The sequence below is a fragment of the Actinomadura sp. WMMA1423 genome (assembly GCF_006547145.1).
Taxonomy (GTDB): Bacteria; Actinomycetota; Actinomycetes; order Streptosporangiales; family Streptosporangiaceae; genus Spirillospora.
In genome coordinates this window covers 4,224,730-4,676,399 of the sequence record NZ_CP041244.1, presented here as the reverse complement: position 1 = coordinate 4,676,399, position 451,670 = coordinate 4,224,730, and the positions used below count along the sequence as shown (strand labels likewise).

Genomic DNA, 451,670 nt, shown 5'->3' with positions numbered 1-451,670 from the left:
CGGCCCGGCGAGCGCGCCGGCGACCAGCGCGCGAGACGTCCGGCGGGCGGTGCGGGCCGGAGGGGCGGTTGCGGTGGCCATGGGTTCCTCCTCATCGATGGGTCTCACCGCTACCTCGGGGCCGGGCCGGGGATCTCGACACCATCGCCGAGTGACCTACGTCACTTCCATCTCATGTCCGAAAGCGTCCAGCCGCTCCGAGGTACCGGCGAAGACCCGCACAGAGGAGAACGTGATGTCCGAGCCCACGACGAACGAGCCCACGACGAACGAGCCCACGACGAACGAGCCCACGACCAACGAGCCCACGACGAACGCGGCGAAGGAGATCGCCGCGAACGCGGCGAAGGAGATCGCCGCGAACGCGGCCGAGCGGCCGAGTGCCGGAGTGCAGGCCCTCGACCGTCTGGTCGGCACCTGGAAGGTCACCGGCGGCGCCGAAGGGACCGTGCGCTACGAGTGGATGCCCGGAGGATACTTCCTGCTTCAGCACGTCGATCTCACCCAGTTCGGCGAGCCCGCCACCGGCATCGAAGTGATCGGCAATCTCCGCCCGTTCGGGGAGCCGACCGGGGAGGACGTGGTGTCGCGGTACTACGACTCGCTCGGCAACACCTTCGACTACGTCTACGAGCTGACCGGCGACAAACTGACCATCTGGGGCGGTGTGAAGGGCGGTCCGGCCTACTTCGAAGGCACTTTCAGCCCGGACGGCGCCACCCTCACCGGCGGATGGGTCTACCCGGGCGGCGGCGGATACCGGTCCACCATGACCCGCGTCTGACACCCCTACGCCCGACGACCAGGAGCGCCGGGCCCCTCGACGGCCCGGCGCTCCAGCTTTCCCGCGGGCCGAGAACACCTTCGATTGGCAGAATGCACGGCATGCCAAAAAAGTCCGCGTCATTGGTCGCCGTCGCGGCCATGGCCACCGGGGCCGCGTTCGGGGCCGGGACCTCCCTCATCAACGACCTTTCGTCGGAGTACGGGACATTCGGTCCCCGTCTCGCGGACACGTCCGTCGCCCCGGCGCTGAAGGTGCTGAGCATCCTTCTCGACGCCGGGTGGGCATGGGCCGCGCTGGCCGTCCTGATGGGCTGGTACGCGTCCGCCGGACGCGGCGCCAAGCGCGCGGCGCTGAGAGGGGCGGCCCGTGGTGCGCTGGCGCTTCTGGCCGCATCGGTGGCGTACTTCTGCGCGGACGCCCCGTTGCGAGGCGAGTCACTGTCGAGTCATCTCATCGAAATGGTCCTGTGGTCGATCGCGAGCGTCGTCCTCGGGCCGCTGCTCGGCGCCATCGGGTCGCAGATCGGTCGGAAAGGGCTGATCGGGATGCTCGCCGGGCTGGTGGTCCCGGCCGGCGCGGTGGTGCAGACGCTGTGGCTGGACGTCCCGGCGCTGGTGCGGACCGGCTCCGACACGGCCGCGGAGATCATCATCTGGATCACCGCAGCGGCCACCGCCGCATTCGTCGTCGCCCGCGCGTTCAGGACATGGGGTTCGAGAGACCTGAACCCCCAAACCGGGGCTCAACACCCGTAAGCCCCAGCGGCGACCCGCCTGAGCCCACATACGCGTTGACCAGCCGGAGCGTCCCTATCTCGGCACGTCCGCACGGCTGGATGTGAACGGGCCCCGCGCAAAGCGCGGGGCCCGGGAGATCACCCTGAGTGGTCCACGCGCCTGCCAGGCGGCGATCACTTTGGGCAGCTGCCTTGCTAGCAGCCCGACTCCTCCGGGTTCAGCGGGTTCGCCGGGTTCAGCGGGTTCAGCGGGTTGAGCGGGTTCAGCGGATTCGCCGGACGCGGCGGGGCCGGGGGCTTCGGCACCGACAGCACCAGCGAGGCGCCGGTGACGCCGCGGTTGTCAGCCACCCGGGCGGCGGTGTCCTCGCACGAGCGGTCGTCGTCGTCGCAGCCGGTGAGTAGGACACCGGCCAGCAGCGCTGCCAGCGCCATGAGGGCGGCACGCGTCGTCATGTTCTCTCCTTTTCGAGCCAGGCCCCCACCGAGGGAGGGCGTCAGATCACACCGTCCGCGAAAAGGAAGATTCGGCCGCACCCCTCGATTGCTTCGGCTGCCGTACAGGTGTCGCGCCATTCCTGGGTACCGTCGTCCGCGCAGTAGCCCCGCCATTGCTCTGCAGGGGTCTGCCCAGGGGTTGGTTATGTCGAGGGCACGCTCCGGGCATGGCGTACGGGCTAGGTGGCGTGCTGGAGGCGTTGCCGCTGTTCGTGGGGGGCGACATTCCGCCTACGCACAACGACGAACCGCGAGACCTCAAGGTAGGCATTCACAGGCGCCATCCGTCACCACGCCCGTGTCGTGAGAGCTCCGCTGGAGCTGAGAGGTCAAGCGGCTGTGGTCAGGGGAGGCGCCAGAAGGGGCCGGTCAGGCCGCAGTCCTCCAGGAGCGCCTGGTTGTGCTCGCGGCTGTGCGGCTGGAAACCGGGGTCGAGGCGGTCGCCGTACCAGGGCCCGGCCAGCCGCCAGACGGTCGTGGCGTCCGTGGTGTAGCCGCTGCCGGGCGCGTTGGCGTCCGTCCACTGCTCGGCGTGGCCGCGGTCGCAGAACATGCGGATCATCGTGCAGGTGGCGACCACGTCGTCCCACCACTGGTCGGCGGGCCGCGGAAAGCGGACGGCGAGTTCGGCGGGCGGCGGGGCCTTCGGGCCGGACTCGAAGGAGATGCGGGATCCGCACTGCGGGCACGCGGTGTCGATCCGGACGACCAGGCGCAGGGCGGCGCTGATGCCGAAGGAGTCCCACGCGCACCCGCCCCACCACCGGCGGTCGTCGTGCCCGTCCACCGGGGTCACCACGAACGCCATCGGCGCCGCCGTGAACGGATGCGCCATCCGCACCGAGTCCCCCTCCGGCGCCAGCACCAGCGCATGCGCGTCCGCCAGATCACCCAGCATCCCCTGGACGGCCTCCGCCGTGCTCCGCGTCCTGCGCGCGAGCTCACCCACCGAGGGCGCTCGCCCCTCCGCCGCGAACGTCTCGTAAACGAGATCGCGCACGGCCCACGCATCCGCAGTCACCACAGGCCACACCAGCCTTCCCACCTCGATCCCGACCCTACAGACGCCCCCGAGGCACAGCACTCCAATTCAGCGAGGGCGAGGCCGTCCGCGTCGTCGGGAGGGTTAGAGATCCAGGTCTCCGCGCTTCACGCGGATGACAAGCTGGGCGAAGCTCGTGGGGGCCCTCCGGCCGGGCGAGGATCCGTCACCGATCGCCGACGAAAGGGCAGAGTCATGGGCGACAGTCCCCCGAAGGAGCTGATCTCCCTCGCTGATGACGAGGGGAACAGCGTCACGGTCAACGTGCTGGGACGTGCAGCCGGGTGGGCCGCCGGACTCGACGCCGAGATCGTCGTCAGGACGCCCTTCGTCTCCGGCCGGATCGACCTGGCACTGTCCGTTCCGAGGCTGGAGAGCTGGGGCGACGCTCTGAACCGGCTCGACGCCGGCGAAGACGTCGCCTGGATGAAGATGAGCCGCGGGCCGTCTATCTTCATCCGGCTCACTGGAGAGCGTGACTGTCCGGAGGTGGTCGTGGAGGACGAGGGCGGATCCATGGTCACCGTGCGGGTCCCGCTCGTCCCCCCGGACGACTGGATCGCGGCCCACCGCCGACGCCTGCACCAGGTGATGAGCTACTGGGCGCCGATGCTGTCAGCGTAGGGAACGAGCTACCGCCTCATGCTTGTGGTGCCCCGGGACGGGACGGGCCTCGCCTTCGAACCGACCGGGGTTCACGGTAGGTCGAGGGCGAGGCCGTCCGCGCTGGCGGGAGGGTTAAACGTCCAGGTCTCCGCGCTTTGCACTGGCGATGACCTGGGTGAAGCTCCTGGGGGAGAGGGTGAGGTGTCCGGCGTCGGGTGCCTTGCTGTCTCTGATGCCGCGCCCCTCAGGGAGAGCGGCCACCTCCACGCATTCGTTTCCGGACGCGTTGCTCCGGCTGGCCTTCCGCCATTTGATCACTTCATGGCCTCCAGAATCCGTGCGACATGACCTCGTGAGGCGGACGCGGACAAGGCTTCCGAGCCTATGAGGTCGTAGCGCCTTACGAAGTCGTCAAGCATCGTGGGGTCGTGCGTCAGTCTGCCACCTGTGTTGGCCTCCATGTAGGCCGCAGACCAGTTTGCTCCGTTGAGGAGGGTGAAGGAGCCGTCCAGGCCGATATGTGCTCCCACACTGCGGGGCACACTGCGGAGGATGACGTTTCGCTTGCGGCTAAGGGCCACTAGATGGGCGAGTTGTTGGCGCATGACCTCTGGCCCGCCGACCGGTTGTTCTAGCGCCGCCTCGTTGAGCAGTACGCGCAGTTCAGGAGGCTTTTCTCGCTCGAGGATCGCTTGCCTGGCCATGCGGGCGGTGACGGCCGCCTCCACGTCCTCGATGATCTGTCCATCCTCGAGCAAGGCGCGAGCGTAATCCTCTGTCTGGAGTAGGCCGGGAATGATCGCGAGTGCCCAGTAACTCACGCGAGTAGCTTTCGCCTCCAGCGGGGTGTACTGGGACCACCAGCCCGGGTCGTGCGTTCGCTCGGCTAAGCGTCGAAGTCGGGCGAAATGCCCGCGAGCGCGCCAAACCAGATCTAAAGTTTCGGCGTGCTTCATGGGCATGTTTTCGCGGCCCGATTCCCAGTTCGAAACATGGGACTTGGTCACGCCGAGAAGCTCACCCAAAGCCTCCTGTGTCATGTTCCGCTCCACGCGCCATATGCGCAGGTCAGAGGCCAGCCAGTGCCAGTGGTTGTTGTCCGGGTCCAGCTCGTTTGCTGAGGTCATTCAAGATCCTCCGAATACAGATTGGTTGGTTGAATGGTACTGACCGTATCGGCGGGCGGCAGTCTTTCGTCAGAGCCCAGTCGGTGAAAGGTGGCCCGGTGTGGATGTCATTCAGGGCAAGTGGGACAAGCGTCCGTCAAAGGCGCCAAAGGAATTCGCTCTTCGGTGGCGTGCTTATCCCGAGAGCGTGTATCTGACGCGGTCGCTCGTCACGGAGGCGTGTGAGGCGTGGGGACTGGCGCAGCACGACTACGCGGGGCGGACGATCATGTCCGAGCTGGCCACGAACGCCGTGGTTCACGCTGTCGAGGGGCACGAGATCCAGGCTTGGGTCGCGCTCGTGGACGGTGCCATCGAGTTCCGGGTCTGGGATCCGTCCCACGCGCCGCCGGTCGTGCCGGAGGTCGATCCCGAGGCCGAGGGCGGCCGGGGCCTGATGATGGTGCGGCTCCTGGCGACCGGCGGCTGCGGATACCGGCAGATCGGCGGCGGTCGCGGCAAGGTCGTCTGGGCGCGGCTCGCCCTCTAGAACCCCCGCCCGTCCGGCGAGCGGCCGCACCCGACCCCCTGGGGTGCGACCGCGCCACCCCCGGCCTCGCCGGACGGGCGGGTCCACTGCCGGTAAGGGCGAACCACCTGGAGCAGGACGGGCCCGATGTGCCTGGAGCTGGCGACGCCCGATCTGCCGGGTGCCGAGGGTGGGCGGCCCTCATCTTGGCGTGGTCGCAGTGCCAGAAGGCCCGCCATTGGCGAGTGTCGGAACCGGGAGTTCTCGATCCGGCGCTGGAGATCGTGCGCTCGGTTCCCGCAGCGGGGTTGCAAACGGACTGCGGTCCGCTACTGTGGAGTTAAACCGGACCGCAGTCCTATTCATCGAAGGGTACTGGCATGACCGCACTCATCGCCCGTGACGAGCTGAAGGCAGCTATCGAAGCGGGCACCGTGACCGTCCTCGACACCCTGGGCGGCGAGTACTACGCCAAACAGCACCTGCCCGGTGCCCGCGAACTGGTCTTGGCCGACGTCAACGCCCAGGTGCCGACCCTGCTGCCCGACCACGACGCCGAGATCGTCACCTACTGCTCCAACCCGGCGTGCGCCAACAGCGGGCAGGTGGCCGATCGGCTCACCGCTCTCGGCTACACCAACGTCCGCAAGTACCGCGAGGGCATCGAGGACTGGGTGGAGGCCGGCCTCCCGACCGAGTCCGCCTGACATGGCATGGGAGGGCAGAGCGCACGCCCCTGCCCTCCCGCCGATCCACGCCCCCGGACACCGGCCTACGCGCCGCTCGAGCACGTGATCGCGACCGCTGCGGCGCACACCGTCCGCCCTGCGTAATCGAGCGGACGTCGCCGGACCAGAGGTGGTCACCGGGGCCGTGGGGATGCTCCATCCCGCAGTTCGCCGCGCCGCCTTCACGGTCCGAACCGGCGGGGTCGTGGAGGGATGGTTCACCGCCCCGGACCGGGTTCATGCCGCTCCGGTCGGCGGCTGCCGCAGGGGGCCGTCCGCGAGACCGAGAAGTGATGGACGGCTGCGGGCGAGTCGGACGCCTCCCGTTGCGGCCTCACGGTCGCCTTCGGAAGGGCAGACGCTCAGGCGGTAGGGCTGTTCGGCTCGGCGGACGGCTGGGGGTTCGCCGGGGGAGGGATGATGCCGCGCAGCAGGTCACCGGTGAGGGCGGCGCGCTGCTCGGTGTCGAGCCGGTCGATGTTGTTGAGCAGGCGTTCGGCGGCCAGGTAGCGGGAGAACTCCAGCGGTTGGTCGAAGTAGGAGCGCAGGTGCGAGGCGGCGTTCTCTTGGGAGCGGACGAAGGTGCGCCCGATGTAGGCGGCGAACGCCGCGGCGGTGGCGCCGAGCGCGCCGCTGACCGCGCTGGCGGTGGTGGTCTCGGCGTTGAGGGCCAGGACGGCGAAGACGACGAGTAACACGAAGCCGATGCCCATGGCGATCTGGGCGTTGCGGAAGGACTGGCGGGCTTGGCCTGTGGCGATCTGGTGGTAGTAGTCCAGCCGCTTGTGGGTGACGCTCCACAGGGTCGGCAGCGCCAGGTCCTCCTGCGCCGTCAGCTCGCTTTCGGCCTCCTGCAGCTCACGCTGCGCCTCCAGTAGCCGTTGTTCGCGTTCTTGCTCGGTACGTGCCCGGCTCCGAAAGGCCACAGCAGCGGCGATACCTGCCATTAGCAGGGCCAGAGAAGAGTAGACCTCGGAGCTGAGCAGATCCCCCCACCACAGGGCACCCGCCCCGGCGGCCACCGCGAGCAGCAGCCCGAGGATCACGTCGACCTGGCCCGCGAGCCACGCTGTGACCGAGCGAAGAGGTTGCGCCACCGCTGGATGCTAACCGGGGTGGTCGGGCCTGGTCGACGCTCCAGAGCCGATCAGCATCGGTGGGTGCCGAGTGGAAGGCGTGGAGGGCCCGTCCCCGGTCGGAGCCGGTGATCTCGTCCGGGGCCGAGCGGTCCCCGGCGGTGCGCGAAGCGCCGCGCAACCGCCGGGTACCGCCCATCAGCCGCGGTTCAGCGAACTCCCGTCAACATCTAGTTGCGGTAGCGGAAGACTATGCGGCCGCGGGTGACGTCGTACGGCGTGAGCTCCACCAGGACCCGGTCCTCCAGGTAGATCTTGATGAAGTTCTTGCGCATCTTGCCGCTGATGTGCGCGAGCACTCGGTGCCCGCCCTTGATCTCCACGGTGAACATGGCGCTGCGAAGGCACTCGACGACCCTGCCCTCGACTTCGATGCCGTGTTTGTTCCTCATCGCACCAGCTCCAGGTTGCTGCCCATCCGCCGGGCGCCGATGCCCTCGAACAGCGCCACGGCCGCTCGGTTGGTCTCCTGGGCCTCGGCCCAGGCGGCGTCGAACCCAGAGCGGTGCAGCGCGCCCAGCGAGTGGGCCAGCAGCGACCGCGCGATGCCGCGGCGCTGCTCGCCCGCCCGGACCGCCACCAGCCCGATGCGCGGTCGGCGCACCGTCACCACCCGGATCAGACCCAGGTAGCGGTCCGGTGCCGCGGCCACGGCGTACTTCGACGGGTCGACGATGGTGTCGCCCTCGGGGCGGGGCAGCACCTCCGCGGGCATCGACTGCCACCAGCCGACGGTCGACTCGACCTCGTCGCGGATCGCGCGGTCCACCGCTCGCAGCAGGTCCTCGTCCGCCTTGCCCGCGGGAACGATCGTCACGCCCGGCGGCGGCAGGACCTCCTCGAGCCCCGTGACCCGCGGGTCGGTCGGTACGGCGTACTCCCACTCGCGGCGCCGGACCCTGAAACCGGTCCGCCGCCATCTGGCCGTCAGTTCGGCGTCTGCTTCATCGACCACCGTGTAGAGCGGCGCCGGCAGTTCCGCCAACATCGCCTCGGTGAGCCGGTCGAAGGTGGAGTCGTGCCAGGCGTCGACGCTGACGAACAGGCGTCCGTCGGGCCGGTGCTCGGCATACCCGCGGCCGATCACCAGGTCGTCGTCGAGTGCGTGCCAATGCCTGTCCGCGACGCGCGTGACCAGCGCCGAGTTCTCGCTCAGGCCGGTTGTGAAGGGCTTTGCGTCCATCGGAGTCTCCTTCCAGGAGAGCCTCGATCTCAGGCGCTCCTGGCGACACCGGACGTCAGTCGCCGGACCGTGACAGGCTGAGGGAGCACCCATGGGTGACTGTGTTCACGGGTCCTCACCTCCTTGCGAGTTCTTCACGGTCGACGGCGAAGGTAGCAACCGGACGCCTCCTCGCTCAAACCCTTTTTCACCTGCTTCGGACTGCTATTCGCGGGCGGCGACCAAAGCCGTGGGGGACGGTCTCGTCGCGGCGAGTGCGGTCAGGGCCGCGGCCACGGGAGTGATGGTCAGGGCGGCCACCGTCAGCAGGCCGAAGAGGTTCCACGGCACCGCGAGGATGCGCACGCCTTGCATTTCCGGAAAGAAACCGGCCAGTGCCCCCGCTGCGACCAGAGCCCCCAGGGCCAGGCCGATGAACGTGACGGCGGCCGACTCGATGGCGGCCATCCGGACGACCTGGGCGCGGGTCAGGCCGGTGGCGCGGGCGACGGCGAACTCAGTGCGGCGTTCGGCGGCGGCGATCACGACGGCGTTGACGACCGCGATGGCCGCATAGAGTCCCGACATTCCCATGAGGACGGACATGATCCCCGTGGTGCCGCGCTGTTGGTCCGCCACTCTGGCCTCGGCCCACTGGTGAAGGGTGCGCACCTCCCCGGCCCCGGCTGCGCGGATCCGGTCGGCGACCGCCTGCGGTGACGTGCCGGGGGCGACCTGGACGAAGGTCTCCGTGGGGGCGTCCGCGAGCACCTCGGCGGGGATGAGGTCGCGCGGCACCAGGAAGTTGTCGCTTCCGTTCTCCAGGACTTCCGGCAGGCGCGCGACGGTCCGAAGCTTGACCTTTCGGGAGCCGATCCGTGCGGTGACGCTGCCGCTGCGGACGCCTTCGGCGGCCAGCCCGGGGCCGATCGCGATGGTGCGGCCGTGTAGCGCGTCCAGGGAACCGGAGCGGAGGGTGAGGCGGTGGGTGCGCCGGTAGGCGGGGCCGTCCACGGCGGTGATTCCCGAGTGGCGGGTCTGACGGTACGAGCGGCCTTCCACACGATGTCGGGACGTCACCGACATCTCGACCTGGCTCTGCGGGGACGCGAGGGCGACGCCCGGAATCTGCGGAATCCGGGCGGCGGCCGCACCGTTCGAAGTGACCACCAGGTCGGCGGCGGTGATCCGTTCGAGGTCCGCGCCGGTGGCCCGGGCCAGCGAGTTCAGCGCGCCGGTCAGGCCGACCAGCAGTCCGACCAGGACGATGACGGGCGCGGCCGTCGAGGCGCTGCGCCGCACGGCGTCCCGCAGGTTCGCCTGCGCCAGCTCGCCGAGCGCGCCGGTGCGCAGCAGCGTCCCGAGCACCCGGCCGACCAGCGGGACGGCGAGCGGGCTCAGCGCGCTGAGGGCGATCGACCCGAAGACCGACACGGCCATCGCGATCAGCAGGGCGCCGAGCAGGTCGGCGCCGTGCCCGGCCATGACCAGCGCGACCGTCAGCGAGAGGGAGGACAGACCCGCCAGCCAGCGGCCGACCGTCATCACCCGGGCCGCGCGCGGGGCGTCGCGCAAGGCGTCCAGCGGACGGACCCGGGCCGCCCGATAGGACGCCGACAAGACCCCGAAGACCGCGACACCGATCCCGACGCTCGGTGACAGCAGCAGGACCCCGGGAGACCAGCCTGGGGAGAAGCCGCGAGGAAGCAGCCCGATCCCGACCAGCAACCGTGCCTGGACCCAGGTGCCCGGCACGCCCAGCAGGATCCCGACGACGCTGCCGGCCAGGCCCAGCAGGAACGCCTCGCCCAGCAGCAGCCTCACCAGTTGGGGACGGCTTCCGCCGAGCATGCGCAGCAAGGCCAGGTCCTTGCGCCGCTGCTCCACGGCGAAGGCGAACGTCGAGCCCACGATGAACACCGCCAGGAACATCGCCAGCGGTGTGGCCATGCCGAGCAGCGTGGCGGCGCCGACGTACCCCTCCCGGATCTGCTCGGCCGTCCGGCCGGAGGCGCCCGCCGGGATCTTCGGCTCGCCCGTCGCGACCAGCACGAGCACCGACGACTGCACCAGCGCCACGCCGAGGGAGACGGTCAGCAGTGCCCCGGCGAACAGCGGCCAGCGGTCCCGGACGGTACTGGCGGAGATGCGCAGCACGGCGGTCAGCCCTCCAACCTGGTGAGCCGCTCGGCCACCCGGGCGGCGGACGGGCGCACGAGGCGGTCGGCCACCCGGCCGTCGGACAGGAACACGACCGCGTCGGCGCTCGCCGCCGCGACCGGGTCGTGGGTGACCATCACGACGGTCTGCCCGGCGGTGTCGACCATGCGGCGCAGCAGCCGCAGGACCGTGCGGGCCGAACCGGTGTCCAGGGCCCCGGTGGGCTCGTCGGCGAACAGCACCGAAGGCCGCGTCACCATCGCGCGGGCGATCGCCACCCGCTGCTGCTGCCCGCCCGACAGCTCGCGCGGACGGTGCCGCGCGCGGTCGTCCAGGCCCACGTCGGCGAGGGCGGCCCGCACGTCCCGGCGCGACGGCCGGGCGCCGGCGAGCTTCAGCGGCAGCGCGACGTTCTGCTCGGCCGTGAGCGAGCCGATCAGGTTGAAGTTCTGGAAGACGAACCCCACGGCGCGGCGCCGCAGCCCGGTCAGCGTCGCGTCGGAGGCGTAGGTGACGTCCTGCCCGGCGAGCAGGACGCGCCCGGAGGACACCCGGTCCAGCCCTGCCGCGCAGTGCAGCAGAGTCGACTTCCCCGAACCCGACGGGCCCATCACGGCGGTCCAGGAACCGGCCGGGAAGGTCACGCTGACATCGGCCAGGGCCTGAACCCGGGCCTCGCCCGTCCCGTAATGCCTGCTCACCTGGTGCAGCTGCACCGGCGCGGCCGGGACGGCGGCATGTGCGGGTGCGGGGCCCGCCATCGCTGGGCCATTCGCCGCCGGGCCTCTGGGTGCGGGGCCCGTCAACGCAGGACCCGCAGGTCGATGCCGCGTGCCAGGGCCTGGTAGCCCGCGTCGTTCGGGTGCAACCCGTCCTGGTAGACGTACGAGAGCCGGGAGCGGTCCGGGTCGGCGGGGTCGGCCATGATGCGGTCGGCGTCCAGGACTGCGTCGTAGGCGCCGCTGGTCCGGATCCAGTGGTTGATGGCGTCGCGGTCCTTCTCGACCTGGGGTGTCCAGACCGGGAACAGGGCGCCCTTCATCGGCAGGATGGTCGTCCCGACGACCTTGAGGCCGCGGGCGCGTGCGGCGCGGACCAGTTGCCGCTGGGCGTCGATGACCTGCGCGGCGGTCGCCGGTCCGCCCGGCCGCAGGCAGGGGTCGCCGGGGGTGACGCGGATGTCGTTGGCGCCCAGGTGGACGATCACCGCCCGCACGCCGGGACGGTTCAGGACGTCGCGGGCGAACCGGGCGGTGGCCTTCTCCCCGGCGCACGCCGAGTCGTAGCGCAGCCGGTTCCCGCCGATGCCCGCGTTGACGACGCTGAGGGGGGCGCGGGCCGCGGCCAGGCGCTCGGCCAGGGCGTCCGGCAGCCGCGCGTCGGCGCCGGGGGAGGCTCCGACGCCGTCGATGAGCGAGTCCCCGAAGGCCACCACCGTGCCCGCGCCGTTCCCGCCGGCTGTGCCGTTCCCGCCGGTTGTGCCGTTCCCGCCGGTGACCTCCACGCCTGTCAGGTAGTACAGCGCGTCGGTGGAACGGGTGTAGGCGCCGGCCCCCACGTCGGACAGGTGGTCGCCGGTGGCGCGGTAGGCGGGCTGCGTGGTGAACCGATGGAAGGTCGCGGGCCCCGTCGCGCCGGTGAAGCGCAGCGTGACCGCCAGCTTCTCCAGGGGCGCGGTGGCCAGCGGCACCGGGTCGCTGACGATCTCACCGCCCGGCGCCACCGCGACGGACCGCTTCCCGCCGAAGGTCAGCGCCGCCGTCGAACCAGGCCACGCCTGGGCGCCACCGGCCGAGCGCGCGACGGCCCCGGCGGCGACCCGCAGCGGCCGGGTCCCGTACACGTTGGACAGACGGATCCGGACCTTCGCGCCACCCGTGCTGAGCCGGACGACCTGGCGCAGCGAGTGGTCGCCGAACCCTTCCACCGACCAGTTCGGCCCCTCGTCCTCGCCGCCGGCGATCGGCCGCTGCATCGCCGCGCCCCAGCTCTGCGACCAGGTCCCGTTCTTGAGGGACGCCGTCTGCGCGACGGCCGGGGCGGGACGGGGCCAGGCGTATCCGAGCCCGCCGATCAGCGCTGCGGCGGCGATGCCGGCCAGGGGCGCGGCCACCCGTGCGGAGAGCTTTCTCTTCATGCGTCGATCCCACCGCCGCGCCGCCTCCGGCCGCATCACGGTGGTCCACCAACTTGGAGGTATGGCTGGCACTACCTCGTCGTTCGCGCGGTCATCGCAGGCCGCGTGGTCGGTTACCGTACGCCTGTGCCGAACGACCCGCCCCTCGCCCCGTCGGCCACTCCGCCTGCCATGCCCCCTGCCAGGCCCCCTGCCAGGCCCCCTGCCACTCTGCTCGCCGCGATGGGGCGCCGCGGGTTCCTTCTAACCGCCTGGCCTTGGCGCGCCGCCGCCTACCTGCTGTCGACCGCGCCGGTCGTCGCCGCGGCCGCCCTTCCGCTGGTGCTGCTCGGCCTGCCGCTGCTCCTGGCCGTCACTTCGGACGCATCCCTAGGCGAGCGGGCGCTCCCGGCCGTCGTCGGACTCCTGCTGCTCGCAGGCCTCGGACCGGCGGCGACCGGCCCGCTGACCGGGGTGGAACGGCGCCGGCTCCGCCTGGTGGACGTCCGCCCGGCGGGCCCAGGGCATCGGCGTCCGCCCGAGCGAGGCGTCCTGCCATGGCTCCGCACCCGCTACACCGAGCCCGTCACCTGGCGCGCACTCGGCTACTTCCTGGTGCTGTCCGCCGCCGTCCCCGTCCTGTACGCGGCGCTTGTGTCCATGCTGGCCTTCCAGTTCGGCGCCGTGACCGCCCCGCTGATCCTGCTCGGCGGCGACGGCCCGATGGTGCTCGGCCCGGTGACGATCGCCACGCCGGGGGCCGCGCTGCCCTACGCGGTCGCGGGGCTGGCGCTGGTGCCCGCCGTCCCGTACCTGCTGGGCCTGACCGCCGCCGCGCAGGGCGCGCTCGCCCGGACGCTGCTGCGCAACGGCTCCGGCGGGCGGCTCCAGGCCGAGCTCGTCGAGGTCGCACGCTCCCGCGCCCGGCTGGTGGACGCGTTCGAGGCCGAGCGCCGCCGGATCGAGCGCGACCTGCACGACGGCGCGCAGCAACGGCTGCTCTCCCTCACCCTGAAGCTCGGGATCGCCCGCGTGGACCTGCCGCCCGGATCCCCGGCGGCGGAAAGTCTCGCGGACGCCCACGACGAGGCCAAACAGCTCATGACCGAGCTGCGGGAGCTCGTCCACGGGATCCATCCCCGCGTCCTCACCGACCGGGGGCTGGCGGCGGCGCTGGGGGAGCTGGCCGACCGGTCCCCGCTCGCGGTCACCGTCGAGACCGACCTGCCCGGACGGCCGCCCCGCCAGGTCGAGAGCACGGCCTACTTCGCCGCCGCCGAGGCGCTCACCAACGCCGCCAAGCACAGCGGCGCCGACCGGGCCGCGGTGGTCGCGCGCCTCACCGGCGGCGTCCTCACCGTGGAGGTCACCGACGACGGCGCGGGCGGCGCCGACCCGGCGCGCGGCACCGGCCTGACCGGCCTCGCCGACCGGGTCGCCGTGATCGACGGCAGACTGCTCGTGTCGAGCCCCGCCGGGGGCCCGACCCTCGTCCGTGTGGAGCTTCCTTGCGAACCGAACCGACCGCCGTCCGGGTAGTCCTCGCCGAGGACGGCGTCCTGCTCCGGGAGGGCCTGGCCGGGCTGCTGGCCAGGTTCGGTTTCGAGGTGGCCGCCGCCGTCGACGACGCCGAGGCCCTGCTCGCGGCCGTCGCCGAGCACCGCCCCGACCTGGTCGTCACCGACATCCGGATGCCGCCGGACTTCTCCGACGAGGGCCTGCGCGCCGCCGTACGGCTGCGCCGCGCCGACCCGGGCCTCGCGGTGGTGGCGCTCAGCCAGTACGTCGAGTTGAGCTACGCCGCCGACCTGCTGGACTCCGGCGACGGCCGCCGGGTCGGCTACCTGCTCAAGGACCGGGTCGTGGACGTCGCCGACTTCGTCGCCGCGCTGCGCCAGGTCGCGGACGGCGGGACGGTGGTGGACCCGAAGGTCATCCGGCAGCTCATCGGCCGCCGCCGCGACCCGCTCGCGGCGCTGTCGCCGCGCGAGCACGAGGTGCTCGCCCTGATCGCCGAAGGTCACTCCAACGCCGCCATAGCGCGGCGGCTGGTCGTCACCGACGCGACCGTGGGCAAGCACGTCCGCAGCATCCTGGCCAAGCTCGATCTTCCGCAGACCGACGACACGCACCGCAGGGTCCTCGCCGTCCTGGCCTACCTCCGGGGCCGTCCCGCCACCGAACGCCCGGACGACTCCGCGGGCCCGGGATGATTCCGCGGGCCCGGCGGAGGCGCGACCCGGGGCCGTGCGCCTGGTGACGGCCCCTGGTCGCGGACGGCTGAGGTCGTGATCGTCACCGGTCAGGCGGCGTGAGCGGGGGCCTCCGCCAGCGGGGCCGGCGCTTCGGCGTCCGCGGTGGCGGGCCGGTGCTCGGGGCGCGGGGTGTTCATCAGGACGCCCACGACCAGCGCGCCGACGATCATGATCCCCGCGGACAAGGCGCCGGCCGCCCCGAAGCCCTCCACCAGTGCCTGCTTGGCGACGTCCGGGCTCAGGCCGTCGCGGGCGTGCGAGGACAGGTAGTCCGCGGTGGTGCTGGTGGCGACGGTGTTGAGCAGCGCGATGCCGATCGAGCCGCCGATCTGCTGCGCGGTGTTGACGCTCGCCGAGGCGATGCCGGAGTCGCCCTGGTCGACGCCGTGGGTGGCGTAGTTGAGGGCCACGGGCATGATCAAACCCGCTCCCAGGCCGAGCAGGAGCTGCGCCACCAGGACGCCGGAGGCGTAGGAGCCGCCAGGCTCCAGCGTGAGCATCCACAGCATGCCGCTCGCGCCGATGAGCATGCCGGGGACGATCAGCGCGCGCGGCGGGACCCGGGGGAGGAGCCGGGTGGCGAGCCCGCCGGCCGACACCAGCACCGCCGTGGTCATCGGGAGGAAGCCGACGCCCGTCCTGATCGGCGAGTATCCCTTGACGACCTGCATGAAGTAGGTCAGGAAGAGGAACGCGCCGAACATGCCGATGACGGCGACGCCGACCGCCAGGTAGGCGCCGCCGCGGGTGCGGTCGGCGACCACGCGCAGCGGCAGCAGCGGCTGCGCGACGCGGCTCTCGACGAGGACGAACGCGGCGAGCAGCACGGCGCCGGCGGCCAGCAGGCCGATGACCTTCGCCGAGTCCCAGCCGTCGGACTCGGCCCGGCTCGTGGCGTACACGATCGCGACGAGGCCGCCGGTGACCGCCAGCACCCCGGGGACGTCGAGGCGGGCCCGTCCCTCGCGCCGCGACTCGGTGAGGATGGCGAAGCCGCCGACCGCCGCGACCGCCGCGACCGGGATGTTGATGTACAGGCACCAGCGCCAGTCCAGGTAGTCGGTCAGCGCCCCGCCGGCCAGCAGCCCGATCGCGCCGCCCGCGGCGGCGATGGCGCCCCAGATGCCGAACGCCTTCGCCCGGTCCTTCGGCTCGGTGAACGTCACGGTGAGCAGCGACAGCGCGGACGGTCCGAGCAGCGCGCCGAACCCGCCCTGGAGGGCGCGGGCGACCAGCAGCATCTCGAAGCCGCCCGCCGCGCCGCCGAGGGCCGAGGCCCCCGCGAAGCCGATCAAGGAGATCAGGAAGACGCGCTTGCGGCCGGTGTAGTCGGCGATCCGGCCGCCGAGCAGCAGCAGGCTGCCGAACGCCAGCGTGTAGGCGGTGATGATCCACTGCCGGTCGCCGTCGGAGATCTGCAGGTCGCGCTGGATGGAGGGCAGCGCGATGTTCACCACGGTGCCGTCCAGAATGATCATTAGCTGGGCCAGTCCGATGAACAGCAGCGCGGCCCAGCGGCGCGATGCGGTCGGTGGGGCGGGCGCCTTCGTGGTCGCCATGACTTTCGTCCTCACTCGTGGTGGGGAGTACCGCGCGGATCGTCCGCGGGACTTCCTGACGAACACGAGACACCGGCCGCCTCGCCCCTCTGACACCCCGCCCATGTGATCTGCACCACCGCCCGAGCCGCCGTCCACAACGGCAGCACCTGGACCGTCACGACCGCGGGTCGCGGTGCGTTGGGGCGGACGCTTCAGCACGGCTGGGCGTGGGTGGGGCAGAGCGTCTTGATCCACGCCTGGCCCGTCTCGGTGCCGGGCTCGCCGCAGACCTCGCAGGTGCGGAGGGACTCCTCCCGGGCGGCCGTGAGGATCGCACTGACCCGAGTGCCGAGTTCACGGCTGAGGCCGAGCGCGCCGGTGACGGGATCGACGAACCCGCCCAGGTTGACGTCCAGCATCCCGTACTTCTCCTTGACCTGGACCACCTGGTAGTTGGGCAGCACGGCGACGAGTTCGGCGTGAGTCCGCAGCAGGATGTCGCGCCACCCGGGCCCGACATAGTTGAGGTACTCGGGGATCTGCCTGTCGGCCACATTCGTCATGGAACCGATCCTGCCCGGAGGGCGCCGAGGCGTCGCCGAATTCGGCTGATCGGGCTCGAGCACCGCGTGGTTCGGGGCCTCCGACCGGGCGGTACCGGCGATGGCCGGTACCGCCGCGGTCGGGCCGTCGATGGTTCGCGGCGCTAGCTCAGATGCCGGGTGAAGAACCGGGCCGCGGCCTCTCCCTCGAACTGCGGGACGCCGGTGTGCCCGCCCATGTTGGCGTGCAGTGTCTTCTCCTTCGAGCCGAAGGCGTCGAACAGGTCGAGGGCCGCCTGCCGGTCGTTGCCTTCGTCGTCCCATTGCAGCATCACGTGCAGCGGAATGGTGACCTGCCGGGCGTCCTCGAACGTGACGCGGGGCACGTAACTCCCGGCGAACAGGACGGCGGCCGATATGCGCGGCTCGACCACCGCCAGCCGGACGCCGATGGCGATCACTCCCCCGGAGAACCCGACCGGGCCGCCGATCTCGGGCAGCGAAAGGAGGGCGTCCAGGGTGGCCTGCCATTCCGGGACCCCTTTCTCCACCAGCGGGAGGACGAGCCGGTCGACGATGTCGTCGCTGACCGGCTCGCCGGCCTCCAGCGCCCGCCGCAGGTCGGCGCGGGCCTGCTCGGCGGTTTCCAAGCGGGGTCGGTCACCGCCTCCGGGGAGCTCGATGGCGGCCGAGGCGTAGCCGTGCTCGGTCGCGGAGTGCCGGGCCCGGGCCGCCAGCCGGGGGTGCATCTTGCGCAGCCCGCCGGGGTGGCCGAGGAGGATCAGCGGCGCCGGTTCGGACGCGGACGCGGGCGTCCACAGAATGCCGGGGACGTCGCCGAGGGTGAATGCGCGTTCGAGGACGCCGTCGTCGAGGCGCTGTTCAGAAGTGAATCGCACGGTCGTGCCTTTCGGGAGTGCTCTTGAACGGCGCTCCCGGACGACCTAACGCCCGACCGTGACCCCAGAGGGGAGCACCCATGTCGATACGTTCACGGGTACCACCTCCTCGGTCTCTGGCACGGCCTCCGGAAAGGTAGCAGTGGCCACCGCGGCCCGCCAACGGGTTTTCGGCCGAAGCGCTGGGCGGGTCCGGGGGGCGGCTTCTATTCGTGGTTCGGGGGCGGGGTGGCGGTGGTGTCCGAGGGCGTTGCGGGTCTGGTGTAGAGGACCTCGCGGGCCTGTTCCGCGGCGCGGGTGAGCGCCTCGCTGACGAAGTCGAGGAAGCGGGCGGCGCTCTCCAGGCGGGCGCCGGCCGGGGTGTCGGGGCCGAGGACGCCGACGCCCTGCCGAGCGGTCTCGACGAACTGGGCGTTGTCCCGGGCGCTGCGGATCATCGACTGGAACCAGAGGTCGTCGTCGACGACGTAGCGCTCGCGGCGCCCGTCGCTCTCCCGGCGGACGAGGTCGAGGCCCCCCAGGAACGCGATCGCTTTGGAGATCGACGCCGGGCTGACCTGGAGGCGCCGCGCGAGTTCGGCGGCGGTGAGGCTGCCGCTGTCGGTGGTGTAGAGGCAGGCCAGCACGCGGGCCATCATCTTGGGCAGGCCCGAGGTCATGAAGACGGTGGTGAGCGTCTCCTGGAAGTCGCGCACGGCCTCGGCGTCGCGCCCGTAGGGCTGCCGGGACGCCTGCGGCGGTTGGGGCGCGACCTGCCTGCGTCGCTGGGTGCGGCGTTGCGTGGCGTGGTGGGCGAGGTCGGCGCGGTAGGCGGTCGGGCCGCCGTTGCGCATCACCTCGCGCGTGACCGTGGAGGTCGGACGGTCGAGCCGGCGGGCGATCTCGGCGTAGGGCAGGCCGTCGGCCAGGCCCGCCGCGATCTGCCGTCGCTCCTGCTGGGTGAGCCTGCCTCCCGGCATCACGACCTCCTTCCGGCCCCGCGGGGGGCTCGATGGCGCTCCTCGGTGCTCCCGACGGTGTCACCATAGCGTTCAGTCCCAATTCATTGCAACGAAAGAACCTTCGCTCGTTGCGTTCTGCACGAGTCCGTTGCAATGATTAAGCTGCAATCACCTGCATAATTGTGTTCGCAGTGCAAAGAGTTCGTTGTGAACTTCTGGAAAGCAACGTAGCGTTTCCAGAGTCAGAAACAACGAACCGCAGCCCGAGGAGAGCACGATGCAGACCTTCGACACCCCCGCCCCGATCTCCGCCGTCCTGGACGTCCCCGCGGGGCGCGTCCAGTTCATCGCCGCCGAACGGGCCGACACCGCGGTCGAGGTCCTGCCCGCGGACGCCGCCAAGGGCCGCGACGTGAAGGCGGCGGAGCAGACCAAGGTCGAGTACGGCGACGGCGTCCTGCGGATCGGGGCCCCGGCGAAGAACCAGTACCTCGGACCCGGCGGCTCCGTCGAGGTGACGGTCAAGCTGCCCGCCGGCTCCCGCGTCGAAGCGAGGGCGGCCTGCGCCGAGTTGCGGACCGTCGGCCGGCTCGGCGACGTCGCGTTCGAGGGCGCCTACGGCTCGATCAAGCTGGACGAGGCCGCGAGCGTCCGCCTCACCGCGAGCGACGGCGACGTCGAGGTCGGCCGGCTGGGCGGACCCGCGGAGATCAGCACCGCGAGGGGCGACATCCGGATCGCCGAGGCCCTGCGCGGCAAGGTCGTCCTCCGCACGCAGTCCGGCGACATCTCGGTCGGCGCCGCCGCAGGCGTCTCGGCCTCCCTGGACGCCGGCACCGGCCACGGCCGCATCACCAACGCGCTCAAGAACGACGGCGGCGCCGGACTCGACGTCCACGCCACCACCTCCCACGGCGACATCGCCGCCCGCAGCCTCTGACCTGCGGCCCCGACCCCTGCCCCTGAGGAGCAAGCATCATGACCACCCTGGCCATCGAGGCGGACGGGCTGCGCAAGTCCTACCGCGGCAAGGACGGCGAGAAGGTCGTCCTGGACGGCATAGACCTGGCCGTCCCCGAAGGAACGGTCTTCTCCCTGCTCGGCCCGAACGGCGCCGGAAAGACCACCACCGTCCAGATCCTGTCCACGCTGATCCGCGCCGACGCCGGCCGGGCGCGGGTCGCGGGCCACGACCTGGAACGGGAGGCCGACGACGTGCGCGGCGCGATCGGGGTGACCGGGCAGTACTCGGCGGTCGACAAGCTCCTCACCGGCGAGGAGAACCTGCTGCTCATGGCCGACCTGAACCACCTGCCGAAGCGCGCGGGCAGGCAGAAGGCCGGGGAGCTGCTGGAGAAGTTCGACCTGGTCGACGCCGCGGGCAGACCGGCGTCCACCTATTCCGGCGGCATGCGGCGCCGGCTCGACCTGGCGATGACCCTGGTCGGCGGCCCGCGCCTGATCTTCCTGGACGAGCCCACCACCGGCCTCGACCCGCGCAGCCGCCGCGCCATGTGGGGCATCGTCCGCGACCTCGTGCGGAACGGCGTCACCATCTTCCTCACCACGCAGTACCTGGAGGAGGCCGACGAACTCGCCGACCGCATCGGCCTCCTCGACGGCGGGCGGATGATCGCCGAGGGCACCGCCGAGGAGCTCAAACGGCGCATCCCCGGCGGCCACGTCCTGCTGAGGTTCGCCGACCCGAGCCGCCTCGACGCGGCCCGGCTCGCCCTCGGCGTCGGAACCCCCGACCCCGAGGCGCTCACCCTCCAGGTGCCGAGCGACGGCGGCGTCCGGGTGATCCGGGACGTGCTCGCCGTCCTGGACGAGCACTCCGTCGAGGTCGACGAGATGTCGGTGCACACCCCCGACCTCGACGACGTCTTCCTCACCCTCACCGGGAAGCAGACCGACCAGGCCAAGGAGGCCCTCCGATGAGCACCCTCGCCCTCGCCGCGCGCGACTCCTCCACCATGGTCCGGCGCCAGCTCAAGCGCCTGCTCCGCTACCCGGCCATGACCGTGCAGCTGGTCGTCACGCCCGTCATCATCCTGTTCCTGTTCGTCTACGTCTTCGGCGGCACCCTCGGCGACGGACTCGGGGGCGGCCGCAGCGCCTACGTCGACTACGTCGTGCCCGGCATCCTGCTCATGACGGCGGCCACGTCCGCGACCGGGACCGCCGTCATGGTCGCCACCGACATGACCGAGGGCATCATCGACCGCTTCCGGACCATGCGGATCTCGCGGGCCTCCGTCCTCACCGGCCATGTCGTCGGCAGCGTCATCCAGCAGCTCATCGGCCTGGCCGTCGTGATCGGCGTCGCGCTGGCCATCGGATTCCGGCCCGATGCCGCACCCGTCGAATGGCTGGCCGCCGTCGGCCTGCTCATCCTGTTCATCGTGGCCATCACCTGGCTCGCGGTCGCCCTGGGGCTGAAGTCCCCGACCCCCGAGGCCGCCAGCAACGCCCCGATGCCCCTGGTGTTCCTGCCCTTCCTCGGCAGCGGCTTCGTCCCGACCGACTCGATGCCGACCGTCCTGCGCTGGTTCGCCGAGTACCAGCCCTTCACGCCGATCATGGAAACCGTCCGCGGCCTCCTCCTCGGCACCCCGATCGGCCACAGCGGCGCTCTCGCCGTCGCCTGGTGCGCCGGAATCGCCGCCGTCTCCTACCTGTGGGCCAAGCACACCTTCAACAAGGCCTGACAGAGATGATGTAGGTGAGCACCTCCCGACGGGGTCTGACCCAAGCCCTGACTGACTTCGTGTCTTCCACGGGATCTGTCGTCCCCGGTCGGGAGGTGCTCGTGTGCACTCACCGTGCGTGGCGTGTGACCTAATAGGAGCCTGGCTAGTGCTCTGACCGCATAGGTTCGCCGGGTTGGCGGCGACGGTGCTCGGCCCGGCTGGATTCGGTGTGGGAACAATCTGAGCGGTGGCGGAGTCGATCAAACTAGGCTCCCAGCATGTCTGGTCCGACGTTGGTGATCGAGTTGGCAGAGCCGCTCTCCCCGGCTGCGCTGCGGGAGTTCCGCCTGTTGATGGTGGGGCTCTCCTCCCACTTCACCGAAAAGCGGCCCGGTTTCTTCGACGTCAACGTGCCCGCAGAGCGACTGGGCGTCGAGGACAGGCGAGAGAGGGACTGGCGAAAGCCGTTCCCGCTTCCACTCCTAGGCAACACCTCCGCGCACGAGGAGTTGACGGCCCTGGTGGGATTCAATCCGCAGCGCGAGGACTGGCGTCGGCCCTTCCTGGTCTACTTGATGGGGCCGGATGTCGGCGATGAGAGCGTCTTCGAGGCTGAGCACGCGGACGAGCCCGAGGCGGAGGCCATTCTCGGCTTCAGACCGACCCATGCCGTCAATGTCAGCGCCTGCTGCAATCGCGAGATCGACCACGTGACCACGGCCCTGCTGACCGCCGCTGTCATGGACGTCATCGGAGGCGTGGCCAAAGCCGAACTGCTGGACGGACAGGCGTCGGTCGTCGCTGGCCTTCCGGGGGTGCTGGGGATCGCGGACGACGACTGGATGGCGCTGGGAACGGCAAAGTTCCTGCGGGCTTGGGCCGGGCACCCCGCCTTCCGGCTGGTCAAGTAGCCCAGACAGGTCCGCGGCGGAGGTGATGCTGTGACCTGGAACGTTCGCCAGATTGCCGGATCATGCGGCGAGAGCCGGTCGGCCGCCCCAGCGGATGCCTTTCTCGCTGCGGATGCGGGCTCGTTCCTTGCGTTCGGTGGCCAGGACGTCGTGGTGGCGGGCGACGATCTCCTCGATCCGCTGGTGGCCGCCATCAACCCCGGCCTGGTCGCCGCCAACGGTGTCGGCACCGACGTCGCCGGCCAGCTCCTGGTCACCGCCGGGCACAACCACGACCGGCTCGCCTCCGAAGCAGCGTTCGCCATGCTCTGCGGCGCCGCCCCGATCCCCGCCTCCTCCGGCAAGACCCACCGGCACCGCCTCAACCGGAGCGGCGACCGGCAAGCCAACAAGGCGCTCTACCGGGTCGTCATCTGCCGCCTGCGCTGGGACCCGCACACCCGCGCCTACATGGAACGACGCACCAAGGACGGCCTCTCCAAAAAGGAGATCATCCGCTGCCTCAAACGCTACGTCGCCCGCGAGCTCTACAAACTCATCACCACACCAAACGATCACGAACTGGCCGCTTGACATCCATAGGAGCATCCCGTGAACCAGCCGAGCAGGGCCGCCGGACCAACACGTCCGACGGCCCTGAACGCTTTCTCTCCGCGCGGAGCACTTCCGGTCCCTGGCACTGCCGTTCGCGGACGACCCGGATTACTCCGCAGGGTGGGCGACCGCGCAGGGGTGAAGCCAGGCTGGGTGACGGTGCGTCAGGATGACGGTTTCGGGGCTCCGGCGGACTTCATGCAGGCCATGAGCGCCTTCTGTGTCCGGCCGTCCTGCGGGTCGGGGCGCCAGCCGGTCGTGTCCTCCGGCACCTTCACGCCCTGCTTGCGCATGCACGCCACGAACGCGTTCACGACCTTCGGCGGCGCGGACGTCGGCGCTCCGGCCGGGGCCTTCGCCGAGCCGCCCTTGGCCGTGTCGCCCGCGCCGGGGGAGTCGTCGGGCGCCGAGGTCGTGGCCTCGGCCTGCGCCGGGGCGGACGGCTTCGGCTTCCCGCCGTCGCCCCCGCACGCGGTGAGGGCCAGCGCCGGGACGAGCAGCAGCAGCGCCGCCGGATGAAGTCGGTTCACAGAGGTCCCTCCACCGGAATGGGCCTCGACGATATCGGGCCGCACAGGGGAATCGGGAGAACGGAAAGGGAGTGCGGAGGCGCCCCGCTTTGTCACCGCGATGACAAAGACGGCGATGAATCGTTGCGTTGCGTGAATGGTGCGCGACCCTTCGGAGGGGCACACTCGGCCTCTTCGTTCCCCCGACGAAGGTGGTGTGCGCTATGCCCGGTGGCGGCGCGTTGTCCGGTGGCGGCTACGACTTCGATGTGATCGTGGTGGGCTCGGGGTTCGGCGGCAGCGTGTCGGCCCTGCGGCTGGCCGAGAAGGGCTACCGGGTCGCGGTGATCGAGGCCGGGCGCCGCTTCGACGAGGACACGCTGCCGAAGACGTCCTGGAGGCTCCGCAAGTACGTGTGGGCGCCGCGCCTGGGGATGCGCGGCATCCAGCGCGTTCACCTGGTGGGCGGCAAGGCCGGCGTCCTCGTCCTGGCAGGGGCGGGCGTCGGCGGCGGCTCCCTCGTCTACGCCAACACCCTCTACGTCCCGCCGGAGCCGTTCTTCAAGGACCGCCAGTGGGGCCACATCACCGACTGGCAGGACGAGCTCTCGCCGTTCTACGACCAGGCCCGCCGCATGCTCGGCGTCACCGTGAACCCGCTCGTCACGCCCGCCGACGAGGCGATGAAGCGCGTCGCCGACCGGATGGGCGTCGGCGACACCTTCCACCCGACGCCGGTCGGGGTGTTCTTCGGCGAGAGGCCGGGCGAGGACACGGCCGACCCCTACTTCGGGGGCGCCGGCCCGCGCCGGACCACCTGCACCGGCTGCGGCTCCTGCATGATCGGCTGCAAGGTCGGCGCGAAGAACACGCTGACCAAGAACTACCTGTACCTCGCGGAGAAGGCGGGCGTGCGGGTGATACCCGACACGACCGTCTCCGCCCTGACGCCCCGGGAGGCCGGCGGCTACGAGGTCGGCACCGAACGCACCGGCCCGCTCCGCAAGCGCCGCCGGACGCTGACCGCCGAACACGTCGTCCTCGCCGCCGGGACGTACGGGACGCAGCGCCTCCTGCACCGGATGCGCTCCGCCGGCCGCCTCCCGCACCTGTCGCCCCGCCTCGGTGAGCTCACCCGCACCAACTCCGAGGCGCTCCTCGGCGTCGAGCGCATGACCGTCTGGCACCGCAAGAAGGACGTCGACCACAGCACGGGCCTCGCCATCACCTCGTCGTTCCACCCGGACGACAAGACCCACATCGAGCCCACCCGCTACGGCGCGGGCAACAACGCCATGGGCGTCATCCGGACTCTGCTGGTCGACGGCGGCGGCCCGCCCCGCTGGCTGAAGTTCCTCGGCCAGTCGGCCCGGCACCCGACCGTCATCCTGCGCGGGCTGTCCCTCAGGGACTGGGCCAAGCGGACCGTGATCGCCCTCGTCATGCAGACCGCCGACAACTCCATCACCATCGGCGAGAAGCGCGGCCGGCTCGGGCGCCGCAGGCTGGTCGCGCGCCAGGGCGACGGCGAGCCCAACCCCACCTGGATCCCCGTCGCCCACAAGGCCGTCCGGATGCTCGCGGAGGAGCTCGACGCCACCCCGGGCGGGACCTGGTTCGACCTGTTCAACATCCCGACGACCGCGCACTTCATCGGCGGCTGCGTCATCGGGGAGACGCCCGTGACCGGTGTCATCGACCCCTACCACCGTGTCCACGGACACCCGGGCCTGCACGTCGTGGACGGCTCTGCGGTCACCGCGAACCTCGGCGTGAACCCGTCCCTCACCATCACGGCCCAGGCCGAGCGTGCCATGGCGTTCTGGCCGAACCGCGGCCAGAAGGACCCTCGTCCTGAGCCTGGACGCCCTTACGAACGCATCGACCGCGTCCTGCCCGAGAGCCCCGCCGTCCCACCCACCGCCCCCGCCGCGCTGAGGTGAGGCCGCGCTGAGGTGACGCCCGCCGCAAGTCGGGCGCTTGCGAATAGTCAGATGATCGATATATAACGATGGCATGCCCAAATCGATGCAGGAGCCGACGTTCCTGATCCTGACCGCGCTCGCGGACGGTCCGCAGCACGGGTACGGGATCATGTCCGACGTCGAGCAGATCTCCGACGGGCGGACCCGGCTGCGCGCCGGCACGCTCTACGCGGCACTGGACCGGCTGCAGGCCGAGGAGCTCATCGCCCCCGACCGCGAGGAGGTCGTCGGCGGCCGGTTGCGCCGCTACTACCGGCTCACCGACGAGGGCGCCGCCGCACTGGCCGCCGAGGTCGAGGCGCTCCAGCAGCGGACGCGGATCGCCGCCCGCCGCCTGGCCGACCTCCCGAACCTGGGCGGCGGCGCGACGCCGGCCTTCGGGGGGCTCCAGTGAGCGCACTCGAGCATCGTTACCGCCGCCTCCTCGCCTGCTACCCGGCCGGGCACCGCGCCGAGCACGGGGAAGAGATGCTGGACGTACTGCTGTCCGCGGCCCGGCCGGGACAGACACGGCCATCCCTCGGTGATGCCGCCGACCTGCTCCGCGGCGCCCTCAACATTCGGCTGCGCCGCGCCGCCGGCGACGCCACCGGGTCACCGTGGCCGGGAGCGCTCGCCGTGGCCGGATTCATCTCAATGGTCATGCTCCTGGCCGACGGGCTGCGGTTCGTCCTCAACATCCCTGATACGGCGTGGGCGGTCGCTCACCGCTTGGACACGGCCACCCTGTGGGGCCTGCTCCCCGTCTACTTCGGGACCATGCCGTTCTGGCTGGCCTGGACCGGTATCGCTTTCCTGGCCTGGCGTGGAGCCCGCCGCCATGCCGCCTCTGCCGCCTGCACGCTGACCGCAGCGCAGGTGGTCCTCGGGATCTGGGCCGAGAACTTCGTGGAAGCCCCCTACGCCTTCGTGGCGGCCTCCTTGGCGGGCATCCCGCTGCCGCTCGCGCTGGTGGCCACCGCATCGCTGGTCGCGTCGCCCGGGCCCCGCCACGGCGCCCGCCTGCTCGGCCGATCACGCGTCGCCGGGGTAGCGGTCATGGCGGGACTCCTCGCCGCGCTCTCCTCGGAGCCGCTGTTCAAGCTGTTGCTCCAAGGCGATGTGGGGAAGCTTCAGCTGACCGATCCTGACCGCTTCTACAACTTCGCGCTGATGTGGGGCCGCCTCCAGTTCGGCACCGCTCTGGTCATCGCCGTCCTGCTCTGCGCAGCCCTGTCGAGGTCCAGCCAGGGGCGCCGTGCCTTCGCGCTGCTGGCGATGCCCGGCGTGCCGCTCCTCACCCAGTTGGCCGTGTTCCACGTGGGATCGTTCGGCGAGCTCCCGATTCTCGCGCATCTCCTGGTGGCGTGCCTGGCCGGTTTCGCGGTGACGATGCTGTGCGTCCGCCTCGTGGAACTCCCGCTCAAGAACCGGGCCTCCCGCCCCGACAAAGCCTGATCCCTCGGGCCCCGCGACCTCCCCAGGCCGCGGGGCCCGCCACCTCCTGGTCACCGCAGTCCGGGGGCGGCGTCGCCCAGATCAGGGGGCGATGAGGGTGCCGATCTGGCGCGTCGTGGTGAAGTCGCCGGTGGTGTAGCGGTTCTTGGAGACGGCGACCACCGTCCGGGACTCGACATCGGCGTTGACGCCGTTGCCTCCGCTGCCGCCCATCCCGATCACCTGCCGTCCCTCGGCTGGCCACGGTGCGCCGGTGAGGTAACCGAGGGCCCGGCCCGCCGGAGCGCCGAAGACCTCGTCCATGTCGTCGCGGGCGACCGCCGACAGCTCGCGGAACCGTTCCGGCGACACCAGCCGCACGCCGTCCACACCGTTCCCTCCGCCCACCTCGTCCATCAGCGCCGCCATCATGCGCGCGACGCCCCGCGCGGACATCGTGCCGCCCGCCGGGATGTCGGCCGTGAGCACGTCGGCGCGGTTCCCGAACTCGGCGCTCGGCATGGCCTTCAGCGGTCCCGCCGTGTACCCGTTGACGACCTTGAACATCGGCATCGCCGCGATCACCTCCGGCGGCAGTTCGGTCATTCCGGACGGATCGTCCAGCCGTGCCACCCGGGGCAGCTCCGCCTCCGGGACGCCGAAGAACAGCTCGCGCTCGACCCCGAGCGGCGCTGCCACCTCGTCCCGCAGCACCTCGGAGATCCGCCGGCCCGTCGCCCGCCGTACCACCTCACCGAGGATGTAGCCGAACGACTGGCTGTGGTACCCGGCCTTCTCGCCCGGCTCCCACCAGGGCCGCGCGTCAGCCACGGCCGCACACATCTTGTCCCAGTCGCAGAGGTCTTCGGGAGTCGTGTCCTGGGGCAGACCCGGAACGCCGGTCGAATGCGTCAGCGCGTGTCGGACGGTCGTCTTCTCCTTGCCGTGCGCACCGAACTCGGGCCAGAACTCCACGATCGGCGTGTCGTAGTCCAGCACGCCCTTCTCGGCGAGGACGTGGACGACCGTCGCCGTGACGGCCTTCCCGGCCGAGCTCCCGTACACCGGCGTATCGGACGTCATCGGACGTCCCGTCGCGGCGTCGGCCACTCCCGCGACCGCGTCCACCACCAGCTCGCCGCGCCGGTACACGGCAACCTGAATCCCTGTCTCAGCGCCCGACTCCACCAGCCGGTCGATGGTCTCCTGCACTCGCTCCTGCATACGGCACCTCCTGGCCTAAGCAGACCGGCGCCGAGGCTGGAACTCATCGCGACCCGCGCCCCGGCGAAGGCCGACCTGCCATCGAGCGGGAGGACGGGCGCTACGGGCGGGCAGGTGCGGGACGGGGGGCGGGCTGGAACACCTCGATGAGGTTGCCCGCCGGGTCGGTGAGGAGGATCTGGCTCCCGCCTGGGCCGCTGACGACGTCACTCAGGAACGTGACGCCCTCCGAGCGCAGCCTGGTGATCTCGGCGTCCAGGTCGTCGACGACCAGGTGGATGCGGTTGCGGCCCGCGCCGGCGGCGTCGGCCGGGGTGGCGCGGGCGCCGGAGCTCGCGGGGCCGGAGAGCAGCAGCCGCAGCGGTCCGCGCACCACGTCGGCGAACGCGGGCGCGGCGCTGAAGTTGAGGGTGAACCCGAGGTGGGTGGTGTAGAAGTCGACGGCCGCTGGGACGTCGTCGACGAGGTAGCGGACGCTGGCGTACTGGTCGGGCGCCGTCATGGGTGAGCCTCCGATGCTAGAGAGAGGACGGGCAGCAGGTAGCGGACGCGCGTGTCGATGTCGGCGGCCGCTCGGATGAACGCGTCCGCCTCCGCCTCGATCTCGCGTCCCGCACCGGCCGGGCCGCTCGGACCGGCCGTTGCGGCTGTGGCGGGGTCGGGGGTGCTCCAGTGGATCCGGCGCGTGCGGTCGCCGAACTCGGGACAGGCTTCCCGGGCCCTGTCGCACAGGGTGATCACGTGGTCGAACCGGTGGTCGCGCACGGTGTCCAGGTGGCGGGGCCGCTGGTCGGCGATGTCGATCCCGTACCGCTCGCGCAGAACCTCCACCGCGCGGGGATGCAGGGCGGTCTTGGGACGGGTGCCGGCACTGGTCGCGGTCACCCGCCCGGCGCTGCGGTGGCGCAGCAGCGCTTCGGCGATCGGTGATCGGGCGCTGTTGCCCGTGCAGACGAACAGAACCCCGTGCCCCGGGGATTGGCGACCATACGTGCTCAAAGCCGGGTCCAGGGCAGGGCTCAGGGCCGGGTCCAGGGCAGGGCTCGGGGCCGGGTGGAGGGCGGGGCCGGCGGCGGCGAGGGAGTGCGCGCAGCGGTCCAGGTCGAGGCGGTAGTAGGTGTCGCGGCCGTCGAAGGTGCTGCGGGTGGCGGTGACCAGTCCGCCCTGGCGCAGCAGCCGTAGATGGTAGGAGACCAGGTTCTGCGACGCGTCGACCCGCGCCATGAGTTCGCGGACGCGCAAGTCGCCGCCGGCGAGTGCGGTCAGCAGCCCCCAGCGCAGCGGGTGGGCGGCCAGGCGTACGAACTGGGGCACGTCCGGCACCGTCCCGGCGCGGTCCGCCGCGCCGTGCCCGTGGCCCGCCGCACCGTGGCCCTCCGCACCGTGGCCCGCCGCACTGTGGCCCGGCTCGCCCGGCCCGTCGGTTGCTTGACTCGGTGACACCACACTCGGGACGATACATCAAACCAGTTTGATGCAATAGCAGGGGAGGCGCGGCGATGCCGTCTGAACCACGTCCCGGGGGAGCCGTCGGCCCGTCCGGGACGGCGCCGTCACCCGGTGGCGGAGGCCTGGCGCGCCGCCTCGGAACCGGGGACGCGGTCGTGATCGGGCTCGGCTCGATGATCGGGGCGGGCGTGTTCGCCGCGTTCGGCCCGGCCGCCCGCGCCGCCGGCACGGGGCTGCTGGTCGGGCTGGTGATCGCCGCGGTGATCGCGTACTGCAACGCGGTCGCCTCCGCGCAGCTGGCCGCGGCCTACCCGACCTCCGGCGGCACCTACATCTACGGCCGCGAGCGGCTGGGCCACTGGTGGGGGTTCACCGCCGGCTGGGGTTTCGTGGTCGGCAAGACGGCCTCGTGCGCCGCGATGGCGCTCACCTTCGCGTCCTACGCGGTCCCCGGGCCGTGGTGGGCGCAGCGCGCGGTCGCCGTCGCGGCCGTGGTCTGCCTGGCCGCGCTCAACTACCGCGGGGTGACCAGGACGGCCCTGCTCACCCGCGTCCTCGTCGCCACGAGCCTGACCGCGCTGGCGGTCGTGGTCGCGGGCATCGCCGCGGGCGGTCACGCCGGAACGGCGCGGCTGGGCGGCTGGTCGTCGCTCGGCAGCGGCGGAGTCTACGGGGTCCTGCAGGCCGCGGGGCTGCTCTTCTTCGCCTTCGCCGGCTACGCCCGCATCGCCACCATGGGGGAGGAGGTCCGCGACCCGCGCCGCACCATCCCCCGCGCGATCCCGCTCGCGCTGTTCATCGCCGTGGCGGTCTACCTGGTCGTCGGGGTCGCGGCACTGCTGGCCGCCGGGCCCGACCGGCTCGCCGCCTCGACCGCGCCGCTGGTCACCGCCGTCGACGCCGCGGGCACCGGCGGCCTGGCGCCCGTGGTGCGGGTGGGCGCGGCACTGGCGGCGCTCGGGGCGCTGCTGGCGCTGATCGCCGGTATCGGACGCACCGCCCTGGCCATGGCCCGCCACCGCGACCTGCCGGGCCGGCTCGCCGCCGTCCATCCCCGGTACCAGGTCCCGCACCACGCGGAGATCGCCGTGGCCGTCGTGGTGAGCGCGCTGGCCGCCACCGTCGACCTGCGCGGAGTGATCGGCTTCTCGTCCTTCGGCGTCCTTGTCTACTACACCGTCGCCAACGCCTCCGCGTTCACCCAGCCGGCGGCGGACCGGCGCTGGCCGCGCCCGCTCAACCTGCTCGGCGTGGTCGGGTGCCTCGTCCTGGTGGCCACCCTGCCCTGGCCGTCGGTGGCGGCGGGCGTGCTCATGTTCGCCGTCGGCCTGCTGGGACGGTGGCTGATCCTGCGCCGCCGCACCGAGCCCCGACGGCCGGCAGGATAGGCGCGGGCGGGGCTACTCCTCCGAGCCCGTCTCCTCCGGCTCGTCCTGCGGCTCTTCCACGGCCCGGCGGGTCGCCTGGTGGACGCGCACGGCCAGGATCGCGCGGGCGAAGCGTCCGGCCAGCTCCCCGTCCATCAGCTCGGGGACCTGGTCGACGCCGACGAGGCCGCCGGGCTGGACGGTCACCGCGCCCACGTCGCCCACGCGCACGCCGCGGCCGTCGTCGAGGTCCTCCACGGACGGGAGGTCAAGCGCCGCGCGCAGCGTGTCCTGCAACGCCCGCACGGTCGCGGCGTCGCGGTCGATGCGGATCTCGGCGGCGTCCGCGCGCTGCTCGGCCCGGTCGGCGCGCGTCCGCTCGCCGTCGATCCGGGCGTCGGCGGTGTCGGCGAGTTTCTCGGCGCGCTCGGCGCGCGCGGCCAGCTCGTCGGCCCTGGCCGTCGCGGCGTCGCGCTCGACGCTCAGCCCCGCGACCTCGCCCTGCACGACGCTCAGCTCCGCCCGCAGCCGCCGCTCGGACTCGGACGCGGCCTCCAGCTTGGCGCGCAGCTCCACCAGTTCCGCGCGCGCGTCGATCAGCTCGCTCCTGGCCGTGGCCAGCGCCGCCTGGTCGGTGCTCAGCCGCGCCGCCAGGTCGTCGCGTTCGCGCTCGGCCTCGGTGCGCGCCTGGTGCTCGGTGCTCCACGCCGCCTCGGCGCGCTTGCGCAGCCCCTCGGCGCTCGCGGCCTCGTTGGCGGACGTGGCGCGGGCCTGCTGGTGGGCGCCGGCCTCCTTCCACGCGTTGGCCTCGCTCTCCTGCGCGGCCGTGACGCTGGCCTTCGCGGCGGCGAGCCCCTTGCGCAGTTCCTCCTGCGCCGCGACGGCCTCCTGCCGGGCGGCCTCGGCGCGGGCTTCGGCCTCGCTCGCCAGGACGTCCGCCTGGGCGGCCTCCCGCCGCGCGTCCCGCGCCTCGGTGAACGCCTTCTCCGCGCTGACCAGCACCTCGCTGACCTCGCCGTCCAGCCGGACACCCAGCACGCCCGCGGTCTCGACGAGCTGCGCGACCAGCCCGGCCAGCCGCTCCACGTCCTGGCCGAAGGCCCGCACCGGCGCGGGATCGACGTTCGCGGCGCGCTCCACGGGCTCGTCGGCGGCCACCGGCGCGCCGCCCGGCAGCTTGATCGGCGCCGTCATCACGACGTCGTCCGGGACCTCTTGATCTTCGCGCACGCGAGCATCCTAGTGAACCGCCCTCTTTCGCACCTCCCCCGCGAACAGCTACGTATCGGTAGGAAGTGCACAATCCCGACGGTGGGGGGACTCGCGCCCCACGAGCACGCCCGGTTTCCGGTGTCGCGGTCGGCCGCTATCCGCCCGGACGCGTGCCGCCGCCGTCGGGGGCGGGCAGGCGGGCCCACACGGTCTTACCGGGGCCGCTGGTGTCGGGGCGGTGGCCCCAAGCGCTGGACAGAGCCTCGACGAGGTGAAGCCCACGGCCGCTTTCGGCGATGTAGTCGAGTTCGCGCTTGGCCGGGAGCCCGGGAGCGTCGTCCCAGACGGCGATGAGGACCTGGTCCCGTTCCTGGTGCCATTCGATCAGCACCAGCAGGTCACCGGCTTCGGCTTGGCATGAGTTGGTCACCAGTTCGGTGAGGACGGTGCTGGTATCACCGACCAGCCGCGGCACTCCCCACCGCTCCAGCGTCATGGCCGACCACGCGCGGACCTGGGCCACGGCCTGACCGGTCAGGCCGTGGATGACGGTCAGGTCCACACTGACCGTCTCGCGGTGGATCAGCGGTTCTAGCATGGTCATTTTCACGTTCCCCCGATGATGGCCGGGTGCCGCCACAGGCCCTGAGAATCCTCCACAGCCGGGCCGCATCGCACAGGGCCGATGCCGATGCACACTGGCCTTCGCAGTGATTTCCTCTAGTTGCAAGCATCACCTGCGGGACGGCGACGCGTCATCACTGCCAACAGCCATCCCCGGATGGGGGCCAGCAGGTAGAGCGACCACGCACCCGAGAAGCACACCGAATCCGGAGGCCCTCCCTCACGCCAGGATCATCGGGTCGCACGCCCACGACCTCTGTGATCAGGACGACCTAGGCGGGCCGGGGGGACGTGCGGCCGGCGGCGACGATGGCGTCCAGCAGGCCCGGGAAGGCCTCGTTGATCTCGTCACGCCGGAGGGCGTTCATGCGCGATGTGCCGACGTAGTACTGCCGGATGAGCCCGGCCTCGCGCAGGATCCGGAAGTGGTGCGTGGCCGTGGAGTTGCTCACGGTCAGATCGAACGCGCCGCACCGGATGTCGGTGGACGCCTCGCAGAGCCTCGTGACGATGCTCCGCCTCACCGGATCGACCAGGGCTTCAAGGACCTGCTGCAACGGGATCGTCCGGACGTCGGGGTGCGGCGGGACGCGGTCGGCCTCCATGGCGTCCATAGTACGACGTGCATCGAATTTTGGCAGGCATCGAATTTTGACCCGCATCAAAGTTTGACAGCTATCGTACTTACGGGCTTCAGTAGAGCGACCTGCTACGAGGAAGGACCCACACGCGATGGCCATGACGGTGATGTTCCACGAGCTCGGCGGCCCCGAGGTGATGAGGCTTGAGGACGTCGAAGCCGGCGAGCCGGGTCCGGGCGAGCTGCGGCTCCGTGTGGAGGCGATCGGCCTCAACAGGGCCGAAGTGCTGTTCCGGACCGGCCGCTACATTGAACCGGTGAAGGCGTTCCCGGCCAGGCTTGGCACGGAGGCTGCGGGCGTGGTGGAGGCGGTTGGTCAGGGCGTCACCGGGTTCCGGCCAGGGCAGCAGGTCAGCACGGTGCCCGGCTTCTCCCAGAACGAGTACGGGGTCTACGCAGAGCAGGCGATCGTGCCGGTCGCGGCGGTGCTGCACCGTCCTGAGGGCCTCGGCGCGGTCGAGGGCGCGGCGGTGTGGATGCCGTACCTGACGGCATATGGCGCGCTGGTCGAGGTCGGCGGCATGCGGCCCGGCGACACGGTCGTGCTGAACGCGGCGTCCAGCAGCGTCGGGCTCGCCGCCATTCACGTGGCCGACCGCGTCGGGGCGATCCCGATCGCCCTGACCCGCACCGCCGCCAAGACAGAGGCGCTGCTCAAGGAGGGCGCGACCGAGGTGATCGTCACCGAGTCGGACGACGTGGCCGGACGGGTGCTCGAGGCGACCGGCGGCCGAGGCGCCGAGTTCGTCTTCGACGCGGTCGCGGGCCCCGGCGTGACGGACCTGGCCCGTCTGGTCGCACCCGACGGGACGCTCCTGGTCTACGGCGCGCTGAGCGGGGAGCCGACGCCCTATCCGGGCATCGACCTCGGCATGCCGGCGCTGAACATGCGCACCTACACGATGCTGGAGACGGCCAAGGACCCCGAACGCCTCCGCCGCGCCGCGGCCTTCGTGACCTCCGGCCTGCGCTCGGGCGCGTTCCGCCCGGTCATCGACCGCACCTTCTCCCTGCCCGAGATAGCCGACGCCCACCGCCACCTGGAGTCCAACACCCAGATCGGCAAGATCGTCGTCACCGTCCCCCGCTGACACCTCGGCGGCCCCGACCGAACGCGCCGTCTTCACCGCCGGACACGGGTCGGAGGCTCCTGGAGATTCACGGACGGGAAGTGGACGGGTGTTCGTCGGCGTCGGTTTCGTCCGGGGGGCCGCCACGGGTGGCGATGAGGGACCAGGCGATGGAGACGAAGATGGTGACGGCGATGACCGAGAGGGTGAGCGGGATGGGCAGCTTGCCGACCGGGGTCTCGGACAGGATGAGCTTGACGCCGGCGAAGGCGAGGAGAACCGCCAGGCCGTAGTGGAGGTAGGCGAAGCGGCGCAGCAGTCCGGACAGGCAGAAGTAGAGGCTTCGCAGGCCGAGGACGGCGAAGGCGTTGGCCGTCCACACCAGGAAGGTGTTGGTGGTGATGGCCAGCACCGCCGCGACGGAGTCGACGGCGAAGATCAGGTCGGTGGCCTCGATCGCGACCAGGGCCACCAGGAGCAGGGTCGCCACGCGCCGGCCGTCGAGCCGGACGACGAACCGGTCGCCGTGGAACCGCGGGTCGGTGGGGATGACCTTCATGACGGCGCGCACGACCGGGTTCTTGTCGGGATGGACCTCGGAGTCCTTGGAGACGGCCATCTTGTAGCCCGTCCAGATGAGGAAGGCGCCGAAGAGGTAGGCGGTCCAGAAGAACAGCCGCAGCAGTTCGGCCCCGACGAAGATGAACACCAGCCTGGCCCCGAGTGCGCCGATCACACCCCAGAACAGGACCTTGTGCTGGTAGGCGTCGGGGACCGCGAAGAACGAGAAGACCAGCGCGAAGACGAACACGTTGTCGATCGACAGCGCCTTCTCGATCAGGTATCCGGCGTAGTAGGTGGAGGCGACCTCGCTGCCCTGCCACAGCATCAGGACGCCGCCGAAGCCGAGCCCGAGGGCGATCCATCCGGCGCTCCACAGCGCGGCCTCGCGGAAGCCGATGACGTGGCTGTCGCGGTGGGCGAGGAGATCGACGGCGAGCATGACGACGATGCCGCCCATGACCGCGGCCCAGACCCACAGCGGGACGGTGAACGACAGACCGTTCATGAGGCGGCCGGGCTCCTCGCGGACGTGGACGGATCGTTCCCCTCCAGCTTCACCGCCTGAAGGGCATGTCCGCGTGATTGTTCGAAGGTCATTTCGCCAACTTCCTTCGTACGTGCCCATCCGGTGCCGCCGTCCGCGCGCGGACCTCCTCCACTCCTGCGGACGGCCCGTGACGGGCGGCATGGTCGGGTCCCCGCGGTCCCCGCGGTCCCCGCGGTCCGCCGGGCGGAGGACGCCCCCCGGCCCGCCGGACCGGCTCAGGGCCGCATGGGTACAGCGGTGATCACGAGGTTGTCGCGGTAGCGGCGCGCCCGGACGTCGAAGGGGCCGCCGCAGGTGATGACGGTGAGGCGGGGACCGCCGTCGCGGGCGAACAGTTCCTTCAGTGGCATCGACCCCTTGCCGATGGTCTCGCGGGAGACCGCGCGGTACCGGAGGCCGCGGCCGTCGGCGAGGCGGACGGTGAGCCGGTCCCCGGGGGAGACGTGCCGCAGCGCCTCCAAGGCGCCGATTCCGCGCTCGCGGGAGTCGACGTGCCCGGCCAGGACCGCCGACCCGGCGTGCGAGCCAGGGCGGGCGCCGTAGCGGTACCAGCCGACGCGTGAGACGTCGCCGGGCAGCGCCATGGCCCCTGCCGGGTCGACCCCGACAGGCACCACCACCGCGTGCAGCCCGGCGGACGGCGCTGCGAGTTCCACGGGCGGGGCGGGTAGCGCGGTCCCCGGCCCGAGGGCTCCGCCTGCGGTTCGCCGGCCCGTCGCGGTGGATGAGCCGAACGAGGGCCGGTGCCCGTTGTCCGCGGGACCGTCCCCGGTCGCCGCCCGCCAGAGCCCGGCCCCGCCGGCGCCGGTCATGATGAGACCGGCGACGGCGAGGACGAGCAGCAGGCGCGAGGAGCCGGGCATCGGCACGCCTCGGCGGTCAGCGGCGGTCGCCGTGCGGAGCGCCGCGCCGGCGCAGGACGAGCAGCCGCGTGCCCCCGCCGATCGTCACCATCGACAGGAGGGCCAGCCCGGTGGCGCCGACCAGCCACCCGGGCGCACCGCCGTCGTGGGAGGCTGCCTGGCCGCCGGTCCCGCCGGGGACCCCGCTCGGAGCGGTCTGCAGGCCGTTGATGGTCTGCACGGCCAGCTTGAGGTTGCCTTCCTTCGCGCTGCCCCAGGCGTAGACGATGGTGTTGGCGCCTTCGGCCACGGTCAGGTCGGTCGGCCCGATCACGACGTTGTCGGTCCCGGCGAGGGTGACGTCCGCCTTGACCGTCCCCGCGGCTGTTTCCGTGACGGCTTCGTCGGGGTTGGACAGGTCCTGCATGATGGCGGTCCCGTTGGCCCGCACGTCGACGGCGGGCGCGGCGGCGATGTGCCGGACGGTCAGCCGGCCCTTGCCCGCCGGAACCTTGGAGGTGTCGTTGACGTAGGCGTTGAGCGCCGGGCTCCCGCCCTGGTTGAGGTTGGCCGTCAGCGTGACGTTCGTCCCCGCGGTGACCTCCACGGTCTTCTGGATGGCCGGGGTGCCGCCAGGGCCCTCGCCCGCCTTGAAGACCTTGATGTCGTAGCTGCCCCCGGGCAGTTGCAGCGGGTCACTGAGCGAGCCGGGAGTGAAGTCGGACAGGATCTCCTTGCCGTTCGCGAAGACGTCCACGGTCAGGCCGGGCACGCCGTGCAGTACGCGGACGGTCGCCGTCGCCTGCGCGGCGGCAGGCGATGTCCGGGCGTCCTGCGCCGTCGTCGCGGACGCGGCGGGGCCCGCGGCCAAGGCGAGTGCGAGCGTGGCCAGGGTGGCCATCACCAGTCTGCGCATGCGGTGGGCTCCGTTCGGGTTGAGGCCCGATGATCTATGTCAGAAAACGGGCGAATCGCTCTCTCTGCTTCTGGGCACCGTTTCCCGCCGCACGTATGGGCAAGCTCGTAAAAAGCAAAGAAGCCTTCAGGGAAGGAAAAGGGAAATCAACGAAATGGGCTTCACTGGACCGGCGACAGGCCGCACTCGCTGATCGGCCATCCCGCCCGACCGCCTGTACCGTAGGGTCTCGCTCTCGTCCGCCGGTGGAGCGGACGCCGGGGGCGTGAAATCGATAGAACGGACACTCGATCGCGGATCAAGGCGTAGCCCGATCGCCGTCCGCCGTGCCGCGGCCTTCCTGGCCTCCGGCCTGCTGCTTTCAGGCGCGGTCCGCCCCTTGATCGACCGCCCCTTCCCCCTGTCTGCGGTGGTCGACGCCCACCGCCACCTGGAGTCCAACACCCAGATCGGCAAGATCGTCGTCACCGTCCCCCGCTGACGTCTCGCAGAGCCCTGACCGCGCATCCTGCCGCCGCGTGCTGGGACCTCTCCCCACATGGACGTCTTGTGGCCGTCCTCGCTCGAACCAGCGGCGGCCAGTTGACGGTTCGCGAGGTTCGGTCCGGCCTTTCCTCGCGTCTGGCGGCGCGCGTAAGCCCCGGCCGGCCCTATGCGCCCGACGGTCATGTTCTGGTTGCGGTCCGTGCCGCGGCCTGGACGGTTCCATGCGAAGCGCGTCAGTAGAACGCCACTACAAAGGAAAAGGGGATACCCCCGTGCATGCGCTGACCGAACGTGCCCACAGGGGCAACATCACCGTCATCGCCGCCGCCGGCGTCGTCAGCGGCCTCATCAACCTCATCCACCTCGGCTTCGAGGTCTCCACCGTGATCAATATCGGCCACGCGGTCGTCTGGGCCATCTTCGGTCTCACTTTTGCCTACCGGCGTCCCTACTTCGGGAGCCTCGGTGCCGTCTGCATGATGGCCTTCAGTCTGGTCGGCCTCGTCGCCAGCCTTCACGGTTACACCGAGAACACCTGCGTCTACCTCATGGTCGGCTTGTTCTTCGGTCTCGTCCGTGGCTTCAGTCAGGTCGCCGGCGAGCGCGCCTGCGACTGATTCACCTGCAGGGCCCGGCATCCCCGGGCCCCTGCCTCCTTTCGCCGCCGCCTCACGGGGATATTTCCGCACCGTTCGCGACGTCAGAGAGGACGGAACCTCAGACGGCCGGGCCCTTGACGCGCGGCGGGTCCAGGCTGGCTTTCAGGAGCCTGGGCCTTGGCCGCCGGGCCACGTCCGTCGGAATCGCGCCTCGACGGCGGTGGCCCTACCTCCTGCCCTGCTGAGCGACCGAGACGGCCTCAGCGCGACCTGGGCGGCGACCGGCAGATGGTTGCTGCCGGTGGCGGGCATGGCGCGGACGTGGGTGACGGTCGCCGAACGCGCCATGACCTGGTCTGAAATCGCCGAGGAGGACCGCCGTTCCCAGTACCTCGGCGGCACCTCGCCATTGATGACGACCTGCCGCCATCGAGCGGGAAGCTGACCGCCATCCACATCCCGGGCCCGGTCGACGCGGCCGACCGGTGAACGTCCGGTCACCGCGCTAAGCAGCCCAGTTGAGGCCGGTGGGTGGGTCGGCGGTTCGTGGCTCGGGTTTTCGTGGGTGGGCCGTCTGTGGCTGGGCTGTTGGTGGCTGGGCTGTTGGTGGGGCGGCTGTCGCTGGGGCGGGTGGTGGGAGGAGGCGGTAGGTGTAGCGGCCGGTGTTGTCTCGAGTGGTGCGGATCTGTCGAGGTTTGGTGTGTTTGAAGCGGTTGTGCCAACCGCAGCACAAGGCGAGTTTGTCGATGTCGGTGGGGCTGTCGCCGAGGGCCCATCCGTCGACGTGGTCGACTTCGCACAGCGTCCCAGGGACTTCGCAGTCCTGGACCGCACAAGTGGGGTACAGCGTTTCCAGGACTTGGCGTTGGGCGGCGGTGGCGAACCGGACCCGGTGGCCCAGGTACAGCGGCGCATGACCGTTCCCCAACAGCAGCGGCGAGACGCCGGCCGACAGAGCGATGCGGCGGGCCTGCGGCGCAGGGATGGGGGTTCCATCGGTGAGTCGGGCAGGCGCATGGCCGCCGGTCAGGGTGTCGAGGTCGCAGATGACGGTGACCTTGGTCGCCTTGTGCCCGCCCGACAGGACGCTGGACAGGGCTGCGGCAGTGCGCTCGGGCAGGTCGCGGTGGTCGTCGGGTCCGGCGGGTTTGGCCAGGGGCGCGAGGCTGCCCTCCCAGATGGCGGCGTCCTCGGGGTTGAGCCAGCCTTTGATGTAGCGGCCACCGTCCAGAGAACGGGTGCTTGTGACCCAGGACCGCTCGTATCCGCGTTGCACATCCTCGGGGGCTGTCTCCTGTTCGTCGCGTTCTGTGATCACATCACGGATTCGTCGTCCGAACGCCGCGAGCTTCCCGGCAGAGAAGCCCTGACCGACCATGCCCAGCAGCAGCATCTCGGCCTTGGCGCAGTCCTCATCGTCCAGCCGGGCGACGGCGTCGGCCACCGTGGTCGCGTACCCGTAGGACAGGTGGCCGCTTGCGAGCAGTGCGGTCACGGTGGGGAGGCGGTGGAGTTGCCGGGCCAGGGTGAGGCGTTCTTTGGCGCGTGAGTCGCGCATGCCCAGCCGCGACCGCAGCCATGCCTGAGTGGAGGGCAGCCCCCAGCGACGTGTCTCACCCGCCGCGTCCACGCGGGCGATGAGCCCGGCCAGCGCGCTTTCGTGGGCGTCGGAGGCGGCCGCTAGCGTCTCGGCGAGCCGCATGCACGCCGCAGGGGATTCCGGGGCGGGACGTTGGGCGAGTTCGGCCGCGATCGCGGCGGCGGCGTCCACCAACTCCTGGGTGGACGCCTCACCGAGATCCCTCTCTGTGACCGAACGCATGCGCAGAGTATATCGAACTGACGACCGCATGCGCTCGTCTTTGGAGGTTTGATTACTGTCACCCTTGGGGTCGAATCAGAAGCCGATATGGAGGCGTCCCTCACCATGCGCAGGGGTGCGCGACGCGTAGGCCCGATCCCTCACCTATCGCACGATCTGCCGCTTTGCTGGCTGGCAGGTTTCGTCATCATCGATCGTCCGTCCCCCCGGGCGGTCCGAACGCCCGCCGACCCGAGATTCTGGTGGGGCGGCTTCATGCTCATTCTCCCTAATGTTCCCGGAAGCTCCGAGCCTGATCGCTGCGGAGCTCCATGGGGCGTCCCATCTGGCGGCCGTGTGGACGCGAAAGCTTCAGGAAGGCGGCTGTGCGAGGCGCGCGATGCCATCGGGTTCGCCGTTCGTGAACGGCGAAATACGTGCGGGCCTCGGCATCGTCCTGGATGACCAGAGGCTCGCCCGCTACCGAAACGTCGTCGACCATTCCGCCTTCCGCGGCGCGGCGGTCGGTCGCTCGGACGGGCTCGTTGACCTAGGTGATGCCCTATACCGTGAGCGGATGCCTGGCGATGACGGTGTGGTGGGGGACGATCCGCTTGCCGACGGGATGGCCCTGTCGTTGCGGCTGCGACGCGACTTCACCGTGACGGATGCCGACCGTCTCCTGACGACCGCGCGCCGCCTCTACCGCCAGCTCAATCCGGACACGAGCGCCGCCGAAGCCTCCAGCATGGTGACCGGCGCCGCAGACGCGCTGTTCGTGATCCTCGAACACGCCGGCCTGCTCGGTGACCTGGCCGACGGCCGGCTTCTCGACCACGCCGCCGACGGGCTGGCGGTCGGCGGGTGGCGCGCGCAGATCGTGATCAACGAACCGGCCCCCTTGTCTCCCGACCCCAGAAGCGACTGCCTCCGTGGCGACGAGGTCTTCGCGCTCCCGTCCCAGGATGGTCTGAACTCGGCCGCCGATTGCGATCCGTGACACGTCATGTGGCCAATCGGACGCCTCGCGGGGGACGACTGATCGCCCGGACGACCGGTTGCTCCTGGTGCCGTCGTTGACGGTGAACGGGCCGATCCGGTATCCGCTGGTGTTCCTCAAGAGCTGACCTTGAAATCGCCCTGCTCGGCGACGGTCGGGTCAGCGGGGCAGCGAGTCCTGCCTGGCGCGGGCGAGTAGATCGGCGAAGGCGTGCGACGTGAGGGCGAGGTGGCCGCTCTCGGGGGCCTTGCTGTCTCTGATGCCTATGGCGTGAGAAAGACGCGCAACTTCCACGCACTGCTCGGAAGTGCCCTGAGTGCTCCGACTGCTCTTGCGCCATACGGGGGGTTTCGACATCAGATGTTCTCCACCGTGTCCTTGAGTAGTGCTCGGGACATCTCCACGGGTAGCGCCGCAGCACCGATGCGGTCGAACCTGTTGCGCAGGCCCACGACCTCTTCGGCGTCCAACTCTAGTCGGCCGCCGTTTGGTGCCTCAAGGAAAGCGATCTCCCCTTCCTTGACCTTGAGGACCTTGAACGGGCCGTCCAAGCCTTCGTTCGCTCCCGCGGCGTTCGGGACGATCCGCAAGATCACGTTTGGGAGCTCCGAAAGTCGGATCAGGTGGGCAACCTGCTCTCGCAATACATCGCGCCCGCCGACCTGCGGTCCGAGAGCCGTCTCCGCGATCAGCACCCAGATTTCGGGTGGGTCTGGCTTGTGCAGGATCGCCTGCCGTGCCATGCGGGCTTCGACGCTCTTCTCCAGGTTCTTGGGGCGTCCGGCGAGGAGGAGTGCGCGCGCATACTCGGGGGTCTGGAGCAGAGCCGGGATCAGTTGGCCGTCGTAGGAGCGCATCTCGGACGCGCGCTCCTCGAATGCCAGGTAGTTCTTGTTCCAGTTGGGGTCGTGTCCCAAGCGGGCAAACCATAGCAAGGTTGCGAAGAGCCCTCCGGTGTTCCACTTCGCATCCAGGATCGCCGCTTCGCTTTCCTTGAGTTGCGACTCGCCGCTTTCGAGTCTGGAAATCGAAGAGCGGGAACGGTTCAGCCAGCGCGCGACGGTGTCGCCTGTCTGGCCATGCTGCATGCGCTGGAAGCGGAGGAAGAAGGCGATGGTGGCCCAGAGGTTGAGCCTCGGGTCGGGGGGTTCGTTGATGTTCACTCGTCCACCTTCTGGATCGTTCAACTTCCAGGTCTTCCAGGGAACAGCGACAAACTAACCCCGCGCGGTCATTGTTGTCCTCGGAATTCGGCGAAAGGAGGGGGTGGTGAAATGGCGATAGAAGCCGTGGATGTGGGCGAGGTGGACATTTCTTGTCTGGCTGATCGGACGGTGCCGGGGATGGTGCGGACCGTGGTCGGGATGCGGCTCGCGGAATGGGGTCTGGAGAAGGTGGCCGACAGCGTTCTGCTGGTCGTCGCGGAGCTCGTCACCAACGCCGTGCGGGTTGCGGGTGAGCGGGAGATTCGGGTCAGGTGCGTGCGGGAGGCTCGGGCTGTCCTGGTGGCGGTGTGGGACTCGTCTTCGGAGAGGCCCGTGACGCGGCCGGTGAAGGGGCCCGAGGACTTCGGAGCGGACGCTCGGGCGCTGGATGACGGGTACGACGACGGGACCGGTGGGTGGGGGTTGCCGCTCGTCCAGGCGCTGGCGGCGGCGTGCGGGGTGGCCGAGGGCGAGACCGGCAAGTGGGTGTGGGCGAGGGTCGCGTGCTGAGGCGGTCGCGGAGGCGGCGGAAGGCCGTCCGGTATCTGGATCTGCTCGCGTTGGCGGTCGGGGTGCGGGGGTGGCGGTGCGTGAAGTTGTACGGGCGTGAGTTCCCTGCGCCGCTGCTCTGGGTCTACGCCAGTGGGGTCGCCGAAGACGTGGGTGTGGTCGTGCGAGCGCGGGCCGTCGGTGGGGAGTGGGTCTACCAGGACGTCCAGCGGGGGTGGGTTCTCTTTCCGTGCGGGGACGCGCAGGCCGCCGGGGAGCGGGTCGATGCGGTTCTGAAGGGGCGCCTGTTTCCGGCCCCGTGGTGAGGTGGATGCCGTGGGGAGGGGGCTATGGGGTGAGGCGGTGGCGTAGGCGGCGGATGTTGCGTTGGACCAGGGTTTCCTGGAGGGCGATCTCCGCCAGGGCGATCGCTGCTTCCGCGCCGGCTTGGGCGGTCTCCTCGGGCGTGGGGGCAGACGTCGTTTCCGTGGACGGCTCGTAGCGCAGGTCGTTCAGGTCGCCGACTACCTGTGCGGGGGTCTCCTGGAGGGCGGCCAGGTCCTTTTCAGTCCATTCGGCCAAGCGGGGACGCCATTCGGGTGGGAGGACGGCCCTGGCGCCGCGTTCGGGGCGGGACTGGAAGCGGGCCGTGACCACCTGGCGGACCCAGTCGGCGTTCTGGCCGCTCCAGGCGGTCCGCCGGATGGCCGCGTTCATGGACGACAGCACCAGCGTCTCCGGTGCCGTCAGGCCGGTGTGGGCCTGGTCGCCGGGGAGGACGGCGGACTCGGCGAAGGCGGGCAGGCCGATCGCCTCCGCGAAGCGTTGCCAGAGCAGGTGCGGAGGCGTGCCGGGGGTGGTGACGATGCGGACGCGGGCGGCTCCCGCGTCCGACCAGCGTCTGGCCAGGTCTCCGAGGCCGAACGCCCGCCAGAGGTGCGCGGACGGGTCGGTCTCGATGTAGTCCCGCCCCTTCTCCCGTTGGGCGGCCAGGCTGGCCAGGTAGGTCTCGAAGCTCACCGTCCGGCCGTTGCGGATGTGCTGCTGCCAGAGTGAAGGCAGCGTCCGGCCCAGGCCGCGGGCGGTGACCACGACCTCGACGTCGTCTACGGCGAGCGCGTCCAGGAGGTGGTGGATCGCGGGGGTGCGGATGACCGAGAGCGCCTCGGCCGACAGCAGCACGGTGCCGGGCGTCGACCGCACGTCGTCAAGCAGGGTCAGCCAGGAGGACGTCTCGTCGGCCGCGCGGTCGTGGGACACCCAGGGGAACTCCGCGCCCAGCAGCCCGTAGCTCGCCCATTCGTGGTTGGCGACCGTCCGCTTACCCCTGGCCCAGTCGGGGAGGACGGGGTAGCGGACGCCCGCGCCCGCGAGCGCTTCGGCGTTGGCCTGGAGCACCTGCTGCAGGAACGTCGTGCCCGACTTCTGCACGCCGACATGAAGGATGATCTTCGCTGCCACCCGGACACTCCCCCCGCGACCTCTTGGTCACGAAGGGTAGTGGTCGCGGGAGCTCGGGCGTGGGACGTGGTCAAGCCCGGGACGTGGTCAGTCAGGCCTGGGACGTGGTCAGTCAGGCCTGGGACGTGGTGATGGGCTTGCCGAGGGAGCCGCCGCTGGCCCACTGGGAGAAGGGGAGCTGCCAGTAGCCCCAGCCGTTCGTCCACTGGAGGCTGCGCTTCGTGCCGGTGATGGTGACGAGGTCGCCCCGGTACGACCAGTGGAAGAACCACTGCGCGTCGTTGGCGGGGGAGCGGACGCAGCCGTGGCTGCAGTTGCGGTTCCCCAGGCAGGACGGGTCGTCCATGTTCTGGTGGATGTACTCGCCGCTGTTGGAGATACGGGTCGCCCACGGCACCTTCTCGTCGTACCAGCCGGGGTCGCCCTTCTTCTTGCCCGGCGGGCGCATGCGCTCCAGGCGGACGTGGTCCATGGTGAGGTGGACGCCGCTGGTGGTGAGCAGGTGGTCGACGCCGTCGCGCTGGACGTCGCCGCCGCTGCCGAGGCTGATGCCCCAGTTGCGGACGGTGCGGCCGTTCTTCTTCACGACGAGGCGGTGCGTCTTGGCGCTGATGTTGATGACGTGGGAGTCGCCGACCTTGAAGGTGCGGGTGGTGTCGCGGTCGCCGAAGACGTTGTCACCGATCTTCAGGCCCGCGTAGTGGACCTTGACGGTGACGGTCTGGTGCGGCTTCCACGGGCGCTTCGGGCGGAAGACGACGGAGGGCAGGCCGTTGAAGGACTCGCCCGCGCTCAGCCAGCGCCAGGCGCCCTCGGTCGGAGTCGTGGAGGAGATCTCCAGGGCGCGCTCGATGGAGGGCTTGGCCTTCTCCGGGACGGCCTTGTTGAACTGGACGAAGACCGGCATGCCGGTACCGACCGTCTCGTTCTCGCTCGGCACCACGTTGTTGACGCGGGTGGCGGCGGTCGAGCGGGACGTGCGGAACGTGCTGGTCGCGGTGGTGGACTTGCCCTTGTCGGACGTCGCCGTCGCCGAGACCTGGTAGCCGGCGCCGGGCTGCAGCGTCCACTTCGAGCGCCACTTGGTCTTGTCGGCGGACAGGTTGCCGGGGACGTCGACCCCCTTCAGCTTCACCGAGACGTCGCCGAGCTTGCCGCCCGCCGCGGCCACCGTGATGCCCTGGTCGGGACGGGCCTTGCCGCTGCCGTTCGCCGGAGTGATCGTGACCTGGGGGGCGCCGTCGTCGCCCTTCGTGGTCGTCCCGCCGCCGCCCGACCCGCCGCCGCCGTTGCTGCCGCCGCATGCGGTCGCCAGGCCCAGGACGAGCGCCAACACCAACGCCTTACCTCGTCGCACCGTTCTCCCTCAACAGCCCGCCGGATCCCGCGTGACGCGGATCGGCAACAAGATCCCGGAACGGCCTTTTATTCCCGGCCCGCCCAGAGGCGGGACGGCCGGTTTCGGCGTCCGACTCACCTATAGACGTCCATGGTCTCGCAGAGGTTCGCATGCGGTGGCCACTTCGCATGATCTTTCTGGGTCCATCACCTGTCCGCCGCCCGTGCGTCGCCGGTTCGTCGCCGGTTCGTCGCTGGTCAGCGGCTGGTTCGGGGCTGGTCCGGGGCTGGTCCAGGGGGCGGGTCGGCCGATTCCCGGACGTTGCCGTTGATCTTCTTCCTCAAGCCCGTCGATCTTCTCTTCAAGACTGCGGCGGCCCCGGTTAAAAGCGGCGATTTGCGCTTTGACCAGGTGCGATGCTGATCACCGGCCGCCTGCGACGGCCCCGCAAGGTGTCTTGTCCATGAAGGGGACGCGCGATGAGAGCCCAGGGGCTGAGTTTCTCCGTCGACTCCGGCGCAGCCCCTCCGGAACCCGTCGCGGCGGACACCCGTCCGGTCACCGCACGCGGCGCGCGGCTGCTGGCCGGGCTGTGCCCGGTGTGCCTCGCCGTCCTGGACGGCTGGGCGATGGCCGTCGCCGTCTCCCTGACCGGAGGCGGCGCCCTGCCGGGTCTGGCCGCCGCGGCGATCGTCGTGTTCAACGGCGCGGGCGGGCTGTACCGGGCGCGCCGCGCCCCGTCCCTGCTCAACGACGCGCCCCCGCTCCTGCTCCGCACGCTCCTCGTGTGCGGGCTCGTGGCGCTCCTGCGGTCGGACGACCCGGCCTGGCTGTGGACGGCGGTCCTTTGCGGGACGGTCCAGCTCGGCGCGCGGGGGTTCGTGAACGCGGTGGTCCGGTCCTACCGGTGCCGCCGCGCCAGGGCCCGCCCCGCCCTGGTCGTCGGGACGGGCGGGACCGCCGCCCACGTGCTCGACGTCCTGCGCGAACGCGGCGATCTCGGGCTCGCGGTGGCGGGGCAGGTCTCCGCGGCGGAGGGACCGGTCGACCGGCTGGGCGCGACTCCCGTCCTGGGGGAGACCTCCGACATCCCGTCGCTTGTGGAGGAGCACAGGATCGAGACGCTGGTCGTCGTCGCGGAGGACGTGCGCCCCGACCGGCTGGACGCGGTGCTGCGCATGTCGTTCGGGCTGCCGTGCGAGACGCTGCTCGTTCAACCGCCGTCGGACGTGGTCCCGGTGGTGCCGGGCCGGCGCGAGTACCTCGCCGGGCTGCCGTGCGTGCGGGTCGCGTGGGGGTTGCGCGCCCCGGCGGCCCGCTGCGCCAAGCGCATGCTCGACGTCGTCGTCGCGTCCCTGGCCCTGGTGCTCGCGCTGCCCCTGTTCGCGGCGTGCGCGCTCGCCGTCCGGATCGAGGGCGGCCCCGGGGTGCTGTTCCGGCAGCGGCGGATCGGGCTCGGCGGGGAGGAGTTCGTCCTGCTGAAGTTCCGGACGCTGAAACCCGCGGACCAGCGGGAGGCCGACACCCGCTGGACCGTCAAGGACGACGAGCGGGTGGGGCCGGTCGGCCGGTTCCTGCGCGGCACGTCGCTGGACGAACTGCCACAGCTGTGGAACGTCCTGCGCGGCGAGATGAGCCTCGTCGGGCCGCGCCCGGAGAGGCCGCACTTCGTGGAGCAGTTCTCCCGCACCTGCCCCGGCTACATACTGCGGCACCGCGTCCGGGCCGGGATGACGGGCTGGGCCCAGATCCACGGGTTTCGGGGCGACACGTCCATCGAGCTGAGGGCGAGGCTCGACAACCACTACATCGACCACTGGTCTTTCAGCGGCGACCTGCGGATCCTGCTCCTGACGGCGCGAGCGCTCCTCTTCCGGGACCCCGCATGAGGATCCCCTTCGCGGGCGCCGGTGCATGGCCCTTCGCAGTCAGTGGGCCGGGCGCCGGGTCGTTCGTGGCGCAGCCCGCGAAATCCGCGCAGGCTGCCGGTACTCCACACGCCGCCGAGGGTGCCGGCGGCGGGCAGGTCTCCGACGCCGGGCAGGCCGCCGATGTTCGGCAGGCCCCCGGTGTCGCGCATGCAACTGGCGGCGGGCATGCCCCCGACACCGCGCACGTCGCCGGGGGTGGGGATGCCGCCGGCCGTCCGCGTCATCGGGGAGGGCGGCGTGGTGCTGGTCGTGAGCGTGGTGTCGGCCGTGGGCGTGGTGTCGGCCGTGGGCGTGGTGGTGCCGTGTCCTTCCTCGCGAGGATGCGGCCGAGGCGTCTCAGCTTGCTGATCGCGGTCACCGTGGCCTGTGTCGGGATACCGCCCCGCGCGCAGCCGTTCGGGTCCGGCGCGCAGGTCACGCTCGGGGACGTCGCCGGCGCGGTGCTCGTGCTCGTCGCGGCGGGGATGCTGGTCACGGGCCGGGCGCGGCTCCCCGGCCGGGCGCTGCTCGCGGTCGGGCCCCTGGTCGCGACGCTAGGGATCAGCACGGTGCACTCGACCGACATCGTCACCAGCCTCACCGGGTTCGTCCGCGACCTCCAGGTCTTCGTGCTGGTCCCGCTCGCCGTGGTCGTGCTGGTCCGCGACCGGCGCGACCTCGGTGCCGTCTGCTGGTCGGTGCTCGGTCTCGGCCTCGCGGAGGCGGCGTACGGGATCTGGCAGGCGGTCACGGGGAACGGCGCGTCGATGGGCGGCGAGAACATCCGGGCCGTCGGCACGTTCGGCGCGGTCGAGGTGATGGCGATGTCGATCGTCGTCGGGTTCGCGTTCCTGGTGCTCACCGCGTTCGCGCTGACGGCCCCGCGGCACGGTTTCGCCGCCGTGCCGTGCGCGCTCGCCGGGATCGCGGTGCTGGGCGCCGCGCTGGCCTTCGCGCTCAGCCGCGGGACGTGGATCGCGCTCGGCGCCGCCGCCGTCCTGATCCTGGTGCTCTTCGACCGGTGGACGGCCGTCAAGGTGCTGACGTGCTGCGGTGCCCTGATGCTCGTCCTGCTCGGCATTGGGGGCGGCGGATCGCAGGCCGTCGTCGAGCGCGCCAAGTCGGCGGTCGTCTCGGTCAGCGACCCGGACCAGTCAGTGGGCGACCGGTACAACCTGTGGGCGGCCGCCCTCCAGATCTGGGAGGACCATCCGGTCGCCGGCGTCGGGGTGAAGAACTTCCCGGCCTACCGCGACACCTACGCGACGATCGAGCTGTCGTCCGGCAGCGAGACCGCCGACCCCGTCAACGGCTACGTCCGGCAGCCGCTGCTGTCGCCGCACAACGAGTACCTGCTCTTCCTGTCCGAGCAGGGCGTGGTGGGCCTCGCCGGGTTCGCCGCGCTGCTCGCCGTGATCGTCGCCGGACTGCGGGCGCGCCGCGACGCCCGCGACCCGTTCTGGCTGGCGAGCGTCGGGCTCATGGCCTTCCTGCTGGTCAACTTCCTCTACGCGGACCTGGGCGGGCCGACGTGCGTGCTCGTCGGCATCATCCTGGGCCTCACCGCGACCTGCGCGTTCGGGTCGGTCAGCTCTTCGCGGGGAGCGGTCGACCCTTCCTCCGGGGTGGACGGCGTGTCCGGGGAAGCGGTCGCGCCTTTCTCTGGGGCGGTCGGTCCTTCCCGCGGCGCGGCAGGGGTCCGTTCCCGCAGGGGGGTTCCGTGACCGGGCGCGGCGAAGGGCAGTCTGCGCGGAAGCAGGCTGTGGATCCTGCCGACCGGTCTTTGGGGCAGCCCGTCGCGCCTGTGGGGCGGTCCGCGGATTCGGAGGGACGTGCCGGGGGTTCTAGGGAGCGCCCCAAGGAGCCCGTGGGGCGGGCCAAGGGGTCTGTGGGGCGGGCCGCGCTGGTGTCGGGGGTGCTCATCGCGGCCGGGACCGGGCTCGGGTTCCTGCGCGACCTCGTCATGGCGGACCTGTTCGGCGCCAGCGGCAGCACGGACGCGTTCCTCGTGGCCTGGACGATCCCCGAGACCGTCTCGCCGCTGCTGATCGAGGACGCCATGGCGCTGCTCATGGTCCCCGTCGTCACGCGGCTCCTCGCTCGCGGGGACGGCCTGCGTCCCCTCGTCGGCACGACGTTGCCCCGCATGGTGCTCGGCCTGTCGGTGGTCACCGGTGTGCTCGCCGTCGCGGCGCCCGCCGTGGTGGACGTCCTCGCGCCGGGGTTGGCCGAGCAGGGCCCGGCCGTCCGGTGCGTGCGGCTGACCGCGATCACGGTCGTGACGTTCGGCGTCGCGGGCTTCATGAGCGCGACGCTGCGCGCCCACCACAGGTTCGGGCCGCCCGCCGCCATCTACCTCGCCTACAACACCGGCATCCTCGCGCTGATCGCGGGCGTGTCCGGGGTCGTGGGCATCACCAGCGCGGCGATCGGCGTCGCCTGCGGCAGCGTCCTGATGGTCGCGGTACAGGTCCCGGCGTTCGTCCGCTGCCTGCGGGACGCGCCCGGGGAACAGGACGCCGCGCCGGCGAGGAGCGTGGACGTGCGGCTCGGCATCGCGGCCGTCGCCCCCATCGTCGTCTACACGGTCACGCGGCAGTCGCAGGTGTTCGTGGAGCGGTTCATCGGCGCCGGACTGCCCGCCGGATCGATCTCGCACCTGAACTACGCGCAGAAGGTCGCGCAGGTGCCGATGGTGCTGTCGCTGCTGATCGTGACGGTGACGTTCCCGAGGCTCGCCCGGGCGTCGGCGGACGGGGACACCGCGCAGGTCGCCCGCCGCATCCGGCAGGACCTCGCCGTCGCGAGCGCGATGGTGCTGGCCGCGACCGCGTTCCTCGTCGCGTTCGCGCCGTCCGTCATCGGGGTGCTGTTCGAGCACGGCGAGTTCACGTCCGCCGACACCGCGAGCACAGCGGGCATCTTGCGCGTCTACGCGCTCGGACTCTGGGGACAGACGGCGGTCGGCCTCGCCGCGCGCGCGTTCTTCGCCGGGGCGCGGCCGACGTGGAGCCCGGCGGCCGTGCTCGGCGCGGGCCTGGCCGTCACGGCGGTGATCGGCGGTGCGTTCGCCGCGTCCGCGGGGACGCTCGCGCTGGCCGCGGCGAACGCGACCGGGATCACCCTCTCCGCCGTCCTGCTCCTGGCCGGGCTGCGGCGGGGCGTGGCCCCGGTCCCGCTGGGGCGGATCGCGGCCGACGTGGCCGGGCTCGCGCTCGCCGCCGCGGGGGCCTGCGCGACGGGGCTGCTCGTCGCCGGGGCCCTGGACGCGCCGCCGATCGTCCACCTGGCGGCGGGCGGGCTTGTGGTCGCGGTCGCATTCACCGTCCTCGCCGTCCTCACCGTGCTGACGGGGCCCGGCGCTTCGCGGGTGCGGGTGGGTGCAGGGCCGCGGATCGCTTCGGGGCCGCTCGGCGCGCTCGGTGCGCGTCTTCGGCGCGGCCGCATTGAATCGGGGGATATCAGTGAGCAAGCCGACAGAACAGCCTTCTCTCAGAGGGCCGGGAAGCCTGACCGAACCGGGAAGCCGAGCCGAACCAGCAGGTCTGAGCGAAACCGTGAGCCTGAGCGACACGGCGAACCTGACGGGCACGACGAGCCTGACCGATACGACGAGCCTGACCGATACGACGAGCCTAAGCGACGCTACGAGCCTGGGCGGTACTACGAGCCTGGGCGGCGCGACGAGTCTGGGCGGCGCGACGAGTCTGGGCGGGACGGCGAGTTCGACCGAAGCGTTGACCTCGACCGAGGCGTTGAGGCCGGCGGAGCCGGATCGCCTGCCGAGGCCGGGGCGGACGGTCGAGGGGGGCCGGCACGCGCCACCGGTGCTGATGTACCACTCGGTCGACCACTTCGATGAGGATCCGCACCTGGTGACGGTCTCGCCGGCGCGGTTCGGGCGGCAGATGGCGTGGCTGCGGGCGCACGGCCTGCGCGGAGTCGGGATGCGCGAGCTGATGGACGCGCACGCCGCCGGCCGGACGCGCGGCCTGGTCGGGCTGACCTTCGACGACGGGTACGCCGACTTCGCGACCCGGGCCGTCCCGGCGCTGGTGCGGTACGGGTTCGGCGCGACGGTGTTCGTCGTGTCCGGGCGGATCGGCTCCTACAACGTGTGGGACGACGGCCCGCGCAAGCCCCTCATGACGGCCGAGCAGATCCGCGCCGTGGCGGACGCCGGCATGGAGATCGCGTCCCACGGACGGCACCACGTCTCGCTCCCCGAGACGGACGCCACCGAGCTGCGCGAGGAGCTGGAGGAGAGCCGCGCCGTCCTGGAGGACGTCATCCGGGGCCCGGTCACCGGCTTCGCCTACCCGTACGGGCACGCCACCGTCCGCGAGATCGATGCTGTGCGCGCCGCCGGGTACGACTACGCCTGCGACATCCGGCCCGAAGACCCGGGACGGCACGCGCTGCCGCGCACCTACGTCGGCGACCGGGACGGCCCGCTGAGGCTGCGCGTCAAGCTCGTCGTCCACGAGCTGCTCCGGAGGAGCCGCGTGTGACCAGGGTCCTGCACGTCATCACCGGCCTGGAGCACGGCGGCGCCGAACGCCAGCTCGCGCTGCTGGTACGCCACCTTCCGGTGTCCTGCGAGGTGGCGACCCTGACCCGGGCCGGGGCCGTCGGCGCGGAGCTCCGCCGCTCGGGCGTGCCCGTCCACGAGATCGGGATGCGCGGCAACCGGGACGTCGGGGCGCTGCCGCGGCTGTTCCGGCTGATCCGCCGGGGACGGTACGACGTCGTCCACACCCATCTCTACCGGGCGTGCGTCTACGGCAGGATCGCCGCGTACCTGGCAGGGACGCCCCGCGTCGTCGCCACAGAGCACTCGCTCGGCGATGGCCTCATCGAAGGACGAGCGACCACGCGCGGTGTCCGGGCCCTGTACCGGACGACCGAGCGGCTGGGGTCCGCGACGGTCGCCGTGTCGCCTGCCGTGGCGGCCCGGTTGCGCGCCTGGGGTGTGCGGCCCGGCCGGATCGTCGTGATCCCGAACGGTGTGGAAGCCGCCGCGTTCGCGTTCGACCCCGCCCGGCGCGCCGCGACCCGCCGCCGTTTCGGGATCGGCCCGGACGAGCCCGTCGTCGGCGGCGTCGGGCGCCTCGTCCCGGGCAAGCGCTTCGACCTGCTGATCGACGCGGTCGCGCGGATGGACGGTGTGCGGTTGCTGCTGGTCGGCGCGGGGCCGGAGCGGGAGGCGCTCGCCCGGTCGGCGCGCGACCTCGGCGTCTCCGACCGCGTGGTCTTCGCGGGGGCGACGTCGGACGTCGCGGGAGCCCTCGCCGCCATGGACGTGCTCGCCGCGCCGTCCGTCCAGGAGACGTTCGGGCTCGGCGTCCTGGAGGGGCTGGCCGCCGGGCTTCCCGTCCTCCACACCGCCTGCCCGGCGCTCGACGGGCTCCCGTCGGCCGGCGCCCCGGACGCCCGCCGCCTCCCCTCCGACGCCGGGATCTGGAGCGCCGAACTCGGCCGCGCGCTGCGCGCACCCCGCGACCGGACGCGGGTCCCGCCGGTCGTCGCCCGCTACGCCATCGCCGAGCAGGCCGCCGAGCTCGCCCGGCTCTACCGCCTCGAATCGTCCGCAGCCGAGGCCGTACCGACATCAGAAAGGGTTCATGATGCAGCGACGTGAAGCCAGGAGGAGGCCGCCGAGGCGGGCCGGGCGAACCGGCCGGGCCGCTCCGTCCGGCCGTCGCCCGCGCGGGTGGATCGCCGCGACGGCGCGGCGCTTCGGTCTTTCCGTCGCGTTCGTGCTCGCCGGGTTCCTCGGCGGGCTCGGGTACGCCGTGCTCGCGCCCCCCGCCTACACCGCGACGGCGTTCGTCATGGTCGTGGACGACGTGCAGGGGCGGCCGGGCCCGGCCGCCGTCGGTTTCGCGCAGGCCTTCGGGCGGCTCGCGCCGCTCCCGGAGACCCTCGCCTACTCCACGCTCCCGCTCCCGCCGGAGCCGGCGGGGTCCACCCGCGAGCACATCCAGGCGTCCACCTCGCCGGACACGCCGCTGATCAAGCTCGCCGGCATCGGCGGCACGGCCCGCGAGGCCGCCGCGTTCGCCAACGCCGCGGCCGACGCGCTCGTCCGGTACGGGACGTCCCACCGCTCCGACACCGGCGTCCGCGTCACGCTGATGACGCTCGCCGAGCCGCCCGCCAGGCCGTCGTCACCGAACCTGCCGCTCGGCGTCACGGTCGGGACCGCGTCGGGGATCCTGCTCGCCGGGCTCACCGCCGCCGTCATGAGCGGACGGCGCGGGCGCACCGGCCGCAGAGGGAAGGGCCGCGTCTCCGGCGCCGCCGCCACCGACCCCGTGCCCACCGACCCCGTGCCCACCGGCCCCGTGCCCACCGGCCGCGTGGAGGCGGGCACGTGACCGCGGCGCTTTCGCTCGACGCCTTGTCCTGGAGGCCGTCCACCGAGTGGTCGGCCGAGGTGCGGCGCGACGGGCAGGCCCGCGTCCTCGGTGCTTCATGACTGGGCGGCGGGACGGTGCCCCGCTGCGGATACTGCACGTCAGCCGGCCGAACGCGGGCGGGGTCGCCGTCTATGTCGGGCAGACGGCCGCCGACCAGCGCCGGCGCGGCTGGGAGGTCGCGGTCGCGTGTCCTCCGGGCGGCGACCTGCCTGAACGGTGCATGGCGGCGGGGGTGCCCTGGCTCAACTGGAGCGCCGGCCGCGCCCCGGGACCCCGCACCCTCATGGAGGCGTTCGGCCTGCGCCGCCTGGTGAAGGGCTTCGCACCGGACGTCGTCCACCTGCACGCCTCGAAGGCGGGCCTCGCCGGGCGGCTGCTGCGCCGCCCCCTCGGCACCCCCACGATCTTCCAACCGCACGGCTGGTCCTGGCTCGCCGCCACTGGGCGCCAGGCCGCGTTCAGCCGCCTGTGGGAGCGGGTCGGAGCCCGTAGGAGCGACGCCCTGGTCTGCGTCGGGATCGGTGAACTGCGAGAGGGGCTGCGCGCCGGGGTGCGGGGTCCGTACCGGCTCGTCCGCAACGGCGTCGACCGGAGCCGGTTCACGCCCGCCGACGCCGACGCCCGCCTCGCCGCCCGCGTCCGGCTCGGCCTCCCTCCGGGCGTGCCGCTCGCGGTCTGCGTCGGACGTGTGACCCGGCAGAAGGGGCAGGACGTCCTCATCGCGGCGTGGCCGGGAGTCACCGCGCGCTGTCCGGATGCTCGGCTCGCCATCGTCGGGGACGGCGAGGACCTCGACCGGCTGCGCCGCGAGCGGGTGGCCGGGGTCCAGTTCGTCCCAGCCGTGGAGGACCCGCGCGACTGGCTCGCGGCGTCCGACCTCGTCGTCCTGCCGTCCCGGTGGGAGGGCCTGCCGCTGACCGCGCTGGAGGCGCTCGCCACCGGGCGCCCCCTCGTCGGGACGGACATCCCGGGCATCACGGAGATCATCCGTCCGGGACTGGGCGCGCTGGTGCCCGTGGACGACCCCGCCGCGCTCGCCGAGGAGATGGCCGCCCGGCTGCTGGCCCCCGAGATCGCCGAGCGGGAGGGGCGCGCGGCGTCCGCCGCGTCCGCCGCCTACGACATCGGCCGGACGGCGGCGCTTCTCGCGGCCGTCACCCGCGACGTGGCCGGGCTCGCGGAGTGCCCCGGGGAGGCTCCGGCGGACGCGCGGACGGCGGTGGACGCGCGGACGGCGGCGGACGAGCGGGCGGCGGCGGACGCGCGGGCGGTGGCGGGCGGGCCCTTCCACGGCGGCCTTCGCGGCGGCACCGGTTCGGCGGGTGGCCTGGGATGCGGGTTGCCGGAGGACTTGCTCGGCAGCTTGCCGGATGACTTGGTCGGCGGCTTGCCCAAGGGCTTGCTGGACGGCTTGGTCCGCGGCTTGCCCGGCGACTTGATGGACGGCCCAGCTGCTGAGGGCACGGCGGGTGAGGGCGGGGCGGCCGGGGGCGCCAGCGGCGGTGCGGGCGGTGCCGGGCTCCCCGGTGCGGGGGCCGCCGGTGCGGGGACCGCTGGGACGGGGGCGGCCGGGGGCGGGGTGAACGGTCCGTTGCCTGACGGCGGCGGGGCGGTCACGCCGCCGAACAGCTCCAAGTAGGCGGCGGAGGAGCGCGGGTTGCCGCCGCACGTCCAGACCCCGTGCGGGCAGTAGTCCGTGATCGTCTGATAGGCGACGTCGTGCGACATCATCCAATCGTGCATTCCCCGAATAAAGGCGGGGTTGTCAGAGTTGCGAAAAAGACCCCATTCAGGGAATGACAGGGGCTTGCCGTGCGCGGTCGCGAAATCCGCCTGCATGCGCAGCCCGTACGGCTCGTCCACGAAATCTTGGAACGACTTTCCTGCGGGTTGGTCGTAACTGTCCGATCCGAGGATGTCGACGACGTCGTCACCGGGATAGCAGTCCGTCCACGGGATCGCGTCCCGCCCCCGCGCCGGGGCGAAGTCGAAACGGAAGCGGGCCCCGCGCACCGCGCGCATGGTGCCGACGATCCTCCTCCAATACGCCTTCCACGCGGACGGGTCGGGAGAGCACCGCCCGGCGTAGGATTCCCCGTTCATCTCCCAGCCGAGGACGATGACCGAGTCGCCGGCGTTCCGGGAGACGAGCCGCTCGGCGAGCGTCCGGTAGTGGCGGTCGAACGCGCCGCGCGCGCCGCCGCGCAGCAGTCCGGCCAGCGCCGGGACCGGGATCCAGCCCTCGTTCGGCGCCATCATCGGGACGTTCACGACCAGCATGCGGCGCTGGTCGGCGGCCTTCCAGTGCGTCCACGGATCCAGGATGCGCTCCGGGCCCTCGATGTCCCGCCACTCGTGGCCGGGCAGGTAGGTGCGTCCGATCGTCACCGTCGAGCCGAGCCAGCGCTCGAAGCGGGCCACCCGGTCCACTCCTTCCGGGCCCGAACCCAGAAACGCCCCCAACGGCACATGGGCCGCCCATCGGTGAGCCGCCCGCGGCTCCTGCCGGGTCACCGCCGCAGGCGCCGTGAGGCCGAACAAAGCCACGGATGCGGCGAGAATGGGAGGGAGTGGACACCAGGACGGCGACCTTTTCCACCGGGGTCCGAAAGCCCGTCCCGTTGAATGGATATCCGCAGCTCGCATGCGTATCGTACTACCTCGGAAGCCCGCCGTGAAAAAGCAGGTCGGGCGGAAACGCACGAAAATTTACCGTGGGGAAGGGATGCCGTGCGCCGCGACAAAAGGGAATGGGCCTGAATGTTCGTGCGAGCAGGCTCTGACACCGCGCCCCGTACGGCCCGGCCGCGCGCCGTGGGCCTCGACCCGGGCCTTCCCGTCCTGCTGCTGCGCACCGACCGCAACCTCTTCCACCACGGGACGCTCGCGGTGATCCGCAGTCTCGGCCGTGCCGGCGTCCCCGTGCACGCCGTCCTGGAGGGGCACGCCAACCCCTCGTCCCGCTCCCGCTACCTGTTCAGGGCGCACCCGTGGGGGCCGCCCGCCGACCGGCCGGACGACCTGCTGGCCCACCTGCGGGCCATCGGCGAGCGGATCGGCCGGGCCGCGCTCCTCGTCCCCATGGACGATGCGGGGGCGATCTTCGTCGCCGAGCACGCGGACGGGCTGGGGAACCACTTCGTCTTCCCCCGCCAGGACCCCGCCGCCCCCCGTGCCGCCGCCGACAAGGCGCTGCTGCTGGAGGCGTGCCACCGGTACGGCGTCCCGTGCCCGCGGAGCCTGACCCCCGAGTCGGCCGCCGACGTCGACGAGGCCGCCGCCGCGCTCGGGCTGCCGCTGATCGCCAAGTGGGCGCGGCCGTGGCGGCTGCGCCCCGGGATGTGCAGCACCGCGCTCGTCCACACGCTCGGAGAACTCCACCGACTGTTCGCCGCCACCCGCGACCATCCCCCGGACCGCGTCGCAGGCGGCGCTCTCCTACGTAGCACGGGCGACCCCACCCTTGGCGGCCCCATCCCCGGCGGCCCTACCCGCGGCGACGGCCCCGCTGGCGGTGCCTGCGGCGCCTGTGGCGGCGCGGGTGGTGGGCCGGGGCCGCTGATCTTGCAGCGGCGCATCCCGCCCGCCGGTGGGGACTGGTTCTTCCACGGTTACTTCGACGAGAGCGGCGAGCTCCTGTACGGCGGCGTCGGCCGCAAGCACCTCGCACGCCCCCCGCAGGCCGGGCACACGGTCGCGGGGGAGTGGGTCGCGGCCCCGGAACTCGAGCGGCTCGCCGTCCGGATCGTCCGGCTGCTCGGCTGCCGCGGCCTCGTCGACCTCGACTTCCGGCTCGACGCGGTCAGCGGCGAGTACCACCTGCTGGACTTCAACCCCCGGATCGGGGCGCAGTTCCGGCTGTTCACCGACCGGAACGGCCTCGACCTCGCCCGCGTCCTGCACCTGCACCAGTCGGGCCGCCCCGTCCCGGAGGCTCGTCCTGCCCCCGGCCGCAGGCTGCTCGTGGAGAACCACTACCTCGCGCGGTCGGCCCGCCGCCCGCGCGCGGGTACCCCGCCGCGCCCCGACACCCCGCCTCCCGGCACCTCGCCACGCCCTGATACCTCACCGCCTCCCGGTGCCCCGCCGCGTCCCGGCAGCCCTCCGCGCTCTGGAACCCCGCCGCGTCCCGGCAGCCCTCCGCGCTCTGGAACCCCGCCGCGTCCCGGCAGCCCTCCGTGCTCTGGAACCCCGCCGCGCCCGCGGCTGCGCCCGCCGCGGCCGCTGCGGGAGACCCTCCGGTCGCTGCGGGAGACCCTCCGGTCGCTGCGCGAGACCCTTCGGCCGCTAAGGGAGACCCTTCGGCCGCTGCGGGAGGCCGACGAGTTCGCCTGGTACGCCGGCGACGACCTGCCGCCCTTCCTCGCCATGGGGAAGCGCAGCGCGCTCCGCGCGGTCGAACGGCTCCGCGCCAGGTAGCACACGAACACACGGGGGAATGGAACATGAGCGACTCGGCCAGCGACGTCGTCATCGCCGGCGCCGGGCCCTACGGCCTGTCGACCGCCGCCTACCTGCAGAACCTCGGGCTCGACGTCCGGGTCATCGGGGAGCCGATGCGGTTCTGGGACGCGAACATGCCGCTCGGCATGTACCTCAAGTCCGAACCGTCCGCCTCCAGCCTCGGGGCTCCGCAGGCGGGCCTGCGGTTCACCGACCGGCACCCGGGCTGGCGGGTCGGGCACCCGATCCCGCTGGAGACGTTCGTGGAGTACGGGCGCTGGTTCGCCGCCGAGGCGGTGTCCGGCATCGAGGACGCGCAGGTGGCGCACATCGAACAGGCCGGGAGCGCCGGGCGGCGCGAGGACGTCAGGTACGGCGGGGCGGGCGGCTACCGAGTCACGCTCTCCTCGGGCGAGAGGATCACGGCGCGCGCGGTGGTCGTCGCGGTCGGCGTCGGGCCGTTCGCGCACATTCCCGAGCAGCTGGCGGGGATGCCTTCCTGGCTCGTCTCGCACAGCAGCGCCCACAGCGATCTCGGCCTGTTCGCGGGCAAGGAGGTCGCGGTCGTCGGCGCCGGCCAGTCCGCGCTCGAGACGGCGGTGCTGCTGGCGGACGCGGGGGCGCGCCCGCACCTGATCGCGCGGCGGCGCGTCCTGGACTGGAACACCGTCCCGGAGGAGTACCGGTCGTTCCGCACCAGGCTGCTGGAGGGCCCGAGGTCCGGGCTCGGCACCGGCTACCGGACGTGGGTGTGGGCGGAGCGGCCCGGGCTCGTCCGGTACCTGCCGGAGCGGACCCGGCGGCGGATCGTCCGCGAGACGCTCCCGCCTGCGGGGGCGTGGTGGCTGCGCGACCGGCTGGACGAGCGGATCCGCGTCTCGACCGGCCGCCTCCTCGCCAAGGCCGTCGAGGAGGACGACGGCATCGTGCTGACCACGACCGACCACGACGGGCGCCGTCTCGTCACGGAGGTGGAGCACGTCATCGCGGCCACCGGGTACGTCCCCGACATCGAGCGGCTCGCCCTGCTCGCACCGGAGCTGCGCGGCCGCATCGCCACCCGGCTCGGCGCGCCGGTGCTCAGCCGCGACTTCGAGGCCTCCACGCCCGGCCTCTACTTCGCCGGCCTCGCCGCCGCCCCCACCTTCGGTCCGGTCATGAGGTTCGTGCACGGCGCCGACTTCGCGGCCCGGCGGATCGCACACCGCATCGTCCGGCGGACGCCGCGCGTGCACGTGCCGGCGGTCCGGCCCGCGGGCCTTCTGGAGCCGGGCGCCTCCCAGCGGTAGAGGGATCCTCGTCCTCCGGCCGGCGGGCACGGCTCGGGACGCCCGCCGGCTTTCGGCCCTCCGGAGCGGCCTGGGGCTCTATGCCCACGGCGGGCGCGCTCGGCGGCGCGCGCGCTCGGCCTTGGCGACGGCCACGGACCACTCCAGGCGCGAGTACAGCGTCCACGCTCCCGACCGGCCGCGCCGGGGGGAGCCGCTCTGACCGGTGGGAATGCCGGAGAGCATGACGAGGTCGGCGTCGGCGCGGGTGACGAACCGGCGGGTCTCGCGGCGCGGACGGTGCGAACGCGCGGGCAGCAGCCGCGCCATCGCGGACGAAGGATCGATCATCGCGGGCTCCTCGATGGGCAAGACGCAGGAGTGACCGTCCGTGCACAGAATGTAGCGCACCGATACCGCCCCCGTCTGGGCGAGCGGGCGGTGCTCGTCGGCTCGCCGTGGGCTGGACCGCGGAGGGGAGCGTCCGGGCCTCGACAAAAAGAAAGAGCCTGGCAAAACGAGCGAGAAGTGGCGGGAAACCGGCCGCGATAAAAGCAGAACCAATGCCGGAGTAAATGATGGGGAGACACGGCGGGAGACGAGGCAATGGCTCCTTGATCGTCCTCAGCTCGGTGCTACGTTCATGCCGTCCAGAACGACCGGGACCAGAAAGCGGCCTGAACGCGGCCGCGGGGGCGAAAGGAAACGGCTGTGCATTCCGTACCGATCCAGCGCGGGGCGAATCGCCCGCAGGGTCGGCCGCGGCACACCCTCCTCCCGCTTCTGCTGCGCCTCGCAGCCGTGGCGGGTTTCGTCTTCGCCGGTTGGGTCGCGCTGTCCGCGCTGACGCATTCCGCCTTCGCGGCCGAGCGGCCCGCGCCGAGGGGAGCCCGGCACGCCGACGCTCTGACGATCGGCGCCGTCTCCGGCGCCGTCCAGGGTGCCGTTTCGGATTCCGTTCCAGGGGCCGTGTCGCGCTCCGTGCATGGGGTCGTGTCGCGCTCCATGCCCGGTGCGGTGCCGGACCCTGAGCGTGAGGCCGTCCCGGGTCCTGTGTCCGGTGGCCGGGCGGGTTCTGGGCCTGAGGCCGTCTCGGGTCTCCCGTCCCGCGGCCCGGCGGGTTCTGTGCCTGAGGTCGTGTCGGGTTCCCTGCTCCGCGGCCGGGCGGGCTCTGCGGCTCAGGCTGTGTCGGGTTCTGTGCCTGGGGCGGTGGCCAGTGGTGTGCGTGAGGTCGGGGACGACCCCGTCCGGTACCTCCGGTCGCGGCAGCAGGACGTGCTCGGCGGCCAGGACCGGGGCGTCCACCCCGTGGGGGACGTCGCTGACGAGGTCGGGCTCTCGCAGGTGCAGGTGGCGGGTCTTCTTCAGGACCGTCCCGTCATCGGGGACCTCGTCCGTCCGATGACGGGACAGCGGCCCCTTCTGAGCGGTGACCCCACGCCCGATGCCCAGCAAGCACCCGCGGCGCAGCAGGGGGCCGACGCGGAGCACGATTCCGTCCAGGCACCGGACAAGGAGGCGTCCGCCGGGAAGGCACGCGTCCGCTACGCCGCCGGCCCGTTCCCGGCGACCGGGGGTGGACCGGCGCACGAGCGCGCCGACCTCTGCCCGAGCTGCCGCGGCGACGACCGCACGCCGTCTCCCGGTCCCGCGCTGCCGTCCGGGCAGGACGGTCCCCGCGGCGGCGGGTCGGCCGGAGGGCACCCGTTCGCCCCCGTCGCCGACCTGCTGAACCGCCAGTACCCGGCGGCGCCCACCGTCGCGGACGCGGGGACCTTCCGCCGCACGGCGCTGAGCGACGTGGCCGCACCCGGCGGCCCGTCCATCGTCCCCGACTAGCGACCCCCGGTCCGGCCGGCGGATGCTCGCCGGAAAGGGCCGGCTCCCGGCGGCGGCGTGCGCGACGCACGCCCACCCGCCCTCACCTCGATCTCCACCGGAGCGCAACGGCCGCGGATGGCCGCTGCCCAGGGCTGCGCCCACCCGCACGGTGCCGCGCAGCGATCACCACCGATCACCACCGATCAACGATTCGCAACGAACCGACAGGAGCAACACATCATGCGCATCTGGTCCAGGAACACCGGCCGCGCCGCCCTGGTGGCCGCGAGCGCCATCGCCGTCGGGGCCGCCTTCGGCACCGCGGTGCCGGCCAACGCCGTCGGGGCCCTGTACGGGGGCTCGCACGGCGGGGGCCGCGACGTGGACATGAAGAGCATCGGCAACTTCGGGACGGCGAACGGCGCCCAGGCCTTCGCACCGATCAGCATGCCGATCGACGTCTGCGGCAACGCCCTCGCGATCAGCGGGCTCGCCCTGGCGAAGTGCAAGGGCGGCGCGTCCATCAAGGAGGGCGGCGGCCACCGGCCGGGCTACCGGACGGCCGACGGCTGGGGCGGCGGCGAGTGGGGCGGCTCGCACGGGCACGGGGGCCGCAGCGTGGACATGACGAGCGCCGGCAACGTCGGGCTGCTGAACGGCAGCCAGGTGTACGCGCCGATCAGCATGCCGATCAACGTGTGCGGCAACTCCCTCGGGGTCTTCGGTGCCGCGCAGGCCAAGTGCAAGGGCGGCGCGTCGGTCAAGGGGAGCGGCGAGCCCAAGAAGGTCAAGATGACGACCACGGGCAACTTCGGTGCCGGGAACGGCACCCAGGCCTACGCGCCGGTGAAGGCCCCGATCAACGTGTGCGGCAACGCCGCCTCGCTGTTCGGCATCGCGGAGGCGGAGTGCAAGGGCGGAGCGACCGTCGAGGAAGGGCACGGGCCCAAGGAGCACCCGCGCCACCACCCGCACAAGAAGCCGAAGAAGAAGCACTGCAAGTGCAAGCACCGTCCGGCCGCCAAGCACAAGAAGCTGCCCTCGACGATGCGCGCCGAAGGCTCCCGCATCGCGAACGTCGCTCCGAACCAGCGGATCGCGACCGCCGCTCCGAAGCAGCGCATCGCGAGCATCGCTTCGAACCGGCGGATCGCTGACGTCGCTCCGAAGCAGCGGATCGCGGGCATCGCCTCGAACCAGCGCGGCGCGCAGATCGCCTCGAACCAGCGCCGTGCGGACATCGCCTCGCCCCGGCGGGGTGCGGGCATCGCCTCGCCTCAGCGGGGTGCGGGTGTCGCTCCGAACTACCGGAGTGCGGCCGCCATGCCCGCCGTGCAGGGGCTGCTGGACAGCCTCAAGGGCATCGTGAAGGTGCCCGGTGTGGACGCCAAGCCCGGCCAGATCGGCCCGAAGTCGCTCGTGGGCAAGGACGCGCCGGTGAAGCTCGGTTCTCAGCTCCTGCGCTGAGCACGCGTCGGCTCGGATGACGATCCACGGCCGACGAACGGCGGGGAAGGGGCGGCAGACGTGTCGCCCCTTCCCCTGCCGGCACATGAGCCCCGTGCCAGCTCATGCGGGCACTGCTCCGATCGATGGAGAGGGAACCATGCTCGACCGAAGGGCCCTGTGCGCGGTCGTTCTCGCCGCGTGCTGCGCCGTGTCCGTCCTCGGTGTCGCCGGGGCGCGGGCCGTCCCGGCGGTCGTCGCCGGTTCGGCGGCTGTCGCCGGTTCGGCGGCTGTCGCCGGTTCGGCGGCTGTCGCCGGTCCTGGGGTGGTCGCTGCGGGTCGGCCGCGGATCGGCGCGGTGATCGCGCAGATCCGGATCAGGCGGATGCGCCTGAAGATCGGCGTCAGGCAGGGCGTCGGCCAGGCGGTGCTGCGGCGCGGCGTCGGCCACTACCCGGGGACGGCGCTTCCCGGCCAGGAGGGCAACGCCGTCCTGCTCGGCCACCGCACGACCTGGCTGCACCCGTTCAACCGGCTCGACAGGATGCGCCGCGGCGACCGGATCATCCTGCGCGTCGGCCGCAGGACCTATGTGTACCGGGTGCGGACCAAGCGCGTCATCGACCCCCGGGACCGGCGGGCCCTGGAGGCGGTGCCGTTCAAGCGGGCCAGCGTCCCCAACGGCAGGTACGTCACGCTCATCACCTGCACGCCCAAGGGGTCGGACCGGCACCGCCTGGTCGTCGTCGGCAAGATCGACTCCAAGGGCTGACCCCGGCGCCGCGCCCGCCCGCGGCCGGACGCTGGGACGGCGCGCGCGGCTCGCCGCCGCTCAGCGTCCGCCGTAGAGCGCGATCAGCCCGTCGTGGTCGCCCTTGCCGAGCGTGGCGGGCCCGTCGTCGCAGGACGCGAGGAACGGCGTCATCGTGAGCCCCGTGTGCTCGGCGCCCCCGACGTGGGCGAGGCCGAAGACGTGCCCCGCCTCATGGGTCGCGACCGCCTCGGCGGAGTAGCTCCCGGCCGGGCAGGTCCCGCCCGTCCACCACCGCTTGCCGCGCGCTTGTATCGCCATGTCCGTCTCGACCGTCGTGGGGCCCCTGAACCACGCGCACGTCGCCGCGAGGATCGGGGCCTCCGCCTCCGGCATGGCCAGCCAGCCGAACGTGTTGACCCGGTCCCGGGTCCCGCAGGCGGCGGCGCCCGTCACGTTCGGCGGCCGGTTGCTCTCCCCTGCGTAGCGCGCGGTCACTCCAGGCGCCGGTGTGAAGCGGCCCGAGCCCGTGCAGTCGGTCCGGGCGCCGGTCATGTTGGCGACGCCGGAGGTGACGGGGCCCCTCGGCAGCCCGGCCGCACCCGCGTAGTAGCCCCACTGGACGGCGGTGCCCTTCGGCCACTTGCTGGGTTCGGGACGGTACGCGCCGTCCCGGCAGGCGTTCGCCGGCGCCCGGAACTGGCGCGGCCTGCCCTCCGGCGTCCGGCCGCCCTGCGTGCCGATGGTGATCTCACCCGCCCGGTCGTCCACCTCGATGCGCAGTTCGGCGGCGCCGTCGGTGCGCAGGGCGTGCGCCACCAGGGAGGTCCCGTCGGACGGGACGACCGCGGTGAGCCCGTCCGCGCCGCGCACCGTCCGGCCGCGCAGATCGCACTCGGCGATCTTGATCTTCTGCGGCATCGCGCGGGCGGTGAGCGTCTCGCCCGGCCTGCACCAGGTGGGCGGGCGCCGGACCGGGGCGGCCCCGGCCCCCGTGAAAGCCGTGCACGCCAGGACGGCGGCCGCCGCGGTCACCATCGCGGCGGGCGCCGCCCACGGCCTCCGGGCCGCCCGTGAAATGTCGCGCATCTCAGTTTCTCCGCGTGTTCGGGAACGTCCCTCGCAGTCTTCGCGCGGAGCGGGACGGGGAAAACCGCACCCGGATAAAATGATCACCATATTGACAAAGGCGCCATTCGCAAATGAGATGCTTCGGGGATATATGTCGGAAATGGTGGGTGAGTGACGCTGGGGAGCATCGCAAGAATTCGGTAGATTGTTCCCCATGGTTCTGTAAACACGTTTATAACGACACTATCCGGAAAAGCAGCAGGTAATGCGGCAACTTAGGATCAAACAGAACACCGCTACCGAGTGGCGGGCACCACCTCCCCCCGTCCCCCCGCCGTCCGGGAGCGTTCACGGAAGCGGAGGTGCTCAACGTGCAGACGCAGACACAGGTGCGGGAGCTCATGGGCATGAGCGTGACCGACACCCATGGGACGAAGGTCGGCACGGTCAAGCAGGTCTACCTGAACGACGATTCCGGCTCCCCGGAGTGGGTGACCGTGCACACCGGCTGGTTCGGGATGCGCGAGAGTTTCGTGCCGCTGGCCGGGGCCCGCAAGGCCCAGGACGCGCTGATGGTCCCCTACGAGAAGGAGACGATCAAGGGCGCGCCGAACGTCGATGCCGACGAGCACCTGTCGCATGCGCAGATCGTGGATCTGTACAGGCACTATGGCGTGCGCCCCCCGGCCGGCCGCCGCGAGGGCGGGGAGGCGGAGACGGACACGTCCGAGAGCGCGCGCACGACCGGCACCACCGAGACGAGCGCGGCCGCCGGCGCCGCGGGCACCGCCCCGGCGAAGGACACCGCCAGAGAGCGCCCTGCCGGGAGCGCGCGTCCCGCCGGAAGCGACCGGCCTGCCGAAAGCGCCCGTCCCGCTGGGAGCGCTCGACCTGCCGGAAGCGCCGGACCCACTGGAAGCACCGGACCCACTGGGCCAGCTGCGAGTTCGGGACCGACGGGCGCCGCGGGCATGGCCGTGCATCCCGAGCGCGGCAGGCGCGGCGGGGCCGGCGGGCAGACCATGCCGCCCCAGTCGGCGCGCGAGGGCGCTGAGGCGCCGATGACCGAGATCACCCGGTCCGAGGAGCAGATGCGCATCGGCACCGAGCGGCACGAGGCCGGACGCGTCCGGGTGCGCAAGTGGATCGAGACCGAGATGGTCGAGCAGACGATCCCGGTGTCGCACGAGGAGATCCGCATCGACCGCGAGCCGATCGCGGGCGGCAGCCCGGACCCGAAGCTGACCATCTCCGAGGCGGACCAGGAGATCATCCTCTACGAGGAGCGCCCGGTCATCGCCAAGGAGACCGTGCCGGTCGAGCGCGTGCGGCTCCGCACCGAGCAGGTGCAGGACGAGCAGACCGTGCGCGGCGAGCTCCGCAAGGAGCGCATCGAGGTCACGCGCGACGACGGTGCCCGCGGGCCCCACGTGGAGGAGCGCGGGGAGGGCGGCCCGTCCGCGTGACCCGAGCCTGAGCCACCCCGGATGGCGGCGCGCCCCGCCGGCCGATTCTCACCCGCCGGCCGGCGGGGCGCCCGTCCCGGTGTTCCGGCCCAGCACGAACCCGGTGTCCCGCGCGGCACGGTTCCGCCCAGCACGAACCCGGTGTCCCGCGCGGCAGGCGCTCTGCGGGAGGAGGGCCCTTGGGGGCCCGGCCCGCGCGGGAGGGTGTGGCCGGGTTCGGCCAACGGGGGTGGGAGCTGCGACGCGGCCGTGACGGGCCGCTCGACTTTCGTGTCCAGCCGCCCTGTGCGGCGAGGCGCCGTCCTCGCGCGCCGAGGGCGGGCGCCCGCGCGGCAAGGAGTCGTTCCTGCGCGTGGAGGCTCGGTGGCCGGGTGAGCAGGGGCGGGGGCCTGTCCGCCCGTTCGGCTCGGTCCGGTCCGTGAAGCGACTGTGAACGAAGCCCTCGTCAAGCCCTCTTCCATGTTTTCCACAAGGCGGTGGTCGGGCCTGTGAAGATCCATTGACAGCTTCCGGGGCGCCGGGGGAGGTTCCAGGGTGGACGTCGCCGGCGCAGGGGTCATGGCCGTCCGGGCGAGCCATGACCCCGGCGTCCGGCCGCGCGCGGTCCGCCGGGCCGCGCGGCGTCCTTCGGAGCGACCCAGGAGGGACGAGTTGCCGCACTCCCACAGACGTGTCATCGCCACCCGGATCGGGCGATCACTGGTCGCGCTCGCGACCGTCGCCGCCCTGCCGTCGGCCCTGGCGGCGCAGCCCGCGCTGGCCGAGCCGCCCCAGCGGGCCCCGTACCTGAACTCCCGGCTGCCCGTCGCCGAGCGGGTGAAGGACCTGCTCGGCCGCATGACGCCGCAGGAGAAGGTCGGCCAGATGACGCAGGCCGAGCGCGGCGCCATCGACGGCGACCGCGACCAGATCACCGCGCTGGCCCTCGGGTCGGTGCTGTCCGGCGGCGGCTCGGTGCCGGCCGACAACACCCCCGCGGGCTGGGCGGACATGGTCGACGCCTACCAGTCCAAGGCGCTCGCCACCCGCCTGAAGATCCCGCTGCTGTACGGGGTCGACTCGGTGCACGGCCACAACAACCTCGTCGGCGCCACCGTCTTCCCGCACAACATGGCGATGGGCGCGACCCGCGACCCCGGCCTCGTCCGCCGGGAAGAGGAGATCACGGCCATCGAGACGAGGGCGACCGGACCCCAGTGGGCGTTCGCTCCCTGCGTCTGCGTCACCCGTGACCTGCGCTGGGGACGCGCATACGAGAGCTTCGGCGAGGACCCGCGGCTCGTCATCCAGATGGAGACCGGCCTGGAGGGCTTCCAGGGGCGTCGCAAGAGCGACCTGGCCACGAACCGGCATGTCCTGGCGTCCGCCAAGCACTACGCAGGGGACGGCGACACGCTGTTCGGCTCGTCCACCAGCGGGACGTACACGATCGACCAGGGTGTCACCGTCACCGACCGCAAGCACTTCGCCGAAGTCGACCTCGCCCCCTACGTCGTGGCGGTCAAGAAGTACGGCGTCGGCAGCATCATGCCGTCGTTCTCCAGCGTGGACTGGAAGGAGGACGGCGTCGGCAACCCGGTCAAGATGAGCGCGAGCAAGGAGCTGCTGACCGACGTCCTCAAGAAGAAGGTCGGGTTCGACGGCTTCCTCATCAGCGACTGGGAGGCCATCCACCAGATCCCGGGCGACTACGCCACGCAGGTCCGCACGTCCGTGAACGCCGGCATGGACATGTTCATGGAGCCCTACAGCGCGCCCCAGTTCGTCCAGACGCTGCTGGCGGAGGTGCAGGCGGGACGCGTGCCGATGACGCGGATCGACGACGCGGTCGGCCGCATCCTGAAGGCCAAGTTCGAGCTCGGCCTGTTCGAGCACCCCTACACCGACCGGAGCAACGCCAAGACGATCGGGTCGCCGCAGCACCGCGCGGTCGCCCGCGAGGCCGTCGCCAAGTCGCAGGTCCTGCTGAAGAACTCCGGCGACGCGCTGCCGCTGAAGAAGAACCAGCGGATCTACGTGGCCGGGACCAACGCCGACGACATCGGCAACCAGGCCGGCGGCTGGACGCTCACGTGGCAGGGGCAGTCCGGCGACATCATCCCGGGCACGACGATCCTGGACGGCATCAAGCAGAACTCGTCCCACGTCACCTACAGCGAGGACGCCTCCGCGCCGACGGCCGGCAGCGACGTCGGCGTCGTGGTGGTCGGCGAGACCCCGTACGCGGAGGGCGTCGGCGACGTCGGCAACGGGCACACGCTGAACCTGTCCGACGCCGACAAGGCCGCGATCGACAAGGTCTGCTCCGCGATCAGGACGTGCGTCGTCCTGGACGTCGCGGGACGTCCGCAGATCGTCACCGACCGGCTGCAGAAGATGGACGCGTTCGTCATGTCCTGGCTGCCCGGCAGCGAGGGCGCGGGCGTCGCGGACGTCCTGTTCGGCAAGCGTCCGTTCACCGGCAGGCTGTCGGTGACCTGGCCCACCAGCGAGGGCCAGGAGCCGATCAACGTCGGTGACCGGAACTACCGGCCGCTGTTCCCCTACGGCTACGGCCTGAAGACCCGCGCCCACCACTGACGGGCGTCCCCGCCGAGGGCCGGCCGCCCGCCCCACCCCAGGGCGGCCGACCCTCCCCGGCCGCGGCTCCCGCCGGTGCTCTGCCAAGGTCCGCCGAGTGCGTCGGCTCGGCGGGCCGGCCCGGCATGCCGGCAGGTGCACGCCTCCAGGTGACACGGGTAGCGTCGTCGTCGACCCGGCTCGTCCGAAACCGCGCCGGGTGCCGCGCCCATGGCACGGTCACGCAGGTCGGGGAGCTTGTGGGTCCTGGTCCCGTTTATCCGGGTCCGCACGGGTGAAGCTGCCTCCAGCGCCCGGGAGGCAGGGCGCGCGGCGAGCTCGCGCGAAGGGAGAGCGGGTGGAACGGGAGCCGCGGGTGGCGTTCGTCCTCGGGGGCGGAGGCGTGCTCGGCGCGCACGAGGTCGGCATGCTCAGGGCGCTGCGGGAGACCGGCGTGCGCCCCGACCTCGTCGTCGGGACCTCCATCGGGGCGCTCAACGGCGTGCTGGTCGCGGCCGGGCCCGACGCCGCGGTCGAGCGGCTCACCAGCCTCTGGTCGGACGAGTCCGTCCGCGACGTGTTCGGCTCACCCGTCCTCGCCCGGCTGTGGCGGCTCGCCCGCTCCGGCACGCACCTGCACTCGAACGAGCCGCTGCGCCGCATGCTGGACGAGCTGCTTCCCGTCCCGTCGTTCGAGGAGCTGGAGGTCCAGTTCCAGTGCGTCGCCGCCGGGATCGAGACCGCGATGGCGCACTGGTTCACCGAGGGCCCGCTGCTCCCGGCGGTGCTCGCGTCGTCCGCCGCCCCGGGCCTGCTGCCGCCCGTCCGGATCGGGGACCGGCACTACTACGACGGCGGGCTCGTCCACAGCATCCCGGTCAGCCGGGCCGTCATGCTCGGCGCCACCGAGATCTACGTCCTGCACGTCGGCCGGATCGAACGCGACCTCGCGCCCCCGCGCCGGCCCTGGGAGGTCGGCCTCGTCGCGTTCGAGATCGCGCGCCGGCACCGGTTCTTCGAGGAGATGGCGACCCTCCCGGCGGGCCTGTCCGTCCACGTCCTGCCCGCGGGGGCGAGGTCGCAGAAGGCCGGAGTCGACCTCACCCAGGTCCGTTACCGGAACGCGTCCGGAATCAGGGGTCACATCGAACGCGCCTATCAGGCATCGTTGGAGTACCTGAAAGAACGAGCGTGAGATGCTGCCACCCCGTTTCGTGCGCCGCCTGGTGTGCACGCCCCTGCTGTTCGTCCTGACCCTCCTGGTCGTCGTGCTCTTCCCGATCGGCTACGTGGTGGCGTACCTGGGCGGGCGCGAGCGCAAGCGCGCCCTGCGCCTGCTGTGGTTCACCCTCACCTGGGGGGCCCGCGAGACGGTCGCCGTCCTCGAATGCGGATGGCTGTGGATCCGCGGCCGCGCCCACGACGACCGGCACTACGACATCATCGGCCGCTACGTCGGCGCCCTCTACGCCTCGGCACAGCGCAGGCTCGGCCTGAGCATCGAGGTGGACGGGACGTGGGACGGCTCCGGCGGCGACCGCCCCCTCATCGTGCTCAGCCGGCACGCCGGACCGGGCGACGCGCTCCTGATCGTCCACCACCTGCTGAGCGAGTACCGGCGGCGGCCCCGCGTGGTCATGAAGGCGCTGCTCCAGTTCGACCCCTGCATCGACATCGTCGCCAACCGGGTGCCCAACGTGTTCGTCGCTCCGGGGGGCGGCGCCGCCGAGGACGTGGGCCGGCTCGCCGAGGGCCTCGCCGACCGCGAGGCGCTGCTGATCTTCCCGGAGGGCGGCAACTTCTCGCCGGAGCGCCGCCGCCGCGCGATCCGCCGGCTGACCCGGATGAAGCGCGCGGACGAGGCGACCCGCGCCGCCGCGATGCGCAACGTCATGCCGCCGCGCCCCGGCGGCGTGCTGGCCGCGCTCGAGTCGGCCCCCACCGCCGACGTGGTGTTCGTCGCGCACTGCGGGCTCGACCACATGGCCACCGCCGGGGACATCTGGCGGCGCGTCCCCCTGACCGCCCCCGTCCAGGCCCGCTGGTGGCGCGTCCCCGCCGAGGAGATCCCCGGCGGCCGCGACGCCCGCGTCCGCTGGCTCTACGAGAACTGGGAGCGCGCCGACGCGTGGATCAGCGCGCAGCGCATCCCCGAGCCGAAGTGACCGCGTGGCGGGAGCGGCGGCGGCGGGAGCGGCGGCAGGGGCCCGGTGGACGAAAAGGCCGAGGTGACAATACGGCCGGAGTGACATCATGGACGCATGGGCGATGAGGGGTCCGTGCGGGTCGATCTGTGGATCTGGTCCGTGCGGCTGCTGAAGACCCGCTCGATGGCGACGACGGCGTGCCGGGCGGGCCATGTCCGCGTGAACGACGAGCGCGCCAAGCCGTCCACCGTGGTCAGGCCCGGCGACACCGTCCGGCTCCGCCACGACGGGCGGGAGCGGATCGTCGTCGTGCAGAAGATCGTCCGCAAGCGGGTCGGGGCGCCCGTCGCCCAGGAGTGCCTGGTCGACAAGAGCCCGCCCCCGCCGCCGCGCGAGGCGCTCATCCCGGTCGGACGCCGCGATCGCGGCGCCGGCCGTCCCACCAAGCGCGACCGCCGCGAGCTCGAACGCATCCTCGACCGCTACCGCGTCCTGAACGAACCGCCGAAGGACGACGAATGACGGATGAGCGGGCGGCTCGGGGGCAGGACCGGCTATGAGGAGCAGGCGGTGAAGGGGCGGCGTCAGCTTCGGCCGCCGCCGTAGCGGCGTTCGGACTCCAGGGCCGACGCCACGTCCCGCGGATAGGTGCGCCGAGCCCCGAGCAGCAGCAGGCCGTTGGCCAGCAGCGGCAGCAGCGCCAGCAGGAACACCCGGTCCAGGCCGACCGCCGACTCCCGGCCGTCCCCGAGCACCCCGGACAGCCAGCCGAACAGCACCGGCGCCGCCGCCTCCCCCGACATGCGCACGATCGTCCGGATGGCCTCCGCGCGCCCCCACAGGCGGAAGTGGACGACGTCCAGCCGCACCGCGTCCAGCGGAGGGTTCGCGGCGGCGAGCGCGGCGGCGGCGAGCGCGAACAGCGGCAGCGCGATCAGTGCCCGCTCGGTGAGCAGGCCGGGAAGGAACAGCAGCGCCGCCGCGGCGAACGCCGCGCACGGCACGTCGACCCGCGCGTTCAGCGCGCCGCCGCGCAGGAGCCGGTCGGACAGCCGCCCGCCGACCAGCACCCCGGCGAGCGCGGCCAGCCCCACGACCGGCAGGAACGCCGACAGCCCGCCCCGCCCGACCGCGTACCGCTCCAGCATGAAGACCATCCCGAACGTGCGCAGTCCGGAGAAGAAGAAGTAGCCGGCCGCGGACGCCAGGATGATGATCACGTTCGTCCGGATGGCGAGCACGTGCCGCGCCGCCTGGAGCAGAGTCAGCCGCTCGGGGTCGGAGGTGAGGACGTTCCTCGGGTCCGGTTCCACGCCCGCCTCGCGCACCTGCCGCTGCGCGAGCTCCTCCTCCCGCCTGCCGGAGGGCGCCTGCGCGCCGCGCTCCGGCTCGGCCAGCATCCACCACAGCAGCGCGGCGAGGACGAAGCCCAGCGCCGCGACGAACCAGAACGACACCCGCCAGCTCAGGAACGCGGCGATGTTGCCGCCCGCGAGGAGCCCGAACCCGACGCCGAGCAGTTCGCCCGCGAGGACGCGCCCGTACGTCGCGGCCCGCTCCTCCGGCGGGAACAGGTCGCCGATCAGTGACGCCACCGTGGGCCCCGCCGTCGCCGTCACCGCGCCCAGCGCCACCCGCGACGCCAGCAGCGACTCGAAGGAGTCGGCCAGCCCTCCGACGACCATCGCGAGGCTCCACAGCACCACGCTGCCCGCCAGCAGCGGCACCCGCCGCACCCGGTCGGTGAGCTGCCCCACCGGCACCGTCGCGACCGCGCCCACCGCCGCCGGCGCCGCCGTCAGGATCCCGACCTCGGTGTTGGAGACGCCCAGGGCCTGCCGCAGCTCCTGGACGATCGCCCCGATCACCCCGGCGTCCGCCGCGTTCAGCGCGAGGACGCAGGCCATCAGGACGACGACGTGGGCCCGGCCGCGGCCTCCCAGCCGGTCCGCCAGCGCGGTCCTCACCCGCCGCCACCGCCGCGGGGCCGGCGCCGGTGGCGCCCTCGGCCAATGCCCGTGCGCGGCCCGGGCTCGTCCGGCCGGGCCGCGGCCTCGACGGCCCCGGGGGCCCGCCGCCGATGCCCCCGCGGGGGCGTCAGTCTCCTCTCGCGCCGGGGGCCGGGGCGATGAGCGCGTAGATCATCAGGATGCACAGCGCGATGGTCAGGACCGACCAGATCGGGAACGCGGCGAGGAACGCCAGGTGCCCGAGGGCGGCGAGGAAGGCGAACACGATGCCGACCACCCGCGCCCACATCTGCCCTGCCAGGACCCCGAAACCGATGATGATCTGGAGGGCGCCGAGAACGAGCCAGTACCAGCCCCACGCGGTGAAGTCGAACACCAGGAGCTGGCCGGAGTTGGCGACGTAGTAGTTGTCCTTGAACAGGGCCACCACACCGTCGATGACGTTGAACGCCCCCACCACGATGGAGAGGATGCCCGCGAAGGCGAGCCATCCGGAGATCTGGTAGTCCTGCCTCGAGGTCGTCCGACCCCCATGGGTCATTCTCGTCGTCATGGGACCTCCTGATCGAGCTACAAGTTCATGCTGAGAGATCCCCTTTGTCGGTTAATGGGGAACCGAGGCGCCAAAGCATTTGAATGCCGCTTGAGGCAAATCTGGGACGGGTGTGCCCCGGGATGACCAAGCCCCTATGCGGGCTGCGAGAGCTCGGTGATGATGCGCTCGATCTCCTTGAGCGCGTAGGCCGCGACGGCCCGCTGGCCCGCCTCGGCGTCCTCCCGGGTCTCCTCCAGGTCGCCCAGCACGATGATGTTCTCGTCGTTCAGCGTCGTCGCCGGCGCGGTGTAGTTGAAGCTCCCGGCGATCACCAGCCGCTCGTCCACGACCATCAGCTTGTGGTGCACCTTCCGCACCCCGGTGCCGGGCCTGTTCTCGAACAGCTCCACCCCGGCGGCCTTCAGCGGCTCGGTCGCGGCCCATGCCTGGGCGCCCTGCCCGTGGTCCAGGACCCCGCGGATGCGCAGCGAACGGGCGAGCCGGATCATGGTGTCGTCGATGCCGGACGAGCGGGCGAAGGTGAACATCGCGAAGTCCACGCTCGCCGACGCCTTGAGCATCTGCTTCATGATCTCCATCTCGGGCCCGTGCCGGGGCGCGAACAGCGGCTTCACCCGGACCCGGCCCAGCTGGAACTCCGCCGGTCGGGCCTCGACCCGCTCGTGCAGGGCCCCGAACGTCCCGGACCGCATCCGCAGGAACTCCTCCAGGTAGAGGGACGCGGCCCGCTGCCCCCGCAGCACGACCACGTGGTTGAGGTTGTTCCCCGCCTTGCCCCCCTTGCCCGTCCCCGGCGGGTTGGTGCCGGTGTCGGTGAGCGTGAAGTTCGCCGACCCGGTCAGCACCGCCGCCGTCGACTCCCCGTCGTCGCGCACGATGAACTTCTGATGGAAGATCGCCGGGTTCAGGTCGGTGACGAGGTCGACCCCCGCGCGCAGCAGCGCCGCGTAGATGAGCCGGTTCTCCTCGTTGGGGCCCGCCGCCGTCCACGGGTCCGCGAGCGGCCGCTCCTCCCGCAGGTAGTCGCCCTCCAGGATGATCTGCACCCGCACCCCGGCCGCCCGCGCGGCCAGGATCGCGTCCGCGATGCTGCGGGAGTCCAGCTCCTGCACCGCTATCCGCAGCGTGCGCCGCGCCCCGCCGATGAACTCCCGGACCACGGCGTCGAGATCGTCCGGTCCGCCCAGCGTCGTCGGACCCGCGAACAACTCGATCCCGCCCACACGAACCGGCATGACCGCCCCCAAACCCGCGACCGCCTCCCCCACAGCATTCCCCGCCTGCTCCGCCTTCGACCGGCATCGACGTGATCGGTATCGGCCACCCGCCGACCGCATGCACAAGAGGTGTTGTGCAATGAACATTGCACAAGAGTTCTTGCACATGTGAGGATTGGGTGCGTGGACAACTCCGACGATGTGCCCAGGGTGACCGATTCACGGGTGCTGGCAGCGATGTCGCATCCGCTCCGCCGCCGACTCATGGACGTGCTCAAGGTCTACGGCCCGTCCACCGCCAGCGCCCTCGCCGAGCGGACCGGCCAGGCCGTCGCCAACATCAGCCACCATGTGAAGGTGCTCGCCGCGGCGGGCCTGGTCGTCGAGGCGCCGGAACTCGCCAGGGACCGCCGCGAACGCTGGTGGCGGCCGGCCGTGCCGGAACTCCGCTGGCTCACGGGGGACTTCGACGACGACCCGTCCCGCCAGGCGGTGGCGGGCGCCGCGGTCTCGCTCGGCCTCGACCGCCAGATCGGGCTGGTCCGCGCGTGGCACGCCGTCCGGGAGCAGCGGGGGGCGTGGAACGGGGCGGCCTTCTCCGTCGACAAGTGGCTGCACCTGACCCCCGCCGAGCTGGGTGAACTGGAGCGGGAGCTCCTCGCGCTGCTCGAACGGTGGGAGCGGCGGGACGTCCCCGACGACGGGCAGGTCCGCGAGCCCGTCTTCCTCTTCGCCCACGGAGTCCCGGCGGAACCGTGACCGTCATCGCCCCGGCGCGCGGCGGTCCCCGCGCCCGGCGCCGCGACTTCCGGCTGCTCTGGACGGGGCAGGCCACCGGCAGGCTCGGGAGCAGCGTCACCGGCGTGGCGCTGCCGCTGGTCGCGGTCGCCTCCCTCGACGCGAGCACCCTGCGGGTGGCGCTGCTCTCCGCCGCCACCTGGCTGCCCTGGCTGCTCATGGGACTTCCCGCGGGCGCCTGGGTGGACCGCCTTCCCCGCCGGCCGATGATGGTCGCCTGCGACCTGACCGCCCTGCTGCTGTTCCTCAGCGTCCCGGCCGCCGCCTGGCTCGACCGGCTGACCATGGCCCACCTGTCGGCCGTGGCGCTGGGCGCGGGCTGTGCCGGCGTGTTCTTCCAGACGGCCTACCAGGTCTACCTCCCGTCCCTGCTGGACAGCGACGAACTGGCCGAAGGGAACGCCAAGGTGCAGGCGACCGAGGCCGCGGCCCAGGTCGGGGGTCCTGGCGTGGCAGGCCTGGTCACCCAGCTCGCGGGCGCGGTGAACGCCCTCCTTCTCGACGCGGTCAGCTACCTCGTCTCGGCCCTGTGCCTCCTGACGATCCGGACCCGCGAGGCCCGCCCCGACCGCGTCCGGAGCGGGACGCTGCGCCAGGAGATCGCCGAGGGCCTCCGGTTCGTGGCCCGTGACCCCTATCTCCGGGTACTGACCCTGTTCTCGGCCGCCAGCAACATCTGCCTGTTCGGATACCAGTCGATCCTGGTCGTGTTCCTGGTCCGCGAGGTCGGGGTCGCCCCTGGCATGGTGGGGGTCCTCGCCGCCGCGACGAGCCTGGGCGCCGTCCTCGGCGCGGCCGCGGTCCCCGTGCCGTCCCGCCGCTTCGGATCGGCCCGCACCATGCTCGCCGCCGAGATCGGCGCGGCCCCGTTCGGCCTGCTGATCCCCCTCACCACGAAGGGGGCGGGACTGCTGACGGCCGTCGCGGGCGGGTTCGTCATCGCCGCGGGTGTCGCGGCGGGCAACGTCCTCAAGGGCAGCTTCCGCCAGGCCTACGCCCCCCGTGCCCTGCTCGGACGGATCACCGTGACCATGCAACTGGTCAGCTACGGCACCATCCCCCTCGGCGCGCTCCTTGGCGGGGCCGTGGGCACCGCCCTGGGCGTCCGCCAGGCCATGTGGATCACCACGGGCGGCCTGGCCTTCACGGGGCTGATCCTCCTGGCGGGTCCCCTGCGCCGCCGCCGAGACCTCCCGTCCCAGCCGGGGTGAGCGCGGGGGTCAGTCCCGCGATCCGGGTCTGCGCGCCAGGACGAGCCGCCCCCGCGGGCTGCCGTCCTCCCGCACGCCCAGGGCCGTCAGGGGAGCGGTCGTGACGTCGAATCCGGCCGCCGCGAGGTCGCGGCGGAGCGCGTGCAGCGGACACGTCCGGTAGTACATGACGAACGGGGGACGCCAGACGGCGTTCCGGACCCGCATGACCGCGTCGAACCCGAGCAGCGCCCAGTACAGGCGGGACGCGACGGGCGGCGGCGCCCCGACCGGGAAGGCGAACAGGCGGCCGGGCCGCAGCGCGCGGTAGACCCCGGCGAACAGCGCGGGCCGGTCGCCGGGGAGCAGGTGCCCGAGCGCGCCGAACGTGACCGCGAGGTCGAAGGCCTCACCGAAGGGCAGGTCCCGTACGTCGGCGCGTACCCAGGCGGCGTCCGGATGCGCTTGCCGCGCCTGCGCGAGCATCCCCGAGCTGAAGTCGACCCCGGTGGTGCGCCCCTCGCACAGGGGGCCGAGCACCCGCATGCCCGCGCCGGTCCCGCAGCACACGTCCAGCCCCTGCCCGAACGGGCCGAACGGCCGCAGCGCGTCGGCGGTGGCGTCCAGAACCCTGTCGGGCGTGCGGAAGGGCGTGTGGTCGAACTTGGGGGCGAGCAGGTCGTACCCGCGCTCCACCGACGACAGCGCCTGCACCGCCAGCTCCCGCAGGGACGGCCCTCGCTCCGAAAACACCCTCCAACCCTACGGCTCCGCTCACCCGGACCGCCGAGGAGCCGACGGTCCGGCCCGTCACCCCTTCGCGCCGCGTTCGCGCAGGGTCGCGACACCGTCCCCGTCGAGCTCGTCACAGTAGTCCGCGCGTCCCGTCATGGCCATGATCAATGCCAGTGTGGAGCCGGACACCAGGGGCCCGGCGCCGGTCGCGAAGGGCCCGTCGGTCGCGGCGAGCCGCAGCCCCTCGATCCGGCCCTTGGCCAGGACGACCTGGTCGGAGCCCCGGTAGTACTCCGCGAGCGGGGTGAGCGTCGCGATCGGGTACTCCCGGCGGATGCCGAGCGGGCGCCGGATGTCCTCGCCGTGGACCACCGTCTCGCCGAGCATCGCCATGATCGGCAGCGGCGGCTTGACGGTGCTGGTGACGGCGCGTCCGAACCTGTCCAGGGTCTCGGCCGGGGACGAGCCCAACTGCTCGTTCAGCCGCATCACCACCTGCTTGTCGAAGTCGAAGCGGCAGCGGATCACGCCCGCCAGCCATCGCGCCGGCCCGAGGTTCGCCGCCGCGGTGAGGTGCGCGAGGACCTCGCGCACCGACAACCCGGCGCACAGCGACGGTGTCGCCCACCGGGGCTCGGGCAGGTCGGCGAGGTCGGCGGCCAGCGCCGCCCGTTCGGCGTGGACGAGCGCCCACAGGCCCGCCCTGGTCTGCCCGCCGCCTTCCGGCTTCACCTCGGTCATGTGGCCCCTCCTGGGTGGTGGTCTACCTGTCCTGTCCGACTGGAGACCTCCGCCACCGTCCGAAATCATCGCCACGGATCATCGCCCTGGCGAAAATCCGGCCCGTCCGACCGGGATGTCACTCGTGGGCGGGGAGGTGGCGGGTGTCGCGGAGGACCAGGCCGAGGGCGGCCAGCGGGGCGAGGAGGGCGAGGCCGGTCACGGTCGCCGCCGGGTCGTGCCCGGCGCTCGGCGGGAGGCCGAGAAGAGCGGCGGCGTCGGACGCCGCTCCCGCGGCCAGGAAGGCCGTGCCCGCGCGAAGACGGCCGGCCCTCGGCGGAACGACCTGTGATCCGGCGGCGGCGATCGTCCGGCAGGACTGGACGGCGCCCAGGGCCAGAGCCGTCCACCAGCAGGAGACGACGAGCGCCCGCACCACGGGCGGCTCGCTGGCGGCGCCCGCGTGGACGGCGAGGACGACGCCCGCCCCGAGCGCCGCCGGTACCGCGAGGCGGGCCACGGCGATCCGGCACGTGGCCCCGAGCGTGCGGAGGACGGGGAGCGGGGCGAGGAGCGCCAGGCCCGCGAGGATCAGCAGCGTCCCGGCCGACATCAGCGGGCCGTGCCCCGCCGCCCGCGCGGACCGGCCACCCAGTTCGACCGTGGCGAGCGAGGCGAACCAGCAGGTGAGGGCGACCGCCACGGCCATCGTCGTCATCCGCAGCCTGCGCCGGTGCGGCGAGGCGCCCGGCCAGACGACCGGGTGCAGCCACAGGCCGGCGATACCGGCCAGGGTGTCGGGCAGGCCGCGCCAGCCGGCGTCCCGGATCTCGGCCTCCAGATCGGGGCCCCACCGCACGCGGACGGGACGGGGATACAGGCTGAACAGCACGGGCGCGAGGCTCATGTCGTCCGCACCCCGAGGTTGCGCAGCCCGACGGCGGCGACGTGCGCCATCGTCCGCAACTCCTGCTCCAAGGCGGTGCGCCCCTCGGGGGTCAGGCGGAGCGTGCGCTGGCGGCCCTCCTCGGGCAGCGGCTCGATGAGGTTCTTGGCCTCCAGCCGGGTCAGCGCTCCGTAGAGGCTGCCCGGGCCGAGCCGCCGGCCGGTGAGCCGCTCGATCGCCGTGTTGATGGCGTAGCCGTGCAGCGGACCGTTCGCGAGGACGGTGAGCACCAGCATCTGCGCGTCGTTGCCGTGCATGGCATCCGATCGTAGTACGCGTCGCGATGCTTCGCATCAAGTACTACGCGATGAGTACTACGTGATGCGTACTATGGCTTCCATGGAACCACCGATCCAAGCCCGTGGACTCTCCAAGCGGTACGGGCGCACGCGGGCCGTCACCGATCTCGGATTCGCCGTGGAGGCCGGCCAGATCTGCGGCCTGCTCGGGCCGAACGGCGCGGGCAAGACCTCCACGATGCGGATGCTGGTCGGGCTGTCCTCGCCGGACGCCGGCGCCGCGACGATCCTCGGACGGCCGGTCGGGCTCGGCAGCGCGGTGCTCCGCCGAGTCGGCGTGCTCATCGACGGTCCCGCGTTCGTGCCCCACCTGTCCGGCGCCGCCAACCTCAGGCTCCTGTGGTCGGCGACCCGGCGCGCCTGGCCGCCACCCGCGCTGGACGCCGCGCTCGACCTCGCGGGGCTCGGCCCGGCGATCGGCCGCAAGGTCAAGGGCTACTCGACGGGGATGAAGCAGCGGCTGATGCTGGCCCAGGCGCTCATGCGGGCGCCCGACGTGCTGATCCTCGACGAACCGGCCAACGGGCTGGACCCCGCCGAGGTGCGGGCCCTGCGCGAGCACCTGCGGGAGATGGCCGGACGAGGGGCGGCGGTGCTCGTCTCCAGCCATCAGCTGGCCGAGGTGCAGCAGCTGGCGACCCACGTGGTCGTCATGAACCGCGGCCGCCTGGTCGCCGCCGGACCACTCGCCGACCTGCTGGACGACACCGGCACCCACCTCATCGAGGTGGACGACGGCGAGCGGGCCGCCGCCGTCCTGGGGCGGATACCCGGCGTCGCCACCGTCGCGGCGCGAGGCGGCGAGGTCACCGTCACGGCGCCGCGGGCCGCCTCACGCGACCTCGTCCGCGCGCTGGTCACGGCCGGAATCGGCGTCACCGCGGTGCACCAGGCGAATCGGTCGCTGGAAGACGTGTTCCTCACCATGACCCAAGGAGACGACGAGCATGCTGCGCGTTGAACTGACCAGCCAACTGCTCCGCGTCCGCACTCTCATGGCGCTCGCCTGCCTTGCCGCCGTTCCCGTCGCGGCCGCGCTCGCGACCGCTCCCCATGCGGGGCACCGCAACGGCGCCCAGGACGGCCTGTTCGGCGCGGCCACGTACTCCGCCCTCAACCACACGATCGCGAGCCTGCAGTTCATCGCGCCCCTGCTGCTCCCCATCGTGGTGGCGCTGCTGGCCACGGCGATCGGATCCGCCGACCGGGACTGGGGCACACTGCGCTACCTCTACGTCGCCCCGGTCACGCGCTCGCGGCTGCTGGCCGGCAAGCTCGCCGCGGTCGCGATCACCACCCTGGCCGCCACCGCGTGCGTGCCGGCGGCCGGCCTGCTGAGCGGCCTCGCCCTCTTCGGCCCGCATCCCTTCCACATCATCGGCGCGCCCCCGCTGACCGCCGGCGACGCCATCACCCGCGTCCTGGCCGCCTGCGGCTACACCGTCCTCTGCATGCTGAGCATCGCCGCGATCGCCTTCACCCTGGGCCTGCTCCTGCCCCGCGGCGCCGAAGCGCTCGCGACCGCCATCGCCTTCGTGGTGGCGGCGACGATCCTCGACGGCCAGTCCGCGCTCCACGCCGTGACGGTCGTCCTCCCCGTGCACTACTGGCAGGCCTGGACGCACCTGTTCGACCCGTCCGGCGGTGCGCACCTCGCCCCCGGGATCGCGTGCCAGCTCGCCACGATCGCCCTGGCCACCGCTCTCGCCGCCCTCGTCCTCGCGAGACGGGACCCGGCGGCGTAGCGCGCGACCGCGCCCCGCTTCATCCGGCCGCCGAACCGAGGTCCGTCAGCAGAAGCGCCACATCGAGCCCTGTGTTCAGGTAGTCCACGAACAAGGAGTTGTTCAGCGCCCACTTCGACCGCCGGTACCGGATCAGAAAGACGGCGTCATCGGTGCCGTAGCCCAGAAGTGTGAGGGCTTGGGCGACGACGAGACCGGAACGGTTGTAGCCGGAATGGCAGCGGACCAGTACCCGGCGCCCTTGCCGGACCGACTCCGCGGCCAGTTCCGCAGCGAGGCAGACCCTCTCGATCTGCTCGGTGGTCAACGGGCCGTCCGGAATCTCCAGGCGGCGGTGCTCGACATTCCCGTCCGGCCCGTGGCCCTCGCGCACGTAGAGGCTGATGACGAGATCGAACTCGCGGCCCGCGACGGCCGGCGTCAGGACGCCGGCCGGATCGCGGTAGTGGTGCCCGCCCATCCAGAGCAGCGGGACGATCTCATCCCAGGGCGTCCCGGCGTCAGGCGCTCCCCGGCCCGTGGTCCGCATGGCCTCACTCCCGCCACCGCCCGGCGACGGCGGGCCGGGCAAGATCAATCGGTCACGCGCTCAACATACAACGCGGTTCGCTGAGGGACCCGCGCGTGAGCGCCGCGGCCGATCCGGTGCGGCGCGCGATCTATCTGACCGAGGACCGCACCGACGGCTGCCTCTACCGGTTCGTCCCCACCACCTGGGGTGACCTCTCCGCGGGCAGGCTGCAGGCGCTGGTGGCGGGGTCGGGCGCCTCCAGGTCGTTCACCTGGGCGGACGTCCCGGACCCGGACGGCTCGCCGACCGCCACCCGCGACCAGGTCTCCGGCGCCAAGCGGTTCAACGGCGGCGAGGGCTGCCACTACGCGAACGACACGGTGTGGTTCACGACGAAGGGCGACAACCGGGTCTGGCAGCTGAACCTCGCGAGCGGCACCTACGAGCTGGCCTACGACGACAACCTGGTGGGCCCGGGCACCGCGCCGCTCACCGGCGTCGACAACGTCACCGGCTCCTCGGTCGGCGATCTCTACGTCGCGGAGGACGGCGGAAACATGGAGATCTGCATGATCACCCCGGACGACGGGATCTCGGTGTTCCTGCGCGTCGACGGCCAGTCCGCCTCGGAGATCACCGGCCCGGCGTTCACCCCGGCCGGCGACCGCCTCTACTTCTCCTCGCAGCGCGGTACCAGCGGCTCGTCCACGGGCGGGATCACCTGCTGCGTGACCGGCCCGTTCCGCCGCTGACCACACGGGCCAGGGCCACCCGGCTCCTGGTCGACGGTGAAGCGTGACCGGCATGGGTCTGCCGCTCTCGCGGGTCCGGCCTCGCGGGTCAGGCGCCGTAGTGCTCCCCGACCGCGTCGAGGACGTCGCCGAGCTGCCCGCGCGCCCGGGCGGAACCCAGGTGGTCGAGGTAGTCGCGGGATTCGACGATCTTCCCGTCGCGGACCCGCATGACGAAGACCGCCGGGTAGCCGAACGGCTCGCCGGTCTCCACCACGGTCCCCTCGTACCGGAACTCGGCCACGATGACCTCGGGATCCGCGGTCTCGTGGACGGTGATGCCGATCGGCCGGCGACGGAGGGTGTACCCGGTGCAGGTGCCGGGAGGCGCGCTGAAGCCGAAGTGCGCGCGTAGTTCCTCGCGAGACCGCAGCGGGGGCGCCGCGAGCGGATGGAAGGGGTGCTCCACGTGCGTCCGCTCGGCGTAGAGGTCGATGATCTCTTCTCCTCGTTCCTCGCAGACGCCGTGCACGAGCTTGAGAAAGACCTCGCGCGGGGTGAGGGGTTCGGGCATGAGGGCTCTCCCATCAGAGATCTCGGGCAAGGGCGGCCGCCCGGCGAGCCGGGGCGACGGCGGGTGCGGTCATGGAGGCAATGTAGTTCGTTAGAGAATTATTCGTCAACGAATTATTTTAGGTGGACGGGTGCGGGCTGCTGTGGATGGGGGACGTTCGTCCCTTGCCCGCCGGGGCCGGTCATGTGCTCGGGTGGAAGAGAGAGACGTGGAAGAAGGACGTGGTCGCGGGGCCGCGGGCCCCGCGTGGCCAGGCTGGAAGATCGGGGGGAGATTCATGGAAACCGGAATTCTGATCAGGTGGGGCGCTCCGCGGCCGGGACGCGAGAAGGACGCCCTCGACCTCTTCCAGAAGTCCGTCGAGCACTACCGCGGCCTCGTCGCGGACGGGCGGCTCACCTACTTCGAGCCCTTCATGCTCGGCAGCGGCGACGCCGAGATCGAGGCCGGGTTCTTCATCATCAAGGGAGAGGTGACCCAGGTGTTCGAGCTGCTCGACGACCAGGCGCACCGCGACCTGATGGCGCAGGGCAGCGTGCTGGTCGAGCACTACCGCCTCGACATGCTCGCCGTCGGCGACAGCATCCGGCGGTGGCTCGGCGACTACGAGCGCGGGCTCATGGCCGTGGGCGCGTAGAGCGCCGTCGAAACACCCCGGGCCTTCGGGCCACGGGGTGTTCCGGGCCCGTGCAGGGGTCGCGGCGCTCGTGTCAGGTGGTGGCGAAACCGGTCAGGACGCGGCCGAGGATCTCGGTGTCCACGCGGTGCCATGAGCCGGGCAACTGCATCCCCCAGCCGTTGGGGAGCGCGGCGGCGGTCGCCCGGGCCGCCGCGCGCAGCCAGTCGCTGGTGCCGTCGCTGTTGACGACCAGCGCCGGGGTGCGCAGGCCGGCCAGCCGCTCGACCGGGACGGAGTGGTCGCCGCAGATGGCCGTGTCGTAGACGAGGGTGTGCGCGTTCGCCTCGTTCGTCGCCCACAGCGGGGTCCGGCGCCACTCCGCGATCGTCTCGGGGCTGAAGTCCATCAGTCGGGTGAGGAAGCTCTCCGCGGCCTCCCCGCGCTTTCCGTCCTTCAGCAGGGCCCGCAGGTCGTCCATGTAGCCGGCCGGGGGCTTCGGGTACCCCTCGGCCCGGTAGAAAGGCTCGTGCAGCGCCAGCTTGGTGATCGGGACGCCGGCCATCGCCGCTTCGAGCGCCAGGTTCGCGCCGCAGGACCCGGCGAACACGACCGCCTCGCCCCCGGCCTCGGTGATGACCGCGTCGAGGTCCTCGATCTCCCGCTCGACGGCGTAGGCGGGGGAGTCGCCGCTCTGCCCCCGCCCGCGCCGGTCGTAGACGTAGGCGGTGCAGTGCGGCGCGAGTTCGGGCACGAGCGCGTCGAAGATGGTGTGATCGCGGAAGGCGCCGTTGAGGAGGACGATCGGCGGGCCGTCGCCCGCGCTCTCATAAGCGATCGTCGTGCCGTCCCGGGAAACGACTTTACGCATCGCGCTCTCCTCGCCGAATGGGATGTGTGTCCGCGCCGCCCAATCTTCTGCATGCCGGTCGGTGTCCGGTCGAGAATCGCTCGCATCCTTCCTGAGCCTTGTTCGCGGAAGGCCGTCGAACTGGAAACGCGCAGCACCGGGAGGCATGATCTCCGGGAAAGGGTCGCCATTGCATTTTGGGGAGAGAAGATGAAGTCAGGCTCCCGGTCGCTGGGCGTCGACCTGCTCGGCCCGCTGTCCCTCCGCCTCGACGGGGCGCCGGTGACGGCCAGTGCGCCCAAGCAGCGCCAGGTCGTGGCGCTGCTGGCGCTCAACGCGGGTCAGGTCGTCACGGTTCCGGAACTCGTCGAGGAACTGTGGGGCGACCAGCCGCCGCGCAGTTACGCCACCACCTTGCAGACATATGTCCTGCAGTTGCGCAACGCAATGAGCGCCGCATGTCCCGGTGATCCGGGCGTGCGGCGAATTCTCGGCACCCGGCACAACGGATATCTGCTGGAGAAGGGCGAGTGCCGGACGGACGTCGATGCGTTCGAGGAGCACGTGCGGGCCGGACGCGCGGCGGCCGAGACCAGTGATCACCACCTCGCCTCGGAGGAATTCGGGCGCGCGCTGGAATTGTGGCGGGGCCCCGCACTGGTGGACGTCCGCCGGGGGCGGATCCTTGAGATCGAGACGGCGTCGCTGGAGGAGTCGCGGCTCGGGGCGCTGGAGCGGCGCATCGAGGCGGATCTGATCCTGGGGCGGCACACCGATCTGCTGGGCGAGCTGACCCTCGTGTCGGCCAAGAACCCCATGAACGAGAACCTCTGCGCGTTCCTGATGGCGGCCCTCTACCGTGCGGGGCATGTCGCGCGCTCCCTGCAGGCGTTCCACCGTCTTCGCACCGTGCTGAACAGTGAGCTGGGGGTCGAGCCCGGCCCGAGAGTGCAGCGGCTGCAGACGGCCATCCTGTCGGGGGATCCCGCGCTGGAGGCCGAGGCGCTTCCCTGGTTTCGCGAGGAGGACAGCCGCAACTGGTCGGCCGCGTAAGGCTGAGAACGGTGAAAGCCCCTGGCTCACCGCCAGGGGCTTCGCGCGCCCGCGTCAGGCCGGGGGATTCCCGTGCTTGCGCGGCACGAGGTCCGGGCGCTTCTCGCTGAGCAGCTCCAGCGCCCGGACGACCACGAGCCGGGTGTCCGCGGGGTCGATCACGTCGTCGACCAGCCCTCTCTCCGGCGCGTAGAAGGGGTGCATGAGCTCGTCGGCGTACTGCGCGCTGAGCCGCGACCTGAGCCGGTCGGGCTCGGCGGCGGCGGCCAGCTCCCTGCGGTGGATCACGCTGACCGCGGCGTCGGCGCCCATCACGGCGATCTCGTTGGTCGGCCAGGCGAAGGACAGGTCCGCGCCGATCGACCGCGAGTCCATCACGATGTAGGCGCCGCCGTAGGCCTTGCGCAGGATCACCTGCACCCGGGGGACGGTGGCGTCGCAGTACGCGTACAGCAGCTTGGCCCCGTGCCGGATGATCCCGTGGTGCTCCTGCTCCACACCGGGCAGGAAGCCCGGCACGTCGACCAGCGTGACGAGCGGGATGCCGAAGGCGTCGCACATCTGGACGAACCTCGCCCCCTTCTGGGACGTGTCGATGTCCAGGACGCCCGCCCGGACGACCGGCTGGCTGGCGAGGATGCCGACGGTGCGGCCCCCGAGGCGGGCCAGCGCGCACACCATGCCGCCGGCCCACTCCTCGTGGACCTCCAGGAACTCGCCCTGGTCGGCGATCTCCTCGATCACCGCGCGGACGTCGTAGGAGATCTTGGGGTCGGCGGGCACGATGTCGGCCAGCCGCGGGCAGCGGCGGTCCGGCGGATCGCCGGTCTCCCGGAGCGGCGGCACGTCGTGGCTGTTGGACGGCAGCAGGGAGATCAGGTACCGGACGTCGTCCAGGCAGGCCGCCTCGTCGTCGTACACGAAGGCCGCGACGCCCGAGGTCGTCGCGTGCACGTCGGCGCCGCCCAGCTCCTCGTGCGTGACCGACTCGCCCGTCACGGTGCGGATGACGTCGGGCCCGGTGACGAACATGTACGAGGTGTCGCGGACCATGAACGTGAAGTCGGTCAGCGCCGGCGAGTAGGCGGCCCCGCCGGCGCAGGGTCCCAGCACGACGCTGATCTGCGGGATCACCCCGGAGGCGCGGACGTTGCGGCGGAAGATCCCGCCGTAGCCGGCGAGCGCGGTGACGCCCTCCTGGATCCGCGCGCCGCCGCTGTCGTTCAGCGCGACCAGCGGTGCTCCGGCGGCCAGGGCGAGGTCCATGACCTTGTGGATCTTCGCGGCGTGCACCTCGCCGAGCGAGCCGCCGAGGACGCGGAAGTCCTGCGCGTAGGCGAAGACCCGGCGGCCGTGCACGGTGCCCGAGCCGGTCACGACCCCGTCGGTGGGAGGCCCGGCGGGATCCGCGCCGGCGGTCCGCCGCCGGAACAGGTCGAGTTCCATGAAGGAGCCGCTGTCGAGCAGGTGCTCCAGCCGCTGCCTGGCGGTCAGCTTCCCCTTGGCGTGCTGCCGTTCGGTGGCCAGCTCGTCTCCCTGGACGGCCCGCTTGCGGAGCTCCCGCAGCCTGGAGACGCGTTCCCTGGTCGTCGCGGCGTGCCTGGCGGAGCCCGGCGCCGGGCCGGAGGGCTGCTCGCTCATGGCCGCGCCGCCTTTCCCGGAGCCGGGCCGGTGTCCAGACGGTGGCCGCCGGCACGGTCCAGCCGGACCGGGGCTCCGAGCACGTAGGCGGCGGCCACCGCGCACAGCAGTCCGGACACCGAATCACCATCGGTGACCAGCGGAACGACCGGGACGCCGGGGCAGATCCGGGCGGCGTGGCCGGTCAGCAACTGGCCGGGGCCCACTTCGAGGAGCAGGTCCACCTCCTCGCCCATGCGCCGGACCGCGCCGCTGAACAGCACCGGCGAGCAGAGCTGGCCGACCAGGAGGTCGCGCAGGTCGGTGTCCGGCGCCAGGACATCGCCCGTCACGGTCGACACGACGCGCCGCCCCAGCGGACGGAACCGCATGCCCTCAAGGTGGGCGCGCAACCGATCGGTCGCCGGAGCCATCTTGGGGGAGTGGAACGCGTCCGAGACCGGGATGTTCGCCGCCCTGAGCCCGGCCGCCGCGGCGGCCCGCCGGACGCGGGCGACGGCCTCCGCCGGGCCCGACACCACGGTCTGCACCGGGTTGTTGTCACCGGCTATGACGACCGGCTCGTCCCGCAGCAGCGGCTCCACCCCGTCCCGGGCCGCGCCGACGACGGCCATCGCGCCGCGGCCGTCGCAGGCGTCCGCCAGGATCCGGCCGTGCGCCGCCGCGAGAGCGACCAGGTCGGGCTCGCCCAACGCGCCCGCCCAGTGCAGAGCCGTCAGCTCGCCGAGGCTGTGGCCGGCCGCGACCGACGCCTCGATGCCGAGCTCTGACAGCACTCGAACGCCCGCGACGGACGAGGCGACGATCCGCGGCTGGACGGTCTCGAGGCCGCCGGGGCCGTCGGCCGCGGGAACCGGGACCGCTCGGTAGAGGTCCCGGGCGGCCTGGAAGCGGGCAGTGAGCGCCCTGCCCGCCCTCCCGTTGTCGGAGCCCTGGCCCGGGAAGATGAAGCCGATCGCCGGCCTGCGGTCCGCCCGTCCCGCGAACACCCCGTTGACCGCGTCGGCGGCCGCGGCTTCGCCGTCGCGCAGCGTCCCGGCCAGGGTGGCGAGGCGCTCGCGGGCCTGGCCCGCCGACGCGGCGACGACGGCCGCCCGCACCGGACGGTCCGCGAGGTCGCGCCGCAGGGCCGCCGCCAGCTCGCCGAGCCCGCCGGACGCCGGCTCCCGGAGGGACCCGATCAGGTGCGCCACCCGGTCGCGCAGGTCGGCCGGGGTCCGCGCGTCGAGGGGCAGGAGCAGGTGGTCCTGATCCGGCTCGGCCGGAGCCGACCGAGGCTCGGGCCGTGCCTCCCGGACGATGGTGCTCGCATTCACGTCTTCTGTTTCGGACACGCCTCCCAGCGTGCGCCGATCACCGGACGCGCTTCATCTCGGAGCTTGCCGTAGCGGCCGCGCACCGAGTGCAGAGAAATGCGACGGAATGGTGGACCGAGTGCTTCCGCCGCAAAATTCCGTCCGGTGGTCGTCCCGTTCGACCGGCGACTTCGCGCGGTCGAACGCCGCCGCCCGGCGAAGGTACGGCGCGGACCAGGAAGTATGCGGCAACGCAATCCGCGAGAAGTATCGGCGGCGCGAAGGTGATGACGTTTGAGTGCCATTTCCGATGCTCCTGGAGGAGGGAGGTGTCGAACATGAAGGTGGTTCGTAAGTGGAACGCCCTGCGCGCCGCGCGTGCGGGTGCCGTCCGTCCGGCCGGCAGGCACTTCAAGTGGTCTGCCTGAAGGTTCTGACGCATGAGCCCGCGGGGGCTCGAACGCCCCCGCGGGCTCATGCCCCCGAGCGGAGGTGGGATTCAATGCACCGTTGGAGTGTCGAGCGTTTCCGTGTCGATCAGGGAATTCTGGAGAAACTCGTAGACCGGTTCCTGGCCGTCGAGTTGTGGGAGAAGCCGCGCGGCCCGCTGACCGACGGCGAGCGCGCCGAACTGCGCCGGACGATCGCCGGGCTCCGGCACCCGCGGGCCGTCGAGGAGATCTGCGCGATCGCCGCCACGCACCCGGAGGCGGGCATCAGGCGAGCGGTCCTGGAGGGGGTCGAGCCGTTCCTGGCCGCCCATCCCGCGGCCCGGGAGCTGACGGTGTGGCTGCTCGCCGACGACGAGGACTTCGTCTGCTTCGCCGCCGCGCGGGTCGCCGGACGGAACCGGATCGGCGAGGCCTACGAGGACCTGGAGCACATCACCGGCCCGGCGGACGCCGCGCTGTTCCGCAGCAGCAAGCCGGTGGGCATCGGCGCGGCCGTCGTCGGGAAGGCGATGGCCGACATCCTGGGCGCGGCCGACCGGGCGGCCAGGCTGGAGCTCGAACGCGGCCACGCCGTCACCGGACGTCTGCCGAGGGAGACCCGGCTCGACGAGTTCTGGGACTACGACCCGCCCAACCTGCCGAAGCCGGTCCCCGACGGCATGGTGCTCGTCCCGGCCTCCGAATTCGTCGTCGGCATAGGCATGGAGGACGTCGTCCATCCGCTCTACGACGTGGACGACGCGGTGCCCAGGCGGACCCGCTATCTGCCCGACTTCCTGATGGACGAGTACCCGGTGACGAACCGCCAGTACGACGAGTGGGCAGCGGGCCCGGAGGCGGCCGAGCACCTGCTCTGCCACCCCGACGAGGCCCCGGGCAAGGACCACCGGCGCGGGCTCGCCGGAGACGCCCGGTTCGCCCCTGATCACCCCGCCGTCGGCGTCGACTGGTACGACGCCTACGCCTACCTGGCCCACCACGGCAAACGCCTGCCGACCGAGCTGGAATGGGAGAAGGCCGCCCGCGGTGAGAACGGCCTGCGCTACCCGTGGGGGAACGCGTTCGACCCTGATGCGCTGCGGTGGTTCGGATCGGCCTTCGGCCGGCCGGAGAGCCTGGAGGAATGGCGCGAGACGCTCTGCACGTTCGACGACACGACCCCCGAGGTCACCACGGTCCCCGTGGGGTCCTTCCCGAAGAACGTCAGCCCCTACGGCGTCGCCGACATGGTCGGGAACTGCTGGGAGTGGACCGACACCAACCACTTCACCCGTGATCGCATGCGGCCGATGATCTCGGGCCGGCCGCGGCCCGAATGGGCGACGGCGGAGGAGTCGGCCGTGGTCATCCGCGGCGGTGCGTGGACCTCGATGGCGGAGGAGTTGACGGCGTTCTTCCGCGGCAAGGACCTGTTCACCGACCGGCACAACGAGATCGGATTCCGGGGGGTGATCCGGTGAGCGGCCCGCAGCGCGTCCCGTGGTTCCGGTTCACCGGTTCGGTGACGCGGCAGCAGCGCGCGTTCTACGAGCGCCACGGATTCGTGGTCTACCGAGGTGTGTTCGACGCCGAGGACGTCCGGCTCATCAAGGCCGATGCCGAACACCTCGAAGCGGAGACGCTCGCCGGGAGGGTCCCGGCCGAGCACCGCGACAAGGTCCTGAACCCCTCCTACGACGAGCACGGCAAGGCGAGCCTGCACCGGCTGCCCTACTTCACCCTGCACTGCCCGAAGACCCGGCGGCTGGTGGAGGAACGCGGGATGGACGCGCTCGGGCCCGGCCTGCTCGGCAGGCCGACCTGGCGTTTCGAGGATTCCATCGACGGATCCGTGTGGCAGATGAAACGGCGCAAGCGCTCTTCCTACAACGCGCTGGACTGGCATCTCGACTTTCCGCACGACCACCCGGTCGCGCCATTGGTGAACGTCGGGATCTACCTCGACGCGGCCACCATGCAAAACGGCTGCCTGGTCGTCGTTCCCGGGTCCCACCGATTTCCGGCGCGCCGGCTGGACCCCGTCGGGCTTCCGCTCATGGTGGAGGCGGGCGACGTCATCTGCCATACCAACAACATTTTCCATCACTCGGGTCCGGTCATGGACGACACCAGCCGGGCGACGCTATACCTGTATTACGCGGCGGGTCGGCGACCGGCGCCGGGAACGACGTACACGCACCGGGCCGGTGAGGATTTCGCGGATCTGTTCATCGAGACGAAGGCGGGCACGCGATGACAAGCCCGATCACCGATTCCGCGAACAATGCGGAGGTCCCCGTCGAGGTCCTGCGCATGGCGTACTGGACCGAGGGGCCGGCCGCGGAACGCGACGCCCTGCTCGATGCCTACGTCGGCTGCCTGGCACGGCTCGCCGGCTCCGAACTGCGCGCCGAGTCCGAACTGCTGGGCGAATGCCTGGCGGTGGGCCTGCTGCACGCCGTGCCCGAGGTGCGCCGGCGGGCGCAGGCGGCCGCCGGGCGGCTCGGCCCCGAAGCGGCGGCCGAGGCGACCGGCTGGACGCTCGGCGACCCCGACGAGACCGTGCGCGCGACCGCCCTCCCGTCCGCGGCGGGGGCGCCGGGGCTGAACGCCCTGCTGGCCTCCTTCGGCAGGTCCCCGGAGCTCGTCGCCTCGGGCGCCGAGGGCTGCGTGACGGTGACCGACGCGCACGCCCTGGCCGCGGCGCGGAAGCTGCTGGCCGACACCGAACTTGCCGACGCGGTGCTGGCCGACCTGCCCGTCCCTCTGTCGGCCGACCGGATGCCCAGCAGGCTGAACCTGGACGGGATGCGGCACGTCCCCGCCGGACGGCTGGTGCGGGGACCGGGCCCGGGCGAGCGACCGGCCGGGGGCGACACGTCCTGGGGTGACACGTCCTGGCCCGCGGTGGCCGAGACCGATGTGGAGGGGTTCTATCTGGACGTCCATCCGGTCACCAACCACGAGTACGACGCCTTCGTCGCCGATGTCGCGGAACACGGTCACCAGTGGTGCCACCCCGACGAGCCGAAGGACGCCGACCACACGCGCTCCACGGCGGACGACCCGCGCTGCGCGGATGACCATCCCGTCGCCGGGGTGAGCTGGTACGACGCGACGGCCTACGCCGCCTGGTGCGGCAAGCGGCTGCCCACCGAGGACGAGTGGGAACGGGCCGCGCGCGGCGACGACCACCGTCCCTTCCCGTGGGGCGGGCGGTTCCACGCCGACCGGGTCCGCGGCCTGCACGCGGTGCTCCAGGACGGCGACGACACCGACCTGGGGCGTGAGGAGTGGCTGCGGCGGCTCGGGGAGCTCCACGTCGACGCGCTGCCCGCTCTGACGGGGCCGGTGGGCCACCGTCCGGGGGACGAGTCGCCGTTCGGCATACGGGACATGTGCGGCAATGTCTGGGAGTGGACGTCCACCCGGTTCCTCGACGGCCTCCCGGTCGAGCCGCGCTTCGGGACCATGGACCCCGGCGACCTGTGGGGCGAGTGGTCGGCGGAGGTCTCCATCCGCGGCGGTTCCTGGAGCTCGCCCCCGGCGCTCCTCACCGCCGTCGGCCGGGCCGGGAGGCCGCTGGTCGCCAGAAGCCCGGAGATCGGCTTTCGCTGCGCGGTGAGCGAGGCGGAGGTCTTCGCTTGACGGCCGGCGGGCGGCGACCGCGCGGGCCGGTTCCCGCCGGCTATGCGAGCTGCCTCGCCGACCGCGACTTCCGCCGGATGCAGCCCGGCTTCCTGATCTCCTTCCTCGGTGACGGGATGAGCCTGCTGGGCGTCGCCTGGCTCGCCCTCCGGCTCGCCCCGCCGGACCACCGGGCGGTGGTGGTCGGGCTGGCCGTCGCCGCCTACAGCCTGCCCGCCGCGGCCGGGTCGTTCCTGCTGGGGCGCTGGCTCGGCTCGCGGAACAGCAGGAGCCTGATCCTGATGGACTCGCTCCTGCGCGGGGGCGTGTTCACGCTCATCCCCGTGCTGCACTGGACGGGTTCGCTGAACGCCGCGGCCTTCGTCGCGCTGCTCGCGCTGTCGTCCGTCCTGCACGCGTGGGGGGTCGCAGGGCGGCAGACCTTCGTCGCCGAATGCCTGCCGCAGTCGGCCCGGCTGGCCGGGCACTCGCTGGTGGCCGCGCAGGAGCAGGCCTCCTTCATCGCCGGACCGCCGCTCGCCGGGCTGGTGGCCGCCGCGTTCGGGCCGGCGGCGGTGCTGGCCTTCGACGCGGCCACCTACCTGTACCTCGCCGTCATGGCGTCCCGGCTCCGGGGGGAGCGGGCGGTCGGCCGCCGTCCCCCCGTCCCGCTGCGGCGGAGCGTGCGGACCCTCGCCCGCCATCCCGGGCTCCTCGGCCTGCTGGTGCTGAGCTTCATGTTCAACCTGCTCTACGGGCCGATCGAGGTGGCGGTCCCGGTGTTCGTGGCCGACCGGCTCGGCGACGACCCCGCCGTGCTGGGATGGATCTGGGGCGCGTTCGGCGCCGGCGCGGTCGTGGGCGCCCTGATCACCGGGACCCTGCGGCGGCTGCCGCTGTGGCCGGTGGCCCTCGGCATCGTGGCCGGCTGGGGCCTCGCGGTGCTGCCGCTCGCGCAGTTCGGCACGCTCGCCGCGGGGATCGCGGGCTTCGCCCTCGGCGGCCTGATCTACGCCCCGTACGGCCCGGTCTCGATCACCCTGCTCCAGCAGAAGGCACCGCAGGACCAGCTCGCCAGCCTCAGCGCGTTCCGCAGCGCGGTGCTGGTGATGTCGAGCCCGCTCGGCGCCGCGCTGGGCGGACTGCTGATCGGCGGCCTCGGCGCGACCGGCACGATCCGGCTCTCCGGCCTGACGACCATCGGGCTCGCGGCCGTGGGCACGGTGCTCGTCCTGGGCGTACGGGTGAGCCGCCGGGCCGGCGCCCGCTCAGGCTCGGCCGCGCCCGCCGAACAGAACCTCGACCCCACCTGACCCACCCCGACACGAGGGACGGCAGGCTTGGGCGGCCGCGGGCTTGGGCGACCGCAGGCTTGGGCGACTGCAGGCTTGGGCGACTGCAGGCTTGGGCGACCACGGGCTTGGGCGACCACGGGCTTGGGCGGCCGCAGGCTTGAGCGGTCTCCGGCCCGTGTGGTCCTCGGCCTGGAGTGGTCTCCCGTCGAGAGGTCTTCGGCCTGGGTTGAGTGGTCGGCGTTGGGGGCTGGTTTTCGGGTCAGGTTGGGCCGGTGCCCGTCTGGGCCATCCGCTTGCGCATCGACTCCGAGTCGTTGGCGTGGGGGAATTCATCCTTGGGCGCGGCGACGTCCAGGAAGGCGCACAGCGGGTCCCAGCCCTGCTTCACGTCGTAGACGAGGAGGTTCTCCGGGGCGACGTTGTCGATGACCTCCTGGTTGTGGGCGCGGTAGACCTCGATGGCGTGCTCCTTGTCGGAGAACCGCCCGCCGAAGAGGCCGTCCCAGACCATGGTGCTGGTCACCCGGTAGAGCCGGGCCTGCGTCGAGCCGGGCGGGGGCGGGTTCGCGGCGCTTCTGAGAGCGAACTGGTACAGGGTGTCGTGGGTGCTGCGGTACCAGCGCTCCTCGTCGCGGACGGTGAGAATGATCTTGGCGTTGGGGAACGCCTCCATGAGCTGCCTGTAGTAGACGGCGGAGGGGCCGTCCACGGCGGACGTGTAGCCGTCGAACACCGCCTCCCAGTCGGGTGCCCGCCCGTCGCAGACGATCGCCTCCCACTGCCTGAGCCGCTCCTCGTCGCCGACGATGTCGAACATGTGGTAGCCGGGGCCGAAGCCGAGCCGGTCCAACGCCACCTTCAGCGACGTCGTGCCGGTCCTGCCCAGACCGGTGTTGATGATCTTCAACAAGGCGGATGCTCCCTTCCTGGGGCTGGAACTGCGACTCTCCTCAGGCCGCGACTGGACGTCACGCGGGGCTCGGTGCGGCCCGTCCGGCCGCCTCGGCGAGTGCCCGATGGAGCCGTTCGTCATCGGTCTGGCCGGCCTCCCACTGCACGCCGACCGCGAACGGGTGGTCGATCGCCTCCACCACTTCGATCACCCCGTCCCCCGCCCATGCGGTGGCGACGAGGCCCGCGCCGAGCCGGTCGATCGCCTGGTGGTGGCGGCAGGCGGCCTCGGGGTCGTCCTCGCGGAGGATTCCGGCGATGTGGCTGCCGGGCTCCAGCCGCAGGGAATGCAGGCCGAGGGTGTACGCCTCCGTCTCCGGGCAGTGGGCGTCGTCGCCCGTGACGTCGGGCAGATGCTGGTGCAACGTGCCTCCGAAGTGCACGTTGAGGAGCTGCATGCCGCGGCAGATGCCGAGGATGGGGAGGCCGGTGTCGAGCGCCTCCCTCACCAGCGCCATTTCGGCGGCGTCCATGGTCGGTCCGCCTTGGCGGGTTCTCGGGTGGGCGGTCTCCCCGTACAGCGCCGGATCCAGGTCCGGGCCGCCCGGGACCAGCAGGCCGTCGAGCCGGCCGACGAAGCGCTCGGCGCCGGGCAGCAGCGGGAGCAGCACCGGGGTGCAGCCCGCGGCGGCGAGGAAGTCCACGTGAGACTGGAGCGCGAGGCTGACGGTCATGCCGGTGCCCTGCAGCGTGACCGGCGCCGTCCGTGCGCAGATTCCGATCACCGGATGCCCGGCGGGCCGCCGGGGAACCGGGCCGTTCGACTTCACCATGATCCTCCGATCAGGCCGGCGGTCGCGCCGGCGCGGCGGCCGCCATCGAGCGGGGCGTGCCCGGCGTGGCCCTGACCGCGCGATGGCGTCCCGCGGCCGGGCGCGGGGTGATGACGGGGCAGCCGGCGTCCCCCGCCAGGGCCGGCCGGGGTTCGAGATCGGGCAGCGCGAGCAGCACCGGCGGGTCGGCCGGACGGCCGCGGCGCAGCCGCACCGCGGCGCTCGTGACGCTGTCCGAGGTCACCGGCACCGGGTCGTGCCCGCCCGTCAGCCGGGTCCGGCGGGCCCAAGGTTCGACGCCTTCCGCGACTCCCACCGCGTGCACGAACCAGGTGCCCGCGGGCACGTCCAGCAGGCGGTAGCAGCACGGGCGCCCGCTGGGCACGTCGACGATGGCGGCGGCGACGGACGGGTGCTGGACGATGGGGGTCCCGAAGGCGCCCACGTAGACGCGTGCGTTCCCGCAGCCCTCGGGGAGGCCGACCGTCCCGGCGATCGCGCCCGCCCCGGTGGGCGGGCGTGGCTCCGGGTCGGGCAGGCCGATCTCCCCAGTCCGCGACAGGCGGCGGAACCGGCCGGGGGAGACGCCGACACTGGTCGTGAAATAGTTGGTGAAAGAGCCCAGGCTGTTGTATCCGACCGCGAACGAGATGTCGGTTATCCGCATCGAGGTGTCGAGCAGCAGGCACTTGGCCTGATGGATGCGGATAGCGGCGAGGAAACGGCCGGGAGTGATCCCGGTCGCGTCCCTGAAGAGTCGGGCGAAATAGAAGCGGCTCAGACCCGCGCTTCTGGCGATGTCCGCGAGGGACAGCGGCTCGCTGTAGCGCTCCCAGATGCACTCGATCGCTCTTTCCACCGCGTTGTCCATAAGCACCTCACAGCGGTCCCGATACCAGTGCTCAGGTTCGCCCGCGGACGTCGCGCTTCACTTGAGCGGTACTAGGACCGCCCGGATCTGCTAGGGCCGAATGGATGCGGTGAATGCGCCTCTGGGGGCGGGGTCTCCGAGGTCTGCCGCGCGGGTGTTGAGGGCGGCGAGGAGCGTCCGGGCCTGGACGTTGACGTAGCGGCTGTGCCCGGCCAGCCAGTTCAGTTGTCCGGGAGTGACCCAGTGGTAGCCCGGCGGCGGCTCGGCGGGGATCGCCGACTCGTCGGCCTCGACGATCAGATAGCGGCTTTCGGCATTGAGGAACCGGCCGCCTTCCTCGGCGTGCACCGCCTCGTAACGGATGCGGGCCGGGTCCGCGTCCAGCATCAGGTCGAGGAAAGGCGGGCGTTCCACCGCCGGCGGACGGGCATAGTTCTCCGGAACGCACTGGACGGTCGGGCCCAACTCGGCCGTATCCAGAAAGCCGCCTTCGACGCGGGCGTGCACGAGGACGTGCGGCACGCCGTCGAACGCGCGGTACGCGAAGCCGACGATTCCGGGGCCGACGGGTTCGATGAGCGGCTGGGTCCAGCCGGAGACCTCGCGTTCGGCGTTCTCGACGGCGACCGCCACGACGCGGAAGAACCTCTGGTCCGCGCGATGGACGGAGCGGGCGTCGCGCAGCCATCCGGCCACCTGCCGCAAGGGGATGCGGCGGGCGCGGACGTCGTGCCGGGCGCGTTCCCAGGTGAACCAGGACAGCAGGTCGATGTCGGACGCCAGCGCCCTTCGCTCCGGGTGGGGCATCGGCGCGCCGGCCAGTACCGTGCGCGCGTCCATGTTCACCACGTTGTCCCGGCGGAGCAGAGCGCCGAGCTGCCCGAGGGTGAACCAGCGGAACCCGTCGCCGGCCGGGACGTCCCCGTCCACTTCGACGATCATGTTGCGGTTGCGCTTGCGGTAGAACCACGAGCCGTGCTCGGACTGGAGGACGTCGCTGAGCACCCGGCCCCTGCGCGGGTGGAGGAAGTACTCCAGGTACTTCACGCCGGCCCCGCCGTGCGCCTTGGTGTAGTTGCTGCGCGTGGCCTGGACGGTCGGGGACAGCTGCACCAGGTGGGGATTGCCCGGCTCCATCTTCGCCTGCATCAGGAAGTGCAGCGTCCCGTCGAACTCCTTGGCCAGGATGCCGAGGATGCCGATCTCGGGTTGCACGATGATCGGCTGCTGCCACCCGGTGTCCCCCAGCGTCACGTCCAGGCCCTCGACGGAGAAGAACCGCCCGCTGCGGTGCCTCAGGTCGCCGGTGCCGTCCGCGAACGACCAGCCGTCCAGCTCCGCGAACGGGATCCGCCGCACCCGGGCCCGGCAGTCCCGCCTGCGCGCGGCCAGCCAGCCCGGCACGTCGCACGTCGCGATGCCGGCGCCCTCGGCCGCCGCGGCGGAAAGGGCCAGCCGCCCGGAGGCATCGGCGCCGGAGCGCGGCCGGAGCGGCGCGCCGGTGGTCACGCCCGCTCACTCTGCCTTGCGATCGGCTTCCACCACTGCGGGTTGTCCTGGTACCAGGCGACGGTCTCCGCCAGGCCCTCGCCGAACGGGACGCGCGGCTCCCGCCCGAGTTCGCGCTCGAACTTGCCCTGGTCCAGGGCGTAGCGCCGATCATGGCCCTTGCGGTCGGCGACGTGGCGGATCATGTCCGGCTCCGCGCCGCACAGCTGCGCCAGCCGCCGGGCCACCGCGAGGTTCGGGGCGTGCGTGCCGGCGCCGATGTTGTAGACCTCGCCCGCCCGGCCCCCGGTGAGCACCCGGTGGACGGCGCGGGAGTGGTCGGCCACGTGCAGCCATTCGCGGACCTGCCGCCCGTCCCCGTACACCGGGACGGGACGCCCCTCCAGAAGGTTCGTGACGGCGCGCGGGATGAACTTCTCGGGGTGCTGGTAGGGGCCGTAGTTGTTGCAGCACCGGGTGATGGAGACGTTCAGCCGGTGGGTGCGGTGGTAGGACAGGGCCACCAGGTCGGACGCCGCCTTGGACGCGGCGTAGGGGGAACTGGGCAGGAGCGGGGACAGCTCCGTCGACGCCCCCTGGGCGACGGGTCCGTACACCTCGTCCGTCGAGACGTGCACCACGCGCTCGACGCCGGCGGCCAGGCAGGCGTCGAGCAGTGCCTGGGTGCCTTCGACGTTGGTCCGGACGAACTCGGCTGCCGTCGCGATCGAACGGTCCACATGGGTCTCGGCCGCGAAGTGGACCACCGCGTCCTGGCCGTCCACCAGCTCGCCCAGCAGGCCCCGGTCCAGGACGTTCCCGGCGACGAAGGTGAGCCGCGGATGGGCGCCGGGGAGGTTCTCCCGGTTCCCGGCGTAGGTCAGCTGGTCCAGGACGGTGACGTGGACGTCCTCGAAATCCCGGTATCCGCCGTCGAGCATGGTCCTCACGTAATGGGAGCCGATGAATCCGGCTCCACCGGTGACGAGAATTCTCATGAGCGCACACCGCGCCCGAGTGGTCGGAACATCTGCCTGTCGCCATTCTGGTGAAGGTGGACGAGATTGTGGAATCAGCCTAATCTCCTGGTGTTGCCGGCGGCATCCTGCACATTGCCCCTTTCGGGGTGGTGCGGTTCATGCGGCGGCCCGGGGTCGTCATCCCAACGATCCCGGGCCGCCGCTGCGCAGTGGGCGCCGTGTGATGCACGCTGCGTGATATCTATTGTGCTCTTTCCTGTGCGCCGTTGAGTTGCTCGGCGAACAGGATCCATTCTTTGCTGACGCCATAGGCTATCTGTGCGACGACGCTGTGCCAGTGGGCGGGGATGGTGTTGACGAACTTCCGCCATCCGTGGGGGTCGGTGGCGTGCGTCGCCATCCAGCGCAGGAACTCCTTGCCGCCCTCGGTGTAGCGGATGGCCGGGTCGTTGACCACTTTGGCCGCTATGGCCGCCCACGTGGGCGCCGGGTCGGTGTGGTTCTTGCGGTGCAGGGGCGTGGGCTTGGCGACCGAGGCCGTGACGGTGTCCGCGGCGCCGGTGCTTGAAGGAACGGTGTTCGCGGGGGCGGTGCTTGAGGGGCCGGTGCTTGAAGGGCCGGGGCTTGGAGGGATTGAGGGGCCGGTGCTCGCTGGGACGGCGATGGGGGCCCGGTGGGGCGGCGCCATGTCGGCGGTTCCGTAGGCCGGGCGTTCGGCGGGCGGCCTCGCGGTCCGGCGCTCGCCGGGCTGCGGGTCGGCGCCGCGGCGGAGGCGGGCGCTGACGTCGTGGACGGTGCCGAGCGAGACGTCCGTCTCCCTGGCGACCTGCCTGAGCGGGGCGTCGGGATGGGCGCTGATGTACTCGGCGGCGCGGCGCCTGCCCTCGCCGGCGGCGATCGGGCGGCGCCTTCCGTCCCGGCCGAGGCGCTTGCCGGTCAGGTGCGAGGCGTCCCCCGACCGGCCCCGCAGCGAGGCGATGGTCTTGGCGCTGAGCCCGGTGATGGCGGCGATGGCGCGGTCGGACCAGTCGGGATGGGCGGCCAGGACGTGCTGCGCTCCGGCGAGCCGGTCGGCCCTGGCCAGGGGCAGCCCGTGCGCGCTGTTGGTCTTCATCGCCAGGATGAGCGCCTCGGAGTCGGTGCAGTCCAGGAAGCGCGCCTTGATGGTGGCGTCGCCGCGGATCCTGGCGGCCTCCAGCCGGTGCAGCCCGTCGATGACGCGGCAGCCGTCCTGCTGGATGAGGATGGGCGGGAGCTCCGCGGAGCCGGCGGCATCGTTGAGCAACTGGACGTGGGTGGAGCTCGTCCCGCCCCGGCGCAGGGGAACGCCGGACGACAGCGCGTTCACCGGTACGTCCCGCGCCGGCAGTTTCTCGAGGCACTTCAGGTCCAGCTCGTTCCCGATCCCCGATCCGGTGTCGGCCGGGCCGGCAGTGGTGAAGCCGCCTGCGAACAAGACAGCCTGTCCGGTGTCCTGAGCCATTCCCATGCGGTGAGCTCCTTCCTGCGGCCGTACCCCGAGAGCCGGCGGGGTGTCCATAGCCGCGATCGAGGGCGGGTGGACGTGCTCTGCTAAGGCGGTCGTAGACCGTGCCGTTTCGGCAGGTCTTTTCGGCGGTCGACTTGCGGGGGCGAGGCGGGGTGGCCTAGGCGGGCCGCGCGGTGACGGTCGCGCGGGAGGTGCCGAACCACTGGCCGAGTGCGTGGGTGAGGGGTCGGCCGCTGCCGGGGGAGGTCCAGGCGACGTAGCCGTCGGGACGGACGAGGGCGGCGTCGAAGGCGGAGCCGGTGTCGGGAGCGGGGCCGGTGTCGGGAGTGGGAATGGCGTCGGGAGCGGGGACCGTGTCGGGGGCTGGGGGCGGGGTGAGGACGATGTCGATGCGGTCGGTCCAGTCCTGGGCGAGCTGTGCGGTTTCCTCGTTGCCGGTGATGAGCAGGCCGCGTGCGGAGTGCAGGAGGTCGGCGACGCGGGTGCGGGTGCCGTCGGGCAGGGTCAGCTCGTGGTGGGGTGGCATGCGCCGTCCCAGCAGGGGATGGTCGCCCGGGCCCATGTCGTAGCGAATGCCCAGCCCGCTGAGCATTCCGGCGAGGTGCCCGGCCGCGTCCCTGTAGCCCACAAGCTCGCGCATCACGCCGCGGACCGGGTCCATCTCCGTGCCGGTGAGCCGCAGCTCGATCGCGGCGCGGGCGTTGCGGGCCAGCTGCCGTCCGATCGGGTGGCGTTCGGCGTGGTAGGTGTCGAGCAGGCCGTCCGGCGCCCACCCGTCGATTGTCGCCGCCAGCTTCCATCCGAGGTTGACCGCGTCCTGCACCCCCACGCTCAGCCCCTGAGCCATGGCGGGGGGCTGCACGTGCGCGGCGTCGCCCGCCAGGAAGACCCGTCCGCGCCGGTACTCGGCCGCCACCCGGGACACGTCGCTGAAGCAGTTGAGCCAGCGGCACCGCCCGTGGTGGATGGACTCGCCGGTGAGCCGCTGCCACGCGTCGGCGAGGTCGGTGTAGGTCAGGGAGTCCCGGTCCCGGGGGCCCATGCCGCGCTCGTGGACGACGACCCTGGTCACGCCGTTCTCCAGGTCCATCGCCATGATCATGCTGCCGTCCGGCAGGTCCTCGCCGATGCGCCGGCGGCGGGTGTCGATCCCGGTGACGTCCGCCGTGAAGAACCCGCGCGTGGGCGCCGGGCCGGGGAAGTCGATGCCCGCCAGCTTCCGGACGGTGCTCCGGCCCCCGTCGCACCCGACCAGGTACCGGGCGGTGTCCTCGCCGGGGCCCCGCGGCCCGTCGAAGGTCACCGCGACGCCGTCCGGCGTCTCGCGGAACCCGGTCACCTCGTGGCCGCGCCGCACGGGCACGCCGAGTCCGGTCACCCAGCCTTCCAGCATCCGCTCGGTGCGGAACTGGGAGATGCCTCTGGCTCCGGCGTGGTCCTCCTCGAACATGCCGAGGTCGATGGGCACACCCCCGAAATGGCTGTCGGCGGGTTCGGTGCCGCCGAGCCTGCCGAGCAGCCCCCGCTGGTCGAAGCACTCGGCCGTGCGCCTGGTGAAACTGGCGCCGCGCGACTCCCGCGGCGGGGCGGGCAGCCTCTCGTAGACGACGACGTCGGCACCGCCGAGGCGTAACTCGCCGGCCAGCATCGAACCGACCGGGCCCGCGCCGACGACTATCACGTCCGCTGCCATGCTTGCGCTCCTGTTCAGTCGGTGCCGCCGGTCACCGGCGCTGGTGGTGAAGAGGGTGCGGTGCGGGCCGTGCGGTGGCGGTCACGGTGGCGCGGGAGGCGCCGAACCAGCGGCCGAGCGCGCGGGTGATGGGCTGGTCGCCGCCGGGGGAGGTCCAGGCGACGTAGCCGTCGGGACGGACCAGGACCGTGTCGAGGCCCGGGCCGGGTGGCGGGGTGGTGATGATGTCGATGCGGTCGGTCCAGCCTTGGGCGAGGCGGGCGGTTTCCTCGTCGCCGGTGATGAGCAGGCCGCGTGCGGAGTGCAGGAGGTCGGCGACGCGGGTGCGGATGCCGTCAGGCCCGGTCAGCTCGTGATGGGGTGGCATGCGCCGTCCCAGGAGGGGGTGGTCGCCCGGGCCCATGTCGTAGCGGATGCCCAGCCCGCTCACGATCCCGGCGAGGTGCCCGGCCGCGTCCTTGCGGGCGGCCAGCTCGCGCATCACCTCGCGGATCGGGTCCATGTCGTCGTCGCCGAGGTACAGCATCGACGCCGCCCGCGCGTCGCGGATCAGCTGCCGTCCCACGGGGTGGCGTTCGGCGTGGTAGGTGTCGAGCAGGCCGTCCGGTGCCCACCCGTCGACCGTCGCCGCCAGCTTCCAGCCGAGGTTCGCCGCGTCCTGCAGGCCGGCGCTGAGCCCCCACGCGGCCAGCGGCGGTATCTCGTGCGCGGCGTCGCCCGCCAGGAGGATCCGCCCGCGCCGGTACTCGGCGGCCAGCCCGTCCGCGTTGCCGCAGGCCCACGTCCACAGCGCCCGCGCCTGGTGGACGGACTCGCCGGTGAGCCGCTGCCACGCGTCGGCGACCTGCGTGAACGTCAGCGCGCCGGGGTCCGGGCGAGGGGGCAGGCCCTTGTCGTGGACGACGATGCGGTAGCGGCCGTCCCCCACCGGAGTGCACACCACCATGCTGCCGCCGGGGAGGCGTTCTCCGATGGGCCGGGGGCGCGGCGCCACCCCGGTGATCTCCGCGGTGTACATGCCGCGCGAGGCCTCCCTGCCGGAGGTCTGGATGCCGGCCGATTCGCGGACGATGCTCCCCGCGCCGTCGCACCCGACCAGGTACCGGGCGGCGTCCTCGCCGGGGCCCCGCGGCCCGTCGAAGGTCACCGCGACGCCGTCCGGCGTCTCGCGGAAGCCGGTCACCTCGTATCCGCCGCGTATCGGGACGCCGAGCCCGGTCGCCCAGCCGTCCAGCATCTCCTCGGTCCTGGCCTGGGAGAGGCCCAGCACGCCGCTGTGGTCCTCGTCGAGCATGCCGAGGTCGAAGCGCACGCCGCCGAAGTGCCCCATCGGGCCCCACCGGAAGTCGCCCAGCCGGGCGAGCAGCCCGCGCTGGTCCAGCGACTCGGCGGCGCGCCTGTTGAAGCCGAGGGCGCGGGACTCGCCGGTCGGCGCCGGCAGCCGGTCGTAGACCGTGACCGCCGCCCCGCCGAGGCGGAGTTCCCCCGCCAGCATGAGCCCGACGGGCCCGGCCCCGACCACGATGACGTCGGTTCTCATGTGGAGCGTCTCCTCGGCCATCAGCCGTCCGCCTCCCAGTGGTAGAACCGGGCGGCCATGGCGTCGGCCGGGGAGCGCCAGGTCAGCGGATCGTAGGGCTCGATGTAGGGCTTCAGGTCGTCGCTGATCTTGATGAAGCGGGTGTCGGCGCGTGCCTGGAGTATGTGCTCGCCGCCGTGGTCGCCGTCGAAGTCCTGCAGGTGGAAGTAGAGGCCCTGGTAGGTGAACAGCTCGCGGCGCCGGGTGCCCATCCGGTGCGGCATGTCGGTCCGGTCGAAAGCCTGGAAGAGCCGGCCGACCTCCGCCGACGAATCCGGCCGCATCCGGGCGACGATCAGGGTGCTGTGCATGCTCTCTCCGCCTTCCCTCAGTAGTTGCCGAGGCCGCCGCAGACGTTCATGGCCTGCGCCGTCACGGGTTCGGCCGCGTCGGTGACGAGGTAGCCGACGAGGCCCGCCACCTCCTCGGCGGTGGAGTAGCGGCCGAGCGGGATCTTCGCCTGGAAGCGTTCGAGGATCTCGTCCTCGGAGGTGTCGAAATGCGCGGCATAGCCCTGCCTGACACGGCGGGCCATCGGCGTCTCGACGTAGCCGGGGCAGACGGCGTTGACGGTGACGCCGGTCTTGGCGAGCTCCAGCCCCAGCGCCTTGGTGAAGCCGACGACGCCGTGCTTGGAGGCGGAGTAGGGGGCGCCCAGCACCACGCCCTGCTTGCCGCCGGTCGACGCGATGTTGATGATCCGTCCCCAGCCGCGCTCCAGCGGCCCTCCCGACCTGAGCACCTCCCGGGTGACCAGGAAGACGCTGTTCAGGTTGGTGTCGATGACGTCGTACCAGAGCTCGTCGTCGATCTCCGCCGTCACGCCGCCGCCGCTGCGCCCGGCGTTGTTGACCAGGACGTCGATGTGGCCGAACCGCCGCACGGCGGCCTCCACCAGTGCCCTGACGTCCGGCGGGCGCCTGACGTCGGCGGCGACGCCGTCGGCGTGGTGGCCGTCCGACCGGAGCTTCTCGACGGTCTCCCGCACGGCCTCGGCGTCGCGCGAGCAGATGAAGACCTTGAAGCCGCGGCCGGCGAGGTTCTCGGCGACGGCCAGCCCGATTCCACTCGTCCCGCCGGTGACCAGAGCGACCCGCTCTCCGTTGTCCGCCATTCCGTCCGCTCCTTAGGGAATACGGCTTCTTCCTGAATGAGGTACCGGGGCAGTTTGACGCCAATTCCAATAGTCTCGGTCGAGAACGAGTGGAGCCCGCCTCGGTGCAAACCCGGTTCAAGCGCGCCGATTCTCCGGTTGAACGGCCGGACGGCCCGGTCGGCGCAAAATGGAAGTTGTCCCGCGGAACGGCCCGCCCTTAGCGTCGGCACGCAGAACCTACGGAATTCTGGAGGCGCCACATGTCCGCATTGCCGGCGGTGCGGGACCAGTCCGCCGCTTATTCGCTGCTCGATCTGATCCAGGGCGCGGTGATTTCCCAGGCGATCTCCGTCGCGGCGAAACTCGGCGTCGCCGACGTCCTCGAAGCCGGGCCGCTGCCCGCCGCGGAAATAGCCGGGAGAGTGGGATCGGACCCCGAGGCGACGCACCGGTTGCTGCGCACGCTGGCCGGCTATGAACTGTTCGAGCTGCGGCCCGACGGCCGTTTCGCGCTCACCCCCGTGGGCGACGCGCTCCGCGAGGACGCGCCGGACTCGATGCGCGGCCTGGCCGTTCTGATGGGGCACCCGCTGCTCTGGGAGGAGTGGGTGAACATGGTCGACTCCGTGCGCACCGGTGAGGCGGCGCTGCCGAAGTCGCGCGGCATGGGCGCGTACGAGTTCCTCTCCGCCAATCCCGAGTACGCGGGCGTGTTCTTCCAGGGCATGGGCAGCATGTCGCAGGCGGAGTGCGATCCCGTGGTGGCGGCGTACGACTTCTCCGGCTTCCGCACGATCGTGGACGTCGTCGGCGGGCGGGGCGCGCTCCTGGCGGGCATCCTGGCGCGGGCGACCGGCGCGCGAGGCGTCCTTTACGACTCCGAGGCCGCGACCGCGGACGCGCCGGCGCTGTTCGAGGCGGCCGGTGCCGGCGACCGGTTCACGATCGAGAACGGCGGCCATTTCGACAGGCTCCCGGCGGGCGGGGACGCCTACGTGCTCAAGCACATCCTGCACGACTTCACCGAGCCCGACTGCCTCGCGCTGCTGAAGAACGTCCGGGACGCGATCGCTCCCGGCGGGCGACTGCTCGTGATCGAGTACGTGCTCGAAGAGAACAACGAGCGGCACCTCGGAAACATCATCGACCTCTGGCTCATGGTGCTCCTCGGGGCCAAGGAGCGCACCCTGCCGCAGTACACCGAACTGTTCGCGAAGGCGGGCTTCACGGTGACCAGGGCGGTCCCCACCACGTCGCCGGTCTCGATCATCGAGGCCGTCGCCGGCTGAGATCCGGCGCACGAATCCGCTCTCCCGACGTTCACGCGAAGCTGAGGACAGGAAATGGACACGGAAGTCATCGTCATCGGCGCCGGTCCGACGGGACTGATGCTCGCGGGCGAACTCGCGCTCGGCGGTGCGGACGTCACCGTCTTCGAGCGGCTGACCGAGCGGAGCTGGGAGTCGCGCGGGATCGGTTTCACCGCCCGGGCGGCCGAGGTGCTGCACCAGCGCGGGCTCCTGGACCGGCTGGAGAACGCCGAGATCACCAGGCAGGGCCATTTCGGCGGCATCCCGCTCGACTTCGGGGTGCTCGAAGGCTCGCACTTCGGGGTGCGCGGCGTCCCCCAGTACAAGATCGAGGAAATGCTCGAAGCCCGGGCCCTGGAGCTGGGCGTCGCGGTCCGCCGCGGGTACGAGCTCGTCGACCTCGCCGACACGGGCGGCGGGGTCACCGCGACCGTCCAGGGGCCGGACGGGCGCGGCGAGCACTCGGCGCGCCACCTGGTGGGCTGCGACGGCGGCCGGAGCACCGTCCGCAAGCTCGCCGGCTTCGACTTCCCGGGCTCGGCGGCGACGCGCGAGATGTACCTGGCGGACGTCACCGGCTGCCGCATCGAGCCGCGGCCGATCGGCGAGCTGCTGCCGAACGGCATGGTCATGGCCGCGCCGCTGGAGAAGGGCTACGTCCGCATCATCGTCTGCGAGAACGGGACGCCGCCGCCGGACCGGAACCGCCGGACGACCTTCGCCGAGGTCGCCGACGCGTGGGAGCGGCTGACCGGCGACTCGATCCGCGAGGGGGAGGCGCGGTGGGTCAGCGGCTTCACCGACGCCGCCCGCCAGGTCACCGAGTACCGGCGCGGCCGCGTCCTGCTGGCGGGGGACGCCGCGCACATCCACCTGCCCGCGGGAGGCCAGGGGATGAGCATCGGCCTGCAGGACGCGGTCAACCTCGGCTGGAAACTGGCCGCGACAGTGCGGGGCCGCGCCCCCGCCGACCTGCTCGACACCTACCACGGCGAGCGGCATCCGGTGGGCGCGCGGGTGCTGCGCAACACCCTGGCCCAGGGGACGCTCAACCTCAGCGGAAGCTCGGTCGAGCCGCTGCGGACGGTCATGGCGGAGCTGATGGCGGTACCGGCGGCGGCGCGGCACCTGTCCGGCATGGTGAGCGGGCTGGACGTCCGCTACGACGTGGGCGAGCGGGGCCACCCGCTGCTGGGGGCCCGGATGCCCGACCGTGAGGTGGAGCTCGCGGACGGCGGCCGCGAGCGGATCGCGCGGCTGCTGCATGCGGGGCGGGGCGTGCTGGTCGCCGGTGCCGGCTCGCAGGAGGCGAGCAGGTGCGCCGCCGGGTGGGCCGACCGCGTCGACCTGGTCCGGGTGACGGGCTTCCCGCCAGGCCCGGAGGACGGCGGAGCCGCGACGGAGTCGGTGCTGATCCGTCCCGACGGACATGTCGCCTGGGTCGCGCCGGACGGAGGGTCGCTCACGGCGGCGCTGCGCCGCTGGTTCGGCGAGCCCCGGCAGGGCGGCGGCCTCCCGGACGCGCCACCGCTGGCCCGGGTGCGCTGACCTGCGGCGGGCTGCCCTCGTCCAGGCACTCGGAAGGGCGCCACGCCGCGAGTCATCCGGATGAATCGACAGGAATCGACAGGAATCGACGGGAATCGACGGGGATCGTGCCGCAGAGGAGATGAGGGTCGTGGGCATGAGCACGGTGCGTGAAACCGAGCACGAGATCAAGGTCGAGGCTCCCGCCGAGCGGGTGTACGCGCTGATCGCGGACGTCGGCAGGTGGCCCGAGGTCTTCCCCCCGACCGTGCACGCCGAGTGCGTCGAACGGGAAGGGAACGACGAGCTGATCCGGCTCTGGGCGACCGCCAACGGCGCCGCCAAGACCTGGACGTCCAGGCGCCGGCACGACCCGGAGAGGATGAGCGTCTCGTTCCGCCAGGAGCGGTCCCACCATCCGGTCGGCGGCATGGGCGGCACCTGGGTGGTGGAAAGGGTGTCGGAGTCCGCGTGCCGGGTGCGCCTGCTGCACGACTTCTTCGCGGCGGGCGACGACCCAGCCGACCTCGACTGGATCAGCCGGGCGGTCGACCGCAACAGCGGGGCGGAGCTGGACGCGCTGAAGGCGAGCGCGGAACTGTCCGGCCCCGACCAGGCCGTCACCTTCGAGGACACCGTGACGGTCGACGGCTCCGCCAAGGACGTCTACGACTTCATCAACGAGGCCCGGCTGTGGCCGCAGCGGCTCCCGCACGTCTCCAGGGTGGCGCTTGAGGAGGAGACGCCCGGTCTCCAGATCCTCGAGATGGACACCAGCGGCGGGGACGGTTCCGTCCACACCACGCGGTCGGTGCGCGTGTGCCGGCCGTACTCCAGCATCGTCTACAAGCAGGGCGTGCTCCCGGCGCTCCTGTCGCTCCACCTCGGGGAGTGGGTCATCGAGGAGCGCGAGGGGGCGGGCGTGTCGGTGACGTCACGGCACACGGTGCGGGTCGACCCCGCGCGCATCGCCGACGTGCTCGGGCCCGGCGCCGACGCGCCGGCCGCGTACGAGGCCGCTCGCAAGGCCCTGAGCGGCAACAGCCTGATCACCCTGCGCGCCGCGAAGGCCCACGCCGAGGGCGCGGGCGGCGGGCGCGAGGCGTCGTGACCTCCGCTCCGGCGGCCGACCGGGTCGTCATCGTCGGGGCCGGTCCCGTCGGGCTCCTGCTGGCCTGCGAGCTGGCCCGGGCCCGGGTGCCCGTCGTCGTCGTGGAGCGCCTGGCCCGTCCGATGACCGAGTCCCGGGCGAGCCAGCTCACCGCGCTGACCGCCGAACTCCTGCACGAGCGCGGGTTCGACGGGCTCCTCGGAGAGGCCGCGCACGAGCCGCGGGGGCATTTCGCCGGGCTCGGGTTCGACCTGTCCGGTCTGGACAGCGAGTACGCGGGCAACTGGAAGGTGCCCCAGTACCGGACCGAGGCCGCGCTGGGCGAGCGGGCCGAGGCGCTCGGCGCGACCCTGCTGAGGGCGCACGAGCTGACCGAGGTCGTCGAGCTGCCGGACCGCGTCGTCTGCGGCGTGGAGGCCCCCGGGGGCCACCGGCGGATCGAGGCGCGGTACCTGGTCGGCTGCGACGGAGCCCGCAGCACCGTGCGCCGGCTGTGCGGGTTCGCGGTGTCGGCCGCGGAGGCGTCCAAGGAGCTGTTGAGGGCCGACGTGACCGGGATCCGGATCCGTGACCGCAGGTTCGAGCGGCTCCCGGACGGGTTCGCCGTGGCGGCGACCCGCGGCGGCGTCACGAGGGTGATGGTGCACGCGTTCGGCCGAGGGGCGACCGAGCGCACCGGGCCGCCGGAGTTCGAGGAGATCGTGCGGGTCTGGGCGCGGGTGACCGGCGAGGACATCTCCGAGGGGACCGCCGTCTGGCGGGACGCCTTCGACAACTCCAGGGGACAGGCCGACGCCTACCGGCGGGGCCGCGTGCTGCTGGCCGGGGACGCCGCCCACTGGCACATGCCGATCGGCGGCCAGGCGTTGAACACCGGACTCCAGGACGCGGTCGACCTCGGCTGGAAGCTCGCCGGGACGATGAACGGCTGGGCGGCACCCGGACTCCTGGACGGCTACCACGCCGACCGGCATCCCGTCGCGGCGCGGGTGCTCGACCACGTCGCCGCGCAGGAGTCCCTGATGCTCGGCGGCGCCGGGATCGAGCCGCTGCGCGCGGTGCTCTCCGAGCTGGTCGGCCTGGACGAGGTCGGTGCCCACCTCGCGCGGACCGCCGCGAACCTCGACGTCTGGTACGGCCCGGACGGACCGTGGCCGACCGGGCGGCGCGTCCCGAACCTCCGGACGCGGGCGGGGGACCTGCCCCGGGCGCCCGGTCCCGCCACCGAGCCGTTCATCGTGCGGTTGAGGCCGACCGTGCGGTTGAGGCCGACCGTGCGGTTGAGGCCGACCGTGCGGTCCGAGGCGCCGGCCTGGGGTGACGACCGGTTCCCCATCCCGACGATTCACGCGGCCGACGATGAGGGCCTCTTTCCGGGGATCAGCACGCTCCTCATGCGTCCCGACGGCTACGTCGCCTGGGCCGGAGACGACGAGGACGACCTGAACGAGGCGATCGGACGACTCGTGCGCGTGGAAGGCGCCCGTGTGGAAGGCGCCCGCAGGGAGGACATGCGCAGCGAACACAGGCGTGCGGAAGGCGGGAGAGGCAATGCGAGGCTTTGACGCGGACGTCATCATCGTGGGGGCCGGGCCCACGGGGCTCATGCTCGCCGGCGAGCTGGGCCTGGCCGGAGTCCGGGCCGTGGTCCTGGAAAGGCTGGCCGAGCCGACGAAGCAGTCCCGGGCCCTCGGCTTCTCCGCCCGGACCATCGAGGAGTTCGACCAGCGAGGGCTGCTGCCCCGGTTCGGCGACGTGCAGACCATTCCGGTCGGCCACTTCGGTGGACTCCCCCTCGACTACCGGGTGCTGGAGGGCGGCTCCTACGGCGCGCGGGGGATACCCCAGTCGCGCACCGAGCAGGTGCTGGCCGGCTGGGCCGCCGGGCAGGGCGCCGTGGTGTGCCGGGAGCACGAGGTGATCGGACTGGCGTCCGATGACGACGGCGTCGAGCTGGACGTCGCCACCCCCGAGGGCGGCAGGACCATGCGCGCCCGTTACGTCGCGGGGTGCGATGGCGCCCGCAGCAGCGTGCGCAAGCTGCTCGGCGTCGGCTTCCCCGGCACCGATCCGGCCGTCGAGCTGTGGTTCGCCGACGTGGCCGGGCTCGGCCTGCGGCCCCGCTTCGCCGGGGAGCGGGTGCCGGGCGGGATGGTCATGGTGCTGCCGCTCGGCCCGGAGATCCAGCGCGTGATCATGTACGAGAGGGGCGGGCGGCGGCGCGGCGACGGTCCGCCGGGCTTCGGCGACATCGCGGCCGCGTGGAAGCGGCTCACGGGCGAGGACATCTCCGGCGGCAGGCCGCTCTGGACGAGCTGGACCACCGACTCCAGCCGCCTGGCGGAGCGGTACCGGCAGGGGCGGGCCTTCCTGCTCGGCGACGCCGCGCACATCCACCTGCCGATCGGCGCCCAGGGCATGAGCGCCGGCATCGGCGACGCCGTGAACCTGGGGTGGAAGCTCGCCGCCGCGGTCCAGGGCCGCGCCCCGGCGGATCTCCTGGACACCTACGACTCCGAGCGGCGCCCGGTGGCGGCCCGCGTCCTGGCCAACACCCTCGCCCAGCGCATCCTGTACCTCGGCGGGGACGAGATGGACCCGATGCGCGAGGTCATGACCGAACTGCTGGAGCACGAGGAGGTCCGCCGGCTGCTCGCCGGCATGGTCACCGGCCTGGACATCCGGTACGACGTCGGGGGCGGCGGCCACCCGCTGCTCGGCAGGCGGCTGCCGGACTTCGAGCTCACCGGCGGCGCCGGGCCGGACGACCGCGCCTTCGCGCTGCTGCACTCCGGGCGCGGCGTCCTGCTGATCCTCGGCGGCGATGGCGGGCTGAGCGCCGCCGCCGCGCCGTGGGCGGGCCGGGTCGGCGTCGTCACCGCGCCGTCCCGTCCGCGGGGTCCGCTCGCGGGCGTCGAGGCCGCCCTGGTGCGGCCGGACGGCCACATCGCCTGGACCGGGTCCGGGCCCGCGGGCCTGCCGGAGGCCCTGACCCGCTGGTTCGGAGGACCGGAAGACGCTCAGCGGTACGTGACACCGGCTGCGACCGGCGCCCGGTCGTAGCAGAGGCCAACCAGAGGTTTGCGAGGAGCCATGCCATTCATCAACCCCGAAGACGGCCACCTGACGGTCGTCAACCTGTTCAAGACCGAGACGCATCAGCAGGTCGACCGGCTGGTCGGCGAGATGCGGGCGATCGTCGACACGGCGGCGTTCCCGGGCTGGGTCTCCAGCACGGTGCACCGGGGCCGGGAGCGGCCGGGAACGGCGAACTTCATCCAGTGGCGCGGAAGCCAGGACCTGGAGTCGCGCTACGCCGGCGCGGAGTTCAAGCACCGCACGGTCCCGGTCTTCCGGGAGATGACGACCTACGTCCGGCTGATGCAGACCGAGGTGGAGTCCAGCCGGCGGCATCCGTCTCAGGGCGGGGCCACCGAGATCTCCCCCGACCGTGACGACTACACGGTCATCGAGGTCCTGGACGTGGAGCCCGCCGACCAGGACGAGCTGGTCGCCGTGCTCGCGGCGGCCCACGACTGGATGCTGGAGGTGCCGGGCTACCGCTCGCAGAGCGTCCTGCGCGGCATCCGGTCGCGCGGCCTGGCCGGGGACGGCGGCGCGCTGTCGGCGATCGGCACCGACCACGACTTCGTGCTGGTCTACTCGCAGTGGGACGGCGAGCGGTCCTACGACGCCTTCTGCACGATGGCCGAGGACGAGAAGCCGCCCGTCCGCTGCAGGACCGAGGCCAAGAGGAACGCGCTGACGACCGCCGCCGACTGGAACGGCTACCGGGTCGTCCACTCCCGATCCGCGTCGCAGGCCGCCGTCGCCTGACGGTGGCGACGCGCACGAGCACCTCCCGGCGAGTTCCAGGCCGGGAGGTGCTCGCACTTGGTGCTCTTCAGCGGTGGGCGATCTCGTCCCAGTGCCATCGGGAGTCGAACGCGGTGACCTCGATGGCCGCGCCGCCGGCCGCCAGCGCGACGGCCGCGCTCGTGGCCTTCGCGACGAAGCCCGAGGTGCGGTGCGCCGCCAGCAGGTCCTGCTCGCCGAACGGCGTCCCGGCGCAGCGCATCAGCCGGAGGTCGACGAAGCCGCCGAAGGTCCGTCCCAGCACCCGCACCGCCTGCGGGCTCCGGATGCTGAAGCGCACCTTGGCCGCGACGTGGCCGTTGTGGTGCTGGTCGGAGTGGTAGGCGACGTCCGGGATCGTGGGCGGGACGAAGTAGTCCCGGTCCGCCACCTCGGGGACCTTCGCGGGCAGGTTGCCCGCCAGGAAGTGCCACGAGTTGTACTGCATCCGCGCGGACATCGACCACGCGGTGTCGGCCAGATGGGCGGGGGAGTCCCCGTAGTGCCGCAGGGCCCGCCGGGAGGGGACGACGCAGCAGAAGAAGTGCGGCAGGTCCCACCCGGTGATCGCCGGCCAGTCCTCCTCGCGCAGCGCCGTGACGAGCGAGGTCAGCGAGCGCATCCCGCGGCTCATGGCGAAGTCGGCCTCGAACACCGTGTTCGCCGCGCGCACCGTCTCGTAGACGAGGGATTCCAGGCCCGTGCCGTACTCGCCGTGGGGCTCGGCCAGCCACGGGGGCGAATCGTCAATGCATGCGCCCAGGTCCGCGAGCGTTTCGCCGGAGACGGGGAGCCTGGCGCGCAGGCGCCCGCACAGCTCCGCCTCCAGCCGCCGCGCGCCGTCCGCCGGGGGCCCGGCGACCCGTTCGACCTTGTGCATCAGCGGACCGTGGATCTCCCGGTAGAGCCCGGCCCTCGCGGCGATCTCCCGGCGGCGCGCGGCGAGGGCCCGCGCGAGGTCGTCGAGCGCCGCCATCCGGGACGAGCGCGCGGGCCGCACTCCGCCCCCGCCGGCGACCCCGTCGTACGCAAGGCGGGTCCGTTCGAGGAGGTGGGCCACGTGGCCGGGGGTGAGCTGCGTCCCGTTGGCCTCCTCGATCCGGGCGAATCCGCTGGACCGGACGAGCAGCGTGAGGCAGGCGACCATCAGCACGTCGCTGTCGGACCACAGCTCCAGGGGAACGGCCGACAGGCTGCTCAGGGCGCAGTCCGGGTGCCCCGGCCACAGCGTCTTCCCCGTCAGCGTGTTGCGGTCGCGGAAGTTGGTGTACCGCCGTTCCCCGGAGTACAGCACGAAGGGCGCCGTCCGGCGGGCCGCCTCCGTCAGGGTTTCGAGCATGTCCCGGCGGCCTCCGGGGCCCGCCGCGGCGAGCCACCGGCGGCAGTCGGCGACCGACTCGCGCGACCGTGCGGCGGCGCACGCGAACTCGGCCTGGTAGCCGGCCAGGTCCCGCGCGGACCACGGGACGCGCAGCACCCCGTCCACGAGGTCCTCCGCGCCGGCCAGCGGGCCCTTCGCCGGGACGCGCAGGACGACCCGGCCGCTGGTGTTGAGCCCGATCTCGCCGAGGAACGCCGTGGCGGCGCCGTCCTGACCGAGGACGGGCTCGTGCGGCCCGCCTCCCGGCCCCGTCTCAGACTCGGTGCTCGGCTCGGCCTCCGGGCGCCATGACCTGCCGAACAGGACCTTCATGGCGCATTCGTCCTCCGGCGGCAGGGCCCGCAGCTGGATGTCGGCGGGAACGTGGCCGTCCAGGGTGAGCAGGATGTCCACGGCCGCGGGCAGGTCGGGCGCGGTGGTCGCCCGCTGCCAGGTTCGCTTGAGCAGGCCGGGGAACCCGGCGTCCTCGGCCTGGAGGTAGTCCGGTGCCGGTGCCGCCCCCGCCCGCCGGCCGAGCCGGCTGGGGCGGCGGCTCTGCCGCGCCTTCGCGAGCGCGGCCCGGCGGGACAGGCTGGTGTCCCCTGCGGCGGGCGGGGTCATCTCGTTCCTCCGGCGGTCAGGTCGACGTGGTCCCACATCGGCGCCTCGGTCGGGTCCCATTCCTCGTCCACGTAGATGCAGTCGACGGGGCAGACCATCACGCACACGGGGCACCCGGAGCACAGCTCGGGGACGATCACGACGTCGAGCCCGAGATCGAAGATCGCCCCGAATTCGGGCGGGCAGTTGCGCAGGCACAGATCGCACGTGATGCATTCGGACGTCTCGATGCGGCGCGGCGGCTTCTTCCAGTTCCCCTCGCGGGACCGCCGCGCGATCCGCTCGGCGCGCCCGGCGCCGGACGCGGCCACGGAAAGGGTGTCTTTCGCCCAGGGCATGTCGCGCTCTCACCTCATCACTCTCTATGAGCAGGCTCGATGTGGTCGTTCAGAAGATCCCGAAGTACTCGCGGTGCTCCCATTCGGTGACCTCGGCGGTGTCGGGATGCTCCGCCGCGCACCATTCGTCGAACCGGGCCGCTTCGCTTTCCTTCAATCTCGTCAGCAGGGCTTTGAGCGGCGCCCCGAGCAGCTCCTCGGCGCTGGTGCTCGCGCGGAACGCGTCCAATGCCTCGTGCAGCGACCCGGGCAGCTCCGGATGGGAGGCCCTGCTCGCCGGTGCTCCGGAGAGCAGCCCCTCCAGCCCCGCGTGGAGCTGGGCGGCGATGGCGAGATAGGGGTTCGCGCACGGCTCCCCGATCCGGTTCTCGACATGCGTGGAGCTGCCGCCGCTGAGCACCCGGACCATTGCGCTGCGGTCCTCGAAGCGCCAGTCGACCGAGGTCGGGGACAGGCTGAACCGCGGGGCCATCCGCCGGTAGCCGTTCACGGTCGGGACCGACAGCGGGCACAGCTCCCGCGCGCGGGACAGCAGGCCTTCGACATAGGCCTCCCCCTCGCGGGAGATCGCGTCCTGCGCGCCGCCGTCCGCCGCGAACACGTTGGCGTTCGTCTTCGCGCTCATGACGGACTGGTGCAGGTGCCAGCCGCTGGAGTCGAAGCCGTCCAGGCGCGGCAGCGTCATGAAGGACGCGTGGAAGCCGCGGCGCCGGCAGGCCTGCTTGACCTGGGTGCGGAACAGCAGCAGCGCGTCCGCCGCGTCGGGGGCCAGCATCGGGTCGAAGGTCGTCTCGAGCTGCCCGGGGCCCGACTCGTGCTCGAACGTGCGCAGCGGCAGCCCGAGGGCCGTGAGCATCGAGGCCAGCGGGTCGGCGACCTCGGCCACCGTGTCGTAGTGGCCGTCGAGGTTGAACTGGTAGCCGGAGTTCACGGCCTCCACCTCCGGGGCGGGGCCCTGCGCGCCGAAACCGTTTCCCGCGTTGCCGGGCGGGCCGCCCGCCAGGCGCGTGAGGTACCACTCGACCTCCAGGCCGATCACGGGCACCAGGTCGTGCCTGGCGTACTGCGCGCAGACACGGCGCAGGACCGCGCGGGACGCGAGCGGGTGCGGCGAGCCGTCGCGCAGGAACTCGTCCCCGAGCACCCACGCGGTCCGCGGACCGGTCCGGGGGAGCACCTGGAAGGTGCGCGGGTCCGGGACGAGCACGAAGTCGCCCGCGCCGAGCAGTTCACCGACGCCCACGCCGGGGTCGGAGAGGAAGTCGACGGCGACGGCGTGGCCGGTGTCGAACAGGAACGGCCCGGCGCTGAAGTCCATGCCGTTGCGCAGCACCGTCCGGAAGACGTTCGCGGGCACCGTCTTCGAGCGGGCCAGCCCGTGCGGGTCGCAGAACACCACCCGCACGAGGTCGACGTCGTCGAGCTCCACCTCGACCCTCTCGGCCGCGGCGGCCTGCCGGTCGTCCCAGAGTCCGAACTCGGCCACGAAGGAGGGGCGCCCCACGCCGCTCGCGTCGCCGGGGAGCTCGGGCAGGGACCAGGGCCTCGACATCATGATCGTCCTCCTTGGGTTTCCTGGCCGGCGCGGGTTTCCTGGCCGGCGCGGGTTTCCCGTCCGGCGCGGGTCTCCGGGCCGACGGGGGTCTCCGGGCCGATCCGCGCCTCGATCCGGTGGGCGGCGGCGAGCACCAGGTCGTCCTCGCCGACCCGGCCCACCAGTTGCAGCCCGACCGGGAGCCCGCCGGAGGCGACGCCGGCGGGCAGGGACAGGGCGGGCTGGCCGGTGAGGTTGAACGGGTAGGTCGCGGGCGACCACGCCAGCCAGAGCAGGTCGCCGGGGTCGGCCGCCCAGGCGGGGGCGATCGCGCCCGCGGCGAACGGCTCGCACGGCACGGTCGCCATCGCCAGCAGGTCGTACCGCTCCATCACCGAGGCCAGCCGCGCCCGCAGGGCCAGCCGGGTCTCCTCGGCGCGCATGACCGCCGCGCCGCTCAGGGAACGCCCGTACCGGACGACCGCGAGCCGGCCCTCGTCGCACCACACGTCGTCCTCCGGTGCGGTGCCGCTCGCCTCGGCGGCGGCGATCACGTCCACCAGGGCGGCGTACGGGTCCGGGAAGGGGACGTCGACGCGGTCGACACGGTGTCCCAGCCCGGTCAGCACCGGCAGGGCGTCCTCGGTGACGCGGCGGACCTCGCCGGACGTGCGCGGGAACTCGATCCAGGCGATGCGCAGCGGCCGGGCGGGCCTCGTCGTGGGCGGAGGCGGGCCGATCAGCGAGTCCGGGTCGCGGGGGTCGGGGCCGGTCAGCACCGCCATGAGCTCGGCGACGTCGGCCACGCTCCGCGCGAGCGGCCCCACCTGCGCCAACCGGTCGGCGCAGGGCGGCACGTAGGGGATCCGGCCTAAGGACGGCTTGAACCCGACCACGCCGCAGAAGGACGCGGGGATGCGGATCGACCCCGCACCGTCGGTGCCGATCGCCATGTCGCACAGGCCCGCAGCCACCGCGGCCGCGGACCCGCCGCTCGACCCCCCGGCGGACCTGTCCCGCGCCCGCGGGTTGCGGGTGGGCGCGCCCAGCCTGGTGACGGTGCTCGCGCTCCACCCGTGCTCCGAGGTCGCCGTCTTACCGACCACGATCGCGCCGGCGGCCCTGAGGCGGGCCACGGCGGGCGCGTCCACCGCGGCGCGGCGGTTCGGCAGCAGCGACCCCCTCCGGGTGGGCAGGTCCCGCGTCTGGACGAGGTCCTTCACCGCCACCGTGCTGCCGAGCAGCGGCCGGTCGCGGAAGGCGGCCGCGCCCTGGGCGGCGATGAGGCGGTCGGCGGCCTCCGCCTCCCGCAGCGCGCGCTCGCCGGCGACCGCGACGAAGGCGCCGAGTCCGGCGCCGGTCTCCCGGATGGCGGCGAGGACGCTCTCGACGTGCTCGACCACCGTCGAACGGCCCAGGAGAAACGACCGTCGCGTTTCACGAATACTGTGGCTGATCGGCTGCCTGTTCGCCGATTCGGTGACGACTGACACGGCACCACTACAAGCCACTGACCAAAATCAGCGCAAGCCGCGTACGGCCGGCGAAGAGGCCGCTGGAGCAACAGCGGAGAAATGATCGGGTCAGCCTGGAAGAAAAGGCCGGCTCGCTGGTCGAGGAGGGACGGCCGAGCGGAGGCAACCGCGGATAAAAGCGCAGGAAGGGGCCGCGGGGAGGTCCTACACAATTCGCTGCGCCGCTGCGTATCCTGCCGCTCATGATATCTCGTTACTCGTTGCCGGAAATGGCGGAGCTCTGGTCGGATCAGGCCCGCTATTCCACCTGGGCGGAAGTGGAGGTCCTGGCGTCCGCGGCGCAGGCCCGGCTCGGCCGCGTCCCGGAGGAGGCCCTGGCCGACATCCGGCGCGCCCGGGTTCCGGCGGCGGCTCGGGTGGCGGAGCTCGAACGCGAGCGCGACCACGAGATCCTGGCCTTCCTCGCCGCCTTCTGCGAGGACGTCCCCGACGACTCCGCCCGCTGGGTGCACCTCGGGATGACGAGCTACGACCTCGTGGACACGGCCCTCGGGCACACCCTCGCCCGCGCCTGCGACGTCCTGCTCGCAGCCGTGGAGCGGCTCCGCGGAGTCCTCGTTGACAAGGCGTTCGAGCACTGGGAGACGGTCTGCATCGGCCGTACCCACGGGATGCACGCGGAGCCGACGACGTTCGGCCACAAGCTCGCCGGGTTCGCGTTCGCGATCGACCGCTGCGTCCGGAGGCTGCGGGCCGCGCGCGAGGAGGTCGCGGTCGGCACGATCTCCGGGTCCGTCGGGACCTACGCGCTGATCGACCCCTTCGTCGAGGAGTACGTGTGCGCGGAGCTCGGCCTCGGCGTGGAGCCCGCGCCCAGCCAGGTCGTGGCCCGCGACCGGCACGCCCAGCTCCTGCAGGCGATCGCGACGCTCGGTGCCTGCGCCGAGCAGATCGCCACGGAGGTGCGGCTGCTGTCGCGCAGCGAGGTCCGCGAGGTGGAGGAGGGGCGGACGGCCCGCTACCAGGGGTCCAGCGCCATGCCGCACAAGCGCAACCCGACGACCAGCGAGCGCCTCGCCGGGCTGGCCAGGCTCCTGCGCGGGTACGCGGGCACGGTGCTGGAGAACGTGGCGCTCTGGCACGAGCGGGACCTGGCCCATTCGTCCGTCGAGCGGGTCGCCCTGCCGGACGCGCTGATCGTCGCGCACTACCAGGCGGTCTCGACGGCGGACCTGGTGGCGGCGATGGAGGTGTCCGCGGACCGGATGCGCGCGGCCATCGACCAGACCCGCGGCCTCGCCCACAGCTCGGCGGTGCTGGCCGATCTGCTGGAGAGCGGCACCGAGCGGGAACGGGCCTACCGGGCCGTCCAGGCCGCCGCGAACGGCGTCCTCGCCGGTGGCGGGGACTTCAGCACCTTGCTCAGGGCCGAGGGGATCGACATCGACCCGCTACGGCCGGAACGTTTCCTGGTCCACCATGATGTGGTCTTCAAGAGATTGGAAGCCCTCCGTGAAATGGGACGTTGAACGCGAGAACGGCGCCGGGCTCGACATGGACGAGGTCCTCGACGTCTACCGCTCCTCGGGGCTCGGCGAACGCCGCCCGGTGGCCGACACCGATCGCATGGCGGCGATGGTGCGCAACGCCAACCTGGTCGTCACCTGCCGGATCGACGGCGCCCTCGTGGGAATCGCGCGGAGCGTCTCGGACTTCTCCTACGTCACTTACCTCTCCGACATCGCGGTCAGCGCCCCGTACCAGCGGTCCGGCATCGGCCGTGCCCTCATGGACGCGACTCGGAAAGAGGCGCCGCAGGCCAAGATAGTGCTGCTCTCCGCGCCGGCGGCGACGGATTACTATCCGCACATCGGCTTCACCAAGCACGACTCCGCCTGGGTACTGAACCCGTAACCCGCCTGACGCGCCTAACCTGCCTGACGCGACGACATGGGCGCGACGCTGGGACACAGATGAACGGCCGCCCGGTGGGCGGCCGTTCGTCTGTGTGCCTTCTTCGGTTGAACGCCGGGCCGGTCGCGGGGTTATGCGCTTTCAGGCACGGAGAGCCGCGCGTTGACGGCCTCGATCAGGGTGCGCGGGGTGGACGTCTCGAACAGCGCGGCCTCGTCCAGTTCGATGCCGAACTCCCGCTCGATCCGGCTCCCGGTCTCCAGCAGCGCCAGCGACTCGTAGCCGAGCTCGACGAAGTCGCTGTCGAGGGCCGTGGCGTCGAGGTCGACGCCCTCGCTCTCTCCCGCGGCCTCGTACAGGATGCGTCTGAGGTCGGTGATGGTGAACTCGCCGGATGCCATTGCGGCTCCTTCCCTGTGTGCCGTTCCAGTCGGTGTGCGCCGTCTCAGTCGATCGATCGCAGGACGACGGCGGAGTTGAAGCCGCCGTGCCCGCGCGCCAGCACGACGGCCGCGTGCACGGGCGTACGCCGCGGCGCGGTGACCAGGTCGATGCCGTACTCGGGAGCGGGGGTGACGTTGGCCGTCGGCGGGATCAGCCCCGAGCGCATGGACAGCAGCGCGGTGGCGACGTCCAGCGGAGCGGCGCCCGAGCCGAGCCGGCCCGTCATGGTCTTGGGCGCGGTGACCGGGACGGCACGGGGGCCGAAGACCTCGCTGATCGCCGCCGCCTCGGCGCGGTCGAGTTCCGGGATCGCGGCCGCGTCGGCGAAGACGACGTCGATCTCTCCCGGCGCGAGGCCCGCGTCGTCCAGCGCGATCTCGATGGCCTTCCGCAGCCCCGGCTCCCGTCCGCTGCCCGGCCGCGGGTCGAACGTCGACCCGTATCCGCGGATCGCGCCGTAGACCTGGGGGGCGCCGCGGCGGCGCGCGGCGCCCGCGTCCTCGACGACCAGGAGCGCGCCGCCCTCGCCGGGCACATGCCCGGCCGCGCCGGCGTCGAACGGCAGGTAGGCCCGTCCCGGGTCCTCGCCGGTGCTCAGCCGCCCGCCGGCGAGCTGGGCCACCCACCCCCACGGGCAGATCGGCGCGTCGACCCCGCCGGACATGATCAGTTCGGTGCCGCCGCGGACCAGGCGGCGCGCGTGGGCGAGCGCGTCGAGGCCGCCCGCCTGGTCGCCGACCAGCACGCCGCTCGGACCGCGCATGCCGTGCCGGATCGAGATCTGGCCGGTGTTGACCGCGTAGAACCAGGCGAACGACTGGTAGGCGCTGACGTACTGGCCGCCCTTGCTCCACAGGTTCCGGAGCTCCCGCTCGCCGAACTCGAAGCCGCCGCAGGTGCCGGCGGTCACCACGCCCATCTCGAACTCGGACATCTCTCCCGGCCGCACTCCGGCGTCGGCGAGGGCGTGGTCCGCGCCGAGGAGAGCGAACTGGGTCATGCGGTCGGTCTGCGGTATGAGCCTGCTCGGAAGGTGCTCCCCGGCGTCGAACCCGGACACCTCCCCGGCGAGCTTCGCCGGATACCGCCGCGGGTCGAAGCGCGTGACGCGGCCGATGCCGCTCCTGCCGGCGCAGGCGGCGTCCCAGTACTCGGCCGTGCCGAACCCGTTGGGCGACAGGACGCCGATCCCGGTCACCACGGCCTGGCCGGTCATTCCGCGGTCCTCCGGCCGGGGCGGGCCAGGACCATCGCGCTCTGGAAACCGCCGAAACCGCTGCCCACCGTCAGCACCGTGTCGGTGCGCCAGTCGCGCGCGGTCAGCGGTACGTAGTCCAGGTCGCATTCGGGGTCGGGCTCGTGCAGGTTCGCTGTGGGGGGCACCACGTCGTGCTCCATGGCCAGGACCGAGGCGGCGATCTCTATCGAGCCGATCGCGCCGAGCGAATGGCCGACCATCGACTTGATCGAGCTCACCGGTGTGCGGCGGGCGTGCTCGCCGAGGGCGCGCTTGAAGGCGGCGGTCTCGTGCCGGTCGTTCTGCTTGGTGCCCGAGCCGTGCGCGTTGACGTAGTCGATCTCATCCGGGCGCGTCCTGGCCCTGTCCAGCGCGGCGCGGATGGCCTCGGCCATCTCCCTGCCGTCCGGGCGCAGCCCGGTCATGTGGAAGGCGTTGCACCGGGAGGCGTATCCGGCGATCTCGGCGTACGGGCGGGCGCCGCGGCTCCGCGCGCTCTCCCACGTCTCCAGGACGAACATCGCGGCGCCCTCGCCGAGGACGAAGCCGTTGCGGGAGCGGTCGAAGGGCCGGGAGGCGTGCCCGGGGTCGTCGGAACGCGGCGTGGTCGCCTTGATGGCGTCGAAGCACGCGACGGTGATCGGTGAGATCGGCGCGTCGGTGGCACCGGCGATCATCACGTCGGCCGAGCCGTCGCGGATCAGCTCGGCCGCGTAGCCGACCGCGTCCAGCCCCGAGGTGCAGCCCGTGGAGATCACGGTGACCGGGCCCTCGGCGCCGGCCGCCCAGGCGACCTCGGCCGCGAAGGAGCTCGGCACGAAGTAGTCGTAGAGGTGCGGGACGGCGTACTCGTGGTCGACCAGATCGAGGCGGCCGCCATCGCTGACCACCCGGTACTCCCGGTCCAGGCCCATGGTGGCGCCCACGGCGCTGCCGACGCTCACCCCGACGCGGTGGGGCGCGACGCCGCTCAGGTCGAGACCGCCGTCGGCCATGGCGTCCCTCGCCGTGACGACCGCGAACTGCGCCGCGCGGTCCATGCGGCGAACCTCCTGCGGCCCGAGGCCGTGCTCCCAGGGGTCGAAGTCGGCCTCGGCCGCGACCCGGGAGCGGAACGGCGACGGGTCGAAGAAGGTGATCTTCCTGGTCGCCGTCCGGCCCTCGCTGAGCAGGCTCCAGAAGCTCTTCACCCCGATCCCGCCGGGCGCCAGCACTCCGATTCCGGTGATGACCACTCGCCGGCCGGGCGCCCCGTCGGCGCTGGACCGAGAGGCCGGCCCGGCCACTGTCAGGTTGCTGTGCACTCGACCCCTGCCTCGATGATCCGGCGGCCGCCACGGGAAACGGCGAGCGGCGTCATGCCGCCTACCGCAGACGCTTCACCAAAGCCGCCCATTCGGCGCGCTCCGCTTCCGACATCTCCGTTCCGGAGAGCCGGTCTGGACATTCCCACGGCCCGTCCCACGGATATCCACCCCAGGTCATCCCCGTCCAGATGAGCCCTTCGCCGATGTACTCCAGAAGGGATCTGACGGCGGACCTGAAACGCGGGCGTCTCATGCTGGCGTCCCTCTCTTCCAGGCCCGGGGAGACCCGCGGAAACGAGCCATCGCCACCGTGCGCCACGCCTCTCAAGGAGGAGTCGCGAAGGCATCGAAACCCGCTGGAGCCCGTTCTCGGCCCGTCCCCGGCGAGAGGTGGCGGGGCCCCGGCGGTCCACCGGCGCCGCGAGCCGGACCGGCGCTTTCTCGAGCCTTCCTCAAGGGCGGTCGTGCAGGGTTTGGCGATTGCGGGTTCCGGGCCCGCGATCCACCGACCGGAGAGGAGGCGGGGTTGGGCATCCCGCAGCCGGCCAGGCCGGCGACCACTCAGCCCGCCGCGCAGAAGCGGCGCATCCTGCGCCTGTTCCGCCCGTACCGCGGGAGCCTGCTGCTCGTCGCCGTCCTGGTGGTGGGCTCCTCGCTGGTCTCGCTCGTCAACCCGTTCCTGGTCCGCGAGATCATGGACGAGGCCCTGCCGCGCGGCAGGACGGGCCTGCTGACGCTGCTCGCCCTCAGCATGATCGTCATCTCGGTGGTCAACAGCTCGTTCAACGTCGGGCAGACCTACCTGTCCACCAGGGTCGGCCAGCTCGTCATGCACGACCTGCGCACCGCCGTGTACGCGCACCTGCAGCGGATGTCGCTGGCCTTCTTCACCCGGACCCGCAGCGGCGAGGTGCAGTCGCGCATCGCCAACGACATCGGGGGCATGCAGTCCACCGTCACGACCACCGCCACGGCGCTGGTGTCGGACCTGGCCACCGTCCTCGCCACGATCACCGCCATGCTGCTGCTCGAATGGCGGCTGGCGGCCGCGTCGCTGCTCACGCTGCCGGGGTTCGTCTGGGTGAGCCGCCACGTCGGGACCGACCGCCGCGCCATCAGCCGCGAGCGGCAGCGGGAGTTCGCCGAGCTCTCCTCGACCGTGCAGGAGTCGCTGTCGGTCAGCGGGATCATGCTCGGCCGCACCATGGGGCGGTCCCGGTCGCTGACCGACACCTTCTCCGCCCAGTCCCGCAGGGTCGCCGACCTGGAGGTGCGCGCGAACACGGCAGGCCTCTGGCACCAGTCCACGATCTGGATCGTGATGGCCTCGATGCCCGCGGTGATCTACTGGGTGGCGGGGATGACCGCGGGCGGCGGGCACATGGCCGTCTCCCTCGGAACCCTCGTCGCCTCCACCACCCTCCAGGCGAGCCTTTTCCGCCCGGCCCAGCGGCTGCTGAGCGTCAACCTGGAGATCCAGAGTTCGCTGGAGCTGTTCGCCCGCATCTTCGAGTACCTCGACCTGCCCGTGGACGTCGCCGAGCCGGAGCGTCCGGTCGAGCCCGCGCGGCTGCGCGGCGAGGTGCGGATGCGAGGCGTCGGCTTCACCTACGCCGGCGCGGAGCGGCCGACGCTGCGCGGCATCGACGTGACCGTCCCCGCCGCGCACAGCCTGGCCGTCGTCGGCGAGACCGGCTCGGGCAAGACGACCCTCGGCTACCTCGTCCCGCGCCTGTACGACGTGACGCGCGGCTCGGTCACGATCGACGGGATCGACGTGCGCGAGATGTCCTTCGCCGCCCTCGCCTCCGCGGTCGGGGTCGTCTCCCAGGAGACCTACCTCTTCCACGCCTCGGTCGCCGACAACCTCCGGTTCGCCAAGCCGGACGCGACCGACGAGGAACTGGCCGCGGCGGCGAGGATCGCGCAGATCCACGACCATCTGATGTCCCTGCCCGACGGCTACGGCACCGTGGTGGGCGAGCGCGGCTACCGGTTCTCCGGCGGGGAGAAGCAGCGCCTGGCGATCGCCCGCGCGATCCTGGGCGACCCGCCGATCCTGGTCCTGGACGAGGCCACCAGCGCCCTGGACCCCCAGACCGAGCGGGCCGTCCAGAAGGCCGTCGGCTCGGCGAGCGCGGGCCGCACCACCATCACGGTCGCCCACCGCCTGTCGACCATCCGCGACGCCGACGAGATCATCGTGCTGGACGAGGGTGAGATCGTCGAGCGCGGCACGCACGAGGAACTGCTCGGCCTCGGCGGCCTCTACGCCTCGCTCGCCAAGCGGGACCCCGCACAGGCCGCGTGAATTCCGGACGCGGCCGGCGCTGCGGGTTCCGCCATTTCTGTTTCCGTGCTGCACGGCCATCGTGTTCAGCAATTTCGGAGCTTGAGTAAAAGGCGGCCGCGGAGGGAGGATTCGAGGTGATCCCGCTTTCGAAGGAGAATTCTCGATGTCCCCACGGATGCCCAATCCCTCGATGGTCGTCCCCGGCGTGATGAAGCCCCAGCGTGAACTGGTCCAGGCCGTCAACGAGGCCGGGGTTCCGCTGCGGACGCTCGTGCTGGTCCACCTCCGCGTGGGGCAGCTCAACGGCCGGACGGTGCAGATCCCCACGAAGAAGCGCGAGTTCGAGGAGGCGGGGGAGGAGGACCACCGCCTCCCCCTGGTGGCGACCTGGCGGGAGCAGACCTGCTTCACGGGTGCCGAGCGCGCCGCGCTGGCGCTGGCCGAGGCCGTCACCCTCATCAACGACCGCGAGGACCCGGTGCCCGACGAGGTCTGGGACGAGGCCGCCGCGCAGTACGGCGAGCAGGAGCTCGGCGCCCTGGTCATCCACATCGGCCTGGTCAACTTCTGGAACCGCGTCAACATCGCGACACGGCAGGAGCCCGTGGACTGGCGCGTCAACCCCAAGAACTGGGTCCCGATGACCTCCCGGGCGGCCGCGTCCGGCTGATCTTCCCCGGGGTTCCGGCGGCAAAGGGACGCCCTGCCCGGTGGCTCATCTCTCGAGGAGGAGCCACCGGGCAGGGCTTTCGACGGGGCAGGGCTTTCGGAGGGCAGGGCTTTCGGAGGGCAGGGGCCTGGAAGGGCAGGGGGCTGGAAGGGGAGGGGCCTCAAGCGGCCCTGTGGACGATCTCCACGGGCTCGGAGTTCAGGAGGACGGGGACGGCGGCCTCGCCGCCGGCGAGGTCCATGTCCATGTCGTGGAGGCAGTCGAAGATGTCCTTGATGACGTTCTCGGCGCGCGTCCGCTCGGTGCCCTCCCAGAACAGGTCGGGGAAGAAGCTCAGGTACACCCTGCCGCCTCCCCGGCTGGAGATCTTCACCTCCATGACGTCCTTGAGGGCCATCCGGGCCTTGTAGATCAGCTCGTTCATGTGGCATCGCCCTTCGGGGTCCGGGTTCCGGGATTCTCGCGCTCGCGTCAAGAACTCATGGTGAGGCGCGTCGGTCGCCAAGGCATCTCCGACATTGCCGCAATTGGCGTCGAGTTCGCGGTGTTCAACTGCGCGAAGTGCACAGACGAACGGTGCCATAATTGACAGAAAAAGGGTGGATGCAGGTAGAAATAGCGTCCAGGAAATGATGGATCCCGCCCGAGGGAAAGCACGGGAGCGCCATGAAGATCTTGTTCATCGTCACGGGCAGCCAGGCCACGTACTACGCCGCCGCCCCGCTCGCCACCGCCGCGCGGAACGCGGGGCACGAGGTCATGCTGGCCGCCCACGAGCCGTGGGTGGAGACCGCGGAGGCCATCGGGCTCCCCACCTTCTGCTTCACGGTCCATCCGATCCGGCACTTCATGCAGCTCGCCAACCCCGGCGAGGGCCTGCGCTTCCCCGAGGAGATGGGGGACGACGCGATGGTCGGGCAGGGCCGGGGCTTCGCCCGCATGGGCCTGGCCGGGCTGGAGTCGCTGCTGGAGCTGGCGAAGGACTGGACCCCGGACGTGGTCGTCGGCAACTCGCAGAGCTACTCGGCGATGCTGTTCGCCGCCCGCATCGGGGTCCCGTACGTGCGTCACATCGAGTACCTGGGGATCCCGTTCACCGGCATCGAGCCGGGCGCCGAGGAGGAGCTCGCACCCGAGCTGGAACGCCTCGGGCTGGACGGGCTGCCCGAGCCCGACATGGTCCTCGACGCCACCCCGCCCTCGCTGCGGCCGTCCTACGATCCCCCCGCCCAGCCGGTGCGCTGGGTACCGAGCAACCCGCAGCGCCTGCTCGAACGCTGGATGTACACCCGCCCCGAGGGGCGCCGGCGCGTGCTGATCACCTCGGGCTTCCGCAGCATCATGTTCCGCGATCCGGGCTGGTCGATGCCGCTGCTGGTGAGCGAGCTGGCCGGGATGAACTGCGAGGTGCTGATCGCGGCGTCGCCCGGCGCCGCGGAGCGGTTCGGCGCGCAGCTCGGTGACGCGCGCATCGGCTGGATCCCGCTCGACGTGGCCGCCGCCACCTGCGATCTGGCGATCCACCACGGCGGCGCGACCACCGCCACGACCTTCATGGCCAACGGTGTGCCGCAGTTGATCATCCCCGAGAACCCCCCGGAGTTCTGGCCGAACTACCACCGGGCGGCCATCGCCAGGGCCATCAGCGGCTTCGGCGCCGCCAGGGAGCTGTGGCCCCAGGCGCAGGACCCCGGCAGGGCCCCGGGCGAAGTGATCGCCGAGGCCTGCCGGGAGCTGTTCTCCGACCCCTCCTACGCCGAGCGGACGCAGTTCCTCGCCAAGGAGATCGCCGCGCAGCCGGCGCCCCCCGAGATCGTCTCCCGGCTGGAGGCGCTGGCCGGCCGGTAGTCCGAGCACCGGGCACCGGTCCGGGACCCATCGCCCTGAAAGCGCGGCGGCCTTCGCTGCCGCGGCTTTCAGGGCGATGTGCGTTACCGGCCTCCGCGGTGACGCCCGGCCCGACCGGCCGGGCCGCGACCACCGTCCTGAGCCGCCGCCGTCCCGGCCATACAGAGTCGTCCCGGCCATACAGAAACGACGTGGAGAGCGCCGGGACACGCGCTCTCCACGTCGTCAGGCGGACGGCCGCCGGTCAGGGGGCCGAAAGGGATTCCAGTTCGAGCACCACCTCGGCCGGAGTGGGAAGCGAGGCGATCTCCTCGGCCAGGAGCCGGGTCCGCTCGGCGTACCGGGGGTTCGACAGGATCTCCCGGCATCCCGCGGCGACCGCTTCGCCCGGAGAGCGGCCCGCCTCCGGGCCGTCCACCATCAGGGCGGCGCCGAAGCCGGACACGCCCTCCGCGACGGCCCGGCCGAAGCCGTTGTCGGGAATGATCAGCTGGGGCACTCCGGCGTTGACCAGGGTCGCGGTGGTGGTGGCGCCGCCGTGGTGGACCGCCAGGTCGCAGGTGGGCGCGACGACGTCCAGCGGGATCCAGCCGATGCGCGCGCCGCCGAACCGCGAACCGAGCCGTTCGGCGGCCTCGGGGAGCGCGGGGATGACCACCTCGGCCCCCTCCCCGGCCAGCCCGTCCACCAGCGCCTCCAGGGAGCCGCCGGCGGTGTCGAGCACGAGGTGGCGGGTCCCCGCCGTGATCAGCACCCGGGGCCGCCCCTCGGGACGGGTGTACATCCAGGGCTGGAGACGGCACTGGCGCACCCGGGGGTACCACCGCATCGACCGTGCCGGCGGGGAGCCCGGCAGCCGCAGGGACGGCGGGCAGACGTCGATGAACAGGGCGGGCTCCGGCAGTTCGGCGACCCCCAGGCGCTCCATCTCCGGCCGGATCTCCGCCTCGATCTGAGCGCCGCGTCCCCCCTTCGGGGTGATGTGCCAGACATGCCGGACGTAGGGGACTTTGAGGCGGGCGGCGATGACCTTCGGGACGGGGGACAGGCCTCCGACCACCAGGTCGGGGGTCCAGGACTCCGCCAGTTCCAGGAGGGCGCCGAGCCGGGCTGCGGCCGTCTTGGAGTCCTGGCCGTAGTGCATGCGCTCGGAGGTGATGCAGACGGCGGGAAGTCCGACGGCCTCCGCTGCCTCCATGAGCGGCTCGTCGGCGGCCAGCAGGATCTCGTGCCCGGCGTTGCGCGCGGCCGAGGCGAGGGGGGCGACGCCGAAGACGACCGCCTGGCTGCCTCCGACGGTGAACAGGATCTTCATGGTGGTTCGGCTGCTTCCGGTGAGACGGTGGTGACGGTGGTCGGGGTCTTCCGGGGACGCTTCCGGATCACCACGCCTCGGCCGTTTCCATGATGTACCGGCCGTAGGGCGATGTGGCGAGACGGCTGCCCAGGTCGTAACAGGTCTCTCTGTCGATGTAGCCCATGCGCCAGGCGATCTCCTCGAGGCAGGCGATCCGCACGCCCTGGCGGTGTTCCAGGACCTGCACGTAGTTCCCCGCGTCGATCAGGGCGTCGTGGGTTCCGGCGTCCAGCCAGACGAATCCGCGGCCCAGCGGGATCAGCGTGGCCTCGCCCCGCTCCAGGTAGATCCGGTTGAGGTCGGTGATCTCCAGTTCTCCGCGCGCGGACGGCCGCAGCCCCCGCGCGAAGTCGACCACCTTGTGGTCGTAGAGGTACAGCCCGGTGATCGCCATGTTGCTCCGCGGCCGGGCGGGCTTCTCCTCGATCGCGACGAGCTCGTTCCGCTCGTCCAGGACGCCGACCCCGTAGCGTTCCGGATCGCGCACCGGATACCCGAAGAGGAAGCACCCCCGGACGTCCTCCGAGAGGCGCTGGAGCATGGGTCCGAACTCGTATCCGTGGAAGATGTTGTCGCCCAGCACCAGCGCGACGGAGTCGCCGCCGATGTGGTCGGCGGAGACCAGGAACGCGTCGGCGAGCCCGCGGGGCTCGTCCTGCTCGGCGTAGGTCAGGGAGATGCCGAGCCAGGAGCCGTCGCCCAGCAGCCGGTGGAAGGCCTGCGCCTCGTCCGGGGCCGTGATGATCTGGATGTCGGTGATCCCGGCCAGCATCAGCACCGAGAGCGGATAGTAGATCAGCGGCTTGTCGTAGACCGGGAGCAGCTGCTTCGAGGCGCCGAGCGTGATCGGGTGAAGCCTGGTTCCATTTCCGCCGGCCAGGATGACGCCTTTCACCGTGCCGCCTCCTCGCTGCTTCCGCGCAATCGGTAAATGTCGGAACTTCATATTGCGAAGGGCTGTTGCGGGCGGGCACCTTCGACGTTGCGCCGACGGCGAGGCGGTGGGCATTGACGGTATAAGTTCGGTCACCTTAGGCTTGCATCCGCCTGGTCCAGGCGTATCGCGCGCTGTCCGGAATTCTTTTCTTATTCAGGTGGTCCGGTGGAGAGGAAAGCCATGATGTCCGGCGACGAATCCGGGCGGGGATCCAGCATCGGCGTCATCGGGTGTGCCGACATCGCCGCGCGGCGGGCCCTGCCGGCCGTCCAGAGGTCCCCGTTCCGCCTGGCGGCGCTCGCGAGCCGCTCGCTCGAGAAGGCCGAGGGGTTCGCGGCCGGGTACGGCTGCAAGGCCGTCGCCGGTTACGACCGGCTCCTGGAGATGGCGGACGTCGACGCGGTCTACATCCCGCTGCCCAACAGCGAGCACGCCGAATGGGCGCGCCGGGCGCTGGACGCGGGCAAGCACGTCCTGGCCGAGAAGCCGGCGGTGACCGACGCGGAGACCGCCCGGGCCCTCGTGGCACTCGCGGAGGAGCGCGGCCTGCTCATCATGGAGAACTTCGCGTTCCTCCGGCACCCCCAGGGCGAGCGGGCGAGGGCTCTCGTGGACGGCGGCGAGATCGGGGAGCTCCGCGGGTACGACGGCTCGTTCGGCATCCCGCCGACCGATCCGAACGGCATCAAGTACCAGGCCGACCTGAACGGCGGGGCGCTGTGGGAGGTCGGCTGCTATCCGGTGCGCGCGGCGCAGGAGTACCTGGCCGCGCCGCTGGAGGTCCTGGGGGCAGGACTGAGATTCGATCCCGGCCTGGGCGTGGACGTCGGCGGGGTGGCGCTGCTGCGCGACGGCGACGGCGTCACCGCCACCTGCTCATTCGGGATGGCCCACGGCTACCGGTCGACCTACAGCCTCTGGGGGAGCGAGGGGCGGCTGGTGCTGGAATGGGCGTTCACCCCTTCGCGGGAGGCCCGCCCGGTACTGCGGCTCCAGCAGAGGGACCGCGAGACCAGGATCGTCGCTCCCGCGTCGGACCAGTTCGTCGGCGTGTTCACCGCGTTCCACGAGGCGATCCGCGATCCGGCGGCACGCCCGGCGCACCACCGCGAGCTGGTGCGGCAGGCAGACCTGATGGCCCGAATCCGGTCGCACGCCCTCGGGTGACCGTGCCCCGGCGGTCGATGCCGGCGCCTGCCGCCTCCCACGGGGAGCGACGGCTCGGCACGGCGTCCGTGGCCACCGGGCCCCTCCCGCCGTTCGTCATCTCAGGCCGTCCAGCAGGGGCGGGGCCCGGTGGCACTGCTCGTAGGCGGGCAGGAGGCCGGCGGCCGCCGCCTGGGCGAGCGTGGGCGCGGCCGCGTCCTTCGCCGAACGGATCGGCGGCTCCCGCAGGTTCCAGGGCAGCGCCAGATCGGGGTCGAGCGCGTCGATGTCGATCATCGTTCCCGGCTCGTACTCCTGCGAGCACAGGTAGCTCATGCAGGTGTCGTCGGTGAGGGCCAGGAACGCGTGGCCGATCCCGTCGGGCAGGTACACCGCCGTCCCGGACTCGGCGCTCTGGTAGGTGACGTCGTGGTGGCCGAACGTCGGCGAGCCCACGCGGATGTCGATGGCGATGTCCAGCGCGCGGCCGCGCACGCACGTGACGAACTTCGCCTGGCCGGGCGGGACCCTGGTGCCGTGGACGCCCCGGAGGGTGTTCCGGTGCGAGACGGAGAAGTTGACCTGCCGCACCGTCAGTTCCCAGCCGCTCTCGGCCAGCAGCGAACTGACCCTCACCGACTCGAAGAAATGCCCCCGGGAGTCGCTCAGGGGCTCGGGATCTATCCGGTACGCTCCGGGAACGGCCATTTCCGAGATCAGCACTGTGCGCTCCTTGAGTGGTCAGTTCCGCGGCCGTCCGGGTCGTCCGGCGCCAATGCTCCCGACCCCGGTATCCGAACCGGCGGTCGGTCGTCCGGCCCGCGGGCCCGCCTGCTCGCGCCTTCGGGTCGCCCGCGTCGCGAAAAATGCTGCTCACGGACCGCCAATTTTGCAAGAAAGGCCGTTCGAGTGAGGAGCACGCGCGGACAACGGGCCGTACGTTGTTCTGCCGAATTTCCGGAGAGGGAGAAGGATGACGACCGTCGGCATCATGGTGCACTGCCGCAATCTCGCCACCGAGGCTTGGGAGGAGCTGGTGTTCGGCCGGCCGGAGCACGACCGGCTCGGCGACCACGCGACCTTGGCGCGCGTCGTCCTGGGGCTGGCGCCGAGCGAGGAACCGGCCTGCGTCGTCTTCGGGCGGGGGACGTCCTGGCGCGACGGGCTCAACGAGGGCGACTACTCCAAGAGGTTCCTCCTGGACAACCTCGACCGGCTGCGCGAGTTCCCGTCGCTCGCGCCCCTGCTGGCGCGGGCCGAGGGCGGCGGCCGCCGCACCGCGTTTCGCCGGGCGATGGAGTCGGTGATCGTCACCGCCGAGGTGCGCAACTCCGTCGAGGAGATCGAGGCGGCCGCCGCGATCTTCACCGGGCACGGGGTGGAGAAGGTGATCCAGATCGCCGCCGCCAGCCACGCCCCCAGGTGCGTCAAGGAGCAGGCGGTGGCGCGTGCCCGCGGCCGGATCGACGCGGGGCAGACGTGGTTCACGGTCGCGACCGACATGCCCTACCACGGCACCAAGGCCGAGGACGTCGTCGTGCTGGAGCCGCTGCACCGCCGCGACCAGCCCATGACCCACGTGCGTCCGGGGCTTGCGGAGGTGATCGCGCCCTACTTCGGGCTGCCGGACGAGGACAAGAAGGAGTTCATCGCCCTCGTCGAGGAGTTCATGAGCCGGGCCGCCGGCAGGCGGGACGCGACCGCGCTCGAACGGGGCTGAAGGCCTCCACTCGCCTCGTCCGCCGAGACGCTGTGCCGCTGTGCCGCTGTGCCGCTGTACCCGTTCGGCCGGGGAGCGGGCCGCCCCGTCCGTTCGACTGCGCGTCCTCCACGGTTGAACGCGCGGGTTCCCGCGGTGTCGGGCTGCACGGTTTCGGTCGCACGGCAATGTCGGAGATGCCCGCCGTATCGGTGTGCCTCAGGGTGAACGCATGAGCCGGGCGCGGCGCATCCGGAGCGCGGCGCCCATCACGGCAGGAGGGGACGTGACGGACGGGAAGATCGCGCTCATCACGGGCGCCAACAAGGGCATCGGGTTCGCCGCCGCGCGGCGGCTCGGCGAGCGGGGGGTCGTCGTCCTGGTCGGCGCGCGCGACGAGACGCGCGGCAAGGAGGCCGCGAGCGCGCTGGCGGACGACGGCATCACGGCGGTGCCGCTGCGGATCGACGTGACCGACCCTGACGGTGTCGCCGGGGCCGCCCGCGAGATCGAACGCCGGTACGGCCGCCTGGACATCCTGGTGAACAACGCCGGCACCGCGGGCGGCTTCACCGGGGCGCCCGGCCAGGCGAGCGCCGCCGACCTGCGGGAGGTCTACGAGACCAACGTGTTCGGCGTGGTCACCGTGACCCGGGCGATGCTGCCGCTGCTGCGCCTTTCGGCGGCCGGGCGCATCGTGAATCTGTCCAGCCACCTGGCGTCGCTGACCCTGAATTCCGACCCGGCGTCTCCACTGGCGAACGTCAACATGATCGCCTACCAGTCTTCCAAGACCGCGCTGAACGCCCTCACGGTCGCCTATGCGAAAGAACTGCGCGGGACCTCCATAAAGGTGAACGCGGCCCTCCCCGGAATGGTGGCCACGGACCTCAACCACCGGCGCGGCGACCGGACCCCCGCCGAAGGCGCGGCGATCGTCGTCAGGCTCGCGCTGCTCGACGATTCCGGACCGTCGGGGCAGTGCCTCTCGGACGACGGCCCCGTCCCCTGGTAGCGGCCCGGCCGGGCTGAGCCGGGGCATGCCGGGAACGGGGCCTGGCTCCGGAGGCGGGCCCGCTGCCGATCCGGCGAATCGGGCCCGTGGCCGGTGTCACCTGCGCCGGCCTCGGCTGATCGCGCCGGCCACGTCCCGCCGGTCGCCTTTCGGGACACCTGGGCCGCGGCGCGCCCGGGCGGCTCAGGAGCGCTGCTGGATGCGGACCAGGTTGCCCGCGGGGTCGCGGAACGCGCAGTCGCGGACGCCGTACGGCTGCTCGGTCGGCTCCTGGACGACGTCGGCGCCGCTGGCCTGCACCTTCTCGAAGGTGGCGTCCAGATCGCCGGTGGCCAGCAGGATCCAGCCGTAGGTGCCCTTGGCCATCATCTCGGTGATGAGGCGCTTTTCGTCTTCGGTGAATTCGGGACCGACGGCCGGCGGCGCCAGCAGGATGGAAGTGTCGGGCTGGCCCTTCGGCCCGACCGTGATCCAGCGCATGTCGCCCTTGCCGACGTCGTTGCGGACCTCGAAGTCGAGATTGTCGCGGTAGAAGGCCAGAGAGGCCTCCGGGTCGTCGTGCGGAAGGAAACTCGCGTGAATGGTGATGTCCATGCCGGTCACACTAGTTGCGGCTCCGCGAACCGCGCTTCTCGATTCCTGATCGGTCGGGTCACCTCCTTCACGACGCACGGCGGCATTCCCCGCGTCACGTTCGCCACCTGCTGCCGGTAGACGCTCGGCGGCACGCCCACCAGCTCGGTGAAGCGCGTGCTGAAGGTGCCGAGGGACGAGCAGCCGACCGCGAAGCAGACCTCGGTCACGCTGAGGTCGCCGCGACGCAGCAGCGCCATGGCACGCTCGATGCGCCGCGTCATCAGGTAGGAGTAAGGCGACTCGCCGTACGCGCGCCGGAACTGGCGGCTGAGGTGCCCGGCCGACATGTGCACGCCCCGGGCGAGCGCCTCGACGTCGAGCGGCTGCGCGTACTCCCGGTCGATCCGGTCCCGCACGCGCCGGAGCCGTACCAGGTCGCTGAGGCGCTGCGCCTCGATGTGCGCGCTCGCCCACCCAGGGTGACACATGAGAGGATTCCTTTCGTCTGTCATGCGGGGTCGTGAGTAACCGGGTCAGGGAGCGGCCGGCCTCGATGCGGCGCGGCCGCCGCCCAGGTCAGGGTGACGGGGTCTCCCACACGAACCCGTCCGGGTCGGTGAACGGCCCGGCGTCGCCGCCGATCACGATCCGGTGTGATCCGGTGCCCTCCTCGGGGACGCCGGCGTCCTTGGCGAGGGAGCGGCGCTTGTAGAGCGCCAGCTTGATGGGGCTCGAGCCGGTGTCGAACTCGACGTACTTGCTGCCGAAGCTCTTGCCCACGGTGAGGCCCTGGTCGACGTAGAACTGCTTGCTCGCGGAGACGTCCTCGCAGCCCAGCAGCAGCACCATGTCGTCGAACTCCCGGGTGGCCGGGACCTTGTCCTTCTTCTTGGACGTCGCGACCTTCCAGATCGCCCCGTCCGGGGCCTGGACGACGCCGCCGTAGCCCCAGAGCGACTTCGAGGCCGGCTTCACCGCCGTCCCACCGGCGTCCAGGGCGGCCTGGATGAGCAGGTCGGCGTTGCCCGGCTGGGACACCGTGAGCGACAGCGTGTACCCGCGGAACCCTGTCGACGGAGGCTCCGAGGCCTTCAGGCGCACCTGCGAGTCCAGTCCGAGGGCCTCGGTGTAGAAGGCCTTGACGGCCGTGGGGTCTGCCACCTCGAGGGTGACGCAGTTGATGGAAGTCATGGCGGTCACGCTAGATGCGGGCCCCGCGCCCGCGCTTCTCGATTCCTGACCGGTCTGAGGACGCCCGCCCCACCGCCCTCACACGTCCGACAGCGCACCCCTCGCCGGCAGGGGCCGCCCGCTCAGCGGGGCCGCGGGACGGCCGACGCGGCGACATCCGCTTGTCGCTCATTGCGGTGACGTGATCTGGACATCACCCACGAGCGGTAGTTAATTTGAAAATCAGCCCGGCCCGCCACTGATCAGAAGCGGTCGGCGAAAAGGCCGGGAATCCCATTGTCGTGGACGGCCTTCGGGCTGCCCGAAAGCGATGCCGGAGGTCGTGGTCATGGCACCGAATTCCGTACGAGGCGCCGCGGTATCGGCCGCGCTGTCGCCCGCGATATCGGAAGAGGACGTCCGGGCGCCGGGCGGCGCGGAGAACATGGAGATCACGAGGCGGATGCGCGCCCTGTCGGACCTGGTGACGCCCTACGCCGTCCGGGTCGCCGCCACACTGCGGCTGGCGGATCTGATCGAGGCCGGTGCCCGCCGCCCCGGCGAGCTCGCCGAGCGGTGCGGGGCCGACGCGTCCGCCCTGGAGCGGCTGCTGCGGCACCTCGTCGCCAAGGGCGTCTTCGCGCAGCCGGAACCGGGGGTGTTCGCGCTCACCGAGCTGTCCCGCCTGCTGCTGACCGGGCAGCGCGACGGGGGCATGACCCCCTGGCTGGACAGCGAGGGCGGGCTGGGGCGTTCGGACGTGGCGCTGGGCCGGCTGCTCCAGGTCGTGCGCACCGGACGGCCCGCGTACGAGGACCTGTTCGGGCGGGCGTTCTGGGAGGACCTGGAGGCCGACCCCGAGCGCGGCAAGGCGTTCGACAAGCTGATGGCGGTGCAGGTCTCGTTCGTGGCGGACGAGGTCACGACCGCCTACGACTGGTCGAACGCCGGTCACGTCGTGGACGTCGGCGGCGGGACGGGCACGCTCCTGACCGCCCTGCTCACCGAGCATCCCGCCCTCCGCGGCACCCTCGTCGACCTGCCTTCGGCCGTCGAGACCGCCCGGCGCGAGCTCGCGGACGCCGGCCTGTCCGGCCGGTGCTCCTTCGCGCCGGGCAGCTTCTTCGCCCCGCTGCCGTCCGGCGGCGACGTGTACGTCCTGTCGAGGATCCTGCACGACTGGAACGACGACGCCGCCGCGGCGATCCTGCGCCGCTGCGCCGAGGGCGCGGGGCCCGCGGGCCGGGTGCTGGTCATCGAGCAGCTCGTCGACGACCGTCCGACCGCCGCGATGACCACCGCCATGGACCTGCGGATGCTCGCCACGTTCGGCGGGCAGGAGCGCTCGCTCGGGGAGTACCGCGCGCTCGCGGCGGCCGCCGGGCTCTCGCCGCGCGAGCACATCGTCACCAGGTCGGGACGCTCGATCCTCGAATTCGCGGTCGGTTCCTAGGCCGGCGTCCGGCGTTCAGGTCGCATTTCCGGATATCGCCGCTCGCTCTAATGGATTCCACCCATCCTTGACCGGGACTGAAGAGCCCTTCGGCAGGCTGCGAAAGTGTCGTGTCCAAAGGCTGGCCGGCAGATCCTGGAAGGACGAACATGGGGACGGTCGAGGTTCCGGTTCTGATCGTGGGCGGCGGAGGATGCGGCCTGTCCGCCTCGAATTTCCTGTCCGACCACGGTGTCGGCCATCTGCTGGTGGAACGGCACCCGGACACGTCGGAGATACCGAAGGCGCACTACCTCAACCAGCGCACGATGGAGATCTTCCGCCAGCACGGGCTCGACGGGGAGGTGGTCGGGCAGGGCGCGCCGGTGGAGATGTTCGGCAAGGTGCGCTGGCTGACCTCGCTCGGCGGCGAGGGGGCGGTGGACGGCCGGGTGGTCTACGAGATGGACGGGTTCGGCGGCGGTTCGCTGCGCGACAGGTACGCCGCGGCCGGACCGATCCTTCCCTACAGGCTGCCGCAGCACCGGCTGGAGCCGGTGCTGCGCCGGCACGCCGAGAAGCGCAACCCCGGGCGCGTCCTCTTCGGCCACGAGCTGGTCGCCTTCTCCGACGAGGGCGACCGCGTCGTCGCCGAGATCCGCGAAGCCGGAACCGGGCGGATCACCACGGTCGCCGCGCGGTACCTGATCGCGGCCGACGGCGGCCGGACGGTCGGCGCCGCCCTCGGCGTCGAGATGCGGTACCTGCCCGGGGGCCTGGCCGGGTCCCAGCAGGTCACGACCGCCTTCTTCACCGCCGACATGTCGGCGGTGTGGCACGAGGGCGCGCACATCACCCACTTCCTCAACCCGTACGACCCGCACCTGTCGTGCAACCTCATCGAGATGGGGCCGAGATGGGGGAAGGAATGCGAGGAGTGGGTCCTGCACTTCCCGCCCAACGCACCCGTCCAGTCGGACGAGGAGTCGGTCGTCGCCAAGATCCGTGACGTCCTGGGCCTGCCCGACCTGGACCTCACCCTGCGCCACGTGACGCGATGGACGGTGGAGGCGGTGCTCGCCGACCGCTACCGGGACGGGCGGGTGCTGCTCGCCGGCGACGCCGCCCACCGCCACATCCCCACCGTCGGGCTCGGCCTGAACGGCGGGATCCAGGACGTGCACAACCTCGCGTGGAAGCTGGCCGCGGTGCTCGACGGCGCCGCGCCCGACGGCCTCCTCGACACCTACGAGGCGGAGCGGCGGCCGGTCGGCAGGAGCAACGTCGAATGGGCGGGATCCGTCGCGTCCCACCACCAGTCGATCCTGAACGCCGTCGGCCTCGGGCCGCGCGTCCCGGCGGAGCGCCGGGGGCCGATGTTCGCCGCCCACTTCGACCCCTCGCCGCTCGGCGCCGCCAGGCGGGCGCGGGCGGCGGAGATCTTCCGAACCCACCGCGGCGCGAGCGAGGCGCACGACATGGAGCTCGGCTTCGCCTACGAGGAGGGCGCGGTCGTGCCGGACGGAGCCCCGCCGCCGCGCCGCGAGCCCCTTCGCGACGTGTACCGCCCCACGACGCGCCCCGGGCACCGGCTGCCGCACGTCTGGATCGGAGACGACGGCCGGCGCCTTTCCACCCACGACCTGGCCGGCGCCGCGACCGGCTTCGTGCTGCTCGCCGGGCCGGACGGGGCGGCGTGGTGCGAGGCGGCCGCGCGGGTCGCCGAGCGGTACTCGGTCACGATCCGAGCGGTGCGGATCGGGGACGGCGCGGAGTTCGCCGACACCGGCGGCGGGTGGGCGGCCGTCCGGGAGACGACCGGCGAGGGCGCCGTCCTGGTGCGTCCCGACAACCATGTGGCCTGGCGGAGCATCGGCGGCAGCGAGGACCCCGCGGGCGTTCTGGGGCATGCGGTCTCCCGCGTCCTGGGCGTCGACGCCCGCCCCATGGCCTGAACGGCTTGACCGGACGGCCCGGCGAGGGCGGCCAAGGCGGGTGCCGAGCGACGGCAGGAGTCCGGCACCCGCCGATCCGCGCATTCACTGATCGCGCCGACGCCGATCACGGTGCCCTTCGAACGGACGCGGACGCCGACGGCGACATTACGCGCCCGGCGGCGCGTTGATGGCCGTCCATATTCGGTGGTCTATTTCGCTGCCAGGGCTTTCTTGCATTCCGTCCCGATGACGCGCCGACCGGCCCGGTGAGACCGTTCACGTATTGTCAATCCGCGGAACACGAGCAGGTCGAGAAAGGTTCGGCGTCCAGTGCGGACTTCACTTCACCGCCGGTGGCCGAGTGTTCCGGCCGCGATCTGCTCCCGATCGCGCGGCAGCGCCCATCCCGCGAACCCGGACTCCAGCGCGGGATCCCTCGACAGGATCGCCGCCTGCAACCGCTGCAACCGGGAACAGGGCTCGACGCCCAGTTCATTGTTGAGCACCGAGCGCAGCCGGTGAAACGCCTGCAGTGACCGGCCGACGTGCCCCGCCCGGTACAGCGCGGTCATCAGGAACGCGCACAGGTTCTCGTTCATCGGATTCCGGGCCGTCGCCATCGTGAGCTCGCCCAGCAGATCGGCATGCCGCCCCAGCGCCAGATCGGCCTCGATCCGCCGCTCCAGCGCCCCCAGCCGGCACTCCTCGAGCGACGCCACCTCGATCTCCAGCACCGGACCCTTGCGGACGTCCACCAGGGCGGGACCGTGCCACAGCTGCAGCGCCTGGCTGAGCTCCTGCGCCGCCAACCGGTGATCCCCCGCCTCGGCGGCCGCGCGACCTGCGCGAACTCCCCGGTCGAAGGCCTCCACGTCCGTCTGGCAGGCGTCTCCCTCGAACAGGTAGCCGTAGTGGCAGGTGCTGAGCACCGTCCGGGCGCCGTGCTGGTCGGAGTCGGCCGCGGCCAGTGCCTTGCGCAGTTGCAGGACGTAGGTCTGCAGGGTGGTGGCGTAGCTGCGCGGCGGGCTGTCCCCCCACAGTTCCTCGACGAGCGTCGGGACCGTGACCACCCGGCCCGCGTTCAGCGCGAGGAGGGCCAGCACCTGGCGCTGCTTCGGCGCGCTGATCGTCACCGGCCTCCGGTTCAGGTGCAGCGACAGGGTGCCGAGCAGCCCGATGCTGAGCGGTCTGGGAGCCCCGTTCATGCCGTCTCCTCTCATAACCCCTGGTGAGACAGGTGGATCTGGTCCGCTGTGTGAGTATGCCTCCAGGGCGGCGGCAATTTCCAGATCAAGACGATCGTGACATTTCACTTTCGATACCTGATAATGGTCACCTGCCCGGCTTGGCGGCCCTGCCTCGGCGCAAAGGCCGACCGGCTCACCTTCGCTTCTGCGGCTCAAATCCGAAGCCGCCGGGCGGGAAATCCATCGCACTTAGTTCGCGGCCGTAGAAAGCGATCTTGGTAGTGGGCGCCCGAGAATGCGGGACGGGTACGGCGTGATCTGCGCCTTTTTCCGCGCCGTTACGGGACGTGCTCGCGGCACCACGATCGCGGACATCTCGGCGGGCCCCGGGACGGGCGGCGCGGTTCCCGGTCCGCCGGCGCCGCCCCGCCGAATGAGGCGACCTCGCCGTCCCCGCCCGGCGCGGTCGCGGCGCCGGGTCCACCGGCGCTTGACCGGGATTCGTGGAATCCCGGTCAGACTGCCACGACACCGTATCCACGAAGGGCAGGCGAAATGGTGGTCAACGGGCAGGAGCAGGGACGGGAAAGGCCCCACGTGGTCATCGTCGGAGGTGGCATCGCGGGGCTCGCGGCGGCGTTCTTCCTGCGGGACGAGCCGGTCCGCGTGACGGTGCTCGAAGGGGCGTCCAGGCTCGGCGGGAAGCTGGCCGTGTCCGAGGTCGAGGGGGTCGCCGTCGACGCGGGCGCGGACATGGTCTGGCGCCCCAAGACCGCCGGGCTGATCGCGGCGGCCGGGCTCGGCGACCAGATCACGCTGGCGGGCACCACCTCGGCGGCGATCTGGACCAGGGGGAAGATGCGGCCGCTGCCCGAAGGCCAGTTCATGGGCGTGCCCTCCGACATGGACCAGCTCGCCGCGTCCGGCCTGCTGTCCCCCGAGGGGGCGGCCCGGGCGCGGGAGGACCTCGAGATGCCTTCGACCGTCCGCGACGGGGACGTCGCCGTCGGGGCCCACGTCGCGCGGCGGCTCGGGCAGGAGGTCGCGGACCGCATCACCGACCCGTTCCTCTACGAGATGTGCGCCGGCCGCGCCGAGGATCTGTCCTACGAGGCCACGCTGACCCTGCTGGCCACCACGTCCGACAAGTACCAGTCCCTCGCCGAGGCGGCCGGCTCGCTGATCGCGACGCCGCACCCCAAGAAGACGGGCATCGCCACCATCACGGGCGGGCTGGGCAGGCTGCCCGACGCCCTCGCGAAGGCGGTGGTCGCCGCCTCGCCCGGAGCGTCGGTGCGGACCAGGGCCGCGGTCAGGGAACTCGCGCGGACCGAGGACGGCTGGCGGCTGGGCGTCGAGTCCGCCGCCGGGACCGAGCACATCGCCGCGGACGCCGTCATCCTCGCCGTCCCGGCCGGCCCGGCGAGCAGGCTGCTGGCCGGGGCGACCGGGGCCACCCAGGCCACCGCCGAACTCGCCGGGATCCCGTACGCCGGGGTGGTCGACATCACCCTCGCCTACCCCCGCCGGGCGTTCCCGGGCGGGCTCGCCGAGCGGGGGATCTGCGGCTACCGGGTACCCGCGGTGGACGGGCGGGTCGTCAAGTCGGTCACGTTCTCGACCGTCAAGTGGCCCCAGGCGGCGGCGGAGGTGGAGATCGTGCGCTGCCGGGCCGGACGCATGGGCGAGGAGGACCTCCTCCAGCGCGACGACGCCGACCTCGCCGGGCTGGCGGCGTCCGAACTCGCCGAGGCCACCGGGGTGGTCGGCGACCCGGTCTCCACGCGGGTGACCCGGTGGGACGACTCGATGCCGCAGTACCTGGTCGGCCACGGGGACCGGGTCGCGCGGATCCGTACCGCGGTCGCGGCCCAGCCGGGGCTCGCGCTCTGCGGCGCCGCGTACGACGGGGTCGGCGTCGGCCACTGCATGGCCACCGCGCGCAAGGCCACCCACCAGGTGCTGACCTCGCTGGGCACCGCCGGCTCGGCCGCCGTGAAGGGCTGAACCCGGAGGCCGCCCCGACGTCGACGGCGCCCGGCGGTGCGCGCCCGCCCCGGGTCAGGGGCGGGTCGCCCGCACGAAGGTGATCCGGCCGAACCTCATGTCGGCCTCCCCGACCGCCCGGGCATCGTCGAACCCGGCCTCGGTGAGCAGCGTGACGATCCCCTCGCCGTGGCCGCCGGCCACGTCCACGACGTGCGCCGGGCGGGACCGCCTGAGGCGCAGGTGCGGGCGTCCGTGGCCGCGCCCGCGTCCGTGGCCGCCGCCGCCATGGGCGTGCGCCGAGTGGCCGGCGTCCTCGGCATCGGACGAGGGACCGCTGAAGTCGGCGATGGTGACCTGCCCTCCCGGCCGGAGGGCGCGCATCGCCTCCCGCGCGAACCCGCTGCGGCCCTCCTCGTCGATGTGGTGCAGGGCCAGCGACGAGACCACGTGGTCGAGCGAGCCGTCGTCGGCGGGGATCCGGTCGGCGAAGCCCTGGACGAGGGTGAGGTCGAGGCCGCGGCGGCGCGCCTTGCGCGCGGCCTTGCGCAGGGCGTCCGGGTCGGGGTCGAGACCGGTCAGTTTCGCGGCCGGCTGAGCCGCGAGGACGGCGAACGTCAGGTTGCCGGTGCCGCAGCCGACGTCGGCCACCGTCTGGCCGGGCTCGACGCCGGCGAGCCCGGCCGCGCGCTCGTGCAGCGCGCGGACTCCGACCGCCCTGGAGAAGAGGTCGTAGAACGGGAGGAGCCAGGTCTTGCCCGCGCCCGGCAGGAACGAGCGGTCCCGCTCCTCCGGGGTCCGGTGGTCGAGGATGCGTACGTCCATGGAGCGCCCCTTCGCGCGTTCGTGGCGGGCCCGACCGTCGACGGGCCCGTGACGGACGTGGCGCCGTCACCTCCGAGTCTTGGACATTCCGCGGTCGCGCAGCAGGACATACGTTGGGGACCGTGGGACATTCTTCGGTCGAGACCTCACCGGGCCCTCCGTCGAGGCTGCGCACGATACGAGTCGACGGGACGCCCGTCTACCGCTACCAGCAGCGCCCCGGGCTGCCCCCGGTCTCGGTGACCCGTTTCGACTCGGCGGGCGCCCACGCCGACCTGCCGCCGGACCACCGGCACGCCCACGACTTCCTCGTCCTGGTCTACGTCGAGGAGGGCGCGGGCTCGGTGACCATCGACGGAGCCGAACGCCTGCTGCGCGCGGGCGAGGTCCATGCCGTGTCGCCCGGCCAGGTCATCGGCGTCACGGCCTTCACCGAGCTCGCCCGCACCCGCGCGTGGGCGGTCGCGTTCACTCCGGACGCCGTCCCCGCCCTGGCCTCGGTCTCCCCGCTGGCCTGGACGCACCACCCCCTCCTCGCCCTGTTCGCCGCGGGGCACGAGCGGGTCGCCGAACCCGACCGGGCGGCCTGGTCGTCGCTGCTGGCGGACCTGGCGGACGAGCTCGCCGACCCGAGCCGCCTCGGGGCCCGCGAGGCCATCGCCGCCACGCTGACCCGGCTCCTGGTCGCGGCCGCGCGGCTGGCCCCTTCCGCCCCGGGCGCCCCCGACCCGCTGGTCGAGCAGGTCTTCGCCGAGATCGAGGCGACGTTCCGCGAACCGGTCTCCGCCGCGGACGTCGCCCGCACCCTCGGCTACACCCCCGGCCACCTCACGACGCTCGTCCGCAGGCGCACCGGCCGGCCCCTCCTCGAATGGATCACCGAACGGCGCATGATCGAGGTCCGGCGCATGCTGCGCGAGACGGACCTGCCGCTCGACGCCGTGGCGGCCCGGACCGGCCTGCGCGACGCCGCCTACCTCGTCCGCCGCTTCCGCAACCGCTACGGCGTCACCCCGGAGCGATGGCGCCGCGCCGAACGAGCCCGGCCCTGACGACGACCCGCGCCGAGCCGCCCTGCACGCCGGATGCCTCGGTGCCGACGCGCCGGGCGCGAGACCGAGCACAGCCGACCTAACCGAACGTCGGGCGGACGGTGGTCGTGCCGCTCCTCGTGCGGGGGTGGGTCACAATGCCGGTGTGACGGGGCTGCTCGATGATGCCGCACTGGCGAGATCGCCGGTCGTGGCGAACTGCGCGATGAACCGCGAACGGTCGCTCAGCGGCTCCAACGGTTACGGCAGGGAGCTCGGCATCGACGTCATGGCCGAGATGAGCGCCCGTGCCAGGGCGTCGACGCCCGTCCGGTGGCTGGACCTGTGCTGCGGGAGCGGACGGGCACCGGCCGAGGCGGCCCGACTCGCGACCGAGCGCGGCCTGACCGATCGGGTGGAGATCATCGGGCTCGACCTGGTGGATCATTTCGTCCCCGGCCCCCACCCGGCGATGGTGCGGCTGATCAGCGGTTCGGTGGCCCGGTGGGTCCCCGACGGCCGCTTCGACCTGATCACGTGCGTGCACGGACTGCACTACGTGGGCGACAAACTCGGCGTCCTGAGCCGCGTCGCGTCGTGGCTCACCGGCGACGGGCTGTTCATCGCCAACTTCGACGCCCGCTCGGTCCGCCGGGCCGACGGCACCCCCGCCGGTCGTACGCTCACCGCCCGCTTGCGCGCGCAGGGCTTCGCCTACGACTCCGCCCGCCGTCGCGTCTCCCGCCGCGGACACGGACAGGTGCGGCTCCCGTACCGGTATCTGGGAGCCGACGATCAAGCCGGTCCCAACTACACCGGCCAGCCCGCCGTCGACTCGTTCTACGACCCGCTCCCGTGAACCCTGCTCAGTGACGTGCCCACCACCGGCTCATCTGTAGGGCGGGTCAGGTGCTCCGCGCGAGTCAGGACAGCTCGGACCGCACTCGTGCTGCCGAGGGGCCTGTCCGCCGGGTCCTTGGCGAGGAGGCTCATCAGCGACGGGCCCAGCGGTGTCCCCGCAGGCCGGGGGGTGAGAGGCGGCTCGGTCAAGACGGCAGCCATCGCCGCCGCCGGGGTCGGCCTGCAGAAGGCCGGCCGTCCTTCGACGGCGTAGAAGAGCGTGACGCCGAGTCCCCACAGATCGGTGGCGGACGAACTCTCGAGTCCTCGGCTCGCGTCGCCTTCGCGGCGACGCCGCAGGCGAGCGCGGTCGCCGGGGCGGGTTCGGAGATCCGGTTGACGCCTGCCATGGCTAACCGCTAACTATTAGCTAACCGTTAGGGGTGAGCCATGCAGGACGCGGTGCTGGCCATGCTCGCGAAGGAGCCGTCGCACGGGTACCGCCTGCGCGAGCGGCTCCGGCGGGCGCTCGGGCCGCTCGGCGGGTCGATGAACGCGGGCCAGATCTACGTGACGCTCGCCCGGCTGGAGAAGGCGGGCATGGTGGCCTGCGAACGGGAGGACGGCCTGCCGGACCGCCCGGACCGCAAGGTGTACGCGCTGACCCCTGCCGGGCAGCAGCGGGTGGCCGCCTGGCTGGCCGAGACGGACTGGCCCAAGCCGAACCTCGCGGAGTTCCATCTGAAGCTCGCCGCCGCCGCGGCGGCGCGGCTCGCCGATCCGGTGGAACTGGTGGACGGCCAGCGCCGGGAACTGCTGCGGCGCCTGGGGGACGTGCAGCGCGCGGTGCTGTCCGAGCCGGAGGGCTCGACCTCCGGCCTGCTCCTGGAAGGGGTCGCGTTGCGGCTGCAGGCGGACCTGCGCTGGCTGGCGGCCTGCGAGCGCGTCTGGTCGAGGGTCGACGACGAATCCGAGGATGCATGAACGAGTGCGGCGCGGTGCTGCGGGCCCGCGGCCTGTGCAAGGAGCACGGCCAGGGGCAGGCCCTGGTGCGGGCGGTCGACGAAGTCGACCTGGACGTCCCGGCAGGGCAGACGCTTGCGGTGACGGGCCCCAGCGGCTGCGGAAAGTCCACACTGCTCCACCTGCTGGGCGGCCTGGAACGCCCGACCCGCGGCGAGGCGTGGCTGGCCGGCAGGCGCATCGACAGCGTGAGCGAGCGGGCGCTGGCGCGGTTGCGGCGCCGGTCGGTGGGCTTCGTCTTCCAGGCCTTCCACCTGGTGGAGGAGCTCTCCGCGGCGGAGAACGTGGAACTGCCCGCGCTCCTGGCCGGGCGTTCACCGCGCGCGGCCAGGCGCCGCGCGGCCGCGCTGCTGGAGCAGATGGGGCTCGCCGGGCGTGCCCGGCACCTGCCCTGGCAGCTGTCGGGCGGCCAGCGCCAGCGGGTCGCCATCGCCCGCGCGCTGGTGAACGAGCCGCTGGTCCTGCTGGCCGACGAGCCGACCGGGAACCTGGACACCACGGCGACGCGCGAGGTGCTGAGGCTCTTCGAGGACCTGCGGTCCGCGGGGCAGACCCTGGTGATCGTCACGCATGACGAGCGGGTCGCGGCCACCGCGGACCGGATCGTCTCGATGCGGGACGGGACGTTCGTCGACGACACCCGGCTCGCGGGCGGTACGGGGTTCGGGGGCGGCACGGGGTTCGCGGGCGGTACGGGGTTCGTGGGCGGTACCGGGCGGCTCGACGGCCTGATCGAGTTGGGGGACTGAACGCCGTGGGGCGCATCCTGCTCGTCTTCCGGCTGGTCGCGGCCGACGTCCGCCGGCATCCCGCCCAGGCCGCGATCCTCCTCGTCTCGATCGTCGCCGCCACCGCCGCGCTGAGCCTGGGCAGGTCACTGCACGGAGCGACCGAAACGCTCTACCGGCAGACGCGGGCGGCCACGGCCGGACCGGACCTTGTCGCGTACTCGCCCGGCGCCGACCGGACCGACATCAGGGCCCTGAAGTCGTTGGAACGCGCGCCAGGGGTGGTCGCGCACAGCGGACCGCACCGCGAGTACTACACGAAGCTCACCGCGCACGGCTCCACGGGTGCCGCGGTGGTGCAGGTCGCCGGCACGGCCCCGGGACCGGTCGACCGTCCGCTGCTGACCTCGGGCCGCTGGGTCCGTCCCGGCGGCGCCGTGTTCGAACGCGGCTTCGCCGCCGCGCTCGGCGTCCGCGTCGGCGACCGGGTCACCGTCGCGGGCCGCACGCTCCCGGTCGTCGGGGTCGCCGTGACCGCGGCCCGGTCGGTCTACCCGTGGGCACCGGGGATCGGGCCGGGCGGCGGTCCGAGCGACGGCGGCGGTCTGGTCTGGCTCGCCGAGCCCGACACCCGTGCGCTGAAGTCGCCCGACGTCCCGGTGACCTCCTTCATCGGCCTGAGGCTGCGAGATCCCGACGCGGGCCTGACCTGGAACAGCCACGATCCCGCGATGGCCCCGTTCCTCGCCGAGACGGGGGTGACCATCAGGCCCTGGCAGGCCATAGCCGGCCAGGATTCGGTCATCCTCAAGGGCAGCCAGCCGATCCTGGTCATCGGCGGCTGGCTGCTCGGCTTCCTGGCCATCGGCGGCGTGGCGACGCTGGCGGCGGGACGCGCCGCCGCGCAGACCCGCCGCGTGGGACTGCTCAAGGCCGCCGGTGCCGCGCCCGGTCTCATCGCCGCCGTCCTGTTCGCCGAATACCTGACCATGGCCCTTCTCGCGGACGTGCTGGGGCTGGTCGCCGCACGGCTGATCGAGCCGTCCCTCATCAATCCGAGCGCCGGCCTGATCACCACCGCCGCCGGACCGACCGCCGGCACCGTCGCCCTCACGACCGTCGTCGCCCTGGCCGTCGCGGGTCTCACCACCCTCGGCCCGACCGTGCGGGCCATGCGCACCGAGACCGTCGCCGCGCTCGCCGACGGCGCCCACCGGCCCCGGCACCGGGCCCGCCTGACCAGGCTTTCCGCGCTGCTGCCGACCCCGCTCCTGCTCGGGCTGCGCCTGGTCGCCCGCCGGCCCGGCCGCGCCGTCCTGCACGCCTGCAACACGGCGACCACGCTGGCGATGGTGACCGGCCTACTGGTGATCTTCGACCAGCCCGCGAAGGGCTATCCGGGGTCCGCCATGGCGAACCATCTGCGGGACGCCCAGGAGCACCACGTGATCCTGGGCGTCACCGCCACGCTCATCGCCCTCGCCGCCATCAACACCGTCACCACCACCTGGACGACGGCTCAGGAGGCGCGGCGGACCATGGCCATCGCCCGCACCCTCGGCGCCACACCCGGACAGATCACCGCCGGACTCTCCACCGCGCAACTGCTGCCGACACTGCCCGGTGCCCTCGCCGGCCTCGCCATGGGCCTCGTCCTGTGCCTGCCGTTCAGCGCCCCGAACACGAGCTGGCCCTCCGCGTGGGTGCTGTTCGCCGCCGCACTCGCCGCCCTCCCCGTGACGGCCGCCCTCACCGCGGTGCCCGCCCGGATCGCGGCCCGCCGGTCAGTGGCGCAGACCCTCAGCGGCGAAGCGCCGTGAGCTCCGGCAGGGTCGCGGTGAACTCCGGCTCGGCGGCCCCGACCCGGGCCGCCGAGCGGCTCCGGGCGGGCAGGTCGGCGGCCTCGACGCCGACGCCGAACATCCGGGTGTCGCCTCGGCCCTGGAGCCACAGCCCGTCGGTGTACGGCGCGTACAGACGCACGCCCGCCGGGATGTTCGCCGGACGCACGACGGTCTCCTCGGGCGACGGGCGCCAGTTGGTGATGTCGTCGAGGACCGCCACGACCTCCGCCTGCGGATTGAGCGCGGCCAGCTCGGCGGCTCCGGCGGGTCCACCGGCGTAGACCGAGACGTAGACCTTGCCGCCCGTCACACCGCGCGTCCCCCGGTCCAGCACCTCGTTTCAGGCGTGCCGCGAAAAGCGATGAGGCACAGCGTATTCACCCGGTCATCACCGAGATGCGCCGGGTGACCGCGGAGTTCTAGGAGACGGCGCCGCGACCTGCGTGCGCCGTGACAAGGCGGTGCCGCATCTCGCCGATGGTCTCGACCTGGGTGACGAGCTCGTCGCCCGGCGCCAGCCACCGCTGCGGGGTCCGTCCGAGACCCACGCCGGCGGGGGTTCCGGTGAAGACGAGGTCTCCGGGCAGCAGCGTCAGCAGCGCCGACAGGGCGGCTACCAGGCGGGGCACGGAGAAGATCATGTCGCCTGTGCGGGCCCGCTGCAGGTGCTCCGCTCCGATTCGGCACCCCAGCGCCACGTCGTCGGGGTCGTCGAACTCGTCCACCGTCACCAGGCAGGGGCCGGTCGGCCCGAACCCGGGCAGTGACTTGCCCAGGCTGAACTGGGGAGCGGGCCCCGCGAGCTGCGTCCTGCGCTCGGACAGGTCCTGGCCGGCCGTCAGCCCGGCGACGTGGTCCCAGGCGTCCGCCTCGGCGACGTGCCGGGCGGTCCTGCCGATCACCGCGACGAGTTCGACCTCCCAGTCGGTGTGGCCGCCCTCCGGCAGGGCGATGTCCCCGTACGGCCCCGTGATGCAGGTGGGGAACTTGGTGAAGACGACGGGCCGCTCGGGCGCCGGCAGGCCGGATTCCGCGGCATGGGCGTGGTAGTTCAGCCCGATCGCGAACACCTGCCGCGGCGCCGGCACGGGCGCGCGCAGATCCGCGGGGGAGTAGGGCTCGGGGGCCGGGAGCCGGGGAAGCCCCGCGACCCAGGCGGTGAACTCGTCCCAGCGTTCGTAGACGGCGGAGGGGTCCGGGCCGAACCCGCCTGAGCTGGCGTGTTCGACGTCGACGGCGCCGTCCCCCGTGAGGAGGGCCAGCCGGCCTTTCAGGTTCGCGACGCGCACGAGCGCTCCTCACGGGGGGATTCGACGATCTCGATGGTCAGGCCCTGCGGGTCGCGGAAGTACGCGACGCGGCGGCCCAGGTTGGGCCCGGACGTGATCGGCACCGGGGCGGCGCTCCGGGGACGGGCGCCCAGGGACGACAGCCGGGCGAACTCGGCGTCGAGGTCGTCGGCGGTCAGGCAGAGATGGGCGGTGCCGGGGTTCTTGGTCTCGACGTCGACCGGGGTCCCGGCGGGCTCGAGGTACTGGATCAGCTCCAGCCGCACGTCGCTGCCCGGGATACGGAAGATCGCGATGTCCAGCCGCGCACCCGGGTAGCCGACCTGGTCGGCGGTGTAGGGCGCGTCGTAGATCCGCCGGACCTCCGGGGGAGCGTCGAACAACCGCTGGTAGAAGCCCGCCGCCGCGCCGACGTCGGCGACGGTGAAACCCATGTGCGATACACCGGTGAGCATGGCGGCCTCCTACACTTCGGCAGGGTCGACGACGCGGCCCTCGCGCGCCGACCGGTACATGGCGGCCACGAATTCGACCGCCCCGAGCCCGATCTCGCCGGGCGAGCCGTTGCCGGCGCGGCCGAGGACCACGTCGACCAGGTTGCGGGCGGGCGCGTGTTCGGGATTGCGCTGCTGGACGGGCAGTTCCAGCAGGTTCTTGGTCATGCCGGCGACGTGGATCGAGGCCGTGCCCCGGTTGACGTCGAGCAGGACGTGGCCGTCCCGGCCGAAGATCTCGAACCGGGCGATCTCGTCGTGGCCGGGCAGGACGGCGCCGGTCGAGCTGAGCACGCCGACCGCGCCCCCGTCGAACCGGATCGCCACCCCGTCGGCGAGGTCGACCGGCAGTTCGAAGTTCGAGGAGAAGGCGCTGACCCCGCTCGGGCGCAGGCCGGTGAGCCACAGCATCAGGGCGGCGGCATGGGTGATCTGGGTCTGGCCCTGCCCGCCTCCCGACAGGGCCGGGTCGCTGTAGGTGCTCGCGGCGGGGGCGTTCACGGGATATCCCCACAGGTCGCGGTACGGCTCCGGGTCCCCCCGGTACAGCTCGCGGACGGCGGAGGCGTACAGGCAGGACACGTGCTCGATGGGCCCGATCACGCCGGCGGCCAGCTCCTGGCGGATGGTGAGGGCGTGCCGGTTGTAGTGCCACGGGTAGTCGACGAGCAGTTCGGCGCCGCGCTCGCGGGCCAGGTCGAGCAGTTCGCGGCCGTGCCGGGGTTCGATGACCATCGGCTTCTCCAGGAGGGTGGGCAGGCCGTGGCCGAGGGTGAGCCGGGCGAGCGGGTAGTGCATCGCGTGGGGGACCGCGATGACGGCCGCGTCGACCTTCACCTCGTCCAGCATCTCCTCGGCGGTGGCGAACGCGGCCCCCACCTCGTAGGCGTCGGCCGCCGCGGCCAGCCGGCGCGGGTCGGGATCGGCCAGCGCGGCGATCTCCGCGTCGAGATGCCCGGTGATCGCGGGGAGGTGGGCGAACGTCGTCCACCAGCCGCAGCCGATCACCGCTACCCGCACCCTGCTCACGTCCGTGCCTCCTCGGTGCCGAGCCGGAAGATCCGCTCGGCGTTGCCGCTGAACATCGCGCGCCGCTCGGCCTCGGCGAAGTCCGAGATGATCTCGGCGTAGGCGTCCACCACGTCGCCGTAGGAGCTGTAGAGCCGGTCGACCGGCCAGTTCGTGCCGAAGAACGCCCGTTCGGCGCCGAACGCCTCGACGCACTCCAGGACCCACGGGCGCAGGCTGGCCGTCGTCCAGCGGTGGTCGGCCTGGCCGAGCCCGGAGATCTTCACGACGACGTTCGGGGCCTCGGCGATGTCGCGCATGGCGTCCCGCCACCGGCGGAAGTACTCGCGATCACGGTGCCGCGGGTAGCCCGCGTGGTCGATGCACAGGGTGGTGCCGGGAAAGCGCTCGGCCAGCCGCCGCGCTTGGGGGAACTGCTCCAGGAGCGGATCGTCGCAGCAGACCAGCCCGTGGCGCTCCAGCAGGGAGTAGCCGCGCGTCCACGACTCGTCGGTGAGGTAGCCGTCGTACCGGAGGTCGCGTATCCCGCGCAGGTTGGGGGACTCGGCGTGCCTGGCCAGCGTCTCGGCGGTGTCGGGACGGGTGAGGTCGGCGTAGGCGACGATGCCCTGCGGGGCACCCAGCCGGTCGGCGAACGCCTGCAGCCAGCGCGTCTCCTCCACGGGGTCGTCCGTCCCGATCGCGGCCTGGACGTGCACGACCTTGCGGACGTTGTGGAAACGCGTCTCGGCCACGAAGTCGTCGGCCCAGTAGCGGCGCGCCCGTATCGCTCCGTCGGGGCCGACGACCGGGTCCTGCGGCGCGTCCGGCTCCAGCCACTCGTAGCGGAGCCGGGGATGGCCGAGGTCGTGGAAGTGCACGTGGGTGTCGACGAACGGCAGGTCGGCCATGTCACCCGGCTCCGGGGACGGCGCCGAGGCGGGCTCCGCCGTCCACGTCGAGCGTGACGCCGGTGAGGAACCCCGCCTGGTCGGAGAGGAAGAAGAGGGCGGCGTCGGCGACGTCGTCCTCGGTGGCGTTGCGGCCGAGCGGGTTCGTGGCGGCGGTGGCCGCCATGACCTGCTCGGCAGACAGGCCGGTGCGGCCGGTCTTCCATTCCAGGACCCGCCGCCCCATCTCGGTCGTGGGGCAGCCGACCGGGCAGACGCAGTTGGCGGTCACACCGGCGGGCGCCAGTTCCGCGGCCACCGACTCGGTCAGCCCGACGAGCCCGAACTTGGACGCCACGTAGGGGATCTGGCCGGGGAACCCGCGGCGGCCGCAGTCGGACCCGATCGTCACGATCCGCCCCCTGCCGGACTCGCGCAGCGCGGGGGCGGCGGCCTTGACGGTCATGAACGCGCCCTTCAGGTTGACGTCGAGGGTGCGGTCCCAGTCGTCCTCGCCGGTCTCCTCCAGCGTGCCGACGTGGAAGACGCCGGCCGACACGACGAGGGTGTCCAGCCCGCCGAACTCGCCGGTCACGCGTGCCACGGCCGCGCGCATGGCCGCCTCCGACCGGACGTCGGCGGTGATCCCGAGGGCTCGGGCTCCGAGGTCGGCCGCCGCTTGCTCGGTCCGTCCTCCGTCGACGTCAAGGACGGCCACCGCGGCGCCGGCCTCGTGCAGCCGCCGGGCGATCCGCCGGCCGAATCCGGACGCGCCTCCGGTGACCAGTGCCCTGCGGTCCTGAGCGATCCGCATGTCCCTCCTCCGCTGCCGGCCGGGACGCCCGCGCCCCCGATGAGGGTGAACGCTATAGCATCTAGCAAACGCTGGTCAATGAATGCTAGATGCTATAGCGTTTACTCCATGACGCTCGATCCCCTTTCCGACGACAGCCTGGCCGACCGGGTGGCCGACCGGATCCGTGCCGCGATCCACGAGGGCCGCTACCCGCCGGGAGCCCGCCTGGTCGAGCGGAGGCTGGCCGCCGAGCTGGGCGTCAGCCACATCCCGATCCGCGAGGCGCTGGCCAGGCTGACCGACGAGGGCCTGGTCGAGCGCTTGCCCCGGCGCGGTGCCCGGGTCGCGACGCTCACACTCAGGGAACTGGAAGAGCTCTCGTCGCTGCGCATCGTGCTGGAGCGCTTCGTGGTCGCGCGCGTCCAGGAGAGGCTGACGGCGGAGGAGGAGAAGGAGCTCCGGCGCATGGTCGCCTCGATGCGGCAGGCGGCGGTCCGCGGCGACTTCCGCCGGGTGCTCGACCTCGACCGGCGCTTCCACGAGAGGCTGTGGGAGCTGGCCGACCACCGGATGCTGGGGGAGGTCGTCACCGGGTTGCGCGGCCGGATCGGCGCCTTCCTGCGCGCCGCGACGGCGGCGCTGGAGCCCGAGGAGCTCGAACGGCACGCCGCCTCCCACGACGAGTTGCTGGACGCGATCCTCAGCGGCGACGCCGAGGTCGGCGGCGCGGAGATGAGCCGCCACATCGAACTGGCGACCGAGCGGCTGCGCGGCACGCTGGCGGAGGCCGATCCGGATGACTGAGCCGCTGGTCGTCATCACCGACTGCGATCTGCCGGGCGACGAGCCGGAGCGGATCCTCGAGGCGGCCGGCCTGCGGGTGCGCCGCGCCTCCTGCCGCACGGCCGGGGAGGTCGCCGAGGCGGCCCGCGACGCGACGGCGCTGCTGGTGCAGTGGGCGCCGGTCACCGCGCCCGTGCTGGACGGGCTGGACCGGCTGCGGTTCGTCAGCCGCCTCGGCATCGGCCACGACATGATCGACGTCGCCGCCGCCACGGCGCGCGGAGTCGCCGTGGCGAACACCCCCGACTACTGCGTCGAGGAGGTCGCGGCCCACACGATCGCCATGGTCATGGCGCTCGCGCGGCGGCTGCCCGTCCTCGACCGGGCGGTGCGGGACGGGCGCTGGTCGGCGACCGGGGACGGGGCCGGCGCGCTGCGCCCCTCGCGGGCCACCGTCGCCGTCATCGGCTTCGGCCGGATCGGCTCGCTCACCGCCGCGCACGCCGCCGCCCTCGGGTTCCGCGTCGTGGTGCACGACCCGAACGTGCCGGAGGCGGCCGTCCGGTCGGCCGGTCGCGAGCCCTCGGCGCTGGGAGCGGCGCTGGCCGCCGCCGACATCGTCACCCTGCACGTGCCGCTGACCGACCGGACCCGCGGCCTGCTGAACGGCGAGACCATCGCCCGGATGCGGCCCGGCGCCCTGATCGTGAACACCTGCCGGGGCGGGCTGATCGACGAGGCGGCGCTCGCCGGCGCCCTGGCCTCGGGCCATGTCGCCGCGGCGGCGCTCGACGTCTTCGAGGCGGAGCCGCTGCCCGCCGACAGCCCGCTGCGCGGCGCGCCGGGCGTGCTGCTGACGCCGCACGCGGCCTGGTACTCGCCGGACTCCCTCGCGGAACTGCCGCGCCGCGCGGCCCGCCAGATCGCCGACTTCCTGCGGGGCGGTGCGGTCCCGTCGATCGTCAACCCCGGCTACGCGGACGCGCACACGGGAGGCGGCGCGTGATTGGGCGGCGCATGGCCCTGGTCACCGGGGCGAGTGGAGGCATCGGCGCGGCGACGGCGCGAGAGCTGGCCCGGCGCGGCGTGGACGTCTGGCTCACCTGTTCGGGGGACGAGGAGGGCACCCGGCGGACCGCCGACGAGTGCGCCGCGCACGGGGTGCGGACGGAGCTGTCCCGGCTGGACCTGCGCTCCCCCGAGGACGTCCGGCGGTTGACGGCGCGGGTCGGCGACCGGTGGGGGGCGCTGCACGTCCTGATCAACAACGCGGGCGTCTGCCCGTACACCGCCTGGCCGGACATCGGGCCGGACGAGTGGGACGCGGTCATGGAGATCAACGCCCGCGGCGCGTTCCTGCTCACCAAGGAGGCGATCCCGCTGCTGCGCGCGGCCGGCGGCGACCGCGCGATCGTCAACGTCGCCTCGCTGGCGGGCCAGGTCGGCGGCATCTCCACGAGCGTCCACTACGCGGCGAGCAAGGCCGCCGTGCTGGCGATGACCCGTTCGTTCGCCCGGCTTCTGGCGGCGGAGGGCATCCGGGTGAACGCCGTCTCGCCGGGGCCGGTGAGCACGCCGATGACCGGCGCGCTCGACCCCGCCGTGCGCGACCGGCTCGCCGGGTCCGTGCCGCTGGGGCGGCTCGGTCGGCCCGACGACGTCGCGCACACGATCTGCCTGCTCGCTTCGCCGGAGGCCGCCTTCACGACCGGGGCCACCTTCGACGTCAACGGCGGGCTGAGGACGGGCTGAGGAGGAGCCGGGCGGAGGGCGGCGGGTGGTCAGTCCGGGAGGGCGAGCCGGACCAGGGCCTCGGCCAGCAGGTCGGCCTGGCGCCGGCAGGCGTCCCGGTCGTGGGAGGCCGCGTACTCCAGGATCATGCCGTCGAAGCGGTGGGTGATGAACCTGGTGATCTCCTCGACCGTGATGGCGGGCGCGGCCCCGTCGGCCTTGACCGCGAGTTCGAGGTTGCGCTTGAGCAGGTCGGTGCCGAAGGCGTCGTACATCGAGTACACGCTCTCGCCCTCGGCCGCCTGCCTGATCCGCCACATGCCCAGTTCGAGCAGGGCCAGCTGGAGGCCGAGATTCGTCTGCACCCACCGCCAGTAGGCGCTGACGCTGTCGCGGATCGTCGCCTCCAGGCCGAGGTCGGGGTCGACTCCGTCGAACGCCTCCCGGAGCATGACCGCGCCCCGCTCGGCGACGACGTCGATCAGCTCGGCCTTGTTGCGGAAGCAGTAGTGCAGCGCCCCGAGCGGGGCCCCCGCCTGCTCGGCGATCCGCCTGGTGGTGGCGCCCGCCAGCCCGTGTGACGCGATCACCACGACGGCGGCGTCGATGATGCTGCGGCGGCGTTCCTCGGCGGGCAGGTAGGCCATCTGGAGCTCCCGGGGGCTGGGTCCACCGCGTCGGCGGGAGGCGCGGCGGATGAACAGGTCACTTGACCAAGTGTAGCGCGGAGTGTCGCCGAATCCGCCCGCGCCTCCCTATTGACACAGGTGGCGGGGGTGCGGATACTCGGTGAACAATCTTGGTCAGCTGTCCAGGTCACACATCCAAGTCACCTGAACAGTTCATCGTCCGGCATGTGACTCCAGCGTGCCGACCGCGGCCCCCGCGCCGGACGCGCCCTCACCCCCCAGATCGGAGCCTGCCGATGCCCCTTCACCGCGACGAACCGACGGCGACGCCCCCGCGCGCCGGGCGGCTGCGATGCGAGCACCTGGACGACCCGCTCGGCGTCGACGCCGCCGCCCCGGCGTTCGGCTGGGAGCCCGGCGGCCCCCAGCGGGCCTACCAGGTGCTGGTGGCCACGGACCCGGACCGGCTGGCCGAGGGCGTCGGGGACGCGTGGGACTCCGGACGCGTCCGGACCGACGAGGTGAACGGCGTCTCCTACCGGGGCGCCCCGCTCGCGTCCCGGCGGCGCTACTGGTGGAGCGTCCGGCTGTGGGGCGAGGGTGAGGAGCCCGGTCCGTACGCTCCGGCGGCGACCTTCGAGACGGGCCTGCTCGACCCGGCCGACTGGGAGGCCCAGTGGATCGGCGGCGGTGAGGGCGTCTCCTCCCCGCTGCTGCGCACCGGCTTCGACGTGCCGGGCGAGGTCCGGCGGGCCCGCGCCTACGTCGCCGCGCTCGGCCACTACGAGCTCCGGCTGAACGGCGAGCGCGTCGGCGACCGGGTGCTCGACCCGGCCAACACCTCCTACGACCACGACCCCGACCTGTACGACGGCGACGGCAAGCCCGCGCGCATCCCCAATCCGCGGGTGCTCTACTCCGTCTACGACATCACCGGCCTGATCGAGCCCGGGGCGAACGCGACCGGCTTGATCCTCGGGCACGGCTGGTACAGCGCCGAGGCGGACGTCGGTCCCGGCCCGATGCCGCGCACGCCCTACGGCGACCGGCCGCGGGCCCTGCTCCAGATCGAGGTCGAGACGGTGGACGGCCACCGGTCGGTCGTGGCCACCGGCGCGGGCTGGCGGACCGCGCCCGGCCCCATCGCCTACAACGACTACGCCCACGGCGAGTACCACGACGCCCGGCGAGAGACCCCGGGGTGGGACGCGGCCGGTTTCGACGGGGGAGCCTGGGAGCCCGCCACCGTCCTCGACCCGCCCGGGGCGAGCCTCACCGCCCAGCTCCTGCAGCCCGTCCGCGTGATCGAGACGCTCGCGCCGGTGCGCATGCTGGAGGGCCGGGACGGCGCCGCGATCGCCGACTTCGGCCAGCACTTCTCCGGCTGGACCCGGATCAGGGTGTCCGGCCGGGCCGGCTCCGAGGTCGTCCTGCGGCACGTCGGGGAGCTCGGCGGCGACGGCGAGCCGGACGACGACGCCAACATGAACGCCTGGCTCCCCGCACGCCAGACCGACACCTATGTCCTGAGGGGCGAGGGCGAGGAGGTCTGGGAGCCCCGCTTCACCCTGCACGGCTTCCGCCATGTCGAGATCACGACGCCGGGGCCCGAGACCGAGGTGCTCGGGGTCGAGGGGCGGGTCGTCCACTCCGACCTGCCCGGCACCGGAGAGTTCTCCTGCTCCGATCCGCTGCTGACGCGGATCCACCGCAACGTCCTGTGGACGCTGCGCACCAGCTTCCAGGGCTTTCCGCAGGACGCCGCCGAGCGCTACGAGCGGGTCGGCTGGGTCGGCGACCCGGGCTGGGCGGTGGAGGACTACCTGTACGACTTCGACGCGGCCCGGTTCTGGCTCAAGTGGCTCGACGACCTGGCCGACACCCAGCTGCCGGACGGGCGCTTCCCGCTGATCTGCCCGATCCACTGGCGCGGCAAGATCGCCATGGAGGCGCCCGAGGGCTACGACGTGCCCGACGACTTCGAGCACGTCATGTACTGGCCGTACGGGGCCCAGCCCGACTTCGCCATGACGTCGTACCCGAGCATCGCCTGGAACCTGTACCGCTTCTACGGCGACCGCTCCATCCTCGAACGGCACTACGGGGGGATGCGCCGCGGGGTGGAGTTCCTCCGGTCGAGGTCGGAGGGCCTGATCGTCGCCGAGGGCCTCGGCGACCACATGGAGCCCCAGCCCGACGGCACGTGCAGCGTCTTCCCCAAGCGCACGCCGGTCGAGCTGACCTCCACCGCCTGGTTCTTCGCCGCCACCTCGATGACCGCCGACGCGGCCGAGGCCATCGGGGAGACCGCCGACGCCGCCCGCTACCGGGACCTGGCGGGGGACATCCGCCGCGCCTTCAACGACCGGTTCTTCGACGAGGCCTCGGCGAGCTACGCCACCGGCTCGCAGACCTCGCGCGCCATGCCGCTCTGGTTCGGGCTCGTCCCCGCCGAGCACCGCGACCGCGCGCTGGCCGGGCTGGTCGAGGAGATCGGGCGCGACGGCGGCCACCTGTCCACCGGGACGATGGGCACCGCCGCGCTGCAGCACGTGCTGACCGGCGACGCGGCGGAGACGATGTACGGGATCGCGACCCGGACCACCTTCCCCAGCTGGGGCGACCAGGTGGAACGGGGCGCGACCACCGTCTGGGAGACCTGGGGCGGCGATCCCACGTTCAGCCGCAACATGAAGCTGCTGGCGATGATCGAGAAGTTCCTCTACAACGACGTCGCCGGGCTGGCCCCGGCGGCTCCGGGCTGGCGGCGCATCCTCGTCCGGCCCAGCCTCACCCACCGCCTCACCCACGCGCGCGCCGGCGTGCGCACTGTCCGGGGCGAGGCGGCGATCGACTGGCGGGCCGACGAGAGCGGGCTCCACGTGACGCTCACGATCCCCCCATCCGCCGAGGCGGAGGTCCGGCTGCCCTGCGGCGGCCTCGACGACCCCCGGCTCACCAAGGACGGCGTCCCCGCGGCCGGGCTCCGGCGCGACGGCGAGCAGCTCGTCCTGACCGTGGGCGGCGGCACCCACCGCCTTCACCTCGCCTCGAACAGCTCGAACAGCTCGGAAAGCTCGAAAGGAACGCGGCCATGACGAGACCGAACCCTGCGCTGACCTCCCTGGCCCTGTCGGCCTCGCTGCTCCTGGCCGCCGGCTGCGGCGGTGCCGGGAGCGGCGGCGACCGCGAACTGCTCGCCGCCGCCTGGGACATCGGCCAGGGCAAGGATCCCCTCGACACGGCCGCCGCCGAGTTCGAGAAGGCCAACCCCGGCGTCAAGGTCACGGTGCGCAAGACCCCGTTCGCCCAGTACTCGGAGACCCTGCGCAGGCAGCTCAGCGGCAACCAGGTGCCGGACGTCGCCCGGATGCTCCTCGGATACGGCGACGCCGGCAACGTCCTCGTCCTCGCGGACAAGGGGCTGGTCGCCGATCTCAGCGGGTCGCCGTGGACGGACCTCGTCACCCCCTCGGGCGCGGCGGTGTCCAAGAAGGGGGACAAGACCTACGCGCTCCCCGTCGACTCGACCTCCATCGGGGTGTTCCACGACCCGGAGACCTTCGAGAAGCGGAAGCTGCGGGTCCCCGAGACGTTCGCGGACGTGCTGGAGATGTGCCGCGAGACCGCGGGGAGCGGCACGGTGGCCGTCGCCTTCGGGGCCCAGCAGGGATCCGCCATGGCGCGCTGGCTGGTCTTCGCGCTCGCGGCGTCGACCGTCTTCGCCGACAACCCGCGGGCGGGTGAGCAGCGCCTGAAGGGCGAGACGACGTTCGCCGGCACACCGGGCTGGCGGAAGGCGATCGAACGCTTCAAGACCATGAAGGACGAGGGGTGCTTCGGCAAGGACGCCACCGGTGTCTCGCTGGAGGCCGCCGCCCGCTCCCTCGGCCAGGGCAAGTCGCTCATGGCGATCGCGCCGACCGCGACGATGCCGCTGTTCATGGCGGGCGACCCGAAGGCGCGCCTGGCGATGTTCGCCTTCCCGGGCGGCGACGACCCGGCCGCGGTGCGCGTGCCGTCGGCTCCGGCGAGCGGCCTCGCCGTCCCCAGGAAGGCCGCGCACCGGGAGCTCGCCCGCAGGTTCCTCGACTTCTACGCCGAGAACCGGGTCAGGTACAGCAAGATCGACGACAGCGCCCCGGGGATACCCGCGAGCAAGGACGACCCGGGCGTGCCGGCCTACGCCACCGCGCTCACCCCCTTCCTCACCTCGGGCAGGACGGCTCCGATCATGGACCAGACCTGGCTGAACCCCGAGGTGGACACCCGCCTGGACAGCGGCACGGCCAACCTGCTCCTCGGCAAGGAGACCCCCGAGGGGGTCCTGAAGGGAATGGACGAGGCGTGGACGCCCACGGCGCCCTGAGGGCCGGGCTCCGGACGGGACTCGCCCGGCGGAGCGCCGGTGGGCGCAGGGGGAGGGCCGTCCACCGGGTGCCCCTGCTGTTCGTCGCGCCCTCCGTCGTGCTCTGCTTCGGGCTGCTGCTGGGGCCGTCCCTGCTCGGCGCGGGCTACGCGTTCACCGACTGGGACGGCCTGACGTCCCCCGGCTGGGTGGGGCTCGGGAACTTCCGCGAGTTCCTGACCGAGCCGGAGGGCCGGGCCGTCCTGCTCCACACCGTGGTGCTGAACGTCCTCTACGTGGTCGGGGTGAACGCCGTCGGACTGGGCCTGGCACTCGGGCTCGACCGATCGCTCAGGACGCGGGACGTGCTGCGGACCCTCTTCTTCGTCCCGGCGGTCGTGAGCCCTCTCGTGGTCGCCTACGTGTGGAAGTACATCCTGGACGCCGGTGGCCCGCTCAACGAGGCGCTCCTCGCGGGCGGGCTCGGCGCCGCGGCGCATCCGTGGCTGGGGAGCCCGGCGACCGCGCTGCCGGTGGTAGTCGTGGTGATGGTGTGGCAGTTCTCCGGCCTGCACATGCTGATCTACATGGCCGGCCTCCAGAGCGTCCAGCCCGAGGTGCTGGAGGCGGCGGCGGTGGACGGCGCCGGGGCCTGGCGGTGCTTCCGCCACGTCAAGCTGCCGCTGCTGCTCCCCTCGGTCATGGTGGGCACGGTGCTGTCGACGATCCTCGCGTTCATGGCGTTCGACCAGGTGATGGCGCTCACCGGCGGCGGGCCGTCCGGGGCCAGCGAGACGCTCGGCACCTACGTCTACAAGCAGGCGTTCGTCACCGGCCGGTACGGCTACAGCGCGGCGGTGGCCCTGCTGCTGGTCGCCCTGGTGTTCGCGGTCTGCTTCGCCCAGGTGCGCCTGCTGCGCTCAGGGAGCCGGTGATGCACGGCTACACGCGATGGACGGCGTTCCGGGAGGCCGGCCTGTGGATCGCGGCGATCCCGGTGCTGATGCCGGTCTACTTCGTGGCGGTGACGGCGTTCAAGACGAGCGGCGAGGCGGCCGGTTCGCCGTTCGCGCCGCCGTCGAGCCCGACGACCGCCAACCTCTCCCAGGCCTGGGAGCAGGCGGGCGGAGGCACGGTCTCGTTCGGCCAGGCGCTGTTCAACAGCGTGCTGACGACGCTCGTGGTGGTCCTGCTGCTCATCGTCACCGCCGCGCCGGCCGGCTACGCGCTGGCCCGCCGGACGTCCCGGCTGTCGGGGGCGCTGTCGGGGCTGTTCATGCTCGCGATGATCATGCCGATCCAGCTCGGCGTCATCCCGCTGTACGTGTTCCTGGTGGACGCGGGACTGGCCGGTACACGCGTCGGGCTCATCCTGGTCTACCTGGGGTTGCAGACACCGCTGGCGGTCTTCCTCTACGCGGGGTTCGTCCGCGGTCTGCCGACCGCCTACGAGGAGGCCGCCCGGGTGGACGGCGCCTCGTCCCTGCGGATCCTGGCGCAGATCGTCTTTCCGCTGGTCCGGCCGGTCACCGGGGTGGTGGCGGTGCTGACCGGGCTGTTCGTCTGGAACGACTTCTTCGTCGCGCTGGTGGTCGTGGGCGGCACCGACAGGGTGACCCTCCCCGTGGCCGTCTACTCCCTCGTCGGCCGGTTCTCCGCCGACTGGCCGCTGATCTTCGCCAGCACGCTGATCGCGCTGGCCCCGGTGCTGGCCGGTTTCGCGTTCGTGCGGCGCACGGTCATGAAGGGCTTCGTCAGCACCCTGCGCGGGTGAGAAGGGAACGAGACATGCCCGAAGAGGTGCGGGACCGCATCACCTTCGACGGTGAACTGCGCAAGACCGCGATCGTCGGCTACAGCGACCCGATGACGGCCGCCCCGGGCGAGACCGTGGCCTTCAAGGTCAGCTGCGCCGCCCCGAGCTTCCGCTTCGACCTGGTTCGGCTGATGCACGGCGACGAGAACCCGGCCGGCCCCGGTTTCCTGGAGACGGAGGTGGAGTGCCCGGCCGCCGGCGAGTACCCGGGCCGGGAGCAGGCGCTGGACTTCGGGTCCTACGTCGAGGTCGCGGACCATCCCGCGCTGCGGTTGAGCGACGCCGTCACGCTCCACGCCTGGGTCCTGCCGACGCAGCCCGGTAAAGGCGTGCAGGGCCTGCTGACCAAATGGGACGGTGCCAGTGGATACGGGTTGTTCCTCGGCGCGGACGGCGACGCCCAGTTCTGGGCGGGCGACGGCGAGACGATCGAACGCGTCGGCACCGGGCGTCCGCTCAGGGCGGGCAGGTGGTACCTGGTCTGGGCCTCCTACGACTCCCGGACGGGCCGGGTCCGGGTGGGCCAGAGCGCCTTGGAGCGGTGGCCGGAGGACGGTTCCACGGCCGCGGTCGAACGCCCGCTGGCGGCGGTGGCGCCGAACGAGGCGCGCCTGATCATCGCGGGTCACGACGCCGGCTCCAGGGTGGCGGCGGTCTTCAACGGCAAGGTCGACGGCCCCCGGCTCTACGGCGTCCCCCTCGGCGCCGAGGCGATCGAGGCGTCGGCGCGTGCCGGCACCGCCGGAGCGCGCGCGGACGGGCTCGTCGCCGCGTGGGACTTCTCGCCGCGGCCCGGTACGCGGGACGTGACCGACCTGTCCCCGAACCAGTTCCACGGCTGGACGGTGAACACGCCCGCCCGGGCGATGACCGGATGGAACTGGACGGGGCGCGAGACCGTCTTCCACCGCGCCCCCGAGGAGTACGGTGCGATCCACTTCCACGACGACGACCTCACCGACGCGGGCTGGGAGACCGACGTCGAACTCGTGGTGCCGCCGGATCTGCCGAGCGGCGTCTACGCCGCGCGGCTCCGGACGTCCACCGCGGAGGACCACGTCCCGTTCTTCGTCCGCCCGAGGCAGGGCACGGCGGATTCCGGCATCGCCTACCTGGTCCCCACCACGACCTATCTCGCCTACGCCAACCTCGCGGCCACGGAGTTCTGGCAGGACCGGGGGAAGCCGCTGAGGCCGGGCGAGCTCGAGATGAGGCTGCTCAGCCTGTACGACGTCCACGACGACGGCAGCGGGACGTGCTACTCGTCGCGGCTGCGGCCGAACCTCACGATGCGGCCGAAGGTGCGGCTCAAGTTCCCCGACGTCCCGGGGAGATGGCAGAACGTCCCGAGCTATCCGCACCTGCTCCCGGCCGACCTGCACCTGACGCACTGGCTCGGCCATCAGGGGCACCAGGCCGACATCCTCACCGACGAGATCCTGCACCACGAGGGCGCGAAACTCCTGTCGCCCTACAAGGTCGTCATCATCGGCACGCATCCCGAGTACTGGTCGGAACGGATGCTCGACGCCCTGGAGGCGTACCTGCGCGCCGGGGGACGGGTCATGTACCTGGGCGGCAACGGGTTCTACTGGGTGACGTCCTACTCCCCGGAGGAGCCGCACGTCATCGAGGTCCGCCGTACCGCGGGCGCCCGCGCGTGGGAGGCGGGGCCCGGCGAGGGGCACCACAGCACGACCGGTGAGCCGGGCGGGATCTGGCGGCACCGCGGCCGGCCGCCGCAGAGGCTGGTCGGGGTCGGTTTCACCGCCGCCGGGTACGACCGCGCGGCCCCCTACCGGCGAAGCGGTGCCGGTCGCGAACCCGACGCGGCGTTCGTCTTCGAGGGGATCGACGACGGCCGGGACCTGATCGGGGACCATCCGTCCCTGGTGCAGCAGCATGGCGCCGCCGGATACGAACTCGACCGCGCGGACACCGCCCTGGGCACCCCGGTGGGAACGGTCGTGCTGGCCTCGTCGTCGCCGTCGGACTACTCCTCGTCCTACAAGTCGGACTCCGCCGACGTTCCCATCGGGGCCACGGAGTGGCCGGTCAAGGCGGACCTGGTGCTGGCGCGCTACCCGAACGGGGGCGCCGTCTTCTCCACGGGCTCCATCGCCTGGTGCGGCGCCCTCGCCCACAACGGCTACGACAACGACATCTCGCGCATCACCGACAACGTGCTGCGAGCGTTCGCCTCCGGCGGGCCTCTGAGCCGATCCGAGAACGACGCCATCGGCGGAGGTGGACGACCTGAGTAGGGACGAGACGGCCGACGTGGCCGTGATAGGGGCCGGGCTCGCGGGCCTGGTGGCGGCCCGGGACCTGCGACGTGCCGGCCTGCGCCCCCTGGTCGTCGAGGCACGCGACCGGGTGGGCGGCCGGACGTGGACCCGTCCCGTCCCGGGCGGCGCCGTGGAGGCGGGCGGGCAGTTCATCGGGCCCACCCAGGACCGCCTGGCCGCACTCGCCGGCGATCTCGGCGTCGCCACTTTCGCCACCTACAACGTGGGGAGGGCGCGGATCGACCTGGCGGGCGGCCGGGAGGCGTACAAGCGCGCCAAGCGCCTCCTCACCGAGCTGGAGGGGATGGCTTCGGAACTGCCGCCGGAGGCGCCCTGGGCGGCGGCGCGCGCCGCGGAATGGGACGCGCAGACCTTCCATGACTGGCTCCAGGGCAGCGGGGAGCAGGCCGCGTTCGGGGTCATGCGCATGCTGACCACGGCGGTCTTCGCGGCCGAGCCCGCGGAGCTGTCGCTGCTGCACGTCCTGGCCTACATCAGGTCGGCGGGTTCGGTGGACCTGCTGACGGAGGTGGCCGGCGGCGCACAGGAACGCAGGTTCGTGGGCGGCGCGCAAGCGCTCTCGGTTCGGCTGGCCGATGCCGTCGGCGGCGACGATCTTCGCCTGGGCGCTCCGGTGCACCGGGTCCGGCAGGCGCCGGACGGCGTGGAGGTGTCCGCCCGGGACCTCACGGTGCGGGCCCGCCGCGCGATCGTGGCCGTCCCGCCCGTGCTCGGCGGCCGGATCGAGTACGACCCGCCGCCGGACGGCCGCGCCGGACTGCACCTGCGGATGGCGCCTGGATCGACGATCAAGATCAGCTGCCTCTATGGGACCCCGTTCTGGCGGGACGAGGGGCTGAACGGCGGCCTGATGCGCGACCGGGGCCCCGTCACGGTCACGTTCGACAACTCGCCGCCCGACGGTTCGCACGGCGTGCTCGTGGCCTTCTCGCAGGGGGACGACGCGAGGGCCCTGGCCCGGCTGCCCGCCGGGGCGCGGCGCGAGGCGGTGCTGGAGGTGCTGGGCCGGTACTTCGGCGAACGCGCCGCCCGGCCCTCGGAGTACCTGGAGACCGACTGGGCGGGCGAGCCGTGGACCCGGGGGTGCTTCGGCGGCAACTTCGGGCCGGGCGGATGGACGCGGTACGGCCCGCTGCTGCGCGAGCCGTTCGACCGCGTCCACTGGGCGGGGGCCGAGACCTCCGCGGTCTGGATGAACTACATGGAGGGCGCGGTGCGGTCCGGGGAGCGGGCCGCGGCCGAGGTCATCGCCGCCCTCGGCGTTCCTTGACAGCCCGCGGGCGGACCCCGATGCTGAATTTGTACACATGACCAGGTCACTTGAACACTCGCGAGGAACGTCAGTTCGGTCACGGGAGGGCCTCATGCCTGACGCATTCATCGACGCAACCGGCCAAGCAGAACTCATCCGCAGGAACGAGATCACCCCGGGCGAGCTGGTCGAGGAGACGCTCGACCGCATCGGCAAGATCGACCCGCAGCTCAACTCGGTGGTCGTCACCCTTGCCGACAAGGCCCGCGCGGAGGCCGCGGACGCCCCCGACGGCCCCTTCCGCGGCGTCCCGTACCTCCTCAAGGAGGTCATGCCGTCCAAGGGCGACATCTACGCCGCGGGCATCAAGGGCGTCATCGCGGCGGGACTGCGCGCGGACCACGACTCCTACTTCGTCCGGGCGATGCGGGCGGCCGGGTTCGTGCTGGCCGGGCGCTCCAACACCTCCGAGATGGCGCTGGTCGCCACGACCGAGTCCGCGGGCTGGGGCACGTGCCGCAATCCGTGGGACACCTCCCGCTCCACCGGCGGATCCAGCGGCGGCGCGGCGGCGGCCGTCGCGGCGGGCCTGGTCCCGGTCGCCCATGGCAGCGACGGCGGCGGGTCGGTCCGCGAACCGGCGGCCAAGTGCGGGATCGTCGGGCTCAAGCCCACCCGGGGCCGGGTCTCGCAGGGCCCCCAGGTGATCGACTCCGACAACGTGTCCGGCATGGCGCACGAGGGCTGGATGACCCGCAGCATCCGGGACTGCGCCGCGCTGCTGGACGTCGCGGGCGGCCACCGGCCCGGCGACGCCTTCGGCGCGTGGACGCCGCCCGGCCCGTTCGCCGCGGAGGTCGGCGCCGCCCCCGGACGGCTCCGCATCGGAGTGCTCACCGAGGACCCGACCGGGCAGACCGCGGTCGACCCCGAATGCGTCGCCGCGGCCCGCGCCGTGGCCGACGTCCTCGCCGGGCTCGGCCACGACGTGCGGGACGGCTTCCCCGAGGCGCTCCGCCAGGGCAGCTGGCCGATGGAGTTCATGCCCTGCGTCGGCGTGGTGGTGCTGCGCGAGATCGAGCGCTTCGGCCGCCTGATCGGCCGTCCGCTGACCGAGGACGACATGGAACCGCAGACCTGGGCCTACACCGAGGTCGGCCGCACCGTCACGGGCGTCCAGTACGCCGCCGGGGTCGACGCGCTGCGCGAGCGGGGCCGAGACATCGAGCGGTGGTGGGCCGAGGACGGGTGGGACCTGCTGCTCACCCCGACGCTCACCAACCAGACCCCGCCGCTCGGCCTGTTCAACCCCACGAAGGAGGACCCGTTCTCCAGCCTCGGCATGGAGGCGAGCACCTTCTCCGCCCCGTTCAACGTGACGGGGCAGCCCGCGATCTCGCTGCCGCTGCACTGGGCGAGCGACGGGATGCCGATCGGGGTGCAACTCGGCGCCGCGCACGGCCGCGAGGACGTGCTGATCCGCGTCGCCTCCCAGCTGGAGGCCGCGCTGCCATGGGCCGGCCGCGTCCCGCCAGTGCACGCCTGACGGCCCCCTCGTGAAAGGACCGACCATCATGGGACGACTCGACGACAAGGTGCTGCTGGTGATCGGCGGCGGCTCGGACGGACCGCCGCGCGACGGCGAGCGGTTGCCGATCGGCAACGGCCGGGCGACCGCGCTGGCCTGCGCCGGAGACGGCGCCGCCGTCATGGTCGCCGACCTGCGCGCCGAGGCCGCCGAGGCGACGGCCGAGGAGATCAGGAGCGCCGGCGGCAGGGCCGCGGCCGTCGCCTGCGACGTGGCCGACCCGGAGCAGTGCGCGGGGGCGGTCGAGGCGGCGGTCGAGGCGTTCGGCGGGCTGAACCTGCTCGTCAACAACGTGGGCATCGCCGACACCGGCACCGTGGCCGACACCGCCGCGGACGCCTTCGACCAGATCATGCGGGTCAACGTGCGCGGCCACCTGTTCACGATCCAGCACGCGCTGCCCGAGATGGCCAGGGCGGGCGGCGGCGCCGTGGTGAACATGTCCTCGCTGAACGCCTACCGCACCGGCGGCGCCGGGATCTCCTACGACACCAGCAAGGCGGCGCTGCTCGGCCTGTCCCGGCACGCCGCCGCCACCGCGGCGTCCATGAACGTACGGGTCAACACCGTGCTTCCCGGCGTCATCGACTCGACGATGCTGCGCCGGGCGCTGGCGGGGATCCCCGCCGAGCACGTGCCGGACCTGGCCGGCCGGATCCCGCTCGGGAGGGTCGGCAGCCCCTGGGAGGTCGCCCGCTGCGTGGCCTTCCTGCTCTCCGACGAGGCGTCCTACGTGACGGGCGCCGAGCTGGTCGTCGACGGCGGCCTCAACATCCCCATGCTTTGACGGGAGCCACGGACGTGCACATCGTCGAGCTGATCGACACCTACCTCGCCGGACACGGCGACCGGGTCCGGGCCACCGACCACACCGGCGCCTGGACCGGGCACCGGCTCGCCGAGCGGGCCCGCCGGCTCGCCGGCGGCCTCCAGGCGCTCGGCGTGCGGCGGGGCGACCGTGTCGCGGTCATGATGGCCAACGGCGTCGACGTCCTCGTCGCCTACGAGGCGATCTGGCGGGCCGGGGCCGCGATCACACCGCTGATGCCGGCCCTGGTGCCGGACGAGGCCGCGCACATCCTGGGCAGTGCCGAGCCCGCGGCCGTCCTGGTCTCCGCGGACGCCGCGGACACGGTGCGGGCCGCGCGCGCCATGGCGGGCGGGACCTTCCCCCTGGCCGGTGAAGGCGGCGACCTCCCCTGGAGGGAGTTGGAGGCGGCGGGGGAGGCCCTCCCGGCCGGACCCGACGGGAACGATCTCGCGGCCGTGCTGTTCACGGGCGGCACCACGGGCCGGTCCAAGGGCGTCATGCTGACCCATCGCAACCTGACCGCCGCCGCCGCGATGGCCGCGGCGGCCGACGACGCCCGGCCCGAGGACGTCAGCCTGGTCACCCTTCCCCTGTCGCACGGGTTCGGCCTGATCGCCTTCCTCGTCACCTACCTGCGGCCGCTGCACCTGCTGGTCCGGCGGCGCTTCGACCCCGACGACTTCGCCGCCACGGTGGAGGCGGAGGGCGTGACGGCGGCCGACGTCGTCCCGGCCATGCTTCAGGCCCTGCTCGACCGCGGCCACGTCCATTCGGGCGCGCTGCGCTCCCTGCGCAACCTCTACGTCGGCGGGGCGCCCTGCCCGCCCGACCTCATCGAGGCCGTGGAGGGCGCCCTGCCGGTGCGCGTGATCGAGGGGTACGGGCTGACCGAGTCGGGCACGCTGATCGCGGGTGACTCGCCGTCCCGGCCGCACCGCCGGGGCAGCGTCGGCGTCCCCTTCGAGGGCGTCGAGGTCCGCGTCGTCGACCCGGACGGACGGGACGCGCCGCCCGGCGGGATCGGAGAGATCATCGTGCGCGGCCCCGCCGTGATGGCGGGCTACTGGAGGGACGAGGCCGCCACCGCCGAGGCGGTCCGCGACGGCTGGCTCCACACCGGCGACCTCGGCAGCCGCGACGCCGACGGCCACCTGCGCATCGCCGGGCGCCGCAAGGAGCTGATCATCCGGGGCGGCTTCAACATCCATCCCGCCGACCTCGAGAACGCCATCCGGACCTGTTCCGGTGTGACCGACGTCGGCGTCGTCGGCCTGCCCGACCGGGCCCTCGGCGAGCGGGTGGTGGCGGCCGTGGTCGGCACGTGCGCCGTCGAGGACGTCGAGCGGCACTGCCGGGCCAGGGTGGCCGGTCCGAAGCGGCCCGACGAGGTAGTGATCATGCAGCGGCTCCCGCTCACCCCGGTCGGCAAGCCCGACCGCGGCGCGCTGGCCGCCGCGCTGGCGGCCCGCGGCGTCGCGTCATGAGACCGTCCCCGCCCGGCGCACCGCTCGCCGCGACGCAACTGCGCCGGGAGGTGCGGGCCTTCCTGGAGGGCGAGGAGTTCACCCCGCGCTGCGACAGCTGGCTCACCGGCTTCGACCCGGCGTTCAGCCGGAGACTGGGCGAGCGGGGCTGGCTCGGCATGACCGTGCCCCGACGCTTCGGCGGGCACGGCCGCGGCACGCTGGAGCGGTTCGCCGTGATCGAGGAACTGCTGGCCGCCGGAGCCCCCGTCGCCGCCCACTGGATCGCCGACCGGCAGATGGCGCCGGCCCTCGTCGCGCACGGCTCGTCCGAGCAGCGCCGGCGGTTCCTGCCCGCGATCGCCTCGGGCGAGTGCTTCTTCGCCATCGGGATGAGCGAGCCCGACAGCGGCTCCGACCTGGCCTCGGTGCGCACCCGGGCCCGCCGCGTCCACGACGGGTGGTCCCTGACCGGCACCAAGGTATGGAGCAGCGGAGCCCATCGCGCCCACGTCATCCTGGTGCTCGCGCGCACCGCGCCCGCGGGTCCGGACCGCCACGCGGGGCTGAGCCAGTTCCTGGTGACGCTGCCCGACCCGGCGGTGACGGTCCGGCCGATCCTCGGGCTGGCGGGGGAGCACCACTTCAACGAGGTGACCTTCGACGAGGCGTTCGTTCCGGACGGCATGCTCCTCGGCGAGCCCGGCGCGGGCTGGCGGCAGGTCACCGCGGAACTGGCGCACGAGCGCGGCGGCCCGGAACGGATGCTCAGCACGTTCCCGCTGATCCGGGCGGCGGCCGCGCAGGCCGGCGACGATGCCGCGCGCCGCGCCCTCGCCGGGCTGCTCGCCCGGGCGTGGACGCTGCGGCGGGCGTCCATGGCGGTCGCCGGCGCACTCGAACGCGGCGACGACGCCGGGGCGCGTGCGGCGCTGGTCAAGGATCTCGGCACCCGCTTCGAACGAGAGGTCATCGACGTCGTGCGAGCCCACATCCCGGTCGAGCCCGATCCGGACTCGCTCGCCCCGCTGGCGCGCGCCCTGGCCGAGGCCGTCGTGCAGGCCCCCGGCTTCACCCTGCGCGGGGGCACCACGGAGATCCTGCGCGGCATCGTCGCCCGCGAGCTGGGGGTCCGCTGATGGGGCTGCTCGACGACACCGTGAACCGGATCCTCGTCGAGCGGGCCGGCGACGCCTGGCCCGCCCTGCACGAGGCGGGCCTGACGGCCATCGGCATACCCGAGCGCTTCGGGGGCACCGGCGGCGGCCTCGCCGACGCGGCCGCCGTCCTCCGCGCGGCCGGGTATCACGCGGCGGCCGTTCCGCTGGCCGAGACCTGGCTGGCGGGACGCCTGCTGAGCGCCGCCGGGCTGCCGGTCCCGCCGGGCCCCCTCACGGCCGCAGGCGTGCGGGGCACCGGTCTCGGCGGAGTCCGGGCCGAACGGGACGGCGTCGGCTGGCGCCTGAGCGGACGGCTGCCCCGCGTCCCCTGGGCCGCGCACGCCGACCGCATCGCGCTGACCGTCGAGGGGCCGGAGGGGACGCTGGCCGCCCTGGTCGAGCGCTCCGCGGTATCCGTCGAAGCGGGCCGCAACCTCGCCGGAGAGCCGCGCGACGACATCACGCTGGACGGGGTGGCCGTCGATGCCGTTCCGTCAGTGTTCACCCCGTCCGACCTGATGCTGCACGGAGCATTCGCGAGAACCGTCGCCATGGCGGGGGCGGCGCGGCGGGTCCTGGACCTCTCCCTGCGCCACGCCGCCGAACGCGAGCAGTTCGGCCGGCCGATCGCGCGGTTCCAGGCCGTCCAGCAGCTGCTCGCCGGGCTCGCGGGCGAGGCGATGCTGCTGGAAGCCGGCGCCGAAGCGGCCGCGGTGGCCTTCGGCGCGGGCGGTCCGGCGGCCGAGACCGCCGTGGCCTGCGCCAAGGCCGACGCGGGCCGCGCGGCGGGCGCGGTGGCGACGGCGGCCCACCAGATCCACGGCGCACTCGGGGTGACCCACGAGCACGTGCTCCGGCGCCTCACGCTGCGGCTGTGGTCGTGGCGTGACGAGTACGGCTCGGAGGCCCGCTGGCGGGGCCGCGTCGCCGCCGCGGCGCGCGACGACGCATGGCTCGTGGTCTGCGGGGAGGCATGACCATGGCCGGAGCCCTCGACGGGCTGCGGGTGATCGACCTGTCCCGGGTCGTCGCCGGGCCGCTGTGCACCCGGATGCTCGCCGACCACGGCGCCACCGTCGTGAAGGTGGAACCGCCGGCGGGCGACGAGCTCCGCACCTACGGGCCTCCCTTCGGGGAGGGCACGAGCGGCTACTTCGACGGGATCAACCGCGGCAAGCGCCACATCTGCCTGGACCTGTCCCGCGCGGCGGGGCGTGACGTGCTGCGGCGGCTGCTGGACGACGCCGACGTGGTGGTGGAGAACTTCAAGGCCGGGACGATGGAGCGCTGGGGCCTCGGCTACGAGAGCTCCCTCGTCCGGGACCACCCCGGCCTGGTCTACTGCCGGATCACCGGATTCGGGACCGACGGGCCCCTCGGCGGCGCGCCCGGCTACGACGCGCTGCTCCAGGCGTTCTCAGGGCTGATGACCCTGTCGGGAGGCCCGGACGACCCGCCCGTCCGGATCGGCGTGCCCGTCGTGGACCTCACCGCCGCGACGCTTGCCTTCTCCGGCATCCTGCTGGCCCTCCACGAACGCACGGCCTCCGGGCGCGGGCAGATGGTGGACATCGCCCTGCTCGACGCGGCGCTCAGCCTCCTGCACCCGCACGCGCAGAACTGGCTGGCCCACGGTGCCGCACCGAAACGGCTCGGCGACGCGCACGCCCAGGCGGCGCCGTACCAGACGTTCCAGACCAGGACCGGGCCCGTCCTCCTGGCGGCCAACAACGACCGCCAGTTCGCCGCGCTCGCCGCGCGCCTCGGCCGGCCCGACCTGGCCGACGACCCGCGCTTCGCGTCCAACGGCGACCGGGTGGCGCACCGGGCCGAGCTGGCCGAGATCCTCTCCGGGCTGGTCGCCGGCGCCGACCGCGCGAGCCTGGCGGACGACCTGATCCGGGCGGGCGTGCCCGCCGCCCCCGTCAACACCCTCCCCGAAGCCCTGGCCGAAGCCCAGGTGCTGCACCGCGGACTCGTCACCGGCGCCGGCCGCCACCGGGAACTCGGCGTCTCCATCGCGCTGTCGCGCACCCCGGGCCGCGCGCACACCCCGCCAGGGCCCCGGGGGACCGACACCGCGGCCGTGCTCGGCGAGCTGGGCTACAGCGCGGCGCGGACCGCCGAGCTGCTCCGCGACGGGACGGCCTACCAGCGAACCGCCTGTGAGGAAGGAAGAACAGCGCAATGACCAGACTGTGCGAGGGGCGCGTGGCCATCGTCACCGGCGCCGGCCGGGGAATCGGCCGGGAGTACGCCCTGGAGCTCGCCCGCCAGGGAGCGGCCGTGGTCGTCAACGATCTCGGGGGCGCCCGGGACGGCTCCGGCGCCGACCCGGGCCCCGCCGCGGCCGTCGCCGAGGAGATCCGGGCCGCCGGCGGGCGCGCGGTCGCCGGCACCGACGACGTCGCCGACCACGAGGCGGCAGGCCGGCTGGTGCGGACGGCGGTGCGCGAGTTCGGCCGCCTCGACATCGTGATCAACAACGCCGGCATCCTGCGCGACCGGATGCTGGTGAACATGACGACGTCCGACTGGGACGACGTCGTCCGCGTGCACCTGGGCGGCACCTTCGCCGTCTCGCAGCACGCCGCCGCCCACTGGCGGGCCCGCGCCAAGGCGGACGGACCCGTGGACGCGCGGCTGATCAACACCAGTTCGTCCAGCGGTCTGTTCGGAAACCCGGGCCAGTGCAACTACGCCGCCGCGAAGGCCGGGATCGCCGGGTTCACCGTCACCGCCGCCCTCGAACTGGAACGCTACGGCGTCACCGTCAACTGCGTGTACCCGGCCGCCGCGTCCCGCCTGACCGCCGACCTGTCCGCCTACGCGGGCCGGGAGACGGACTCGCTGCGCGACCCGTCCCTGATCGCCCCCCTGGTGGTGTGGCTGGCGAGCCCGCGGTCCCGGGGCATCACCGGTCGCATGTTCGGCATCAGGGGCAACGCCGTCACCGTCGCCGAGGGCTGGCGGCCGGGCCCGACGATCGACCGCCCCGAACGCTGGGACCCGAGCGAACTCGGCGATGTCCTCCCCGCACTGATCGAGCGGGCCCGGCCGAACGCCGCACCCGCCCTCGACGCCGCCGCGGCGGGCTGACCGGTGGCCGGCGACACCCGTCCGGTGCCCGTCCCCACCCCGGCCACGCGGCCTTTCTGGGACGGAGCCAAAGCCGGTGAACTGCGCCTCCAACGCTGCGGAGACTGCGCCGAGCACGTGTTCTACCCGCGCGGCGGCTGCCCGTCCTGCGGCTCGCCCCGACTCGAATGGACCACGGCGAGCGGACGCGCCCGGCTCAGTTCGTACGTCATCAACCACGTCCCCGCCCCGGGGTTCGCGGACGAGGTTCCCTACGTCATCGCGATCGTGGAGTTGGACGAGGGCCCGCGAATGGTGACCAACCTCGTCAACGTCCCTCCAGATCCTCGGGCCCTTCCGCTGGACCTGCGGCTGGAGGTCGTCTTCGAGCCGCGCGGCGACCAGGCGCTGCCCCTGTTCCAACCGGTGCGGGAGGCAGGCTCATGAGGCCGCCAGGTGTCGCGATCGTGGGCGCCGCCGAGACCGACATCGGCGTCCTCCCTCACATGTCCGAACCGGATCTGCACGCCCGCGCGGCCGCCCTCGCGCTGGCCGACGCCGGACTGACCCCGGCCGATGTGGACGGCGTCGCCACCGCCTGGCACTCGCCGATCGACATCGCGCACCACATCGGCGTCACCGCGTCCTGGCACGACGGCACCACCGTGGGCGGCTGCTCGTTCCTGGCGCACGTCCGCCACGCGGCGGCGGCCATAGACGCGGGGCTGTGCTCCACCGTGCTGGTGCTGCACGGCGAATCGGGGCGGTCGCGCATCGGCCGGCCGTCCCGGCGCCCGCCGCCCGACTCCATGTCACGCCAGTTCGAGGCCCCTTACGGGGTGCACGGCGCGGTCACCGCCTTTACCCTGCCCGCGCTGCGCTTCCTCCACGAGACGGGCACGACCCGCGAGCAGATGGCCGCGGTCCCCGCCATGCAGAGCCGCTGGGCGGACGGCGACCCGAGGGCCTGGCGGGCCGAGGAGTTCACCGCCGAGGACGTGCTGGACTCCAAGGTCATCGCCTGGCCGTTCCACAAGCTGGAGTGCTGCCCCGTGACCGACGGCGGGGCGGCCCTGGTGCTGACCTCCGCCGAACGCGCCGCCGACCTGCCGCGCCCGCCCGTCCATCTGCTGGGAGCGGGGGAGGCGGGGGAGAGCCCGCTGGTCGCCCACATGGAGGACCTCACCTCCTCCGGAGCCTTCCGCAGGTCGAGCCGCCGTGCCTTCGCCCAGGCCGGCATCACCGCCGCCGACGTCGACCATCTGATGGTCTACGACCCGTTCGCGCACCTGCCGCTCTACGGGCTGGAGGACCTCGGATTCGTCGGCCGCGGCGAGGCGGGCGCCTTCGTGGCGCACGGCAACACCGCCCCCGGCGGGTCCCTGCCGATGAACACCAACGGCGGCGGCCTCTGCTACACGCACACCGGAATGTACGGCATGTTCGCGATCCAGGAGTCCGTCCGGCAACTGCGCGGGGAGGCGTACCGGCAGGTGGACGGCGTGGAGCTCAGTGTCGTCCAGGGAGTGGGCGGCATCTTCACGTCCGCCGCGGCGCTCGTCCTGTCCAACAGCCCCAGGGAGGGCGCATGACCGAGGACTTCTCCGCGCGGGCCGCCGCCTGGCTCGCCGAGCACGCCCCCCGCGAGCCGGTCACCGATGTGGCGGAGGCGCGGCTCTTCCAGCGGGAACTGCACGACGCCGGATTCGCCGGCATCACCTGGCCCGCCGAATACGGCGGCCAGGGCCTCACCCGAGCCGACCAGCGCGCGTTCGACGCTCTGGCCCGGGACTACCCGCTGCCCGTCAAGCCGTTCCTCATCGGGCTCGGCATGATCGGCCCCACACTGCTCGACCTCGGCACCCCTGAGCAGAAACGGCGCTACCTGCGGCCCATGGCGCGCGGCGAGGAGATCTGGTGCCAGCTCTTCTCCGAACCCGACGCGGGTTCGGACGTCGCCGGGCTGACCACGCGGGCCCGGCGCGACGGCGACGGCTGGATCCTGGACGGCCAGAAGGTGTGGACGTCCCGGGCCGAGTACGCCGAATGGGGCGCGGCGCTGGCCCGCACCGACCCCGACGTGCCCAAGCATCGCGGCATCACCATGTTCGTCGTGGACATGACCGCCCCCGGCGTGCAGGTCAGGCCGCTGCGGGACATGACGGGCGCCGTCCGCTTCAACGAGGTGTTCTTCGACGGCGTCCGGCCGGCCGCGGACGCCGTGGTCGGCACGGTCGGTGAAGGGTGGGACGCGGCGGTGCGGATGCTCGGGCACGAGCGGATCACCATCACCGACCTGCGCCTCCCGCACGGCCATCCGGCCTCCCACGCCGCGCTCGCGGCACTGGCCCGCGCGCGGGGCGTCTCCGGGGACCCGCACGTCCGCCGCCGCCTGGCCGAGGTCTACCGGGCCGAGCGGCTCGCGGAACTGCTCGCCGCCCGGCTGGGGGAGGAGGCACGCGCCGGCCGCCCGACCGGCCCGCGCGGCTCGGCGGGCAAGCTGGCCGCCGGACGGCTCGCCCGGCTCTCCGCCGACGCCGTCGCCGACGTCGCCGGCCACACCGGGCTGGCGTGGGAGCCGGGCGACGCCGCCGCGGCCGGGCTCGCCGCGGCCCTGCTCGACGCCCCGTCCACCCGCATCGCCGGAGGCACCGACGAGATCCAACGGCAGATCATCGGCGACCGGGTGCTCGGCCTGCCCCGCGAGCCCGCCGCCGACCGCGACATCCCCTTCTCGGCGCTGCGCGCGAAAGGATCCGCATGAGCCTGGTGCCGACCGAAGAGCAGGAGCATCTCCGCGACGCCGTGCGCCGGTTCCTGGCCGCGGCCCCGCCCCCCACCGAGGGGCCCGATCGAAGGACATGGCGCCGCCTGGCCGAGGACCTGGGCGTGACCGGCCTCATCGTGCCGGAACGGCACGGCGGAGCCGGAGCGGGCGTCGCCGAACTGGCGGTCGTCCTTGAGGAGATGGGGGCCGTGCTGTGCCCCGCCCCCTTCCTGTCCTCCTCGGTGCTCGCCGCAAGCCTCCTCCGCGAGCTGGACGGAACCGCCGACCTGCTGACCGGCATCGCCTCAGGAGACTCGACCGTCGTCGCGGCGCCGTGGTGGGACCCAGCGGCGGGGCCCGTCACCGCCGATGCGGACGGTCGCCTGCACGGGCGGTTCCCGTGCGTGGTGGACGGGCACCTGGCCGACGTCCTGCTGGTCGTCGCCGACCACCGGGGGCGCCGCGGAGTCTTCGCCGTGGACGCGGGCGATCTGGTCCGGCGACCTCTGACCACTCTCGACCTCACCCGGGGCGCCGCCCGGATCGAGCTCGCCGGCGCCGCCGGACGTCCGCTTCCCTGCCCGGACCCGGTACGGGCGCTCGACGTCGCCTGGAACACGGCGGCCGTCGGGCTCGCGGCCGAACAACTCGGCGCGGCCCGCAGATGCCTGGAGATGACCGTGCGGCACGCGCGAACACGCGTGCAGTTCGGCCGGCCGATCGGCTCGTTCCAGGCGGTCAAGCACGCGCTGGCGGACCTCTACGTCGACTGCGAACTGGCCGAGTCCGCGGTTCGCCACGCCGCTTGGACGGCCGACGCCGACCCCGCGGAACTGCCCAGGGCCGCCGCTCTGGCCCTGGCCTCGATGACCGCCTTCCACGCCGCCGACCAGGCCATCCACCTCCACGGCGGGATGGGGTTCACGTGGGAGCACGACCTACACCTCTACTACCGGCGGGCCAAGGCGGCCCAGCATCTGCTGGGGGACCCCGCCACCCACCTCGACCGGTTGTCCCAGCTTGAATTCCAGGAGTGAACGATGACCGGAGACGTCCGTGTCGACCTCGCAGGCCACACCGCCGTCGTCGAACTTCGGCGGCCCCCCGCGAACTTCTTCGACACGGCCCTGATCACCGAGCTCGCCGACACCTACGAGGCCCTGGACCGCGACCCCTCGTGCCGTGCGATCGTCCTCTGCTCGCAGGGAAAGCACTTCTGTGCCGGCGCCGACTTCGGCCGGCCTGACCAGGGGAACGCCGTCCTGGACGACACGTCCGAGCTCTACGCCCAAGCCCTCCGCCTGTTCCGCTGCCAGACCCCGGTCGTGGCCGCGGTCCAGGGCGCGGCGATCGGCGGGGGGCTCGGCCTGGCCCTGTCCGCCGATTTTCGGGTCGGCGGCCCGGGCTCGCGATTCGCCGCCAATTTCAGCCGGTTGGGCTTCCACCCGGGGTTCGGCATCTCGGTGACCCTCCCCGCCGTCGTCGGACAGCAGAAAGCACTCGACTACCTGCTGACCGGACGCCGGTTCAAGGGCGAGGAAGCCCACCGCGCCGGACTTCTCGACGAGCTGGCCGACGACGTCCGCCCGAGGGCGATACGCCTGGCGGACTCGATGGCGTCCTCCGCGCCCCTCGCGGTGGTGAGCATCAAACAGACCATGCGGCAAGGACTGATCGAGCGGGTCGCCGCCGCCCTGGACCGTGAGAACCGCGAACAGACCCGCTTGCGAGCCACCCCCGACTTCGCCGAAGGACTAGCCGCGTCATCACAACGCCGCACGCCGCGCTTCACCGGAGCACTCCCCGAGCGGGCGGCCCAAGGGCCTCCGTGAGCCGTGAGATATCCACTTCGGGCGCGACCGATGAGTTCCTCGGTGAGTTCAGGTCTCTACCAGGACTGCACGCGGGTCGGCAGGTCGGCGCGTCTCCTCAGCGTCGGCCGCCTCGTCGAGGTAAGGATGTGCCATGGTCGACGCTGAACCGGAAGTCGTACTGGGATCGTTCTCGTCTCCGGGAGCGCGGGCGACGCCGTGGCCGTCGGCGCGGAAGGTCATCGACGAGGCGGAGGTGTTCTGGCTCTCCACGGTGCGGCCCGACGGGCGACCGCACGTGACGACGCTGCTGGCGGCCTGGACCCTGGGCGGCATGTGCTTCACCACCGGGGACCAGGAGCGCAAGGCCCGCAACCTCGATGACAACCCCCGCTGTGTGCTGACGACCGGCACGAATGCCCTGACCGGTGTGGACGTCGTCATCGAGGGCGTCGCGTCCGTGGTGGACGAGCGTTCCGAGCTGGAACGGGCCATGGCGGACTTCGAGCGGAAGTACGGGACGCATCTGACCAGCCCGGAGGGGACCTGGTACCGGCTGGGCGAGGCCGTCATCGCCGGCGACGTCAGGCTGTACCGGGTCGCGCCGACCGTCGGCTTCGCCTTCGGCAAGCTGTCGACGTTCAGCCAGACGCGCTACACGTGGCAGAACCGGTGACGGGGATGCCGTCGTTGCAGCAGAAAGTCCAAAGCGTCCTCGACGAGCTCGTCGAAACCGGAGCCGAGACCGGCCTGCAAGTCGCCGTCCACCACCGGGGCGCGCTCATCGTCGACGCCGTCGCCGGCCTCGCCGACAGCCGGACCGGGCGCAGGCTGACCCCGGAGACCCCGGTCTTCGGTTTCTCCACCGGCAAGGCGATGACGTCGCTGATCGCTCACCTGCTCGTCAGGACCGGGACCGTCGGGTACGACACGCCCGTGGCCGACCTGTGGCCGGAGTTCGGCACGCACGGCAAGGCGTCCGCGACCCTTCGGCACGTGCTCACGCATTCGGCCGGGGTGCCGGCGATGCCCCGCGCGATCGGCCCCGCCGACCTGCCCGACTGGTCGCGGGTCTGCACCGCGCTCGCCGGTGCCGAACCGCGGTGGCGGCCCGGGACCGAGACGGGGTACCACTCGTTCACCTTCGGCTTCCTCGTCGGCGAGATCGCACGCCGGGCCACGGGCGAACCGATGCGGCGGCTCCTCCAGGAGTGGATCACCGAGCCCCTGGGCATCGACGGCGACCTGTACTTCGGTGTGCCCCGCCCCGACCTGGCCCGGCTGGCACACTTGGAAGACGCCGCACCGCTTCCGGCACCCGAGGAAGACGCCGTCCTCGCACCGTGGGAGATGCGGCCGACAGCGGCCATGGGCAACAGCCACGAGATCCTGCAAGCGGACATCCCCTCGGTCGGCACCTTCACCGCGCGGGGAATCGCCGCCATGAACGCCGCGCTCCTCGACGGACGGCTCCTCGATCCACAGCAGCTCGAAGAGCTGACGGCGGTGGCCTTCGAGGGCACCGACCAGGTCTTCGGCAATCCCGCGCGGCTGGCCTTGGGCTATCCGCTCGGCCGCCTCGGTGCTCCGCCGGACGAGGCGCCCACCACGTTCGGCTGGGTGGGCGGCGGCGGCAGCTACGTCTACGCCGACACCGCCACCGGCACCTCCTTCGCCATGACCAAGACCCGCCTCACCCCGCACTTCGACACCGCACAGCGACTGGCGGACCTGACCGCGAACGAGCTCGCCACCGGCTGACCATCTCGGGAGAAGCCGGATCCTCACCCGGTGACGTGATGAATGACCACGCTCCAGTGAGACTCGTCCCGCCTGTCCCTGGACGCCGTCTCAGCAGCCGCCGAGCAGGCCGCGGGAGCGCCACTTGGCGAAGATCGGCTTGATCTCCGCCTCGGCCAGGGCCACCGACTCCTTGGGCGTCTGCCTTCCCTGGGCGGCCCGTGCCATCATCCGCGGCAGGATCGAGCGGGTGAACACCTCGCCGATGGCGGGGTTGGACGGCCCCGGGTAGCCGATGTCCGCGGTCCACGTGGCCGCGTCCCGCAGCAGCTTGAGCTTGTCCGAGGGGCATGCCCCGAACGGGTCGTCGGCCAGCCACTTGTCGAGCTGCGGCACCATGGCCGGAAAGGCCGGCAGGTTGTACAGCTCCGACTGATAGGTGCCGACCGCGTCGTTGGCCGACAGGTTGAGCAGGAACTCCTTGGCCGCCTCGACGTTCCTGGAGAACTCGGGGACGAAATAGACGAACACCGGCTGCGGCCCGCTGATGCCGAGGCCCGTCGGCCCCCTGAGCGGGCGGGTGAAGAACACGTCGTCGGCGATCCTTGGAGCTTGGGTCTGCGCGGTGCGGTACGCCGAGACCGGATTGGCGATGTAGGAGAGCCGTCCCGCGATGAGCCCCTGGTTATTGGAGAGCGAGTTCCAGGAGAACACCTCCGGGGACATCGCCTCCCGGTAGAGCCGCACCATGGAGGTGACCGCGGCGACCGTCTCGGGAGAGTTGATCACCACCTGCTGGAGTTCGTTCTGCACCGACGCGCCGTACGACCACATGAGCGCACGGGCCGAGATGTTGGAATCCAGCTCGTTCGACATGCCGATGCCCACGGCGACGCCGTGCTTCCGCTTGATCGCCTTGCCGCCCTCGCGCAGTTCCTCCCAAGTCGACGGCCCGTCGCCCATCCCCACCTGCCGCCACAGGCTCTTGCGGTAGTCGCCCTGGCAGGGGGCCCAGGCGTGGGTGTAGCCGAAGTACTTTCGCGTGGCGGGGTTGTAGGCGGCCTTCCTGCAGAGGGGCTGCTCGATCCCGAAGCGTGCGACGGCTTCGGCCTGGAGGTCGGACAGGTCGACGAGGTACGGCTCGAGCTGCGACGGAGGGCTGATCCACTCGATGAGATCGTGGCCGGTCCCCGCCTCGATCAACGCCAGCGTGCGCGAGACCAGGCTCTCGGGGGCGACATGCTCGACTTTCACGTCCACGCCCACACGCCTGCCCCACTCCTTGGCATAGGCGTCGAACCACCTGTCGTAGCGGGGCACGTAATGCCTCCGCTGAAGAATCGACAACGTTCCCTTGAGCTTCGTACTCGGAGTGAGAAAGGTGGCGGTGGGCTCCGGGCACGCCGAGCCCCCTAGATCGCCGCCTCCGGGCACACGCGCGGCCGCCGTCCCGCCAAGGGCCACCCCCGCCACCTTGAGCACCCCGCGCCGAGAGACGCGTGCGGAACCCTCCCCCATCCCAACCCCCCGTGTCCGTGGCGATGCCCTCAGGCCTGGACTCCGGGGTTCATCGCGCGACCAAGTAGACCCGGGCCGCACCCGGCCCGACCGTCCATCACCGCATGCCCATCACGAAGAGTGAAGAACCAACCCCGATGCGCTCTTACCTGGACATGGGCAAAGCCCACCGGCGCATGACGGTCGACGAGGCACAACCCGCTCTCAGTACGTTCCGAGGAACCTGGCCACCGCGTACAGCGGATCTTCTCCGACCATGCCGGGGACGTTGTCCTCCCAGTCGCGCCGGAAATGCTCTAGTTCCTCCTTGAGCGCCCGCCGCAGCGCGAACCCCCCGGCCAAAAAAGCCAGCGCGACCACCGGGCGGCCCCACGAGCGTCCGCGGATCACCAAGGTCACACCGATCGCCCAGCGGTCGTCGTCCACCGGCTCCGGAACGACCGCCAACTTCACCGAGACGAGCGGATGCGACAGTCTCGCCCCCAACGGGGGCCGGCCCCGCTTGGTCCCGCCCCCGCTTACCTGCGTCCACCACTGTTCGAAATCGGCACGGCCCTCCCATGACATCTGCCGCAGCCGTCCCGATCCTTTGTACGTCCCTGTCGTGATGCATGTCCTCGGACGCACGGCGCTCTGAAAGCTCAGCGCACCGGAGGCGGTCCCGTCACCGTCCGAACCGGTGATCTCGACGCAGGTCTCGCCATCGCGCCTCCAATCCCTGACGACCAGCTCGCCCGTCCAGTCGCCGTCGGCATCGGGACCCCCGTCCAGCCGGTACCGGGCACCGGGCGCCAGATGCCGACCCCCGACGAGCCGGACTCCCTCGATCGCGCCGATTTCGGTGACCAGGGCGCCATCAGCGGGGCGAGCCGTCTCGAGCATTTCGTACACCTCGGTGACGAAGCCCTCGAACCATTGGCGCGGCAGAGCCGAAACGGTGACCGAACCACGCACCCGCGCCATAACCGGTGACCTCCCTGGACCGTACGCCGTACCCCAGACGAGTGCGCAAAGAGAATCGCCGCTCCCCGGCGCAAACCAGCCGACCTGGCTGTGGTGCGGTTCAGGACAGCCCCACTCCGTTCAGCACTCCCTCTTTTGACTCCCAGCCCCCGGCGTTCTTTCGCACCTCCTGCGAGAGATGGCCGACTACGGCCATACCAAGGCGCTCTGAGCAAACACGGCCCTCAACGAAAGCGCACAGCGCTCCGCAAGCTGGAAAATACTGTCGGTGACCCATCTCCGTAACGGCCCTGCCCCTGAACCCAGCGCCGCTTATACGTGCGAGGGCAGAGGCGTGCTGGGGTCACGTCTCCTCAAGCTGCCCCAGATACTCGGTCAACCCGGGCAGGCGGGAGAATCTGAGTGCCGTCCATATAAAAGAGATGGAAGGCCGCGGCATAGACCCGCTCGCCTGGATGCGCCAATGCGAGCTCCGCCAGAACGCGACATCCGCTCTCACACCACGCCGCCTCAAACGCACCCCAGTCCACCGCCGCATGCTACTCCGCCCCCGCAACCCTCCGAACTCAAGGAACACGCGGCGGCACGCTTCAAATGCTGAAGGACAGCACCGTGCTCGACACGCCGACCCACCTCATCCGCCCGCCGCCACGCTGCGCGCCCTGAGCGAGCCCCGCGAGCACCCCGAACCCAGACCATCGACCGGCTGCACGCCCTGCTCACCAAGCTCGTTCCGGCCGCGTCTGCCGCGCAAGGTGACCGCCGATCGCGGAGTCCGCACCACGCTGACCGAGCTGCCCCACGGCATCGGGGACTTGCCAGGCGGCCGAGATCCTGGCGCGTACTGCGGGCGTCGACCGGTTCCGATCGGCCGCCGCGTTCACCTCCTACTGCGGCGCGACACTTCGTCCGAAGACGTACAACGGCGCCGGCTGTCACGGCCCGTCGATCCACACCTCAACTGCGCTCCGCACATCACGGCCGTCGCCCAGATCCGCCGCCAGACCTGTCAGCTTGGGCAGCATTCCGATCTTTCCTCCTAAGGTCGCTGACGGGAATGGAGCGCCGGAGTGGTCGTTCACTCGTCGTTCGGTTCACCAACGCGCTGACCATTCTCCGACCACGCCGTCCACCGCGGTTCGGTGCCCAGGGATCTGTGGCGGTCGTTGCTGGTGCAAGATGGGGGTATGGGGTTGCTGGAGCATGTGGCGCCGAACCTTGCTGATCTTCTTCGTCGTGATGTCTGGTGGATGGGGTGGAACACCCTCCTGGCCTGGACACCGGTCCTGCTGGCCTGGGTGCTTTTCCGGGGCGGCAGTACGGAGCGGCGAGTGTTGCGGTCGCCCCTTTGGTGGGCGGGGCTCGTGCTGTTCGTGCTGTTCCTGCCCAATGCCCCGTACGTGGTGACCGATATCGTTCATATCCGGAACGACGTGCTGCTGTCGGACCGTGGCGGACCTGTGATGACCGCGATCCTGCCCGTTTACGCCGCATTCATCGGTTCGGGCTTCCTGGCCTATTACCTGGCGCTGGCAGGTGCACGCCGCCACCTCGTCCAGATCGGACTGGGCGAGTGGCAGGGCCGCGTAACGGTGGCGGCGCACGCCCTCTGCGCCCTCGGGGTCTTCCTTGGACGTTGGGCCCGGCTCAACAGCTGGGAACCGGTCGTCGACCCGCACGGCGCACTCGAACGAATCGTGCTCCACCTGACCTGGAACCGGGCACCCATCCTGATCGCGGCCGTCTTCCTGGTCACCTGGACGGGCCACTTCCTGGCGAAGGCGATCGCTGAGGCCACTCGTGATGCGGTGACGGTCTGCACATGGCCGGCCAATCAAACGAAGCACCCGGACCTGCTCTCAAGTCGGGCGCTTCTTGTTGCTGCTTGGTGAGGTAGGCAGAGGCGGGGTCGAACCGCCGACCTTCCGCTTTCCGCTATAGCAACACCCCTGGCGCGCGAGCATCGACCGAGGCTGACTGGCTGCCACTGTGCGCCCGCATCGGCCACGAGCGGCGCGCGCCAACTAAAAACGGCCCTCGTCCGCTGAGTACGTAACAGAGGCCCGCCGACCACCTGAGGACGGTGCCTATGAGGACGAGTACGGGGACGGTGCCGAGACCATGGGGGAGACGGCGTCCGCCGAAGAGGCGATCGCCCTTGCTGAGCGGGAGCTCGGCGCCGTTGCAGGGCGGTGGGTGAATCAGGGTGTCCCTGTAGACGAGTATCACGACTTCGTCGGCTGCGGTCGTCCGTTGGGCCGCTGGAAGCCGGTGTGAGACGGCGTTGTCGTCAGGGCTGTCGTCAAAAGGCCCGGAACCGAGCGTGGTTCCGGGCCTTTTGGCTGGTCACGAGGTGTGGGCAGGGGCGGGGTCGAACCGCCGACCTTCCGCTTTTCAGGCGGACGCTCGTACCGACTGAGCTACCTGCCCAGGACGCGCGTCGGCGCGTCTGGCGGTCCTGACGGGATTTGAACCCGCGGCCTCCACCTTGACAGGGTGGCGAGCACTCCTAACTGCTCCACAGGACCTTGCTGCTCCGAGCCTAGCGGCTCCGAGGGGGTGTCTTGGCCGGTGTGCCCGGCGCTTGGCGACGTCCGAGAGCATACGCGATGGCCGAGGGCGTCGCCAACTCGATAACCCCGGGCGGGTGAGGGGACGATTGGGACGGGTAGATACCGGTCGGACAGGTGTGTTTCGTGTTTGTGGTTGGGGCTCCTACTCTGTCCGAGTTGCGCAACGGTGCGTGATCGGAGGGTAGCGCTGCCCCCCTCGCGGGGGGTGGCTTGAGAGAGGAGGCCGCGTGGTCGCGAAGCTCCCAGAAGACCAGAGCGCGGAGGACTACCAACGCGGGCTTGGAACCCGCCAGATCCAGATGCTGGCCATCGGCGGGACGATCGGTACCGGGCTGTTCCTGGGCGCCGGGGAGAACATCGCCAAGGCCGGACCGAGCCTGATCCTCACGTACGCCGTGGCCGGGCTCGCCCTGTTCTTCGTCATGCGGGCGCTCGGCGAGCTGCTCACCTACCGGCGGGCGGAGGGCGGGTTCGCCGGGTACGCCCGCGAGTTCCTCGGGCCGTTCTGGGGTTACGCCACGACCTGGACGTACTGGATCATCTGGGTGACGACCGGCATGGCGGAGCTGACCGCGGCCGGCAAGTACATCCAGAAGTGGTGGCCGGGCGTCGAGCAGTGGCAGACGGCGCTGGTCGCGCTGGTGATCCTGTTCGTGGTGAACCTGATCTCGGTGAAGCTCTTCGGCGAGCTGGAGTTCTGGTTCGCGATGATCAAGGTCGCGGCGATCGTGATGATGATCCTGGTCGGGATCGGGGTGCTGGTCTTCGGGTTCAGCGACGCGGGGGAGACCGCGCGGGTCGGGAACCTGTGGGACCACGGGGGCGTGTTCCCCGAGGGCGCCGGGGCGACGATCATGACGCTGCAGATGGTGATGTTCGCCTACCTGGGCGTCGAGCTGGTGGGTGTGACGGCCAGTGAGGCCAAGGACCCGGAGAAGAACATCCCGCGGGCGATCAACGCGCTGCCGCTGCGGTTCGCGCTGTTCTACCTGGGGTCGCTGCTGGTGATCCTCGCCGTGGTGCCGTGGACGGCGTTCAAGGGCGGCGCCAGCCCGTTCGTGCTGGCGTTCGACCGGATCGGCATTCCGGGCGGCGCGGACATCGTCAACTTCGTGGTGCTGACGGCGGCGCTGTCGTCCTGCAACGCGGGCGGCCTCTACTCGACGTCCCGGATGCTGCGGACGGCCGGCGTCAACGGGGACGGTCCGAAGGTGCTCGGACGGCTCAACGGGCGCGGTGTCCCCGTGCTCACCGTCGTCATCTCGGCGCTCGTCATGGGCATCGGCGTGGTCGTCAACGCGGTGGTGCCGGACAAGGCGTTCGAGTACATCACGTCTGTTTCCACCGGTGGGGCCCTGCTGGTGTGGACGGTCATCCTGCTCGCGCACATGGCCTACCGGCGGCGGTCGGCCGCCGGGGTGCTGCCTAAGGCGCCGTACCGGATGCCGTGGGCGCCGTACACGAACTGGGCCGTGCTGGCGTTCTTCGCGTTCGTCACGGTGACGATCGCGTGGGAGGCGGACACGCGGATCGCGCTCTACGTGATGGGCGCGTGGGTGGCGCTGGTCGCGGTCGGCTGGCCGTTCGTCCGGCGCGGCTCGCAGGAGGCGCGGGTGCCGGTGGCCGTCGCCGAGGAGAGCCCGAGCGCCTGAGGGGAGGCGTCCCGGCGGCCGCCACTGCCGGGACGCCCTCCGCCGTGGGATGATCCCCGTGGCGGTTCCTTCCCTCCGGAGGCGCGCGTGACCAGCAGGCTCGAGATCCGGGTGCGGTGGGTCCTGCTGTTCGTCGTGGGCGTCGCGAACGCGATCGGCGCGCTGGTGGTGCTGCTGTTCGCCACGTTCGTCGTCCCCGATCCGCCGCTGGACGACCGAGAGTACGTGCATCTGGTCAACGCGGTCGCGTTCTTCAGCTACCCGGTCATCGCGGCTCCGGCGGCGCTGCTGTGCGGGTTGTGGCTCTGGCGGCCCGTGGTCACGTTCGTCCGGGACGGGGGCGAGCCCGACCGGCGGCAGCGCCGGGCCGTGCTGCTCGGGCCGCTGCGGCTGACGCTGCTCGTCGGCGCGCTGTGGGCGGTCGGCGCGCTCGGCTGGGCGGGCCTCGATCTGATGCTTTTCACCGGACGGCTGGCGGTGAAGACGGGCCTGACGTGCCTGCTCGGCGCGGGGACGACCTGCACGATCGTCTACCTGCTGTCGGAGCGGCTGCTGCGGCCGGCGGCGGCTCTGGTGCTGGGCGCGGAGCGTCCGAAGAGGCTGCGGCTGCCCGGCGTGACGACGCGGGTGATGCTCGCCTGGGCGCTCGGGACGGCGATCCCGGTGTTCGGGCTGATCTGCGTCGCGATCGCGGCGCTGGCCTCGCCCGACATCAACGTCACCCAGCTCGCGATCACGATCCTCGGGCTCGGCGGCGCCGCGCTGCTCGCGGGGGTCTGCGTCATCTACATGGCGACGCGGGCGATCGCCGATCCGATCAAGGCCGTGCGCAGCGGGATGGCGCAGGTCGAGCGGGGCGACCTCGGCGCCGAGGTGGACGTGTACGACGCGAGCGAGGTCGGGCAGCTGCAGGCCGGGTTCAACCACATGGTCGCCGGGCTCCGCGAGATCGAGTGGCTGCGCGACCTGTTCGGGCGGCACGTCGGCGAGGAGGTCGCCGACCTGGCGCTGGAGCGCGGCGTCGTCACGCTCGGCGGCGAGACGCGCGAGGTGGCCGTGCTGTTCGTCGACCTGACGGGGTCCACCAGGCTGGCCGACACGCGCAGCCCGGACGAGGTGGTCGGGCTGCTCAACAAGTTCTTCGGCGTGGTGGTGTCGGCGGTCGCCAAGCACGGCGGGTGGATCAACAAGTTCGAGGGGGACGCGGCGCTGGCGATCTTCGGGGCGCCGACGCAGCTGGAGGACTCGGCGGGCGGCGCGCTCGGCGCCGCACGGGAGCTGGCGGTGCGGCTGCGCGCCGAGGTGCCGATGCTGGACGCGGGGATCGGCGTGTCCGCCGGCCCGGTCGTCGCCGGGTACATCGGCGCCGAGGAGCGGTTCGAGTACACGGTGATCGGCGATCCGGTGAACGAGGCGGCCCGGCTCAGCGACCTCGCGAAGGACGAGGAGGCGCGGGTGCTCGCGTCGGCGACCGTCCTCGACCTGGCGCACCTCGCCGAGTCGGACGAGTGGGACGTCGGACGGTCGGTGACGCTGCGCGGGCGGAGCCGTCCGACCCGGTTGGGCACGCCCCGCCTTCCGGTGCCTCCCGCGGTTCCCGCTCCCCGGCGCCCGGAGCAGAGGACGGAGCGGACGAGGTTCCCGCGCCCGCTCAGGCGCAGCAGGAGGCTGCTGTTCGGCGCGCTGGTCCTGGCGAGGGCGGCCAAGAGCGCGCGTGCGGCACAGCCGGTTGAAACGGACGGCACGGACGAGCCCGGGGACCGTTCGGGCGGACCGGCCGTGTCTGACTCGGCCTGACGGGACCGAATGCGTATCGTCACCTTCGGTACACAGTCTGCTACCGGCTCGTAACTCCGGTGTCACCCGGTAGTCCGAGGGTTGGGGCGGACAGCCCCGGCTCCCGAGAGGTGACTGATGCACCGCCGGAATCGTCTCGCGCTCCTCGCCGTCCTGGCCACCGCGACCGTCGCCGCCCCGGCGGCGCCCGCCGGCGCCCGTCCGGGCCCCGGCCCGCTCCCGACCCTGCCGCAGGCCGTGCCGGAACCGCGCCCGCGCGCCGTCCCGGCCGTGGAGCCGGATCCGGACGCCGACGTCGTGGACGTCGCGCACCGCGGCGCCTCCGCGTACGCGCCGGAGAACACACTGGCGGCGTTCAGGCTCGCCAAGGCCAAGGGCGCCGACATGTTCGAACTGGACGTCCAGGAGACCAAGGACCACCAGCTCGTGATCATGCACGACACCACGCTCGCCCGGACGACGAACGCGGAGTCCCTCTACCCGGGCCGCAGGCCGTGGAAGGTCGCCGACTTCACCCTCGCCGAGATCGGGCGGCTGGACGCCGGCGGCTGGTTCGCGAGGAGGTACGCGGGCGAGCGCGTCCCGACGCTCGGCCAGGTGCTGGCCGCGATGCGCGGCACCGGCCTCGGGCTGCTGCTGGAGATCAAGAGCCCCGGGCTGTACCCGGGCATCGAGCGGCGGGTCGCGGCGGAGTTGAAGAGGTCGCCGTCCTGGCTCCGGACCGACGCGCAGGAGCGGCGCCTCGTCGTCCAGTCGTTCGACTGGGAGTCGGTGCGGCGGTTCCACGCCGTCCTGCTGAAGGTGCCGACCGGTCTGCTCGGTACCCCGAAGGTCGCGGACCTGCCGAGGCTCGCGAAGTACGCGGACCAGGTCAATCCGCCCTTCGGGGGCCTGACCGAGTCCTACGTCGAGGAGGTGCACGACGCCGGGATGGACGTGCTCGCCTGGACGATCGACGACTCCGGCGACATGGAGCGGGCGATCGCCCTCGACGTGGACGGCGTCATCACCGACAGGCCGGACGTCCTGCGCCGCGTCCTGGACGAAGCCGACGAACAGGCGGCCTGACCATGCCCGGAGCCCGCGGCCTGATCGGCGGGCGTTCGGCGCGCGGCAGGTGGATGGTGCACGTGCCTTGATCAAGTGGATCGTCGACACGCGCGGCCCGGTCAGGCGGGGTGGCGCGGGCGGGGTGTGCACCGCACCCTGCCTGATCGGGAGGTGGCCGGCGCGCGGCCCCGGTCAGGTCTGCGCGGCTTGGTCAGGCGGGTGGCGGGCGCGGTCTATCAGGGCCCGGGCGGCCGGGCCGCGCGGTCCCTCGGCTCGCCAGGCGAGGGCGATCCGGCCGGTCAGCCGCGGCCGGACGACCGGCAGCGCGTGCAGGTCGCCGGGGCGGCCGCGGGCGGCCGACTCGGGCAGGACGGCGACGCCGAGGCCGTGCGCGGCGATCTCCGCCAGCACGGGCGGCTCGCCCGCCTCGAACGCGATGCGCGGGCGCAGACCGGCGTCGGCGAACGCCTCGTCCAGGACGGCGCGCAGCCCGGTGCCCTTCGGCAGGCAGACCAGGTTCTCCTCGGCGAGGGCCCGCAGGGTGACCGTGGACCTGCGGGCCATCGGGTGGCCGTGGGCGACGGCGGCGAAGAGGTCCTGCTCGATGACGACCCGCGTCGCGATGCCCTCGGGAGGGTCGGTGCCGATGCTGAGGAAGGCCAGGTCGATCCGCCCGGTGCGGAGCCCTTCGGTGAGCCTCGCGGTGTCCTCCTGGACGACCGTGATCTCGATGTTCGGATGGTCGCGCTGGAAGCCGGCCAGCATGCCGGGGAGGTCGAGCGACCGGATCCAGTCGACCGTGCCGACCGTGACGTGCCCGCGGAGCAGGCCCGTCAGCTCGTCCACCGACAGCCGGGCGCCCTCGACGGCCGCGAGCGCCGCCCGCGCGTAGGGGAGGACGGCGGCGCCGACCTCGGTGAGCCGGACGGTCCGTCCCGACCGGTCGAGCAGCGGCTGGCCGAGCTCGCGCTCCAGCTGCCGGATCTGGGCGCTCACGCCGGGCTGCGCGACGTGCAGCCGGGCCGCGGCCCTGGTGAAGCTCGCCTCTTCCGTAACCGCCACGAAGTACTCAAGCTGGCGCAGCTCCATAACCGAACATGCTAGCCACGGGGCCTGAAAGCGCCTGGGCTTCTGCCGAACCGCCCGGTCCGGCAACCATTTCTTTGACCTGTCTTGTATGCGTCACTGCTGTTAAGAGGACTGATTTCGGCCTGGCCGGTGATTACCTCACCTGCGGGAGGTCGGGTGTACGGACGGCGCACATGGTCCATACGGGTGCGGATGACCGTTATTGCCGGAACGGTCACCGCGATCATCTGCGCCATCGTGACGACGCTGGTCCTCGTGGAGGCGCGGGGATCGGCGACCGACTCCTCCCGGGGCCAGGCGACCGCTGCGGCCCTCCGGCTGTCGTACTCGCTGCGGCGGGGGTCGGCGCCCGCGCGGCTCGATCCGGAGGGGGCCGTCCTCGTGCAGGTCCTGGACGAGACCCGGACGGTGATCGCGGGGACGCCGGGGCGGGTCCCGGTCGGCCGGCCGCTCGCCGACTTCGTCCCGTCGCAGACGCGCGTGTACTCCACCCGGAGGGTGTGCGCGCCGCTGCGGCACAGATGCCTTTGGGTGGTCGGTTTCCGCGTCTTCAAGCCGGGCGGCGACTGGCTGATCTACGCCGCCGTACCGATCGTCCCCTGGTACGTCAGCCCGGGGCTGCTCATGTTCCTGGCCAGCGTCTCGCTGCTGGTGATCCTCCTGGGATGCCTGCGCGCCTGGGCGACGGTGGACCACACCCTCGCCCCGGTGGACGCGATCCGGACCGAGCTGGCGGAGATCACCGCGCAGCAGTCGGGCCGCCGGGTGACGGTGCCGGAGAGCCGGGACGAGATCAGGCGGCTCGCGGAGGCCGCGAACGCGACCCTGGACCGGCTGGACAGCGCCCTCGAGCGGCAGCGCAGCTTCACCTCCGACGCGTCCCACGACCTGCGCAGCCCCATCGCGGCCGCGCGCGCCCAGATCGAGGAGGCCCTGCTGTACCCCGACGACGTCGACTGGCCGCAGACCGCGCGGGGCGTCCTGCAGACCCTGGAGCGGCTCCAGGCGATCGTCACCGACCTGCTGCAGCTCGCCCGGCTGGACGCCGCGGCCTGGCAGGAGGACGAGACGATCGACCTCGGCGCGCTGGTCACCATCGAGCTGGCGCGGTCGGACCGGACGAAGCGGATCGTCCCGCATATCCAGGACGGTGTCACGGTGCGGGGTGACCGGCTGAGGCTCGTCCGGCTGCTGACGAACCTGCTGGACAACGCCGAGCGGCACGCCGAGTCGCGCGTCGACGTCGTGGTCTCGCGGGAGGACGACACCGCCGTGCTGGAGGTCGTCGACGACGGCGCGGGCGTCGCCGAGCAGAACCGGGACCTCGTGTTCCAGCGCTTCGCCCGCCTGGAGGACAGCAAGGCCCGCGATCCGGCCGGAACCGGCCTCGGCCTGCCGATCGCCCGGGAGATCGCGCGGCTGCACGGCGGCACCCTCACCATCGAGGACAGTGAGCGCGGTGCCCGGTTCGTCCTGCGGATACCGCGGTTCAACGACGGCCGGCCGGCCGGGTAGCGCGGGGCCGGAAAGCGGAGAACCCCGCGGCGACGGTGCGCGCGGGGTCGTGGGCCTGGGGCGGCCCGCGCGGGGAACGGGCCGAGGCGGCGGCCGGCCGTTCAGAAGGCCGGCAGCGCGGGCAGGCCGCGCAGGTGGATCCAGCCTTCGAGCTCCGACTCCTTCACCCGGCAGGTGATCCGCTCGTACTCGGCGGCGGTCACGTGGCCGGGGCTGGGGACGATCACGGAGTCGTAGACGAACCGGGACGCGATGACGCCGAGGTCGGCGCCGGTCGCGGCGAGCCGCTCCTTCAGCGGGCCGGCGTCCAGGAGCCGGGCCGTCGTGATGATGGACGAACCGGCCACGCCGGGCGGATCGGGCATCACGGGGCCGACGTTCACCGCGACCCTGAGCTGCACGCGGACCGCCCCGCTCGACCGGTGGTTGTGGCGGCGCAACCGGAGGCCGAGCGACACCAGCATGGGGTCGACAACGGTGGCGGTCGGCACCTGCGGGGGAATGACGATCAGCGCGCCGTCGCCCCGGTCCTCGACGTGGCAGGCGTGCCAGGGGACGCCGGACTCCTCGAACGCCTCGCGCAGGGCGCGGTACATGGCGCGGCGCACGTCGATCCGGTCGACGTCGTTGCGGAGGGGCGAGCTGAACCCGGCGACGTCGGTGTACACGATGGTGCAGTTCTGGCCCGCCCAGGAAGGGCCGTCCTTGTCCGGGAGGACCATGGGCTGCGTCGGGTGCTCCCAGGACTTCTCGACGACCCCCTCCAGGGACCGGACCGGCCGTAGGGAACGGACGGGCACGGTGCGGGCCGGCACGGTCGGGGCCGCGGGGACCTCGTTGGCCGAGGCCGGGGGCTCCACGGCGCGAGTCGCGCCGCCCGCCCGCGGGCCGGGCGCGGTGTAGGAGGCGGTCACCACGAACGGCCCGGCCATCGCGTACGGGTAGTCCGGGACGACCGGCACCTGCGCCATGCCGTAGGGCTGGGGTGAGCCGTACTGCGCCGCGGGGCCGTACGGGCCCGCCGTGCCGGTGGGGTAGTGGACGCGCCGGGGCGGCCGGTCGGGCACCTGCTCCGTCATCCGCTCGTACATCTCGCGCTCGAGGACGGCGACCACGTGCGGGTGCTCGCTCAGGTAGGCGACGAACTCCTGGGTCGTCAGACGCAGGACGTGGAGGGTGTCCATCGCGACGACGGTCGCCGAGCGGCGGCGCAGCGACAGGGCGGCGCGCTCGCCGATGATGTCACCGGGCTTGCGGAACGCGACGAACCGCTCGCGCCCGTCCCGTTCCACGGAGATCCGCACCGAGCCCGACTTGATGACGAGGGTGTGGTCGGCGTCCTCGCCCTCGGTCCACAGCACGTCGCCGGCGGGGTGGACGACCTCCTGCGCCAGTGCGAGGAAAGCGGCGCGCTCGGCGGTGGTGAGCCCGTGCCAGAACCCGGAGCGAGGGGCGTCCTCGGCCGGCCGGACGTCCCGCCGCAGCGGGACGACCTCGGTGGGGACGATCTTGTCCGGGTCGTGGTGGCGGGCGTGCTCGGTCATCGGGCCACCCGCCCGTCGTCCGGCGGGGCGGGGGGTGGCGATCCCGCCGGACGCGTGGGGTGGACGGCGAAGGTGGGGGACGGTACGTGTTGTCTGGACATGTCAGGGACCCCATGCCTCGAATCGCGACTCCCGAGCCCCGCCGGCACCGGGCAGGTCCGGTGGGGCGGTGACGGGAGTCACATCACCTATAGTCCGCACCGCGTGATCGCGGTTAGACTAGATGAGTCGCAGAGACATTTCGGCAGGTCAGCCCGGATCTTTCTGCGTGTTCGCAGAGGAATGCGCGCGGATCGGCCGGTTGTCTCGTGCGGCCCCGGGAGTCGCTCTCCGCTCTCCCACCGGTCGTCATGGCTGCCAAACCGGTGATCGGTGGGAAGCGGCGGGCGACTCTGTTGCCTTCGCTGGCATCGCTTCTTCGTGCTTCTTCGTCCGGTGCCGCCATTCGCGGCGTTGCCGGAATCCGACTCTCCCCTTGCGACCTCCCCGTGTGGCGCGCGTGGCTCCTTCTCGTTCCCCCGGCCCTTCTCGTTCCGCCTGCGGCCGGCCCGTCTCCGCCTGCGGTTCGTCTCGGCCGGGATGCGCCTCGCCCGGGCCGGGACCTCACCCTGTGTTCAACCTCATCCGCTTCGGATGTGGCATCACGTCTTGTTGCATGACGTCGTCTGCTAATCTGCTATGTAGCACATTACAACAGAGTCCGACGGTATGCAGCACTCTGGAAGCTACCGACGCGAGTTTTGGGCGATATGGCGGGGTCTGGTGGGCGGAGCGAAGATCAGATGTCCAAGACATGTAGCGTCGTGTGGGGAAGTGGGATGCCAGGTCCCCGTCTGCCATGTAGCATCCAGTTGGGTGGCATGCACTACTCAGAGTGAGTGAACTCATGGCCAGTGACCAGGGGCCCATAGTCCAGAGCGCGCTGCTGCGCACCGAGCTCGTCCGCCTGCGCAAAGAGAAGAAGCTGACGCAGGAGCAGGTGGCGCGGCAGCTTGAGTGGTCCCCGTCCAAGCTCATCCGGGTGGAGGGCGGGAAGAACGCCATCACCCGCACCGACTTGCAGGCGCTGCTCGCCGTTTATGACGTCACGTCGGAGGGCCGGCAGGAAAGATTGCAGGCGCTCGCCCGCGGCGCGCGTGAACCCGCCTGGTGGAACGCCTACCGCGGCGACCTGGACCCGAGCTTTCTCGCCTATGTCGGGTACTCCGCCGGTGCGGCCTACATCCGCCAGTTCCACGGGACGGTCGTCCCCGGGCTGATCCAGACGTCCGAGTACGCGGAGGTCCTGTCCACGGGCAAGGTCTCCGAGCAGGCGAGGGTGCTGGCGGCGAAGCTGCGCATCCAGCGCCAGCAGGAGTTCGCCAAGCGGCAGAACCCGCCGCGCCAGCACTACATCATCGACGAGGCCGTCATCCGGCGCCATGTCGGCATCAGAACCGACCCGGCGATCATGCCCGCGCAGTTGAACCACATCGCCGACCTCTGCGAGGGGAACGATCTGGTGACCGTCAGGGTCATCCCGTTCAACACCGGGGCCCACCTCGGGCTGGAAGGGCCGTTCAGCCTTCTGGAGTTCGACGGCGACCTCGACGACGTCCTGTACCTGGAGGGGCGGTCGGGGGCCAGCGTGATGATCACTGGTGAGGACGACCGGGTCGCCGAGTACCGCGAGACCTTCGAGCTCCTGCTCGACCAGGCGCTGTCGGCGGACGAGTCGGTCGCGATGATGCGGCAGGCCGCCGAGTCGCTCATGAGCTGATCCCGCCCGCAGCCGAACCGACCGGGAGGTGACCGCCGCATCCGGCATCCACAAGGCGAGTGGCCGACATAGCACGCAGGGTGATCTTGTGTTCCCTTGTAGGCGGGATAACTAGAACCGTTTACACTCGTGATCGGGAAATTTTCCACAAGGTCGTGGTTTGTCATGCCCTACTTGGCCGCCTGCCCCCACGCGTGTTCCTCGTCCTAATGGCGACGGGGAAGGGCGCGTCGGCAACGGATGGAGGTTGGATGGTGTACCGCTCGACCCCGAGGGTGGTGCTGAACTGGCGTAAGAGCAGCGCGAGCGCCAACGACAGCAACTGTGTCGAAGTGGCGGCCTCAGGGCCGTCGGTTCTGGTCCGTGACTCGCGCAACCCCTCCGCCGGCCACCTCGCCCTCGCTCCCGCCCAGTGGCAGGGTCTCCTGACCGCGGTTCGCAACGGGGACCTGGACGGCCGTTGAGTCACTGGACTCATTTTTCCCGCCTATCTCAGGAATTGTCGAATACCACGGCGTTGTGACGTATTGATTGACGACTCTTGATGGGGATCCGCCCGGCCGGCCCGCCGGACGCATCCCTGAGGGAACCCTGATCGGACCCTGAACCGCCCCTGATCACCCTGTTCCCGTGCGGGGACCGCGCCTAGCTTGATCATCAGCGGTCCCCGGCCACGGCCGGGCCGGGGACCGTCGCCCGCGTCAGACGACGCGGGCCCTGGCGTCCCCGTACCGGAAGGACTTCCATGCTGCGCAGGAACAGGCTCGCCGTCACGGGCGCGGTCGCGGCCGGAGCCGTGGCGCTGGCCGGGGTCGCGCTCCCCGCCACCGCCTCACCGGCGCCGCGCTCGCCCTCTGCCCAGACCGCGCTGCCCGCCCGGACCGTGCCGTCCGGCATCGACTGGCGCGCGTGCGGCGACGACGGCAAGGCCGAGTGCGCGACCCTGCGGCTGCCGATCGACTACGCCCGGCCGGACGGCCCCGGGTTCGGCCTCGCGATCGCCCGCCGCAAGGCCCTCGACCCGGCCGCCCGCGTCGGCACCCTGGTGTTCGGCCCGGGCGGGCCCGGCGACTCGGGGGTCCAGCGCGTCACCAGACTCGAGGGCGGTATCGACCGGTTCAGCGACGAGTTGCGCCGCCGCTTCGACATCGTCAGCTTCGACCCGCGCGGCATCGGCGGCAGCCACCCGGTCACATGCTCGGCCGACCTCCTCAGGGCGGCCCCCTCACCGGTCATCGAGAGCGCGGAGCAGTTCCGCGCGACCCTCGACCACAACGCGCGCCTGCGCGCCGACTGCCGAGCCCGCACCGGCCCCCTCTACGACCACGCCGACACGCTCAGCACCGTCCGGGACGTCGACGCGATCCGCGCCGCGCTGGGCGAGTCGAAGCTGACCTTCCACGGCAGCTCGTACGGCACGCTGCTGGGCGAGATGTACGCCGAGACGTTCCCGGGGCGCGTCCGGGCGATGGTGCTGGAGAGCGTCGACGACCACAGCCTCCCCGACGCGCGGCGGTTCCTGACGTCCGAACTGGCCGCGGCCCAGGACTCGTTCGAGCAGTTCGTCGCCTGGTGCGGCCGCGCGCGGGAGTGCGCCCTGCACGGCAGGGACGTCCGCGGGATCTGGCGCGACCTGCGCGCCCGCACCGCCCGCGGGGAGTTGCCGGACACCTCCGCGCCGGGCGCCGCGCTACCGGAGTTCGGCCTGGTCCTGATGGCCTACAAGCTCTTCTACGGCCCCGACTGGGCGGAGCTCGCGACGAAACTGGCCGCTCTGGACGCGGCCCCGCCGCTCAGGCCCGGCGCGCGTCCGGCGGCGGCTCCGAAGGCGGGGGAGACCGCCACCGACCCCTTCACCGCGCAGTTCTGCTCCGACTGGAGTCTGCCCGTCCGCGGCTACGGCGAGTACGCGAGGCTCATGCGCCACACGGAGAAGGCGGCCCCCGACATGACGTTCGCGCGTCCCGTCATGGCGATCTCCGCGTGCCTCGGCTGGCCGCAGCCCGTCCGCAACCCGCAGCACCGCCTGCGGGTCCGCGGAAGCGCCCCGATCCTCCTGGCCAACGCCGTCCACGACCCCGCCACGCCCTACGCGTGGGCGAAGAGCGTCGAGCGTCAACTGGGCCGGACGGGCCGACTCCTCACCTATGAGGGCGCAGGCCACGGCAGCTACAACCGCGGCCCCTGCATGCAGAACACGATCGACGCCTACCTGATCTCCCTCAAGCTCCCCCCACGCGGCACGACCTGCCCAGCCTCCTGAGCCGCCGTGCAAGGCGCGAGGGGACCGATGGTCACCACAACCCGGTCCCCTCGCAGCTCTTGAGCGCCCCCATGGTTCCGTGTACTCCACGTTGGCCGCGGCGAAATCGCAGAAGCGCACGTCGAAATTAGGGTGATTTGTAGCTACTACTCGCCGGTGTATTTCAGATCGATACTCTGCGAATGCCCTCCTATCCGCAGGCCAGTGCGTCAATCGATAAACGGGAACGCACGGGAGACGGGACGGGGACGATCGATGACACGGACAGTCCTGGTCGAGGTCTTCGACCACGATGCCGATCCACCCCGGCTGGACCAGCTCAGCCGGCACCTCCTCCGGGAACTGCGAGAACTCGGGCTGCAGACCGTCCGGGAGCCGGTCCGGGCTCCGGCGGGGACGAAGGCGGGATCGGCGGTGACGATTTCGACCCTCGCCGTCGCCCTCGCCGGAACGCCGACCTGCAAAGCGTTCGTGACCGGCGTCTTCGGCTGGCTGGGCCCCCGCAGGGGAGGCTTGAAGATCAGTTGTGGCGACAGATCGGTGGAACTGTCCGCGGCGACTCCGGGGGAACGGCAGGAACTGCTCGAATGGCTGCTGAGGTGCGACGGGGAAACATGGGAACAGGACCGGGACGGTCGAGGAGACTAGCGCTGCTCGTGGCCTCGGACCGGTACGACGATCCGGGGCTCAGTTCGCTGCGGTCGCCGGCCCATGACGTGCGGGCGCTGGCCGCCGCCCTCGCGGACCCTCGCATCGGCGGGTTCGAGGTGGAGGACGTGTTCAATCGCCGGGCCCACGAGGTCAACGCCGCGATCGAGGACTTCTTCTGCGACAAGCGGCCCGATGACGTCCTGTTGCTGTACGTCTCGTGCCACGGGGTCAAGGACGATGCGGGGCGCCTGTACTTCGCGACGGCCAATACCCGGGTCAACCGGCTCGGCTCGACGGGAGTCGCGTCGACGTTCGTGAGCGAGCAGATGTCCCACAGCATGTCGCGCAACATCATCCTCCTCCTGGACTGCTGCTACAGCGGGGCCTTCGTCGAAGGAATGGTGGCGCGGAGCGGTGGGAACGTCGGCATCAACGAACGCCTGAGCGGATCCGGGCGAGCCGTTCTGTCGTCGTCCTCCGCCCTGGAGTACGCGTTCGAACTCGACCAGCAGCGCGCCACCAAGGAGATTTCCCACTACGGGACGCGAGAGGGGGGCGGACGACCATCGATCTTCACCGAGGCGCTGGTCCGGGGCCTCACCACGGGTGAAGCCGACCGGAACAGGGACGGGCTCATCTCGATCGACGAGCTGTACGACTACACGTACTCGCAGGTCACCGCAGCGAACCCGAACCAGACGCCGACCAAGTTCTCCGACGTCAGCGGAGAGCTGATCGTCGCCTACAGTCCCGGGACGGTCCGTCCCCCCGCGCTGCCGGAGGAGGTGAGTTCGGCGGCAGGCCATCCGCTCGCGGGAGTGCGCGCCGCCGCCGTCGGCACCCTCAAGGATCTGGCGCTTGCCGGGGACGGGGTCGGGCTGCTCGCCTACCGGCGCCTCAGGACGCTCCTCGCCGACGACAGTCGCATGGTGGCCGGTAGCGCGGCCGAGGCCGTCGCGGAGATCGAGCGAGTGCGCCCTTTCAGGGAGCAGCCCCGGCCGCCGGTCGCGCCACCCGGCCCTGGCCCTGGACAGAGGTGGACGCCGCCCGCACGCTGGGAACCGCCGGCACAGCCCCCGGCGGCGCTCCCCTTCTCGCCCCCTCCGGCCCCCGCGAGCTCTGCGCTCGGTCCGAAACGGCCGGAGCGTCTTCACGGGCGTTCGGTCATGGCCTACTTCATGCCGTTCTTCACAAGCCTGGTCCTCCTGTTCGGCCGGAGCCGCAACGTCAGGTACCACGCGATGCACTGCGCGCTCATCGACGCGCTGACGATCGTCTACTTCTTCGCGATGATGATCCCCTTCGCGATCTACACCGGGCTCCGCTACGGTTCCGATCCGGCGCCCGACGACGACCCCTTCCTCACGGTCATCGCTGTGGCCTTTCTCGTTCTGCCCTTCATGCTGCGCGGCTACTGCCTTGTCCAGCTGGCACGGCAGGGGACGGCCCGGATCAAGTTCCTCGGTGCCTTGGCGGAGCGCGTGGCCTATGGGGCACGGAGGAGCCCGCGCAACGACCCGGCGACCGTCTCCCTCCCCCAGCCTTGAGGTCCCTGGTCGTGCTCCAGGCGCGAGGAGGTCGTTCGCGCGGGTCGACGACGGCGGTGCAGATCTTCGCGAACGGCAACCGCGGTCAGTAGAGGAAGGGGAGTTGGACGGCTTCGGCACCGGCGAGGTCGGTGCCGGGGGAGCGGCCCATCAGCCAGGCGAGGAGCTCGGCCGCGGGGCCGGTGACGAGGGCGTTCCCGCGGCCGTGCTCCTCACCGGTGTCGGTGGCGCGGATCCGCAGGTCCGGGGCGTCCTCGCGGCGGGCGTAGGACGCGGTGACACCGGCGAGCATCCGGGTGGTGAAGGAGGCCGGCCAGTCGGCGGGTGTGAAACCGGCGCCGAGATCGACGTGGTGGACGAGCACCTCGGTGAGGCGGGCGTCGGCGGCGCGGCCGGCCGGGTGGCGGGGGCCCGCGGTCCACTGGACGACCCGCCCCCATGCCTCGTCCGGCATGAGCGCGAAGGCGTCGGCGAACCGCTGTGCGCTCTCCCGGACGTCCTCCAGCAGGACGCGCGCCGGACGGTACGCGCCCTCCTCGATCTCCGCCGCGCGGGCTTGCGGGCTGGGGTACTCGCGGGTCTCGACGCCGGTGCGCGCCCAGGTCAGCAGGCGGATGCCGCCGCCCGCGTTGCGGGCGAGGTGGGTCAGGACGTGGCCGCGCGTCCAGCCTGGAAGCAGGGAGGGCTCGCGGACCTGAGCGTCGTCCAGCCGCTCGGCGGTGGCCAGGAGGGCGCGCGTCGCGGCGGTGATCTCGGCGAGCGGGATCACCGGGCGACGTCCTCCGGGAGGAGGGTGGCCAGTTGGTCGGTGGTGAGGTCGGCGCCGGAGCTCGCAAGTTGTTCGGTCCGGCGCGCGTGGGCGGTCACGGCGGAGCGGAAGAGCTTGTCGACCTCGCGGCCGTTGCCCTCGCGGAACCGGTCGCGGTCGGCCTCCAGGTACGCGGCGAGGGCCTCGCGGGTGGGCTCGGGGACGAGGTAGTCCGCGGCCTCCGCCTTGCCCAGGAAGATCGAGACGAGGCCGTCCACGGCGTAGGGGCGGAACGTCAGGGTCCGGGCGAAGCGTGACGCCAGGCCCGGGTTCGTGGACAGGAAGCCCTCCATCTCGGCGGTGTACCCGGCGGCGATCACGATGACCTCGTCGCGGTGGTCCTCCATCAGCTTGACGAGCGTGTCGATGGCCTCCTGGCCGAAGTCGTGGCCCGTTCCAGCCGGGCGCGACAGCGTGTACGCCTCGTCGATGAACAGCACACCGCCGCGTGCCCGGTCGAACACCTCGGCCGTCTTCTGCGCGGTGTGCCCGACGTACTGCCCGACGAGGTCGACCCGCGCCGCCTCGACGACCTGGCCCTGCGCGAGGACGCCGAGGGCCGCGAGCAGCTCCCCGTAGAGCCGCGCCACGGTCGTCTTGCCCGTGCCCGGCGGGCCGGCGAAGACCAGGTGACCGGTGAACGGCTCGGCCTCCAGCCCGGCCGCGCGCCGCCGCCGCGCCGAGGCGAGCAGGTCCAGCAGGTCGCCGATCTCGCGCTTGACCTCCTCCAGCCCGGTCATCGCCGACAGGCGGGCGAGGACGGTGCGCACCTGGCCGGCGTCCCGGGCCTCCCCGAAGCGGGCGGCCAGGCCCGTGTCGACGTCGAGGTCCTCGGCGAGCAGGAGGCTCAGCTCGTCCCCGGTCGGCAGTTCCTCCCGGTCGGCCAGGCGCTGCGCCTGCCGCTCGACCGCCGCCTCGAACACCCGCCGCGCGGTCCGGCCGTTGCCGAAGGAGGCGTCCCGCCGCTGCGAGGTGAAGTGCTCCAGGATCGCCGCCCGCGCGTCGTCGGCCAGCCGGTAACCGTCCCGCCCGGCGTGCGCCTCGGTGATCTGGAGGAGCTCGGCGGGGCTGTAGTTCTCGAACTCGACGGTCCGGGAGATCCGCGACCGCAGGCCCGGGTTGGCGGCGAGGAAGTCGCGCATCTCCGCCGAGTACCCCGCCGCGATGACGACGACCTCGTCGCGGTGGTCCTCCATCAGCTTGACGAGGGTGTCGATGGCCTCCTGGCCGAAGTCGGTGCCGGTCGTCTTGCGCGCCAGCGTGTAGGCCTCGTCGATGAACAGCACGCCGCCGATGGCCCGCTCGAACGCCTCGGACGTCCGCAGGGCCGTCCCGCCGACGTTCTCCGAGACGAGGTCCGCCCGGCCGACCTCGACGACCTGGCCTTTCTCGACCACGCCGAGCGCCGCGAGGATCCCGCCGTACAGCCGGGCGACGGTCGTCTTGCCCGTGCCCGGCGGGCCCGCGAAGACCATGTGCCGGCCGATCGCCGGGCCGGGCGGCAGGCCCGCGAGCCGCCGCTGCTCGGCGACCTTCTGCAGGTTCGTCAGCTTGCGGATCTCGCGCTTGACCCCGGCAAGGCCGACCATGGCGTCGAGCTCGGCGAGCAGCACGTCCGCCGGCGTCCCGCCGCGCCCGGCCGCGGGCGGCGTCGCGGGCTTCGCCTCCCGCGCCGCCGCCGGTTCGGTGACCCGCGCGGTCACCCCGCCGTCCGGCTCGGCGTCGAGCCTGTCGGGCGCCTGGTTGCGCTCGCTCGTCAGGCCGCTCGCCTCCACGCTCGCGCCGCGGCCCGCGACGACTCCAGGGCCGTGGTTCTCGACCACCGTGCAGTCGCGCAGGGTGACCTCGCCGCCGGGATCCACGCTCACGCCGGCGAGGCCGCTGCCGGTGACGGTCGTCCCGTCCAGCAGGGCGCGGGCGCCGGCGGCGAGCCCGGCGCCGACCTTGCCCGCGTCGGCGATGCGGCCCCGGACGACCGTGACGTTCGCGTGCTCGGTGAGCGACAGGCCGTTGGTGCCCGGCCCGAGGATCTCGCAGTCCTCCAGCAGCGCGACGCCCTTCTCGACGACCACGGCGGTCCGGTCCGGCGACTCCATTCTGACCCGCCGCGCGGTGAGCGATCCGCCGGTCGCCACCCACAGCGCGTCGGCGCCCGCGCCCGCGATCAGGCAGTCGTCCGCGACCACCTTGCCCTTGTCCGCGGCGATCAGGGACGACCGGCCCGAGTCGTGGAACGCGCAGTTGCGGATCGCCGCGTCCGCGCGGTCGTCCACCCGGATCCCGCCGCTCGCCGGGGCGCTGATCGTGCACTGCTCGATCAGCGGCCGCGACCCCTCGGTCACCCAGATGCCGTGGCCGCCCGCGTCGCCGATCCGGCACGACCGGAGCGTCACCGAACTGCCGCTGCGGATCGCGACCGCGTTGCCCTCGGTCCCGCTGACGCCGGTGCCCTCCATGATCCCGGTCGCGGCGCTGTACACGACCGCCCCGTCCTGCACCTGGCACTCCATGAGCGCGAGCCGGGCCCCGTCGGCGGCGCGCACCGCGAGGTCGGAGCGGCTCACGAACTCGCACTGCTCCGCCAGGACGCTGCCTTCCGCGACCTCCAGCGCGAGGCCCTCGGTGCTCCAGTTCCGGACGATGAGGCCCTGGAGCGTCACGTTCCCGGTGAGCTCGACGGTCGCGTCCGTCGCGCCGTCCAGCGTGGCCGTGCCCGGCCCGCCCACGGCCGTCAGGACGAAGTCGCCCGAACTGCGGAACCCGGTGTTCGGATAGAGCCCCGGTTCGATCAGGATGTGCCGCCCGGCGGCCCCGAACGGCACCGGCGCCTGCAGCGCGTCCAGCACGGTCCGATACGCCCGGGGGGAGGTCTGTGACACGACCAGACGCAGCAACGGGCCTCCTCACGAATCACCGCTTATGGTGCCATGAGGCGGCCGGCGCCCGCCGGGGTCAGCGGACTCCGCGAGGCCTGTACTGGATGCTGATCCTGGGGCCCTTGACGCGGGCGCTCTTCGGGATCGCGTGCTCCCACGTCCGCTGGCAGCTCCCGCCCATGACGATGAGGTCGCCGTGGCCGAGGTCGCGGCGGATCGTGGGCCCGCCCCCGCGCGGCCGGAGCAGAAGGCTCCTCGGCGTGCCGACCGACAGGATCGCCACCATCGTGTCGTGCGTGGCGCCGCGCCCGATGGTGTCGCCGTGCCAGGCGACGCTGTCGCGGCCGTCCCGGTAGAGGCAGAGCCCGGCCGTGCGGAACGGCTCACCGAGCTCTTCGGCGTAATGCTCGTCGAGCGCCGCCTTCGCCTCGTCCAGCACGGGGTCGGGGAGTTCCGCGTCCTCGTCGTAGAAGGCCAGGAGGCGGGGGACGTCCACGACCCTGTCGTACATGCGCCGGCGCTCGGCCCGCCACGGGACGGACGTGAGCAGCCGCTCGAACAACGCGTCGGCGCCCGGAATCCAGCCGGGCAGAACATCGACCCAGGCCCCGCGCTCCAGCACCGTACGCCGCACCGCGCTCAAAGGCCGCGGACCGCTCTCATCCGTACCGTCCAGCAACGACGCTTGGAACATCCCCCCACTCTACCCACCCGGTCAAACATGTGTTCGATCGGCTTGGCCGCTGGGCGCGCCGGTCATGAAGGGTCGATCCACTCCGGGAGTGCCTCGGTGGCCCGCCGCCAGGCGGCGGGCAGGTGGTGGAGGTCGAGTCCGGCTGCGGTGATGCCTCCGACGATGGCGCACGTGGTGTCGATGTCACCGCCGGCCGCGGCGGTGGTCCAGACGGCCTGCTCGTAGTCGCCGAGGTGCTGGGCGGCGGCCCAGACGGTGAAGGGGACGGTGTCGTGGGCGGCGACCGCGCGGCCGTTCCCGAGGAAGTAGGCCGCCGTCCGCGGGTCGGAAACGGTCAGCAGGTGGCGGGCCTCCTCGATGCCGTCGTGGACCTTGCCCCGCGGGACGTGTTCGAGGATCCGGTCGACGAACACGCCCGGTGGCAGGGGCCCGTGGCAGGCAAGGGCGGTGCCGACGGCGACCGCGACGGCTCCCGCCACCGCCTCGGGGTGGGTGTGCGTCACGGCGGCCGAGAGCGCTGCCTCGCGAGCCGTCCGGGCGGGGTCGTCGGCGAAGAACGCGCCGAGTGGCGCGACACGCATCGCCGCCCCGTTGCCCCAGGAGCCGGAGCCGTCGAACAGGTCGCCGGCCAGGGGCCGCCAGTCCCCGCCCTCGCGGATCAGGCGCAGCAGCCGGTTGGTCGCCGGGCCGTACCCCCGGTCGAAGTCGTGCCGCCGGGCGAAGGACGCGGCGAGCGCGTCCTGGTCGACGGTGCCGTGGGCGGCCAGCGTCAGGTAGACCGAGCAGGCCATCTCGGTGTCGTCGGTCCACTGCCAGGGCGCGGGCGGGAGCGACCTCGCGGAAAGGTGGTGCCGGTTGGCCGGGACGAAGAACTGGGATCCGAGCGCGTCGCCGAGGGCGAGTCCGAGAAGGGAGAGCCGAGCGCGCTGAAGGCGGTCAAGTGGCATTTGCCGCTCATCCTCGCAGAGGCCGTTCCGGGACGTCGACCGGCCGGAACGTCGACCGGTCAGCGGCGGAAGATCACTGTTAGGACGCGTAGGGAGAGGACCGAGCAGATCACCAGGCCGCAGTAGCCGAAGAACTGGAAGAGGGTGACGTCCCGGGTCATCGCGGGGCCGTCCTTCAGGCCCAGCAGCATCACCGCCATCACCCCGGCCGTGGCCGCGAGGATGGTGAGCAGAACCTGCTGGAGCAGGCCCGTGACCGTGCGGCGGTCCGACTCGTCGGCGAACAGGCGGACGTTCACGCTCAGGCGGCCCGCCTCCGCGGCGGCGGTGATGCGGTCCAGGCGGCGGGGGAGGCGGCGCAGCATCGGCAGCAGGCTGAGCAGCTCGTCGTTCGCGGCCTCGCGCAGGGAGCCCGGCCGGAGGCTTTCGCGCAGGTAGGTCTCGCCGAACGCGTGCGCCTCGGCGACGATCCCGAAGCCGGGCGCGAGGCCGGCCAGCCCGCCTTCCAGCGTCGCCAGCGCGCGGAACACGGCCGCGATCTCCGGGGGGACGGCGAGGTCGAACCGCGCGACCAGGCGGAACAGGTCGGTGAACATGGCCATGTCGGGTGTCGTCCCGGGGCCGAGATGGCGGGCCATGAAGGCGCCGAGCGCGCGGGCGAGGACCTGCTCGTCCAGCTCGTCCGGGCGGGCCACGACCTCCAGGAACGCGTCCGTCACCGCCACCGCGTCGCCGCGGTTCATGGCGAGGAGCATCCGCTGCAGGCAGCCGCGCAGCTCGGTGTCGAGCCGCCCGACGGACCCGAAGTCGATCAGGCCGAGGCGGCCGTCGTCGAGCAGCATGATGTTGCCGGGGTGCGGGTCCGCGTGGAAGACGCCGTCCATGACGATCTGGCGCAGCACCGTGTCGAGGAGGGTGCGCGCGAGTTCGGTCCGGTCCAGGCCGCCGGAGTCGATGCGGGGGCCGGCCTTGCCGAGCGCGACGCCGTCCAGGCGCTGCATCACGAGGACGCGGCTCGTGCAGAGGCCGTCGTGGGGGCGGGGGATGACGACGTCGCCGCGGGCGGTCGCCGCCACCGATGCCATGTTGCGCGCCTCGACGCGGAAGTCGAGCTCCTCGCGCAGCGCGGTCGCGAACCCGGCCGCGAGGTCGACGACGCCGAACGCCCTGGCCCACCCGGCGCGCTCGTGGAGCGTCCGGGCGAGGCGGAGGGTGATGTCGAGGTCGCGCTCGACCACCGCGCGGACGCCGGGCCGCTGGATCTTGACGACCACCTCCTCGCCGGAGCGGAGCGTGGCCCGGTGCACCTGCGCGATGGACGCGGCGGCGAGCGGGGTCCGGTCGAAGGAGGCGAAGACGTCCGCCGGGTCGCCGAGCTCCTCGCGGACCACGCGCTCGATCTCCGGCCACGGGACGGGGGAGGCGGCGTCCTGCAGCCGGCCCAGCTCCTCGACGAACTCCGGCGGGAGCACGTCCCGGCGCGTCGACAGCACCTGGCCGAGCTTGACGAACACGACGCCGCCCTCTTCGAGGGCGCGGGTGAACGAGCGGGCCGCCGAGGTGCTCGGGCGGGCGCGTCCCCGCAGGTAGGGGCCGAGGCCGTGGCGCAGGAAGATGAAGGAGATCCGGCGGTAGCGCCGGGTGCGCGCGATCCGCGAACGCGCGCCGCCGAGCCAGTGCAGCGGGGACGGCACGGTCCCGGTCGGGACGAACGCCTCCCACAGCACCAGGATCGTCATCGAGACGAGGAGCGCGCACGCGAAGCCGAGGCAGACGAGCCACAGCAGCGGCACCGGGTGCCGGTCACCGCGCAGGTCGCCGAGCAGCGCGCCGATGATCGGGCTCGCGACCGCCTGCCCGGTCGCGCCCGCCACGAGCGTCCGGAACAGGGGGAACCGGGCGTCGAGCAGGCTTCTCGCCCCGTACGCCATGACCCAGGTGCTGATCGCCGTCCCGATGAGGAAGGCGAGGACCGTCGCCGAACCGTTCATTGCCGCCGCCCGCCGTGATCGTCTTCTACGTCACGGGGACGCTATGGGGCGCGGGGACCGGCGCGATTCCCACCGGCGGGGGAGCCCCTCGTCCCGGCGGGGGATCAGAGCTCGGCGAGCAGGTCCCTGAGGAAGGTCGTGGTGCGGGCGGGACGGGCCGCGCGGATGCCCAGCAGATCCATGATCTCCTGGTAGCGGACCGCCTCGGGCCCCTCGGGGTAGCGGGCGCCGGTGAGGTGCTCCAGGTAGACGACGTCGTCGAGGTCGTGCTCGGCGAACCGAACGATCGAGATGGGCCCGCCCAGCGCCAGGTGCCCGCCCGCGGAGAACGGGAGGACCTGGACCTTCACGTTGGCCATGTTCTCCGACACCTCGATCAGGTGCTCGATCTGGTCGCGCATGGTCGACGGCCCTCCGATCGGCCTGCGCAGCGCGGCCTCGTCGATCACCGCCCACAGCGTGGTCGGGCCGGTCGGCCGGTGCAGGATCCCCTGCCGCCGCATCCGGAGTTCGAGGCGCCGTTCGAGGCCGTCGTAGCCCGCGTCGTGGTGTTCGAGGCCGATGACGGCCCGCGCGTAGTCGCGCGTTTGCAGAAGGCCGGGGATGTATTGCACCTCGTAAGCGCGAATCGTCGCCGCCGACTGCTCCAGGCCCAGATACTGCTCGAACCAGCTCGGCACGATATCGCCGTAGCCCTGCCACCAGCCCGGCCTCTTGGCCTCCCGGACGAGCTGGACGAAGCCGTCCCGCTCGTCCTCGTCCTCGACGCCGTAGGCGGTGAGCAGGTCGAGCACGTCTCTGATCTTGAAGCCGTGCCGGCCGAGCTCCAGCCTGCTCATCTTGGACGCCGACCCGCGGATCACCTCGCCCGCCTCCGCCCGGGTGAGGCCGTTCTCCTCGCGCATCCGCCGTAACCGCGCCCCGAGCTGCATGCGCAACGCGGTCGGACTCGCCACCCGATTGTCGATCACCCAGGTCTCCAGCGTTCCATACGGTGGTCCGGCAAATACCCTCGGAGGGTCTCACAGGCAATGGCCGACCCGCAGGGAACCCTGCGACAGAGATACGTATCTGACGCAGGCGCTTTACAAATCCCGCAATTGTGGTGGACGCGCGGGCGGGAGCGTTCCGTGGCCGGTCATAGGGCCGGTCATAGGGCCGGTCAGCGCCGCGGGACGAGCAGGTCCAGATCGGCGCGCGTCACCCGAGCCTCGCCGGCGACCCGGTCCCGGTCGGCGCCCGCCGCCTCCACGACCTCCAGCGCGCGGGTGAGCATCGTCGGCTGCTCCAACGGCCGCGGCGGGCCCGGCTCCTGCCGCCGCCAGCCGCGCGAGCTCAGCGTGCTCATCGCGTTGCGGTAGACGGCCTCCGTCATGATCCCGAGGGTGCGGGCCCGGTAGAGCAGCGCCGCCATGCTGACGCCCCAGGACGCCTTCAGCGCGGCCAGCCGGTCCCAGTCGGGTCCCGAGGGCAGCTCGCCGGCGATGTCGGCCTCCGGCATGAGGAACTCCGCCGCGAACCGGTGCGCCTGGTCCTCGACGATCTTCTCCCCGGGTTCGGCGTCGGCGTGCATCACCAGGTGCCCCAGCTCGTGGGCCGCGTCGAAGCGGTTGCGCCAGTAGTCGCCCTTGGCGGGATTGAAGAACACCATCGGCCTCGGGTGGACGCCGACGCTGAACGCGTCGACCCGCTCGGCCGCCCGCGGCAGCACCAGGACGAGGACGCCGTGGGACTCCAGCAGCCGGACGACGTGCGGCACCGGCCCGGCCCGCTCGACCAGCGCCTTCCGGGTCAGCCTGGCCGCCTCGGCCGGCCCGGGGCCGGCGATCTCCTCGGGGGAGACCGGGTACTCGGGGAGGTCGACCTCGGGCAGGTCGACGAGCCTTTCGAGGACGGCGACGACGTCGGCGGCGATCCGCCCGTAGGCGAGCGCCTGGTCGCGCTCGATCTGCGTCGTCGACCGGAGCGACCGGAAATGGGCGCCGTCCATGGAGACCGGGCTGCGGCCGCTCTGGAAGAACTCGACGGGCACGCCCAGCGCGATCGCCAGCCGCCGCACGGTCGGCTCCTCGGGCCGCTGCACGCCCGCCTCGTACTGCCCGATCGCCTTCGGCGTCGTCCCGACGGCCTGCGCGAGCTGGTTCTTGCGCAGGCCTCTGAGCCGCCGGGCGAGCGTCAGCCGCTCGCAGTCGAACAGCACCCCGCGCCACCTTCTGCTAGGCCGTCTTCGTCTCCCCGCGGAGCCGCATGGGGACGTCGTCCTCGCGGTCGTCCCACAGCGGCATCGTCCGCTCGACGAGCTTACGACGTGGATCGGGCCCGATGGTGTCGTCCAGGGGTTTGACCCAGTGCCAGGCGGTGCCGCCGTCGGCGTTCCACCTGGGGCGGCCCAGGAAGAGCTCCATCTCCAGCGGCGCCTCGGTGGCGCTGTGCGCGAGGACCAGCGTGACGACGCCGGGCGTGTCGCGCGCATCGAGGCCGAGCGGGAGCGCGAGTTGCGGGTCCTCGATGAAGGTCTGCCGCGCCACGGCCTGCTTGGTGGGGCTGTCGCGGTCCCACCGGATGCCCCTGACGTTCCCGAACTCGTGCCGCTTGAGCAGGACGCGGTACGCCCCGAACCGCCAGCCGGGCGAGCCGTTCAGATCGTCGCGGACGACTCGCGGCCCGCCCTCGAAGACCCGGTCGATCTGCGAGGCCAGCACGTCGAAGGCGCCGACCCCGTACGTCCGCTCCGTGAACCCCGCCGCCCGGCTCAGCCCGCCGAAGACGGCGAGCGTCGCCTCGCGGTGGGCCTCCCGCAGGGCGTGCAGGAAGCCCGCTGCCAGGAGCTCGTCCCAAGCGTCCCTGTCCTCAGCCACGCTTCGACCATAACCAGAGCCGCCGACATTACGAGCAGCCCTCGAACTCGGGGACCTCGCGGACGAGTGTGAGCCCGCTCTTCCCGAACCACTTGTCGAGCAGGCGGCCGGCCGTTCCGTCCTGGTACATCGTCGTGATGGCCCGGTTCACCGCCTCGCATCCGTCCGTGTCGCCCTTGCGCATCCCGACCCCGTAGCGCTCGTCGGTGAAGGGCGCGTTGACGATCCTCAGGTCCGGGGCCGCGAAACCTGCGAGTACCAGGTCGCCTGTGGAGATGGCGTCCACGGCCCCGGACCTCAGCTTCGCCACGCAGTCGCTGTAGGACGATCCCGGGACGAGCCGCGCGGGGATGCTCAGGCCGACCACCACCCGCTCGGTCGAGACCGACCCGCTGGCCTGGCACATCCTCCGCCCGGCCAGGTCGCGCACGCTCCGGACGCGGGTCTCGCTCCGCCGCACCATGACGTCCTGATGGGCGACGTAGTAGGGCCCGCCGAAGCCGACGAGCCTGGACCGGTCCGGTGTGATCGAGTAGGAGGCGAGCACCAGGTCGACGGCGTGCTGGTTCAGGAGCCGCTCCCGGTCGTCGGACCTGACCTCGCGGAACGTCACCTGGGACGCCCCGAGGCCGCGGGCGATGTAGCGGCCCACATCGACCTCGAAGCCTTGGAAGACCCCGTCTTTCCTCAGCCCGAGCCCGGGCTGGTCGGCCTTGACCCCGACCACGATGACGTCCTGGCGGTGGATCGAGGCCTTGGCGGTCGCGCATCCGACGAGCGCGAGCGCGAGGGCCAGAAGGACGAGAATGGCGCGCACGATCCATGACTAGCGGAGGGAAACGGCCGTCAGATGAACACGAGGCGGCCTTTTCATGCCAGCGGATGAATCTGTCGGCGCCTCTCTGCCGCCGCCCGCGGGCCAAGGCGTTGAATGGCCTGACGGCCGCCGAGGCGAAATGCCTTCGGCGGCCATCGGGCCCACTTCCCGGGAAGTCAGCTGCCGGCCGGGTGCGTTCCTTGCGCAAGGCGGCCGGTGGCGCCTTTCCTGCCCTTGAGCGTGACGATGCCCATCATGAGCAGCCAGTAGCTGAGGACCGCGCCCATGGAGGCGGTCGTGCCCCAGCCGTTGGCGGCGTAGAAGAACGCCGGGTCGTTCCCGAAGAAGAGCGAGGGGATGAAGGCGAAGCTGACGGCCGCCAGCACGTAGGCGGACGTACCGGTCCAGCGCGGCAGCGCGCCGGTCTTCCTGATCGCGTATCCGAGGGCGGTCAGGAAGAGCCCCAGCAGCATGCGCCCGATGGACCCGTACAGGATGTACGTCCCGCTGACGTCGATGGTCGGGTCGATCGGACGGTCCGCCGCGATGACGGCGCCGGCCTCGAGCCCGCTGGAGACCAGGGTGACGAGGGCGTACGCGAGCCCGGCCGCGAAGGCGAAGTTCCCGGCCCATTCGTACCGCGCGTCGACGCTTTTGACGAACTCGCGGAAGCCCGCCACGAAAACGAGCATGAATCCGAGGGCCAGGATTCCCAGCAGGAGCCGGCTGAGGACATTGGAGTCCGGCGGCGGCCCCGAGTAGACGAAGTACAGCGGAACCTCGACGATGAGGAGGACGGCGGCGGCCAGGCCCGACCATCCGGTGAAGCGGCGGGCGAGAACTGTGTCCACGGGACTACCTTTCTCGAACGGGAGCGAATCAGCGTCTGCGTGAACACTTTCTCGGTTCGAGGGCGCCCCGTCCGTGGGCGTGCCTCCCGCATCGCGGTAGAGCTACGCCTACCCGTTCGGAGCGGGGGCCGGGGCGCCGTTCAGAGCGCCAGGTATTCGTGGACCGAGCGGACGGCCGTGGCGCCCTCGCCCACCGCCGAGGCGACCCGCTTGATCGAGCCCTTCCGCACGTCTCCCGCGGCGAAGACGCCGGGCATGCTCGTCTCCTGCGGCATGGGGTCGCGGTCGAGCGGCCAGCGCGCCGGCGCCCGCTCGTATATCTCGCGGCCCGTCAGCAGGTAGCCCTGCTCGTCGCCGGCGATGCCGTCCGGCAGCCACCGCGTGTGCGGTTCGCCCCCGATCATGATGAAGAGCGCGGCGGCCGGGACCCGCTCGGTGGTGCCCGCCGCCCGGTCGGCGAGCGTCAGGCACTCCAGGCGCTCGGAGCCCCCGCAGCCGACCACCTCGGTCCGGTGGCGGACGACGATGTTCGGCGTCGACTCGATGGCGCGCACCAGATAGCTCGACGCCGACTTCGCCAGGCTGTCGCCCCGCACGACCAGGGTGACCGTGCGGGCGTGCTTGGCCAGGTGCAGCGCCCCCTGGCCCGCCGAGTTCCCGGCGCCCACGATGAAGACGTCCTGGCCCCGCATCGCGCGGCTCTCGCCCACGGCCATGCCGTAGAACACGCCGGCGCCGACGAGGTCCTCCAGGCCGGGCACGCCGAGCCGCCGCCAGTCGACGCCCGTGGCGATCAGCACCGTGCGCGCGCTGACCTGCGAGCCGTCCGCCATGCGGACCACCCGCCGGTCGCCGCGGGCTTCGAGGCCGACCACCTGCTGCGCGAACGCGATGTGGGCGCCCATCAGCCATGCCTGCTCGCAGGACCGCTCCATCAGGTAGGCGCCGGAGATGCCGTGCGGGAACCCCGGGTAGTTCCGGATCATGGGGCTGGTGCCGGCCTGCCCGCCCGAGAACGCCTGCTCCAGCAGCACGGTGTCGAGGCCCTCGGACGCGGCGTAGACGGCCGCCGTCAGGCCCGCCGAACCGGCGCCGACGATGACCGTGTCGCAGACCTCCAGGTCGTTGGTGACGTTGACCCCGATCGCGCACGCGAGATCGGGCACCTGCGGGTCCACGTACGCCCTGCCGTCGTAGCGGATCACCACGGGCAGCCTCGATGCGTCGAGGCCGGCCTCCCGCAGCAGGCTCCGCCCGGTCTCACCGTCCGGCGGGTGGACCACGAACGGCAGGTTGAAGCGCGCCATCACGTCGCGCAGCCGCTGCATGCGGGGGTCGTCCAGCTCGGCGACGACGCGGAAGAGCTCGAACTTCGGCTCCTGCTCCTCCGTCCACGAGGAGAGGAACTCGCTCACCGCGCGGTGCATCGACTCGTCGTTCGTCCAGGGCCGTACGAGGTGGTAGTCGGTGCGGCCGAGCGCGATCGCCTGGACGGCCGGGCTGGTCGAGGAGTAGTCGCGGTCCACCATCAGCACGCGCTTGGCGTTGGGACAGAGCTCGTGGGCCCGTGCGAGGACGTCGGCGCAGGCGTCGTCCACCATCAGCAGCGCGACGGGTTCCTCGGACTCCGCCATCTCCTTCAGCGCGGCGCCCGCCTCTTCGGCCGAGCCCGCGCCCTTCACCGTGAACGCGTCGTCCAGCCGCCGCCTCAGGTCGGCGAGCAGTACGCCCCGCGAACCCGCGTCGTGGTCCACCACGAGAATGACCGGTGCCATCACCTCTACCAGCGTAATCGCCGCCCCGAGGCCCGCCGGGGGGTCAGCGGGCCGCGCGGCCTCGAAGCGGCCGGGCGCGGTCCCGAGGAAATCGCGCGGCCGTCCTCGCGGTCCGATGCCCGCTTCCCCTGCCGGGCACCGAAAACGCCGGGACGGGGGACTTGGTGGATCTTGCCCGGCCCGTTGGTGTTCGTCCGGAGAACGCCGATCATCTGATACGGACCTTTTGCTCGATCTTGACGGGCGCCGGTGGTCCCGGGCGCACCCCTCCGGCGCGGCGACGGCGACCCCGCCGAAGAGTAGAACGTGTTCTTGTATTTTGCCGGTGGAGCTAGGAGGCTGGGGCGCATGGATCTGGTTGCGCTGGAAGAGGTTCGGCGGCTGAAGTACCGGTACCTGCGGTGCGTCGACCTGAAGCTGTGGGACGAGTTCGCCGAGGTGTTCACCGAGGACGCGGTGGCGGAGTACGACACGCCCGTGCTCGACAGGACGCTCAGGCTGGAGGGGCGGGACGCGATCGTGGAGTACATGCGGTCCAACCTCGGCCCGGACAAGATCAGTGCGCACACGGCGGGCTGCCCGGAGATCGACCTGGACGGGGACCGCGCCACCGGCGTCTGGTCGCTCGACGACACGATCATCCTCCCGCGGGACCGGCTGCTCATCCGGGGGGCCGCGTACTACCACGACGTCTACCGGCGGGACGGCGACGGCTGGAAGGTCGAGAAGACCGGGCACACGCGCACCTACGAGTACATGGTGTCGCTGGACGACGCGCCGAGCCTGAAGTTCACCACCTCCCATTGAGCGGGACCCGAGCTTTGCCTCCCGCATAGAACGCGTTCTAGTCTCCGTCCCGCCAGAGCACGGCCTCGCGCCCGCGATCCGAGGAGAGCCCGGTGGCCACCGACCCAGCCGAAGGCAGCGCCGCCCGACAGGACGGCACCGACCGCGAGGACGCCGCGACGCGCTCGTTCGCCGACGCGGTCGTCGAGGCGGAGCGGATCATCCGCACCGCGCCGCACGTCAAGACCGACCAGGACCTGGCCGAGGGCCTCGACTACCTGGCCGGCAGCATCAAGGCGTCGCTGCACATGGTGGGCGCCTACCAGCGCGACCACCCGTTCTTCGCCTCGTCCACCGGGCCGTACACCAAGCTCGGGCTCGACAACCCCGACACGCTCTACTTCCACGCCTACATACGGGACGACGCCGAGTACGTGGTGACCGGCCGCCGGGGCACGACCGCCGACCTCAGCTTCCAGGTCATGAACGGCGACTACTCGCCCGCGAAGTCGCCCGACAGCCTCACCGCGTTCGACGACCGCGAACTGGACATCGCCGAGGACGGGACGTTCCGGCTGCGCTTCGGCCCGCCGAAGCAGGACGCGGGGCCCGGCTACGTGGCCCTCGCCCCCGGCTCGGCGATGCTCATCGTGCGCGAGGTCTTCAGCGACTGGGAGAACGAGAGGCGAGGGGAGATCCGCATCCACCGCGCCGACACGCTCGGGACGTCCCCGCAGCCGGTGCCGTCCGACCGTATGGCCAGGCGGTACGAGATAGCGGGCAAGATGCTGGTGTCCAGGATCCGCACCTTCCTGGCCTTCCCCGAATGGCACTACCTGCAGCTGCCGGTCAACACGCTGACCGAGCCGCGGCCCACCCCCGGCGGCCTCGCGACGCAGTTCTCCTCGGTCGGCCACTACGACCTCGACGACGACGAGGTCATGGTCATCACCGCCCCGGCCGCCGACCGGAGCGTGGCCCCCTACCAGGGCTTCCAGCTCGGCAGCATGTGGTACATCTCGCTCGACTACATCAACCACCAGACGAGCCTCACCGCTGACCAGGCCCGCGTCGACGAGGACGGCAGGATCCGGTACGTCGTCAGCGAGCGCGATCCCGGGCTCGCCAACTGGATCGAGCGGACGGGGCACCGCCGCGGCTACCTTCAGTTCCGCTGGCAGCGGCTCACCCGCGACCTCACCCCGCAGGACGGGCCGACCGTGGAGGTCGTGCCGTTCGGCGACCTCCCCCGCGTCCTGCCCTTCTACGAGAGCCAGCGCGTCGGCGAGCGGGAGTGGGCCGAGCGGATCGCGGCCCGCCAGACGGCCGTCGCGAAGAGGATGCTCGGCTGATGGGCGCCGGACTGCTGGACAGCAAGGTCGTCGTCATCTCCGGCGTGGGCCCGGGGCTCGGGCGGGGGCTCGCGCTCCAGTGCGCCAAGGCCGGGGCCGACCTGGTCCTCGCCGCGCGCAACGAGGAGCGGCTCGACGAGGTCGCCACGGAGGTCGAGAAGCTCGGGCGGCGCACCGCGACCGTCCCGACCGACATCCGGGACGCGGCGGCCTGCGAGGGGCTGGCCGGGGCCGCGCTGGAGACGTTCGGACGGGTGGACGGCCTGGTCAACAACGCCTTCGCCACGCCGCCGCTGACCGATCTGACGAAGGTCGACCTCGACGCGGTGCGCGCGGGCTTCGAGACCAACGTCCTCGCCGCGCTCCGCCTGACCAGGCTGTTCGTCCCGGCGCTCGAGGAGTCCCGCGGCTCGGTCGTCATGATCAACTCGGCGGTGCTGCGGCACTCGCGGCGGACGTTCGGCGCCTACAAGATGGCCAAGGCCGCGCTGCTGGCGATGGCGCAGAACCTGTCCACCGAGCTCGGGCCGCGCGGCATCCGCGTGAACACGATCGCGCCCGGCTACATCTGGGCGCCCAACCTCAAGTGGTACTTCCACCACCTCGCGGAGAAGCGCGGGGTGACGGCGCAGCAGGTCTACGACGAGAACGCCGCGACGACGGACCTGCGCAGGCTGCCCGAGCCCGACGAGGTCGCCGACGCCGCCGTGTTCATGCTGTCGCCGCTGGCCCGCGCCGTCACCGGGCAGTGCCTGGACGTCAACTCCGGCGAGTGGCACCACTAGGAAGGGCTACCCGATGACGAACGGTCGCGACAGCGTGGGGACCGTCGAGGATCTCCACGCCTCGGCCAGCAAGATCACCGGATCGGACGACTTCGGCGGCGACGAGTACCTCGACGGGCTGAAGGTGCTCCTCGGTTCGCTGGTCGCCGACGCCGGGCTCACCCCGGCCGGCAACAAGGCGCAGCGCGCGATGCTGCGCGGCGCCCTGGTCGCCCGGCAGTTCTCCGAGACGGCCTGGCGGCGCCACCCCGAGCACGCGGGCCTCGCCGTCGAGCGGCCGATCTTCGTGACGGGCCTGCCCCGCACCGGGACCACGGCCCTGCACCGGCTGCTCACCGCCGACCCCGCGCACCAGGGCCTCGACCTGTGGCTGGCCGAGGTGCCGCGGCCCCGCCCGCCGCGCGAGACCTGGGCGGACGACCCGGTCTTCCAGGCGATCGACGCCGGATACCGGCGGCACCACGTCGAGAACCCCGAGTTCATGGGCGTCCACTACATCTCCGCCGACTCCGTCGAGGAATGCTGGCAGCTGCTCCGCCAGAGCATGCTGTCGATCTCCTTCGAGAGCCTGGCGCACGTGCCGGCCTACTCGTCCTGGCTCGCCGACCAGGACTGGACGGACGCCTACCGCAGGCACCGGCGCAACCTCCAGCTCATCGGCCTGAACGACCCCGGCCGCCGGTGGGTGCTGAAGAACCCGAGCCACCTCTTCGCGCTGGACGCGCTGCTGGAGGTCTACCCCGACGCGCTGGTCGTGCAGACGCACCGCACGCCGCGGACCGCGATGGCGTCCATGTGCAGCCTCGCCGCGCACGCCACCGCCGGGTGGTCGGAGGTGTTCACCGGCCCCACGCTCGGCCGAGACCAGCTCGAACTGTGGGGCAGGGGCCTCGACCTGTTCCGTGCCGAACGGGCGCGGCACGACCCCGCGCAGTTCGTCGACGTCCACTACGACGACTTCGTCCGCGACCCCATCGGGACGGTCGAGTCCGTCTACGGGCGGTTCGGGCTGCCGTTCACGGGCGAGGCCCGCGCCGCCATGACGAAGCTCCACGAGGAGAGCTCCACCGGCGCCGCGAAGCCCGCCCACCGGTACTCGCTCGAGGACTTCGGCCTCACCCCGGAGCAGGTCGACGAGCGCTTCGCCGACTACACCGCGGGCCTTCGCCGACCCGCCTGAGCGACCCCGCGACGCCCGCGCCGCTCGTCGCGCCGACCTGCGGCGTGCCGCCCTTGAACTCGCGCCGAGGGGCGACATGCCGCAGGTCGACGCGGCGACGGGCGGCGCGGCCCGCGGCCCCCGTCAGCGGGTCGGCTCGGGTGCGCGCCGTGGGACGCTCGGCGCCGGCGAGGGACGGGCCGTCCGGTCAGGTCCGGGCAGGAACAGGGCGGCGAGCGCGCCGGCCAGCGACAGGGCCCCGCTCACGGCGATGGCGGGTCCGAAGCCGTCGGAGAAGGTCCGCGCGGTCCCGTAGCCGCCCTCGGCGGTGAACACCGCGGCGGCGACCGCCACACCGAGCACCGCGGCGAGCTGCCGCAGGGTGTTGAAGACGCCCGACGCCTTGCCGATCTCCCGCGCCGCGACGGAGTTGATGACCGCGGTCTGCGCGGCCGGCATCGCCATGCTGATCCCCACCCCCGCGATGACCATGGGCGCGACCAGCTCCGCATAGGCCGTCGACGGCCCGGCCGTGAGCCCGATCCATCCCATCCCGATCCCCTGCAGGGCCAGCCCGGCGGCGGTGAGGGGACGGGCCCCGACCCGGTTCACCAGCGCCCCCGCGACGGGCGCCACCACGGTCACGGTCCCGGTCCACGCCATGAGCTGGAGCCCGGCGGTCATCGGCCCGGCCCCGAGGGCCGTCTGGAGGAACTGCGCCATGAAGAACAGCGAACCGTACAGGGCCGCGTACATGAGGAGCCCGGCGGCGTTGCCCGCGGAGAAGCCGCGCGAGCGCAGCAGCCGCATCGGCACCATCGGCTCCCGGACGCGCAGCTCCCACGCGACGAAGCCCGCCAGCAGCAGGGCCCCGGCCGCCATCGCGCCGTCCACCTCGAAGGCGTCCCAGCCGGATCCGTTGGCGCGGATCAGGCCCCAGACCAGCCCGAGCGCACCGCCGGTCACCAGCAGCACGCCGCCGAGGTCGAAGGAGGCCCCGCCGCCGCGGCTCTCCGGGACGTACCGGAGCACCAGCGGGATGATCACCAGCCCGATCGGCACGTTGAGCCAGAAGATCCACTGCCAGGCCAGTCCCTCGGTGACGATCCCGCCGACCACCGGCCCGGCCACGACCGCGAGACCGGTGACCCCGGAGAAGGCGCCGAGCGCCCGGGCGCGCCGCTCGGGCGGGAAACCGTGGCTCAGCAGCGCCATCGCGAGCGGCATCACCAGCGCGGACCCGCATCCCTGTACGGCGCGCGCGGCGATCAGCCAGCCGATGCCCGGGGCCGCCGCGCAGGCCGCCGAGGCCGCCGTGAACAGGCCGAGCCCGGCCACGAACATCCGCCTGCGTCCGAAGCGGTCGCCGAGCGCGGCGCCGGTCATCAGCAGGACCGCGAAACTCAGGCCGTAGGCGTTCACCGTCCATTCGAGCTGTTCCATCGTGGCGGACAGGTCCAGCCGGATCCTGGCCAGCGCGGTCACCACCACGAGCGCGTCCAGCGCCACCATCAGCGAAGCCGTCGCGGTCAGGCCGAGCAGCCCGCCGCTTGTCCTCTGCGCCATGCGCGTTCCCTCCCGGTCGTCGATGGATGGGTTCCATCGCCTGTACAAACCGGCCGGGCGGGCGGAATTCAGCGGTCCGAAGCCGACGAATGCGGCTATGGCGTCCGGTCAGTACATGGGGAGGTGCGTCCTATGAAGACCGATGAGAGCAATGCCGGGCCCGAGGAGTTCGGGCGGCTGACGGACCCGTTCCGGAGGGAGCTGCTGGCCTACTGCTACCGCATGCTCGGCTCCGTCCACGACGCCGAGGACCTCGTCCAGGAGGTCTACCTGCGCGCCTGGCGGTCGTACGCGTCCTTCGACGGCCGGGCGTCGCTGCGCACGTGGCTGTACAGGATCGCGACCAACGCCTGCCTGAACGCCCTGGAGCACAGCAGCAGGCGGGTCATGCCGTCCGGGCTCGGCTCGCCGTCCGAGGACGTACCGGAGCTCGGGTCGCGCGCCCCGGAGACGCCCTGGCTGGAGCCCCTGCCGGACAGGCTCGTCGGCGGCGTGCCGGAGGACCCGGCGGCGGTCGTCGCGGCACGGGCCGGACTGCGACTGGCCCTGATCGCCGCGTTGCAGTACCTGCCCGCCAGGCAGCGGGCGGTGCTGATCCTGCGGGACGTGCTGGCCTGGCCCGCCGCCGACGTCGCGGGGATGCTGGGCATGACCGGCGCCGGGGTCAACAGCACGCTGCTGCGCGCCCGTTCGCGCCTGGAGCGCCTCGTCCCCGCCGGAGACGAGATCGCCGAACCGGACGAACCCGAGCGGCGCGAGCTGCTCGACCGGTTCGCCAGGGCCTTCGAGAACGTGGACATCCCCGCGCTCACCCGGCTGCTCACCGAGCAGGCGGCCTGGGAGATGCCGCCCGTCCCGCACTGGTTCACCGGCCGGGAGGCGATCGGCCGGCTGCTCGCCGACCGGCTGCCCAGCGGCTGCGGCCGGGGCCTGCTCGTGCCGGTCGGCGCGAACGGCCAGCCCGCCTTCGCGGCTTACCTGCGCGGCGGGAACGGTGCCCTGAACGCGCATTCCGTCATGGTGCTCTCCGTCAGCCGTGCGGGGATCGCGCATGTTTTCAGCTTTATGGAACCGTCCCTTTTCGAGTATTTCGACCTACCCCGGGTCATCAGCTGACCATGTTCGCCCCGGCCGCCGCGTCCCGTCGTTACGGGGTGCGGCGCCCGGGTATGGCCCGAGCACTTGCCGAGGTGCTCTCTGGGGGGACGAGCCCTATGACCAGGACGCTGCCGCCGACCAGCCGGAACCGCGCGAGCCTCGTCTACCGGCTGCGGTACGCCGCCCGGAACCCGGACAAGATCGGCACATACATGTCCAGGATGGCGCGCGATCTGAAGTTCCGGTTCGCCAGCCGTGACCATGTGGCCTACTACCGGGCCGTCATGAGGTCGGACACGGCGAGGAACCCGGAGGCCGCCGTCGGCAGCCCCACCCACGAGCGCTGGCTCGCCCTCGGCCGGATGCAGTTCGACTACCTGATCGGGCACGGACTCAAGCCGGACGACCGCATCCTGGAGATCGGCTGCGGCAACCTGCGCGCGGGCTGGCGGTTCATCGAGCACCTCGACCCCGGCAACTACTACGGCATCGACATCTCACCCGACATCCTGCTCGCCGCGCAGGACACCCTCGTCCGCCACGGCCTCCGCGAGAAACTGCCGCACCTGACCCTCGTCCGGGACCTGAGACTGGAGTTCCTCCCCGCGGAGCACTTCACGGTCGTGCACGCGCACAGCGTCTTCAGCCACTCGCCCCTGGAGGTCATCGACGAATGCCTCGCGCATGTGGGGCGCGTCCTCGCTCCCGGCGGGTTCTTCGACTTCACCTTCGACCGCACCGAGGGCACCGAGCACCACGTCCTGCGGGAGGACTTCTACTACCGCACCGAGACGCTGACCTCCCTGGCCGAAGGCCACGGCCTCACCGCCCGTTTCATGGACGACTGGGAGGAACTCCCGCACGGCCAGTCCAAGATCCGCGTGACGCGCTGAGACGGCCGAGGCCGCCCCCCGCCGCCCCGGCCGCGGGGTCGCCGCGCGGACGTTCCCGGGGCTTTGCACGCGCTGGAGTTTGTCGCGCTCCGCGCCGAGGGATCTTCGGCAGGTCGGAGGTGATCTTCAGATCGGGGGGACCATGGACTTCGCTCGGGCCGGCCGCGCCGTGCTCGCCCCGCTCGCGCCCGCGCTGCTGGCGGGCGCGCTCCTGGCCGGATGCAGCGACAACCCCGTCCCGACCGACGTCTCGCCCGCGTCCGGCGTCGCGGGCCAGATCGGGCGGGTCGTCATCCGCAACCTCTTCGTCCTGGGCGGGGAGGGAGGCGCCACGATCAAGCAGGGCGGGTCGGCGCCGGTCTACCTCACCATGGTCAGCTCGCCCAGCTCCATCGAGAGTTCCGGCATCTCCGGGAGCTCGGCGCCCTCGACCGGGTCCGACACGCTGACGTCGGTCTCCTCGCCGCAGGCCTCGTCCACCGAGCTCATCGGCGGGCCCATCCGCCTCCCGGCGGGGCAGGACGTCCAGATCGGGCCCGCGCCGAGGATCGTCCTGCGGGGGCTCAAGAACGACCTGTCGCCGGCCCAGTTCGTCCTGATCAACATGCGCTTCGAGCGCTCCGGCAGCGGCTCCCTGAACGTCCCGGTCCAGGCCCGCCAGGGCGATCTGCAGAGCTACTCCCCGGCCCCCTGACGCCGCCCGCCCGCTCCGGTGCGCCGTGACACGTCCGACACGTGCCACCTGCATCATCAGGGCGCGAGGGGGAAGGCAGAACCGGTGTGGGACCCCCCAGGCCTCCGTCACAGAGCAACGCCCCCCGGAGGCTCCGTACGGCCGATCTGAGGACCATGATTCTCTTCACCAACGCCAAGGCCGGTACGCATGACGCCGAGACCCTGGACAGGGTCGCCGGGCTGCTCCGGGACGCCGGGCGGGAGGTCACCGTCTGCCCGTGCGTCGAGTCCGGCGACCTGGACGAGGCACTGGACAAGGACCGGAAGGCGGTCGTCGTGGCCGCCGGCGGCGACGGTTCCATCAACCGCCTCGTCGGCACCCTGCACCGGCGCGGCGAGCTCGACCGGACGGTCGGCCTCGTGCCGATGGGCACCGGGAACGACCTCGCCCGCAACCTCGGGATCCCCCTCGACCCGCAGGAGGCGGCCCGCCTGCTGCTGGACGGCGGGCCCCGCGAGCTGGACATGATCGTCGACGAGGACGGCCGCGCGACGCTCAACGCGGTGCACGTGGGCATCGGAGCCTCGGCCGCCCAGAGCGCGACCCGGTTCAAGAGCAGGCTCGGGCCCGCGGCGTTCCCGGTGGGCGCGGTCCTGGCGGGCGTGCGCCACTCCGGGTGGCGGCTGCGGATCAAGGCGGACGGCGAGCAGGTCGCCGAGGGAAGGTTCCTGATGGCCGCGATCACCAATGCCCCCGGAATCGCCGGAGGCTCGGCCCAGCTGGCGACGGACGCGCATCCGGGGGACGGGAGGCTGGAGCTGGTCGTGTCCGCCGCCACCGGCCCCATCGCGCGGATCGCCTACGCCCTGCGCCTGCGCGACGGCTCCCACCGCTACCGGGACGACGTCCTGCACACCACGGCCTGCGAGGTGACGATCAGCGGGCAGGAGTTCCGGGTCAACAGCGACGGCGAGGTCTCCGGCCCCTACACGAGCCGCACCTGGACCCTGCACCCGGGAGCCTGGCGTCTGATCGCGCCGTCCAAGGCCGCCTGAGCCACGGGCCGTCCGGACCCGGCCGAGCCCGCGCCTGCCCGAGCTCGCCTGGGACCGCCCCGCGCGGCTCGGTCACGCCGTGGTCTCCTGGCGGGTGCGCACCGGGACGAGCGGATGGATCTCGTGCACGCCGGGCCGCACGATCGCGTAGGAGCTCTCCGGAACCTCCCTCCACGCGCCCTCGAGATGGTGGATCGGCTCGGAGACGACGAACCGCGCGTCCGTCCCGAGCTCGTGGAGGACGTCCACCGCCGGGTACAGCCTGCGGAGTTGGGCGATGTCGGTGGAGTAGAAGAGGGACCTCGTGCGTCCCAGGCTGGAGTAGCGGAACACCCAGATCGACTCGCCCTCGCTGGTGGCCACGGTCATCTGCAGGGGATCGGGCACGCCGTGGCGCCGGCCGACGTCCTCGACGAGACCGACGGCGCGGGCGACCGCGCCCGGCGGGTCGTCCATCAGGCCGAAGGTGAGCGCCAGGTAGAACAGGGCCTCCGAGTCGGTCGTCCCCTCGACCTCCGCGTAGAGCGACGGGTCGATCGCGAGCATCACGTCCCGCTTCAGCCTGGGGAACTCCGCGATGGACCCGTTGTGCATCCACAGCCACCGGCCGTGCCGGAACGGGTGGCAGTTGCTGCGCTGCACCGAGGCGCCGGTCGAGGCCCTGACGTGCGCGAACAGCAGGCGGGTTCGGATCTCCCGGCTGATCTCCAGCAGGTTCGGGTCGTTCCAGGCGGGGTGGACGCTCTTGTACACGGCGGGGACCCGCCGCTCCCCGAACCAGCCGATGCCGAAGCCGTCCCCGTTCGTGGTCTCCTCTCCCAGCCGGGCGCGCAGGCTCTGGTTGATCAGGGAGTGGGCCGGCCGGAAGAGCAGGGCCTCGGCCAGAGCGGGGTCCCCCGAATAGGCCATCCACCTGCACATCGCCACCCACCTCGCATCGCTTCGCCCGCGGCGGCCGGGAGCCGGGTCCGCTATGCGGCCAGGACCAAACCCCCTTTGGCTTCACCTCTACCCGGTGAGGCCCGCGAGCCACCAGCGCGGGACGACTCCCCAATGCCGCGCAGTCCTCCGGGCGGGCCGTCCGGGCGCGTGAGGCCGGGCGCGTGCAGCCGGACGCGCGGCACCGCGGGCACGATGAGGCCGGTGTGCCCGCGGTGCCGCGGCCGGAGGACCTGGAAGGTCCGTCAGAAGACGAAGCAGTCCACGTAGCGGGTCTCCCGGCTGAGCGCGGCCGGGGCGAGGCCGCCCGCGTTGCGGGTGACCTGGGCCGCCTCGGTCGAGTGCGGGGTGGTGCTCTTGCAGGACGTCGGCGAACTGTGCCCGGACATCAGGTAGTCGCAGCGGCCGTTGCGGTTGTCGGGCAGGCCGAGGGCGTGCCCGAGCTCGTGCGCGGCGATCCTCGGCGGGTAGAAGCCGTCGTCGACCGCCTCGCGCCCCATGTAGATGGTGGCCCGGCCGAAGCCGCCCATGTAGGTGCGCGGCCAGCCGTCGTCGGCGTAGACCTTGATGGTGGCCTGCGAGCCGGTCGCGGGCCTGAGCTGGATCGCCGGGACGGCGGCGTTCCAGGCGGCGGCGCCCTGGTCGACGACCGACCTGAACTCCTGCGCGGTGCTCGCGTCGTAGTAGATCGTGCGCACCGCGACCGGCGCCGCGGCCGCCGCGGAGTCGACGACCAGCGCGGGCACGAGGAAGGACAGCCCGAGCGTGACGGCCAGCGCCGCCATGATCTTGCGAATCACCATGGAGAACTCCTGCGAATGGGGGGCGGGGGCATTCGGCCTTGCGGCGGAGCGTGTTCGCGAGAAAAATGGCGGCCGCCGGAAAAGGCCGGACTTGACGCTCGGCGCACGTGGCGGCCTGACGTCCTCGCGGGTATCACAGCTACGGAAGAGTAGTCGAGGGCGGGGCGCCCTTCCAGAAGGTGAAAAGCGCTAGATATTCAATGTGTATTTCGAGGGCCGTAGAAAGCCGCCGGTCCAGCCCGTTCACGCCGGTGGTGGGGGAGGGTGGCGCCCGGTGGGCGCCCGGTGGGCGCCCGGTGGGCGCGGGGGCGCCCTCGGTGGGGTCGGGGCGGTCAAGCGGGCTCCCGCGAACGGCAGCGATGAATAAAGAGCAAGTCCCGATATCGCCATACAAACCGGGCTAATTGCCTCGGCTCTTTGTGCTTTCCCTCCGCTTCCTTTGCCCGTCTTTTGCCTCGCGCATGGGTAACTATTCGCGACACGGAATACCGACCGGCCCGCGCTCGCCATATACGGTCGTATTCCGTCTCAGTCGGACAAGTCACCCGCGCCCAACGGATGAAAGGAGAAAAGGTGGACTACGGACAGGAGTTGCGGCGGGAGATCCTCTCGGCGGGGACCACCCCGCTGATCGGGGTGTTCGACATGTTCTCCGCCTCCGTCGCCGCGCAGCACTACAACGGACTCTTCGTGTCCGGCTTCGGTTTCGCCGCCTCGCACTACGGCCTCCCCGACATCGGATTCGTCGCCTGGCCCGACATCGTCGCGTTCGTGCAGCGGCTGCGGCTCGCCTTCCCCGGGCGGCACCTGCTGGTCGACATCGACGACGGCTACGTGGACCCCGAGGTCGCCTGCCACGTGGTCGAGCAGATGGAGCTGATCGGAGCGTCCGGCGTGGTGCTGGAGGACCAGCAGCGGCCCCGGCGCTGCGGGCACGTCGACGGCAAGCGGATCCTGCCGCTGCCGGAGTACCTCGACAAGCTCGACATGGTGCTGCGCACCCGCCGCGACCTCGTCGTCGTCGCGCGCACCGACGCCGGCGAGGAGGACGAGGTCCTGACCCGCGCCGAGGCGCTGGCGAGCACCGACGCGGACGTCGTCCTGGTCGACGGCCTCCGGAGCGTCGAGCAGATCCGCCGGGTCGCGGCGGTGGTCGGCGACAAGCCGCTGCTGTTCAACCAGATCGCGGGCGGGAGGTCGCCGCGCGTCTCGCTGCCGGAGCTGGCCGAACTCGGGGTGCGGGCCGCGATCTACAGCACCCCGTGCCTGTTCGCTGCCCAGCGGGCCATGGAGGAGGCGATCCTCCGGCTCAAGCGCGACGAGGGCCGGCTGCCCGAACCGACCGCGGGGAGCGTCGGGGTGCGGGAGTCGCTCGCCCTGCTGGAGCGCAACATCAGCCGCAAGCACCCGAAGCCGGAACTGGCCGGCATTCCCGCCTGATCCTCCGGCGGCCGGACGTCACGCGTAGCGGAGGGTGATGGGCGGCAAGTCCCTGCCCCTGACACGGCCGCGCACCGACCGCGCGTCGCGGCGATTCCCAGCTCCCAGGGAATCGCCGCGCCGCGCAGATGGTCACAGCAGGAAGACGAGCATGGCGGCGACCAGGATGTCGATGACGCCGCAGGCTTCGGCGTAGGAGCGGGAGACGGCCTTGTCAAGCTTCAGGTGGACGGCGTCCCACACCCCGTGGAGGAACCAGCCGGCCGCCACCAGGCAGCGGCCGAGGTCGGGATCCACCGCCAGGGCGGTGAGCGCGACCGCGCCGAAAGCGAGCATGCCCGCGGCCTGCACCCCGAAGGCGCCCCGCCCGTCCGGCGCCCCGGCGACGGCTCCCCAGACCAGCAGCACCAGCGCGGCGGCCACGAAGACGGCGGACAGCGGGACCACGTCCAGCATGCCGACCGCGAGGGTGACCACGACCATGCACCCGACCACGGGCCATGACGCCGCACGCCGCCCGATCCGGTTGACGATCAGGTACTCCAGGGGCAGCAGGAGCAGCGCCTCCCCGAATCCGGACACCGCCTCGTCCACGTCTCCGAGACCGCCGCCCAGCATGAGCGCCGCCGCCGCGAGCGCCACCGCCGTGGGCCAGCGGCGCAGCACCGCTCGGAGCGGCCCGCGCCGCTCGTGCACGACCTCGGTCATGACCGGTGGGCGTACTCGTCGCGGCGGCGGAGCATCACCGCGAGCATCAGCGGGAGCATCAGCACGTGTTCGAGCGCCATCAGCGAGCCGGGGGTGACGACGTCCAGCCACAGCAGCGGGAGCAGCGCCGCGAGGGGTGCGAACATGGCCGCGCACATCTCCAGGGAGGCCGCCCAGCCGTGGCCTCGCACGCGCATCCATACGAGCATTCCGGCGGACATGTCGAACGCCATCTCCAGCGAGACGGCCTCCGGGTTCCGCTCCAGCGACAGCCCGGTCCCGGCGAGTGCGAGGACGCCCCGCACGGCCGCGCCGAGGACCAGCATCCCGACGGCCATCGCGATGACCATCTCCACGTAGTGCCGCGCGAAATGGCCCCAGCCATGACGCACGATCTCCTTCTGCCCTTGCACGGTGCTCCTCCTCGGTAGGCGACCCCTTCACCCTCCGGGCGGCGCGGGCGCTTCCGGTAGTGACGGACCACCACGTGCGCGAATGACATCTGTCATGCGGATTGGGGACAGATGACACCCCGTTCGGGCGGCCTTCCGCTGGAACAATGGCCGCGTGCGCAAAGGGGCCGGCAGGGACGAGACAGGGCTGGCGGGTTTCCGCCGCTACACCTGGTGGGCGGTACCGGGCACCAACGTGGGCATCCTGGTCCTCTTCACCGGCGAATGGATCCTGGACGGCGACGTGCCGGTGCAGCCGCGCGTCTTCAGCGCCGCCGCGCTGGTGGTCGAGGCCGTGGCGGTCGTGGTCCTGCTCAACGCGCGGCTGTCGGCCGGGTCGCGCCCCCGCCCGCCCTCGGGCTGGCCCGCCGCCGGAGCACTGGCCGCGCTGGTGCTCGCTGCCTGCCCCCTGGCCCTGCGCGACTACGGGCTCTGGCCGATCGCCCCCGCGATCATGACGGCGGTCACCGCGACCTACCTGGACCGCCGGCCGAGGCGGCGGCTGGTCGCCGCGGCGGTGCCCGCCGCGGCGCTGCCCGGCGGCGCCGTCAGCCTCCTGAGCGGGGACGGCGACCTCCTGTACGCCGCGCTCTTCCCGCCCGGGATCACCGCGTTCGTCGTCTGGGCGATGCTCGGCCCCATGTGGGCCTGGGACATCGCCGGACGGCTGGACGAGGCGCGCCGCATGTCGGCGGAACTCGCCGTCAAGGACGAGCGCCTGCGGTTCGCCGCCGACCTGCACGACATCCAGGGCCACCATCTGCAGGTCATCGCCCTGAAGAGCGAGCTGGCCGCCCGGCTCGCCGAGGCCGACCCGCCCCGCGCCGCCGCCGAGATGGACGCCGTGCGGCGCCTGGCCGCCGATGCGCTCCGCGACACCCGCGCGGTCGTCCTCGGCTACCGCCGCACCAGCCTTGACGACGAGATCGCCAACGCGACCCGGATCCTCGCCTCCGCGGGCATCGACGCCCGCATGACCGTGGACCCGACCGCCGTTTCCGACACCGCCGCCGTTTCCGATACCGTCCGCCACCTCCTGGGCCTGGTGATGCGGGAGGCGACCACCAACCTCCTGCGCCACAGCCGGGCCGGCCGCGCGTCCGTGGACTACCGCGTCGCCGGCGGCGTCGCCCGCCTCCAGGTGGGCAACGACGGCGCGTCCGAGACGGGCGCCGTCCCCGGCACCGGCCTGGAAGCTCTGGCCGACCGCCTCAGGGCCGCGGGCGGCGACCTCACCTGGACCCGCGACGCCGACCGCTTCGAACTCACGGCGTCCCTGCCCGTCACGAGCGCCGAGCACCGGGTGCCCGCCGCGAAGGCCGAGGACCGATGATCCGACTTCTCATAGCCGACGACGAGGACCTCCTCCGCAGCGCACTGGCCTCCCTCCTCGCGCTCGAAGACGACCTCGAGGTGGTCGCCGAGGCGTCCACCTCCACCGAGGCGGTCCGCCTGGCCCGCGAGCACGCCCCGGACATCGCGGTCCTGGACCTCGAGATGCCGCCCGCCGACGGCCTGCGCGCCGCCGAGGAGATCAGGGCGGAGCTGCCGACCCGGGTCGTGCTGGTGACCCGGCACGCCCGTCCCGCCGTCCTGCGCCGGGCCCTCGCCGCGGGCGTCCGCGGCTTCGTCCCGAAGACGACCTCCGCCGCGCGGCTCGCCGAGATCATCCGCGAGGTCGCCGCGGGCCGCCGCCACATCGACCCGGACATCGCCGCGTCCGCCCTCACCGAGGACGACTGCCCCCTCACCGACCGCGAACTGGAGGTCCTCCGCGCCGCCCGCACCGGAGCCTCCGTCAACGACATCGCCGCCGAGGTCCACCTCGCCCCCGGCACCGTCCGCAACTACCTGTCCACCGCCATGACCAAGCTGCGGGCTCCGACCCGCCATGCCGCCGCCCACCACGCCTGGCAGCAAGGCTGGATCTGACGCGCCGCCGGTCCGTGGAGGGTGCTGCTAGCGTCGGGCATCGTGCCGGACCGGTTCGAGGCGACGCTGTCACCGCGGTGGCGCACGCTCCTGGTCGGGTGCGCGCTGCTCCTGTCGGCGCCGCTGGCGTTCCTCACGCCCCACGGTCTCCCCGGGGGTCCGGGACGGGCCGTCCTGGTCGCCCTTGTGCTCGTCCAGGCGGGGGCCGTCTGGTGGATGGGCGAGCGGCCTGGCGCGGTGACCGCCGCTGTGCTGCTGGCCGGGGGTGGGATCCAGTTCCTTTATCCGGACGTCGGGCCGGGGATCGCGCTGATGGTGGTGAGCACGTTCGCGTGGCTCCGTCCCGCCCGCAGTTCCCTGTGGGGCCTGGCCGGCGCGCTGGCGCTGGCCGTCGTCCTGCCGTGGACGTCCGGGGAGCCGCGTTACACCCTGCTGTGGATGGCCGCCGCCCTGCTGGCCTGGAGTTGGGGAGCGCTGGGGAGGGCCCGCTCCGCCCGCCGCCAGGCCGAGGCGCGGCGCGCCGTCCTGCAGGAGCGGGCCCGCATCGCCCGCGAACTTCACGACGTCCTCGCTCACACGGTCTCGGTCATGGTCGTCCAGGCCGCCGCGGCGGACGACGTGTTCGACGCCGACCCGGACAAGGCCCGCCAGGCCCTGCGCGGCCTGGAGGGCTCCGGAAGGCGGGCGCTCACCGAGTTGCACGCGTTGCTGCGCACCGTCCGCTCCCTGGACGGCGAGCCCGCACCCGGCGCCGAGGCCGCCGCGGAGCCCCAGCCCGGCCTCGCCGACCTCGACGGGCTGACCGGGCCCCTGGCCGCGGCCGGACTGCGCGTGACGCTCCGCGCCGAGGGCCTGGACGACCGGACGCTGCCCCCCGGAGTCGAACTGTCGGCCTACCGGATCGTGCAGGAGTCGCTCACCAACACCCTGCGCCATGCCCGTGCCCGCACCACCGAGATCACCGTCGCCGCCACCGACCGCGAACTCACCATCGACGTCCGCGACGACGGCGCCGGCGGCGGGCGCCTGACCGGACCGGGGACGGGGCAGGGCATCGCCGGGATGCGCGAACGCGCCTCGCTCGTGGGTGGATCGCTCGTAGCGGGACCCGATCCGGCCGGCGGGTTCCGGGTCCGTGCCCGGCTGCCCCTGGAGGGGCCGTGACCATCAAGGTGCTCGTCGCCGACGACCAGGACCTGGTCCGCGCCGGGTTCTGCATGATCATCGACGCCCGGGACGACCTGGAGGTCGTCGGCGAGGCGGGCGACGGCGAGGAGGCCGTCCGGGAGGCCGCCCGCCTTCGCCCCGACGTCGTCCTGATGGACGTGCGGATGCCCGGCACCGACGGCATCGCCGCGACCCGGCTGATCACCGCCGGCGCCGACCCGCCCAAGGTCGTCATCCTGACCACGTTCGACCTCGACGAGCCGCTCTACGCCGCGCTCCGGGCCGGGGCGAGCGGCTTCCTGCTCAAGTCCGTGCGCCCGCCGGAACTGGCCGACGCCGTCAGGGTGGTCGCCCGGGGCGAGGCGCTGCTCGCCCCGACCGCGACGCGCCGGCTCCTCGACCGGTTCGTGGCCGTCCAGCCGAGCGTGCCCGTCCGGCCCGAACGGCTGGCCGAACTGACCGGCCGCGAGGCGGAGGTGCTCGCGCTGGTCGCGCGGGCCGCCTCCAACGCCGAGATCGCCGGGCATCTGGGCCTCGCCGAGGCGACCGTGAAGGCCCACGTCTCGGCCGTCCTGCGCAAGCTCGGTGCCCGCGACCGCGTCCACGCCGTCGTGATGGCCTACGACCTCGGTATCGTCCGGCCCCGCCCCCCAGCCTGAAGTCGCATCCGCAAGACCCGTCACGCGGCCGAGGCCCACCTCCCCCGCGCCGCCTAGCCTGGTCACGAGAAGTGAGAACGCCATCACCGAGGGCAGGCGAGCCATATGTTCAGGTCACGGCGGGTGCGCGAGGACGAGGCGTGGGAAGGCGTCGTCACCGCCAAGTCCCGCAACATGCCGGACGGGTCGAATCTCTACCACTACCTCAAGGTCACCTTCACCGACGGCCGGAGCAAGAAGATCCGCGTCGGCGGCTCCCTCTGGAACTCGCTGAACCCGGGCGACCAGATCGTCAAGCGAGCGGGCTCCGACCCCGTCAAGAAGTAGCGGCGCCGGGCCGCCCCACTGATCGATCACCAGGAGAACCACATGCGCAAGGTCGTGCTCTACCACCTGATGTCGCTGGACGGGATCGCCTACGAGGACGGCGACTGGTTCGTCGACGAGGGCACCCGGCTGGTCGACTACCTCGGCAGGGTCATAGCCGCCCAGGACGCCGTCCTGCTGGGGCGCGGGACGTACGAATACTGGGTCGGGCACTGGCCCGCGTCGGACTTCCAGCCGTTCGCCGACTTCATCAACGGCACCCGCAAGCACGTCGTCACCTCCAGCGCGCTCAGCCGGGAATGGACGAACTCCACCCGTGTCACCACTGACGTGCACGACTACGTCACCGCCTTGAAGCAGGAGCCAGGCCGCGACATCGGCATCCACGGCAGCATCGAACTGGCCCGCTCGCTGCTGAGGGCCCGTCTCGTCGACGAGCTCCGGCTGGTCGTCGCCCCCTCAGTGGTCGGGCAGGGCAGGCGCGTCTTCGAGGGCGACGGCGTCCAGTCGTGGAAGCTGTCCGAGGTCGAAAGGGGAAAGAACGGAACGCTCTTCCTGGACTACGGCCGCTGACCCGCCGGCTCGGGCGGACGGTTCGCGCGGGTCCAGGGCCAGGTGATCAGGGCCCAGCCGAGCAGGATGACCACCGTCTCGACCAGCACGTACCAGGGCCAGGGGCCCATCAGGTCCAGGACCGAGCCGGTGCCGGGCTTGTCGTTGAGGTACCCGTAGTTCGTCCCCGCGCTCAGGTTGAAGACGAACGTGGCGACGGCCCACGCCACGGTGACGGCGACCGCGAACCCGTAGTCGCCCCAGTCCGGCCGCATCCCGAGTCCCCAGGTCAGGTACACCGCGGCCCACACGATCATCAGGTGCATGCCGAAGAAGCCGAGGTAGTCGATGCCGGGATAGTCCGCGCCGTTGAGCGCCGGTGTGAGCAGTCCCTGCACCGACAGGGTGAGCCCCCAGTAGTAGGTCAGCGCGAACCAGCGCCGGCCGAGCGTCCACAGCGCGCCGACCGCGGCCGGCCACGCCACGTCGCACAGCTGGAGGGGCAGCGAACCGCCGATCCGCCACTGCCCGGGGAGCAGGGCGTGGACCTGGGTGCCGATCATCACGTACACGACCGCCAGCGCGTACGCCCTGCCGAAGCCCCGCGCCTGGCCGCCGAACCCCGTGCCCGGCTCCGCCTCCGCCCGCTGGGCGCGGCCGACGGCCACCAGGCCCGCGCAGCCGACCGCGAACAGCCCGAGCGCCGCCCAGTGCGAGGCGCCGTAAGCGGCGAAGCGCCCGGCGGCGGTCAACGGCATGCGGTGATGCTAACCGCCTCGGACGTCCGGGGAGCGTTGGCCGGGGCGGGCTCCCCGCGAACGGGAGCCGCAGGGGAGCCGTCCGGTGCGCGGGGGGCCCGCACCGCCGCTCTCCGATGCCGAGAGTGAGTCCACTGCGGTCCCGGGGTGCTGTGCGCGGTCCTGATCATCGCGGTGCTGCTGCGGCGGCGCTCCGGCGCGCGGGCGGCCGAACCCGGCGTCTGACCGCCGCGCGTCCGCGGCGGCGTTGACCGCCCGGCCGCGGGCGGTGTCAGCGGAGCAGGGTCGCGGAGTGGTCGGGGACGTAGGTCTGCATGTCGCGCGGCGGCCGCTCGTAGCCCTTCGGGGGCGGTCGCTCGGGCAGTGGCAGCCGCGGGGGTTCCACGGTGCGGTAGGGGATCGTCGACAGCAGGTGGGCGATCATGTTGATCCGTGCGCGGCGCTTGTCGTCGCTGTCCACGACGTACCAGGGCGCCTCGGGGATGTCGGTGTGCACGAACATCTCGTCCTTGGCGCGGGAGTAGTCCTCCCAGCGGGTGATGGACTCCAGGTCCATCGGCGACAGCTTCCACCGCCGCATCGGGTCCTCGAGCCGGCTGCGGAAGCGGCGCTCCTGCTCGGCGTCGCTCACCGAGAACCAGTACTTGCGCAGCAGGATCCCGTCCTCGACGAGCAGCCGCTCGAAGATGGGGCACTGGTGGAGGAAGCGCGTGTACTCCTGCTTGGAGCAGAAGCCCATGACCCGCTCGACGCCCGCCCGGTTGTACCAGGAGCGGTCGAACAGCACGATCTCGCCGGCGGCGGGGAGGTGCTCGGTGTAGCGCTGGAAGTACCACTGGCCGCGCTCGCGGTCGGTCGGCACGGGCAGCGCGACGATCCGGGCCACGCGGGGGTTCAGGTACTCGGTGACCCGTTTGATCGTGCTCCCCTTGCCGGCCGCGTCCCGTCCCTCGAAGACCACGACGACGCGGGCGCCCTCGGTGCGCACCCATTCCTGCAGCTTCACCAACTCCGCCTGGAGGCGGGCCAGCTCCGGCTCGTACACCTTCCGGGGCAGGCGCTCGACCTTGCTCATGGGGAGATCCTTACCCATCCGCCACGCCCTGTCGTGCCAAGAGGCCGGCCGGAGACGGCATGCCGGCTCTCGATCCTGTTCCGGGCATTCAATGCTATTTCGGGTGTTTTTACTTCGAAGGGTGGAGGAATGCCGGGTGGACCGCCTTAGCGTGAAGGGCATGGACGATGTCGCGGCGCGCGACAGGGTCTTCGAGGCGGGGACCCGGCTCTTCGCCGCACTGGGATACGACGAGACGAACCTGCGGCTCATCGCGGACGCCGCGGGCGTTCCGGCCGCGCGGATCACCGACCTGGTCGGCAGCAAGCGCGAGCTTTACGTCGACATCATGCAGCGCGCCTACGAGGACGAGTACGCGACGCTCCGGGAGGCGGTCGACACGACCGGCTCCGCCCGCGTCGCCCTTCACCAGATCCTGGACGCCTACATCGACTACCACGTCTCGCACCCGCTCATCCATGCGGTGTGGATGCACCGCTGGGAGGCCGATGCCCTCGACCTGCCCGATCTGGAGGACCGCTACCAGCGTCCCCTCCTCCGGATGTGCACCCGCCGGATCCGCGACGCGGTTCCCCCCGACGTCGATCCCTACTTCGTCCTGTCTCCGATGGTCTGGTGCGTGTACGGCTTCATCAGTTCGGGCGTGTTCGCCCGCGGCCACGGGAGGGTCGATGCCACGGATCCGGCTGCCCTGGCCTGGTTCCGCAGCTGCATGCACCTGCTCATGGACCGCCTGACGACTCCGGCCGCTCCCTAGGGCCGCTCCGGCCGCCGGGAGCCTTCCGGTCACGGCGTCGCGGAGCGCAGGTAGGGCGCGAGCAGTTCGTGGGCGAGCCGGCGTGCCGCGCGTTCGGCGAGGCCTTCCTCGATCATCCGCGTCAGGGCGTAGACGACCGACTGGACGAGCTCGGCCGTCCGGTCGGGATCGGACGCGCCGTGGTCGGCCAGGGCCGCGCGGAGCGGCGTCTGGAGTTCGTCGTGGAGCAGCCGGCTGGAGTTCGCCAGCGTGTCGGTGCGGCCGGTGGCCGCGAGGGCGCGGGCCAGCGCGTGGTCTCCGCGGGCGACGAGCCGGATGTTGGCGTAGACGTAGGCCAGGACCCGGTCGCCGGGCGTCCTGGCCTTCGCCATCTGCGCTTCGACGTAGGCGGACCAGCGCGGGAAGGTGTCGACGATGAGGGCGTCGAGCAGATCGTCACGGGACTTGAAGTAGGCGTAGACGCTGGAGCGGGCGAGCCCGGCCTGGCGGGCCACGTCCGCCAGGCTCGGGGCCCGCTCAGCCTCCTCGGACAGGAGAGTGCGGGCCGCGTCGAGCAGGGCGGCCCGCTGCGCGGCCCGGTGCTCCGCCACGGTCGGCGCCTGGATCTTCGGCATGCGGCCCCCTCTCCCCGGTCCCGCCGGACCAGCCGGACCCGCCGGGCCGCCCGGCCGGGACGTCAGGCGAGTGCGGCCAGGCGCCCGTCGATCATTTCGTACACCGTGTCACAGTGTTCGAGAACGTCGTGATCGTGGGTCACCATGACGGCCGCGACGCCGAACCGCTCCGCCTCCCGGGCGAGCAGGCGGACGATCTCGTGGCTGCGCGCCCGGTCCAGGGCGGCGGTGGGCTCGTCCACGAGCAGCACGCTCGGCTCGGTCACCAGGGCGCGGGCGATCCCGACCCGCTGCCGCTCCCCGCCGGACAGCTGGTGGGGGCGCCGGCCGGCCTTGTCCGCCATCCCCACGTCCTCGAGCAGCGCGAGGGGGTCGCGGCCGGAGCGCGCGCGGCGCGGCCGGAACCGCAGGGGCAGCCGGAGCTGGTCGGCGGCGGTGAGCGCCGGGACCAGGTTGCCCGACTGGAAGACGAACCCGACGTGCTCGCGCCGCAGCTTCGCCCTGGCCCTCGCCCCGGCGGCCGTGATGTCGAGCCCCGCCAGCGTGACCGTGCCCCGGTCCGGCCTGGCCAGCCCGCCCGCGACGGCGAGCAGGCTCGACTTTCCGGCGCCGGACGGGCCGACGATGGCGGCCAGTTCCCCGGGGCGCACCACGAGGTGGACGTCGTCGAGGGCCTGGACGGTCTCGGCGCCGTCTCCGTGCGTGAGGCAGACGCCCTCCATGACCAGCCCCGGCCGGTCGTTCGCGCCGGCCTCCCGGGGACCGGCGGTCGGCGTGGTCTGTCCGGTCATCGGTTTCCTCCGAGGGCGGTGGCCGGGTCGATGGACGCGATCCGGGCGACGGCGGCCCCGGCGCCGACGAGCCCGAGAAGGACGAGCCCCGCCGCCGCGGCCGTGACGCTCGGGGCGCTGAGAGCGAACGGCATGCCGCCGCCGGTGATGAGCGAGCCGAGGGCGACGCCGATACCGGCGCCGGCCGCGACGGCGGCGACGAGGAGGAGGAACGCCTGGGTGAGCGCGTCGCGCAGCAGCCAGCCTCTCGACGCGCCCATCGCGCGCAGCACGGCGACCTCGTGCTTGCGCTGGATCGCCCAGACGGCGAAGAACGCCCCCACGACCAGGGCGGAGATGGCGTACAGGAACACCTGGATGAGCTGGAGCGTGGACGTCTCGGCCGTGTAGCCGGGCGAGGCGCCGTAGGACTCCTCCAGGGTGAGGCTCTCGGTGCCCGCGGCGGCGTCCCCCGCGGCGAGGTCGACCGAAGCGCCGGACTTCGCGCGCACCGCCACGGCGGTGATCTCCTGCGCGGCGTGCGCGGGCACCGCGTCGCCCGGCGCCGCGCCGGCCTTGATCAGCTGCCAGGTGCGCAGGGGCACGTAGGCGACGTCGACGTGTCCGAAGGTGTTCTGCCGCGGGGTGGCGCCGACGACGCGCAGCTTCGTCCCGAGCCGGGCGACCGTGATCGTGTCGCCGATGCGCAGGCCGGCGTCCAGGGCCGTGGCGCTGACGACGATGCCGTCCGGGCCGTCCAGCCGCGCGCCGTCGCTCACCTCGGGGGACAGGAACGAGTCCGGCGCCACCCCGAACAGCGCGAGGTCGACGTCCACGCCCCGGTCGCTCTTGGTGTTGACGAGCGTGTTCCCGTAGGGGGCCGCCTCCGCCACGCCCGGCCGGCTCCGCCAGGCGTCCACGGCGGACATGTCCACCACGCTCCGGGAGAAGGCGGAGTCGTGCTGGACGCCGCGCTCGAAGGCGAAGGAGGTGACCGGCAGGTTCTGGAGGCCGGACACCCCGTCCCTGACCAGGCCCACCGACAGCCCGGACAGCATGACCATGAGAACCGCGATCAACCCCACGACGGCGCCCATCAGCCCGAACCGGACCTTGGCGAACCGCAGTTCGCGAAGTGCGAGGAACATCAGCCCCCCGCCCGCGTTTTTGTCGACATCATGTCGTCAAGATACCAACACGGTGTCGCGAACCTCCCCCGGGTCGGCCGGTGGGAGCGGGCCCCGGGCGCGTCGAGTGCGGGGCACCGGCCTGATCTCGGCATTCGCGGCGGCTGTGACAGCGACGATCTTCGCGGCGCTGAGCCTGGTGAGCGGGCCGGAGGGCCCGCCCCGATGGGAGTTCGTCTTGCTGTCTCATGCTCGCCCCGCCCTGGCGCTCGCGCTGGCCGCCTCGATGACGACCGGTGGCTGCGGGATCGTGGGGAAGGCCAAGGGGGAGGCCGACGCCCCCGCCGGGAGCGCCCCGCCGCCCGCGCCGGCACCGGCGCTGACGGAGGATCAGGTGCGACCGGTCCTGGTGCGCTATACCGCCCGGTCGAACCGCGTCCACAAGCTGCTGGACGCCAAGGGCGCCGCCGGCGTGTACGCCGGATCGTCGCTGCAAGTGGAGACCGCGAAGTACCGGATCTTCAAGGCGAACAGGCTGCGGTTCAAGCCGGCCAGGTACGGGCAGATCCTCGGGGCGAGCCCCAAGTTCACCGGCCATCCCAAGTGGTTCTTCGCCGTCATGACCGACAACGGCGCGAACCCGCCGGTGCGGGACCACATCGTGTTCGTCCAGGACCAGGCGGGCGGCCCCTGGCGCGCCGCCTACGCGCCGCTTTCCACCAAGCCGGTGAAGGGCGCGATCGCGCCGGGCGTGGACGTCGCCGACTACCCGGACGTCGTCCCGGGATCCGACGCCTCGCTCGCCCTCGCCCCCGACCAGGTGGCGCCCGCGCTGGCGGACGCGATCAACAGGGGCTCGCGGAGCGGATACATCCGCTCGTTCACGGTGCCGGCGTGGGCGAAGCAGAAGCGCGGCAGCCTGCTCCAGGACCGCAGGACCTTCCGCGCTCAGCGCTGGGTGGGCAAGGCGTCCTACTCCGGATCCAGGGCCCCGGCGTACGCGGTGCGCACCACGTCCGGCGGCGCGCTCGTCTGGTCGGCGATCGAGCTGACCGAGTCGTTCCGCCGCGCCGGCGGGGGCGCCGGGATCAACTGGAGGCACAAGGACTGGGGCGACCTGCTCCGCCCGTTCACCGGCCGCTCCAGCATGAAGAGGTCCATCACCACGGTCGAGCGGATCGAGATGCTCTCCTACGTCCCGCCCAAGGGCAGGGGAACGATCAGGGTCATCGCCTTCCGCTGGGCTCCGATCCGCGTCACCGGGAGCTGATACCGCAAGGCCGTTTTGTCCCGGTCGCCGAAACGCCGCCCCATTCGCCCGCGATCGCTTACGCGTGCCGGCGAATGGAGCGGCGCTTCATGAGGTGGCCGTGCTCAGGCTCAGCCGCCGGCCTTCCACGCGTAGCCGCCGTTCTTGTAGCCCCGGATGATGACGTACGGCTTGTAGGTGTGCCGGTTGCCCGTGTAGTAGAACGCGCCCTGGGCGTAGGACGTCACGTAGGCCCAGCTGCTGGGGTGGGTGACCTTCTTCTGGGCCCAGCCGCGCCACCTCCACACGTTCTTGTTGTAGGTGTAGGCCTTGTAGTTCGCCCGGTAGGAGCGGACGTAGCGGCCGTCCCAGCACCAGGTGAGACGCTGGGTCACCGCGATGATCCAGCGCCCGTTGGAGGCCTTGCGGCCGCGGGTGCGCTGGTAGTACCCGCAGGACTGGGCCGCCCTGATGGTGTTCGCCTCCTTGGCGGTGTACGGCTGGCCCGACGCCTGCGCCTCGGCGATGAGGTCCTTCTTGGAGATCGCCCCCTGGCTGGTGGTGGTCACCTCCTTGCCGGTGGAAGGCTTCGTCTGCGCCTGCGCGGCCGGGCCGGCGGCCAGGACACCGGCGGCCAGAGCGCCGGTAAGGACGGTCACTGTGGCGACACGCCGCATGTAGATCCTCCATGGATCGATTCGGGGGGAGCGCGCGAGGCCCTACAGGATGGGTCCATCGGGGCCGTCGCGCCTTTTTTCGCCTTATGTGATGCACGCGACGACCGATTGGTTCCGACTTGTTTTGAACTGCCCATGCATTCCCCTGCGGCGCCGCGACGCGACCATTCCGCGGAGGCGGGCAGGCGGTCCGCCGGTGCGGCGGCCGCTCTCCGGGCGCGCGGCCGTCCCCCCTCCTCCGGCGACCTGACGGGCTTTCAGCCGCGTCCTCCCGGCGGTAATCTGACGGGCAGTCAGATTCGGGCGGGGGACACCGCCCGTCCGGCCGGCACTCGGAGGCGTGGTCCCGATGGAAGCTCACACCAGGCCCGGCGCGCCGCTCGCCGGGGTCCGGATCGTCGAGGCGTCGATGCTCGGGCCCGGCGCCGCCACCACCCATCTGGCCGACCTCGGCGCCGATGTGATCAAGGTCGAGCCGCCACGGGGCGACTACCTCCGCGAGACGACCTGGCCGCTGGTGTCGGGGGTGTCGCTGATGCACCTGCACATCGGCCGGGGCAAGCGCAGCATCGTGCTCGACCTCCGCACCGCCGAGGGGCGGGAGGTCTTCCTCGACCTGGCCAGGGGTGCCGACGTCGTCGTGGAGGCGATGCGGCCGGGCGGCCTGGCGCGCCGCGGCGTCGGGCCGGACGTGCTCGGCGAGGTCAATCCGCGCCTGGTGTTCTGCGGCATCTCCGGGTACGGCGAGACGGGCCCGTACCGCGACCTGCCGAGTCACGGCGTCGCCTTCGACACCTGGGCCGGGCTCGTCCGCCCGGAGCCGACCGGGGACGGCCACTGGGCGATCCCCGAGCACCCCTCGACGGGCATCAACGCCGGGCCGCTGTTCGCCGCCCTCGGCATCCTCGCCGCGGTCGTCCGGGCGCGGGCGACCGGCGTGGGAGGACGGCTGGAGGTCGCGCAGTCGGACGCCGCCGCGTCGATGGACTGGCTGCGCAGCGAGACCTGGCGGGCCTACGAGCGCCCCGAGAGCGAGGTCACCGGCAACCGCGCCGACGGGTTCCGGCGCCGCGAGCCGGGCACGGCCGGCATGCGCGGCGGGGTGCGCTACCAGTTCTACGCGACCGCGGACGGCCACATCCTGCTCATGGCCTCCGAACGAGAGCTCTGGCGCAACTTCTGTACCGCCGTCGGCCGTCCCGACCTGTTCGACCGGCACCCGGGCTCGCGCTACGCCGACCACGCCGTCGGCGACACCGTGCTGCGCGACGAGCTGAAAGAGATCTTCGCCGGGCGCCGCAGCGCGGAATGGATCGCGTTCGGCGCCGAGCACGACGTGCCGATCGCGCCGGTGAACACGCCCCGGACCCTGGCCGCAGACCCGCAGTTCCAGGACCGCCTGCCCTGGCTGCCGGCCGAGCGCCTCGGCACCGACCAGCTGCCGAGCCCGATCAGGTTCGTGGGTGAGCCGCGCCGGATCCCGAGCCGCGCCCCGGAGCTGGGCGAGCACACCGCGGAGATCCTGCGCGAGGTGCTCGGCCGCGACGCGGCGGCGATCGCGCGGCTGCGCGCGTCAGGCGCGCTGGGCGGACCGGACGCGGCGGGCGCCGCCCGCCCGGCCTCCGGCACGCCGGGCGGCTGACCTCGCCCCGGAGACGGTCGATGTTGGCTATTGCACATATCTGACGACCCGTCATATTGTCACTTCCACTGCGTCCTTGGAGGTGAGACCATGGAACTCGCCCAGAACAGAACGAGTTCTGCGATCCCACGGCACGATCCGGAGCCACCGCCCGCCGCCGTCCGCGCGTCCGGGATCGAGCGCCGGTTCCGCCGGGGCCGCGCGGACGTGCACGCCCTCGGGCCGATCGACCTCGACATCACGGCGGGCGAGTTCTGCTGCGTCGTCGGACCGTCCGGATGCGGCAAGTCGACGTTCCTGCGGCTGGTCGCCGGGCTGCTGCGGCCGAGCGCGGGACGCCTGGAGATCCGCGCCACCGCCCCGCACCCGGCCGCGATGATCTTCCAGGACTACGGCATCTACCCCTGGAAGACGGTGCTGGCCAATGTCCGCTTCGGGCTGGACGTCCAGGGCGTCCGGCGCAAGGAGGCGACGAGGCGGGCCCGCGACTGGCTCTCCCGGATGGGCCTGACCGACTTCGCCGACGCCTACCCCGCCGCGCTGTCGGGCGGCATGCGGCAGCGCGTGTCGATCGCCCGGGCCCTCGCCGTCGAGCCGGAGGTCCTGCTGATGGACGAGCCGTTCGCCGCGCTCGACGCGCAGCTGCGCACCATCCTCCAGGAGGAGCTGCTGGCGATCTGCGAGGCGGACCGGCGCACCGTCCTGTTCGTGACGCACAGCCTGGAGGAGGCCATCGTCCTCGGCGACCGGGTGCTGGTGATGAGCGCCCGCCCCGGCCGCGTCCTGGCCGAGCGCACCCCTCCGTTCGGCCGCCCCCGCAGCGGGGACGTCCGGCACTCGCCCGAGTGCGCGGAGCTGAAGGCCGAGCTGTGGGACCTGCTTCGGGGCGAGATCGAACCGGCTGGAGGCGGCGCGAGATGAGCGGACGGCAGACCCTTCGGGCGGCGACGGCGCAGGAGCGGGTCATCGTGCGCGAACCGGGAGCCGCCGAGCGGTCCCCGGCCGGGGCCGCGGCCCGCCGGCGCGCGCTGGAGCTCGGGCTGGCGATCGGCGTCCCCGTCGTCCTGATCGGGCTGTGGCAGGTCGCCTCGGACCAGGGCTGGATCGACGCGCGGCTGTACCCGGCGCCGACGACCATCGTCGCCAACGGGTGGGATCTGGCCGTGGACGGCAGGCTGTGGCCGGACGTGTGGGTGACGACCCGCCGGGTCGTCCTCGGCTTCCTGATCGGCACCGGCATCGGCGCGCTGCTCGGGCTGGTGATGGGGACCTCGCGGACGGTCCGCGCCGCGCTGGAGCCCCTGCTCGACGCGCTCTACGTGGTGCCGAAGCTGGCGCTGCTGCCGATCTTCCTCAACATGTTCGGCATCGGCGAGGGGCCCCAGCTCGCGCTGGTGGCCGCCACCGTCTTCTTCTTCGTGTGGATCTCCACGATGTCGGCGTTCCTGGCCGTCCCCGAGGGGTACCGCGAGGCGGGCGCGGTCTTCGGGGCGGGCCGGTGGCAGATGTTCCGGCACGTCCTGCTGCCCGGCGCGCTGCCCCAGATCATGGTCGGGGCCCGGATCGCGGCGGGGGTGTCCGTCCTGGTCATCGTGGCCTCGGAGTTCGTCGCGGCGACCGACGGGCTGGGCTACCTGATCTTCAACTCGCGGGCGCTGTTCCAGAACGACGTGATGTACGTCGGCATCGTCTGCGTCGCGGTCCTCGGCGTGGTCTTCTCCGAGATCATCCGCTTCCTCGGCCGGCGGCTGACCCCCTGGGCGCCCGGTGACCGCGACCGCGTCCGTACCTGACCAGGCGTTCCACTGCCGGAGGACAAGATGAGAATCCCCCTGTTCGTTCCGATCGTCGCCGCGGTGGCGCTCGCCGCCGGCGCGTGCGGCGGGGAGGGCGCCGTCAGCGCCGACTCCCCGCGCAAGGCACGTCCGATCAGCCCGGTGGCGGACTGCGGCGCGGCGGCTTGGAGCGATCCAGCCGACCTGGCCCCCGACCGCGCCCCGGCCCGGTGCAAGGCCGGCGCCCCCGCGCCGAAGCCGCTGGCGAGGAAAACCAAGATCACGGTGTCCTCCAGCACCGGATCGGCCGAGTTCGTGGCCCCGCTCAAGCTCGGCATCGCCAAGGGCGAGTTCGCCAAGGAGAACCTGGAGGTGGAGTTCAAGCAGCTCCCGGTCGCCGACTCGATCCCGCTGCTGGCCAAAGGCGACCTCGACGCGATGTGGTCCGCCCCCGAGGCCGCGTTCTTCAACGGCCTCCAGCAGAAGTTCGAGCTGCGCTGGGTGCTCGGCAACTACTCGTCCAACCCGAAGTCCAAGTCGGGGCTCTGGGCCCGCGTCCCGAACGGGACCGCGCCCGAGGCCGCCAAGCTCGACGACGCGCAGATCGGCTCGCTCATCGGCAAGGGCAGCGTGATCACCTACCCGATGAGCCAGGTGCTCGGCCGGCACGGCACCAGTCTCAAGAAGGTCCGCTTCACCAGCCTGACCGGGCCCGCCGACACGGTGACCGCGCTGGAGAACGGGGGAGTGGACGCGGCCTGGATGGTCGACCCGGTCTGGAAGCAGGTGGACGGCAAGCCCGGGATCCAGTTCCTCGGCGGCCAGCCCCTCGGCGAACCGCTCGGCGGCCTGATCTACGGGCCGGGGATGCTGCGTGAGAACCCGGACGCGGGCGTGGCGTTCGTCCGCGCGCTGATCCGGATCGTGAACACCTACTTCGTAGGGGACTACAAGAAGAGCGCCGCGTTCGTCGGGGAGCTCGCGTCGAGCCTCAACCTCAAGCCGGAGATCCTCACCGCGGTCCCGGCCCCGATCTGGGACTGGGAGATCCGCAAGGGCACCACCGACCGGTTGCAGAAGGCCTACGTCGAGGGCGGCGCCCTGGGCAGGACGGTGCCCGAGTCGGAGGCCGTCGACCGCACCTTCTACGCGGAGGCCGTGGGCCACAAGCCCTGACCCCGCCACACGGCAGGGCATGGCACGGCCCCGGAACCGGGAGACGGTTCCGGGGCCGTACGGCGTTCCGGTGGTGTCGCGGGAGGTCCCGCCGCGCGGTGGCGGCGGGGGCCCGCTCAGACCAGGTCGAGCTTCAGCATCCGGATCGCGTTGCCGCGTGTGATCTTGTAGACGGTCTCGGCGTCCAGGCCCTGGAACATCTCCTCGGCCACCTTCCTGGTGTGCGGCCAGGTCGAGTCGGTGTGCGGGTAGTCGGTCTCGAAGGTCACCCGGTCGACGCCGATCCGGTGGAGCGACTCCAGCCCGTGCACGTCGCGGAAGAAGCACCCGTACACCTGGCGGTGGAAGTAGACCGACGGCGGCTCGGGGATGGTGTCCCGCACGCCGCCCCAGGCCCGGTGCTCCTCCCACACGTCGTCCACCCGCTCCAGGACGTAGGGCAGCCAGCCGATCTGCCCCTCCGAGTACGCCACCTCCAGTTGCGGGAAGCGGACCAGGACCCCGGAGAACAGGAAGTCGCACAGCGAGGCCATCGCGTTGTTGAACGAGAGCGCGGCGGAGACCGCGGGCGGCGCGTCGGCGGACGTGGCCGGCATCCTGGACGACGACCCGATGTGCATGTTCACGACCGTGCCGGTCTCCTGGCAGGCGGCGAAGAACGGGTCCCACGCGCCGGAGTGGACGCTCGGCAGCCCGAGGTGCGGCGGGATCTCGCTGAAGCAGACCGCGCGCACGCCCCGCGCGGCGTTGCGGCGCACCTCCCGCGCCGCGAGCTCGGCGTCCCAGAGCGGGATCAGGCAGAGCGGGATCAGCCGCCCGCCCGAGTCGCCGCACCACTCCTCGACCATCCAGTCGTTGTAGGCCCGCACGCAGGCCAGACCGAGCTCGCGGTCCTTGGCCTCGGTGAAGGTCTGCCCGCAGAACCGGGGGAAGGTCGGGAAGCACAGCGACGCCTCGACATGGTTGAGCTCCATGTCGGCGACCCGGGCCTTGGGATCCCAGCAGCCCGGCCGCATCTCGTCGTAGGTGATGGGGGACATCGTCATGTCGTCGCGGTCGAACCCCACGGCGGCGACGTGCCGCTTGTGGATGTAGACGAGGTCCTCGTAGATCCAGCAGTCGGCCTGCGGGCCCTCGTCGTCGAAGGTCTGGCGGTAGGTGCCGCCGCCGAGGTGCTCCATCGCGCCGATGCCCCGGCGCTCGACCCGGGGGCCGCGGTCGCGGAGCGCGGCGGGCAGCCAGTTCTGCCAGACGTGCGGGGGCTCGACGACGTGGTCGTCCACGCTGATGATCTTCGGTAGCTCGCCGAAGGACAGACTCATGTCTCACATCCGAACTAAATCTGATGGGTCGTCAGAAACAAGGTAACGGCGCGCCGCCGATTCCGGAAGGTGGTCGGCGAGTGAAACTGACGGCCCGTCAGGCAGGTGTCGTGACGGCCAGCGCGTCCAGTGCGACGGCACCGTCCGGCAGGACGGCGAGGGGGTTGACGTCCAGCTCGGAGAGCACTCCGTCCAGCTCCAGCCCCATCCGCTGCACCTTCATGATCACGTCGACGAGCGCGCCGACGTCCGCCCTCGGCCTGCCCCGGGCACCGTCCAGTAGCGCGAACCCGCGCAGCCCGGCCAGCATCCGGTGGGCCTCGGCGGCGTCGAACGGCGGGACCCGGAAGGCCACGTCCTGGAACACCTCCACGAAGACCCCGCCCAGGCCCGCCATCACCGTGGGCCCGAACAACTCGTCGTGGGCCAGGCCGACGACCGTCTCGACGCCGCCCCGCACCTGCTCGCAGACCAGCGCCGCGTCGACCCCGGCGTGTGCGGTGACCCGCCGGTACGCCTCGCGCACCTGCGCCGCCGAGCGCAGGTCCAGACGCACCAGCCCGAGGTCGGACTTGTGTGCCATGCCCGGCCCGCACCCCTTCAGGACGACCGGGAACCCGACCGACGCCGCGGCGCGGGCCGCCGCCGTGGCGCTGCCCACCAGCTCCTCGCGGGGGGTCCGGATCCCGTACGCGCGCAGCAGTTCCTTGGCGGTGTGCTCCGAGGCGGGACCGGCGGCGAGCAGCCGCCGCGCCTCGGCGGCGGCGGGCGAGGGGGTGCGCGGCACGTCGGAGAACGGGGACCGGTAGCGGGCCTGGAACTCGTGGAAGCCGAGGTAGGCGCGCACCGCCCCGACGCAGTTGGCGAAGGTGCGGAACACCGCCAGCCGCCGCGATCCGAGCAGGATGTCCCGGTAGGCCGGCTCGGTTCCGGCCGGTGATCCCCACACGACGCAGACCGGCTTGTCGGTGCGCTCGGCGATGTCGGCGAGGTCCCGGGCCAGGACGTCGCTCATCGGGGGGAACGCCCCGGTGATCGGGCAGATCAGCACCCCGACCGCCGGATCGGCGACGAGCGCCTCCAGGATGCGGCGGCCGCGCCAGTCGCCGACCGGATGGCCGCCGTTGTCGACCGGGTTGGAGACCCGCAGGTAGCCGGGGATCCACTGGTGCAGCGTCTTCTGCGTCTCGGCCGACAGCTCGGGCAGTTCCAGGCCGGCCGCCGAGCACAGGTCGGCCATGTGCGCGCCGGTGCCGCCCGAGATGGCGTACACGCAGACCCCGCCGCTCGCCGGCGGCTTCGCGCGGGCGAGCAGCGTGGAGGTGTCGAGCAGTTCGTCGAGGCCGTCGACCCGGGTCACGCCGAACTGCCCGAGCACGGCGGAGGCGACCGCGTCGGACCCGGTGAGCTTGCCGGTGTGCGAGGCGGCCATCGAGGCGCCGTCCCGGGTCCGTCCGACCTTCACCACGACGACCGGCACGCCGCGCCGGGCGGCGTGGTCGGCGGCGAGCATCAGGGTGCGGCCGTCCTTGAACCCCTCGACGTATCCGGCCACCGCGCCGACCTCCGGCAGGTCGGCGAAGTGCCGGAGGAAGTCGGCGAACTCCAGGTCGGCCTCGTTGCCGGTCGGCGCCCAGTGCGACACCCGGACGCCGAGCTCCTGCGCCTGGAAGACGGGACGCCCCTGGTGGCCGCTCTGCGAGATGAGCGCGATCGCGGGACCGTCCAGGTCGTCGCGGAACTCCTCGAACGCGTTGAGGTTGGTGTTCGGGCCCAGCACCCGGGGCCCGTCCAGCGCGAGCCGCCCCATCCGCTCCTGGGCGTCCCTGCCCTCGTCGCCCAGCTCGGCGAAGCCGGACGCGAATACCACGGCGAAGCGGGCGCGGACGGCCGCGAGCTCGTCGAGCACCCCCGACGGGTCGCCGACCAGGACGGCGGCGACGTCGATGGGCTCGGGCACGTCGGCCACCGTCCGGTGGCAGGGCTCGCCGTCCACCCGGTCGCGTCCGGGGTTGACCGGATGGACGCGGGCGCCGACGCGCTCGGCCCAGGCGCGCAGCCGCCGGTAGACGGCGGTGTTCGGCCGCCCCGGCGAGTCGGAGGCGCCGACGACCGCGAGCGTGCGCGGCCTGAAGAACACGCCGAGATCCTCGTCGCGGAGCGCCAGGACCCGGCCGCTCACGTCCCGTTCGGTGTCCTCGGCCCGGGAAGGGCTGTGATCTGACATGCCGTCAGTTTAACCTCGGAAAGGGAAATATCTGATGGGGCGTCAGATGAATGCGCGCGCGGGAGGGCCGTGCTCCGCCCTGGTGGGAACACGTGCGCGTCCGGGCCGCCCCGGACGACGGTCACTTGGGCGGGCGCCTGCCCGAGACGGCCCAGAAGACGAGCTGGGCCATGCTCTCCCGCAGGTCGGCGACGCTGATCTCCCAGGACTCGTAGCCCTGCTGGTGGGCGGCGTTGTGCGCCAGCATCCCGACGAGCGCCCCGGCCAGGGCCTCGGGGTTGACGTTCTCGGCCACCCGCCCGCGCCGCTGCGCGCCGGCTATCACCGCGGCGAGCGCGGTCATCACGTTGTTGAGCATGCGGACGCGCAGCGCGTGGAAGCGGTCGTCGCCCTCGATCGTGGCGAGGTCCACCACCCGCAGGACCGCCTCGTTGTCGCGCCAGAACTCCAGGAAGCCGTCGACCAGCATCTGCGCCGTCTCGTACCCGGACTTCCCGGTCCACGGCTGGTCCTCGACGAGCGGGCGCAGCCGCTTGCCCGCCTCGGCCATGTCGGCCGCGATGGTGAGGACGGCGGCCTCGATGTCGGCGAAGTACTGGTAGAAGGTGGCGGGGGACGTCCCGGCCCGGCGGGCCACGTCGATCACCGTGATGTCGCGGTAGGGCGAGGTGGCGAGCATCTCCGTCAGACGGTCCAGCAGCCGCTGCCGGGTCGCCTTGGCCCGCCGGCCCGCGACCCTGCCGTCTGAGGTCAGCACGGTTTCTGGCATACCGTCAGTTTAGGGCCTCCGAACCGCTCTGACGCCGCGCTCGCCCGGCCCGGCCGCGGGTCCCGGCCGCCCGATGGCCGGGGGAACGGACGATGCCTGTTTGAGTAATTTCGTCCTGTTATCTAGTTAGACTGCTGCGTTTTGACCTGTTCATTACTAAATGTCAGTTAATCGGATGGCTAGGGTGGGAGCCGATCGGATGTGACGCGGTGCGGACGCGCTGTGCGGGGCGGTGATGACTTCAGCGGTATCGAGCACGGCGAGCGAGCATCGGCTGCCGCGGCTTCCCGCGGACACGACGAGCTTCGTGGGGCGGCGGAACGAACTGGCCGAGCTCAGGCGCATGCTGACCGAATCGCGGATGGTGACCCTGACGGGCGTCGGGGGGGTCGGCAAGACGCGGCTGGCCACGCGGCTGGCGACGGTCGTGCGGAGGGCGTTCCCGGACGGCGTGTGGGTGATCGAACTCGCCGAGGTGGAGAAGCCGGAGCTGCTGGCCGCGACGGTCATGGAGGCGCTGGAGATCCGGGACCACTCCCATCGCCCCTCGGCGGACGTTCTGGTCGAGCACCTGCGCGACAAGCACATGCTGGTCGTCCTGGACAACTGCGAGCAGCTCCACGACGAATGCGCGGTGCTGGCCGAGAGGTTGCTGCGCTCGGCCTCGCATCTGCGGATCCTGGCCACGAGCCGGCACGTCCTGGGGGTCGCCGGCGAGCAGACGCTCCCGGTGCCGCCCCTGTCGCTGAACAGCCTCGACCCGCGCGGGACGGCCCGGCCCCCGCCGATGTCGGAGGCGGTGCGCCGTTCGCCGACCGCGCCCGGTCGGCGGTCCCCGACTTCACCGTCACCGACGCCAACCGGGTGGCGGTGGAACGGGTCTGCCGGCGGCTGGACGGGCTCCCGCTCGCCATCGAGCTGGCGGCGGTGCGGCTCCGGGTGCTGTCGGTGGACCAGTTGCTCGACCGGCTCGACGATCGCTTCCGGTTGCTGACCGGGGGATCGCGGGCGGTGCTGCCGCGGCACCAGACGCTGCGCGCGCTGATCGACTGGAGCCACCTGCTGTGCACGGAGCCGGAACGCGTCCTGTGGGGCAGGATGTCGGTCTTCGCCGGCGGCTGCGACCTGGAGGCGGCCGAGGACGTGTGCTCGGGCGACGGGATCCCCCGCGCGGACGTCGTCGACCTGATCGCGGCCCTGGTGGAGAAGTCGATCCTGAGCCGTGAGGACCAGGGCGGTGTGGTTCGGTACCGGCTGCTGGAGAGCATCCGGCAGTACGGCCGGGAGCGGCTCGCCGAAGCCGGGCAGACGGCGCGGTTCCGGCGCCGCCACCGCGACTACTACGGGAGGCTGGCGGCAGAGGCGCGCGTCCGGCTGTTCGGCCCCGACCAGATCGCCTGGCTCGACAGGCTCCAGGTCGAGCACACCAACCTGCGCACCGCGCTGGACTACTGCCTCTCCGCCCCGGGCGAGGCCGGGGCCGCGCTGAGGATCGGCGCCGACCTGCTCTACCACTGGATCACCAGTTTCTATCTGGCCGAGGGGCGCCGCTGGATGGACCGGGCGCTGGCCCTGGACACCGGAGCGGACGAGGTCCGCGCCAGGGCGCTGTGGTCCAGCAGCTGGCTGGCGATCATCCAGGGCGACCTCGACGGCGCCGCCGCGATGTTGGAGGAGAGCCGGGCCATCGGGGAGCGGCTGGGGTGCGGCGAGGTCCTGGGGTACGTGGCCCTGTACTCCGGGATGATCGCCATGTTCCGGCAGGACGCCGACGCCGCGATCGGCCTCTACGAGGAGGCGGTGGAACGCCACATCGCCGCCGGGGACCCGGTCGGCCACGCGCTGGCGCTGATCAGACTCTCGCTCGCGCACTCCTTCCTGGGTGACGCGGCACTCGCCGTGTCCATCGGCGAGCAGGGGGTCGCGGTGTGCGAGGCGCACGGGGAGGGCTGGCACAGGGCGTACGCCCTGATGGCCCTCGGAGTGGAGGTGTGGCGGCAGGGCGACGCCGCCCGCGCCACGGCGATGGAGCAGGAGAGCCTGCGGTTCAACCGCTCGCTCGACGATCCTCTCGGCCTCGGGGTCAATCTGGAGGTGCTGGCCTGGCTCGCCGCCACCGGGGATCAGTACGCGCGGGCGGCCCGGCTGCTGGGGATCGCCCACTCCGTGTGGAAGGCGGTCGGTGCCGTCCTGTCGGGGTACGGGCACCTCGTCCGGTACCACGACGTGTGCGTGGACGACACCCGCCGGGCGCTCGGCGAGCAGGTGTTCCACAAGGAGTTCGAGTGCGGCGCGGGCCTCTCCGGCGAGGACGGGCTCGCCTACGCGCTGAACGAGGCGGCGTCCGCGGACACGGGGGAGCGGGACGCCGAGGAACCGTCCCCGCTGACGCCCCGGGAGACGCAGATCGCGCGGCTGGTGGCGGAAGGGGCGAGCAACAAGAAGATCGCCGCCACGCTGGTGATCTCCCAGCGCACCGTCGAGGGTCACATCGAGCACATCATGAACAAGCTCGGCTTCAACTCCCGGGTCCAGATCGCCGGCTGGATCCACGATCGAGGGCGGGCGACCGGCACCGGGCCCGGGGGGTGACGGCCTGCCATGGCCGAACACGAGATCATGCCGGACCGGGCCGCGGACCGCACCACCTTCGTCGGACGCGTCCGCGAGGTCGCGGAGGTGCGGCGCCTGCTGGCCGGGACGCGGCTGCTGACCCTCACCGGCGCCGGCGGCGTCGGCAAGACGCGGCTGGCCCGCCAGGCGGCGTCGACGCTGCGGACCTGGTTTCCGGCCGGGGTTCAGATGGTGGATCTGGCCGCGGTGCAGGATGCCCGCCTGCTGGAGGCCTCGGTGGCGGCCGCGCTGGGACTGCGCGACACCGGCGGGCGGTCTCTGCCCGCCCTGGTGGACCATCTGGCCGACAAGCGCCTCCTGCTCGTCCTCGACAACTGCGAGCACCTGCTGCCGGAGTGCGCCGAGCTGGCGGCCCGGCTGCTGGGCGGTGCGTCGCGGCTGCGCGTCCTCGCCACCAGCAGGCAGGCGCTCGGGGTTGGGGGCGAACAGGTGCTGGTGGTGCCCCCGCTGGAGGTCCCGGCCCCCGGCGCCGCCGTGCCGGACGTCGCGCACAGCGACGCGGTCCGGCTCTTCGCCGAGCGGGCGGCCCAGGCGCGGCCGGGCTTCACGGTGGACGAGACGACCGCGCCGGCGCTGGCCCGGCTGTGCCGGCGCCTGGACGGGCTCCCGCTCGCCATCGAACTGGCCGCCGCGCGGCTGCGCACGACGCCCCTGGACGAGCTGGCGGACGAGCTCGACCGGCGTTTCGACCTGCTCGCCCGTCCCGACGCCACGGCCCCGCCGCGGCACCGGGCGCTGTACGTGACCATGGACTGGAGCTTCGGGCTGTGCACGCCCGGGGAGCGCCGGCTGTGGACGAGGCTGGCCGTGTTCCCCGGGGCGATGGACCTGGAGACCGCCGAAGCGGTCTGCTCGGGCAACGGGATCGAGCCCGAGGACGTCCTCGACCTGGTCTCCGGGCTGGTCGACAAGTCCATCCTGATCAGCGAGCGCGGCTCGGGCCGCAGCCGCTACCGCATGCTGGAGAGCATCCGCGCCTACGGGCGCGAGCTGCTGGCGCACGATGACGAACCGGCACTGTTCCGGCGGTACCGCGACCACTACCGGCGGCTGGCCGAGCGGAACCGGATCGATCAGCTGGCCCCCGACGAGTTCGATCGCTACCGGGCGGTGCTGGCGGAGATCCCCAACCTGCGGCTGGCGCTGGATCTGTGCCTGCGGCCGCCCGGCGACCCGTCCGGCCTGCGGATCGCGGTCTCCCTGTGGTCGGCGTGGCTGCTCGCGGGCGCCCTCCCCGAGGGCCGCCACTGGCTGGAGCGCTCCCTCGAGCTGACGGGCCCGACCGACGACGGCCGCCTCATGGCGCTGTGGGTCGACGTGCTGTTCGCGGCCTACCAGCACGATCTCGAAGCTGCCGAACGGCGGGCGGACGAATGCACCGTCACCGCCGAGGGGTGCGGGGACGAGGCGGCGGGCGCGTTCTGCCTCCAGGCCCGCGGGATCGCGGCGCTGGCCCGCGGTGACACCGGCGACGGGTTCGCACTGCTGCGGGACGCGCGTGCCCGCCATCGGGCGAGGGGCGACCTGGACGCCGTGGCCGTGAACCTGCACTACGCCGCCTCGTTCGGGGTGGCCGCCCAGAGCCCCGAGGAGGGGGCGGCGCTGGGAGAGGAGCTCCTCGCCCTGGCCGAGGCCCACCAAGCGCGGATCTTCGAGGCGTACGGCCTGATCACCCTGGGGTACGCGGCATGGTGGCAGGAGGACCCGGGCCTGGCCTGGGCCAGGATGTGCCGGGCGGCCACCATGCTGATCGAGATCAGCGACTCGTGGGGACTCAGCCAGTGCCTGGAGGTGCTCGCCTGGGCCGCATGCGCGCAGGGACACCACGCGAGGGCCGCCCGGTTGCTGGGCGCCGCGGGACGCCTCTGGCGGGCCTTCGACATCCCGCCTCTCGGGCTGCAGGCCTTCACGCGTTCCCACCGGGACTGCGAGGCCCGCGCCCGCCGGGAACTCGGGGGACGGGCGTTCACCGCGGCCCGCGACTCGGGCGCGAAGCTGAGCCTGGACGGCGCGGTCGCCTACGCGATCAGCGGTTGAGCACCGGGGCGCGCGCCGGCGCCGCCGGCGGGTGGCCGGGACCCGCGGGCCAGTCGCCCACCGTGGTCACCCGGCCGTCGGCGTCCACCATCCGGGCCCGCAGCTCCCGGGATCCCAGCCAGGCGGCGGCCGCGCTCCCGGACGCCAGCGCGGCGATGCTGGCGGTCTTGGCGGCGACGCAGGCCAGGCCGATGACCGAGACCGTACGCCAGAGGCGCTGCTCGCGCACGACCGGCGGCGCGTCGGCGGCGCGGGGGACGACCTGCAGCCGCCCGGCCCAGTGGCCCGCCGTCCGGCCCGGGACGGGCGGGGAGGAGGTGGCCAGCCCGGGCGCACGCAGCACGATCTCCTGCCCGGGCGGCGGCTCGCCGCGGTGCCCCAGGCCGCGACCGCCGGTCACCTGGACCGGCCAGCCCGGGTCCGGCACCGGTCCGGCGGTGGCGACGCTGCCGGGGAAGCCGACGCAGACGCCGCACCCGGCCTGCCCCGCGGCGGACTCGGCCGCCCGGTCGGCGGCGAACGCCATCGCCATGTTCCACAGGTCGAGGGTCGTCCCGGCGGGGATCGTCACCGTTCCGGGCGGGTCGTCGATCAGGACCGCCCCGCTTCCGGCGCCGACGAGCGGATCGACGAGCCCGCCGGTCAGGTCGCAGGCGTGCAGGGCCGTCCACAGCACCGCCAGGAAGGTGGAGCCGATCCGCACCGGACGGCCCGCGGCGGCGTTGACCCGGGCCAGGTCCGAATCGTCGCGGAAGGCGCCGCACGCGGCGTCGATGTCGTCGATCACGTGGTCGACGGCCCGGCGGGCCGCGCCGAGACGGCCGGGGTCGTCCACCATCACGGTGGCCGCACCGCCCCAAAGGGGGAAGTCCTCCGTGCCGTGGATCATCAAACCGCTCCAAGGACGAGTGGGGAACGCGTAGCCGGCCACCCCCGCGACGGGCACGCCCGCTCACCGTGCGGTGACGGCGGGCCGGTCGGCGCCGGCGAGGACTCACCCTTCTCGGCGCGGTAGTCGCTGTGAGATCGCATCGACGACCAGCCTGCTCCGGGCCGCCGGGGACGGGGAGGGGAGAAACCCCCATACGGCTACCCGAAGGCCCCCGCCCGGCGGGGATCGCCGGCCCCGCCGTCCTCTCGTCCCTTCCGAGGCGGAGGTGGTCGGGCGAACCCGCCGCTCGGTGGTCGGCGGGATCGACCTTTGGCGGCCGGCTGACGACTTTGGTGGGCTGCGGGCGGTTCAGGCGGTTACTAGCGTCCACAAGCATGAACGTCGCCCCCGGCTCGTCCCAGGTGAAGCAGTCGATGGCGTGGAGGCCCTGACCATGCGACGGCATCAGCGGGAACACCCGGACGCTCTGACGACGCTGGCCAGGCCCGTCTGGGCTTGGGCGGTGCTGTACATCACGGCCGCCGCGCTCGCGGCCGGGCTCGGCTGGCTGGTCAGGGTGTTCGCGAACTGGCTGGCGAGTCTGGAATGGGCGCCGATGAGGGGACCGGCCCGGCTGCTGGTCTCGATCCCCGAGCCGTGGCTCACCGCCGGCCTGGTCGCCCTCGGCGCCGTCGCGGGGCTCGGCCTGATCTTCTTCGACTCCCTGGAGCAGGTCTCGGTCGGCGTGGCCGGCGACCGGGTGGTCCTCAAACGACCGGGCCACGTCCAGGAGATCACCCGCGACCGGATCGGCCCGGTCTTCCGGGACCGCGACCATCTCGTCCTGCTCGGCCGCAGGGGCGAGGAGATCGCCAGGGAGAAGTGCGACCTCAGCGTCCGCGAGCTCGCCGCGGCCTTCACCGGACACGGTTACGCCTGGACCGACGGCGATCCGTACCTGGACGACTTCCGGCCGTGGGTTCCGAAGACCCCCGACCTGTCCGAGCACGCGAACTCGCTGCTCAAGGTGCGCGCGGAGGCCATGGAGGGCTCGGGTTCCGCCGAGGTCGTCAAGGAACTGCGCCGCGAACTGGCCCGGATCGGCGTCGTCGTCCGGGACAAGGGCAAGCGGCAGTACTGGAGACGATCCGACGAGACCCCGCTCGACGGGTGACCGCGGTCGCCGCGCATATTCGGTTGGCCGGGCGGCCGGGCCCGGCTAGTGTTCGTCGCACCTCGCGGCTGCTGAACCCCGGGGAGCCCGTCGCCCGTCCGGCGACGTCCCGTGCGTCCTCTCTGGACGATCACGCATCTGACCCATGCCCGAAATCCAGCAGCCGCCAAGGAAAGCCCATGCCCGCGTCCCAGCAGGATCCGCGCCTCGTCCGCACCGACGACGACTGGCTCCATCTTCCCAACCGGTGGGACATCCCCGTCGACATCTGCGCCGGCACCGACGTGCCGATCGAGCCGAGCGCGGTCGACGAGATCCTCACCGTGCTCCAGACCGCCGACACCCTGGCGCGGCTCGCCGCCGCGACCGGGCACGACGGCGCGCGCATCGACCGCGTCGCGCTCACCCCGGACCTGCACAAGGGCGCCGGGATGCCGATCGGCACCGTGCTGCGGACGAGCGGGGCGCTGATCCCGCAGGCGGTCGGCAACGACATCAACTGCGGCATGCGGCTGGAGACGACCTCGCTCACCGTCGACCGGGTCCGTCCCCGGCTGGACGCGCTGGAAGGCCGGTTGCGGCACCTGTTCTTCGAGGGAGGCCGGCGGATCGCGCTGTCGGGGGTCCAGCGCGAGGCCCTGCTGCGCGACGGACTGCCCGGTCTGCTCGGCGCCCCCGGCGACCCGGCGAGCGGGATCTGGTCGCAGCACCGGCCCGAGGACGGGCGGCCGGGCCGGATCCACGGCGAGCGGTACCCGACCACGACCGCCGAGCCGTTCCGCGACTGGATCGACAGCGCGGGCGGCACCAGCTACGACAGCATCATCGGCGGCGTCGGAGGCGGCAACCACTTCGCCGAGCTCCAGTACGTCGCCTCGGTCCACGACCGGCAGGCCGCCTACGCCTGGGGTTTCGAGCTCGGGCAGGTCGTGCTGATGGTGCACAGCGGCTCGCTGTCGCTGGGCCACCAGGCCAACGCCGACGGCCTGGACCAGGCGAGGAAGGCCTGGCCCGCGGGCGTCCCGGCCCCGGACAACAAGATCCTCCCCGTCCTTCTCGACCGGCGGAACGAGGCGGCGCTCCAGCGCTATCTCGACGCGTTCGGCAACGCCGCGAACTTCGCGGTCGGCAACCGGTTCTTCCTCTCCCTCATGTTGCGCCAGGGGCTCGCCGCCGAGTGCGGCGCCCTCACCGGCGAACTGGTCTACGACGCCCCGCACAACCTGCTGTGGCGGGACGACGACGGGTCGGTGGTGCACCGCAAGGGCGCGACGCCCGCGGGCGGGTACGCCGACATGGCCGGCGGGCCCTACGCGATGTGGGGCGAGCCGGTCATCGTGCCCGGGTCGATGGGGGCGGCCAGCTACGTCCTGCGCGGGCACGGCAACCCGCGGACACTGGCCAGCGCGTGCCACGGCGCCGGCCGCCGCGTCCCGCGCGGTGCGGCGTCCCGAGCCGGCGACGCGGAGCTCGACGCGTTCCTCACCGAGTTCCGCGTGGTCACGCCTCTCGACCACCGCGACCCGGCGGTCACCCGCCGCGCGGACGTGATGGCCGCTTGGCGCCGCGACCTCAAGCAGGAGGCGCCGTGGGTGTACAAGGACGTCGGCCCGGTCGTGTCCAGCCTCGCCCGGGCCGACGTCGCGTCCCCCGTGGTCGAGCTACGCCCCCTGCTGACCGTCAAGGGCTGACCTGCCGGGCGGTCGGGCGAGGCGGGTGGCGAGGAGGCGGTGGAGGTTGCCGCCGAGGATCTTGCGGATGTCGGGTTCCGGGCGGCCGCGGGCGAGGAGTTCGCCGGTCAGCAGGGGCAGGCCGGAGGGTCCGGCCAGGCCGGGGAGGGTGGCCATGACGTCGAACCCGGCGTTCGCCGCGGGGTCCTCGCAGCAGGGCGGCGTGAGGTCGGTGAAGACCTCGTGGACGAAGTCCGGGCCGAGACCGACGTGGTCGATGCCGGCCACCGACGCGACGTGGTCGATGTGGTCGGCCAGCCGGGCGACGGTGTAGTCGCAGGGGTCTTCGGCCAGGAAGCCCGGCAGGAAGTTCACGCAGACCACGCCGCCGGTCGCGGCGACACCCCGGATCTGGTCGTCGGTCAGGTTGCGGTGGTGGTCGCGCAGGGCGCGGGCGCTGGAATGGGTGGCGATCACCGGCCGGGACGCGAGTTCGAGGACGTGCTCGACCCCGCCGGCGCCCAGGTGGGAGATGTCCAGCAGGATGCCGAGCCGCTCCATCTCGGCCACGGCCGCGACGCCCGCGGCGGTCAGGCGGCTCGCGGTGGCGTCCTCGCCGCTGCCGTCGGCCAGCGGGGTGCGCCCCCAGTGGGCCATCGACGCGACCCGGACGCCGAGCCGGTGCATCGTCGCGAGGAGCTCGACGTTCGCGTCCAGCCCGGGCATGCTCTCCAGCGCCAGGACCAGCGCGATCTTCCCCTCGGCCAGTGCCGCGTCGATCTGCGGCCCGTCGAGGCAGAGCCGGACGTCCTCGGGGTTCCCCTCGGCGATCACGTGCGCGCACTCGATCATCCGGAGCGTCTCGCGCAGCGCGCCCTCGGGCCTGAACCGGCCGTCGATGAACACCGGAAGCACCTGGAGGTCGACTCCGCCCGCGCGGAGCTGCGGCAGCCACCGCTCCCGGAAGAAGGACGCCCACCGGCCGGGCGGGCGGGCCACCACCGCCATCAGCAGGTCGTTGTGGGCGTCGGCCACCACTGCGCTCTCATGCAAGTCGGCAGGCATGCCCGGCACTGTAACCCGGAGGCCCGGGGCCCGTTTCGGCGAACTACTTGACGTCAGACGACAAGTACTTGCTATCTTGTGTCAAGTGACGACCACGGAAGACCATGTCGAGCTGGTGGCGGAACTCGTCCGGCTGCTGGAGACGCGGATCCTCGATCCGCTGGAGATCCTTCTGGCCTCCGACGAGCCGCTCGAGCCGATCAGGACGCGGCTGCGCGTGGAGGCCGAGGTCTGGGCCGCCCAACTCCTCGGCCCCGACCGGGAGCGGGCCGCCCTGACCGCGGCCCGGCTCATCGGGGTGTTCTTCCCCGGCGACGCGCCCTTCGACCCGCCGGCCTCCTGGTGGCGGACCGCGGTGGGGCGGGCCGTGGCCCGCTCGATCGTCCATCCGGCTCCCGCCGTGCCGTACTCCAAGGCCGGGGCGATGCTCGGCATCACCCGGCAGGGCGTCCACGACCTGGTCAAGCGCGGCAAGCTCGACCAGCACCCCGACGGCGGCGTCACCACCTCCTCCATCCGCGAACGGCTCAACCGCCCCCGGGAGAACACCCGTGCACGACGTGATCATTGATGACCGCCCGGTCCCGCTGGCCGTCCGCGACCACGGCGGTCGCGGAACCCCGGTGCTGCTGCTCCACGGCCTCGGCGGCACCCTCCTGCACTGGGACGCGGTCGCGCCCCTGCTGACCGACGCGCACCGGGTGGTCGCGATGGACCTGCGCGGCCACGGACTGTCCGGCGACGGACCGTGGGATTGGGAGGCGGTCCTGGACGACGTCCAGGCGGTCATCGGCCACTTCAACCTGGAGGCTCCCGTCCTGGTGGGCCACTCGCTCGGCGGCATGATCGCGGTGCGGTGGGCGCTCCGCCACCCGGACGGTCCCGGGATCGTCAACCTCGACGGCCTGCGCTCGGCCGAGACCGCCCCCCGGCACTACGCGGGCCTCGAGCAGGACGAACTGGCCGCGCTCCTGACGGAGATGAAGGCCATCTTCGACGCCCAAGCCGAGGCGATGGCCCGTCCGCTGACCGAGGCCGCCGCGGCGATGCATCCGCAGCGATCGCTGCGGACCACCGACGAGGGCGCCTACGTGCGCCCCGACGCGGCATTGGCCAGTCGGCTCAGATACGACCCCCATTTCCAGGACAGCGTCGCGGCGGTGGCCGACATCCGCTGTCCCGCCCTCTTCGTCCTGGCCACGGAGAATCTCCCCGGCCTACCGCCCCGAGTCGGTGACCTGATGGCGGCACAACGCGCAGGCATCCGCCGGGACCTGCTGACCCTCGCCGCCGACCGGCCCCACCTGCGCGTACTCGACCTGCCCGCCAGCCACAACATGGTCGCCGAACAACCCGGCCAGATAGCCGAGGCCGTCCTGAGCCTGACTTGAGCTGCGGTGGGCTACTTGCGGGGTGAAGTTCCTGAGACCTCGGGGTCGGTCCCGTTCTCACCGGTGTTGGCGGTGACGGCCGTGTGGATGTGTGGGGGGATGGGGCGACCGGTGGTCGTCTGCCAGAGGGCGCGCAGTACATCGACGCCGACTTGGCGGGTGAGGCGTTCGAGGTGGCGGGGCGCGGGTCCGGTGGCGGGGTGGGGGTACTCGTCGAACAGGGCGACGCACCGGACAGTCCATTCGAGGGCCTGGTGGAGGTCACCGCGGTCCTCGGCGAGCAATCCGAGCTGCCCGTAACTCTGGGCCATGCCGGGCCGGTTGCGGAGCTGTTCTTCGATGATGAGGGCTTGCCGGTACCTGTCTTCGGCTTTATCCAGCTCCCCCGGGTTTGGGCGGTGATGCCGAGATGGTGGTAGCTGCGGGCCATCCCGTGCCGGTCGCGGAGTTGTGTTGCGATGGTGAGGGCCTGCCCGCACCGGCGTTCTGCCTCGTCCAGGTCCCCTCGCAGTTGAGCGGTCATGCCGAGCTGGTAGTAGCCGGCGGCCATGCCGGGCCGGTTGCGGTTCTGCTCTTCGATGGCGAGAGCCTGCCGGTACCAGTGTTCGGCCTGGTCGAGGTCGCCCTTCAGCTGGGCGGTGACGCCGAGCTGGTGGTAGCTGGCGCCCATGTTGGGCCGATCGTGCAGCTGTTCTCTGATGGTGGTGGATTGCTGTTGCCAATGTCCGGCCTGGTCCAGGTCCCCCCGCTGCTGGGCGGTCCTGGCGAGCTGGTGATAGAGGACGGCGATGTTCATGCGGGTGTAATCGGATTCGGGGAGGTGCTGGAGGGCTTGTAGGAGGGTGCGGTAGATGTCTTCGGCCTGTTTGAGTTGTCCGGCGGCGAGGTGGCGGTTGGCTTGGCTGCTGGTGAGGAATGCCCACAGGTCACCGGCGGGGGTACCGAGGCGGGGCGGGGTTCCGGGCGGGTCCTCCAGGATGTTCTGGGCGCGGTCGACCCAGACCCGTGCCTCCTCGTGCAGTCCCCGCAGTTCCCAGTAGTCGTTCAGAGGCCTGGCGATGGCGGCGGCGTGGGTCCAGTGCCGGTGGACAAGGGCGTGGCTGAGCATGCCGGACAGGTTGCGGCGGTGCAGTTCCACCAAGGTCACCGCGGTTTGGGCGTTCTCGCTGTTCCACTGCTCGGCCAGCCACAGGGCGTAGGCCGCGTAGGCGTCCAGGAGCGCCTGCGTTGCGGCGGCGTGCTCGTCGGTGAATCCGTCAGGGTTGAGGCGTTTCCAGTGCGCGGTCAGATAGGACGGCAGCGCCGGGTGCAGGCGGAATATGCCGGTACCGAGTTCGGTCAGCAGCCCCACTTCCGTGGCCCGCTTCAGCAGGCCCAGCCACTCCTCATACGACAGGCCGCGCAGCCGTTGAGGGCATTCCGGTGATTGTGAGATCAGGCCGAGGACCTTGCCGTCGGTGATGGTGTGGAACAGTGCCAGGGCGGTGATGGCCTGCTGGTCCTGGTCGGGTAGGTGGGTGAAGGAGTAGGCGATGCTGGCGGCCAGGTTGGTGGTGCGGTCTCCCTCGTCTCGCACCGGCAGCGGCTCGGTCCCTTTGAGCGCCTCCAGCAGCCGCTCGGGAGTGTTGCCGTCCAGGAGGCGGAGGGTCAGTCGCATGCTGAGGGGGTGCCCGTCCAGCCATTGCATGAGGTCCTCGAACCCTCGCCGCTCACGCTTGGCTCGCGTGCCCGGGTACGGCTCCAGGAGGTGATCGGCGTACAGGACCGCCTCGTCCCGGTTCAATCCCCCCACCTCGATGCGACGGACCTGGGGGCCGAGCCAGTCCTCGGGGCTGCGGCTGGTGATCACGATGGCAGAGCGGCCCTTGGTGGCGACCCGGTGCAGGAAACCCCGCAGTTCGTCGGCTTCGTCTTCCTCCAGAGGCGGGGTCGCGCCGGTGGGGTCGGGCATGGAGCGGACGGTCTCGAAGTTGTCCCACAACCACAAAACCCGGTACTCGGCGAGATACCCCTCGATCGTCTTGCGGCGCTCTGCCTGGTCCAATGCCGCGAAGTCACTGCCGAAGACCTTCAAGCCGAGGCTGGTGACCAGACCGCCCAGACCGAACGAGGCCACCCCGGGCTCGAACGAATCCCAGAAGACCAGCTCGGGCGAATCGACACCGCCGGTGTCACGCCACCACCGCCCGAACGCCTTGGCCAACTCCGTCTTCCCCGTCCCACCAGGCCCATGCACGACGATGACAGGCTGGAGACGCGCCGCGGTATCCAGGGTGTAGAGCAGACCGTCCCGCCCTACGAACCTTTTAGTCGCTGCAAGTCCGTCATCTCCATCCGTCCCGTCGTCGTCCTGAGCCTGGGCGCGGAACTTGGCCAGCATGGCTGTCTGCGATACCGATTGCGGCCGTGAGGTGACGAGGCCTCGGAAGGAGATGTCCCGGCGCATGTAGTGGACCGGGACCATCCAGTCCTCCAGGGGCAGCCATCCCTTTGGACTGGGGCGGAGATTGGCGGTGTGCAGGTGCCGCCGTGCTTTGGCGACGGCGTCGCTCACGCTGTCCCCGGCGAAAAGCCGCTCGTAGAACACGGCCATGAACTCGGCGGCCGCGACGGCGTAGACGCTGTAGGCCATGGCGACCACCGAGGCGGAGCCTTCGCGCAGGAGACGGGTCGCGACCGAGGCCTCCACCTCACTGCCGATCTGCGCCGACTGGCAGGCGTTCAACACCACGACAGGGACCCGGCCGGCGGCCAGGACCGCCGCGACCCGGTCGGCGGGGACGAGATCCGCGCCGCCGTCGGGTTTCTCGAACGCGAGCATCCCCCTCGCGCCGCTGGTCTCGTACCTGGTGGAACCGCGTCCGGCAGGAATGACGGGTTGGCGGGCGAAGACGCCGTGGCCGTCGAAATGTACGACCTGGAACGGCTCCCCACGATCCACCGCCTCCTGGAGGACCTTCTCGAACTGGTTGAGGGTGGGCGGCCGAAGCACCGTCAGCTCGACCGTGCCGCGGACGGATTCCAGGCGTTCCAGGAGAGGCCTGGCGACCATCTGGTAGCCCACGTCTTCCGTGCCGTCGGGCCGGGAAATCACCATCAGCACCCGCAGTCGCGGCCCCGCGGTGTGGACGGGTTCGAACGACTCGGTCAGATCCGCGGACGGCAGGGTCCGGATCACCGCGACGTCTTCGAGGGCCAGTGGTGCCGGGCGGGCCGGGTCGCGCAGCAGTTCCCACGGCAGACCGAGGAAGGGGGCCGACGTCGCTTGGAGGACGAGCTCCATGTCCCCGCGGCTCCGGGCCGCCACGTACGCCTCACGGGCCGGGCCGGATTCCCCGAGGAGCGCGCTGAACAGGTCGCCGCCCCAGGCGGCCAAGCAGTCTCGGATCGCGGCGCCGCGGTCGTCGTAGGAGGCGAACGGCGCGCTCAGGTAGTCCTCCAGGTACCAGCGCAGATCCTTGAGGGCCTCGTCGTCCAGGGGCCACGGCACCTCCCGGGCGGTGACCAGATCGCTCGCGAACTCTTCACCGGCCAATCGGAGCCGGATCGACACTCGGCCGTCATCGCGCGCGGACACCAGAAGCTGACTTCTCCGGCGGCCATCCCTCACATCGCACCCCGTAATTCCACGGAAAGCCAGTCCCCAGTAGAGCTCTCGTTGCAGGATAGACAGCGATATTCGTCCGAACCTGCTAGGGGAACCTCATCTCGACTAGATCGTCCCGAATGAGCATTTCAAGGAGAACGGAATGACCCCTTCCGGCCACTCGGGGCAATACGCGGATCTTTCCGTCCCGTGAACGGTAGGACGCGCCTAGGCTGATACCTCCGAGGACCGCATTGTGATCAACGTCCCGTATTCGTGGATCACTCAGGGGAGAAGGTCCAGGGGGTACCGGGTGGCCGAGCAGGGGAACGACCGGCTCCTGATCAAGATTCGTGATCAGGGGCGGGTGTCGGTTGCGGTGTGGTGGCAGGGCGTTGACCAGCCCGAGACCGCCGTCGAGGACATCGAGATGGTCTGGCCGCTGGACGCCGAGGACATCGAGGATCTGCGCTGGTACCTGGAGGACTACCTCCGCCACCCCTACGCCGTCTACTCCGACCGGGGGCGGGCCGTCGCGGCCGAGATCCCCCGGTGGGGCGAGTCGATCTTCCGGGCGGTGTTCGGCGACGGACCCGCCCTCGCCGCTTACGCCGCGGTCCGTGCCAGCGGAAACCGTCCGGAACTCGTCATCGAGTCGACCACCGCCCCCCGGCTGGGACTCCCTTGGGAACTGCTCCGCGACCCGCGACGCGGGCGCCCCCTGGTGCTGGACGGTTTCAGCCTGACCCGGCGGCTCTCCGCGAGTGATCTGCTGAAACCGTTTCCCACCAGCGGAGACCGGCTCCGTGTGCTGATGGTGATCTCCCGTCCGTCCGGCGAGGACGACGTCGGCTACCAGATGATCGCCAGGCCCCTGCTGGAGCGCCTGGACGCGGTCCGCGGCAACGTCGACCTCGTCGTGCTTCGCCCGCCCACCCTCGACCAACTCCAGACGACCCTGCTCCAGGCGGCCGAGGCCGGAGAGCCGTTCCAGATCGTCCACTTCGACGGCCACGGTGTCTTCGGCGACGGACAGGCACCCGCCGCGAACTGGGACCCGCTGACGTTCACCGGCCCCGCGCCGCAGGGCATGCTCGTGTTCGAGAAACCCGAAGGCGGCCCCGACCACGTCGACGCCGGCAGGGTGGCCCAAGTCCTCGCGGCCGCGCGCGTTCCCGTCGTCGTGCTGAACGCCTGCCAGTCGGGCCAGATCGGGTCCCAGGTCGAAGCCGCCGTCGCCACCCGCCTGATCAAGGACGGCGCGGCCTCGGTGGTCGCCATGGCCTACAGCGTCTACGCCGTCGCGGCCGCCGAGTTCATGGCCGTCTTCTACGAGCGCCTCTTTGCCGGAGACCGGATCGCCGACGCCATGACCGCGGGCCGCCTGCGCCTCGCCCTCGCCGACCAGCGGCCCAGCCCGAAAGGGAAACTGCCTCTCCAGGACTGGATCATTCCCGTCCACTACCGGCGCCGCGACATCTCCTTCCCCCATCTTCGCGCCGACCGCCCTAAGGGAACTCCGTCCCTGGAGAAAGTGCTCAACCAACTACGAAACCAATCCGAGGAAGAAGGCTCCTCTCAAGGAGCTGGGTTGGACGCAGTAGAGAAGTTCGTAGGGCGGGATGGCCTGCTCTTCATTCTCGATGCCGCGGCGCGTCTCCAGCCTGTCGTTGTTTTGCATGGGCCTGGTGGGACGGGCAAGACGGAGTTGGCCAAGGCGTTCGGGCGGTGGTGGCGTGACACCGGCGGTGTCGATTCGCCTGAGCTGGTCTTCTGGGATTCGTTCGAGCCTGGCGTGGCCTCGTTCGGTCTGGATGGTGTGGTCACCAGCCTCGGCTTGAAGGTCTTCGGCAGCGACTTCGCGGCCTTGGACCAACTAGAGCGCCGCAAGACCGTCGAGAAGTTGTTGGGCGACCATCGGATTTTGTGGTTGTGGGACAACTTCGAGACCGTCCGCTCCATGCCCGACCCCACCGGAGCGACCCCGCCTTTGGGTGAGGATGAGGCGGATGAGCTGCGGGGTTTCCTGCACCGGGTCGCTGCCAAGGGCCGTTCGGCGATCGTGATCACCAGCCGCAGCCCCGAGGACTGGCTCGGTCCCCAGGTCCGTCGCATCGAGGTGGGGGGATTGAACCGGGACGAGGCGGTCCTGTACGCCGATCACCTCCTGGAGCCGTACCCGGGCACGCGAGCCAAGCGTGAGCGGCGAGGGTTCGAGGACCTCATGCAATGGCTGGACGGGCACCCCCTCAGCATGCGACTGACCCTGCCCCTCCTGGACGCCAACACTCCCGAGCGGCTGCTGGAGGCGCTCAAAGGGACCGAGCCGTTGCCGGTGCGGGATGAGGGAGACCGCACCACCAGCCTGGCCGCCAGCATCGCCTACTCCTTCACCCACCTACCCGACCAGGACCAGCAGGCCATCACCGCCCTGGCACTGTTCCACACCATCACCGACAGCGACGTTCTCGGCGTGATCTCACAATCGCCGGAATGCCCCCAACGGCTACGTGGTCTCTCATCTGAGGAGTGGCTGGGCCTGCTGAGGCGGGCCACGGAGGTGGGGCTGCTGACCGAACTCGGTACGGGCATGTTCCGCCTGCACCCGGCGCTGCCGTCCTATCTGACCGCGCACTGGAAACGCCTTGACCCCGACGGATTCACCGACGAGCACGCCGCCACGATGCGAGCGTTGCTGGACGCCTACGCGGTATTCGCTGGGTGGCTGGCCGAGCAGTGGAAAAGTGAGAACGCCCAGACCGCGGTGGCCATGGTGGAACTGCACCGCCGCAACCTGTCCGGCATGCTCGGCTACGCGGTGCATCATCAGTGCTGGAACCACGCCACCAACATCGCTTCGCTCCTGAACGACTACTGGGAACTGCGGGGGCTGAATGAGGAGGCGCGCGCCTGGGTCGACCGCGCTCAAGACATCCTGGAAGACCCGCCCGGAACCCCACCCCGCCTTGACAGCCCCGCCGGTGACCTGTGGGCATTCCTCACCCACAGCCAGGCAAACCGCCTCCAGGCTGCCGGACAACTCAAACAGGCAGAAGACACCTACCGCACCCTCTTACACGCCATCCAGCAACTCCCCGAAACAGATCACACCCGCGCCAACACTGCCGTCCTCTACCACCAACTCGGCATGACCGCTCAGGGGCAAGGGGGCTTGGACCAGGCCGAAAACTGGTACCGGCAATCCCTGACCATCAAAGAGCAGCGGCGCGACCGGTCAGGCATGGCCTCCAGCTATCATCAGCTCGGTATCACCGCCCAGTTGCGGGGGGACTTGGACCAGGCCGAACACTGGTACCGGCAATCCCTCACCTTCTTCGAAGAGCTCGGCGACCGGCCTGGTATGGCTGGCAGCTACCACCAGCTCGGCACGACCGCCCAGTTGCGGGGGGACTTGGACCAGGCCGAAAACTGGTACCGCCAATCCCTAATCATCAAAGAACAGCTCCGTAATCGGCCCGGAATGGCCAGCACTTACCACCAGCTCGGCACAACTGCCCAACACCGTGGAGACCTGAACCAAGCCCTACACCGGTACCGCCAAGCTCTCACCATCTTCGAAGAACTTCGCGACCGGCCCAGAACGGCCCGTTGCTACCACCAGCTCGGCATGATCGCCCAACGGCGTGGAGACCTTGACCAGGCCGAACTGTGGTATCGACAAGCCATCACCATCTTCCAAGAGCTCGGCGATCGGCCGGGCATGGTCCAAACCTACGGCCAGTTCGGATTGCTTGCCGAAGATCGGGGCGACCCCCAGAAGGCCCTTGAATGGATCATCCGGTGTATCGCTCTGTTCGACGAATATCCCCATTCCGCCACCGGGCCCGCGCCCCATCATCTCGAACGTCTCACTCGGCAGTTGGGGATGAACACACTGCGCAGCCTCTGGCATGCCACCACCGAACGCCCGCTCCCTTCGGACATCCGAACCGCCTTCACCGCCCCGGACGAAACTGACCCTGACGAAAGCGGGACTAGATGAACGACACCATTCAGCAGGCGGCCCGTGCCGCAGGGGCGCGCCTCGCGCCTGAGTACGGTCGGCGCCTTCCTGCCGACGTCGAGGCGGCGCTCCACAGCGGCGACGGTGCGTCCCGTCGCGAGCGTTACGACCCCGTCTCCATAGGCGGCCTCATCGTCAGCATCGCGACCCTCGCGTGGACCATCTACCAGGACCACAAGAAGAAGCACAACGAGCAGCCGTCCACTCAGGTCATCATCCGGACCGTTCGCATCGAGCTGAGCAACGACGGTGCTCCCGAGCAGGTGAACGCGGAGCAGAGGGACCGGATCATCGAGGCGGTCGTCGAAGAGATCGCACAAGCCATCAGCGACGAGACCGATCCACCCCACGACCAGTAACCCCATCGCGGGCGACGCTGGATGAGCGCCCCGTCCATCGAGGACGACCAAGAGGGTGACCGGTCCCCGGCCGGGGTCAGGCGGTGGGGAGGCCGAGGAGGGCGGGGTTTTCGGCTCGGGTCAGCCACTCCTGGGCCGGGGCGGGCAGGAGGCGGCGGGATTGCAGGTCGAGTAGCCCGCTCACGTGCTTCACCTCTGCGGCCAGCTTGCCGTCCGCGCGCGTGAAGGCGTGCTCGACGGTGTAGGTCTTTCCGTCTCCCCAGCGCCAGTCGCAGGAGACGTCGACCTCGTCGCCGCTCCGGAGTTCGCCGTGGTAGCGGATCACCGTCTCGAGGTTCACGGGGCCGAAACCGTCGCCGATCAGTTTCTCCACCGAGACGCCGGCGGCCCGCAGGCAGGCGAAGCGGGAGTGGTCGGCGTACTGGACGTAGACCGCTCCGTTGAGGTGGAGCTGCGGGTCGATCTCGTAGACGCGCACTTCGTATCGCACGGAGAAGGGCTCAGCGGTCATTCGCGGCCTCCTGGTCGGCGAGCCATGCCAGTGAGCGGTCGGTGAGATAGCGGTTTCCGTCGTCGCGGACCTCCATCCAGTCCCCGCGCGCCCAGCCGCCCGCTGCCTGGGGTGAGAACCCGTGCCTGCGGAACAGTGCGCTGGCCTCCGCGCGGGTGAGGCCCCGCCGGCCCCATTCGGTCATGAGCGCGAGATGCCGGTCCTCATCGGACTGCCCGGACGGTGCGGAGATCGCGTCGGCCAGTGCCGTCAGGCCGCGGGCGATCTGGCGCAGCGCCGCGGCCACCTGCTCGGGAGGCGGAGAGACGGGGTCCATGGCGGTCGAGCTTAGCAAACGCTAGCAATCGCTAAGCAATGGCCTTGCGGTGGCGTGTTTCAGAGGATGTCCGGCGCGGAAGCGGAGGGGATCCATTCGCTGATGCCCGGCTCGGTTCGCTGGCCGGGGCCGAGGAGGGTCTCGTAGTTCAGCGAGAACATGGAGCGCCACTGGTCGATGCCGATCTTGGCGGCGTGGACGCCGTCCTGGTCGAACAGGTGGGTGCCGTCGGGCTCGTAGACCTCCAGGATGTACTCGGTCCCGCCGTCGGCCTTGTCCACGGTCAGCAGCGTGTAGAGGTAGCCGGTGGTCTCGGCGGCGACGTCCAGGTAGTGGGCCCTGTCGTGGGCGTGCAGTCGCAGGGTCGCGACGAGGCGCTGGACGCGCAGATCGGCCTTGCCGGACGTGATGTCGAAGGTGGTGTTGTTCGCCGTGTCCGTGACGCGCCAGCGGGAGCCTGCCGCGGTGATGTCGATGCCGAGCGCGGCGCCGCGGTAGGCGAGGAGATGCTGGTCACCGCCGATGTCCAGGTAGCGGACGTCGAAGGTGGCCGTGGACTTCGTTGTCGGTCACCAGCCAAAGGGAGCCGGGTGTGGTGACGTCGACGGTGAACGTGGACGAGTCCTCGGTGTAGCCCGCCTGGACGAACGCCTCGGCAAGGGACGAGTCGACGGTACCCGCGTCGAGGGCTCGCACGGACGCGGGTGCTTGGTCGTCCGATTCGGCGAGCAGCGGGGCCGTATCCGGGACGGGGTTGCGCTGGAACGCCTGGACGAGCGCGGTCGTCGGGGCGTGCTGGTCCAGGGCGCCGCCATGTCGTTGATGGTCACGCCGGTGAACCTGCCCCGGGACTTGGGGGTGTCGCAGTCGAAGGTGGAGGCGCCGTGTGTGAGAACGCGACCCCGCGGGACGGAGTGCTCCTTTGAGCGTTCGCTGTAGGAGCGGGAGTCGAGGTAGAAGTTCGTCTGGGACGGGACCGGCCAGGAGTACCCCTTGATGACGTCCCGCATCTGGCCGTTCACGCTCTCCTTGGACGTGCGCAGGCGACCGGGTTCGCGTTCGGCGCCCCGACCGTCCAGTGCGAGTCCTGGGCGACGACGGTCGTCTGCGCGTCGCGCGGGACGGGCAGGCCGAAGTTGTTGAGGAGGTCCCGGACGTCCTTGCAGGTCTTGCCGCCCGCGTCCAGCACGCCGCGCGCGCCGGCCTGTGCGGCGGAAGTACGGCCCGAGCATGAGGATGAACGCCACCTCCACAGGCAGCAGCAGGATGATCGTTATCTCCGAGCGCGGCTCGGGGGCTTCTCCCCGCTCGCCCTCCACGGGGCTGTCATGAAGGCCAGGATGGCGAGCGCGGCACACAGGAGGGCGGCCCTGACGAGGGCCGTTCGGTAGCGCCGGACCGGTAGGCCGTCGCCGGTGGGCGGGTGGAGGAGCGCGGTGCGGGGCGGCCGGTGAGTGATGGGCGGTCCGGCGTCGGCGGCTGTGGTGGCGGTGGGGTTCGGAACGGCGTTGAAGAAGTTGATTCGGACAACTGGTAGACACGTGTGTCTGTTTGGTCGCATGCCGCACCCCTCGGGCGACCGAGGCCGGCCCATTTCGATGGACCGGGTGTGGTTCCTGCCGGTTTTATGCTCGTCCCGGAGTCGAGTGAGGGGGATGGACGTGTCGAAGCTGGAGGCGATCGGCGCGTGGCTGCGGCACCGGTTGCCGGACCTGCTCGCGGAGAACCGGGTGCCCGGGGCCGCGGTGGCGGTCTGCGCCGGCGACGAGACGGTCGAGGCCGCGGCCGGGGTGTTGAACACGGTCACGGGCGTCGAGGCCACGGTCGACTCCCTCTTCCAGATCGGCTCGATCACGAAGGTGTGGACCTCGACGCTGGCCATGCAGCTGGTCGACGAGGGAGAGCTGGACCTCGAAGCGCCGGTGCGGACCTGTCTCCCCGACTTCCGGATCGCCGACGAGCGGGCGGCGGAACGGATCACCGTGCGGCAGTTGATGTGCCACGTCGCGGGATTCGAGGGGGACGTCTTCACCGACACGGGCAAGGGTGACGACTGCCTCGAGAAGTACCTGGGCGTCCTGCACCAGGTGCCGCAGCTGTTCGAACCCGGTGAGATGTTCTCCTACAACAACGCCGCCTTCTGCGTGCTGGGCCGGATCATCGAGGCCGTACGGGGGAAACCGTTCGACGCCTGCATGAGGACGCACCTGTTCACGCCGCTGGGCCTGACCCACGCCGCGAACGATCCGTACGAGGCGATCCTTCACCGCGCGGCGGTGGGACATGTCGAGCAGGGCGGGCGGCTCCGGCCGGTCCCGGTCTGGGCGCTGGCGCGCTCGAACGCGCCGGCCGGGTCGATGCTGGCGATGCGCCCTCGCGACCTGCTGGTCTTCGCTCGCATGCACCTCACCGGCGGACTCGGCCCGGACGGCGGCCCCGTGCTGAGCCCGGAGAGCGTCAGGGCGATGCAGCAGGCGCAGATCACGCTGCCCGACATCAACTGGGGCACCGCCTGGGGCCTGGGGTGGGAGCTCTTCGACCTCCCGGGCGGGACCGTCCTCAGCCACGACGGCAACACCATCGGCCAGTCGGCGTTCCTGCGTGCGGTGCCGGGGCGGGACGTGGCGCTGGCGATCGTCACCAACGGCGGCCTGCCGCGGCGGGTGTACGCCGAGATCGCGGGCCGTGTGCTCCCCGGGCTCGGCGGTGTCGAACCGCCCGCGGAGCCGACGCCCGATCCGGCCGCGCCTCCGCTGGACGCGTCCCGCTACGTCGGCACCTACAGGTCGAGCACGGGCGAGACCACGGTCAGCCGCGACGAGGAGGGGCGCCTGTGGCTGGAGCGCCTTCCCGCCGGAGTCACCGCCGAACTGGGCGACGCGCCCTACCGGACGGAGCTGGTCGCCTGGCGCGGCGATTCGCTGCTCCCGCTCGAACCCGAACGCGGCGCCCGCAGGCCGCTGGCGTTCCTCGGCGACGACGGCCAGGGGCGTGCAGCATACCTGCACACCGGCCGAGCGGACGTACGCGTCTCGCCACCATGACGGGCTGACCGGCCGAACGGAGCGAGGCCTGCGAGCGGGCGCACGCAGCCTCTGCTCCGCCGTCAGTCCTGGGTGGGGAAGTCGGCGAAGGCTCGCAGGCCCAGGCGCTTGGCCGCCGTGCCGGCGAGCCACACGTGGTAGTCGTCTTCGGTGTTCCGATGTGCTCGTGCGGCGGTGCACCAGTCGTCGCCGTCGAGGACGGCGAGGTACCGGTCGAGGATGCGGTCCCGAGCCTCGTCGGGAAACCCCAGGTCCTTCGCCGAGCTTCGTGCCAGGGGATCGGCGAGGTGGACCGTGGTGAGGTATCGCTGGATCGTGGGGGTCTGACGCTGGAGGTGGCCGGCGTGGGCCGCGAGGACGGCCCGGGCGGGCGGGTAGTGTCCGAGCGTCATGCCCATGCCCCGGCAGTCCGCCATGATCGCCAGAAGCAGTCCGGTGTGGTCGACCAGCCACCGTCCCGTCCGCCGCACGCGTGCTCGGTCGGCGCGCAGCGCGGCGGCGGCGATGTGCTCGTTGTGATGGATGGGGACGTCGACCTCGTGGAAGGCCCAGAGCAGGTCGCCGGGCGGTGCGGTGGGATCCGCGAAGTGGGAGTCGAGGACGGCGGCGGCAGCGACCCCGCCTTGCCGCGGATCCGCCGGGCGTTGCGGCCGTGAGCGCCGGTAGTGACGTTCGTGATCGGGATAGGGGGCGCCGTGGCGCGGCAACGGCGAATCCGGATCCTGCTGATATGCAGGTGGAGCGTGGCCGAAGAGGCTGGCCCGGGTTCCGAGCGGCTCTGGCTCGGGCGGCGTGCTCACCGGCGGACGGGAGACTCGTTCCCTTCGCTCATGGCTGGAGGACCCCAGCTGCGACCCGAGCGGGCAATCGCATTATGGACTGGTTGTGGTCCCCGGACGCCGTCCGCCATCGCCCTGGGGGCCCGGTGCGTGCGCGGGTGCGGCTCGTCGCTTCGTCCAACGACCAGGCGACGCGGTTGCTCAGTGAATGACGCCGACGGCTTCCTGTGCCGCCTTCACAACGGCACTCCATTCGGGGCGAGAGATCACTTGAGCATCCTCGAGTTTGGTGGGCAAGGAGTCCAGGAGAGGGTCTAGGACGGCAGTCAGATTTTCGATCGCCGCGGCCTCTGCCTCATTCTCGAGTGTGACACCGATCTGAGCTCGCGGGTCCTCTGCAACCGAGGTGTCGTCGTACAGGACGTTGACATTGTGGGTCAGGTCATCATAGAAGCCCGGCTTGGGATAGGTGCGCTCCACCCAGACGCGGCGCTGATACTCCGGATCCGAAAGCGCCTGCAGGGCCTCGATGACAGTACGACGCATGTCAGGAAACTGTACGACCACGTGATTGAGCCTAGCATCCATCATGGAGATCTCCAACTATCCCATTTCAGCCAATCCGACAAGGGAATATGGGCCTGGTCCCAGTTCTCCTTGATGGACCCTTCCAATGGCTGTCCGTTTCGGCCGATCACTTTTCCGTCGACGCGAACAACGACATGATCGACCCGTTGGGCGGGCTGGGGATTGCTCGGATCCCCCTCATCTATCCTGATTCCATTACCGCGGTTTTCGGGGTCGGCCCAGCGGCGGCCGACGCCCTTCTTGTTCGGACTGCCGTCCCCCCACTTGTCGGGAACCTTATCGAGTGCCTCCGCAGGCGGCTTCCCGTCGACCCATGCCTCGCCTCCCGGCTCGGGGCGCGAGGCATCGCGGTCGCTGGATTCGGTGGCGGTCTCGCCGTTCTCGTTCGCAACCTCCGCTTCCTCCTGAGTGCCCTGCTGCTCGACAGGCGAGGCCCCGGTCTTCTTGTCTTCCTCGCCGGGTTGCTCGGTGTCGTTCTGCTGCGGAGTTGCCTGCTCGATCTCACCAGGCGTGCCAGAGGTCTCTTGGAAGACGGCCCGGTTGCGTTCCGCGGCCTCCAGTTGTTCCGCTCGGGCCAAGGCCAAGCTCTGCAGGCGGGAGTGGGGTTGGGCGGTTGGCGGGGAGGCGTCGGCCGGGAGGGTGCGCTGAATCGGTTCTGGGGCGTCGGTGGTCTCGACGCGGGGGCCGGGCCGTTGCTCAGACGACCGAGGTGAGGGCGGGGCGATGTCCTCGGCGTCGTCACCGTCGGGCTTGTCGCCGGTGCTGTCGGCCTCGGCGGGGTCGACGTTGTCCTGAGGGGGCGGATCCTCGTCGCGGCCGTCCTGCCCTCCCATCTCCTCGGTCTCGGGTTGGCCGAACCCGGAGCCACGGTCGCCGCCCTCCCGCTCGCCCTCGTCCTCCCGCTCGCCCTCGTCTTGGCGCGGGTCCTCTGGCTCGGCCTGGCCGGACTTCTCTGCCCCTGCGTCGCCGCTGCCGCTCTGAGCGGCCGGGTCGGTCTTGTCGCGGTCGTGCTCTTCGGGCGGCTGGGAGCCGCCTTCGGGGACGCCGGTCTCCGGCTTCTCCTTGGTCTTGGTGTCGGCTTCAGTTGACGAATCGACAGGGGGCTTGGGCTTCTCGCTGGAGGGGTCGGCGAAGGAGGACTCGACGGATTGGCCCTGACGATCGTCGCGTTGTCCATTGCCGGCGTCCGGCCGCTCAGGGAACTTCCAGCCTGCTGCTCTGAGGCTGTCCACGCGAGGCGTTTTGCCGTCCGCTCCGGGAGTGGTGGACGGAGTCTTTCCGCCGTTTTCTGGTGGTGTGGGCTCGGTGGTCTCGGGGTCCTGCACATCGGGGGGCTTGTCCACACCCACGCTCGCAGCCCTTCCGCTGGGGGGAGGGTGAACCGGCCGCCGGACGACTCACCGGGCGCGTCGGTGACGTGGGGGCCGACACCGGATCACGCCGCCCCTATGTAAGCGTGTACGTGCGAACTTTGCACGTGCACGATGCCGAGAGCGCAACACTCGCATGCGTTTTCACGGCGTCTCACTGTCTCCGGCCTTCAAGGTTGTTCATATTCGCAACTGCGCCAGGACGAGCAATGGTTTGGAGGGTTCTGCTCAAGTAATTCGGCCATGATGACTGTCATCGATCCGGGCGAGCAGGAACGTCTGGAGCACCTGGCGGGGGTCGAGAGACAGATCGCGGAGCTGAAGCGCCGCAAGGAACGCGCGTCCTCGACTCGTTGGAGGCCGCCGACGATCCCACCCCCCGCCTTCGTCAACTCCATCAACGAACGCACCACACGCATCGGGCGGATCTGGAGGCCAAGCCGAACTCGGCCTCCTGCCTGAGGCGGCCCTGCGGCGCCTGCTGGACGCCTTCGCCGTCCAGATGCGTTAGAGCGACCGGGTCGACGTCCAGGCAACGATCACGCTGGAAACGGTGGACGCGCAACTACGGGCGGCCAAGGCGGCGATCACGGGGGGTGACGGCGGGCCGGATGGGGATCGTGCAGCCATGCGGTGGTACCCCCTACCGGATTCGAACCGGCGCTACCGCCTTGAAAGGGCGGCGTCCTAGGCCGCTAGACGAAGGGGGCCCGTGTGGTGGCGGAGATGGTCGCCACTCGACTCGCCAAGTCTAGAGGACGTGGCGGGGCGGCGTGCAAACGGTTACCCCGGAGAGGGGGTGCCGGAGGTCGAGGGGGTCCGGGTGGGCGTGCGGGACGGGGAGGTGGTGGGCGACGGGGTGCGCGACGGCCAGTCGGACGGGAACTCCGAGGGGAACGGCGACGTCGGGGACGCGGGCGGGGACGTGGCCGGGGGCCGGGGCTGGACGGTGCGGTCCGGGGCGGGTTCGAGGTGGCGCTCGATCTGGGCGGAGGTGAGGCCCAGGCCGCCGAGCCGGAGGTCGTCCCAGCCCTGGAGGCGGTGGCTGGTGCGGGAGAAGTAGAGGACCGACAGCTCGATGGGGGTCGGCTCCTCGTGTTCGAGGCCGCGCAGGCCCGCTCCGCCGGTGGAGCCCTGGACGAAGAGGCGGGAGCCGGTGGGGAGGAGCTTGGTCGAGCGGGCGTGGGTGTGGCCCGCGAGGATCATGGGGGCGACGCCGGAGAAGCCCTCGCCCTCGGTGGGGTCGTGGGTGACGACGAGGTCGGGGAGTTTGCCCGCCTTGCGGAGTCCGTCGGCGTGGCGCAGGCCCTCGGCGCGGAGCTGGTCGGCGCCGACGTAGTCGTCGCGCGTGCTCTTGTCGGGGGTGAACCGGGGGTCGCCGAGGCCGTAGATGCGCAGGCCGGCCACCTCGCGGAGGTCGTCGTCCAGGACGATCGCGTTCTTCTCCCGCCCGACGGCCTTCTGGGTCGCCTTGGAGTCGTGGTTGCCGCGGACGTAGACGTAGGGGACCTTCAGGCCGGAGATCTCGTTCGCGAACTTGTCCTCGGGCTTGCTGCCGTGGTCCATCAGGTCGCCGCTGTCGATGATGACGTCGACCTTGAACTGGGTGCTGACGGACTTGATCACGTTCCAGGCGGCGGGGTTGAGGTGGATGTCGGAGACGTGCAGGACGCGGATGGTCGAGGGGTCGGGCTCGTAGGTGGGGAGGGTGGAGGTGGTGGCGTACAGCTCGGAGATGTTGCCGACGAGGCGGGCGAGCTGGGCGCGGTAGGCGGAGAAGCGCTCGACGATGCTGCGCGCGTCGCCGACGACCTGGGGGGCGTTGGCGAGCAGGCCCGTGTAGCGGGGCTCGGCGATCGACTGGGGGTTGAACGTCGCCCAGGTGACGAGGGTGAGGGCGACGAGGCCCGCGGCGGCGGAGCCGAGGCCGAGCAGGGCGCGGCGCCAGGAGCGGAAGAGGAGCAGGGACGCGACGAAGCTCGCGGCCAGGCCGATCAGGGCGGCGCGCAGGAGGAGCTCGACGATGCCGTGCCGGAGCTGGCCGGTGATGTGGTCGGTGAGGCGGTCGAGTTCGGTGTCGTCCTCGATCAGCTTCTTGGCCTGGTCGGGGCGCAGGTCGGTGAGGCGGGCCTCGAGGGAGACCGGGCCCCCGTGGGTGTCGAGCTGGAGGGAGCCGAGCGGGGGGAGCTTCAGGGTCGTCCCGCCGTGCAGGGACGGGTGCAGGGAGAGCTGGACGTCCGCGGGGCCCACGGGGGTGACGTAGCGGCCGCCGGCGAGGAGGCCGATGTAGCCTCCGGCCAGCCCGACGAGGACGACGAGGGAGAACCGGGTCCAGCGGCTGGTGAGGACGGGCCGGGTGCGGCGGGTGACGGGCGAGCAGGCGTCGCGGGCGCGTGCGGCGCTGGCGCGCACGGTGGCGGAAGCCTGGGTCAACGCGGCGCGGACCTTGGGCACGTGTTCCCCTTCTGTCGAGCAGAATGACCGGTGTGATGGAGTTGTCGCGCGATGCGTTCGAGGACCTCGTGGGGGAGGCCCTCGACACCATCCCGCCCGAACTGACCGCCCACATGCGCAACGTCGTCATCGTCGTCGAGGACGACGCGCCCGAGCGCGGCCTGCTCGGCCTCTACCAAGGCGTACCGCTCACCGAACGGGGTGACTGGTACGGCGCCGTCCTGCCCGATCACATTTCGATCTACCGCAACGAGATCCTCCGTATATGCGACACCGAGGACGACGTGGTGGAAGAAGTCCGGATAACAGTCGTACACGAGATCGCGCACCACTTCGGCATCGACGACGAGCGGCTTCACCAACTCGGATATTGAACCGAGAAATGTGTACTGTAGGTCACGCAACTGCCACGCAGCGTGAGTTAATAGGGGAGGGCGCCCGGCACCGGGCGGGCTGAACTGGAGCGTGCGTGGCGGGAAGGCAGACCGGCCGGCATCGTCGTCCGCCGGATGAGCAGGCGACCTACCGCGAGGTGTTCGCGGTGGGCGAGTTCCGTGCTCTCTGGCTCGCGCAGGCCCTGTCGTTCGTCGGCGACCAGCTCGCGCAGGTCGCGCTCGCCGTCCTCGTGTACGACCACACCAAGTCGACGCTGCTCACGGCGCTGATGTACGCGCTGACCTATATCCCGCCGATCCTGGGCGGGCCCGTGCTGTCCGGGCTGGCCGACCTGTTCCCGCGCCGCACCGTCATGGTCGTCTGCGACGTCCTGCGGGCGGGGCTGGTCGCGGCGATGGCGCTCGTGCCGATGCCGGTCGCGGGCCTGTCGGCACTGGTGTTCCTCACGGTGCTGCTGGGGACGCCCTTCTCCGCCGCTCGCGCCGCCGTCATGCCGGACGTACTGGAAGGCGACCGATATGTGGCGGGCTCGGCGATCGCGAACGTCACCCAGCAGATCACGCAGGTGCTGGGCTTCGTGGTGGGCGGCGCCGCCGTCGCCGTCGTCGGGACCTACGAGGCGCTCGGGCTCGACGCGCTGACGTTCGGCGCGTCCGCCGTCATCCTGATCGGCGGGTTGCGGCGGCGGCCCGCGTCGCGCCGCAGGGAGCGCCAGGTGGCCGGGCTGTGGCGCGGCACGCGCGACGGCGTGCGGCTGGTGTTCGGCGACCCGGTGCTGCGGTCGCTGGTGCTGTTCGCGTGGCTGTGCGCGTTCTACGTGATCCCCGAGGGCCTGGCGGTCCCGTACGCGGCGACCTTCGGGGGCGGCGCGGTGACGGTCGGGCTCCTGCTGGCGGCGATGCCCGCGGGGATGGTGGTGGGTTCGCTGCTGTTCAGCCGGTTCGTCCGTCCTGCGAGCCGGCTGCACGTCATGGGCTGGATGTCGATGCTCGCGTGCCTGCCGCTGATCGGCGCGGGCGCGCATCCGCCGCTGTGGTGCGTCGTCTTGCTGTGGGCGCTGTCGGGCGTCGGCGGCGCCTACCAGCTCGCGGCCAACACCGCGTTCGTGGGCGCGGTGCCGGCGGCGGGGCGCGGGCAGGCGTTCGGCCTCGCCCAGTCCGGCATCCTCGCCGGGCAGGGCGTCGGCATCCTCGTCGGCGGCGCCGCGGCCCAGGTGCTCGGGCCGGAGACCGTGGTCGCGCTCGCCGGCGTCCTCGGCCTGTCGGCCGCCGCGATACTGACGCTGGGCTGGAACCAGGTCCGCGGCGGCGTCATCGCCGGGGGGCGCGAGCGCGTCGAGGCCGTCGTCGTCACCCCGCCGTCCGGCGGCGGCGACGAACTGTCCGGTATCCCCGCTTCCTAGGCGTGGGTGCGGTTCTTGTTGACCGCGTCCTTGCCCTTGCGCACCGCGTCCTGGACGGTCGGGGAGTCGCTCGCCTTCTTGAACAGGTCCTCGGCGACCGACTTCTGCGCCCCCTCCTCGGGGATCAGGAGCCACGCGATCGCGTACAGCGCGACGCCGGCCCCGCCGAAGATCGTGAACACGGCCAGGCCGAGCCGGAGGATGTTGGGGTCGATGCCGAGGTAGCGGCCGGCGCCGGAGCACACGCCGGCGATCATCCGTCCCTCGCTGGTGCGGCGGAGCTGCTTGCCCGTGGTGGGCTGGCTGGTGGTGGTCTTGTCCATGTCCATGCCTCGATCATGCCCAGCGGAAGGTAACTCTGACATCCGGATTCGCCCTGATTCGTCCCTGATTGGACCCCTGCCCGGTCAGGGTCGGGCCCCCGACGTACCCTCGTGGCGGACGGCCCCGGACGGAGGAGACCCCGCATGGACGTGCTGCGCGTAGACGACCGGCTCACCGACGAGGAGCGGATGGTCCGCGACACCGTGCGCGCGTTCGTCGCGGAGAAGGTGGCGCCGCACCTGGCGGCCTGGTTCGAGGACGGGACGTTCCCCGCCCGCGAGCTGGCGCCCGAGCTGGGCAAACTGGGGCTGCTCGGCATGCACCTGGAGGGCTACGGCTGCGCCGGTACGAGCGCCGTCGCCTACGGGGTCGCATGCCGGGAGCTGGAGGCGGCCGACTCGGGGCTGCGCAGCTTCGTCTCCGTCCAGGGCTCGCTGGCGATGGCGGCGATCCACAAGTACGGGTCGGAGGACCAGAAGAACGAGTGGCTGCCGAGGATGGCCGCCGGGGAGGCCATCGGCTGCTTCGGGCTGACCGAGCCCGACCGCGGCTCCGACCCCGGCGACATGCTCACCCGGGCCGTCCGGGACGGCGCCGACTGGGTGCTCGACGGCGCCAAGATGTGGATCACCAACGGGTCGATCGCCGACGTCGCCGTGGTGTGGGCGCGCACCGACGACGGCATCCGCGGCTTCCTCGTCCCGAAGGGCACCCCCGGGTTCACCGCGAGCGACATCCACCGGAAGCTGTCGCTGCGGGCCTCGGTGACCTCCGAGCTGGTGCTGGACGGCGTGCGGCTGCCGGAGTCGGCGATGCTGCCCGGCGTGAGGGGGCTGAAGGGCCCGCTCGGCTGCCTCTCGGAGGCCCGCTACGGGATCCTTTGGGGCGCCGTCGGGGCCGGGCGGTCCTGCTACGAGGCGGCCGTCGACTACGCCAAGACGCGCGAGCAGTTCGGCAAGCCGATCGGGTCGTTCCAGCTCACGCAGGAGAAGCTCGCCTGGATGGAGGTCGCCCTCGGCCAGGCGGGCCTCGTCGCCCTGCACGTCGGGCGGCTCAAGGACGAGGGGACCGTGACTCCGCAGCAGGTCTCGTTCGGCAAGCTCGCGAACGTCCGCGCCGCGCTGGACGTCGCCCGCGAGGCCCGGACCGTCCTCGGCGCCAACGGGATCACGCTCGAATATCCGGTCATCCGGCACATGAACAACCTGGAGAGCGTGCTGACCTACGAGGGCACCCAGGAGGTTCACCTGCTCACCCTGGGGAAGGCCGTCACCGGGCTGGACGCCTTCCGTTAAGCGTTGCTTGAACCCTCCGCGTAGGGTTATTCACTGGACGTCCCGCATTCGACCTGGGCAGACTCGCCCGGTCGAGCGATCTACACGAGGGAGCGGCATGAGAGTCGGCATCGTCGGGGCCACCGGACAGGTCGGGGCCAAGATGCTCGAGATCCTGGCCGAACGAGGATTCCCGGTCGACGAGCTGCGGCTCTTCGCCTCCGCGCGCTCCGCGGGCCGCAGGCTCCCGTGGAACGGCACCGAGATCACCGTCGAGGACGCGGCCGCCGCCGACTACTCCGGTCTCGACATCGTGCTGTTCTCGGCGGGCAAGACCACGTCCAAGGAACTGGCCCCGAAGGTCGCCGCCGCGGGCGCCGTCGTGATCGACAACTCGTCGGGCTGGCGGATGGACCCGGACGTCCCGCTCGTCGTCGCGGAGGTCAACCCGCACGCCGCGACGCGGCGCCCCAAGGGCATCATCGCCAACCCGAACTGCACCACGATGGCCGCGATGCCGGTGCTGCGCCCCCTGCACGCCGAGGCCGGGCTGACCGCCCTCGTCGTCTCCACCTACCAGGCCGTCTCCGGCAGCGGCCTCTCCGGCGTCGCCGAGCTGCACGACCAGGCGGCCAAGACCGTCCAGTCCGCCGACCGGCTGACCCACTCCGGGACGGCCGTGGAGTTCCCCGAGCCCTCCGTCTACGTGCGACCGATCGCCTTCAACGTCCTGCCCATGGCGGGCTCGATCGTCGACGACGGCCTCGCCGAGACCGACGAGGAGCAGAAGCTCCGCAACGAGAGCCGCAAGATCCTGGAGATCCCGGACCTGAAGGTGTCGGGCACCTGCGTGCGCGTCCCCGTCTTCACGGGCCACTCCCTGCAGGTCAACGCCCGCTTCGAGCGCCCGCTCGGCCCCGAGCGCGCGAGCGAGCTGCTCGCGGGCGCGCCCGGCGTGGTGCTCTCCGACGTCCCGACGCCGCTCGAGGCCGCGGGCCAGGACCCCACCTACGTGGGCCGCATCCGCCGCGACGAGACCGTGGAGAACGGCCTCGCCCTCTTCTGCTCGGGCGACAACCTGCGCAAGGGCGCGGCCCTCAACACCGTCCAGATCGCCGAACTGGTCGCCGCCGAGGGCTAACGGCGCCCCCGCACCTCGAGGGAGTCGAGAAGGGCGGCGGTGCTCCGTGCGATCTCCTCCACGGCCCGGTCGAACGCCTCCGCGTTGTGCGAGGCGGGCGCCCGGAACCCGGAGATCTTCCGCACATACTGGAGCGCCGCCGCCCGAACGTCCTCATCGGTGACGTCGTCAGAGTACGGCGGTCGAAGCGTTTTGATACTGCGGCACATGGCTCCAGTCTGCCCGGTGCCACCGACAGGCGTCGCGAGCCCGGCCCGCACGGAAAGAAAGGCGCCCCCTGGCACTGCGGCCAAGGGGCGCCGGCGGGGGGCGGGGTCCCCATCTTTCTCTGTGCACGGATGGGTCGAGTGTCCCGTGCGGTCTTCTGGTGAACAGCCCGGGTGGGGGGCCGGTCACGAGTGCATCGCGGCGGGCGGTGGGGTGTCAACGGATCCATCCGCCACTGGATTTTCAATCGTGTGAACGGGGCCCTGGAAAACTCTGAAAATGGGCCCCGACCTGCGGATACCTGGCTGGGTTGAACCGGGGTCGCCGGGTGTCTCAGGCGGCGCTGAGCGTCCAGACGGCGTTGGCGATGGCGTCGGCGTTGCGGTCGAGCGCGGTGTCGTTGATGTTGGACGTGGTGTCGCACGAGGAGTGGTAGCAGCGGTCGAAGGCGACGCCGGCCTGACCGCCCCAGAGCTGCGCCTGCTGGGTCGTCTTGCGTCCTTCGGCGCCGGTGAACAGGCCGCCGGAGGCGATCCCGTACCGGATGAACGGCCCGTAGTCGGAGCGGCCGTCGAACGCGGTGTCCTGGACGGGCACGTTGATCGACTGGAAGTAGGCGCGCAGGACCCGCTCGATCTCGGCGGACCCGGCGGGGCCGCCGCTGCCGCTGGAGCCATCGCCGTCGTAGGCGAAGTAGCCGGGGTTGGGGGAGCCGACCATGTCGAAGTTCAGATAGCTCTTGATCTTCGACCGCTCGGTGGAGGACAGGCCGTTGACGTAGTTGGTCGAGCCGACGAGGCCGCGCTCCTCGGCGCCCCACCAGCCGAACCGCAGGTGCCGCTTGGGCTGGTGGTTCGCGCGGGCGACGGCGAGGGCGACCTCGAGGTTCGCGGCGGAGCCGGAGCCGTTGTCGTTGATGCCGGGCCCGGCCGTCACGCTGTCGAGGTGGGCGCCGGTCATCAGGACGTTGCTCGTGTCGCCGCCGGGCCAGTCGGCGATGAGGTTGTAGCCGGTGGCGCCGCCGGAGGTGAACGTCCGGACGCTGGTCTGGTAGCCGGCGGCGTCCAGCCTGCCCTTCACGTAGTCGATCGAGGCGCGGAAGCCGGGGCGGCCGTGGGCGCGGTTCCCGCCGTTGGCACTGGCGATGCTCTGCAACTGGGACAGGTGGGCTTTGACGTTGGCGAGCGGGATGTCGGGCGCGGCCAGCGTGGCGGGCGCGGCCGAGGCGCCGGACGGGGCGAGCAGGGCCGATGCCGCCAGGGCCACCGCGCCCAAGGCCGCGATCATGCGCGATCTCATGCGTTCCTCCAGGTAGGGGTGCGGCCCGTGACCGGGGAGCGGGCCCGGTCACGGGCCGCGGGCGGGGGGCGGTCAGGTCTGGCGGGCTAGGCGCCGCAGGACGCCTCGCCGCTCTGCGCGGGAACGCTGATCGCGCTCCAGGCCGCCTTCACCGCGTTGCACTCGGTGGCGGAGCCGGGGAACAGCTCGACCGCCGCGGCGATCGTGGCCACGCGGGCGCGGGCGTGGCTCCAGCTCGTCACCTTGCGGTTCAGGCCGCCCATGAAGATCTGTCCGGCCTTCTGGATGCCGATGCCCGTGACGGTGGAACCGTTGCAGGTGGGGCTGGTCGGGTTGCCGTTGGTCGGCCTCGACCCCTCGGCCAGGAGGTAGAACCAGTGGTTCTGCGGGCCGGCCGCCGCGTGCACCTCGGTCCGCGGAATCGAGGACGAGTAGCAGTTCGGGTCGCCCAGCGCCGACGGGTTGTACATGTTGCGGATCGGGCCGCTGCCGACCAGGTCGACCTCCTCGCCGACCAGGTAGTCCGGCGGGTCGTACGTGGAGGGCTCGTTCATGTAGTGCTCGGTCAGCGCGCCGAAGATGTCGCCGGCCGACTCGTTCATCCCGCCCTTCTCGGTGCCGCTGCCGCCACTGGAGCCGCCGGGCGTGGTCTGGAAGATCGCGTGCCCGTTCTCGTGGCCCACGACGTCGACCGAGGTGGCCTGCCTGGTGTTCGACTGGTTGTGGCCGAAGTTGGTGTAGCTGCCGTTCCAGTAGGCGTTGACGTCGTTCAGGCCGACGCGGAGCGGGAAGCCGCCGCCGCTGCCGTTGATGCCGTTGCGGCCGAGCCAGGACCGCAGCATGTCCCACTCCTTCTGGACGGCGTACAGCGCGTCGACGCAGGCCGTCTCCAGGTTGGTGCCGCTGCCGTTGCCCCACGCGCTGTCGGTGCCGGTGTAGGTGGAGCCGTTCTGGCCTCCGCACCGGATGCCGGAGCGGAGCGGGTCGGTCATCGACGTGGCGGCGGTGCTCAGGTCGACGGTCCCGTGGTAGTAGCTCCGGTCGTCGGCCGCGTCCATGACCTCGTCGTAGGTCTTGACGACCTTGCCGGATTCGGCGTCGACGAACACGTGCAGTTTCGTCGGGGCGTTCTTCCGGGCGCCGCTGACGACCGTCTCGTAGACGAGCCGTCCCGTGCCCTCGGCCAGCACCGTCAGGCGGGGAGCGGAGGCGCTGTCGACCCTGGTCACGCGGGCGCGCGACGTGGCCGCGGCCTGCCCCGCGCCGACCGAGGCCTTCGTCGAGACGTTGAGCTCGCGGACCTGGTCGACCATGGTGCTCAGCACGCCGCCGCTCCCGTCGGTGGTGACGACGAAATCGCCGCCGTAGACGGGCAGGCCGTCGTAGGTGCGCTCGTAGGCCACGTACTGCAGGCCGCGCAGGCCCGAGGTGACCCCGCGCCGGACGATCCTGTCCTTGGGTGCCTTCTTGAACTCGGCGGGCTTCGCCGCGACCAGGCGGTCCGCCGAGGCGGCGGCGACGGTGCGGGGGTCCGGCCTTGCCGGGGCCGCGGGGGCGGTGCGGGGTGCCGCACCTGAGGCGGGCGAGGACATCGCCACGGCGAGGCCGACGGACAGGGCCGCCGCCCCGATCGCGGTCTGGTGTCTCACGGGGGTGCTCCTTCCACGTGCCGGGCGGGGTGGGGGTGGGGACGCGGAACTCCTTGTAGGAGCGTCGCGGCCCCCGCCCGCTCGGCGGGGGGTATGGATGGGGGACTCATCCGGATGAGCTGACCCGAAGTGCACCCTGGTTCGGGAAAGGAGTCAATAAATCCATTTGGTTCTGGATTTTCAATTATGTGGAACGGCTCTCTGAAACCAATGGAACGTCGTGGCAGGCAGGCGCGGACGGGCCGGGCCGACGGATCGGCCCGGCCCGTCCGGCAGGGAACCTCGGGAGCGGCGCGGGCGTTGAGGCGCCCGGCCCGCGATCAGGGGGCGATGCGGCGGCAGAGCCAGGAGAGCGCCAGCGGGTAGCGGTAGTCGATGCCGCCGTGGCCCGCGTCGAACAGCTCGAAATGGATCACGTCCTCCGCGACGCCCGCGTCGAGCAGCGCCCGGTGGAACGCCTGCGCGCCGATGTCGAGGTACCACTCGTCGCGCGTGCCGCCGTCGATCCAGATCGCCCGCTGGGACCGCATCGCCTCGGCGTGCTCCGGCACCATCCGGACCGGGTCGAAGGCGAGCCACCGCTCCCACACCTCCGGCCGCAGCACGCCGGTGACCGGGTCGAACGGCAGCTCGACCGTGCCGTCCTCGTTCGCCGAGTAGCACAGCGCCATGCCGAGGATGTTGAGCAGATCCATGTCCTCGGGCTTGGTGAAGGAGGTGCGGCTCTTGAAGTCGCCCCACCAGCGCATGATGTCGCCGTCGTACTTGCGCAGGTGGCGGACGCATTTCGGGAACTCGGTGAGGTAGCAGTACTCGAACAGGGCGTCTCCGGCGTGCGTCGCGAGCGCGCCGAACAGGTCGGGGCGGAGCATCGGCGTGATCATCGCGCCGTAGCCGCCGCTGGACTTGCCGCTGATCGCCCGGTGCTCGGGCGCGTCGAGCGTCCGGTAGCGGCCGTCCACCCACGGGACGACCTCGTCGCAGATGTAGGAGTGGTAGCGGCCCGTGCCCGGCGAGTCGACGAACTGGCTGCCGCCGTGCGCCGTCCAGGCGTCCACGAACACCACGATCGCGGGCGGCGCCTCGCCGGCGGCGAACACCGCGTCGGCCGTCTCGGGGAACGGCTGCCGGTAGGGCATCCGGTTGCGCCAGATCCCGACGTGCCCGGTGAACCCGGTGATCACGTAGACGCTGGGGTAGCGGCGGTCCGGTTCGTCGTCGTATCCGGGCGGTACGTACACCAGTACCGGCCGCTCGTGCGGGTCGTCCAGCGGGTTGCCGCGCAGCAGCTCGCTGCTGACGACGTGGTCTTCCAGGCGGCCGGCGAGATCGGCGGACCACGGCTGCATCGCGTACTCCCTCGTCGCAAGCGAATGATCACCAAGACGCTAACCCATGGCCGGGACGGCCAGGCGGCGGGAGGGGCCGCCGTCGGGGGATGTCACAATCCGGCGGGGCCCTCCGCTCCCAGTGGGAAAGAGAAGGAGACAGAAGATGACCGAGAACGCCGCGCGCCTCCGCGAACTGCACCGTCCCGGAGACCCGCTCCTGCTGCCCAACGTCTGGGACGCGGGGAGCGCGAAGATCGTCCAGGAGGCCGGGTTCCCGGCCCTCGCCACCGCCAGCGCCGCCGTGTCCGCCATGCTCGGCTACCCCGACCACGAGGGGGCGCCCGTGGAGGAGATGTTCGCCGCCGCGGGGCGCGTCATCCGCGCGGCGACCGTCCCCGTCACGGTGGACGCGGAGGCCGGGTACGGGCTCCAGCCGGGCGAGCTGGTCGAGCGGCTGCTCGCCGTCGGCGCCGCGGGCTGCAACCTGGAGGACACCTACGCCGGGGAGCTGGCGAAGCCGGAGACGCAGGCCGAGTACATCGCCGCCGTCCGGGCGGCGGCCGGCGACGCCCTGGTGATCAACGCCCGCGCCGACACGTTCGTCGCCAAGGCGCCGGACCCGGTCGAGGCCGCGATCGCCCGCGGGCGGCTGTACATCGAGGCGGGGGCCGACTGCGTCTACCCGATCACGGCGCCGCCGGACGCGATCCCATCCCTGGTCAAGGGGATTCCGGGGCCGGTCAACGCGAACAACTTCCCGGGGACGTCGCTCACGGAACTGGCGGAGATGGGCGTCGCGCGCGTCTCCTACGGGCCGATGCCCTACCTGCGCGCCCTGGACGCCCTGAAGGAGTTCGCGGGCCGCGTCCTGGCGAAGGAGGACCCCTACACCTGACCCGCACCGGCCGGGGGCGTGTGAGGGTGCTCTCATCGCGAGCGCCTTGCAAGTGTCCACTTACTGCTGGCACAGTGAGACGAAATTCGACTCGTTGTATCAGACGTGGGCGCAGGCGCGAGCCCGTACGGAGGTGGGCCGTCATGACCGCGACCGTTGAGGAGACGCCGCCGAAGGCCGTCGTGGACTCGATCAGTGGGATGGCCCTGGCGGCCGCCGCGGCCAACGTCGTCATGCAGCTCTCACGCCTGCCGATCGGGCACGGCGTCGCCGAGAGCACGGTCGACAGCGGGCGCGTCGACAAGCACCCGGTCAAGCGGGCCCGCACCACGCTCAGCTACATCGCGGTCGCCATGCTCGGGACCGAGGCCGAACGCGAGGCGATGCGCCGCGAGGTGAACCGCGCGCACCGGCAGGTCCGCGCGAAGGAGCCCGTCGCCTACAACGCGTTCGACCGCGACCTCCAGCTGTGGGTCGCCGCGTGCCTCTACGTCGGCGTCGAGATGATCTACACGATGCTGTACGGGGAGCCGACGGAGGAGCGGGCCGCCGAGCTGTACCGGTACGGCGCCCGGTTCGGGACCACCCTCCAGGTCACCCCGGACATGTGGCCGCCGGACCGGGCCGCCTTCGAGGACTACTGGCGCGCGGGCCTGGAGAAGATCGAGATGGACGACGTCACCCGCCGCTACCTGCGCGACCTCGCCGGCATGCGCTTCCTGCCCGCGCCCGTCCACCGGACGCTCGGCCCGTTCCACCGCTTCCTGACGCTCGGCTTCCTGCCCCAGCCGTTCCGCGACGAGCTCGGCCTCCCGTGGACGCCCCGCGACCAGGCGCGCTTCGACCGCTTCGTCCGCGTCCTCGCCCGGACCAACCGCGCCCTCCCGCGCCCGGCCCGGGAGTTCCCCTTCAACCTCTACCTCCGCGACGTCCGCCGCCGCATCAGGACCGGGCGCCCGATCGTGTGACCGCGCCCCGGGCGCTCAGCGGGGCGCCTGCTGGGCCGCGCGGTCGGCGTCCTTCGGGTTCTCCGCGGCGTCCTGCGTCTCGGCCGGCTTGATCTGGAGTTCGAAGTCGCCCTGGTGGTGGGTGGCGCCGGCGATGACGGCGTCCTCCAGCACCTCGGCGCCCTTGTGCTGGCGGCGCATCATCGGATCGGACCGGACGTCCTTCGCCAGCGCGACGCACAGCAGGATCAGCACGATCGCGAACGGCAGCGCGCCGATGAACGTGATGTTCTGGATGCCGCTGAGAGCCTCGTCCCCGCCGACCACCAGCATGATCGCGGCGACCCCGCCCGTCATCGCGCCCCAGAAGATCACCACCCAGCGGGACGGCGAGGTCGAGCCGCGCTGCGACAGCGTGCCCATGACGATCGACGCGGCGTCGGCGCCGGACACGAAGAAGATCGCGACCAGCACCATGACGACGACCCCGGTCACCGCCACCCACGGCAGGTGGCCGAGGACGTTGAAGGTGATCTGCTCCTCGGTGCCGTTGCCGAACGGGTTCAGGCCCTTGCGCTGCTGGTCGACGGCCGTCCCGCCGAAGATCGCGAACCAGATCACGCTGACCGCGCTCGGCACGAGGATCACGCCGCCGACGAACTGCCGGATGGTGCGGCCGCGGCTGATCCGGGCCAGGAACATGCCGACGAACGGCGCCCAGGAGATCCACCACGCCCAGTAGAAGATCGTCCAGTTGGACAGGAACGTCTTCATCGGCTCGCCGCCAGTCGCGCCGGACCGGGACGCCATCTCCCCGAAGTCCTGGAGGTAGACGCCGAGCGTGGTGGGCAGCAGCTCCAGGATGAAGACGGTCGGCCCCACCACGAACACGAACAGCGCGAGGAGGACGGCCAGCACCATGTTGATGTTGGAGAGCCACTGGATGCCGCGCGCGACGCCGGACACGGCCGACACCACGAAGCAGACCGTCAGCACCACGATGATCAGCACGAGGACGGTGGTCCCGAGAGACCCGATCCAGCCCGCCTCCTGCATCCCGGTGCGGATCTGGAGCGCGCCGATGCCGAGCGAGGCGGCGGAGCCGAACAGGGTCGCGAACAGCGCCAGGATGTCGATGAGCTTGCCCGCGGGACCCGCGGCGCGGCGGCGGCCGAGCAGCGGGGCGAACGCGGAGCTGATCAGCTGGCTGCGGCCCCGGCGGTAGTGGCTGTACCCGATCGCGAGGCCGAGCACGGCGTAGATCGACCACGGATGCAGCGTCCAGTGGAACATCGTGGTCGCCATGGCCGTCTCGATCGCGGCCTCGCTCTGCGCCGGGTCGGTGCCGGGCGGCGGCTTCACGAAATGCGTGAGCGGCTCGGCCAGGCCGAAGAACATCAGCCCGATGCCCATGCCCGCGCTGAACATCATCGCGACCCACGAGACGGTGCTGAACTCCGGCTCGTCCCCCTCCTGGCCGAGCGGGATGCGCCCGTACCGGCTGAACGCCAGCCACAGCGAGAAGATCACGAAACCGGTGGCGGCCAGGACGAACAGCCAGCCGAGGTTCGCCAGCAGCCACTCCAGCGCCGCGTCCGCGACCGAGCTGAGCCCGCCGGTGTCGGCCGCGCCCCAGATCACGAACGAGGCGGACAGCACCGCCGCGACGCCGTAGACGATCCAGTCGGTGCGCGGCCGCTCGTGATCGACGAGGCTCACGGCCTCGGTGCCGGGAAGCTCGTCGTGCCCGCCCGGCTCGGACTTGGTCCTCTCCATGGCCCGGTTCTATGCCCGAAAGTTCAGTATTCAGTTACGCAGGGGAGTGATTCGTTTGCAAAATCTTTGCGATCAAGGGACCGTGCCGTCCCCGGACGCCGGATCGCCTCCGGCCGGGGACGGCGCGCTCAGCGGCGGGCGGTGACGCGGGTGGGCAGGGACGCGAAGCCGCGGTCGTTGGACGAGCGGACCCGTTCGGCCGCCTCGATGTCGATCTCGTAGTCGGCGACGGCGGCCGCGATCTCGCCGAGCGCGATCCGGGTCTCCAGCCGGCCGAGGTTCGCGCCGAGGCAGTGGTGGCGGCCGTTGCCGAACGCGAGGGACCGGCCGGTGTCGCGGTCGAGGTCGAAGCGCTCGGGCTCGGGGAAGACGTCCGGGTCGCGGTTGGCCGCGCCGACGAGCAGCAGGACGCGGGCGTCCGCCGGGATCGTCACGCCGTGCAGCTCCACCTCCTCGGTGGTGGTCCGGGCGAGGGCCTGGGACGGCGGGTCCCAGCGCAGGGTCTCCTCGATCCAGTCGTCGACGCGCCCGCCGAACGCCGCGGCGCGCTGGTCGGGGTGGCGCCAGGCGGCGTGCCAGGCGTTGCCGAGCGTGAGCATCGTGGTCTCGATGCCGGCGCCGACGAGCAGGATCAGCACCCCGACGATCTCCTCCGGGGTGAGCCGGTCCTCGCCCTCGGCCGCGTCCAGCAGGCCCGACAGCAGGTCGTCGCGGCGCCGCTGGGCCCGCTCGACGGTCAGTTCGGTGTAGTAGGCGACGAGCGCGCCGATCGCCTGGAGCGCCTCCGGCGGCAGGTCGCCGCCCGCCTCGTCCCGGTACATGATCGCCATGCCGAGGTCGCGGACCTTGCCGCGGTCGGCCTCGGGGACGCCGACCAGCTCGGAGATCACGTCGGTGGGGAAGCGGGCCGCGAAGTCGGCCATCAGGTCGAAGGAGTCGCCCTCCAGGCACGGCGCCAGGCACTCGCGCGCGATCTCGCGGATGCGCGGCTCCAGCGCCTGGACGCGCTTCTGCGTGAAGGCCCGCGACACGAGCCCGCGCATCCGGGTGTGCTTCGGCGGGTCCATCGCGACGAAGGAGAAGAACTTCTCCGCGTCCGGGCCCCAGAACGCCGGCTCGATCCGCAGGCCGTTCCGGCTGGAGAAGCGGTCCGAGTCCTTCAGGGCCGCCAGGACGTCGGCGTGCCGGGAAAGGGCCCAGAAGTCGTCACCGTCGTTGCGGTGCACCGGTGACTTCTCGCGCAGTTCCGAGTACACCGGGTAAGGGTCGTCCTGAATCGCGAAGTCGAAGGGGCTGTAGAAGAGATCCACGGTGGCAACCATTCCACAAAGGCAGTCGTTTCGGTCCCCCATAGATGTGAGATTCTGTTCTTCGCCCTGTCCGACCAGGGCTGTTGATCTTGAGCCGCGGAGCATCGGGGGCGCGGCGAGGAACGAAGCGAGGCCGCCGTGGAAGATGAGTGGGTCCCCGCGGGGATCGACCCGACGAAGGCGCACCCGTCCCGGCGCTACAACTACTGGCTCGGCGGCAAGGACAATTTCGCCGTCGACCGCGAGTCCGCGGAAGTGGTCGCGTCGGCGTGGCCCACGGTGGGCCTGTCGGCCAGGGAGAACCGCAAATTCCTCAAGCGTGTGGTGGGGTATCTCGCCGGCGAGGCCGGAATACACCAGTTCTTCGACATCGGCACCGGTCTGCCCTCGGCCGGGAACGTGCACGAGGTCGCCCAGTCGACCGAGCCGACGTCCCGCATCGTCTACGTCGACAACGACCCGGTGGTGCTCGTCCACGCCCGCGCCCTGCTGAACAGCCACCCCGCGGGCAGGACCGCCTACATCGAGGCCGACCTGCGCGAACCCGACAAGATCCTCGCCAACGCCGACCTGCGCGAGACCCTCGACCTCTCCCGGCCGGCGGCGCTGATGCTGGTCGCCACCATGCACTTCATCACCGACGACCACGACCCGCACGGCATCGTCGCCCGCCTGGTCTCGGCCCTCGCCCCCGGCAGCTACCTCGTCATGACGCACGCGACGAGCGAGCACCTCACCCCCGAGCAGTACGCGGAGAACGAGGAGGCGAACGAGCGCAGCGGCGTCCCGTTCCGGCTCCGCACCCGGGAGGAGTTCGCGCGCTTCTTCGACGGCCTGGAACTCCTCCCGCCGGGGATCACCTCGGTCGTCGACTGGCGCCCCGACGTCCCGCCGGAGGATCGCCCGTCGGTCGAGGACGTCTCCATGCTGTGCGCCCTCGCCCGCGTCCCCTGACCCGCCGGCTCAGGTGCGCGCCTTGTTCACGGCGTCGACGAGTTCCTCGACGTCCGCGGCCGTGGTGCGGTGGCTGATGACGCAGGCGCGCAGCGCGGCCCGCCCGTCCAGCCGGACGGGGCTGATCCACGCGCGCCCGCTCCCGACGACCGCGCGGGCGAGCGCGTCGTGGCGGTCCCACGTCCCGTCTCCGGGGTCGGCGAAGCACACGACGGGGAACGGGGTGTCGTTGACGATCTCCCAGCCGGTCGCGGCGAGCCTGCCGCGCAGCAGGTCCGCGAGGTCGGCGTCGCGTTCGAGCTGCTCGGCGTAGCCCGCGCGGCCCGCGACGGCGAGGCTGAGGAAGAGCTTGAGGCCCATGAACCGGCGCGACCACTGCTGGCTCGAGGTGTAGGGGTCGACGGCGCCCCGGATCTCGTCCGGCATGTAGGACGTGGTGACCCGGAAGGCCTCCGCGAGGCCCTCGGCGTCGGTGGTGAGCAGCGCGCCCGCGCCCATCGGCACGCTCAGCCACTTGTGCGCGTCCACCGTGATCGAGTCGGCGCGCTCGATGCCGTCCAGGGCGGGCCGCAGCCGGTCCGACAGCGCCGCCGCGCCCCCGTAGGCGGCGTCCACGTGCAGGCGGAGGCCGTGGTCCGCGCAGAGGCCGGCCAGGTCGTGCAGCGGGTCGACCACCCCGGCGCCGGTGGTGCCGGCCGTCGCGACGACGAGGAACGGCAGGTCGCCGCGCGCCCGGTCGGCGGCGATCAGCTCCGCCAGCCGCCCGGCCTCCATCCGCAGCCCGGGGCCGGTCGGGACGAGGCGCACGCTCTCCCGCCCGATGCCGGTCGCGTGCGCGATCTTCAGCCAGGCCAGGTGGCTCTCGGCCGAGGCGTACAGGACCGGCCGGCCGGGCAGCGCCCGCAGCCCCTTCTCGCCGTACTCCGGCCAGGTCCTGGTGAGCGCGAGCAGCACGGCCGTCAGGTTGGCCTCCGCGCCCCCGCTCGTGAACGACCCGGCCGCCGCGTCCCGCGGGTAGCCGAGCCGCTCGCCCAGGAAGCGCACCAGGTGCGCCTCGATCTCCGCCGCGGCGGGCGCGTGCGACCACGCGGCCAGCTGCGGGTTGAACGCCGCCGCGAGCGTCTCGCCGACCACGCCCATCAGGGTCGGCGTGGGGTTGAACAGCCCGAAGTAGCGGGGATGCGTGGTGTGGACGGTCGTCGCCCGCAGCAGTTCCGCGACCCCGTCCACCGCCTCGGCGGGCGCGACCGGGCGGTCGAAGTCGTACGCGCCGATCGCGGCCCGCAGCTCGCGCACGTCCACGGGCGCGCTCACGTCCCGCCCGCCGATCCGCTCGCGCTCGTCGCGCATCAGGTCGACGACCTGCCGCCACACGTGCTCGGCCGTCCCCGCGGGCGGATCGAAGGAGGCTCGTCCAGTGGGGAAGTGGTCCATGCGTCCGAGCCTCGCGCGCACCGGGCCCCGTCCCCAAGTGGCAGAAGCGACCATGAGCGCTAAATTAGTGACATGCACACGCTCGCCGTCGCCGTCACCGAGGGCGTGCCGATCTTCGAGCTGGCGATCCCGTGCGAGGTGTTCGGCTACGAGCGCCCGGGGCTCAGCCCGTCCTGGTACGACTTCCGCCTCTGCGCGGCCCCCGGCACCCGCACCACCGCCGGTTTCGCCCCGCGGGCCGAGTACGGTCTCGACGCGCTCGCCGAGGCCGACACCGTCGTGGTCCCCGCCTGCGCGAGCGTCCTGGACGAGCAGCCGCCCGACCTGGTCGAGGCGGTCCGCGCCGCGCACGGCAACGGCGCCCGCGTCGTCTCGCTGTGCACGGGCGCGTTCGTCCTGGCCGCCGCGGGCCTGCTCGACGGGCGCCCGGCGACCACCCACTGGATGCACGCGGGCCAGCTCGCCGCCCGCTATCCGGACGTCCTGGTCGACGCGTCCGTCCTCTACATCGACGACGGCGACGTCCTGACCAGCGCGGGCACCGCCGCCGGGCTCGACCTGTGCCTGCACGTCGTCCGCAACGACCACGGCGCCGCCGTCGCGAGCGCCCTGGCCAAGCGCCTCGTGATGCCCGCGCACCGCCCCGGCGGCCAGGCCCAGTACATCGACGCGGCGGTCCCCCTGACCGACGCCGACGAACTGGGCCCGCTCCTCGACTGGGCACGCGAGCGCCTGCACGAGCCCCTGACGGTCACGGCCCTGGCGCGCCGTGCCAACGTGACGACCCGCACGCTGATCCGCCGTTTCCACGCCGCGACCGGCACGACCCCCATGGCGTGGCTGCGCGGCATCCGCATCGACTTCGCGCGCGAGCTCTTGGAGACCACGTCCCTGCCGGTCGACCAGATCGCCGAACGCTCCGGCCTCGGGAGCCCGGCCAACCTCCGCCACCACTTCACCCGGTCGGTGGGCGTCCCCCCGACCGCCTACCGCCGCGCTTTCTTTCAACAGTCCCGGCCCACTTCGCTCGCCTAGCGGCTCGCTGCGTGACCGTGCCTGGGCGAACGCGGCATCGCTTCGCGATCTGGCCGGTGCGGCTCGCCTCCGGCTTCGCCGCACCGGCCAGGTCACGCGTTCGCGCGCGCGGCCGAGGCCACTTCGAGCCAGCCCTAGAAGACCGGGGTGCCGTCGCGGACGAGTTTCCAGTTCTCCACGTGGAACGTCGCGGGGTCGATGGTCCCGGCGGCGGACGCGTACTCGACGATCGCCTCGCGGATCGCCACCTGGGCGTTGTAGACGACCGGGGCCGCGGCGATGTGGGGGAAGCCGCCGCCGCCCGACTGCCGGTAGTTGTTGACGGCGACGACGAACTTCTGGTCGTCGGCGACCGCCGTGCCGTCGTAGGCCAGGTTGGTGATGCGCGAGCCCTCCGGCTTGGCGATGTCGACGTCGTAGGTGACGCCCGAGAACTGGTCGTAGTTGTAGTCGGGACGGTTGTTCGCGTTCGTCCACGAGGCCGGGGCGACTGGGGCGCCGGGGTCGACCTGCTTGAAGTACCGGGCCGAGTACTCCAGGTACGCCTTGATCTGCGAACCCGTCAGGATGCTCGCCAGCAGCGTGTTGTCGTAGATGTAGAGGCCGGCGATGTCCCGGATCGTCACCTTCCCGGCGGGGAAGGTCGCGGCGCGGCTGAAGGGCGCGGCGATCGAGACGACCGGCAGGGACGCGTTCCCGGTGCCCGCGACCGCCTCCTTGACCTTCGCGGTCTGCACCAGGTGGACGTAGTCGAGGATCGCGGTGTCCTTCCAGCAGGACTCCGCCGCCGACATCTCCTCGGTGGAGGTGGCGACCTCCTTGTTGACGTAGGCGACCACCGCGTCGTGCTGCTTCTTGACGAGCGTGACGAGCGCCGGGTCCTCCTCGACGGTGTTGCTGTTCACGGTCGTCGCGGACTTGCCGGTGACCTTCCAGCGGCCCCGCTCGTGGACGAGGGTGAGGTCGAAGACCGACAGGCGCTGGCCCCAGCACTTCGGCTCGCTCAGCACGACCGTCCGGCCGGTGGCCTTGTTGGTGACGAACCGCTCGGGGATCTCCAGGTGCGCGTGCCCGAACAGGATCGCGTCGATGCCGGGGACCTGCTCGGCGACCAGGGCGGCGGCGTTCTCGACGGGCAGCGCGTCGCCGTAGGAGGAGGTGCCGCTGTCGCCGGAGTGCGCGCTGACGACGACCACGTCGGCGCCCTTCGCGCGGATGACCGGAACCCAGCGCCGCGCGGTCTCCACCAGGTCCAGGAAGTCGAGCTTGCCGGAGACGTTGGCCTTGTCCCAGATCGCTACGCCGGGGTTGGTGAGGCCGAGCACCCCGACGCGGATCGGCGGGTGGCCGTGGACCTTCATCGTCTTGATCACGTAGGGCCGGTAGGCGGGGCGGCGGGTGCCCGCGTGGACGGCGTTGGCGGCGAGCGCCGGCGCGTCCATCTGCTCGATCCACCGGTTCAGGAACGGGATGCCGTAGTTGAACTCGTGGTTGCCGAGGGCCACGGCGTCGTAGCCGATGGCGTTCATCTGCCGCGCCATCGGGTGGATCCCGCCGGTCCTGGTTATCGGCTCGACGGAGGCGTAGTAGAAGCCGAGCGGGGTGCCCTGGATGGTGTCGCCCGCGTCGAACAGCAGCGTGCGGTCGCGCCCGCGGTCGGCGCGGATCTGGTTCACCAGGCTGGACACGCGCGCCAGCCCGACCACGTTGCCGCCGCTGTCGGTGTAGGCCGCGTCCTTGTAGTAGTCCCAGTTGAGGGCGTTGCTGTGCAGGTCGGACGTGCCCATGACGGTGATCGTCACGGACTTGCCGGAGGTCGCCGCCCGCGCGGAGCCGGGCCACCCCGCCAGGGCGAGCGCGCTCGCGGCGGTGAGGCCGCCGAGGACCTGCCTGCGGCTGACGTCCGGCACGTGACACGAACACCAGCGGGGCTCGGGGGCCTTCGGATTCTGCATGGCGCACTCGTTCCTTCCGCGGGGGGACGGCGCAACGATAGAGCCGCAGCTCAGGATCCCTCTCGGCGAGATCCTCCGATCCTTGGGCGGATTCGTTGGCACTCCTTGTGCATCCGCCCCGAGCAGGAACTATTCGTTCGCCGTCTCCGTCGAGCGCGCGCGGGTCACCACCGCCATGTCCGAATCCTTCGCATCATCGTCTGACTTCCGCGGCGTGCACCAACGCCCTGATTCACCGATCGATCGAAAACCGCTCCATCGGTCCCCGGCCACCGGGCCGAGCAGGGGCGGATGACCGCCGGGCGGGCCCGGCGGCTGGGCGCACCGGGCCGGAGCAGCGGCAGTGAGACTCGTCCGGGAGGCATGGTGATCCGCGCCGGCGGCCCGAGCGGGGGCTCCTCCGCAGCCGCCAAGACGGCTGGGTCCGGCGTCGGCTCTGGTGCCGGACGGCTGAGAGATCGGCGGGGGCGTTCCGTCGAAGGGGGTACTTCGCCTGTTGGGGCGTGTGTCCGAAACTCGGCGGCGGGACGGTGTGGCCTGCGTCACATGGATGGCCTGCTGTCCCAGTAGCTCACCGGTTGAACGTGTTTGTTGCCTTTTAGTCAGTATTGCCGTGTTTGGCGTTTCGTGTTCCTCTATTTAAGGCAATGTCTGATTGCGGACCTCCGTCGGCCGTTTCCGCGCCGCCGTCCGCCCGCCCGCCAACGAGCCGCCCATCGAGCCGCCAGCCGTCGAGCCCACCCAGCCGTAGAGCCGACACAGCCGTAGAGCCGACACAGCCGTAGAGCCGACACAGCCGTAGAGCCGACACAGCCGTAGAGCCGACCCACGCCACGCAGCGACAGCGGAGGTCCGGATGCGCAAGGAGACGCTGGAGAGCTTCGTCCTCGGGGACGTCCTCCGGTCGCAGGCGCAGGTTCACCGAAGACAGACGTTCCTCAGGTTCCGCGAGGGGGAGATCAGCTACGGCGAGGTGGACGCGGCCGCCGACCGGCTGGCCCGCGCGTTCTCCGCCGCCGGCATCGCCCGCGGCGACCATGTGGGCGTGATGCTCCCCAACTGCGCCGACTTCGTGCACGTCATCTTCGCACTGGCGCGGCTCGGCGCGGTCGCCGTGCCGATCAACATCGCGTACCGGGGCGAGCTGCTCAGACACGTCCTGGACAGCTCCGACTCCGGCTGGCTCATCGTCGACGGCCCCTACGCCGAGCGGCTCGTCGAGATCGCCGACCGGCTGCCCAAGCTGGAGCGGGTCGTCGTGCGGGGCGCCGCGGACGCCGGTGTGCTGCTGGACCGTCTCGGCAAGCCCGCGCGGGACATGTCCGCGCTCCCGGCGGACGGGTCGGGGCCGGTGCGGGCCGAGGTCGCCTTCAGCGACATGCAGGCGATCATGTACACGTCCGGCACGACCGGGCCGTCCAAGGGCGCGATGGTCCCGCACGCGCTGGCGCTGACCTGCGCCTACGACTCGCTGGACTTCCTGGACCGCTGGGGCAAGACGGTCTACTGCCCGCTGCCGCTGTTCCACGCCGCCGCGCTCTGGGACGGGATGCTCTCGGCCCTGCTCGGCGGCGGCTCCATCGCGATCGTCGAGAGGTTCAGCGCGTCCCGGTTCTGGGAGGACGTGCGCCGCTTCGACGCGCAGGTCTGCATGAGCGTGTTCTCCATGATCCCGATCCTGCTGAACCGCCCGCCGACGTCCCGCGACCGCGACCACCGGCTGGAGACGTTCTACATGGGCAAGTCCAACCTGGACGAGCCGCTGCGGGAGCGGTTCGGCGTCCGGTCCGTCGAGACCTACACCAGCACCGAGGCGGGCATCGCGACCGGCAGCCCGTACGGGGAGTGGCGGGTCGGCTCGTGCGGGCAGGCCCACGAGGAGCGGTTCCAGGTCGCGGTCGTGGACGAGTGCGACCGGGAGGTCGGGCCGGGGGAGCCGGGCGAGCTGGTGCTGCGGCCCAAGCAGCCGTTCGTCCTCACGACCGGCTACTACGGCAACTGGGAGGCGACGACCCACTGCTTCCGGAACATGTGGTTCCACACGGGTGACCGGGTATGGCGCGATGACGACGGGTATTTCTACTTCCTCGACCGGATGAAGGACGCCATCCGCCGGCGGGGGGAGAACATCTCCGCCTTCGACCTGGAGACCGAGATCAACCGGCATCCGGCGGTACTGGAGTGCGCCGCGATCGGCGTGCCCTCGGAACTGGAGGACGAGGACATCAAGGTTTCGGTCGTGGTGCAGCCCGACACCGGGCTCGACCCGGAGGAGCTGGTGGCCTACTGCGAGGAGCGGCTGCCGCGCTCGATGGTGCCGCGCTACGTCGAGTTCATCGACGCCCTGCCGCGCACCCCGACCGACAAGGTCGCCAAGTACAAGCTGCGCGCGCAGGGCGACGGGGGGATCACCCCGACCACCTGGGACCGGGAGGCGAGCAACCCGTGAACTGGGACGACACGCCAGAGCAGGCCGCGTTCCGCGAGGAGGTCCGCGCCTTCGTGAAGGAGCGCTTCCCCGCGTCGTACCGTCCGGCCGGGGACGAGGAGCTGAGCCTCGAACCCGAGGACGTCGCCGGCTACAACTGGCCGGTCGACCGGGTCGCGGACGATCCCGAGCGGCGCGCGGGCGCGCGGGCGTGGGCGGCGGCGCTGGCCGAGCGCGGCTGGATCGCGCCGCACTGGCCGAAGGAGTACGGCGGCGCGGGATTGTCGGCGCTGGAGGAGTTCGTCCTGCACGAGGAGATGATGCGGGCCCGGGTGCCGACCGTGAACGGCATCGGCGCGTTCCTCCTCGGCCCGACGCTGCTGGTCCACGGCACCGACGAGCAGAAGGCCGTCCACCTGCCGCCGATCGCGGCGGGCGAGGCGACGTGGGCGCAGGGCTTCTCCGAGCCGGAGTCGGGCTCCGACCTCGCCTCGCTGCGCACCCGCGCCGTCCGGGACGGGGACGAGTACATCGTGGACGGCCAGAAGGTGTGGACGTCCCTCGGCCAGTACGCCGACTGGCTGTTCGTGCTCGTGCGCACCGACCCGTCCGCCGAGCGGCCCCACCGCGGCATCACGTTCCTGCTGGTCGAGGCGGACGCGCCCGGCGTGACGATCCGCCCGATCACCGACATCCGCGGCGCGGCGCCGTTCTGCGAGATCTTCTTCGAGGGCGTCCGGGTCCCGGTGGCGAACCGGGTCGGCGAGGAGAACCGCGGCTGGTACGTGGCGATGTCCGCGCTCGGCTTCGAGCGGGCCGGGATCGGCGCCACGATCAAGTACGAGCACGCCCTCGCCGATCTGGTGGCCTACCTGAGGTCGCCGGAGGGGGAGCGGCACGCCCGGCGCGGCCCCGCGCTGCGGCAGGAGATCGCGCGCCGGCGGACGGAGATCGCCGTCCTGTACAACCTGGCCCGCTACACCGTGTCGCGGCAGGCGGCGGGCGAGGAGCCCGGCTTCGAGGCTTCGGTCAACCAGCTGTTCGGGGCCGAGCTGCACCAGCGGCTCGCGCGGACGGGCGCGCTGGCGTTCGGCCGCTCCGCCGCGCTGTGGGAGCGCGAGGGCGCGCCCCTCGACGCGGTGTTCACGCACATGCGCCGGGACTCGGTCGCCTCCACCTTCCTCGGCGGCACCACCGAGATCCAGCGCAACGTCATCGCCACCCGGGGCCTGAACCTGCCCCGCGGCTGACCACTACGGGAGGAGCGCACGCATATGCCCGAGGACTACGAGACCGTCGACCTGCGGATCGAGGAGCGGGTCGCCTGGCTGACGCTGAACCGGCCGGACAAGCTCAACGCGCTGACGCCCACGACGATGACGGAGCTGCGCGAGATCTTCACCCGCGTGGACGACGACGAGGACGTCTGCGTCGTGGTGCTGCGCGGGGCGGGCGAGCGCGCGTTCTGCGCCGGCATGGACCTGTCCTGGTCGGAGAAGCTGACCCCGCGCGAGCGGATCGAGCAGGGCCGGCTCGGCGAGAAGACGTTCGCGATGATGGAGCGCCTCTCGGTCCCGGTGATCGCGGCCGTGCACGGCTACGCGGTCGGCGGGGGGCTGGAGCTCGCGCTCGCGGCGGACTTCATCATCGCCTCCGACAACGCGAAGATGGGGCTCGTCGAGATCACGCTGTCGGCGCGTCCCCCGTACCGGCCGAAGATGACCGAGGACGGCGACCCCGACCAGCCCGAGTTCGGCGGGTCGGCGCCCGGCTGGGGCGGGGTGAAGCGGCTGCCGGAGCGGATCGGCAAGGCCCGCGCCAAGGAGCTGCTGTTCACCGGCGCCCGCATCGACGCCGAGCGCGCGCTGCGGCTCGGCCTGGTCAACGACGTCTATCCCGCCGCGGAGTTCGACAAGCGGATCGGCGAGCTGGCCGAGCGGATCGCGGCGATGAACCGCTACAACCTGCGGCTCGTCAAGGAGCTCGTCACCTACGGCTACGACTGGATCGAGCCCCACCCGAGCTAGGAGGACCCGTGCAGATCTACCGCATCGATCATGTCGCGCAGGTGACCCCCGACCTCGACACGCAGGTCGCCCTGCTGGAGGGGCTGTTCGGGTTCCGGCGCGTCCGGAGCTGGGACGACCCGGCCGAGGGCGCGCGCGGCGCACGGCTGGAGATCCCGGGGAGCCGGGGGCAGGCGTGGGAGGTCGTCGCGCCCTCCGGCGACGGCGGGTCACTGCAGACGTGGCTGGACGAGCACAAGGGGCGTCCCGGCCTGCACCACGTCGGCGCCGAGGTGCCCGACCTGGAGGCCGTCCGCGCGGAGCTCGAAGTGCGCGGCATCAAGCCGACCGACTGGGCGCGGGGCGGCTGGCTGGAGGCGTCACTGAGCCCGCCCGAGCACGGCACCGGCGTGCTGTGGCGGCTCCGCGGGCCGGGCAGCCTGGACATGTGCGGCGACACCGCCTCCTCGGCCGCCGAGGCCTCCTCCCCGCCGGACGGCCCGTCGCTCGGCGTCGTCGCGCTCGACCACATCTGCCAAGCGTTCCACGACCGGGACGTCCTCGCCCGCTGGTACCACGACCTCGCCGGATTCGTGCAGGTATGGCGGACGGCGGACGAGGAGCACCCCGACATGGCCGACCTCGTCCTGAACATCCCCGGCTCGGCGATCTGCTGGGAGGTCATCATGCCGCGCGGGAAGGACTCGTTCATCGAGCGCTTCCTGGAGCGCGGGGGACCGGGCGCCCACCACGTCACCTTCGAGGTGGCCGACTGGGACGCGGCGCTGGCGGCCTGCGAGCACCACGACGTCCCCACCTTCGACGACGAGGAGGGCGTCACCGACGGCGCGGCCTGGAAGCACACGTTCGTCCACCCGAAGCACACCGGCGGCATCCTCGTCCAGCTGTTCTGGGAGGAGCGCCCGGGCGTGTGGGTCCGCTCTGACAAGGTGCCGCCGCCATGGACCTGAGCCTGACCGAGGACCAGGAGCTGATCGCCGCCACGGCCCGCGAACTCCTGGAGTCCAAGTCCGCGACGGCGGGCGCGCGGGCCCTGGCCGGCGACCCCGCCGGCTACTCGGCGCCGCTGTGGAAGGAGATGGTCGAGCTCGGCTGGCCGGGCCTCGCCTTCCCCGAGGAGCACGGCGGCGTGGGGGGCGACTTCCTGGACGTGTGCCTGCTGTTCGAGCAGCTGGGATACGCGCAGGTCCCGAGCCCGCTGCTGGCATCGGTCGCGTGCTGCGGCATGCCGGTCGCGCGGTTCGGGACGCCCGCGCAGAAGGAGCGCTGGCTGAACGCCATCTCGGACGGCCAGATCGTGACCGCGGCCCCCCTCCCCTGGGACCGTCCAGGCGAGGGCCCGGTCGCGACCCGCTCCGACTCCGGCTACGTCCTGGACGGCACGGCCGCCTTCGTCCCGTTCGCCGCGTCCGCCGATCACATCCTGCTGGTGGCGCGCCTGGACGGCGAACCGCACGCCTTCTGGGTGGACGCCGCGGACGTGACCCTGAACCCGCTCGGGACGATCGGCCACGACCGTCCCTGCCACGCCGAGCTGGAGGGCCTGCGCGTATCCGGCGAAGCCGCCCTGGGCCCGGACGCCGCCGCCGCGATCTCCCTCTTCGGCGCGGCCGCCACCTGCGCGGAGATGGTCGGCGCGGCGCAGCACGTCCTGGACATGACGGTCCAGTACGCCACGGAACGCCGGCAGTTCGGCCGCGCGGTGGGCTCGTTCCAGGCCGTCCAGCACCACTGCGCGAACATGGCCATCGACGTCCTGGGCTCCCGCTTCACCGCCTACGAGGCCATCTGGCTCCTGTCGGCGGACCGCGAAGCCGCGCAGGAGGTGGCGATGGCCAAGGCCTGGGTCAGCGAGGCGTACGAACGCGTGTGCGCCCTGGGCCATCAGGTGCACGGCGCCATCGGCTTCACCCAGGAGCACGACCTGCACCTGTTCTCCGAACACGCACTGGCGACGTCCCTGGCCTTCGGCGACGCCGACTTCCACCTGGACGACCTGGCCACCACCCTCGCCCTACCCTGACCCCGCCCAGCCGCCCGCCGGAAAGCCCCCGGCGGGCGCCGGGGTGGTGGACTGGGCCTACGCCGAACATGCTTGTAAGTGCTGGGCGGGAGTGGGCGGCGGATCGGAGTGGGGCTGGGTACACCGCCCGAGGTACCTGACTTCACCGGGTCCCGGGTGTGTGGGCCGATGGTTGGAAGGCGTCCGCCTTCCTAGCGTCGGGGGCATGGAAACGAGCTTCGGGAGCAGCCGCGTGGCGCGGGTTCTGCTCGGTACCACGCTGGTCGTGTCGGGGGCGGGTTGTGCCGTGTCCCAAGGACATGCGGCGGTCGGACGTTCGGACACCACCGACCTGCGGGGGACGGTGGTGGCGGTTACGCCGGTGGTACGGATGTCGCGGGCGCAGGTCGGGGACTACCTCGGTGGTGAAGGGCTGCGGGCACCGCGGCCGCGCGGCGGGGTGAGCGGGTTGAGGGTCGTCTACCGGACCGTGTCCGCGACGGGGAGGCCCACCGTCGCCAGCGGCATCGTCGTCCTGCCCAGCGACGACGCCGGGACGTTGCGGGCCGTCAGCTTCGCCCATGGCACCCATTCCGGTCGCAGGAGCGCCGGGTCGGTCGCCGAGGACGGGCAGAGCAGGGTCGCGGCGGTCTACTACGCCGCCGCCGGATACGCCGGTGTCGCCCCCGATTATCTGGGCCTCGGCCTGGGGGCCGGTGCGCACCCCTACCTGGACGCCGCCTCGGAGGCGTCCGCGTCGCTGGACATGCTCCGGGCCGCCCGCGCCGTGGCCGCCGGGCAGGGCCGAGTGCTTGAGCGGCGGGTGCTCGTGACCGGCTTCTCGCAGGGCGGCCAGGCCGCCATGGCGCTGGGCCGTCAACTCCAAGGCGGCGCCGACCCCTACCTGCGGCTGGGCGCGCTGGCCCCGGTCAGCGGGACCTACGATCTGCGGCGCGCGCAGCTCCCGGCATCTCTGCACGTCAAGGGCTCGCTCGACCCGCGGGTGTCGGCGTTCAACCTGGCCTATGCCACGGTCTCCTGGAACCGGCTCCACCACCTCTACAAGACGCCATCGGAGGTCTTCCGGGCGCCCTACGACGCCAAGATGGAACGGCTCTTCGACGGCGGCCACGAGGAGCCGGACATCTTCCCGCAGCTCCCCGCGAGCCCCGAGCGGCTGGTGACCCCGCGCTACCTGCACCGGCTCGAACGCCCCTCGGGTGCCCTGCTGCGGGCGATCCGCGCGGCGGACGGCACCTGCGACTGGGCTCCGCGCGTCCCGATCCGGCTCTACGGTGCGTCCGGCGACGAGCAGGTCACCTTCGGCAACACTCGCAACTGCGTCCGCGCCATCCGTGCCCGCGGGACGCGGCCGCAGGTGGTGGACTACGGAACAGGCGCCGGAACCGACCACTTCGCCACCCTGTACCGCGCCCTGCCCGACACGCTGCGCTGGTTTCGAAGCCACGGTTGAGCCGGAGCGGTCCGTACCGGGAGCGGCGTAGGTTTGGCGGATGGACGTGGTCGTTGCGGTCGCCGCGGCGTTGGTGGTCACGTGGGTGCCGGCGTTGCTGTGGGGGCGGCGGCACCGGCGGCGAGGGGATCTCGGGGGGCCGGAGCGGCGGGCCACCTTCGAGACCCTGCACACCGCCTCGCGGGCGGCGCCGGCCTTCCGGGCCGGGCTGACCGAGCAGGGGGCGCAGAAGGCGGCCCGGCACCTGCGGGCGCTGCTCGGGTGCGAGGCGCTCGCCATCACCGACGGGGAGCGGCTGCTGGCCTGGGACGGGGAGCACGACCACCACGCGGTGGACGGGCCCAAGCACGCGGAGGTCACGCGCGGAAACGGCCGCACGCAGGTGCACGACGTGGAGTGCGACCGGCTCGACTGCCCGATCCGCAGGGTCGTGGTCGTCCCGCTCGCCACCGACGACCGGGTGGTCGGGACGCTGGCCGCCTACGGGGAGGACGTTCCCGCCGGGCTGATCCGCGCCGCCGAGGAGGTCGCGCAGTGGGTGGACGCCCAGCTCGAACTCGCGGAGCTCGACCACTCGCGGACGCTGCTGATGGAGGCGGAGATGCGGGCGCTGCGGGCGCAGATCTCGCCGCACTTCATCTACAACTCGCTGACGACGATCGCCTCGTTCGTCCGGTCCGATCCGGAGCGGGCGCGGGAGCTGCTGCTGGAGTTCGCCGGGTTCACCCGGTACTCGTTCCGGCGGCACGGCGACTTCACCACCCTGGCGGAGGAGCTGCGGTCGATCGACCGGTACCTGCTGCTCCAGCGGGCCCGGTTCGGCGAGGAGCTGCGGGTGACGCTGCGGATCGCGCCCGAGGTGCTGCCGGTGGCGGTCCCGTTCCTGTGCCTGCAGCCGCTGGTGGAGAACGCCGTCCGGCACGGGCTCCAGGACCGGTCCGAGCCGGGGCTCATCACGATCATCGCGGAGGACGCGGGCGCCGACTGCGTGATCAGCGTGGAGGACGACGGGATCGGCATGGAGCCCGAGGACGTCCGCCGCCTGCTGTCGGGGGAGCGGCCCGAGCCGTCCGCCGACGACGCGGCCGGGATCGGGCTCGCCAACGTCGACGCGCGGCTCCGGCAGGTGTACGGGGACGAGTACGGGCTCGCCGTGGAGACCGGGCCGGGCGCCGGGACGAAGGTCACGGTGCGGGTGCCCAAGTACCGGCCGGGGGTCACCGCCTCTTGACGCCCGGCCGCGACTTGACTGGAATGTGGCGAATGACGTGGGAAGGACGGTGCGGTGGGCCTGCGTGTCCTGGCGGTGGATGACGAGGCGCCCGCGCTCGACGACCTCGTCCACCTGCTGCGCGCCGACCCGCGCATCGGGGAGATCGACACCGCCCGGGACGGCGCCGCCGCGCTCCGCAAGCTCGACCGGGCGCTCGCCGAGGGGCGTCCCGTCGCCGCCGTCTTCCTCGACATCCGGATGCCCGGCCTCGACGGCACCGTGCTCGGCCGCGTCCTCGCCCAGTTCGCCCGCGCCCCGCAGATCGTCTACGTCACGGCCTACGAGGAGCACGCCGTGGACGCGTTCGAGATCAAGGCGGCCGACTACATCCTCAAGCCGGTGCGGCCGGAGCGGCTGGCCGTGGCGATCCGGCGGGTCACCGAGGCCGTGGGGGAGGACGTCGGGGCGGACGGGGCCGCGCCGGAGCCGGCCGAACCGGAGGCCATGCCGGTCGAGCTCGGCGGGGTGACCCGGTTCGTCACGCCGGGGGAGGTGCTGTACGTCGAGGCGCAGGGCGACTACGCGCGGCTCCACACCCCCGGCGGCAGCCACCTCGTGCGCATCCCGCTCGCCGCGCTGAGCGAGCGGTGGAGCGGCGCCGGGTTCGTCCGGGTGCACCGCAGCCATCTCGTCGCGCTGGGGGCGATCACGGAGCTGCGGCTCGACTCGGGGCGCTGCACCGTCGTCGTGGGCGGCGCCGAGCTGCCCGTCGCGCGCAGGCACGTGCGCGAGCTGCGCGACCTGCTCGTCCGCCGGGCGAGGCGATCCCCCTGAGCGGGCCGGACGCGCGGGACGTCGCGCCCGGGCGGACGCTGGTCACCGGGCCGCGGACCCGGGCGGTCCGGCGGCCCCGGTACCCGGTGACGCGCGAGATCGACGAGCAGACCGGGCTCGGCGAGGCGTACATGCGCTCGCTGGTGCGCGCCCAGCTGCGGCTCGCGGCCCGGCTGTGCCTGGTCCTCGCCGTGGTGGTGCTCGGCCTGCCGCTGCTGTTCGCGCTGGTCCCCGCGGTGCGCGAGCAGGAGGTGCTCGGGCTGCCGCTGCCGTGGGTGCTGCTCGGCGGGCTGATGTACCCGTGGTTCGTCGCGTGCGGCTGGTGGTACGTCCGGCAGGCCGAGCGCAACGAGGACGACTTCGCCGACCTCGTCGACCGGGCCGACCGGCTGTGAGCGCCGCGTACGGGCTCGCGGGCGTGCTGCTGGTCGTCGTCGCGACCATGCTCGTCGGCGTGCTCGGGGTGCGGATCTCCCGCACCACCTCCGACTTCTACGTCGCGTCGCGGACGGTGACGCCGCTGCGCAACGCGTCGGCGATCGGCGGGGAGTACCTGTCGGCCGCGTCGTTCCTCGGCATCGCCGGGCTCATCCTGGCCTACGGCGCCGACATGCTGTGGCTGCCCGTCGGCTGGACGGGCGGCTACCTCGTCCTGCTGGTCCTGGTGTCGGCACCGCTGCGCCGCTCCGGCGCCTACACGCTGCCGGACTTCGCCGAGGCGCGCCTGGAGTCCATGGCGGTGCGCCGCGCCGCGAGCGTGCTGGTCGTGCTGATCAGCTGGCTGTACCTGCTGCCCCAGTTCCAGAGCGCCGGGCTGGTGCTGCGCACGGTCACGGGCGCCCCGGTGTGGACGGGCGGGGTCCTCGTCGCGGTCGTCGTCGCGGCGAACGTGCTGGTCGGGGGCATGCGCAGCGTCACGATGGTGCAGGCGTTCCAGTACTGGCTGAAGCTGACCGCGCTCGCCGTGCCGCTGGTGTTCCTGCTGATGGCGTGGCGGTACGACGGCGCGCCCGGCCTGTCGTCGGACGTCCCGCCGCGCTTCGGCGACCGCACGGCCGTCGCGGTCGGCACGGCGGTCACCGTCGAGGTCGCCTCGCCCGTCCAGGTGACGGCGGACGGACGGGTCGACGGGCGCGCCTACGCCGGCGTCCCCCTCGCGCTCGGGCCCGGATCGCACCGCTTCGACGAGGACACGACCGTCACCTTCCCGGCGGGCGCCGACGTCCCGCACGTCAGCGGGCGCCCCGCCACCACCGGCCGGGAGTGGGTGATGCCGCTGGACGGGCGCGACCACTCCCTCTACGCCACCTACTCGCTGATCCTCGCCACGTTCCTCGGGACGATGGGGCTCCCGCACGTCCTCGTCCGCTTCTACACGAACCCGGACGGGCGCACCGCCCGCCGCACGACCGTCGTGGTGCTCTCGCTCCTCGGCGCGTTCTACCTGCTGCCCGCCCTGTACGGGGTGCTCGGGCGCCTCTACACCCCCGAACTGCTGATGACCGGGCGGGCCGACGCCGTCGTCCTCACCCTGCCCGGACGGCTCATCGGCGGGCTCGGCGGCGACCTTCTGGGCGCGCTCGTCACGGGCGGGGCGGTCGCGGCGTTCCTGTCCACCTCGTCCGGCATCACCGTGTCGGTCGCGGGGGTGCTGGCGCAGGACATCCTGCGCGGCGGCGTCCGCTCGTTCCGCGTCGGGACGCTGCTCGCCCTCGCCGTCCCGCTGGGGCTGGCGATCGCGGCCCGGTCCCTCGCCGTCGCGGACGTCGTCGGGCTGGCCTTCGCGGTCGCGGCGTCCACGTTCTGCCCGCTGCTCGTCCTCGGCGTCTGGTGGCGGCGGCTCACCGTGCCGGGCGCGTTCGCCGGGCTCGTCCTCGGCGGCGCGCTCGCCGGTACCGCCGTCGTCGTGACGATCGCCGCCGGGCCGCCGTCCGGGCTCCTCGGCGCGCTGCTCGCCCAGCCGGCCGCCTGGACGGTCCCGATCGCCTTCGTCGTCATGATCCTCGTGTCGCTGTGCACGCCGGGCCGGGTCCCGCGCGGCGTCGCCCGGATGATGGTGCGCCTGCACACCCCCGAGTCGCTCGACGTGGACCGGGGGACGTGGCGCCCCAAACGGGTCTGACCGTTCGTCGCGCCAGAACGACCGTTCGGCGACGGGCGCCGCCTTCCGTCGACGGTGAGCGGCGGCTGGTCGCAGCCCTGCCGCCGAACCCTCGTACGCCCCCATCAGGATCTTTACGGTGGCGCGTGACCGGCGTCACAACCGAGGAGGGGTGGGCGTGTCCTTCGACAAGAGCGCCACCGGCACCGTCTATGAACGGTTCCAGGGCAGCACGGAGTTCCAGGAACTCCGGCGCAGATTCCGCCGATTCGTGTTCCCGATGACCGCGGCTTTCCTCAGCTGGTACCTGCTGTACGTCGTCCTGTCCGGCTGGGCGCGCGACTTCATGGGCACGCAGCTGTTCGGGGCCGTCAACATCGCCCTGGTGTTCGGGCTGCTGCAGTTCGTCTCCACCTTCCTCATCGCCTACCTGTACGCGCGGCACGCCGAGCGGCGCCTCGACCCGGTGTCCGACGCGCTCCGCGCCCGCATCGAAGGGGAGTCGGCCCCGGCAGCCGCGGAGGACGCCAAATGAGCAACGAGACTCTGTCGATCATCCTGTTCCTGGTGTTCGTGGCCGCCACCTTGGCGATCACCGTCTGGGCGAGCCGGAACACCCGCAACGCCACCGACTTCTACGCGGGCGGCCGGTCGTTCTCCGGCGCGCAGAACGGCATGGCGATCGGCGGCGACTACATGTCCGCCGCGTCGTTCCTCGGCATCGCCGGCCTCATCGCGCTGTACGGCTACGACGGGTTCCTGTACTCGATCGGGTTCCTCGTCGCGTGGCTCGTGGCGCTGCTGCTGGTCGCCGAGCTGCTGCGCAACTCGGGCCGCTTCACGATGGCGGACGTGCTGGCGTTCCGGATGAGCCCCCGCCCGGTCCGCACCGCCGCCGGCGTCTCCACCATCGTCGTGTCGATCTTCTACCTGCTGGCGCAGATGGTCGGCGCGGGCGCGCTGGTCTCGCTGCTGTTCGGCTTCACCAGCGACTTCGCCAAGGGCGCGACGATCGCGCTGGTCGGCGTGCTGATGATCGTGTACGTGGTGTTCGGCGGGATGAAGGGCACCACCTGGGTCCAGATCGTCAAGGCCGTCCTGCTGATGACGGGCGCCACCCTCATCACGCTGCTGGTGCTGGGCAAGTTCGGGTTCAACCTGTCCAGCCTGCTGAACGACGCCGCCGACCAGAGCGGCAAGGGCGACGCGTTCCTGGAGCCGGGGCTGCGGTACGCGACGGACGCGCAGGGCCTCACCGGCAAGCTCGACCTGATCAGCCTCGGCCTCGCGCTCGTCCTCGGCACCGCCGGGCTGCCGCACATCCTGATCCGCTTCTACACGGTCCCGACCGCCCGCGACGCCCGCAAGTCGGTGCTGTGGGGCATCGGCATCATCGGCGTGTTCTACCTGCTCACCCTGGTCCTCGGCTTCGGCGCCGCCGCGCTCGTCGGGTCCAAGGAGATCGCCAAGGTCAACCCGGCGGGCAACACCGCGGCCCCGCAGCTGGCCCAGAAGATCGGTGAGATCGTGTTCGGGGACGCGGGCGGGACGATCCTGCTCGCGGTCATCGCGGCGGTCGCGTTCGCGACGATCCTCGCGGTCGTGGCGGGCCTCACCCTTGCCTCGTCCTCGTCGTTCTCCCACGACCTGTACGCCCACGTGTTCAAGAAGGGCAAGGCGTCGGAGCGGGACGAGGTGCGCGTCGCGCGCATCTCCGCGTTCGTGATCGGCGCCGTGTCGATCGTCCTCGGCATCTACGCGCAGCGCCTCAACGTGGCGTTCCTCGTCGCCCTGGCCTTCGCGGTGGCGGCGTCCGGCAACCTGCCCGCCATCCTCTACAGCCTGTTCTGGAAGCGGTTCAACACCACCGGCGCCGTCGCGGCCATCTACGGCGGCCTCGGCTCGGCCATCTTCCTGGTGGCCTTCTCGCCGGTCGTGTCGGGCACGGAGAAGTCCCTGTTCACCGACTCCGACTTCAGCTGGTTCCCGCTGGACAACCCCGGGATCATCTCCATCCCGTTCGGCTTCCTGTGCGGCTTCGTCGGGACCCTGCTCAGCAAGGAGTACAACGCGGCCAAGTACGCCGAGATCGAGGTCCGCTCCCTCACGGGCGCGGGCGCCGAGAAGGCGGCCGGGCACTGATCCGGCCCTGAGCCGGTACCGAGATCCGGCCGGCACCGAGATCCGCCGCGCGGGCGGCCGTCGCCCGGTCCCGCGCGGCTCGCGGCCCCGTCCCTCATGCCCCCGCAGGGACGGGGCCGCTCCATGTCCGGGGTCAGGCCGGCTCCGCCTCGCGGGCCTTCCACGCGCGCTCGACGGCCCGCATCATCCCCGGGTACACGATGGTGTGCCGGAACGGCAGGATCGCGGCCATGTAGGCCTTCCCGAGCAGGCCGTTCGGCTTCACCAGGACGGCCATGTGAGCGCGGTGGACGCCGGAGCCGTCCGGGACCCAGCCGATGTGCACCACCCCGTGCATCGTCCGGTTGGCCGTCTCGGCGGCCCACTCGTCCCCGGTCAGGTAGAGCGGGCGGAACGGCGCCGCGTGGAGGGCGGGGCCCGCCGGGCGGTCGCGCAGATCGTCCGGCAGCCGCTCGCGCAGGGTCCGCACCCGCGCGCCGAGCCCGGAGTCCTCGCCGTCCCAGCCGAGAAGCCGCCCGAGCAGCAGGCGGACGGCGAACAGCACGCGGGCGGCGCCGGGCAGACGGTGCTCGCCGGAGGCCATCCGCTCCAGCAGCTCCGGGAAGTCGTCCGGGCCGCCGGTGGCGGGCAGCGCCCACACGTCCTCGAGCCGGAAGTCGGGCGCGATCTCGTGGATCCGCCAGGGACGGTCGGTGTGCGCGCTCGCGGGCAGCTTCATCGCCCAGGCCACCTCCTGAAGTCGGCGGCCGCCCCGTCGCGCCCGCTCGCCGTCAAATATACGGCACCGTATGAATCGGGCCGGAGCGGGAGGCCGCATCCCGGCGGGGAGGCGATAATGGACCATGCCCGCCGTGATGCGCACGCCCCGCAGCAGCTGGATCGAGCAGGGCCTGAAGGCCCTGGCCGCCGGCGGGCCCGACGCGGTCCGGGTCGAGGTCATCGCCCAGGCGCTCGGCGTCACCAAGGGCGGCTTCTACGGCCACTTCCCCGACCGCAAGGCGCTGCTGGCCGCCATGCTCGACCAGTGGGAGCGGCAGGCCACGGGCGACCTGCGCGACCAGGTCGAACGCGAGGGCGGCGACGCCCGGGCGAAGATCCGGCGGGCCGGCCTGCTCACCCGCGCCGGCGACCGCCTCCACGTCGACCTCGCCATGCGCGACTGGGCCCGCCGCGACCCGGCCGTCGCCGAGCGCGTCCGCCGCGTGGACAACCAGCGCATGGACTACCTGCGCGGGCTGTTCGGCACCTTCTGCGCGGACCCCGACGAGGTCGAGGCCCGCAGCATGCTCGCCTTCTGCCTCCTGGTCGGCAGCCACTTCCTCGCCGCCGACCACGGTTCCCGCACCCGGGGCGAGGTCACCGAACGCGCCGGCCGCCTCCTCCTCGGCGACCCCTGACCCGCCCGGCGCCGGCCGCCCCCGCAAGCGACCGGCGCAGAGGGGCTCAGTCGCAGAGGGTCGGGCGGACGCGCGTCATGGCGTCGGTGCAGTCTTGCGAGGTGAAGCCCGTGCTCTCTGAGACGACCTTGGGGCTCCAGGTGTGCAGGACCCGGCCCGCCGCGTCGTACCCGGTCACCCTCAGCACGCGGATCGTGGGGGAGGACATCGCCCCCTTCGACATCGCCCCGGTGGCGTTGCGGTCCGGCACCATCCTGGTGGGCGTCTGGGCGATGAAGAACCCGTTCCGGACGGCCGCTTCGGCCGCCCGCCCGCCGTCCCATGTCACGCGGATCCTGGCCACCTCGGGCTTGGCGCGCCCGACGACCACCGCGTGCAGATCGTTCCAGTGGCTCAGCGCCTGCGTCTGGCTGATCCCGTCCACGCGCAGCGGCGCGCCGAACCTGAAGAGCCCCCGGTTCGACTTCCCCGGCCAGGGGTTGAGCATCGGCCCCATCGTGTTGTCGTGGCCGTTGCTCACGCAGATCACGAGGCCCCGGCGGCTCCCGACCTCCGCGAGCTGCCCACCCGGTACCGGCATCGACGTCAGCACCCGGTAGTCCTCCAGGGGTCCTATCACGTCACGTGGCGTGGTTCGGGGGACGGGGTGTTTCGACCGAAGACGTGCCATGACCTGGGGGTCGGGCGGCGGGTCCTTGCGCACGCAGCCGCGGGCGATGGCCAGCTGCTCAGGGGTGTTCTCAGGCAGCTCCTTCTGGATGTCGACCCGGTCCGAAGAGCCGAGGGCATGGGACGGGGAGTCGTCGCGCACCGCCCCGACCGCAGCCGGCACCGCGACCGCCAGGGCGAGGGCCGCCGAGAAGGCGGCGGCGGCCCTGGTCATGCGGTGGCGGACGGCGGTGCGCAGGGCGCGTTCGGCGAGGTCGTCGACGGGCTCGGGGGCGCGCTCGGCCAGCGCGGCGAGGGTTTCCTTCAGCATCTGGTCGGTCATGTCAGCTCCCCGTGGGCGCGAGGTCGTTGGCGAGGCCCGGGGCCAGTTCCCGGAGCCGGGCGATGGCGCGGTGGGTCTGGCTGCGGACGGTGCCGACCGAGCAGCCCATGATCTCGGCGACCTCCCGTTCAGGGAGGTCCTCGTAGTAGCGCAGGACGAGAACCGCCCTCTTGCGCGGCGGCAGGGCCAGCAGCGCGCGTTCCAGCGTCAGCCGCAGGTCGACGTCCGGGCCGCGCGAGGGGTGGTCCGGGGGCTCGGCGACCACGGCCTCGCGGCCGCGCCACCGCCACCGGCTCACCTGCTCGTTGTACATGGCGCGGCGCACGTAGGCCTCCGGGTTGTCGCTCACGTGCCTCCACCGCGCGGCCGTCTTCGCCAGCGCGTTCTGCAGCAGGTCCTCGGCGGCGTGCTGGTCGCCCGTCAGGACGTACGCCGTCCGGATGAGCCTGCTCGACCGCGCCGCGACGAACGCGCCGAAGCTCTCGCGGGCCTCTCGGTTCACGGGGCCTCCTCTGGGGGGTGTCGCCTTCTCAGACGCCCCTGAGGGCCGCCACTATGCCGCGCCCGGCCGCCGACCCGTCAGCCCGCCGGGGACCAGCGCGGATCGCGGCCCAGGAGGGCGGCGATGTTGTCGATCGCCGGACGGGCCGGGTCTTCGGCGAGGGGCGGCCGGTACGCGCCGCCCGGCCCGTTGAGGGGGCTGCCGGGGGCCGTGTTGGCCCGGGCGAGGGGGAGGGCGGCGTCGGTGATCCGGGACGGCACGGCGGGCGCGGTCCCGAGCGCCCGCGCGAGGTCCCACCGGTGGACCAGCATGTCGACGGCGTGGACGCCGAGCACCCACCCGGTCGGCAGCGGACCGAGACTGGGCATGGTGACGGTCCCGCCCGCCCGTTCGAGGACGGAGAGGCAGCGGGCGGCGGTCAGGGCGAAGCCGTCGCGCGGGTCTCCGGCCGGTTCGAGGGGCGGGAGCACGGTCCGCGCGATGGCCTCGTGGCGCTCGTTCATGTGCCGGAGCAGGTCCGTGACCGTCCATCCCTCGCAGGGGGTCGGGTCCGCCATCGCGGTGTCGGGGATCAGTGCCACGTCGTGCCCGATCAGGGTCACGGCGGTGGCGTCGAGCCGGAGCAGGTCGGTCATGTCGCCTCCCGTGTTGAGCGAACGGTCGTTCGCCAAAGCCCATAGCGTACGCCCGTTCGCTATCGTGGCGCCATGTCTCCTCGTCACTCGGCGGCCGAAGCGGCCCGGACGCGCGAGCGGATCGTGCGCGCCGCGGTGCTGGACGCCTCCCGGTTGGGCCTCGAGGGCCTGACGGTCGGGTCGCTGGCCCAGCGGCTCGACATGAGCAAGGCGGGCCTGGTCGGGCCGTTCGGGTCGCGCGAGCGGCTGCTCATGGCCGCCCTCGAACAGGCCTGCCAGGTGTTCCGCGCCGCGGTCGTCGACCCCCTGGAGGGCCTGCCGCCCGGCCCGGAACGGCTCGCGCGTTTCATCGACGGCTGGGTGGACTACCTGGCCGACTGCCCGTTCCCCGGGGGCTGCTTCCTCACCGCCGCCTCGTCCGAGCTCGACGGGCGGCCGGGCCCGCTGCGCGACCGGCTGCGCGAGATCGTCGCCGCTGGCCGCCGGGCGCTGGCGGCGGAGGTCGCCGCGGCCCAGGCCGCGCTGCCGGGACCGCACCGTCCCGCGGAGGAGGTCGCCACGACGCTGGTCGGCCTGTCGATGGCCGCCAACCAGGAGATCCAGCTGCTGGAGGACCCCTCGGCCGCCGCGCGGGCGCGGGAGGCGATGCGCCACGCCGCCGGGCTCCCCGCCTGAACCCCTCGGGCCCCGTAAACCGGTGGATCGGGGCGCGGGTTGCCGGGAGGGTTGAGGGGTGGGCTACGGAGAGGTCGGGCGGAGGCGGGTGCCGGTCATCGAGCTCGCCGACCGGCGGGCGCTGGAGCGGTGGCGGCCCGCCGACGAGGAGGTCGTCGAGGCGGCGCGGGGGCTGAAGGAGCGTGCGCTGCTCGAACTGGGGATGACGCACAGCGCCATCGCCTCGTGGCTGTTCAGCAAGTGCCACCACCAGGTGCCGACGACGGCGGTCGACACGGCGGCCGTGGTCGCCTCCGGGGACGGGTCCTGCCTGCTGCTCTACAACCCCGAGTTCTTCGTGGGGATCGGGGCCGAAGGAGTGCGGTTCGTCCTGTTCCACGAGGCCCGGCACCTGGTGCAGCGGCACCTCTTCGCGGACGCCGACCTGCGGAGCGATCCGGTCTTCACGCTGGCGTGCGAGGTCACGATCAACCATGTCGCGCTGGCGCGGCTCGGCGGCGGGCTGCCCGAGATCGGCGGCGAGCCCGTGGGGATCTCGCCTCGCGGCGTGTACGGCGCGTACGCCGAGGACCTGCGGGAGCAGGGCGTCGAGCCCCTCCGGTACGAGGAGTGGGCCGAGACCGACATGAGCGTCTACCGGGAGCTCGGGCGGATGCGGAACCCGCCGGGCGCCGGGCGGGCCGCCTGCGTCCACGTGCTCGTCGACGCGCTCGACGGGGAGACGGCCGGGCGGATCGGCGACGAGGTGCTGAGGAGCGTGCTCGTCGCGGCGCGGCGGGGCGACCGGACGGCGCGCGGCGAACTGCTCGACCTCCTGCGGCGCACCGAGGGGGCCTCGGAGGGCGTCGACCGGATCTGGGGCGACCTCGGCGCGCACGCGCTGCGGGGCGTCACGTCGGCGACGCGGCGGGTCGAGTGGTGGCAGCGGTGGCTGGTGGACGTGCTCGCCTCGAAGCTGGAGGAGGGGGAGCGGCTCGTCTACCCGAAGAAGCGGGGGGCGGTGCTCGCGGCGCTCGGGCACGAGCCGATGCTGGCGCGGCGCGGGCCGCAGCGGGTGAAGTCGCTGGTCGTCGCGCTGGACACGTCGGGGTCGATGCCGGACGGCGTGGTCGGGTGGCTGGCCGAGCTGGTCGGCCGGATCGACGGGACCGAGACCGAGTGGATCGCCTTCGACGCCGCCGTGAAGCCGTTCCGGCCCGGCGAGCCGCTCCGGGGCGGCGGCGGGACGAGCTTCGAGGCCGTCCGGCGGCACGTGGAGGGACGCGACGAGCCCGCGGACGCCGTCATCGTGGTGACCGACGGGTACGCCGACCCGATCCGCCCGGCCGACCCCGGGCGGTGGATCTGGCTGATCACCTCCGGCGGCGACGAGTGGCCGGAGCGGCGGGGAATGGCGTGCCACCGCGTCAGGCCGAGGTGACATGTCGGCTACGGTGACGGCCCATGGCCCCCCATCCCAGGATCCGCGCCAAGAACCTCCTCGCCTGCACGGCCGGTCTGCTCCGGTTCGCGACGCCCGGTGAGATGGACGTGCTGCTCGGCCACCTCCCGCTGAGCCTCCTCGAACACACGCTCAGCACGCACGGCATGCCGAACCGGGTCGTGCTCGAAGCCCTCCTGCGGCGCGGCCGGGCCGCGGACCTGGACCTGCTCGTCCAGCACGCCGTGCTCGCGGGCGACCCGCCCGAGCTGCTGGGGCGGCTGCTCGACCTGGACGACCCCGAGGTCAACGCGACCCTGCTGACCGCCGAGAGCGCGCTCGGGCGCATCCCGCGCAACCTGCGCCGCCAGCTCGCCCACCAGACCTCCCGGCGGGACGGCGTGACGCCGCTGCCGCTGCCCCCGCAGGTGCGGGAGAACCTGCTGTCCACGCGGGGGCAGGAGCCCCTCGACCACGCGCTGCTGTACGCGGCCGACCCCGACCTGGCCGGGGACGCGCTGCTCTACCTCGGCGCGGGCGCCGATCCGCACGGCGCCGTCCAGGCCTGCCGCACGCTGCTGGACGCGGGCCGAGCGCACGAGGTCCGGCGGCTCGTCGAGGACGGGCGGCTGCCCGCCTACCGGTGGGGCCCGGACGACTTGGAGCCGAGCGTGCTCGCGTACGCGCAGGCGGCGCTGGCGAGCGCGGAGGGGGAGCGGCGGCTGCGGGAGCTGGCCGGGCGGGCGCGCCGGCCCGAGTTCCTGCGCACGGTCGCCGAGATCGCCGACGCGGACGCCTGCGAGCCGTGGCGCGGCACGCCGCTCGTCCGGACGGTCGTGAACCGCCGCGCCTTCTGCATCCCGCGCGTGGGCTGGGAGGCGGTGCTGGCGGACGAGCCGCGCCGCAGGGCCGCCGAGGGGCCGCTCCCCCTGCGTGTCGCCCGGTTCATGGCGAAACGTACCGATGTGCCGCTCGAACTCGTCCGGATGCTCGTCGCCGACCATCCGGGCGCGGCCGTCTACCTGCCCGACCCCGCGCCCGAGGTGCTCGCCGACCTCGCCCGGCCCGGGGCGCGCGCGGGCGCGGACGTGATCGTCAAGGTCGTCGGGAACGGCTTCGCCGCCGGGACGCTGACGGCCGACCTCGTCGCGGCGACGGTCCCCGAGGAGACGCTGCGGGTGGTCGCCGAGGCGCTGTGGATCCCCGGCCTGCGCGGCACCGCCCGGCTCAGAGCCCGGCTCGGGCTGGCCGGGGACGTCGCCCTGGCCCCGCCGTTCGTCGAGGAGACCGGCCACGGGCGCGCGCACCGCCTCCGCGAACCGGGCGTGCGGCGCCACTGGGACCCCGTGCTCGCCTACGGCGAGACCGCGCGCCACCTGTTCGGCGGTGCGGGGGACCTCACCGCCGACGCCGTGCTCGCGGCGGCGGACGTCGACGCGCTCCTCGCCCCGTCCGGCGGCCTGCCCGACCCGCGGGTGCTGCGCCGCCTCGCCGAGCACGTCGACCGGCATCTCGGCGGGCGCCCCGAGGCGTGGATGGTGGCGGTCAAGCTGCTGCAGGAGGGGTTCGTCGGGACGCTGCCCGAGATGCTCGCGACCGCGGGCGCGGTCGCCGGGTGACGGGCCCGCCGAAGGAGACCGGGCCGGCGACGGGTCACCAGTTGACGGCCCGGTAGTCCTTCAGCAGGCAGCCGCTCGGCGGGTCGCCGTCGCGCTCGCCCCGCACGATCGGGTGGTAGATCCGGGCGGCGGCGTCCACGACGTCCAGCGGCGGCCGGAACCCGGCGGCGGTGCGGCGCGCCCGCGCGGGCTCGGGCTGCTGGTCGGTGAACCAGCCGGGGTCGACGCTGGTGACGTGCACCCCGTGCTCGGCCAGCTCGGACGCGCTCGTGCGCGTCAGCATGTTGAGCGCGGCCTTCGCCATGTTCGTGTGCGGATGCTCGGCGCCCTTGTACACGCGGTCGAACTGCCCCTCGACCGCCGAGACGTTCACGACGTACCGGCGCGGATGCGGCGACAGCTCCAGCAGGGGACGCAGCCGGCCGAGCAGGACGAACGGGGCCGTCACGTTGATGAGCTGCACCTCCAGCAGCTCGACGGGATCGACCTCGTGGACCAGCCGGGTCCAGGAGTTGACGGGGGAGGGGTCGGGGAGCAGGCCCGCCGCGTCGACGGCGCCCGTCCAGAGCGGCACGGGCAGCGCGCCCGGCGCCGCGAGCCCCGCGCCCGCCTCCAGCTCGCCGGCCCGCTCCTCGCCCGCCAGCAGTTCCGCGTACGACTCCGGCGGGTGCCGCAGCGTCTGCGCCGCGAGGTTCACCAGGATGTCGAGCGGCTCGCCGGCCTCGACGAGCGCGTCGCACCACCGGACGAGGGACGGGAGGTCTCGCAGGTCCATGCCGACGACCGTGAGCCGGTCGTGCCAGTCGGCCCGGTCGGAGACCTCGGCGAAGCGGCGGCGCGCGTCGGCCGGGAACCGGGTCAGGGCGGTCACGGCGGCGCCGTCGCGCAGCAGCTTCAGCACGAGCTCGAACCCGGCCTTGACCCGCCCGCCCGTGACGATCGCGCGGCGCCCCGCGAGGTCGGCGCGCGCGTGCCGGTGCCGGTGGTGCTCCCGCGCGCACGGCGGGCAGAGCCGGTGGTAGAACGCGTCCGCCTCCCGGAAGTGCGCCTTGCAGACGTAGCAGGCGCGCAGCCCGCCCGTCACCGTGCTCGGCGGGAGGGCCTCGCGCGGCGGCTCGGCGGGCGCGCCCTCGACCCGTCCCGCCGCGCCCGTACCGGTCGCGGCGAGCACCTGCGCGTCGGCCGCCGCGCGGCGCAGCCGGGCAGCCGCCCGCTCGCGCTCGCGGGTCCGGCGCACGAACGCGCCGGCGGCCGCCCGCACCCGCGCCAGCTCGGGGTGGCCGTCCGGCGCCTCCGCCATCTCCGCCAGGACGCGCAGGCAGGTCCGCACATCGTCGTCGCGCATGCGCGCCATTAAATCGGGTGATCCAGACGTTCCGGACCGCTGTACTTGATCGCATGAGCATGCCGGACGGGCCGCGGCTGGCCCGGTTCATCGACACGATGATCGAGCTCGGGATCACCGGGCAGGTCTTCGGCGAGCACGGCATCGGCAAGACCTCCACGTTCTTCGACCATGTCCGGCGCCGCGAGGACACCGCGCTCGTCTACGTCCCGGCCGCGAACCTCACCCCGGACGACCTGCTGGTCAACGCGCCCGTCCGCCAGGACGGGGAACTGGTGCTGCGGCAGCTGATCATGCGGCAGCTCAAGCCGGGCAGACCCTTCGTGCTGCTCATCGACGACTCACTCCAGGCGGGCGCGACGATCCAGTCGCAGCTCATGCAGATCGCCTGCGACTGGACGCTCGGCGAGCACGACCTGCGCGCGCTCGGCTGCGTCGGGGTCTTCCTGACCGACAACGAGACGCTCGCCGAGACCGCCGCGCTCCGCACCGACCCTGCCGTCCTCGACCGGATGGCGACGGTGCGGGTCGCCGCCGCCGACACCGCGTGGCGGGCCGCGCTGTCGCGCAGGTTCCGCGGCACCGACCTCACCGGCGTGTTCCGGGTGTGGGCGTCGCTGCCCGCGGAGCTGCGCGGGCTGCTGTCGCCGCGCACGCTGGAGCACGTCCTCGACTGCGCGCTCGCCGGGTTCCCGCTCGCCTGGGGCCTGCCCCTCGTCGACGGCCGGCGCCTGCCGCTCGCCATCTCGGGCGACGGTAAGGGTGGACGGCCGGGCGACGACCGGGCACCCGAGATCCTCGGCCGCATCGCCGCCGAGCTGCGGCGGGCCGGGGCCGACGTCCCCGACCCCGCGCACGTGCCGGACGCCGTCCGCCGCGTCGTGCGCACCGCCGTCGAGCGGCGCTGGGCCGTGCTCGTCCAGGGTCCGCCCGGCTGCGGCAAGACGGAAGTGGTCAAAGAGGTCGTACGGGACGAACTCGGCGCCGATCCGCTCTACTTCTCCCTGCCCGTCACCAACGTGGAGGACCTGTGCGCGCCCGTCCCCACCCTGGACGGCACCCTCGACAACCTTTTGTCCGGGCCGTTCCTGGAGCCGGGAGACAAGGCCATCGTCTGGGACGAGTACAACCGTCCCAAGGACAAGGCCACGTTCGCACGCCTCATGGAGGTCACGCAGGAGTGGTCACTGGCCGGGCGGCGCATCAAGGGTCTCCGCGCCCAGATCGCCTTGCAGAACCCCCCTTACTACTTGGGGCGCAAGTTGCTCGTGTCTCGCAACACCATCGCCCAGGCGTCCCGGTTCACCGTTTCGCTGGAGATCGAGCCGGATGACATTCCGGCGAACGAATGGCTCATAACCCGTTACGGCGGGGTGGCCGAAACCGTCTTGGAGTGGTGGAAGAACGACATCGACGACGAAGGGCGCCAGTGGATGACCAAGCGCACGCTTGAGCGTCTGATCCGCCTGCACGGAACCGGCCTGCCCCTGGACATCGCCAAGATGTATTTGGGCGACGGCGACTACGCGCCCGTTCCGCTCACCGCGCTGGAGGCGCGGCTGGCCCAAAGCCAGGTGACGGGTCTGCGCGAGCTGGCGGCGGACCTGGACGGCTGGGAGGAGCGGCTGCGCGCCGCCGGGGACGAGGGTTCGGACGCGACCGACATCGTGCACCGCGTGTTCGCCAACGCGGAGCTGTCGCAGCTCAGCGGGCACGTGGAGGCGGCGGCCCGGCTGGCGCCGCTGCTGCCGCCCAAGCTGAAGGCGACGTACCTGTTCGGAGCCGATCCGGACCGGCAGCGGTTTTGGACCGGCGTCTTCATGGGAGGTTCCTGAGTGAGGGAAAGATCGATGGACGTCCTCGCCACGGTCTGACTTGGCTAGAATCCGTCCGTCAGACGAGGCTTCCGCTAAGAATGCGCCTCTTGTCCGGACGCGATCTGTCCCCCGCGAGGAAGCCGCTGCTCACCGTCCTGCCATAAGGAGCCCGTGCATGCCCGTGGAATCGGAAAGGCCCGTCCCCGCGGCGAGTCCCGTGATCGGGGAGGCGGAGATCGAGGCTGCGGTGCGCGTGCTCCGCAGTGGGCGCGTAGTGCAGGGTCCCGAGGTCGCCGCCTTCGAGGAGGAGTTCTCCGAACTCGTCGCGGGGCGCCACTGCGTAGCGGTCAACTCCGGGACGTCCGCCCTCCACCTCAGCCTGATGGCCCTCGGCGTCGGCCCCGGCGACGAGGTGATCGTCCCCTCGTTCACGTTCGCGGCCACCGCCAACGTCGTGCGCCTCGTCGGCGCCGAGCCGGTCTTCGTCGACATCGAGCCCGGCTCGTTCTGCGTCGACCCGGACGCCGTCGCCGCCGCGGTCGGCCCCCGCACCGCCGCGATCATGCCGGTGCACCTGTACGGGCACCCCGCGGCGATGGACCGCGTCGGCGCGCTCGCGGAGCGGCACGGACTCGCCGTCGTCGAGGACGCCTGCCAGGCGCACGGGGCCGCCCAGAACGGCGTCCCGGCGGGCGCCATGGGCACGATCGGCTGCTTCAGCTTCTACCCGACCAAGAACATGCACGCCCTGGAGGGCGGCATGATCACCACCGCCGACGCCGAGACCGCCCGGACGCTGCGGCTGCTGCGCAACCAGGGCATGGAGCAGCGGTACGCCAACGAGATCGTCGGCGCCAACGTGCGGCTCACCGACGTCGCGGCGGCCATCGGGCGCGTGCAGCTGGGGCGGCTGCCCGCCTGGACCGAGCGGCGCATCGCCAACGCCCGGTTCCTGGACGCCAAGATCACCGGCGCCGCGACCCCGTCGGTCGCGGCCGGCGTGCGGCACGTCTACCACCAGTACACGGTCCGCGTCCCCGGCGACCGCGACGCCTTCCAGCAGCGCCTGGAGGAGCGCAAGGTCGGCAGCGCGGTCTACTACCCGACGCCCGTCCACCGGCTCAGGCCGTTCCGGAAGGACGGCGCCCCCGACCCGCGCTGGGACCTGCCCGAGACCGAGCGCGCCGCGGCCGAGGTGCTGTCGCTGCCGGTGCACCCGTCCCTCGCCGACGACGAGCTGGCGCGCGTGGCCGACGCCGTCAACGCCGCCGGAGCCGCGTCGTGAGCGCGCCGCTGCGCGCGGGCCTGGTCGGGCTCGGCGTCATGGGGCGCAACCACGCGCGGGTCCTGTCCGGCCTGGACGGCGTCGACCTCGTCGGGATCGTCGACCCGGCCGGACGGCCCGAGGGCGCCCCGCACGGGGTGCCGCTGATGGGGTCCCTCCAGGAGCTGCTCACCGTCGGCATCGACTACGCGGTGGTGGCCTGCCCGACCGCGCTGCACGAGGAGGTCGGGCTCGCGCTCGCCGAGGCCGGCGTCGGGGCGCTGATCGAGAAGCCGCTCGCCGACTCGGTGGAGGCGGCCGAACGGCTGGTGACGGCGTTCGAGTCGCGCGGGCTCGTCGCGGCCGTCGGCCACATCGAGCGCTACAACCCGGCGCTGCAGAGCATGCGCGCCCGGCTGGAGGCGGGCGAGCTGGGCGAGGTGTTCCAGGTCGTCACACGTCGCCAGGGGCCGTTCCCGCACCGGATCGCCGACGTCGGCGTCGTCAAGGACCTCGCCACCCACGACATCGACCTCACCGGCTGGGTGACCGGCCAGGACTACGTCTCCATCTCCGCGCACACCGTGGCGCGCAGCGGCCGCCCGCACGAGGACATGGTCGCCGCGGTCGGGCGCCTCGCCGACGGCTCCATGGTCAACCACCTGGTGAACTGGCTGAGCCCGCTCAAGGAGCGCACCACCGTCGTGACCGGCGAGCGCGGCTGCTTCGTCGCCGACACGCTCACGGCCGACCTGACGTTCTACGCCAACGGCGAGATGCGCACCGAGTGGGAGGCGCTTCGGTCGTTCCGCGGCGTTTCCGAAGGCGACATGATCCGGTACTCGATCCCGAAACGCGAGCCGCTGCTGGTCGAGCACGAGCGCTTCCGCGACGCGTTCGCCGCGGGCGCGGGCGGGTCGGCCCCGGGCGACGTCGTCACGCTGCGGCAGGGCCTGCGGACGGTCGAGGTGTCGGCCGCCGTCCTGAAGTCGGCGCGTCTCGGCGAGACGGTCACGCTCCAGCCCGGGGAGGTGCTGGGTGCCGTCTGAGCCGAGCGGTGCCGGAGCGGGGGGCGGCGGCGCCTCCTCCGCCGGGGTGCCCGACGTCACCGTGGTGGTGGCGGTCTACAACACCATGCCCTACCTGACCGAATGCCTGGACTCCCTGGTCGGGCAGAGCATCGGCCGCGACCGCATGGAGGTCGTCGCGGTCGACGACGGCTCCACCGACGGCAGCGGGGCCGAGCTCGACCGGTTCGCGGCGGAGCACCCCGACGTGGTCACCGTGCTGCGCCAGCCGAACTCGGGCGGCCCGGCGGCCCCCAGCAACCGCGCGCTGGACGTCGCCACCGGCCGCTACGTCTACTTCGTCGGCGCCGACGACCACCTGGGCCCCGAGGCGCTGGAGCGCATGGTCGCCGCGGCCGACGAGTGGGGGTCGGACGTCCTCGTCGGGAAGATGGAGGGCGTCAACGGGCGGGCCGTCCGGCGGCCGGAGCTGTTCGCCGAGAACCGCCCCGAGATCGACCTGTACGACTCGGTGCTGCCCTGGGTGCTGTCGAACTGCAAGCTGTTCCGCCGAGAGCTGGTGGAGCGGCACAAGCTGCGGTTCCGCGAGCACATGCGGATCGGCAGCGACCAGCCGTTCACCCTCGAGGCGTGCGTGCGCGCCCGCCGCATCTCCGTCCTCGCCGACTACACCTGCTACTACGCGGTGCTGCGCGAGGACGGCGGCAACATCACGCAGGGCGCCGTCGACGTCTACACGCGCCTCGAATGCGCGGAGAGCCTCTTCGGCGTCGTCGCCGACCTGATCGAGCCCGGCCCGAAGCGCGACGCGATCCTCAGGCGGCACACCCGCTGGGAGCTGACGATGCCGGCGCGGGAGGGGCTCCTCGAACTCGACCGCGCCGCGCGGGAGGACGTCTGCGCCCGCGTCGGCGCGCTCGTCGACCGGTACGTGACCGACGAGGTCCTCTACACGCTGCCCATCGTCCGCCGCGTCCGGCTCCGGCTGGCGCAGCGCGGCGAGGTCGACCTGCTGTGCGAGGCGATCCGGGCGGGGATCGCGGAGCACCCCTACCTGATCGCGCTCAAGGACGGCCGGGCCTACCTCGCCTACCAGGGCTTCGAGGACCCCCGCCTCGCGCTCCCGGACGACCTGTTCGAGATCACCAAGGGGATGCGCAAGCGGCTGGCCCAGGAGGCGCGCACGGTCGCCGTGCGGCGCGACCGCGACACGGTGGAGATCACCGTCCGGACCCCGCTCACCGGCCCCGAGGCCGGCGACCCCGCGACCGTCCGGCTCGCGCTCGCCCCCCGCGGCGGCGGCAGGACCCTGGACCTGGACGACTCCCAGACCACCCGCGAGGCGCGCGAGGACGGACTGCACGTGACCGCCCGGATCCCGGTCGCGCTCACGGCGGCGTCCGGCAAGCCCAGGCACGCGCTGCGGCTCGTCGTCCGGGCGGCGGGGGAGACGCACGACGTCGCCGTGCCGGCGGGGACGTCCATGGTGCCCGCCCCGCGCGGCGAGCTCTTCTGGCACCGGGCCAGGCCCTTCCGGCTGTCGGTGGCCGGCGACGACCGGCACGGCACGATGATCGAGACACGTCCGGTACGTCCGGCCCAGGCCGTCGCCCAGCGGGTCCGGCGCGTGACGTCCCTTGGAGGTAAGTAGCACATGCGGATCTGCGTGGTCGCGCTCGGCAAGATCGGTCTTCCGCTCGCGGTGCAGTTCGCCCGCAAGGGGCACCGCGTGATCGGCGCCGACGTGAACGAGCGCGTCGTGGCCGAGGTCAACGCGGGGCGCGAGCCGTTCCCCGGCGAGGCCGAGCTCGACGTCCACCTCGGCGAGGCGGTGCGGGCCGGGCTGCTCACGGCGACGACCGAGACGGCGGCGGCGGTCGCCGAGTCGGAGGCGGTCGTCGTGGTCGTCCCCCTGTTCGTGGACGAGGCGGGCACCCCGGACTTCGGCTGGATGGACGCCGCGACGCGCTCCATCGCGCAGGGCCTGCGCCCCGGCACGCTCGTCAGCTACGAGACGACGCTGCCCGTCGGCACCACCCGCGACCGCTGGGCCCCGATGCTGGCGGAGGGCTCGGGCCTGACCGCGGGCGCCGACTTCCACCTGGTGTTCAGCCCGGAGCGCGTGCTGACCGGACGGGTGTTCGCCGACCTGCGCCGCTACCCCAAGCTCGTCGGCGGCATCGACGAGGCGTCCGCGCGGCACGGCGTCGAGTTCTACGAGCGGGTCCTCGACTTCGACGAGCGGCCGGACCTCGACCGCCCGAACGGCGTCTGGGACCTCGGCTCGGCGGAGGCCGCGGAGCTCGCCAAGCTCGCCGAGACGACCTACCGGGACGTCAACATCGGGCTCGCCAACCAGTTCGCCCGCTACGCCGACACGGTGGGCGTGGACGTCACGAAGGTCATCGAGGCCTGCAACACCCAGCCGTACAGCCACATCCACCAGCCGGGCATCGCCGTCGGCGGCCACTGCATCCCGGTCTATCCCCGCATGTACCTGTGGAACGACCCGGACGCGACCGTCGTCCGCGCCGCCCGCGAGGCCAACACGGGCATGCCCGAGTACGCCGTCGGCCTGCTCGCCGACGCCTACGGCGACCTGACCGGCGCCGGCGTCCTCGTGCTGGGCGCGGCGTACCGGGGCGGCGTCAAGGAGACCGCGTTCTCCGGGGTCTTCCCCACGGTGGAGGCGCTGAAGGCCCGCGGGGCCGTCCCGTACGTGTCCGACCCGATGTACACCGAAGCGGAACTGGAGGCCCTCGGCCTGCCTCCCCACCGCGGCGAGCCGGTCACCGCCGCGATCGTCCAGGCCGACCACGCCGAGTACCGCGAACTCGGCTCGTCCGACCTGCCCGGCGTGAAGGCCCTGGTGGACGGCCGCCGCGTCACCGACCCGTCCCGCTGGACGAGCGTCGCCCGCACCGTCATGGGCGCCCCGGACGCGCGGGCCCGAACGACCCGGTGAGCGCCCCGACGCCGGCCGCCCGGAGCGGCGATCCCGCCGGGCGCCCCGATGCCCCGCCCGACCGAACGGAGAAGGATATGCAGACAGACAACGAGGTCGGTCGCGAGGGTTCGCGCGGCCGGGTCGTCATGCTCGTCGACAACGGTGTCCAGAGGGACTCCCGGGTGCAGAAGGCGGCCATGTCCGCCGCGGCCGCGGGCTGGGAGGTGCACCTCATCGGCTTCCACCGGGGCCAGAAGAAGAAGCGCTGGACGCTGGGCGAGGCCAACGTGATGCTCGTCACGCTCGAAGAGGTGCTGAAGAAGCCGAAGTACCGCCCGCTGCGCTCCATGGTCCGCAGGCCGCTCGCCTACGGGCACCCGGACATCGCGGCGTACCGGCGCAGGCTCGTCCAGTCCCGGCGGGCCGAGCTCGCCGCCAGCCGGCTGGAGCCCGGGGCGAACCGGCCGGTGCGCAAGGGCTGGCTCCTGGCGCGGCGGGTCGCGGCGAAGATCCAGTACCGCTGGGTCGGGGTGCGCGTACGTCAGACGGAGTCGCTGACCGCCGCCCGCAACGACCAGCAGTCGCCGCTGGAGAAGTTCATGGTCGCGGTCTGGCTGAAGCTCCTCGGCGACCGGGCGTGGCGAGTCCTCGACCGCGGCATGTGGGACTGGGAGGCCGCCTACGGGAAGGTCATCGACCAGCTCGAACCGGACATCATCCACGGCAACGACTTCCGGATGCTCTCCGTCGGCGCGCGCGCGACGCTGCGGGCACGCGCCAAGGGCCGGAAGGTGAAGTTCGTGTACGACGCCCACGAGTTCCTGCCGGGCGTCCGCTGGAACAACCCGCCGCGCTGGCATCCCGCCATGTGCGCGATGGAGCGCGAGTACATCCAGATGGCGGACGCCGTGGTGACCGTCTCGGAGCCCCTCGCGGAATGGCTCGTCGAGGAGCACGGGCTGAAGCGCAAGCCCGCCGTGGTGCTCAACGCCCCGGTCACCGACATGGACGTGAGCGCCGACCAGCCCGTGCCCGACATGCGGGAGATGTGCGGCATCGACGCCGAGACCCCCCTCGCGGTCTACAGCGGCGGCGCCACGGTGCAGCGCGGCCTGGACATCATCATCGACACGCTGCCGCGGCTGCCCAAGCTGCACATCGCCCTGATCGTCCCCTCGGCGCGGACCGACTACGTGAGGGCCCTGATGGCCCGCGCCACCGAGCTCGGCGTCCGGGACCGGGTCACCCTGCTCCCGTTCGTGCCGTTCGACCAGGTCGTCCCGTTCCTGGCGGCGGCCGACTTCGGCATCCACCCGCTCCACCACCTGCCGAACCACGAGATCGCGCTGGCCACGAAGTTCTTCGAGTACGCGCACGCCCGGCTGCCGATCGTCGTCAGCGACGTCAAGGCGATGAGCGACGTCGTCAACGAGACCGGGCACGGCGAGGTGTTCCGGGCCGAGGACGAGGACGACTTCGTGCGCGCCGTGACGGCGGTGATGCAGGATCTGAAGCGGTACCGCGACGTCTACGACGAGCGCCCCGACCTGCTCCGCACGTGGACGTGGCCGGCGCAGGCGGAGATCCTGGACGGCGTGTACTCCGAGCTGCTGCCGTCCGCCGCGAAGCCGTCCCTGCACGGGTGACCGGCCGATGACGAACAGAGCCCACGACCGGGACGTGGCCGTCGTCACGCCCTGGTACCCGACCCCGGAGCACAAGGCCAGGGGCGCGTTCGTGGAGGGCATGGTCAGGGCGACGGCACCGGGCTGCGGCGAGGTCACCGTCTACCACACCTACTCCTGGATAGTGGATCCGGAGGCGGCGGACGCGGACGCCGTGGCCGCCGCGCACCGGAGGCTGCTGCCGCTCGCGGCGCGCCCCGAGCCGACGGTCGCGGGCGCCCGGCTGCTGCGCGTTCCCGCGTTGAGCGGCCGGAAGTCCTTCGCGGAGCTCGCCCTGGGCCACGCCTCCTGGCTCCGGGAGGCGCTGGGCGGGGAGCCGATCCCGGCGCCGGTCGTGCACGCGCACGTGGGGCTCCGAGGCGGCTGGACCGCGGTGGAGAACGCCAGGCCGGACGCGCGCGTGTTCGTCACCGAGCACGCGTCGTTCCTCGCGCAGGTCCTCGCGGAGCCCGACTCCCGGGAGATGTACGGAGAGGTGCTGGAGCGCTGCACCGGCTTCTTCGTGGTCTCGCAGACCCTCCGGGAGCAGCTCGCCGAGGCCTTCCCGGCCCTCAGCCACAAGATCGAGATGATCTCGAACCCGATCTTCTTCGACGAGCCCCGGTCCCGGCCGGTGACCGAGCTGCGCCGCTGGCTCTACGTGGGCGGGCTTATCGAGCACAAGGGGGTCAGGCAGCTGCTGGAGGCGTTCGCCAAGTGCCACGCCGAGGACCGTGAGCTGACGCTGACGATGGTGGGGGACGGGGTGCTCGCGAAGGAGCTGGCGACCCGTGCGGTCGAGCTCGGGGTCGAAGACGCCGTGACGCTGACCGGCGCCCTCCCGCCGGACGAGGCCCTGCGGCGGATGCGGGAGCACGACGTGCTCGTCCACCCGTCCCGCGGGGAGACCTTCGGGGTGGCGATCATCGAGGCGCTGGCCGCGGGCCTGCCGGTGCTGGTGACGCGGTGCGGCGGTCCGCAGGTCACCCTCGCCGGGGTGGAGGAGGCCGCGGGCGAGATGATCGATGTGGACGACGACCCCGAGACGATCGTGGCCGGGTACCGCCGGCTGCGCGAGCGGTTCCCGGACGGTCTCGACCTGCCGGAGGCCCGCCGGGTCCTGGACGAGCGCTACGGCCACCGCACGGTGGCCGAGGAGCACTACCGGCACTGGTTCCCGGCCGGCGCCGGCGACGACCGGACGGAGGCGCCGTGAACGTCCTCTTCCTCGCCCTCGGCGGCTCCCGGCGGCGCGCGGTCGCCGCCGAGGCCGAACACCTCCTCCAGCACGGCGACAAGGTGACCGTGCTCGTGGACAAGGCCTCCCGATGGCGCAAGGGGCCGCAGATCCCGGAAGGGGCCGACACGGTCGAGCTCTCGCGGCTCGAAGGCGGATACCGGCCCGCCGCCGTGCGGCTGCTGCTGAACAGGCTTCCGCTGCTCCTGCTGCGCGTGTGCCTGCCCGGTCCGCTGGGCGGGCTGCGCAAGCGGGTGCGTTCGGCCTACGTGCGCCGGATCGACCGTCCGGTCGACCGCCGGCTGGCGCGGTTCTACCGGCGGGACGCGGCCGGCGTCCGGCGGCGCGTCATCGCCCGCGACCTGCTGCGCGGCCGGTCGGTCGACGTCGTCATCGTCGGCGACCCCGGGTCCATGGTCCTCGCGTCCGAGCTCTCGGACGTGATCGTGAGCTCGGGAACGCGGCTCGCCTACAGCAGCACCCAGGAACGGCCTCTGGCCGGTCACGTCGAAGGGTGAGATCCCATGGCCGAACGTCGTCCCCGGGTGCTCTACCTGGCCTTCTACTTCCCGCCGTCGAGGGCGAGCGGCGTCTACCGCCCCCGGGCGACGGCGAACCTCCTGGTCGAACGCGGCTGGGACGTCACGGTCTTCGCCGCCCCGATGCCCTTCCTGCGCGACGCCATCGGCTCGTTCGACGAGAGGCTCCTGGATTCGGTGGACCCCCGGGTCACGGTGGTGCGGCCGGGGCTGAACCTGTTCGCGTGGCAGCGTGAGCTGGGCGACTACAGCAGGTTCCGCGGCACGTTCCCGCATCTCGCCCGCTCGGTGTACGAGTGGAAGAAGGACCACGTCTTCCCGGAGCACTACGCGTCCTGGGCGTGGGCGAGCGTCCGGCGGGCGCTGCGGATGCACGCCCGGAAGCGGTTCGACGTCGTGCTCGCGACGGGGAACCCGTTCGCCTCGTTCGCCGCGGCGTGGTTGTTCCACGGGCTGACCCGGACCCCGTACATCCTCGACAACCGCGACGCCTGGACCCTCGACCTGTTCAACGAGGAACCCGCGTTCGAGGAAGGGCACCCGGCGTACTCCTGGGAGCGGCGGGTGCTGAAGTCGGCGTCCAACGTGGCCTTCGTCAACGAGGCGCTGCGGTCCTGGCACGCCGAACGCTATCCGCGGGTGGCCGACCGGATGATGGTCGTGCCGAACGGCTGGGACTCCGACACCCTCGACGTCGTCGTGGAGCCGCCCGTGAAGATCCGCGACGGCCTGGAGGAGCGCCGCCCCCGCTTCTCCTACGTCGGCACGCTGACCGCCAACCAGCCCATCGAGGCGATGGTCGACGGGTTCGCCCGTGCCCGCGAGCATCCCGACCTGACCGGCGCCGCGCTCGACCTGCACGGGTACCTCGGTTTCTTCAAGGGCGCCGACGACAAGCTCCGCAAGAGGCTCGCCGCCGCGCTCGACCAGGACGGGGAGGCGGGTCCGGGCCTCCCGCCGGGGGTGGAGTACCGCGGGCCGGCGTCCAAGACCGAGCTCCACGAGGTCTACCGGAACTCCGACGTCCTGGTGTTCCTCGCGGGAGGCGCGCGCTACGTCACCTCCGGGAAGATCTTCGAGTACATGGCGGCGGGGCGTCCCATCGTGTCGGTGCACGCCCCGGGATCGGCGGCGGAGGAGGTCCTCGGCGACTACCCGCTGTGGTTCAACCCCGGCGGGCTCGACCCGAAGGCGGTCGCCGGGGCGATGGTCGCCGCGGCCAAGGCCGCGGCGGGCCTCGACCAGCGGCAGGTCGACGAGGCCTGCGCCTACGCGGCGCGCTTCGAGCGGACCGTTTCGCTGGAGCCGCTGCTGGGGCGGTTGACCGAGCTGGCCACTCGCAAGCGCGGCGTCGCGCTGTGACCGGCGCAGGAGAGGTGGACATGGACGGCGGACCGTCCCCGCGAGTGCTGATCGTGGCCATGGACCCCCGCAGCCACAGCCGCGGCTACAAGAGGGTCACCGGGCTGGCCGCCCACTTCCTGAACGAGGAGGGGGCACAGGTCGACGTGGTGACCGCCGAGCCGCGCGGCTGGGGGAAGCTGGACGAGCGGGCGCGCCTGCACCGCCTGGACGCGGCCGAGGCGAGGCATCCGCTGCCGTGGCTGGAGCGCACGGTCGTGATCAGGGCGCCCAAGGCCGTCGTGTGGCCGTTCAAGCGGCTCGGCAGGGTGGGCGGCGTGCTGGGCCGCGCGCAGAACCGCGTCTCCAGCGCCGTCCACCGGCGGCTCTTCCTGCCGTTCTACCGGCACGTCCGGCCGCTGGTGCTGGCCCGCATCGCACGGCGCCGCGTCCTGCGGGACATCGACATGGCCCACGTCAAGCGGGTCATCGTGCTCGACGACACGTCGGCGCCGTTCGCCTGGCGGCTGGCCCGCCGGAATCCGGGCCTCACCGTGACGACACGGCAGGTGCGGACCCTGGATCCCGACGGCTGACCCTCCTCAGCACACGGCGGCCGACCCTCCTCAGCCGCGTACGCGTTCCGCCAGGACCGCCGCGACGGTCTCGGCCGCGCGGCCGTCGCCGTACGGGGTGCCGCGCGACACGGTCGGGGCGGGCCGCGTGGCGGTCGCCGTCCAGCGGGCGGAACCGAGCGCGCCGGGGTCCGGGACGAGTTCGTTCCAACCGCCGGCGAGCGTCTCCGGCCATTCGGTCTCGGTCCGCAGCGTGGTGCAGGGGCGTTCGAGCAGGAACGCCTCCTTCTGCAGCCCCCCGGAGTCGGTCACCACTCCCTGCGAGCCGAGCACGGCGGCCACCATGGCCGCATAGGGCAGGGGACGGCCGGGACGGACGGCGCCCCGCTCCAGCTTGATGCCGTGGGCCTCGGCCCGCGCGACCAGGCGGGGATGGGCGAGCAGCGCGACCTGCACCGGGAGGTCGGCGAGCGAGTCGACGAGCGAGCCGAGACGGGCCGGGTCGTCGGTGTTCTCCGCGCGGTGCAGGGTCGCCACGAGGTAGGGCCGCTCGGGATCGATCCCCTCCGGCAGGCCGGGGACGTCGCCGGGAGCGGCGAGGACCGAGTCGCGGACCCGGAGGCACACGTCCACCATCACGTCGCCCGTGCGGACGCTCCGGTCCGCGAGCCCTTCGGCGGCGAGGTGGCGCATCGCCTCGTCCGTCGGGGCGAGCAGCAGGTCGGCGGCGTGGTCGGTGAGGACGCGGTTGTGCTCCTCCGGCATGCGGCGGTTGAACGAGCGGAGCCCCGCCTCCAGGTGCGCGACGGGAAGGTGCAGCTTCACGGCCGAGACCGCGCCCGCCAGGGTCGAGTTCGTGTCGCCGTAGACGAGCACCCAGTCGGGGCGCTCCATCTCCAGGATCGGGTCCAGGGCGGCCATCACGGCGCCGGTCTGGACGCCGTGGCTGCCCGACCCGACGCCGAGGTGCACGTCCGGGTCGGGGATGCCGAGGCCGGAGAAGAACACGTCCGACAGGTCGGCGTCATAGTGCTGGCCGGTGTGCACGATGACGTGCCGGTGCCCGCCGGCGGCCAGGGCGGCGGCGATGGGAGCGAGCTTCACCAGTTGCGGGCGTGCGCCGACAACGCTGAGGACCTTCACTTTCCTGCTTCCTTCTCGATGAGGACCCTTGCTTCGGAACCGTCCGCGGCGGGGGTCTCGGCGTAGCGCTCGCCCGTCCGCGGGCACTCCCACGTCCCGGGCTCGTCCGGACGCTCGGCCAACCGGGCGCCGGCGCGGCCGACCCAGCCGATGCGGCGCGCGGGGACGCCCGCGACCAGGGCGAAGTCGGGCACGTCGCGGGTCACGACGGCGCCCGCGGCGACCATGGCCCAGCGGCCGATCCGGACCGGGGCGACGCACACGCTGCGGGCGCCGAGGGACGCGCCCTCGGCGACGTGCACGCCGACGGCCTCCCAGTCGGACGCGCGCTTCAGCTTGCCGTCCGGGTCGACGGCGCGGGGCTCGCGGTCGTTGGTGAGGACGACGGCGGGACCGACGAACACGCCGTCCTCCAGCACCGCCGGCTCGTAGAGGAGCGCGTGGTTCTGCAGCTTGACGTTGTCGCCGATCCGCACCCCGGACCCGACATAGGCGCCGCGTCCCACGATGCAGCCCGCGCCGAGCCGTGCGTCCTCACGGATCTGCGCGAGATCCCACACCGTGGTGCCGTCGCCGAGTTCCGCGCTCGGGTCGACCTGCGCGCTCGGCAGGATCCGGTGGCTCATTCGCTGCCTTCCTTGACGTTGCGTTGGTCGCCCGATGCCCCGGGCGCGAGACGGCGCCGCACGCGCCGCAGGCGCCGCCGCAGCGCCGTCAGCGGCGCCGTGACGTGCACGGTCAGCGGGCCGCCGAGCCGGACGTGGACGCGGCGCGGCGGGAACACCGACACGGTCAGCGGCCCGACGAGGCCGCCGCCGTCCGGGAGCCGAACCCGGACCGGGCCGCCCACGCCGTCGATCTCGATGGACGCGCGCCAGCCCCCGGGCCGGGCACCGGCCCACGAGACGTCGGCGCGGCGGCGGCCCGGCCGCCCAGGTTCGGGTACGAGCGGAGCGCGCAGGACCTCGCCGCCGCCGGGCCGCTGGAACAGCAGGCTCATGGACGGCGGCCGCGCGGTCAGGGCGGGCGGCGGCTCGCACAGCACGACCAGCCGCCCGTCCGGTCCCGGGGCGACCTCGACGTGCCGCACGTCGCCCGGACCGAACGCGCCGCCCGCCTCGAGAGCGAGCTCGCCCCGTCCCCGCGCGGGCAGCGGCCGTACCAGCCGGGGGCGGCCGCCGTCCTCGACGAGGGCGGCGGGGGGAAGATCGAAATCCCGCGGTCTGGTCACCGGGACGCTGAGCGTGTGCCCTTCCAGGGCCATCTCCAGGCGCACCGTCCACTGGCCGTCCGGCCACGAGCCCTGCGGCGGCTCGACGCTCGCCGTGAAAGAGGTGGAGATGCCCGTGTCGGTGCGGGTCACGGGGCGCACGTCGCACTCCACCCGATGGCGGCCGCCGCCCTCCAGCACCAGGTGGACCTCCGGCGCCCCCTCCTCCACGTCGCGGAGCTGGAGTTCGCCGTCGATCGCCAGGGCGCCGTCCGTCCATGCCATCGCCGTCAGGGCGCACTGGAGCCGCAGCGCCTCACCGGTCTCGAAGCACGCGTCGGGGATGTTCACGGAGGAGTCGCGGAAGAAGGGGTACGTGAAGTAGGCGTGCCCGTCGTCGAGGCGGACGCGGGGACGCTTCCCGCGCTGGAGGAACCGCAGGAGTTCGGTCAGTTCCGCGTCGAGATGGTGGTCGAGGCAGTACGCCAGCAGCCGGTGGCGGGGGGCGTAGCGCTCCAGCAGCGCCGGGGTGAGCCAGGCGGCCATGAGCTCCCGGCACCCCTTGAGGGTGCAGGCGCGCTCCTCGCCCGCGGACTTCAGGTACCGCTTCTCGAGCAGCCCGAAGACCTCCAGCAGCAGGTACCGGTAGTGCAGCCGCTCCCGGATCTCGCCCGGCTCGGTGTGCTCGGCGACCATCGCCATCGCCCGCCCCGCGATCGCGTGCACGTCGCTCGTCGGCGCGCCGCCGAGCTGGGTGCTGCTGCTCCCGTCCTCCCGCGCCGCCCAGTAGTAGCAGTCGTAGTCGGCCAGGACGGACACGCCGCGGGCGTTCAGGTAGGCGCCCGCGGTGAAGAGCTGGTCCTCGTGGGAGAGCAGGCCTTCGGTGAAGCGGAGCCCGGCGCGCTCGACCAGGGAGCGGCGGAACAGCTGGAGGGCGGCCATCGACATGCGGGGGAACAGGTCGCAGTCCGGGTCGAGCACGTGGGTGCGCTCGATGGTCCGCTCGAACACCCGGGGCACCTTGCGGCCGCCCGTCCCGACCTGCTTGCCGAGCACGATGTCGGTGCCGTTGCGCTCGGCCATCGCGGTCATCCGCTCCAGCGCCTCGGGGCCGAGCCGGTCGTCGGCGTCCAGGAAGAAGACGAACTCCCCGGACGCCCGCTCCAGACCGCGGTTGCGCGGCGCCCCCGCGCCGCCCGAGTTCGGCTGGTGGACGACCGTCAGCCGCTCGCGGTCCGCGGCCAGCTCGTCCAGCAGCTCGGCGCCGCCGTCGGTCGAGCCGTCGTCGACCGCGATCGTCTCGATCCGGTCGGCGGGCAGGGTCTGGGCGAAGACCGATTCCAGCGCACGGGCCACCGTGTCCCGGCAGTTGTAGACCGGGACGATCACGCTGACCAGGGGTTGCGGCATGGACCCTCTAGTGTCGGACGGGCTTTTCGGGGTCAACTCTAGGCGGGTTCGGAGCCGGCCGTGACGGCCTTGCGCGAGCCCCCGTACATCGTCGACCTGGGGCCGGCCTGCGCCAGCGCGTCGACGGCGGCGGCGAACCGGGTCATCGCGTCCGGGTGCTCGGGGCCCAGCAGGTAGTCGCGCAGCCTCCGCCGCTCCGCGGCCAGCGGGTCCTGGCCGGGGGTCGCCGCGACGGCGAGGATGTCGGGCAGCTCGCGGCAGTCCGGGCCCAGCAGGTAGGCGGCCGAGGCGGACGGGAACTCGGTCCGGAAGGCCCCCTCGTCCATCCCCTCGGGGTTGGTGACGACGTACGGCTTCAGGCTCGGGATGTAGTCGGAGATCACGCTGGAGATGTCGGTGATCAGCATGTCCGAGCGGTTGAAGCACTCGTAGAGGGAGGCGTCCGCGCCGGTGACCACCCGGTGGCCGCCCGCCCCGTCGCGGTTCCCCCGCTCGATCATCCGCATGAGCCGCTCGTGCACGGCCGCGGCCTCGGGGAGCCGCCGCCCGGTGTAGGGGTGCGGCCGGTAGATGACGCGCAGCCGCGGCCCCTGCTCCAGCAGGGTGCGGACGATCCGCTCGCCCATCCCGAGCAGCGAGCTGTAGCCGTGCTCGTTGTCCCAGCCCTCCCACGTGGGGGCGTACAGGACGGTGGGGACGGGCCCGCCGGACGGCTCGGTGGTGATCTCTCCGAGCTGCGGCCGGCCCACCTCGACGATGGCCTCGTCGCGCACGCCCGCGTCGGAGTTGCGGTAGCGGTCGCGGCCCGCCGGGCCGGCAACCCACACCTCGTCGAACACCTTGCTGACCGGGTTGGAGCTCGGGCCCTTGTCGCTGTCGCCGTGCCCGACGAACACGTGCTTGATGTGCTCCTCGCGGAGCAGGTGGAGGTTCTTGCCGGTGTTGCCCGGGTAGAGCGCGACCTTCACCGTGCCGAGGTCGAAGTTCATCATCTCCTCGGCACGGGTGATGCACACGACCGGCAGCCGGGTTGGCGCGAGCGCGCCGACGACCTCGGGGGAGCGGACGAGGACCATCGCCTTGCGCTCCAGCCGCTCCAGCGTCTCCAGCCACATGTTGGCCTGGTAGACGGTCGTGACCGGGCCGGTGAAGTACAGCACGACCTCGGGCTTGTAGCGCTTCACGCGGCGCTGCACGTCGCGGGTCATCCGGTCGGTGTTCAGCAGGGCGCGCATCCGGCGCAGCCGGGGCGTCTGCGCGGCCGCGGTGGCGGCGGCCGCCGCCGCGGTGCCGAGGAGCCCGGCGAACACGAGCGCCGGAACGCCGAGCATGAGTCCGGCGGTGCCGAACAGCAGCGGCAGGAGGTCGGCGTGGCTCTCCAGGAGGAGGATCAGCCGGGCCTGCCAGACGGGGTCCGGGCCGGGGAGCGCCGGCTCGCCCTCCCCGAGGTTGAGGGTGGCGAAGGGCAGCCGGTTGACGCGGCGCGAGGCGACGGCGCCGGCGAGGATCGCGGCCCGGAGCCAGTCGACCACCAGGAGGCCGACGGCGGCCAGCGCGATCGTCGTCCGGCCGGCGTCGCCCGCCTGGACGAGCAGCAGCACGAGGGCGCCCTGCCGGATCAGCACCCGCGCGCCGGGGGTCATCTGGCCCCAGCGCAGCGGCCTGGCCGCGTCCGGCAGCGACCGCCCCACGGCGAACTCGGCCGCGTAGCAGAGCACGGCGGCGCCGAGGAACGCCCAGGGCGCCCCGGCCGCGGCCGCCCCGATCAGCAGCCCGAGTGTGACGGGCAGCCAGAGCACCGATGAGTACCGCATGAGAACCGAGTACCGGGAGACGAAACGCCGCACGGCACACCTCCGTCTTGTCAGCGCCCCGGGGGGTGGTGGCGCAGTTGGGAGAGGGGAAGGGGGCTGCGCCCGCTGGGCCGAGCGGGCGCGTGCGGGGGGTGGGGCGGCGTCAGCCGGAGCGGCCGCCGGTGAGGGGGTCTTCACGGCGCACGTCGATGACCTGCCCGGTGAGGCCGGAGAGCAGGACGTTCAGGGAGGTCCGGGCCACCTGGTCGGCGCTCAGCAGGGTGTTCGGGGGCTCCTGGCCGAACGCCGCGGTCCGCATGGGGGTGCTGGTCCGCTCGGGGTTGATGCAGTTGATCCGCACGCCGTCGCCGGACCACTCGTCCGCCAGGGCCTGGGTGAGGTTCACCGTGGCCGCCTTGGCGGAGGAGTAGAGGCTGTAGTCGGCGCGCCCGCGGGTGTAGGAGCTGGACGTGTAGAGCAGCAGCTGCCCGCCGGTCTTCGCGAGGTAGGGGAAGGACGCCCGCGCGATGTGGATCGGCGCGAGGTAGTTGACCCGCAGCGCCTCCTCGATCGCGTCGGGCTCGATGGCGTCGAGCCGGCCGATCCGCAGCACGCCCGCCGTGTTGACGACGAAGTCGACGCGGCCGGTCGCCGAGTAGGCCTGGGCGAGCGCGGCGGCGACGTCGTCGGGCCGCTCGGCGTGGGTGCGGGTGGCGCCGCGGCTGTAGCCGAAGACGCGGGCGCCGAAACGCTGCCCGAGCTTCGCGACGGCGGCGCCGATCCCCTGGCTGGCGCCGAACACGACCATCGTCCTGCCGCCGAGCGCCTCGGCGTACTCGTCCTCGGTCAGGTCGGGGGCGTCGGAGGAGGCGAGCTGGAACAGCTTGTCCGCGACGAACATGTCGACCGGCTCGGTGACCTTCATGTTGTGCTCGTCGCCGGGGACGACGTAGATCGGGGTGCCGGGCAGGTAGCGCAGCACCACCGTGCAGTCGTCGGTGGCCTCGAAGTCCTCGTCCCGCCACGCCTTCTCGTAGGCGTCGCGGATCGTCGCGAGCCGGAAGCCCTGGGGGGTCTGCCCGCGCCGCAGGTTCGCCCGGCGCGGCACGTCGACGATGACGTCCTCGTCGACCTGGATGATCGTGTCGGCGGACGGGATGGCGACGTCCACCGCCCGGTGCTCGCGCAGCGCGGTCACGCAGTCGCGGATGATGCGCTGCGACAGCAGCGGGCGCACCGCGTCGTGGAACAGCACGCTGGTCGTCTCGGCCGGGAGGTCGGCGAGGGCGTCGAGGGCGAGTTGCGTCGTGGCGTTCCGGGACGTCCCGCCGGGAAGCACCGCCCTGACCTTGGTGCAGCCGGCCCTCTTCACGCACTCCTCGGCGTCCCTGATGAAACCCGGGTTCATCAGGACGAGGATCTCGTCGACGTCGGGGGCCTCCTCGAACACGGCCAGCGTGTGCTCGAGGATCGACCTTCCTGCGATCTTGAGAAGCTGCTTGGGAGTACTGAGGCCCATCCGCTGCCCGCTGCCACCCGCCAGGATGACGGCGACGACGCGATGCTCACCCTGCGGCGCCATGACCAATGCGACCCGTCCTTCTTTTTTCAAGGCAGCCAGAAAAAAGGCAGCCGAAACGAGATGTTCAGTCACCCGAGGGGGATCTCGTGTGGGCGCGGGTGGCGCGGCATTCGCAGGGTTGATGATCCGCACAGGGGGGAACTGTCGCCTCACTGTACCCGCTCTGGGGAACTTTGCGGCGAATTCACCGACGTTCCAGGGCCCTGCAACCCTTGCGTGGTGGGGCCTGACGTGGGGGACGGGGGTCCGTCACCGGCCGAACAGATGCCTCAGATCAGGCTCGACCGCCCAGCGGGTCACGCGCCGCACCGGGGGCGTGCTCAGCACCGTGACGAGGGCGAAGCAGGCGAGCACGACCGCGAGCACGCCCGGGATCGTGTCGAACCACGCGAGCTCGTTCCAGCCCTCGAACGTGAACAGCCGCGTCACGAACCCGTGCAGCAGGTAGCCGTAGAGGGTGGCGGCTCCGAGGTCGCTGTACCAGGTGCGGCGGGACGGGACGACGGCGAGGAACGCGAGGATCAGCACCGTCCCGGTGAGCAGCAGGCCGGCCCGCATCAGGGTCCCGGTGACCTCGTCCACGCCGAGGTCGGCGTTCGAGGAGTCCCAGTTCAGCCAGCGCGCGTTCATGTGGTCCTGGGTGAGGTAGGCGCCCGCGAACGCGGCCGCCAGGAGCACGGCGCCCGTGACGCGCGCCCACGGCCGCCGGACGATCTGGATCACCTCGGGCGACAGCGTCAGCCCGAGGACGTAGAACGCCGCCAGCCCGAGGATCCGGTACAGGTCGAGCGTGCTGCCGATGTCCGTCATGTAACCGAGGAGGCTGACGAGGACGGCCGTCGCCAGCGGGTACCGGAGCCGCCGCCACACCGGGGTGAGCAGCCGCCAGACGAACAGCGCCAGCAGGAACCAGGTCAGGTAGTAGGGGTCCAGCACGTCGAACTGGAACCGCCGCCCGTCGACCCCCCACGCGAACAGGCTGTAGAGGCACTGGAAGATCAGGTAGGGCGCGAGGGTCGAGCCGACCAGCCGCATCGACTTGTCGTCGGTGAGCGTGAACCGCTTGGACAGGTACCCGCTGACCATGACGAAAAGCGGCATGTGGAACAGGTAGATGAAGTTCCACAGCCCGGCCGCCAGCGGGACGTCCCGCAGGCCCGACAGTCCGTGCCCGCCGGCGACGAGCAGGATCGCCAGGAACTTGGCGTTGTCGAGGTGGGGGTCGCGTCCCCGGGGGGCGGCGCCGCCCTGCGTCCGCGGCTCGTCCCGCGCCCCGCGGGCTGGGGACGCCGCCGCCTCGGCGGAACCTGGGACCGCCGCCTCGGTCACGACGGACGCCTCGGGTGTCTGTGTCATGAAAGATCTCTGATCCTGGGAGGGGCTCCCGGAGCATACCTAACGAAACGGTCCGCGACCCTTGGAGTCACGGGGCGCTGTCCCCGCGTCACGGACGGGCATCCGGGGGAGGCCGGATTTCGACGGCCGCGGCGCGCGCAAGATCTCCTGAGAGGGGTACACGGCCCTTACCGGATTCGGCGCGGGGCCGGTCCGGCCGGCGCCGGGCGGGCGGGAGGACGGGGAGGGCATGGGATACGGGAGGTCCACCAGGCAGGGCGCGGTGATCGTCGCCGGCGGCGCCGTGCTGCTGGCGGGTGTCGCGCTGCTCGTCCTCCCCGGTCCCGGGCTGCTGCTCGTGCTGGCGGGTCTGCTCATCCTGTCGCGGGAGTTCCCGGCCGTGAACCGCTACGTCGAGCCCGTCCGCGACAAGGCGATCCGGGAGGCCGAGAAGAGCGTCACGTCCTGGTGGCGCCTCACGGGCTCGGTCCTCACGGGGCTCGGGCTGATCGGCGCGGGCGTGGCCTGGGGGCTCGTGCGGGAGCTGCCGCTCAGCGGCTGGAGCACGGGCTCGGGGCTCATCCTGTCCGGCTTCATCCTCTTCGGGCTCCTCTACTGGAGCTGGCGCCGGGTCAAGGCCCGCCGCGCCGAGACGTTCCCCGAGTGACGTTCCCCGAGTGACGTTCCCCGAGTGACGTTCCCCGAGTGACGTTCCCCGAGTGACGTTCCCCGGGTGACGGGCACCAGGTCAGGCGCCGGCTTCGGCGAGCCTCCGCCGTGGCCGGGCCCGGCCTCGCGAAATCTTCGAACGGGTTGATCCGGCGGCCCGGAATCCACGTGCAATGGGGTATGGGCATAGTTCTTCGTGTACTCGTGGCCGCCGGACTCGCGGCCGACGCCTACGTGCACTGGCGGTTCGCACCCGACATGGCCCCCGGGCCCAACACCCCCAGCGACGTCATCCCGGGAGACGTCCTGTTCCAAGGCCAGGCCATCGCGGCGGCCGTCGCGGGGCTGCTCGTGCTCGCCTGGGCACGCAAGTGGACGTACGCGATCGCGTTCGTCGTCGCGGCGAGCGCGGCCGGGGCCGTCCTGCTGTACTACTTCGTCGACTTCGGGCAGCTCGGCCCGATCCCGCGGATGTACGACCCGCAGTGGTACACCGACAAGACGATCAGCTTCGCCGGGGAGGCCGTCGCCGCCCTCGCCGCTCTCGTCGGCTTCTTCACCGTCGGCAGGAGGGAGGACGAGGAGGCGGACTCGTTCTACGAGGCCGTGAGGTGACGGCCGCGCACGGCGGCGCGTCCGTACGATGAGGGGCGTGCCGGCCGGGCACCAGGGGCGGTGCCAGCCGGGGCGCTGCCCGCCGGCCGGGCAGAGAGCGAGGCGTCCGTGCCGCCGCGTGACCGTACGCCGCCCCGCTCCGCCGGCGGCCGGACCCGTCCGAGGAGCGGCTACCGCGTGGAGGCGCTGGCGAAGGGCCTGCGCCTCCTGGAGCTCTTCTCCGAGCGGCGCCCGTCCATGAAGCTGACCGACATGGCGGCGGCGACGGGCCTGCCCCTGCCGACCGCCTTCCGCCTGGTGTCCACCCTCACCGCCGAGGGGTTCCTCGAACAGCTTCCGGACGGCGCCTACCGGCCCGCGCCGAAGGTGCTCACGCTCGGCTTCTCGGCGCTGCGCGGCCTGGACCTCGTCCAGCTCGCGGACGGGCCGCTGCGCAGGCTCGCCGACGCCACCGGGCAGACGGCGAACCTGGGCGTGCTCTCGGGGGACCACGTCCTGTACCTGGTGCGGCTGCGCAACAACGACCTGGTGACGGCCAACATCCAGGTCGGGTCGCGGCTCCCGGCCGTCCGCACCTCGATCGGCAAGATGCTGCTGGCCCAGCTCGACGACGCGGAGCTGGAGCGCCTGCTGACCCCCGAGTCCTTCGCCGGAGCGGCCGGTCCCAACGCCGCGGCCTCGCCGGAGGCGCTCCGGCCGGCGCTCGCGGAGATCCGCGGCCGCGGCTGGGCCGTCCAGGACGAGGAGCTCGCCTACGGGCTCCGGTCGGTCGCGGCGCCCGTCCGGGACGCGGCCGGGACGGCGGTCGCCGCCGTCAACGTGGCCGTCCCCGCGCGGGAGGTCCCGACGGCCCGCCTCCTGGAGGAGATCCGGCCGCTGGTCCAGCAGACGTGCGCGGAGATCTCCCGCCTGCTGGGCGGACGCTGAGACCGTTCACCCCGGGGCCCGGCTCACCGCTCGGCGGGCGGCAGCCCGGCGCGGGCCGGTCCCGCGACGAACCGCTGGGTGATGCTGCCCACGCCCTCCAGCTCGCTCACCAGCACGTCGCCCGGCTGGATGAACCGCTTGGGCGTGCGGGCGTTCCCCACGCCGGCGGGCGTCCCGGTGAAGACCAGGTCGCCCGGGAGCAGGCGGCAGACCCGCGACAGCCGGACGAGCAGCTCGGGCACGCTGTAGACCATCGCGGAGGTCCGCGCGCTCTGCACGGTCTCGCCGGACAGGCTGCACGAGATGGCGAGGTCGCACGGGTCGTCGAGCTCGTCCGGGGTGGCCAGCCACGGGCCGGTCGGGCCGAAGTTCCGGAACGACTTGGCGAGACTGAACTGCGGCTTGGAACCGGCGAGCTGCGAGGTCCGCTCCGACAGGTCCTGGCCGAGCGTGATCCCGGCGACGTAGTCCCAGGCGTCCACCGGGTGGACGTCGCCGCACTCCCGCGCGACCGCCACCACCATCTCGACCTCCCAGTCCACGGTGGCGGACGGCAGTTCGACCTCGCAGACGGGACCGGCCAGGCAGCTGGGGAACTTGGTGAAGGTCACGGGCGCCGTCTCGGGCGGGTACCCGGCCTCGCTCGCGTGCGCGGCGTAGTTGACGCCGATGGCGAACACCTGGGCCGGGCGCGGCACCGGCGGGCCGAGGTCCTCCGGCGCGAACGGCCTGCCCCGCGCCGGGTCGAGGGACCACGCCGCCCATTCGCGGAACGCGCGCCAGTGGGCGAAGACGGCCTGCGGGTCGGCGGGGAACCGGCCGCCGCTCGCCTCGGCGACGTCCACGGCGAGATCGCCGGAGGCGCCTGCGACGACGACGGCGGCCCGCCCGTCCAGGTTGGCGAACCTCACCAGCCGACCCGCTCCGGCGGCGCCTCGCCGTAGGCGTCCTGCCAGGAGACGACGGGGTTGCGCAGCGTCCCGACGCCCTCGATCTCGGCCTCGACGACGTCGCCGGGCCGCAGGTAGAACTCGAACGGGTCCGGCTGGACGGCCGCGACGCCCGACACGGTGCCCGTCGTGATGAGGTCGCCCGCGCTGTAGGTCTGCGGCGAGTGGTAGGCCACCAGGTGCGGGATCGACACGCGCATCCGGCCGGTGTGCCCGGTCTGCCGCGTCTCGCCGTTCACCCGCAGCTCCATCGCGAGGTCCTGCATGTCCTCGATCTCGTCGGCGGTGACGATCCACGGGCCGATCGGGCAGAACGTGTCGATGGCCTTGCTGAAGGAGAACACCCCCGACTCCATCTCGCGGCGCTGGATGTCGCGGGCCGTGACGTCGTTGAAGACGGTGAACCCGGCGATGTGCTCCAGGGCCTGCTCAGGACCGAAGAACTTGCCGGGCTTGCCGATGACGACGGCCAGCTCCAGCTCGTAGTCGAGCTCGCGGGTGAGGTGCTCGGGGTACACGATCGGGTCGTCCGGCCCGATGACCGCGTCGACGTTCTGGAAGAACACGATGCCCTTGTGCACCGGGTGCGACCAGTTGACCGCCTGGAGCTCCTCGTGGTGGTCGGCGAAGTTCCCCGCGGTGTGGAAGAACTTCTTCGGCCGGATGGGCGCGCGGAGCCGCACGTCCGCCAGCCGCAGCCGCTCCCCGGTCTCGGGGGCGGTGCCGCCGCGCTCGAAGAACGCCCGGGTGGACGGCACGTCGAGCTCGATGACGTCCTCGCCGTCCAGGCGGCCGACCCGGCCCTCGTCGAACGTGATCAGTTTCAAGACTCTCCTCTCGGCGCGGCCTGACCGGCCCCGGGGCGGATCAGGCCCCGACCATGTTGAACCCGCCGTCGGCGAGCATGTAGGCGCCCGTGATGTGGGAGGCGTCCTCGGTGGCGAGGAACAGGGCCGTGCCCGCGACCTTCTCGGGGGGCGGGATCTCGCCCATCGGCGTCTGCGCGATGAGCTTCTCGCGGCGCCCCGACTTCCAGTCCTCGCGCTCCAGGGTCGCGCCGGTCTCCATGAAGCCCGGCGCGAAGGTGTTCACGCGGACGGCCGGCGCGAACGCCGCCGCGTAGGACTTGGTGATGCCGAGCAGCCCGTACTTGGCGGCGGCGTACTGGGGGGCGCGCGCACTGCCCCGCACGACCACGGTGGACCCGATGTTGACGATCGAGCCGTGGCCCTGCTCCAGCATGCGGGAGCCGAACTCGTGCGTCATCAGCAGCGTGCCCTTGACGTCGACGTCGATGACGCGGTCCAGCGACTCCTGGGTCAGCTGCCGCCACGACATCTGCTCGGTCGCGACGTCCCCGACGTTGTTGACCAGGACGTCCAGAGTGCCGGCCCACGCGAAGGCCTCGTCGGCGAGGCGGCGGATCTCGTCCCAGGACGAGATGTCGGCCTGCACGACGAACGCCTCGCCACCGGCGTCCCGGACGCGTTCCGCCGTGCGCTCGGCGCCCTGCTTGGAGCTGTTGTAGTGGACGCCGACCCGGGCCCCCTCCTGCGCGGCGCGGACGGCGATCTCCGCGCCGAACCCCGTCCCGGCCCCGGTGACCAGCACCGTCTTCCCGGCGAACCGCGGGAAGATGCCCTGCTGCATGCTCATGTTCTTCTCCTGCCTGGGGTCATACAAGCGTGCGGCCGCCGTCGACGTACATGACGTGCCCGGTGATGAAGGCCGCGTGCGGCGAGGACAGGAACAGTATCGGGCCGACGATCTCCGCGGCCGTGCCCAGCCGCCCCGCCGGCACGAGGCGCACGAGCTCCTCGCGGACCCCCGGCTGCGCGAGGTACGCGGCGGTCAGCGGCGTCTCGACGTAGCCGGGCGCGACCGCGTTGACCGTGACGCCGTGGCACGCCCACTCGGCCGCCATGACCCGCATCATCTGGTTCATGCCGCCCTTGGACGCGGCGTAGGGACCGTGCTTGCGGTGCGCCAGGTGCCCGGACACCGACGACAGGAGCACGATGCGCCCGCCCCCGGCCTCCACCATGTGCCGCCCCGCCGCCTGCGCCGCGCCGAACGCGGTGGACAGGTTGGTGCGCAGCACGCGGTCCCACTCGTCCTCGGTGAAGTCGAGGATCGGGCGGCGGTCGTTGACGCCGACGCAGTGCAGCAGGACGTCCAGCCCGCCCATCGCCTCCACCGCCCGCCGGACGGTCTCGGCTCCGGCGCCCGGCTCTGCGAGGTCGGCCGCGAGCGTGTGCGCGCCGGTCCCGTCCGGTCCCCGGGACAGGGCGTCCAGGCGCGCGGGGTCGCGGTCGACCGCCGTGACGACGGCCCCGGCCCCGAGGTACCCGCGGACGCACTCCGCGCCGATCCCGCCCGCGCCGAGGACGAGCACCCGGGCGCCCCGCAGGCCCGGCCAGTCGCTCGTCGCGCCCGGCGGGCCATGAGCCGTAGCGGACCTGTCAGTCATGCACATCGCTTTCATTCCGCGAAAGTAGCTTTCACTCCGCCAAGGAGTATCCGAGGCGACGGGACCCGCCGTCAAGGGGCGCCCGTTCTTCGAGGACGGGGCCGCGCCTCTCGGTGCGCGGAGGGCCTTGACCCATCAAATGAACGCTCGTTTAATTGCGATATGGGGCGAATTGCGGGCGTCACCCGCGCGGAGACGCGCGAACGGCTGCTGAGCGCCGCGGCGGACGAGTTCGCCCGGCGCGGCTACGACGGGACGCGCGTCGCCGACATCGCGCGGGCCGCCGGCGTCAGCAACGGCGCCCTCTACGCGCACTTCGACTCCAAGGCGGAGCTGCTGGTGGAGGCGCTCCGCACGCACGGGCGGCGGCTGCTGGCCGAGCTGTTCGCCGCCGAGCCCGACCGCCCGGTCGTCGAGCTGCTGCTCACCATGGGGCGGTGGCTGCCGGAGCGCCGCGACGCCCGCGCCCACCTCGTCGTGGAGGCCCTCGTTGCGGCCCACCGCGACGAGGACGTCGCCCGTCCCATGCGCGACTACGTCGGCGAGCGCGCCGGCTGGCTCGCCGGGCTGATGGGCATCGGCCAGGCGGGCGGGGAGATCGACCCGGCGCTCTCCCGCAACGCGCTCGCCCACCTCTGCCTGCTGCTCGGGATGGGGAGCGCGCTCATCCCGCGGGACATGCACGCCGTCGGCGACGAGGAGTGGGCGGCGCTGCTGGCGCGGATCGCGGCCGCGCTCGCGCCGCCCGGCCCCGCCGCCCGCACGGGGGACACGCTCGCTCACACCGGAGGAGCCCAAGTGAAGGTGCAGATCGATCCGAAGCGCTGCCAGGGCCACGGCCGCTGCTACGACCTGGCCCCCGGCCTGTTCGGCGAGGACGACGAGGGCTACGGGGTCGTCCTCGGCGATGGCGCCGTGCCCGAGGGCGCGGAGCAGGAAGCCCGCCTCGCGAGCGCGAACTGCCCCGAGCGGGCGATCGACGTCCTCGGGGAGGCGTGAGATGACCGCGGACGACCGCTTCGGCAAGGACTTCCGGGACGAGCGGGCGAACCGCCCGCTCGGCAGGCGCAACGAGGTCGTCACCGGCCCGGTCTCCGACTGGGCGACCGACTTCTCCCACCTGGAACCGGAGTGGGCCGCCGACCCGTACCCGATCCAGGACGACCTGCGCCGGCGCTGCCCGGTCGCGCGGACCGAGCGGTTCGGCGGCGGCTGGCTGCCGACCCGCTACGAGGACGTCGCGGCGATCGCCTACGACACCGAGCGCTTCACGTCCCGCTCGGTCGTCATGAGCAACTTCCGGCCGCCGCGCGAGGTGGAGCCGGTCGGCGTCACGCCGCCGATCTCCTCCGACCCGCCGTTCCACCACGACGCGCGCAAGCTGCTGCTCCCCGCGTTCAAGAAGTCCGCGGTGGCGCGGCTGGAGCCCGCGACCAGGGCGTACTGCCACGAGCTCATCGACTCCTTCGAGGGCCGCGACGTCGTGGACGCCGCCCAGGAGTACGGGCAGCACATCCCGATGCGGGTCATCGCGGAGATGCTCGGCTTCCCGGCCGAGGACGGCCCCCGGTTCCGCGAGTTCGTCGAGAACGCCCTGGAAGGCGTCAACCTCCCTCCGGACGAGCGCATCGCGCGCATGGACAGGCTGTTCGACTACCTCCTCGCGCAGATCCGCGACCATGTCGCGAACCCGCGCGACGACCTCACCACCTACCTGATCGAAGCCGAGCTGTACGGGCGCAGGCTCGAACCGTCCCACGTCTCGGGGACGATGGCGCTGCTGCTGATCGCGGGGATCGACACGACCTGGAGCGCGATCGGCGCCTCGCTGTGGCACCTGGCGAGGACGCCGGCCGACCGCGAGCGCCTCGTCGCCGACCCGTCGCTGCTGCCGACCGCGATGGAGGAGTTCCTGCGCGCCTTCGCGCCCGTCACGATGGCGCGGCTGGTGAAGGAGGACATGACCTGGCGCGGCGTCGAGATGAAGGCCGACGACTGGGTCCTGCTGTCGTTCCCGGCCGCCAACCGCGACCCGGCCCAGTTCGACCGGGCGGACGAGGTCGCCATCGACCGCGAGGTCAACCGGCACGCCGCCTTCGGCCTCGGCATCCACCGCTGCGTGGGCTCGCACCTGGCCCGCATGGAGCTGCGCGTGGCGCTCGAAGTCTGGCTGGAGCGCGTCCCGTCGTTCACCCTGGCCGACCCGGCGGCGGTCACGTGGGCCGCCGGCCAGGTCCGCGGGCCCCGCACCCTCCCCGTCCGCATCACCTGAGGCCCCGCCCGCATCACCTGAGGCGTTCGGCGAGCCGGGGGAGCAGGCGGAGGGCGTTCTCCCGGCCGACGGCGCGGTGGGCGCGGCCGTCCAGCGCGGGATCGCGGTCGAGGTCCCGGGTGTTCAGCGCCACCTCGCGGGCGGAGTTCGCGGGCCAGTCGGTGCCGAACAGGACCCGGTCGGCGCCGACGGCGGCGATCAGGGACGGCGTGGCGTACGGGGAGACCGGCAGGGCCGTGTCGTAGTGGAAGCGGCGGAGCGCGGGACGCATCCTCGCCGGGAGCGGCCCGCCGTCCTCCCGCGCCGAGCGCTCGGCGCGACCCGCCGTGTACGGCAGGAACCCGCCGCCGTGGGACAGGATGACCGACACCCGCGGGTACCGGACGAGGGTCCCGGCGGCGACGAGGCTGAGCGCGGTGCGGGTGGTGTCCAGCAGGTAGTCGGCGATCCAGTCGCCGACGCCCGGCGCCTCGGGCAGCCCCTTGGGGGCGACGGGGTGGGTGAACACCACCGCGCGGCGCCGGTCGAGCTCGGCCCACAGCGGGTCGAACATCGGCTCCCCGAGGTAGTGCCCGGCGGCCGAGGTGTTGAGCAGCACCCCGTCCGCGCCCAGGTCGTCGAGGGCGTGGGCGAGCTGACCAAGGGCCAGGTCGGGGTGGAGCATCGCCACGTTGGCGAAGAAGCCGAACCTCGTGGGGTGCTCGCGCACCAGTTCGGCCAGCGACTCGTTGCACACCCGCACCCCTGAGACGGCGGTCTCGCGGTCCTGGAACACCTCGGCGGGCACCGGTGCGGACGCCACCCCGGCGGCGATGCCGTTGGCGTCCATCGTCCGCAGGGTGCCCGGCAGCGTCCACTGGGCCCAGGACGGCCCGCCGGTCGGCGGGAGAAGGCCCTGCTCGACCGCCCACTCCCGCATCCTCGGCGGGACGGCGTGGTGGTGGGTGTCGATCCTGCCGCGCGACCGCCTGGGGGTCGCGGCGGCCGCCTCGCCTGCCGGAACTGCCGCCGCCGCCATCGCCAGACCGGTCACCTGCAGGGCACGTCGGCGGGTCGTCTCGGGCATGCGCGTCTCCCTCGCTCATCGATGCGCCGCCCACGCTTCTTTCTCTAACGAGAAAGTCTCAAATGAGACTATATCAGAGACCCCTATGCTGGCTCCATGCTCGACGACCTGCTCGAACGGCTCCTGTCCGAGGGCGGCGACCCGGCCGTCCGGCACGTGGGGCTCGGCATGCTGCTGGCCGCCGCGCACAACCGGAGCCGGGCGGGCATGAACGACGAGCTGCGCGCGCTGGGCGTCGACGTGCGGGGGTTCAGCATGCTGCTCGCCCTGGAGATGTACGGGCCGTCCAGCCAGCGGCGCCTCATCGACATCACCGGCATCGACAAGTCCACGATGGTGCGCATCGTCGACGAGCTCGAGGAGGCCGGGCTGGTGCGGCGCGAACGCGCCCCGCACGACCGCCGGGCCCACTCGATCAGCCTGACCCCGGACGGCACGCGGACGCTGGAAGGCGGGCGGCGCGCCGGCGCGGAGGTGGGCGAGCGGCTCTTCGGCCGCCTGGACGGGGACGAGCGCGACCGGCTCGTCGCCCTGCTCCGCCGGATCGCCGAGCCCGCGGACGCGGACTGAGCGGTACGGGAGCCGTGTCGTGCCGCGGTTCGTTCCCCGGGAGGGCGGGTGCGGACCCGGCCTCCCGAGCAGGGGTTCCACCGGTTTGCCGCGGCGTATCTCCTGGTCGGAGGGCATCGCGGGGAAACACGGTGTTGCGTGAGGAAGCGGCGGCGCTGGATAAGAGGGAGTGGTGCGCGGTTCAGGAGCGCGCGGCGCCGTACGGGAGAGGGCACATGATCGTTTTGTCGGGCCGGTCGTCATGAGCGGCGCGGACGAGGTCGTCGTCCACGAGTCGCGGCCGGTCCGCGTCCTGGTCGGGCCGGAGGCGAGCGCTCTCGTCGCGGACGAGGTCGCGAGGCTCGGCGCCCGGAGGGTGCTCCTGGTCGCGGCGCCGTCCGCCGCCGGGGCCGCCGACCGGATCGCCGGGGCGCTCGGGGAGCGGCTCGCGGCGCGCTTCGACCGGCCGGAGCCGCACACCCCCGTCGCCGTGACGGCGCGGGCACTGGAGGCGGCGCCGGGAGCGGACTGCGCGGTCGCGATCGGCGGCGGCTCGGCGATCGGCCTGGCCAAGGCCGTGTCGGCGCGGACGGGCATACCGCAGGTCGCGGTGCCCACCACCTATGCGGGCTCGGAGATGACGCCCGTGCTGGGCGAGACCGAGGACGGCGTGAAGACCACGCGCCGCGCTCCCGGGCTGGCCCCCGGCACGGTCGTCTACGACCCCCTCCTCACCCTGGGCATGCCGGCCGGCCTGACCCGGACCAGTGCCGTGAACGCGCTCGCCCACGCCGTCGAGGCCATGTGGGCGCCCGACGCCACGGCGGTCTCGGACGCGCTGGCGACCGAGGCCGCCGCCGGCATCCTCGGAGCGCTGCCCGCCGTGCTCGACGACCCGGCCGGGCCGGTGGAGCGCGCGAGGCTCCAGTCCGCCGCGTGGCTGGCCGGGATGTGCCTGGCGCAGACCAGGATGGGGCTCCACCACCAGCTCGCGCACGTCCTCGGCGGCGCGTTCGGCCTCCCGCACGCCGAGCTGCACACGATGCTGCTCGCGCACGTCATGGCGTTCAACCTGCCGTCGGCGCCCGCCGCCTCGGCCAGGCTGGCCCGGGTGGCCGGGCCCGACCCGGTCGCGGTCGTCGCCGCGCTGGCCCGGGCGCACCGGGGCCCGACCCGCCTGTCGGCACTGGGCGTCCCCCGCGAGCGGCTCCGCGAGATGGCCGAGCGGGTGGCCGCCGACCCCTACCCCAACCCCCGGCCGCCGGACGCCGACGCGGTCGCGGAGCTGCTCGACGCGATGTGGTGAGGCGGACCGATGCCGGTCGTGTCGTTCCGCTGCCGCGGTACGGCCGGTGCCCTACTCTCACACCCCATGCGTGGACCATTGGTGCGACTGACGTCCGTCCTGCTCGCCGGGACGTCCCTGCTCGCCGCTCCCGCCGCGCACCCCGCGGCGATGGCCGCGGCCAAGGGGGACACCGCCGCCAAGGCAGACCTGGGCGAGGACCTCGACGCGATACTGTCCGACGGCCGTCTCAAGGGCGCCACCGTCGGCGCCGTGGTGCGGGACGCCGGGACGGGAGCCGTCCGCTACTCGCGCGGGCCGGCGGCGCGGGTGATGCCCGCCTCGAACATGAAGCTCTACACCTCGGGGGCGGCGCTCTCGCTCCTGGGGCCCGGGTACCGGTTCCGCACCGGCGTGTACGCGCGCGCGGTGTCCGGATCGACGGTCAGGGGCGACCTCTACCTCAGGGGCACCGGCGACCCGACGACGCGGGCCGCCGACTACGACCGGCTCGCCGCGCAGGTGGCGGCGCGGGGCGTCCGCCGGGTCGACGGCGACCTGGTCGCGGACGACACCTGGTTCGACGCCGTCCGCACGCCCTCGCACTGGGACCCGACCGACCTGCAGTACTACTACGCGGCGCAGACGTCGGCGCTGACCGTCGCGCCCGACGAGGACTTCGACGCCGGGTCGGTCGAGGTCTCGGTGCGGCCGGGCGGCGCCCCGGGCGCTCCGGTCGAGGTCGGGCTCGCCCCCGCCACCCGCACCGTCAAGATCGACAATCACGCGGTCACGGGTGCCCCCGGATCGCCCTCCACGCTGGCACTGAACCGGGCCAACGGGAGCAACACCATCGTGGTCAGCGGCTCCTACCCGGCGGGCGCCGCGCCCTACACGACCCTGCGCACGGTGGAGAACCCCGCCCTGTACGCGGCGGACGTCTTCCGGAGCGCGCTCCGGGCGCACGGCGTCAAGGTCAGGGGCACCACCGAGCGCGGCCGGACCCCGAAGGGCGCCCGCGCGCTCGCCGCCCGCTCCTCGATGCCGCTGTCGCGGCTCATGGTGCCGTTCCTCAAGCTCAGCAACAACATGGTCGCCGAGACCCTGGTCAAGGCGATCGGCCGGGAGAAGGCGGGCAGGGGGAGCTGGGCGGCGGGGCTGCCGGTGGTCGAGAGGTACGCCCGCGGCCAGGGCGTCCCCGCCGGACGGCTCCACATGGCCGACGGCTCCGGGCTGTCACGCGAGAACCGCACCACCGCGCAGGACGTCAGCACCATCCTGAGGAAGGCGCAGAGCGCGCCCTGGTTCGCCGTCTGGTACCGGGCGCTGCCGGTCGCCGGGGACCCGGACCGCCTCGGCGGCGGCACCCTGCGGTCGCGGATGCAGGGGACCCCCGCCGCGGGGAACGTGCACGCCAAGACCGGAACGCTCACCGGCGCCTCCGCGCTGTCGGGCTACGTCACCGACACCTCAGGGCGGCGGCTGGTCTTCTCGGTCGTGCTGAACGGATACCAGGGTGCGGCGCCCAAGGACATCGAGGACAAGGTCGCGATCCGGCTGGCCGGGGGAGACCCCGCCGCGGTCCGGACGTTCCGCGCCTCCGGAAGCGCCCCGCAACTGGAGTGCTCCTGGATCGGGAGCTGCTGACGGGCAGTTCCCCGGCCACCGCCTGTTCCCGGCCACCGCCTGTTCCGGCCACTGCCTGTTCCGACCACCGGCGGGGGCGCGTCCCGCGAATGAGGGACGCGCCCCCGCCGGCGCGGGTCACCCCTTGGGGACGTAGAGGCGGATGTCGTCGACGTACGCCTCGCCCTCGTAGTAGTTCAGGTGCGGGTCGCCGATGATGAAGGAGTCGGGGTAGGCCGAGCCCTTCGGCCAGCTGTGCTCGGTCGTGTACGTCCCGGCCGGGCCCTTGTGGACGAGCCTGCGGTCGAACCGGCCGTCGTACTCGCCGGGTGTCTGGTTGTAGTGCCAGATCGGGCGCCCGTTCTCCACGAAGTCGTGGTGGGCGCGCAGCGTGATCTGCCCGGTGTGCAGGAACGGGCCGCTCATCTCCAGCGTGTAGCCGGTGCGGTCGCGCTCGATGGCGAACCGGTAGGCGGCCTTCGGCAGCAGCTCCGGCCGCAGCTCGGCGCTGGTCAGGTGCCCCTCGAAGCGGCCGCCCGGCCCGTACCGCCGGTCCATGGACGCCTCTCCGCAGGCGGTCTTGGCGTAGTACTCGTTGCTGATGTTGTTGTTGGCGGTCTCGCGGAACAGGTCGCCGCGCGGGAACAGGGCGTTGACGCCGTTGAAGGTGCCGTCGAACGTCCGGTACATCTTCCGGGTCCGCGGGTTGCAGGTCGCGGCGTTCTTCCAGCGGGCGTCGTCGCTGTAGTAGCCGTCCATGATGACCTTGCGCCGGTAGTGGATGCCCGGGTTGCCGTGCGGCGCCGGGTTCGCGTAGTCGAGGATCGTCAGGTAGTAGAACCCGTTCTCCCGCGTCACGTCGGGGTACTGGCACCGGGACCTGCCCGGCAGCGCGCCCTGGAACGTCCACGGGTACCGGGTCTTGCACGGCTCCATGGTGTATCCGTTGTGCCGGCCGCCGTAGTCGAACGTGCCGTTCCGCTCGCCCCCGAACTGGATGCCGCGCAGCGTCATCTCCACCCGGTAGTACCGGGGCAGCGGACGGGTCGGCCGGATGAGGACCCCCGCGTCCCAGCTCGGCTCGGAGATCCGGGCGGCCGTGTGCCCGCCCGGCAGCGACACGGCCGACAGGCCCGGCCGGGAGTCGGGGCGGCCGTCGCGGTCCTTGTCGACGGCGGCGACCTCCGCCGTCAGCCATCCCCGCTGCCCGAAGGCGACGCGCTTGCGGAACACGTTGAGCGTCTTCAGCTGCCGCTCGAACAGCGGTCCGCTGAGCCTCCTCCACGCCTCGCCGTCGTCGTCGAACGCGTCGACGTGCCATGGGCTGCGCGGCCCCTGCGGGTCCAGCCGCCAGGGCGCGCCGTCGACCCGCAGCGGCCGGTCGAACCGCTCCTGCGCGACCAGCCGCCACTGACCGCCCGCGGAGGCCCCCACCGGCCAGCCCGCCGCCACGACCGCGGCGGCGCCCGCCCCCGCGGCCACTCCCGCGACTCTCCTGCTCATCCTCAAGACGCACACCCCTCCCGCAGAGCGCGCGACCGCGCTCCACTCCTGGACGTCGCAACGCAGGGGGATTATACGAACACGGAGAGTGATGTCTCGGGAGGCTGGTCATGAGGTGGGTCGGCGCTGCGCGGGCGAGGGTGGCTTATGTCGCGATCGTCGGATGCCGGTCGTAGAGTCGGCACATGTCGCGGCGGCGTTTCGATCAGGCCATGCAGTCCATGCGGACGAGGGAGCCGCGGGTCCGGGAGGACGCCTTCGACTTCCTGCGCGAGCACGCCGATGCCTATGTCGGCGAGCTGATCGCGGAGTTCGCGGCGGAGGGCGACGACCCGGGCCTGCGCTGCTGGCTGCTCGAACTGATCGCCGAGGCCCGGTCGCCGGACGCCCTGGAGGTGTTCCGCGGCCAGCTCGACGGCGAGGACGAGTCGCTGCGGTTCTGGGCGGTGCGCGGCCTGGAGATGCTCGACACCCGCGAGGCCGAGCAGGTGCTCGAGCAGGCGTACGCCAACGGCCTGATCTTCTAGCGCCCGGTGCCGGGCCGCCGGGGGCGCGGGAGCCGGCGGGCCCCCGCGCCCCGGCGTCACCCCAGGCGGGCCTCGATGGCCTCGATGATCCGCGGGCGCATCTCGGCGGCCCGGATGACGGCGTCCACGGAGCCGACCTCGACCGCGCGGCGGATGTCGTGCACCCGGTCGAACTCCGCGGCCACCTCGCCGAGCTTCTCCGTGCGGACCGAGGCGCGCAGCTCGTCCAGCTCGGCGGTCAGCGTCGCGCGGGCCGGGCCCGTGGACGCCGCGACGCGGGTCTCCAGCTCCCGCACCCGCGGGTCGGCGGCGGTCCGGGCGTTGACGTCGGCGGCGAACACCGCCGCCGCGGCCGGGGCGCCGCCGAGCACCGACGCGAACGAGCCCTCCAGCGCGAGGACGGTCATGTTCGGGTTCAGCGCCTTGGAGAACACCACGAACGCGCCGCCGTGGTAGCGGGAGATCACGCAGAACACGATGGGCCCCCGGAAGTTGACGATCGCGCGGCCGATCTCGGCGCCGTACTCCAGCTGGAGCTGCCGCATCGACTCCGGCGAGCCGTCGAAGCCCGACAGGTTCGCCAGCACCACCAGCGGCCGGTTGCCGCTGGCCGCGTTGATCGCCCGCGCGGCCTTCTTGGACGACTTCGGGAACAGCGTCCCCGCGGTGTAGGCGTCCGGGCCGTCGGTGGGCGGGAAGCCGCGCCGCGGGACCGACCGCGACTCGATGCCGAGCAGGCACACCGGCATGCCGCCGAGGTGGACGTCCTGCACCACCGCGGTCTCGGCGTCGGCCATGCCCGCCCAGCGCTCCAGCACCGGGTGGTCCTGGTCGGACAGCGCCCGCATCACGGCCCGGATGTCGAACGGCTTCTTGCGGTCCGGGTTCGCCTCCGGGGAGAAGATCTCGCCGACGGTGGTGAACTCGCTGCCCTCCAGGAGGTGCGGGAAGGCGGAGACGTCGCGGTCGGCGGGGTCGCTCGTGCCGGCGCGGCGCGGTCCCGGCTCGCCGGGCGCGACGTAGGTGTGGTCGTAGTGCGACATCAGGACGTCCCGCGCGGCGAGGAGGTTCGGCGCCCAGTACTGCGCCTGGCCGTTCGGGCCCATCACCCGGTCGTAGCCGCCGATGCCGAAGTTGTCCTCGGCCGAAACGCCGCCGGAGAAGTCGAGCGCCTGCTTGCCGGTGAGGACCATCGCCGAGTCCGGCGTCATGACGAGGACGCCCTTGGTGTGCATGAGCATCGTCGCCTCGGCGTTCCAGTACGGCTGGGCGCCGACGTTGATGCCCGCGACGACCACGTTGATCTCGCCGCCGTCCTGGGTGAACTCGACGATCCGCTTGAGCGCCGCGGCCACCCAGTCCATGTTCTCCGTGCCCGACTCCATGGAGATCCGGGCACCCGAGGACAGCGCGTACCACTCCAGCGGCACCCGCATCCGCTCGGCCAGGTCCAGGGCGGCGATCACGCGGCGGCACTCGGGCTCCGACAGCGCGCCGAGCGACTTGGTCGGGTCGCCGAGCAGCACGACGCGGGTGACGCCCTGCGGGTGCCGCCGGGTCCGCTTGGTGACGACGCCCGCGACGAGCGCCGCGGTGTTGCGGCCCTTCGGCCGGTCGACCGGCACCAGGACGCCCCCGCCGTCGAGGTCGTGCTCGACGAAGTCGCCGAGCAGGCCGGTCAGCTCGTACGGGTAGACGGTGCCCCGGCTGCTCGCGCGCAGCACCTTCTGGCGGTAGCCGTCCAGCGGCTCGACCGGCTCCTCCGAGGGCGCGCCGACGGTCAGCCGGGTCCCGCCGGTGGCGTCGAACGAGACGCGGACGGCGACCTTCACCGGCTCGCCGGTCCGCGGGTCGCGCTGCCGCGCGATGAGCAGGACCTCCTCCAGCCCCGCGCCCGCGGCCGTCGGCAGCATGCGGCCCGCGATCCGCTGCAGCTCCGCGCGGGTGAGGTCGCTCGTCGGCCAGACGTAGATGACGATGCGGTTGGTGGGGAACCGCTTCTTGGACGGCCGCCGCGCCTGCGCCCGGCGGATCGAGTCCAGGCAGGTCGCCAGGGTGAACTCGGCCGTCGGCAGCGAGCGCAGCCTCCCGTCGCCGTCGCGCAGCGCCGTGAGGTCGCGCACCTGCGCGAACGCCACGAGCCGGTCGTCGGACGGGTTGTCGCGCGCCACGCACTGGAAGAGGTAGACCTCCTCGTCGGAGGACGGCAGCCGGGTGAGGTCGAACTTGTGCAGCCGCTCCATCTGCATCCGCCGCGCGATGAACGGGTGCAGGCCGCGGATCAGCCGGTCCTCGGCCATACCCCCTGTGGGGGGACGACCCCCCACACCCTCCGCATCGCTCCGCTCATCCGTACCCCCTGTGGGGGGGCGACCCCCCACACCCCCCGGATCGCTCCGCTCATCCGTACCCCCTGTGGGGGGGCGACCCCCCACACCCCCCGGATCGCTCCGCTCATCCGTGCCGCCGCCCTCGGCCGGCCCGAACGTGAAGTGGTGGTGCATCACGGCGCCGCTGCTGCCCGCGACCGTGGTGGTGAGCCGGCGCACCTGCGGCGGCAGCGGGTGCGCGTTGACGGCCTCCTGGAGCGCGGCCGCCATCGCCTCGTGGTCCTCGGGCTGCCGCTCCCAGGACAGGTAGACGTCGGCGTCGACGGCGGCGCCGCCGTCCGCCAGGTCCGCGAGCCCGCGCAGCGCCGCGCCGAGGGCGTCGAAGCCCACCGCGCAGGACGCCAGGCGCGAGCCCTCGCGCTCGGCGACCACGAACGAGCAGCCGCCGGCCTCCTCGGTGCGGACGCCGGTGAGGCCCTTGTTCCCGTAGTAGCGCCGGGTGAGCACCTCCAGCATCACGGCGTTGTTCCGGTTGCCGCGGACGAGCCGCTGGCCGAGCACGCGCACCAGCGGCTCGGTGCTGCGCACCATCTCGGCGATGAGCTCGTCGCGCTCGGGCGCGTCCGGGTGCTCGTCGAGGTGCCGCAGGTTCCGGCGGACGCGGGCGTAGACGGCGGCGCGGTTGCGGCGCAGCAGCGGCTGGGCGAACCAGGCGAACACCACGCCGCAGGCGAGGTCGTAGACCACGGGGAAGCGGACCTGCGTCGCGGCGATCAGCCGCTCCAGCGCGAGGCCCGCGGACTCGCGCAGCGCGTCGTCCGGCGGGGGCTCGCCCAGCCACTCGCGCAGCAGCGCCGCCACGACCGAGGCGTCGGCGGACGTGCGCTGCTGCGCCAGGAAGATCCGGAACACCGCCGCCTCGAGTTCGGGGGAGCGCTCCAGGTCGGCGACGCCGTAGTGGCCGAGCGCCTTGGCGAGCTTGGCCTGGAACGCCTCGGGCAGCCCGGCCCGCTCCACGTCGAGGCTCTGCAGGTAGGTGTGGAAGTACTCGCGGGCGCTGTGGACGTGCCCGCCGTCGGTGCCGTCGCCGCCCGCGGGCCGGTCGCGGCCCAGCTCGGCGAGGTCGGCGAACACGTCGAAGAGCGCGAGCTCCTCGGCGACCGGGCGGTGCCCGTCCGCGGCGGCGGCCCGGCGCGCGGCGAGGTAGCCGTCCAGGGCGCGGCGCTCGTCGTGCGGGTCGACGTCGAAGCCGAGCAGCAGGCTGCGCAGGTCCTCCAGGCCGCGCCTCGTGCGGTCGCGCGCCGGGGCGGCGCCGGGCGCGGCGGGCAGGTCCAGCTCGACCGTCCCGGCCGCGGCGACGTCCGCGGCCTCGGTCTCGTCGGCGAGAGGCTCCAGCCGCAGCAGCGGCGCCCCGGTCTCCACCTGGCTGCCGACGGAGACGACGCACTCCTTCAGCCGCGCCCTGAACGGTGCCCGCAGCACCGTCTCCATCTTCATGCTCTCCAGCACCAGCACCGGCGCGCCGGCCTCGACCTCGGCGCCCACCTCCAGCGGCGCGGCGACGACGAGCGCGGGCGCGGGCGAGCGGACGACGCCGCCCTCGTCCCGGCTGACCCGGTGCGCCACGCCGTCCACCTCGACGAAGTGGACGGGCCCGTGGGTGCCGGTCAGCAGGCGGTACCGGGTGCCGTTGACGGTGATCTGGCCGAGGTGCCGGTCGAAGCGCTCCAGCTCGACGTCGGCGGTGCGCAGGTCGCCGCCCGCCTCGACGGCGACGCGGAACCGGTCCGCGCCGACCCGGGCCACGCGCACCCGGTAGCCGGCGCCGCGCAGCTTGAGGTCCAGCGGGCGCCCGCTCTCGTGCCGCGCCTGGGGGCGCCCGCCGGACGCCGTCGACAGCAGCCGCCGCCGCTCGGCGCCCTCCGCCTCCTCGTAGGCCTCGATGGCGGCGGCCGCGAGCGCGACGGCCGAGTGCCGGTGCGAGACGAGCCCGCCCTCGGCGCGGACGCGGTCGATCCAGCCGGTGTCGGCGCTCGCGCCGATCACCTCGGGCCGGTCGAGCAGGTCGAGGACGAAGCTCTTGTTCGTGGCGCCGCCCTCGATGATGACCGTGGTCTCGGTCATCGCGCGGCGCAGCCGGCCGAGCGCCTCGTCGCGGTCGCGGCCGTAGGCGATGATCTTGGCGATCATCGAGTCGAAGTCGGCGGGGATCGTGTCGCCCTCGCTCACCCCGGTGTCCACCCGGACGCCCGGCCCGGCGGGCAGGTCGAGCCGGACGATGCGGCCCGGCGAGGGGGCGAAGTCGCGGTCGGGGTCCTCGGCGTTCAGCCGGGCCTCGATCGCGTGCCCGCGCTCCGCCGGCGGCGCGCCTTCGAGCCGGCCGCCGGAGGCCACGTGCAGCTGCGCCTTCACGAGGTCGAACCCGGTGGTGGACTCGGTGATCGGGTGCTCCACCTGCAGGCGGGTGTTGACCTCCAGGAACGCGAACATGCGGTCGCCGGGGTGGTAGAGGAACTCGACGGTCGCCGCGCCCCGGTACCCGACCGCGACGGCGAGCCGCTCGGCCGAGGCCTTCAGCTCGGCGGTCTGCTCGGCGCCGAGCACCGGCGACGCCGACTCCTCGATGATCTTCTGGTTGCGGCGCTGCACCGAGCAGTCGCGCACGCCGAGCGCCCACGCGCTCTCCCCGTCGGCGATCACCTGGACCTCGACGTGCCGGGCGCCGGTGACCAGGCGCTCCAGGAACACGACGCCGCTGCCGAACGCCCGCGCCGCCTCCTGGCTCGTGCGCTCGTAGGCGTCCGCGAGCTCGGCCTCGCCGGTGATGACGCGGATGCCGCGCCCCCCGCCGCCCGCGGTCGCCTTCAGCATCAGCGGGTAGCCGATCTTCGCCGCCGCCGCGAGCGCGTCGTCGAGGGTCTCGACCGCGCCGCGGCTCCACGGCGCGACCGGCACGCCGACCTCCTCGGCGATCAGCTTCGCGCCGATCTTGTCGCCGAGCCGGCGCATGGCCTCCGCGCTCGGCCCGACGAAGGCGACCCCGATCCGCTCGCACAGCTCGGCGAACGCCGGGTCCTCGGCGACGAAGCCCCAGCCGACCCACGCGGCGTCGGCGCCGGTCTCCACCAGCGCGCGCTCCAGGACCTCCAGGTCCAGGTACGGCCGGGCCGACGCGGGCCCGAGGTCGTAGGCGAGGTCCGCCTCGCGGACGAAGGTGGCCGTCCGGTCGACATCGGTGTACAGGGCGACGGTCTCGATCCGCGTCCCGCTCTCCGCGGCGATGTCCCGTACGGCGTGGATGAGCCGCATGGCGGCCTCACCCCGGTTCACGATGGCGACACGACTGAACACCCGACCGAGCCTCCTGCTAGATGGTTGCGGCACCGGGACACGGCGCACCCGGACACTGTTCACCTTTCCGCCCAGAGGGCGGCGGCGCCATGCCGCCGACAACGCACGCTACGCCGCTTCAGTTGTAGGAAACCTGCAAAACGCGCGGCCCACCCTGCACGGGGAGCGGGCGGAGCACGGCCGCCCGCCTCTCCCGCGAAGGGGTCAGGACACGGAGGCCGGCTCCGGTTCCCGTGACGCCTCGGACCGGGCCGGTCGGCTGCCGAAGCCGGAAAGGATCGCCTCCAGCATCGGCAGCGCGCGCCCCGCCCTCTTCGCGCGGATGACCAGGTCCCACGCGGGCTCGAACTTCTTCCAGCCCCCGGCGTAGGCGGCGTGCCTGGCCTTGCCGCGCAGGGTCGGCTTGGTGGCCGCGCCGCGCAGGATCGAGCCCCACCGGTAGAAGTCGCGGTAGGCGCGCCAGTAGCCGTCCTCCAGTTGCCGGGCGGTCATCTTGGCGGGCTTGAAGACGACCGTACGGGTGTCGTACCGGTCCCAGTCGGAGTGCAGGAGCCGGCCGGCCTTGGCCATGCGGTCGTAGAGGCGGGTCCCTGGATAGGGGGTCAGGATGTGGAAGGTGGCGGTCTCGATGCCCTGGCCGACCGCCCACTCGACGGTGCGGTCGAACACGGCGGGGTCGTCCTCGTCCATCCCGAACACGAAGCTGCCGTTGACCATCACGCCGTTGTCGTGCAGGCGGCGGACCACCGCGCCGTAGTCGCGGTCGATGTTCTGCCACTTGCGCTGCTCGGTGAGGTTGCCGGCGTTGACGGTCTCGAAGCCGACGAACAGGCTCCGCAGCCCGGACTCGACGGCCTTCTCCAGGAGCCCGGGGTTCAGCACCGCCTTCACCGTCCCCGCCGCCTGCCAGAGCCGTCCCATGCCGCGCATCCCGTCGAACAGCGCGGAGGCGAACCGGGCGTTGCCGAACAGGTGGTCGTCCAGGAAGTACAGGTGCCGCCCCGGCAGCCGGTCGATCTCGGCGAGCGCCGCGTCGACGGTCTGGGTGTAGAACGACTTGCCGCCCTCGAAGAACGCCTCCTTGTAGCAGAAGTCGCACACGTGCGGGCAGCCGCGCGACACCACGATCGAGTTCGGGACCAGGTAGCGCTCGCGGGCGATGAGGTCGCGGCGGATCGGCGGCAGCCCGCCGAGCGTCCGCTCGGCGGAGTCGTAGCGGGCCGCCGGGCGCCCGGCGCGCAGGTCGGCGAGGAAGCGGGGCCAGGTGTCCTCGCCCGGTCCGCGGAAGATCGTGTCGGCGTGCCGGGCCGCCTCGTCCGGGAGCGAGGTGACGTGCAGCCCGCCCAGGCAGACGTGCGCGCCCCGGGCGCGGTAGAGGTCGGCCAGCTCGTAGGCGCGCCGCGCCGAGGTGATGTAGACCTGGATCACCACGAGGTCGGGCTCGTCGGAGGTGTCGACCTTCTGGACGTGCTCGTCGGTCAGCGTCACCTCGTCGTCCGGGCCGAGGTAGGCGGCGAGAGTCGCCAGCCCGAGCGGCGGGAACAGCGAGTACTTGATCGGTCGGAAGAACGGCGACGTCGCCTCGGTCAGGGCCGGGAGGATCATCTTGACGCGCATGCCTCATTGGACGCCGCCCCGCCGCGCCGGTGGCGTCCGTCGTGTGCGGATCGTGTGGAGACTCCGTGCGGGCGCCGCCGCTCAGTTCGCGGTCCGGAGCTCGGGGAGGGGGCGGAGCCCGGGTGCCAGGGCGAGGGTGACGGCCAGGGAGGCGGCGGCCATGATCGCCATGGCGGTCGCGGGCGAGGTCGCCTGGGCCGCGCCGCCCGCCAGGGCCGCGCCCACGCCCTGCATGGTGACCATGCCGGCTCCCTGCAGCCCGAGAGCGTGCCCGTGCAGGGAGTCCGGGGTCAGCGCCAGGAGGCGGTCCTGGAGGAGCAGGGTCGCCGCGAAGCCGACGGAGGCCAACAGGATGGCGGCGGCGGCAAGCGGGAGCGGCGGGTCGACGGCGAACAGCAGGTAGGGGACGGCCAGCAGCAACCGCAGGGCGGGGCCGACGCGCTCGCGCAGGCCCGCCGGGATGAAGCGGCCCGCCACGGTGTCCCCGATCAGCATGCCGACGGCGGCCACGGCGAGCAGGAGTCCCGCGTGGTTCGGGGAGTAGGAGACGAAGAGGGCCTCGCAGCCGACGATCAGGCCGTTCGGCACCCACATCGCGAGGTAGGTGTGGCGGCGCGGCGCCGAGGAGAGCAGCCGCACGTTGGTGCGCCACGTCTCCGCCGGGCTGGGGCGCCCGGCGGCCGCCGGCGGGCGGCCGCTCAGGCCGGCGACAGCCACCACCGCGGTGAGCAGGTAGAGCGCGGCGCCCGCGAGCAGGGTGACCCTGGGTGAGAGCGCGACGACGAGGACGCCGCCGGCGGCGAAGCCGCAGATCTGCATCGTCCCCACGGACATGTTCAGGACGGAGCGGCCGAGGAGCCGGCCCTCGCTGGGAAGGATCCGGCTCATCAGGCTGTGGCGGACGCCGCCGCTCAGCGAGGCGACCGTACCGAGCCCCAGCACGATGGCGAACAGCGCCGCGAGCGGGAGGCCGGGGACGGCCAGGACCGCCGTCCCCGCGCCGAAGAGCACGGCCATGCAGGCGAGCGCCGCCCTCGGCGGCAGGCGGTCGGCGGCCGACAGCAGCGTCAGCGCCCCGGCCAGCTGGGCGAACGAGCCGCCGAACATGCTCAGCGCCGCCAGCAGCGGCGACCGGGTCGAGTCGAAGACCAGCACGCCGAGCGCCAGGCCGCTGACCGTCTGGGCGGCGACCTGGACCGTGAACGACGCGAAGAGCGGCGTGTACTCCGGGGTGTGGAAGAGATCCCGATACGTGCGCATGATCGACAGGCTCGGACGTACCGCGAGGCGACCGCTAATGTTTCGCGTGGAGGCGAAACATGGGCTGGTGGCTGGTCAACGCGGACACGCTCGCGAGCGGGCGGTTCGTGATCTCGGCTCTCGCGGAGACCACGGCCTGCGTGAAGCTCCTGGCGAAGGGCACCGCCGCGCATCCGAGGGAGCGGTCCTGGCTTGACGACCACCTGCCCTGCTACCGGCGGACGCTCCGCCGCGACCCCGTCACCGCCGCGCTGCTGGACGCCGCCCTCGGCGCCAGGACCCGGTGGATCGCCGACCTCCTGACCCCGCCGCACCCGGGTGTGGGCTCACCGACGTTCCACGAGGAACTCGCCGCCGTCCGCGAGACCCCGCCCGAGCGCGCGTACGCGGACCTGGAGGTCTCCTTCGGGGGGCCGCTGCCCGCCGAGCTGCGCCGCCCCGACGCGCCCGGGCGGATCGCGGGCCTCCTGGAGTGGGTGTGGACTAACACCGTCGAGCCCGACTGGGAGCGCCGCCGCCGTGTCATGGATGCCGACGCGGTCGCGCGCGCCGCGCAGCTGAGCCACGGCGGGTGGGCCACCGCGCTGGACGACATGAGCCCGGGGATGCGCTGGCTCGGCGACGGCCGCCTGCAGATCAACGTCTTCGACTACCCACCGCGCGACGTCTCCGGCGCCCGGCTGCTCTTCGTGCCGGTCACCCCGCGAACGGGCTGGGCGGCCTGGAAGGAGCCGGACCCCGACCGGTACGCGATCGTCTACCCCTGCTCGGCGCCGCTGGCGGGCGCGGGCGGTGCCCCCGTCCCCGAGGCGCTCGAACGCCTCCTCGGGCCGGGGCGCGCCCGCGTCCTCGTCCTGCTGGAGACCCCGCTGAGCACCACGCAGCTCGTGGCGCTCACCGGCCAGGGCCTCGGCTCGGTCGGCCGCCACCTCCGGGTGCTCCTCGACGCCCGGCTCGTCGACCGCCGCCGCGCCGGACGCTCCGTCCTCTACTACCGGACCGCCACCGGCACCGCCCTCACGGACGGCGTTCAGACCCCCGGCGACCTCGCCGAGCCGACCTGAGCCGCCCCGGCCCCCTCCTCGCCGAGCCGGGGGAGGCGCCGGCCGAGCCCGCCGGGCAGCCACCAGTTCCAGTCGCCGAACAACCTCATCAGGGCCGGGACGAGCACCAGCCGCACCAGGGTCGCGTCCAGCGCGATCGCGACCGACAGCGAGAGCCCGAACTCCTTGAGCTCCAGGGTCCCGGCCGTCAGGAAGCCGCCGAACACCGCCACCATGATCGCCGCGGCGGCCGCGATCGGGCGGGCCGTGTGCTCGACCCCCGCGGCGACGGCGGCCTCGTTGCCGTGGCCGTCCTCCCACGCCTCTTTCATGCGGCGGATGAGGAAGACCTCGTAGTCCATCGAGAGGCCGAACAGCAGCACGAACACGGTGATCGGCAGGTACACCTGGACGAACCCGGGACTGTGGAAACCGAGCAGGCCTTCACCGTGCCCCTGCTGGAAGACCCACACGGTGAGCCCGACCGACGCGGCGGTGACCAGCAGGTTCATCGCCACGGCCTTGACCGGCAGCGCGACGCTCCGGAACACCGAGAGCAGGAACAGCAGCGACAGGCCGAGCACGAGCGCCAGAACGTAGGGGAGCTTGCCGGTGGTCTCCTCGGACAGGTCGGCGAAGGACGCGGTGGCGCCGCCCACCAGCACCTGCTGGTTCGCGGCGGCCCTGGGCGCGATGTCGCCCCGGATGTCCTCGACCAGGTGAGCGGCCGCCGGCGAGTCGATCGGCACCGAGGGGACGGCGTTGATGAGCAGCCGCCCGGAGCCGGGCAGGGACTCGACGTCCGCGACCCGGCGGTCCGCGCCGACGAGGTCCGCCACCCGCGCGGCCTCCCGCCGTCCGGCGGCGTCCAGCGCCGCGCCGTCCGGGCCGGTGACCACGATCTGCACCGGTGACACCGCTCCGGGGCTGAACGAGCGTTCGAGGACGGTCTGCGCCTTGGCGGTCGGCCGCCCTTCCAGGGACGCGGTGCCGAGATCGATGCCGTACCTCAGGCTGGGCAGCGGGAGCGCGGCGGCGACCAGGACCGTGGCGGCCGCCAGGCCGAACGCGACGGGCCGGCGCATCACCAGGCGCGCCCACCGCGCCCACGGCCCGTGCGCGGCGCCCGCGCCGGCCCGGGTGTCCGCCGGGCGCCACCGCTCGGGCAGCGACCCGGCGTCGACCCGGGGCCCGAGCACGGCGAGGACGGCGGGCAGCAGCGTCAGCGCCGCCGCGAGGGTGCACACCACCGAGACCAGGACGCCGACGGAGATCTCGCGGAAGACCGGGGCTCGCATGACGAACAGCGAGCACACCGAGATCGCGACGACGACGCCGGAGAACAGCACGGTCCGCCCGGAGGTCGCGACCGCCGCCCCGGCTGCATCGGCGACCGCCTCGGGCCGCCTCGGCCCGCCCCGGGTCACGCCGCGGTGGGCCAGTTCCTCCCTGAACCGGCTGACGATGAACATGGCGTAGTCGATGCCGATGCCGGTTCCGATCATCGTGATGATCGTCAGCAGGAAGGTGTCGTAGGAGAACCCGAACGTGAGCAGGCAGACGGCACCGAACGTGAGGACCAGCCCCGCCATGGACAGCAGCAGCGGCAGGACCGCGGCCGTCACGGCGCCGAACGCCAGCACCATCACCGCGAGCGCGATCGGCATGCCGATCGCCTCGCCGCGCTCGGCGTCGGCGCTCCCGACGACCGTCTGGTCGTTGGTGATCGGAGAGTAGCCGGTCAGGTAGGCCGCCACACCGCCGCCGGCGCCCCCGCGCCCGGCGGCGTCGCGGACGGCCCCGTCCAGCGCGTCCTGCAGCCCGGCCGCCCGGGCCGCCCGCTCCCGGCCGTCCCCCTTGAGCCCCACGACGGCGAGCGCGGCGCGCCCGTCGGCCGCCACCTGCCCCTCGGCCCGCGGGTCGAACGGGCCGATGACCGTGACCACGCCCTCCTCCCGGCGGGCCCGGTCGACCGTCCTCTGGACCACCGCCTTGCGCTCCGGGTCGTCGATCCGGCCCCGCGCGGTGTCGAAGACGATGACTTCCTGCTCGTCCCCCTGGCCGGCGAAGTAGCGCTCCACGAGCCGGGAGGCCCTGGTGGACGGCGCGCCGTCGACGCCGTAGTCGGGGGCTTCGAGCCGGTTCGCGAGCACGGGGAAACTCGCCCCGCAGGCGAGCAGCAACGCGATCCAGATGAGGATCACCGACCGGCGGTGCTCGGCCATGAGGGTGCCCCAGCGACGTCGTCTCATCATCCGCCTCTCAGCAGGGTCCGCACGGCCTCGGCCGCGTCCGTGAGATCGAGTTCGGGGTCGAGGACCAGGTGCAGCAGCAGCCCGTCCAGCAGCGCTGCGACCACCGTCGCCGTCCCGGACGCGGACGCGTTCGCGGTGACGTCACCCGCCCGCTGGCTCCGCTCGACCAGTTCGGCGAGCGCGGCCCGGAAGTTCCGCACCTCCGCGGCGATGGGCTCGCGCAGGGCCGGATCGCGGGAGGACTGGCGCAGCGTTTCCAGCAGCAGCCCCATGGCCGGGTCCTCGAGGCCGCCTTCGGTGAACCAGGCGAGCGTGCCTTCGAACATCTCCTGGACGCTGCCCGCCGTCCGGAGCGCCTCCAGCGGCTCGGCGAGCGCCTGAAGGGTCGCCGTGACGGCCGCCTGCCGGAGCACGTCGTCCTTGCCCTGGAAGTGGTAGCTGATCACGCCGTGCGGCACCCCGGCCTTCGCCGCGATCGCCCGCATGGTGACCCGCCCCCACCCCAGTTCGGCGATCAGCGCGCCGGCCGCCTCCAGGATCGCCGCTCGCGTCGCGGCGCCCTGCTCGGCGCTCGTCGGCCGACCACCTTGTCCATTTGCTTTGGCCACTTGGCCAAGGTATGCCCGTCCATTGCACAATGCAAGAGAAGTCTCGTAGCGGTGCGAGCCCTGCCACTGGGAGGAGATGCCCGATTCGCCGCGTTGACCTGCGGCCGCCCACATCAGAGCCTCATGAGGGAACGCGTCTCAGAGCAACGCATCCGGTGGGCGTGTGGGGCGGGCTCGCCCGGGTCTACTGGGCGGGCTCCCGGTCCTCGGACTCGCCGGACTCGGCGGCGCGGGGCGGCTCGGCCGACTCTCCGGTGAGGTGCTCCATGGTCCCCGTGAGGTCCAGGAGCCGGTCGAGCTGCGAGGGCCGGTCGGTCAGGACCAGGCCGACGCCCGCGGCGGTCGTCCGGCGGCGGACCATCAGCAGCGCGGCCAGGCCCGCCGAGTCGCACATGCCCATCCCGCCGCAGGCGAGTTCCAGGTCGCGGACGTCCGGGTGGTCCTCCATCTGCGCGCGGACGGTCGCCACCAGCGTGTCGGCGGTGTAGAAGTCCAGGTCGCCCTCGATCTCGATCCGCAGCCCCCGCGCCCCGGAAAGGGTCGCGACGACGCGCAGCGGAGTATCGGGGACAAAGGCGGTCATGCGGTCCTTCCTTCGGCACCGCCTGCCGGGAGCGGGGTGGCGTCGGCGGTGTCCGGCTGCGGCTGCCGGAGCGTGTCACAGGCGCGGGAGAGCAGGTCCATGGCGCGGGGGTAGTCGACGAGCTGCTCCGCCAGCAGTTCGAGACCCGGCAGCAGGCTCCGGGCCGGGACGCCCCGCGCGGCGAGGATGCCCGCCGTCCACTCGATGAAACCGGTGAACAGGTCGCGGTCGTCCACGTAGAGGGCGGTGGCGAGGAAGTCGACGATGTGGGCGATGTCCTCGGCGGTGTGGCGGAGCTGCTGGTCGGTGTAGTCGGCCATCGCGGGGAAGCGGGCCGGGAGCTCGCCCATCACGTGCCGCACCAGCTTGCGCGCCGTCCGGCTGATCTGCGTGTACTCCTGGTCGGCCAGGTGCGGCAGGTCGTCGATGACCTGGTGGATGGGCGGCGGCTTGGGAAGCGGCCCCTCCGCCAGCCGGTCGGCGGCGGAGCGTGCGTCGGGGGCCCAGCCGTCGGCGCCGAGCAGTGAGGCGTACCGGCCGTCCGGGCCGTACGCGGCGCCGCCCACCAGGACGGGGGTCCCGGTCGCCTGGCAGGCGGTGATGGCCGCGTGCGCGGCGGGCAGGCGGGTGGCGATCGAGGACGACAGCGCCACCACGGCCGGGTTCGCCCGGTGCACGTGGGAGATCAGATGCGGGGTCGGCACCTGGGCGCCGAGGTAGTCGACCTGCCAGCCGCGCAGCCGCAGCACCTCGGCCAGGATCCGCGCGGGCAGGGCGTGCCACTCCCCGTCGATGCACGCGACGGCGACCCGGCCGCGCGGGGCGCCGCCGTGCCGCGCCATGGCCTCGCGGACGGCCGGATGGTGCGCCAGGGCCCCGATCGTCCGCTCGTTGATCGCGGTCGCGGTGTGCTCCTGCGCGACCGTGAGCCGGTTCGCCGCCCACTCCCGCCCCACCCGCGCCTGGAGCGGGGCGATGACCTCCAGCAGGACGGACTCGGCGTCCGCCCCCCGGTCGAGCGCGGTCGTGACAGCGTCGGCGGCTGCGTACTCGTCGCCTGCGATGACGGCCTCCCAGAGCCCGTCAGCCCAGCCGCCCGGCCCCGGGGACGGCCCGCGGTGCTCCGCGGTACTGGTCACGCGGTGAACCTCCCCGGTCCCTGCCCCCCGACGGCGCTGAGGTGGAAGCGCCGGGGGGCGGTGATGGCGACCACCGCCATGTCGTCGTGCCTGCCCGTGCCCACCCATTCGGCGGCGAGCATGTGGACCCGCTCGACGAGGGCCTCGGGGGGCATGCCTCCGCAGCGGGCGAGCTCGCCGCACAGCCGCTCCTCGCCGAACATCTCGTCGCCGAGCGGGCCGCCGAAGGCCTCGGTGATGCCGTCGGTGTAGAGCAGGCACGTGTCGCCCGGCTCCAGCAGCACGGTCGCGGTCGTGGAGGAGATCTTGTCCAGCACCCCGATGAGGGACCCGCCGGTGTCGGGGGCCTCGACCTCGCCGCCGGTGCGCACGACCAGCGGACGGGCGTGGCCGGCGCTGGTGAGCCGCAGCCGGACGTTGCTGCCCTCCCGGCGGACCGAGGCCATCACGAGGGTCACGTAGCGGGTGGACTCGCTGCTCAGCAGTGTCCCGTTCAGCAGCTCCAGCACGCGCCTGTGGTCGCCCGCCATCGGCAGCAGGGCCTGCAGCGTGTTGCGGATCTTGCCGGTGAGGACGGCGGCCTCCAGGCCCTTGCCGCACACGTCCCCGAGCACGACCAGCGACTCCTGCTCCGCGCCGGAGTCGTCGGCCGACGCCGGGTGCAGGTCGTAGAAGTCCCCTCCGACGCGCTCGCCGGCGCCGGACGGCCGGTAGCGGGCCGCGAGCTCCACCTCGTCCAGCCGCGTGGTGCGCGGCGGCAGCAGGTCGCGCATGAGCGTGTCGGTGATGGACGCCTGCTCGGCGTACACGCGGGCGGCCGACATGGCGGCGCCGGCCCGCGCGGCGAACAGGCGGGCGATCGTCTCCTCGCCCTCGGAGAACGCGCGCCGCCCGCCCCGGCGGAGCAGCACCAGGGCCCCGGCGGGCATGCCCTGCCCCGGGAGCGCGGTGACCACCATCGCGCCGAGGTCGCCCAGGTCCGTGCGGACGATCCAGGAAGGTGCGGCGGTCGGGTCGAGCGAGCGTGAGGGCACCGGCGGGAACCCCTGCATGGCCTCCGCGAGCCCGGGGACCTCCGCCGGGTCGACGAGGAGCTCCTGATGGTCGACCAGGCCGTCAGGGCCGCAGTAGGAGACGGGGTACGCCCGGCCGGAGCCGGGTGCGATCACGAGGGCGGCGTCGGCGAGGTACCGCGCCGCCAGGTGGACGGTCACCTCCATGCACCGTTCCAGGTTCAGCGACGCCAGCAACTGGCTGGACGCCTCCGCCAGGAAGGCCGTCCGCTCCCGCTCGTCGGCGAGTTCGCGTTCCAGCCGCCGGTGCTCGGTGACGTCGAACAGCCACCAGACCGTTCCGAGCGCGCCGCCCGGCGGGGCACCGGCGGCCCCAGGGCCCTCGTCGGGCACGCCGTGGGCCTCGAAGACGCGGTCGCCGATGGAACCGTTCGCGAGCGGGCCGGGCCGCGAGGCGCCGGTCTCCGGCAGGTCGTCGGCCGCCACTTCGGAGAGGGGGGCGTCGGCCAGGGAGTGGTGTGCCTCGGCCAGCCAGGCGGGTGCGGCGCCGTCCAGCCGGACGCCCGGCTGGACGCCGAGCAGCAGGCGCGCCGCGTCGTTGAGCCGCGTGACGGTTCCGGAGGGGTCGACGGCGAGGGCGGGGTACGGGCCGGGCCCGAGCGCCGGGTCGAGAACGCGCTGGGGGGCGTCTATGCCTTGAATCAGTTCCATCACGTCGCAGCCTGCGGCGGGACCACTTCCTTCCTGCACTGAGCCGCCGAACGAGGATCCTGTCCTCGCCACCACCCTAACCACAACAAGACAGTTGCCGGAAGGCAAAGATTCGTCGGGTTTCTCGTCTGCGCGCCGCGTCACGGCCGGTAAGGGGCGAGGTCAGCGAGTGTGGGCGGGACCTCATGAATGCTCTCCGCGTTCCGGGGTAGCCTCGGCTCAACAGGAGGTTGAGTCTGGTGATGGACGCGGTACAAGACGGAAAACATACGTCGTTGCTGCTGTGGCACGACCCTCACGACAGACTCCGGATAAGCATCGAGAATCGCGACACCTGCGTTCTTGCCCGCGTCGATGGCGAAATCGATTACCTGACGGCCGATGCCTTCCGGGAGCATGTTCTTTCTCACTCTCCGGGTACATGGCGGATCGTTCTTGATCTGCAGGATGTCCGGTTCTGTGATTCCTCCGGGCTGGGAGCCCTGGTGGGTCTCTGGAAGACCGTCAACGCCCGGCGGGGACGGCTGGTGCTCAGCCGCCCGAGCCCGGTGTGCGGCCGGATCCTCCAACGCACGGGCCTCGACGAGCACATGCTGATCAGTCCCACGCTCCGGCACGCGTTGGCGACGGTCGCCGCCGAGCAGGCCGATCCGCGGCCTTCGCCATTGATTCCCAACGCGCGCCAGGACGCGTCCTGAAAGCACCGGCCCGGCGCGAGGGGCGACGCGCGACCCCTCGCTCGGAATGACCAGGCACTCCTCCTCGCACGGGTCCTTTGCCGGTACCCAGGTCTCACTTGTCTCGGCCGTCACTCTCATATCTCGATCGAGACACATCGCATTGACGTAGCGCGCGCACCCTCCGGCCCGCCCAGCGGGGGCGGGGTGATCGCGGCCGCGGCGGCCACCCGATGGCGGCGCCCGCCGACCAGCACCGGACCAAGGTCACAGACGGCACGACCGGGCCCCACGGGTGGTCGGGGCCCGGCCGTGACATGGGTCACTCGGTCACTTGGTTCATTCGGTCACTTGGGCGGCATCAGGACGCTGTCGATGATGTAGACGGTCGCGTTGGCGGTCTTGACATCGCCGCAGACGATGTTGGCGTCGTCGCCGACCGTGAAGGACTCGCCCGAGCCGCTGCTCTTGAGCATGGCGCCGTTCAGCGTCTTGAAGTCGCCCGCGGCGAGCCCGCTCGGCGCGACCTGCTGACCGACCACGTGGTAGGTGAGGATGCTCGTCAGCGTCTTCTTGTCCGACAGGACCTTGTCGAGCGTCGCCTTCGGGATCTTCTCGAACGCGTCGTTGGTGGGCGCGAACACGGTGATGTCCTTCGAGGAGTTGAGCGTGTCCACCAGCCCGGCCTTCTTCACGGCGCCGACCAGGGTGGACAGCACCGGGTTGTTGGACGCGGCGGTCGCGACCGGGTCGGTCGACATGCCCTGGAAGCTGCCCTTGCCGTCCGCCGGGACGGCCGAGCAGGCGGGCCCGAACGGCTGCCCGGAGGCAGGCGAGCCGCTCATCGAGGTCGCCGGCGCGGACGACTCCGCCGGAGCCGCGGCGGCGTCGCCCTTGCCGTCGTCGCTGGAGCAGGCCGCCGCTCCGGTGGCGAGGGCGGTGGCCGCGAGGACGCTTGCGAGGATGCGGTTGCGGTACATGGTGAACTCCTTCGTCGTGGACTTCCGGTGTGACTTCCGGTGTGCGGGACGCGGTCGTGTGCGGGGGAGCGGACGGTTCAAGTCACGGTGACCACCACCGAATGCCAGCCCGTGGCGCCGTCTGGGAACGGCGGGGCGCGGTGTCCGGGCTGCGTGCGGCCGGTCCCGTCGGTGGCGCGGCAGCGGAGCGTGTGGGAGCCGGGCCCGGCGTCCCACTCGGCGACCCACTGCCGCCACGTGTCCAGGCCGGGGACGGGGGCGAGCCGCGCCTCCCGCCAGGGCCCGTCGTCGACCTGCCATTCGACGGCGTCGACGCCGCGGTGCTGAGCCCACGCGGTCCCCGCGACGGTGACCCGTCCCGCCCGCACGCCCGCGAGCGGCTTCGGCACGTCGATGCGGGAGAACGTCTTGACCGGGGCGTGCTCGGCATAGCCGCGCTCCGTCCAGTACGCGCGGTCGGTCGCGAAGCGCGTGACCTTGAGGTCGACGACCCACTTTGTGGCCGAGACGTAGCCGTAGAGCCCCGGGACGACCATGCGGACGGGGAAGCCGTGGGCGATCGGCAGCGGCTCGCCGTTCATGCCCACGGCGAGCATCGCGTCCCGGCCGTCGAGGATCGCCTCGGCGGGGGTGGACAGCGTCATCCCGTCCGCCGAGCGGGAGAGGATCTGGTCGGCGCCTGAGCGGACCCCCGCCCGGCGCAGCAGCGGCGCCAGGGGCGCGCCCAGCCAGCGGGCGTTGCCCGCGAGGTCGCCGCCGACCTGGTTGGACACGCACGACAGGGTGATGTCGCGTTCGATCAGCGCCTCCCGCAGCAGGTCGTCGAACGACATCTCGACGGGCCGGGCGACCATGCCGTGGATGCGCAGCGTCCAGTCGCGCGGGTCGACCTGCGGCAGGGCGAGCGCGGTGTCGACGCGGTAGAAGTCGCGGCCGGACGTGTGGAACGGCGTCATGCCCGCCGCCCGGACCTGCGCGCCCCGGGGCACCGGGCGCGCCGGGCTCGCCGGGGGCGGAAGCCGCAGCCCCGCGCGGACGGAGGAGACGTCGCCGCGGCGCAGCAGTGCCCGCCCGAACACGCCGCCTGCCGCGGCGACGCCGGCCACCCCGGCCCCGGTCAGCAGCACGCGCCGCCGATCCACCTCCGTCCCGGGACCGGTGTCCTTGGAGCGGCGCCGCGGACCGTCCGGCCGGTCCGCGGCGCCGTCCTCGTTCGTCTCGCCGCCGGCCTGTGCGGCGGTGCCGTGCTCCGCGCGGGAGGACGGGCGGGCGGCGCGCACCAGCAGTGTCAGCGCGGCCATGCCCGCCAGAGCGCCGACGATCGACGGCACCGCGTCGGCGGGCCCGGCGACCGGCCTGGTCAGCGCCGCGCCGACCCCCACCGCGCCGAACGCGCCGAGCCCGAGCAGGCCCCGTGCGAGCCGGCGCCGGCTCAGCAGGCCGACGGCGAGGGCCGCCACGGTGATGCCGGCGCCGAGGCCGGTGAGCAGTACCGCCTTGTCCGCGCTGCCGAAACGGCGGATCGCGAAGTCCTTCAGCCATCCCGGGGTGAGGTCGACGAAGCCCGCGCCGACCGCGAGCAGCGGCGCGGACGACGCCCGTCCGAGCGCGCCGGCCGCCAGCTCCGCGATCCCCATCGCGGCCGCGGCGGCGGCGAGGCCGCTCAGTGCGGCGGCCAGGCGCCGCGGTTCGGTCGTCCGTTCGTCTGCCACGACCGGTGTTCGGGGCCGGACGCCGCGCGGATGGGTCCGAATCTCCATCGGGATTCAGACCCATCCGTTGGGCCGTCCGCACCGAATCACCAGTGTGGAGATGAGCGAACCGGCCGAAGGGCCGCGCCTCGCGGGGGCGGTCGGAGTGGAGCCGCCGGACCTGGCCGAGCTGCTCGGCCGCGTCGCGCGCGGCGACCAGGAGGCGTTCGGAGAGGTGTACGAACGGCTCGCGGGGCCCGTCTACGGGCTGGCGCTGCGGGTCGTCCGCGACCCCGCGCAGGCCGAGGAGATCGCCCAGGACGTGCTGGTGGAGCTGTGGCGCAAGGCCTCGCACTACCGTCCGGAGCGCGGGAGCGCGATGTCGTGGGCGCTGACCGTGGCGCACCGCCGCGCCGTCGACCGGGTGCGCTCCAGCCAGGCCGACCGGGACCGCGAGGAGCGCGCCGCCGCTCCGGCGCCCGAGTACGACGAGGTCGCCGAGGAGGTCGGCGTCCGGCTGGAGCACCAGCAGGTCCGGCGCTGCATGGGCGGCCTGACCGAGACCCAGCGCGAGTCGATCACCCTCGCCTACTACGGCGGCTACACCTACCGCGAGGTGTCCGAACTGCTCGGCGTCGGCCTCGCCGCCGTCAAGACCCGGATGCGCGACGGACTCATCCGGTTGCGCGACTGCCTGGGGGTGCAGCCATGACCGACGACCCGAACGGCTCCGACCTGCACCGCCTCACGGGCGCCTACGCGCTGGACGCGCTCCCGGACACCGAGCGGGGCCGCTTCGAGCGCCACCTGCAGGGCTGCGCGGCCTGCGCCGACGAGGCCGCGGGATTCCGCGAGACCGCGGCCCGGCTGGCGCTCGCGGCCGCCCGGCGGCCGCCGGCGCACCTGCGCGGCCGGGTCATGGCGGAGATCGCCCGGACCAGGCAGTCGCCTCCGCCGCTCGCCCGCCGCCTGCCGTCCCCCCGCGCGGGCGGGCTGACCTGGCTGGCCGCCGCGGCGTGCCTGGTGCTGGTGCTGGCCGGCGTCGGTGCGGCATGGCGCCTGCAGCGCTCCGCCGACCGCGAGCAGTCCCTGAACCGGCAGGTCGCCGCGGTGATGGGCGCGCCGGACGCGCACACCTCCACCGTCCGGACGCCGGACGCCGCCACCGTCACGGTGGTCTCGTCGCGCTCGCTCGGCAAGGCCGTCGTGACCACCTCCCGCCTGCGGCGCCTGCCGCCGGCCAGGACGTACCAGATGTGGTGGCTCGGCTCGGCCGCTCCGCGTTCCGCGGGGACGATGAACCCGTCCGAACCCGAGCGCCCCGCCGTCTTCTCCGGGCTCGGCGACGCCCGGCGCATCGGCGTGACGATCGAGCCGGCCGGCGGATCCGCCCGCCCGAGCGGCGCCCCGATCCTGACCCTCGGCGTCGGCTGAGGGCGAGAGACCGGACCCGCCGCCGGACGGGACGACCTCCGGCGGCGGGTCCTCCCACCCCCGGCCGGGCCCGTGCTAACTTGGCCATGTGAGCAACTTGGCCGACCGACCAAATTCTCCGCGCGGCGACCGCCGGCGGCGGCAGCTGGTGGACGCCGGGGTCGCGCTCCTGGCCCGGGAGGGCTGGCCGGGCGTCTCCACGCGCGCGGTGGCCGAGCGCGCCGGGACCAACCCGGGCCTGATCCACTACCACTTCGGCGGGCTGGCGGGTCTGCACGCGGAGGTCTTCCGCCAGGCCACGGACCTGGTCGTCGGTCCCATGGTCGCCGAGCTCCTGGCCGCGCCGGACGAGCGCGCGGCACTGGAGAGGATGCGGAACCTGCTGGGCGAGGCCCCGGCCGACGAGCGGGGCGCCCGGCTGGCCGCCGAGCTGATCGTGGGCGCCGTTCGCGACCCCGGCCTCGGCGCGGTGCTGCGCGACGAGCTCCGCCGGGCCCGCGCGCAGATCGCGGACCGCCTCCGGCCGCTGCACCCGGACTGGCCGCCCGCGCGGCTCACCGGAGCGGCCACCCTCATCACCGCGGCGATCGACGGGCTGCTGCTCCACTACATGATCGACGGCGACCTCCCGGTCGCCGACGCCCTGGCCGCGGTGGACGACCTGCTGGAGGGGCGGGCATGACCGCTCCCCCGGCCCGCCGCCCCGCGCCCCCGACCCCGAAGGACCGGACATGGAGATCATCGACAGGCCCGCCCCGCCGACCGGACTGCGCCGCCTGCTGTGGCGGCTCCCCATCCGGCTTTACCGCATCGGGCTCGGCCCGCTGCTCGGTCGCCGCATCATGCTGCTCACCCACACCGGCCGCGTCTCCGGCCTGCCGCGCCAGGCCGTGATCGAGGTCGTCCAGAAGGACGAGGACGGCTACGTGGCGGCGTCCGGGTTCGGCCCCCGCGCGGACTGGTACCGCAACGTCATGGCGAGCCCGGACGTCGTCCTCCAGGTCGGCGGGAAGCGCGTCCAGGCGACCGCGTCCCCGATCCCGGCCGGCGAGGGCGGCGAGATCATGGCCACCTACGCCCCCCGCCACCCGACCGCCGCACGGAAGCTGTGCAAGCTCATGGGCTTCGCCGTGGACGGCACCGCCGACGACTACCGCGAGGTAGGCCGCCACATCCCCTTCGTACGCTTCACCCCGCGCCCCTGACGGCCCGCGCGGTCAGGTGTCGGGCTCTACCAGGCCGGTCTGGTAGGCGGCGACGACCAGTTGGGCTCGGTCGCGGGCGCCCAGTTTCGCCATCGCGCGGCTGACGTGGGTGCGCGCGGTGGCCGGGCTGATGAACAGTTCGGCGCCGATCTCCTGGTTGCTCAGCCCGCGACCGATCAGGGCCAGCACCTCCCGCTCGCGCTCGGTGAGCACCGCGAGCCGGTCCTGCGCGGCCTTGGACGCCGTGTGCCGCGCGGCGAACCGGCCGATGAGCCGCCTGGTGATCCGGGGCGCGAGCAGGGCCTCCCCGGCCGCGACGACCCGGATCGCGTGCAGCAGCTCGGCCGGCCCCGCGTCCTTGAGCAGGAACCCGCTGGCACCGGCCTGCAGCGCCTCGAAGACGTAGGCGTCGGTGTCGTATGTGGTGAGGATGAGGACCCGGACGTCCTCCAGCCCCCGCATCCCGGTGATCCGCGCCGTGGCCTGGATGCCGTCCAGGTTCGGCATGCGGATGTCCATGAGGACGACGTCGGGGCAGGTGGCGCGGGCCAGTTCGACGGCCCGGGCGCCGTCGGTCGCCTCCGCGACCACGGTGATGTCGTCCTCGACGTCGATGAGGAGCCTGAACCCGGACCGCACGAGCCCCTCGTCGTCGGCGAGCAGCACCTTCACGGGCGGCGCCGCGCTCACCGCCGCCCCCCGGCCGGTGCGAGGGGCAGCCGGGCCGTCACCTCGAAGCCTCCGCCCGGAGTGGGCCCGGCGTCGAACTCGCCGCCGAGCAGCCGGCAGCGTTCGCGCATGCCGAGGATCCCGCGGCCGGGCTCGCCCGGGGGAGTGCCGGAGCCGTCCCCGGGACGGCGGCCCTCGTCGGTCACCCGGATCTCCAGCGCGTCGGTGCCCGGGTTCAGCGCGACCGTCACCCGGGTGGGGCCGACGTGGCGGATCACGTTGGTGACCGACTCCTGGAGGATCCGGTAGGCGGCGCTCCCCACCGCGCCCGGCAGCGGCGTCGCGGGCGGTGAGGCGTCCAGCGTGACGTCCAGCCCCGCTTCGCGCGCCTTCGCGGTGAGCTCGTCGATCTGGTCGAGGCCGGGGCGCGGGGCGCGGCCGTCGTCGTCGTCACGGAGCACGCCGAGGATCGCCCGCATCTCCTGGAGCGCCCGGGAGCTGGTCTCCTCGATGGCCCGCAGCGCCTCGCGCGCCTGCTCCGGCCGCTTGTCGAGGACGTGCGCGGTGACCCCGGACTGGACGTTGATGATCGCGACCGCGTGGGCGACGGTGTCGTGGACCTCGCGGGCGATCCGGAGGCGTTCGGCGTCGACCCGCGCCCGCGCCACCTCCTCGCGGGTCCGCTCGGCCAGTTCCGCGCGCTCCAGCGCCTCGGCCGCGATGACGCGCCGGGACCGGACGGACTCGCCGAGGGCGGCGCTCATGACCGAGGCGCCGATGCGGAAGTACACCCAGCCGATGGCGGCCCGCGGCTCGATGTCGGCCGCCTGGTAGAGCCAGACGGCGGCGAGCACGGCGATCCCCGTACCGGCGATCACCAGCGACCGGCGCCCGTCCCCGTAGGCCGCGAGGGTGTAGAGGGCGACGAAGAGCCCGAGCCAGCCGGGGCCGTCGGGGAAGTCGAGCCCGTAGTACACGAGGCTGGCGAGCGCGGTGGCGGCGAACACCGGCACCGGCCACCGGCGGCGGACGGCCAGGACCAGGCCGCTCACCGCCAGCAGCGCGTACCCGAGGCCTTCCAGATCGGCCGGCGGGCGCGTCGCTCCCTCGGCGGCGACGCGGGCGACCGTCCCCTGGACCTGCATCACGGTGACGAAGAGCGCGAGCAGGGTGTCGTGCGCCGCCGCACGCAGGGAGAACGACCCGGTTTGGCGTTCCATGACGCGATCGTACTGTCCCCGTGCGCGGGCGCCCCTGCGCTCAGCCGCGCGACCTGCTACACCATCCGGCGTAACGGGGCCCGGACGCCGTACGCCCGATCGTGTAGGCGCCGCCGTCCGTCGACAGACGCGCCGGCGGGCCCGCCGGCGCGACGATCGCCGCCATGAGCGATCATTCTGCGACCCCTCGGACGGACGGCGCCCTCGCGGCGCTGGCCCGGTTCTGCCACCGGCGCCGCCGCCTGGTCCTGCTGGCCTGGATCATCGGCGTGGCGGCCGTGGCCTTCGCGGGCTTCGGGTTCGGCGCCCCCTCCGACAACGACTTCTCCGGCGGCGACTCCGGATCCGCCAAGGCCCAGGCACTGATCGAGAAGCACTTCCCGGACCGCCAGGGCGACACGCTGACCCTCGCGGTCAAGGCGGCGCGGGGGATCGACGACCCCGCCTCCCGGCGGCGGATCGAGAAGGTCATCGCCGAGCTGGACGCCTCGCCCCTGACCGGGCCGGTGACCTCGCCCTACCGGGACGCCACCCTGGTGACACCGGACCGCCGCATCGCCCGCATGACCATCCCGCTCACCGACAAGGAGGTGGAGAAGTCCGCCGTCAGGCCCTTGGTGGACACGGTCAAGGACGCCTCCGGCGACGGCGTGACGCTCGGGCTGGGCGGTGAGAGGGCGGAGAAGGCCGAGACGCCGCCGCAGGGCCCGAGCGAGGGCGTGGGCGTCCTGACCGCGGCGGTGATCCTGTTCGTCTCCTTCGGGTCGCTGGTCGCGATGGGCCTGCCGATCGTGACCGCGCTGATGGCGATCCTCGGCGGCATCGCGCTGATGAGGCTGGTGGGGTACCTCGTCCCCGCGCCGGACTTCACCGTGCTCGTCGCCGCGATGATCGGGCTCGGCGTCGGCATCGACTACGCGCTGTTCATCGTGACCCGCTACCGGGAGGGGCTGAGGGACGGCGACGACCCCGAGCGCGCGACGGTGAGGGCGATCACCACGGCGGGGCACGCGGTGCTGTTCGCCGGTACGACGGTCGTGATCGCGGTGCTCGGCCTGGCCGTCATGGGGCAGCGGCTGATGACCGGCGTGGCCGTCGCCGCGTCGGTGACCGTCCTCGTCACGATGATCGCGGCGGTGACCCTGCTGCCGGCGCTGCTGGGCTTCACCGGCCGCCGGATCGACTCGCTGCGCCTGCCGCGCCGCGCGTCCCGCTCGCGGTCCCTCGACCGGCGCCCTCCGGCGGAGCGGTGGGCCGTGGCGGTGCAGCGCAGGCCGCTGCTCGCCGCGGTCCTGGCCGGCGCCGGGCTGCTCGTGGTCGCCGCCCCCGCGCTGTCGATGCGGCTGAGCCTGCCCGACGCGAGCGTCCAGCCGCACGACAGGAGCAGCTACACCTCCTACGCGATCCTTTCCGAGGGCTTCGGCCCCGGCTACGGAGCGCCCCTGATCTTCGCCGCGCGGATCGGCTCAGCGGACACCGATCTGCGCCCCGTCGTCGAGGCGGTCGGCAGGACCGGCGGCATCGCCTCCGTCACGCCCGCCCGGACCAGCCGGGACGGCCGGGCCGCCATGTTCATGGCCTTCCCCGAGACCGGGTCGCAGGACGAGGCGACCGCGGACCTCGTCCACGAGTTGCGCGACGACGTGCTCCCCCGGACCCCGGGCGGCGCCGGCGTTCAGGTGGGCGGGCCCAACGCCGGCGGGATCGACATCGCCGAGGAGGTGGGCTCGCGCCTGCCCCTGATGATCGCGGTCGTCCTCGCCCTGTCCCTGGTGCTGCTGGTCGCGCTGGTCCGCTCGGTCACGATCGCGCTGCAGGCCGCGGTGATGAACCTGCTGTCGATCGGCGCGGCCTACGGCGTGCTGGTCGCGGTCGTCCAGTGGGGATGGCTCGGCTCGGCCTTCGGCTTCCCCACCGAGATGCCGATCACGACCTGGGTGCCGATGATGATGTTCCCGCTGCTGTTCGGCCTGTCCATGGACTACGAGGTCTTCCTGATCTCGCGGGTCCGGGAGGAGTACGGGCGCACCGGCGACACCCGGGCGGCCGTCACCGCCGGGCTGGCGCGCACCGCCAAGGTCATCACGGCCGCGGCCGCCATCATGATCGCCGTCTTCGCGACCTCCCTGCTCGGCTCCGACGTCTCGGTCAAGCAGATCGGCCTCGGCATGGCCGTCGCCGTGCTGATCGACGCCACCGTCGTCCGGATGATCCTCGTCCCCGCGGTGATGGAGCTGTGCGGCCGGGCCAACTGGTGGATGCCCGGCCGCAGGGCCCCGAAGGCCGCCGCGGTTCGGACCGCGGAGAAGGTCCGGGCCTGACCCGGCGCTGGAAAATCTTTCTCCGGTCCGCGTGATATCCGGCCGGTCGGGTGCACTTCTCATTGTGATGCGATTGGACGCGCGAGGGCGGAGCGCGCGGGGCCCGGCCGCCCCGCTCGCCGCCGCCGGGTCCGCCGGATGGTTCGACGAGCTGTACGGCCGGTACTTCGCCCGGGTGTACGCGTACGCGGTGACGCGGGTCGGCGGCACGCTCGCCGAGGAGGTGGCCAGCGAGACGTTCGCCGTCGCGTGGCGCCGCCGCGACGTCGTGCCGGACGTCCCGCTGGCCTGGCTCATCGGCGTCGCCCGCAACGTGATCCGGGAGCAGTACCGGGACGCGCTGCGCCAGGACCTGATCGCCGCGGAACTGCACGCCTGGGCGGCGGCGCCGCCGGTCGCCGGGGACGTCGCGGAGGTGGTCGTCGACCGGGACGTCCTGCTGCGGGGGCTGGCCGCGCTGCCGGAGGGGGACCGCGAGGTCCTGATGCTGCTCGGCTGGCACGGGCTGTCCCCGGGGGAGGCCGCGGGCGTCCTCGGCTGCTCGCGGCCCGCGTTCGCGATGCGGGTGCACCGGGCGCGCCGTCGCCTCGACCGGCATATCGAGGACGCGTCACACGATCGCGACGGCACGAGTGGAGGGGACGCCGATGACGCGGAAGACTGATCTCCTGGAGGCGATGGCGGCCGCCCGGCCGGACCGGCTCGATCCGCCCGCCGATCCCGGGCGGCTGGAGCGGCTCCGCGCCGTCGCGACGGCCGAGGCGGAGCCGTCCGGGCAGGCGCCCCGCGGGGCGCCCCGGCACCGGCCCGGCTTCGGGCTCGGACGTCCCGGCCGGTTCGCGGCGGCGGCCTGCGCGGCGGTGTCCCTCGCCGCGGGCCTGTTCGTCCTGACGAGGCAGTCCGGCGGCGAACCGGCACCGTCACCGGCACGCAGCACGTTGCTCGCCGCCGCCTCCACGCTGGAGGCCGGCAGCCCCGCGCCCGGCAGGTACTGGACCGCCGAGTTCAGCGGCTACAGCCTCGCCGGCTTCATGCCGGGCCCCGAGGCAGGACCCCCGCCCCCCACGGCGCAGATCCTCTACCGGTTCTCCTCGACCTGCGAGGCCCGGGTGTGGGCCGCCCGGCAGGCCCGGGACCCCAGCTGGGTGATCATCGACTCGGTCACCGACCGGCGGCTGAGCCGTGCCGACGAGCGGGCGTGGCGGCGGGCGGGAGCACGACCGCCCGGCTCGTGCGACATCTTCCGCCTGGGGATCGGCCTGAGCTCGCCTCCGCCCGTGGCGCTGGCCCTGGAACGCAGCACCGGCCGGAGCGCCGAGGAGGGCGGGATCTACCCCGCGGTCGGGGGCGCTCCGATCACCCTCGACCAGATCGCCGCGCTGCCGACCGAGCCGAAGGCGCTCAGGGCGGCCCTCGACCGGTTGATCCTCGTGCCCCCCGGAGAGGACCGGGCGCGCTGGAAGCCGGGACCGTCGGACACGGCGGACGCGATCGCCGAGCTCCTCGTGTCGGCCCCCACCCCGCCCGCCCTCCAGGCCGCCCTCTACCGCGTCCTGGCCGAACTGCCGATCGACCGCGGTCCCGGCACCGTCACCGACCGGCTCGGCCGCAGCGGCGTGGCCTTCTGGATCCGCCAGGGGCCCTGGCGCATGAGCCTGATCATCGATCCGCGGACCGGGCGGCCGCTCGGTGTGGAGGAGTACCTCGACGGGAGGCTCGAGAGTTACACCATCGTCCGCCGCCAGGGCTGGACCGACGCCCGCCCCGTCCTGCCCGCCAGGCGCATGTGACGCCGCCTCCGCCGCGCGGCGCGGGAGGCGGGTCAGGGCGGGCGGATCAGGCCGCGCCGGGTGGCGGCGGCGACCGCGGCGGTGCGGGAGTCGACGCCGAGCTTGGCGTAGAGGTGCACCAGGTGCGTCTTGACCGTGGTCTCGCTGAGGAACAGCCGCTTGCTGATCTCCCGGTTCGAGAACCCTTCGGCGACCAGCCGCAGCACCTCCAGCTCGCGCGCGGTCGGCGTCGCGGTGGGCGAGCGCATGCGGCCGAGGAGGCGCGAGGCGACGCTCGGCGCGAGCGCGCTGTCCCCGGCGGCGGCCGACCTGATCGCGGTGAACAGCCGGTCCGGGGGCGCGTCCTTCAGCAGGTAGCCGGTGGCGCCGGCCTCGATGGCGGCGAGGATGTCGGAGTCGGTGTCGAAGGTGGTCAGCACGAGGACGCGCGGCGCGCCGGACCCGGCGGCGGTGATCTGGCGGGTGGCCTCGCTGCCGTGGATCCCGGTGCCGAGCTGGAGGTCCATGAGCACGACGTCGGGGCGCAGGCGGCGCGCCTCCTCGACCCCCTCCCGCCCCGTCGCCGCCTCGCCCACCAGCGCGAAGCCGGGCTGGTCGGCGAGCATGGCGCGGATCCCGGAGCGCACCACGGGATGGTCGTCCACCAGCAGGATGCGGATCGGCCCGCTCATCGCCGCTCGCCGCCGGCGGGCAGCGGCAGGGACGCCACCACGGCCGTCCCCTCCCGCGGGGCCGACTCGACGGTGAGCGCCCCGCCCAGCGCGCGGGCGCGGTCGCGCATGGCCCGCAGACCGTAGCCGGTGCCCGCCTCGCCCTCCGGCGGCCGCCCGCCGGCCGCCGCGGGCTCGAAGCCGCGGCCGTCGTCGAAGACGTCCAGTACCACCATGTCGTCGAGATAGGTCAGGGTGACGCCGACGTTCTCGGCGCCGGAGTGCCGGGCGGCGTTGCCGAGGGCCCCCTGGGCGATGCGCAGCAGCGCGACCTCGTAGTCGAGGGGGAGCTCGGCGGGGGACCCGGACACCTCGAAGCGGATGCGGGCCGCGGAACGGGCGCCCGCCGACTCGGTGATCCGGCGCAGCGCGTCGGGCAGGGACGACCGCTGGAGGGCGGGCGGGGCCAGCGCGCGCACGAAGTTGCGGGCCTCCTCCAGGTTCTCCGCGGCGGCCTGCTCGGCCTCCGCCAGCCGCTCCAGCGCGGCGCCGCGGTCGCCGTCGAGGTCGCGGCGGGCGGCGCGCAGCAGCAGGATGATGCTGGACATCCCCTGGGCGAGGGTGTCGTGGATCTCGCGGGCCAGGCGCTCGCGCTCGGTGAGCCGCGCCGCGCCGGCCTCCGCGGCCAGGAGCTTCTCGCGCGTCCTGACCAGGTCCTCGATGAGCCGGCGGCGCTGCTCGCTCTCCCGGTACAGCGCCCGGTAGGCGAGCGCCATGAGCGTGGCGACGGACGCGCCGATGCTCGGGCCCAGCACCTCCGCCAGCGTCACGCCCCCGCCGTGCCAGGCCACGGCCGCGACCGACGCGGCCGTCAGCAGCACCACGCCGGGCAGCGCGGCGGGCAGCGGCAGCAGGTGCAGGTAGAGGAAGAACAGCGGGAAGGCCAGCCAGACGAAGTCGGGGGAGGCCAGCGCGAGACCGGCCCAGCCCGCGGTGAGCAGCGCGAGCCACAGGCGGGCGGGCACCGGACGAGGGCGCCGCTCGTGCCCGGCCCAGAACACGCCGCCGGCGTAGAGGACGCCGAGAGCGAGGCCGCCCGCGGCGGCCCCCGTCCGCCCGTCGTGCAGCGTGCGCACCAGGGCGATCGCGAGCAGCACCAGGAAGGTGCCGTGCACGGCCCAGCCGAGCAGCCGCATCGCGGGCGAGAACAGATCGTTCGGCATTTCTCACTCAGCGTAGGCGACGCGGTTCCGGCGCCGCATCGATCGAAAGGTTGATGTCCGGGCGTCCGGAAGAAGGCGATCCGGCGGACCCGGCGCACGATGTGCCGGGACGGGCCCGCCGCGCACGCTGGGAGGCGTCAATCCCGAGGATCACGTGGAACGGAGGCCCCGGTGTTCGTGGCGCTGCGAGACCTGCGGTTCGCCAAGGGGCGGTTCGCGCTCATGGGCTCGGTCGTGCTGCTCATCACGCTGCTGGTGACCATGCTGTCCGGGCTGACCGCCGGCCTGGCGCGCGACAGCGCCTCGGCCGTCGAGGACCTGCCCGCCGACCGCGTCGTGTTCGGCGGCGAGACCTCGTTCTCGGGGAGCCGGATCGGCGCGGCGACGGCGAAGGGGTGGCAGGACGTCGCCGGCGTGAGGGCCGAGCCGCTCGGAATCACGATGGGCCGGATGTCCTTCGGCCCGTCCGGGGAGCGCGGCGCACCGGCCGCGCTGTTCGGTGTCGCGCCGGGGGACCGCGCGCACCCGCCCGCTCCCGGGCAGGTCGTGCTGTCGGCGGAACTGGCCGAGAGCACGGGGCTGGCGGCCGGCGACCGGGTCCAGGTCCTCGGGCACGCCTTCACCGTGGCCGGTACGGGCGGCGCGTCGTCCTACAGCCACACGCCGGTCGCCTGGATCGGGATCGAGGACTGGCGCGCCCTCGACCCTGGCGGCGGCGACCGGGCCGCGACCGTCCTGCTGCTGCGCGAGACCGGGAACCCGGACCTGGACGCGGCCGAGCGGCGGCTCGGCACCACCACCCTCGCGCTCGGAGACGCCAAGTCCGCGATCCCGTCGTTCTCCTCCGAGAACGGGTCGCTGCAACTGATGCGGGGGTTCCTGTTCGCCATCTCGGCGCTGGTCATCGGCGCGTTCTTCACGGTCTGGACGATCCAGCGACGCGGTGACGTCGCCGTCCTGAAGGCGCTCGGCGCGAGCACCGGCTACCTGCTGCGCGACGCGCTCGCGCAGGCCGTCCTGGTGCTGCTGGCCGGGGCCGGGCTCGGCGGTGCCGCCGGGGTGCTGGCGGGCCTCGCGATCGGGGACCGGGTCCCGTTCGTGGTCTCGGCCGCCACCACCGCGCTGCCCGTCGCGGTGATGGTCGTGCTCGGGGCGGCGGGCGCCGCCCTCGCCGTCCGCAAGATCACCTCCGTCGACCCGCTGACCGCGCTGGGAGCCGCACGATGAGCCTGGCCCTCGCCGACGTCGTCCTGACCTATCCCGACGGCGACCGCACCCTGACCGCGCTCGACCACGTGGGCCTCGAGGTCGGGCCCGGCGAGTTCGCCGCGGTCGTCGGGCCGTCCGGATCGGGCAAGTCGAGCCTGCTGGCCGTCGCCGCGACGCTCATCGCCCCCGCCTCCGGGACGGTGTCGGTCGCGGGCAGGGAGACCACCGGGCTGCGTCCCGCCGAGCGGACCCGGCTGCGCCGCGACCACATCGGCATCGTCTTCCAGCAGCCCAACCTGCCCGCCTCGCTGACGGCCCTCGACCAGCTGACGGTGATGGCGCACATGGCCGGCCGGTCGCCGCGGCAGGCGGCCGCCAGGGCCCGCGAACTGCTGGCCGCCGTCGACCTCGCAGGGCTGGAGCACAAGCGGCCGCACCGGATGTCGGGCGGCGAACGCCAGCGGGTCAACATCGCCCGCGCGCTGATGAACCGCCCCGAGGTGCTGCTCGTGGACGAACCCACCAGCGCTCTCGACCACCACCGCGGCGAGCAGGTCGTCAGGCTGCTGGACCGGCTCACCCGCGAGCGGGGGCTGGCCACGGTCATGGTCACCCACGACCTGGCCCGGCTCGCCGCCGCCGACCGCGTCTACTCCATGGCCGACGGCCGGCTGTCCGAGGGCCGCCCGGCCGCCCCGCAGGCCCCCGGCCCGGCTCAGCCGCGGTAGGTCTCCAGGAGGCGGAGCCAGATCTCGCTGATGGTGGGGTAGGAGGGGACGGCGTGCCACAGGCGGGAGATCGGGACCTCCGCGGTGACCGCGATCGTGGCGGAGTGGAGCAGTTCGGCCACGCCCTGGCCCACGAAGGTGACGCCGAGGAGCGTCTCGCGGTCCAGGTCGACCACCGCCCTGGCGCGGCCCTGGTAGCCGTCCGCGTACAGCGAGGCCCCGGAGACGTCGCCGAGCTCGTAGTCGACCGCCCGCACCCGGTGCCCTGCCCTGGTCGCCTCCTCCAGTGAGAGGCCCACGGCGGCGGCCTCGGGGTCGGTGAAGACGACCTGCGGCACGGCCCGCTCGTCGGCGGTCGCGACGCTGCGTCCCCAGTCGGCGGTGTCGAGGGGGCGTCCGGCGGCGCGGTCGGCGATCACCGTTCCGAAGATCCGGCCCTGGTACTTGCCCTGGTGGGTCAGCAGCGCGCGGCCGTTGACGTCGCCGGCCGCGTAGAGCCATTCGCCGGGCACGCCGGACGCGAGCCCGGTGGAGTCGACCTCGATCGACCGGCCCGGGGTCAGCCCGACCGTGTCCAGGCCGAGGTCGGCGGTGGCGGGGACGCGTCCGGTGGCGAACAGGACCTCGTCGCAGGTCACCGTGTCGCCGCCGTCCAGGGTGAGCGTCACCGCTCCGTCGCGGCGGACGGCGGTGACGGACGTGCCGAAGCGCAGGTCGACCCCGGCGGCGCGCAGGCCCTCGGCCACCAGCTCTCCCGCGAACGGCTCCATCCGCGGCAGCAGACGCGACCCGCGCACCAGCTGCACCACCTCGCTGCCGAGCGCCCGCCAGGCGGTGGCCATCTCGCACGCCACCACGCCGCCGCCGATGACGGCGAGCCGCGGCGGGACCTGCTCGGAGGCGGTCGCCTCGCGGCTGGTCCAGGGCCGCGCCTCGGCCAGTCCCGGCAGGTCGGGCAGCGCCGCGCGGGTACCCGTGCACACCGCGACGGCGTGCCGGGCGGTCAGCGTCCGCTCCCCGCCGTCGGGGGTCCGCACCACGACGCGTCTGGGGCCGTCCAGCCGCCCGTGGCCGCGCACCAGCACGAGCCCGGCCCCCTCCAGCCACTGGACCTGGCCGTCGTCCTTCCAGTGCGAGGTGAACTCGTCGCGGCGCCTGAGGACCGCGGCGGCGTCGAGCGTCCCGCCGGCCGCCTCCCGGGACCCGGCCACGCGCCGCGCGTCGGCCAGCGCGGCGGCCGGGCGCAGCAGCGCCTTGCTGGGCATGCACGCCCAGTACGAGCACTCCCCGCCCACCAGTTCGCTCTCCACGACCGCCACGCTCAGCCCGCCGGCGTGCGCCCGGTCCGCCAGGTTCTCACCCGTCGGCCCGGCCCCCACCACCACGACATCGAACTCGTCCATGCCCTGCCCCTCCGATCGGCCGCGGTCGCCTCCACCTGGATCCTGCCGGAATCCGCGGCGCTCGGCAGGGCGGTCCCCGCCGCCCCCAATGATCGCAAACCGGGAAGGGCCGGTGATCCCCGGAGAGGCGGCCGGGCTGCCACAAGTGTCGTTGTAGGCGTCCGCGATCAGCGCCTACGCTTGGCCGGACGTTTCGGAGAACGGCACGACAGGGGATTTGTGAGCGCCGAAGGCAGTACCAAGGCCGTCATCACCGCGCTGGCCGCGAACCTCGGGATCGCGGTCACCAAGTTCGTGGCGTTCGCGCTGACGGGTTCGTCGTCGATGCTGGCGGAGGCGATCCACTCGGTGGCCGACTCCAGCAACCAGGCGCTGCTGCTGATCGGCGGGAAGCGAGCGGAGCGCGACGCGACCGAGGAGCACCCGTTCGGCTACGGGCGGGAGCGCTACATCTACGCGTTCCTGGTGGCGATCGTCCTGTTCAGCCTGGGCGGGCTGTTCGCGCTGTACGAGGCCTGGCACAAGATCAGCGACCCGCACCCGATCGAGGAGTGGCAGTGGGTGCCGATCGCCGTCCTGCTGGTCGCGATCGCCCTGGAGGGGGCGGCGCTGCGCACCGCGGTCCGGGAGTCGAACCGCAGCAGGGGGCGGGCGAGCTGGGTGCAGTTCGTCCGCCGCTCCAAGTCGCCGGAACTGCCGGTCATCCTGCTGGAGGACACCGGGGCGCTGGTCGGGCTGCTGTTCGCGCTCGCGGGCGTCGGGCTCACACTGATCACCGGGAACGGCGTCTGGGACGGGATCGGCACCGCCGCGATCGGCGTGCTGCTGGCGGCCATCGCGATCGTGCTGGCCACCGAGGTCAAGAGCCTGCTCATCGGGGAGTCCGCGACGCCGGAGCACGTGCGCCTGATCAGGCAGGCGATCGTGGAGGGCCGCGACGTCCCCGCCGTGATCCACATGCGCACCATGCACCTCGGGCCCGACGAACTGCTGGTCGCCGCGAAGGTCGCCGTCGACCTCCAGGACGACGCGCGGGAGGTCGCCGACGCGATCAACGACGCCGAGGCCCGCATCCGCGCGGCGGTGCCGATCGCCCGGCTCGTCTACCTCGAGCCGGACGTGCAGCGGAAAGGGGGCTGAGGACGGTGACGCGCAGGCCGCTCGGACAGCTGGAGGCGGAGGTGCTCGCCGCGCTGGCCGGGCTCGGCGGGGCCGCCAGCACCGCCGAGCTGGTGGAGCGGCTGGAAGGTGAACCCGCCTACACGACGGTGAACACGATCCTGCACCGGCTGCACGAGAAGAAGCTGGTCTCGCGGACCCGGGCGGGCCGGCACTACCGCTACCGGCTCGCCGTCGACGAGTCCGAACTGGTCGCGGGGCGCATGCGCGAGCACCTGCGGCACGCCAGCGATCCCGGGAACGTGCTGAACCGGTTCGCGCGGTCGCTCAGCGCGGAGGAGGCGCGCGAGCTCCGCGAGTTCCTCGACCGTCCGGAGGCCGGCGGGTGAACGGGTACACCTTCCTGCCCCTCGCCATCATGCTGGCGCTGAGCGCCGTGCTGGCGAAGGCGCCGGTGCGGCTCCACCCGTCCTGGTCGGCGCGGCTGCTGGCGACGACCGGGGCGCTGACCGGGGTGGCCGCGCTCGGCACCGGCTTCTTCGTGGCCGTCAACTACGCGGCGACGCTGGCGCCGTCCGCCGCGGCGCACGTCCCCGAGTGGGCGCTGTTCGGGGACGACCGGCCCGTCCCGGACCCGGTGGGGATCCCGGCGGCGGTGCTGTCGGCCGCCGGGCTGGCGGCCGCGGGCAGGGCCGCCGCGCGCCGGAGCGCCGCGCTCCGCGCCGCGCGGGCCTGCGCCGGCGAGCCGCTCGACACCGACGTCCCGATCGCCGTCGCGGTCCCCGGCCGCGGCGGAGGGGTCCTGGTCTCCCGGGGCCTGCTGCGGGATCTGACGGCCGGGGAGCTCCACGTCGTCTTCCAGCACGAGAGCTCCCACCTCCGCCACCGGCACCACCGCTACCTCGCTGCCGGTGCGCTGGCCGAGGCCGTCCTGCCGCCGCTGCGGCCCCTCGCCGCCCGGCTGCGGCTGGCCACGGAGCGCTGGGCCGACGAGGACGCCGCGGAGGCGATCGGCGACCGCGCGGCCGTCGCCCGGACGATCGCCAAGGTCGCCCTCGCGCAGCCGCGCGACCCGGGGCCGGTGAGCGCGTTCGCCGAGTCCGGGGTCGTCGAACGGGTCGAGGCGCTGCTCGGCACGCCCCCGGCCAAGAACACGGTCACCGGCCCGCTGCTGTTCATGGGCAACGGCGTCGTCACCGGTTCGCTGACCGCCGCGACCCTCCAGCTGGATCAGCTGCTCGTGTCGTTCCTGCTGTCGCTGCTGGCGTTCCGGTGACGGGAGGCGCCACCGCTCACAGGTCGAACTCGGCGGGGTCGAGGCCGACGGCGAAGCACGCCTCGCGGACGACGGCGCGCTCGCTCTGGTCGAAGTTGCCGTCCGCGCCGCCGATCACGATGCCGATCTGGATGACGGCGCGCGCCTCGGCGGGCCTCTTCTTCGCCTTGCCGATGTCCTGGAGGACCGCCACCTTCCCGAAGTCGAAGTCGGCGGTCAGCTTGCCGACGTAGTCGTTGAACCGGCGCTGCAGGTCGTCGGCCGGGAAGTTCTGGAGCACCTCGTTGGAGGCGATCAGCGAGGCGGTCCGCTGCCGCTCGGACGGGTCCACGCTGCCGTCGGCGGCGGCGACCAGAGCGCACATCGCCATGCTCGCGTCGCGGAACGCTCCGCTCTTCAGTTCGTTCTTCCTACTGAGCAGCTGCGTCTGCATGGTCTGGGTTGACTCGCGCAGCTTGTCCCAGAAAGGCATCGTCATCCTCCGCTCGTTGGCCGTCTCCACCGCTTCCCAGCTTACTGCTACAAATGTAGTAGTAGTCTTCGGGGAGAGGTCGGGCCAGTGAAGTCCTGGTGCGCGGGACGCAGGTCGCGCTGGCCCGGACGCCGCCGCGCACCGGTCACGACCTGCTGTTCGCCGCCGGGGTGCTGTCCTGTCCGTCTGGGCATGCCGCCAACGCGGCCGCCTGCCTGCTGTTCGCGGCGGCGGTGACCGGCGCCTCCCGCGCCTGGACGGCCGCCGCCCACGCCGTGGCGGCGGGCGTCGCGTTCGCCGTCGTGGCGCTCGGCTACCACTGGCCGACCGACGCCGTCGCGGGCTGGGCGCTCGGCACGTTCCTCGCCTGCCTCGGCCGGATCCCCGTCGTCCCGCGCCCGGCCCGGAGCGAAGCGACCGTTCCCGTCTACGACACTTGTAGCAAATAGCGTCCGGGGTTTACGGGAAACGGCGTCCGGGATCGGCCGCCATTAGCGGGTTTCCCCGACCGAAGAGCGCGACGGCGCCCGAGTCCGGCGTTAAAGGCTTCCGTTAGCCCGGCAAATGAGTTAAAGTGTCTCTCGGTGTGCCGGGAAGTCTGGTCGGCGAGACAGGATACGTCTGCGACCAGGAGGGTCTATGACTCCCCGGCACTTCTTCGTCCCGCCGGCTCCGCCCGGCCGTACCGCCCCGCGGCTCGACCTGCCACCCGCCCTCTGCCGGGTGTTCTGGGCGCACGTCTTCCCGGATAGCTGAGCCAGGCCCCTTCTTCGACTGACGCAGCCTTTCCTCACGGTCGGGCGGCCCTGGCCGGCGCGCCCTTCCGCAGTTCATGACGTCTCGACGCGGAAGCGTGCAATTAAATGGGCGAATTCGTCGATGTCGCGCTCGGTTTTCCGACCGCGCTCTTCAGTTTCTCTCTTCTGGTGGTGGCCGGGTACTGGACGCTCGTCCTGCTCGGCGGCCTTGGAATCGACTTCCTCGGCGCCGGCGCCGATGCCGACACGGGGGCCGGCGCCGGCGCCGGCGCCGAGGACGGGTTCGCCGCGGAGCACCTCGCGCCGCTCGGGCTGGGCGGGGTCCCGGCGACGGTCGTGCTGTCGGTGCTCGTCGGCCTCGCCTGGTTCGTCAGCCTGGCAGGTTCGGCGCTGCTGGACGGCGCCGTCCTGCGGGCGCTCGTCCTGCCGTTCGCGCTGGTCGTCGCCTGGATCGGGACGCGGGCGGCGGTCCTGCCGCTGCGGCGCGTCTTCCAGGGCAGGGCCGAGGCCTCGCTGCGCGACTTCGTCGGGCTCCCGTGCGTCATCCGCACGGGGCGCGTCGGGCCGGACTTCGGCCAGGCCGAGGTGACCGCCCCGGACGGATCGTCCGCCATCGTCCAGGTGCGGCAGCCCGCCATGGACGTGCCCGTGGCGGGCGCGGCGGCCGGCGCCCCGGCGGGCGCCGGCCTCACCGCCGGCAGCACGGCGCTGATCTTCGACATCGATCCGGACGGCCACTTCTTCTGGGTCATGCCCTACGACACGGCCCCCGACCTCCGCTAGGACCCGCGGCCGCCCGCCAGGCCGCCCGACTGCTCATCCCCTCTGGCAGACAGGGATCTCGATGGACACCATCACGATAGGAGCCGGTGTGCTCCTCGCTCTCGCGCTGCTCGTCACCCTCGGCCTCGTGCTCATGGTGACCCGGTTGTTCCGCAAGGTCGACCAGGGCCGCGCGCTCATCATCTCCAAGCTCAAGAAGGTCGACGTCACCTTCACCGGGGCGATCGTCCTGCCCGTCCTGCACCGGGCGGAGCTCATGGACATCTCGGTCAAGACGATCGAGATCGAGCGGACCGGCCGGGACGGGCTGATCTGCCAGGACAACATCCGCGCCGACATCCGCATCACGTTCTTCGTCCGCGTCAACAAGACCGTCGAGGACGTGATCAAGGTGGCGCAGGCGATCGGCACCGAGCGCGCCAGCAACCAGGAGACGCTTCAGGAGCTTTTCGCCGCCAAGTTCTCGGAGGCGCTGAAGACCGTCGGCAAGCACCTGGACTTCGCCGACCTCTACACCCGCCGCGACGAGTTCCGCGACCACATCATCCGCGTCATCGGGACGGACCTGAACGGGTACAGCCTCGAGGACGCCGCCATCGACCACCTGGAGCAGACGCCCCTGCTCTCCCTGGACAGGTCGAACATCCTGGACGCCCAGGGCATCCGGAAGATCACCGAGCTGACGGCGATCGAGCACGTCCGCACCAACGAGCACGCCCGCAACGAGGAGAAGGAGATCACGCGCCAGAACGTCGAGGCGCGCGAGGCGATCCTGGAGCTGGAGCGCCGGCAGGCGGACGCCGAGCTGCGCCAGGAGCGCGAGGTCGAGACCGTCCGGGCCCGCGAGGCGGCCGAGATCGAGCGGGTCAAGGCCGAGGAGCGGCTGCGGGCGCAGGCCGCGCACCTGCGCACCGACGAGCAGCTCGGCGTCCAGAACGAGAACCGCGACCGCGAGGTGTCGGTGGCGGCGAAGAACAAGGAGCGGGTCCTCGCGATCGAGAGCGAGCGGATCGAGAAGGACCGCCTGCTGGAGGTCATCGCCCGCGAGCGCGAGACGCAGCTGACCCGCATCGCGGCCGACAAGGAGGTCGAGGCGGAGAAGCGGGAGATCGCCGACGTCGTCCGCGAGCGGATCGCGGTCGAGCGCACCGTCGCCGAGCAGGAGGAGGCCATCAAGCGGCTCCGCGCGGTCGAGGAGGCCGAGCGCGCCCGCCAGGCTGTGATCATCCACGCGGAGGCGGAGGCGCAGGAGAACCTGGTCAAGGACATCAAGGCCGCCGAGGCGGCGGAGGCGGCCGCCGCGCACCGCGCCCGCGAGGAGCTGACCCTCGCGCGGGCCCGGCAGGAGACCGCCGAGCTGGACGCGCAGGCGAAGATCAGGCTGGCCGAGGGGCTGCGCGCGGAGGCCGCCGCGGCAGGGCTCGCCGAGGTCCAGGTGCGCGAGCGCGACGCCGAGGCCATCGAGAAGGTCGGGCGCGCCGAGGCCATGGTCGCGCGGGAGATGGCCCTGGTCGAGGCCGGCCGGATCCGCGACGGCCTGAAGGCCGAGGCGGAGGGGCTGACCGACAAGGCCGGCGCGATGGCCGCGCTGGACGAGGCGTCCCGCCAGCACGAGGAGTACCGGCTGCGCCTGGAGGCGGAGAAGGACGTGCGGCTGGCCGGGATCGAGGTGCAGCAGAAGGTCGCCGAGGCGCAGGCCGCGGTCCTCGCGACCGGGCTGGAGCAGGCCGACATCAGCATCGTCGGCGGCGACTCGGTCTTCTTCGACCGCCTGGTCGGGTCGGTCGCCCTCGGCAGGAGCGTGGACGGCTTCGTCCAGAACTCCGATGTCGCGAAGGCGGTGGCGGGCCCGTGGCTGGACGGCTCGGCGAGCTTCACCGACGACCTGGCCCGCGTGCTCGGCGCGGTCGACACCGGCGGCGTGCGGGACCTGACGCTCTCGGCGCTCCTGCTGCGCCTGATCAGGTCCGGCGGCGCGGACAGCGCCGGTCTCCAGGACCTCCTGGACACCGCGCGCCGCCTGGGCGTCGCCGACGCCCCGCTGTCGAAGCTCAACGGCACGGACCAGGCGAACGGCGCCGACCTCGCCGCGGCCCGCTGACACCCCGCGGGTGAGCCGCCGGCGGCTCACCCGCGCGGGGCGGGCGGGGCAGGCCGGGAGCCGCGTGGACGAGACGGGGTCCGGCGCGCGTCGAGGCGGACGAACGGGAGGCAGAGCGTGGACATGACAGAGCCCGGCGGGGCCGGGAACCGGCACGCGGAGCCGGACCACGGCACGTACGAGGTGCTGCGCGCGCGGCTCGCCGGGCACGCGGGCGAGCTGGCGCGCCGGGCGGAGGCGCTGAACGCCCGGCGGCTGGAGGTCTTCGGCGGGTCGGACCTGCGGCTGGCGGGCACCGAGCGGATCCGGACGGAGCACAACTGCGTGCCCCGCGATGTGGTGGCGCTCGGCGGGGTGATGCTGTTCGGCTGCAACGCCTTCCTCGGGCTGAAGCCGGAGACGACGGTCGGCGATGTCTTCTCACTGCACCGGCTCACCCGCGACGAGGACGGCATCCGGTTCGTCCAGGCGGGGCCGGAGGCCGCGCCGGGCCTGCTGGACGACCCGCGCTTCCTGCGCGACTTCGCTGACATGTACCGGTACTACCGGCAGGCGCGGCTGCTCCAGCTGCGCCTGGTGGAGGGCCGGCTGCTCGCCGTCTTCCAGACCGGTCCGCGCCTGTCGGACCTGCGCGTCCTGCGGTGGCGGACCGCGCCGGACGGCGGCGTCGCCTACGAGGACAACCAGGGAGAGCGCGACCACGCGTTCCCTCCCGCCCACGACGTCGACTGGGTCGAGGCCACCCGGGACGACCACGTCGCCGGGCGCCACCCCCACATCTCGATCGAGGGCGAGGTGTTCGTCGAGACGATCGGCGGGACCCTCACCGTCAAGATCGAGGACAACACGGGGACCGGCGAGGGGATCTACTCCGAGCCGGTGGACGAGCCGCTCCAGTCGCTCGCGGACGCCGACGTCCTGCACGCCCGGGTCGGGGCGCTGATCCTGCTGCGGATCAGGCCGTACAACGAGTCCGCGTGGCGGCACCTGGTGTTCAACGTCCGCACCAAGGAGGTGGAGCGGCTCGACGGGATCGAGCAGGCGTGCCGCCGCCTGCCGGACGACCACGGGATCATCTTCCCGGGCGGCTACCACCTCGACACGGGCGCCGCGAAGACGTTCGACACCGACGTCGCGGGCCTGGAGTACGAGCGGGCCCTCCGCGCTCCCAACGGGGAGGACGTCCTGTACGTCTTCCACTCGCGGGAGGACGGCCGGTCGCTGCTGCTGCCCTACAACGTGATCCGCAAGCGGGTCGCGGCGCCGATCACCTGCCACGGGTACTCGCTGTTCGACGACGGGACGCTCGTCGTCATGCGGGCGCTGTCCGACGAGCCCTCCCGCGTCCACCCGATGCAGATCTGGGCGACACCGTTCACGTCCGACGCGTACGCCGCCGCCCAGCCCGTCGGCACCGGCCCGCTGGAGCGGGTCGGGAACGCCGACCTCGTGCGCGGCGTCTCCGAGTGCCTGTCGATCACTCGCATGGTCGCGGAGACCTCCCCGTCCGACCGGGTGTTCGAGGCGCTGATCGCCTCCTGCACCCGCGCGGCGGACCTGTACCCCTGGCTCGGCGACGACCGGCTCGGGGACCTCGCGTCCCCGCTCGCCGAGGTCCGCGCCACCGCGGGCCAGGTCCTGGACGAGTACGAGAAGGTCCGCGCGCTCACCGAGCAGGCGGCCGCCGCCGTCGCGGAGGCGGGGGAGCGGCTCGCCGCCCTGATCCGCCGTGCGGGCACCGAGGTGCCGGACAGCGCCGACGGCTGGGTCTCCCGGCTGGCCGAGTTCCGCCGCGTCCAGGGCCACCTGGAGACGTTGCGCGACCTCCGTCACGCCGACGGCGCCCGGATCGACGAGCTCTCGGAGAACGCCCGGACGGAGCTGGACGAGGCCGCGCGGCAGGCCGTCGAGTACCTGCGGGGCGAGGACGCGTTCACCGGCTACCACGCCGAGGTCGAGCGCATCGCCGAGGCGGCGCGCGCCATCGGAACGGCGGCCGACGCCGCGTCGCTGGCCGGCCTCCTCGACGCGCAGAACGAGGGGCTGGACGTCGTCACCGAGGTCGTCGGCGACCTCGACATCACCGACGCCACCGCGCGGACCGCGATCCTGGAGCGCGTCGGGGAGGTGCTCGGCGGCCTCAACCGGGCCCGCGCCGTCCTCGACGAGCGCCGCCGCGATCTGCTCGCCCGCGAGGGGAGCGCCGCGTTCGCCGCCGAACTCGGCCTGCTGGACCAGTCCATCTCCGGCGCCCTCTCCGCGTCGTCGACCCCCGAGGACTGCGACGCGCAACTCGGCCGCCTGCTGCTCCGGCTGGAGACGCTCCAGGCCCGCTTCGCCGAGCCGGAGGAGTTCCTCGCCGCGCTGGAGACCAAGCGGACCGAGCTCTACGAGGCGTTCTCCTCCCGCAAGCAGACGCTCCTGGACGAGCGGGCCCGCCGCAGTGAGCGCCTTACCGAATCGGCCGACCGGATCCTGTCCGGCGTCCACCGCCGCGCCGCCGCGCTCGCGTCCCGGGACGAGGTCACCGCCTACTTCACCACCGACGCGATGGTGGTCCGGCTCCGCGCGATCGCGGACGAGCTGCGCGAGCTGGGCGAGGCCGCCCGCGCCGAGGAACTGGACGGCCGCCTGGGCGCCGCCCGGCAGGAGGCCGGGCGCGCCCTGCGCGACCGCCTCGACCTGTACGGCGACGGTGGCGGGACGATCCGCCTCGGCCGCCACCGGTTCGCGGTCAACACCCGCCCGATCGAGCTGACCCTCGTCCCGCACCGCGACTCCGTCGCCTTCACGATCACGGGGACCGACTACCGCGCGCCCGTCCTGGACGCGGACTTCGCGGTGACCCGCCCCTTCTGGAGCCAGAGCCTCGTCTCGGAGACGGCGGAGACCTACCGCGCCGAGTACCTGGCGGCCTCGCTCCTCGCCGACGCGGACCCCGGCGACCTGCGCCGGGCCGCCGCGGGCGGCCGGCTGCTCGCCCTCGTCCAGGAGGCGGCCGCCGACCGCTACGACGAGGGCTACGAGCGGGGCGTCCACGACCACGACGCGGCCCGCATCCTGGAGGCGCTCCTGCGCCTGCACACCGAGGCGGGCCTCCTGCGCTACCCGGGCGAGGCCCGCGCCGCCGCCCAGGTCTTCTGGACGCACGGCCCCGACGAGGCCGAGCGCGCGGCGTGGACGGTCCGCGCCCGCTCCCTCGTCCGCGCCCGCGAGGCGTTCGGACGTCCGGGCGCCCTCACCGCCCTCACCGGCGAGCTCCGCTCGGCCATCGCCGCGTTCACCGAGCGCGGCGCCATGCCCGCCCCCGGCCCGCTGACCGCCGAGTACCTGATCGAAGAGCTCGCCACCGCCCCCGACGGCTTCGTGACGAGCGAGGGTGCCCGCACCCTCCTCAAGGACTTCGCCCAGGCGCTCGGCGCCGCGTCCCTGGACGAGGACCTGCGCGGCGCGGGAACCCTCGCCGCGCGCCGGCAGCTCGCCGAGGCGTGGCTCTCCGCCTACCTCGGGACGGGGGCGGACGGCGACCCGGCCGACCTGCCCGAGGCCGTGGCCATGCTCCTGTGCCCGTCCGCCCGCTACGACTCGCCCGCGGCGACGGCCGCCACCGTCGACGACCTGCTCGGCCGCCACCCGAGGATCACCGGCCGCCGCCTCGACCTGCGCCTGGACGAACTCCTCGCCAGGACGCGCCGCTTCCGCGCCGAGCGGGTCCCCGCGTTCCGCGCCTACCAGAAGAAGCGGAACGAACTGGTCGCGGCCGAGGAGAAGCGCCTCGGAGTGGCGGGCCTCCGCCCGCGCACGATGAGCTCGTTCGTCCGCAACCGCCTCATCGACGAGGTCTACCTCCCCCTCATCGGCGACAACCTCGCCAAGCAGCTGGGCGACGGCGACCGCGCCGACCAGATGGGCATGCTCCTGCTCATCTCACCGCCCGGCTACGGCAAGACGACCCTGATGGAGTACGTCGCCGACCGCCTCGGCCTGGCCCTGGTCAAGGTGGACGGTCCGGCGCTCGGCCACGGCGTCACCTCCCTGGACCCGGCCAAGGCGCCGGACGCCACCGCCGCCCGCGAGGTCGAAAAGATCAACTTCGCGCTCGAGATGGGCACCAACGTCCTGCTCTACCTCGACGACATCCAGCACACCTCGCCGGAACTCCTGCAGAAGTTCATCCCGCTCTGCGACGCCCAACGCCGCATCGAAGGAGCCGCACGCAGCTACGACCTGCGCGGCAAGCGCTTCGCCGTCTGCATGGCGGGCAACCCCTACACCGAGTCGGGCCGCCGCTTCCGCGTCCCCGACATGCTCGCCAACCGCGCCGACGTGTGGAACCTCGGCGACGTCCTGTCCGGCAAGGACGAGCTGTTCGCGCTCAGCTACATCGAGAACGCCCTGACCTCGAACCCGGTCCTCGCGCCCCTCTGCGGCCGGGACCGCGCCGACGTCGAACTGCTGGTCCGCCTGGCGGCGGGGGACCGGACCGTCCACCCCGACCGCCTGTCCCACCCGTACTCCCAGGCCGAGCTGGACGACATCCTGTCCGTGCTCGCCAAGCTCCGCCGCGCGCAGCAGGTCGTCCTGACGGTCAACCGCGCCTACATGGCCTCCGCCGCCCAGGACGACCCGTCCCGCACCGAACCGCCGTTCCGCCTCCAGGGCTCCTACCGCGACATGAACAAGCTCGCCGAACGCATCCTCCCCGTGATGGACGAGACGGAGCTGCAAGCGGTCATCGACGACCACTACCGCGCCGAAGCCCAGACCCTCACCTCGGACGCGGAGGCCAACCTCCTCAAGCTCGCCGAGCTCCAGGGCACCCTGACCCCGTCCGAAGCCGCCCGCTGGACCGAGATCAAAGCCGCCTACCGCCGCGCCCAGACCCTCGCGGGCGGCACCGAGGACCCGTCCGTGGGCGCCCTCCTCCACCTGGCCGAAAAACTGACCGAGATAGAGGCCGCCCTCCGCGGCACGATCCCGCGCACGCCCCGCCGATGAGGTCCCCGGCCGGGGTCAGGCCGCGGTCGGGCGGGTCAGGTGGGTTTCGAGCTTGGCGGCGATGCTGGTCCAGGCCGCGCGGGCCCCGTCGGCGAAGGGCTCGGCCGGGAAGCGCTCGTGGAGGATGGTCATGTCGGTCGTGTCGCCGTCGGCTCGGAGGGTGACGGTGACGCGGGTCTGGCGCCCTCCGGTGGTGCCCGGCGACTCCCAGGTGAAGACGAGCCTGTGCGGGGGCTCGACGACCAGGTAGCGGCCGGTGACCTCGTCGACGCCGGTGGGGAAGAGCTTGGCGATGCGGAAGCGCCCGCCGACCACCGGGTCGCATTCGGCCCGGGCGACGGTGCCGGGGCCGGGCAGCAGCCACTGCTGGAGCCGGTCGGCGTCGGTCCAGGCGTCGAAGACGTCCTCGACGGCGGCGTTGAGCGTGCGGGAGACGCGGACGGTCGCCGTCCCCTGGTCGGTCACGTGGGCCCCTGCGCTGTGGGCGTGGTCCTTCCCCGCTCCAGATGGCGGGCGAGGGCGTCGGTGCCGCGCTGCCAGAAGCCGGTGTAGTCGGCGATCCACTGCTCGGCCTCGGTCAGGTGGGAGGGGTCGGCGCGCAGGTAGTGGTCGCGGCCCTGGATCTCGCGCCGGACCAGGCCGGCCTTCTCCAGGACCTGGATGTGCTTGGACACGGTGGCCAGCGCGGCCGGGAACCGCTGGGCGAGGTCGGTGACCCGGACCTGCCCGTCGCGCAGCTGCTCCAGGATCGCTCGCCTGGTCGGGTGGGCCAGGGCCGCGTAGGTCAGGTCGAGCACGTCCGAACGTTCAGCCACATTGCGAAATATTAGCGGCCGTGGCAATGTTCAGCCAATCGACTGAATGTTTCGGCCGGCGGCGCCGGTCGTACGGCGAGAGGTGCTCATGACGACTCGACCTTCGGCGATGGGCTGGACGCTGGCGCTCGCGTCCCTGGGGGTCTTCCTCACCTCCCTGGACGTGGTCGTGGTGGCCACGGCCCTGCCCGTGCTGCGGACCCGGCTGGGCGCGAGCCTGGCCGACCTGGAATGGACCATCAACGCCTACAACCTGGTCTTCGCCTGCCTGATCCCGACGGGGGCCGCGCTCGGGGACCGCTTCGGGCGGCGCCGCATGTACCTGGCGGGGCTCGCGGTCTTCACCCTCGCCTCGGCGGGTGCCGCCCTGTCGCACAGCGCCGGGGCCCTGATCGCGGCGCGGGTGGTGCAGGGCGCGGGAGCCGCGATCGTCCTGCCGCTCACCCTCACGCTCATCAGCGCCGCGTTCCCCGACGAGAGGAAGGGCACGGCGATCGGGATCTGGGGCGGCGTCTCCGGCCTGGGGGTGGCCGCGGGGCCGCTCGTCGGCGGGGCCGTCCTGGAGGGCATCTCCTGGGAGTGGATCTTCTGGATCAACGTTCCCGCCGGGCTGGTCCTGATACCGCTGTCGGCCCTGCTGCTGCGCGAGTCCCGCGGGCCGCGGCCCCACCTGGACCCCGTGGGGCTGCTGCTGGCCGGAGCCGGGCTGTTCGGCCTGACCTGGGGCGCCGTCCGGGCCCCGTCGGTCGGCTGGACAGACCCGGAGGTCATCGGGACGCTGGCCGCCGGAACCGTCCTGGTGGCCGCGTTCGCCGGCTGGGAGACCAGGGCGCCCCACCCGATGCTGCCGCCGGCCTACTTCCGCAACCGTGCCTTCACCACCGCGAACGCGGTCATCTTCTGCCAGTTCATCTCCCTGATCGGCTCGCTGTTCCTCATCGCGCAGATGTTCCAGATCGCGCTCGGCTACTCCCCGCTCCAGGCGGGCCTGCGCATCCTGCCGTGGACGGCGATGCCGATGCTGGTGGCGCCCGTCGCGGGAGCGCTCGCCGACCGGTGGGGCTTCCGGCCCTTCATGCTGGGCGGGCTCCTCCTCCAGGCGGTCGGGCTGGGGTGGCTGGCGGCGGTGACCTCGCCCGGCGTCGGCTACGGGACCGTCGTGCTGCCGCTCATCGTCGCGGGAGTCGGGATCGCCATGTGCTTCCCGACCGTCGCGGGCGCCGTCGTCTCGTCCGTGCCGCCTGGGGACGTCGGTGTCGCGGCCGGTGCCAACAACGCCCTCCGGGAGGTGGGAGGCGTGTTCGGCATCGCGATCGTCGCCGCCGTCTTCGCGCACGAGGGCGGTTACGCCACACCCGGGCAGTTCGTGGACGGCTTCACCGCCGCCGAATGGGCCGCCGCGGGCGTGGCCGCCGCCGGCGTGCTCGCCGCCTGGCTCGCCCCCGGGCGCCCGGCCCGCCCCGAACCCGGACGGGCGCCCCGCCCGCCCGTCGCGCTCGACGCCGAATGACCGGTCGCCCGAGCCCTGGTGGACGCCGGCGCGGGCGTCCTCGGAGTCGCCCGCGACCGCGGCGTGCTCGACGGGATGCGGGCCGAACTCGGCGACGCCTTCACCCCGGTGCCCGGCGACGTGGCCGACCCGGGCCTCCCGGCGCGGCTGCTCGCCGAGCGCCGGCCGGCCCTGGCGGTGCTGGCCGCCGGAGCCCGCCTGGTCTCCAGGCCGCTGCACGCCGCCGCCTACGCCGAGCGCGAGGGCGTCCCGTCAGACTCCTTCATCGCCCGCCTCGGCCCCCCGCTCGCCCCGCGACGGTTCGCGGCCCACGTCCTGGACCTCGCCACCACCGCCGACCTCCGCGCCTCCTACCGGGTCACGCCCCAAGGCCTCCACCCCCTCGACGGATCCCCCTGAGGGAGAGGGGGCCTCAGTGTCGGGGAGGGTGGTCGTGCGGCGGAGGGGGGAGAGGTAGAGCAGGAGCCAGGACAGGGCCGGTATCGCGGCGCCGAGCCAGAGGACCGCTCTCGGGCCGGCGTGGGCGCCGATCAGGCCGGCCAGGAAGCCGCCGATCGTCAGGGCTCCCATCAGCAGGAAGCGGAAGGTGGCGTTCATCCGGCCGAGCAGCGCCTCGGGGGTGACCCGCTGGCGGAAGCTCACCTTGATGACGTTGTCGACGCCGATCTTGGCTGCCGTCACCACCCAGGCCAGGGCGGCGAGCCACACCCAGGCGCCGTGCCCGACCAGCGGCACCAGGAGGCCGGCCGGCGCGAGCCAGAGGCTCGTCTGCCACAGGGCGCGGCCCTGGCCGAGGCGGCGGCCGACGCGCCGCGCGGCCATCGACCCGGCGAGCAGGCCCACGCCGCCGGACGCGAGGAAGCCGCCCAGCGCGGCGCCGGAGAAGCCGAGCTCGCGGACGAACACCACCGGCAGCATGGTCACGGTGAGCTGGATCGACAGGTTCGTGCAGGCGCCCTCCAGCAGGATCGGACGCAGCACGGGGTGGCCGAGCACGTAGCGCAGGCCGTCGTGCATCTCGCGGATCAGCCGGCCGCGCGGACCAGGCGCCGGTCCGGGTTCGGCGGCGCGGATGCCCAGCAGGCAGGCCGCCGACCACAGGTACGTCAGCGCGTCCACCCCGACCGCCACCGGTGCGGACAGCGCCTGTGCCAGGTACCCGCCGACGCCGCGCCCGCCGATGTCGCCCGCCGCGTCGAGGACGACGAGGTTGGCGTTGGCGTCCTCCAGGCGGTCGCGGCCGACGGCGTGCGGCAGGTAGCTGAGCTTGGCCACGTCGAAGAACACCGTGGCGCCGCCGGCCGCCAGTACCACCGCGTACAGGTGCGCCATCGTCAGGACGCCCTGCCACCAGGCCAGCGGGACCGAGCCGAGCAGCGCGGCGCGGGCCAGGTCCGCGGCGACCAGCACCTTGCGCCGCCGCATCCGGTCCACCCATGCGCCCACGGGCAGGCCGATCACCAGGAACGCGACCGTGCTCAGCCCCGCGAGGACCCCGACCTCGCCCGGGGAGCCGTGCAGCGCCACCACGGCGACCAGCGGAATCGCCACGTAGCTGATCTGGGTGCCGATCTCGCTGACCGCGGCGGCGGCGAAGACCCGGCGGAAGGCGGGGACGGTGAACACGCTTCGATGCGCCATGCCGCACAGCGTCGGGGCCGGAGAGGGCGGGACGGAATCGATTTAGACTGGTCCGAATCCGTCGGGAGGCGCCGTGCTGGACCTGGAGTTCACCACAGCCGACCTGGCCCGTACCCGGTTCGCGTTCTCGCCCCTGTGGGAGTGCGTCGCCGCGCTGCGCACGCCGGTGGAGCCGGCCGCGCACGCGCTCCACCGGCGCTGGCTCACCGCCGCGACGCCCCGGATCGCCGAACTGCGCTCGGCCGGACGCATCGCGCTGCTGGACGCGCTCGTGCCGCCGCCGCCCCGCTTCCTGCCGTCCTTCCTCGCGCCGACTCCCCGCGTCTCCACCCCCGGCCTGGACGAGGAACTCGCCGCGCTGCAAGCCGTCCCCGCGCGGCAGGTACGTGCCGAGCTGGAGCGGACCGGCGGTGTCCGGACCGCGCCGCTGCGGGAGCTGTACGCCGACCCGGCCGACGGATTGGCCCGGCTCGCCCGGGAGGTCCGCGCGTTCTGGGACGCCGCGCTGGCCGCCGCCTGGCCGCGGGTGCGCGAGCTGCTCGAAGCGGACGTGCTGTTCCGCGCGCGTGCGCAGGCCGACGGCGGTTCCGCGGGCCTGCTGAACGCGCTCGACCCGGCGATCCGATGGCGAGGCGACACCCTGTCGATCCGGCTCGTCCACCACTCCGCGGCGCACCGGCTGGACGGACGCGGCGTCGTGCTCGTGCCGTCCGCCTTCGCCTGGCCGCGCGTCTACGTCAAGACCGGCGGGACGTGGCCGGTCACCGTGCGCTACCCGCCGCGCGGGGTCGGCCTGCTGTGGACCGCCGCCGCCCGCCCGGACGCGCCGGACGCGCTCGCGGGGGTGCTGGGCGCCACCCGCGCGATGCTGCTCACCGTCCTGGCCTCGCCCACCTCGACCACCGAGCTCGCCGACCGCACCGGACTCTCGCCCGGCGCGGTCTCCCAGCAGCTCACCGCGCTACGGGCGGCGGGCCTGGTCACCGCCCGCCGCAGCGGCCGCTACGTCCTCTACGCCCGCACCCCCGTCGCCGACGCCCTCCTCACGGCCGCCGGATGATCCCCGGAGCCGCCGTCACCACTGCCGGTTCACGGTCGCCTTGGCGCCGGTCACCAGGCTCGCGGGCGGGACGTCCTCGGCCACGACCGCTCCGGCGGCGACCACGGAGTCACGGCCGATGCTGACGCCGGGCAGGATGGTGGCGCCCGCGCCGATCCACACGTTCTCCGCCACGTCGATGGGCGCCCCGGTCAGCCACTCCCGCCGCTCCCCGGGATCGACCGGGTGGCCGGCGGTGATGAACGTGGCCTTCGGCCCGACCATCACGCGCTCACCGAGCCGAATGCCGGCGTAGTCCAGGAAAGTGCAGTTCTGGTTGATGAACACGCGCTCCGCGAAGTCCAGGCGCAGGCCGTGGTCCGTGTAGAAGGGCGGGTAGATCGTGACTCCCGCGGGCAGCGGCCTGCCGAGGATCTGCTCGAACAGCCCGGCCTTGCCCGCCTCGTCCTCGAAGGGCAGGACGTTCAGCCGGGACGTGAGCTCGGTGGCCCGCCGGACCCTCGCGGCCATGGCCTGGAACTCGGCACTGTGGATGCGCATGAGACGGTCGCTGGGCATGCCGCGATCCTTCCTGGTGGTTCGGGTGACCGGTATCAGTGCCCGGGCGAAGTCGCCTTCGTCAGCCGTCGCGGGGCCGCCGGCGCCGCACGGGGCGTCGCCCAGGACGGGAGCCAGACCGGCTCGGAGGGCCTCGGCAGGCTTTCGAGGTGGGCGATGATCCCGCGGAGCCCCGGATGGGGGTTCGCCTTCGGGAGGATGAGCGAGACCGGGTACACGAGAGTCGGGTCCGCGATGGGGATGCGGCGCAGGTCGTAGCTCGCCGGCCAGATGTAGCGGTCCCGGGAGCCGACGAGGGTGGCCACGTCCGCCGAGTCCGCGAGGACGTCCAGGAGCACCTCGTCTCCGAAGTGCGGCCCCGCCGCGTCGACGCGCAGGTCGAAGCCGGTGGCGAGCTGGTCGTAGAACTCTCCCCACTCGCTGCGGGGCGCGATGCCCGGCACCCAGATCCGGTGCTTGCGCAGCCGCCGCGGGGTCAGCACCCGTGCGGAGGCGAGCGGGTGCGCCGGGCCGACGAGGAGTTCCAGCGGCGAGTCGAACGCGCGGATCATCCGCACGCCCGGCGGCAGGGCGGCCGGGTCCGTCACGGTGCGGAACGAGGCGTCGATCTCGCCCGCCTCGATGGCGGCGACCACCGCGCGGGGGTCGTCGACCCTGAGGGTCACCACGTCGAGGTCGGTCCCCGGACGCGACCGCCAGTACTCGTGCAGGACGACGGCCTGGGCGCTCCGGAAGCCGAGGACGTCGACGCGCGGTGCGCGGGAGCCCGGCCTGACGGCGCTGACGGCGCGCTCGACGCCGGCGACGACGCTCCGCGCGTGGGGGAGGAGCGCCTGGCCGTCCAGCGTCAGCTCGACACCCCGGGCGGTACGCGTGAACAGGCGGACCTCCAGATCGCGCTCCAGGGCGGCGATCCGCTTGGAGACCGCCTGCTGCGTCACGCCCAGCTCGTCGGCCGCGTGCTGGAGCTGCCCGAGCTCGGCCGCCCGGACGAACGATCGCAATGCCTCGGTGTCCACCGGCTCACCCTAGGCGCGCACAACCGGCCGTTGTGGCGCGCCGCGACTCGGTTGTCCGGTCGCGCTCAGATGATCGAGGCGCTGGTCCGGCGGGCGGCGAGGAGGCGGGCGAAGTCGGCCAGGAAGTCGAGGCGGGCCTCCTCGACGTCGGGTTCGGGGACGAGGGTCCGGGAGATGGTCTCGCCGTCGAGGAGGTTGCGCGTGGAGGAGACGAGCAGGTGGAGGGTCTCGTCGGGGAAGCAGGCCAGCGCGGGGACCCGGCGGGCGAGGCGCGTGATGTCGGCGAAGAAGCGCTCGGCGACGGGGGCCAGGCGGGCGCGCAGGTCGGCGTCGGTGCGGGCGGCGACCATCAGCTCGAACCAGACGACGTTCTCGCGGTCGCGGTGGCGGCCGCGCATCAGGGCCAGCGCGGCGCGCAGGTCCGCCGGCGGCGCGGCGGCCAGGTGGTCGGCGGCGGCTTCCAGGTGGCGGGCGGCGACCCGCTCGGCCGCGGCGACGACGAGGTCGAGCCGCGAGTCGAAGTGGCGGAACAGCCCGCCGCGGGAGACGCCCGAGCGGGCGCAGACCTCGCCCACCGAGGTGCCCGCGTAGCCGGCTTCGGCGATGGCCGCGATCGTCGCGTCCAGCAGCCGGGCGACGGTCGCCTCCCTGCGTTCGCGCTGGGTGCGCCGCCGGACGGGTTGCTGGGCGTCCACTCAGCCGACGATAGCAGCCGGGCCGGGCAGGGTCCGGGGGTCGACGGTGCCGCGCGGTTCGCCGGCCCGCAGGAAGCGGCCGGTGCGGCGGTGGCCGAATTCGGGGGAGTAGTCGCCGGCGCCGTAGATCGGGGTTCCCGCGACGAACGTCGCGACGACGGTGTCGTCGTTGCGGTTGACCATGCGCCGCATCCCGCCGAACACCTCGACCGGGGCCTCGTGCGCCTGGTCGAGCTCCGGGCCGAGGTGGTCGGGGTCGACGATGACGAGGTCGGCGCGGTCTCCCTCGCGCAGGAACCCGGCGTCCAGCCCGTACCAGGAGCCCAGCTCGCCGGTGAGCCGGTGGACGGCCCGCTCGATCGGCATGAAGCCCTCGTGGTGGGCGCGGCGCAGCAGCCGCAGCGGGAAGTTGTAGAACGCCATGTTGCGCAGGTGGGCCCCGGCGTCGGAGAACCCCATCTGCACCTCGGGCAGGGAGCTGAGGTGGTCGAGGGCCCGGGGCCGGTGGTTGGAGATCGTGGTGTGCCAGCGGACCTTCGTCCCGTGCTCGACCACCAGGTCCAGGAACGCGTCGACCGGGTGCACCCCGCGCTCGTCGCCGACCTGCCCGAACGTCCTGCCGACGGCGGAGGCGTCCGGGCACTCGACGATGTGGGCGTCGTAGAGGTCGCGGTGCCACACGCGCGGCGTCCACCGGTTCTCGTACTCGCGCCGGAAGCGCCGCCGGTAGGCCTCGTCCCGCAGCAGGGCGTTGCGCTCGACCTCGTCCTTCAGGTGCAGCGCGGCGGCGCCGGCGCCGAACTCCTCGAAGACCACGAGGTCGATGCCGTCGGCGAACACCTGGAAGGGGACGGGCAGGTGCTGCCAGCGGAAGTCGCCGCCGAGCCGGTTCACCGCGCGCGCCAGCGGCCCCATGACGTGCATCAGGAACGGGTTGGCCTTGACGTCGGCCGCGGTCAGGTAGCTGGTCTTCAGCGGCTTCCTGTCGCCCCGCCCGACGGAGGCCAGCAGCGCGGGGATCAGGGAGACGGGCAGGTTGAGGTTCGGGATGGACTGCAGGACCCGCCCGGAGCTGCGCAGGATGCGGTAGAGGCGGCGGCGCTCGGCGCGCGTGCCGAAGGTGGAGGGAAGGGTGCGGGAGCGGTAGCGGTCGCCGTCCAGCTTGTCCCAGGGGTTGCGCATCTCCGACATGCCGATCATCCCGGCGCGCAGGGCGTCGACCAGCAGGAGCTCCATCCTGCGCAGCTCGCCTCCGCTCGGGGCGACCTTCGGGTCGGTGGAGCGGCCGAGCCCCATCACCGCGGCGCGCAGGTCGGAGTGACCGAGGAACGCGGTGACGTTGGGGCCGAGCGGCAGGTCTTCGAGCGCGGCGATGTACTCGGCGGCCGAACCCCAGGTGCGGTGCCGTCCGAGGATGGACAGGACGGGATCGCGCGGCACGGCCTCTACCCTGCTGAACAGGTCGGCCGCGTCCAGGGGGTCGACATGGACGGTGCCCAGCGAGCACGACCCGAACACGACCGTGGTGACCCCGTGGCGCACCGACTCGCCCAGCCCCGGCGCGGCCAGGGCCTCGACGTCGTAGTGGGTGTGGATGTCGATGAAGCCCGGCATGACCCACTTGCCGGACGCGTCGACGATCCGCGCGCCATCGGCGGGGAGGTCGGTGGCGGAGACGGCGGCGACCCTGCCGTCCTTGAGGCCGAGGGTGCGGACCGCGGACGGCGCGCCCGTCCCGTCGAACCACCGGCCGCCGCGGATGATGACGTCGAAGCCCATGGCCGACATAGAAACCAATCGGTCGCTATGTGTCAAGGGTCGGTGCGGACGACGCGCCCCCGTCCCGCACCGGGGCGGAGAGCGGCCCGGGACCGGTTCGCTCGCCGGGGGGAGGCGTCTCCCCCGGCTGGGGGAACCGCGCCCCGGCCAGGGCTTTCTAGCCTGCCGCCATGGAAACGCAGAAGGACGACGCCCGCGCGGTCAGGCCGCCACGGGGACCGGTCGCGGCATCGGGACTGCTCACACTGCTCGCCGCCGGGGTGGGCGCGCTGTGGTCCGCTCGAGCGTCGAGCTACCCGTTCGGCTCCGCCGACAAGGTCACGGTGTCGGTCACCCACCTGATCGAGCACCGGCCGGCGGGAGCGATGCTGCTGGCCGCCTCGGCCTGCGGCCTGGCGGCGACCGTGTTCGCCGCGCGCCGTCGCGCCGGCGCGGCCTCGCTGAGGGCCGCCGGTCTGATCGCCCTCGCCGAGACCCTGTTCTTCGGCCTGGTGATGGCCGACGTCACGCTGATGGTCGGGCTCGCCTACACCCTGGCACTCACCAGCCCGCTGATCGTGCTGACGACCGTGGCGGTGGCCTGCGCCCGCCGCCAGCGGATCGGGTACCTGGCCGCCGGGGCGGTGCTGGCGCTGGCGGCCGTCGGAGTGGCGACCGGGTTCCTCACCATCGGCTCGGTGTCCCGGTTCGCCCGGAACGTGGGCCACAGCTTCGCGAACTACGACCTGCGCCTGCTCTGGGGGATCGGGATGTCGGCCGTCGCCGCCGGCTGGGGGTTCGCCGCCTTCCGGTGGCTGCGCCAGACGATGCTGCTGCGCGGCGGCGGCCGGCTTCCGGCCTGGGCGACCCCCGAGGGCGCCCGCCGCTGGGGACGGGTCGCCACGATCGCGGCGGGGCTGTGCCCGCTGACGTACGGCCTGATCCGGCTGACCTGGCTCACGCCGTGGCCGATCGGCCTGATGGGCAGCGAGGACAATCCGGCCACCCGGATGCAGGGCGCGGGCCTCGGGATCGCGGCGGTCGGCGGCACGGTGCTCACCCTCGGCCTGATCGCGCGCTGGGGCGAGCGGTTCCCCCGCTGGGTCCCGATGGCGGGCGGACGCCCCGTGCCGCCGCGGATGGCGGTGATCCCGGGCGGCGTCGTCGCCGCGGCGGCGTGCGTCGCCGCGCCGGGCTTCGTCGTCCACGGCCTGGAGAGCGACGGCATGGGCGTCGGCATGTTCACGGCCCTGCTGATCTTCCCGTTCCCGATCTGGGGCCCGCTGCTGGCCGCCGCCGTCTTCGCGTACCGGTTGCGCCGCGGCCCGTCCGGCGCGACCGGCCCCGCGACGGCGGCGGCCGCCTCCCGCCGCCCGACCGCCGAGCCGGCACCGCGCGCCACGGACACACTGCGGAACCTGGCGGTGGCCCTGCCCTGACGCTCCCGCCCGGCCACCGGCCGCCCCGCCCCTCCTCTCGGCGAGCCGGCCGGTGATTCGCCGCGTGTGCGCCCTCCCCGGTCGGTGTCGGCCAGGGGCGTCAGGGACGCGTTAAGCGTGCCGCCCTCCGCGCTAAGAGCGCGTCAAGACCCTTGGGACATGCCCGAGAAGTGCCGTTGACTCCTAACGCACCCAAAGCGGGTGCGGGTGCGACGAGCACCCGGTGCCCCATGGCGGCAGAGTGCCGCCCCCAAGGAATCGAGAAATGGCAGATCTGGCGTTCATCCTGCTCACGGTGGGGGTCTTCGCCGTGTTCGCACTGGTCGTGAGGGCGGTCGAGCGACTGTGACCGCGGAGAACGGAATCGGCTTGGCGCTGGCCGTGCTGCTGGTCGTCCTCATGGTCGCGGCCCTTCTCTTCCCGGAGCGCTTCTAGTGGGCCCGACGGTCGCCGGGATCATTTTCCTCGGCTCTCTCCTGCTCGCCCTCGCGCTGTCGTACGGGCCTCTGGGCGACTACATGTACCGGGTCTATTCCGGGACCCGGCATTCGCGGGTGGAACGCCTCGTCTACCGGCTGGTCGGGGTCGATCCCAGGGCCGAGCAGAGGTGGGGTGTCTACGCGCGCAGCGTCCTGGCCTTCTCGGTGGTCGGCGTGCTGTTCCTCTACGGGGTGCAGCGAGTGCAGGACCGCCTCCTGCTCAGCCTGGGCTTCGACCCGGTCAAGCCCGACCAGGCCTGGAACACCGCCGTCAGCTTCGTGACCAACACCAACTGGCAGTCGTACTCGGGAGAGTCGACGATGGGCCACCTGGTGCAGATGGCCGGGCTGGCGGTGCAGAACTTCGTCTCGGCCGCCGTGGGCATGGCCGTGGCCATCGCGCTGGTGCGCGGCTTCGCGCGCCGCAAGAGCGAGCACCTCGGCAACTTCTGGGTCGACCTGACCAGGGGATCGCTGCGGATCCTGCTGCCGATCGCGTTCGTCGGCGCCGTCGTGCTGGTGTCCGGGGGGCTGGTGCAGAACTTCTGGGATCCGGCCCACCACACGGTGGACACGATCGCCGGCGGCGCCCAGACGCTGACGGGAGGCCCGGTGGCCTCGCAGGAAGCGATCAAGGAACTCGGGACGAACGGCGGCGGCTTCTACAACGCCAACTCCTCGCACCCCTTCGAGAACGCCACGGCGTGGACGAACTGGCTGGAGATCTTCCTGATCCTGGTCATCCCGTTCGCGCTGACCCGGACGTTCGGCCGCATGGTGGGCCAGGTCCGGCAGGGGTACGCGATCGCGGCGGTGATGGGCGTCATCGCGCTGGTGAGCGTCTCGCTCACGATGGTCTTCCAGGGCATGCACCACGGCACGGTGCCGACCGCGGTGGGCGGGGCGACGGAGGGCACCGAGGCGCGCTTCGGCGTCCTCGACTCGGCGGTCTTCGCCGCGGCGACCACGCTGACGTCGACCGGCGCCGTGGACTCCTTCCACGACTCCTACACCAGCCTCGGCGGCATGATGACGATGGTCAACATGATGCTCGGGGAGGTCGCGCCCGGCGGCGTCGGCTCCGGCCTGTACGGGATGCTGGTCCTCGCCGTGATCACGGTGTTCGTGGCCGGGCTCATGGTGGGCCGCACGCCCGAGTACCTGGGCAAGAGGATCGGCGGCCGCGAGATCAAGTTCGCCGCGCTGTACTTCCTGGTCACGCCCGCGCTCGTGCTCGCCGGCACCGCCGCCGCGATGGCGACCGGCAGCGGCCGCGCGGGCCTGCTGAACTCCGGGCCGCACGGGCTCTCGGAGGTCCTGTACGCGTTCACCTCCGCCTCCAACAACAACGGCTCGGCGTTCGCCGGCCTCACGGTCAACACGGTCTGGTACGACACGGCGCTGGGCCTGTGCATGGCCTTCGGCCGGTTCCTGCCGATCATCTTCGTGCTCGCTCTGGCCGGCTCGCTGGCCCGCCAGGGGCACACCCCCGAATCGGACGGAACCCTGCCCACGCACCGGCCCCAGTTCGTCGGCATGGTCGCGGGCGTCACCGTCGTCCTCGTCGCGCTCACGTTCCTGCCCGCGCTCGCGCTCGGGCCGCTGGCGGAAGGAATCCGCTGATGTCCATCACGCAGACCGCGCGGGTCCCCGCGCAGCCACCCGTTCCCGAACCGGTGGGCCGCGTCCAGGGCGGCCTCCTCGACCCGCGGCAGCTGCTGCGGTCCCTGCCGGACGCGGTCCGCAAGCTCGACCCCCGGACGCTGTGGCGCAACCCGGTCATGCTGATCGTCGAGGTCGGCGCCGTGTGGTCCACGATCCTGGCCGCCACCGACCCGACGTGGTTCGCCTGGCTGGTCGTCGTCTGGCTGTGGCTCACGGTCGTCTTCGCCAATCTGGCCGAGGCGGTGGCCGAGGGACGCGGCAAGGCCCAGGCCGACACGCTGCGGCGGGCGAAGCGGGACATGACGGCCCGGCGCCTGGTCGGCTGGGAGCCCGGGGCCGTGGACGTGGCGGAGGAGTCCGTCCCCGCCCCCTCGCTCACGCAGGGCGACATCGTGGTCGTCGAGGCAGGACAGATCATCCCCGCGGACGGCGACGTGGTCGAGGGCATCGCCAGCGTCGACGAGTCGGCGATCACGGGCGAGTCGGCCCCGGTCATCCGGGAGTCCGGCGGCGACCGGTCGGCGGTGACCGGCGGCACCAGGGTGCTGTCCGACCGCATCGTGGTGAGGGTGACCCAGCGGCCCGGCGAGAGCTTCATCGACCGGATGATCGCCCTGGTCGAGGGCGCCGGCCGGCAGAAGACGCCGAACGAGATCGCGCTGAACATCCTGCTCGCCGCGCTGACGATCATCTTCCTGCTCGCCACCGCCACCCTCCAGCCGCTGGCGATCTACTCCAGGGCCGGCGACCCCGGAGTGCCGGACTCGCCCGCCCTGGGCGCCCAGGGCGTGACCGGCATCGTGCTGGTGTCGCTGCTGGTCTGCCTGATCCCGACGACGATCGGCGCGCTGCTGTCGGCGATCGGCATCGCCGGGATGGACCGCCTCGTCCAGCGCAACGTCCTGGCGATGTCCGGACGCGCCGTCGAGGCCGCCGGCGACGTCGGCACCCTGCTGCTCGACAAGACCGGCACCATCACCCTCGGCGACCGGCAGGCGGCCGAATTCATCCCGCTCGACGGGATCCCCGAGGGCGAACTGGCCGACGCGGCGCAACTGGCCAGCCTCGCCGACGAGACGCCCGAGGGCCGCTCGGTCGTCGTCCTCGCCAAGGAGCGCTACGGGCTGCGCGAGCGCACGCCCGGGGAACTCTCCCACGCCGACTGGGTGGCGTTCACCGCCCGGACCCGGATGTCGGGCGTCGACCTGGACGAGGGAGCCGAGCGGTCGCTGCGCAAGGGAGCGGCCGGCGCCGTCGCCGACTGGGTTCGCGGGCAGGGCGGCACCGTGCCGCCCGGGCTCGCCCAGATCGTGGACGGCATCTCCGCCTCCGGCGGGACGCCGCTCGTGGTCGGCGAGTCCGCCGGTGGGGGAGCGCGCGTCCTCGGGGTGATCCACCTCAAGGACGCGGTCAAGCGGGGCATGCGCGAGCGGTTCGCGGCGATGCGGGCCATGGGCATCCGCACCGTCATGATCACTGGCGACAACCCGCTGACCGCCAAGGCGATCGCCGACGAGGCGGGCGTGGACGACTTCCTCGCCGAAGCCAGGCCGGAGGACAAGCTCGCCCTGATCAGAAGGGAGCAGGAGGGCGGCCGCCTCGTGGCCATGACCGGGGACGGGACGAACGACGCGCCCGCCCTCGCCCGGGCGGACGTCGGCGTCGCCATGAACACCGGTACCTCCGCCGCCAAGGAGGCCGGGAACATGGTCGACCTCGACTCCGACCCCACCAAGCTGATCGAGATCGTCCAGATCGGCAAGCAGCTGCTGATCACCCGGGGCGCGCTGACCACGTTCTCCATCGCCAACGACATCGCCAAGTACTTCGCGATCATCCCGGCGCTGTTCGTGACGCTCTTCCCGGGACTGGACGCCCTCGACGTCATGCGGCTCTCCAGCCCGCAGTCGGCGATCCTGTCGGCCGTCGTGTTCAACGCGCTGATCATCGTCGCGCTGATCCCGCTGGCCCTGCGCGGGGTGAAGTACCGGCCGAGCAGCGCGTCCAAGCTGCTGTCGCGCAATCTCGGGGTCTACGGCCTCGGCGGCATCGCCGCGCCGTTCGCCGGCATCAAGCTCATCGACCTCATGGTCCAGTTCCTTCCGGGGATGTCCTGACATGCGTATGCCAACCTGGATCCGCCTGCACGTGGCCGCGATCCGCGCGCTGCTGGTCCTCACCGCCGTGCTCGGTGTCGCCTACCCGCTCGCCGTCTTCGCGGTCGCCCAACTCCCCGGGTTGAAGAGCCGGGCCGACGGGAGCATCGTGCGCACCGCGGACGGCAGGGCCGCGGGCAGCGCGCTCATCGGCCAGTCCTTCACCGGCAGGGACGGGAACGCGCTCAAGCAGTACTTCCAGAGCCGCCCGTCCGCGGCCGGCGACGGATACGACCCGACCTCGACGGCCGCGAGCAACCTCGGGCCCGAGAGCGTCCTGGACACGCTCCCCGACCCGGCCGCCGGGGCCGAGGGCGATCAGAGCCTCCTCACCCGGGTCTGCTCGCGGAGCAAGGCCGTCGCCGACCTGGAGGGCGTGGACGGCAGGCGACCGTACTGCACGCCGGACGGGGTGGGCGCCGTGCTCAAGGTGTTCGGGACTCGCGCACCCGACGGGAGCGTCCCCAGGCCCTCCAGGGTCGTCAGCGCCAACCAGGCCTGCCCCACCGCCCCCTTCATCGCCGCCTACAAGGGCGTCCGGGTCGAGTGCGCCAGGCCGGACGAGGATCTCGCCGCGGGCCTGACCGTCCCGGTCAGGGGGAACGCGCCCGCGAAACCGCAGGTGCCGGCCGACGCCGTCACCGCGAGCGGCAGCGGCCTGGACCCGCACATCACGCCCGCCTACGCGAGGCTCCAGGCGCCGCGGGTGGCCAAGGCGCGCGGCATCTCCGAGGCGCAGGTGCTGGCCGCCGTCCGGCACAACCAGACCGGCCGCGCGCTCGGGTTCATGGGTGAGCCGGTGGTCAACGTCCTCCGGCTCAACCTCGAACTCGACCGTGACCACCCGTACGGCGCCTAGGAGGGACCGGACCCCCGTCACGGTGACCGCGAGCGCGCACGCCGGCCGGGTCGGGGTTCGCGTGATCGACCGCGGCCCCGGCTGTGACCCCGCCGTCATGAAAGCGCTGGTCCGGCGGTCGTCAAGACGACGTCAATTCGGGATGCGCGCCGGGCCCGGACGCGCGGGGCGCTCACCAGGCCTTGCTAGATTTCGCCAGGCCCAGAAAGGGATGATTCCGGCGAGGGACGAGGCGGCGCTCGGCATGGGCGGTCGAGGTACGTGGCGCATCTACCTGGGCGCGGCGCCCGGGGTCGGCAAGACCTACGCCATGCTGAACGAAGGACGCCGGCGCGCCGAGCGCGGCACCGACGTGGTCGTGGGCTTCGCCGAGACCCACGGACGCTCCCGGACGGCCGAGCAGCTCGGCGGCCTGGAGGTCGTCCCGCCGCGGCGGACGTCCCACGGCGGGACGTGGTCCGCCGAGATGGACGTCGACGCCGTCCTGGCCCGCCGCCCCGAGGTGGCGCTGGTCGACGAACTGGCCCACGCCAACGGCCCGGGATGCCGGAACGCCCGTCGGTGGGAGGACATCGAGGAGCTCCTCCAGGCGGGCATCGACGTCGTCTCCACCCTCAACATCCAGCACCTGGCGTCGCTGAACGACGTGGTCGAGAGCATCACCGGAGTCCGCCACGGCGAGACCGTCCCGGACGCGGTCGTCCGGCGGGCCGACCAGATCGAGCTGGTCGACATGACCGCCGAGGCGCTCCGCAGGCGGCTCGCCCACGGGAACGTCCACGCGGCGGACCAGGCCGGCGACGCGCCGCCCGGTTACTTCAGGACGGGGAACCTCAACGCCCTCCGCGAGCTGGCGCTGCTGTGGGTGGCGGACCGCGTGGACGAGGGCCTGGCCCGCTACCGCGACCAGCACGGCATCACCGAGCCCTGGGAGGCGCGCGAGCGCATCGTGGTCGCGCTGAGCGGCGGCCCCGAGGGCGACGCACTCATCCGCCGCGCGGCCCGGATGGGGGCGAGGGCCGGCCGCGCGGACCTCCTCGCCGTCCGGGTCGTGCGCAGCGACGGCCTCGCCGAGGGCTCCCCGGCCGCGACGGCGCGCCAGCGCGCCCTCGTGGAGAGCATCGACGGGACCTTCCACCAGGTGGTGGGCGACGACGTCGCGGTGGCGCTGGTGGAGTTCGCGCGCGCCGTCGACGCGACGCAGCTGGTCCTCGGGTCCGGGCGCCGCGCCGGTCGGCGGCGGCTGTCCGGGGGCGGTGTCGAGGCCGCCGTGACCCGGGAGCCGAGCGGTTTCGACGTCCACATCGTCGCCCATGAGCACGCGGGCGACGGCCGCGGCGCCGTCCGGAGGAGCGGCTCCGCGCTCAGCCGCCGGCGCAGGGGCGCGGGATGGGCGCTGGCGGTCGCCGGACCACCGCTGCTGACGGCACTGCTGGCGGGGACGGGCCTCCAGTTCGGTCTGGTCACCGACATCCTCTTCTACCTGGCCCTGACCGTGGGTGTGGCCCTCGCGGGAGGGCTGTGGCCGGCCGTGGCCGCCGCCGTGCTGGGCAGCCTCCTGGCCAACTGGTTCTTCACGCCGCCCTTCCACACCCTCACCATCGCCGGCCGGGACAACGCCATCGCACTGGCGATCTTCATCGGGGTGGCGGCGGCGGTCGCCTCGGTGGTCGACCTCGCCGCCCGCCGGTCCCGGCAGGCGGCGCGCAGCGGCGCGGAGGCCGAGACGCTGAGCATGCTGGCGACGAGCGTGCTGCGCGGGGAGAAGGCGCTGCCCGCCCTGCTGGAACGCGTCCGGGAGACCTTCGGCGTGAGCTCGGTCGCGCTGCTGGAGAGGACCGGCGACGGCTGGAGGACCCTCGGGTCCACGGGCCCCGAGCCGTGCTCCGATCCCGATGAGGCCGATGTGCGGGCCGCCGTCGCCCCGGAGCGGGGCGGCGAGACCGTGCTCGCGCTGCGCGGCCGCGTCCTGCCCGCCGCCGACCGCCGGGTGCTGTCGGCCTTCGCGTCGCAGGCCGCCGCCGCCCTGGAGTGGCGGCGGCTGGCCGAGGAGGCCGCCGGGGCGCGCCGGCTCGCCGAGGGCAACAGGATCCGCACCGCGCTGCTCGCTGCGGTCTCCCATGACCTGCGCACTCCGCTGGCCTCGATCAAGGCGGGCGTGAGCAGCCTCCGACAGACCGACGTCGACTGGGACCCCGAAGACGAGGCGGAGCTGCTGGCCACCATCGAGGAGTCGGCCGACAAGCTCGACGGGCTCATCGGCAACCTGCTCGACATGAGCCGCCTGCAGACGGGCGCGGTGTCCCCGCTGACCCAGCCGGTCCCCGTGGAGCAGGTGGTGCCGCCCGCTCTCCAGGGCGTCCCGGCGGGCCGCGTGGAGGTCGACGTCCCCGAGACGCTGCCGCCCGTCCTGGCCGACCCGGGCCTGCTGGAGCGGGCACTGGCCAACGTGGTCGAGAACGCCGTACGGCACAGCACCGGCGCCGTCACCCTGTCGGCCTGCGCGCTGCGAGGGGGCCTGCCGCGCGAAGAGGTCGAGATCCGCGTGGCCGACCGGGGCCCGGGGGTCCCCGAAGCGGCGAGGGAGCAGATCTTCGCGCCGTTCCAGCGGCTCGGCGACTCCCCCCGGGGCGACGGAGTGGGCCTCGGCCTCGCCGTGGCCCGGGGCTTCACCGAGGCCATGGGCGGCACCCTGCAGGCCGAGGACACGCCGGGAGGCGGCCTCACCATGGTCTTCACGCTGCCCGCCGGCGCCGCCGGGGACTCCGCGTCCCGCGACGAGGGAAGGAGGCCACTGTGACGCGCATTCTCCTCGTCGAGGACGAGCCGCAACTCGTCCGGGCACTCCGCATCAACCTGAAGACGCGCGGCTACGAGGTGGACACGGCCCCCGACGGCCGCACCGCCCTGGACCTGGCCGCCCGCAGGACGCCGGACGTGGTGGTGCTCGATCTCGGGCTGCCGGACATGGACGGCGTCGAGGTGATCCAGGGGCTGCGCGGCTGGCTGGACGTCCCCATCATCGTGCTGTCCGCGCGGCACGCCTCGGGGGAGAAGGTCCAGGCCCTGGACACGGGAGCCGACGACTACGTCACCAAGCCGTTCGGCATGGACGAGCTCCTGGCCCGGCTGCGCGCGGCGGTCAGGCGCGCGGCCCCCGCCGAGCAGGCCGCCGCCGTGGTGGAGACGGCGTCCTTCACCGTCGACCTGGCGGCAAAGCGGGTGATCCGGGCGGGCGGGGAGATCCGGCTGACCCCCACCGAGTGGAACATCCTGGAGGTCCTGGTCCGCAACCCCGGAAAGCTCGTCGCGCAGCGGCAGCTGCTCCACGACGTCTGGGGGCCCACCTACGAGAAGGAGACGAACTACCTGCGCGTCTACCTCGCCCAGCTGCGGCGGAAGCTGGAGCCCGACCCGGCGCGCCCGCGCCACCTGATCACTGAGCCCGGGATGGGCTACCGCTTCGAGCCCTGACCCGCGCCGATGCCTGTCGCGGGGTCGTCAGGACGCGGCCAGTGGCAGGAACGAGGCGAGGAACAGGGCTGCCGGGAACAGGGCCGCCGCCTGGTAGACGCGCGGGGCGTCGGACGGCAGCGAGGGCGCGCCGGGGAGCCACCACCGCGTCCAGGCATGGACCAGGTACGGCCAGGCGAGCAGCACCGCGACGGCGGCCGCGGTCGTGAGGCGGGCGTCGGCCAGGAGCGCGTGGGTGCCCGCGAGCAGGCGGTCGGCGGTGCCGGAGACCGACGTGCCGATCAGGAGATAGGCCGGCGCGGCGGTGGCCAGCGCGATCAGCAGCGAAACGACGATCGTGGCCGGCCACGCGGCGAGCAGCGCCGCCGTGCCCGCGGGGTGGGGCGCGGACGCCCAGCGCCGGAGGAGCCGCGGGGGATGGGACGGCAGCGAGCGGAGCGTGCCGCGCCCGCCGGCCGCCGCCAGCGCGCGGCGCAGGTCGTCCGGGCCGAGAATCTGGACGGGCAGCCGGTCGGCGCTGATCTCCGACAGCCACAGCGCGGCGACCGGCAGGATCAGGACCCGCAGCGGCCGGGTCGACACCAGCACGAGCTGGGCGCCGATCGCCGCGGCGAGGGCGTGCGGCGCGACCAGGAAGTAGACCAGGACGGGCAGCAGGCCCAGCAGCACGAAGACCGGTGCCCAGGTCCGGACGACCCAGACGAAGGGGCTGCCCAGGCCGACCACCAGGTGGTCGCCCTGACGGACGTGGGCGACCTCGTGCAGGAGCACCGCCTGGGCGGTCCGCCGGTCCTTGCGCCACAGATGGACCAGCGGCAGGAAGACGGCGATGCGCGCGCGCCGCCATCCCGCCGGGTAGGCGCGCGCGAGCCGCCGGCCGCTCACGGTGAAGCGCAGCTCGGTGCCGGGCGCGTAGCCGTCGACGAACCGCTGCATCTCGGCGGTGACGGGACGGCCGTCGGCGGGCACGAGTCGTAGGCTCCGCTCCACCCAGCGGGCCCTGAGGGCGGGGAAGCCCACGCTGAGGATGCCCGCCACCAGCATCGCGACGGGCAGCAGCTCCACCACCACGAGCAGTCTCAGCAGGACCAGCGACGTGCGCCCGACCAGGGGCGCGTAGTCGCCGTCTCCGCTGAAGGCGTCGATCCACCGGCGGATGCCCGCAACCTGGCCCCGGAGCCCCCAGGCGAGGTAGAGGACGAGGAACAGCCAGATCCACGGGGGGAGGATCCCGCCGGGCGCCGCGCGCCTCATGCCTACGGCTCGCCTCTCAGCCGGCGGAGGAACTCCTCGCCGCCTCCGGGGTCGGACAGGAACTCCAGCAGAAGCCGGTAGGCGATCAGTTCCGCGTGCGGGCGGAGAATTCCGTCGTTCGCCAGCCGGTCGGCTAATTCGCGGTGGGCCGATTCCAGCGCCTTCGCTTCCGGTGCGGCGCTTCCGGTGCCGCTTCCACCGCCGCCTCCGGCGAGTTCCTTCGCCGCGCCGTCCGGGGGACGGATATCCGGGTTTTCCCGGTTGACTTTCCCGCCGTTCCCGGTGCCGCCATCCCCTTTTCCTGCCGTGCGGCCGCCGCCGTCCTGTTTCCGGGCACCGGACCTCGACTGCCGCGCCGCGACGGCGAGGGTGACGATGGCGACGACGTTTCCCAGTTCCTTCGTCGCGAGAAGGTGCCGCAGGCTTTCCGCGGAGTCGGCCAGCGCCCGCAGAATGACCGGCAGGTCGCCGACCAGGTCCGCCGGCCCGAAGCCGCCGGGCTCGGCGCCGGGCCGGGGGAACAGCGCGGCGCGGGACTTCCCGCCGGACGCGTAGGCCCTCCCCACCTCGGCGGCGAAGTCGGCCTCGTCCGGGGCGACCCGTTCCGCGATCCTCGTCGTCCAGTCCGCGACGGCGTCCATCGGAGATCCTTTCGGCGTGCGGGACCGCCCATTCGACCCGCGGTCCGAGTCGAATCATGTCACGCGGTCCGGCACCGGAACGCAGATCATCGTATTTGAGCCGACACATAATGCGCGGAGAATTCGGGCCGTGATCGGAGTGCTGGCCTGCGGGTTCCGACGCGCGTATCGTCGGCGGCCACAATGGAATTCAGGGGGCACGATGAAACGACCGGTTCTGGCCATCGACTTCGGCGGCTCGTTCGCTCTCGGGGCGTCGCGTGCAAATGATCTCGACGAGCCGGCGGGAGGCGGGCCCGTCGCGTCCGCGGTGTTCGTCGGGCCCGACGGGCGGCTCACCCCGGGGAATCCGGCCGCGCAACTGGCGGAGGCGTTTCCCGGCAGCGTCGTGCGGGACCTCCGGCAATTACTGGTCACCGCTGAATCCGTGCGCGTCGCGGACCGGGACATGCCGGCCGTCACGCTGGCCGCCGCACCGCTGCGGCAGATCGCGCTGGAGGCCGCGCGGCAGCGCGGGGTCGAGCGGTTCGACCGCGTCGTCCTGACCCACCCCGCGCCGTGGGGTTCGCGTGAGGCGGTGCTGCTGGGCCGGGCGGCCTCCGAGGCCGGGTTGCCGCTGCCGTGGTTCCTCACCGAGGCGGAGGCCGTCGTCGCCTTCCACGACCCCCTGCCCGGTGGCAGCGTCGCGGTCTACGACCTCGGCGGACGCTCCCTCGACGTCACCGTGGTGCGCCGGACCGGGGAGGGGGTGGAGATCCTGGGACGGCCGGTGAGGCACGAGGGCTTCGGAGGCGGCGACCTCGACGAGGCCCTCCACCGCATCGTCGCGGAACGGGCCGAAGCCCTCGACGCCGCCGCCTGGGGCGCGCTGACCCGGCGGCGCAACGGCTCCGAAGTGGTCCGCCAGCAGGTCGTGGAGGCCAAGCACGAGCTCTCCGGGAACGTCACCGCGTCGCTCCGGCTCGACGGCCTCCCCGAAGCGATCACGGTCACGCGCACCGAGTTCGAGGACGCGACCGACCGGATGCTGCGCTGGACCGTCGACGAGCTCTCGGCCGCCATCGAGGGCGCGGGCCTCTCCCCGGACGACCTGGCGGCCGTCTACCTGGCCGGGGGCGCGACCCGGATGCCCAGGATCGCCGACCTCGTCGCCGAAAGGCTGGGCCGGGCGCCCACCACGACGGCCGACCCCAAGGCCGTCTTCGCCCTCGGTGCTCTGCGGGCCTACGGGCGGAGCGCGCAGGCTTCATCGGCCGCGCCGGGACTCCCCGCCGCACCGCCCACACCCTTGCAGCAGGCACCCGCGGCCCTGGCCCCCGCGCCTCCGGCGCCCGCGCGACCGGCCCTGCCCGCCGCGGGCGCCGGGCCCGGCGCAGGCCATCCCGCTCGGTCCGCCGACCGGTCCGGCCCGCGCCTCAGAACCCCGCACCTGCTCGCCCTGGCGATGATCCCCGTGACGGCCGCCGTCGTCGCGGGCAGCCTGCTCCTCCGCTCCCAGCTGAACCCGTCCGAGAACACCGGTGCCTCCTCGGTCACCACCCCCGCGCCCCAGGTACCGGCCGCCCCGCCCGAGACGCCCGCCCCGTCGCCGGCGATCACGGTCATCGACAGCCCCTCCCCGCCGCAGTCGTCGAGCCCGCCCGAGGAGTCGCCGACCCCCGAAGGCGAGCCGGGCATCCCGGCCGGCACGTATTCGGTGAGCCTCAGCGGAACCGTCGGCGGCCGGTCGTTCCAGCGCACCGCCCGGCTCCAGGTGATGCCGACGGTCGCGCGGGTCGGCACGACCAACGGCGTCAATCCCGTCGAGGTGTGCCTGCGCTCCGGCTTCCCGGCCGGGACGCCCGAGGTGGGTGCGATCTGGTTCGGCACCAACACCGCCTGCTTCCCCGAACGCGGCGCCCAGATCGACATGACCACCGTCGAAATCTCCGGCGACACCGTCACCGTCCGGCCGGACGCGCGGATCGCCGCGGCGGGCCTCAACCAGTTCACCGCCTCGGGCGACTACATCTACTCCTGCCTCTACCAGCCGGTCTCCGGCAGCATGAGGGTGGACTTCTCCGGCGGTTCGCCCAGCGGCGAACTCGACATCAACGGCTACAGCGGCCCTTGCCAGGCCGTCGGCACCAACACCACCTACACCGCCCGCTTCACCGGCTGAACCCCGGCACCCGTCCAGGCGGGTGCAGCGATCATCCGCAGGGGCGGCGGTCCGCCAGTTCGGGAGCGATCCGCGGTAGCTCATCCGGCCGGTAGCTCTGCCGGATCTCCCGGCAGATGCGAGCGGCGACGCGGGAGGGGTCGACGTCCCAGCGCAGGATCGTCCCGTTGGCCCGCCCGGCCGCGACCGTGCCGCCGTCCGGGCTGAACCCGACCGCGAAGACCTGCGGCGGGGTGCCGAGGATGGAAGGGCTCGGGCTCGTCAGGACGGCGGTCAGCCGCCGGGCGGCGACGTCCCAGAGCCGGACCGAGCCGTCGAATCCGGCCGTGGCGAGGCTCGTGCCGTCCCGGTCGAACGCCAGCCGCCAGACGATGCCCGTGTGCCCGGTCAGTTCGGCGATCCGCCGGTGGGTGCGGGCGTCCCACAGGCGGACGATCTGGTTCTGGCCGCCGGTGGCGAGCGTGCGGCCGTCCGGGCTGAACGCGAGCGCGAGGACGCTTCCGGCGGCGCCGTTCCAGAACTCGTCGACGACGCGCCGCGCCGCGACGTCCCAGAAGCGGACGAAGCCGGAGGCGTCACCGGTGGCGAGCGTGCGACCGTCCGGACTGAAGGCGACCGTCAGGAGGGTTCCGCCGACCTGCCCTCTGTCCATCCCCGGCGGGGCGAGGGCGGCGAGGTTCCGGCCGGAGCCCACGTCCCAGAGTTGCAGGCGCCCTCCCAGCGCTCCGGCGGCTCCCGCGTCACCGCTGACCGTGGCCAGAGTCCTCCCGTCCGGGCTGAACGCCAGCCCCTGGACCGGCAGGCCCGGCCGCGCCGGGAGCCGGGTGATCGGGCGGCGGTGCGCGGTGTCCCACAGCAGGACGTTCTGACCGGCGCCCGCGGCGAGGACGGATCCGCTCGGACTGAAGGCGATCGCGTTGGCGGGACCCGCGGGGGCGGGGATCGGGGTCATGCGGCCGGTGGCGGTGTCCCACAGCCGGACGGTCCCGTCGGTGCCGGCGGCGAGCGTGCGGCCGTCCGGGCTGTAGGCGACCGAGTTCACCGAGTTCGAGGGGTGCACCGTGAGAACCGAGCGGTCCAGGCTCCAGAGGCGGACGGTCTGGTCCATCCCCGCCGACGCGAGCGTGTGCCCCTGCGGCTGGAAGGCCACCGTGTTCAACCCGCCCTGGTGTCCGGTCAGCTGGGCGAGCGGAAGGCCGGTGGCGGTGTCCCACAGCTGGACCTTGCCGTCGTTGGTGTCGGTCGCGAGCATGGCCCCGTCGCCGCTGAACGCGACGGCGGCGCCCGGACCCGGGAGCCCTGTCAACGGCCGCAGAGCCCGGCGGGCGGCGGTGTCCCAGAGGACCACGGGGTGGACCTTGTCGGCGGTGGCGATGGCGCGCCCGTCGGGGCTGTACCGGACGTCGGCGAGGTTCCAGCCGCGTCCGGGGAGGGTCGCCGCCTTCCGTGTCCGCGCGTCCCAGAGGCGGATCGTGCCGTCCGTGCCGCCGGTGACGAAGTGCCGCCCGTCCGGGGCCAGGTCGAAGGCGGTCGGGCCGGCGCGGCCGGTGGAGATCGTGGCCAGCCGCTCGTGGGTGGCCGCGTCCCACATCCGAACCGCGTGGTCGCCGGAAGCGGCGAGGACCCGGCCGTCCCGGCTGAAGGCGAGGTGCGGGACGACCGCGCCCTTGGAGGTCGGCCCGTCGTCGAGTTCGGTGATCGGCGCGAGGGTCGAGGGGTCGCGGAGGGTGACGACGGTCCTGCCGGAGTCCCCCTCGACCGAGGCCAGCAGCCGCCCGTCCGGGCTGAACGCGACACCGAGCGGGATCCGGCGCGCGAGGGGCACGTGGACGGGCCGCCCTCCACCGGCGGCGTCCCAGCGGATCAGGCTCCCGTGCGCCGGCCGGACCTGGTTCTGGTCGGCTCCGGCGATGTCGGCGGAGGCCGCCGCGATCGCACGCCCGTCCGGCGAGTAGGCGATCGAGGTGATCGCGTACTCGGCGCCGCGCAGCTCGCCCGCGAAGCCCTGGGTGCCGGCGCTGAGCAGGGCGCTGCGGGCCTCGGTGGTGTCGGCCTGCCGGTGCGCGGCCGCGGCGAGGAGCATGGCCGCCTCCGGCCGGTCCGCGAGCGAGCTGCGGGCGGCGAGTTCGCGGGAGGTCGCGACCCGGGCGTTCGCCGCGGCGTTCCTCCGCTGGTCGACGGCGAGCCCCGCGGTGACCGCGGCGACCGCGAGCAGGGTCGCCAGCGCGGCGGTGACCACGCGCAGGCGGCGGTTCCTGCGCGCGAGCGCGCGCCTCTCGCCGTCTTCCAGGAGGATCGCGGCCTGGAGGAACTCGCGTGCGAGGGGATCGAGGCGGTCGGCGGCCGTGTCGCGGCCGGCCCACTCGCGCGCGACGGCCAGCCGGCTTCCCCGGTACAACCCGGCCGGGTCGCGGCCGTCGCGGTGCCACTGCCGCGCCGCGTCGAGGAGATGCTGCCGGACGAGCAGGCCGGCGCGGTCGTCGTCGATCCAGGCGCGCAGGCGCGGCCAGGCGCGCAGCAGCGCCTCGTGGGTGATCTCGACCGTGTCCTGGTCCTGCGTGAGCAGGCGTCCGCGGGTGAACGCGTCCACGAGCGCGCGCCTCGCGGCGGAGTCGGGCCCTTCCCCGAGGAGCTCCGCGCGGGCGACGCGCCGCCTGACGTCCTCGGTCCCGTCGCCGATGATGAGCAGCCGCGGGAACAGCAGGGGCGCGATCCGCCGGCCGTCCTCGTCGAGGCGGTTGAAGATCTGCTCCGCGGTGGTCGCCACGGCCTGGTGGATGCCGCCGGTGGCGCGGTAGCCGTCGACGGCCAGCACGTGGCCGTGCCGCTGCTGCCACGTGGTCCGCAGGGCGTGCGCCAGCAGCGGCAGGCGCCCGGCCTCGTACCCGCGGTGCTCGTCGGCCCCGAGATCGCGCAGGAGCAGCTCGACCAGCCCGGGTTCGACCTCCAGCCCGACGTCCTGGGCCGGGAACCGGATGGCCTCGGTGAGCTCGTCGCGGGTCATCGGCCCGACGAGGACCTGGCCGTCCTGGAGCGCGGCGCGCAGGCGCGGATGGTCCGCGCACGGCGTGTAGAAGTCCGAGCGCAGCCCGCAGACGACCAGCGCCGCCGGTGGCTCGCCGGCGGTGTCCGCGTCGGCGAGACCCGAGATCAAATCGACGAAGCGGCGCCGCTCGGACTCGTCCGCGCACTGGGTGAACAGCTCCTCGAACTGGTCGATGACCAGGACGAGGCGCGGTCCGTCACCGGAGCCCTCGACGCGGGTCGCCGCGCGCAGCGCCGCCGCCGTGGGCTCCGGCCCGCCCGCCGTCGCCTCGGCCATCTCGGGCGCCGCGACACCGGCCGCCGCCGCGAGATGAGCCGTCAGGACCGCCACCGGGTCCGCGGTGGGGGTGAGGAGCCGGCAGGGCCGGTGCCGTGATCCCGGAAGCGCTCCGTCCTCCAGCGCGGGCACCAGCCCGGCCCGGAGCAGCGACGACTTCCCCGCTCCCGACGGGGCGACCACCATCAGCAGGCCCCCGCGGCGGGCGTGGTCGTCGAGCCGCGCGGTCAGCGTCGCGAGCAGCCCGTCCCGTCCGAAGAACCACCGGGCCTGCCCCGGACCGAACGCGGCCAGCCCCGGGTAGGGGCACTCGTCCGCCACCTCGCCGGCCCTCGCCCGGCGCCGCCGCCGGACACCGTCCTGGTAGTGGAAGTGCTGGTCGCGGCCGGCCTGGTACACCCGGCCGTCTCCGGAGGCATGGGCATGAAGGCCGGGGCGCTCCGCCGGCTCGCTCATCCCGCACCCCCGGGCCGCCCGGCCGGAGCCGGTTCCTCATCCAGGACGCGGCGCGGTCCGCCGAGTGCCACGTCGGCGGCGTCTAATCGCGGCAACCCGCGCTGTACCGGCGGAGCCATCGAAACTCCATCCCGGCGGGGGGCGGCGCATGACGCCAGGATAGGAGCCGGACAGCGGGCGTGGACCGGTGCGGCCGCCCGGCTCCCTCACCACTTCCGGCCACGATTCAGAGGTGTGGACCGGCCGCCCTCGATCGCCGGGCGAATGGCCTGTCCTGGTCCAGATATGACCGTAAATGTGGGGCTATCCACTGGTGCCGACGGATGTTCCGGGAAGGGGCGAAGAGGAGAGCTCGTCCCGGGAGGGGGACTGTGGCTGCCGAGGAGGAGGCGGAGGAGCGCGAGCTGGTCGTCGAGGCGGCGACCAGGCTCTTCGTGCAGCTCGGATACGACGGCACCACACTCCAGATGATCGGGGAGGTCGCCGGGACGAGCGCGCAGCAGGTCAGCCGTCTCGCGGGGGAGAAGCAGCATCTCTACCTGGAGGTGATGACCCGCTACTACGAGGCCGAGGCCGCGCACCTCAGGGGGGTGATGGAGCGCGTCGTCCCCGACCGGGCCGGCCTGCACTCGCTGGTGGACGGCTACCTGGACTTCTCGGTGGCCCATCCGGAGCTGCGGTCACTGTGGGTCCACCGCTGGCTCGGGGACGCGGCCGACGTGCAGGACGTCGAAGCCCTGTACCGCCCCATGATCGCCGCCCTGGTCGAGATGTTCAGGGCCGCGGTCCGCGCGGACTGCGACCTCGAGCTCGCCCTATGGAACATCATCTGGATCGTGAACGGGTTCATCCACGTGGGCATCGTCGACGCGGAGGGCACCCGCCGCCTCGCGGACCACCCCCCGACCATCCGCCGCTTCCGCACATACATGCACGACATGCTGGACCGCACCGCCTTCTGAAAAGAGAACCGGAACCGAGGTGGGCGTCGGGCCCCAGAGACCGCCCTCCGAGGCCCCATGGGATGGCGTAGGTAGGGTTGGGGTGTGCTCCAGATCGGGCGCGTGTCGCCGGCGGTGGCGCTGCGGGGAATGGTCGAGCGGTACTGGTGGTGCGCCGGCGCGAGAGAGCTGCCGGTGGTGTTCCCGGGGACCGGCGCGGAGTTGTGGATCCACCTGTCGGGCGGCGTAGAGCTGGACGGTGCGCTTCTGCCGCGCGCCCATGTCGTCTGCCTGCGCCGTACGCGCTGGACGCCGAGCCCCCGTGGCGAGGCGGGCTTCGTCGCCGTCCGCTTTCGGGCAGGCGCCTTGCGCCACTTCACCGGGCCGGGTCTGGCGGAGCTGGCCGATCGCGTGGTGAGCGCCGAGGAACTGTGGGGACGGCTCGGGAGCCGGATCGTCGAGCAGGTCGCGGAGGCGGGCCCGCCGCCCGGGACGACGGCCTGGGCGCGGCTGCTCGACCGCGGGCTGGAGGAGTTGCGCCGCTCGCACGGGCGGGAGGAGTCCCGGGTGGACGTCGCCGTCCGGCGCATCCACACCCGTCCCGCGACGACCCGGGTGGACGGGCTGGCGAGGGAGTTGGGGCTGACGACGCGGCAGTTGCAGCGGACGTTCCCCGAAGCCGCGGGTGCGACGCCCAAGGAGTTCCAGCGGCTGGCCCGGTTCCGTTCGGTGGTGCGGCCGCTGCTGCTGGACGGGCGCACGGACTACACGCAGGCCGCGCTGGACGCCGGGTTCTACGACCAGAGCCACTTCATCCGCGAGTTCCGGCGCATCACCGGGGAGCCCCCGATGGCGGTGCTGGGCCGCGGAAGGTCGCATTTCTACTATCCGTCGCTGCCGCGGGGGCCGCAGACTCGGCGCTGACCGAACGACGGGAGGCAGTGCGATGACTGTGGCCATGGCGAAGCTGGAGGCCGTTCCCGGCCGGGCCGACGAGGTGGAGGCGGCGCTGGCCGAGGTGGCGGAGCGAACGGCACGGGAGCCGGGCGCGGTGGCCTACTCGGTGGTCCGCCACGACCAGGTCCGTTTCCTCGTGTACGAGGAGTACGCCGACCAGGCCGCGTGCGATGCCCATTTCTCCGCTCCCTACGTGCAGGAGTTGCTGGAGCGGTTGGCCGAATTGCTGGTCGCCGCTCCTGTGGTGGATTTCGGCGCGAGGGTCGCCGGCTTCCGAGCGCCCGCCGCCTGAACCGCGGCACCCCCGAAAGCCAAGGAGTATTCGAATGTTGAGGCGTGCGTTGGGCGGCCAGGGGGCGGAGGTCTCCGCCATCGGCCTCGGCTGCATGGGTATGACGTTCGGTTACGGCACCGTCGCGCGGGAGCGCGCCGTCGCCACGATCGACCGGGCGCTCGAGCTGGGTGTCACCTTCCTCGACACCTCCGACCACTACGGGCCGGAGACCAACGAGGCGCTGCTGGGAGAGGCCCTCGCCGGCCGCCGTGACCGGGTCGAGCTGGCCACGAAGTTCGGCTCGTACTCACCGGACGGCACCGTCCCGGACGGGCGTCCGGAGCATGTGCGCTGGGCCGTCGACGGGTCCCTCAAGCGGCTCGGCGCCGAGCATGTGGACCTGTACTACCTCCATCGGGTCGACCCGAGGGTGCCGGTGGAGGACACGGTCGGCGCGATGGCGGAGCTGGTCGAGGCCGGAAAGGTGCGCTACCTGGGGCTCAGCGAGGCGTCGGCGGACACGATCCGCCGCGCCCACGCGGTCCATCCTCTGACGGCCGTCCAGAGCGAGTACTCGTTGTGGAGCCGCGACATGGAGAGCGAGGTCATCCCGGTACTGCGCGAGCTGGGAATCGGCTTCGTCCCCTACAGCCCTCTGGGCCGCGGGTTCCTCACGGGGAGCATCAGCGGCCCCGACGACCTCGCGGAGGACGACTTCCGGCGCACCAACCCGCGGTTCCAGGGAGACAGCATCGTCCGCAACCGCGAGCTGGTCGGGCACGTCCAGCGGATCGCGGCCGACCGCGGCGTGACCGCCGCGCAGGTCGCGCTGGCGTGGGTGCTCGCCTCGGTGCCGGACGCCGTCCCGATCCCCGGCACGACCCGGCCGGAACGGGTCGAGCAGAACGCCGCCGCGCTGGACGTCGAACTGACCGAGCGGGAGCGCGGGCTGCTGGACGAGGCCTTCCCGCTGGGAGCCGCGGCGGGCGAGCGCTGGCCGGCCCCCTTCATGACCACCCTGAACGGCTGAGCCGGCCGGTCCCGAGGAGGGGAGACGACCCGGCGCGGTGGGCGCCCTCTGCTCGGGGCCGTTCGGCCACTCGCGGGTCAGGCGCCCACCATGCCGGTGACGAGCCGGGTGACGGTGGCCTCCCCGGTCGTCAGCGCCGCCTCCGGATCCTCGGCGCGGGAGATCATCAGTGCGATCTCGTTCACCGCGGCCAGCAGGACGTGCGCGGTCGTGTCGACCAGTTCCGCCGGGATCCGGCCCTGCCCGGCGGCCTCCGCCAGAAGGGCGCGGATGCCGCCGAGGGTCTGCTCGTCCAGCTCCCGCCAGCGCTCCCAGCCGAGCACGGCGGGCGCGTCGATCAGCATGATCTGCTGCACGGCGGGATCGGCGGCCAGCCGGATCCAGGCCAGGCAGCCCGCCCTCAGCGTGGCTACGGCGTCCCCGGCGTCCCGGACGGCCTCCTGCAACCGCGCGCCGACGTCTTCGCCGAGGTTCTCCATGACGGCCCAGAACAGGGCCTCCTTGCCGGAGAAGTGGTGGTACAGCGAGCCGCGGCTGATCCCCGTCTCGCGCAGCACGGTCTCGATCGAGGTCGCCTCGTAGCCGGCCGTGGCGAAGAGCCCGGTGGCCACGCTGAGGATGCGGTCCCGGGTGGTCCGGCCGCGCTCCCGGTTCTTGTTCACGAACCTCCTCGCCCTTGACAAACCGACTGTCGGTCTAGCAAAACTAGACCAACGATCGGTTTACGTATCCGGCCAGCTTACGGGGCGGTCGCCGCGCCCCCGGGAGGGTTCATGACGCCCGAAGAGTTCGAACGCCACCGCAGGACGGTCCAGACGCCCTCCGGCCCGGTCGGTTACGCCGACACCGGCGGGGACGGTCCCCCCGTCCTGTTCCTGCACGGCCTCGCCACGAGCGGGTATCTCTGGCGTCACGTGGTCGAGCGGCTGGACCGCCGCTGCGTCGTCCCCGACCTGCCGCTGCACGGCACCACGCCGGCGGCGCCGGACCAGGACTTCTCGCTGCCGGGCCTCGCCCGCTTCGTCGGCGACTTCTGCGACGCCCTCGGCCTGGACGGCTTCCACCTCGTCGCCAACGACACGGGTGGCGCGATCGCCCAGGCGTTCGCCGCCCGCAACGCCCACCGCCTCGCCACGCTGACCCTCACCAACTGCGAGACCCACGACAACCTGCCGCCCAGGGCGCTCCTGCCGACGATCATGTTGGCCCGCGCCGGGCTGCTCGCCCGCACCGCCCCGAGGATGCTCCGCAACCTGCCGCGAGCGCGCAGGCAGGTCTACGGGAGCGGCTACCAGGACGTCCGTACGCTGCCGGAGGACGTCGTCCGCGCCTACCTGGAACCGGTCTTCGGCACTCGCGAGTCGGCCCGCACGTTCGAGCGGTTCCTGCTCTCGCTGCACGCCCGCGACCTGCTGGCGATCGAGCCCGACCTCGCCCGGCTGCACGTCCCCACGCTCATCGTCTGGGGCACCGCCGACAAGTTCTTCTCGCTGAAGTGGGCCTACTGGCTCCGGGACACCATCCCGGGCGCGACGAAGGTCGTCGAGCTGGAGGGCGCCAAGCTCTTCTTCCCCGACGAGCGGGCGGCCGACCTCGCCGCCGCGCTCACCGCCCACTGGGCGGCCCGGCCCGGCGCCGCCCTGTGAGCCCTGTGAGCCCTGTGAGCACCTTGAGCCCTGTGAGCACCTTGAGCCCGTCGCTTCACCGTGGTTCGGCCGCCACCCTGCCCCCCAGGGCGACCAGAATCGTCCCGGTCACCATATCCAGGCCACGGCGGATCGACGGCCGGCGCAGCACGTTCCCCATCGTGGCGATGGCGATGCTGTAGCCGATGAGCCACAGCAGTGTCAGCGCACAGAACAGCAGGCCGAGCACCGTCAACGTGAGGAAGTGCGATCCGAACTGGGGGAGCAGGCTGCTGAAGAAGACGGCCATTTTGGGATTGCCTAGATCGCTCAACAATCCGCGACGAAAGCAGCTCGACCGGCTCCTCCGCCGCGCGGGCTCGGCTGTCGCCGCCGTGGCCGGTTCCGCTCTGACGGCGGACCAGAGCGCGTGAAGCCCCAGATAGACCAAGTAGGCGGAGCCGATGTACTTGACCGCAAGGAACGCCGGTTCGGAGGCCACGAGCAAGGCCGAGATCCCCGCGCTGGTGGCGAGCGTCCACAGCGCCTGGCCGCAGAACACGCCGAGCGCCGTCGACACTCCGCCCCGGCGGCCGCCGCTGAACGTTCCGCTGATCGTCACAGCGGTGTCGGGGCCCGGCGTCACGATCACCACCATCGATACGCCGAGAAAAGCAAGTAGCGATGTGAGCATCTCACCTACCTCGATGCGGGCTCGCTGGAGCTATGACGACCCAGGCTTCCGCCGAAGCCGTCCCCAAGATTGCCGGTGCGTGTCTCGCAGCGTCAACGCCTATTGTCCGTCGGCCGCGGCGCGCCTTTCGCCGGACAGGCTCCGAGATGCGGTCTTCGGCGAGGTCCGTGTTCCGCAGCGAGAGAGGTGCCGTCCAATCCGCTTCGGGGACGGGCGTACGATCGTTGGCCGTCAAAGATCTGGTCGATCGAGGGGGCCGGGATGACCGGGAAGTTGAAGACGCCGTTGTGCGATCGGCTGGGCATCGAAGTGCCGGTGGTCCAGGCGCCGATCGGATCGGCCGCGACACCCGAATTGGCCGCCGCGGTCTCGGCGGCGGGCGGGCTGGGTTCGCTGGCGTTGACGTGGGTCGACGCCGCCGAGGCCGTGCGGCAGGTCCGGAGAGTCGCCGAACTCACCGACAGGCCGTTCGCCGTGAACCTCGTCCTGGACTTTCCCGTCGATGACGTCCTGGCAGCCTGTCTGGCCGAAGGGGTGCCCGTCATCTCGACCTTCTGGGGCGACCCGGCGGCCGTGACCGCTCGCGTCCACCAGGCCGGGGCGCTCCATGTGCACACCATCGGCTCGGTGGGCGAGGCCGTGGACGCGGTCCGCGCGGGCGTGGACGCGGTGGTGGCCCAGGGCTGGGAGGCCGGCGGCCATGTGCGCGGCCAGGTCACCACCATGGCGCTGGTGCCCGCCGTGGTGGACGCGGTCGGCCCGACCCCGGTGATCGCCGCCGGGGGCATCGCGGACGGGCGCGGACTGGCCGCGGCCCTGGTGCTCGGCGCGCAGGCGGGCTGGCTGGGCACCCGGTTCCTGACCGCGGACGAGGCCGCCAGCCACCCCGTCTACCGGGAGGCCGTCGTGCGCGCCGCCCCCGAGGACAGCGTCCACACCAGGTGTTTCGACGGCGGCTGGCCCGACGCCCCCCACCGCTCGCTGCGCAACGCCACCCTGACCGCCTGGGAGGAGGCAGGACGCCCCGCCGCGCCCGACCGTCCGGGCGAGGGCACGGCCATCGCCAGTGACGCCCAGGGCGGCACCCATTTGCGCTACGACGACATGGTGCCGGTCAAGGGCATGAACGGAGACCTCGCAGCGCTGGCCCTGTACGCCGGGCAGAGCACGGGCCTGGTAGGCGACCAGGCCCCCGCGGCCGAGATCGTCGCGACCATCACCGCCCAGGCCGCCCGAGCCCTCCAGGGCTAGCCGCGCTCTCCTTCGCCGTCCCGATCCTCGACCGCTGGTACAAGACGTGCTGGTGGGGAAGGAGGCAGAGGGGTGGCTTAGGGGGAGTTGTGCATGTAGGCGCTGTGCAGACCGTCCTGCCGGAACATCACTACGACCAGGGTGAGATCACCGAGGCCGTCGTCGGGGCCACCGCCGCCGATCGGCGGGTGGTGGAGCGTTTCCACTCCGCCACCCGCGTGATGGGCCGGTACCTGGCCCTGCCGATCGAGACGTACGCGAACCTCGACGGCTTCACCACGGCGAACGGCGCCTACGTCGAGACCGCGCTGTCGCTCGGGGAACGGGCCGTCCGGGGCGCGCTGGAGGCGTCGGGGGTCGAGGCCTCGCAGGTCGATCAGCTGGTCTTCTGCTCCTCCACGGGGGTCGCCACCCCCTCGCTGGACGCGACCCTGGCCCAGCGCCTGGGCCTGCGGGACGACGTCAAGCGGGTGCCGATCTTCGGCCTGGGATGCGCCGCCGGCGCGGCGGGGCTGTCGCGGCTGCACGACTACCTGCGCGCGTGGCCCGACCAGGTGGCGGTGCTGATCTGCGTCGAGCTGTGCTCGCTGACGGCCCAGCGCGACGACGGCTCGCTGGCCAACCTCGTGGCCAGCGGCCTGTTCGGGGACGGTGCCGCGGCCGCCGTGGCGGTCGGAGCCTACCGGAAGGCCGGGACGAGGGGCCCGGACCCCTGGGGGCCCCAGGTCGTCGCGACCCGCAGCAAGCTCTACCCCGGCACCCAGAGGCTCATGGGATGGGACGTCGGTGAGCACGGCTTCCGGATCGTCCTGGCCGCCGACCTGGTCGACCACGTCGAGGCCACGCTGGCCGGAGACGTCGCCGCCTTCCTCGCCGAGCACGGCCTGTCCCCCGGCGAGGTGCCCTCGTGGGTCTGCCATCCGGGAGGGCCGAAGGTGATCGAGACGATCGCCAAGGCCTTCGCCCTCGAGAACGGCGAACTCGACCTGACGTGGGACTCCCTGGGAAGGCTCGGCAACCTCTCCTCGGTCTCGGTGCTCAACGTGCTGCAGCAGACGATCGAACGCCGCCGCCCGCCGGAGGGCGACCCCGGGCTGCTGCTGGCGCTCGGCCCCGGGTTCTCCGCCGAGATGCTCCTGCTGCGCTGGTGAACCCGTGATCGGGTTCACGCTGCTCATCGCGCTCGTCGGAGCCGAGCGCCTCGCCGAGCTGGTCGTGGCCCGCCGCAACGAGAGGTGGGCCCGGAGCAAGGGCGGCATCGAGTACGGCCGCGGACACTACCCGGGCATCGTCGCCGCCCATACGGGCCTGCTCGGCGGCGCCCTCCTCGAGGCGTGGCTGCTCGACCGCCCCTTCGTCCCCCTGCTGGGCTGGTCGATGCTGGGCGTGACCGTCCTGGCCCAGGCGCTGCGCTGGTGGTGCATCGCCGCACTCGGCAAACGGTGGAACACCCGGGTGATCATCGTTCCGGACCTGCCACTGGTGGACAGGGGCCCCTACCGCCGCTTCCGCCACCCCAACTACGTCGCGGTCGTCGCAGAGGGCGTCGCCCTGCCGCTCGTGCACACCTGCTGGATCACCGCCCTGCTGTTCACCCTCGTGAACCTGGGCCTCCTGAGGACCCGCATCAGAACCGAGAACGCCGCCCTCCGACAAGCCGCCGCCACCACCCCGTCCTGACGCCATGCTGCGCCCCTGTCACCGGGCGACCCCAGCATCACCCGCTTGATCGGCGTCCCTGAGCGGCACACCCGGCCTGGTTAGGACGACGATGACCGGGATGCGCTCGAATGCGCCCTGGAGGAGGCTGCCTCGGGGGCCAAGAGGGCGGTCTGCTGCGCCGCCCACTGGGCGGCGGCCTCAGCGACCGGAATCGTAGGGTTCACCAGCCACGCCGCCTCAAGGCCGTAGCAGAACGCGATGATCTCCATGGCCTTCAGCCGAGGGTCCACGTCGTCGCGCATCTCGCCGCGCTGCTGGGCGGACCGCAGCGTCGCCGCGACACGGTCGATCGTCGTGTGATAGCCCTCGGCCAGGCGGGGGTGGAGATCGGTGTCCTTGCCGACGTTCTCCGCGAGCACCACCGTGTTCAGGCCGATCAGGCTGTACACGCTGTCGTCGTGCGGCCGGCTCGGCCAGTCGGCCATGTGCCTCGCGATGATCCACACGATCCCGAGGCCGGGATCGGGCTGCTCGGCCCACAGCCACTGCTCGGTGAACGCCACGTAGCGATCGAGCACGGCGTTGAGCAGCGCCTCCTTGGTGCCGAAGTGATACAGCAGCCCGGCCTGCGACACGCCTGCTTCGGCCGCGATGTCGCTGAGGCTGGTGCCCCGCGCTCCGTTGCGCGCGATGAACCGCACGGCGACCTCGACGATGCGCTCCCGAGTCTCGATGCCCTTGGCCGACGAAGTCTTGGGCCTTGGGGAAGGGGGCACGGCTGGTTCTCCCTCGCGCTGACGAAAGGTCGGCTCGAGTATAGACAACTGACTGAGTACTCAGTAACCTCCCGGAAACAGACTGAACGATCAGTCAGTCTTGAGTTCACGCAGATGGGGGGACCGAGTGAGCGCAGAGTCCGGGCAGAAAGGGGCGGACGTCCACGATGGGGACGCGCCGCCTCAGCCGCACGAGCAGGTCCGCGGGTTCCTCGCGGGCTCGACGCCGCCGCCCGACCCCTGGACCGCCGACATCGCCACCCTGCGTGCGGACTCGCGCGCACGGGTCCTCGCGGTGACGGGCGAGCCGCAACCCGTGGCGTCCGTCGAGGCGATCGACGCGGACGGCGTCGGAGGCCGGCTCTACCGGCCCACCGGCACGGAGCGGGCCGTGCTCGTCTGGGCACATGGCGGCGGCTGGATCCACGGCGACCTGGACACCGCCGACGGGGTGGCCCGGGCCCTGGCGAACCGGGGCGGGTGCGCCGTGCTCTCCGTCGACTACCGGCTCGCGCCCGAGCACCCGTTCCCCGCCGGCTTCGACGACGTCTGGACCGCCGTCCGGTGGGCGCGAGGCGCCTTCGACGGCGTCGCCGTCGGCGGGGACAGCTCGGGGGGCAACCTCGCGGCCGCGGCGGCCCTCAAGGCTCGCGACGACGGGGTCGAGATGGCCGCTCAGCTGCTCGTCTACCCCGTGCTCGACAGCACGGAGGACACCGGCCACAAGCTCGCGTTCAAGCGGCGGTACGCCCGCTTCGCCGGCCGGCCGGGCTTCGGTCCCGACACCTACCGGCGCCTCCAGCACATCTGGGAGACCTACGTCCCCGATCCGGCGCTGCGCCGCCGGCCGTACGCGTCGCCGCTTCACGCGCCGTCACTGGCGGGCGTCGCACCCGCGCTGATCATCACCGCCGAACACGACTTTCTCCGTGGCGAGGCCGAGGACTACACCGCTCGCCTGCGGGCCGAGGGCGTGCCCGTCGAGCTGCGCGAGTACGCCGGCCAGATCCACGGCTTCTTCGAGATGTTCAGCGTGATGACCGACTCGCACCACGCCGTCGGCGTCGCCGGGGATGCCCTGCGTCGCGCCTTTCGGCACCTGGACCCCCTCTAGACCGCGAAGGAATTCCCGTGCGATCACTGACCCACTACCGCAGGGCCGCCGTGACGGCCGCCGTCGCGGCGGCCGGAGTGCTGCTCGCCACCGCGTGCGCACCGGGCGCGACGTCCGAGGCGGACAAGCCGTCCAAGCCGGTGAACACAGGCATCGGCACCAAGCCCGTCACGCTGAACCTGCTCGTCACCAGCGGAACGGACGTGCCGTTCTTCACGGCTCTCGGCAAGCTGTTCCACGCGGAGCACGCCAACGTCACCGTCAAGGTGACCAGCCAGGACTACGGCGCGCTGACCACGAACATCGCGCACATCCTCGCCGGCAGCGAAGTGCCGGACCTGGTCCGGGTCCCCCAGTTCGGCAACCTGGTCAACAACCGCCTCCTGACGAACCTCGACCCCTATGCGAAGGCCTACGGCTGGGACGGCTGGCCGCAGTCGCAGTTCGCCGCGACCCGCGTCGCGGCCGACGGCAAGCAGCGCGGAACGGGCTCGCTGTACGGTGCCGGTCCGGGCTTCGGCCTCACGGGCGTGTACTACGACAAAGCGCTCGCGCAGCGGATCGGGATGGCCCGGCCCCCGGCGACGGTCGCCGAGTTCGAGGGGCTCCTCGCCAAGGCCAGGAGCGCCGGGCTTCAGCCGCTGATGACCAACGGCAAGGACGGGGGGACCGTGTACCCGTTGCAGAACCTGCAGATGGCCTACGCGGGCAACGCCCAGGGCGTCCAGGACTGGAACTTCGCCAAGCCCGGCGCGAACATCGACACGCCCGCGACGGTGAAGGCCGCCACCACGCTGCACCGCTGGGCCCAGGCCGGTTACCTGCCGGCCGATGTGAACGCCATCGACCAGACCAAGGCGCCCGCCGAATTCACCAAGGGCAAGACCGTCTTCTTCCCCAGCGGGAACTGGCAGGCCCCCGGCCTGGACAAGACCGGCCCCGGCAGGTTCGGTTTCTTCCTCTTCCCGCCCGGCGAGGCCGGCGGTTCCTCCTGGGCGATGACCGCCCCCGCCACCTTGGGGATCCCGGCGAAGTCGCCGCACGCGGACGTCGCGGCCGCGTTCCTCGACTTCGTCCAGACCGACCCCCGGGCCCGGCAGGACACGGTGACCCTGGGCGGCCTCGTCCCGGCCGGGCCGGCGGACGCCACCGTGCCGACCGCGCCGGCCGGATCGGCCGTCGCCGCGACCGTCTCGGCGTTCCAGACCCTGCTGAAGAGCGACGGGTTGGTGGGGTTCATGGCCGATGCCACCGCGTCGATCCACGTGAACACCCTGGTGCCGCAGACGCAGCTCCTGCTGAGCGGCAAGACGTCGCCGAAGGCGTTCGCGGCCAAGGTCCAGGACGACTATGAGCGCGATCTCGGGCGCTGACGCCGCCCCCGGCGATCCGGTCCGGTCCCTATCGGGAGGCCCAATGTCGACGATCTCCAATCCGCCCGGGACGGGCAGGGCTTCGACCAAGCCGGCCCTGCGGAGCACGGCGGACGCCGGCGCAGGCCCCGCGTCCGGTGAGTCGGGCCGGCGTTCCCGGCGAGCCGGGGCCCGCCAGTGGAGCGCACTGCTCTGGGTGGCGCCGGGGTTCGGAATGTACGCGGTCTTCGTGCTGTACCCGATGTTCCAGTCGGTGCAGTATTCCTTCTACGACTGGGACGGCATCGGCACGGCCACCCCGGCGGGGCTGGACAACTGGAAGGCGCTCGTCACCCGGGCGGAGCTTCTGCACTCCGTCGAAAACGCCTTCGTCCTGGTCGTGTTCTACACCGTGCTCCCGGTCGGACTCGGTCTGGTCGCGGCGACGCTCATCCGGGAGCTCAAGCCGGGCCCGTTCAACACCGTCGCCCGGGTGGTCCTCTTCATCCCCCAGGTGTTGCCGCTCGTCGCGGCCGGCATCGCGTGGACGTGGATGTACTCCTCGGACGGGCTCGTCAACCAGATCCTGCGGGCGTTCGGTCTCGGTTCGCACACGCGGGCGTGGCTCGGTGACTTCACGTTCGCCCTCCCGGCCGTCGGGGTGATCGGCGTGTGGGTGATGCTCGGTTTCTGCACGGTGCTGATGCTCGCCGGCATCGGCAAGATCGACCCGTCCCTGTACGAGGCCGCCCGGCTGGACGGCGCGGGACGGTTCCGCGAGTTCTTCGCCGTGACGCTGCCCGGGCTGCGTCAGGAACTCGTCGTCTGCACGACGTTCACCATGATCGCCGCCCTGGCCAGCTTCGACGTGATCCAGATCTCGACCCAGGGAGGACCGGGCTACCAGACGATGGTCCCCGGCGTGGAGATCTACCGGCTCACGTTCCTCCAGCAGCACGTCGGCCAGGCGTCCGCGCTGGCGGTGTTCCTGGCCGTCCTCGTCCTCGTCGTCATCTGGCCGATCCAGCGCCTGGGGAGGCAGAAGTGAGGACCCCCGCCGCGCAGCGCGCCGCCCGCACCGCCATCCTGCTCGCGCTGATGCTGTTCGCCGTCCTGCCGCTGGTCAGCATGTTCACCACGGCCCTCGCGGCACCGGGCAGCTCTCCGCAGGGAATCAGCTGGCCGGCCCACCCGCACTGGCACAACTTCCGGGACGCGTGGAGCGCCGCGAACTTCCTCGCCCTGTTCCGTTCCAGCGCTCTGATCGTGTTGGGCGTCGTCCCGGCCACCGTGGCGATGGCCACCGCCGCGGGCTACGCGCTCGCCCAGCTGAAGGTGCCCGGCGGAAAGGCGATCTACGCCGTACTGCTCGTGGGCCTCACCCTGCCGGTCGAGGCGCTCATCACCCCGCTCTACTACAACATCCAGAGCATGGGCCTGCTGGGAACGCGGTCGGCGATCGTCCTGCCGCTCATCGGGCTGCTGATGCCGTTCGGCGTCTTCTGGATGCGGGCCCACTTCCTCGGCGCGGAGACCGCGCTCACGGAGGCGGCGAAGATCGACGGCGCCGGCACCTGGCAGACCTTCCGCCGCATCCACCTGCCGCTGGCCACTCCGGCCCTGTCCGCGCTCTCGGTCCTGTTCTTCCTCGCCACCTGGAACCAGTACCTGCTGCCGCTCGTCCTCGTCGACGACCCGGCGAAGCGCACGGTGGCCGGGGGACTCGGCGCCTTCCAGGGCCAGTACGGCACCGACACCGTCCTGCTCTGCGCCGGATCACTGCTGATCATCCTGCCCTCACTGGTGATCTTCCTGTTCTTCCAGCGCAACTTCGTCAAGGCCCTGCTGCAAGGGGCCGTCAAATGAACGGGCCCGATGCCCCCGCGGGTGTCGGCCGCTCCGCCCCTGGGCCGCTCTGCTCCCGGAGCGTCCTGCTCTCTCAGGCCGTCCCGTGCCACTTCGGATGTCAAGCGGCCGACTAAGGACTATTGACAACCCAACTTTGACCCATCAAACTCCAAAGTGCTCTCAGATTGGAGTGAAGATGTCTCAGACCAGGCGGGTGGGCGATCAGGCGCAGGGTGCCGCGGGCGCGGACGCGGCGACCTCGGAGATCGTGAATCTGGTGCGATCGAGGCCGGGGCTGTCCCGGACCGAGATCGCAGCCGACACGGCTTTGAGCAAGACGGTGGTCAACCACCGCGTCCAGGATCTGCTGGCGGCCGGAGTCCTCACCTCGACGGGGATGCTCCCCAGCTCGGGCGGGCGGCCGGCGAAGGGGCTGCGGCTGGCGGCGCAGAAGGGGTTCGTCCTCGCCGCGGAACTCGGCATGACGCACGTCCGGGCGGCGGCCGCCGACCTGCACGGGCGGCCCCTGCGCGTCGCCGAGGAGGCACTGGACATGGCCGGCAGCCCGGAGGTGGTGCTGAAGGCCCTCGCCGCGGTCATGGCCTCCTGCGCCCGGGACGCCGCGCCCGACGCCCGGCTTTGCGGTATCGGGCTGGGGGTCCCGGCGCCGGTCGAGTTCACCACCGGACGGACGGTCGCCCCTCCGGTCAACCCCGACTGGCACGAGTTCCCCATCAAGGACTGGCTGGAGCGCCGGTTCGGCGTGCCGGCCTGGGTCGACAACGAGGTGAACCTGATGGCGCTGGCCGAGTCGCGGATCGGTGCCGCCGGCGGCCACGACAACGCACTGGTCATCAAGATCGGCGCGTGGGTGGGCGCCGGGTTGATCTCGAACGGAATGCTGCACCGCGGCGCGCAGGGCTGCGCCGGGAGCCTGGTGAGCATGGCGGGCGGTGAGGAACTGCTGCACGAGGCGGCGATCGTGGCGGCCAAGCATCCGGGCGGGCCGCTGCACACCCTTTTCGCGGCCGGTCGGCCACGTGTGGAGGACATCGTCCGCCTCGCCGAGGAGGGCGACGAGCCCAGCAGCCTGCTGCTGCGCGAAGCGGCGGAGAACATCGGCCGCACCATCGCGGTCTGCGTGGACTTCTTCAACCCGTCGATCGTCGTCATCGCCGGCGGTCTCGGGGCGTCCGGGAACCAGTTCCTGGCACGGGTCCGCAAGGTCGTGTACGGCAACGCGCTGGCGCTGGCGACCCGTGATCTCGTGATCGCCCCCTCGCCGCTCGGCCCCGACTCGGGGATGCTCGGGGCCGCGCTGCTCGCCCTGGACCAGGCCTTCGCCGCCGAGCACTTCGCCGACACGCTGGAGCGGCTCGCCGTTGACGCGGCGGGCGGCCGGGGGGCTCGGCGATGAGCGTCCCGCAGCAGTTGCGGACGCTGATCGTCGGTGGGCGTGGGGTCGGGGCCGTGCACGCCCAGGCGCTGGGTCACGTACGGAACGCCTCGGTCGTGGCGGTGGCGGGTTCCTCCCAGCGGACGGCGCGGGAGACGGCGCGCCGGCTCGGCGTCCCCCGATGGGGCGACTACCGGGAGCTGGTCGCCGACCCCGAGACGGAGGTGGTGCACGTGTGCACTCCCAACGACGAGCATCTGCCGGTGGTCCGGGCGGCCGTTCTGGCGGGCAAGCACGTCGTCTGCGAGAAGCCCGTGGCCGCCACGGTGGCGCACGCGGCCGAGATGGTCAGGCTCACCACTCGCGGCATGGGGAAGGCGTTCCTGTGCTACAAGTACCGCTACCTGCCGCTGGTGCGGCGGCTACGCGAACTGGTCGCGGGCGGGATGCTGGGCCCGATCCACGCGGTCCGCGGGCACTACCTGCAGAGCTGGAAGCTCGATGCCGCACCGGGGGACTGGCGCTGCGATCCCGCGCGCGCGGGTTTCTCGCCGGTGCTGCTCGACATCGGCACGCATCTCATCGACCTCGTCGAGCACGTCCTGGGGGTCCCGGCGACCAGGCCGACCGCCCGGATCCGCGACGCGGGGCCGGCCGGCCTGCCGCAGGCGAGCGTCCTGTTCAGCGCGGGGGAGGCGCTGGGAAGCATCGCCGTCTCCCAGGTCTCCCCGGCCAGCGACAACCACCTCTTCCTCCAGGTCGACGGCCGCGACGCCACCGCGACGTGGAAGTACGACCACCACGAATCCCTGCTGATGACCCGGCAGGACGGCCCCACCGCGCTCGACACCGGGTCCGCGGGAGGCCTTCGCCAGGTCGCCACCACCGGCTGGGAGAACTCCGAGGCGCCCCTGGCCAGCGCGATCGCGCTGTTCCAGGACATCTACGACCAGATCCAGGTTCCGGACCGGAGCGAACGGCCGCCACAACTGGTCGATGGTCTCCGTCACCTGCGCTTCTTCGCCGAAGCCCTCACCGAGGGCGGGTCCGGCGCCCGCGCGGGGCGCACCCACGAGCCGGCCGCGGCGGAAGGCGCCTGAGGTCCTCGGACACCGCGCCGGCCGGCACATCGAACAGCACGTTCTTCTCCCTCGTACCTGGAGCGTTCCATGGTCCATCGCAGGCAACACCTCCGCGTCCCCTCCCCTCCGGGGAGTCCCGTCGAGACCGTCGAGACGGCACCCACCAAGAGACCCACCAAGAGACCCACCAAGAGACCCACCAAGAGAACGGTGCCCACCAAGAAGGTGTTCGCGGTGCTGCTGGCAGGCTCGCTCTGCCTCACGGCCTGCGTCGGCAACTCGGCGGAGGCGCCCAGCACCGGCCGGCTGACCCGTGGTCCCCAGCCGGGTTGCACCGGGGAGGCGCCACCGGGCCGGCAACCGGCCCGGCCGGTTGCCGCGCACCCGGCGTATGGCCGGTGGGTACGCGCTGCTGCTGCCGGCGGCGCTCCTGTACGGTGCCTTCCTGCTCGTGCCGATCTGCCAGACGATCTATTTGAGCTTCACCCGGTGGGACGGGCTGACCGGTTCACCGACCTGGACCGGGCTGGACAACTACCGGAGGCTCGTCGGCGACGACCGCTTCAGCGGTGCCCTGCTCAACAACTTCAAGTGGGTCGCCGGAAGCTGGCTCGCCCAGGGGTTCGGGCTCGCGCTGGCTGCGCTGCTGTCCGCGACATGGATCCGGGGCCGCGCTGCCTTCCGGACCATCTTCTTCGTACCGGCGACCATGTCGCTGGTGGTCGTCGGGATCGTCTGGGACTTCGTCTACAACCCCAACTGGGGGCTGCTCAACAACGCCCTGCGAACCGTGGAGGCCGGGCCGCTGGCGACGGGCTGGCTGTCCGACGAGTCGACCGCGATGCCCGCGATCATCGCCACGGCGAACTGGACCTACTTCGGCTTCGCCATGGTCATCTTCATGGCCGGCCTGCAGGACCTCGACCGGAGCCTCTTCGAGGCCGCGTCGATCGACGGCGCGGGTCCGATGGCGCAGTTCCGCCACATCACCATCCCGGGGCTGCGCTCACAGATCACGTTGCTGCTGATCGTCTCGTTCATCAACACGCTCCGCACGTTCGACCTGGTCTACGTCATGACCAGCGGTGGTCCCGGCGGGTCGACCGAGGTGGTGGCGTACTACATCTACTCCCTGGCCTTCATGACCCGGCAGGTCGGCTACGGCGCCGCGGCGGCGGTGATCCTCACCCTCCTCACCCTGATCATCACCATCGTCTTCCTGCGCCTGCGGGAAAGGGACTGACCCCATGACAGACCGTCCGTCGCTCATCACCAGATCCGCCGGATACACCGCGCTCTGCCTGACCGCGGTGGCCTCCCTGGCGCCCCTGGTGTGGGTCGGCGTAGCCTCGCTGCGCGACTCGACCCAGATCACCTCCCACCCGCTCGGGCTGCCTGACCGGCCCCGATGGGACAACTACGTCAAGGCCTGGACGCAGGCGCACTTCGCCGACTACCTGGGCAACAGCCTCCTCATAGCCGCCGGCGCCGTGCTGGTCGTGCTGATGTGCGCCGTGCCCGCCGCGTACGCGCTCAGCAGCCTGCGGCTGCCCCTGTCGAGGCCGCTCTTCGTGCTGTTCCTGCTCGGTCTGATGATCCCGATCTGGTCGATCATCATCCCGCTGTTCTTCCAGATGCGCTCCGCCGGCCTGGTCAACACCCGGACCGGTGCGATCCTGGTCGAGGCGTGCCTGGGGCTGCCGTTCGCCATCTTCATGCTGCGGGCCTTCATGCAGACCATCCCGCAGGGGATCATCGACGCGGCCCGCATCGACGGTGCCGGCGACCTGCGCATCATCTGGTCCGTCGTGCTTCCGCTCGCCCGCCCGACCCTGCAGGCCCTGACCGTCTTCGAGTTCATGTGGTCCTGGAACGAGATGGTCGTGCCGCTGTTCTTCCTCCAGGACGAATCGGTACGCACGCTGCCCATCGGGCTCACCTTCTTCCAGGGACGCTTCACCAGCGACACCGGTGTCATCGCCGCCGGCACCACGCTGGCGATAGTCCCCGTCCTCGCGGTCTACCTGCTGCTCAACAGGCAGTTCATCCGGGGCCTCACCGCTGGAGCCACCAAATGACCACCCTCACGGGACGCATCGCCGAGATCACCGCTCCCCGGACCTTCACCGTCCGGGAGCACCGCTTCGCACCTCCCCGGGCGGGACAGGTACTGGTCAAGGTCGACCGGGTCGGGATCTGCGCCAGCGACCTCGGCGACTGGCGCACCGGACCCGTCGACGGCGACCCCCCACTACGCCTCGGCCATGAACCGGTCGGCACGGTGCATGCCATCGGTGAAGGGGTCAGCGGCCTGCGCGTGGGCCAGGTCGTCACCGGCCGGCTCGTCCCGTCGTTCGCCGACTATGTGACGGCCGCGCCGGCCGACATCGTCGTCGTACCCGACGAAGTCGATCCCGCACACGCCCTCGGGGAGCCCCTGGGATGCGTCGTCGAGGGCTACCGCCGCGCCCGGCCCGCGGTCGGCGCGCGAACGGCGGTGATCGGGCTCGGCTTCATGGGGCTGGTCATGGCCCAGCTCCTGGCCCGCAGCCCCACCTCCCGGATCCTGGGGATCGACCCGCGTGAGGACGCGAGGAACGCCGCGGTCGCCACCGGGATCACCGAGGTCCTGCATCCGGCCGACCCCGGGCTTCTCCCGTCCTCGGCCGACCTCGTCGTGGAGGCCAGCGGCACCCAGGCGGGCATGGAGCTGGCCACCGCCATGGCCGCCGAACACGGCGTCCTGTCGATCCTCGGCTTTCACCAGGCCCCCAGCCGTGCCATCGACCTGCGCACCTGGAACTGGAAGGCGCTCGATGTCGTCAACGCCCACGTCCGGGACTCCGCCCGTCTCGCCGAGGCCACCCGGGCCGCGCTGCGTCTGATGGCCGCCGGACGGCTGAGCGTCGCGCCGCTGCTCACGCACCACTTCCCGCTCGACCGCATCGACGAGGCCTACCGGGCCCTCGACTCCAAACCGCACGGTTTCGTGAAGGCCGTCGTGACTCTCTGAGCACCCCGTTCCCCGCACCCGTTCCCCGCGCTCATTCCCCCCGCGCACCTTTTCCCGGTGCGCCCGTTCGCATGACACCATCTGGAGGCAGCGCCGCATGAGCGCGACCCTGGACCCGAGGGGTCCTCACCACCCGCACCCGCGCCAGCCGAGCGCGGCCGAGGACGGCCCGCGCGACCCCGAACTGGCGGCCGCCGTGCATCGCATCGCGCGCGTGCCGCGACTGCTGGTGGCCTGTGCCTACGACGGCGTCCTCGGCCCGCCCGGCACCGACCGGGGCCAGGCCGTCGCGGCCCCCGAGGCCGTCGCGGTGCTGCGGATGCTCGCGGCGCTGCCGGACACCTCGGTCGCCGTGATGTCCGGCCGGCCGCTGGGCGAACTGGCCACGCTGTCGAGGCTGCCCGCCGAGGTGCATCTCATCGCGGGCCACGGGGTCGAGCACACCCTGGGACCCGCGCTGATCAGCACCGATACCGGCAGCGCCGTGGACGCCCTGCGCACCCGGACCTCGGCCGGGGCGGTGCTGTTCATCGGCGACGGCCAGGCCGACGCGGAGGTGTTCGCGCGGCTGAACGGTCCGGACCTGGGCATCGACACCACCCTCCCCACGGGCGAGCCCGACGCCACGGCGGTCCTCGCGCTGGGGCTCTTGGAGCGGACCCGCCGCCGGTGGCTGTACGGAGAGCCGGCCGTCCCCATCGAACGCCACTCCCTGCTGTCCGACCAGCGCACGGTCGCCCTCCTCACCCCCGACGCCACCGTCACCTGGCTGTGCCATCCCCGGCCCGACTCGCCCTCGCTGTTCGGGCACCTGATCGGCGGTGCCGCCGCCGGGCGCCTCACCACGGGCCCCTACCGCGGCGGCCTGCCTCTGGGGCAGCGCTACCGGGCCGGGACGATGACGCTGGAGACCCGGTGGCCCGGACTGACCGTCACCGACTGGCTGGAATCCGGCACCCCGACCGGCCCGGCCGGCCCGGCCGGCCACCCGGAGGCCGCTGCCCCCGGCGGCACCACCACCCTTGTCCGGGTGCTGTCCGGCACGGGCACGGCCCAGCTGGAGTTCGCGCCGCGTCCGGAGTTCGGCCAGATCGACGTCCGGCTCGCGACCCGTCCCGACGGGCTGCTGGTGGCCGGTGCCGGCGAGCGGGCGGCGCTCTACTCACCGCAGGTGGACTGGACCGTCCGGCCCGACGAGGACGGCCACGACACCGCGCGCGCGATCGTCGACCTCGCGGCGTGCGGAGGCGCCGTCACCATCGAGCTGCGCCTGGGCACACATGATCTCCACCATCCCCCGATCGACATCGTGAGCCGCCAGGCGCTGGCCGAACGGCCGTGGCGGGACTGGGCCGACGGGCTGCGCCTGCCGGCCTTCGCGCGCGCCGACGTGCTGCGCAGCGCCCTGACCCTGCGCGCTCTGTGCCACGCGCCGACCGGAGCCATCCTGGCCGCCGCCACAAGCTCCCTTCCCGAGGAGATCGGAGGGGTCCGGAACTGGGACTACCGGTACTGCTGGCTGCGCGACGCCGCGATGACGGCCCGCACCCTGGTCGACCTCGGAAGCCTCCACGAGGCTCAGGACCTGCTGCGCTGGATCGCCGACCTGATCGCGGGCACCGGCGGCCACCCCGAACGCCTGCACCCGCTCTACACCCTGGACGGCCGGCACCTGGGCCCCGAGGCCGTCATCGACACCCTGCCCGGCTACGCCGGCTCCCGGCCCGTCCGCGTCGGGAACCTCGCCGACCACCAGCTGCAACTCGACATCTTCGGCCCCGTGACCGATCTGATCGCCGCGGTGGCCGACGCCCGCGGCGGCATCGGCGACGAGGAGTTCGCCATCGTCGAGGCGGCGGTCCAGGCCGTCCACCGGCGCTGGCACGAGCCCGACCACGGACTGTGGGAGGCCCGGCTGCCCCCGCGCCACCACGTCTACTCCAAGGTGATGTGCTGGCTGGCGGTGGACCGCGCACTCCACATCGCGACGCGGCATCGCGGACGTGACCGGCCCGAGTGGCGACGGCTGCGCGACCAGATCGCCTTCGACGTCACCGAACACGGCTGGAATCCAGACGCGAACGCCTACACCGTCGCCTACGGTCACCCCGACCTGGACGCCTCCTCACTGTGGGTAGGGCTGTCCGGTCTGCTCGACGTCGACGACCCGCGATTCCTGGCGACCGTCGAAAGGGTCGAATCCGAGCTGCGCAGCGGCCCGGTCGTCTACCGCTACCTCTGGGACGACGGGCTGCCGGGCCGAGAGGGCGGCTTCCACCTGTGCACCGCCTGGCTGATCGAGGCCTACCTGCGGACGGGCCGCCGGGACGACGCCGAGGAGCTCTTCACCCAGATGCTCAACACGGCCGGCCCCACCGGCCTTCTCCCCGAGCAATACGATCCCCTGACCGAAAAGGGCCTCGGCAACCACCCTCAGGCCTACACCCACCTCGGTGTCATCCGCTGCGCGCTCCTACTCGACACCTGAAGCCCGGGTTCCGGTTCGCGGGTCGGGTGCCTGCGGCCGGTACACCGGATCGGTCATCAAGGAGCATTCGAACCAGACCGTCGTGCCGGGCGGCAGCGAGGTGACGCCCCAGCGCGTGGAGAGGGCGTCGACGATCAGCATTCCGCGTCCGCCGTCGCCGTGGGGTTCGGTCCTGACGTGGGGTGTGGAGCCCGCGGCGCCGTCGTCGGTCACCTCGCCGCGGATCACGTCGCCGTCCGCGACGAGGACGACGGTGACCTGACCGCCGCCGCCGCTGGCCGAATGGCGGACGGCGTTGGTGACCAGTTCGCTGACGCACAGCTCGACCGTCTCGGCGACCGGTCCCGGGCCGAGCACCTCGCGCGCGAAACGGCGGGCGTGGGCCACGGAGCGGTCGGCGCCGGGAAAGGCGGCCATGCCGATCAGCGTCGTCTCACGGGTCATCGGGGCACCTCCTGGGCGGCCGGAGGGCGAGCCCCGGGCGGGTCTCCCGGCGGGGCCCGGCCTCTCGTACGTGATGGGCGGTTCGCGACTCGAACGGCATTGCGATCACTCCTCGGGAAGGGAGCCGGCGACCTGGTAGCGGCGCGGCACCTTGTACCGCGCGAACCGCGACCGCAGTTCGGCGTCCACCCGGGCGACCAGCGGCCGCGGGGAGGCGTCGCCGCGGGCGACGAGATGGGCGACGACGGCCTCGCCGTGCCGCTCGTCGGGTTCGCCGCGCACGAGGACGTCGGCGACGCCGGGGACGCCGCGGATCGCGTCCTCGATCTCCTGGGGGTAGACGTGGTAGCCGGTGTTGATCATCCGGTCGAGCCGCCCGCGCAGATGGAGGTAGCCGTCCTCCAGGCGGCCGAGGTCGCCCAGCGAGCACCAGCCGTCGGCGTCGGCGTACTCGGCGACCACCATCGGCGACCGGACGCGGATCTCCCCGGACGGTCCGAGGCGCAGCTCGCCGGCCGCGGCGACCGGTCGGCCGCAGCTGCCCGCCCGGGACGTGTCGCCCTCGGCCGCCGCCCGGTGATCGGCCTGGTCGAGGACGGTGAGGGGCCAGCCGCCCTCCAGCCGGCCGTAGATCTGGACGAGGACGTCCCCGAGCGTGCGCACGGCGTCCCGCAGGTCCGCCGGTGACAGGGGCGCCCCGCCGTAGAGCAGGCGGCGCAGCGGGCCCGGCCCGCCCGGACGGCTCCGCGCGGCGGCGGCGAGCCGGGTGACCATCCCGGTGACCATCATCGTCGAGGTGACCGTCCCGGACCGGAGCAGGTCGAGGACGGCATCGGCGTCGAACCTGCGCACGATCACCTGCGGCAGCCCCATGCGCAGGAACGGGAAGGTCCCGACGAGTCCCGTGCCGTGCATCACGTGCTGGACGGTGAGGAACGACTCGTCCGGCCCGAAGCCCGGACCGTAGCCGCCGTCGCGGTAGAGGGAGGTGTTGGCGGCCATCGTGGCCTCCCAGTTGCCGTACGAGATCGGCACGGCCATCAGCTCGCCGGAGCGGACGGCGCGAGGGTAGAGCAGCAGGGTGCGGTCCGAGGGGACCTCCGGTTCGGGCGGCACGGGAGGGCCGGTCAGCGGCTCGTCGTCATCGTGCAGCAGCGCATCGCCCCCGGCGTGCTCGCGGTCCACGAGGACGGCGTCGGTCCCGGCGGCCTTCCAGATCGAGGCGGCCTCGGAGGGCGTGGCGCCCGGATCGACCGGGACCCTGGTCGCGCCGAGCCATTCGACCGCGAGCGACGCCTCGACGGCCGCGATCGAGTTGCCGTGCCACAGCCCGATCCGCCCGCCCGCCAGGCCGCGCTCCGCCAGGGCCCCGGCGAGCCGGTCGACCCGGCCGGCGAGTTCGCCTCCGGTGCGCTCGCGGCCCGCGTCGTCGCTGATCAGCACGCGGGATCCGGCGGCCAGGAGGGCGGCCCGGGCGGCGTTCACGCTTCCGCCGCCAGGCGCTCGCGCAGGACGGCGCGCTGCACCTTCGCCCCGCCGAGCACGCAGGGCAGCTCGTCCACCACGATGATCTCGGGCCGCTCGTGCGGGAACAGCCCCGGCGCGGCCGTGCGGTCGATGTCCTCCCGCAGGGCGTGCGTGTCGGTGAACCCGTCCTTGAGCACGACCGCGGCCACGACCCGGTCGTCCCCGAGCCCGACGACACCGCAGTTGGCCACCGCCGCGTGCTTCAGCACGGCCGCCTCCACGGCGTGCGGGTACACGCTCCCGGACGCCGTCGGGATCGAGTCGGCGGCGCGGTCGACGTAGTAGAGGAACCCGTCCTCGTCGAGATGGCCGATGTCGGCGGGCCTGAACCAGTCGCCGAGCAGGAAGGCCTCGGCGGTGCGATCGGGCATGCCCCAGTAATGGCCGATCGACATCGCGCTGCGGACGACGATCTCGCCCAGGCGGCCCGTCGGGACCCGCCGACCGGCGTCGTCGACGATGGCCACCTCGAAGAACGGGGAGGCGGGCCGTCCCACGCTGGCGATCCGCCGCGGGTCCTCGGCGACCTCCGAGGCGAGCAGCCGGGTGGTGACCGCGCCCTGTTCGGTCGAGCCGAAGCCGTGGCACCACACCGGCCCGAGCAGCGCGGTCGTGCGCTCCAGGACCTCGGGGGTCGCGAAGAACACCACCAGCCTGCGCAGGCAGTGCTCGACGCCGCCGCGCCGCTCGACCAGGTCGAGGATCGGGTCGAGCATCGGCGCCGGCAGCAGGAGGCCGGTCACGCCCTCGGAGACGATGACGTCCAGGACGTGGGCGGGGTCGAAGGCCGAGTCGTCCACCAGCACCGTCCGGGCGCCGCGGACGAGGTACGGATACAGCAGCTGGAAGCCCGTCGCCCACTGCAACGCGTGGGCGTGCAGCACGACGTCGGAGGGGCCGACCGGTTCGAGTCCGGGTGCGAACGTGTCGACATGGTGGAGGTTCTGGTCGACGACCGCCGCCCACGAACGGTGGCTGACCGTCCAGGGTTTCGGAGAGCCGGTGGTGCCGGACGTGGGCTGGATGAACGCCAGGGAGTCCTCGTCCACGTCCAGGGGCTCGGCCACCGGGGACCCTGCCGCCAGCACGTCCGCCCACGGCACCGCCCAGGAAGGCGGGTCCTCGCCGACCGCGATCAGCAGGACGTCACCGAGCCGGTCCCGGTGCGCCTCGACGGCCCCGGCGAAGCGGACATCGAAGATCAGGCCGCGGGCGTCCACCTGCTCCAGCAGCTCGGCGTGCGTCCCCATGTCGAAGTGGCTGTGCATGACCACCCGGACGATGCCGGCCCGTTCACATCCGAGCCAGGCGTGCACGACCTCGGCCCGGTTGTGGGAGAGGACGCCGACCCGCTCGCCCTCGCCCAGCCCGAGGGCGGCCAGGCCGGTGGCGACCCGGTTCGCCGACGCGTCGAGCTCCGCGAAGGTCTGGGACCCCTCGGCCGTGGTGAGCGCCGTCTTCCCGGCGAACCGCGCCGCCGCGTCCACCGGCAGCATCCCCGCCCTGATCAGCATCTTTCCTCCTCGTGAGGCCAGGCGATGCCAACGACGCTAGGAGGCGGGGCCGGACCGCGGGCGGCCGCTGCACTGAGCGACAAGCGATCTGGCACGCACGGACAAGTTCCGCCTTGCCTCCCCGGATCCACCGTCCTAGCGTGGGTCGCGTGGGACAGGTGCTCTCCACCGAACAGGTCCCGCCGCAGGACCGGACCGCGTACTGGCGCGAGGTCATCTGCTCGACCTTCATCCAGCTGGACGTGGCCCAGGCCGGCGGCGCGAGGTTCCGTGGCATGGTGCGGAACCACCAGGTCGGTCCGATCCGGGCGACCCGCATCCTGACCGATCCGATGACCGCCGAGCGTTCACGCCGCCATCTGCGGTCGGCGGAGGAGGACGTCTGCCTGCTCGCGCTGCAGCTGCGCGGCCGGACCGTCGGGCACCAGGACGGCAGGAGGGCCGTTCTGGAACCGGGCGACCTGGCGCTGTTCGACAGCACCCGCCCCTACCTGGTCGATTTCCAGGGCTCGCAGTTCGACCACCTGGTGCTGCAGTTCCCCCGAGCGGCGCTCCGCGAGCGCGGCATCGAGGCGGGCGCCGCCACGGCCCACCGGATCGCGGTGGACTCCACGATCGGCCGTCTGGTCTCGCCCTTCCTCATCAACGCCACCCGGGTCGCGGACACGGCCGGCCCGGAGACCGGGCGGCGGCTCGCCGAGATGGCGCTGGACCTCGTCGCGACCGCGCTCGCCCCGCTCACCGGCGTCGATCGTCCGCCCGCCTCACCGGGTGAGGAGCTGCTGCGCCGGGTGCGGCTCTACATGCAGCTTCACCTGTCCGACCCGTGCCTGTCCCCGCCCAAGGTCGCCGCGGCCCACAACATCTCGCTGCGCCAGCTCCACCGGCTGTTCGCCCGCGAGGGGACCACGTTCGGCCGCTGGCTGCGCGAGGAGCGGCTGCGCCGCTGTTTCGACGACCTCGGCTCCCCGCTGCTGGCCGGGCTGTCCATCGCGGAGATCGGCGCCCGGTGGGGACTGCCGGACGCGCCCGGCCTCAGCCGCGCCTTCCGGGCCCGCTACGGCATGAGCCCCCGCGAGCACCGCAGGGCCGCCACCTCGGCGTACGGCACGGCCGAGTCCCTGCGCCGGTTCGCGGCCGACGGCGGGCCCTTCGACGGTCCCGTCAGGGGTCGGGTGCCGTCTCCATGGGCCGGATGAGGCTCCGGCGCGCGCGGTACCGGAAGTAGAGCGACGCGGGAAGATCGTTAGTTGACGGCATATACCGACTTTGACCCGCTCTTTGATTGTTCTCCTGTTTTCGAGTGAGGCTTCGTGAGCATCAATCGCAGGTCAGCCGACGCGTGCATGGGGGGCATCGTGAGCCAGGACGACAGGCGAGGCGCCGAGCAGGGTGCGGTCGGGACGAGGCGCAAGCGGGGGGCCGACGGAGGGTCGAGCGAGCTCATCACGTCCGGCGGCAACACCAGGATCGCCGACGACGTGGTGGCGAAGATCGCCACGATGGCCGCCCGGCAGGTCGGCGGCGTGTACGAGATGGGCGCCGGCCTGTCCCGGACGATGGGGGCGGTCCGGGACCGCCTGCCGGGCGTGGCGCCCGACGGTGCACAGGGCGTGGCGGTCCAGGTCGGGGAACGCCAGGCGGCGGTCGACATCGATCTCGTCGTGGAGTACGGGCTGTCCATCCCGGATCTGGCCACCGCCGTGCGTACCAACGTCGTCAACGAGATCGAGCACATGTGCGGGCTGGAGGTCGTCGAGGTGAACATCACCGTGGACGACGTCCACATGCCCGAGGAGGAGTCGCCGGAGCCGCGGGCCGAGGAGTCCCGAGTTC

General features: G+C 72.6%; 400 protein-coding genes, 3 tRNA genes and 3 pseudogenes (2 of these 406 only partly in view). 226 read left to right on the top strand and 180 right to left on the bottom strand.

Annotated elements, in window-relative coordinates; all coding sequences use genetic code 11:
* A protein-coding gene (locus tag FKD65_RS21565) for a DUF998 domain-containing protein (RefSeq protein WP_141579201.1) crosses the window boundary here: on the bottom strand, nt 1-81 show its 5' end (the start). Its footprint begins 573 nt before the window's first position; 81 of the gene's 654 nt are visible here — the first part of the coding sequence; its start codon is at nt 79-81; its stop codon lies off the left edge, out of view.
* A 154-nt stretch (nt 82-235) separates the two neighbouring features.
* On the opposite strand from FKD65_RS21565, the gene FKD65_RS21560 reads away from it, so the two are divergent.
* Nucleotides 236-784, top strand: a complete 549-nt coding sequence (locus FKD65_RS21560; protein WP_240810272.1) for a hypothetical protein — start codon at nt 236-238, stop codon at nt 782-784.
* Nucleotides 785-885: 101 nt separating this feature from the next.
* The gene (locus tag FKD65_RS21555) at nt 886-1,542 is read left to right on the top strand and encodes a hypothetical protein (RefSeq protein WP_141579200.1); all 657 of its coding nucleotides are present in this window, start codon (nt 886-888) and stop codon (nt 1,540-1,542) included.
* A gap of 176 nt (nt 1,543-1,718) precedes the next feature.
* On the opposite strand, the gene FKD65_RS21550 is transcribed toward FKD65_RS21555, so the two are convergent.
* Complete coding sequence (locus FKD65_RS21550) at nt 1,719-1,979, bottom strand: hypothetical protein (protein ID WP_141579199.1); 261 nt, start codon at nt 1,977-1,979, stop codon at nt 1,719-1,721.
* 385 nt (nt 1,980-2,364) lie between these two features.
* Complete coding sequence (locus tag FKD65_RS21545; protein WP_240810271.1) at nt 2,365-3,021, bottom strand: alkylmercury lyase family protein; 657 nt, start codon at nt 3,019-3,021, stop codon at nt 2,365-2,367.
* Nucleotides 3,022-3,258: 237 nt separating this feature from the next.
* Between FKD65_RS21545 and FKD65_RS21540 the strand changes: the two genes are divergently transcribed.
* Nucleotides 3,259-3,687, top strand: a complete 429-nt coding sequence (locus FKD65_RS21540) for a DUF5959 family protein (protein WP_141579197.1) — start codon at nt 3,259-3,261, stop codon at nt 3,685-3,687.
* A 114-nt stretch (nt 3,688-3,801) separates the two neighbouring features.
* On the opposite strand, the gene FKD65_RS21535 is transcribed toward FKD65_RS21540, so the two are convergent.
* A complete protein-coding gene (locus tag FKD65_RS21535) occupies nt 3,802-3,987 on the bottom strand; it encodes a DUF397 domain-containing protein (protein WP_141579196.1) in 186 nt (61 codons plus the stop codon).
* A complete protein-coding gene (locus tag FKD65_RS21530) occupies nt 3,984-4,796 on the bottom strand; it encodes a helix-turn-helix transcriptional regulator (RefSeq protein ID WP_141579195.1) in 813 nt (270 codons plus the stop codon). The genes FKD65_RS21535 and FKD65_RS21530 overlap by 4 nt, the downstream gene beginning before the upstream one ends.
* A 100-nt stretch (nt 4,797-4,896) precedes the next feature.
* On the opposite strand from FKD65_RS21530, the gene FKD65_RS21525 reads away from it, so the two are divergent.
* A complete protein-coding gene (locus FKD65_RS21525; RefSeq protein WP_141579194.1) occupies nt 4,897-5,325 on the top strand; it encodes an ATP-binding protein in 429 nt (142 codons plus the stop codon).
* A gap of 359 nt (nt 5,326-5,684) precedes the next feature.
* Nucleotides 5,685-6,011, top strand: coding sequence for a rhodanese-like domain-containing protein (locus FKD65_RS21520; protein WP_141579193.1), 327 nt, complete (start codon nt 5,685-5,687; stop codon nt 6,009-6,011).
* A gap of 383 nt (nt 6,012-6,394) precedes the next feature.
* Here the strand turns inward: FKD65_RS21520 and FKD65_RS21515 are convergent, their stop codons facing one another.
* From FKD65_RS21515 to FKD65_RS21490, 6 genes are all read right to left on the bottom strand, one after another.
* Nucleotides 6,395-7,129, bottom strand: coding sequence for a hypothetical protein (locus tag FKD65_RS21515; RefSeq protein ID WP_141579192.1), 735 nt, complete (start codon nt 7,127-7,129; stop codon nt 6,395-6,397).
* 209 nt (nt 7,130-7,338) lie between these two features.
* Nucleotides 7,339-7,560: a translation initiation factor IF-1 gene (gene infA / locus FKD65_RS21510; protein WP_141579191.1), complete on the bottom strand. Its 222-nt coding sequence runs from the start codon at nt 7,558-7,560 to the stop codon at nt 7,339-7,341.
* Nucleotides 7,557-8,351, bottom strand: coding sequence for an N-acetyltransferase (locus tag FKD65_RS21505; protein ID WP_141579190.1), 795 nt, complete (start codon nt 8,349-8,351; stop codon nt 7,557-7,559). The genes infA and FKD65_RS21505 overlap by 4 nt, the downstream gene beginning before the upstream one ends.
* A gap of 204 nt (nt 8,352-8,555) precedes the next feature.
* Nucleotides 8,556-10,487 carry an FtsX-like permease family protein gene (locus FKD65_RS21500; RefSeq protein ID WP_141579189.1) on the bottom strand — a complete coding sequence of 644 codons (1,932 nt, stop codon included), beginning with the start codon at nt 10,485-10,487 and terminating at the stop codon, nt 8,556-8,558.
* Between the two features lie 5 nt (nt 10,488-10,492).
* Complete coding sequence (locus tag FKD65_RS21495) at nt 10,493-11,251, bottom strand: ABC transporter ATP-binding protein (protein ID WP_141579188.1); 759 nt, start codon at nt 11,249-11,251, stop codon at nt 10,493-10,495.
* Between the two features lie 41 nt (nt 11,252-11,292).
* Nucleotides 11,293-12,627 carry an SGNH/GDSL hydrolase family protein gene (locus FKD65_RS21490; RefSeq protein ID WP_205718759.1) on the bottom strand — a complete coding sequence of 445 codons (1,335 nt, stop codon included), beginning with the start codon at nt 12,625-12,627 and terminating at the stop codon, nt 11,293-11,295.
* A gap of 222 nt (nt 12,628-12,849) precedes the next feature.
* On the opposite strand from FKD65_RS21490, the gene FKD65_RS21485 reads away from it, so the two are divergent.
* On the top strand, nt 12,850-14,145 hold the full coding sequence (locus FKD65_RS21485) for a sensor domain-containing protein (RefSeq protein WP_205718758.1): 1,296 nt from the start codon (nt 12,850-12,852) through the stop codon (nt 14,143-14,145).
* Nucleotides 14,115-14,819 (top strand): response regulator transcription factor, encoded by a 705-nt coding sequence (locus tag FKD65_RS21480; RefSeq protein ID WP_141579186.1) that lies wholly within the window; start codon nt 14,115-14,117, stop codon nt 14,817-14,819. The genes FKD65_RS21485 and FKD65_RS21480 overlap by 31 nt, the downstream gene beginning before the upstream one ends.
* Nucleotides 14,820-14,908: 89 nt before the next feature.
* On the opposite strand, the gene FKD65_RS21475 is transcribed toward FKD65_RS21480, so the two are convergent.
* The 4 genes from FKD65_RS21475 to FKD65_RS21455 form a co-directional block, all read right to left on the bottom strand.
* Nucleotides 14,909-16,525 (bottom strand): MFS transporter, encoded by a 1,617-nt coding sequence (locus FKD65_RS21475; protein WP_141579185.1) that lies wholly within the window; start codon nt 16,523-16,525, stop codon nt 14,909-14,911.
* 89 nt (nt 16,526-16,614) lie between these two features.
* On the bottom strand, nt 16,615-16,965 hold the full coding sequence (locus FKD65_RS21470) for a TraR/DksA family transcriptional regulator (RefSeq protein WP_141579184.1): 351 nt from the start codon (nt 16,963-16,965) through the stop codon (nt 16,615-16,617).
* A gap of 143 nt (nt 16,966-17,108) precedes the next feature.
* Nucleotides 17,109-17,843, bottom strand: a complete 735-nt coding sequence (locus FKD65_RS21465; protein WP_141579183.1) for a dienelactone hydrolase family protein — start codon at nt 17,841-17,843, stop codon at nt 17,109-17,111.
* A 206-nt stretch (nt 17,844-18,049) separates the two neighbouring features.
* Nucleotides 18,050-18,802, bottom strand: a complete 753-nt coding sequence (locus FKD65_RS21455) for a GbsR/MarR family transcriptional regulator (protein ID WP_141579182.1) — start codon at nt 18,800-18,802, stop codon at nt 18,050-18,052.
* Nucleotides 18,803-19,061: 259 nt separating this feature from the next.
* Between FKD65_RS21455 and FKD65_RS21450 the strand changes: the two genes are divergently transcribed.
* The 5 genes and pseudogenes from FKD65_RS21450 to FKD65_RS21430 all read left to right on the top strand — a co-directional run.
* Complete coding sequence (locus FKD65_RS21450; protein ID WP_141579181.1) at nt 19,062-19,724, top strand: DUF4097 family beta strand repeat-containing protein; 663 nt, start codon at nt 19,062-19,064, stop codon at nt 19,722-19,724.
* A gap of 38 nt (nt 19,725-19,762) precedes the next feature.
* The gene (locus tag FKD65_RS21445) at nt 19,763-20,725 is read left to right on the top strand and encodes an ATP-binding cassette domain-containing protein (protein ID WP_141579180.1); all 963 of its coding nucleotides are present in this window, start codon (nt 19,763-19,765) and stop codon (nt 20,723-20,725) included.
* Nucleotides 20,722-21,495, top strand: coding sequence for an ABC transporter permease (locus FKD65_RS21440; RefSeq protein ID WP_141579179.1), 774 nt, complete (start codon nt 20,722-20,724; stop codon nt 21,493-21,495). The genes FKD65_RS21445 and FKD65_RS21440 overlap by 4 nt, the downstream gene beginning before the upstream one ends.
* 260 nt (nt 21,496-21,755) lie before the next feature.
* Nucleotides 21,756-22,388, top strand: coding sequence for a DUF6368 family protein (locus FKD65_RS21435; protein ID WP_141579178.1), 633 nt, complete (start codon nt 21,756-21,758; stop codon nt 22,386-22,388).
* A 144-nt stretch (nt 22,389-22,532) separates the two neighbouring features.
* A pseudogene (locus FKD65_RS21430) lies at nt 22,533-22,961 on the top strand (transposase); the annotation flags it as partial.
* Between the two features lie 185 nt (nt 22,962-23,146).
* Here FKD65_RS21430 and FKD65_RS21425 read toward each other — a convergent pair.
* On the bottom strand, nt 23,147-23,512 hold the full coding sequence (locus tag FKD65_RS21425; RefSeq protein ID WP_141579177.1) for a hypothetical protein: 366 nt from the start codon (nt 23,510-23,512) through the stop codon (nt 23,147-23,149).
* A 203-nt stretch (nt 23,513-23,715) separates the two neighbouring features.
* On the opposite strand from FKD65_RS21425, the gene FKD65_RS21420 reads away from it, so the two are divergent.
* The 3 genes from FKD65_RS21420 (at nt 23,716) to FKD65_RS21410 (ending at nt 26,913) form a co-directional block, all read left to right on the top strand.
* The gene (locus FKD65_RS21420; protein ID WP_141579176.1) at nt 23,716-25,434 is read left to right on the top strand and encodes a GMC oxidoreductase; all 1,719 of its coding nucleotides are present in this window, start codon (nt 23,716-23,718) and stop codon (nt 25,432-25,434) included.
* Between the two features lie 73 nt (nt 25,435-25,507).
* Nucleotides 25,508-25,870, top strand: coding sequence for a PadR family transcriptional regulator (locus FKD65_RS21415; RefSeq protein WP_240810270.1), 363 nt, complete (start codon nt 25,508-25,510; stop codon nt 25,868-25,870).
* Entirely contained in the window at nt 25,867-26,913 is a 1,047-nt protein-coding gene (locus tag FKD65_RS21410; protein ID WP_141579175.1) for a hypothetical protein, read from the top strand. The genes FKD65_RS21415 and FKD65_RS21410 overlap by 4 nt, the downstream gene beginning before the upstream one ends.
* An 81-nt stretch (nt 26,914-26,994) precedes the next feature.
* Here the strand turns inward: FKD65_RS21410 and FKD65_RS21405 are convergent, their stop codons facing one another.
* The 3 genes from FKD65_RS21405 to FKD65_RS21395 form a co-directional block, all read right to left on the bottom strand.
* Nucleotides 26,995-28,116, bottom strand: a complete 1,122-nt coding sequence (locus tag FKD65_RS21405) for a serine hydrolase (protein ID WP_141579174.1) — start codon at nt 28,114-28,116, stop codon at nt 26,995-26,997.
* 100 nt (nt 28,117-28,216) lie between these two features.
* Nucleotides 28,217-28,618, bottom strand: a complete 402-nt coding sequence (locus FKD65_RS21400) for a VOC family protein (protein ID WP_141579173.1) — start codon at nt 28,616-28,618, stop codon at nt 28,217-28,219.
* Nucleotides 28,615-29,562, bottom strand: coding sequence for an ArsR family transcriptional regulator (locus FKD65_RS21395; protein ID WP_240810269.1), 948 nt, complete (start codon nt 29,560-29,562; stop codon nt 28,615-28,617). The genes FKD65_RS21400 and FKD65_RS21395 overlap by 4 nt, the downstream gene beginning before the upstream one ends.
* 53 nt (nt 29,563-29,615) lie before the next feature.
* Here FKD65_RS21395 and FKD65_RS21390 point away from each other — a divergent pair, with 53 nt between their 5' ends.
* Nucleotides 29,616-30,953: an APC family permease gene (locus FKD65_RS21390; RefSeq protein WP_141579172.1), complete on the top strand. Its 1,338-nt coding sequence runs from the start codon at nt 29,616-29,618 to the stop codon at nt 30,951-30,953.
* A 12-nt stretch (nt 30,954-30,965) separates the two neighbouring features.
* Here FKD65_RS21390 and FKD65_RS21385 read toward each other — a convergent pair whose 3' ends face one another.
* The 3 genes from FKD65_RS21385 to FKD65_RS21375 all read right to left on the bottom strand — a co-directional run bounded on the left by FKD65_RS21385 (nt 30,966) and on the right by FKD65_RS21375 (nt 33,373).
* Nucleotides 30,966-32,162, bottom strand: coding sequence for a hypothetical protein (locus FKD65_RS21385; RefSeq protein ID WP_141579171.1), 1,197 nt, complete (start codon nt 32,160-32,162; stop codon nt 30,966-30,968).
* Between the two features lie 136 nt (nt 32,163-32,298).
* Nucleotides 32,299-32,748 (bottom strand): ATP-binding protein, encoded by a 450-nt coding sequence (locus tag FKD65_RS21380; protein ID WP_141579170.1) that lies wholly within the window; start codon nt 32,746-32,748, stop codon nt 32,299-32,301.
* 292 nt (nt 32,749-33,040) lie between these two features.
* Nucleotides 33,041-33,373 carry a helix-turn-helix transcriptional regulator gene (locus FKD65_RS21375; protein WP_205718755.1) on the bottom strand — a complete coding sequence of 111 codons (333 nt, stop codon included), beginning with the start codon at nt 33,371-33,373 and terminating at the stop codon, nt 33,041-33,043.
* A 127-nt stretch (nt 33,374-33,500) separates the two neighbouring features.
* Between FKD65_RS21375 and FKD65_RS21370 the strand changes: the two genes are divergently transcribed.
* Nucleotides 33,501-34,499, top strand: coding sequence for a zinc-dependent alcohol dehydrogenase family protein (locus FKD65_RS21370; protein WP_141579168.1), 999 nt, complete (start codon nt 33,501-33,503; stop codon nt 34,497-34,499).
* A 67-nt stretch (nt 34,500-34,566) separates the two neighbouring features.
* Here FKD65_RS21370 and FKD65_RS21365 read toward each other — a convergent pair whose 3' ends face one another.
* From FKD65_RS21365 to FKD65_RS21355, 3 genes are all read right to left on the bottom strand, one after another.
* Nucleotides 34,567-35,547, bottom strand: coding sequence for a TerC family protein (locus tag FKD65_RS21365; protein ID WP_141579167.1), 981 nt, complete (start codon nt 35,545-35,547; stop codon nt 34,567-34,569).
* Nucleotides 35,548-35,804: 257 nt separating this feature from the next.
* Nucleotides 35,805-36,452, bottom strand: a complete 648-nt coding sequence (locus FKD65_RS21360; protein ID WP_141579166.1) for a class F sortase — start codon at nt 36,450-36,452, stop codon at nt 35,805-35,807.
* 16 nt (nt 36,453-36,468) lie between these two features.
* Nucleotides 36,469-37,347 (bottom strand): DUF4397 domain-containing protein, encoded by an 879-nt coding sequence (locus FKD65_RS21355; protein ID WP_141579165.1) that lies wholly within the window; start codon nt 37,345-37,347, stop codon nt 36,469-36,471.
* A gap of 265 nt (nt 37,348-37,612) precedes the next feature.
* Here FKD65_RS21355 and FKD65_RS46290 point away from each other — a divergent pair, with 265 nt between their 5' ends.
* Nucleotides 37,613-37,828, top strand: a complete 216-nt coding sequence (locus FKD65_RS46290; protein WP_302931611.1) for a zinc-binding dehydrogenase — start codon at nt 37,613-37,615, stop codon at nt 37,826-37,828.
* A gap of 277 nt (nt 37,829-38,105) precedes the next feature.
* Nucleotides 38,106-38,450, top strand: coding sequence for a hypothetical protein (locus tag FKD65_RS21345; protein WP_141579163.1), 345 nt, complete (start codon nt 38,106-38,108; stop codon nt 38,448-38,450).
* Between the two features lie 487 nt (nt 38,451-38,937).
* Here FKD65_RS21345 and FKD65_RS21335 read toward each other — a convergent pair whose 3' ends face one another.
* On the bottom strand, nt 38,938-40,254 hold the full coding sequence (locus FKD65_RS21335) for an HNH endonuclease signature motif containing protein (protein ID WP_168221136.1): 1,317 nt from the start codon (nt 40,252-40,254) through the stop codon (nt 38,938-38,940).
* A 379-nt stretch (nt 40,255-40,633) separates the two neighbouring features.
* Between FKD65_RS21335 and FKD65_RS21330 the strand changes: the two genes are divergently transcribed.
* Complete coding sequence (locus tag FKD65_RS21330; RefSeq protein ID WP_141579161.1) at nt 40,634-41,233, top strand: hypothetical protein; 600 nt, start codon at nt 40,634-40,636, stop codon at nt 41,231-41,233.
* A 159-nt stretch (nt 41,234-41,392) separates the two neighbouring features.
* Here FKD65_RS21330 and FKD65_RS21325 read toward each other — a convergent pair whose 3' ends face one another.
* Both FKD65_RS21325 and FKD65_RS21320 read right to left on the bottom strand, forming a co-directional pair.
* A complete protein-coding gene (locus tag FKD65_RS21325) occupies nt 41,393-41,590 on the bottom strand; it encodes a DUF397 domain-containing protein (RefSeq protein ID WP_141579160.1) in 198 nt (65 codons plus the stop codon).
* A complete protein-coding gene (locus FKD65_RS21320; RefSeq protein WP_168221135.1) occupies nt 41,590-42,396 on the bottom strand; it encodes a DUF5753 domain-containing protein in 807 nt (268 codons plus the stop codon). Before FKD65_RS21320 ends, FKD65_RS21325 begins: the two co-directional genes overlap by 1 nt.
* A gap of 111 nt (nt 42,397-42,507) precedes the next feature.
* On the opposite strand from FKD65_RS21320, the gene FKD65_RS21315 reads away from it, so the two are divergent.
* Nucleotides 42,508-42,948 (top strand): ATP-binding protein, encoded by a 441-nt coding sequence (locus FKD65_RS21315; RefSeq protein ID WP_168221134.1) that lies wholly within the window; start codon nt 42,508-42,510, stop codon nt 42,946-42,948.
* A 327-nt stretch (nt 42,949-43,275) separates the two neighbouring features.
* Here the strand turns inward: FKD65_RS21315 and FKD65_RS21310 are convergent, their stop codons facing one another.
* Together FKD65_RS21310 and FKD65_RS21305 are read right to left on the bottom strand one after the other, a co-directional pair.
* A complete protein-coding gene (locus FKD65_RS21310) occupies nt 43,276-44,388 on the bottom strand; it encodes a hypothetical protein (protein ID WP_141579157.1) in 1,113 nt (370 codons plus the stop codon).
* A gap of 112 nt (nt 44,389-44,500) precedes the next feature.
* On the bottom strand, nt 44,501-45,745 hold the full coding sequence (locus tag FKD65_RS21305; protein ID WP_240810267.1) for an Ig-like domain-containing protein: 1,245 nt from the start codon (nt 45,743-45,745) through the stop codon (nt 44,501-44,503).
* 461 nt (nt 45,746-46,206) lie between these two features.
* Here FKD65_RS21305 and FKD65_RS21300 point away from each other — a divergent pair, with 461 nt between their 5' ends.
* The 7 genes from FKD65_RS21300 (at nt 46,207) to FKD65_RS21270 (ending at nt 55,698) form a co-directional block, all read left to right on the top strand.
* Nucleotides 46,207-47,616, top strand: coding sequence for a sugar transferase (locus FKD65_RS21300; RefSeq protein ID WP_141579156.1), 1,410 nt, complete (start codon nt 46,207-46,209; stop codon nt 47,614-47,616).
* Nucleotides 47,617-47,999: 383 nt separating this feature from the next.
* Nucleotides 48,000-49,361 carry an O-antigen ligase gene (locus tag FKD65_RS21295; RefSeq protein WP_168221133.1) on the top strand — a complete coding sequence of 454 codons (1,362 nt, stop codon included), beginning with the start codon at nt 48,000-48,002 and terminating at the stop codon, nt 49,359-49,361.
* A gap of 143 nt (nt 49,362-49,504) precedes the next feature.
* Complete coding sequence (locus FKD65_RS21290) at nt 49,505-51,499, top strand: lipid II flippase MurJ (protein ID WP_240810266.1); 1,995 nt, start codon at nt 49,505-49,507, stop codon at nt 51,497-51,499.
* Nucleotides 51,471-52,148: a polysaccharide deacetylase family protein gene (locus tag FKD65_RS21285; RefSeq protein ID WP_141586986.1), complete on the top strand. Its 678-nt coding sequence runs from the start codon at nt 51,471-51,473 to the stop codon at nt 52,146-52,148. The genes FKD65_RS21290 and FKD65_RS21285 overlap by 29 nt, the downstream gene beginning before the upstream one ends.
* Nucleotides 52,145-53,278, top strand: coding sequence for a glycosyltransferase (locus tag FKD65_RS21280; RefSeq protein WP_141579154.1), 1,134 nt, complete (start codon nt 52,145-52,147; stop codon nt 53,276-53,278). Before FKD65_RS21285 ends, FKD65_RS21280 begins: the two co-directional genes overlap by 4 nt.
* Nucleotides 53,279-53,396: 118 nt before the next feature.
* Nucleotides 53,397-54,017 carry a hypothetical protein gene (locus tag FKD65_RS21275; protein ID WP_141579153.1) on the top strand — a complete coding sequence of 207 codons (621 nt, stop codon included), beginning with the start codon at nt 53,397-53,399 and terminating at the stop codon, nt 54,015-54,017.
* 97 nt (nt 54,018-54,114) lie between these two features.
* Nucleotides 54,115-55,698, top strand: a complete 1,584-nt coding sequence (locus tag FKD65_RS21270) for a glycosyltransferase (protein ID WP_141579152.1) — start codon at nt 54,115-54,117, stop codon at nt 55,696-55,698.
* 254 nt (nt 55,699-55,952) lie between these two features.
* Here FKD65_RS21270 and FKD65_RS46645 read toward each other — a convergent pair.
* Nucleotides 55,953-56,162, bottom strand: a pseudogene (locus tag FKD65_RS46645) (glycosyl hydrolase); the annotation flags it as partial.
* Nucleotides 56,163-56,819: 657 nt separating this feature from the next.
* Between FKD65_RS46645 and FKD65_RS21260 the strand changes: the two are divergent.
* Both FKD65_RS21260 and FKD65_RS21255 read left to right on the top strand, forming a co-directional pair.
* The gene (locus FKD65_RS21260) at nt 56,820-58,478 is read left to right on the top strand and encodes an ATP-grasp domain-containing protein (RefSeq protein ID WP_141579151.1); all 1,659 of its coding nucleotides are present in this window, start codon (nt 56,820-56,822) and stop codon (nt 58,476-58,478) included.
* 26 nt (nt 58,479-58,504) lie between these two features.
* Entirely contained in the window at nt 58,505-59,791 is a 1,287-nt protein-coding gene (locus tag FKD65_RS21255) for an FAD-dependent oxidoreductase (protein ID WP_141579150.1), read from the top strand.
* A 78-nt stretch (nt 59,792-59,869) separates the two neighbouring features.
* Here the strand turns inward: FKD65_RS21255 and FKD65_RS21250 are convergent, their stop codons facing one another.
* Nucleotides 59,870-60,121 carry a hypothetical protein gene (locus FKD65_RS21250; RefSeq protein WP_141579149.1) on the bottom strand — a complete coding sequence of 84 codons (252 nt, stop codon included), beginning with the start codon at nt 60,119-60,121 and terminating at the stop codon, nt 59,870-59,872.
* Between the two features lie 870 nt (nt 60,122-60,991).
* Between FKD65_RS21250 and FKD65_RS21245 the strand changes: the two genes are divergently transcribed.
* From FKD65_RS21245 to FKD65_RS21235, 3 genes are all read left to right on the top strand, one after another.
* The gene (locus tag FKD65_RS21245; RefSeq protein WP_141579148.1) at nt 60,992-61,609 is read left to right on the top strand and encodes a hypothetical protein; all 618 of its coding nucleotides are present in this window, start codon (nt 60,992-60,994) and stop codon (nt 61,607-61,609) included.
* A gap of 222 nt (nt 61,610-61,831) precedes the next feature.
* Complete coding sequence (locus tag FKD65_RS21240; RefSeq protein WP_168221132.1) at nt 61,832-63,058, top strand: chaplin family protein; 1,227 nt, start codon at nt 61,832-61,834, stop codon at nt 63,056-63,058.
* A 139-nt stretch (nt 63,059-63,197) separates the two neighbouring features.
* A complete protein-coding gene (locus tag FKD65_RS21235; RefSeq protein WP_141579146.1) occupies nt 63,198-63,809 on the top strand; it encodes a class E sortase in 612 nt (203 codons plus the stop codon).
* Nucleotides 63,810-63,869: 60 nt separating this feature from the next.
* On the opposite strand, the gene FKD65_RS21230 is transcribed toward FKD65_RS21235, so the two are convergent.
* Nucleotides 63,870-64,877 (bottom strand): matrixin family metalloprotease, encoded by a 1,008-nt coding sequence (locus FKD65_RS21230; protein WP_168221131.1) that lies wholly within the window; start codon nt 64,875-64,877, stop codon nt 63,870-63,872.
* 353 nt (nt 64,878-65,230) lie between these two features.
* Here FKD65_RS21230 and FKD65_RS21225 point away from each other — a divergent pair, with 353 nt between their 5' ends.
* From FKD65_RS21225 to FKD65_RS21205, 5 genes are all read left to right on the top strand, one after another.
* Nucleotides 65,231-66,325, top strand: a complete 1,095-nt coding sequence (locus tag FKD65_RS21225; RefSeq protein ID WP_141579144.1) for a DUF2382 domain-containing protein — start codon at nt 65,231-65,233, stop codon at nt 66,323-66,325.
* Between the two features lie 651 nt (nt 66,326-66,976).
* Nucleotides 66,977-68,905, top strand: a complete 1,929-nt coding sequence (locus tag FKD65_RS21220) for a glycoside hydrolase family 3 protein (RefSeq protein ID WP_240810265.1) — start codon at nt 66,977-66,979, stop codon at nt 68,903-68,905.
* A 337-nt stretch (nt 68,906-69,242) separates the two neighbouring features.
* Nucleotides 69,243-70,079: a patatin-like phospholipase family protein gene (locus FKD65_RS21215; RefSeq protein ID WP_240810264.1), complete on the top strand. Its 837-nt coding sequence runs from the start codon at nt 69,243-69,245 to the stop codon at nt 70,077-70,079.
* Between the two features lies 1 nt (nt 70,080).
* Entirely contained in the window at nt 70,081-71,049 is a 969-nt protein-coding gene (locus FKD65_RS21210; RefSeq protein ID WP_141579143.1) for a 1-acyl-sn-glycerol-3-phosphate acyltransferase, read from the top strand.
* A 96-nt stretch (nt 71,050-71,145) separates the two neighbouring features.
* The gene (locus FKD65_RS21205) at nt 71,146-71,553 is read left to right on the top strand and encodes an RNA-binding S4 domain-containing protein (protein ID WP_141579142.1); all 408 of its coding nucleotides are present in this window, start codon (nt 71,146-71,148) and stop codon (nt 71,551-71,553) included.
* A 62-nt stretch (nt 71,554-71,615) separates the two neighbouring features.
* Here the strand turns inward: FKD65_RS21205 and FKD65_RS21200 are convergent, their stop codons facing one another.
* From FKD65_RS21200 to FKD65_RS21190, 3 genes are all read right to left on the bottom strand, one after another.
* Entirely contained in the window at nt 71,616-72,998 is a 1,383-nt protein-coding gene (locus FKD65_RS21200; RefSeq protein WP_141579141.1) for an MFS transporter, read from the bottom strand.
* 130 nt (nt 72,999-73,128) lie between these two features.
* Entirely contained in the window at nt 73,129-73,554 is a 426-nt protein-coding gene (locus tag FKD65_RS21195) for a hypothetical protein (protein WP_141579140.1), read from the bottom strand.
* Nucleotides 73,555-73,688: 134 nt separating this feature from the next.
* Nucleotides 73,689-74,792: a phosphatidylserine/phosphatidylglycerophosphate/cardiolipin synthase family protein gene (locus FKD65_RS21190; RefSeq protein WP_168221130.1), complete on the bottom strand. Its 1,104-nt coding sequence runs from the start codon at nt 74,790-74,792 to the stop codon at nt 73,689-73,691.
* A gap of 192 nt (nt 74,793-74,984) precedes the next feature.
* Here FKD65_RS21190 and FKD65_RS21185 point away from each other — a divergent pair, with 192 nt between their 5' ends.
* Nucleotides 74,985-75,533: a helix-turn-helix transcriptional regulator gene (locus FKD65_RS21185; RefSeq protein WP_205718754.1), complete on the top strand. Its 549-nt coding sequence runs from the start codon at nt 74,985-74,987 to the stop codon at nt 75,531-75,533.
* Nucleotides 75,530-76,783 (top strand): MFS transporter, encoded by a 1,254-nt coding sequence (locus FKD65_RS21180; RefSeq protein ID WP_141579138.1) that lies wholly within the window; start codon nt 75,530-75,532, stop codon nt 76,781-76,783. The genes FKD65_RS21185 and FKD65_RS21180 overlap by 4 nt, the downstream gene beginning before the upstream one ends.
* Nucleotides 76,784-76,792: 9 nt before the next feature.
* Here FKD65_RS21180 and FKD65_RS21175 read toward each other — a convergent pair whose 3' ends face one another.
* The 4 genes from FKD65_RS21175 to FKD65_RS21160 form a co-directional block, all read right to left on the bottom strand.
* A complete protein-coding gene (locus FKD65_RS21175; protein WP_141579137.1) occupies nt 76,793-77,515 on the bottom strand; it encodes a class I SAM-dependent methyltransferase in 723 nt (240 codons plus the stop codon).
* A gap of 57 nt (nt 77,516-77,572) precedes the next feature.
* Complete coding sequence (locus FKD65_RS21170; RefSeq protein ID WP_141579136.1) at nt 77,573-78,238, bottom strand: maleylpyruvate isomerase family mycothiol-dependent enzyme; 666 nt, start codon at nt 78,236-78,238, stop codon at nt 77,573-77,575.
* A gap of 118 nt (nt 78,239-78,356) precedes the next feature.
* Entirely contained in the window at nt 78,357-79,124 is a 768-nt protein-coding gene (locus tag FKD65_RS21165) for a hypothetical protein (RefSeq protein ID WP_141579135.1), read from the bottom strand.
* Complete coding sequence (locus FKD65_RS21160; protein WP_141579134.1) at nt 79,121-79,420, bottom strand: PadR family transcriptional regulator; 300 nt, start codon at nt 79,418-79,420, stop codon at nt 79,121-79,123. Before FKD65_RS21160 ends, FKD65_RS21165 begins: the two co-directional genes overlap by 4 nt.
* 82 nt (nt 79,421-79,502) lie before the next feature.
* Here FKD65_RS21160 and FKD65_RS21155 point away from each other — a divergent pair, with 82 nt between their 5' ends.
* Together FKD65_RS21155 and FKD65_RS21150 are read left to right on the top strand one after the other, a co-directional pair.
* Entirely contained in the window at nt 79,503-80,423 is a 921-nt protein-coding gene (locus tag FKD65_RS21155) for an ABC transporter ATP-binding protein (RefSeq protein WP_168221129.1), read from the top strand.
* On the top strand, nt 80,410-81,207 hold the full coding sequence (locus FKD65_RS21150; protein WP_141579132.1) for an ABC transporter permease: 798 nt from the start codon (nt 80,410-80,412) through the stop codon (nt 81,205-81,207). The genes FKD65_RS21155 and FKD65_RS21150 overlap by 14 nt, the downstream gene beginning before the upstream one ends.
* 19 nt (nt 81,208-81,226) lie before the next feature.
* Here FKD65_RS21150 and FKD65_RS21145 read toward each other — a convergent pair whose 3' ends face one another.
* On the bottom strand, nt 81,227-81,736 hold the full coding sequence (locus tag FKD65_RS21145) for a dual specificity protein phosphatase family protein (RefSeq protein WP_141579131.1): 510 nt from the start codon (nt 81,734-81,736) through the stop codon (nt 81,227-81,229).
* 95 nt (nt 81,737-81,831) lie between these two features.
* On the opposite strand from FKD65_RS21145, the gene FKD65_RS21140 reads away from it, so the two are divergent.
* The gene (locus FKD65_RS21140; protein ID WP_240810263.1) at nt 81,832-82,470 is read left to right on the top strand and encodes a PhoX family protein; all 639 of its coding nucleotides are present in this window, start codon (nt 81,832-81,834) and stop codon (nt 82,468-82,470) included.
* Nucleotides 82,471-82,558: 88 nt separating this feature from the next.
* Here FKD65_RS21140 and FKD65_RS21135 read toward each other — a convergent pair whose 3' ends face one another.
* A complete protein-coding gene (locus FKD65_RS21135) occupies nt 82,559-83,023 on the bottom strand; it encodes a nuclear transport factor 2 family protein (RefSeq protein WP_141579130.1) in 465 nt (154 codons plus the stop codon).
* A gap of 277 nt (nt 83,024-83,300) precedes the next feature.
* Here FKD65_RS21135 and FKD65_RS21130 point away from each other — a divergent pair, with 277 nt between their 5' ends.
* Nucleotides 83,301-83,660: a hypothetical protein gene (locus tag FKD65_RS21130; protein ID WP_141579129.1), complete on the top strand. Its 360-nt coding sequence runs from the start codon at nt 83,301-83,303 to the stop codon at nt 83,658-83,660.
* A 73-nt stretch (nt 83,661-83,733) separates the two neighbouring features.
* Here FKD65_RS21130 and FKD65_RS21125 read toward each other — a convergent pair whose 3' ends face one another.
* A complete protein-coding gene (locus FKD65_RS21125) occupies nt 83,734-84,510 on the bottom strand; it encodes an alpha/beta fold hydrolase (RefSeq protein WP_141579128.1) in 777 nt (258 codons plus the stop codon).
* A 189-nt stretch (nt 84,511-84,699) separates the two neighbouring features.
* Here FKD65_RS21125 and FKD65_RS21120 point away from each other — a divergent pair, with 189 nt between their 5' ends.
* Nucleotides 84,700-85,542, top strand: coding sequence for an AfsR/SARP family transcriptional regulator (locus FKD65_RS21120; protein WP_141579127.1), 843 nt, complete (start codon nt 84,700-84,702; stop codon nt 85,540-85,542).
* 54 nt (nt 85,543-85,596) lie between these two features.
* On the opposite strand, the gene FKD65_RS21115 is transcribed toward FKD65_RS21120, so the two are convergent.
* Together FKD65_RS21115 and FKD65_RS21110 are read right to left on the bottom strand one after the other, a co-directional pair.
* Nucleotides 85,597-87,183, bottom strand: coding sequence for an acyl-CoA carboxylase subunit beta (locus FKD65_RS21115; RefSeq protein WP_141579126.1), 1,587 nt, complete (start codon nt 87,181-87,183; stop codon nt 85,597-85,599).
* Nucleotides 87,180-88,517, bottom strand: a complete 1,338-nt coding sequence (locus tag FKD65_RS21110) for an ACP S-malonyltransferase (RefSeq protein ID WP_168221128.1) — start codon at nt 88,515-88,517, stop codon at nt 87,180-87,182. The genes FKD65_RS21115 and FKD65_RS21110 overlap by 4 nt, the downstream gene beginning before the upstream one ends.
* 463 nt (nt 88,518-88,980) lie before the next feature.
* On the opposite strand from FKD65_RS21110, the gene FKD65_RS21105 reads away from it, so the two are divergent.
* Genes FKD65_RS21105 through FKD65_RS21090 form a run of 4 tightly spaced genes read left to right on the top strand, consistent with a single transcriptional unit; the run spans nt 88,981 to nt 93,849 of the window.
* Nucleotides 88,981-90,390, top strand: a complete 1,410-nt coding sequence (locus FKD65_RS21105) for an SUMF1/EgtB/PvdO family nonheme iron enzyme (RefSeq protein ID WP_141579124.1) — start codon at nt 88,981-88,983, stop codon at nt 90,388-90,390.
* The gene (locus FKD65_RS21100; protein ID WP_168221127.1) at nt 90,387-91,166 is read left to right on the top strand and encodes a phytanoyl-CoA dioxygenase family protein; all 780 of its coding nucleotides are present in this window, start codon (nt 90,387-90,389) and stop codon (nt 91,164-91,166) included. Before FKD65_RS21105 ends, FKD65_RS21100 begins: the two co-directional genes overlap by 4 nt.
* The gene (locus FKD65_RS21095; RefSeq protein WP_141579122.1) at nt 91,163-92,557 is read left to right on the top strand and encodes an SUMF1/EgtB/PvdO family nonheme iron enzyme; all 1,395 of its coding nucleotides are present in this window, start codon (nt 91,163-91,165) and stop codon (nt 92,555-92,557) included. The genes FKD65_RS21100 and FKD65_RS21095 overlap by 4 nt, the downstream gene beginning before the upstream one ends.
* Nucleotides 92,554-93,849 carry an MFS transporter gene (locus FKD65_RS21090; RefSeq protein WP_141579121.1) on the top strand — a complete coding sequence of 432 codons (1,296 nt, stop codon included), beginning with the start codon at nt 92,554-92,556 and terminating at the stop codon, nt 93,847-93,849. Before FKD65_RS21095 ends, FKD65_RS21090 begins: the two co-directional genes overlap by 4 nt.
* Nucleotides 93,850-94,090: 241 nt before the next feature.
* On the opposite strand, the gene FKD65_RS21085 is transcribed toward FKD65_RS21090, so the two are convergent.
* From FKD65_RS21085 to fabG, 10 genes are all read right to left on the bottom strand, one after another.
* Complete coding sequence (locus FKD65_RS21085; protein ID WP_141579120.1) at nt 94,091-94,741, bottom strand: sulfotransferase family protein; 651 nt, start codon at nt 94,739-94,741, stop codon at nt 94,091-94,093.
* A gap of 58 nt (nt 94,742-94,799) precedes the next feature.
* A complete protein-coding gene (locus FKD65_RS21080) occupies nt 94,800-95,555 on the bottom strand; it encodes a gamma-glutamyl-gamma-aminobutyrate hydrolase family protein (RefSeq protein WP_141579119.1) in 756 nt (251 codons plus the stop codon).
* Nucleotides 95,556-95,565: 10 nt separating this feature from the next.
* The gene (locus tag FKD65_RS21075; RefSeq protein ID WP_205718753.1) at nt 95,566-96,414 is read right to left on the bottom strand and encodes a helix-turn-helix transcriptional regulator; all 849 of its coding nucleotides are present in this window, start codon (nt 96,412-96,414) and stop codon (nt 95,566-95,568) included.
* A gap of 102 nt (nt 96,415-96,516) precedes the next feature.
* Nucleotides 96,517-97,935, bottom strand: coding sequence for an NDP-hexose 2,3-dehydratase family protein (locus FKD65_RS21070; RefSeq protein ID WP_141579117.1), 1,419 nt, complete (start codon nt 97,933-97,935; stop codon nt 96,517-96,519).
* A complete protein-coding gene (gene rfbB / locus FKD65_RS21065) occupies nt 97,932-98,912 on the bottom strand; it encodes a dTDP-glucose 4,6-dehydratase (RefSeq protein WP_141579116.1) in 981 nt (326 codons plus the stop codon). The genes FKD65_RS21070 and rfbB overlap by 4 nt, the downstream gene beginning before the upstream one ends.
* Before the next feature lie 223 nt (nt 98,913-99,135).
* Complete coding sequence (locus FKD65_RS21060; RefSeq protein ID WP_205718752.1) at nt 99,136-100,383, bottom strand: ParB/RepB/Spo0J family partition protein; 1,248 nt, start codon at nt 100,381-100,383, stop codon at nt 99,136-99,138.
* Between the two features lie 157 nt (nt 100,384-100,540).
* Entirely contained in the window at nt 100,541-102,076 is a 1,536-nt protein-coding gene (locus tag FKD65_RS21055; protein ID WP_141579115.1) for an FAD-dependent monooxygenase, read from the bottom strand.
* Between the two features lie 31 nt (nt 102,077-102,107).
* The gene (locus FKD65_RS21050) at nt 102,108-103,616 is read right to left on the bottom strand and encodes an FAD-dependent monooxygenase (RefSeq protein WP_141579114.1); all 1,509 of its coding nucleotides are present in this window, start codon (nt 103,614-103,616) and stop codon (nt 102,108-102,110) included.
* A gap of 20 nt (nt 103,617-103,636) precedes the next feature.
* Complete coding sequence (locus tag FKD65_RS21045) at nt 103,637-103,966, bottom strand: TcmI family type II polyketide cyclase (protein ID WP_141579113.1); 330 nt, start codon at nt 103,964-103,966, stop codon at nt 103,637-103,639.
* 17 nt (nt 103,967-103,983) lie between these two features.
* Nucleotides 103,984-104,769, bottom strand: coding sequence for a 3-oxoacyl-ACP reductase FabG (gene fabG, locus FKD65_RS21040; protein WP_141579112.1), 786 nt, complete (start codon nt 104,767-104,769; stop codon nt 103,984-103,986).
* 242 nt (nt 104,770-105,011) lie between these two features.
* Between fabG and FKD65_RS21035 the strand changes: the two genes are divergently transcribed.
* The 6 genes from FKD65_RS21035 to FKD65_RS21010 all read left to right on the top strand — a co-directional run bounded on the left by FKD65_RS21035 (nt 105,012) and on the right by FKD65_RS21010 (nt 112,536).
* Nucleotides 105,012-106,040 (top strand): methyltransferase, encoded by a 1,029-nt coding sequence (locus FKD65_RS21035; protein WP_141579111.1) that lies wholly within the window; start codon nt 105,012-105,014, stop codon nt 106,038-106,040.
* Nucleotides 106,041-106,094: 54 nt separating this feature from the next.
* Complete coding sequence (locus tag FKD65_RS21030) at nt 106,095-107,609, top strand: FAD-dependent monooxygenase (RefSeq protein WP_141579110.1); 1,515 nt, start codon at nt 106,095-106,097, stop codon at nt 107,607-107,609.
* A gap of 136 nt (nt 107,610-107,745) precedes the next feature.
* On the top strand, nt 107,746-108,699 hold the full coding sequence (locus FKD65_RS21025; RefSeq protein WP_141579109.1) for an aromatase/cyclase: 954 nt from the start codon (nt 107,746-107,748) through the stop codon (nt 108,697-108,699).
* Nucleotides 108,696-110,264 (top strand): FAD-dependent monooxygenase, encoded by a 1,569-nt coding sequence (locus FKD65_RS21020; RefSeq protein WP_141579108.1) that lies wholly within the window; start codon nt 108,696-108,698, stop codon nt 110,262-110,264. Before FKD65_RS21025 ends, FKD65_RS21020 begins: the two co-directional genes overlap by 4 nt.
* Nucleotides 110,251-111,762 carry an FAD-dependent monooxygenase gene (locus FKD65_RS21015; protein ID WP_141579107.1) on the top strand — a complete coding sequence of 504 codons (1,512 nt, stop codon included), beginning with the start codon at nt 110,251-110,253 and terminating at the stop codon, nt 111,760-111,762. Before FKD65_RS21020 ends, FKD65_RS21015 begins: the two co-directional genes overlap by 14 nt.
* A gap of 30 nt (nt 111,763-111,792) precedes the next feature.
* Nucleotides 111,793-112,536, top strand: a complete 744-nt coding sequence (locus FKD65_RS21010) for an antibiotic biosynthesis monooxygenase (RefSeq protein WP_141579106.1) — start codon at nt 111,793-111,795, stop codon at nt 112,534-112,536.
* 67 nt (nt 112,537-112,603) lie between these two features.
* On the opposite strand, the gene FKD65_RS21005 is transcribed toward FKD65_RS21010, so the two are convergent.
* The 4 genes from FKD65_RS21005 to FKD65_RS20990 are packed head-to-tail and all read right to left on the bottom strand — an operon-like array spanning nt 112,604 to nt 117,810.
* Entirely contained in the window at nt 112,604-114,535 is a 1,932-nt protein-coding gene (locus FKD65_RS21005; protein WP_141579105.1) for a hypothetical protein, read from the bottom strand.
* A complete protein-coding gene (locus tag FKD65_RS21000; RefSeq protein ID WP_141579104.1) occupies nt 114,532-114,873 on the bottom strand; it encodes a 4Fe-4S ferredoxin in 342 nt (113 codons plus the stop codon). The genes FKD65_RS21005 and FKD65_RS21000 overlap by 4 nt, the downstream gene beginning before the upstream one ends.
* A gap of 49 nt (nt 114,874-114,922) precedes the next feature.
* The gene (locus FKD65_RS20995; protein ID WP_205718751.1) at nt 114,923-116,428 is read right to left on the bottom strand and encodes a glutamine synthetase family protein; all 1,506 of its coding nucleotides are present in this window, start codon (nt 116,426-116,428) and stop codon (nt 114,923-114,925) included.
* Nucleotides 116,425-117,810 carry an amidase gene (locus tag FKD65_RS20990; RefSeq protein ID WP_141579103.1) on the bottom strand — a complete coding sequence of 462 codons (1,386 nt, stop codon included), beginning with the start codon at nt 117,808-117,810 and terminating at the stop codon, nt 116,425-116,427. Before FKD65_RS20990 ends, FKD65_RS20995 begins: the two co-directional genes overlap by 4 nt.
* A 314-nt stretch (nt 117,811-118,124) precedes the next feature.
* On the opposite strand from FKD65_RS20990, the gene purB reads away from it, so the two are divergent.
* Both purB and FKD65_RS20980 read left to right on the top strand, forming a co-directional pair.
* Nucleotides 118,125-119,411 carry an adenylosuccinate lyase gene (purB, locus tag FKD65_RS20985; protein WP_141579102.1) on the top strand — a complete coding sequence of 429 codons (1,287 nt, stop codon included), beginning with the start codon at nt 118,125-118,127 and terminating at the stop codon, nt 119,409-119,411.
* Nucleotides 119,395-119,796 carry a GNAT family N-acetyltransferase gene (locus FKD65_RS20980; RefSeq protein ID WP_141579101.1) on the top strand — a complete coding sequence of 134 codons (402 nt, stop codon included), beginning with the start codon at nt 119,395-119,397 and terminating at the stop codon, nt 119,794-119,796. Before purB ends, FKD65_RS20980 begins: the two co-directional genes overlap by 17 nt.
* A gap of 131 nt (nt 119,797-119,927) precedes the next feature.
* Here FKD65_RS20980 and FKD65_RS20975 read toward each other — a convergent pair whose 3' ends face one another.
* The 3 genes from FKD65_RS20975 to FKD65_RS20965 are packed head-to-tail and all read right to left on the bottom strand — an operon-like array spanning nt 119,928 to nt 122,712.
* Nucleotides 119,928-120,197: an acyl carrier protein gene (locus FKD65_RS20975; RefSeq protein WP_141579100.1), complete on the bottom strand. Its 270-nt coding sequence runs from the start codon at nt 120,195-120,197 to the stop codon at nt 119,928-119,930.
* 44 nt (nt 120,198-120,241) lie between these two features.
* Nucleotides 120,242-121,456, bottom strand: a complete 1,215-nt coding sequence (locus FKD65_RS20970; RefSeq protein WP_141579099.1) for a ketosynthase chain-length factor — start codon at nt 121,454-121,456, stop codon at nt 120,242-120,244.
* A complete protein-coding gene (locus FKD65_RS20965) occupies nt 121,453-122,712 on the bottom strand; it encodes a beta-ketoacyl synthase (RefSeq protein WP_302931610.1) in 1,260 nt (419 codons plus the stop codon). The genes FKD65_RS20970 and FKD65_RS20965 overlap by 4 nt, the downstream gene beginning before the upstream one ends.
* 598 nt (nt 122,713-123,310) lie before the next feature.
* Between FKD65_RS20965 and FKD65_RS20955 the strand changes: the two genes are divergently transcribed.
* Complete coding sequence (locus FKD65_RS20955; protein WP_141579097.1) at nt 123,311-125,095, top strand: ABC transporter ATP-binding protein; 1,785 nt, start codon at nt 123,311-123,313, stop codon at nt 125,093-125,095.
* Nucleotides 125,096-125,240: 145 nt separating this feature from the next.
* Nucleotides 125,241-125,747, top strand: a complete 507-nt coding sequence (locus FKD65_RS20950; protein WP_141579096.1) for a carboxymuconolactone decarboxylase family protein — start codon at nt 125,241-125,243, stop codon at nt 125,745-125,747.
* Between the two features lie 160 nt (nt 125,748-125,907).
* Here FKD65_RS20950 and FKD65_RS20945 read toward each other — a convergent pair whose 3' ends face one another.
* The gene (locus FKD65_RS20945; protein WP_141579095.1) at nt 125,908-126,171 is read right to left on the bottom strand and encodes a hypothetical protein; all 264 of its coding nucleotides are present in this window, start codon (nt 126,169-126,171) and stop codon (nt 125,908-125,910) included.
* A gap of 242 nt (nt 126,172-126,413) precedes the next feature.
* On the opposite strand from FKD65_RS20945, the gene FKD65_RS20940 reads away from it, so the two are divergent.
* Nucleotides 126,414-127,595 carry a glycosyltransferase gene (locus FKD65_RS20940; protein WP_141579094.1) on the top strand — a complete coding sequence of 394 codons (1,182 nt, stop codon included), beginning with the start codon at nt 126,414-126,416 and terminating at the stop codon, nt 127,593-127,595.
* Between the two features lie 244 nt (nt 127,596-127,839).
* On the opposite strand, the gene FKD65_RS20935 is transcribed toward FKD65_RS20940, so the two are convergent.
* Together FKD65_RS20935 and rfbA are read right to left on the bottom strand one after the other, a co-directional pair.
* Nucleotides 127,840-128,910, bottom strand: a complete 1,071-nt coding sequence (locus tag FKD65_RS20935; RefSeq protein WP_141579093.1) for a glycosyltransferase — start codon at nt 128,908-128,910, stop codon at nt 127,840-127,842.
* Nucleotides 128,911-128,977: 67 nt separating this feature from the next.
* Nucleotides 128,978-129,847 (bottom strand): glucose-1-phosphate thymidylyltransferase RfbA, encoded by an 870-nt coding sequence (gene rfbA / locus FKD65_RS20930; protein WP_141579092.1) that lies wholly within the window; start codon nt 129,845-129,847, stop codon nt 128,978-128,980.
* A gap of 225 nt (nt 129,848-130,072) precedes the next feature.
* On the opposite strand from rfbA, the gene FKD65_RS20925 reads away from it, so the two are divergent.
* Complete coding sequence (locus FKD65_RS20925) at nt 130,073-131,056, top strand: Gfo/Idh/MocA family protein (RefSeq protein WP_205718750.1); 984 nt, start codon at nt 130,073-130,075, stop codon at nt 131,054-131,056.
* Nucleotides 131,057-131,152: 96 nt separating this feature from the next.
* Here the strand turns inward: FKD65_RS20925 and FKD65_RS20920 are convergent, their stop codons facing one another.
* A complete protein-coding gene (locus tag FKD65_RS20920; RefSeq protein ID WP_141579091.1) occupies nt 131,153-131,758 on the bottom strand; it encodes a dTDP-4-dehydrorhamnose 3,5-epimerase family protein in 606 nt (201 codons plus the stop codon).
* A gap of 250 nt (nt 131,759-132,008) precedes the next feature.
* Here FKD65_RS20920 and FKD65_RS20915 point away from each other — a divergent pair, with 250 nt between their 5' ends.
* Both FKD65_RS20915 and FKD65_RS20910 read left to right on the top strand, forming a co-directional pair.
* On the top strand, nt 132,009-132,755 hold the full coding sequence (locus FKD65_RS20915) for a hypothetical protein (RefSeq protein ID WP_141579090.1): 747 nt from the start codon (nt 132,009-132,011) through the stop codon (nt 132,753-132,755).
* Nucleotides 132,756-133,020: 265 nt separating this feature from the next.
* A complete protein-coding gene (locus FKD65_RS20910; protein ID WP_141579089.1) occupies nt 133,021-133,749 on the top strand; it encodes an SDR family oxidoreductase in 729 nt (242 codons plus the stop codon).
* A gap of 183 nt (nt 133,750-133,932) precedes the next feature.
* Here the strand turns inward: FKD65_RS20910 and FKD65_RS20905 are convergent, their stop codons facing one another.
* The 3 genes from FKD65_RS20905 to FKD65_RS20895 all read right to left on the bottom strand — a co-directional run bounded on the left by FKD65_RS20905 (nt 133,933) and on the right by FKD65_RS20895 (nt 135,516).
* On the bottom strand, nt 133,933-134,343 hold the full coding sequence (locus tag FKD65_RS20905) for a VOC family protein (protein WP_141579088.1): 411 nt from the start codon (nt 134,341-134,343) through the stop codon (nt 133,933-133,935).
* A gap of 5 nt (nt 134,344-134,348) precedes the next feature.
* A complete protein-coding gene (locus FKD65_RS20900) occupies nt 134,349-134,813 on the bottom strand; it encodes a helix-turn-helix transcriptional regulator (protein WP_141579087.1) in 465 nt (154 codons plus the stop codon).
* Nucleotides 134,814-134,901: 88 nt separating this feature from the next.
* Nucleotides 134,902-135,516 carry a glyoxalase gene (locus tag FKD65_RS20895; protein WP_141579086.1) on the bottom strand — a complete coding sequence of 205 codons (615 nt, stop codon included), beginning with the start codon at nt 135,514-135,516 and terminating at the stop codon, nt 134,902-134,904.
* A 328-nt stretch (nt 135,517-135,844) separates the two neighbouring features.
* On the opposite strand from FKD65_RS20895, the gene FKD65_RS20890 reads away from it, so the two are divergent.
* Nucleotides 135,845-136,948, top strand: a complete 1,104-nt coding sequence (locus FKD65_RS20890; RefSeq protein WP_240810262.1) for a methyltransferase — start codon at nt 135,845-135,847, stop codon at nt 136,946-136,948.
* Between the two features lie 149 nt (nt 136,949-137,097).
* Nucleotides 137,098-138,882, top strand: a complete 1,785-nt coding sequence (locus FKD65_RS20885; protein ID WP_141579085.1) for an FAD-dependent monooxygenase — start codon at nt 137,098-137,100, stop codon at nt 138,880-138,882.
* A 326-nt stretch (nt 138,883-139,208) separates the two neighbouring features.
* Here FKD65_RS20885 and FKD65_RS20880 read toward each other — a convergent pair whose 3' ends face one another.
* Nucleotides 139,209-140,069 (bottom strand): AfsR/SARP family transcriptional regulator, encoded by an 861-nt coding sequence (locus FKD65_RS20880; protein WP_141579084.1) that lies wholly within the window; start codon nt 140,067-140,069, stop codon nt 139,209-139,211.
* Nucleotides 140,070-140,606: 537 nt separating this feature from the next.
* On the opposite strand from FKD65_RS20880, the gene hemG reads away from it, so the two are divergent.
* Nucleotides 140,607-142,058, top strand: coding sequence for a protoporphyrinogen oxidase (hemG, locus tag FKD65_RS20875; RefSeq protein ID WP_141579083.1), 1,452 nt, complete (start codon nt 140,607-140,609; stop codon nt 142,056-142,058).
* 54 nt (nt 142,059-142,112) lie between these two features.
* Here hemG and FKD65_RS20870 read toward each other — a convergent pair whose 3' ends face one another.
* Nucleotides 142,113-142,862 (bottom strand): class I SAM-dependent methyltransferase, encoded by a 750-nt coding sequence (locus tag FKD65_RS20870; RefSeq protein WP_141579082.1) that lies wholly within the window; start codon nt 142,860-142,862, stop codon nt 142,113-142,115.
* A gap of 122 nt (nt 142,863-142,984) precedes the next feature.
* On the opposite strand from FKD65_RS20870, the gene FKD65_RS20865 reads away from it, so the two are divergent.
* The 5 genes from FKD65_RS20865 (at nt 142,985) to FKD65_RS20845 (ending at nt 148,304) form a co-directional block, all read left to right on the top strand.
* A complete protein-coding gene (locus tag FKD65_RS20865; RefSeq protein ID WP_205718749.1) occupies nt 142,985-143,914 on the top strand; it encodes an AraC family transcriptional regulator in 930 nt (309 codons plus the stop codon).
* 145 nt (nt 143,915-144,059) lie between these two features.
* Nucleotides 144,060-144,752 (top strand): methyltransferase domain-containing protein, encoded by a 693-nt coding sequence (locus tag FKD65_RS20860; RefSeq protein WP_205718748.1) that lies wholly within the window; start codon nt 144,060-144,062, stop codon nt 144,750-144,752.
* A 431-nt stretch (nt 144,753-145,183) separates the two neighbouring features.
* The gene (locus FKD65_RS20855) at nt 145,184-145,717 is read left to right on the top strand and encodes a PadR family transcriptional regulator (protein WP_141579081.1); all 534 of its coding nucleotides are present in this window, start codon (nt 145,184-145,186) and stop codon (nt 145,715-145,717) included.
* On the top strand, nt 145,714-146,505 hold the full coding sequence (locus FKD65_RS20850; RefSeq protein ID WP_141579080.1) for an ABC transporter ATP-binding protein: 792 nt from the start codon (nt 145,714-145,716) through the stop codon (nt 146,503-146,505). Before FKD65_RS20855 ends, FKD65_RS20850 begins: the two co-directional genes overlap by 4 nt.
* Before the next feature lie 5 nt (nt 146,506-146,510).
* Nucleotides 146,511-148,304 carry an FtsX-like permease family protein gene (locus FKD65_RS20845; RefSeq protein WP_141579079.1) on the top strand — a complete coding sequence of 598 codons (1,794 nt, stop codon included), beginning with the start codon at nt 146,511-146,513 and terminating at the stop codon, nt 148,302-148,304.
* On the opposite strand, the gene FKD65_RS20840 is transcribed toward FKD65_RS20845, so the two are convergent.
* The 6 genes from FKD65_RS20840 to FKD65_RS20815 all read right to left on the bottom strand — a co-directional run bounded on the left by FKD65_RS20840 (nt 148,285) and on the right by FKD65_RS20815 (nt 152,823).
* A complete protein-coding gene (locus FKD65_RS20840; protein WP_141579078.1) occupies nt 148,285-148,638 on the bottom strand; it encodes a hypothetical protein in 354 nt (117 codons plus the stop codon). The two genes, FKD65_RS20845 and FKD65_RS20840, sit on opposite strands and share 20 nt — an antisense overlap.
* A 109-nt stretch (nt 148,639-148,747) precedes the next feature.
* On the bottom strand, nt 148,748-149,617 hold the full coding sequence (locus tag FKD65_RS20835) for a fumarylacetoacetate hydrolase family protein (RefSeq protein WP_141579077.1): 870 nt from the start codon (nt 149,615-149,617) through the stop codon (nt 148,748-148,750).
* Complete coding sequence (locus FKD65_RS20830; RefSeq protein WP_141579076.1) at nt 149,599-150,072, bottom strand: VOC family protein; 474 nt, start codon at nt 150,070-150,072, stop codon at nt 149,599-149,601. Before FKD65_RS20830 ends, FKD65_RS20835 begins: the two co-directional genes overlap by 19 nt.
* Before the next feature lie 9 nt (nt 150,073-150,081).
* The gene (locus tag FKD65_RS20825) at nt 150,082-151,140 is read right to left on the bottom strand and encodes a Gfo/Idh/MocA family protein (RefSeq protein WP_141579075.1); all 1,059 of its coding nucleotides are present in this window, start codon (nt 151,138-151,140) and stop codon (nt 150,082-150,084) included.
* A complete protein-coding gene (locus FKD65_RS20820) occupies nt 151,137-152,030 on the bottom strand; it encodes an amidohydrolase (protein ID WP_141579074.1) in 894 nt (297 codons plus the stop codon). The genes FKD65_RS20825 and FKD65_RS20820 overlap by 4 nt, the downstream gene beginning before the upstream one ends.
* A 1-nt stretch (nt 152,031) precedes the next feature.
* Nucleotides 152,032-152,823, bottom strand: a complete 792-nt coding sequence (locus tag FKD65_RS20815; protein ID WP_141579073.1) for an SDR family NAD(P)-dependent oxidoreductase — start codon at nt 152,821-152,823, stop codon at nt 152,032-152,034.
* A gap of 108 nt (nt 152,824-152,931) precedes the next feature.
* Here FKD65_RS20815 and FKD65_RS20810 point away from each other — a divergent pair, with 108 nt between their 5' ends.
* Genes FKD65_RS20810 through FKD65_RS20800 form a run of 3 tightly spaced genes read left to right on the top strand, consistent with a single transcriptional unit; the run spans nt 152,932 to nt 155,340 of the window.
* Nucleotides 152,932-153,609 (top strand): GntR family transcriptional regulator, encoded by a 678-nt coding sequence (locus FKD65_RS20810; RefSeq protein ID WP_141579072.1) that lies wholly within the window; start codon nt 152,932-152,934, stop codon nt 153,607-153,609.
* Nucleotides 153,602-154,594, top strand: a complete 993-nt coding sequence (locus FKD65_RS20805; protein ID WP_141579071.1) for a C-terminal binding protein — start codon at nt 153,602-153,604, stop codon at nt 154,592-154,594. Before FKD65_RS20810 ends, FKD65_RS20805 begins: the two co-directional genes overlap by 8 nt.
* On the top strand, nt 154,591-155,340 hold the full coding sequence (locus FKD65_RS20800) for an SDR family NAD(P)-dependent oxidoreductase (RefSeq protein ID WP_205718747.1): 750 nt from the start codon (nt 154,591-154,593) through the stop codon (nt 155,338-155,340). Before FKD65_RS20805 ends, FKD65_RS20800 begins: the two co-directional genes overlap by 4 nt.
* Nucleotides 155,341-155,369: 29 nt before the next feature.
* Here FKD65_RS20800 and FKD65_RS46285 read toward each other — a convergent pair whose 3' ends face one another.
* Nucleotides 155,370-155,966 (bottom strand): TetR/AcrR family transcriptional regulator, encoded by a 597-nt coding sequence (locus FKD65_RS46285; RefSeq protein ID WP_141579070.1) that lies wholly within the window; start codon nt 155,964-155,966, stop codon nt 155,370-155,372.
* A 278-nt stretch (nt 155,967-156,244) separates the two neighbouring features.
* Between FKD65_RS46285 and FKD65_RS20790 the strand changes: the two genes are divergently transcribed.
* The 20 genes from FKD65_RS20790 to FKD65_RS20695 all read left to right on the top strand — a co-directional run bounded on the left by FKD65_RS20790 (nt 156,245) and on the right by FKD65_RS20695 (nt 180,112).
* Nucleotides 156,245-159,046 (top strand): family 78 glycoside hydrolase catalytic domain, encoded by a 2,802-nt coding sequence (locus FKD65_RS20790; protein ID WP_141579069.1) that lies wholly within the window; start codon nt 156,245-156,247, stop codon nt 159,044-159,046.
* Nucleotides 159,043-160,317 carry an ABC transporter substrate-binding protein gene (locus FKD65_RS20785; RefSeq protein ID WP_141579068.1) on the top strand — a complete coding sequence of 425 codons (1,275 nt, stop codon included), beginning with the start codon at nt 159,043-159,045 and terminating at the stop codon, nt 160,315-160,317. Before FKD65_RS20790 ends, FKD65_RS20785 begins: the two co-directional genes overlap by 4 nt.
* The gene (locus tag FKD65_RS44340; protein WP_168221125.1) at nt 160,296-161,231 is read left to right on the top strand and encodes a carbohydrate ABC transporter permease; all 936 of its coding nucleotides are present in this window, start codon (nt 160,296-160,298) and stop codon (nt 161,229-161,231) included. Before FKD65_RS20785 ends, FKD65_RS44340 begins: the two co-directional genes overlap by 22 nt.
* Nucleotides 161,231-162,070, top strand: coding sequence for a carbohydrate ABC transporter permease (locus tag FKD65_RS20775; protein WP_141579066.1), 840 nt, complete (start codon nt 161,231-161,233; stop codon nt 162,068-162,070). Before FKD65_RS44340 ends, FKD65_RS20775 begins: the two co-directional genes overlap by 1 nt.
* Before the next feature lie 14 nt (nt 162,071-162,084).
* Complete coding sequence (locus tag FKD65_RS20770) at nt 162,085-164,376, top strand: N,N-dimethylformamidase beta subunit family domain-containing protein (RefSeq protein ID WP_141579065.1); 2,292 nt, start codon at nt 162,085-162,087, stop codon at nt 164,374-164,376.
* Nucleotides 164,360-165,691 (top strand): flavin monoamine oxidase family protein, encoded by a 1,332-nt coding sequence (locus tag FKD65_RS20765; RefSeq protein ID WP_205718746.1) that lies wholly within the window; start codon nt 164,360-164,362, stop codon nt 165,689-165,691. Before FKD65_RS20770 ends, FKD65_RS20765 begins: the two co-directional genes overlap by 17 nt.
* Nucleotides 165,692-165,785: 94 nt before the next feature.
* Complete coding sequence (locus tag FKD65_RS20760; protein WP_168221124.1) at nt 165,786-167,219, top strand: amidase; 1,434 nt, start codon at nt 165,786-165,788, stop codon at nt 167,217-167,219.
* A gap of 28 nt (nt 167,220-167,247) precedes the next feature.
* Nucleotides 167,248-168,048, top strand: a complete 801-nt coding sequence (locus FKD65_RS20755) for an SDR family NAD(P)-dependent oxidoreductase (RefSeq protein WP_141579063.1) — start codon at nt 167,248-167,250, stop codon at nt 168,046-168,048.
* Entirely contained in the window at nt 168,045-169,556 is a 1,512-nt protein-coding gene (locus FKD65_RS20750) for a class I adenylate-forming enzyme family protein (RefSeq protein ID WP_168221123.1), read from the top strand. The genes FKD65_RS20755 and FKD65_RS20750 overlap by 4 nt, the downstream gene beginning before the upstream one ends.
* Entirely contained in the window at nt 169,553-170,674 is a 1,122-nt protein-coding gene (locus FKD65_RS20745; RefSeq protein WP_141579062.1) for an acyl-CoA dehydrogenase family protein, read from the top strand. The genes FKD65_RS20750 and FKD65_RS20745 overlap by 4 nt, the downstream gene beginning before the upstream one ends.
* Entirely contained in the window at nt 170,674-171,672 is a 999-nt protein-coding gene (locus FKD65_RS20740; protein ID WP_141579061.1) for an acyl-CoA dehydrogenase family protein, read from the top strand. The genes FKD65_RS20745 and FKD65_RS20740 overlap by 1 nt, the downstream gene beginning before the upstream one ends.
* Nucleotides 171,669-172,886 (top strand): CaiB/BaiF CoA-transferase family protein, encoded by a 1,218-nt coding sequence (locus FKD65_RS20735; protein ID WP_205718745.1) that lies wholly within the window; start codon nt 171,669-171,671, stop codon nt 172,884-172,886. The genes FKD65_RS20740 and FKD65_RS20735 overlap by 4 nt, the downstream gene beginning before the upstream one ends.
* Complete coding sequence (locus FKD65_RS20730) at nt 172,883-173,794, top strand: SDR family oxidoreductase (protein WP_141579060.1); 912 nt, start codon at nt 172,883-172,885, stop codon at nt 173,792-173,794. Before FKD65_RS20735 ends, FKD65_RS20730 begins: the two co-directional genes overlap by 4 nt.
* A gap of 3 nt (nt 173,795-173,797) precedes the next feature.
* A complete protein-coding gene (locus tag FKD65_RS20725; protein ID WP_141579059.1) occupies nt 173,798-174,220 on the top strand; it encodes a Zn-ribbon domain-containing OB-fold protein in 423 nt (140 codons plus the stop codon).
* Nucleotides 174,217-175,365 (top strand): thiolase, encoded by a 1,149-nt coding sequence (locus tag FKD65_RS20720; protein ID WP_141579058.1) that lies wholly within the window; start codon nt 174,217-174,219, stop codon nt 175,363-175,365. Before FKD65_RS20725 ends, FKD65_RS20720 begins: the two co-directional genes overlap by 4 nt.
* Nucleotides 175,362-176,537, top strand: a complete 1,176-nt coding sequence (locus FKD65_RS20715; protein WP_141579057.1) for an acyl-CoA dehydrogenase family protein — start codon at nt 175,362-175,364, stop codon at nt 176,535-176,537. The genes FKD65_RS20720 and FKD65_RS20715 overlap by 4 nt, the downstream gene beginning before the upstream one ends.
* The gene (locus FKD65_RS20710; protein ID WP_141579056.1) at nt 176,534-177,577 is read left to right on the top strand and encodes an acyl-CoA dehydrogenase family protein; all 1,044 of its coding nucleotides are present in this window, start codon (nt 176,534-176,536) and stop codon (nt 177,575-177,577) included. The genes FKD65_RS20715 and FKD65_RS20710 overlap by 4 nt, the downstream gene beginning before the upstream one ends.
* A 3-nt stretch (nt 177,578-177,580) precedes the next feature.
* The gene (locus FKD65_RS20705) at nt 177,581-178,372 is read left to right on the top strand and encodes an enoyl-CoA hydratase/isomerase family protein (RefSeq protein WP_141579055.1); all 792 of its coding nucleotides are present in this window, start codon (nt 177,581-177,583) and stop codon (nt 178,370-178,372) included.
* A gap of 133 nt (nt 178,373-178,505) precedes the next feature.
* The gene (locus tag FKD65_RS20700; protein ID WP_141579054.1) at nt 178,506-179,027 is read left to right on the top strand and encodes a pyridoxamine 5'-phosphate oxidase family protein; all 522 of its coding nucleotides are present in this window, start codon (nt 178,506-178,508) and stop codon (nt 179,025-179,027) included.
* Nucleotides 179,028-179,032: 5 nt separating this feature from the next.
* Nucleotides 179,033-180,112, top strand: coding sequence for a serine hydrolase domain-containing protein (locus FKD65_RS20695; protein ID WP_141586972.1), 1,080 nt, complete (start codon nt 179,033-179,035; stop codon nt 180,110-180,112).
* Nucleotides 180,113-180,202: 90 nt separating this feature from the next.
* On the opposite strand, the gene FKD65_RS20690 is transcribed toward FKD65_RS20695, so the two are convergent.
* Both FKD65_RS20690 and FKD65_RS20685 read right to left on the bottom strand, forming a co-directional pair.
* A complete protein-coding gene (locus tag FKD65_RS20690; RefSeq protein ID WP_205718744.1) occupies nt 180,203-181,411 on the bottom strand; it encodes an ABC transporter substrate-binding protein in 1,209 nt (402 codons plus the stop codon).
* Between the two features lie 402 nt (nt 181,412-181,813).
* On the bottom strand, nt 181,814-182,572 hold the full coding sequence (locus FKD65_RS20685; RefSeq protein WP_141579052.1) for a hypothetical protein: 759 nt from the start codon (nt 182,570-182,572) through the stop codon (nt 181,814-181,816).
* A gap of 1,187 nt (nt 182,573-183,759) precedes the next feature.
* On the opposite strand from FKD65_RS20685, the gene FKD65_RS20680 reads away from it, so the two are divergent.
* Complete coding sequence (locus FKD65_RS20680; RefSeq protein WP_141579051.1) at nt 183,760-184,464, top strand: DUF1361 domain-containing protein; 705 nt, start codon at nt 183,760-183,762, stop codon at nt 184,462-184,464.
* A gap of 464 nt (nt 184,465-184,928) precedes the next feature.
* Here the strand turns inward: FKD65_RS20680 and FKD65_RS20675 are convergent.
* Both FKD65_RS20675 and FKD65_RS20670 read right to left on the bottom strand, forming a co-directional pair.
* A tRNA-Phe gene (locus FKD65_RS20675) sits at nt 184,929-185,002 on the bottom strand.
* A 20-nt stretch (nt 185,003-185,022) separates the two neighbouring features.
* Nucleotides 185,023-185,100: transfer RNA gene (locus FKD65_RS20670), tRNA-Asp, on the bottom strand.
* A 272-nt stretch (nt 185,101-185,372) separates the two neighbouring features.
* Between FKD65_RS20670 and FKD65_RS20665 the strand changes: the two genes are divergently transcribed.
* From FKD65_RS20665 to FKD65_RS20655, 3 genes are all read left to right on the top strand, one after another.
* Nucleotides 185,373-186,797 (top strand): amino acid permease, encoded by a 1,425-nt coding sequence (locus FKD65_RS20665; protein ID WP_205718743.1) that lies wholly within the window; start codon nt 185,373-185,375, stop codon nt 186,795-186,797.
* A gap of 87 nt (nt 186,798-186,884) precedes the next feature.
* Nucleotides 186,885-188,594 carry an adenylate/guanylate cyclase domain-containing protein gene (locus FKD65_RS20660; RefSeq protein ID WP_240810261.1) on the top strand — a complete coding sequence of 570 codons (1,710 nt, stop codon included), beginning with the start codon at nt 186,885-186,887 and terminating at the stop codon, nt 188,592-188,594.
* 117 nt (nt 188,595-188,711) lie between these two features.
* Nucleotides 188,712-189,662: a glycerophosphodiester phosphodiesterase family protein gene (locus FKD65_RS20655; protein ID WP_205718742.1), complete on the top strand. Its 951-nt coding sequence runs from the start codon at nt 188,712-188,714 to the stop codon at nt 189,660-189,662.
* Between the two features lie 174 nt (nt 189,663-189,836).
* Here the strand turns inward: FKD65_RS20655 and FKD65_RS20650 are convergent, their stop codons facing one another.
* Nucleotides 189,837-190,733, bottom strand: a complete 897-nt coding sequence (locus FKD65_RS20650) for a LysR family transcriptional regulator (RefSeq protein WP_141579049.1) — start codon at nt 190,731-190,733, stop codon at nt 189,837-189,839.
* A 192-nt stretch (nt 190,734-190,925) separates the two neighbouring features.
* Between FKD65_RS20650 and FKD65_RS20645 the strand changes: the two genes are divergently transcribed.
* Complete coding sequence (locus FKD65_RS20645) at nt 190,926-192,248, top strand: HAMP domain-containing sensor histidine kinase (RefSeq protein ID WP_141579048.1); 1,323 nt, start codon at nt 190,926-190,928, stop codon at nt 192,246-192,248.
* Between the two features lie 101 nt (nt 192,249-192,349).
* On the opposite strand, the gene FKD65_RS20640 is transcribed toward FKD65_RS20645, so the two are convergent.
* Nucleotides 192,350-193,792, bottom strand: coding sequence for a Crp/Fnr family transcriptional regulator (locus FKD65_RS20640; protein WP_141579047.1), 1,443 nt, complete (start codon nt 193,790-193,792; stop codon nt 192,350-192,352).
* Between the two features lie 886 nt (nt 193,793-194,678).
* Here FKD65_RS20640 and FKD65_RS20635 point away from each other — a divergent pair.
* The 5 genes from FKD65_RS20635 to FKD65_RS20620 all read left to right on the top strand — a co-directional run bounded on the left by FKD65_RS20635 (nt 194,679) and on the right by FKD65_RS20620 (nt 200,012).
* On the top strand, nt 194,679-195,551 hold the full coding sequence (locus tag FKD65_RS20635) for a helix-turn-helix transcriptional regulator (protein WP_141579046.1): 873 nt from the start codon (nt 194,679-194,681) through the stop codon (nt 195,549-195,551).
* 209 nt (nt 195,552-195,760) lie between these two features.
* On the top strand, nt 195,761-196,015 hold the full coding sequence (locus FKD65_RS20630) for a DUF397 domain-containing protein (RefSeq protein ID WP_368367264.1): 255 nt from the start codon (nt 195,761-195,763) through the stop codon (nt 196,013-196,015).
* Nucleotides 196,016-196,296: 281 nt separating this feature from the next.
* Nucleotides 196,297-197,814, top strand: coding sequence for an alpha/beta hydrolase (locus tag FKD65_RS20625; RefSeq protein WP_141579044.1), 1,518 nt, complete (start codon nt 196,297-196,299; stop codon nt 197,812-197,814).
* A gap of 255 nt (nt 197,815-198,069) precedes the next feature.
* Nucleotides 198,070-198,462 (top strand): hypothetical protein, encoded by a 393-nt coding sequence (locus tag FKD65_RS44335; RefSeq protein WP_168221122.1) that lies wholly within the window; start codon nt 198,070-198,072, stop codon nt 198,460-198,462.
* 8 nt (nt 198,463-198,470) lie between these two features.
* Nucleotides 198,471-200,012, top strand: coding sequence for a caspase family protein (locus FKD65_RS20620; protein WP_168221121.1), 1,542 nt, complete (start codon nt 198,471-198,473; stop codon nt 200,010-200,012).
* A gap of 85 nt (nt 200,013-200,097) precedes the next feature.
* On the opposite strand, the gene FKD65_RS20615 is transcribed toward FKD65_RS20620, so the two are convergent.
* From FKD65_RS20615 to FKD65_RS20565, 11 genes are all read right to left on the bottom strand, one after another.
* The gene (locus FKD65_RS20615) at nt 200,098-200,781 is read right to left on the bottom strand and encodes a maleylpyruvate isomerase family mycothiol-dependent enzyme (RefSeq protein ID WP_141579042.1); all 684 of its coding nucleotides are present in this window, start codon (nt 200,779-200,781) and stop codon (nt 200,098-200,100) included.
* Nucleotides 200,778-203,714 (bottom strand): AAA family ATPase, encoded by a 2,937-nt coding sequence (locus FKD65_RS20610; RefSeq protein ID WP_141579041.1) that lies wholly within the window; start codon nt 203,712-203,714, stop codon nt 200,778-200,780. The genes FKD65_RS20615 and FKD65_RS20610 overlap by 4 nt, the downstream gene beginning before the upstream one ends.
* A gap of 58 nt (nt 203,715-203,772) precedes the next feature.
* Nucleotides 203,773-204,390 carry an alpha-ketoglutarate-dependent dioxygenase AlkB gene (locus FKD65_RS20605; RefSeq protein ID WP_141579040.1) on the bottom strand — a complete coding sequence of 206 codons (618 nt, stop codon included), beginning with the start codon at nt 204,388-204,390 and terminating at the stop codon, nt 203,773-203,775.
* Between the two features lie 62 nt (nt 204,391-204,452).
* Nucleotides 204,453-205,337 carry an ADP-ribosylglycohydrolase family protein gene (locus FKD65_RS20600; RefSeq protein ID WP_141579039.1) on the bottom strand — a complete coding sequence of 295 codons (885 nt, stop codon included), beginning with the start codon at nt 205,335-205,337 and terminating at the stop codon, nt 204,453-204,455.
* A gap of 59 nt (nt 205,338-205,396) precedes the next feature.
* Nucleotides 205,397-207,328: an AarF/ABC1/UbiB kinase family protein gene (locus tag FKD65_RS20595; RefSeq protein ID WP_205718741.1), complete on the bottom strand. Its 1,932-nt coding sequence runs from the start codon at nt 207,326-207,328 to the stop codon at nt 205,397-205,399.
* Between the two features lie 104 nt (nt 207,329-207,432).
* Nucleotides 207,433-208,299 (bottom strand): helix-turn-helix transcriptional regulator, encoded by an 867-nt coding sequence (locus FKD65_RS20590; RefSeq protein ID WP_240810260.1) that lies wholly within the window; start codon nt 208,297-208,299, stop codon nt 207,433-207,435.
* Between the two features lie 191 nt (nt 208,300-208,490).
* Complete coding sequence (locus FKD65_RS20585; protein WP_141579038.1) at nt 208,491-209,528, bottom strand: XRE family transcriptional regulator; 1,038 nt, start codon at nt 209,526-209,528, stop codon at nt 208,491-208,493.
* Between the two features lie 16 nt (nt 209,529-209,544).
* Nucleotides 209,545-210,186, bottom strand: a complete 642-nt coding sequence (locus tag FKD65_RS20580) for a hypothetical protein (protein WP_141579037.1) — start codon at nt 210,184-210,186, stop codon at nt 209,545-209,547.
* Between the two features lie 28 nt (nt 210,187-210,214).
* Nucleotides 210,215-211,003 (bottom strand): glutamate ABC transporter substrate-binding protein, encoded by a 789-nt coding sequence (locus FKD65_RS20575; protein ID WP_141579036.1) that lies wholly within the window; start codon nt 211,001-211,003, stop codon nt 210,215-210,217.
* A 176-nt stretch (nt 211,004-211,179) separates the two neighbouring features.
* The gene (locus FKD65_RS20570; RefSeq protein ID WP_141579035.1) at nt 211,180-211,854 is read right to left on the bottom strand and encodes a hypothetical protein; all 675 of its coding nucleotides are present in this window, start codon (nt 211,852-211,854) and stop codon (nt 211,180-211,182) included.
* A 140-nt stretch (nt 211,855-211,994) separates the two neighbouring features.
* Nucleotides 211,995-213,629 carry an FAD-dependent oxidoreductase gene (locus FKD65_RS20565; RefSeq protein ID WP_141579034.1) on the bottom strand — a complete coding sequence of 545 codons (1,635 nt, stop codon included), beginning with the start codon at nt 213,627-213,629 and terminating at the stop codon, nt 211,995-211,997.
* A 348-nt stretch (nt 213,630-213,977) separates the two neighbouring features.
* Between FKD65_RS20565 and FKD65_RS20560 the strand changes: the two genes are divergently transcribed.
* The 4 genes from FKD65_RS20560 (at nt 213,978) to FKD65_RS20545 (ending at nt 217,732) form a co-directional block, all read left to right on the top strand.
* Complete coding sequence (locus FKD65_RS20560; RefSeq protein WP_141579033.1) at nt 213,978-214,436, top strand: nuclear transport factor 2 family protein; 459 nt, start codon at nt 213,978-213,980, stop codon at nt 214,434-214,436.
* Between the two features lie 92 nt (nt 214,437-214,528).
* Nucleotides 214,529-215,767 carry a hypothetical protein gene (locus FKD65_RS20555; RefSeq protein WP_240810259.1) on the top strand — a complete coding sequence of 413 codons (1,239 nt, stop codon included), beginning with the start codon at nt 214,529-214,531 and terminating at the stop codon, nt 215,765-215,767.
* Nucleotides 215,767-216,552 (top strand): SDR family oxidoreductase, encoded by a 786-nt coding sequence (locus FKD65_RS20550; protein WP_141579032.1) that lies wholly within the window; start codon nt 215,767-215,769, stop codon nt 216,550-216,552. The genes FKD65_RS20555 and FKD65_RS20550 overlap by 1 nt, the downstream gene beginning before the upstream one ends.
* A gap of 13 nt (nt 216,553-216,565) precedes the next feature.
* Complete coding sequence (locus tag FKD65_RS20545) at nt 216,566-217,732, top strand: sulfotransferase (protein WP_141579031.1); 1,167 nt, start codon at nt 216,566-216,568, stop codon at nt 217,730-217,732.
* 123 nt (nt 217,733-217,855) lie between these two features.
* On the opposite strand, the gene FKD65_RS20540 is transcribed toward FKD65_RS20545, so the two are convergent.
* Nucleotides 217,856-219,277 carry an MFS transporter gene (locus FKD65_RS20540; protein WP_141579030.1) on the bottom strand — a complete coding sequence of 474 codons (1,422 nt, stop codon included), beginning with the start codon at nt 219,275-219,277 and terminating at the stop codon, nt 217,856-217,858.
* A 132-nt stretch (nt 219,278-219,409) separates the two neighbouring features.
* On the opposite strand from FKD65_RS20540, the gene FKD65_RS20535 reads away from it, so the two are divergent.
* The 4 genes from FKD65_RS20535 to FKD65_RS20520 all read left to right on the top strand — a co-directional run bounded on the left by FKD65_RS20535 (nt 219,410) and on the right by FKD65_RS20520 (nt 222,999).
* Nucleotides 219,410-220,393, top strand: a complete 984-nt coding sequence (locus tag FKD65_RS20535; RefSeq protein WP_141579029.1) for a sigma-70 family RNA polymerase sigma factor — start codon at nt 219,410-219,412, stop codon at nt 220,391-220,393.
* Between the two features lie 98 nt (nt 220,394-220,491).
* Nucleotides 220,492-221,268 (top strand): class I SAM-dependent methyltransferase, encoded by a 777-nt coding sequence (locus FKD65_RS20530; RefSeq protein ID WP_141579028.1) that lies wholly within the window; start codon nt 220,492-220,494, stop codon nt 221,266-221,268.
* 142 nt (nt 221,269-221,410) lie between these two features.
* Nucleotides 221,411-221,962 carry a copper chaperone PCu(A)C gene (locus FKD65_RS20525; RefSeq protein WP_141579027.1) on the top strand — a complete coding sequence of 184 codons (552 nt, stop codon included), beginning with the start codon at nt 221,411-221,413 and terminating at the stop codon, nt 221,960-221,962.
* A 155-nt stretch (nt 221,963-222,117) separates the two neighbouring features.
* Nucleotides 222,118-222,999 (top strand): diacylglycerol kinase family protein, encoded by an 882-nt coding sequence (locus tag FKD65_RS20520; protein ID WP_141579026.1) that lies wholly within the window; start codon nt 222,118-222,120, stop codon nt 222,997-222,999.
* Nucleotides 223,000-223,071: 72 nt separating this feature from the next.
* Here FKD65_RS20520 and FKD65_RS20515 read toward each other — a convergent pair whose 3' ends face one another.
* Nucleotides 223,072-223,920, bottom strand: a complete 849-nt coding sequence (locus FKD65_RS20515) for a class II glutamine amidotransferase (protein ID WP_205718740.1) — start codon at nt 223,918-223,920, stop codon at nt 223,072-223,074.
* Nucleotides 223,921-224,183: 263 nt separating this feature from the next.
* On the bottom strand, nt 224,184-224,741 hold the full coding sequence (locus tag FKD65_RS20510) for a snapalysin family zinc-dependent metalloprotease (RefSeq protein ID WP_141579025.1): 558 nt from the start codon (nt 224,739-224,741) through the stop codon (nt 224,184-224,186).
* A 573-nt stretch (nt 224,742-225,314) separates the two neighbouring features.
* On the opposite strand from FKD65_RS20510, the gene FKD65_RS20505 reads away from it, so the two are divergent.
* Nucleotides 225,315-226,181 carry an oxaloacetate decarboxylase gene (locus tag FKD65_RS20505; RefSeq protein ID WP_141579024.1) on the top strand — a complete coding sequence of 289 codons (867 nt, stop codon included), beginning with the start codon at nt 225,315-225,317 and terminating at the stop codon, nt 226,179-226,181.
* 132 nt (nt 226,182-226,313) lie between these two features.
* On the opposite strand, the gene FKD65_RS20500 is transcribed toward FKD65_RS20505, so the two are convergent.
* Together FKD65_RS20500 and FKD65_RS20495 are read right to left on the bottom strand one after the other, a co-directional pair.
* Nucleotides 226,314-226,889, bottom strand: a complete 576-nt coding sequence (locus tag FKD65_RS20500) for a hypothetical protein (RefSeq protein WP_141579023.1) — start codon at nt 226,887-226,889, stop codon at nt 226,314-226,316.
* Nucleotides 226,886-227,302, bottom strand: coding sequence for a hypothetical protein (locus FKD65_RS20495; RefSeq protein WP_141579022.1), 417 nt, complete (start codon nt 227,300-227,302; stop codon nt 226,886-226,888). The genes FKD65_RS20500 and FKD65_RS20495 overlap by 4 nt, the downstream gene beginning before the upstream one ends.
* Before the next feature lie 154 nt (nt 227,303-227,456).
* Here FKD65_RS20495 and FKD65_RS20490 point away from each other — a divergent pair, with 154 nt between their 5' ends.
* The 6 genes from FKD65_RS20490 to FKD65_RS20465 all read left to right on the top strand — a co-directional run bounded on the left by FKD65_RS20490 (nt 227,457) and on the right by FKD65_RS20465 (nt 231,999).
* Nucleotides 227,457-228,674, top strand: coding sequence for a sensor histidine kinase (locus FKD65_RS20490; protein ID WP_205718739.1), 1,218 nt, complete (start codon nt 227,457-227,459; stop codon nt 228,672-228,674).
* Nucleotides 228,671-229,273: a DNA-binding response regulator gene (locus tag FKD65_RS20485; protein ID WP_141579021.1), complete on the top strand. Its 603-nt coding sequence runs from the start codon at nt 228,671-228,673 to the stop codon at nt 229,271-229,273. Before FKD65_RS20490 ends, FKD65_RS20485 begins: the two co-directional genes overlap by 4 nt.
* A 42-nt stretch (nt 229,274-229,315) precedes the next feature.
* On the top strand, nt 229,316-230,437 hold the full coding sequence (locus FKD65_RS20480) for a sensor histidine kinase (RefSeq protein ID WP_141579020.1): 1,122 nt from the start codon (nt 229,316-229,318) through the stop codon (nt 230,435-230,437).
* On the top strand, nt 230,434-231,099 hold the full coding sequence (locus FKD65_RS20475; protein WP_141579019.1) for a response regulator transcription factor: 666 nt from the start codon (nt 230,434-230,436) through the stop codon (nt 231,097-231,099). The genes FKD65_RS20480 and FKD65_RS20475 overlap by 4 nt, the downstream gene beginning before the upstream one ends.
* 105 nt (nt 231,100-231,204) lie before the next feature.
* Nucleotides 231,205-231,426: a hypothetical protein gene (locus tag FKD65_RS20470; RefSeq protein WP_141579018.1), complete on the top strand. Its 222-nt coding sequence runs from the start codon at nt 231,205-231,207 to the stop codon at nt 231,424-231,426.
* 42 nt (nt 231,427-231,468) lie between these two features.
* Nucleotides 231,469-231,999, top strand: coding sequence for a dihydrofolate reductase family protein (locus FKD65_RS20465; protein ID WP_141579017.1), 531 nt, complete (start codon nt 231,469-231,471; stop codon nt 231,997-231,999).
* Here the strand turns inward: FKD65_RS20465 and FKD65_RS20460 are convergent.
* Together FKD65_RS20460 and ppk2 are read right to left on the bottom strand one after the other, a co-directional pair.
* A complete protein-coding gene (locus tag FKD65_RS20460; protein ID WP_141579016.1) occupies nt 231,987-232,736 on the bottom strand; it encodes a TIGR02206 family membrane protein in 750 nt (249 codons plus the stop codon). The genes FKD65_RS20465 and FKD65_RS20460 overlap by 13 nt on opposite strands.
* Nucleotides 232,737-233,007: 271 nt before the next feature.
* Nucleotides 233,008-233,811 carry a polyphosphate kinase 2 gene (gene ppk2 / locus FKD65_RS20455; RefSeq protein ID WP_141579015.1) on the bottom strand — a complete coding sequence of 268 codons (804 nt, stop codon included), beginning with the start codon at nt 233,809-233,811 and terminating at the stop codon, nt 233,008-233,010.
* A 160-nt stretch (nt 233,812-233,971) separates the two neighbouring features.
* On the opposite strand from ppk2, the gene FKD65_RS20450 reads away from it, so the two are divergent.
* Complete coding sequence (locus FKD65_RS20450; RefSeq protein WP_168221120.1) at nt 233,972-234,568, top strand: TetR/AcrR family transcriptional regulator; 597 nt, start codon at nt 233,972-233,974, stop codon at nt 234,566-234,568.
* Between the two features lie 29 nt (nt 234,569-234,597).
* On the opposite strand, the gene FKD65_RS20445 is transcribed toward FKD65_RS20450, so the two are convergent.
* From FKD65_RS20445 to FKD65_RS20435, 3 genes are all read right to left on the bottom strand, one after another.
* Nucleotides 234,598-235,182: a TetR/AcrR family transcriptional regulator gene (locus FKD65_RS20445; protein ID WP_141579013.1), complete on the bottom strand. Its 585-nt coding sequence runs from the start codon at nt 235,180-235,182 to the stop codon at nt 234,598-234,600.
* Nucleotides 235,183-235,244: 62 nt separating this feature from the next.
* On the bottom strand, nt 235,245-235,973 hold the full coding sequence (locus tag FKD65_RS20440; protein ID WP_141579012.1) for an ABC transporter ATP-binding protein: 729 nt from the start codon (nt 235,971-235,973) through the stop codon (nt 235,245-235,247).
* Complete coding sequence (locus FKD65_RS20435; RefSeq protein WP_141579011.1) at nt 235,970-237,100, bottom strand: ABC transporter permease; 1,131 nt, start codon at nt 237,098-237,100, stop codon at nt 235,970-235,972. The genes FKD65_RS20440 and FKD65_RS20435 overlap by 4 nt, the downstream gene beginning before the upstream one ends.
* 145 nt (nt 237,101-237,245) lie before the next feature.
* Here FKD65_RS20435 and FKD65_RS20430 point away from each other — a divergent pair, with 145 nt between their 5' ends.
* Complete coding sequence (locus FKD65_RS20430; RefSeq protein ID WP_141579010.1) at nt 237,246-238,349, top strand: hypothetical protein; 1,104 nt, start codon at nt 237,246-237,248, stop codon at nt 238,347-238,349.
* A 110-nt stretch (nt 238,350-238,459) separates the two neighbouring features.
* Here the strand turns inward: FKD65_RS20430 and FKD65_RS20425 are convergent, their stop codons facing one another.
* Nucleotides 238,460-239,005 (bottom strand): hypothetical protein, encoded by a 546-nt coding sequence (locus tag FKD65_RS20425; RefSeq protein WP_141579009.1) that lies wholly within the window; start codon nt 239,003-239,005, stop codon nt 238,460-238,462.
* Between the two features lie 349 nt (nt 239,006-239,354).
* Here FKD65_RS20425 and FKD65_RS20420 point away from each other — a divergent pair, with 349 nt between their 5' ends.
* From FKD65_RS20420 to FKD65_RS20405, 4 genes are all read left to right on the top strand, one after another.
* On the top strand, nt 239,355-240,647 hold the full coding sequence (locus FKD65_RS20420) for a CaiB/BaiF CoA-transferase family protein (RefSeq protein ID WP_141579008.1): 1,293 nt from the start codon (nt 239,355-239,357) through the stop codon (nt 240,645-240,647).
* Nucleotides 240,648-240,737: 90 nt separating this feature from the next.
* The gene (locus FKD65_RS20415) at nt 240,738-241,568 is read left to right on the top strand and encodes an ABC transporter ATP-binding protein (protein ID WP_141579007.1); all 831 of its coding nucleotides are present in this window, start codon (nt 240,738-240,740) and stop codon (nt 241,566-241,568) included.
* Nucleotides 241,565-242,440 (top strand): ABC transporter permease, encoded by an 876-nt coding sequence (locus tag FKD65_RS20410; RefSeq protein WP_141579006.1) that lies wholly within the window; start codon nt 241,565-241,567, stop codon nt 242,438-242,440. Before FKD65_RS20415 ends, FKD65_RS20410 begins: the two co-directional genes overlap by 4 nt.
* Before the next feature lie 27 nt (nt 242,441-242,467).
* Nucleotides 242,468-243,598, top strand: a complete 1,131-nt coding sequence (locus FKD65_RS20405; RefSeq protein WP_141579005.1) for an ABC transporter substrate-binding protein — start codon at nt 242,468-242,470, stop codon at nt 243,596-243,598.
* Between the two features lie 116 nt (nt 243,599-243,714).
* On the opposite strand, the gene FKD65_RS20400 is transcribed toward FKD65_RS20405, so the two are convergent.
* The 3 genes from FKD65_RS20400 to FKD65_RS20390 form a co-directional block, all read right to left on the bottom strand.
* Complete coding sequence (locus FKD65_RS20400) at nt 243,715-244,920, bottom strand: amidohydrolase family protein (RefSeq protein ID WP_141579004.1); 1,206 nt, start codon at nt 244,918-244,920, stop codon at nt 243,715-243,717.
* 97 nt (nt 244,921-245,017) lie between these two features.
* Entirely contained in the window at nt 245,018-247,147 is a 2,130-nt protein-coding gene (locus FKD65_RS20395; protein WP_141579003.1) for an acetate--CoA ligase family protein, read from the bottom strand.
* Between the two features lie 121 nt (nt 247,148-247,268).
* Nucleotides 247,269-247,916, bottom strand: coding sequence for a TetR family transcriptional regulator (locus tag FKD65_RS20390; RefSeq protein WP_205718737.1), 648 nt, complete (start codon nt 247,914-247,916; stop codon nt 247,269-247,271).
* Nucleotides 247,917-248,151: 235 nt separating this feature from the next.
* Between FKD65_RS20390 and FKD65_RS45605 the strand changes: the two genes are divergently transcribed.
* The 3 genes from FKD65_RS45605 to FKD65_RS20380 all read left to right on the top strand — a co-directional run bounded on the left by FKD65_RS45605 (nt 248,152) and on the right by FKD65_RS20380 (nt 252,587).
* On the top strand, nt 248,152-248,910 hold the full coding sequence (locus FKD65_RS45605; RefSeq protein WP_240810258.1) for an AAA family ATPase: 759 nt from the start codon (nt 248,152-248,154) through the stop codon (nt 248,908-248,910).
* Between the two features lie 104 nt (nt 248,911-249,014).
* Nucleotides 249,015-250,508, top strand: a complete 1,494-nt coding sequence (locus FKD65_RS46640) for a LuxR C-terminal-related transcriptional regulator (RefSeq protein ID WP_368367275.1) — start codon at nt 249,015-249,017, stop codon at nt 250,506-250,508.
* A gap of 9 nt (nt 250,509-250,517) precedes the next feature.
* On the top strand, nt 250,518-252,587 hold the full coding sequence (locus FKD65_RS20380; protein ID WP_141579002.1) for an AAA family ATPase: 2,070 nt from the start codon (nt 250,518-250,520) through the stop codon (nt 252,585-252,587).
* Here FKD65_RS20380 and FKD65_RS20375 read toward each other — a convergent pair.
* Nucleotides 252,577-253,476 (bottom strand): FAD:protein FMN transferase, encoded by a 900-nt coding sequence (locus FKD65_RS20375; protein ID WP_141579001.1) that lies wholly within the window; start codon nt 253,474-253,476, stop codon nt 252,577-252,579. The genes FKD65_RS20380 and FKD65_RS20375 overlap by 11 nt on opposite strands.
* A 436-nt stretch (nt 253,477-253,912) precedes the next feature.
* Between FKD65_RS20375 and FKD65_RS20370 the strand changes: the two genes are divergently transcribed.
* Nucleotides 253,913-254,632, top strand: a complete 720-nt coding sequence (locus FKD65_RS20370; RefSeq protein ID WP_141579000.1) for a hypothetical protein — start codon at nt 253,913-253,915, stop codon at nt 254,630-254,632.
* Between the two features lie 179 nt (nt 254,633-254,811).
* Entirely contained in the window at nt 254,812-256,323 is a 1,512-nt protein-coding gene (locus FKD65_RS20365) for an RtcB family protein (protein ID WP_141578999.1), read from the top strand.
* Here FKD65_RS20365 and FKD65_RS20360 read toward each other — a convergent pair.
* A complete protein-coding gene (locus tag FKD65_RS20360) occupies nt 256,294-257,367 on the bottom strand; it encodes a dipeptidase (RefSeq protein WP_141578998.1) in 1,074 nt (357 codons plus the stop codon). The genes FKD65_RS20365 and FKD65_RS20360 overlap by 30 nt on opposite strands.
* A gap of 85 nt (nt 257,368-257,452) precedes the next feature.
* Here FKD65_RS20360 and FKD65_RS20355 point away from each other — a divergent pair, with 85 nt between their 5' ends.
* Complete coding sequence (locus FKD65_RS20355; protein ID WP_141578997.1) at nt 257,453-257,938, top strand: hypothetical protein; 486 nt, start codon at nt 257,453-257,455, stop codon at nt 257,936-257,938.
* A complete protein-coding gene (locus FKD65_RS45595) occupies nt 257,919-258,758 on the top strand; it encodes an alpha/beta fold hydrolase (protein ID WP_141578996.1) in 840 nt (279 codons plus the stop codon). The genes FKD65_RS20355 and FKD65_RS45595 overlap by 20 nt, the downstream gene beginning before the upstream one ends.
* A 388-nt stretch (nt 258,759-259,146) precedes the next feature.
* Here the strand turns inward: FKD65_RS45595 and FKD65_RS20345 are convergent.
* Nucleotides 259,147-262,041 (bottom strand): annotated as a pseudogene (locus FKD65_RS20345) (CHAT domain-containing protein); the annotation flags it as partial.
* A gap of 616 nt (nt 262,042-262,657) precedes the next feature.
* Between FKD65_RS20345 and FKD65_RS20340 the strand changes: the two are divergent.
* Together FKD65_RS20340 and FKD65_RS20335 are read left to right on the top strand one after the other, a co-directional pair.
* Nucleotides 262,658-266,347 carry a tetratricopeptide repeat protein gene (locus FKD65_RS20340; protein ID WP_141578994.1) on the top strand — a complete coding sequence of 1,230 codons (3,690 nt, stop codon included), beginning with the start codon at nt 262,658-262,660 and terminating at the stop codon, nt 266,345-266,347.
* On the top strand, nt 266,344-266,727 hold the full coding sequence (locus tag FKD65_RS20335; protein ID WP_141578993.1) for a hypothetical protein: 384 nt from the start codon (nt 266,344-266,346) through the stop codon (nt 266,725-266,727). The genes FKD65_RS20340 and FKD65_RS20335 overlap by 4 nt, the downstream gene beginning before the upstream one ends.
* A 76-nt stretch (nt 266,728-266,803) precedes the next feature.
* Here FKD65_RS20335 and FKD65_RS20330 read toward each other — a convergent pair whose 3' ends face one another.
* From FKD65_RS20330 to FKD65_RS44330, 5 genes are all read right to left on the bottom strand, one after another.
* Nucleotides 266,804-267,238 carry a thioesterase family protein gene (locus tag FKD65_RS20330; protein WP_141578992.1) on the bottom strand — a complete coding sequence of 145 codons (435 nt, stop codon included), beginning with the start codon at nt 267,236-267,238 and terminating at the stop codon, nt 266,804-266,806.
* Nucleotides 267,228-267,554: a hypothetical protein gene (locus FKD65_RS20325; RefSeq protein WP_141578991.1), complete on the bottom strand. Its 327-nt coding sequence runs from the start codon at nt 267,552-267,554 to the stop codon at nt 267,228-267,230. Before FKD65_RS20325 ends, FKD65_RS20330 begins: the two co-directional genes overlap by 11 nt.
* 59 nt (nt 267,555-267,613) lie before the next feature.
* A complete protein-coding gene (locus tag FKD65_RS20320; RefSeq protein WP_141578990.1) occupies nt 267,614-267,835 on the bottom strand; it encodes a hypothetical protein in 222 nt (73 codons plus the stop codon).
* 232 nt (nt 267,836-268,067) lie between these two features.
* On the bottom strand, nt 268,068-268,250 hold the full coding sequence (locus FKD65_RS20315) for a hypothetical protein (protein ID WP_141578989.1): 183 nt from the start codon (nt 268,248-268,250) through the stop codon (nt 268,068-268,070).
* A 322-nt stretch (nt 268,251-268,572) separates the two neighbouring features.
* Nucleotides 268,573-268,743, bottom strand: a complete 171-nt coding sequence (locus FKD65_RS44330) for a hypothetical protein (protein ID WP_168221119.1) — start codon at nt 268,741-268,743, stop codon at nt 268,573-268,575.
* 466 nt (nt 268,744-269,209) lie between these two features.
* Between FKD65_RS44330 and FKD65_RS20310 the strand changes: the two genes are divergently transcribed.
* Complete coding sequence (locus FKD65_RS20310; protein ID WP_205718736.1) at nt 269,210-270,598, top strand: serine hydrolase; 1,389 nt, start codon at nt 269,210-269,212, stop codon at nt 270,596-270,598.
* A gap of 62 nt (nt 270,599-270,660) precedes the next feature.
* Here the strand turns inward: FKD65_RS20310 and FKD65_RS20305 are convergent, their stop codons facing one another.
* The 5 genes from FKD65_RS20305 to FKD65_RS20285 form a co-directional block, all read right to left on the bottom strand.
* Entirely contained in the window at nt 270,661-271,305 is a 645-nt protein-coding gene (locus FKD65_RS20305; protein ID WP_141578988.1) for a hypothetical protein, read from the bottom strand.
* A 273-nt stretch (nt 271,306-271,578) separates the two neighbouring features.
* Complete coding sequence (locus tag FKD65_RS20300) at nt 271,579-271,980, bottom strand: hypothetical protein (protein ID WP_141578987.1); 402 nt, start codon at nt 271,978-271,980, stop codon at nt 271,579-271,581.
* On the bottom strand, nt 271,965-273,314 hold the full coding sequence (locus FKD65_RS45000) for a hypothetical protein (RefSeq protein ID WP_205718735.1): 1,350 nt from the start codon (nt 273,312-273,314) through the stop codon (nt 271,965-271,967). The genes FKD65_RS20300 and FKD65_RS45000 overlap by 16 nt, the downstream gene beginning before the upstream one ends.
* Before the next feature lie 655 nt (nt 273,315-273,969).
* A tRNA-Glu gene (locus FKD65_RS20290) sits at nt 273,970-274,045 on the bottom strand.
* A gap of 73 nt (nt 274,046-274,118) precedes the next feature.
* Nucleotides 274,119-275,789, bottom strand: coding sequence for a metallophosphoesterase (locus tag FKD65_RS20285; protein ID WP_240810257.1), 1,671 nt, complete (start codon nt 275,787-275,789; stop codon nt 274,119-274,121).
* 23 nt (nt 275,790-275,812) lie between these two features.
* Between FKD65_RS20285 and FKD65_RS20280 the strand changes: the two genes are divergently transcribed.
* On the top strand, nt 275,813-276,163 hold the full coding sequence (locus FKD65_RS20280; protein WP_205718734.1) for a metallopeptidase family protein: 351 nt from the start codon (nt 275,813-275,815) through the stop codon (nt 276,161-276,163).
* A 95-nt stretch (nt 276,164-276,258) separates the two neighbouring features.
* Nucleotides 276,259-277,587: an MFS transporter gene (locus FKD65_RS20275; RefSeq protein WP_141578985.1), complete on the top strand. Its 1,329-nt coding sequence runs from the start codon at nt 276,259-276,261 to the stop codon at nt 277,585-277,587.
* Here the strand turns inward: FKD65_RS20275 and FKD65_RS20270 are convergent.
* Nucleotides 277,584-277,916 (bottom strand): PspC domain-containing protein, encoded by a 333-nt coding sequence (locus FKD65_RS20270; RefSeq protein ID WP_141578984.1) that lies wholly within the window; start codon nt 277,914-277,916, stop codon nt 277,584-277,586. The genes FKD65_RS20275 and FKD65_RS20270 overlap by 4 nt on opposite strands.
* Nucleotides 277,917-278,054: 138 nt before the next feature.
* Between FKD65_RS20270 and FKD65_RS20265 the strand changes: the two genes are divergently transcribed.
* Nucleotides 278,055-279,206: an acyl-CoA dehydrogenase family protein gene (locus FKD65_RS20265; protein ID WP_141578983.1), complete on the top strand. Its 1,152-nt coding sequence runs from the start codon at nt 278,055-278,057 to the stop codon at nt 279,204-279,206.
* Nucleotides 279,207-279,303: 97 nt separating this feature from the next.
* Nucleotides 279,304-280,326 (top strand): aspartate-semialdehyde dehydrogenase, encoded by a 1,023-nt coding sequence (locus FKD65_RS20260; RefSeq protein WP_141578982.1) that lies wholly within the window; start codon nt 279,304-279,306, stop codon nt 280,324-280,326.
* Here the strand turns inward: FKD65_RS20260 and FKD65_RS20255 are convergent.
* The 4 genes from FKD65_RS20255 to FKD65_RS20240 form a co-directional block, all read right to left on the bottom strand.
* Nucleotides 280,323-280,535, bottom strand: a complete 213-nt coding sequence (locus FKD65_RS20255) for a DUF2277 domain-containing protein (protein ID WP_141578981.1) — start codon at nt 280,533-280,535, stop codon at nt 280,323-280,325. The two genes, FKD65_RS20260 and FKD65_RS20255, sit on opposite strands and share 4 nt — an antisense overlap.
* 331 nt (nt 280,536-280,866) lie before the next feature.
* On the bottom strand, nt 280,867-281,832 hold the full coding sequence (locus FKD65_RS20250) for a M28 family metallopeptidase (protein WP_205718733.1): 966 nt from the start codon (nt 281,830-281,832) through the stop codon (nt 280,867-280,869).
* A gap of 86 nt (nt 281,833-281,918) precedes the next feature.
* Nucleotides 281,919-283,481 (bottom strand): M4 family metallopeptidase, encoded by a 1,563-nt coding sequence (locus FKD65_RS20245; protein ID WP_240810256.1) that lies wholly within the window; start codon nt 283,479-283,481, stop codon nt 281,919-281,921.
* 320 nt (nt 283,482-283,801) lie between these two features.
* Complete coding sequence (locus FKD65_RS20240; protein WP_141578980.1) at nt 283,802-284,830, bottom strand: esterase family protein; 1,029 nt, start codon at nt 284,828-284,830, stop codon at nt 283,802-283,804.
* A 145-nt stretch (nt 284,831-284,975) separates the two neighbouring features.
* On the opposite strand from FKD65_RS20240, the gene FKD65_RS20235 reads away from it, so the two are divergent.
* Together FKD65_RS20235 and FKD65_RS20230 are read left to right on the top strand one after the other, a co-directional pair.
* Nucleotides 284,976-285,707, top strand: coding sequence for an isocitrate lyase/phosphoenolpyruvate mutase family protein (locus FKD65_RS20235; RefSeq protein ID WP_141578979.1), 732 nt, complete (start codon nt 284,976-284,978; stop codon nt 285,705-285,707).
* A 143-nt stretch (nt 285,708-285,850) separates the two neighbouring features.
* On the top strand, nt 285,851-286,675 hold the full coding sequence (locus FKD65_RS20230; RefSeq protein ID WP_141578978.1) for an oxygenase MpaB family protein: 825 nt from the start codon (nt 285,851-285,853) through the stop codon (nt 286,673-286,675).
* Nucleotides 286,676-286,690: 15 nt separating this feature from the next.
* Here FKD65_RS20230 and FKD65_RS20225 read toward each other — a convergent pair whose 3' ends face one another.
* Together FKD65_RS20225 and FKD65_RS20220 are read right to left on the bottom strand one after the other, a co-directional pair.
* On the bottom strand, nt 286,691-288,430 hold the full coding sequence (locus FKD65_RS20225; protein WP_141578977.1) for a BCCT family transporter: 1,740 nt from the start codon (nt 288,428-288,430) through the stop codon (nt 286,691-286,693).
* Nucleotides 288,431-288,558: 128 nt separating this feature from the next.
* Nucleotides 288,559-289,740 (bottom strand): cytochrome P450, encoded by a 1,182-nt coding sequence (locus FKD65_RS20220; RefSeq protein WP_141578976.1) that lies wholly within the window; start codon nt 289,738-289,740, stop codon nt 288,559-288,561.
* Nucleotides 289,741-289,878: 138 nt separating this feature from the next.
* On the opposite strand from FKD65_RS20220, the gene FKD65_RS20215 reads away from it, so the two are divergent.
* Entirely contained in the window at nt 289,879-290,694 is an 816-nt protein-coding gene (locus tag FKD65_RS20215; protein ID WP_141578975.1) for an SAM-dependent methyltransferase, read from the top strand.
* Between the two features lie 9 nt (nt 290,695-290,703).
* On the opposite strand, the gene FKD65_RS20210 is transcribed toward FKD65_RS20215, so the two are convergent.
* On the bottom strand, nt 290,704-292,128 hold the full coding sequence (locus tag FKD65_RS20210) for a pyridoxal-dependent decarboxylase (protein WP_168221118.1): 1,425 nt from the start codon (nt 292,126-292,128) through the stop codon (nt 290,704-290,706).
* A gap of 72 nt (nt 292,129-292,200) precedes the next feature.
* Between FKD65_RS20210 and FKD65_RS20205 the strand changes: the two genes are divergently transcribed.
* Nucleotides 292,201-293,163, top strand: coding sequence for a helix-turn-helix domain-containing protein (locus FKD65_RS20205; protein WP_141578973.1), 963 nt, complete (start codon nt 292,201-292,203; stop codon nt 293,161-293,163).
* 134 nt (nt 293,164-293,297) lie between these two features.
* Here FKD65_RS20205 and FKD65_RS20200 read toward each other — a convergent pair whose 3' ends face one another.
* Nucleotides 293,298-295,118 (bottom strand): bifunctional UDP-sugar hydrolase/5'-nucleotidase, encoded by a 1,821-nt coding sequence (locus FKD65_RS20200; protein WP_141578972.1) that lies wholly within the window; start codon nt 295,116-295,118, stop codon nt 293,298-293,300.
* Nucleotides 295,119-295,974: 856 nt separating this feature from the next.
* On the opposite strand from FKD65_RS20200, the gene FKD65_RS20195 reads away from it, so the two are divergent.
* The 12 genes from FKD65_RS20195 (at nt 295,975) to FKD65_RS20140 (ending at nt 309,339) form a co-directional block, all read left to right on the top strand.
* Nucleotides 295,975-297,567 carry an AMP-binding protein gene (locus FKD65_RS20195; protein ID WP_141578971.1) on the top strand — a complete coding sequence of 531 codons (1,593 nt, stop codon included), beginning with the start codon at nt 295,975-295,977 and terminating at the stop codon, nt 297,565-297,567.
* Entirely contained in the window at nt 297,564-298,796 is a 1,233-nt protein-coding gene (locus tag FKD65_RS20190) for an acyl-CoA dehydrogenase family protein (RefSeq protein WP_141578970.1), read from the top strand. Before FKD65_RS20195 ends, FKD65_RS20190 begins: the two co-directional genes overlap by 4 nt.
* A gap of 24 nt (nt 298,797-298,820) precedes the next feature.
* Nucleotides 298,821-299,573: an enoyl-CoA hydratase/isomerase family protein gene (locus FKD65_RS20185; RefSeq protein ID WP_141578969.1), complete on the top strand. Its 753-nt coding sequence runs from the start codon at nt 298,821-298,823 to the stop codon at nt 299,571-299,573.
* A gap of 8 nt (nt 299,574-299,581) precedes the next feature.
* On the top strand, nt 299,582-300,523 hold the full coding sequence (locus tag FKD65_RS20180) for a VOC family protein (protein WP_141578968.1): 942 nt from the start codon (nt 299,582-299,584) through the stop codon (nt 300,521-300,523).
* Entirely contained in the window at nt 300,514-301,596 is a 1,083-nt protein-coding gene (locus FKD65_RS20175) for an acyl-CoA dehydrogenase family protein (protein WP_141578967.1), read from the top strand. The genes FKD65_RS20180 and FKD65_RS20175 overlap by 10 nt, the downstream gene beginning before the upstream one ends.
* A gap of 205 nt (nt 301,597-301,801) precedes the next feature.
* The gene (locus FKD65_RS20170) at nt 301,802-303,049 is read left to right on the top strand and encodes an alpha/beta hydrolase (protein ID WP_141578966.1); all 1,248 of its coding nucleotides are present in this window, start codon (nt 301,802-301,804) and stop codon (nt 303,047-303,049) included.
* Nucleotides 303,050-303,089: 40 nt separating this feature from the next.
* Nucleotides 303,090-304,280 (top strand): sensor histidine kinase, encoded by a 1,191-nt coding sequence (locus FKD65_RS20165; protein ID WP_141578965.1) that lies wholly within the window; start codon nt 303,090-303,092, stop codon nt 304,278-304,280.
* A 54-nt stretch (nt 304,281-304,334) separates the two neighbouring features.
* Entirely contained in the window at nt 304,335-305,096 is a 762-nt protein-coding gene (locus tag FKD65_RS20160; RefSeq protein WP_141578964.1) for a LytTR family DNA-binding domain-containing protein, read from the top strand.
* A gap of 86 nt (nt 305,097-305,182) precedes the next feature.
* Nucleotides 305,183-305,491 carry a DUF485 domain-containing protein gene (locus FKD65_RS20155; protein WP_205718732.1) on the top strand — a complete coding sequence of 103 codons (309 nt, stop codon included), beginning with the start codon at nt 305,183-305,185 and terminating at the stop codon, nt 305,489-305,491.
* Nucleotides 305,488-307,218 (top strand): cation acetate symporter, encoded by a 1,731-nt coding sequence (locus FKD65_RS20150; protein WP_141578963.1) that lies wholly within the window; start codon nt 305,488-305,490, stop codon nt 307,216-307,218. The genes FKD65_RS20155 and FKD65_RS20150 overlap by 4 nt, the downstream gene beginning before the upstream one ends.
* A 157-nt stretch (nt 307,219-307,375) precedes the next feature.
* The gene (locus FKD65_RS20145) at nt 307,376-307,732 is read left to right on the top strand and encodes a DUF485 domain-containing protein (protein WP_240810255.1); all 357 of its coding nucleotides are present in this window, start codon (nt 307,376-307,378) and stop codon (nt 307,730-307,732) included.
* A complete protein-coding gene (locus FKD65_RS20140) occupies nt 307,729-309,339 on the top strand; it encodes a cation acetate symporter (RefSeq protein WP_141578961.1) in 1,611 nt (536 codons plus the stop codon). The genes FKD65_RS20145 and FKD65_RS20140 overlap by 4 nt, the downstream gene beginning before the upstream one ends.
* Nucleotides 309,340-309,472: 133 nt before the next feature.
* On the opposite strand, the gene FKD65_RS20135 is transcribed toward FKD65_RS20140, so the two are convergent.
* Nucleotides 309,473-310,057 (bottom strand): DUF2867 domain-containing protein, encoded by a 585-nt coding sequence (locus FKD65_RS20135; protein ID WP_141578960.1) that lies wholly within the window; start codon nt 310,055-310,057, stop codon nt 309,473-309,475.
* Nucleotides 310,058-310,181: 124 nt separating this feature from the next.
* On the opposite strand from FKD65_RS20135, the gene FKD65_RS20130 reads away from it, so the two are divergent.
* A complete protein-coding gene (locus FKD65_RS20130; RefSeq protein WP_141578959.1) occupies nt 310,182-310,736 on the top strand; it encodes a TetR/AcrR family transcriptional regulator in 555 nt (184 codons plus the stop codon).
* Nucleotides 310,737-310,782: 46 nt separating this feature from the next.
* Here the strand turns inward: FKD65_RS20130 and FKD65_RS20125 are convergent, their stop codons facing one another.
* The 3 genes from FKD65_RS20125 to FKD65_RS20115 all read right to left on the bottom strand — a co-directional run bounded on the left by FKD65_RS20125 (nt 310,783) and on the right by FKD65_RS20115 (nt 312,864).
* Entirely contained in the window at nt 310,783-311,727 is a 945-nt protein-coding gene (locus FKD65_RS20125) for a hypothetical protein (RefSeq protein WP_141578958.1), read from the bottom strand.
* Nucleotide 311,728: 1 nt separating this feature from the next.
* Complete coding sequence (locus tag FKD65_RS20120) at nt 311,729-312,229, bottom strand: SigE family RNA polymerase sigma factor (RefSeq protein WP_141578957.1); 501 nt, start codon at nt 312,227-312,229, stop codon at nt 311,729-311,731.
* A gap of 77 nt (nt 312,230-312,306) precedes the next feature.
* Nucleotides 312,307-312,864 (bottom strand): maleylpyruvate isomerase family mycothiol-dependent enzyme, encoded by a 558-nt coding sequence (locus FKD65_RS20115; protein WP_141586958.1) that lies wholly within the window; start codon nt 312,862-312,864, stop codon nt 312,307-312,309.
* A gap of 72 nt (nt 312,865-312,936) precedes the next feature.
* On the opposite strand from FKD65_RS20115, the gene FKD65_RS46280 reads away from it, so the two are divergent.
* From FKD65_RS46280 to FKD65_RS20100, 3 genes are read left to right on the top strand one after another with little or no spacing between them, the layout of a single operon-like run.
* Nucleotides 312,937-313,539, top strand: coding sequence for a TetR/AcrR family transcriptional regulator (locus FKD65_RS46280; RefSeq protein ID WP_141578956.1), 603 nt, complete (start codon nt 312,937-312,939; stop codon nt 313,537-313,539).
* Nucleotides 313,540-313,597: 58 nt separating this feature from the next.
* The gene (locus tag FKD65_RS20105; protein WP_141578955.1) at nt 313,598-314,959 is read left to right on the top strand and encodes a hypothetical protein; all 1,362 of its coding nucleotides are present in this window, start codon (nt 313,598-313,600) and stop codon (nt 314,957-314,959) included.
* A gap of 23 nt (nt 314,960-314,982) precedes the next feature.
* Complete coding sequence (locus tag FKD65_RS20100; RefSeq protein WP_141578954.1) at nt 314,983-316,578, top strand: hypothetical protein; 1,596 nt, start codon at nt 314,983-314,985, stop codon at nt 316,576-316,578.
* 34 nt (nt 316,579-316,612) lie between these two features.
* On the opposite strand, the gene FKD65_RS20095 is transcribed toward FKD65_RS20100, so the two are convergent.
* On the bottom strand, nt 316,613-317,923 hold the full coding sequence (locus tag FKD65_RS20095) for an SDR family NAD(P)-dependent oxidoreductase (RefSeq protein ID WP_240810254.1): 1,311 nt from the start codon (nt 317,921-317,923) through the stop codon (nt 316,613-316,615).
* A 53-nt stretch (nt 317,924-317,976) separates the two neighbouring features.
* Here FKD65_RS20095 and FKD65_RS20090 point away from each other — a divergent pair, with 53 nt between their 5' ends.
* From FKD65_RS20090 to FKD65_RS20045, 10 genes are all read left to right on the top strand, one after another.
* Nucleotides 317,977-319,758, top strand: a complete 1,782-nt coding sequence (locus FKD65_RS20090; RefSeq protein ID WP_141578952.1) for an AAA family ATPase — start codon at nt 317,977-317,979, stop codon at nt 319,756-319,758.
* Between the two features lie 157 nt (nt 319,759-319,915).
* The gene (locus tag FKD65_RS20085; RefSeq protein ID WP_141578951.1) at nt 319,916-321,025 is read left to right on the top strand and encodes a DegT/DnrJ/EryC1/StrS aminotransferase family protein; all 1,110 of its coding nucleotides are present in this window, start codon (nt 319,916-319,918) and stop codon (nt 321,023-321,025) included.
* Nucleotides 321,022-322,053 carry a Gfo/Idh/MocA family protein gene (locus tag FKD65_RS20080; protein WP_141578950.1) on the top strand — a complete coding sequence of 344 codons (1,032 nt, stop codon included), beginning with the start codon at nt 321,022-321,024 and terminating at the stop codon, nt 322,051-322,053. The genes FKD65_RS20085 and FKD65_RS20080 overlap by 4 nt, the downstream gene beginning before the upstream one ends.
* Nucleotides 322,043-323,683 carry a glycosyltransferase family 2 protein gene (locus FKD65_RS20075; protein WP_205718731.1) on the top strand — a complete coding sequence of 547 codons (1,641 nt, stop codon included), beginning with the start codon at nt 322,043-322,045 and terminating at the stop codon, nt 323,681-323,683. The genes FKD65_RS20080 and FKD65_RS20075 overlap by 11 nt, the downstream gene beginning before the upstream one ends.
* A gap of 3 nt (nt 323,684-323,686) precedes the next feature.
* On the top strand, nt 323,687-324,997 hold the full coding sequence (locus FKD65_RS20070; RefSeq protein WP_141578949.1) for a nucleotide sugar dehydrogenase: 1,311 nt from the start codon (nt 323,687-323,689) through the stop codon (nt 324,995-324,997).
* Between the two features lie 77 nt (nt 324,998-325,074).
* Entirely contained in the window at nt 325,075-326,625 is a 1,551-nt protein-coding gene (locus tag FKD65_RS20065; protein WP_205718730.1) for a glycosyltransferase, read from the top strand.
* A gap of 7 nt (nt 326,626-326,632) precedes the next feature.
* A complete protein-coding gene (locus FKD65_RS20060; protein WP_205718729.1) occupies nt 326,633-327,859 on the top strand; it encodes a glycosyltransferase in 1,227 nt (408 codons plus the stop codon).
* Nucleotides 327,856-328,398, top strand: coding sequence for a hypothetical protein (locus FKD65_RS20055; RefSeq protein ID WP_141578948.1), 543 nt, complete (start codon nt 327,856-327,858; stop codon nt 328,396-328,398). The genes FKD65_RS20060 and FKD65_RS20055 overlap by 4 nt, the downstream gene beginning before the upstream one ends.
* A 6-nt stretch (nt 328,399-328,404) precedes the next feature.
* Nucleotides 328,405-329,781 carry a glycosyltransferase gene (locus FKD65_RS20050; RefSeq protein WP_205718728.1) on the top strand — a complete coding sequence of 459 codons (1,377 nt, stop codon included), beginning with the start codon at nt 328,405-328,407 and terminating at the stop codon, nt 329,779-329,781.
* Between the two features lie 20 nt (nt 329,782-329,801).
* Nucleotides 329,802-330,356 carry a hypothetical protein gene (locus tag FKD65_RS20045; protein WP_141578947.1) on the top strand — a complete coding sequence of 185 codons (555 nt, stop codon included), beginning with the start codon at nt 329,802-329,804 and terminating at the stop codon, nt 330,354-330,356.
* Nucleotides 330,357-330,386: 30 nt separating this feature from the next.
* Here FKD65_RS20045 and wecB read toward each other — a convergent pair whose 3' ends face one another.
* From wecB to FKD65_RS20015, 6 genes are all read right to left on the bottom strand, one after another.
* Nucleotides 330,387-331,478 (bottom strand): non-hydrolyzing UDP-N-acetylglucosamine 2-epimerase, encoded by a 1,092-nt coding sequence (gene wecB, locus FKD65_RS20040; RefSeq protein WP_141578946.1) that lies wholly within the window; start codon nt 331,476-331,478, stop codon nt 330,387-330,389.
* Nucleotides 331,475-332,104: an acyltransferase gene (locus FKD65_RS20035; RefSeq protein WP_141578945.1), complete on the bottom strand. Its 630-nt coding sequence runs from the start codon at nt 332,102-332,104 to the stop codon at nt 331,475-331,477. The genes wecB and FKD65_RS20035 overlap by 4 nt, the downstream gene beginning before the upstream one ends.
* Nucleotides 332,101-334,098, bottom strand: coding sequence for a glycosyltransferase family 2 protein (locus tag FKD65_RS20030; RefSeq protein ID WP_141578944.1), 1,998 nt, complete (start codon nt 334,096-334,098; stop codon nt 332,101-332,103). Before FKD65_RS20030 ends, FKD65_RS20035 begins: the two co-directional genes overlap by 4 nt.
* A 38-nt stretch (nt 334,099-334,136) precedes the next feature.
* Nucleotides 334,137-335,912: a CDP-glycerol glycerophosphotransferase family protein gene (locus FKD65_RS20025; protein WP_141578943.1), complete on the bottom strand. Its 1,776-nt coding sequence runs from the start codon at nt 335,910-335,912 to the stop codon at nt 334,137-334,139.
* Between the two features lie 142 nt (nt 335,913-336,054).
* Entirely contained in the window at nt 336,055-337,473 is a 1,419-nt protein-coding gene (locus tag FKD65_RS20020) for a bifunctional cytidylyltransferase/SDR family oxidoreductase (protein WP_141578942.1), read from the bottom strand.
* 249 nt (nt 337,474-337,722) lie between these two features.
* Complete coding sequence (locus tag FKD65_RS20015; protein WP_141578941.1) at nt 337,723-338,829, bottom strand: acyltransferase family protein; 1,107 nt, start codon at nt 338,827-338,829, stop codon at nt 337,723-337,725.
* Between the two features lie 229 nt (nt 338,830-339,058).
* On the opposite strand from FKD65_RS20015, the gene FKD65_RS20010 reads away from it, so the two are divergent.
* The 3 genes from FKD65_RS20010 (at nt 339,059) to FKD65_RS20000 (ending at nt 341,019) form a co-directional block, all read left to right on the top strand.
* Nucleotides 339,059-339,475, top strand: coding sequence for a PGPGW domain-containing protein (locus FKD65_RS20010; protein ID WP_141578940.1), 417 nt, complete (start codon nt 339,059-339,061; stop codon nt 339,473-339,475).
* 206 nt (nt 339,476-339,681) lie between these two features.
* Nucleotides 339,682-340,092, top strand: a complete 411-nt coding sequence (locus tag FKD65_RS20005) for a hypothetical protein (protein WP_141578939.1) — start codon at nt 339,682-339,684, stop codon at nt 340,090-340,092.
* 177 nt (nt 340,093-340,269) lie between these two features.
* Nucleotides 340,270-341,019, top strand: coding sequence for an IclR family transcriptional regulator (locus FKD65_RS20000; RefSeq protein WP_205718727.1), 750 nt, complete (start codon nt 340,270-340,272; stop codon nt 341,017-341,019).
* A 23-nt stretch (nt 341,020-341,042) separates the two neighbouring features.
* Here the strand turns inward: FKD65_RS20000 and FKD65_RS19995 are convergent, their stop codons facing one another.
* The 4 genes from FKD65_RS19995 to FKD65_RS19980 are packed head-to-tail and all read right to left on the bottom strand — an operon-like array spanning nt 341,043 to nt 344,439.
* On the bottom strand, nt 341,043-341,930 hold the full coding sequence (locus FKD65_RS19995; protein WP_141578938.1) for a fumarylacetoacetate hydrolase family protein: 888 nt from the start codon (nt 341,928-341,930) through the stop codon (nt 341,043-341,045).
* Complete coding sequence (locus FKD65_RS19990; protein WP_141578937.1) at nt 341,927-342,796, bottom strand: fumarylacetoacetate hydrolase family protein; 870 nt, start codon at nt 342,794-342,796, stop codon at nt 341,927-341,929. The genes FKD65_RS19995 and FKD65_RS19990 overlap by 4 nt, the downstream gene beginning before the upstream one ends.
* A gap of 40 nt (nt 342,797-342,836) precedes the next feature.
* On the bottom strand, nt 342,837-343,625 hold the full coding sequence (locus FKD65_RS19985) for an SDR family NAD(P)-dependent oxidoreductase (RefSeq protein WP_205718726.1): 789 nt from the start codon (nt 343,623-343,625) through the stop codon (nt 342,837-342,839).
* A gap of 19 nt (nt 343,626-343,644) precedes the next feature.
* Nucleotides 343,645-344,439, bottom strand: coding sequence for an SDR family NAD(P)-dependent oxidoreductase (locus FKD65_RS19980; protein WP_141578936.1), 795 nt, complete (start codon nt 344,437-344,439; stop codon nt 343,645-343,647).
* Between the two features lie 162 nt (nt 344,440-344,601).
* On the opposite strand from FKD65_RS19980, the gene FKD65_RS19975 reads away from it, so the two are divergent.
* Nucleotides 344,602-345,438: a TetR family transcriptional regulator gene (locus FKD65_RS19975; RefSeq protein WP_240810253.1), complete on the top strand. Its 837-nt coding sequence runs from the start codon at nt 344,602-344,604 to the stop codon at nt 345,436-345,438.
* Nucleotide 345,439: 1 nt separating this feature from the next.
* Nucleotides 345,440-346,711: a cytochrome P450 gene (locus tag FKD65_RS19965; RefSeq protein WP_141578935.1), complete on the top strand. Its 1,272-nt coding sequence runs from the start codon at nt 345,440-345,442 to the stop codon at nt 346,709-346,711.
* A gap of 13 nt (nt 346,712-346,724) precedes the next feature.
* On the opposite strand, the gene FKD65_RS19960 is transcribed toward FKD65_RS19965, so the two are convergent.
* On the bottom strand, nt 346,725-347,777 hold the full coding sequence (locus tag FKD65_RS19960) for an amidohydrolase family protein (protein WP_141578934.1): 1,053 nt from the start codon (nt 347,775-347,777) through the stop codon (nt 346,725-346,727).
* A 96-nt stretch (nt 347,778-347,873) separates the two neighbouring features.
* Here FKD65_RS19960 and FKD65_RS19955 point away from each other — a divergent pair, with 96 nt between their 5' ends.
* From FKD65_RS19955 to dacB, 3 genes are all read left to right on the top strand, one after another.
* The gene (locus tag FKD65_RS19955; protein ID WP_141578933.1) at nt 347,874-348,347 is read left to right on the top strand and encodes a MarR family winged helix-turn-helix transcriptional regulator; all 474 of its coding nucleotides are present in this window, start codon (nt 347,874-347,876) and stop codon (nt 348,345-348,347) included.
* A 241-nt stretch (nt 348,348-348,588) separates the two neighbouring features.
* On the top strand, nt 348,589-349,632 hold the full coding sequence (locus tag FKD65_RS19950; protein WP_141578932.1) for a maleylacetate reductase: 1,044 nt from the start codon (nt 348,589-348,591) through the stop codon (nt 349,630-349,632).
* 81 nt (nt 349,633-349,713) lie between these two features.
* Entirely contained in the window at nt 349,714-351,258 is a 1,545-nt protein-coding gene (dacB, locus tag FKD65_RS19945) for a D-alanyl-D-alanine carboxypeptidase/D-alanyl-D-alanine-endopeptidase (RefSeq protein WP_240810252.1), read from the top strand.
* A 117-nt stretch (nt 351,259-351,375) separates the two neighbouring features.
* On the opposite strand, the gene FKD65_RS19940 is transcribed toward dacB, so the two are convergent.
* A complete protein-coding gene (locus FKD65_RS19940) occupies nt 351,376-352,740 on the bottom strand; it encodes a hypothetical protein (RefSeq protein WP_141578930.1) in 1,365 nt (454 codons plus the stop codon).
* 185 nt (nt 352,741-352,925) lie between these two features.
* On the opposite strand from FKD65_RS19940, the gene FKD65_RS19935 reads away from it, so the two are divergent.
* Nucleotides 352,926-353,267: a HEAT repeat domain-containing protein gene (locus FKD65_RS19935; protein WP_205718725.1), complete on the top strand. Its 342-nt coding sequence runs from the start codon at nt 352,926-352,928 to the stop codon at nt 353,265-353,267.
* 56 nt (nt 353,268-353,323) lie between these two features.
* Here the strand turns inward: FKD65_RS19935 and FKD65_RS45585 are convergent, their stop codons facing one another.
* The 3 genes from FKD65_RS45585 to FKD65_RS19915 form a co-directional block, all read right to left on the bottom strand.
* Nucleotides 353,324-358,948 (bottom strand): carboxyl transferase domain-containing protein, encoded by a 5,625-nt coding sequence (locus FKD65_RS45585; protein WP_240810251.1) that lies wholly within the window; start codon nt 358,946-358,948, stop codon nt 353,324-353,326.
* Between the two features lie 204 nt (nt 358,949-359,152).
* Nucleotides 359,153-360,565: a radical SAM protein gene (locus tag FKD65_RS19920; protein WP_141578929.1), complete on the bottom strand. Its 1,413-nt coding sequence runs from the start codon at nt 360,563-360,565 to the stop codon at nt 359,153-359,155.
* A gap of 81 nt (nt 360,566-360,646) precedes the next feature.
* Nucleotides 360,647-361,825 carry an MFS transporter gene (locus FKD65_RS19915; RefSeq protein WP_141578928.1) on the bottom strand — a complete coding sequence of 393 codons (1,179 nt, stop codon included), beginning with the start codon at nt 361,823-361,825 and terminating at the stop codon, nt 360,647-360,649.
* 59 nt (nt 361,826-361,884) lie between these two features.
* Here FKD65_RS19915 and FKD65_RS19910 point away from each other — a divergent pair, with 59 nt between their 5' ends.
* Nucleotides 361,885-362,889: a helix-turn-helix transcriptional regulator gene (locus FKD65_RS19910; protein WP_141578927.1), complete on the top strand. Its 1,005-nt coding sequence runs from the start codon at nt 361,885-361,887 to the stop codon at nt 362,887-362,889.
* Here FKD65_RS19910 and FKD65_RS19905 read toward each other — a convergent pair.
* From FKD65_RS19905 to FKD65_RS19885, 5 genes are all read right to left on the bottom strand, one after another.
* Complete coding sequence (locus tag FKD65_RS19905; RefSeq protein WP_205718724.1) at nt 362,856-365,123, bottom strand: MMPL family transporter; 2,268 nt, start codon at nt 365,121-365,123, stop codon at nt 362,856-362,858. The genes FKD65_RS19910 and FKD65_RS19905 overlap by 34 nt on opposite strands.
* On the bottom strand, nt 365,120-365,731 hold the full coding sequence (locus FKD65_RS19900) for a TetR/AcrR family transcriptional regulator (RefSeq protein WP_168221117.1): 612 nt from the start codon (nt 365,729-365,731) through the stop codon (nt 365,120-365,122). Before FKD65_RS19900 ends, FKD65_RS19905 begins: the two co-directional genes overlap by 4 nt.
* A gap of 184 nt (nt 365,732-365,915) precedes the next feature.
* A complete protein-coding gene (locus FKD65_RS19895) occupies nt 365,916-366,314 on the bottom strand; it encodes an STAS domain-containing protein (protein ID WP_141578925.1) in 399 nt (132 codons plus the stop codon).
* Nucleotides 366,311-367,453: a B12-binding domain-containing protein gene (locus tag FKD65_RS19890; RefSeq protein WP_240810250.1), complete on the bottom strand. Its 1,143-nt coding sequence runs from the start codon at nt 367,451-367,453 to the stop codon at nt 366,311-366,313. Before FKD65_RS19890 ends, FKD65_RS19895 begins: the two co-directional genes overlap by 4 nt.
* A complete protein-coding gene (locus FKD65_RS19885) occupies nt 367,450-369,177 on the bottom strand; it encodes a PP2C family protein-serine/threonine phosphatase (RefSeq protein ID WP_141578923.1) in 1,728 nt (575 codons plus the stop codon). The genes FKD65_RS19890 and FKD65_RS19885 overlap by 4 nt, the downstream gene beginning before the upstream one ends.
* A 242-nt stretch (nt 369,178-369,419) precedes the next feature.
* On the opposite strand from FKD65_RS19885, the gene FKD65_RS19880 reads away from it, so the two are divergent.
* The gene (locus tag FKD65_RS19880) at nt 369,420-369,875 is read left to right on the top strand and encodes an STAS domain-containing protein (protein WP_141578922.1); all 456 of its coding nucleotides are present in this window, start codon (nt 369,420-369,422) and stop codon (nt 369,873-369,875) included.
* Between the two features lie 326 nt (nt 369,876-370,201).
* Here the strand turns inward: FKD65_RS19880 and FKD65_RS19875 are convergent, their stop codons facing one another.
* Together FKD65_RS19875 and FKD65_RS19870 are read right to left on the bottom strand one after the other, a co-directional pair.
* Nucleotides 370,202-370,834 (bottom strand): fasciclin domain-containing protein, encoded by a 633-nt coding sequence (locus FKD65_RS19875; RefSeq protein ID WP_141578921.1) that lies wholly within the window; start codon nt 370,832-370,834, stop codon nt 370,202-370,204.
* 77 nt (nt 370,835-370,911) lie between these two features.
* The gene (locus FKD65_RS19870; RefSeq protein ID WP_368367263.1) at nt 370,912-372,546 is read right to left on the bottom strand and encodes a molybdopterin-dependent oxidoreductase; all 1,635 of its coding nucleotides are present in this window, start codon (nt 372,544-372,546) and stop codon (nt 370,912-370,914) included.
* Between the two features lie 100 nt (nt 372,547-372,646).
* Here FKD65_RS19870 and FKD65_RS19865 point away from each other — a divergent pair, with 100 nt between their 5' ends.
* The 4 genes from FKD65_RS19865 (at nt 372,647) to FKD65_RS19850 (ending at nt 375,164) form a co-directional block, all read left to right on the top strand.
* Complete coding sequence (locus tag FKD65_RS19865) at nt 372,647-373,237, top strand: sigma-70 family RNA polymerase sigma factor (protein ID WP_141578919.1); 591 nt, start codon at nt 372,647-372,649, stop codon at nt 373,235-373,237.
* The gene (locus tag FKD65_RS19860; RefSeq protein ID WP_141578918.1) at nt 373,234-373,959 is read left to right on the top strand and encodes an anti-sigma factor; all 726 of its coding nucleotides are present in this window, start codon (nt 373,234-373,236) and stop codon (nt 373,957-373,959) included. Before FKD65_RS19865 ends, FKD65_RS19860 begins: the two co-directional genes overlap by 4 nt.
* A gap of 88 nt (nt 373,960-374,047) precedes the next feature.
* A complete protein-coding gene (locus tag FKD65_RS19855; protein WP_141578917.1) occupies nt 374,048-374,641 on the top strand; it encodes a TetR/AcrR family transcriptional regulator in 594 nt (197 codons plus the stop codon).
* Nucleotides 374,642-374,690: 49 nt separating this feature from the next.
* Nucleotides 374,691-375,164 carry a nitroreductase family deazaflavin-dependent oxidoreductase gene (locus FKD65_RS19850; protein ID WP_141578916.1) on the top strand — a complete coding sequence of 158 codons (474 nt, stop codon included), beginning with the start codon at nt 374,691-374,693 and terminating at the stop codon, nt 375,162-375,164.
* Between the two features lie 12 nt (nt 375,165-375,176).
* Here the strand turns inward: FKD65_RS19850 and FKD65_RS19845 are convergent, their stop codons facing one another.
* Complete coding sequence (locus tag FKD65_RS19845; protein WP_141578915.1) at nt 375,177-375,854, bottom strand: response regulator transcription factor; 678 nt, start codon at nt 375,852-375,854, stop codon at nt 375,177-375,179.
* Nucleotides 375,851-377,053 carry a sensor histidine kinase gene (locus tag FKD65_RS19840; protein WP_141578914.1) on the bottom strand — a complete coding sequence of 401 codons (1,203 nt, stop codon included), beginning with the start codon at nt 377,051-377,053 and terminating at the stop codon, nt 375,851-375,853. Before FKD65_RS19840 ends, FKD65_RS19845 begins: the two co-directional genes overlap by 4 nt.
* A 164-nt stretch (nt 377,054-377,217) precedes the next feature.
* Between FKD65_RS19840 and FKD65_RS19835 the strand changes: the two genes are divergently transcribed.
* The 3 genes from FKD65_RS19835 to FKD65_RS19825 all read left to right on the top strand — a co-directional run bounded on the left by FKD65_RS19835 (nt 377,218) and on the right by FKD65_RS19825 (nt 381,164).
* Nucleotides 377,218-379,374: an MMPL family transporter gene (locus tag FKD65_RS19835; protein WP_141578913.1), complete on the top strand. Its 2,157-nt coding sequence runs from the start codon at nt 377,218-377,220 to the stop codon at nt 379,372-379,374.
* Nucleotides 379,375-379,447: 73 nt separating this feature from the next.
* Nucleotides 379,448-380,038 carry an RNA polymerase sigma factor gene (locus tag FKD65_RS19830; protein ID WP_168221116.1) on the top strand — a complete coding sequence of 197 codons (591 nt, stop codon included), beginning with the start codon at nt 379,448-379,450 and terminating at the stop codon, nt 380,036-380,038.
* Nucleotides 380,022-381,164: a hypothetical protein gene (locus FKD65_RS19825; RefSeq protein ID WP_141578911.1), complete on the top strand. Its 1,143-nt coding sequence runs from the start codon at nt 380,022-380,024 to the stop codon at nt 381,162-381,164. The genes FKD65_RS19830 and FKD65_RS19825 overlap by 17 nt, the downstream gene beginning before the upstream one ends.
* A 32-nt stretch (nt 381,165-381,196) precedes the next feature.
* Here the strand turns inward: FKD65_RS19825 and FKD65_RS19820 are convergent, their stop codons facing one another.
* Nucleotides 381,197-381,835 carry a response regulator transcription factor gene (locus FKD65_RS19820; protein ID WP_141578910.1) on the bottom strand — a complete coding sequence of 213 codons (639 nt, stop codon included), beginning with the start codon at nt 381,833-381,835 and terminating at the stop codon, nt 381,197-381,199.
* Nucleotides 381,832-383,037 (bottom strand): sensor histidine kinase, encoded by a 1,206-nt coding sequence (locus FKD65_RS19815; RefSeq protein WP_141578909.1) that lies wholly within the window; start codon nt 383,035-383,037, stop codon nt 381,832-381,834. Before FKD65_RS19815 ends, FKD65_RS19820 begins: the two co-directional genes overlap by 4 nt.
* 171 nt (nt 383,038-383,208) lie before the next feature.
* Here FKD65_RS19815 and FKD65_RS19810 point away from each other — a divergent pair, with 171 nt between their 5' ends.
* The gene (locus FKD65_RS19810; RefSeq protein WP_141578908.1) at nt 383,209-384,264 is read left to right on the top strand and encodes an FtsX-like permease family protein; all 1,056 of its coding nucleotides are present in this window, start codon (nt 383,209-383,211) and stop codon (nt 384,262-384,264) included.
* A complete protein-coding gene (locus tag FKD65_RS19805) occupies nt 384,261-384,974 on the top strand; it encodes an ABC transporter ATP-binding protein (protein WP_141578907.1) in 714 nt (237 codons plus the stop codon). The genes FKD65_RS19810 and FKD65_RS19805 overlap by 4 nt, the downstream gene beginning before the upstream one ends.
* On the opposite strand, the gene FKD65_RS19800 is transcribed toward FKD65_RS19805, so the two are convergent.
* Complete coding sequence (locus FKD65_RS19800) at nt 384,962-386,377, bottom strand: NAD(P)/FAD-dependent oxidoreductase (protein ID WP_205718723.1); 1,416 nt, start codon at nt 386,375-386,377, stop codon at nt 384,962-384,964. The two genes, FKD65_RS19805 and FKD65_RS19800, sit on opposite strands and share 13 nt — an antisense overlap.
* Before the next feature lie 219 nt (nt 386,378-386,596).
* Here FKD65_RS19800 and FKD65_RS19795 point away from each other — a divergent pair, with 219 nt between their 5' ends.
* Genes FKD65_RS19795 through FKD65_RS19785 form a run of 3 tightly spaced genes read left to right on the top strand, consistent with a single transcriptional unit; the run spans nt 386,597 to nt 388,772 of the window.
* On the top strand, nt 386,597-387,517 hold the full coding sequence (locus tag FKD65_RS19795) for a cation diffusion facilitator family transporter (RefSeq protein WP_141578906.1): 921 nt from the start codon (nt 386,597-386,599) through the stop codon (nt 387,515-387,517).
* A gap of 5 nt (nt 387,518-387,522) precedes the next feature.
* On the top strand, nt 387,523-387,885 hold the full coding sequence (locus tag FKD65_RS19790; RefSeq protein WP_141578905.1) for a BlaI/MecI/CopY family transcriptional regulator: 363 nt from the start codon (nt 387,523-387,525) through the stop codon (nt 387,883-387,885).
* Complete coding sequence (locus FKD65_RS19785) at nt 387,882-388,772, top strand: M56 family metallopeptidase (RefSeq protein WP_141578904.1); 891 nt, start codon at nt 387,882-387,884, stop codon at nt 388,770-388,772. Before FKD65_RS19790 ends, FKD65_RS19785 begins: the two co-directional genes overlap by 4 nt.
* A gap of 16 nt (nt 388,773-388,788) precedes the next feature.
* Here the strand turns inward: FKD65_RS19785 and FKD65_RS19780 are convergent, their stop codons facing one another.
* Nucleotides 388,789-389,244: a tellurite resistance TerB family protein gene (locus tag FKD65_RS19780; RefSeq protein ID WP_141586948.1), complete on the bottom strand. Its 456-nt coding sequence runs from the start codon at nt 389,242-389,244 to the stop codon at nt 388,789-388,791.
* Between the two features lie 98 nt (nt 389,245-389,342).
* On the opposite strand from FKD65_RS19780, the gene FKD65_RS19775 reads away from it, so the two are divergent.
* The 4 genes from FKD65_RS19775 (at nt 389,343) to FKD65_RS19760 (ending at nt 397,884) form a co-directional block, all read left to right on the top strand.
* Entirely contained in the window at nt 389,343-389,693 is a 351-nt protein-coding gene (locus FKD65_RS19775; RefSeq protein ID WP_240810248.1) for a phosphatase PAP2 family protein, read from the top strand.
* A gap of 414 nt (nt 389,694-390,107) precedes the next feature.
* Nucleotides 390,108-390,785 (top strand): hypothetical protein, encoded by a 678-nt coding sequence (locus tag FKD65_RS19770; protein ID WP_141578902.1) that lies wholly within the window; start codon nt 390,108-390,110, stop codon nt 390,783-390,785.
* Between the two features lie 61 nt (nt 390,786-390,846).
* Nucleotides 390,847-392,886 carry a flotillin family protein gene (locus tag FKD65_RS19765; protein WP_141578901.1) on the top strand — a complete coding sequence of 680 codons (2,040 nt, stop codon included), beginning with the start codon at nt 390,847-390,849 and terminating at the stop codon, nt 392,884-392,886.
* Nucleotides 392,887-393,009: 123 nt separating this feature from the next.
* Nucleotides 393,010-397,884, top strand: coding sequence for a DNA repair ATPase (locus FKD65_RS19760; protein ID WP_141586947.1), 4,875 nt, complete (start codon nt 393,010-393,012; stop codon nt 397,882-397,884).
* A gap of 15 nt (nt 397,885-397,899) precedes the next feature.
* Here the strand turns inward: FKD65_RS19760 and FKD65_RS19755 are convergent, their stop codons facing one another.
* A complete protein-coding gene (locus FKD65_RS19755) occupies nt 397,900-398,349 on the bottom strand; it encodes an SRPBCC domain-containing protein (protein WP_168221115.1) in 450 nt (149 codons plus the stop codon).
* Nucleotides 398,346-398,699 (bottom strand): helix-turn-helix transcriptional regulator, encoded by a 354-nt coding sequence (locus tag FKD65_RS19750; protein ID WP_205718722.1) that lies wholly within the window; start codon nt 398,697-398,699, stop codon nt 398,346-398,348. The genes FKD65_RS19755 and FKD65_RS19750 overlap by 4 nt, the downstream gene beginning before the upstream one ends.
* Nucleotides 398,700-398,787: 88 nt before the next feature.
* Between FKD65_RS19750 and FKD65_RS19745 the strand changes: the two genes are divergently transcribed.
* Complete coding sequence (locus tag FKD65_RS19745; protein WP_141578899.1) at nt 398,788-400,209, top strand: MFS transporter; 1,422 nt, start codon at nt 398,788-398,790, stop codon at nt 400,207-400,209.
* A gap of 252 nt (nt 400,210-400,461) precedes the next feature.
* Here FKD65_RS19745 and FKD65_RS19740 read toward each other — a convergent pair whose 3' ends face one another.
* The gene (locus tag FKD65_RS19740) at nt 400,462-401,850 is read right to left on the bottom strand and encodes an MFS transporter (protein WP_141578898.1); all 1,389 of its coding nucleotides are present in this window, start codon (nt 401,848-401,850) and stop codon (nt 400,462-400,464) included.
* A gap of 73 nt (nt 401,851-401,923) precedes the next feature.
* Here FKD65_RS19740 and FKD65_RS19735 point away from each other — a divergent pair, with 73 nt between their 5' ends.
* Nucleotides 401,924-402,910 (top strand): DUF5937 family protein, encoded by a 987-nt coding sequence (locus tag FKD65_RS19735; protein ID WP_141578897.1) that lies wholly within the window; start codon nt 401,924-401,926, stop codon nt 402,908-402,910.
* A 15-nt stretch (nt 402,911-402,925) separates the two neighbouring features.
* On the opposite strand, the gene FKD65_RS19730 is transcribed toward FKD65_RS19735, so the two are convergent.
* The 4 genes from FKD65_RS19730 to FKD65_RS19715 all read right to left on the bottom strand — a co-directional run bounded on the left by FKD65_RS19730 (nt 402,926) and on the right by FKD65_RS19715 (nt 406,961).
* Nucleotides 402,926-403,468 (bottom strand): DapH/DapD/GlmU-related protein, encoded by a 543-nt coding sequence (locus FKD65_RS19730; RefSeq protein WP_141578896.1) that lies wholly within the window; start codon nt 403,466-403,468, stop codon nt 402,926-402,928.
* Nucleotides 403,469-403,503: 35 nt separating this feature from the next.
* Complete coding sequence (locus FKD65_RS19725; RefSeq protein WP_141578895.1) at nt 403,504-404,487, bottom strand: LysR family transcriptional regulator; 984 nt, start codon at nt 404,485-404,487, stop codon at nt 403,504-403,506.
* Nucleotides 404,488-404,552: 65 nt separating this feature from the next.
* The gene (locus FKD65_RS19720; protein ID WP_141578894.1) at nt 404,553-405,182 is read right to left on the bottom strand and encodes a TetR/AcrR family transcriptional regulator; all 630 of its coding nucleotides are present in this window, start codon (nt 405,180-405,182) and stop codon (nt 404,553-404,555) included.
* Entirely contained in the window at nt 405,183-406,961 is a 1,779-nt protein-coding gene (locus tag FKD65_RS19715) for an amidohydrolase family protein (RefSeq protein ID WP_141578893.1), read from the bottom strand.
* Nucleotides 406,962-407,131: 170 nt separating this feature from the next.
* On the opposite strand from FKD65_RS19715, the gene FKD65_RS19710 reads away from it, so the two are divergent.
* The 7 genes from FKD65_RS19710 to FKD65_RS19680 all read left to right on the top strand — a co-directional run bounded on the left by FKD65_RS19710 (nt 407,132) and on the right by FKD65_RS19680 (nt 417,012).
* Nucleotides 407,132-408,379 (top strand): hypothetical protein, encoded by a 1,248-nt coding sequence (locus FKD65_RS19710; protein ID WP_141578892.1) that lies wholly within the window; start codon nt 407,132-407,134, stop codon nt 408,377-408,379.
* Between the two features lie 345 nt (nt 408,380-408,724).
* A complete protein-coding gene (locus tag FKD65_RS19705) occupies nt 408,725-408,814 on the top strand; it encodes a K(+)-transporting ATPase subunit F (RefSeq protein WP_141578891.1) in 90 nt (29 codons plus the stop codon).
* Complete coding sequence (gene kdpA / locus FKD65_RS19700) at nt 408,814-410,481, top strand: potassium-transporting ATPase subunit KdpA (RefSeq protein ID WP_141578890.1); 1,668 nt, start codon at nt 408,814-408,816, stop codon at nt 410,479-410,481. The genes FKD65_RS19705 and kdpA overlap by 1 nt, the downstream gene beginning before the upstream one ends.
* Complete coding sequence (gene kdpB / locus FKD65_RS19695) at nt 410,481-412,640, top strand: potassium-transporting ATPase subunit KdpB (protein ID WP_141578889.1); 2,160 nt, start codon at nt 410,481-410,483, stop codon at nt 412,638-412,640. The genes kdpA and kdpB overlap by 1 nt, the downstream gene beginning before the upstream one ends.
* A gap of 7 nt (nt 412,641-412,647) precedes the next feature.
* Nucleotides 412,648-413,538: a potassium-transporting ATPase subunit C gene (locus FKD65_RS19690; RefSeq protein ID WP_205718872.1), complete on the top strand. Its 891-nt coding sequence runs from the start codon at nt 412,648-412,650 to the stop codon at nt 413,536-413,538.
* 244 nt (nt 413,539-413,782) lie between these two features.
* Entirely contained in the window at nt 413,783-416,338 is a 2,556-nt protein-coding gene (locus FKD65_RS19685) for an ATP-binding protein (protein ID WP_141578887.1), read from the top strand.
* A complete protein-coding gene (locus tag FKD65_RS19680; protein ID WP_141578886.1) occupies nt 416,335-417,012 on the top strand; it encodes a response regulator in 678 nt (225 codons plus the stop codon). The genes FKD65_RS19685 and FKD65_RS19680 overlap by 4 nt, the downstream gene beginning before the upstream one ends.
* 27 nt (nt 417,013-417,039) lie before the next feature.
* On the opposite strand, the gene FKD65_RS19675 is transcribed toward FKD65_RS19680, so the two are convergent.
* A complete protein-coding gene (locus tag FKD65_RS19675; RefSeq protein ID WP_141578885.1) occupies nt 417,040-418,266 on the bottom strand; it encodes a M48 family metalloprotease in 1,227 nt (408 codons plus the stop codon).
* Between the two features lie 2 nt (nt 418,267-418,268).
* Entirely contained in the window at nt 418,269-418,907 is a 639-nt protein-coding gene (locus FKD65_RS19670; protein ID WP_141578884.1) for a hypothetical protein, read from the bottom strand.
* A 202-nt stretch (nt 418,908-419,109) separates the two neighbouring features.
* On the opposite strand from FKD65_RS19670, the gene FKD65_RS19665 reads away from it, so the two are divergent.
* Nucleotides 419,110-421,068, top strand: a complete 1,959-nt coding sequence (locus tag FKD65_RS19665; RefSeq protein ID WP_141578883.1) for an Hsp70 family protein — start codon at nt 419,110-419,112, stop codon at nt 421,066-421,068.
* 31 nt (nt 421,069-421,099) lie between these two features.
* On the opposite strand, the gene FKD65_RS19660 is transcribed toward FKD65_RS19665, so the two are convergent.
* Nucleotides 421,100-424,846 carry a WD40 repeat domain-containing protein gene (locus tag FKD65_RS19660; protein WP_141578882.1) on the bottom strand — a complete coding sequence of 1,249 codons (3,747 nt, stop codon included), beginning with the start codon at nt 424,844-424,846 and terminating at the stop codon, nt 421,100-421,102.
* A gap of 371 nt (nt 424,847-425,217) precedes the next feature.
* Here FKD65_RS19660 and FKD65_RS19655 point away from each other — a divergent pair, with 371 nt between their 5' ends.
* From FKD65_RS19655 to FKD65_RS19640, 4 genes are all read left to right on the top strand, one after another.
* Nucleotides 425,218-425,808, top strand: coding sequence for a TetR/AcrR family transcriptional regulator (locus FKD65_RS19655; protein WP_168221113.1), 591 nt, complete (start codon nt 425,218-425,220; stop codon nt 425,806-425,808).
* Between the two features lie 84 nt (nt 425,809-425,892).
* On the top strand, nt 425,893-426,711 hold the full coding sequence (locus FKD65_RS19650; protein WP_141578880.1) for a helix-turn-helix domain-containing protein: 819 nt from the start codon (nt 425,893-425,895) through the stop codon (nt 426,709-426,711).
* Nucleotides 426,712-426,733: 22 nt separating this feature from the next.
* The gene (locus FKD65_RS19645; RefSeq protein ID WP_141578879.1) at nt 426,734-427,036 is read left to right on the top strand and encodes a putative quinol monooxygenase; all 303 of its coding nucleotides are present in this window, start codon (nt 426,734-426,736) and stop codon (nt 427,034-427,036) included.
* A gap of 34 nt (nt 427,037-427,070) precedes the next feature.
* Nucleotides 427,071-428,048, top strand: coding sequence for an aldo/keto reductase (locus FKD65_RS19640; RefSeq protein WP_141578878.1), 978 nt, complete (start codon nt 427,071-427,073; stop codon nt 428,046-428,048).
* A gap of 77 nt (nt 428,049-428,125) precedes the next feature.
* Here FKD65_RS19640 and FKD65_RS19635 read toward each other — a convergent pair whose 3' ends face one another.
* On the bottom strand, nt 428,126-428,710 hold the full coding sequence (locus tag FKD65_RS19635; RefSeq protein WP_141578877.1) for a TetR/AcrR family transcriptional regulator: 585 nt from the start codon (nt 428,708-428,710) through the stop codon (nt 428,126-428,128).
* 111 nt (nt 428,711-428,821) lie between these two features.
* Between FKD65_RS19635 and FKD65_RS19630 the strand changes: the two genes are divergently transcribed.
* Nucleotides 428,822-429,694, top strand: a complete 873-nt coding sequence (locus FKD65_RS19630) for an alpha/beta fold hydrolase (protein ID WP_141578876.1) — start codon at nt 428,822-428,824, stop codon at nt 429,692-429,694.
* 55 nt (nt 429,695-429,749) lie between these two features.
* On the opposite strand, the gene FKD65_RS19625 is transcribed toward FKD65_RS19630, so the two are convergent.
* The gene (locus tag FKD65_RS19625; protein ID WP_141578875.1) at nt 429,750-430,367 is read right to left on the bottom strand and encodes a LysE family translocator; all 618 of its coding nucleotides are present in this window, start codon (nt 430,365-430,367) and stop codon (nt 429,750-429,752) included.
* Nucleotides 430,368-430,628: 261 nt separating this feature from the next.
* On the opposite strand from FKD65_RS19625, the gene FKD65_RS19620 reads away from it, so the two are divergent.
* The 3 genes from FKD65_RS19620 (at nt 430,629) to FKD65_RS19610 (ending at nt 433,298) form a co-directional block, all read left to right on the top strand.
* Nucleotides 430,629-431,618 (top strand): nitronate monooxygenase family protein, encoded by a 990-nt coding sequence (locus FKD65_RS19620; RefSeq protein WP_141578874.1) that lies wholly within the window; start codon nt 430,629-430,631, stop codon nt 431,616-431,618.
* 89 nt (nt 431,619-431,707) lie between these two features.
* A complete protein-coding gene (locus FKD65_RS19615; RefSeq protein ID WP_141578873.1) occupies nt 431,708-432,769 on the top strand; it encodes a type III polyketide synthase in 1,062 nt (353 codons plus the stop codon).
* 4 nt (nt 432,770-432,773) lie between these two features.
* Nucleotides 432,774-433,298, top strand: coding sequence for an isoprenylcysteine carboxyl methyltransferase family protein (locus FKD65_RS19610; protein WP_141578872.1), 525 nt, complete (start codon nt 432,774-432,776; stop codon nt 433,296-433,298).
* An 80-nt stretch (nt 433,299-433,378) separates the two neighbouring features.
* On the opposite strand, the gene FKD65_RS19605 is transcribed toward FKD65_RS19610, so the two are convergent.
* Nucleotides 433,379-434,056, bottom strand: coding sequence for a TetR/AcrR family transcriptional regulator (locus tag FKD65_RS19605; RefSeq protein WP_168221112.1), 678 nt, complete (start codon nt 434,054-434,056; stop codon nt 433,379-433,381).
* Nucleotides 434,057-434,183: 127 nt separating this feature from the next.
* Between FKD65_RS19605 and FKD65_RS19600 the strand changes: the two genes are divergently transcribed.
* The 10 genes from FKD65_RS19600 (at nt 434,184) to FKD65_RS19555 (ending at nt 446,349) form a co-directional block, all read left to right on the top strand.
* The gene (locus FKD65_RS19600; RefSeq protein WP_141578870.1) at nt 434,184-435,170 is read left to right on the top strand and encodes an alpha/beta hydrolase; all 987 of its coding nucleotides are present in this window, start codon (nt 434,184-434,186) and stop codon (nt 435,168-435,170) included.
* Between the two features lie 17 nt (nt 435,171-435,187).
* The gene (locus FKD65_RS19595) at nt 435,188-436,543 is read left to right on the top strand and encodes an ABC transporter substrate-binding protein (protein WP_168221111.1); all 1,356 of its coding nucleotides are present in this window, start codon (nt 435,188-435,190) and stop codon (nt 436,541-436,543) included.
* Between the two features lie 43 nt (nt 436,544-436,586).
* The gene (locus FKD65_RS19590) at nt 436,587-437,570 is read left to right on the top strand and encodes a carbohydrate ABC transporter permease (protein WP_205718721.1); all 984 of its coding nucleotides are present in this window, start codon (nt 436,587-436,589) and stop codon (nt 437,568-437,570) included.
* The gene (locus tag FKD65_RS19585) at nt 437,567-438,388 is read left to right on the top strand and encodes a carbohydrate ABC transporter permease (protein WP_240810246.1); all 822 of its coding nucleotides are present in this window, start codon (nt 437,567-437,569) and stop codon (nt 438,386-438,388) included. Before FKD65_RS19590 ends, FKD65_RS19585 begins: the two co-directional genes overlap by 4 nt.
* Nucleotides 438,389-438,566: 178 nt before the next feature.
* The gene (locus FKD65_RS19580; RefSeq protein ID WP_168221110.1) at nt 438,567-439,787 is read left to right on the top strand and encodes an ROK family transcriptional regulator; all 1,221 of its coding nucleotides are present in this window, start codon (nt 438,567-438,569) and stop codon (nt 439,785-439,787) included.
* The gene (locus FKD65_RS19575; RefSeq protein WP_141578868.1) at nt 439,784-440,866 is read left to right on the top strand and encodes a Gfo/Idh/MocA family protein; all 1,083 of its coding nucleotides are present in this window, start codon (nt 439,784-439,786) and stop codon (nt 440,864-440,866) included. Before FKD65_RS19580 ends, FKD65_RS19575 begins: the two co-directional genes overlap by 4 nt.
* Before the next feature lie 373 nt (nt 440,867-441,239).
* A complete protein-coding gene (locus FKD65_RS19570; protein WP_141578867.1) occupies nt 441,240-442,091 on the top strand; it encodes a carbohydrate ABC transporter permease in 852 nt (283 codons plus the stop codon).
* A gap of 4 nt (nt 442,092-442,095) precedes the next feature.
* On the top strand, nt 442,096-442,926 hold the full coding sequence (locus FKD65_RS19565; protein WP_141578866.1) for a carbohydrate ABC transporter permease: 831 nt from the start codon (nt 442,096-442,098) through the stop codon (nt 442,924-442,926).
* On the top strand, nt 442,923-443,861 hold the full coding sequence (locus tag FKD65_RS19560) for an alcohol dehydrogenase catalytic domain-containing protein (protein WP_141578865.1): 939 nt from the start codon (nt 442,923-442,925) through the stop codon (nt 443,859-443,861). The genes FKD65_RS19565 and FKD65_RS19560 overlap by 4 nt, the downstream gene beginning before the upstream one ends.
* 97 nt (nt 443,862-443,958) lie before the next feature.
* Nucleotides 443,959-446,349 carry a trehalase-like domain-containing protein gene (locus FKD65_RS19555; RefSeq protein WP_141578864.1) on the top strand — a complete coding sequence of 797 codons (2,391 nt, stop codon included), beginning with the start codon at nt 443,959-443,961 and terminating at the stop codon, nt 446,347-446,349.
* Here FKD65_RS19555 and FKD65_RS19550 read toward each other — a convergent pair.
* The 3 genes from FKD65_RS19550 to FKD65_RS19540 all read right to left on the bottom strand — a co-directional run bounded on the left by FKD65_RS19550 (nt 446,335) and on the right by FKD65_RS19540 (nt 449,834).
* Nucleotides 446,335-446,793, bottom strand: coding sequence for an ATP-binding protein (locus tag FKD65_RS19550; RefSeq protein ID WP_141578863.1), 459 nt, complete (start codon nt 446,791-446,793; stop codon nt 446,335-446,337). The two genes, FKD65_RS19555 and FKD65_RS19550, sit on opposite strands and share 15 nt — an antisense overlap.
* Before the next feature lie 105 nt (nt 446,794-446,898).
* Nucleotides 446,899-448,278, bottom strand: coding sequence for a class I adenylate-forming enzyme family protein (locus FKD65_RS19545; RefSeq protein WP_168221109.1), 1,380 nt, complete (start codon nt 448,276-448,278; stop codon nt 446,899-446,901).
* Nucleotides 448,275-449,834 carry a class I adenylate-forming enzyme family protein gene (locus FKD65_RS19540; protein WP_141578861.1) on the bottom strand — a complete coding sequence of 520 codons (1,560 nt, stop codon included), beginning with the start codon at nt 449,832-449,834 and terminating at the stop codon, nt 448,275-448,277. Before FKD65_RS19540 ends, FKD65_RS19545 begins: the two co-directional genes overlap by 4 nt.
* 149 nt (nt 449,835-449,983) lie before the next feature.
* On the opposite strand from FKD65_RS19540, the gene FKD65_RS19535 reads away from it, so the two are divergent.
* Together FKD65_RS19535 and FKD65_RS19530 are read left to right on the top strand one after the other, a co-directional pair.
* Nucleotides 449,984-451,033: a helix-turn-helix domain-containing protein gene (locus FKD65_RS19535; protein WP_168221108.1), complete on the top strand. Its 1,050-nt coding sequence runs from the start codon at nt 449,984-449,986 to the stop codon at nt 451,031-451,033.
* A 159-nt stretch (nt 451,034-451,192) separates the two neighbouring features.
* Nucleotides 451,193-451,670, top strand: the 5' portion of a protein-coding gene (locus tag FKD65_RS19530; protein ID WP_240810245.1) for an Asp23/Gls24 family envelope stress response protein. The gene runs 5 nt beyond the window's last position; 478 of the gene's 483 nt are visible here — the first part of the coding sequence; its start codon is at nt 451,193-451,195; its stop codon lies beyond the right edge, outside the window.

What these genes read in the sequence shown, in the direction of transcription:
- FKD65_RS20125 (WP_141578958.1), bottom strand. Translation starts at nt 311,727, where the DNA reads ATGACCGACCAGATGCTGAAGGAAACCCTCGCCGCGCTGGCCGAGCGC.
- FKD65_RS21440 (WP_141579179.1), top strand. Translation starts at nt 20,722, where the DNA reads ATGAGCACCCTCGCCCTCGCCGCGCGCGACTCCTCCACCATGGTCCGG.
- FKD65_RS21160 (WP_141579134.1), bottom strand. Translation starts at nt 79,420, where the DNA reads ATGCACGGCAACGACGCGCAGATGCTGGTGCTCACCGTCCTCGCGAAC.
- hemG (WP_141579083.1), top strand. Translation starts at nt 140,607, where the DNA reads ATGGTGGTCAACGGGCAGGAGCAGGGACGGGAAAGGCCCCACGTGGTC.
- FKD65_RS19770 (WP_141578902.1), top strand. Translation starts at nt 390,108, where the DNA reads ATGGGCGAATTCGTCGATGTCGCGCTCGGTTTTCCGACCGCGCTCTTC.
- FKD65_RS21135 (WP_141579130.1), bottom strand. Translation starts at nt 83,023, where the DNA reads ATGCCCGAACCCCTCACCCCGCGCGAGGTCTTTCTCAAGCTCGTGCAC.
- FKD65_RS21120 (WP_141579127.1), top strand. Translation starts at nt 84,700, where the DNA reads ATGAAGTCAGGCTCCCGGTCGCTGGGCGTCGACCTGCTCGGCCCGCTG.
- FKD65_RS19965 (WP_141578935.1), top strand. Translation starts at nt 345,440, where the DNA reads ATGACCGCGGACGACCGCTTCGGCAAGGACTTCCGGGACGAGCGGGCG.
- FKD65_RS20530 (WP_141579028.1), top strand. Translation starts at nt 220,492, where the DNA reads ATGACCAGGACGCTGCCGCCGACCAGCCGGAACCGCGCGAGCCTCGTC.
- FKD65_RS20565 (WP_141579034.1), bottom strand. Translation starts at nt 213,629, where the DNA reads ATGGCACCGGTCATTCTCGTGGTGGACCACGACGCGGGTTCGCGGGGC.
- FKD65_RS21260 (WP_141579151.1), top strand. Translation starts at nt 56,820, where the DNA reads ATGTTCGTGCGAGCAGGCTCTGACACCGCGCCCCGTACGGCCCGGCCG.
- FKD65_RS20655 (WP_205718742.1), top strand. Translation starts at nt 188,712, where the DNA reads ATGCACCGCCGGAATCGTCTCGCGCTCCTCGCCGTCCTGGCCACCGCG.
- FKD65_RS19850 (WP_141578916.1), top strand. Translation starts at nt 374,691, where the DNA reads ATGGAGATCATCGACAGGCCCGCCCCGCCGACCGGACTGCGCCGCCTG.
- FKD65_RS20630 (WP_368367264.1), top strand. Translation starts at nt 195,761, where the DNA reads ATGGCGACGGGGAAGGGCGCGTCGGCAACGGATGGAGGTTGGATGGTG.
- FKD65_RS19690 (WP_205718872.1), top strand. Translation starts at nt 412,648, where the DNA reads ATGCCAACCTGGATCCGCCTGCACGTGGCCGCGATCCGCGCGCTGCTG.
- FKD65_RS20395 (WP_141579003.1), bottom strand. Translation starts at nt 247,147, where the DNA reads ATGTCAGATCACAGCCCTTCCCGGGCCGAGGACACCGAACGGGACGTG.
- FKD65_RS20595 (WP_205718741.1), bottom strand. Translation starts at nt 207,328, where the DNA reads ATGAACGGTTCGGCGACGGTCCTCGCCTTCCTCATCGGGACGGCGATC.
- FKD65_RS45605 (WP_240810258.1), top strand. Translation starts at nt 248,152, where the DNA reads ATGACTTCAGCGGTATCGAGCACGGCGAGCGAGCATCGGCTGCCGCGG.
- FKD65_RS19575 (WP_141578868.1), top strand. Translation starts at nt 439,784, where the DNA reads ATGAGCGTCCCGCAGCAGTTGCGGACGCTGATCGTCGGTGGGCGTGGG.
- FKD65_RS20830 (WP_141579076.1), bottom strand. Translation starts at nt 150,072, where the DNA reads ATGCTCACCGGTGTATCGCACATGGGTTTCACCGTCGCCGACGTCGGC.
- FKD65_RS21445 (WP_141579180.1), top strand. Translation starts at nt 19,763, where the DNA reads ATGACCACCCTGGCCATCGAGGCGGACGGGCTGCGCAAGTCCTACCGC.
- FKD65_RS19880 (WP_141578922.1), top strand. Translation starts at nt 369,420, where the DNA reads ATGGACGCGGTACAAGACGGAAAACATACGTCGTTGCTGCTGTGGCAC.
- FKD65_RS20805 (WP_141579071.1), top strand. Translation starts at nt 153,602, where the DNA reads ATGACTGAGCCGCTGGTCGTCATCACCGACTGCGATCTGCCGGGCGAC.
- FKD65_RS20265 (WP_141578983.1), top strand. Translation starts at nt 278,055, where the DNA reads ATGGACGTGCTGCGCGTAGACGACCGGCTCACCGACGAGGAGCGGATG.
- FKD65_RS20715 (WP_141579057.1), top strand. Translation starts at nt 175,362, where the DNA reads ATGACCGAGGACTTCTCCGCGCGGGCCGCCGCCTGGCTCGCCGAGCAC.
- FKD65_RS19780 (WP_141586948.1), bottom strand. Translation starts at nt 389,244, where the DNA reads ATGCCTTTCTGGGACAAGCTGCGCGAGTCAACCCAGACCATGCAGACG.
- FKD65_RS19915 (WP_141578928.1), bottom strand. Translation starts at nt 361,825, where the DNA reads ATGCGCACGTATCGGGATCTCTTCCACACCCCGGAGTACACGCCGCTC.
- FKD65_RS20600 (WP_141579039.1), bottom strand. Translation starts at nt 205,337, where the DNA reads ATGCCACTTGACCGCCTTCAGCGCGCTCGGCTCTCCCTTCTCGGACTC.
- kdpB (WP_141578889.1), top strand. Translation starts at nt 410,481, where the DNA reads ATGTCCATCACGCAGACCGCGCGGGTCCCCGCGCAGCCACCCGTTCCC.
- FKD65_RS21365 (WP_141579167.1), bottom strand. Translation starts at nt 35,547, where the DNA reads ATGAACGGTCTGTCGTTCACCGTCCCGCTGTGGGTCTGGGCCGCGGTC.
- FKD65_RS44335 (WP_168221122.1), top strand. Translation starts at nt 198,070, where the DNA reads ATGACACGGACAGTCCTGGTCGAGGTCTTCGACCACGATGCCGATCCA.
- FKD65_RS21190 (WP_168221130.1), bottom strand. Translation starts at nt 74,792, where the DNA reads ATGCCGGTTCGTGTGGGCGGGATCGAGTTGTTCGCGGGTCCGACGACG.
- FKD65_RS19590 (WP_205718721.1), top strand. Translation starts at nt 436,587, where the DNA reads ATGTCGACGATCTCCAATCCGCCCGGGACGGGCAGGGCTTCGACCAAG.
- FKD65_RS19675 (WP_141578885.1), bottom strand. Translation starts at nt 418,266, where the DNA reads ATGAGGCGCGCGGCGCCCGGCGGGATCCTCCCCCCGTGGATCTGGCTG.
- FKD65_RS20855 (WP_141579081.1), top strand. Translation starts at nt 145,184, where the DNA reads ATGCAGGACGCGGTGCTGGCCATGCTCGCGAAGGAGCCGTCGCACGGG.
- FKD65_RS20415 (WP_141579007.1), top strand. Translation starts at nt 240,738, where the DNA reads ATGGAACTCGCCCAGAACAGAACGAGTTCTGCGATCCCACGGCACGAT.
- FKD65_RS19875 (WP_141578921.1), bottom strand. Translation starts at nt 370,834, where the DNA reads ATGTACCGCAACCGCATCCTCGCAAGCGTCCTCGCGGCCACCGCCCTC.
- FKD65_RS21250 (WP_141579149.1), bottom strand. Translation starts at nt 60,121, where the DNA reads ATGATCGATCCTTCGTCCGCGATGGCGCGGCTGCTGCCCGCGCGTTCG.
- FKD65_RS21485 (WP_205718758.1), top strand. Translation starts at nt 12,850, where the DNA reads ATGGGGCGCCGCGGGTTCCTTCTAACCGCCTGGCCTTGGCGCGCCGCC.
- FKD65_RS20460 (WP_141579016.1), bottom strand. Translation starts at nt 232,736, where the DNA reads ATGCCGTTGACCGCCGCCGGGCGCTTCGCCGCTTACGGCGCCTCGCAC.
- FKD65_RS20525 (WP_141579027.1), top strand. Translation starts at nt 221,411, where the DNA reads ATGGACTTCGCTCGGGCCGGCCGCGCCGTGCTCGCCCCGCTCGCGCCC.
- FKD65_RS21000 (WP_141579104.1), bottom strand. Translation starts at nt 114,873, where the DNA reads ATGCCCTGGGCGAAAGACACCCTTTCCGTGGCCGCGTCCGGCGCCGGG.
- FKD65_RS21360 (WP_141579166.1), bottom strand. Translation starts at nt 36,452, where the DNA reads ATGCCCGGCTCCTCGCGCCTGCTGCTCGTCCTCGCCGTCGCCGGTCTC.
- FKD65_RS20240 (WP_141578980.1), bottom strand. Translation starts at nt 284,830, where the DNA reads ATGCAGCCGTGGTCCGCCGATCTCGCCGGCCGCCTGGAAGACCACGTC.
- FKD65_RS19730 (WP_141578896.1), bottom strand. Translation starts at nt 403,468, where the DNA reads ATGCCCAGCGACCGTCTCATGCGCATCCACAGTGCCGAGTTCCAGGCC.
- FKD65_RS20640 (WP_141579047.1), bottom strand. Translation starts at nt 193,792, where the DNA reads ATGACCGAGCACGCCCGCCACCACGACCCGGACAAGATCGTCCCCACC.
- FKD65_RS20540 (WP_141579030.1), bottom strand. Translation starts at nt 219,277, where the DNA reads ATGGCGCAGAGGACAAGCGGCGGGCTGCTCGGCCTGACCGCGACGGCT.
- FKD65_RS21170 (WP_141579136.1), bottom strand. Translation starts at nt 78,238, where the DNA reads ATGACCGAGGTGAAGCCGGAAGGCGGCGGGCAGACCAGGGCGGGCCTG.
- FKD65_RS19815 (WP_141578909.1), bottom strand. Translation starts at nt 383,037, where the DNA reads ATGCCGAACGATCTGTTCTCGCCCGCGATGCGGCTGCTCGGCTGGGCC.
- FKD65_RS20085 (WP_141578951.1), top strand. Translation starts at nt 319,916, where the DNA reads ATGCCCGTGGAATCGGAAAGGCCCGTCCCCGCGGCGAGTCCCGTGATC.
- FKD65_RS20940 (WP_141579094.1), top strand. Translation starts at nt 126,414, where the DNA reads ATGAAGATCTTGTTCATCGTCACGGGCAGCCAGGCCACGTACTACGCC.
- FKD65_RS21300 (WP_141579156.1), top strand. Translation starts at nt 46,207, where the DNA reads ATGAGAGCCCAGGGGCTGAGTTTCTCCGTCGACTCCGGCGCAGCCCCT.
- FKD65_RS20705 (WP_141579055.1), top strand. Translation starts at nt 177,581, where the DNA reads ATGACCGGAGACGTCCGTGTCGACCTCGCAGGCCACACCGCCGTCGTC.
- FKD65_RS21145 (WP_141579131.1), bottom strand. Translation starts at nt 81,736, where the DNA reads ATGCGGACCACGGGCCGGGGAGCGCCTGACGCCGGGACGCCCTGGGAT.
- FKD65_RS20730 (WP_141579060.1), top strand. Translation starts at nt 172,883, where the DNA reads ATGACCAGACTGTGCGAGGGGCGCGTGGCCATCGTCACCGGCGCCGGC.
- FKD65_RS20945 (WP_141579095.1), bottom strand. Translation starts at nt 126,171, where the DNA reads ATGAACGAGCTGATCTACAAGGCCCGGATGGCCCTCAAGGACGTCATG.
- FKD65_RS19895 (WP_141578925.1), bottom strand. Translation starts at nt 366,314, where the DNA reads ATGACCGCCTTTGTCCCCGATACTCCGCTGCGCGTCGTCGCGACCCTT.
- FKD65_RS21205 (WP_141579142.1), top strand. Translation starts at nt 71,146, where the DNA reads ATGGGCGATGAGGGGTCCGTGCGGGTCGATCTGTGGATCTGGTCCGTG.
- ppk2 (WP_141579015.1), bottom strand. Translation starts at nt 233,811, where the DNA reads ATGAGCAAGGTCGAGCGCCTGCCCCGGAAGGTGTACGAGCCGGAGCTG.
- FKD65_RS19835 (WP_141578913.1), top strand. Translation starts at nt 377,218, where the DNA reads ATGAGCGATCATTCTGCGACCCCTCGGACGGACGGCGCCCTCGCGGCG.
- FKD65_RS21315 (WP_168221134.1), top strand. Translation starts at nt 42,508, where the DNA reads ATGGCGATAGAAGCCGTGGATGTGGGCGAGGTGGACATTTCTTGTCTG.
- FKD65_RS19640 (WP_141578878.1), top strand. Translation starts at nt 427,071, where the DNA reads ATGTTGAGGCGTGCGTTGGGCGGCCAGGGGGCGGAGGTCTCCGCCATC.
- FKD65_RS21470 (WP_141579184.1), bottom strand. Translation starts at nt 16,965, where the DNA reads ATGACGAATGTGGCCGACAGGCAGATCCCCGAGTACCTCAACTATGTC.
- FKD65_RS20890 (WP_240810262.1), top strand. Translation starts at nt 135,845, where the DNA reads ATGGCACCGAATTCCGTACGAGGCGCCGCGGTATCGGCCGCGCTGTCG.
- FKD65_RS20130 (WP_141578959.1), top strand. Translation starts at nt 310,182, where the DNA reads ATGCCCGCCGTGATGCGCACGCCCCGCAGCAGCTGGATCGAGCAGGGC.
- FKD65_RS20325 (WP_141578991.1), bottom strand. Translation starts at nt 267,554, where the DNA reads ATGGACCCCGTCTCTCCGCCTCCCGAGCAGGTGGCCGCGGCGCTGCGC.
- FKD65_RS19550 (WP_141578863.1), bottom strand. Translation starts at nt 446,793, where the DNA reads ATGACCCGTGAGACGACGCTGATCGGCATGGCCGCCTTTCCCGGCGCC.
- FKD65_RS19820 (WP_141578910.1), bottom strand. Translation starts at nt 381,835, where the DNA reads ATGAGCGGGCCGATCCGCATCCTGCTGGTGGACGACCATCCCGTGGTG.
- FKD65_RS19985 (WP_205718726.1), bottom strand. Translation starts at nt 343,625, where the DNA reads ATGAGCATGCAGCAGGGCATCTTCCCGCGGTTCGCCGGGAAGACGGTG.
- FKD65_RS20035 (WP_141578945.1), bottom strand. Translation starts at nt 332,104, where the DNA reads ATGAGCCACCGGATCCTGCCGAGCGCGCAGGTCGACCCGAGCGCGGAA.
- FKD65_RS20815 (WP_141579073.1), bottom strand. Translation starts at nt 152,823, where the DNA reads ATGCGGATCGCTCAGGACCGCAGGGCACTGGTCACCGGAGGCGCGTCC.
- FKD65_RS20225 (WP_141578977.1), bottom strand. Translation starts at nt 288,430, where the DNA reads ATGGAGAGGACCAAGTCCGAGCCGGGCGGGCACGACGAGCTTCCCGGC.
- FKD65_RS20115 (WP_141586958.1), bottom strand. Translation starts at nt 312,864, where the DNA reads ATGACCGACCTGCTCCGGCTCGACGCCACCGCCGTGACCCTGATCGGG.
- FKD65_RS20170 (WP_141578966.1), top strand. Translation starts at nt 301,802, where the DNA reads ATGGAAACGAGCTTCGGGAGCAGCCGCGTGGCGCGGGTTCTGCTCGGT.
- FKD65_RS20810 (WP_141579072.1), top strand. Translation starts at nt 152,932, where the DNA reads ATGACGCTCGATCCCCTTTCCGACGACAGCCTGGCCGACCGGGTGGCC.
- FKD65_RS21495 (WP_141579188.1), bottom strand. Translation starts at nt 11,251, where the DNA reads ATGGCGGGCCCCGCACCCGCACATGCCGCCGTCCCGGCCGCGCCGGTG.
- FKD65_RS19740 (WP_141578898.1), bottom strand. Translation starts at nt 401,850, where the DNA reads ATGGCGCATCGAAGCGTGTTCACCGTCCCCGCCTTCCGCCGGGTCTTC.
- FKD65_RS20485 (WP_141579021.1), top strand. Translation starts at nt 228,671, where the DNA reads ATGATCCGACTTCTCATAGCCGACGACGAGGACCTCCTCCGCAGCGCA.
- FKD65_RS21050 (WP_141579114.1), bottom strand. Translation starts at nt 103,616, where the DNA reads ATGAGAACCGACGTCATCGTGGTCGGGGCCGGGCCCGTCGGGCTCATG.
- FKD65_RS20380 (WP_141579002.1), top strand. Translation starts at nt 250,518, where the DNA reads ATGGCCGAACACGAGATCATGCCGGACCGGGCCGCGGACCGCACCACC.
- FKD65_RS21270 (WP_141579152.1), top strand. Translation starts at nt 54,115, where the DNA reads ATGACTGGGCGGCGGGACGGTGCCCCGCTGCGGATACTGCACGTCAGC.
- FKD65_RS20995 (WP_205718751.1), bottom strand. Translation starts at nt 116,428, where the DNA reads ATGATGTCGAGGCCCTGGTCCCTGCCCGAGCTCCCCGGCGACGCGAGC.
- FKD65_RS19745 (WP_141578899.1), top strand. Translation starts at nt 398,788, where the DNA reads ATGACGACTCGACCTTCGGCGATGGGCTGGACGCTGGCGCTCGCGTCC.
- FKD65_RS20935 (WP_141579093.1), bottom strand. Translation starts at nt 128,910, where the DNA reads ATGAAGATCCTGTTCACCGTCGGAGGCAGCCAGGCGGTCGTCTTCGGC.
- FKD65_RS20405 (WP_141579005.1), top strand. Translation starts at nt 242,468, where the DNA reads ATGAGAATCCCCCTGTTCGTTCCGATCGTCGCCGCGGTGGCGCTCGCC.
- FKD65_RS19800 (WP_205718723.1), bottom strand. Translation starts at nt 386,377, where the DNA reads ATGGACGAGTTCGATGTCGTGGTGGTGGGGGCCGGGCCGACGGGTGAG.
- FKD65_RS20260 (WP_141578982.1), top strand. Translation starts at nt 279,304, where the DNA reads ATGAGAGTCGGCATCGTCGGGGCCACCGGACAGGTCGGGGCCAAGATG.
- FKD65_RS20735 (WP_205718745.1), top strand. Translation starts at nt 171,669, where the DNA reads ATGACCATGGCCGGAGCCCTCGACGGGCTGCGGGTGATCGACCTGTCC.
- FKD65_RS20790 (WP_141579069.1), top strand. Translation starts at nt 156,245, where the DNA reads ATGCCCCTTCACCGCGACGAACCGACGGCGACGCCCCCGCGCGCCGGG.
- FKD65_RS21255 (WP_141579150.1), top strand. Translation starts at nt 58,505, where the DNA reads ATGAGCGACTCGGCCAGCGACGTCGTCATCGCCGGCGCCGGGCCCTAC.
- fabG (WP_141579112.1), bottom strand. Translation starts at nt 104,769, where the DNA reads ATGGCGGACAACGGAGAGCGGGTCGCTCTGGTCACCGGCGGGACGAGT.
- FKD65_RS20470 (WP_141579018.1), top strand. Translation starts at nt 231,205, where the DNA reads ATGTTCAGGTCACGGCGGGTGCGCGAGGACGAGGCGTGGGAAGGCGTC.
- FKD65_RS19920 (WP_141578929.1), bottom strand. Translation starts at nt 360,565, where the DNA reads ATGCGCGTCAAGATGATCCTCCCGGCCCTGACCGAGGCGACGTCGCCG.
- FKD65_RS21125 (WP_141579128.1), bottom strand. Translation starts at nt 84,510, where the DNA reads ATGCGTAAAGTCGTTTCCCGGGACGGCACGACGATCGCTTATGAGAGC.
- FKD65_RS21060 (WP_205718752.1), bottom strand. Translation starts at nt 100,383, where the DNA reads ATGGGAATGGCTCAGGACACCGGACAGGCTGTCTTGTTCGCAGGCGGC.
- FKD65_RS21230 (WP_168221131.1), bottom strand. Translation starts at nt 64,877, where the DNA reads ATGCGCGACATTTCACGGGCGGCCCGGAGGCCGTGGGCGGCGCCCGCC.
- FKD65_RS20050 (WP_205718728.1), top strand. Translation starts at nt 328,405, where the DNA reads ATGGCCGAACGTCGTCCCCGGGTGCTCTACCTGGCCTTCTACTTCCCG.
- FKD65_RS21400 (WP_141579173.1), bottom strand. Translation starts at nt 28,618, where the DNA reads ATGACGGCGCCCGACCAGTACGCCAGCGTCCGCTACCTCGTCGACGAC.
- FKD65_RS19760 (WP_141586947.1), top strand. Translation starts at nt 393,010, where the DNA reads ATGACAGAGCCCGGCGGGGCCGGGAACCGGCACGCGGAGCCGGACCAC.
- FKD65_RS19885 (WP_141578923.1), bottom strand. Translation starts at nt 369,177, where the DNA reads ATGGAACTGATTCAAGGCATAGACGCCCCCCAGCGCGTTCTCGACCCG.
- FKD65_RS19630 (WP_141578876.1), top strand. Translation starts at nt 428,822, where the DNA reads ATGACGCCCGAAGAGTTCGAACGCCACCGCAGGACGGTCCAGACGCCC.
- FKD65_RS21325 (WP_141579160.1), bottom strand. Translation starts at nt 41,590, where the DNA reads ATGTCGAAACCCCCCGTATGGCGCAAGAGCAGTCGGAGCACTCAGGGC.
- FKD65_RS20235 (WP_141578979.1), top strand. Translation starts at nt 284,976, where the DNA reads ATGACCGAGAACGCCGCGCGCCTCCGCGAACTGCACCGTCCCGGAGAC.
- FKD65_RS46285 (WP_141579070.1), bottom strand. Translation starts at nt 155,966, where the DNA reads ATGGCCTACCTGCCCGCCGAGGAACGCCGCCGCAGCATCATCGACGCC.
- FKD65_RS21520 (WP_141579193.1), top strand. Translation starts at nt 5,685, where the DNA reads ATGACCGCACTCATCGCCCGTGACGAGCTGAAGGCAGCTATCGAAGCG.
- FKD65_RS20885 (WP_141579085.1), top strand. Translation starts at nt 137,098, where the DNA reads ATGGGGACGGTCGAGGTTCCGGTTCTGATCGTGGGCGGCGGAGGATGC.
- FKD65_RS20210 (WP_168221118.1), bottom strand. Translation starts at nt 292,128, where the DNA reads ATGGACCACTTCCCCACTGGACGAGCCTCCTTCGATCCGCCCGCGGGG.
- FKD65_RS21530 (WP_141579195.1), bottom strand. Translation starts at nt 4,796, where the DNA reads ATGACCTCAGCAAACGAGCTGGACCCGGACAACAACCACTGGCACTGG.
- FKD65_RS21240 (WP_168221132.1), top strand. Translation starts at nt 61,832, where the DNA reads ATGCGCATCTGGTCCAGGAACACCGGCCGCGCCGCCCTGGTGGCCGCG.
- FKD65_RS20445 (WP_141579013.1), bottom strand. Translation starts at nt 235,182, where the DNA reads ATGCCGAAGATCCAGGCGCCGACCGTGGCGGAGCACCGGGCCGCGCAG.
- FKD65_RS21450 (WP_141579181.1), top strand. Translation starts at nt 19,062, where the DNA reads ATGCAGACCTTCGACACCCCCGCCCCGATCTCCGCCGTCCTGGACGTC.
- FKD65_RS20195 (WP_141578971.1), top strand. Translation starts at nt 295,975, where the DNA reads ATGCGCAAGGAGACGCTGGAGAGCTTCGTCCTCGGGGACGTCCTCCGG.
- FKD65_RS21405 (WP_141579174.1), bottom strand. Translation starts at nt 28,116, where the DNA reads ATGCAGGAGCGAGTGCAGGAGACCATCGACCGGCTGGTGGAGTCGGGC.
- FKD65_RS20410 (WP_141579006.1), top strand. Translation starts at nt 241,565, where the DNA reads ATGAGCGGACGGCAGACCCTTCGGGCGGCGACGGCGCAGGAGCGGGTC.
- FKD65_RS20365 (WP_141578999.1), top strand. Translation starts at nt 254,812, where the DNA reads ATGCCCGCGTCCCAGCAGGATCCGCGCCTCGTCCGCACCGACGACGAC.
- FKD65_RS20175 (WP_141578967.1), top strand. Translation starts at nt 300,514, where the DNA reads ATGGACCTGAGCCTGACCGAGGACCAGGAGCTGATCGCCGCCACGGCC.
- FKD65_RS20045 (WP_141578947.1), top strand. Translation starts at nt 329,802, where the DNA reads ATGGACGGCGGACCGTCCCCGCGAGTGCTGATCGTGGCCATGGACCCC.
- FKD65_RS20095 (WP_240810254.1), bottom strand. Translation starts at nt 317,923, where the DNA reads ATGCGCGACGACGATGTGCGGACCTGCCTGCGCGTCCTGGCGGAGATG.
- FKD65_RS20065 (WP_205718730.1), top strand. Translation starts at nt 325,075, where the DNA reads ATGCAGACAGACAACGAGGTCGGTCGCGAGGGTTCGCGCGGCCGGGTC.
- FKD65_RS21560 (WP_240810272.1), top strand. Translation starts at nt 236, where the DNA reads ATGTCCGAGCCCACGACGAACGAGCCCACGACGAACGAGCCCACGACG.
- FKD65_RS20975 (WP_141579100.1), bottom strand. Translation starts at nt 120,197, where the DNA reads ATGGCATCCGGCGAGTTCACCATCACCGACCTCAGACGCATCCTGTAC.
- FKD65_RS20390 (WP_205718737.1), bottom strand. Translation starts at nt 247,916, where the DNA reads ATGCCAGAAACCGTGCTGACCTCAGACGGCAGGGTCGCGGGCCGGCGG.
- FKD65_RS21540 (WP_141579197.1), top strand. Translation starts at nt 3,259, where the DNA reads ATGGGCGACAGTCCCCCGAAGGAGCTGATCTCCCTCGCTGATGACGAG.
- FKD65_RS20625 (WP_141579044.1), top strand. Translation starts at nt 196,297, where the DNA reads ATGCTGCGCAGGAACAGGCTCGCCGTCACGGGCGCGGTCGCGGCCGGA.
- FKD65_RS20440 (WP_141579012.1), bottom strand. Translation starts at nt 235,973, where the DNA reads ATGACCGGACAGACCACGCCGACCGCCGGTCCCCGGGAGGCCGGCGCG.
- FKD65_RS19980 (WP_141578936.1), bottom strand. Translation starts at nt 344,439, where the DNA reads ATGACTGACAGGTCCGCTACGGCTCATGGCCCGCCGGGCGCGACGAGC.
- FKD65_RS21035 (WP_141579111.1), top strand. Translation starts at nt 105,012, where the DNA reads ATGTCCGCATTGCCGGCGGTGCGGGACCAGTCCGCCGCTTATTCGCTG.
- FKD65_RS20770 (WP_141579065.1), top strand. Translation starts at nt 162,085, where the DNA reads ATGCCCGAAGAGGTGCGGGACCGCATCACCTTCGACGGTGAACTGCGC.
- FKD65_RS20060 (WP_205718729.1), top strand. Translation starts at nt 326,633, where the DNA reads ATGACGAACAGAGCCCACGACCGGGACGTGGCCGTCGTCACGCCCTGG.
- FKD65_RS20250 (WP_205718733.1), bottom strand. Translation starts at nt 281,832, where the DNA reads ATGAGATCGCGCATGATCGCGGCCTTGGGCGCGGTGGCCCTGGCGGCA.
- FKD65_RS20880 (WP_141579084.1), bottom strand. Translation starts at nt 140,069, where the DNA reads ATGAACGGGGCTCCCAGACCGCTCAGCATCGGGCTGCTCGGCACCCTG.
- FKD65_RS19670 (WP_141578884.1), bottom strand. Translation starts at nt 418,907, where the DNA reads ATGGACGCCGTCGCGGACTGGACGACGAGGATCGCGGAACGGGTCGCC.
- FKD65_RS20605 (WP_141579040.1), bottom strand. Translation starts at nt 204,390, where the DNA reads ATGTTCCAAGCGTCGTTGCTGGACGGTACGGATGAGAGCGGTCCGCGG.
- FKD65_RS20535 (WP_141579029.1), top strand. Translation starts at nt 219,410, where the DNA reads ATGAAGACCGATGAGAGCAATGCCGGGCCCGAGGAGTTCGGGCGGCTG.
- FKD65_RS19905 (WP_205718724.1), bottom strand. Translation starts at nt 365,123, where the DNA reads ATGATGAGACGACGTCGCTGGGGCACCCTCATGGCCGAGCACCGCCGG.
- FKD65_RS20400 (WP_141579004.1), bottom strand. Translation starts at nt 244,920, where the DNA reads ATGAGTCTGTCCTTCGGCGAGCTACCGAAGATCATCAGCGTGGACGAC.
- FKD65_RS21005 (WP_141579105.1), bottom strand. Translation starts at nt 114,535, where the DNA reads ATGACCCCGCCCGCCGCAGGGGACACCAGCCTGTCCCGCCGGGCCGCG.
- FKD65_RS20760 (WP_168221124.1), top strand. Translation starts at nt 165,786, where the DNA reads ATGCCTGACGCATTCATCGACGCAACCGGCCAAGCAGAACTCATCCGC.
- FKD65_RS21550 (WP_141579199.1), bottom strand. Translation starts at nt 1,979, where the DNA reads ATGACGACGCGTGCCGCCCTCATGGCGCTGGCAGCGCTGCTGGCCGGT.
- FKD65_RS20165 (WP_141578965.1), top strand. Translation starts at nt 303,090, where the DNA reads ATGGACGTGGTCGTTGCGGTCGCCGCGGCGTTGGTGGTCACGTGGGTG.
- FKD65_RS19955 (WP_141578933.1), top strand. Translation starts at nt 347,874, where the DNA reads ATGCTCGACGACCTGCTCGAACGGCTCCTGTCCGAGGGCGGCGACCCG.
- FKD65_RS21555 (WP_141579200.1), top strand. Translation starts at nt 886, where the DNA reads ATGCCAAAAAAGTCCGCGTCATTGGTCGCCGTCGCGGCCATGGCCACC.
- FKD65_RS20700 (WP_141579054.1), top strand. Translation starts at nt 178,506, where the DNA reads ATGGTCGACGCTGAACCGGAAGTCGTACTGGGATCGTTCTCGTCTCCG.
- FKD65_RS20970 (WP_141579099.1), bottom strand. Translation starts at nt 121,456, where the DNA reads ATGACCGGCCAGGCCGTGGTGACCGGGATCGGCGTCCTGTCGCCCAAC.
- FKD65_RS19865 (WP_141578919.1), top strand. Translation starts at nt 372,647, where the DNA reads ATGAGCGAACCGGCCGAAGGGCCGCGCCTCGCGGGGGCGGTCGGAGTG.
- FKD65_RS21130 (WP_141579129.1), top strand. Translation starts at nt 83,301, where the DNA reads ATGGAAACCGGAATTCTGATCAGGTGGGGCGCTCCGCGGCCGGGACGC.
- FKD65_RS19685 (WP_141578887.1), top strand. Translation starts at nt 413,783, where the DNA reads ATGGGCGGTCGAGGTACGTGGCGCATCTACCTGGGCGCGGCGCCCGGG.
- FKD65_RS21105 (WP_141579124.1), top strand. Translation starts at nt 88,981, where the DNA reads ATGCACCGTTGGAGTGTCGAGCGTTTCCGTGTCGATCAGGGAATTCTG.
- FKD65_RS20720 (WP_141579058.1), top strand. Translation starts at nt 174,217, where the DNA reads ATGAGGCCGCCAGGTGTCGCGATCGTGGGCGCCGCCGAGACCGACATC.
- FKD65_RS21235 (WP_141579146.1), top strand. Translation starts at nt 63,198, where the DNA reads ATGCTCGACCGAAGGGCCCTGTGCGCGGTCGTTCTCGCCGCGTGCTGC.
- FKD65_RS19645 (WP_141578879.1), top strand. Translation starts at nt 426,734, where the DNA reads ATGACTGTGGCCATGGCGAAGCTGGAGGCCGTTCCCGGCCGGGCCGAC.
- FKD65_RS19570 (WP_141578867.1), top strand. Translation starts at nt 441,240, where the DNA reads ATGGCCGGTGGGTACGCGCTGCTGCTGCCGGCGGCGCTCCTGTACGGT.
- FKD65_RS21285 (WP_141586986.1), top strand. Translation starts at nt 51,471, where the DNA reads ATGTACCACTCGGTCGACCACTTCGATGAGGATCCGCACCTGGTGACG.
- FKD65_RS19940 (WP_141578930.1), bottom strand. Translation starts at nt 352,740, where the DNA reads ATGAGCAGGAGAGTCGCGGGAGTGGCCGCGGGGGCGGGCGCCGCCGCG.
- FKD65_RS21455 (WP_141579182.1), bottom strand. Translation starts at nt 18,802, where the DNA reads ATGCCGGGAGGCAGGCTCACCCAGCAGGAGCGACGGCAGATCGCGGCG.
- FKD65_RS20695 (WP_141586972.1), top strand. Translation starts at nt 179,033, where the DNA reads ATGCCGTCGTTGCAGCAGAAAGTCCAAAGCGTCCTCGACGAGCTCGTC.
- FKD65_RS19950 (WP_141578932.1), top strand. Translation starts at nt 348,589, where the DNA reads ATGAGCGGCGCGGACGAGGTCGTCGTCCACGAGTCGCGGCCGGTCCGC.
- FKD65_RS20905 (WP_141579088.1), bottom strand. Translation starts at nt 134,343, where the DNA reads ATGGACATCACCATTCACGCGAGTTTCCTTCCGCACGACGACCCGGAG.
- FKD65_RS20650 (WP_141579049.1), bottom strand. Translation starts at nt 190,733, where the DNA reads ATGGAGCTGCGCCAGCTTGAGTACTTCGTGGCGGTTACGGAAGAGGCG.
- FKD65_RS19540 (WP_141578861.1), bottom strand. Translation starts at nt 449,834, where the DNA reads ATGCTGATCAGGGCGGGGATGCTGCCGGTGGACGCGGCGGCGCGGTTC.
- FKD65_RS20255 (WP_141578981.1), bottom strand. Translation starts at nt 280,535, where the DNA reads ATGTGCCGCAGTATCAAAACGCTTCGACCGCCGTACTCTGACGACGTC.
- FKD65_RS19765 (WP_141578901.1), top strand. Translation starts at nt 390,847, where the DNA reads ATGGACACCATCACGATAGGAGCCGGTGTGCTCCTCGCTCTCGCGCTG.
- FKD65_RS19860 (WP_141578918.1), top strand. Translation starts at nt 373,234, where the DNA reads ATGACCGACGACCCGAACGGCTCCGACCTGCACCGCCTCACGGGCGCC.
- FKD65_RS21165 (WP_141579135.1), bottom strand. Translation starts at nt 79,124, where the DNA reads ATGAGCCTCGCGCCCGTGCTGTTCAGCCTGTATCCCCGTCCCGTCCGC.
- FKD65_RS20135 (WP_141578960.1), bottom strand. Translation starts at nt 310,057, where the DNA reads ATGAAGCTGCCCGCGAGCGCGCACACCGACCGTCCCTGGCGGATCCAC.
- FKD65_RS20545 (WP_141579031.1), top strand. Translation starts at nt 216,566, where the DNA reads ATGACGAACGGTCGCGACAGCGTGGGGACCGTCGAGGATCTCCACGCC.
- FKD65_RS20950 (WP_141579096.1), top strand. Translation starts at nt 125,241, where the DNA reads ATGTCCCCACGGATGCCCAATCCCTCGATGGTCGTCCCCGGCGTGATG.
- FKD65_RS19975 (WP_240810253.1), top strand. Translation starts at nt 344,602, where the DNA reads ATGGGGCGAATTGCGGGCGTCACCCGCGCGGAGACGCGCGAACGGCTG.
- infA (WP_141579191.1), bottom strand. Translation starts at nt 7,560, where the DNA reads ATGAGGAACAAACACGGCATCGAAGTCGAGGGCAGGGTCGTCGAGTGC.
- FKD65_RS20330 (WP_141578992.1), bottom strand. Translation starts at nt 267,238, where the DNA reads ATGACCGCTGAGCCCTTCTCCGTGCGATACGAAGTGCGCGTCTACGAG.
- FKD65_RS20205 (WP_141578973.1), top strand. Translation starts at nt 292,201, where the DNA reads ATGCACACGCTCGCCGTCGCCGTCACCGAGGGCGTGCCGATCTTCGAG.
- FKD65_RS20710 (WP_141579056.1), top strand. Translation starts at nt 176,534, where the DNA reads ATGAGCCTGGTGCCGACCGAAGAGCAGGAGCATCTCCGCGACGCCGTG.
- FKD65_RS19805 (WP_141578907.1), top strand. Translation starts at nt 384,261, where the DNA reads ATGAGCCTGGCCCTCGCCGACGTCGTCCTGACCTATCCCGACGGCGAC.
- FKD65_RS20465 (WP_141579017.1), top strand. Translation starts at nt 231,469, where the DNA reads ATGCGCAAGGTCGTGCTCTACCACCTGATGTCGCTGGACGGGATCGCC.
- FKD65_RS20025 (WP_141578943.1), bottom strand. Translation starts at nt 335,912, where the DNA reads ATGCGGTACTCATCGGTGCTCTGGCTGCCCGTCACACTCGGGCTGCTG.
- FKD65_RS20550 (WP_141579032.1), top strand. Translation starts at nt 215,767, where the DNA reads ATGGGCGCCGGACTGCTGGACAGCAAGGTCGTCGTCATCTCCGGCGTG.
- FKD65_RS21010 (WP_141579106.1), top strand. Translation starts at nt 111,793, where the DNA reads ATGCCATTCATCAACCCCGAAGACGGCCACCTGACGGTCGTCAACCTG.
- FKD65_RS21415 (WP_240810270.1), top strand. Translation starts at nt 25,508, where the DNA reads ATGCCCAAATCGATGCAGGAGCCGACGTTCCTGATCCTGACCGCGCTC.
- FKD65_RS20925 (WP_205718750.1), top strand. Translation starts at nt 130,073, where the DNA reads ATGTCCGGCGACGAATCCGGGCGGGGATCCAGCATCGGCGTCATCGGG.
- FKD65_RS20185 (WP_141578969.1), top strand. Translation starts at nt 298,821, where the DNA reads ATGCCCGAGGACTACGAGACCGTCGACCTGCGGATCGAGGAGCGGGTC.
- FKD65_RS20775 (WP_141579066.1), top strand. Translation starts at nt 161,231, where the DNA reads ATGCACGGCTACACGCGATGGACGGCGTTCCGGGAGGCCGGCCTGTGG.
- FKD65_RS19580 (WP_168221110.1), top strand. Translation starts at nt 438,567, where the DNA reads ATGTCTCAGACCAGGCGGGTGGGCGATCAGGCGCAGGGTGCCGCGGGC.
- FKD65_RS20010 (WP_141578940.1), top strand. Translation starts at nt 339,059, where the DNA reads ATGGGATACGGGAGGTCCACCAGGCAGGGCGCGGTGATCGTCGCCGGC.
- FKD65_RS21390 (WP_141579172.1), top strand. Translation starts at nt 29,616, where the DNA reads ATGCCGTCTGAACCACGTCCCGGGGGAGCCGTCGGCCCGTCCGGGACG.
- FKD65_RS21330 (WP_141579161.1), top strand. Translation starts at nt 40,634, where the DNA reads ATGCCATCGGGTTCGCCGTTCGTGAACGGCGAAATACGTGCGGGCCTC.
- FKD65_RS46640 (WP_368367275.1), top strand. Translation starts at nt 249,015, where the DNA reads ATGTCGGTCTTCGCCGGCGGCTGCGACCTGGAGGCGGCCGAGGACGTG.
- FKD65_RS20375 (WP_141579001.1), bottom strand. Translation starts at nt 253,476, where the DNA reads ATGATCCACGGCACGGAGGACTTCCCCCTTTGGGGCGGTGCGGCCACC.
- FKD65_RS20900 (WP_141579087.1), bottom strand. Translation starts at nt 134,813, where the DNA reads ATGTGTCACCCTGGGTGGGCGAGCGCGCACATCGAGGCGCAGCGCCTC.
- FKD65_RS19935 (WP_205718725.1), top strand. Translation starts at nt 352,926, where the DNA reads ATGTCGCGGCGGCGTTTCGATCAGGCCATGCAGTCCATGCGGACGAGG.
- FKD65_RS21375 (WP_205718755.1), bottom strand. Translation starts at nt 33,373, where the DNA reads ATGGAGGCCGACCGCGTCCCGCCGCACCCCGACGTCCGGACGATCCCG.
- FKD65_RS20090 (WP_141578952.1), top strand. Translation starts at nt 317,977, where the DNA reads ATGAGCATGCCGGACGGGCCGCGGCTGGCCCGGTTCATCGACACGATG.
- FKD65_RS19660 (WP_141578882.1), bottom strand. Translation starts at nt 424,846, where the DNA reads ATGAGCGAGCCGGCGGAGCGCCCCGGCCTTCATGCCCATGCCTCCGGA.
- FKD65_RS21210 (WP_141579143.1), top strand. Translation starts at nt 70,081, where the DNA reads ATGCTGCCACCCCGTTTCGTGCGCCGCCTGGTGTGCACGCCCCTGCTG.
- FKD65_RS21030 (WP_141579110.1), top strand. Translation starts at nt 106,095, where the DNA reads ATGGACACGGAAGTCATCGTCATCGGCGCCGGTCCGACGGGACTGATG.
- FKD65_RS20200 (WP_141578972.1), bottom strand. Translation starts at nt 295,118, where the DNA reads ATGCAGAATCCGAAGGCCCCCGAGCCCCGCTGGTGTTCGTGTCACGTG.
- FKD65_RS21150 (WP_141579132.1), top strand. Translation starts at nt 80,410, where the DNA reads ATGCTGCGCGTTGAACTGACCAGCCAACTGCTCCGCGTCCGCACTCTC.
- FKD65_RS20685 (WP_141579052.1), bottom strand. Translation starts at nt 182,572, where the DNA reads ATGGCGCGGGTGCGTGGTTCGGTCACCGTTTCGGCTCTGCCGCGCCAA.
- FKD65_RS21025 (WP_141579109.1), top strand. Translation starts at nt 107,746, where the DNA reads ATGAGCACGGTGCGTGAAACCGAGCACGAGATCAAGGTCGAGGCTCCC.
- FKD65_RS20450 (WP_168221120.1), top strand. Translation starts at nt 233,972, where the DNA reads ATGGACGATGTCGCGGCGCGCGACAGGGTCTTCGAGGCGGGGACCCGG.
- FKD65_RS21490 (WP_205718759.1), bottom strand. Translation starts at nt 12,627, where the DNA reads ATGAAGAGAAAGCTCTCCGCACGGGTGGCCGCGCCCCTGGCCGGCATC.
- FKD65_RS21015 (WP_141579107.1), top strand. Translation starts at nt 110,251, where the DNA reads ATGCGAGGCTTTGACGCGGACGTCATCATCGTGGGGGCCGGGCCCACG.
- FKD65_RS21080 (WP_141579119.1), bottom strand. Translation starts at nt 95,555, where the DNA reads ATGGTGAAGTCGAACGGCCCGGTTCCCCGGCGGCCCGCCGGGCATCCG.
- FKD65_RS21370 (WP_141579168.1), top strand. Translation starts at nt 33,501, where the DNA reads ATGGCCATGACGGTGATGTTCCACGAGCTCGGCGGCCCCGAGGTGATG.
- FKD65_RS20070 (WP_141578949.1), top strand. Translation starts at nt 323,687, where the DNA reads ATGCGGATCTGCGTGGTCGCGCTCGGCAAGATCGGTCTTCCGCTCGCG.
- FKD65_RS19960 (WP_141578934.1), bottom strand. Translation starts at nt 347,777, where the DNA reads ATGCCCGAGACGACCCGCCGACGTGCCCTGCAGGTGACCGGTCTGGCG.
- FKD65_RS21195 (WP_141579140.1), bottom strand. Translation starts at nt 73,554, where the DNA reads ATGACGACGAGAATGACCCATGGGGGTCGGACGACCTCGAGGCAGGAC.
- FKD65_RS19665 (WP_141578883.1), top strand. Translation starts at nt 419,110, where the DNA reads ATGAAACGACCGGTTCTGGCCATCGACTTCGGCGGCTCGTTCGCTCTC.
- FKD65_RS20420 (WP_141579008.1), top strand. Translation starts at nt 239,355, where the DNA reads ATGGAAGCTCACACCAGGCCCGGCGCGCCGCTCGCCGGGGTCCGGATC.
- FKD65_RS21380 (WP_141579170.1), bottom strand. Translation starts at nt 32,748, where the DNA reads ATGACCATGCTAGAACCGCTGATCCACCGCGAGACGGTCAGTGTGGAC.
- FKD65_RS21435 (WP_141579178.1), top strand. Translation starts at nt 21,756, where the DNA reads ATGTCTGGTCCGACGTTGGTGATCGAGTTGGCAGAGCCGCTCTCCCCG.
- FKD65_RS21055 (WP_141579115.1), bottom strand. Translation starts at nt 102,076, where the DNA reads ATGGCAGCGGACGTGATAGTCGTCGGCGCGGGCCCGGTCGGTTCGATG.
- FKD65_RS20895 (WP_141579086.1), bottom strand. Translation starts at nt 135,516, where the DNA reads ATGACTTCCATCAACTGCGTCACCCTCGAGGTGGCAGACCCCACGGCC.
- FKD65_RS20020 (WP_141578942.1), bottom strand. Translation starts at nt 337,473, where the DNA reads ATGGCGCCGCAGGGTGAGCATCGCGTCGTCGCCGTCATCCTGGCGGGT.
- FKD65_RS20635 (WP_141579046.1), top strand. Translation starts at nt 194,679, where the DNA reads ATGGCCAGTGACCAGGGGCCCATAGTCCAGAGCGCGCTGCTGCGCACC.
- FKD65_RS21335 (WP_168221136.1), bottom strand. Translation starts at nt 40,254, where the DNA reads ATGCGTTCGGTCACAGAGAGGGATCTCGGTGAGGCGTCCACCCAGGAG.
- FKD65_RS20140 (WP_141578961.1), top strand. Translation starts at nt 307,729, where the DNA reads ATGAGCAACGAGACTCTGTCGATCATCCTGTTCCTGGTGTTCGTGGCC.
- FKD65_RS20270 (WP_141578984.1), bottom strand. Translation starts at nt 277,916, where the DNA reads ATGGACATGGACAAGACCACCACCAGCCAGCCCACCACGGGCAAGCAG.
- FKD65_RS20520 (WP_141579026.1), top strand. Translation starts at nt 222,118, where the DNA reads ATGATTCTCTTCACCAACGCCAAGGCCGGTACGCATGACGCCGAGACC.
- FKD65_RS19560 (WP_141578865.1), top strand. Translation starts at nt 442,923, where the DNA reads ATGACCACCCTCACGGGACGCATCGCCGAGATCACCGCTCCCCGGACC.
- FKD65_RS19710 (WP_141578892.1), top strand. Translation starts at nt 407,132, where the DNA reads ATGGAAACGCAGAAGGACGACGCCCGCGCGGTCAGGCCGCCACGGGGA.
- FKD65_RS19620 (WP_141578874.1), top strand. Translation starts at nt 430,629, where the DNA reads ATGACCGGGAAGTTGAAGACGCCGTTGTGCGATCGGCTGGGCATCGAA.
- FKD65_RS19565 (WP_141578866.1), top strand. Translation starts at nt 442,096, where the DNA reads ATGACAGACCGTCCGTCGCTCATCACCAGATCCGCCGGATACACCGCG.
- FKD65_RS20680 (WP_141579051.1), top strand. Translation starts at nt 183,760, where the DNA reads ATGGGGTTGCTGGAGCATGTGGCGCCGAACCTTGCTGATCTTCTTCGT.
- FKD65_RS20560 (WP_141579033.1), top strand. Translation starts at nt 213,978, where the DNA reads ATGGATCTGGTTGCGCTGGAAGAGGTTCGGCGGCTGAAGTACCGGTAC.
- FKD65_RS19715 (WP_141578893.1), bottom strand. Translation starts at nt 406,961, where the DNA reads ATGGGCTTCGACGTCATCATCCGCGGCGGCCGGTGGTTCGACGGGACG.
- FKD65_RS20030 (WP_141578944.1), bottom strand. Translation starts at nt 334,098, where the DNA reads ATGCCGCAACCCCTGGTCAGCGTGATCGTCCCGGTCTACAACTGCCGG.
- FKD65_RS20785 (WP_141579068.1), top strand. Translation starts at nt 159,043, where the DNA reads ATGACGAGACCGAACCCTGCGCTGACCTCCCTGGCCCTGTCGGCCTCG.
- FKD65_RS20740 (WP_141579061.1), top strand. Translation starts at nt 170,674, where the DNA reads ATGGGGCTGCTCGACGACACCGTGAACCGGATCCTCGTCGAGCGGGCC.
- FKD65_RS20335 (WP_141578993.1), top strand. Translation starts at nt 266,344, where the DNA reads ATGAACGACACCATTCAGCAGGCGGCCCGTGCCGCAGGGGCGCGCCTC.
- FKD65_RS21475 (WP_141579185.1), bottom strand. Translation starts at nt 16,525, where the DNA reads ATGGGCGGGGTGTCAGAGGGGCGAGGCGGCCGGTGTCTCGTGTTCGTC.
- FKD65_RS20645 (WP_141579048.1), top strand. Translation starts at nt 190,926, where the DNA reads ATGACCGTTATTGCCGGAACGGTCACCGCGATCATCTGCGCCATCGTG.
- FKD65_RS21155 (WP_168221129.1), top strand. Translation starts at nt 79,503, where the DNA reads ATGGAACCACCGATCCAAGCCCGTGGACTCTCCAAGCGGTACGGGCGC.
- FKD65_RS20510 (WP_141579025.1), bottom strand. Translation starts at nt 224,741, where the DNA reads ATGGTGATTCGCAAGATCATGGCGGCGCTGGCCGTCACGCTCGGGCTG.
- FKD65_RS20435 (WP_141579011.1), bottom strand. Translation starts at nt 237,100, where the DNA reads ATGTTCCTCGCACTTCGCGAACTGCGGTTCGCCAAGGTCCGGTTCGGG.
- FKD65_RS20310 (WP_205718736.1), top strand. Translation starts at nt 269,210, where the DNA reads ATGGACGTGTCGAAGCTGGAGGCGATCGGCGCGTGGCTGCGGCACCGG.
- FKD65_RS20755 (WP_141579063.1), top strand. Translation starts at nt 167,248, where the DNA reads ATGGGACGACTCGACGACAAGGTGCTGCTGGTGATCGGCGGCGGCTCG.
- purB (WP_141579102.1), top strand. Translation starts at nt 118,125, where the DNA reads ATGATATCTCGTTACTCGTTGCCGGAAATGGCGGAGCTCTGGTCGGAT.
- FKD65_RS21095 (WP_141579122.1), top strand. Translation starts at nt 91,163, where the DNA reads ATGACAAGCCCGATCACCGATTCCGCGAACAATGCGGAGGTCCCCGTC.
- FKD65_RS19910 (WP_141578927.1), top strand. Translation starts at nt 361,885, where the DNA reads ATGGGCTGGTGGCTGGTCAACGCGGACACGCTCGCGAGCGGGCGGTTC.
- FKD65_RS21420 (WP_141579176.1), top strand. Translation starts at nt 23,716, where the DNA reads ATGCCCGGTGGCGGCGCGTTGTCCGGTGGCGGCTACGACTTCGATGTG.
- FKD65_RS46280 (WP_141578956.1), top strand. Translation starts at nt 312,937, where the DNA reads ATGTCTCCTCGTCACTCGGCGGCCGAAGCGGCCCGGACGCGCGAGCGG.
- FKD65_RS20360 (WP_141578998.1), bottom strand. Translation starts at nt 257,367, where the DNA reads ATGCCTGCCGACTTGCATGAGAGCGCAGTGGTGGCCGACGCCCACAAC.
- FKD65_RS20820 (WP_141579074.1), bottom strand. Translation starts at nt 152,030, where the DNA reads ATGGCCGACCTGCCGTTCGTCGACACCCACGTGCACTTCCACGACCTC.
- FKD65_RS20425 (WP_141579009.1), bottom strand. Translation starts at nt 239,005, where the DNA reads ATGCGGCGTGTCGCCACAGTGACCGTCCTTACCGGCGCTCTGGCCGCC.
- FKD65_RS19840 (WP_141578914.1), bottom strand. Translation starts at nt 377,053, where the DNA reads ATGGAACGCCAAACCGGGTCGTTCTCCCTGCGTGCGGCGGCGCACGAC.
- FKD65_RS20100 (WP_141578954.1), top strand. Translation starts at nt 314,983, where the DNA reads ATGGCCCCCCATCCCAGGATCCGCGCCAAGAACCTCCTCGCCTGCACG.
- FKD65_RS19625 (WP_141578875.1), bottom strand. Translation starts at nt 430,367, where the DNA reads ATGCTCACATCGCTACTTGCTTTTCTCGGCGTATCGATGGTGGTGATC.
- FKD65_RS19555 (WP_141578864.1), top strand. Translation starts at nt 443,959, where the DNA reads ATGAGCGCGACCCTGGACCCGAGGGGTCCTCACCACCCGCACCCGCGC.
- FKD65_RS20280 (WP_205718734.1), top strand. Translation starts at nt 275,813, where the DNA reads ATGACCGGTGTGATGGAGTTGTCGCGCGATGCGTTCGAGGACCTCGTG.
- rfbB (WP_141579116.1), bottom strand. Translation starts at nt 98,912, where the DNA reads ATGAGAATTCTCGTCACCGGTGGAGCCGGATTCATCGGCTCCCATTAC.
- FKD65_RS20370 (WP_141579000.1), top strand. Translation starts at nt 253,913, where the DNA reads ATGCGACGGCATCAGCGGGAACACCCGGACGCTCTGACGACGCTGGCC.
- FKD65_RS20870 (WP_141579082.1), bottom strand. Translation starts at nt 142,862, where the DNA reads ATGGACGTACGCATCCTCGACCACCGGACCCCGGAGGAGCGGGACCGC.
- FKD65_RS20230 (WP_141578978.1), top strand. Translation starts at nt 285,851, where the DNA reads ATGACCGCGACCGTTGAGGAGACGCCGCCGAAGGCCGTCGTGGACTCG.
- FKD65_RS20500 (WP_141579023.1), bottom strand. Translation starts at nt 226,889, where the DNA reads ATGACCGAGGTCGTGCACGAGCGGCGCGGGCCGCTCCGAGCGGTGCTG.
- FKD65_RS20850 (WP_141579080.1), top strand. Translation starts at nt 145,714, where the DNA reads ATGAACGAGTGCGGCGCGGTGCTGCGGGCCCGCGGCCTGTGCAAGGAG.
- FKD65_RS21505 (WP_141579190.1), bottom strand. Translation starts at nt 8,351, where the DNA reads ATGGACGCAAAGCCCTTCACAACCGGCCTGAGCGAGAACTCGGCGCTG.
- FKD65_RS20015 (WP_141578941.1), bottom strand. Translation starts at nt 338,829, where the DNA reads ATGACACAGACACCCGAGGCGTCCGTCGTGACCGAGGCGGCGGTCCCA.
- FKD65_RS21355 (WP_141579165.1), bottom strand. Translation starts at nt 37,347, where the DNA reads ATGCGCAGACTGGTGATGGCCACCCTGGCCACGCTCGCACTCGCCTTG.
- FKD65_RS20515 (WP_205718740.1), bottom strand. Translation starts at nt 223,920, where the DNA reads ATGTGCAGGTGGATGGCCTATTCGGGGGACCCCGCTCTGGCCGAGGCC.
- FKD65_RS21045 (WP_141579113.1), bottom strand. Translation starts at nt 103,966, where the DNA reads ATGCACAGCACCCTGATCGTCGCCCGGATGCGGCCGGATTCGTCGGCG.
- FKD65_RS21115 (WP_141579126.1), bottom strand. Translation starts at nt 87,183, where the DNA reads ATGAGCGAGCAGCCCTCCGGCCCGGCGCCGGGCTCCGCCAGGCACGCC.
- FKD65_RS20915 (WP_141579090.1), top strand. Translation starts at nt 132,009, where the DNA reads ATGACGACCGTCGGCATCATGGTGCACTGCCGCAATCTCGCCACCGAG.
- FKD65_RS19825 (WP_141578911.1), top strand. Translation starts at nt 380,022, where the DNA reads ATGACGCGGAAGACTGATCTCCTGGAGGCGATGGCGGCCGCCCGGCCG.
- FKD65_RS20745 (WP_141579062.1), top strand. Translation starts at nt 169,553, where the DNA reads ATGAGACCGTCCCCGCCCGGCGCACCGCTCGCCGCGACGCAACTGCGC.